The organism is Pseudomonas sp. SMV7, from assembly GCF_052041995.1.
GTDB lineage: Bacteria > Pseudomonadota > Gammaproteobacteria > Pseudomonadales > Pseudomonadaceae > Aquipseudomonas.
This window is the reverse complement of the sequence record NZ_JBKGGT010000004.1, coordinates 1-327634: the sequence shown is the minus strand read 5'-3', so window position 1 is coordinate 327634 and position 327634 is coordinate 1. Positions and strand designations below refer to the sequence as shown.

Sequence of the window (327634 nt, the reverse complement as noted above, 5' to 3'; positions counted from 1 at the left end):
GGGCGCCAAGAATGCCAAGGCAGTCGCCTCACGAACCCACAGCACTGCCCAGCCGTATTACCCTTCCCTCATTTCATCTGATTTGTAGCAAGATTTTTCATGAAATCCGCCCAGCACCCTTGAGCGAAGCAAAGTGGAAGTGAACAATGTTCTCTTTCGCATTCCCACCGAGACTGGCCATGAAAACCCGTTCCCGTCTGCTCGCCTGGTTGCCGGCTTTCCTGCTAGGCCCGGTGCTGGCGCTGTGCAGCACCCTGGCGCAGGCCGAAGCGCCCGCTGAAGCCGCCAAGGCCCTGCATTTGCTGGACTACATTGGTGCCGACTACCCGCCGACCGTGGCAAGCGGCAAGGTCATCGACGACGGCGAATACCGCGAACAGCAGGAATTCAGCACGGTGCTGGCCGACCTGGTCAAAGGCCTGCCTGCACACGCCGAGCAAGCGGCCCTGGAACAGGGCGTGCAGGCGCTGCGCCAAGCCATCGATCAACGCCAGGATGGTACAGCGGTAGCCAGGCAGGCCCGTCAGTTGGGCGCACGTCTGGCGGTGGCCTACGAGGTCAGCCAGGCCCCGGTGATTACCCCGGACCCAGCCCGTGGCGCGGCGCTGTACGCGCAAAATTGCTCGATCTGCCACGGTGACACTGGCGCTGGCGACGGCCCGGCTGGCGTGGGCCTGGAGCCGGCGCCCGCCAACCTGCGCGATGTCGCGCGCCTCGACCAGTTGAGCCTGTTCGACCTCTATAACACCCTGGCCCTGGGTATCGACGGCACCGAGATGCCATCGTTCGCCGACCAGCTGGATGATCGCCAGCGCTGGGACGTGGCCGCCTATATCGCCAGCTTCACCGCCAAGCCGGAAGCCGGCCAAGGCGACAAGACCTGGAACATTGCCGACCTGGCCCGCCAGACCCCGGCCGAAGTTGCCGCCAACGAAGGCAATGCCGCTGTCGAAGCGTTCCGCGCCCAGCGCGCGCAGCCACCCCAGGTCAAGCGAGGCCCGGCGCAATTGCTCGCGTACACCGCCAGTACCCTCGACAAGAGCCTGGCTGCCTACCGTGCAGGTGACCACGACCAGGCCTATGACCTGTCGGTGGCCGCCTACCTGGAAGGCTTCGAGCTGGTGGAAAGCTCACTGGACAACATCGATACCCAGGCGCGCAAGGACACCGAAAAATCCCTGATGGCCTACCGCCAGGCATTGCAGGACGGCTCGCCTGTCGCCCAGGCCGAACTACGCTTGGGCGAAGCCAAGGCCAAGCTCGAACAGGCGGCCAAGCTGCTGGGCAGCGATGGCTTGAGCTGGTCGTTGAGCTTCGTCTCCGGGTTGTTGATTTTGCTGCGCGAAGGCCTGGAGGCGATCCTGGTCCTGGCGGCGATCCTGGCCTTCCTGCGCAACACCGGCCAGCAGTCGGCGGTGCGCAGCGTCAACATGGGCTGGGGCCTGGCGCTGGTGGCCGGCTTCGCCACCTGGGCCTTGGCCGCCTATGTGATCGACGTCGGCGGCGCCCAGCGTGAGCTGCTGGAAGGCTGCACGGCGCTGTTCGCTGCGGTGATGGTGCTGTGGCTTGGCGTGTGGATGCACGATCGCCGCCACGCCGCCGCCTGGCAGGACTACATCAAGAGCAGCCTGGTCAGTGGCGGCGGGCGCTTCGGTTTTGCCGTGCTGGCTTTCTTCTCGGTGTACCGCGAACTGTTCGAAGTGATCCTGTTCTACGAGACCCTGTGGCTGCAGGCAGGCCCCGGCGGGCACCAGGCGGTGCTGGCGGGTGGCGCCACGGCGCTGGTGTTGCTGGTGGGCCTGGCCTGGGTGATCCTGCGGGGTTCGGCCAAGCTGCCGTTGTCGCTGTTCTTCAGCATCAACGCCGGGCTGCTGTGTGCCCTGTCGGTGGTATTTGCCGGGCATGGCGTGAAGGCGCTGCAGGAAGCCGGGGTGCTGGGTACCCGGCCAGTGGCGTTCTTCGAGTTCGATTGGCTGGGGATCCACGCCGATGCCTACTCGCTGTCGGCGCAGGCCGTGGCCTTGCTGGCCGTTGTGTTCCTGTACAGGCGCTCACGCCTGGCCGAAAAGCGCAGGGCGGTGGCTAACTGATTGGGGCCGCAGCGCGGCCCCGTGCAATCCTGGCTCAGGCCGGCTGTGGCGCCTTGAGGATGTTCTGCAACAGTTGCACACTTTCAACGGCGTCATGACCCAGGCTGGTCAGGTAGCCGCCATCAGGTTGATCGGTCAGCCCCTTTTCATACAGGCGTTGCGCAGCGGCAACCAGGGCAGGCGAGGCGTTCTTGTGAATCTTGATGCCTTCCTGGCTGCTGTCATGCTTGAACAGCGCGAGCACTTCCAGTTCGGCGATCAGATCGGGGGTGAAGGACATGGCGACTCCTGACTTCCAGACAAGGATGGCGGCACCGTTGACGGTGCCTGATCCTGGAGTGTAGACGGGTTATTCGTCGTCGCCTTGATCCATCTCAGGCGGCAACTCCGGCAGTGCCCGCAACGCGCTTTCATACCACTCGCTGTCGAACGCCCGGTCTTCCACCAGCATGTTGTCGATCTCGAAGGCCAGCACATGGGCCATCAGGTTGAGAATGTCTTCGCGCGCATAGCCGACCAGGGTCAGCTTGTTGAAGGTGGCCTTGGCCGCAGGCGGCTCGCCGCTTTCGATCTGGTTTTCGATGGCCTGGGTCAGCGTCGCCTCGGCGAAGGCTTCGTCGTCGTCATTGTCGATGTCGGTGGGCTCGCTCATGGCGGTACTCCTGTGATGGGAGGCACAGTGTGCCACGCCTGTGACGGCAATGCCCGGGCATTGACGGGGCGCATGACACTGGTCAAGGGGCTGGAGATCGGTCTATAAAAGCCAGGCCAACCCCTTACGGCCTGGAGGCTGTTACCTCATGCTCAAGCTTCATGGATTCGCGGTCAGCAACTACTACAACATGGTCAAGCTGGCCCTGCTGGAAAAAGGCCTGCCCTTCGAGGAGGTCACCTTCTATGGCGGCCAGGCGCCGCAGGCGCTGGAAGTGAGCCCACGGGGCAAGGTGCCGGTGTTGCAGACCGAACATGGCTTCCTCAGCGAAACCAATGTGATCCTCGACTATATCGAGCAGACCCAGGGCGGCAAGGCGCTGCTGCCGGCCGACCCGTTCGGGCAGGCCAAGGTGCGCGAGCTGCTCAAGGAAATCGAGCTGTACATCGAGCTGCCGGCGCGTACCTGCTACGCCGAATCGTTCTTTGGCATGTCGGTGGAGCCGCTGATCAAGGAAAGGGCGCGTGCCGACCTGCTGGCCGGGTTTGCCACGCTCAAGCGCAACGGCCGCTTTGCACCCTATGTGGCGGGCGAGCAACTGACGCTGGCAGACCTGATGTTCTGCTTCTCGGTGGACCTGGCCTGCGCGGTGGGCAAGAAAGTGCTGAACATCGACTTCCTGGAAGACTTCCCACATGCCAGGGCGTTGCTGCAGCTGATGGGCGACAACCCGCACATGGCGCGGATCGTGGCGGACAAGGAGGCGGCGATGCCGGCCTTCATGGAGATGATTCGCAGCGGCAAGCGCTAGAAGCCAGATGCTGCTTCACAGCCCATGGCAACACCAGGCCGCTCCTGCAGAGGGTACACGAACCCCTGCAGGAGCGGCCTGGTGTCGCAATGGGCCGCACAGCGGCCCCAAGTCCAGGCTTAACGCGAAGCCAGCAGCGCCTTGCCGCGAGCCACTGCCGCACGCACCTGCGCCGGTGCGGTGCCACCAATGTGGTTACGGGCGTTCACCGAGCCTTCCAGGGTCAGTACGGCAAACACGTCCTGCTCGATCTGGTCGCTGAACTGGCGCAGTTCGTCCAGGCTCATCTCGGCCAGGTCCTTGCCGGTGTCCACGCCATATTTCACTGCATGGCCAACGATCTCGTGGCAATCACGGAACGGCAGGCCACGGCGTACCAGGTAGTCGGCCAGGTCGGTGGCGGTGGAGAAACCGCGCAGGGCCGCTTCACGCATGATGGCGTGCTTGGGCTTGATCGCCGGGATCATGTCGGCAAAGGCACGCAGCGAGTCGCGCAGGGTGTCGGCGGCGTCGAACAGTGGCTCCTTGTCTTCCTGGTTGTCCTTGTTGTAGGCCAGCGGCTGGCCTTTCATCAGGGTCAGCAGGCCGGTCAGGGCGCCGAACACACGGCCGCTCTTGCCGCGTACCAGTTCCGGCACGTCGGGGTTCTTTTTCTGCGGCATGATCGAGCTGCCGGTGCAGAAGCGGTCCGGCAGGTCGATGAACTGGAATTGCGCACTGGTCCACAGCACCAGCTCTTCGGAGAAGCGCGACAGGTGCATCATCGCCACGCTGGCAGCTGCACAGAATTCGATGGCGAAGTCCCGGTCCGAGACGCCGTCCAGCGAGTTGCCGGCCACGGCTTCGAAGCCCAGCAGCTTGCAGGTCAGTTCACGGTCGATTGGGTAGGTGGTGCCAGCCAGCGCGGCGCTGCCCAGCGGCATGCGGTTGGCACGCTTGCGGCAGTCGACCAGGCGCTCGTAGTCGCGGCTGAGCATTTCGAACCAGGCCAGCAGGTGATGGCCGAAGGTTACCGGTTGTGCCGTCTGCAGGTGGGTGAACCCGGGCATGATGGTTTCGGCTTCACGCTCGGCCTGTTCCAGCAGACCCTTCTGCAGGCGGGTGATCTCGGCGAGGATCAGGTCGATCTCGTCACGCAGCCACAGGCGGATGTCGGTGGCCACCTGGTCGTTGCGGCTACGGCCGGTGTGCAGCTTCTTGCCGGTGATGCCGATGCGGTCGGTCAGGCGTGCCTCGATGTTCATGTGCACGTCTTCGAGGTCGACGCGCCAGTCGAAGGTGCCGGCTTCGATCTCACCCTGGATGGTCTTCAGGCCATCGATGATGGTGTCGCGCTCGGCATCGCTGAGCACGCCGACCTGCGCCAGCATGGTGGCATGGGCGATCGAACCCATGATGTCGTGGCGGTACAGGCGCTTGTCGAAATCGACCGAGGCGGTGAAACGGGCGACGAAGGCGTCGACGGGCTCACTGAAGCGGCCGCCCCAGGACTGATTGGTCTTGTCGGTGCTCATGGATTCACTCATTGCAGGCGTGAACGAAGGAAGTGGCGCGGATGATAGCAGGGTTGTGCCGGGCGCCGCAGGGCGCTGGTCGTGAGAAATGCCGGAAAACTGCGGACAACGATTTCATGGAATGAACGGCAGTGTTCCACGGACCGTCTACAGTTGGACAGAGGACTGGCAGTGAATCTGCCTGCCGAATGAATCTTTGGCCATCGCACCGGTCTAGAGCCTGACCGCAGTGTCGCTCGAACCACACCTGTCTACGCTATACCTGTGCGAGACTCATTCAGGAATCCAGCGCAATTATGAATGTCCTGATCGTTGATGACGAACCCCAAGGCCGTGAACGCCTCAGCCGGCTGCTCGGCGAACTGGAGGGATACACCGTGCTGGAGCCTAGCGCCACCAACGGCGAGGAGGCCCTGGCGCTGATCGACAGCCTCAAGCCCGACGTGGTCTTGCTGGACATCGGCATGCCAGGCCTGGACGGCCTGCAGGTCGCTGCTCGCTTGTGCGAACGCGAGGCGCCGCCGGCGGTGGTGTTTTGCACCGGGGACGATGAATACGGTGCCGAGGCATTCAAGGACAGCGCCCTCAGCCATGTGACCAAGCCTTTCCAGGCCCAGGCGCTGCGTGACGCCTTGCGCAAGGCCGAAAAACCCAATCGCGCCCAGTTGGCCGCGCTCACCCGGCCGGGCCATGAAGGTGGCGGGCCGCGCAGCCACATCAGTGCCCGCACCCGTAAAGGCATCGAGCTGATCCCGTTGCCCCAGGTGATCTATTTCATTGCCGACCACAAGTACGTGACGTTGCGCCATGAAGCTGGGGAAGTGCTGCTCGACGAGCCGCTCAAGGCCCTGGAGGACGAATTTGGTGAACGCTTCGTGCGTATCCACCGCAACGCGCTGGTCGCCCGCGAACGTATCGAACGCCTGCAGCGCACCCCGCTGGGGCATTTCCAGCTGTACCTGAAGGGCCTGGACGGCGATGCCCTGACCGTCAGCCGGCGCCATGTGGCCGGCGTGCGCAAGATGATGCAGACCCTCTGAATACCACACCCGCGTGGCCCTGGCCGCGCCCTTGTTCGCGGCTGCAGCCGCTACCACAGGTTCTGCATTGCCCTGTCGTGCGGCACTGTACCCTGTGGGGGCGGCATCAGCCGCGAACAGGCCCTGGACTGATCCACATCTGCTAGCGATAGCGGCGATGCTGTTATCATCGGCAGCATTTCTCTGGATCGGGGCGTTTCATGTCCACTCGCGAAATCCGCATCGCCACCCGTAAAAGTGCCTTGGCCCTGTGGCAGGCCGAATACGTCAAAGCCCGCCTCGAGCAGGCTCACCCCGGTCTGCTGGTGACCCTGGTGCCCATGGTCAGCCGCGGTGACAAGCTGCTCGATGCGCCGCTGGCGAAGATCGGCGGCAAGGGGCTGTTCGTCAAGGAACTGGAAACCGCCCTGCTGGACAACGAAGCCGACATCGCCGTGCATTCGATGAAGGACGTGCCCATGGACTTCCCCGAAGGCCTGGGCCTGTACTGCATCTGCGAACGCGAAGACCCGCGCGATGCCTTCGTCTCCAACCGCTTCGCCAGCCTCGAGGCACTGCCGGCCGGCAGCATCGTCGGCACTTCCAGCCTGCGCCGCCAGGCGCAGTTGCTGGCGCGCCGCCCCGACTTGCAGATCCGTTTCCTGCGCGGCAACGTCAACACCCGCCTGGCCAAGCTGGATGCCGGCGAGTACGACGCGATCATCCTCGCCGCTGCCGGCCTGATCCGCCTGGGCTTCGAAGACCGCATCACCTCCACCATCAGCGTCGAGGACAGCCTGCCGGCGGGGGGCCAGGGTGCAGTGGGCATCGAATGCCGCAGCGCCGACCACGAAATCCACGCGCTGCTGGCTCCGCTGCACCACCTTGACACTGCCGACCGGGTGGTGGCCGAACGCGCCCTGAACAAACGTCTCAATGGCGGCTGCCAGGTGCCGATCGCCTGCTATGCGGTGCTGGAAGGTGACCAGTTATGGCTGCGCGGCCTGGTCGGCCAGCCCAGCGGCGGCACCCTGCTGGTGGCTGAATCCCGCGCCCCCCGTGGCAGCGCCGAGACGCTGGGCGTGCAGGTCGCCGAAGACCTGCTGGGGCAGGGCGCCGAGGCCATCCTCAAGGAAGTCTACGGCGAGGCCGGCCACCCGTGAGCCCCTGGCGCCTGTTGCTGACCCGGCCAGCCGAGGATTGCGCAGCGCTGGCGCAAAGCCTGGCAGCGGCGGGGGTGGGCAGTAGCTGCCTGCCGTTGCTGGCGATCGAGCCCGTTGCTGTGGATAACCGGCAGCGCCAGGTGCTGGCGGGCCTGTCGGGCTTCCAGGCCATCATCGTGGTCAGCAAGCCGGCTGCCAGGCTGTTGCTCGAACAACTGGCCCAGGCCGGCCTGCAACCGCCTCGGCAAGGCTGGTTCAGCGTGGGCGAGGCCACCGCGGCGGTGCTGCAGGCGGCGGGCCTGGCAGTGAGTGTCCCGCCGAGTGGCGACGACAGTGAAGCCTTGCTGGCCCTGCCAGCCCTGCGCCAGGCGGTAGCCGTGCCGGCGCCGCGCATCTTGATCGTGCGTGGGGTTGGAGGTCGCGAACTGCTGGCAGAGCGTCTTGCAGAGCAAGGTGCTAGTGTCGATTATCTGGAACTGTATCGTCGTTGCCTGCCGGATTACCCGCCAGGCACCTTGATGCGCCGCATCGAAGCGGAACGCCTCAATGGCCTGGTGGTCAGCAGTGGGCAGGGTCTTGAACACTTGCAGCAGATGGCCGGTGCCGACTGGCCACGGCTGGCGCACCTGCCGCTGTTCGTGCCCAGCCCGCGGGTCGCCGAACAGGCCAGGGCCGCCGGGGCCCAACAGGTTGTGGATTGCCGTGGCGCCAGTGCCACGGCCTTGCTGGCAGCCGTGCAGCGCAGCGCTGCACCTGCCTCCTAAGGCGCTAAGCTGAACGCGGTGCGCCCCCATGCAAAGGATGGATACGTGAGCGAGACTGTCTTGTCCAAAAACGATCAGCCGTCGGCACAGGCGCCGGCGGAACCCGTCACTACCCCACCTGCCAAGCGCTCCGGCAGTGGTCTGGCAACGCTGGCCCTGCTGCTGGGGGCGGCCGGGGTCGCGGTAGGTGGCTGGGGTGTCTGGCAGGTGCGTCAACTGCAAGGCAGCGAATTCAACCAGGGCCAGCACATCGAGGCGCTGAACCAACGCGCCGAGGCCCTGCAGCAGCGCGAGCAGCAGATCAGCGCGCAGCTGGCCAGCCTGCCGGCTGCCAGCGAACTGGAAGACCGCCGCCGCCTGGTGGCGCAGTTGCAAGGCGACCAGCAACGCCTCAGCCAACGCCTGGAAACCGTGCTGGGTGAAAGCCGCAAGGAATGGCGCCTGGCCGAGGCCGAGCACTTGCTGCGCCTGGCCACCCTGCGCCTGTCGGCGCTGCAGGACATCACCAGCGCCAAGGCCCTGGTCGAAGGTGCCGACGAAATTCTGCGTGAACAGAGCGACCCGGGGGCTTTCGCCGCCCGCGAGCAGCTGGCGCGTAGCCTGGCCACGCTCAACAGTACGCAGCAACCGGACCGCACCGGGCTGTTCCTGAAGCTGGCTGCGCAGCGCGAACTGGTGCAGCAGCTCAGCGCCCAGTCGCCTGAGTTCGCCAGCAATGCCGATGCGCTTGGCGCATTGACCTCCGACGGTGACGGCGCCAGCCGCCTGTCGCAATGGTGGGCCGAGATCTCCAAGTACTTCCAGATCGACTTCAACGCCGATGACAACGTGCGCCCACTGTTGGCCGGCCAGCAGCTGAACCAGCTGCGTCTGGCCCTGAGCCTGACCATCGAGCAGGCGCAGTGGGCGGCGCTGAACGGCGAGGCCAAGGTCTACACCCAGGCCCTGGATGATGCCCGCAGCGTGCTGCTGGCCAACTTCAACGCCGACAACCCGCAAAGCAAGGCCATGCTCGACAGTCTCAACGCCCTGGCAGAGCAACCGGTCTCGGTGGTTACCCCCGACCTGAGCGCAAGCCTGGCTGCAGTGCAGGCCTATATCCAGCGCCGCCACCTGCCGGCCGAGCCTGAAGGGGGCAAGCCATGAAGCGTGTCTACCTGCTGGCCGTGCTGGCGATCGTGATCGCTGCTGCGCTGGGTATCGCAGTCGCCAAGCACAGCGGTTATGTGTTGATCTCGTATGGCAGTTTCCGCTACCAGTCCGGGCTGTGGGCAGCCCTGGCCGGCTTGCTGGCGGTGATCGTGCTGCTGTGGCTGTTGCGCTACCTGGTCGGCCTGGTGCTGACCTCCAGCGGTGTGGTCAACCCATGGTCGCGGCGCAACCGCAGCCGGCGCATCCGGCTGTCCATCGAACAGGGCCAGCTGGACCTTGCCGAGGGCCGCTGGGCCAGCGCCCAGCGCCATCTGCACCGTGCCGCCGAGGCCGAGCGCCAGCCGCTGCTGTTCTACCTCGGTGCGGCGCGCGCCGCCAACGAACAGGGTCGCAGCGAAGACAGCGACAACCTGCTGGAACGTGCCCTGGAACGCCAGCCGCAAGCGGAACTGGCCATTGCCCTGACCCATGCGCAGTTGCAGATGGACCGTGGCGAAAGCGATGGCGCCCTGGAAACCTTGCTGGCCATGCAGGAACGCCACCCGCACAACAACCAGGTGTTGCGCCTGCTGCAGCGTCTGTATCAAGAGCGCGGGGACTGGTCGGCCCTGATCCGCCTGCTGCCAGACCTGCGTAAGGGCAGGGTGTTGCCGGCCGCCGAGCTGACCGCCCTGGAGCAGCGCGCATGGGGGCAGAACCTGAGCCTGGCCTCGACCCGGGGCGAGGACGCACAAAGCGCACGTCAGGCCCTGGAGCGTGCCTGGCAGCAACTGACCGCGGCCCAGCGCCAGGAACCACAGCTGGTGCTGGCCTACGCCGAACAGTTGCGCCAGGTGGGTGCCCAGAGCGAAGCCGAGCAAGTGCTGCGCACCGCCCTCAAGCGTGAATACGAAAGCCACCTGGCTCGCCTGTATGGCCTTGTGCGCGGCGATGACCCGGCGCGCCAGCTGCAAACCGCCGAAGGCTGGCTCAAAGCCCACCCGCAGGACGCCAGCCTGCTGCTGACCCTGGGGCGCCTGAGCTTGCAGAACCGCTTGTGGGGCAAGGCGCGCGACTACCTGGAAAGCAGCCTGCGCATGGAGCGCAACCCGGAGGCCTGCGCCGAGCTGGCCCGGTTGCTGGCCAGCCTCGGTGAGACCGAGCGCAGCAACCAACTGTTCCAGGAGGGCCTCGGCCTGCTGGATGAACGTCTGCTGGCGTTGCCATTGCCAGAAGGCGTGCGCACCTGACCTACCCATGGCCCGCGCCAAGGTGCGGGCCATGGGGCCGGGTAACTTGTCCATTGACGCAGGTTGGATCTGCAGTCTCTATCTTCAGACGTTTCCTACCACCTTGCTGGAAATTTCCTTCGCGATTCAGCGAGTTGTCGTTGTTGTCGTGCCTTGAAACAAAGCGTGTCTTTCCTCTACCGTTTCAAGCCACTTCATCACCCCGGACCTTCAACGCCCATGCTGCCGGCCCGTTTGCGCACCTTTTTCCTACCCGCCTGCCTGGCCGCACTGGCGGTGCTGGTTGCGTCCTTTCAGCTGGAAAACGCCCCAGGGCTGGTGCCGTGTCCACTGTGTTTCAGCCAACGGCTGTTGCTTGGCCTGTACGCACTGTTGTGCCTCGCGGCCACTGTGCAGGCGCCGGGTTCGCGGGGCGTGCGCTGTTATGCGTGGGCGACGCTGGGCTGTTCGCTGGCCGGGGCGTTGCTGGCCGCGAGGCAAGTCTGGTTGCAGGGGGCGGACGGTGCCTTTGCGCTCTGTCCGGTGCCGATCGGGCGGGTATTCGAGCAATCCTGGAGCGAAGCGGCGCGGCAACTGTTACTCGGTGGCCCTGAATGCAACGCGCTGACCTGGAGTTTTCTCGACCTGACGCTGCCCGAGTGGAGCCTGTTGGCCTTCCTGCTGCTGGCGGTGCCGCCCGCGAGCTGCCTGCTGGCGTATCGTTTCCGCACCCTGGCTGTTAATTGACCTGGCGCAAGGCTTGGTCGGTAGTGCGACCAATGGCGGTGTAACAGGGTATTAAACGCTTGTATGAACTTTGTCTGCTGCGTACCTTGATGGGCAGCACGCGCGGGAATAATCTCGCAGCACGCATACCGAAAACACAACTGCTCGATGCCGTCCTGCTGATGTCACCTTTGTGCTGCACGGTCGTAGTGCGAGGTGCAGCGGCATCTACCCAGAAGGGAAGAGATCGCCATGCTCGATAGTTGTCAGAACGCTCAGGAACGCTGGGGTGGGGTTCACAAGCTGATCGACCGCTGGCTGGAGGAGCGCCAGGAACTGGTGCAGGCTTTCCGCGCCTTGCGCGATGTGAAGCCGACCTTTGCCGACAAGGAAAAAAACCGTGATTTCTGCGCGGTTCTGGTCGACTACGTTTCGGCGTGGCATTTCGAAGTCTGCGAGCAGCTGGTCAGCGAGGCCAAGGCTTTTGACGACGAGAAGGCGCTGAAACTGGCCGAAGAGATCAACCCGCGGATCAACGACATCACCCAGATCGCGCTGGCTTTCAATGACCACTGCGAAAAGGGTGAATGCAAGGACAGCGAACGCTTCGCCGAAAAGCTGACCAAGCTGGGAGCCCTGCTGCACGAGCGCTTCGAACTCGAAGACTGCCTGATCGAGGTGCTGCACAACGCGCACAAGGAAGAGGGCGCGGTGGAGGCCTGACGGCGGAGGTCAATCACCAACCGCCAGCAGTTCGATCTCGAACACCAGAGGGGTGTAGGGTGCGATCAGGTCACCCGCACCCTCGGCACCATAGGCCTGCGCCGACGGAATCACCAGGCGCCATTTGGCGCCGGCGCGCATCTGCGGCAGCGCCGCCTGCCATCCTTCGATCACCGAATCCAGGCTGAACCACTGGGGTGTCTGGTTCTGGTCGAATACCGAGCCATCGGGCAGCCTGCCCACATAACGCACCTGCACCTTGCCGCCGGCTTTGGGCTGCGCGCCCGTACCTGCCTGCAGCTCGCTGTAGAGCAGGCCGCCTGGTAGTTCGTGCACCCCATAACGACCGCGCTCGGTGGCCATGAAGCGTGTCTCGGCAGCCTGCTGCTTCTGCTCGGCGGCATCGCCTTCCTGCGCTTCATGCTGCTGCAGCACGGCCTGCATGCGTGCCTTGTCGAGCTTCAGCGGTTGCCCTTGGTAAGACGCACGCAGGCCTTCGACCAGTGCATCCAGTTGCAGGCCCGGCATCTCCTGGCGCAATCGCTCGCCCAGGCTGGCGCCAAGGCTGTAGGCCAGGTCGTGTTCGTCGCTGTTGGCCAGGGCGAGAGGGGCCAGCAGGCATAAACCTAAAACCAGATATCGAGGCATGATCAGTTCCTGCGCCAATGAGCGGGGAATTATGCCAGTGTTCAGTTTTGTATTGTGCGTGCTTGCAGGCCTTTGTCGAAGCGGCCTTGTGTCGCGATGGGCTGCTCCTGCAAAGGCACCGCGCAGTTCAGATAGTTGCCGAATATCTGCAATCATTTATTCAGCAACTACACTTGCTCGGAGCTGCAAGATAACAACTTTGCCCAGGCATGCAACGCGGCGTAAACAATACTGTCAACATGCCCTAGCGGCGGTAGCAGCAGAAGCATAGTATGAGCCGCAATCTCATCAGCCAGGAGGTAAACCATGTCGGCCAAGAAGAAGCCAGTAAGTACGCCGTTACACCTGCTCCAGCAACTTTCGGGCAGCCTGCTCGAACACTTGGAGGATGCCTGCTCGCAAGCGCTGGCTGATGCGGAGAAATTGCTGGCCAAGTTGGAAAAGCAGCGTGTCAAGGCTCAGGAAAAACTGCACGGCGGTCGCCAGAAACTGCAAGACGCGGCCAAGGCAGGTAAAGCCAAGGCACAGACCAAGGCGCATAAAGCCATTGGTGAACTTGAAGAACTGCTCGATTCGCTGAAGGAACGTCAAACCCAGACCCGTTCTTATATCCAGCAACTCAAACGCGATGCACAGGACAGCCTCAAGCTGGCTCAAGGTGTAGGCAAGGTTCGCGAAGCCGCAGCCAAGGCCCTCGACCAGCGCGCTGCTGCCAAGCCAGCGGCCAAGGCCACCGCAGCCAAGCCAGCAGCCAAGGCCACCGCAGCCAAGCCAGCAGCCAAGGCCACCGCAGCCAAGCCAGCAGCCAAAACTGCTGCTGCCAAACCAGCGGCCAAGCCAGCCGCCAAAACCACTGCCACGGCCAAACCGGCAGCCAAGCCAGCAGCCAAAACTGCTGCAGCCAAACCGGCAGCCAAGCCCGCCGCCAAAGCTGCTGCTGCGGCCAAACCGGCAGCCAAGCCCGCCGCCAAAGCCGCTGCTGCGGCCAAACCGGCAGCCAAGCCCGCCGCCAAAGCTGCTGCTGCGGCCAAACCGGCAGCCAAGCCCGCCGCCAAAGCCGCTGCTGCAGCCAAACCGGCAGCCAAGCCCGCCGCCAAAGCCGCTGCTGCGGCCAAACCGGCAGCCAAGCCCGCCGCCAAAGCCGCTGTTGCGGCCAAACCGGCAGCCAAGCCCGCCGCCAAAACCGCTGCTGCGGCCAAACCGGCAGCCAAGCCAGCGGCCAAGACCACCGCCGCTACCAAGCCAGCACCAGCCAGAGCCACCGCTACCAAGCCCGCCGCAAAACCCGCAGCTGCAAAAGCACCAGCCCGTACCGCGGCCAAGCCAGCAGCGGCCAAACCTGCCGCCAGCAAGCCAGCCGAAACCAAGCCGGCCACGCCTGCCGCCAGCAGCCCGGTCGGCGCGACCAACTCGGCCACTCCTGCCGCGTCGGTAGCACCTTCGGCACCCGCCAGTACCTCGGCTCAGGCGCCGTCTTCGGCATCCTGAAGCGCGGTCGCCGCGACGCGCAGCTGGTCCAGCGCGTCGTGGCGGCGGGCCAGGTCCGGTGCCAGCCGGGCCAGCCAGTCGTCCGCGGGCACATCGGCGTCCGCGGGCCACTGTCGTGCACACGCTTGCAAGCGTTCCAGCAAGGCCTTCTCGGCCTGCAGCTCCAGCTGCTTCACCTGATCCCGCAACGCCGCCAACTGCGCATCACCCTGCGCTGCAGCACGCCACTGTTGCCGCAGGTAGCGTAACGGCGCGACCACGTCGCGCTGCCAAGGCTCGGCAATCTCGCGCAGCCGCTGCGCGCGTTCGTCCAGCACCGCCACGCCATGCGCTTGCAGCCAGGCTGCGCAGAGCAACAGGCAGACATTGCCACCCTGCGCCTGCAAGGCGAGGCAGGCCGCTTCCACGCCGGGCCTGGCGTACAGCGCCAGGGCGTAATTCCACAGGTCGGTGTGCATGGTTCCACTCGCGCTATGGGCCGAGGAAGCTGGTAGACTCCGCGACCATCATGATCAGACTATCCAACCTCACTTTACAGCGTGGTCCGCAGCGCTTGCTAGAAGGCGCCGAGATGACCCTGCACGCCGGTCACAAGGCCGGCCTGATCGGCGCCAATGGCGCCGGAAAATCCAGCCTGTTCGCCTTGCTGCGCGGTGAGCTGTCGCCCGATGCCGGCGATTGCCAACTGCCCGGCGATTGGCGCATCGCCCACATGCGCCAGGAGGTCGACACGCTCGACCGCCTGGCTGTGGACTATGTGCTTGACGGTGATGCGCGCCTGCGCAAGGTGCAGGCCGAGCTGGCTGCGGCAGAGCAGGCCCACGATGGCACCGCCCTGGCACGCCTGCACAGTGAGCTGGAAAGCGCCGACGGCTATACCGCCGATGCACGTGCCCGCAAGTTGCTGGCCGGCCTGGGCTTCACCAACGAGCAGATGGACCGCCGCGTCGGCGACTTCTCCGGGGGCTGGCGGATGCGCCTGAACCTGGCCCAGGCACTGATGTGCCCGTCCGACCTGCTGTTGCTCGACGAGCCCACCAACCACCTCGACCTGGACGCGATCCTGTGGCTCGAGGACTGGCTCAAGGGCTACCCCGGCACGCTGTTGCTGATATCCCACGACCGTGACTTCCTCGATGCCGTGGTCGACCATGTGCTGCACGTCGAGCAGCGCAAGTTGAACCTGTACAAGGGCGGCTACACCGCCTTCGAGCGCACTCGTGCCGAGCGCCTGGCGCAGCAGCAACAGGCCTACGAGAAGCAACAGGCGCAGCGCGCGCACATGGAAAAGTACATCGCCCGCTTCAAGGCCCAGGCCACCAAGGCCCGCCAGGCCCAGAGCCGGATCAAGGCCCTGGAGCGCATGGAAGAGCTGTCGGCGGCGCACGTCGATTCGCCGTTCGACTTTGTGTTCCGCGAGTCGCAAAAGATTTCCAGCCCGCTGCTGAGCCTGTCCGAAGGCCGCCTGGGCTACGGTGACAAGGCCATTCTCGACAAGGTCAAGCTGCAGCTCACTCCAGGGGCACGCATTGGCCTGCTCGGCCCCAACGGTGCCGGCAAGTCGACCTTGATCAAGAACCTCGCAGGCGAGCTCGAGCCGCTGTCCGGCCGCCTGGTACGGGGCGAAAACCTTGCTGTAGGTTACTTCGCCCAGCATCAGCTGGACTCGCTGGACGACAAGGCCAGCCCGCTGCTGCACCTGCAGCGCATCGCCCCTGCCGAACGCGAACAGACCCTGCGCGATTTCCTTGGCGGTTTCGACTTCCATGGCGACCGTGTCGACGAGCCGGTGGTGAATTTCTCTGGTGGCGAAAAGGCCCGCCTGGCGCTGGCGCTGATCGCCTGGGAGCGGCCAAACCTGCTGCTGCTTGACGAACCGACCAACCACCTCGACTTGGAAATGCGCCTGGCGCTGACCATGGCCCTGCAGGAGTTCGCCGGTGCTGTGGTGGTGGTGTCCCACGACCGTCACCTGCTCAAGAGCACCACCGACGACTTCCTGCTGGTGGCCGACGGCAAGGTTGAAACCTTCGACGGCGACCTCGACGACTACAGCCGCTGGCTGGTCGAATTCCGCCAGCGCAGCGCGCCGGCCAGCAATGCCCCGGTCAACCCGGACAAGACCGACAAGAAAGCCCAGCGTCAGGCCGCCGCCGCACTGCGTCAGCAACTGGCCCCGCACAAGAAGGCCGCCGACAAGCTCGAGACCGAGCTCAACCAGGTGCACGCGCAACTGGCCGAGATCGAAACCGCGCTGGGTGATGGTGGCCTCTACGACGCCGCGCGCAAGGATGAGCTGCGCGACCTGCTGGCGCGCCAGACCAGGCTCAAGCAGCGCGAAGGCGAACTGGAAGAGGCCTGGATGGAAGCGCTGGAAACCCTTGAAAGCATGCAGGCCGAGCTCGAGGCACTGTCCTGATGGAAGAACTGCGTTCGCTGCTGCCAGGGCAATGGATGGACACCTTCTGGCTGGGCCTGCAGATTCTGTTGATCCTGGTGGCGGCGTTCGTCCTGCAACGCATCATTGCCCGCGGGCTGAGCCGCCTGGGCCAGCGTTATCCATTGCCGCCGGAGTTGCTGGTGCCGGTGCGCGGCGGCCTGCGCTGGCTGATCATGGGCAGCGCGCTGCTGTTCGTGCTGGAGCGGTTGGGCGTATCGGCGACCGTGCTGTGGACGGCATTGTCCGGCTTCGTCGCGGTGGCGGCGGTGGCCTTCTTCGCCATCTGGAGCGTACTGTCCAACCTGCTGTGCGCGGTGCTGATCTTCACGGTCGGGCCGTTTCGCATCGGCGACGTGGTCGAACTGGTCGACACCCTGGACAAACCGGGGGTAAAGGGCCGGGTTATTGCCATCAACCTGCTGTTCACCACCCTGCTGGAAATGCCCGAGGCGGGTGGGGCGCTGGTGCAGGTACCGAACAGCCAGTTTTTCCAGAAGTCGGTGCGGCGCTGGCGCGGGACTGAGGTGCAGTCGACGCCTCAAGGGACGTCGGCCGAGGCTGACTGAACCTGTACCGGCCGCTTTGCGGGTGAACCCGCGATGACGCCGGTACAGGCAAATCCTGCAAAATCTGCTGGTTATTTTTTCATCAACACCTTAGCTTAACGTTTTGCAACATATGTTCGAGCGAGGTGTGTGATGTCGATGGAAGTGTGGTTGGGCTTCTTTGCCGCCTGTTGGGTGATCAGCCTTTCACCCGGCGCCGGGGCAATTGCCTCGATGTCCAGCGGCCTGCAGTACGGTTTCTGGCGTGGTTACTGGAACGCCCTGGGCCTGCAGCTGGGCCTGATTGTGCAAATCGCCATCATTGCCGCCGGCGTCGGTGCCATCCTGGCCGCTTCGGCCACGGCCTTCCACATCATCAAATGGTTTGGGGTCGGCTACCTGGTGTACCTGGCCTACAAGCAATGGCGCGCCCTGCCGATGGACATGAGCGATGAGTCCGGCGTGCGCCCGATCGGCAAGCCACTGAGCCTGGTGTTCCGCGGTTTCCTGGTCAACGTCAGCAACCCCAAGGCGCTGGTGTTCATGCTGGCGGTGCTGCCACAGTTCATCAACCCGCATGCCCCGCTGCTGCCGCAGTATGTGGCAATCACTGTGACTATGGTCGCTGTCGACATGCTGGTAATGGCCGGCTACACCGGCCTGGCTGCGCGGGTGCTGCGTCTGCTGCGTACGCCCAGGCAGCAGAAGCGCCTGAACCGGACCTTTGCCGGGTTGTTCCTGGGTGCGGCAACCTTCCTGGCGACCCTGCGCCGCGCACCAGTCTGATCGAACCAGGGGGCTCCTGCAGGCGTTGAACGAGCCTTGCAGGAGCTGCCTTGCGTCGCGAAAGGGGCGCAACGCGCCCCCAGCTATTGCTGCTTGTCCACCAGCCCCTTGAGCAGATCCACCGGCAGCGGAAAGACGATGGTCGAGCTCTTGTCCCCGGCGATCGCCCCCAACGTCTGCATATAGCGCAACTGCATCGCGCCTGGCTCCTTGCTCAGCATCTGCGCCGCCTGCATCAGCTTCTCCGATGCCTGCAACTCGCCTTCTGCATGGATCACCTTGGCCCGCCGTTCGCGCTCGGCCTCGGCTTGACGGGCAATGGCGCGCACCATCGATTCGTTGAGGTCGACGTGCTTGATCTCGACGTTGGCCACCTTGATGCCCCAGGCGTCGGTCTGGGCGTCCAGCACCTGGCGGATGTCCGCGTTCAGCTGTTCACGTTCGGCCAGCAACTCGTCCAGTTCGTGCTTGCCCAGTACGGCGCGCAACGTGGTCTGGGCCAGCTGGCTGGTTGCCACGAGGAAATCCTCGACCTGGATGATCGCCTTCTGCGGGTCGAGCACGCGGAAGTAGACCACGGCGTTGACCTTGACCGAGACGTTGTCGCGGGTGATCACGTCCTGCGGCGGCACATCCAGCACCACCGTGCGCAGGTCGACCCGTACCATCTGCTGCACCACCGGAATCAACAGGATCAGCCCCGGCCCCTTCACCTGCCAGAAGCGGCCCAGCTGGAACACCACCGCGCGCTCGTATTCGCGCAGGATGCGGAACGCCGACAGCAACAGCATGAGCAGTACGACCAGTACCGCGCCGAAACCCAGTTGCATGAACATGGTCACTCTCCTTGCGCCGCAGGTGCGGCGGCGCTCACTTCCAGCATGACGCCTTGGCGGGCTGTCACCCGCACGCGCTGGCCTGGTTGCAATGGCGTTGCACATTGCACCTGCCATTGCTCGCCCTGGGCCAGGACGAAACCGCAGTGCGGGTTGCCGGCCGTTACCCCGGTGACCGTGGCCAGGCTGCCGACCAGGCCGGCATCGCCGCTGACCAGCGCTCGTCGACGGGCCTTGAGGGCCATGCCCATCACACCGCCGATCAGCAATGCCGAGAGCATTGCCAGGGTGCCGATCAAGGCTAATGGAATGCCGAAGCCGGGGGCGTCGGTGTCGATCAGGATCAGCGCGCCGACCACGAAAGCGACGATGCCGCCAAAGCCGACCACGCCGAAACTGGGCAGGAAGGCCTCGCCGACCATGAAGGCGAGGCCGAGCAATATCAGGGCCACGCCGGCGAAGCTCACCGGTAGCAGCTGCAGCGCATACAGCGCCAGCAGCAAGCAGATGCCGCCAACCACGCCACCGACTGTCGAGCCAGGGTTCATGAACTCGAACAGCAGGCCGTACACCCCGACCATGATCAAGATCAGCGCCACGCTCGGGTTGGTGATTACCGCCAGTACCTGTGTACGCCAGTCCGGCAAGTGCTCGACCAGGCTGGCGCCGGTGGTCTGCAGCTGACGCGACTGGCCCGCGACAGTGAGCGTTTGGCCATCGAGCTTGCGCAGCAGCCCGGGCAGGTCATCGGCCAGCTGGTCGATCACGTTCAGCCGCAAGGCCTCGCTGGCGGGCAGGCTTACCGCCTCGCGCACGGCTTTCTCCGCCCAGTCGGCATTGCGCCCGCGCAGCTGCGCCAGGCCACGTATGTAGGCCGCGGCATCATTGACCTGCTTGCGGGTGAGGGTTTCGTCAGCGCTGCCTTTGGCCTTGTCCGCTTTGGCAGCACCGGGCGGGCCACCGATCTGTACCGGTGTGGCGGCACCGAGGTTGGTCCCGGGTGCCATGGCTGCGATGTGGCTGGCGTAGAGAATATAAGTGCCGGCGCTGGCGGCGCGAGCCCCGCTTGGGGCCACGAAGGTGGCGACCGGTACCGGGCTGGCGAGAATCGCCTTGATCATCTGGCGCCTGGCGCTGTCCAGCCCACCCGGGGTATCCAGACGGATGACTACCAGTTGCGCGCCCTGCGCCTGGGCCTGGTCGAGGCTGCGCACCAGGTAGTCGGCGCTGGCCGGGCCGATGGCATCATCGATGCCCAGCACCCACACCGCGCCGGGCGCTGCCTGGCCGCCCGGCGCGATGCCAAGCAGCAACAGCAGCAACAGCCAGCGCCAGCAGCGGGCAATCACCTGTCGTCACCTCGAGTGTTCTATTGCACAAGTTTAGCCCTGCGGCTCGGTAGCCGACCTAGAATTGGACAGTGGGGGACGAAACCGGAGGTGCATCATGCGTATGGCAAAGACCCTGCAGGATCGCCTGAACAAGGCCAACTGCGACTACGACATCATTCCCCATCCCCATTCGGCCACCAGCCTGGAGTCGGCCCGCACGGCCGGGGTGCCCGCCGAGCGGGTCGCCAAGTCGGTGGTGCTCGATGACCGCCATGGCAACTACATCATGGCCGTGTTGCCGGCCAATCGGCACCTGGACATGACCAAGGTGCGCATGTCCGGGGCCTGGCAACTGACCCGCGAGAGCGGCCTGCCGAGCCTGTTCGGCGACTGCGAGCGCGGTGCCGTGCCGGCGCTTGGCGATGCCTACCAGATAAAGATGCTGCTTGATTCGAGTCTTACCCGCCAGGGCGATGTCTATCTGGAGGCGGGTGACCACGATCACCTGATCCACATGAGCATGGAGCAATATCTCAAGCTGGTGCCACGCGCCGAAGTGCGCGAGCTCAGCTGATGCTCTCAACCCATGCCGGGCCGGCATCGTCGACGACCGGCCCGGCGCCGAGGAGGAACCATGGACAAGCCGATTCATCCGTTGTCTGAGATTTTCAAACAGCTGGGGCTGTCTGACGACCCGGTCGACATCGACCGTTTCATCACCACCCATTCGCCGCTGGATGACGATGTAAAGCTGGTTGACGCCCCTTTCTGGAGCGACTCACAGCGTGCGTTCCTGAAAGAAAAGTACATCGCCGATGACGACTGGATCCCGATGATCGACCAGTTGAACGAGGCGCTGCACCCGCGCAAGAAATAAAGCGCCGAGTGGTGCCTGACGAGTGATTGGCCGTTGCTATGCTCAGGAAAACAACAAGGGGATAGCGCGATGAAAGATCCCTACGCACCAGGTTTCTGGTGCTCCGTGACGATCCTGGGCACCCTGACGGCCAGTTACTTCTATGGCATCAGGCAGACGCAACAGATGAACCAGGCTGTGCATTTCCTGTACGCCGCTGCTGCGGTTACCGTGGCGGTGGCCCTGGTGGCGCTGACCTGGATCGCCTGGCAGCAACTGCACCTGAACAAGCGCGAAGTGGTGCAGGGGCGAACGTTGCTGACCATCTGGAACACCAAAGTCGCACTGCGCCGCGTCGAAACGGTGTTCGATCGCTATTTCTGGGGCAGCTACTGGCATTCCGGGCGCACCTTCGAAGAAGTCATGGGCGAGCTGAAAGGCACACCGCTGGAGCAGAGCCTGGATGCGCTGAAAAACCAATGTCGGGTGCTGGACCGCGAAATTCATGACCACCACCACCACTGGCTGGCCAATGCCCGCGACCTGTCCAGCGTTGCCCAGGCGATGGCCCGTGAGCGCTACCAGCTGGACCTGGGCGAGCCCACCCACAGCGGCCATGGCAACACCGCCGTGCTCAACCGTGACCTGGAAGTGCTGGTGTACACCTGGTCGGCACGCCTGCGCAGCTTCGACCATCAACTGGACGAGCTGGAGCGTGCCTACCATTGAGGGCGTTTATTCGCCGCGGATGTACTGTTCCAGCTGCAGGATCAGGCGGGCCTGTTCGGCGATGGTTTCCTTGACCAGGTCACCGATCGACAGCAGGCCGAGCAGTTCGCCATTGCTGACCACCGGCAGGTGGCGCAGGTGGCGGTTGGTCATCAGGTTCATGCAGTACTCGAGGTTCTGCTTCGGCTCAACGGTGACCACCGGCGCGCTCATGATCTCGCGCACCGGCGTGGCAGCGGAAGAGCGGCCCTTGAGCACCAGTTTGCGCGCATAGTCCCGTTCACTGACGATACCCACCACCTGGTTGCCCTCGACCACGGGCAGCGCACCGACGTTTTTCTCCGCCAGCATTTTCAGGGCGTCGAGTACCGAGTCATCCGGGCCGATGGTGTAAACGGTCTGGTGCTGGGACTTGGTCTTGAGGATTTGTTCGACGGTCTTCATACGAGCCTCTGCGGGTGGAAAAGCCATGTCTCGGAGTAAATAAAGCATCCGGTACGGCGCTCTGCACGGCAATGCAGGAAACGGCATGGAGTCGATTGAAAAACGTCATGAGTGGTCGCCTGTGCTGGCCTCTTCGCGGGCACGCCCGCTCCCACTGGTATCGCACCGACTTCGATAGTTGCGCAATTCCTGTAGGAGCGGGCGTGCCCGCGAAGAGACCGGTACAGTCAATCAGAGCTTCGGCATCTGCCCGATCCGCGCCACCATCTCGCTCACCACCTGCAGGTCCAGCATGAACTGTTCCACGGTCTTGAACTCGTTGTCGTTGTGCCCGGTGTATTTCACATCCGGCATGGCCAGGCCGAACTGCACGCCGTTGGGCAGGTCGTGCACCGAGGTTGCCCCTGCCGAGGTACCGAACTCGTGCTTCATGCCCAGGTTCTCGGTGGCGACATCAAGCAGGGCCTTGACCCATTCGCCCTCGGGGTTGCGGTACATCGGCTCGTCCAGGCTGTAGTCGAAGGCCACCGAGGTGTGGCTTTGCCGGGTCCACTTGCCCAGTTTGTCGGCCAGTTCGTCCTTGATCGTGGCGATTGGCTTGCCTTTGGGGATGCGCAGGTTCACGGCCAGTTTCAGGCCTTTGTCATCAACCCCGACAAAGGTCAGCGATGCCGTCAGCGGGCCCATGAACGCGTCCTTGAAGGCCACGCCAAGCTTGTTGCCCAGGTAGTCCAGGCCCCAGTTGTCGGCGGCGTAGCGGGCGGCATCGGTGAAGTGGTTGTGCTTGATCGGCACCTGCGGACCGAGGCCATTGATGAAATCAAGCATGCGCGCCACCGGGTTCACCCCGGATTCCGGCTCGGAAGAGTGGGCGGAAACGCCGGTCACCGTCAGCAGCACGTTGTTGCCATCGGGCTTGGCATCGATGCTGAAATCGCCGCCATGCTGCTTCACGTACTTGGCGCCGGCCTGCTGCAGATGCTTGGCAAGCTGTGCCGGGTTTTCGGAGACCAGTGTCGCCACGGAGGTAGTCGGAATCTGGTTGGTGGCCAGGCCGCCGGTCAGGTTGACGATTTCCGCACCCTTGCCAGTGCCCGGGCGTTTGCTGAAGCTGGCCATGATCGTGCCGTAGCCTTTCTCGGCGATGACCACCGGGTAGCCGCCGTCGAGCGCCAGGTTGTAGTCCGGCGTGGGGTTGCGTTCGAAATAGTACGGGATGGCATCGCCGCTGGTTTCTTCGGTGGTATCGATCAGCAGCTTGAACTGCCGGGCCAGGGGCAGGTTCTCGTCCTTGGCCACTTTCAGTGCGTACATCGCCACGACAATGCCGTTCTTGTCGTCTTCGGTGCCGCGCCCATACATGCGGTCGCCAACCAAGGTCACCTTGAACGGGTCCAGGCGCGTGCCATCGGCCAGCTTCCAGTTTTCCGGGTTGACCGGCACCACGTCGGCGTGGGCGTGGATGCCGACCACTTCCTTGCCGCTGCCCAGGGAAATCTCGTACACCCGGTTGTCGATGTTGCGGAAGGCCAGGCCGAAGCGCTCGGCAAGGGCCTTGATCTTGTCGGCGATCTTGAGGAACTCGGGGTTCTCGTGCTGCGGCGTACCTTCGACATTGAAGGTCGGGATGGCCACCAGTTCACGCAGGGTTTCGCTGGCGGCCTTGCCGTACTTGATGCGGGTGTACAGGCCGAGCAGGCGGTTGATCTCGTTCTGTTGCTCGGCTGCCAGTGGCTTGCCAGCCAGGTAGGCATCGAGCGTTGCCTTGAGGTTGTCGGCCTTGGCCAGGTCGTTGCCCTTGAGCTTGCCGAGGAACTGCTTGAAGTCGCTTGGGTCGCTGCCGTCGAAGGCTTTGACGATGGCAGCGGACTGCTGCTGGGTAAGGTTGGCCTGGGCCGGGAGGGTGAAAAGACCGATGCTGGCCAGCAGCAGGGTGGTGGCGGTAAGTTTTTTCAGGTGCATGGTTGTGCGCATTCCTTCGCCAATCATTGTGTGGGTTACCCGTCGGGAACGGGAAGACGCCCACGCTAACACCAATGACCCTTGGCACGGGAGTGCCAGAAACGCGACATGTCGCACAAACGAAAAAGCCCCTGGCAGGTTGCCGGGTCCTGTTCAGTGCTTCTGTCCCGTTTCGAACAGGGTTTACACCACACCGCCCGGGGCGTAGGGCAGCGCGCGGGATTCGCGTGTACCCTGTGCCTGCGCTTTTTCAGAAGTGACCCTGTGAGAATGGAAGCAGACAATAATATCAAGTCCCACTACACCTACCAGGCCGTATACCGGTACCTGCTCGACTGGATCGAAGCCTCCCCGTCGGATGTTGAACAGCGCCTGCCGTCGTTGCGCCAGCTGGCCCAGCGCCTGAACGTGTCGGTGTCATCAACCAAGTACGCCTATTCGCTGCTCGAGGACGAGGGCCGGGTATACGCGAGGCCCAGGTACGGTTACTTCACCCGGGCCAGCAAGGCACCGCTGCACGGCGAATGTTCACCCAGCCTGCTCGACACGGTGTTCTCCAGCGCCCGCCAACCCGGCATGCAGGCCCTGAGCAGCGATGCACCGGCCATGCTTCTGTCGCTGGAAAAACCGCTGCTGATGATCGAGCGTGAACTGGCGCGCCAGTACCCACGCTCCCATGCGCCGCTGTACCAGCCGTTCGGCGAGCCGGAGCTGCGCGGTGTGCTGGCCGACCGCTACACGCGCTCGCCACAGCGCTACTGGCACGCCGAGCATGTGTTCATCGGCTCGGACCTGCGCAGCATCCTCGAACTGTCGCTGCGTGCCCTTAGCCTGGAAGGCCAGGTAGCGCTGGTCGAGTCGCCTTGTTCCTGGGCGGTGCTGCGCCAGTTGCTGGCCGCGCGCATGACCATCGTCGAGGTGCCTTTGCGCGCTGACGGCCGTTTCGACCTGGAGCAGTTCCGCCAGTTGCTGCATGCCAAGCCCGTGCGTCTGGCGGTGTTGTCCTCGGCCACCAACGTGCCCCAGGGCGGGCTGATGCCGGCCACGGACAAGCAGCAGATCTGTCGCTGGCTGGCCGAGCGGGATGTGTGGCTGTTCGAGAACGATGGCTATGGCGAGTTCTGCTTCGAGCCATCGCCGGCCCGCTATCGCGACTTCGCCGACCCCAACCGTTTGCTGGTGTTTTCCACCCTCGATAAGGTCATCGGTTCCGAGGCGCCCTATGGCTACCTGCTGTGCCGGCGCCATATCGAGCAGTTGCAGCAACTGTTTCTGGAGCGCGCCTTCCGCCTGTCGCCAATACGCCAGAAGGCCATCGCCAAGCTGTACGCCTCACGCCGTGTCGACCAGCACTTGCAGTTGCTGCGCGCCATGCTGCGCGAGCGCATGCAGCACATGCAGGGCCTGCTGGAGCTCCACGGCCAGGGATACCTGCGCTGGGGCGAGCCCCAAGGTGGGGCGAGCCTGTGGCTGGAAGCGACCCGGCCGGTAGAAATGCGCCGGGTCTTCCAGCGCCTGTTGAACCAGCGCATCGTCATCGCGCCCGGGGAAATCTTCAGTCAGCAAGGCCTGTGGCGTAGCCACCTGAGGCTGTGTTACACGCTGGACTGGAGCAAGGACATCCCCCAGGCGCTGCAGCGCCTGGTCAAGGCGATCCAGGACGAGGCTCAGACCCCATAGCAGTGGCCAAGCGTCGGGAAGGTGCCGTCACGCACCTCGTCGCCGAAGCGTGCGCAGGCCTCGCGAATCACCCCGGCAACATCGGCGTACTGCTTGACGAACCGTGGCACGTGCTCGCCCCCCAGGCCCAGCAGGTCCTCGGTGACCAGCACCTGGCCATCGCACGCCGGGGAAGCGCCGATACCGATGGTCGGCTTGTCGCTGGCCTCGGTGATGGCCCTGGCCACCGGCTCGGCGACGCCTTCGAGCAACAGGGCGAAAGCGCCGGCGTGCAGGTTGGCGCGGGCGTCGGCCAATAGTGCCGCGCCGCCTTCCGAGCTCAGGCCCTGGGCCTTGTAGCCGCCCATCACGTTGACGAACTGCGGCATCAGGCCAATGTGCGCCATCACCGGTACGCCGCGCTCAACCAGAAATGCCACGGTGCTGGCCAGCACCTGGTTGACTTCCAGTTTCACTGCGGCGCAGCCGGTGCGGGCCAGCACCTCGGCACAGTTGCGAAATGCCTGCTCAGGGCTTTCCTGGTAGCTGCCGAACGGCATGTCGGCGATCACGCAGGCCAGGCGCGTGCTGTCGACCACGGCGCGGGTATGGGCGATGGTCTCGTCCAGGCGCATGCCCAGGGTGGAACTGCGGCCGTAGCCGACCATCGCAGTGGAGTCACCGACCAGGATGAAGTCGACCAGAGGGTCGATTACCTGGGCAATCGCGCTGGAGTATGCCGTCAGTGAGACGATCTTCTGGCGACCCTTCATGGCCACCAGTTGCGGGACAGTCATGCGTCCGTTACGGATTTGCGTGCTCATCAGTGTCTCCTTAGTGGTGAAACGGCCCCGGTAGGTGGGGCTCCCGGTTACAGCCAGTCTTGCTCCCACGTCCGCCAGGCAAGTTGGTCCTGGCGGATGCGGTCAGGTTGCGGATGGACCATGAACACGGCCCCCGGCGAACTGTTGAGGTCGACGGTCGGCGCCAGGACGCGGCCGTCGCTGAAACGCCAGCGGGCGCTGTGGTACGAGGCCAGCTGGTCGAGGTGCGAGGTTACCCGGCCCAGGTCGAAGCGACCCTGGCCACGGGCGATCAGGTTGAGGGTGCAAGCCGCCTGCAACTGGCGATAACGCCGTGGGCGCTGCAGCAGGCGCGCAGGTGTCAGGCAGGCCTCGACGGTCAGGCTGACCTGGTCGGCGCCGGTGGCAGCCTGCAGGGCGGGCGGGTTGGCCAGGCCGGACAGGCGTGCGCCGGTTTCCAGCAGGCGTGGCCCGGCGGCGGTGAGGATGACCTCGGTGTGCGCCGGGCCCTCGGCGATGGCCAGGGCGTCGAGCACCCCCTCGACATAGTCGACCAAGGTCTCCAGGCACGGGTCGTCGGGAGCCAGCAGGTATTCGCTGTCGTAGATCTTGCGCCCATCCTCGCTCAGGGTCTTGGTGCAGCGCCAGGCATCGCTGAGCCAGTGCTGGCCATGGTGGCTGACGGTATTGATCACGTATTCGTCGCCTTCGAGGTACTCCTGCACCAAGACTTCATGGTTGTCGCGCATCATCAGGTTGGTGCCGCCGAGGATGGCATTGGCGGCATCGCGGACCTGGCTGGCGTCGCGGCAGATGAACACCTGGTCGGAGCCGGCGCTGTCCAGCGGCTTGACCACCACCGGCCGTGCGCCCTGGGCCTGGAACCAGGCGCAGGCCTGTTCGGCACTGCCGGTGCGCAACTGCGCTGCCACCGGCAAGCCGGTAGCGGCGACTTGCTCGGCCATCAGCGCCTTGTCGCGGCGCGCTACCGACAGCGCCGGGTCGTTGCCCGGCAGGCCAAGGGCGGCGGCCAGGCGGTCGGCCAGCTCAACGCCGAACTCGCTGCCAGTCAGCACGGCCTCGGGGTGCTGGGCCGCCAGTACCTGGCACAGCGGCTCGAAGCCGACCTCGTGCAGTTGGTAGTGCTGGGCGAACAGGGCCTGCGGGCAGCTGGCGGCGAAGGCCGCCGGCATGTCGCGTCGCGAGCTTACATGCAGCAGCGGGCGGTGCTCGGCCAGGGCGCGAGCGAGAAAGGCGCCGGTGGAGAAGGCGTCTACCAGCACCAGCGGGCGCTGGCCGGGTTCAATGCAAGGGTTGGTCATAACGGTTCACCATGTAGTGCAGCATCTGGAACAGTTGGTCAGCGCGCACGCCGTGATCGGCGTTGCCTGCCGCGTGGCTACGCGCCAGCGGCAGGCCGCCGAGGCTGGCCCAGCGCAGCGCCCCGTGGTCGTCGATCAAGGTGGTGGCGCGGCCGGGGTTGTCCGAATGCAGGCAGTAGGGGATATCCAGCAAGCCCCGGGCAAAGGCCTGCAGCAGCGCGGTGCCCAGGTCAGCGTGCAGCTCGAGCACGGCGTCGACCAGTTGCCGGGTTTCCATCAGGATCTCTTCGTAATAGCCCTGGCTGGCTGGGTCGAGCGCCGCCGGCGCCTGCGCCGCGCTGCTGCTGGCCATGTCCAGCGCCTGGAGGTTGTCGCGCACCGAGGGGATCTGCCGGGCCTCGGCCACGGTCTTGACGATCAGCCGTTCGCAACCGGTGGCCTGGGCCAGGCGGGCGCTGTCGACGATCAACCGGCGGGCGCCATGCTCGGTGCTGGGGAACACGCCCATGTAGGTGTACACCACCACGTGCCAGTGGATATCGCTCAGGTAGTGCGCCGCCAGCTCGCGCAAGGCGCGCAGTGCGCCCTGGTCCTGGGCCATGCTGGTGCCCTGGGCGTAGCTCAGCGACACGCTGCGGATGCCGTACTGGCGGAAGAACATGGCTTCGAGCAGGCCCACCGCAAGCAGCATCGAGGGTGGACATAACTGGCCCAGCAGGCAGCCGCCGAAGCTCTCGATGTGGCCATGTGCGGTGCCCTCGGCCAGCGCCCGGCAGCTTTGCCCCCAGGCATCCACCGCGTGCAGCAGCGGCAGGCGGCTGTACGGCATGCAGTAGGACACTGGGCCGCCTTCGGTGGCGTCCAGGCCGACTGCGGCCATGCGCTTGAAGATGTTCTGTGGCTGGGCCGTGCCATGGCGTACCTGGATCGGGAAGTCCGCGCCGTAGAGGCCGTCGAGCATGCCGCGCAGGGCTTCCAGCGGATGGCTGACGATAGGGAAGCCGTTGAGCGGGCTGCCGTCATTGAGGCAGCGCAGGGCGCTCTGGTAATCGCCGACACGGGTGTAACTGTCGAGAGTGATGGTACCCAGGGCGCCCGGTTGGCGAGCCACCGCCTCCAGGCCAGCACGCATGCTCGGGATGTCTGCGAAGCCCATGCGCGGTTGCACCACGAGCTGCCCGCGCTCGCGGGCACGTTCGATGAACCGCTGGAAGTGGCTGGTATCGGTGCTGGCCATGGTCAGCGTCCCGACACCAGCTCGACTACCTGTACGCCGGTGGCCGGGTCGTGGCGCACGATACGGCCCTTGTGTGGGTCGCCGGCGCGCACCCGGGCGATCAGCGAGGCATCACTGTCGAAGTCGATGGGCGCGTGCCGGTAAAGGCTGCGCAATGCTGCCAGCGGCAGGCCGCTGACCTCGCCGAGCCAGTGGCCGAGCACCTCGTCCTCGGCTTGGCCGCCGAGCAGCGCGTGCAGGTCTGGCAGGCGCCCGACCCGCTGCGGGTGACGCAGGCTCAGGTACAGCGCCAGGTCGCGGCCCTGGCTGACGAAGGGCGAGAACTGCATGCAGATCAGTTGCTCTTCGTCGAGGTCGAAGGCCGAGCGGGCGAAGCCGTCGGCCAGGGCGCGCCGGTTGGCCTTGCCGGCGGCGTCGGCGTAGGGCGCCAGGGCCAGCTCGATGAGGCGGTCTGGCATTTCTTTCTTGCGCATCAGCGCCTGGGCCAGCTCCAGGTATTCGGCCAGTCCTTCGTCATAGCTGCGCCCCTGCACCTGTTCGGCCTTGAGCCCGCGCAGGTGCGCCATCAGCATCGGGTTGGCGCAGTCCGACTCGGTGAAGCTGAACGCCAGCTCCTCGAAGCGGAAGCCGAGAAATTCGGTAATCAGCTCCCAGTGGTCGTCGACGCGGTAGCTCACCAGGTCGTAGATGCTGATGAACGCAGGCTCGCCGCTGGCGTTACCGGTGCTGACCCGACGTTCATCGAGGGCAGCGTCGAAGCCTTCGCCAAGCAGCTCGATGAAGTAGGCCTGGGCAATACCGTCCAGCGCCTGCAGCAGCCCGCGAAAGCCCTGGCGGCGGCAGTCCTCGACGTCCAGCCCCAGGCGTTCGGCCAGGCGCATGATCCAGGTGAAGTAGTGCTTCTGTTCCTTGCGCGAGTCGCCGGTGACCACTGCGTCGACGCCACCCTGCCACCAGGCGGCGCGGCCGAAGAAGTCGGCAACTGCAAGGTTGCAGCTGTTGCAGAAGGTCGGGCGGCCGTCGCCGGCGGTACGGTGGCCGTTCATCAGCACGTCGAAGCGGTTCATCGCCTTCACCTCGCTGGGGAAGGGCAGGTGACGTTCGAATGGGCGGATCTGCCGGTGGTCGACCACCAGCATCTCGACCCGCGGGTCGCCGTACAACGCCAGGGCGCGGTAGGCCCGGTCGATGTTGGCCATCACCGCATCGGCCACCCCGGCATGGCGCATGTTGGCTATGCGCAGGTGGAAGGTGCAGCCATGGCTGATGGCCAGGTGCAGTTGGGTCGCGCGCAACAGTGATACGGTGTAGGAGCTGTCCTTGCCGCCGCCGTAGGCGACCATCAGGCGGTAGTCGGCCAGGCCCGCCAGCCCGCCGGCGGCTTCAATCAGGCGTTCGCCGAACACGCGCACGGCGTGCTGGTCGTTGTCGCTCAGGTAAGGGGTGAGCCGGGCAAGCAGCACGGCGTCGTCGTGTTCGGTACGGGCGGCGTGTTTCATGCCGGTTGCGCCTCCAGGCGGTAGTGTTCAATGACGTGGCGGATGTCTCGCTCGATGCCAGCCTGGTCGCTGCCGGTGAAGATGAAACGCCCACCTTGCAATGCGTCATAGCCGCCGCCGGCCTCCAGCACCTCGCCGGGCTGGGGCAGCAGTTCGCGCCACAGCGAGGCGACCCGGGTGCGCTGCGACGGCGCCTCAAGCACCCTGCACGGCAGTTGCTGCGGCTTGGGGATGATCAGCCAACCGCCGCTGGGATCGCCGTCCTGGTCGGGCAGGGCGGCGGGCTCGCCGAGCAGGTTCTTCAGCCAGTGCTCGTAGAGGTTGACGCCGAATACCCGGTTGATCAGGTGCGGCACCTCGCTGCCGCCGACCCGCGCGCCCACCTCCAGAAACACCAGGCTGCCGTCTTCGCGCACGAACAGTTCCAGGTGGAAGGCGGTATCGCGCAGCCCCAGCGCCTGCAGGCACTGGCGGCTGAAGTCGGCGATGCGTGTACGCAACGGCGAGGCCTGCAGCAACACCGAGCCCAACGGCTGGCGCCGGGCGAAGTCAAGGCAACTATTGAGGTAGCGCGACACGGCCTGGAACGGCACCTGGCCGGTGCCGTCGGTGTAGCCGTCGACGTGGTACACCTGGCCCTCGACGAAAGCCTCCACTTCGTGGCGCGCCAGGTCGAGGCCGTCGAGGGCGGCCAGCAGCTGGCGCTCGTCGTCGACCCGCACCACGCCGATGCTGGCGGCGCCGTCCACCGGCTTGACGATCAGCGGGTAGCCGGTTTCCGCGGCGAAAGCCAGGGTGTGCGCCAGGCTCTGGCAGCGGGTGAAGGCTGGTACGGCCAGGCCATGCTCCTGCAGCACCTGTTTCATCCGCGCCTTGTCGCGGTAAACGGCCACTTCGTCCGGCCCATGGCCTGGGATGTTCAGCGCCTGGCGCACCTGGGCGGCGATCTCTAGGGTGAATTCGGACAAGGCAATCAGCAGGTCTACCGGACCGACCCGCTCACTCACCTCGGTCACCGCGGCCAGCAACTGCGAGTACTGGTTTACGTCCTCGACCTGCACCAGATGGGCGATCTGCTCGCGCGGCGCCAGTACGCCGAGCGCGCCGGGGCCGTCGACCACATAACTGATGCGGTGGGCCTGGTGGTCGAAGAAGGCTTCGTAGCGGGTCAGTTCGTTGTCCCAGCGCTGGCCATCGTGGAAGCGCGGCCAGCGGTTGACGATCACGATATGCATGGGTTCGTTCCTTGTTCGGGCAGCAGACGGGGCTCAGGTCCAGTGCGCCACGTCGCCGGTGCCGAGCACCAGCGAATAACGGGCCTGGGCCAGGCGTTCGAGGTGGTGCTGGAAGGCGTCGAGGGCGTCGGCCTCGGTGAACACCGCGTTGTATCCCGCGCCCAGCAGTTCTTCGCGCACCGCGCGGGTCTGTTCCTCGGAGGTGGTCAGCTTGCCGCCGATCACCACGTGCAGGTGCGGGTACTGCTGGCGCAGTGCGCGGATCAGTGCCAGGCCCTGGGAGTAACCGTGGCCGTTGACGCTGCTGATCACCAGCAGACGCGCGTGGCGGTGCTGCTCGACGGCGTCGAGCACGGCCTGCACCGGTGTGCAGCTGCCCAGGTTCTTTACCTCCAGGCCGCGTTCGCTCAGCCACATTTGCAAGTACACCAGGTTCCACATGTGCGAGTCGGATTCGACCGTGGCCAGCAGGCACAGGGGTTGGCTGTTCATCGGGATGCCTCCATGGCGGGGTTATCAGTACCTAGTGCGGCGTTCAGGCGCCGCGTGGTCAGGTGAAACAGCAGGGCGCCCGGCATGCATAGCAGCAGGCTCAGGGCGAGGATCAGGCCCTGAATGCCGTAGCGCTGGCCGATGCTGGCGCTGAGCAGGCCGCCCAGCGGGTAGGACGCAAGGTTGAGCAGGTAGAACGGGCCCATCACCTTGCCCAGGTGCTCGCGTGGGATCACCTTGATTCGCTGGGTACGGTTGAACACGTTGAACAGGGTGCAGCCAGCCATCGCCAGGACGAAGCTGGCACCGTAGGCGAGCACGCCGTTGGCCAGCCCCATGGCCAGGATCCCGCCGCACAGCACGGCGAAACCCAGCGCGCCCAGCTGGTGGATCGACAGCCGCTTCAGCAGCCATGGCACCAGCAGGAAGTTCAGCAGGCCCAGGGCGCCGGCGGCGCTGTTGATCAGGCCGAAGGCACCGTCGGCGGCCTGGAATACGCCGCTTACGACGAACGCATTGGCGCTGAGCACGCAGGCGAAGGCCAGGTTGATGCTGAAGTTCAGCAGCGCCAGGCTGACGATTGGCGGGTTGCCCAGCAGCAGCTGCCAGCCTTGGCGCAAGGCGCCTGGCACCGGTTGCCGGGCACTGTTGGCGTGGGTGTCGGGCAGGCCATGCCAGCACAGTGCTGCCAGCAGCAGTGCGGCGGCGGCCAGGCCTAATAGCGCCAGCTTGCCGCTGTACAGCACCAGCGTGGCGGCGCAGGCGGGGCCCAGCACCTGCGCCAGAAGCTCCATGTTCTGCACCAGCGACTGGGTGTGCGCCAGGCGCTCGGCCGGCGCCACCTGCGGCACGGTGCGCTCGACGGCCATGCGTACCGGCGCCATCAGCAGCGACAGCAGCACGCCGTTGGCCGCCAGTGCCCATACCGTCAGGGCCGGCGCCAGGCTGCAGCACAACACGGTCAGCGCCAGGCTGGCGGCGCGCAGCACGTTGGCCCACTGCAACAGGGTGCGCCCGCCAACACGGTCGGCCAGCACCCCGGCAAACGGGTAGGCGAGCAGCGCCGGCAGCCACTCCAGGGCGAACACCAGCCCCGAATAGCGCAGGCTACCGGTGGCCTGATAGACCATCAACGGCACGGCGAACAGCACCGTCTGTTCAGCCATCAGGCCCAGCAGCAGCCCAGCACCGAAGCGGCGCAGCGGCGCATGCTCAACCATGCTGGCGGTCCAGGTCGGCTTCCAGCTCGCGCAGGCGCGGCAGCACGTGCTGGCAGAAGCGGCGCATCTCGTCGCGGGTTGGCCAGCCGGAGAAGATGAACTCGCTCACCCCGACCTTCTTGTACTCCAGCAGGTAGGCGGCCACTTCCTCGTAGCTGCCCACCACGCACAGCGCCGGGCCGCCGCGGTAGGCCACGGCGCCCGACCAGAGCATCGGCGACAACCAGTCGTGGCGGGCGCCCTCGGCCAGACGGAACGAGGTTTTGACCGCCTCGGAGTCGCAGCGGGCGACAAACTGGCGTACCCATTCGCGGTGCTGCTGGTCGGGGTTTTCCATCATCGCCTCGACTTCGGCCAAGGCTTCTTCGCGGGTTTCCCGTGCCAGCACATGCATGCGTATGCCTACCGAGCGGCCGGCTGCGAGTACCTCGCGCGCGGCCTCGGCGATACCCTCGGGGGTGTCGCCGTAGCGCAGCCAGCAGTCACTGTGCGATACCGCCACCTGCTGGGCGATGCCCGAGGCGCCGCTCAGATACAGGCGTGGCCGCTCGTGGTCCTTGAACGGGAGGCCGAGCTGGGCCTTGTCCAACTGGTAGAAGTCGCCGTGGTGGCTGAGCGGGGTTTCCCCGGCCCAGAAGCGCCTGAGAATATCGATGAACTCGCAGGTGCGCGCGTAGCGGCCGTCGTGGGCAACGTAGTCACCGTAGTACGCCTGCTCGTCCGGCGAGATGCCGGCCACCAGGTTCAGCGCGATGCGCTTGTCGGACATCCACGACAGGGTGTTGACCACCTGGGTGAACAGGGTCGGGTGCAGCAGCCCGGGGCGGTAGGCGAGGATGAACTTTACGTTGCGGGTTTCGCGCACCAGCGCGCCGATCATCGGCAGCGGGTCGGGCATGTGGTAGCTGATGCCCATCAGCAGCGAGTCGATGCCCAGTTCGTCGGCTTCCTGGGCGAAATCGATGATACCGGCGAAGTCCAGGCGTCCGGTGTCGTACTTGTCGGTGGCTTTCTGCTGGCCGCTGTCGAGCGGCGAGCACCAGTGAATGCGCAAGGGGTTCATGCGGATATCTCCGGAAAGGGCCTGCCGTCAGGGCAGGCCGAGCGAGGGCGGTGGGCTCAGAACAGGAAGTCGCTACCGACGCTGCGGTCGAACAGGGCGACATCACGGATATGGCGCTTGCCGCAGATGAAGCGCAGCAGTCGTTCGATGCCCAGCCCGCCACCGGCGCTGGGGTGCAGCAGACCCTGGCGGGCGACTTCGAGGAAGTTGCCGAACGGGGTCAGGTCCATGTCCAGCTCGTTCATGCGATAGAGGATCTGGCCATGCTCGTACTCGCGTTCGGCGCCCGACAGGGCCTCGCCATAACCCTCGGGCCAGATCAGGTCATAGTTGTTGTAGTGGCCGCGCTGGCCAGGCGTCTCGCGGTCGTAGAACTCGCGGCGGTGGTTGGTGATGAAGAACGGCGTATGGGCCTTTTCCGACATCAGGCGCTCGAAGTCGTCGCCTAGTTCGGCCTGCAGTTCGTTGGTGCTGTACACCGGGAAGGCGGTTTCGTAGCGGGGTAGCTCACGGCCCAGCTGGGCCAGCTGCGCAGCGCAGTGCTCACGCACCTCGTCCAGGGTGTGCTTGACCATCTGCTCGATCAGCTGCATGGCTTGCTGCATGGTGCCGCCGCGGATCTCGAAGTCGAATTGGGAAAACTCCAGCAGGTGGCGCTGGGAGTCCTTGATCTCCGGTTTTTCCAGGCGGATGTTCGGCGCGACGATGAAGATGCGCTCGTGGCCGCGGGCAGTCAGGGCCAGCTGCTTGTGGAAGATCATGCTGGCGGTGAGTTTCAGGCGGCGCTGCTGGTACTGGATCTCGGCCGGGTACACCGCGTGGTTCAGTGGGTCGGTGATTGGCGACATCAGGATGGGCAACAGCTGGCGGAAGTCACGGTCGAGCAGGAATGTCTGCAAGGCGTGCAGCACACGGCCGCGGATAATGGCCACAGCTTCGACGTCTGGGTGGTCAAATGCGGCGATCTGGCGTTGAACATCTTCCATGATGGGGTCATCTTGTGAGTAAAGGTGGCCCGATTATTGGCTTTCGCGGTCAAAACTCAATGTACAGATTCAGGCGAAAAAGCAACCCAGACGCGCTTTTTGATTGTCCCGCCCGTCTGCCACGGTGACCATTCGCCCGACCGGTGCTGCCGGCGTCTCCGTTACCCGACTAAAGGACAGCCATGCCAATGACGGCCCACCCTCGACACGTTCCCACCCGCTTCGGCCGCGCCGATTACAAGACCTTGGGTCTTGCCGCGCTGGGCGGTGCGCTGGAAATCTACGACTTCATCATCTTCGTGTTCTTTGCGCTGATCCTCAGCGAGCTGTTTTTCCCGCCGCAGATGCCCGAATGGCTGCGCCTGCTGCAGAGCTTCGGCATTTTTGTCACCGGTTACCTGGCGCGACCGCTGGGGGGCATCCTGCTGGCGCACTTCGCCGACCGCCTGGGGCGCAAACGCGTGTTCAGCCTGAGCATCCTGATGATGGCATTGCCGTGCCTGGTGATCGGCCTGATGCCGACCTACGCGCAGATCGGATATTGGGCGCCATTGTTGTTGCTGGCCCTGCGCATCCTGCAGGGCGCCGCAGTGGGCGGGGAAGTGCCCAGCGCCTGGGCGTTCGTTGCCGAGCACGCGCCGGCCGGGCACCGCGGCTTCGCCCTGGGCATGCTGCAGGCCGGGCTGACCTTCGGCTACCTGCTGGGCGCGGTTACCGCGGCGGTGCTGGCGCGGGTCTACACCCCACAAGAGATGCTCGATCACGGCTGGCGGCTACCGTTCATTCTCGGCGGCGTGTTCGGCCTGGTCGGTGTCTGGTTGCGCCGCTGGCTCAGCGAAACGCCGGTGTTCATCGCCCTGCAGGCGCGCCGTGCAGCCGACCCGGAGGTGCCGCTGCGCACTGTGCTGCGCGAACACCGGGCAGCCATCGCCCCAGCGCTGCTGTTGACCTGCCTGCTGACCTCGGCGGTGGTGGTGCTGGTGGTGATTACCCCGACGGTGATGCAGAAGCGTTTCGGACTGCCGGCGGACCAGACCTTCGCCCTGAGCAGCGTGGGCATTGTCTTCCTGAATATCGGCTGCGTGCTCGCCGGGCGCATGGCCGACCGCCTCGGCCCCTGGCGCGCCTTGGCGATTCACAGCGCACTGCTGCCGGCCGGCGTGGCGGCGTTGTACGCCAGCCTGATTTTCGAACTGCCGCTGGTCGGCGCGGCCTACGCGCTGGCCGGCCTGTGCTGCGGCGTGGTCGGGGTGGTGCCGTCGCTCATGGTCGAACTGTTCCCGGCGGCGATTCGCGTGTCGGGAATTTCCGCCACCTACAACATCGCCTACGCCTTGTGGGCCAGCGTTACGCCGTTGTTGCTGATTGCCCTGATGCCCTGGAACCCGTGGGTGGCGGTGGGCTTCAGCGTGCTCATGGGTGCAGTGGGGTTGTGCTGCGTGCGCCTGTTCGGCCAGCGCGTGCCAGCCGCAGAAAATGCCGGTGTGCCGGCAGGTGTCAAATGAGCGGCGGGCCTTTACAGTGGCTGTCGGCGGGCGAACTGACGGCGCTTTATGCTCGCCGCGAGCTGTCCCCCCTGGAGTACCACCAGTATCTGATCGACCATGTGCAGCGCCGCGAGCCAGCCCTGAACGCGCTGTGCCAGTTCGCCCCTGAGCGGGTACTGGAGCAGGCCGCCGCGTCCACTCAACGTTGGGCCAAGAGTGCGCCGCTCGGGCCGCTGGATGGCGTGCCGGTGACCTTGAAGTCGCTGATCGCTACCCGTGGCCAGATGCTCGACCAGGGCTGCGCAGGCCTGGAGCCGCGCCTGGCTGTGGCCGACGCGCCACCGGCGGCACGCTTGCGCGAGGCGGGCGCGGTATTGCTGGGCAAGACCAGCGTGCCAGACTTCGGCATGTTGTCCTCGGGCTTGTCGAGCCTGCACGGTATCACCCGTAACCCGTGGAACACGGCGCTCAACCCCGGCGGTTCCAGCGCCGGGGCTGCGGCGGCTGCGGCGGCAGGCTACGGCCCGCTTCACGTAGGCACCGACATCGGTGGTTCGGTGCGCTTGCCGGCCGGTTGGTGCGCCCTGGTAGGCTTCAAACCGACCCTTGGGCGCATTCCTGTCGACCCGTACTACACCGGCCGCTGCGCCGGGCCGATGACCCGCACGGTGGACGACTGCGCGGCGATGATGGCGGTGCTGGCGCGTTCGGATGTACGCGACGCCACCAGCCTGCCGCCAGCCGAGCTCGACTGGGGCCTGGCCCCGGTGAGTGTGCGTGGATTGCGGGTGGGGCTGCTACTTGAGCCCGGTTGCGGTCTGCAGCCCGACGCGCAGACCTGCGCTGCGGTGCGCGCCGCCGCCGGGTTGTTCGAGGCGCAGGGTGCCAGGCTGGTGGAAGTGGCGCCCTTGATGGAGCGCCGCCTGCTTGACGGCCTCGACCGCTTCTGGCGTGCGCGCCAGTGGAGCGAACTCAGCCAGCTGGCGCCCGAGCGCCTGTCCCAGGTGCTACCGTACATCCGCCAGTGGGCCGAACCGGCCCGCCACATGACGGCGGTAGAAGCGGTGGAAGGCTTCAACCAGACCTTCGAGATGCGCCGGCGCGCCGCACGGTTGTTCGAGCAATGCGACCTGCTGCTGTCACCAACCAACCAGGTGCAGGCCTATCCCGCCGAACTGGCCTCGCCCGGCAACGACCCGCAACGGCCATTCGAACACATCGTGTTCACCGTGCCATGGAACATGGGCGAGCAACCGGCGCTGTCGATCAACTGCGGCTTCAGCGACCAAGGCATGCCCATCGGCTTGCAGATGGTCGCCCCGCGTTTTGCCGACACCTGGCTGCTGCGCCTGGCCAAGACCTTCGAGACCTGGCGCGGGCCGATCCGCCACTGGCCCGAGTGACTTCCACGCCGTGCCAGGCAGGCGCGGCCGCGACCTTTGTTCACGGACAGGAACACACTTGCACATGCAACGACGCACGCTTCTGTGCTGCGCCCTGATCACGCCCTGTGTGGCTGCGGGCCAGCCCGGCTTCATCGACGGCAGCCGCCTGGACCTCAACCTGCGGCACTACTATTCAAACCAGCACACCCAGGGCGACACCTACCTGGCGATCCGCAAGGACGGCCGCCTGACCCCCACGCGCGTGCGCGAGACCTGGGTGCAGGCGGCGATGCTCGACTATGCATCGGGCTACACCCAGGGCGTGCTCGGCATCGGTGTGGATGCCTCGTTGTACAGCGCGGTCAACCTGCAACGCGGCCATGGCCGGGTGGCCAATGGTGGCGACCGGGTATTGGTGGACAGCGATGGCGACGCTATTCCAACCTGGAGCCGCCTGGCCGTCGGTGCGCTGCGCCTGCGCCTGGCCGGCAGTACCTTGCGGGTCGGCCGGCAACGCCTGGACAACCCGATTTTGCGCTACAAGGACAACCGGGCGTTGCCGTCGAGCTTCCAGGGCGTGGCGTTGAGCGATCAGAGCATCGCTGGCCTGCAGTTGGATGCCGGGCGCTTCGACCGGGCGATCCCGCGCACCGGCACCGGCAGCGAACGGCTGACCAGCACCTTCGGTGACCGGGCGGTCAAGGCCGATTCGATCAGCTATGTGGGTGCCCGCTACAGCGGTGCGCTGTCCGCCAGTTTGTACGGCTCGCAGCTGGCAGATACCTGGCAGCAGCTGTACCTGGGGCTGGGTGGCACGCTGGGTGATCGGGCCGCGCTGGCTGTGCGCCCTGCCTTTCATTACTACCGCACCCGCGACAGCGGCCAGCAGCAACTGGGCTACATCGACAACCAGGCCTGGAGCCTGGCCACCACGCTGACGCACCAGGCCCACGGGCTGACGCTGGCATGGCAGCAGATCGAGGGCAACGAGTACTTCGACTATGTGTGGGAGTCGACCGGCAACTACATGGCCAACTCGCTGTATTCGGACTACAACGGCCCGAACGAACGCTCCTGGCAGTTGCGCTATGACTTCGACGCCAGCGCCTACGGCGTGCCGGGCCTGAGCCTGGGGGTGTGGCACGCCAAGGGCTGGGGCATCGATGGCAGTCACTACCAGGGCGATCGCAATGGCCGCCACGCCGGGTACAACGTGCGCGGCCTACGCGGTGCGCGGCATGAGGAGAACGGCCTGGTGCTCGGCTACGTGCTACAGGGCGGCCCCTGGCGCGACACCAACGTGCGCACCATCGTCTACAACCATCGCGCCCATGGCGGGCAAATCGATGGCAGTTACGACGAAGTGCGCTTGGTGGTCAACATGCCGTTGCGATTGTTCTGAAACGCCTTGATCCAGCATGGGTGGATGTCGCTCGCGAGCGTAGGTGCTCAGGCGTGGGCGTCGGCTTTGATTTCGAAGGTTTTGCGTAGGGCTGGATAGCCTTTACGGCGAATTGGATCAGGGCGGGTTTGTGTCAGAACCGCTAACCCTTCTGACACAAGTGAGGGAAGATGGCGCACTCGGCGGGATTCGAACCCACGACCCCTGCCTTCGGAGGGCAGTACTCTATCCAGCTGAGCTACGAGTGCAACGCGCACGCATGATACCTATCTGTGCCGATGGCGTCCATCGCCTTGATCTGTAGCTGTTTTTCCTTTCTTGAGCTGAAGGTGCCAAACAGGGCCGGCACAAGCCACAGCAAATCCGTCTAACCATATGCGATATCAGTATTTGCCTGTCGAGGCTTATACCCTCTAGGCTCTGGTCACAACTTGTTATAACAAGTCACTGACCAGCGAAGAGACCCATGGCCGAACTGCTTCCCCTGTCCCCGGTACCGCTCTATACCCAGCTAAAGGAACTGCTGCGCGAGCGCATCCTTGATGGCACCTATCCGTCGCACAGCCGCATGCCCTCCGAAAGCGAGCTGGGCAAGGCTTTCAATGTCAGCCGCATAACCGTGCGCCAGGCGCTCGGCGACCTGCAGAAAGAAGGGCTGATCTTCAAGATCCACGGTAAAGGTACCTTCGTCGCCAAGCCCAAGGCGTTCCAGAACGTCAGCACCCTGCAGGGCCTGGGCGAGTCATTGACGCAGATGGGTTACGAAGTGATCAACCGCCTGCGCAGCTTCCGTCATGTGCCCGCCAGTGCCCTGGTGGCGGCGCGCCTGCAGGTCGAGGAGGGCAGCCTGGTCACCGAGATCCACCGCGTGCGGCTGATCAACCGCGAGCCGGTGTCCCTGGAACTGACCTGGTTGCCCAAGGCCATTGGCGAAAAACTGGAAAAGGCCGACCTGGTCACCCGTGACATCTTCCTGCTGCTGGAAAACGACTGCGGCATCGCGCTCGGCCACGCCGACCTGGCGATCGATGCGGTGCTGGCCGACAGCGACCTGACCCAGGCGCTGGAGGTGGAAGAGGGTTCGCCAATCATGCGTATCGAGCGTCTGACCCACGCCGCCGATGGCACACCCCTGGACTTCGAACACCTGTATTACCGTGGCGATGCCTTCCAGTACCGCCTGCGTATCGACCGCCAGAAGGGGAGCAAGGCATGAGTATCCAGACCCAGGACTACGACATCATCATCATCGGCGGTGGCACTGCCGGGCCGATGGCGGCGATCAAGGCCAAGGAGCACGACAAGCACTTGCGCGTGCTGTTGCTGGACAAAGCCAACGTCAAGCGCAGCGGTGCCATCAGCATGGGTATGGATGGCCTGAACAACGCCATCATTCCCGGCCACGCCACTCCCGAGCAATACACCAAGGAAATCACCGTGGCCAATGACGGTATCGTCAACCAGGCCACGGTTCATGCCTACGCGACTCACAGTTTCCAGACCATCGAGCAGCTCGACCGCTGGGGCGTGAAGTTCGAGAAGGACGAAACCGGTGACTACGCGGTGAAGAAGGTTCACCACATGGGCGCCTACGTGCTGCCGATGCCCGAGGGGCACGATATCAAGAAGGTGCTGTACCGCCAGCTCAAGCGCGCCCGGGTGGAGATCAGCAACCGCATGGTCTGCACCCGTGTATTGCTCGATGGGGACGGGGCGGCGGCGGGTGTCCTCGGCTTCGACTGCCGTAGCGGCGAGTTCCGCGTGGTGCGGGCCAAGGCGGTGATTCTCGCCTGCGGCGCCGCCGGGCGCCTGGGGTTGCCGTCGTCCGGCTACCTGATGGGGACCTACGAGAACCCGACCAACGCGGGTGACGGTTACGCCATGGCCTACCATGCTGGCGCCGAGCTGGCCAACCTCGAGTGCTTCCAGATCAACCCGTTGATCAAGGACTACAACGGCCCGGCCTGTGCCTATGTCACCGGCCCGCTGGGGGGCTATACCGCCAACAGCAAGGGCGAGCGCTTCATCGAGTGCGATTACTGGAGCGGGCAGATGATGTGGGAGTTCCACCAGGAACTCGAAGGTGGCAATGGCCCGGTGTTCCTCAAGCTCGACCACCTGGCCGAGGAGACCATCCAGACCATCGAAGACATCCTGCACAGCAACGAGCGCCCCAGCCGTGGTCAGTTCCATGCCGGGCGTGGCACTGACTACCGCCAGCACATGGTCGAAATGCACATCTCCGAGATCGGTTTCTGTTCCGGGCATTCGGCGTCGGGGGTGTGGGTCAACGAAAAGGCCGAGACCAGCGTCAAGGGCCTGTATGCCGCCGGCGACATGGCCGCAGTGCCGCATAACTACATGCTCGGTGCTTTCACCTATGGCTGGTTTGCCGGGGTGAACGCCGCGCGATACGTGGCCGGTCGGCAGCTGGCCGAGGTCGATGCCGGGCAGGTCGAGCGCGAACGCGCGCGGGTGTTCGCCCCGCTGCAGCGTGAGCATGGTCTGCCGCCGGCGCAGGTGGAATACAAGCTGCGACGCATGGTTAACGATTACCTGCAGCCGCCGAAGGTGACCAGGAAAATGGAAATCGGCCTGGCGCGCTTTGCCGAGATCGAGCGCGACCTCGAGCAGATGAAAGCCAGCAACCCGCATGAGCTGATGCGCGCCATGGAAGTCACGGTAATCCGCGATTGTGCCGAGATGGCGGCGCGCGCTTCGTTGTTCCGCGAGGAAAGCCGCTGGGGCCTGTATCACCACCGGGTGGACTTCCCCGAACGCAACGATGCCGAGTGGTTCTGCCATTGCCACCTGAAAAAAGGCGAAAACGGTGAAATGACCAGTTTCAAGAAAGCAGTCGAGCCGTACCTGATCGCATTGGATGTCGAAGAGCAGACTGCCTATGACCGCTTGAGGGTCAGAACCGATGCCGCCTGAGCGACACCTTACCCTGCGGGAGCGGATTTATCGAGGCGTCGGCCCCGTCCCCACAGGTGAACCTGCAAGCCTCTAGATGAAAAGGTGCCCATGAAGGCCCCAAGGACCCCGTGAAATGGCCTACCAGCCCCAGGAAATCCTCTTTCGCAGCAGCGCCCCGGTGACCATCGACGAAGACAAATGCATCGCCGAAAAAGGCTGCACCGTCTGTGTCGAGGTCTGCCCCATGGACCTGCTGGCGATCAACCCGGCCACGCAAAAGGCTTACATGGCCTTCGACGAGTGCTGGTACTGCATGCCCTGCGAGAAAGACTGCCCCACTGGCGCGGTCAAGGTCGACATCCCGTACCTGTTGCGCTGATTCATTCCCGCCATCCGGCGAACCACCGGACGCGCCTCTTGTAATGCCCCCTCGTTTCCCACCACCCAAGCCCGGTGGCGGAGACGACTACACAACTCAAAACGATTCGAGGGGAAACACCATGCGCCTTGTAGCAACCGTGGCCGGCTTCGCGCTGGCGCTCGCCGGCCTGAATGCCAGCGCCGAAACCATCCGCATCGCCATCGGCACCCAGGACACCACCATCAACTGCGCTACCGGCGGCTTGCTGATTCGCGAACTGGGCCTGCTCGACAAATACTTGCCGCACGATGGCAAGTACAAGGACGCCCAGTACCAGATCGAATGGAAGAACTTCACCAGCGGTGCGCCGCTGACCAACGAGATGGTCGCCGGCAAGCTCGACTTCGGCGCCATGGCCGATTTCCCCGGCTCGTTCAACGGCGTCGCGCACCTGGATGCCGGCAAGCGCAGCCTGTTCATCAGCGTGCTCTCGGGCAGTGTGCAGGGCAGCGGCAACGGTATTGTCGTACCGGCAGCGTCGAAGGTGCAGTCGCTGGCTGAACTCAAGGGCAAGACCATCTCCGTGCCGTTCGCCTCCACCGCCCACGGTATGCTGCTGCGCGCCGTCGCGGCCCAGGGCTGGGACCCGCAGAAGGACGTGCGAATCATCGCCCAGGCGCCGGAGATCGCCGGTTCCGCCCTGCGCAGCAACCGCATCGAAGCCCACGCCGATTTCGTGCCGTTCGCCGAGCTGTTCCCCAACCGCGGCTTTGCCCGCAAGGTCTACGACGGTGCCCAGGCCAACGCGCCGACATTCCATGGCGCGCTGGTGGACGCCGACTATGCGAAGAAATACCCGGAAGTGGTTACCGCCTACCTGCGCGCCAGCTTGGAAGCCGACCGCCTGATCGCTGCAGAACCGGAAAAATACAGCGAACTGATCGAGAAGGTCACCGGCATCGAGGCCGAGGTCAATTACCTGTTCCACGGCCCGCTCGGTCTGCAGACCCGCGACCTGACCTGGAAGCCTGAATACCGCCAGGCGGTAACGACCTCCATCGACACGCTCAAGCTGCTGAAGAAGACTGACCGCGGCCTCGACACCGACCAGTTCATCGACGACCAGTACATCCGTGCGGCCTTCAAGCAGGCCGGCCTGGATTACGACGAGGCGCTGAAGCACTACGACCCGCTGCCGCTCAAGGCCAACGATGCGCTCACGGGCAAGCCGATCACCGACTTCAGCCGCCTGGCGCAGATCTGGGTGCGCGGTGAAGACAAGGTGCGCCACTATGCCTCGCCGGAAGCTGCCCTTGGCGCGCTGGCCCAGCTGGAACAGGAAGGCAAGGACATCCGCGCGATCTACGCCCAGGCTGCCGACAGCGGCATCAAGCTGCTGGCCAACCAGGCCTGGTTCGTGCGCAATGCCCACGGCGAGCTGGCCGCCTTCCTGCTCAGGGACCAGGCCGAACAGTACGCCAAGGCGCATGGTGGCGAAGCGCTGGACTTCGTCAGTGCCAACCAGAAGCTGGTCGCCCAGCGCTGACCGGGAGGCACCGAGATGACCCGCGACTACAAGCGCTGGCCCGTGCGCCTGGCTTCGCTGCTGGCCTGCCTGTTGTTCTGGCAGGTGGCCGCCAGCGTCAAGCTGGACCTCGGCCTGCTGACCTTCACCTACGTCCCCACGCCGCAAGCGGTGCTGGAGGTGGCCTGGCAGTTGCTGACCTCCAGCGCGCTGCTGGCGCACCTTGGCAGCAGCCTGTCGCGGGTGTTTGCCGGATATGCCGCTGCGGCATTGCTGGGGGTGGCCATCGGCCTGCTGATCGGCCGCTCGAAATGGGCCGAGGACACCTTGCTGCCGCCACTTGAAGTTCTGCGGCCGATACCGGCTGTGGCGTGGATCCCGCTGGCGATCCTGATGTTCCCGTCGTCGGAGCTGTCGATGGTGTTCATCACCTTCACCGGTGCGCTGTTCCCGATCCTGCTCAACACCGTGCATGGCGCGGAAGCCGTCGACCCACGCCTGGTGGCGTCGGCGCGCAGCCTGGGTGCCGGGCGCTGGGCGATCCTGCGCGAAGTGGTACTGCCTGGCGCGTTGCCGAGCATCGTCACGGGCCTTGCCATCGGCATGGGCACCTCGTGGTTCTGCCTGGTCACTGCCGAGATGATCGCCGGGCAGTTCGGCATCGGTTACTACACGTGGGAGTCGTACACCTTGCAGAACTACCCTGACATCATCGTCGGCATGCTGTTGATTGGCGTGCTGGGCATGGGCAGCAGCGCCCTGGTCAAGCGCCTGGGCGCACTGGCTACGCCCTGGTACCGCACACCGAGGGCCGCCTGATGAACCGTTACCAACAGGCGCCCGGGCGCATCGATGGGCATGGCCTGTCGATTCGACTGGGGCAGGGCCGTGAAGCCTTCGAGGCGGTGCAGCGCCTGGATTTTGCCGTGGAGCCAGGGGAGTTCGTCTGTATCCTCGGGCCGTCCGGCTGTGGCAAGTCGACCTTGCTCGGCGCCCTGGCCGGACACCTGGTGCCAAGCAGCGGCCAGCTGAACGTGGATGGCCAGGCGATCGCCGGGCCGTCGCCGCAGCGCGGCATGGTGTTCCAGCACCATACCTTGCTGCCCTGGCGCAGCGTGCTCGACAACGTCGGCTTCGGCCTGAAGATGCAAGGCCTGGACAAGACCGAGCGCCGCCAGCAGGCCCGCGAGATGCTGCAACTGGTGGGCCTGGCCGACTTCGCCGAGCGCTGGCCCAGCCAGTTGTCCGGCGGCATGCAGCAGCGTGCCGAGATCGCCCGGGTGCTGATCAACCGCCCGCGCCTGCTGCTGATGGACGAGCCTTTCGGTGCCCTGGATGCGCAAACCCGCTCGCGCATGCAGGAGCTGCTGCTGGATATCTGGGCGCGCATTCGCACCACCGTGGTGTTCGTCACCCACGATATCGACGAAGCCCTGTTCCTGGCCGACCGTATCCTGGTGATGAGCCCGCGCCCCGGTCGCTTCATCGAAGACCTGCGCCTGGACTTTGCCCGCCCACGGCGTGCCAGCCTGCTGACCAGCCCTGAATTCACCCACCTCAAACGCCATTGCCTGGCCTTGCTGCGCCATGAAGAAGGCCGCGAACTGCCGCGCCTGACGCCGCTTGGCCTGCCCGCCACCGACCATCCGCCGCTCAGGATCGCGCTATGACTGTACGAAGCACCGACAACCCCGACATTCTCGCTCTGCAGCCACGTCTCGAAGCCGACGACGCCGGCGTGCGGCGCATTGCCTTGATCGAACTGGCCGACCTGGAGGACCCCGAGGCCTTGCCGTGGCTCACCGATGCCTTGTTGGTCGATGGCGCTGACGACGTGCGCGCCGAGGCCGCGCGCCTGCTGGAAGCCTGGGAGGAGCCGGAAGTGGTCCAGGCTTTGTGCGCCGCGCTGGCGGATGGTGCCGAAGCCGTACGCCTGGCTGCCGCGCAGAGCCTCAGCGAGCTGAAGACCCCGGAAGCCGGCCTGTTGATTCTGCCGTGGACGACCCACGCCGATGGCTTTGTCCGCGCCAGTGCCTTGCGCGCCCTGCGTGAGTTGCGCCTGGACGACGCTGCCGGGCCTGCGCTGCGAGCGCTGGAGGACCAGGACGCGGCAGTGCGTCGCGAAGCCGTGGGTATTCTGGGCTGGCTCAAGCACACGCCAGCGCTGCCCGCCTTGGCGAAGCTGGCCGAGCATGAACCCGACACCGAGGTACGTCGCGCAGCGATTGGCGCCTTGGGGCTTGCGCGTGATCCTGCGGTGTTGCCGACGCTGGTTGGCGCCCTGCGCGATGCCGCCTGGCAAGTGCGTGAAGAAGCCGCGACGACGCTGGGCAAGGTGGGCCATGCCCAGGCGGGGCCGGCACTGGTGGCGGCGCTGGACGATAGCTTCTGGCAAGTACGCCTGCGCGCTGCCCGCGCGTTGGGCCGCTTGCGTCATGGCGAGGCGCTGGATGCCTTGGCCGACTTGCTCGGCCATGGCGTTGCCAACCTGCGCAAGGAAGCCGCGCTGGCGCTCGGTGAACTGGGGCAAGCCCGTGCCTTGCCAGCGTTGCAGGCGGCCGAAGCGGACAGCGATCCAGAAGTGCGCAAGGCCGTCCGCATCGCCTTGGCGCAGCTGCGCGGGGCGGCGTGATGAACAGCCCGAGTGCAATACGCAATCAACGCGAGGCAGGGCAACTGACCGTGCGCTGGCAGGATGGCGAGCAGGTCATCAGCCATGCGCGCTTGCGCGGTGCCTGCCCGTGCTCGCAATGCCGCGCCGCTCATTTGCGCGGTGCAATTGGCGTGGTGCAGGACGATGTACGGGTAGAGCACATCGAGCCGCAGGGGTACGGCGTGCAACTGTTGTTCAGCGATGGCCACCAACGGGGTATCTACCCCTGGGATTACTTGCGCGGGCTGGGGGTGGCATAGCTGCACCCCCTTGGCCATGTGGCTGCTGTATTACTCGATCAGGTTGTTATCGAATGCATGCAGTACCACGTCCGCAGTCGAGCGTTTTTCCGGCGTCGGAGCGGACCTAGAGGGCGATCAGTTCTGGCCGCAACCCTTCGACCCGGCGTGTTGGCGGCGGCAGGTAGCCGCCGTCGCCGGTGATCTGATGCAGGACCCTTTCGCGCAGCCCATGCAATGCTGCACCAGAGCGCAGGCGCGGGTGCGGCAGGTCGACTTCCACCACCGACTTGATGCGACCGGGGCGCGGCTCCAGCACCACGACCCGGTCGGCCAGGTAGGTGGCTTCTTCGGCATCGTGGGTCACCAGCAAGGTGGTGATGCCGGCGCGTTCGCGGATAGCCAGCAGTTCGTCCTGCAGCTGCTGGCGGGTCAGTGCATCGAGTGCGCCGAACGGCTCGTCGAGCAACAGGATGCGTGGGCTGGCCACCAGGCCACGGGCAATTGCCACGCGCTGGGCCATGCCGCCGGACAGCTGGTGCGGGTAGGCCGATTCGAAACCGACCAGGCCCACCAGTTGCACGAACTCGTGCACACGCCGGGCCCGCTCGCCCTGGGTCAGGTTTTCGTTGACCAGGCCCAGGCCGATGTTTTGCTCCACCGTCAGCCAAGGGAAAAGGCGATGCTCCTGAAACACGATGCCGCGCTCGCCGCCGATGCCGCTGACCGTCTGGCCATCGACGCGGATGCTGCCGCTGTAGTCGGTGTCCAGCCCGACCAGCAGGCGCAGCAGGGTCGACTTGCCGCAGCCTGATGCGCCGACGATGGCGATGAACTCGCCTTGGTTGATGGCCAGGTTGAAATTGCGGATGGCCTCGAACGGCTGGCCATCGACGCTGAAGGTTTTGCCGACGCCTTCGAAGCTGACCAGTGGTGGCGTGGTGTCGGCCTGGTTGGCCGCGTGCAGGTGTGATGCATTGAAGGCGTTCATGCGGTTCTCCAGCGCGTGGCGCGCGATTCGAGGCGTTGACCGAGGGTGCCAAGCAGGGCGCCGACCAGGCCGATCAGGACCATTGCGGCCATGACCTGGTCCATGCGGAACAGTTGCTGGGCGCCGATCATCAGGCTGGCGATGCCGCCGTCCGAGGGCATGAAGTACTCGGCGCCGATGGTGCCGAGCCAGGCATAGATCAGTGACAGGCGCAGGCCGGCAAAGATCGCCGGTGCGGCACCCGGCAGCACCAGCAGGCGCAGGCGTTGCCAAAGGTTCAGGCGCAGTGTGCGGGCCGCTTCGCCCAGTTGTGGTGACAGGCCGGCGATACCACGTTGGGTGGCGATCAGCAGCGGGAAGAATGCGGCCAGGCCGACGAATACGTTCTTGGCCCCTTCGCCCAGGCCGAACCAGGCGGTGAGCAAGGGTACCCAGGCGAACAGTGCCACCTGGCGCAGTGCCGAAAGGCTTGGCCCGAAAAGGCGTTCTGCGTGGTGCGACAACCCCAGCAACAGCCCGCCGAGCAAGCCGGCGCCGCCGCCCAGGAGCAGGCCGGTCAGGGTGCGCTGCAGGCTCAGCAGCATGGCTTCTGGCAGCGAACCATCGGCCAGGCCCTTGAACAGCGTGTGCAATACGTTCAGCGGGGAAGTGAGGATGTTCGGGTCAACCCAGCCGAAGCTGTTGCTGGCCTGCCACAGCGCCAGCAGTGCCGCCGGTAGCAGCAGGCTTTGCCAGCCCCGTGGAATGGGCCCACGCTGTTGTTCGCCGGTGGCAGGTTGCGGCCAGTACAGCAGGCGCTGTTCCAGGGTCGAGAAGCCACGTTCCAGCAGCGCGCCAACCAGGCCGATCACCAGGATGCACAGCAGCACCAGGTCGAGCATGAATAGCTGTCGGCCCCAGACCATCAGGTAACCGATGCCTTCGCTGGAGGCGAGCAACTCCACGGCCAGCAACGAGGTCCAGCCGGTTGCCAGGGCCAGGCGCGCGCCGGTGAGGAAGGCGGGCAGGGCGGCCGGCAGCAGCAGGCGCAGGAACAACAGGTGGCCTGGCAGGCGCAAGGTAGCGGCGGCTTCGCGCAGCTTGGGCTGGGCATCGCGCACGCCGACCAGGGTGTGCAGGGTCACCGGCACCACCACGGCCTTTACCAGCACCACCAGCTTGAGCAGCTCGCCGATACCGAAGAACAGCATGAACAGCGGGATCCAGGCCAGGGTGGGGATCTGCGCCAGGGCCACGAAGGTTGGCAGCACCAGGGTCTGCGCATGGCGTGAGGTGCCCAGCCAGGCGCCGAGCAGCAGGCCGCTGCTGATGCCCGCCAACAGCCCCCAGAACAGCCGCTGCAGGCTTATCCACAAGTGCCCCCAGAGTTCGCCGGAGCCAAACTCCAGCGCGCTCTGCCACACCAGCGAAGGTGCCGGCAGAATTTGTTCGCTCATCCAGTGCTGCCGGCTCGCCATCACCCACAGCAGCGCAAGCAACCCCGGCAGCAACCAGGGCAGAGCACGCTCCCCTGAGAGGATACGGTCCCTGCGGGAGCGGCCTTGCGCCGCGAATGGGTCGCGCAGCGGCCCTCCCCGATTTCTGCTCAGAACTCCATTCATTGGCCATCTCTCGAAGCATTCCAATGTTATTCACTTATGGAATTAAAAATTCTTACAAGTGACTTTCAAGAGATAAGAACATGCAAACCATGCATGAGGAACCCCATTGCCATTGCGTTTTTCTCATATTTTCCATGCGTTTTCCGCAAGCTGCCCCGCGCCCCGCATGGATCCTCACTTATGGCATTCAGTTACTTAAAAATGAAGTTTTGATCTTTGTAGGTTCTAACCAGACCTGCCTAGCTTCTGGCCGAAGCGCCGGCCATCGCCGGTGGCAGCCTGCCAAGGAGCCTTGCCATGAAAACCCCGTTACGCCACCTGGTCACCGCCCTTGGGCTGGCCTTCACCCTCGCCAGCCACGCGGCCGAGCCCGCCAAGCCCGAGAGCATTCGTATCGCCGTGCCCGACCTGAGCGCGGGTAGCAAGCCCAGCGCTGGCGGCGTGGTCGATGTGCTGCGTGACCAGCAGTTGCTGGAGAAGGAATTCGCCAAGGACGGCATCCGCATCGACTGGCACTTCTTCAAAGGGGCGGGCCCTGTGATCAACGAGGCCTTGGCCAACGGCCAGGCCGATTTCGCCTACCTGGGTGACCTGGCCGCGATCGTTGGCAAAGCGAATGGCCTGGACACCCACGTGCTCTCGGCTGGCGTGCGTGGCGTGAAGAGCTACCTGGGCGTGGTACCCGGTTCCGGCATCAAGACCCTGCACGACCTCAAGGGTAAACGCGTGGCGGTGTTCCGCGGCACCGCCAACCAGCTGTCGTTCGCCAGCGCCCTGGCCAGCCAGGGCCTGACCGAGCGCGACCTGAAAGTGATCAACCTGGACTTCAATGCTGCCAACGCGGCATTGGCCGCCAGGCAGGTCGACGCCACCTGGGGCCTTTCCAGCCTGCTGTCGTTACGGGAACGTGGGTTGGTCGAGCTGCCGATCAGCTCCCGGGACCTGCAAGGTGCCGGGAGTACCCAGGCGGTGCTGTTGGGCACGGGTGATTTCATCCGTAAATACCCGGAGCTGGTCCAGCGCCTGGTCAGCGCCCAGCAGCAGGCCAGCAACTGGCTGCGTGACGAGCACAACCGCGAGGCCTATGTCGACCTGGTGGCCGCCAATGGCAACTGGCCGCGCAGCATCCTGCGCGATGACCTTGCCCAGGAAGACCTCGCCCATTACTTCGACCCACGGCTGGACGCCGATTTCGTTGGCCAGTTGCAGCAAGGCGTCGACCTGGCCGCCAAGGAACGCCTGATCCGCCGCGGTTTCCAGGTGGCCGAGTGGATCGAGCCACGCTTTCTCGATGCTGCCCTGAACCAGCAGCAGGCCGCCCGCTGAATTCTCACCCCCGACCATGACTGCAAGGACCAAGACCATGAGCAACGCTGCACTGGCCACCGCGCCACAAACCCTTGAACTTGAGATCCACCCGGTTGCCGGCCGCATCGGTGCGGAAATCCGTGGCGTGCAATTGTCTGCCGACCTCGATGCCGCCACCGTTGATGCCATCCAGGCCGCCCTGGTGAAGCACAAGGTGATCTTCTTCCGCGGCCAGACCCAGCTGGATGACCAGAGCCAGGAAGCCTTTGCCAAGTTGCTTGGCGAGCCGGTTGCCCACCCCACCGTACCGGTGGTCGACGGTACCAGCTACCTGTTGCAGCTCGATGGCGCCGAAGGCCAGCGGGCCAATTCCTGGCACACCGACGTGACGTTCGTCGACGCCTACCCCAAGGCCTCGATCCTGCGCAGCGTGGTGGCGCCGGCCTCGGGCGGTGACACGGTGTGGGCCAACACCGCCGCTGCCTACCAGGAACTGCCGGAGCCGCTGCGCGAACTCGCCGACAAGTTGTGGGCGGTGCACAGCAACGAATACGACTATGCCACGGTGAAGCCCGACGTGGACCCGGCCAAGCTCGAGCGTTATCGCAAGGTGTTCACTTCTACCGTGTACGAGACCGAGCACCCGGTGGTGCGTGTGCACCCGATCAGTGGCGAGCGAGCGTTGCAGCTGGGGCATTTCGTCAAGCGCATCAAAGGTTATTCGCTGGCCGATTCGCAGCACCTGTTTGCGTTGCTGCAGGGGCATGTAACACGCCTGGAGAACACCGTACGCTGGCGCTGGCAGGCAGGGGACGTGGCGATCTGGGACAACCGGGCGACGCAGCACTATGCGGTGGATGACTACGGGACCCAGCCGAGGGTGGTGCGCCGGGTCACTCTCGCCGGCGAGGTGCCGGTGGGTGTCGATGGCCAATTGAGTCGGACTACGCGTAAAGGCTGATATTGCCGGGGCCGCTTTGCGGCCCTTTCGCGACGCAAGGCCGCTCCCACATTGAATCTGCGTACGCCGTACTTTCCGCGAAACCGGGCCAAGGCACCCGCCCTCTACATCTCGGTATCACAGGCAATCAACTGCCTGACCAACCCCTGCGCCAAGGGCGACAAGCCATAGCCCACGCGGCTCACCACGCCATAACGGGTATAGAACGCTTCTTCCTGCTCCGGCTTGAGGCCGGCCAGCTGCAACGCCACCAACCCTCCCTCACGCTGATACGGCCGCAGGTTGGCATTGCAGGCGATGCCGATGGTGTCCGAATGCAACACCACATTCAGCAGCGCATAACCATGCTCGCACTCCACCGACGGCAGGAAATCCTGTCGCCCGCTGAGGTCGCTGAGAATCTTGCGGATATTCGGCGGGCGGAAGGTGGTGGCCAGCGGGTAGTCGAACAGGTCCCGCGCCCGCACGCTATCGCGCTCGGTCAGCGGGTGCCCGGCGCGGCAGCAGAAATGCCAGCGCTGTGGCGTCAGCTTGTGGACCTGGTAGTCCGGGTCGGATTCGAACTGGCGGGTGTCGGCAACGAAGAACTCGATCTCCTCGGCTACCAGCTTGCGGTTGAGTGCCTGCCAGTTATCCACCTGGAAGCAGGTACGCGCCGCCGGGTACTCAGCGACGAAGCGCGCGACCGCGCGCGGCACCAGGCCACCGGCTGGCGCCGGGCCGGAACCGAAACGCACCACGCCAGTGGTGGCGCCGTTGAACTGGTGAATCTCGTTGACCAGGTTGTGCGCGCCGTGCACCAGTCGCCGTGAATGCTCCAGTACCAGCAGGCCCTGGCGGGTCGGTGCCAGTTCCTTGCTGGCCCGGTCGACCAGGCGGCAGCCGATGTTGTGTTCCAGGGTCTGGATACTTCGGCTGAACGCCGACTGCGAGAGGTTAACCGCAGCCGCCGCAGCGACGAAGCTGCGGTGCTCGACGAGGGCAATGTAGTGGCGCAACTGACGGAGATCGATATGCATTTTTTACATTGAAACTTTCGGTCGAATGCAATTGCTGACAAGGGTTAGCCCCCTTATAAAGGGTGTCACTTATTCCACAAAATATGAATTCAAAATATTTATATTTCTTAAAAGAATATAAGCCCGACTGACCGCGATTCGGTTCCGCCAACGGAAATGCTCGCCAGGGCCTCGCCTCAAGGAGCATTTGCATGTCCGGATTTTCCCGTTGGCCTGTGCGCGCGTCGCGTTTCACCTTGCAACCCCTGGCCGCCGGCGTGCTGCTGGCAGCGTCCAGCGGCAGCTTCGCCGCCGAGCCGGTCACTGCTACCCCAGCGCTAGAGCAGGAAGCCAAGCTCGGCACTGTCACGGTCAATGCTCGCCGTCGCGAAGAAACCGCGCAAAGCGTACCCGCGCCGATCAGTGTGCTTGACAGCGAAACCCTGGAAACCCAGCGCATCTACCGCGTGCAAGATCTGCAACAGCTGGTGCCAAGTACCAACGTCGCTTATGTGCATGCGCGCCAGTCGAGCATTTCGATTCGTGGCCTGGGTAACAACCCGGCCAGTGACGGCCTGGAGGGCAGCGTCGGCATCTACCTCGATAACGTCTACCTCGGCCGCCCGGGCATGGCCGTGTTCGACCTGCTCGATGTCGAGCAACTGGAGGTGCTGCGTGGCCCGCAAGGCACGCTGTTCGGCAAGAACACCACGGCCGGCGTGCTCAACATCACCACGCGCAAGCCGACCTTCCATCGCGAGGGCAGCATCCAGCAATCGATTGGCGAAGACGGCTACCTGCAGACCCAGGGCAGCTTCTCGGGGCCGATCAGCGAAACCCTGGCCGGGCGCATCAGCGCCTACCGGACCGAAGACGACGGCTACGTGAAGAACATCCATGATGGCGAAGACCTCAACGGCGGCAAGCGCCAGGGCTTTCGTACCCAGTTGCTGTTCCAGCCCAGCGACACCTTCAACCTGCGCTGGATCGGCGAGTACAACGAAGAGGACTCGGACAACGGCATCCTCAGCCTGTACAGCACCGGGCCGACCATCAATGGTGTCAACCGCTACGAAAGCCTGGCCGCGCAGGCGGGTGCGACACTGGTGTCGGGCAAGGATCGCAAGGTCAATTTCGACGCCGACCAGCAGGTAACGGTGTTCCAGGGCGGTACCTCGGTCGAGGCCAACTGGACCCTGCCCAACGACTTCACCCTGACCTCGATCACTGCCTACCGTTGGTGGGACTTTACGCCGCGCAACGACGACGGCCTCAATGTGCCGGTGTTCTACAGTGCCGGGGTGTCGGTGCGCGACAAGCAGTATTCCCAGGAAATTCGCCTGGCTTCGCCCACCGGCGGAGCCTTCGACTACGTACTGGGCGCCTACTACTTCAAGCAGGACCTGGACAACAAGTCCTTCACGTTTTACGGGCCGCAGGCGGATATCTGGAACATCACGCCGGCCGGGGCCCTGGCCAACGTCGACACCATCGGCAACGGCCATATCGATACCGACAGCTACGCCTTGTTTGCCCAAGGCACCTGGCACATCACCGAGCGCCTGGACTTCACCGCCGGCGTCCGCGGTACCTATGAAGAAAAGAGCGCCTGGGTAACCCGTGACGCACCGACCGGCGGTGCAGCCGTGACCGGTGCCGCCGCTGCCGCGCGCCAGGGCAGGGTCGGGGCCTATGACTCGGGCGACCTCAACCAGTACAGCTTCAGCCCCTCCGGCCTGCTTGGCCTGAGCTACCGCTTCAACGAACAATTGCTGGGCTACGCCACCCTGACCCATGGCGAGAAGTCCGGGGGCATCAACCTGACCGTTGGTGCTGCGCCACGGCTGGGCACCGATTCGCTGCTGGTTGGCACCGAGCGGGTCAACAACGCCGAAGTCGGCTTGAAAAGCACGCTGTTCGACGACCGCCTGCAACTCAATGCCAACCTGTTCTGGGCCGAAGTGCATGGCTACCAGGCCAACGTCTACGACCAGATCAACCGCGTGCAGTACCTGGCCAACGCCGGCAGCGTGCGCTCGCGTGGCCTGGAGTTCGAAGCCACGGCGTTGCCGATCCGTGGCCTCACGGTCAACTTCAACGGCTCGTGGAACGACGTGCGCTACACCGAGTATGAAGATGCGCCATGCCCACCCGAGGTCAGCCTGGCCAATGCCACCGCCACCTGCGACCTGTCAGGCCACCAGGTGGTGGGTGCCTCCAAGTACATCGCCAACCTCAACACCCAGTACAAGTGGCAGGCCACCGACCATGTCGAGCCTTACGTCACCGCCAGCTACGCCTTCCGCTCGAAGGCGGTTGGCACCATCGATGATTCCGATTTCGGCCAGATCCCCAGCTATGCACTGGTCAACCTGTCCGCCGGTGTGCGCCTGGACCAGGGCGATGGCGTGGTCGACCTGTCGCTGTGGGTAAAAAACGCCGGCGACAAGACCTACTTCACCAGCCTGTGGAACTCCGCCAACGGTGGCTACGCCGGCGTACTCGGCACCCCGCGCACGTTCGGCGCCACCGCCCGTTACGACTTCTGAGCACAAGGAGCTTTGCCATGAATGCCAAGACCGAAACCCCTGCATTGCCTGAAGGCGCCTGCCTGACTGCCAAGGTTCCCGAACCCGACGAAGCGCTGCTCGGCGACGTGGTGGTCAACCCGTACCGCCTGGCGCCGCTGACCGCGATCATCCGCGACGGCGGGCGTAGCCTGAGCGCCGCCCATGTGCGCGTGCTGGGGCGCGGTGAACGCGGTGTGGACATCGCCTACGAGGTATCCGACCGATCGTTGTGGACCTATGGCGGCATCCCGGTATTCGGCCTGTACCCGGATCACGTCAACCAGGTGGAAGTGACCTACAAGCTTGATGGTGAACGTATTCGCGAGCAGTACCAGATCTACGCCCCGGCGGTACGCTTGCCGGTGGTGGCGAAGCAGACCGCAGCATTGCCGGAAGTGCAGCCGATCAAGGTGGCGCCAGGGTTCGAAAAGCGCCTGTACCTGTTCAACCACCTGCTCGGTGATATCCCTGGTGGTCGCGCCTTCAAGTGGAATGCCTTGGGTGGCGCGGCGGAATGGGACCAGGTGGGCAACAACTGGATCGCCGACAGTAACGGTGACGTGCGCTGGTACCTGGACATCGAGCAGATCCACGACGCCAACCGCCGCGATGGCCTGGGCGGCACCATGGGCTTCCAGCAAACCCGCGACGGCAAGCTGATCTGGGGCCAGGGCCAGACCTATTCCAAGTACGACCTGCTTGGCCGGCGTATCTGGCAGCGCAGCCTGCCCGACAAGTTCGCCGACTTCTCGCACGAAATCCGCGAGACAGCCAACGGCACCTACCTGCTGCGGGTGGGCACCAGCGACTACCGCCGGCCTGACGGCAAGCGCGTGCGTTCGATCCGCGACCACATCATCGAAGTCAACGAGGCCGGTGATGTGCTGGACTTCTGGGACCTCAACCAGATCCTCGACCCGTACCGTGGCGACCTCCTGGAAACCCTGGGCAAGGCGGCGATCCAGTTGCCGCAAGGCGTGCAGAAGCAGGACGAGCGGCTGGCCAACGAACTGGCCGAAGGCGACTTGCCGTTTGGCGACACCCCGGGGGTCGGGACCGGACGTAACTGGGCGCATGTCAATGCCATCGACTACGACGCCGATGACGACAGCATCATCGTTTCAGCACGTCATCAGGGCGTGGTCAAGATTGGCCGCGACAAGCAGGTGAAGTGGATCCTCGCTTCGCCCCAGGGGTGGCCTGAGCGCCTGCGCGAGAAAGTACTTACCCCGGTCGCGGGCGAAGGCTTCGACTGGTCGTGGACCCAGCACACCGCCTGGCTGACCGGCAAAGGCACGCTGACAGTGTTCGACAATGGCTGGGGCCGGGACTTTGCGCCGACCCGGCTGACCGGCAACTACAGCCGGGCGGTGGAGTACCGCATCGACGAGGCCAAGGGCACCGTCGAGCAGGTATGGGAGTACGGCAAGGAGCGCGGTGACGAGTGGTACAGCCCGGTGACCTCGGTGGTGGCCTACCGGCCGGAGACCGACACCCAGTTCATCTATTCGGCATCGGTGAACTTCCTGACCCCGGAGAAACTGACCACCACCGTGCTCAACGAGGTGCGGCGCGGGACCCAGGAGGTGCTGGTGGAGCTGAAGGTGCACAGCCGGCAGCCGGGCAGCGTGGGTTACCGGGCCTTGGTGATCGACCTGGCCAAGGCGTTCTGATTCATCCCATTCGGGAGGGCCGTCGGTCCTCCCATCACAATTCCTTCAGCTCGTTCGTCTAACCTGTACTGGCCATTCGCGGGCACGCCCGCTCCCACAGGTACTGCACCGAATTCAAAACTGGTGGGGTACCTGTGGGAGCGGGCGTGCCCGCGAAGAGGCCGGCTGCCACAGCACAGAATCATGAAATTTCCGCCAGGCTGTTCAACCATTCGTTCTTTTTTTCGAACAGCCTATTGTCCAACACCCCAGCAGCCGCTTAGCATTCGTTTGAGATTTCAAACGCTCGATGCCTTGCCTTGGGCGCTTTTCAACAATCAACAATTCGGGAAGCCGACATGCAGCTCAAAGACGCTCAGTTGTTCCGCCAGCAAGCCTACATCAACGGTGAGTGGCTGGATGCGGACAACGGCCAGACCATCAAGGTGACCAACCCGGCCACCGGTGAAGTCATCGGTACCGTGCCGAAGATGGGCACTGCGGAAACCCGCCGCGCCATCGAAGCCGCCGACAAGGCACTGCCGGCCTGGCGTGCCCTGACCGCCAAAGAGCGCTCGGCCAAGCTGCGTCGCTGGTTCGAACTGATGATCGAGAACCAGGACGACCTGGCCCGCCTGATGACCACCGAACAAGGCAAGCCGCTGGCCGAAGCCAAGGGCGAAATCGCCTACGCTGCCTCGTTCATCGAGTGGTTCGCCGAAGAAGCCAAGCGCGTCTACGGCGACACCATCCCTGGCCACCAGCCAGACAAGCGCCTGATCGTCATCAAGCAGCCAATCGGTGTTACCGCGGCCATCACCCCGTGGAACTTCCCGGCCGCCATGATCACCCGTAAAGCCGGCCCGGCCCTGGCCGCTGGCTGCACCATGGTGCTCAAGCCGGCCTCGCAGACCCCGTACTCCGCCCTGGCCCTGGTCGAACTGGCCCACCGTGCCGGCATCCCGGCTGGCGTGCTGAGCGTGGTTACCGGCAGCGCCGGCGAAGTGGGTGGCGAGCTGACCAGCAACTCCCTGGTGCGCAAGCTGTCGTTCACCGGCTCGACCGAAATCGGTCGCCAGCTGATGGAAGAATGCGCCAAGGACATCAAGAAGGTCTCCCTGGAGCTGGGTGGCAACGCCCCGTTCATCGTGTTCGACGACGCCGACCTGGACAAGGCGGTCGAGGGCGCGATCATCTCCAAGTACCGCAACAACGGCCAGACCTGCGTTTGCGCCAACCGTATCTACGTGCAGGACGGCGTCTACGACGCGTTCGCCCAGAAGCTGGCCGCCGCTGTTGCCAAGCTGAAGATCGGTAACGGCCTGGAAGAAGGCACCACCACTGGCCCGCTGATCGACGGCAAGGCTGTGGCCAAGGTCCAGGAACACATCGAAGACGCCGTTGGCAAAGGCGCCAAGGTGCTGGCCGGTGGCAAGATCATCGAAGGCAACTTCTTCGAGCCGACCATCCTCGTCGACGTACCGAAGACCGCTGCCGTCGCCAAGGAAGAAACCTTCGGCCCGCTGGCGCCGCTGTTCCGCTTCAAGGACGAGGCTGAAGTCATCGCCATGTCCAACGACACCGAGTTCGGCCTGGCCTCGTACTTCTATGCGCGCGACATGAGCCGTGTGTTCCGTGTTGCCGAAGCGCTGGAATACGGCATGGTGGGTATCAACACCGGCCTGATCTCCAACGAAGTGGCACCGTTCGGTGGCATCAAGGCCTCCGGCCTGGGCCGCGAAGGTTCCAAGTACGGTATCGAGGACTACCTCGAAATCAAATACCTGTGCATCAGCATCTGATCGCACGGTAACGGTTTTACCTCTGCCAGCGGGGCGCGAGAGCGACGTCTCGCTGGCCTTTTTGACATCGCAGTACCTGGTGGCCCGGGCGTTCACGGCAGTCGATCAACGAATACTGTTCGCGAGCGCATCCAGCCACCCCCGAATAAAAGCGCCATTCAGAACGGCGCAATGAGGGCATTATGAGCAAGACCAACGAATCCTTGATGCAACGTCGTGTCGCCGCCGTCCCACGTGGCGTTGGCCAGATCCACCCGATCTTCGTCGATACCGCGAAGAACTCGACGGTGATCGACGTTGAAGGCCGCGAACTGATCGACTTCGCCGGCGGCATCGCAGTACTCAACACCGGCCACCTGCACCCAAAAGTGGTTGCAGCCGTGCAAGAGCAGCTGACCAAGGTCAGCCACACCTGCTTCCAGGTGCTGGCCTACGAACCTTACGTAGCGCTGTGCGAGAAGATCAACAAGCTGGTCCCGGGCAACTTCGACAAGAAGACCCTGCTGGTCACCACCGGCTCCGAAGCGGTGGAAAACGCCGTCAAGATCGCCCGTGCCGCTACCGGCCGCGCTGGCGTCATCGCCTTCACCGGCGGCTACCACGGCCGTACCATGATGACCCTCGGCCTGACCGGCAAGGTCGTGCCGTACTCTGCTGGCATGGGCCTGATGCCGGGCGGCATCTTCCGCGCCCTGTTCCCGAGCGAACTGCACGGTATCAGCGTTGACGACGCCATCGCTTCGGTCGAGCGTATCTTCAAGAACGACGCCGAGCCGCGCGACATCGCCGCGATCATCCTCGAGCCGGTACAGGGCGAAGGCGGCTTCCTGCCAGCGCCGAAAGAGCTGATGCAGCGCCTGCGCGCCCTGTGCGACCAGCACGGCATCCTGCTGATCGCCGACGAAGTACAGACCGGTGCTGGCCGTACTGGCACCTTCTTCGCCATGGAACAGATGGGCGTTGCGCCTGACCTGACCACCTTCGCCAAATCCATCGCTGGCGGCTTCCCGCTGGCCGGTGTGTGCGGCAAGGCCGAGTACATGGACGCCATCGCCCCGGGCGGCCTGGGCGGTACCTATGCCGGTTCGCCGATCGCTTGCGCTGCGGCCCTGGCCGTGATCGAAGTGTTCGAAGAAGAGAAACTGCTGGACCGCAGCAAGGCTGTCGGTGAGCGCCTGACCACTGGCCTGCGCGAAATCCAGAAGAAGTACCCGATCATCGGCGACGTACGTGGTCTGGGCTCGATGGTCGCTGTGGAAGTCTTCGAGAAAGGCACCCACACCCCGAACGCTGCCGCTGTTGGCCAGGTAGTGGCCAAGGCTCGCGAGAAGGGCCTGATCCTGCTGTCCTGCGGCACCTACGGCAACGTCCTGCGGATCCTGGTTCCGCTGACTGCCGAAGACGCGCTGCTGGACAAGGGCCTGGCGATCATCGAAGAGTGCTTCGCTGAAATCGCCTGATGTGACACGCTGCAGAAAAAACCCGCTTCGGCGGGTTTTTTTATGCCCGGAACATGCTCGGTGGCGCTATCGTTGTGGCAGGACTCGCTTGGCAAGCTGCAACGGACTGTATGTCAGGGATTTTCAGGAGTTTTGGCGATGAGCGCTGCGCACCCCTCCCCACCGAGTGTACTGATCGTCGAAGGTGACCCTTGGGTACGCGACATGCTCAGCGAAATGCTGCTCAGCGTGCGCTGCGATGCCCGCCTGCAGGTCTGCGCCGACGGCGAGCAGGCGCTGAGCGCGCTGTCGAGCAAGCCCGACCTGATCATCGCCGCGCGCGAACTGGCCGGTGTCGATGGCCTCGACCTGTTGCGCAAGGTCCGCGCCAAAGGCCCGGAGTTGCCGTTCATCCTGATGAGCAACCGCAGTGACAGCGCCAGCGTGCGCGAGGCACTGCCCCTGCATCCCACCGCCTACCTGAGCAAACCGTTGAATCTGGACAACCTGCGCAAGCGCCTGGAAGAGCTGCTGCTGGCGGTTGGCGAAGAGATCGCTTGCCCGGTGCCAGCGTTGCAGGCAGGTGCCAGCCTGCCGGCTTATCTCGAGCAGCGTCGTGCGAGTGCCGATGGCGGGCCGCTGATGGCTGATGTGCAGGCGGCGCTCAAGCGCGCCCTCAACCCCCAGGGCTTGAACCTGAAGGTGCTCGAAGAGCAAGTGCGTGACGACCCACAGATCACCGCTGTGCTGATCGCTGCAGCCAACAGCGCTGCGTTGCACCGGGAAGCACCGGTGCAGACCTTGCTGCAGGCGCTGAACAAACTTGGCAGCACCCAGAGCATGAACCTGATCCTGGGCATGACCCTGAAACGCAGCGCGCGTCTCAGTGACCCGCTGCTGGCGAAGCATGCGGCCCACTATTGGGGCCTTTCGCTGCACGCTGCCGAATATGGCCGCACCTTGGCGCGCCTGCTGGAACTGGACGAAGGGCGTTGCTACTGCGCAGGGTTGTTGCATTGCCTGGGTGACCTGGCAGTGCTGCGCTGTCTGCAGGAGTGGCGGCTGGCGGGTGGCGAGCTGGACGAGGGCCAGGTGCAGCGCTCGCTCGACGAGTTCGGTGCAGCGTTCGGCTCGGCGCTGCGCACGCGCTGGCGGTTGCCGTTGGCATTGCGCGAGCTGATTGCAGCGATCTACCAGTTGGGCGGCGGGGTGTATTCGCGGGAGATCCTGGCCATGAACCTGGCCGGGCAGTTGGCGCGGCTGCCGGCCGGGCTGGGGCTGGACAAGGTGGCCAGCAGCAAGACGGCGCGTTTGCTGAAGGTTGGCCTGCCGGAGCTGAGCCGGTTGCGCAAGGTGGAGAACCCGGAGGTGAAGCCGGAGGAAGAGCCGCCGGTGGCCGAGGCTGAGGTTTCCGGCTGAGGGTCAGGGGCCGCTTTGCCGCTCATCGCGACGCAAGGCCGCTCCTACACACCAGGTGCGGACACCTGTAGAAGCAGCCTTGTGTCGCGATCGGGCTGCGAAGCAGCCGCTCGGCTCAGCCACGCACGATCCGGTTCTTGCCCTGGCGCTTGGCCTGGTACATCGCCGCGTCGGCCCGCGCATACAGGCTGTCCAGCGCCACATCTTCATCGGTCAATGCAGTCACCCCCTGGCTTACCGTCACGCCGTAGGTGTGCTCGCCATGGCTGAAACTCAAACGCTGTATGTGCCGCTGCAAGCGTTCGGCAATCTGCTCGGCTACCAGCACGTTGCAACCAGGGAACACCGCGGCGAATTCCTCGCCACCAATGCGCCCGAACAGGTCGCCGCGGCGTAGCACGGCCTTGCCGCTGTCGGCGATGCGTTGCAGCACCTGGTCGCCTTCCTGGTGGCCGTAGCTGTCGTTGATGCGCTTGAAGTCGTCGATGTCCAGCAGCAGGAACGCCAGCGGCGTGCCTTCTTCGCGCGCGCTGTCGAAGGCTTGCTGCGCGCATTCGAAGAAATGCCGGCGGTTGCTGCTCTGGGTCAGCACGTCGGTAGTGGCCAACCGCTGCAGCTCGCCTTCGAGCTGCTTCTTTTCGGTGATGTCCTCGGCAATGCCGACGATGATCACCCGGTCGCCATCGCCTTGCTGGTTGATGTAGCACTTGTCACTCAGCCAGCGCACCTGGCCGTTGGCGTTCAGGATGCGGTACTCGCGGTCTTCTACCGAGCCCTTGACCAGCACCTGGGCCATGCTGCGCTCAGCGAATTCCAGGTCGTCGGGATAGATGCTGTCGCGCCACTCGTTGTAGTCGGCCAGTACCAGGCTGGCGGGGCGGCCGAAGATGCGCTCATAGGCGGGGCTGACGTACAGCACCTGACGGGTTTCCCAGTCGAAGGCCCACAGCACGGCATTGACGCTGTCGAGCAGCGCGCTGAACAACTGCTCGCGCTCGCTCAGGCGGGCAACTTCGCCCTGGGCATGAAGCAGCGCAAGCAAGGTCTGGGCGGCCTCGGGAGGTTGGGTGCCGGGCAGTGTCGTTGGAATGTTCTTGGCCATGTGCACGAAGCAGGTCTCGACGTGAAAGCGTGCGGCCAGCATCCGGCCCGCCACGCGGGGCGATGTGCCAGGTTCGAGTGGAAGCGACGGGGGGAAGTTCCGGGCGGCACGCCCTGCCAGGCGGGCGTGCCGATCAACGGTGGTCAGGCGCCGGTAGGGCGCAGCGAGTAGGTCTTGAGTTGCGCCGCGAAGTCGCGTAGGGCATGGATACCGCTGGTTTCGGCGTCGTGGACCCAGTCCTTCATGGCGGCCAGCATGTCGTGGCCGTTGGCGCTGGTGCGAGCCCAGATTTGCTGCAAAGCCAGGCGTTTTTCGTAGATGGTCTTCAGCGCCTGGCTGTGTGCGAGCATCGACTCGATGCGCACATGGTGGCGGTCCTGCAACAGGCTGGTCTCGCGCGACAGCAGGCGCTTGGCGCGGCGGAAATGGTGGCGCACCGAGGCATCGACGCGGGCCAGTTCCTGCTTGACCAGTGGGCCGATCACCAGCTTGCGGTACTGGGCCATGATCTGGAAGCGGTTGTTGAGGATGGCCATGGCCGTGTCCATGTCCAGGCTGGCCTTGCCCGCCACCCGGTGGGCGATGGGGGCCACGCGCTGCACCTTGGCCAGGCGCAGCAGGCAGAACAGGCGGATCCACGCCCAGCCCATGTCGAACTCCCAGCGCCTGACCGACAGCTTGGCCGAGTTGGGGTAGGTGTGGTGATTGTTGTGCAGCTCCTCGCCACCAATGACGATGCCCCATGGCACCAGGTTGGTGGCGGCATCGCGGCATTCGAAATTGCGGTAGCCAAGCGCATGGCCCAGGCCGTTGACCACCCCGGCGGCCCAGAACGGGATCCACATCATCTGAATCGCCCAGATGGTAATGCCGATGGTGCCGAACAGCAGCAGGTCGATCACCGCCATCAGCGCGATGCCGCCCAGCTTGTAGCGTGAGTAGAGGTTGCGCTCGATCCAGTCGTCCGGGCAGTTCTTGCCGTAGATGCGCAGGGTTTCCGGGTTGCGCGCCTCTTCCCGGTACAGCTCGGCGCCCTTGCGCAACACCGTGCCCAGGCCCTTGTACACCGGGCTGTGCGGGTCTTCGGGGGTTTCGCACTTGGCGTGGTGCTTGCGGTGCACGGCGGTCCATTCGCGGGTGTTCTGGGCCGTGGTCAGCCACAGCCAGAAACGGAAGAAGTGCTTGAGCACGCCGTTGAGCTCCAGGGCTCGGTGCGCGGAGTAGCGGTGCAGGTAGACCGTGACGCTGACGATGGTCACATGGGTCATCAACAAGGTGATGCCGACCAGTTGCCAGGCCGACAAGTCGAGCAGGCCGTTGTACCACATAGGTGCAGATACCCTCGGAATGCAGGGGGAAAAGGGGGATTATCCCTTGGTGGGGAAATAAAACCAGTCAACCGTTCAGATAGGAAGTCACGACATGTTTCAGCCTTTATAATGCCCCTTCCTTTCTGATGGGCTATCGCACCCGACATGTCTGTTTCCGTTCGCGACGCCTTGCGCATGGCTGCGCTGTATGTGGTGCTATCGGTCCTCTGGCTGACGCTGGCCGAGCTGGTGCTGCAGAGCATGACCGACAATCCCCTGGCACAAACCGTGGGGCGGCAGATCAACGTGGTGGTCTGGGTACTGTTCAGTGCCTTGCTGATTTATGTATCGCGGGTGCGCCTGCTCAATTTCATCGGCCGTGGCGCGCGTTTGCGTTACGAAGACCGCGAGCGGCTGCGCATGGCTGCCGCGGTGTTCGACAGCACCCTGGAAGGCGTGCTGGTGACTGACCGCCAGGGCCTGATCGTGCATGTCAACCGGGCCTTCATGCGTATTACCGGCTACCAGCAGGACGAGGTCATCGGCCAGCGCCCGAACAAGTTCAAGTCAGGCCGCCATGGCCTGGCGTTCTATCAGCAGATCTTCGCCACCCTGGCGGAGAAGGGCGAGTGGAGCGGCGAAATCTGGAACCGGCGCAAGAGCGGCGAAATTTACCCGCAATGGCAGACCATCTGCGCCATTCACGACGACGAAGGTGAACTCAGCCATTACGTGGCGGTGTTCAGCGACATCAGCGCGATCAAGCATTCGGAACAGGAGCTGGCCTACCTGGCCCACCACGACCCGCTGACCGGCCTGCCCAACCGCCTGCTGTTCACCGACCGGGTCGAGCAGGCCCTGACCGCAGCCCAGGCCAACAAGCGCGGCTGTGCCTTGCTGTTGCTGGACCTCGACCATTTCCAGAGCATCAACGACGGCCTTGGCCACACCATCGGCGACCAGTTGCTCAAGCTGGTCGGCGAGCGCCTCGGCGAGGTGGTGGGCAGCGGCGTGACCCTGGCGCGCCTGGGCGGCGACGAGTTCGGGGTGCTGGCCGAGAACTGCCAGCAAGTCGGCCAGGCCGGCAAGCTGGCACAGGGCATCATCGAGCGCATGCGCGAGCCGTTCCTGTTCGATGGTCATCGCCTGTTCATCAGCGTCAGCGCAGGCATCAGCCTGTTCCCCAGCGACGCCCTCAGTGCCGAGCAATTGCTGCGTAACGCCGACTCGGCCTTGTACAAGGCCAAGAGCAACGGGCGGGCCTGCTATGCCCTGTACACCGAAGAGCTGACCGCCCACGCCCAGCACCGGGTCGAAACCGCGGGTGAACTGCGCCGGGCGTTGGAGCAGGACGAGTTACGGGTGTTCTACCAGCCGGTACACGACCTGGCGAGCGGCCTTCAGGTCGGGGTCGAAGCACTGGTGCGCTGGCAGCACCCGCAGCGCGGCCTGGTGCCGCCGGGCGAGTTCATTCCGATTGCCGAGCGCACCGGGCTGATTGCCGAGATCGACGCCTGGGTGCTGCGCCAGGCATGCCGGCAGATGGTGCAATGGCAAGCTCAGGGGCGGCAGCTGGCGTTTGTGGCGGTGAACATTTCCAGCCGTCTGTTTGGCCAGCATGAGCTGTACCAGCAGGTGGCCGAAGTGCTGCACGAAACCGGCCTGGCTCCAGCCTTGCTGGAGCTGGAAGTGACCGAGAGCGCGGTGATGGAAGACCCGGAAGTGGCGCTGGAGCAATTGCATCGCCTGCGTGAGCTGGGCGTGACTTTGGCCATCGACGACTTCGGCACCGGGTATTCGTCATTACTGCGGCTGAAGCGCCTGCCGGTGCAGAAGCTGAAGATCGACCAGGGTTTCGTCGCCGGGCTGCCGCAGGACGAGGACGATATCGCGATCGTCCGGGTGATCATCGCCCTGGCCCGCAGCATGGGCATGCAGGTGCATGCCGAAGGCATCGAGCAGGCCGAGCAGGCCAGCTTCCTGCTGCAGGAGCTGTGTCAGCTGGGGCAGGGGTACTGGTTCGGGCGGCCGGTACCACCTGCGGATTTGCACTGGGGCTGAGGGCCTCTTCGCGGGCACGCCCGCTCCCACAGGGACTGCACAGGGCCTGAGAAATCTGGGGGCCTGTGGGAGCGGGCATGCCCGCGAAGAACTCAACGCTTGTTCAAGCCTTTCGCCAAGCGGTCGCCACCCAGCTGAATCAATGCCACCAGTGCCACCAGCATGGCAATCACGGTCAGCATGATCTGACTGTCGAAGCGCTGGTAACCATAGCGGTAGGCGATGTCCCCCAGGCCCCCGGCGCCAATCGCCCCGGCCATGGCCGAAGAGTTGATCAGCGTTACCAAGGTAATGGTGAACCCCCCCACGATCCGCGGCAGCGCCTCGGGCAACAGCACGTGCCAGACGATGTGCCAGCGCCGGCAACCCATCGCCTGCGCCGCCTCCACCAGGCCATGGTCGACCTCGCGCAGGCTGACCTCGGCAATCCGTGCGAAGAACGGCGTGGCGGCAATGGTCAGCGGTACCACTGCCGCCCACACGCCGTAGGTGGTGCCTACCACCAGGCGGGTGAAGGGGATCAGCGCGACCATCAGGATCAGGAACGGGATCGAGCGGAACAGGTTGACGAAAGCGCCCAGCACCCGGTTCAGTACCGGGGCCTGGAAGATCCCGCCCTTGTCACTGGTGACCAGCAATACCGCCATCGGCACCCCCACCAGCAGGGCGATCAGCGACGACACGCCGACCATCAGCAACGTATCGAGCAAGCCTTCGAGCAGGCGATCAAACCACATGGCCTAGTACCTCCACGTCCTCGGCCCAACGGCGGGCGCGTTCCAGCAATTGATGGGGCGCGTGCGGCGAGTGTTGCACCGACAGGATCAGCTGCCCCAAGGCATGCTCGCCAATGGTCTCCACGCCACCCTGCAGCAGGCGCACGCGGCCGCCCAGGTCATTGAACAAGGCCGACAGCTCTGGCTCGCCGAGCACGGTCAGCTTCAGCACCACGGCACTGTCAGGGCTCGCCGGGGTCGCCTGCAGGCTGGCCTGCAGCGCGGCGGGCAACCTGGCTTGCAAGGGCGCGAGCAGGGTCCGGGTGACCTCGTGGCGTGGTGCGCCGAATACCCGCCACACTTCGCCCTGCTCGACCACTTCACCGCGTTCGAGCACAACCACCCGATGGCAGATATCGCGGATCACCGCCATTTCGTGCGTGATCAGCACGATGGTCAGGCCCAGGCGCCGGTTGATGTCGCGCAGCAGCTCGAGGATCGACGTGGTGGTTTCCGGGTCCAGCGCCGAGGTGGCCTCGTCGCACAGCAGGATCTCGGGGTCATGCACCAGTGCCCGGGCAATGCCGACCCGCTGCTTCTGCCCGCCGGACAGCTGCGCCGGGTACACGTGGTGTTTTTCCTGCAGGCCGACCAGTTCCAGCAGTTCACGCACTTTGCGCTGGCGTTCGGCCTTGGCGACGCCGGCCACTTTCAGTGGCAGCTCAACGTTCTGCCACACGGTCTTGGCCGACATCAGGTTGAAATGCTGGAAGATCATGCCGATGCGCCGGCGCAGGGCTACCAGCTGGTCTTCGTGAAAGGCTGCGATGTCCACCTGGTCGATCAGCACCCGGCCCTGGCTGGGCTGCTCCAGGCGGTTGATGGTACGCAGCAGCGATGACTTGCCGGCGCCACTGCGGCCGATGATGCCGAAGATCTCGCCATGGCGGATGTTCAGGTCGATGCCTTGCAAGGCCGGTTGCGCCTGGCCCGGGTAGGTCTTGCCCAGGCCGATGAAGCGCACGTGGGCCTGGTTGACCTCCGGACGCAGGGCCTGCTCCCTGGCCGTCGCTGGCAGTGGTTGTGCGGTAGGCGCCCGGAGCGCGCTGGCCTGGCTCATGTCAGCCCTCCCAGCCGACCTGGTAGAGCTTGCCGTGGGCCTTGTCGAGGGCCGCGCGCACGGCTGGCGAATGCTGGTAGATGTCGACGAACCTGGCCAGGCGCGGGTCGTCCTTGCTTTGCGGGCGAATGACGAACTGGATGACGTATTCCTTGTTCTCCAGGCCGTCGAACAGCAGCGCCGAGCCAGCGTCGAAGCTGTTCGCCAGGCGGATGTAGGCCGGGTAGCCCTGCACCAGGTCGGCGTCGTCATAGGCACGTACCAGTTGTACCGCCTCGACCTGGAGGATCTTGAGCTTTTTCGGGTTGGCGACAATGTCGGCCTCGGTGGCCTTGTAGCCGACCCCTGGCTTGAGGCTGATCAAGCCAGCCTTGGCCAGCAGCTGCAGGCCACGGCCGCTGTTGATCGGGTCGTTGGCGATGGCCACGCTGGCGCCTTCGGGCAGGTCGGCGAAGCTTTTGTATTTTTTCGAATACAGGCCGACATTGTTGATGATGCCGGGGGCGTAGGGCACCAGGTTGAAACCTGCGGCCGCCTTGGCGTTCTCCAGGAACGGGATGTGCTGGAAGTAGTTCACGTCGATGTCGCCGCTATTGAGGCTGACATTCGGCGCGATCCAGTCGCTGAACTCGATCAGCTTCACTTCCAGGCCTTGCTTGTGTGCTTCTTCCACAGCCGCTTCCAGCGGGATGGCGAAGGCGGCGGTGGTACCGATCTTCAGCGGTTCGGCAGCCAGGGCGCTGGCGCTCAGGCCGAGGGTGAGGGCAACGGCCGCGACGGGCCGGAACAGTTTTTCAAGCATGGTGCAGGGCTCCAGTCGGGGTAGGGGCAGAGGCAAAGCGGTAAGCCGAGCCAGGGTGGTTGGCGGGCAGGTAGGGGTGGTCGGCCTGGAACAGCTTTTCGCGCAATGTGCCTTCGGCGTAGGCGGTCTTGTAGCGGCCACGCTGCTGCAGTTGCGGGACGACCAGCTCGATGAAGTCCTCGAAGCTTTCCGGGGTTACGGTGCGTGTCAGGTTGAAGCCGTCCAGGCCGGTTTCATCGATCCAGGCGATCAGTTGCTCGGCCACCTGCTCCGGCGCGCCGACCAGGGTCACGTAGCGGCCGCCCAGGGCGTGCTGCTGCAACAGGCGCCGCCGCGTCCAGGCATTGTCCTGCAACTGGCGCGTGGCGGACTGGATGGCGTTGCCCTGGCGGAAGGCGATCGGTTCGTCCAGCTCGAAGGCGGCAAAGTCGATACCGGTGGAGGCCGCGAAATGCGCGACCCCGGCCTCGGCACTGGCATGTTGCAGGTACTCGGCGTGCCTGGCCTGGGCCTGCTGCTCGGTGGCCGCGACAATCACCGTGATGCCCATGAACACCTTGACCGCCTGCGCGTCGCGCCCAGCGGCCTGAGCGGCGGCACGTACCTTGTCGACCTGGGCGCGGGTGGCGGCCTTGTCCTGACCACTGATGAACACGCATTCGGCATGGTTGCCGGCGAAGGCCAGGCCACGCGGTGAGCTGCCGGCCTGGAACAGCACCGGCGTGCGCTGCGGCGACGGTTCGCTCAGGTGGTAGCCCTCGACCTGGTAGAACTCACCTTGGTGGCGGACCTTGCGTACCCTGTCGGGCCGGGCGTAGACGCGCTGCTGGCGGTCGGCGACCACCGCGTCGTCGGCCCAGCTGCCTTCCAGCAGCTTGTACAGCACCTGCAGGTATTCGTCGGCCTGGTCGTAGCGGCGGTCATGTTCAGGTTGCTGCGCCAGGCCCATGGCCCGGGCGGCACTGTCGAGGTAGCCGGTAACGATGTTCCAGCCCACCCGGCCATTGCTCAGGTGGTCCAGGGTGGAAAGGCGCCGGGCGAACAGGTACGGCGCCTCGTAGGTAAGGTTGGCGGTAAGGCCGAAGCCCAGGTGGCGGGTGACGGCGGCCATGGCCGAGACCAGCAGCAGCGGGTCGTTGACCGGCAGCTGGATCGACTCCTTGAGGGTGACGTCCAGCGACTGGCCATAGATGTCGTAGGTGCCGACGATATCGGCAAGGAACAACCCGTCGAACAGGCCGCGTTCCAGCAGCCGCGCCAGGTTGGTCCAGTAGTCGAGGGTCTTGTACTGGGTCGAGGTATCCCGCGGGTGGGTCCACAGGCCGTGGTTTATGTGCCCGATGCAGTTCATGTTGAAGGCATTGAGCAGGATCTGCTTGGCCATCAGATGGTCCCCCGGCGTGGCGGGTTGGCATCGTTGAGGTAGTAATTGCCGATGGCGTGGTACTTCCAGCGCACCGGGTCATGCAGGGTGTGCACGCGGGCGTTGCGCCAGTGGCGATCGAGGTTGTGTTCGGCCAGGGTGGCCTGGCTGCCGCTCAGTTCGAACAGCGTCGTGCCGGCTGCCAGGGATATCTCGGTGCTGATGGCGCGGGCTTCGGCGACGGCGATGGACGCTGCGGCAACCTTGGCGGCGGTGCTGTCGTCGCGGGCGCGGTCCAGGTATTCGCCGGCACGCTCCAGCAGGGCTTCGGCGGCGTGCAGACGGATCGCCAGCTGGCCGAAGCTTTTCAGCGTCAACGGGTCATCGGTGGCCTTGTCCAGGCCGGAGTCGACCCACGGCCGGCTACGGCTGCGCACGAAGTGCAAGGCGTCTTCATAGGCGGCGCGGGCGATGCCGGTGTCGATCGCGGCATGCAGAATCTGCGCCAGCGGGCCGACCGGGGTGGGGCGCTCGAAGGCGCTCTGGAACGGCACCACGTCGGCGGCGCTGACATGGACGTTATCGAACACCACCGAGCCGCTGCCGGTGGTGCGCTGGCCGAAACCGCTCCAGTCGTCGATCACCTGCAGGCCCTGGCTGTCGGCCGGGACGAACGCCAGGTGCTGCACGCCGTGCTCGTCAACCACCGAGGTGGGAATGCGCTGGGCGTAGATGGCCCCGGTGGCGTAGAACTTGCGGCCATTGATGCGGAAACCGTCACCGTCACGGCTCAGGCGGGTGGTACGGTCGTTGGCAGTCCTGGTGCCCAGTTCGGCCAGGGCGTTGCCGAAGCGACGGCCAGCCAGTACTTCGCCAAACAGGCGCTGCTGCTGTTCGGGCGAGCCATTCACCCGCAGCACTTCCAAGGCGTAGAAGTGGTTCTGCGGGATCTGCCCGAGCGAGCCGTCGGCCTGGGCGATGCGGGCGATGACCTTGGCCAGGGTGACATTGGACACGCCGGCGCCGCCGAAGGCCTTGGGCACGCTGATCGCCCACAGGCCGGAGCGGGTGAACAGCTCCAGCTCGGCGTGCGGCAGGCGGCGTTCGCGGTCGCGCAGGGCGCTGTCGCGGCGCAGTTGCTGGGCGATGTCTTCGGCGACGGCCAGTGCTTGGGTGTCGTTGGTAATGATGGTTGTAGTCATGGTGTTCTCCGGGGGCCGCTGTGCGGCCCTTCGCGGGCTCGCCCGCTCCCACGGGTAAAGTGATACCCGTTCAGGCGGTGGGAATCCTGTGGGAGCGGGCGAGCCCGCGAAGGGCTGCGCAGCAGCCCCAAAGGCAGCAAGTCAGATCCAGGAATGCCGCGCAGGCAGCGTGCCGTTGAGGTGGTAAGCGCCCACCGCGTGGTACTTCCAGCGCACCGGGTCATGCAGGGTGTGCACCCGGGCGTTGCGCCAGTGGCGGTCGAGGTTGAATTCGGCAAGCGTGGCGCGGCTGCCGGCCAGCTCGAACAGCTTCTCGCTGGCCTGCAGGGCGATCTCGGTGGTCAGCACCTTGGCCTCGGCCACCGCGATCGAGGCCCGCGCCGCGCTTGCGGCGTCGATCGGCGCGGTGTTGACTTCGTCGAGGACCCGCGCAGCCTTGCGCAGCAACGCTTCGGCGGCGTGCAGTTCGAGCTTCAGGCGGCCGACGTCGGCAATCACATACGGATCGTCACTGGCGCGCTCGACGTTGGCATCGACCCATGGGCGCGACTTCTCGCGGACGAATGTGATCGCATCCTCGATCGCCGCTTCGGCAATACCGGCATCGATGGCCGCTTGAATCAGCTGCGAAGCTGCACCCTGGGTATTGGGGATGTCGCGCTGGCGCCAGTTGTCGATCACCAGCTCGGCCTCCACCGGCACCTGGTCGAGCAGCACGGTGCCGCTGGCGGTGGTGCGCTGGCCGAACCCGGACCAGTCATCGACGATGCGCAGCCCGGGGCTGCCACGGCGGACGAATGCCAGGCGCTGACGGCCTTCGTCGTCCAGTGCCTTGACCGCCACCCAATGGGCGAACAGCGCACCCGTGGAGTAGAACTTTTCACCGTTGATGCGATAGCCGTCGCCGGCCCGGGTAAGCCTGGCCTTGAGTGTGAGGGTATCTTTGGTGCCGCGCTCGGGCCCGGCATTGCCGATGCGCCAGCCGTCGAGCACGCTGCGGTAGATCGCCGCCTGCTGCGCTTCGGTACCGGTCAGGCGCAGCAGCTGCAGAATGCCGAACTGGTTCTGCGGGATCTGTCCCAGGGCCGGGTCGGCGGCGCTGATCAGGCGGAACACTTCGGCGATGGTCGCGAATGACACTTCGGGGCCGCCAAAGGCCTTGGGGACGCTGATGCTGCCCAGGCCGCTGCGGGTGAACAGCTCGATCTCGGCCCATGGCAGTTTGCGTTGCTGGTCGCGGCGGGCGGCCTGCTCGCGGGCGATCTCGGCCAGTTCGCGGGCCGCTTGCAAGGCTTCGGCATCGTTGCGCAGCACCTTGGCTGGCAGCAGCACCGGCGAGCTGTCGAGATCGCTGTGGAATCGGGTATTGGCTTGGCTGGACATCAGTGCCGCTCCTTGGCTGCACTCAATGCCCTGGCGTTGCGCACTGGGGTGATTGTGATCCTGACCATTCCTGACCTCACAAATTGGTTATGTCGCTGTAGCTGATCGCGACGGATGTGTGCTGGTCCGGTGGTCCGGTGGATATACCCTAATGCTTTATAAAAACTTTATGAACTAACTCTTTGGAATATGTATAGAAGGAGGGATTTGTTGCAGATGTGCCGGCCTCTGCGCGGGCGCGCCCGCCAAGAGGCCGGTACAGGCTTACTCGGAAGCCGCAGTCCCGAGGAACTTGCGCAGGAATTGCCGGGTACGTTCTTCCTTCGGCGCCGCGAACAGCGCCTTGGCCTCGCCCTGTTCAACGATCACGCCCTTGTCGAAGAAAATCACCCGGTTCGCCACGTCCCGGGCAAAACTCATCTCATGGGTGACGATGATCATGGTGCGTCGCTCCTCGGCCAGGCCGCGAATGGTCGCCAGCACTTCACCCACCAGCTCCGGGTCGAGCGCCGAGGTCGGTTCGTCGAACAGGATCACCTCCGGTTCCATGGCCAGGGCGCGGGCGATGGCCACCCGTTGCTGCTGGCCACCGGACAGGCGTCGCGGGTAGGCGTCTTCCTTGCCTGCCAGGCCGACCTTGGCCAACAGGCGCCGGCCCAGTTCGATGGCCTGCTCGCGAGGTGTCTTCTTGACGATCACCGGGCCTTCGATGACGTTTTCCAGGGCAGTGCGGTGCGGGAACAGGTTGAAGTTCTGGAACACGAACCCGGCCTGCTGGCGCAGGCGGCGGATCGCACCTTGCTGGCCACCCAGCGGGCGGTTGGCGTCGATGCTGATGTCGCCGATCTGGATCTGCCCGGCATCAGGGGTTTCCAGCAGGTTCAGGCAACGCAGGAAGGTAGTCTTGCCAGAGCCGCTAGGCCCGATGATCGCCACCACTTCGCCCGGCTGCACGGTCAGGTCGATACCGTTGAGCACGGTCTGGCCCTTGAACCGCTTGGTCAGGCCTTTGACTTCAATCATGCTCAATGCTCCTGGTCATGCTGGTTGACGCGTGCTTCCATGCGGTTCTGGAAGTGCGCGAGGATGCTGCACAGCACCCAGTAGATGACCGCGACCGCCACGTACATGGTGAATACTTCGAAGGTGCGTGCGGTAATCAGCTGGGCCTGACGGAACAGCTCGGGCACCTGGATGGTCGCTGCCAGGGCAGTGTCCTTGACCAGCGAGATGAAGCTGTTACCCAACGGTGGCAGGGCGGTGCGCAAGGCTTGCGGCAGGATGGCCCGGCGCATGGCCTGGACGCGGGTCATGCCGATGCTGGCGGCGGCTTCCCACTGGCCGCGGTCGATCGAGGAGATCGCTGCGCGCAGGATTTCACAGATGTAGGCCGCCATGTTCAGCGACAGACCGATCAGCGAGGCCGGGATCGGGTCCAGTTCGATGCCGATCTGCGGCATGCCGAAATAGATCACGAACAGCTGCACCAGTAGCGGTGTGCCGCGGAAGAACGACACATAGACCCTGGCCAGCCAGTTCAGCGGCAGGATCTTCGACAGCCGCATCAGCGCCAGGGCAAACCCCAGCAGCAGGCCGAAGAACATGCCGCCAACACTGAGCAGCACGGTATAGCCCGCGCCCTTCAGCAGGAAGGGCGCGGAATCGACAACGAGTTGCAGGCTTTCAGCGATCATTTGGTGACATCGGCACCGAAGTATTTCTCGGACAGCTTGGCCAGCGTGCCGTCAGCCTTGAGCTTGTCCAGTGCCTTGTTGATTGCGGCCAGCAGTTCCGGCTCGCCCTTGCGCAGGGCCACGCCGCTTTCCAGGCGCGAGAAGGCATCGCCGGCCAGCTGGGTGTCCTTGGCTTTCTGTGCATATTCCAGCGCAGCCAGGCGGTCGATCAGGATGGCATCGATACGGCCGTTGCGCAGGTCGGCGAACTTGCTCGGGTCGTCTTCATAGGTGCGCACATCGGCTTGCGGCACGTCCTGTTTCACCCACTGCTCGTAGTTGGTGCCCAGGCCCACGCCAACCTTCTTGCCAGCCAGGTCGGCGGCCTTGTGGATGTTCAGCTGCTCGGCCTTCTTCTTCAGGATCAGCGCCTGGATCCCGGAGATGGTGTAGGGCTCGGAGAAGTCGTACTTCTTCTTGCGCTCCTCGGAAATGGTCACCTGGTTGATCACCACGTCCAGGCGCTTGGACTCCAGGGCGGCGAGGATGCCGTCCCACTTGGTCGGCTGTACCTTGGCCTTGACCCCGAGTTCCTTGGCCAGCAGTTCGGACAGCTCGACTTCGAAGCCGGTCAGCTTGCCGTTCTCGTCCTGGAAGCTGAACGGTGGGTAGGTGCCTTCCAGACCGACGTTGATCACGCCTTTTTCCTGGATGGTCTTGAGCTGCTCACCGGCAAAGGCCTGGCTGAACAGGCCGGCACCCAGCAGGAGGGCCAGGCTGGCGTTGAGTAGCGGTTTGGCGAATTTCGACATGTGAAGCCCCGCGCTTGTTGTGAGTGATGGGTGGCGACTATAGGGTTGGCCGCTTAGGCCAGGAAATAATAAAAAATTATTTTGTTATTTCCTTTCTTGTTTTCGTCAGTCCGGGCTGCATTGAGGGTAGGTGAGTATCCGTCCCCCGTCATCGCTGCTTATGCCTGACTTAGTGCAGGATGGAATAAAGCGTTGTTTTTTCCAAGGGATGGTTTTGCCGTAGAGTGGATTGCATGTACGCAGGCCCGGCCCTTTCGCGGGTCAGCCGATAAAAATGAGTCTGGCCTACTCAGGCAGGAGAAAACCGTGAGCGAACAACCTTCATCCGGGCACTGGCAGTTGCAAAGCATCGTCGCCGGTCTGCGCGGCGCCCGTGAACAATGGCGCACGCGCAATGGCCGCAGCAGTGGCGAGCAAGGCGGGCGTGAGTTGCCTTCGCGCGAGGCGATGCGGCAGATTCTCGAACAACTGTGCGGCGCGCTGTTCCCCATGCGCCTTGGCCCTGTCGACCTGCGCGAAGAAAGTGAAGACTTCTACGTAGGCCATACCCTGGATGCCGCGCTGGCCGCCTTGCTGGCCCAGGCTCGCCTCGAGCTGCGCTACGCCGCACGGCAAAACAAGGCCGAGCTGGCCGGCGTCGACGCCCATGCGCTGCACCTGGTCCAGGGCTTTGCCGCGGCCCTGCCGGGCCTGCGCGTGCTGCTCGACACCGACGTGCTGGCCGCCTACCACGGCGACCCGGCGGCGCGCAGCGTCGACGAGGTGCTGCTGTGCTACCCCGGCATCCTGGCGATCATCCACCATCGCCTGGCGCACCACCTGTACCAGGCCGGCTTGCCACTGCTGGCGCGGATCAGCTCGGAACTGGCGCATTCGGCCACCGGCATCGACATTCACCCCGGGGCGCAGATCGGCCCGAGCTTCTTCATCGACCACGGTACGGGTGTGGTGATTGGCGAAACCGCGATCATCGGCGAGCGCGTGCGCATCTACCAGGCCGTGACCCTGGGGGCCAAGCGCTTCCCCAGCGACGAGTCGGGAACCCTGCACAAAGGCCTGCCGCGTCACCCGATCGTCGAAGACGATGTGGTCATCTATGCCGGTGCCACGGTCCTGGGGCGGATCACCATTGGCAAAGGTTCGACCATCGGCGGCAATGTGTGGCTGACCCGTAGCGTGCCGGCCGACAGCAACATTACCCAGGCCAACCTGCAGCTGGATTGCCAGGACAAGAATTGATCTAGCATCCCTTTAGCCTGTACTGGCCTCTTCGCGGGCTTGCCCGCTCCCACAGGGACCGCACAAATACTGAATCTTGTGCATTACCTGTGCCTCTTCGCGGGCTTGCCCGCTCTCACAGGGACCGCACAAATATTGAATCTTGTGCATTACCTGTGGGAGCGGGCAAGCCCGCGAAGAGGCCAGTACAGGAGGGCACCAATCAGCGCCCTGATTCGCATTGAAATCCGATCCATGTTTAACTTGAACGCTTGTTCAATGAAAACGCTGGTCCGCTGCCGGTGTTCAACAGGAGGATTCCTTTGCTGAACCCGTTCATTCCGAACCTTACGTCATTCGACGAGGTGCGCCGCCCATGAGTGCACCGATCCCTTCCCTTGCCAATGGCAAGATCCGCATGAACCCCCCGGTGTTCTATTTCGCGGCGAGTTTCATCCTGCTCTTCGGCCTGGTGGTCATTGCCAACCCGCGCAGTGCTGGCGACTGGTTGCTGGCGGCGCAGAACTGGGCGGCCAACACGGTCGGCTGGTACTACATGCTGGCGATGACGCTGTACCTGGTCTTCGTGGTGGTCACCGCCTTGTCTGGCTACGGCAAGATCAAGCTCGGTGCCGACCACGACGAGCCCGAGTTCAGCTACCTGTCGTGGGCCGGCATGCTGTTCGCCGCCGGTATCAGCATCACCTTGTTCTTCTTCTGCGTGTCCGAGCCGCTGACCCACATGCTGCAGCCGCCCCAGGGCGAGGCGGGCACGGCCGAGGCCGGGCGCCAGGCCATGCAGATCCTGTTCCTGCACTGGGGCCTGCATGGCTGGGGCGTGTTCGCCTTCGTCGGCATGGCCCTGGCCTATTTCGCTTACCGGCATAACCTGCCGCTGGCCTTGCGTTCGGCGCTGTACCCGCTGATCGGCAAGCGCATCAACGGGCCGATCGGTTACGCGGTGGACGGTTTCGGCATCATTGCCACGGTGTTCGGCCTGGGTGCCGACATGGGCTTTGGCGTGCTGCACCTGAATGCCGGCCTCGACTACCTGTTCGGCATCGACCACAGCCAGTGGGTGCAGGTGCTGTTGATTGTCCTGATGATGGGCGCGGCGGTCGCCGTCGCCGTTGCCGGGGTGGAGAAGGGCGTGCGGGTGATGAGCGACATCAACCTGTTCCTGGCCTGCGCGCTGTTGCTGTTCGTGCTGTTCGCCGGCCCTACCCAACACCTGTTCAATACGCTGATCCAGAACCTCGGCGATTATCTCGGGGCCTTGCCGCGCAAGAGCTTCGATGTGTATGCCTACGGCGAGAACAGCGGCTGGCTGGGCGGCTGGACAGTGTTCTACTGGGCCTGGTGGATTGCCTGGGCACCGTTCGTGGGGCTGTTCATCGCCCGTATCTCCCGCGGCCGTACCATTCGCGAATTCGTCTTCGGCGTGCTGCTGATTCCGCTGGGCTTCACCCTGGCGTGGATGTCGATCTTCGGCAACAGCGCCCTGGACCAGGTGATCAACCACGGCATGACCGCGCTGGGCCAGTCGGCACTGGATAACCCGGCGATGAGCCTGTACCTGCTGTTGGAAACCTACCCCTGGAGCAAGGCGGTGATCGCCGTGACGGTGTTCATCAGCTTCGTGTTCTTCGTCACCTCCGCCGACTCCGGCACCGTGGTGCTGTCGACCTTGTCGGCGACGGGGGGCGATGCCGACGAGGACGGGCCGAACTGGCTGCGTATCTTCTGGGGCGCAATGACAGCGCTGATCACCAGTGCACTGCTGTTTGCCGGCAGCATCGATTCGCTGAAGTCAGCGGTGGTGCTGACCTCGTTGCCGTTCTCGCTGATCTTGCTGTGCATGATGTGGGGGCTGCACAAGGCGTTCTACCTGGAGTCGCAACGGCAGATCGCGCAGATGCACTCGCTGGCCCCGTTCGCCCAGTCACGTCGTGGGCGCGGCGGCTGGCGTCAGCGCCTGAGCCAGGCGGTGCATTTCCCGTCGCGCGACGAGGTGTACCGCTTCATGGACGACGTGGTGCGCCCGGCAATCGCCGATGTGCGCGAAGTGTTCGAGCAGAAGGGCCTGGTGCTGATCACCCAGGACGACCCGAGCCATGACAACGTCAGCCTGAAGATTGGCCATGGCGAGGAGCAGCCGTTCATCTACCAGGTGCAGATGCGTGGCTACTTCACACCATCGTTCGCCCTCGGTGGGCTGGGCACGCAGGAGCTGAAGAACCGTCGTTACTACCGGGCGGAGGTGCACCTGAGCGAAGGCAGCCAGAACTATGACCTGGTGGGCTATAGCAGGGAGCAGATCATCAACGACATCCTCGACCAGTACGAACGGCACATGCAGTTCCTGCATCTGGTCCGATAGATCGCAGGGGCCGCTTTGCGGCTCATCGCGACACAAGGCCGCTGCTACGGGAAATCGCATTCCCCTGTAGCAGCGGCCTTGTGTCGCCAAAGGAGGCGGAAGGCCTCCCCAGGGCCCTGTCAGAAGGGCGTATCCCCGAGAATTGTCGCCCGATGCATCACCCGCCGGTTCGGCCGGTAGTCATCCACGGCAAAGTGCTGGGTCACCCGGTTGTCCCAGAACGCCACATCATTCTCCTGCCAGCGCCAGCGAATGCTGAACTCGGGCCGCGTGGCATGGGCGAACAGCAGCTTCAACAGCGCTTCGCTTTCCAGTTCGCTCAGCTCATTGATCCGCGTGGTGAACCCTTCATTGACGAACAATGCCTTGCGCCCGCTCACCGGATGCGTACGCACCACCGGGTGCGACAACGGCGGGTTGTTGCGCCGCGTGGCCTCCCAGCGCGCCAGGTCCTCTGGCGTGGTACCAAAGCGCTCCAGCGGGAACGACTTGGTGAAGTCATGGGTGGCGCTGAGCCCGTCGAGCAGCTCGCGCAAGGGCGCCGACAAGGCCTCGAAGGCCGCGATCCCGCTGGCCCACAGGGTATCGCCACCATAAGCCGGCAGCTGCTTGGCACTGAGTACTGCTCCCAGGGCCGGAGTCGGCAGGAAGGTTACATCGGTGTGCCACACGGCATTGTCGCGCACATCGGTGACCGCCGTGTCGAGGACCAGCACCTGCGGGGTTTCCGGCACATTGGGATAGATCGGGTGGATGTGCAGGTCGCCAAAGCGGGCAGCAAAGCGTGCCTGCTGCTGCGGGGTGATCGGTTGGTTGCGGAAGAACAGCACCTGATGCTGCAACAACGCCTGTTCGATGGCGTCACGCTGTTCGCTGCTGATGTCGCGGCTGAGGTCCACGCCGCTGATCTGGGCGCCGAGCGCCGGGCTGAGTGGGGTAATGGTCAGGCTCATGTCGGTCTCTTCAGTCAGGCGCCAGGCTGCTGGCGTGGTCAACAGGGTTCAGTGGCTTTGCCCGTGCCAAGGCACCAGCTTGCGTTGCAAGGCGCGCAAGCCCATTTCCAGGGCGAAGGCGATCAGGGCGATCAGCAGGATGCCCAGCACCACCACATCGGTTACCAGGAACTGCGCTGCCGACTGCACCATGAAGCCCAGGCCACTGGTGGCCGCGATCAGCTCGGCGGCCACCAGGGTCGACCAGCCGACTCCGAGGCCGATACGCAGGCCGGTGAGGATATCCGGCAAGGCGCTGGGGAGGATCACATGGCGGATCAGCTGGGCCCTGGTCGCCCCAAGCGACTGTGCCGCCCGCAGCTTGGCCGGGTCGACCGTGCGCACGCCGGTGGCTGTGGCGATGGCGATGGGGGCGAAGATCGCCAGGTAGATCAGCAGCACCTTCGACAGCTCGCCGATGCCGCACCAGATCACGATCAGTGGCAGGTAGGCCAGCGGCGGGATCGGCCGGTAGAACTCGATCAACGGGTCAAGGATGCCGCGCGCTACGCGGTTGTAGCCGATGGCGATACCCACTGGAATGGCCGTGAGGGTCGCCGCCAGCAGGGCCACGCCGATGCGCCCCAGGCTGGCACCCAGGTGCTGCCACAGGCTGGCATCCATGTAGCCCTGGGTCAGCAGGGTCCAGGCCTTGGCCAGGATGTCGGCGGGCGAGGGCAGGAACAGCGGCTCGATCCAGCCGGCTGCGGTCACCAGCCACCAGGCCAGCAGCAGGCTGGCAAGGGTCAGCGTGCTGATCCAGCGGGTGGCCAGGGGGCTGCGCAGCCTGGCGGCTGGCTGGGGTCGGGCGTTGCGTTTGCCGGTGACCGGCAGGTCCAGGCTGCTCATGCGCGCTCCTGCAGGCTTTGACGTTGCGAGAACACCCGCGCCAGCACATGCTCGCGGGTTTCGATGAAGGCCGGGTCGGACTTGATCGCCCGGGCCGGTTCGCCGGCGGCATGGCGCTGGCCGAAGTCCAGTTGCAGGCGTTCCACTACGCGACCTGGGTTGGGTGCCAGCAGCACCAGCTCGCTGGCCAGGAACACCGCTTCTTCGATGTCATGGGTAATCAGGAACACCGGCTTGGCCGTGCGTTGCCACACCTGCAGCAGCAACTCCTGCATCTGCTCGCGGGTAAAGGCATCGAGCGCGCCGAACGGCTCGTCCATCAGCAGTACCCGGGGGTCGGCTGCCAGCGCCCGGGCCAGGCCCACGCGCTGTTTCTGGCCGCCGGACAATTGCCAGATGCGCCGCTCGCCATAACCTTCGAGGTCGACCAGGGCCAGCATTTCGCGGGCCTTGGCTTCGCGCTCGGCGCGGGGCATGCCGGCCAGTTCCAGGCCGAAGGCGACGTTGGCCAGCACGTTCTGCCAGGGCAGCAGGGCATCATCCTGGAACACCACGCCGCGCTCGGCCCCGGGGCCCTGAACCGGTACGCCGTCCAGCGTGATGCGCCCGCCGCTGGGGGCGACGAAGCCGGCGATCAGGTTCAGCAGCGAGGTCTTGCCGCTGCCGGAAGGCCCCAGGGCCACCAGCAACTGGCGCGGCCCCAAGGTCAGGTTGATATCGGCCAGCACCGGGGTAGCGGCGCCGGGGTACTGTGCGCTGATGCGCTCCAGTTCGAGCAAGGCCATGGCAGGCTCCGGTCGGTTTCTACAGGCTTAGTTGGGCAGGTACTGGGCACTGACGTAAGGCGAATAGTCCGGCAGTACCGCGTCGACCTTGCCTTGCTGCTTGAGGAAGGTGGCCGTATCGGTCAGCGCCTGGGTGGTCGGAGTGCCCAGCGCACTGGCCTGGTCAGCCGCCAGCGGGTAGACGTTGCCCTGCAGCAGTACCGGGATATCGGTAGGCTTGGCGCCGGACAGCTTGGCCAGCTTGGCGACGTTGTCGGGGTTGGCGAGCCAGGCTTTGGGATCTTTGCGGTAGTCGGCGTAGGCGTCGAGGGTGACCTTGGCGAAGGCCTTGACCACGTCCGGGTGCTTGGCGGCAAAGTCCTTGCGCACGATCCAGGCGTCGAAGGTCGGCGCGCCTTTCTCGGCCAGCTCACCCGAGGTGATCAACACCTTGCCGTTTTCCTTGGCCACGCCCAGGGCTGGGTCCCATACATAGGTAGCGTCGATGTCACCACGCTTCCAGGCAGCGATGATCGCTGGCGGTGCGAGGTTGAGAATCTGCACTTTGGACGGGTCGATGTTCCAGCTTTTCAGGGCCGCCAGCAGGCTGTAGTGGCCGGTGGAGACGAACGGCACGGCGACCTTCTTGCCGACCAGGTCTTGCGGTGTGTTGATACCGTCGCGGGCGACCAGCGCTTCACCGGCGCCGATCTGCGTCGCGATCAGGAAGGTCTCGACCGGCAGCTTGCGGGTGGCAGCGGCGGCCAGCGGGCTGGAGCCCAGGTAGCCGATCTGTACATCGCCACTGGCCACGGCGGTGATCACGTCGGCGCCGTTGTCGAATTTGCGCCAGTCGATGCTGGCCTTGCTGGCTTTTTCATAATTGCCATCGACCTGCGCGACTTTGGCGGGGTCGACGGTGGTCTGGTAAGCCACCGTCAGGTCGGCGGCCTGGGCCAACCAGCTGGCGCTGGCGAGGGTCAGGGCGGCAAACAGACGCAGCGGAGCGTGCGGAATCATGGTGAACCTCTCGTCAGCCATATTGGTGTGTTGGATGGCGAGAAGGCTAAATGATCTAAGAATAGTAAAATAAATAACTTTTTTGCATTAGCTTAGGAGCCAATTGCTTGAATCGGCCGTCTGTCTTTCCGCAAGCGGCCTTGCGGTGTGATGAGCCGGCTGCTGCAGGGCGCGTTAGCAAGGTGGAACTCACGCAATGGCGAAATGCGAGAGGGCTGCTAGGCTTTTTCGTCCTGATAGAACGATCTGGAATTAGGTTATGAGCAAACGTTTGTAAATAACCAATGGTTATGATGGGGCCGCCCTTTACAACAAAATTCAGTAACAGTTCCTAACATATTCCAGAAAAATCTTACCAATTCATAAAACGGTCATTTTGGATTTATAGGATTGTCATTATCCTGTAGCGCAGGTGGCGTCTTAGACCAAAGTCGCGAAACGTTTAGAAACGATTGACTTAATGGTCACGCTTTGGGACTAAATCGCCAATCCACGGTGAGCGGGGCAGCAGATCCCGCCGCCAGAGATACACAAGAATTAGAACGTAGAGGAGCAAAATATGTACAAGTCCAGCCTGGCCCTGGCCGTGGCATTGGGGGTTCTCGCCCAACAAGCAGGCGCTGCCGGTTTCGTTGAAGACAGCAAACTGTCGCTCAGCTCGCGCACCATGTACTTCAACGATGACAACCGCGAAAGCGGCATCGACCAGAAGGAAAGCGGTCAGGGCTTCAAGCTTGACTACCTGTCTGGCTTCACCGAAGGCACCGTAGGCTTTGGTGTTGACGTACAAGCCCTGTGGGGCATTCACCTGGACGGTGGCCGTGGTAGCCGCCCAGATGCCAACAACACCTTCTTCCCAAGCGACTCGGATGGTTCGGCAGTCCACGACTGGGCACGCATTGGTGGTAACGCCAAGGCTCGCTTCTCCAAGACGGAAGTTCACTACGGTAGCGCCCTGGCGCCTAACCTGCCGATCCTGGTCTCCAACGATGGCCGTCTGCTGCCGCAAACCTTCGAGGGCGGCACCCTCCAGTCGAAGGAAATCGACAACCTGACCGTCAACGCAGGTCAGCTGACCCACGCGATGGGCCGTGCTTCGAGCAACCGGACCGGTCTTTCCGTTTCTGGCGCCTTCCGTGACAGCAACAAGTTCCAGTTCGCCGGTGGTGACTACAAGCTCACTCCTGACCTGACCCTGCAGTACTACTACTCGAACCTGGAAGACTTCTACAAGCAGCACTTCCTGGGTGCTACCCATGTCTTCAAGATTGCCGACAACCAGTCGTTCAAGACTGATCTGCGCTACTTCGATAGCAGCAGCGATGGCAAGAATGGTCAGACCGGTTACGCCTTCGACAACAACGGTGGCTTCGCAAAGAACGCCGGTGAAGTCGACAACAAGACCTGGAGCGCCATGTTCACCTACACCCTGGGTGGCCACGCGCTGATGCTCGGCCACCAGCAGGTGGGTGATGACGGTGGTTTCGTCTGGCTGAACCAAGGTAGCGTCCGCAAGGACGGCGCCACTTCTTCGCTGGAAGGCAACGGCGGCGCGAGCTTCTACCTGTTCACCGACAGCATGATCAACCAGTTCGCCCGCGCTGGCGAAAACACCACCTTCGGTCAGTACTCCTATGACTTCGCGGCGCTGGGTGTTCCAGGCCTCAAGGCTTCGGTGGCCTATCTGCGTGGTGACGACGTACGCAACAAGTCGGGTGATGGCAGCTATAACGAATGGGAACGTGACGCACGCGTCGACTACACCCTGCAGCAAGGCACCCTCAAAGGCTTGGGCTTCAGCCTGCGTCAGGGCGTTTACCGTGGTAGCGGCGAGAGCGCTGCGGACAAAGACCAGACCCGCTTCATCGTGAACTACACTTACAATTTCCTGTAAGCCGTAGCCAACAAAAAGCCTCGCCCAGTGCGAGGCTTTTTTGTGTCTGCTTGTTCATGTGAGTTTTAGTTATAAATAAATCATTATTTATTCTTTTTGTTTTTATTCGAGCGCAGGCACATTGAACCCACACGCTACAGAACCCAGCACAGGAGCCGCAGCCCATGAGCCTCAAACTCGGTGATATCGCCCCAGATTTCGAACAGGATTCCAGCGAAGGCAAGATCCGCTTCCACGAGTGGCTGGGCAATAGCTGGGGCGTGTTGTTCTCGCACCCGGCCGATTTCACCCCGGTGTGCACCACCGAGCTGGGCCTGACTGCCAAGCTCAAGGACGAATTCGCCAAGCGCGGGGTCAAGGCCATCGCCTTGTCGGTCGACCCGGTCGACTCGCACCAGCGCTGGATCGAGGACATCAACGAGACCCAGAACACCGTGGTCAATTTCCCGATCATCGCTGACGCCGACCGCAAGGTGTCCGATCTGTACGACCTGATCCATCCGAATGCCAGCGACACCCTGACCGTGCGCTCGCTGTTCGTTATCGACCCGAACAAGAAGGTGCGCCTGACCATCACCTACCCGGCCAGTACCGGGCGCAACTTCAACGAAATCCTGCGGGTGATCGACTCGCTGCAGCTGACCGACAACCACAAGGTGGCCACGCCAGGCAACTGGCAGGACGGTGACGACGTGGTGATCGTGCCTTCGCTGAAGGACGAAGAGGAGATCAGGCAGCGCTTCCCCAAAGGTTACCGTGCGGTCAAGCCGTACCTGCGCCTGACCCCGCAACCCAATCGCTGAAGAATTCCTCGTTGCATTGCTCTTAGCCATAGCAGGGATATTCGGGCCGTTTCGACGGCCCTTTTTTATGCCTGTGGGAATTGCATTGGCCTTTTCGTGGGCTGCCTGGATTGAAAAACAAAAAGGAATAAACAAATGAAAAAATATGATTTCTAGATATATGCCTGCGCTGGTAATGTCACTCCCAACCCAGACAAGGAAACGCTGCAATGTTGGTCGTCTCAATCGGTGGTAGCCCCAGTACCCGTTCACGCTCCGGCGTGCTGCTGGAGCGTTCGCGCCAGTGGCTGCAGGATCGTGGTGTCGAAGTGGTGACGTTCCAGGTACGCGACTTCCCCGCCGAAGACCTGCTGCACGCCCGTTTCGACAGCCCGCAGGTGCAGCATTTCCAGCAGTTGGTAGCCCAGGCTGATGGACTGATCGTTGCCACGCCGGTGTACAAGGCCTCTTTTGCCGGCGCCCTGAAAACCTTGCTTGACCTGCTGCCCGAACGGGCCCTGGCCCACAAGATCGTGTTGCCGATCGCCACTGGCGGCAGTATCGCCCACATGCTGGCGGTGGATTACGCACTGAAACCTGTGCTGTCGGCACTCAAGGCGCAGGAGACCCTGCAAGGGATCTTCGCCGACGACAGCCAGGTTGCCTACGCAGACGGCAGCAAACCCGCGCAGCTGGTACCGGCGCTGGAAGAACGCCTGCAGGATTCGCTGGAGACTTTCCACGTCGCCCTGGCCCGTCGGCCACGCCCCGTGGCCCCCGGTGTGCTGAAAGAACGCCTGATCAGCGCTCGCTGGAGCATCTGACCGGCCTTACATGCTTCACCACCTTACTCGCCCGACAACGAGGCAAGCAGGTGCAACCCGAACCCTATCGCACAGGAGAGCGCCATGCGCACAGTCTTCTTGCGTCGCGGTCTGGTCGCCCTGTTTGCGGCGGCTGTGTCCTTCGGCGCCATCACCCAAGCCCAGGCCGAGAGCCTGCGTATCGGTTATCAGAAATACGGCACCCTGGTGCTGCTCAAGGCCAAAGGCACGCTGGAGAAGCGCCTGGCCGAGCAGGGCGTGCAGGTGCAGTGGACCGAGTTCCCCGGCGGCCCGCAGCTGCTTGAAGGGCTGAACGTCGGCTCCATCGATTTCGGTGTCACTGGCGAAACACCGCCGGTGTTCGCCCAGGCTGCCGGCGCCGACCTGCTGTACGTCGCCTATGAGCCACCAGCGCCGCACAGCGAGGCGATCCTGGTGCCGAAGGGCTCGCCGGTGCAGTCGGTCAAGGACCTCAAGGGCAAGAAGGTCGCCCTCAATAAGGGCTCCAACGTGCACTACCTGCTGGTCCGCGCGCTGGAAGATGCCGGCCTCAAGTACAGCGACATCCAGCCCGTCTACCTGCCTCCGGCCGACGCCCGCGCCGCCTTCGAGCGCGGCAGCGTCGATGCCTGGGTGATCTGGGACCCCTACCAGGCGGCTGCCGAACAACAGCTGCAGGCGCGCACCCTGCGCGATGGTAAAGGGCTGGTCGACAACCACCAGTTCTACCTCGCTACCCGCAACTATGCGACCCAGCACCCGACGGTGATCAACACCCTGATCGACGAAGTTCGTGCGGTGGGCCAGTGGTCCCAGGCCAACCCGCAGCAGGTGACCGAGCAAGTCGCACCGCTGCTCGGCCTGCCCGCCGACATCACCCTGACCTCGGTCAAGCGCCAGGGTTACGGCGCCGCAGCGCTCACCCCGGAAGTGGTGGCTGCGCAACAGAAGATCGCCGACACGTTCCAGGCTCTGAAGCTGATTCCCAAGCCACTGAGCATCAAGGACGTGATCTGGACACCCCCGGCCAAGGTCGCCAGTGCACCTTGATTGACTTGCCGCGCCGGGGCCCTGCCCTGGCTGAGCCACCCTTGAGGAGACAACTCCAATGAGCCTGAACATTTTCTGGTTTTTGCCCACGCACGGTGATGGTAAGTACCTGGGCACCGCCGATGGCGCCCGCGCTGTCGACCACGGCTACCTGCAGCAGATCGCCCAAGCGGCCGACCGCCTCGGTTTCGGTGGCGTACTGATCCCTACCGGGCGTTCCTGCGAGGACTCCTGGCTGGTTGCCGCGTCGCTGATACCGGTGACCCAGCGCCTGAAATTCCTGGTCGCCCTGCGCCCCGGCATCATTTCGCCGACCGTGGCGGCACGCCAGGCGGCCACCCTCGACCGGCTGTCCAATGGCCGCGCACTGTTCAACCTGGTGACCGGCGGTGACCCGGACGAACTGGCCGGCGACGGCCTGCACCTGAACCACCAGGAACGCTATGAAGCGTCCGTGGAGTTCACCCGTATCTGGCGCAAAGTGCTGGAAGGCGAGGTGGTCGACTACGACGGCAAGCATATCCAGGTGAAGGGCGCCAAGCTGTTGTACCCGCCGATCCAGCAACCACGCCCGCCACTGTATTTCGGTGGCTCCTCCGAAGCCGCCCAAGACCTGGCTGCCGAGCAGGTAGAGCTGTACCTCACCTGGGGCGAGCCGCCCAGCGCGGTCGCGGAAAAAATCGCCCAGGTACGTGAGAAAGCCGCTGCCCAAGGCCGCGAAGTGCGCTTTGGCATCCGCCTGCACGTGATCGTGCGGGAAACCAACGAAGAAGCCTGGGCCGCCGCCGACAAGCTGATTTCGCACCTGGACGACGACACCATCGCCCGCGCCCAGGCCTCGCTGGCGCGCTTCGACTCGGTCGGCCAGCAGCGCATGGCAGCGCTGCACAACGGCAACCGCGACAAGCTGGAGGTCAGCCCCAACCTGTGGGCCGGTGTCGGCCTGGTGCGTGGCGGTGCCGGTACCGCGCTGGTGGGGGACGGCCCGACCGTTGCGGCGCGGGTCAAGGAATACGCCGCGCTGGGCATCGACACCTTCATCTTCTCCGGCTATCCGCACCTGGAAGAGTCGTACCGGGTGGCAGAGCTGCTGTTCCCGCACCTGGATGTGCAGCGTCCGGAGCAACCCAGGGCTGGCGGCTACGTGAGCCCGTTTGGCGAGATGGTGGCCAACGACATCCTGCCCAAGTCCGTTGCGCAAAGCTGAGGGCCTGGCCATGAGTCGTGCAACTTCCAATAGCCTTGGCCAGCGCCTGGCGCCGTGGGCGCTGCCGGTACTGCTGCTGGCCGCCTGGCAGCTGGCGGTCAGCGCCGGCTGGCTGTCGACCCGCATCCTGCCGGCGCCCAGCGCCGTGGTCAGCGCCGGCGTCGAGCTGGTGCGCAGTGGCGAGATCTGGTCGCACCTGGCCATCAGTGGCTGGCGTGCCGGGCTGGGCTTCGTCATCGGCGGCAGCATCGGCCTGGTACTGGGCTTCATCACCGGCTTGTCGAACTGGGGCGAACGCCTGCTCGACAGCTCGGTGCAGATGATCCGCAACGTGCCGCACCTGGCGTTGATTCCGCTGGTGATCCTGTGGTTCGGCATCGACGAGTCGGCGAAGGTTTTCCTGGTCGCGCTGGGCACGCTGTTTCCGATCTACCTGAACACCTACCACGGCATCCGCAACGTCGACCCGGCGTTGGTGGAGATGGCGCGCAGCTATGGCTTGTCCGGCTTCAGCCTGTTCCGCCAGGTGATCCTGCCGGGCGCCTTGCCGTCGATCCTGGTCGGCGTGCGTTTCGCTCTCGGCTTCATGTGGCTGACCCTGATCGTTGCCGAAACCATCTCGGCCAATGCCGGTATCGGTTACCTGGCGATGAACGCCCGCGAATTCCTGCAGACCGACGTGGTGGTCCTGGCCATCGTCCTGTACGCCGTGCTCGGCAAGCTTGCCGACCTCGCCGCGCGGGGCCTGGAGCGTGTGTGGTTGCGCTGGCACCCGGCCTATCAAGTGGCGAAGAAGGAGGGCGCATGACTGTGCTCAAGGAACAACCGCCACGCCTGTTGCGTGGCATCCCGCTGGCTTCCAGCGGGCTGCGCAAGACCTTCGGCCAGCGTGAAGTGCTCAAGGGCATCGAGCTGCATATCCCGGCTGGCCAGTTCGTCGCCATTGTCGGCCGCAGCGGTTGCGGCAAGAGCACCTTGCTGCGCTTGCTGGCCGGCCTCGACCAGCCCACGGCAGGGCAGCTGCTGGCTGGCGCCGCACCCCTGGAAGAGGCCCGCGAAGAGACCCGCCTGATGTTCCAGGACGCGCGCCTGTTGCCGTGGAAGAAGGTGATCGACAACGTCGGCCTGGGCCTGTCCGGCGATTGGCGCCCGCGGGCGCTGGAAGCCCTGGAAGCCGTTGGCCTGGCCGACCGCGCCAACGAATGGCCGGCAGCGCTCTCCGGTGGCCAGAAGCAACGCGTGGCCCTGGCCCGGGCGCTGATCCACCAGCCGCGCCTGCTGCTGCTGGACGAGCCGCTCGGCGCACTGGATGCACTGACCCGTATCGAGATGCAGCAATTGATCGAGCGCCTGTGGCGGCAGCACGGCTTCACCGTGCTGCTGGTCACCCACGACGTCAGCGAGGCGGTAGCTGTGGCTGACCGGGTGATCCTGATCGAGGACGGCGAGGTCGGGCTCGACCTCACTGTCGACCTGGCACGGCCCCGGGCGCGTGGTTCGCACCGCCTGGCCGCGCTGGAAAGCGAAGTGCTCAACCGTGTTCTGTCGGCCCCGGGCGCTGCGCCCGAGCCGGATCCTGTCGCCCCTTTGCCCACGCAATTGCGTTGGGCGCACTAATCCCCCGGAAGTCCCTAGAGAAGGAATGACATCATGACCATCAAAGCCATCAACGTTCGCAACCAGTTCAAAGGCACCGTGAAGGAGATCCTCGAAGGCCCGGTACTGTCGGAAATCGACGTGCAGACCGCCTCGGGTATCGTCACCTCGGTCATTACTACCCGCTCCGTGCGTGAGCTGGAGCTGCAGGTGGGCAGTGAAGTGATCGCCTTCGTGAAGTCGACCGAAGTGTCCATCGCCAAGCTGTGATGGGGTTCAGGGGGCTGCTTGGCAGCCCTGTCCCCTCTGACGGGCAGCTGTAGGAGCGGATTTATCCGCGAAGCAGGCGACGCGGTGGCTGGCACCGGCTGTGCCGGTGATCGCGGCTGAAGCCGCTCCTACCCGGCTTGCCGGCGATGAGGCGCTGAAGCTAACGCTTGGCCAGAAACGGCGGCAGGTACAACCCCAGATACGCCTCGCACACCCGCTTGCCTTCCTCGGCCATGCGCGGGGTAATCGCCTCATGCAGTTGCACCGACCGCGCATACACCCGGTCGCTCAGCTCCATGGCCATGGCGAACACATCGACATCCACCGGCATTAGCGGCAAGTGGAAGTGCTGGTCGAACAACTTGTGCATCAAGTCGCCCAGCTCCATGTCGTGCTGCCGATCGGCCTGCACCACTTCGCTCAACCCATGCTGAGCCAGAATCAGCTGCCGCGCTGCCGCATCCTCGTTGTAGATATCCAGCATGCGCTGTTCGATCAACCGTGACAGCTCATGCCAGGTGGTGAAGGCGTGGCTGTCGATCGGTGCGCTCAGGGCGTCGCGAAACGCCCGGTGCACGTCGGCGGTCAACGCTTCCAGCAGGGCCGGCACGCTGGAAAAAAAGTGATACACCGATGACGGTGGAATCTGGGCGCGCTCGGCCACGCAGTAGATCGACAGGGCTGCCACCCCTTGTTCGGCCAGCAGCTCGCGGGCAGCCGCCAGGATCGCCTCGATCCTGGCCTGGCTGCTGGCGCGCGGCTTGCGCGGGGTGGCTGTGCGGGTCATCAGTTGCTGATCGCCAGGATGCTGGCCTGGTAGGCGCCGACGAACAGGTCGAAATCGCCGACCTCTTGCTGCTCCAGGCGCGACTGCTCGGCCAGCGAGTCGCGGGCAAGGGTTTCGAAGGCCTGCTGGCGCTCGACCGGCAGCGGCTGCTCGCGGAAGGTCTCGGCGTGGATGCGGCTCTGGCGCAAGGCGAACTGGACGAAGCTTTCGTCGTGTTCGGTCATGCGCGCCAGCACTTGGGCCGATGGGGTCAGCGAGGCGTCGTCGACCTTCGCCTGCTGCGCATCCAGGGCCTTGGCGTGGTCGTCACCGCCATGTACCTGGTCGAGCAGGTCGGCCAACTGGCGGATGCGCCCGATCAGCTCGCTGGCCCAGTCCTTCAGTCCGATCGGCTGGCCATCGCGGTGCAGTTCCAAGCCAGGGCGACGACCTTCCTTGACTACGGTCAGGAAGTTGCTGGTGCACTGGCCGCATTCGCCGATATCCAGTTGCGGGCTGTCTTCCAGGGCGCAGAACAGCAGGAACGCATCGAGGAAGCGCGCCTCGGTCAGGTCGATGCCCACCGGCAGGAACGGGTTGATGTCCAGGCAGCGCACTTCCACATACTGCACGCCACGCGAGGTCAGGGCCTGGATTGGCCGTTCGCCGGTGTAGGTGACACGCTTGGGGCGGATGTTCGAGTAGTACTCGTTTTCAATCTGCAGGATGTTGGTGTTCAGCTGCACCCACTCGCCGTCCACGTGCGTGCCGATTTCAACGTAGGGCGGGTAGGGCGTGCCGACTGCCTTGCGCAGGCTGTCGGTGTAGCTGGCCAGGTTGTTGTAGCACGGTGTGAGGCCGGCCTGGGCGTTGCTCTGGTAGCCCAGGTCGCTCATGCGCAGGCTGGTGGCATAGGGCAGGTACAGGGTTTCGGCGTCGAGCTCTTCGAGCTGATGCGGGCGGCCTCGCAGAAAGCCTTTGTCCAGGGCTGGGGAGGCGCCGAACAGGTACATCAACAGCCAGCTGTAGCGGCGGAAATTACGGATCAGCGCGATATAGGCAGATGACTGGTAGTCGCGGTCGCTCTCGCTGCTGCCCTCGGCGCTGCGCAGCAGCGGCCACAGGGTCTCAGGCAGCGAGAAGTTGTAATGGATACCGGCGATGCACTGCATGGTGCGGCCGTAGCGCAGGGCCAGGCCCTTGCGGTAGACGTGCTTGAGCTTGCCGATGTTGGAGCTGCCGTACTCGGCGATCGGGATATCTTCCTCGGCCGGCAGCGTGCACGGCATCGATGGGCTCCACAGGTATTCTTCGCCCAGCTTGCTGTAGACGAAACGGTGGGTTTCCTCGAGGCTTTCGAGCACCTTGGCCGGGTCGGGCAGGGCCGGGGTGATGAACTCCAGCAGCGACTCGGAATAATCGGTGGTGATCTGCTCGTTGGTCAGCGCCGACCCCAGTGCTTGCGGATGCGGGGTCTGGGCCAGGCGACCTTCGGCGGTCACACGCAGGCATTCGCGCTCAATACCGTGCAGGCACTGCTTGAGCAGGGGGAGATTGGCGCCGAGCAGGCTCAGGCGGCGGTTGAGGAGTTCGCTCAAGATGTATTCCTTCACGCGTCAGTCGCCCCAATATGGGGGTAGAACAGACGGTCTACAAGGGTAGTGGGAAAAGGAACTGGCGTTGTCGCCTGGTTTATGCGCTTCCGGCATTGCGCAGCGCCGACCCCGGAGGCCGCTTCGCAGCCCCCGGCTGTTGCCGAAAATACCGCACATGGCGCTTGCTGAGCTAGAGAACCGCGAATGTTCCTTGCGCTTTCGCTACCCGTTTGTCGCCCTGGACTACGTCGGCGTCGACCACCAGGGTGCGCCGGCCGGCATGCAGTACGCGGGCGGTGCACAGTACTTCGCCGTCACTGACGGCGCGCATGTAGTTGATCTTGCACTCGATGGTCACGCTTTGCTGGTCAAAACCATGGCTGGCCGAGCAGGCCAGGCCCATGGCAATGTCCACCAGGCTGAAGATGGCCCCGCCGTGCAACTTCTGGCCCCGGTTGCGCAAGTGCGGCCCGACAGCCAGGGCGACCTCGGCAACACCTGTCTCCAGGTGTTGCAGGCGGCAGCCGAGTAACTGGCTGAAGGCGCTTTCGACGTATTCGCCGGGTATGTCCATCACTTCTTCTTCAACTGCTTGGCGTTGGCGAACAGTGCGGCCATGGCATTGTTGGCCGGGGCGGCCGTGGCAGTTTCACGCTGACGCGGCGCCTGCTGCTGGCGGTTGGCGCCCGCGCCACGGTTGCCGCCGCGGTTGCCTTCGACCTTTTCGCCCGGGGTGTCGCTCATGCGCATGGACAGGCCGACGCGCTTGCGCGGGATGTCCACTTCCATGACCTTGACCTTGACCACGTCGCCGGCCTTGACCGCCTCACGCGGGTCCTTGACGAACTTCTCCGACAGCGCCGAAATGTGTACCAGGCCGTCCTGGTGCACACCGATGTCGACGAAGGCGCCGAAGTTGGTGACGTTGGTCACCACGCCCTCGAGGATCATGCCCGGCTCCAGGTCCTTGAGGTCTTCGACGCCGTCCTGGAAGGTGGCGGTCTTGAATTCCGGACGCGGGTCACGGCCAGGCTTGTCCAGTTCCTGCAGGATGTCGGTGACGGTCGGCAGGCCGAAGGTTTCATCGGTGAACTGCTTCGGGTCCAGGCGCTTGAGGAAGCTGCTGTCACCGATCAGCGAACGGATGTCGCGGCCGGTGTCGGCGGCAATGCGCTGCACCAGCGGGTAGGCCTCGGGGTGCACTGCGGAGGCGTCCAGCGGGTTGTCACCGTTCATCACGCGAAGGAAGCCGGCGGCCTGTTCGAAGGTTTTTTCACCCAGGCGGCTGACTTTCTTCAGCGCCGCGCGGGTCGCGAACGGGCCATTGGCATCGCGGTGGGCGACGATGTTCTGTGCCAGGGTGGCGTTGAGGCCGGAAATACGGGTGAGCAGCGCCACCGAGGCGGTGTTGACGTCGACACCCACGGCGTTCACGCAGTCCTCGACCACGGCGTCCAGGCCACGTGCCAGCTTCACCTGGGACACATCGTGCTGGTACTGACCGACGCCGATGGATTTCGGGTCGATCTTCACCAGCTCGGCCAGCGGGTCCTGCAGGCGGCGGGCGATGGATACGGCGCCACGGATCGACACGTCCAGGTCCGGGAATTCGCGGGCGGCCAGTTCCGATGCGGAGTACACCGAAGCGCCGGCCTCGGAGACCATGACCTTGGTGATCTTCAACGCTGGGTACTTCTTGACCAGTTCGGCCACCAGCTTGTCGCTTTCGCGGCTGGCGGTGCCGTTGCCGATGGCGATCAGCTCCACCGAGTGCTTGGCGCACAGCGCGGCCATGATGGAAATGGTGCGGTCCCAGTCGTTCTTCGGCGCGTGCGGGTAGACCGTGGTGTGGTCCAGCAGCTTGCCGGTTGCATCGACCACGGCGATCTTGCAGCCGGTGCGCAGGCCCGGGTCGAAGCCCAGGGTCGCGCGCGGGCCGGCCGGGGCGGCCAGCAGCAGGTCGTGCAGGTTGTGGGCGAAGACATTGATCGCCTCGCCTTCAGCGTTGTCGCGCAGCTCGCCGAACAGGTCGGTTTCCAGATGGGTGTAGAGCTTGACCTTCCAGGTCCAGCGCACCACCTCGCCGAGCCACTTGTCGGCCGGGCGGTTGCGGTTCTCGATGCCGACATGGTCAGCGATCATCAGCTCGCAGGGGTGCAGGGTGCCGGGCAGTTCGTCGCCAACCTTGAGCGACGCGCTCAGCACGCCCTCGTTGCGCCCGCGGAAGATCGCCAGGGCACGGTGCGACGGCGCGTTGCGCAGCAGTTCATCGTGGGCGAAATAATCGCGGAACTTGGCGCCTTCCTCTTCCTTGCCCGGCACCACGCGGGCGCTGAGCACCGCTTCCTGCTTGAGGAAGCTGCGCAGCTTGTCGAGCAGGGCGGCGTCTTCGGCGAAGCGCTCCATGAGGATGTACTTGGCGCCTTCCAGCGCGGCCTTGACGTCGGCCACGCCTTTGTCGGCGTTGACGAAGCGTGCGGCTTCGCTTTCCGGTGCCAGGTCGGGGTTGTTGAACAGGCCATCGGCCAGCTCGCCGAGGCCGGCCTCCAGGGCGATCTGGCCCTTGGTGCGGCGCTTCTGCTTGTACGGCAGGTACAGGTCTTCGAGGCGGGTCTTGGTATCGGCCAGCTTGATCTCGCGGGCCAGCTCCGGGGTCAGCTTGCCCTGCTCCTCGATGCTGGCCAGGATGCTGGCGCGGCGCTCGTCGAGTTCGCGCAGGTAGCGCAGGCGCTCTTCCAGATGGCGCAGCTGGGTATCGTCCAGGCTACCGGTCACTTCCTTGCGGTAACGGGCGATGAAGGGCACGGTCGAGCCTTCGTCCAACAGGCCCACGGCCGCCTCGACCTGCTGGGGGCGTACGCCCAGTTCCTCGGCGATACGGCTGTTGATGCTGTCCATGTAAACCACCTGACATTATGAGTACGGGGGGGCGCCTGTGGGCCTTTCGCCCGGCGGCGCTGGATGAAAGCCGCGCATTATACCCATCGCAAACGCCTTGCGGTGATGGCGCCCGGCCAGCCGGAACTGGCGCCGGGGGAAAAATCTGCTAACAATGCTCACGCAACGTGCAGCAATGGCTACGCCATAATGCGCGGCGATACCAGAGGAGTAATTCATGACCGGCACGCCAAACACCGCTGAAGGTGAAAAGATTCTCATCGTCGATGACGACCCGGGGCTGAGCAGCCTGCTGGAACGTTTCTTCGCCAGCAAGGGCTACCGTGCCCGCGCGGTGCCCAATACCGAGCAGATGGACCGCCTGCTGCAGCGCGAGGTGTTCAACCTGGTGGTGCTCGACCTGATGCTGCCCGGTGAAGATGGCCTGTCGGCATGCAAGCGCCTGCGCCAGCAGAACAACCAGATCCCGATCATCATGCTTACCGCCAAGGGCGACGAGCTCAGCCGCATCAAGGGCCTGGAACTGGGCGCCGACGACTACCTCGGCAAGCCGTTCAACCCGGACGAACTGATGGCCCGGGTCAAGGCCGTGCTGCGCCGCCAGGCCCCGAGCGTGCCAGGGGCGCCGGGCAGTGAAGACGAGTCGGTCACCTTCGGCGACTATGAGCTGTCGCTGGCTACCCGCGAGCTCAAGCGTGGCGACGAGGTGCACATGCTGACCACCGGTGAGTTCGCCGTGCTCAAGGCGCTGGTCATGCACGCACGCGAGCCGCTGACCCGCGACAAGCTGATGAACCTGGCCCGTGGCCGTGAATGGGATGCGCTGGAGCGCTCCATCGACGTGCAGATTTCGCGCCTGCGCCGGATGATCGAGCCGGACCCGTCCAAGCCGCGTTATATCCAGACTGTCTGGGGCGTGGGCTACGTGTTCGTGCCGGACGGGAACGCCGGCAAATGATCCCTCGTCATTGATGAAGACACCGCTGTGGTTTCCGCAAAGCTTCTTCGCCCGCACGCTGTGGCTGGTGCTGATCGTCGTCCTGTTCTCCAAGGCGCTGACCCTGGTCTACCTGTTGATGAACGAGGACGTGCTGGTCGACCGTCAGTACAGCCACGGGGTCGCGCTGACCTTGCGAGCCTACTGGGCCGCCGACGAAGAAAACCGCGACAGGATCGCCGAAGCGGCAGGCCTTATCCGGGTTACCGGCTCGGGAGTGCCCGAAGGCGAACAGCACTGGCCCTACAGTGAGATCTATCAGCGGCAGATGCAGGCCGAGCTGGGCGATGACACCGAGGTACGCCTGCGTATTCACGCGCCACCGGCGTTGTGGGTCAACGCACCCAGCCTGGGCCCTGGTTGGCTGAAAGTGCCGCTGTACCCGCACCCGCTGCGGGGGCAGAAGATCTGGAACGTGCTGGGCTGGTTCCTGGCCATTGGCCTGCTGTCCACCGCCTCGGCGTGGATCTTCGTGCGCCAGTTGAACCAGCCGCTCAAGCGCCTGGTATTCGCCGCTCGCCTGCTCGGCCAGGGGCGCAGCGTGCGCCTGCCGATCAGCGATACGCCCAGCGAGATGACCGAGGTGTACAAGGCCTTCAACCAGATGGCCGAGGATGTCGAGCAGGCCGGGCGCGAGCGCGAGCTGATGCTTGCCGGAGTTTCCCACGACCTGCGCACACCGCTGACGCGCCTGCGCCTGTCGCTGTCATTGTTGAACAGCGACAGCGAGCTCAGTGATGACATGGTCCGTGACATCGAGGACATGGATGCGATCCTCGATCAGTTCCTGGCCTTCATTCGCGATGGCCGTGACGAACCGCTCGAAGAGGTCGACCTGGCCGACCTGGTGCGCGAGGTGGTGGCGCCTTACAACCAGCCGGAAGAACGTGTGCGCCTGTGCCTGGAGCCGATTCCGCCGTTCCCGCTGCGGCGGGTTTCGCTCAAGCGCATGCTGGGCAACCTGATCGGCAATGCCTTGCACCATGCCGGCAAGGGGGTTGAGGTGGCGGCCTATGTGTCGGGCGACGAGAGCGCGCCATACGTGGTGCTGAGCGTGCTGGACCGCGGCACCGGGATCGACGAGTCGGAGCTGGAAACCATCTTCAACCCGTTCATTCGCGGCGACCGGGCACGCGGCGGCAAGGGCACCGGGCTGGGGCTGGCGATCGTCAAGCGCATCGCGGCGCAGCATGGCGGCAATGTGGAGCTGCGCAACCGCTCCGGGGGCGGGATCGAGGCCCGGGTAAGGTTGCCATTGGGGCTGTTGCTGCCGCGTAATGCCGTGTGACTATCGGGGCTGCAGGGCAGCCCCAGCATCTCATCCCTTGCCCTTGGTCCGGGTCTGATTAGGCCCGCCATTCTTTTCCAGATGCTCGATGATCATCGCCGCCACGTTCTTGCCGGTGGTCACCTCGATGCCCTCCAGCCCCGGCGACGAGTTCACCTCCATCACCAGCGGCCCATGGTTGGAACGCAGGATATCCACACCTGCCACGCTCAAGCCCATCACCTTGGCCGCGCGAATGGCGGTCATGCGTTCTTCCGGGGTGATCTTGATCAGGCTGGCCACCCCGCCACGGTGCAGGTTGGAGCGGAACTCGCCGGGCTTGGCCTGGCGTTTCATCGAGGCGATGACCTTGTCGCCGACCACGAAGCAGCGGATGTCCGCACCGCCAGCCTCCTTGATGTATTCCTGCACCATGATGTTCTGCTTCAAGCCCATGAACGCCTCGATCACCGACTCGGCCGCCTTGGTGGTTTCGCACAGCACCACGCCGATACCCTGGGTACCTTCCAGCACCTTGATCACCAGCGGGGCACCGTTGACCATCTGGATCAGGTCGGGGATATCGTCCGGCGAGTGGGCGAAGCCGGTAATCGGCAGGCCGATGCCACGCCGCGACAGCAGCTGCAGTGAGCGCAGCTTGTCCCGCGAGCGGGCAATCGCCACCGACTCGTTGAGCGGATACACGCCCATCATCTCGAACTGGCGCAGCACTGCGCAGCCATAGAAGGTCACCGAGGCGCCGATGCGCGGGATCACTGCATCGAAACCTTCCAGCGGCTTGCCGCGATAGTGGATCTGCGGCTTGTGGCTGGCAATGTTCATGTAGGCCCGCAGGGTATCGATCACCACCATTTCGTGGCCCCGCTGGGTTCCGGCTTCGACCAGGCGGCGGGTGGAATACAGACGCGGATTGCGCGACAGCACAGCGATCTTCATGCAGCACCTGTGACAGGAGAAAGGGTGGCCGGGAAGGCCGGTTTGTCTTGTACGTATTTCAGCCCGGGGTTGACCACCAGCTGGCCGTGGATCAGCGCCTTGGAGCCCAGCAACAGGCGGTAGCGCATGTTCTTGCGGCAGGCCAGGGTGAACTCCACTTGCCACACACCATCACCCAGCGCCAGTGACGTGCGGATGACATAGCGGGTCTGGGCCTGGCCGTTGGAGCTCTTGATGGTCTTCATGGTCACCAGCGGCGCTTCGCAGCGGCGGTGGCGCAATTGCACCACCGAGCCCAGGTGTGCGGTGAAGCGCACCCAGGGTTGGCCGTCGCGCTCGAACGGTTCGATTTCGGTGGCATGCAGGCTGGAGGTGCTGGCACCGGTGTCGATCTTGGCGCGCAATCCGGCCACGCCAAGGTCGGGCAGGGCTACCCACTCGCGCAAGCCGATCACAGTCAGATGGTCAAATGTCTTCACGAAGCGCACCCTGCGGATGAGGTGGTGAACTGTAAGCACGGCGGGGATTTTTTGCATCCGCTCGTTACGGTAGTACAGTTCGATGAAATACAGCGTTCGAGGTAACGGGATGGCACAAAAAGCCGAAGACGACGACAAGGTCCGCCTGGACAAATGGCTGTGGGCGGCACGCTTCTACAAAACCCGCGCCCTGGCCAAGGCAGCGATCGAGAGCGGCAAGGTGCATTGCCGGGGCGAGCGCTGCAAACCGGGCAAGGAGCCGCGGGTTGGCGACGAGTTCGTGCTGCGCACCGGGTTCGACGAGCGCACGGTGGTGGTGAAGGCGCTGTCGGTGGTACGGCGTGGGGCGCCGGAGGCGCAGACCCTGTACGAGGAGACCGAAGAAAGTGTGCGTCGGCGTGAGCAGGCGGCGGAGATGCGCAAGGCAGGGGCCATGGGGGTGACGACCGACGGCCGACCGACCAAGAAGCAGCGGCGGCAGATTCACCAGTTGCATGGCAGTTTCGATTGAAAGGGGCCGCTTTGCGGCCCCAAGGGCTCTAGCGGATAATCGCCAGGCGCCCGACCAACGGTAGCTTGCCCGCGATCGAGAACAACGGCCCCGTCCAGCGCAGCAGCAATGCGCTGCCTTTGGCCGCCAGCGGTGTGTAGCAACTCCAGCCCAACGCCAGCAGCGCCATCAGCAGCCCGCCAATGTAGTCGTCCTGCCCCCAGTGGGCACCGGCTACCAGGCGCGGCAGCATGAACAGCAGCGCCAGCCCCCAGATCACCAGGTACTGCACCAGGCGCCGGCTGAACACGCTCATGAACAGCGCCCAGATCAACAGCACCGAGGCGTGGTCGCCGGGGAAACTGTTGCTGGAGCGGTCCTTCAGTTCCCAGGCCTTTTCCAGGTTCGGATAGTAATCGCTCAGGTGCACGACATTGTCGAATACCATCGAGGGGCTATCGTGTTGCCAGCCCATTGCGTTTACCCACTTGGAAAACAGCGCGCGAATCACCACTAAGAGGATCAGCGTGACCAGAAAGCCGAAAAAGGCCTGGCGAACCTGCGCTGCCTTGAATACCCAGTCGCCACGAATCAGCACTGCCAGCAGGATCAGGCCAACGACGATGTCGAACGGACGCAGGCTGCCGACCGTCCAGATGTAGCGCCAGGTGGCATTGTCGGCCAGCGGTGCATTCAGGCTGCGGAACAGCCATTCGTCGAAAGTCAGACACAGGATCTGGCCAACGGGCCATAACCAGAAACACAGTAGAACAATGGGAAGCAGCGTGCAGGCTGCCAATGGCCCGAACGACCACCTTGCTTGGAACAGTGGTGGATTGTCCATAAAATACCTCTATTGCAAACAGGAAGCTGAGCGCCTCTGCAGCGCTCTATAACGGGGTTCTCGCTTGCTTTTCGACAACCCTTGTAACCATTTTGTCATTATTTTTCAGATAGCCAAAACCTATGAGCGACTTGCCTGATACCGATTTCACCCAACGTTTCATCTTCGACGAGCGCGACGTGCGCGGCGAGTGGGTGTCTCTCGATGACAGCTACGCCGCGGTGCTGGCGCGTCATGAATACCCGCAGCCAGTGCAGGCTCTGCTCGGTGAGCTGATGGCCGCCACTGCCTTGTTGGTGGGGGCGCTGAAGTTCGATGGCCTGCTGGTTCTGCAGGCACGTTCGGTGGGGCCGATCCCGCTGCTGATGGTCGAGTGCTCCGGTGACCGCGATATCCGCGGCATGGCCCGCTACGAAGCGGACCAGATCCCGGCCGCTGCGACCCTGTCGCAGCTGATGCCTGACGGCCACCTGACCCTGACCATCGACCCGGTCAAGGGCCAGCGCTACCAAGGCACTGTCGAACTCGATGGCGCCAGCCTGTCGGAGTGCTTCACCAATTACTTCGTGCAGTCGCAACAGCTCAATACCCGTTTCTGGCTGCATGCCGAAGGCGGCAAGGCCCGTGGCCTGTTGCTGCAGCAACTGCCGCGCGATCGCCAGCCCGACGACGAAGAGCGCGAAGAAAGCTGGCAGCACGTGGTCGCCCTGGCCACGACGCTGAAGGCCGAGGAATGGGCGCTGGACAACGAAACCCTGCTGCACCGCCTGTACCACGAAGATGCCGTGCGCCTGTTCGACATCCAGCCGCTGCGCTTCAATTGCAGCTGCTCTCGTGAACGTTCCGGCAATGCGCTGGTCAGTCTGGGCGAGCAAGACGCCAAGGCGTTGGTGGAAGAGTGCGGCGGGCAGGTCGAGATCGATTGCCAGTTCTGCAACGAGCGCTATTTCTTCGACGCCAGTGACGTGGCGCAATTGTTTGCCGGTGGCGGTACGGACACGGCCTCAGAAACTCGTCACTGAAACGTTTAACTACAGGACAATCTCCTGTCGAATTGCGCAAAAGCGCAGTTCTGACAGGAGGGGCCTACTTTTTTTGGGCGTTTCTGGCATAATCCGGCCACTTTTTTCGCTGTAGTAGTTTTTTCGAGACAACTACAAAACGTTTGGAGCACTCGGCCTCGGGCCGGATGGGGTATCTCATGACGCAAGCCAACAACACCGTGTACACCGACCTGAGCGTCGATGAGCTGGTAAAAGAAGCGCTGCAACGCGGTGAAGGCGTACTAGCCGATACTGGCGCACTGGTCGTGGAGACTGGTCACCGTACTGGCCGTTCGCCGGCTGACCGTTTCATCGTCGAAGAACCTTCCACCCAGGACGCCATTGCCTGGGGCCCGATCAACCGCAAGTTCCCGGCCGACAAGTTCGATGCCCTGTGGGACCGCGTCGAGGCGTTCAACAACGCCCAGGATCACTTCGTTTCCTACGTACACGTAGGGGCGGCTGCCGAGCACTACCTGCCGGTGAAGATGACCACCCAGACTGCCTGGCAGAACCTGTTCGGTCGTTGCCTGTTCATCAACCCGGAGCAGTACAACCCGGCTGGCCGCGGCGAGTGGCAGATCCTCAACGTCGCCAACTTTGTCTGCGAGCCTGAGCGTGACGGTACCAACTCCGACGGTTGCGTGATCATCAACTTCGCCCAGAAGAAGGTGCTGATCGCTGGCATGCGCTACGCCGGCGAAATGAAGAAAGCCATGTTCTCGGTGCAGAACTTCCTGCTGCCGGCTGCCGACGTGCTGCCGATGCACTGCGCTGCCAACATCGGCGAAGCCGGCGACGTGACCCTGTTCTTCGGCCTGTCCGGCACCGGCAAGACCACCCTGTCGGCTGACGAAAGCCGTTACCTGATCGGTGACGACGAGCACGGCTGGGGCGAGGGCGTGGTGTTCAACATGGAAGGTGGTTGCTACGCCAAGTGCATCGACCTGTCCGAGAAGAACGAGCCGGTCATCTGGAAAGCCATCAAGCACGGTGCAGTGTTGGAAAACGTCGTGCTCGACGCCAACAAGCACGCCGACTACACCGACGTCAGCCTGACCCAGAACAGCCGTGCGGCCTACCCGCTGGAGCACGTTGCCAAGCGTTCCGAAGCGAACCTGGGTGGCGAACCGAACGCAGTCATCTTCCTGACCTGCGACCTGACCGGTGTTCTGCCGCCGGTGTCGATCCTGAACAACGAGCAGGCGGCCTACCACTTCCTGTCCGGCTACACCGCGCTGGTCGGCTCCACTGAAATGGGTTCGGGCGGCGGCATCAAGTCGACCTTCTCGACTTGCTTCGGTGCACCGTTCTTCCCGCGCCCGGCTGGCGAGTACGCTGAGCTGCTGATCAAGCGTATCAACGGCTTCAACTCCAAGGTCTACCTGGTCAATACCGGCTGGACCGGTGGTGGCTACGGTGTTGGCAAGCGCTTCAGCATCCCGACCACCCGTGCCGTGATCGCTGCGATCCAGAGCGGCGCGCTGGTCGGTGCCGAAACCGAGCACCTGGACATCATCAACCTGGACGTGCCGAAGGCTGTTCCGGGCGTTGAAACCGAACTGCTCAACCCGCGCACCAACTGGGCTGACAAGGCTGCCTACGACGAGGCTGCCAAGGGCCTGGCCAAGCTGTTCATCGAGAACTTCAAGAAGTTCGACGTATCCGACGCCATCAAGGCTGCTGGTCCGCAGCTGTAAGCTGCAGCCGGTTGCAACGAAACGCCGCCCCTCGGGGCGGCTTTTTTGTTACTCCCGGCTGGCAAACGCCTCTACAAAGGGTCAGCACCAGCAGCGGAAATCGGGTTTTTCTGTTTCACTGTCAGCATCCATCGCGAAGACAAGAGCCAGCCAGATGACCGAATCCCCCCAGCGCACTGCCTTCTCCCATTTCCACCCCATCCTCACCCGTCCTCAGGACAACGACGTCAACGGCCACATCGCCGGTGCCACCGTGCACGGCTTCTTCGAAACCGCAATCCAGGGGTTCCTCGTCGAACAGGCCGAACTGGACCTGCGCGCCGGCGAGCTGGCAGCCTTCGTGGTCAGTTCCGCAGCGGATTTCTATGCGTTGCCGGGCTTTCCGGATGTACTGGAAGTCGGGTTGGGAGTGGCGCGCCTGGCTGGCAGTACGGTGGAGTACCGCCTGGCGCTGTTCCGTCCGGGCGAGCCGGAGGCCTGTGCGGCAGGGACGGTGGTGCAGGTGTTCATCGAACGCGCCAGCGGCCGGCCTGTAACGCTGCCAGAGACGCTGCAGGTGATCCTGTCCGGCGTCATGCTCGAACTGCAGGCATGAAAAAGCCCCGCTGGCAGGGGCGGGGCTTTTGTTGCCGGGGCAGGGCCCCCAGGCATTAGTCGCGCCAGTGGCGCTTGTGCTTGCGGTGACCGTAGTGGTGGCCACGGTCCCAGTGACGGCGGTCGTCATCATAGCCACGACGGTAGCGGCGGCCATCGTGGTAATCATCTTCGTCGGCTTCCTTGCCCAGGTAGTTACCCAGTGCGCCACCGGCACCACCGCCGGCTGCTGCGCCAATGTAGCTACCGGTAGTGCCGCCTACCGAGCGACCGACCACGTTACCACCTGCCGCGCCCAGCGCGCCGCCGATTGCGGCCTCGCCACGCTGGCGTTTGTCGGCGCCCAGGGCGCCACCCGCTGCGCCGCCCAGACCCGCACCAATGGCGCCGCCTGTGCTACCGCCGATGGAGTTGCCCACGACAGAGCCCAGTACCCCACCCAATGCGCCGCCAATGCCGGCTTCGGTGGTGCCGCCTGCCATGGCAACGCCGCTGAGCAAGCTGAAAGACAACAACAATATCGAGGAGTACTTCTTCATCAAGAGAGCCTCATAGGGATGACGAGGCGAATTTGAGGCTAACAAGCCCGCCTTGCAATGGAAATCCGACGAGTAACACGAGTTGTACACAATTCTCTAAGTTGCTGTATTTACAGTGAAACTTTATCTATTTTTCGCTGTCTGAGACTTTTATGACGAAGCCCTGAACCGCACTGGAACAGGGCTTTTTTCATTTTTGGCGGTGGGGCTCCTGGCCTCTTTGCGGTTATAGCCGATCCCACACAAACACCACGTCTCAGGCTCTGTAATTTTCCCTGTAAGGGCTTCAGCCGTGATCCCCGGCACAGTCGGTGCCCAGCCATGGCGTCGCCTGTTTCGCGGATAAATCCGCTCCTGCACACACGGCTTGGACTTGACGCTGCACCTGTACAGGCGGTTTTGGCCGTGAACAGGCCGGCGCAGTTTAGACGATTCGCCCGTCGCCCTGCGCCCGCTCCAGCTTGATGGCAATGAACTTCGAGGTCGGGGTGTAGCTGCCATCACCAACGCTCTCCAGCGGCACCAGCGGGTTCACCTCTGGGTAATACGCCGCCGCCTGCCCGGCCGGGATGTCGAAGACCAGCAGGGTGAAGCCCCGCACCCGGCGCACATGTCCATCACCCCACAACGACACGATGTCGACCTTCTGCCCTGGCTGGAAGCCCAGGCGGAGGATATCGGCTTCGTTGGCGAACAACACTTCGCGCTGGCCGCGCACACCGCGGTAGCGGTCGTCCAGGCCGTAGATGGTGGTGTTGTACTGATCGTGCGAGCGCATCGATTGCAGGATCAGGTCGGGCAGTTGGCCACTGGCGCGTACACGCGCGTCGAGCAGGGTGTCGGGCAGCAGGTTGGCCTTGAAGTTGGCCCTGCGGGTACTGGTTTTCCACTCGCGGCTGGCGGCGCTGTTGCCCAGGTAGAAACCGCCCGGCTGGCGCAGGCGCTGGTTGAAACCGCTGAAGCCGGCAATGGTATCGCCAATCAGGTCGCGGATGCGGTCGTAATCGGCCACCAGCCAATGCCAGTCCACGGGGGTCTTGCCCAGGGTCGCGGCGGCGATGCCGGCGACAACCGCCGGCTCCGAGCGCATCTGCGGTGACAGCGGTTTCAGCTGGCCATTGGATGCGTGGACCATGCTGAACGAGTCCTCCACGGTCACCGCCTGTGGCCCATCGGCCTGCAGGTCGATGTCGGTCCGCCCCAGGCACGGCAGGATCAGCGCCTGCTTGCCATGCACCAGGTGGCTGCGGTTGAGCTTGGTGCTGATGTGCACGGTCAGTTCGCAGTTGCGCAGCGCCTGGGCAGTGCGTTCGGTGTCTGGCGTCGCCTGGGCGAAGTTGCCGCCCAGGCCGATGAATACCTTGGCCCTGCCGTCGAGCATGGCGTGGATCGCCTCGACGGTGTTGTGGCCATGGTGCCGTGGTACGGGGAAGCCAAAGCGCTTTTCCAGGGCATCGAGCAGCGCCGCTGGGGGGCGCTCGTTGATGCCCATGGTGCGGTCACCCTGCACGTTGCTATGGCCACGCACCGGGCACAGGCCCGCGCCTGGCACGCCGATATTGCCGCGCAACAGCTGCAGGTTGACGATTTCCTGAATGGTCGGCACCGAGTGGCGGTGCTGGGTAATGCCCATTGCCCAGCACATGATTACCCGTTTGCCACGGCAATACATGCGTGCAGCCAGTTCGATATCGGCCAGGGACAGGCCGGACTGCGCCTGGATGTGTGGCCACGGGGTAGCGTCCACCACCGCCAGGTAATCGTCGACACCCTGGCCATGCTCGGCGATGAAGGCGTGGTCGAACACTGCCGGTTCGCCCTTGGCCTGGGCTTCGCGCTCCCACTGCAGCATGAACTTGGCCATGCCGCGCAGCATCGCCATATCGCCGCCCAAGGCTGGGCGGAAGTACGCAGTGTTGGTCGGGCGGTCGCTGTTGGTCAGCATTTCCAGCGGGTGCTGGGGGTGCTGGAAGCGCTCCAGGCCACGTTCCTTGAGCGGGTTGACGCACACCACCTGGGCACCGCGCTTCACCGCGTCGCGCAGCGGGTCGAGCATGCGCGGGTGGTTGGTGCCCGGGTTCTGGCCCCAGACGAAGATCGCATCGGCGTGTTCGAAGTCGTCGAAGGTGACGGTGCCCTTGCCCACCCCGATGCTTTGCGCCAGGGCCACACCACTGGCTTCGTGGCACATGTTCGAACAGTCGGGGAAGTTGTTGGTGCCGTAGGCGCGCACGAACAGCTGGTACAGGTAGGCCGCTTCGTTGCTGGCGCGGCCCGAAGTGTAGAACTCGGCCTGGTCAGGGCTGGCCAGCTTGTTCAGTTCGCGCCCGATCATGGCGAAGGCGGCATCCCAGCTGATCGGCAGGTAGCGGTCACTGGGGGCGTCGTAGACCATCGGTTCGGTCAGGCGCCCCTGATATTCGAGCCAATAGTCGCTCTGGCCCAGCAGCGAAGTGACGCTGTAGCGGGCAAAGAAGGCTGCATCGACGCGGCGCTTGGTCGCTTCCCAGTTCACCGCCTTGGCGCCGTTCTCGCAGAACTTGACCATACCGCTTTCCGGCGAGTCGCCCCAGGCGCAGCCGGGGCAGTCGAAACCGCCGTTCTGGTTGGTCTTGAGCAGCGCGCGAATGTTCTTCAGCGCGTTGTCGCTGCCGACCCAGGCCTTGGCCACGCTGCGCAACGCACCCCAGCCACCGGCGGGGCCGTGGTAGGGCTTGTAGCGAGGAGGGGAGGCTGGGGCGTTTTCCGGGATGTGCTGGTACGAGGTCACGACTGTTACGACTCCGCCACGGGGCTGTAGACCCGCGGTGCGCTGTGCTTGGGCAGATGGATGAGGTTGAGGTTGTGCTTGCGTGCCCATTGCAGGGCAAGCCCGGTCGGCGCTGACAGGCTGACCAGCGTCTGGATACCGGCACGCAGCACCTTCTGGATCAGCTCGAGGCTGCAGCGGCTGGTGACGATGGCCAGGCCACCGTGACTGTCGATGCCCTGACGCAACAGGGCGCCAATCAGCTTGTCGAGGGCGTTGTGCCGGCCAATGTCTTCGCGGCCGAGCAGCAATTCGCCGTGGCGATCCATGAACAGCGCCGCATGTACCGCGCCGCAGTGCTGGCCAAGGGGCTGGAAGGCATCGATGCGTTCACGCAGCCCGGCCAGCCAGTGCGCGGGCGGCAAGGGGGCACCAGGCAGCTCGGCCAGCTCTGGCAATGCCTGCTCCAGCGCTTCGACGCCGCACAAGCCGCAACCACTGGTACCGGCCAGCTGGCGGCGCTGGTTTTTCAGGTTCCAGAACGCACGGCTGGAAATCTCCAGGTCGGCATACATCGCCGAGCCACTGCCGGAGAGCTTCAAGTCGTAGATTTCCGCAGTGCCTTCGACAATGCCGCTGCCAACACTGAAGCCGACCGCGAAGTCTTCCAGGTCGGTGGGGCTGACCAGCATCACCGCCTGGTTCAGGCCGTTGTAGGCGATGGCCAGGGCCACTTCTTCGGCCAGGGGGGTGCTGTCGCGTCTGGCGTCGTTGAGCTGGACGTAATCGTAGGTGTTGCTGGCTGCGGGCATGGACAAGGGCGAGGCCGCGCAGAGCGGAGGCTTGCTTTTCATCGGGGCGGGCTGTTCACCGGAGCTATCGGCAGCTTTCTGATAGCACAAGCCTAGGCGTGCGGGCCGGCGGCGTCTAATCGCTAGGGTCTATGCCTTGATAGAGCGCGTCGATGGGGTACGCAGGCATGGTCGGCGGAGTTTCGCCTAGACTTCACTGTCCAACGGTTTCACGTCAACAAGGAGAGTGTCATGAGTCTGTTCAGTTTCGTGAAAGAAGCAGGGGAAAAGTTGATCGATCTGCTGACCCCGGGGAATGCCAATGCCGAAGAACAGCTGAAGAAGCACGTGGAGAGTGTCGGCCTGGGTAACCCGAACATCAGTGCCACGGTCGAGGGCGACAAGATCATCCTCAAGGGCGAGGTAGCCAGCCAGGAGGAAAAGGAAAAGATCATCCTGGCGGCAGGCAACATCAGCGGTGTGGCCAGTGTGGAAGACCAGATCACCGTGACCGGGCCGGTGGCCCAGGCGGCGAAGTTCGTGACCGTGGAAAAGGGCGACACGCTGAGTGCGATTTCGAAGAAGGTGTACGGCGACCCCAACAAGTACCAGAAGATCTTCGAGGCCAACAAACCGATGCTCAAGCACCCGGACAAGATTTACCCGGGGCAGGTGCTGCGTATTCCTGACTGAGCTCTACAGCCGGTAGCGGCCTCTTCGCGGGCATACCTGCGAAGAGGCCCTCACAGGCCTGCCAGCAGCTCCCGGTAATCCTCGACTGCGGCAAACTCTTCGGTATCCCGTGGCCCCGCCTGGCTATCGGGCTGGCGTACCGCCAGCAGATGCCCCACGCCAAAGCGCCGCGCACTGCGCAGGATAGCCAGGGTGTCATCAATGAACAGGCTGCGTTCCGGCGCAAAGCCGATATCCGCCTGCAAGGCATCCCAGAACTGCGGGCTCTCCTTCGGGTAGCCATAATCATGCGAGCTGATCAGCCGCTCGAAATACGGCGCCAGCTCCACCCGCTCCAGCTTCAGCGACAGGGAATCCCGGTGCGCATTGGTGATCATCACCACGCGCTTGCCGGCCTGACGAATGGCCGCCAGGAACGTGTCGGCATCCGGGCGCAGGGCGATCAGGTCGGCGATTTCCCGTTTCAGCTCGCGAATCGGCAGGCGCAGTTCGCGGCTCCAGAAGTCCAGGCAATACCAGTTCAGCGTACCGGCGTTACGCTCGAACAGCGGCTGCAGTTCCATTTCCGCCATGGCTCGGCTCACCCCGTGCAGCTCGGCATAGCGCTGGGGCAGATGGTCCAGCCAGAAGCGGTTGTCGTAATGCAGGTCGAGCAGGGTGCCGTCCATGTCCAGCAGGACCGTATCGATGGCAGACCAGGGAAGAACAGGCATGGGAAATTCTCGTTCAGTCGGCAAGCCACGGTATAGTAACCCGTTCACGCCAAGGAGCCGCCCCATGCGCCAGAAACCCACTGTCCTCAGCCGCGAAATCGTCGCCAGCAGCCGCCTGTTTCGCGTCGAAGCCGTGCAATTGCGTTTCAGCAACGGCAACGAGCGCACCTACGAGCGCCTGGTGGGGCGCGGCAATGGCTACGGCGCGGTAATGATCGTGGCCATGCTCGACGCCGAGCACGCCGTGCTGGTGGAAGAATACTGTGGCGGCACCGATGAATATGAGCTGTCGTTGCCCAAGGGCCTGATCGAGCCGGGCGAGGACGTGCTGGCGGCCGCCGACCGGGAGCTCAAGGAAGAGGCCGGTTTCGGTGCGCGCCAACTGGAGCACCTGACCGAGCTGTCGCTGTCGCCCGGCTACATGAGCCAGAAGATCCAGGTGGTGCTGGCCAGCGACCTGTACGAGGAGCGCCTGGAGGGCGACGAGCCGGAGCCGATGCGGGTCGACAAGGTCAACCTGCGCGAGCTGTCGGCCTTGGCCATGCACCCGCAGTTCACCGAAGGCCGTGCCCTGGCAGCGCTGTACCTGGCCCGTGACCTGCTGATCCAGCGGGGGCTGCTGGAAGCATGAACGACCTGCAACTGATGCACGAAGTGGTCAAGCTGGCGCTGAAGGCCGGCGAGGCGATCCTGCCGTTCTGGCGTTCCGATGTGGCCGTGACCAGCAAGGCTGACGATTCGCCGGTGACCGCCGCCGACCTGGCGGCGCACCGGGTGCTCGCCGATGGCCTGCTGGCGCTGGCGCCGCAGATTCCGCTGCTGTCCGAAGAAGACTGCAATATCCCCTTGGCCGAGCGCCAGCGCTGGCAGCGCTGGTGGCTGGTCGACCCGCTGGATGGCACCAAGGAGTTCATTGCCGGTAGCGAGGAATTCACCGTCAACATTGCCCTGGTGGAAAACGGCGAGGTGGTGTTTGGTGTGGTCTCGATGCCAACCAACCGGCGCTGCTACTTCGGTGGCCGTGGGCTGGGCGCCTGGCGTGCGCAAGCCGGGGAAGCCGCTGAGCCAATCCAGGTACGCAATGCACCGCCGCTGGGGGAGCGCTTTACCGTGGTCGCCAGCCGTCGGCATTCCAGCCCCGAGCAGGAAGCGCTGTTGGCCGGGCTGGGCGCTGCGCTGGGTGAGCTGGAGCTGGCCAACATCGGCAGTTCATTGAAGTTCTGCCTGTTGGCGGAAGGTAGCGCCGATTGCTATCCGCGCCTGGCGCCGACTTCGCAGTGGGACACGGCGGCGGCCCAGGGGGTGGTGGAAGGCGCCGGGGGTGAGGTGATCGGGCTGGATGGCCTGCCGTTCCGCTACCCGCCACGGGAGTCGTTGCTCAACCCGCACTTCCTGGCGTTGCCGGCCAATGCGCACTGGCGGCAGGCTTTCCTGAGCCTGATCTGACCGCCGCACAAGGTCGCACCTGCAGGGTTTCAGCGGTGCAGGACGTACTGCCCGCTGAATCTTACCGCCGGCTCATCACAACCGGCGTTGCTCACCGTGGTCTCCAGCGTAAGCCGTGCCCGCCCGCGCCGCTGGTACAGCGTGACGAAGCGTTCCCAGGTTTTCTCGTCCGGTGCTGCGCAACGTGCCACGGCCGCCCCGGTAACCGGCAAGGGGTAACTGATCTGCCCTTCCTGGATGACGATGTGCCCGTCATCGATACCCAGCTCGCGCAGGCGCAGGTGCAGCCAGCCCCAGCCCACCAATACGGCCGCGCAGTACAGGCTGCCACCGAACATGGTGCTCTTGTGGTTGACGTTGGCCGCCAATGGCAATTGCAGGCGCAGGGTTCGCTGCTGCCAGTCGAGCACTTCCAGGCCCATTTCGCGGGTGAGCGGGATGTCGCCGTGCAGCACGGCCTGTAGGTACTGGCTATCGCTATTCATCAACGGTGGTCCTCGAGATCGTCATGCCCGCCGCTGCCACCGTCAAAGCTCAAGCCATGCTTGCGCAACTTGTCGTGCAGGGTCTTGCGGGGGATGCCCAGCGCTTCGGCCAGGCTGCGCATGGAGCTGTGTGGCTGGGCCAGTTCGGCGGCGATCAGCGAGCGCTCGAACTGCTCGACCTGCTCGCTGAGGTTGCCGCCCAGCATGGGCGCCGCGGGTTTCGCGGCAGGCGGTGCCTGGCCATCCAGGGCCAGTTCCAGGCCGAGGGCGAAACGTTCGGCGGCGTTCTGCAGTTCGCGCACATTACCCGGCCAGTCGTGGCGCAGCAGCATGGCGCGCTGGGCCGGCTGCAGGCTATGCGGGGGCAGGCCGTGGCGCTGGCTGGCGGCATCGGCGAAGTGCTGGAACAGTACCAGAATGTCATCGCCGCGTTCGCGCAGCGGGGGAATACGTAGCGGCGCCACGTTCAGGCGGTAATACAGGTCGGCGCGGAAGCGCCCTTGGTCCGCGGACTGGCGCAGGTCTTCCTTGGTCGCGGCGATGATGCGGATGTCCAGCGGGATCAGCTGGTTGCCACCCAGGCGTTCGACCACCCGTTCCTGCAGCAGGCGCAGCAGTTTCACCTGCACGTCCAGGCTCATGCTCTCGATCTCGTCGAGGAACAGCGTGCCGCCGTTGGCAAATTCGAACTTGCCGATACGGCGCTTCTGCGCACCGGTGAAGGCACCGGGCTCATGGCCGAACAGCTCGCTTTCGACCACCGACTCGGCCAGGGCGCCGGCATTGATCGCCACGAACGGGCCATCGCGGCGGCTGGACAGGTCGTGCAGGGCGCGAGCCACTACCTCCTTGCCCGCGCCGGTCTCGCCCAGGATCAGCACGTCGGCGCGGGTGCCAGCCAGGGCGCCGATCTGCTCGCGCAGGCGCTGCATGGCCGGGGACTGGCCCACCAGGCGGGTGGCCAGTTGCTGGCGGTCGCTCAGGGCCAGGCGCAGGCTGCGGTTGTCCAGCACCAGGCGGCGCAGGGCCAAGGCGCGGCGCACGCTGTCGAGCAGCGCGTCGCTGGCAAAGGGCTTTTCCAGGAAGTCGTAGGCACCGGCGCGCATCGCCTGCACCGCCAGCGGCACGTCGCCGTGGCCGGTGATCAGCAGCACCGGCAGTTCGTTGTCGCGGCCATGCAGCTGTTCCAGCAACTGCAAGCCATCGATACCGGGCATGCGGATGTCGCTGACCACCACCCCAGGCCAGTCGGCTTCGATGCGCTCGGCCAGGCCCTGGGCATCGGCCAGCGCGACCACCTTGAGCCCGGCCAGGTCCAGGGTCTGGCTCAGGGCCTGGCGCAGGTGCGGATCGTCGTCGACCAGGATGACCTGGGCTTGGCTGTCGATGAATGTCTCGGTGGTCATGCCGAGGGGTCCTCCGAATTGGGCAAGGTAGCGCCAGGCGCGGCCACACGCAGCTGCAAGGTCAGCAGTGCGCCCCCTTCCGGGTGGTTGGCCAGCAGCAGTTCACCGCCCAGGGTTCGCATCAGGCTTTCGCAGATGGCCAGGCCCAGGCCAAGGCCCTGGGTGCGGGTCTTGGTGGTGAAGAATGGCTCCTTGGCGTGCTCCAGGGCCTGGCGGCTGAAGCCGGGGCCGTTGTCGCGAATGTACAGGTAGACGCAGTCGTCGCGCTGTTCGGCACTTAGCCACAGGCGACGGGGGTTGGCCTTTTCGGTCAGGGCGTCGAGGGCATTGGCCAACAGGTTGCCGAGCACCTGGCGCAGTCGGGTCTCGCCGGCCTGTACCCACAAGGTGGCTTCCGGCAGGTCGCGAATCAGCTCCACGGCCATGGCGCGCCGACGCTTGGCCAGCAGCGCGAGGGCATCGTCCAGGGCCGGCTGCAGGGCCACGCTCTCCGGGGCGTGGCGGTCACGACGGGCGAAGGCGCGCAAGTGAGCGATGATCGAGGCCATGCGCCCGGTCAGCTCGCCGATCAGCTTGAGGTTGCCGCGGGCATCTTCGATGCGCTGGTGGTCGAGCAGGATCTCGGCGTTTTCCGCGTAGCTGCGGATGGCCGCCAGCGGCTGGTTGAGTTCGTGGCTGATGCTGGCCGACATGGTGCCGAGCACCGAGAGCTTGCCGGCCTGCACCAGTTCGTCCTGGGCGCGCACCGCCTCCTGCTGGGCGTTCTCGCGCTCCAGCACGGCACGCTTGAGGCGGGTGTTCAGGCCTTCAAGGTCGGCGGTGCGCTCGGCCACGCGTTTTTCCAGTTCCTGCCGGCCACGGGCCTCGAAGTCGATACGGTCGATGTAGTGGCGGCGCCGTTGCATCACCAGGCCGGCCAGCAGCACCAGCACCAGCAAGGTGCCGGCACCGATGGCCATCACCGTTTGCGCCGAGCGGTCGACCAGCATGCGCGGGGCAAGAATGCTCACCTGCCAGCCGGTTTCCTTGATCTCGCGGGTCTGGGTGATCCACGCATCCGGGTTGAGCACCAGCGGTTGCGGGGCCTGGGTCGGGTAGGGCTGGATGGCGATGATGGCCTGGCGCTCGGCCTCGCTCAGCGGGCGCGTGGCGCGGAAGCGCCAGTCCGGCCGTGAGGTGAGGATGACCACGCCGTTGTGGTCTGTCAGCAGCAGTTGCTCGGGGGTACGGCCCCACAGCGTTTCGGTGTGATCGAGGTCGACCTTGACCACCAGCACGCCAACGATCCGCTCACGGTCACGTACCGCGGCGGCGAAGAAGTAGCCGCGCTTGGCCGATGTGGTGCCCTGGCCGAAGAAGCGCCCCAGGCGGCCGGCCATGGCTTCATTGAAGTAGGGGCGGAAGGCGAAGTTGCGGCCGACGAAGCTGTCGCGTTTGTCCCAGTTGGAGGCGGCCAGGGTATTGCCGCTGACGTCCATCAGGTACATCACTTCGGCGCCGGTCTGCTCGACGATGCCTTTGAGCAGGCGGTTGGCGTTGGTCACCGCCTCCAGGCGCAACGGGTCGGCCAGCACGCTACGCAGCGCCGGCAGGTCGCCGAGGATCTGCGGCAAGGTTTCGTAGCGGTGCAGGGTTCCGAGCAGGTTGGCCACGTACAGGTCGAGGGTCTGACGGTTCTGCGAGGCCAGCTCTTGCTGGTAATAACGTTCGGCCAGGTGATGCAGTGGCCACAGTAGCGGGACCAGGCACAGGGCCAGCAGGGCCAGGCTGCGCCAGCGGGGACGGCGTGGGGGCGTGGGTTTTGCGATCATCACGTAAAGGCGCCAGAAAAGTCTGACGCAATTATGCGCTAGTTAAGGCAGCAGTTCCGCCTCTGCCCATGGCTGGCCGACCTTGTCCTTGTCGGAGAGTATTGGTGGCTGGGTCAACCGCCAGTCGATCGCCAGGTCTGGGTCATCCCAGCGGATGCAGCGCTCGGCGGCCGGGTTGTAGTAGTCGGTGGTCTTGTACAGGAACTCGGCGGCGTCGCTCATCACTGCGAAGCCATGGGCAAAGCCGGGTGGAATCCACAGTTGGCGATGGTTGTCGGCCGAGAGGTCCACCGCGACCCACTGGCCGAAGGTGGGCGAGCGCTTGCGCACATCCACGGCAACGTCACGGATTTCTCCCTGCACCACGCGCACCAGCTTGCCCTGGGTGTTTTCCACCTGGTAATGCAGGCCACGCAGCACGCCTTTGATGGAGCGCGAATGGTTGTCCTGGACGAACGCCGTGGTCACTCCGGCCAGCCGGGCGAACTCACGGGCATTGAATGCTTCGAAGAAGAAACCACGGCTGTCACCGAAAACCTTCGGCTCGATGATCAGCACTTCGGTGATGGCGGTCGGGATGATATTCATGTTGGATCGCTGGCCGGTTTGCCTACGTATTGACGCTAGCCGTTGTTGCCGGTTTTGTCCGCCCGGCGTGGCAAGGGTTCAGCAGGGGCGAGCTAGGGTAGATATCCGGTCCGTTCGGGCTGATGGCAGGTCGTCTGTCGATTGTTATCGGTTTAGCAGCGCTTCATGCCAATTGTTTTCGGATTGACGGGCTTCAAATGCCGATATATATCGGTTATAAATGCACAAACGCCCCAGCACAGTCCGGCTCAGGGCCCCCACAGAGGTCAACCATGAAAACCCTCAACTCCACCCCCCGTGCCGATGGTTTCCACATGCCCGCCGAGTGGGCCCCGCAAACCCAGGTGTGGATGGTCTGGCCCGAGCGCCCGGACAACTGGCGCCTGGGCGGCAAGCCGGCGCAGGCTGCCCATGTGACCCTGGCCAAGGCCATCGCCCGTTTCGAGCCGGTAACCGTCGCGGTTTCCGCTGGCCAGTACGAAAACGCCCGTCGCCAACTCGACCAGCCGAACATCCGTGTGGTCGAAATCAGCAACGATGACGCCTGGGTGCGCGACACCGGCCCGACCTTCGTCATCAACGACCAGGGCGAAGTGCGCGGGGTGGACTGGGGCTTCAATGCCTGGGGCGGCTTCGATGGCGGCCTGTATGCGCCGTGGAACCGCGACGAGGAACTGGCGGCCAAGGTGCTGGAAATGGAGCGCTGCCAGCGCTACCACACCGAAGGCTTCGTGCTCGAAGGCGGTTCGATCCATGTCGACGGTGAAGGCACCGTGATCACCACCGAGGAATGCCTGCTCAACCGCAACCGCAACCCGCACCTGAGCCGCGAGCAGATCGAAGCGGTACTGCGCGACCATCTGGCGGTGGATACCGTGGTCTGGCTGCCGGATGGCCTGTACAACGACGAGACTGATGGCCACGTCGACAACTTCTGCTGTTACGTGCGCCCGGGCGAAGTGTTACTGGCCTGGACCGATGATTCCAACGACCCCAACTACGCGCGCTGCCACGCGGCCCTGGAGGTGCTGAAGAACACCCGCGACGCCAAGGGCCGTGAGTTCATCGTGCACAAGATGCCGATCCCGGGCCCGCTGTTCGCCACCGCTGAAGAGTGCGCCGGTGTCGACCACGTGGCCGGCAGCCAGGAGCGTGACCCGTCGGTGCGCCTGGCCGGTTCGTACGTCAACTTCCTGATCGTCAACGGTGGCATCATTGCGCCAAGCTTCGACGACCCGGCGGATTCCGAGGCCAGGGCGATCCTGGAGAAGATTTTCCCCGACCATGAAGTGGTGATGATCCCCGGTCGTGAACTGTTGCTGGGGGGTGGCAATATCCACTGCCTGACCCAGCAGCAGCCGGCGCCGGTCAAGCGTTGACCGCACCGTGAAAGAAGAGGCCCGTCACCTGACGGGCCTTTTTTATTTCCAGGCGATGTCCGGTGGGCCGTGCTGGCATATGTTTTGTATTGATTTCAAAGGGATAGCCAGATCGGATAGCTCGGCCAGGCCGCGCGATCAGATCTGTAACAATACATAAGTAAATTTGCCGTCCACGGGCCAGGGAGTACGTGTAGAAATGAACGCAGCAAGTGAGTCGGCTTTGCGCCCATCGGCAGTGAATCACCAGTCGCTCAAGCTTGTGGCGAAGTGGTTGAAACACCATGGAAGCATCAGGGTCAGGACGACCGACCCACGACGTCTGCTTGCCGGACGATATCCCCAAGGGCTGATCAGCGAAGCAGAAATGCAGGCGCTGATGGCGGTGTGGCACTGATTGATTGAACCGGTGCTGGCCCTTCGCGGCTGAAGCCGTGAGGGGCCGGTACATTCGCCAGGTATCAGAAGCTGTAGCTGCCAGTCACCACCAGGCTGCGCGGGTCACCCACCTGGATCTGCGCCGCACTGGTTGCCGAGCTGTAGTAGGTCTTGTCGGCAATGTTGCTCAGCGCCGCTCGCACATCCCAGTCCTGCGCGCGGTACCCCGCCAATGCATCCCAACGGCCATAACCCGGTAATACCGTGGTGTTCTGGTTATCGGCATAACGCTCGCCCACCAGCGTCAGGCCAGTCTCGGCGTACCAGCCGAGTTGCGGCTTCCAGGTGATGAACAGGCTGCCATTGCGCTTGGCCACGTCATTGATGCGGTTGCCTTGCTGGCCGTTGTTGTCCTTGACGATGGTCGCATCCTGCAGACCGATGCCGCCGCGCACATACCAGTTGCCCATAATGTTACCGGTGGCGGTCAGCTCGATACCGCGCGAACGCTGCAGGCCGCTGAGCAGGATGTTTTCCGGTACCAGCGGATCGCGGGTACGGCGGTTGTACAACTCCAGCTCGTAAATGGCCAGCGTGGTGGTCAGGCGCTGGTCAAGCCAGTCGCTCTTCACGCCGATTTCTTTCTGCCGGGTTTCTTCTGGCTTGGTGTCGTTGGTGTTGCCCTTCGCCTGCGGGGTGATGCCGATCAGGCCGCCACCAACTGGCGAAAAGGTCTTGCTCCACGAGGCATAGAACGAATGGTCGCGCCACGGTGTGTAGACCACACCCAGGCGTGGGCTGGTGCTGTTGCTGTCCTGTGATTCGCGGCGTCCATCCTTGTCCGTGGTCTGCACTTCGAACTGGTCGAAGCGTACACCGGCAAGCACCTGCCACTGATCGTTCAGGCGGATCTGGTCCTGCAGGTAAAGGCCGCGGCTATCGACCACGGTGTGATTGTCACTCCATAGCGCCAGGTTGCCACCGAGCTGCTGGTCGGGCGCTTTATACAGCACGGGGTCACGCTTCTGGTTGCCGATCTCCAGGCCCAGCAACAGCTTGTGCTCCAGGCCCAGAGTGTCGAAATCACCTTCGGCCTCCAGGTTGTTGAACAGGTTGCGGGTGTTCAGGTCTTGCTGCCAGCGCTGGCGGGTCAGGGTGTCGGTGCTGGCGTTGTAGTGGGTGACGTAGGTGTTGTCGAACTCGCTGTCGAGCTTGAACAGGCCCAGGGTATGGCGCAATTGCCAGGTTTCGTTCAGCTGGTAGTTCAGGCGCGAGCGCAGCGACTGGGCGTGGTCGTCAATGTAGTCGCGCGGGTCGCCGTAGGTAGTGCTGCGGCTGACGTTGGCCGGGCGACCGTTGGCCCCGGGGATACCGCGGTCCGGGGTGCGGTTGTAGCGGCTGTATTCATACTGCACCAGCCAGTTCAGGTCAGGGTTGACCTGCCAACTGAGCGACGGTGCGAACAGTTGGCGGCTGCCGTGGACGCCGTCGCGGAAACTGTTGTTGTCCTGGTTGCCCATGTTCAGGCGCAGGCTCACGGTGTCGCTGGGGTCGGCACTGAGGTCGGCATACAGGCTGCGCAGGTCTTCGCTGCCGGCCTGTGCCTCGAGGGTCGAGCGGCGGCCGGGCTCCGGCGCCTTGCTGACCCGGTTGACGATACCGCCCTGGCTCCCACGGCCATACAGTACCGCCGCCGGCCCCTTGAGCACTTCGACACGCTCGATGTTATGCAGGTCGCGGATGTACTGGCTGTCGTCGCGAATGCCGTCCAGGTAGAAATCGTTGCTGGCCTCGAAGCCGCGAATACGCACGCTGTCGAAACGGGTATCCGCGCCACTGCTGACGTTCGGGATGCCTTCCAGCGCCTTGCCCAGCGTATTGCTGCCGTAATCCAGCACATTGGCAGTCTTCACCGTGTCGATAGCCTGCGGCACATAGCGCAGCGGCGTCGCGGTGCGGGTCGCCGTGCTTACCTCGCGGACCTGCGGGTTGTCCTTGTCGCGCTCGCTGTCGGCAGTAACCGAGAGTTCCGGCAGGGTGGTAGTGGCAGCGCTGGCCAGGCCGGCGCTGAACAGCAACGACAGGCCAAAGGGCAGGGGGGAGAGACGGCAGGGTACAAGCATGGGCACATCCGGATCGAGCAAGTGAAAAAGAAGTGCGGATGGTAATGCTTGCCATTTGCTATTGCATGGCTATTTGAAATGACTTGTTTCTACATGTGTGTCTGTTTGTAAAAATCCATCATATCGGGTTGCTCGCTGGCAGCAGCGTTTGCCCTGCCGCGCAGGAAATTATCCGTTCGGTCAGAAAGCCAATTCCGCCCAGGATAAATTGCCCGCTGATAGCGCAGCCCTTTATGGAAATGCACTGAAGTAGCCGCCGATTTTGGTTATATCAACCTTCATTTCACGATTTTTTGACATTTGTAAACGCGCACGGCTAGGATTCGGCCAACGCCTGCTGGCCACCCTCGTGGCCACGCAGCTGCCAGAGCCGCCGGGTGATAACCGGCAGGCCTTCCAGTCTGGATCCGCATAGCGTCGAACCTACGAAGGGGCGTTGGTTCCTGGCGTCATTTGCAGAGCGTTTTTGATTAGGAACAAGGAAAACAACATGTTGAAAACCAGGATCAGCCTGGTCGCCCTGGCGATGATCGCCGCGACCCAGGCACAGGCCAATGACCAGGCCGATAGCAAGGGCTTCATCGAGGACAGCCACGCCAACGTCCTGCTGCGCAACGCCTACATCAATCGTGACAAGAAGCACGGCACCGACGACCAGATCGAATGGGGCCAGGGCGTCATCGCCAACTTCTCCTCCGGCTTCACCCAGGGCACCGTCGGTGTCGGCGTCGACGCATTCGGCCTGTACGCCGTGCGTCTGGACGGCGGCAAGGGCCACAACGGTGGCGCTGGTGTCGACTTCTTCAAGCCTTCGGACTTCAAGGACGAGAACGGCAACGCCAACTCGCCGCACAACCTCGCCCGTGGTGGCGCTGCAGTGAAATTCCGCATCTCCAACACCGTGCTCAAGTACGGTGACCAGATGCCGGCACTGCCAGTGCTGCAGTACGACGACGCCCGCCTGCTGCCAGAAAGCTTCACCGGTACCCTGATCACCTCCAAGGAAATCCAGGGCCTGGAACTGAACGCCGGCCGCTTCACCCAGGAAGCGCGCAAGAGCGCCGAGCGCCGTGACGGTGGTGGCCTGAAGTCGATCAACGTGCTCGGTGGCAGCTACAAGTTCACCGACAACTTCACCGCTTCGCTGTACACCGCCGACAACGAAGACGTGATGAAGAAGCACTACCTGGGCCTGAACTACGTCTTCCCGATCGCCAGCGACCAGTCCCTGACCCTGGACTTCAACGGCTACAAGTCGGACATCGACAACAAGTTCGTCAAGAGCGCAGAGCTGAACGGCGACTCCAACACCATCTGGAGCCTGGCCGCCACCTACGCCTACGGTGCGCACTCGTTCACCATCGCCCACCAGCGCAGCACCGGCAGCACTGGCTACAACTACGGCTGGTACCAGAACGCCGGTGGCGTGGGTGACGGTGGTTCGACCATCTACCTGGCCAACTCGTACTGGTCCGACTTCAACGCCGAAGACGAGCGTTCCTGGCAGCTGGGCTACGGCCTGGACTTCGGTGCCTACGGCATTCCGGGCCTGACCTACAAGCTGGCCTACGTGGTGGGTGACAACATCAATACCCGCAACGTCGCCAACCCGCAGGGCTTCGGCGAAGGTAAAGAGCGCGAGATCTTCAACCAGATCCGTTACGTGGTGCAGGACGGCCCGGCCAAGGACCTGTCGATCAAGCTGCGTAGCTCGTTCGTGCGTACCAACAACGCCGTGCAGCAGAACGGTTACAACGACGACGGTAACGAAGTCCGCGTATTCGTCGAGTACCCGATCAGCATCTTCTGATCCTGATCTGATCGGACAAGGGGCTGCTTTGCAGCCCATCGCGACACAAGGCGGCGCTCACAGGTACCCGGCAGGCTTCAGGCCTTGTCAGGTACCTGTGGGGGCCGGCCCTTTCACCTGGGCCCTGCCTCTTGCTCCGGGTCGAGCGGCTTCTCCAGCCGGTCCTCGAAACTGTCCCAATCCTCGCCAAACAGTTCCGCCGGGTGCATGGTCCGGCTCGCGCCATTGCCACAGGCCAGCGCCTTCGCCGGGCAGTACAGGTCGCACCCCCAACAGATGCGTTCGGGGTGGCTGGGGTTTACAGGAAATTTCTTCGCCATGGTGTGCTTCCCTCTGGGGGTGCCTGCCCTGAGCGTACGTCTCATGCCTGGCCCAGGGTTGATCGAAATCAAGCATTGCTGCATCTACCCCGGGTGGTACCTCCTTCGAGGAATGGGCGTGGCGCTGTGTCAGGCCCAGGCTGCGCGCTGACATTCCGATGAGGGCGCCGTCATGGCTCACCTTGCACTCAGCGAGTTCCAGGCACTGCGCATCGCCGTGCTGACCATCAGTGACACCCGCACCCTGGCCACCGATGGCTCAGGGCAGACGTTGGTCGATGGCCTGCAGGAGGCTGGCCATGTCCTGCAGGACCGGGCCCTGGTGCCCGACGATATCTGGCAGATCCGCGCGCGGGTTTGCGCCTGGGTGGCCGACCCGATGGTGCAGGTGGTGCTGCTGACCGGTGGTACCGGTTTTACCCCGCGCGACAATACTCCCCAGGCCGTCGAGCCGTTGCTCGACAAGACCGTGGAAGGTTTCGGCGAACTGTTCCGGCAGATCTCGCTGGAAGAAATCGGTACCTCGACCCTGCAGTCCCGTGCCCTGGCCGGGCTGAGCAACGGCACACTGGTGTGTTGCCTGCCGGGCTCCCCGGGTGCCTGCCGCACAGGCTGGAACGAGATCCTGCGCAAGCAGCTCGACTGCCGTACCAAGCCGTGCAATTTCGTCCCGCACCTGAAGCTGCTGCCCGAACAACCCATGACCGCCTGCGGGAGCCGCTCATGAACGATTATATGTGTGGCCACGACAACCTGCGCCCGGTCGACCAGGCCATCGCCGAACTGCTGGAGCAGGCCCCACGGCCGCCGGCGGTGGAGCGCTTGGCGCTGGACATGGCGCTGGGCATGATCCTCGGCGACGATATTCGCGCCCCGCGCCCGGGCCCGGCCTGGGACAACAGCGCGATGGATGGCTACGCCCTGCGCGCTGCCGATCTGCCTGCCGAGGGCGGCCTGCTGCCACTGGCCGGGCGTATCGCTGCAGGTGATGCGGCGCTTGAAGCGCTGCCGGCGGGCCACGCGGTGCGTATTTTCACCGGCGCGCCGCTGCCCGCCGGCGCCGATAGCGTGGTCCCGCAAGAGCAGGCCAGGCTGATGGATGACGGCGTGTGGCTACCAGCCTGCTGGCCAGGTGACCACGTGCGCCGTTGCGGCGAAGAATTCCGTCAGGGGGCTTGCCTGCTCGAGGCCGGGCAACGGCTGCGTGCTGCCGAGCTGGGGCTGCTGGCCAGCCAGGGCATCGCCTCTGTCGCGGTGTACCGGCCATTGCGCGTGGGCTTGCTGAGCACCGGTGATGAACTGTGCGCACCAGGTGATGCGCTGCGCCCCGGGCAGATCTATGACGCCAACAGCCATAGCCTGGCGGCGGCATTGCGTGGCTGGCAGCTGGAGGTCGGCGACCTCGGGCGGCTGCCGGACGATGCGCGTGCCTGCCGCGAAGCGCTGGGCAAGGCCGCCACTGACTGGGACGTGATCATTACCTCTGGTGGCGTCTCGGTGGGCGAAGAAGACCACCTCAAGCATGCCGTACAGGCGCTGGGTGAGCTGCGCCTGTGGCGCTTGGCCATTCAGCCGGGCAAGCCGTTTGCCTTCGGCCGCATCGGCAACACCCCGTGGCTGGGCCTGCCGGGCAACCCGGTCGCCGCACTGCTGTGCCTGCAGGTGGTGGCCAGGCCGTTCCTGTTGCGGGCGCAGGGCCGCCGCGAGGTGCTGCCCCGCGCCATGCCGGTCATGGCCGGGTTCGATTGGCCCCGCTCCAGTCTGCGCCGCCAATACCTGCGCGCCTGGCTGACTTCGACACCGGCTGGTTTGCGCGTGATTCCGCATGCCTGGCAAGGCTCGGCAATGCTCAGCGGCATGTGCAGCGCCGAAGGCCTGGCGGTGATCGAGGCCCATCGCACGTTGCGCGTCGGCGAGACCGTCGACTTCATCAGTTTCGACACCCTGGCGGCCTGAGCCGCCCCGCTACGAGAGGGAGCATCATGCACCTGGTATGTCCGGCAGGCAGCCTGCCCGCCCTCAAGGCTGCCCTGCAGCAGGGGGCCGACGCGATCTACGTGGGTTTCCGCGATGACACCAACGCGCGCCACTTCACCGGCCTGAACCTGGATGAGCGGCAACTGGAAATTGGCCTGGCGCTGATCCGCGAGAAAGGCCGGCAACTCTACGTGGCCGTGAACACCTACGGCCAGGCCCAGGGCTGGTCACGCTGGCAGCGCGCCGTGGACCAGGCCGCAGACCTCGGCGTAGATGCGCTGATCGCCGCTGACCCGGGTGTGCTGGCCTACGCCAGCCGGCGTCATCCGGCGCTCAACCTGCACCTTTCGGTGCAGGGCTCTGCCACCAACCCTGCGGCACTGACGTTCTATCAGCAGCGCTACGGCATCCGCCGTGCCGTATTGCCCAGGGTGCTGTCGCTGGCCCAGGTGCGCCAGGTGGCGCAGCGCAGCGAGGTGCCACTGGAAGTGTTCGCCTTCGGCAGCCTGTGCATCATGGCTGAGGGGCGCTGTCATTTGTCTTCCTATGTCACCGGCGAGTCGCCGAACCTGTGCGGGGTGTGCTCGCCAGCCAAGGCGGTCCGCTGGAGCGAGGATGCCGAGGGGCTGAGTGCGCGCCTGGGTGGGGTATTGATCGACCGCTATGCGCCGCACGAGCCGGCCGGCTACCCGACCTTGTGCAAAGGCCGTTTCGTGGTGGAGGGCCAGCGCTTTCATGCGCTGGAAGAGCCTGCCAGCCTGAATACCCTCGAGCTGATTCCGCAACTGGTGCAACTGGGCATTGCGGCAGTCAAGATCGAAGGCCGGCAACGCAGCCCGGCCTATGTCGAGCAGGTGACCCGGGTGTGGCGAGAAGCGCTCGACGCCCATGCCCGTGACGGCGACGGCTTCACCCTGCAACCGCGTTGGCAGAAGGTGCTGGCCAACTTGTCCGAAGGCAGCCAGACCACGCTGGGTGCCTTTCATCGTGCCTGGCAGTGAGGTGCCTATGAAGCTGAGTCTTGGGCCGGTGCTCTTTTACTGGAGCCGGGCGAAACTGCTGGCGTTCTATGAAGCGATGGCCGGTCAGCCACTAGATGTGATCTACCTGGGCGAAACCGTGTGCGCCAAGCGCCGGGCGTTGTCGCTGGACGACTGGCTTGGCCTGGCCCGCGAGTTGCGCGCCGCCACTGGCGCCGAACTGGTGCTGTCGGGGCTGGCGCTGGTAGAGGCCGCCTCGGAGCTGTCGAGCCTCAAGCGCCTGTGCGAGAACGGCGAACTGCTGGTAGAAGCCAACGACATGGGCGCGGTGCAGATGCTGGCCGAGCGCCGTCTGCCGTTTGTCGCCGGGCCGGCGCTGAACCTGTACAACCCCTACGCCTTGCAGGAGTTGACGGCGTGCGGGCTGCAGCGTTGGGTGCCGCCAGTGGAGTGTGCCGGGCGGCTGCTGCGGGATTGCCTGCTGCAGCTCGACACCCTGGGTATCGCACGGCCCGAGGTGGAGCTGTTCGCCTATGGTCACCTGCCTTTGGCCTATTCCGCGCGTTGTTTTACCGCCCGCGCGCAGAACCGGCCGAAGGACGACTGCCAGTTGTGTTGCCAGGCGTACGCGGATGGCCTGCCTATGTCGAGCCAGGAAGGCGAGGCCCTGTTTGTGCTCAACGGCATCCAGACGATGTCGGGCGAGGCCTGCAACCTGCTGAGCGACTATGCCGGTATTGTCGACAGTGGCGTGGACATTCTGCGCCTGAGCCCTCGCAGCGAAGGTATGCAGGCGGTCATCGCCGCCTATGACGCCGTCCGTGACGGTGCTGCGCCGCCTATCGCGACCGCTGGCTGCAACGGCTACTGGCACGATCGGCCGGGCATGTTGCGAATAGGGGAGGTACTGGCATGACGCGGTGGCTGGAATATGGCGAGCCCTTGCTCAAGCTGGGGCGGCATGTGCCCTTCGGCTGCCAGCGGATGCTGATTGAGAAGCTGGCGGCACGGCTGTTCGCCGAACCGTTGGCGCAGGGCACGTTTGCGGTGTTGCGCGGGCATTGGCTGCGCCTGCAGGTCAGCGACCTGGGGCTGGCCTGGTGCATCACCTGCGACGGCAGGCGCCTGCGGGTTGCCGCGCGGCGGGATGTGGACGTGACCATTCGTGGCAACTGGCGCGAGTTTCTGCTGCTGGCCAGCCGGCAGGAAGACCCGGATACCCTGTTCTTCCGGCGGCGGCTGGTGATCGAGGGTGATACCGAGTTGGGGCTGGCGGTGAAGAACCTGCTGGATGCCCTGGACCCGGAACAGATGCCGCCGATGGTGTGGCGGGTGGTCACAGGCCTGGGCGAGGCCGCCAGCACACAAGGCCGCACAGGTACGGTGTGAGCTCGCAGTCGGCTAGCACCTGTGGGAGCGATGGCACCGGCTGCGCCGGTGTTCGCAGCTAAAGCCGCTCCCACAGGCACAGCGTCAGCCGGGCTTGCGCCGTCTACTGTGGGAGCGGGCAAGCCCGCGAAGCAGCGGCGCGGTGGATGGCAGCGGCTGCGCCGGTGTTCGCGGCTAAAGCCACTCCCACAGGCCACCAACGCACAGATTGCAGCGCCCGGGCTAGCGCAGGTTTTCCAGGGCCCAGACGGCGGCTTCGACGCGCGAGCGCAAACCAAGCTTGTGCAGCAGATTCTTCACATGCACCTTCACCGTCCCTTCGGTAATTCCCAGCTTGTTGCCGATCATCTTGTTGCTCAAGCCCCCGGCAATCATCTTCAGCACCTGCCGCTCACGGTCGGTCAGGTCAAGCGAGCTGGCGCCATGTGAGGCTCGCAATGCCTGGGCCAGCACAGTGGTCAGCGCCGGGCTGACCACCAGGCTGCCAGCCAGCAGGTCGCGTATGCGTTCGATCAGCAGCTCTGGCTCCATGTCCTTCAGCAGGTAGCCGTTTGCGCCGAAACGCATGGCATCGCGCACATCCTGCTCGGCATCCGATACCGTGAACAGCAGAATGCGCCCCGCATAGCCCTGTTCGCGCAGGCGCTTGAGCGCCTCCACACCGTTGAGCTCGGGCATGTTGTTGTCCAGCACCACCAGGTCCGGCTGCAGCCGTTGCACCAGCTCGCAGGCCTCGACACCATTGTTCGCTTCGCCGACCACCACCAGGTCGCTTTCCAGCTCGATCAGCTGGCGCAACGCACGGCGCATCATCGGATGGTCATCGGCCAGCAGCAGGGTATAGGGGGCAGCAACGTTCATGTCTGCGTCTCGGTTTCAGGTTGGCGCAGGAAGCCCGGGGCGAAACGCAGCCTTACCTGGGTACCTTGAGGGGCGCGGGGTGCCAGGCTGAGCTGGCCGCCCAGGCTGCGGGCGCGCTCCTGCATGATGTTCAGGCCGTGGTGCTGGCGGCCGTCGTAATCGGGCTGAAGCCCGATGCCGTCATCCTCCACCAGCAGTTCGATCAGCTCGCCATCCTGGCGCAGGTACACCCAGGCCTCGCTGGCCTTGGCGTGGCGGGCACAATTGGACAGCGCTTCACGGGCAATCTGCAGCACATGGATCTGCTCGTTGGCACCCAGAGTGAATGCCAGCGGTTGCTGTTGCAGGCGTACGCGGAGGTTGCCGCGTTCGGCAAACTCGTGGGCGGTGTCTTCCAGTGCCTGCTCCAGCCCGCCGTCCTGAATCTGCAGGCGGAAGGTGGTCAGCAGCTCACGCAGTTGCCGGTAGCCATTGTTCAGGCCGTTGCGCAATTCGTCACTGACCGCCAACAGGGTTTCGGTATTTTCACCACGGCGAATCAGGGTTTGCAGACGGCTGACCTGCAGCTTCATGTACGACAGCGCCTGGGCCAGCGAGTCATGCAGTTCGCGGGCGATGGTGTTGCGCTCGTCGAGCAGCAACAGGCGGTTTTCCCGTTCGCGCTGGCGCTCCAGCGACAAGCTGGTGCCGATCAGGTCAGCCAGCGCCTGTATTAGCTCACGCTCCCAGGCGTGCGCCGCGTGCCCATCGAGAAAATACGCGCGCAAGTCGCCAAGCAGTACACCTTGCGAGCTGACTGGCAGGCTGAAGCGGTTGGCCAGGAACTGGCGCTGGCAACCCTGGCAATCGCCAGGGGCGCAGACCTCGCGCGTGCCGTCGTCGCCATGCAGGGCGATCAGCTGCGCATGGCCGGCCGCGCTTTCGCCATGCAGGCACAAGGACAGGCGCAAACCCGGCAAGCGTTGCTGGAAGCTGGCGATCAGCTCATCAAGGTGCTCGGCGCTGGTGGGCTGGGTGGCGATGCTGCGGCTGGCGTGGCACAGCAGGTCGAGGGCGGCGTTGCTCTGCTCCAGCTCTTGGGTTTTTTCCGCCACGCGCGAGGCCAGGGTGCGGTGTGACTGCTCGATGGCATCGGCCATGGAATTGAAACTGTCGGCCATCTGCCCCAGCTCGTCGCTGGAGCGATGGCGAATGCGCGCGTCGAGCTTGCCGGCGCGAAAGCGCTCGGTGGCGCGCACCAGTTCCTGTAAGGGGGCGATCACGCCGCTGTTCAATTCATACAGGCCGATCAGCAGGATGACGACCGTGATCAACAGCGCGGCGCCCTGGATGTTCTGTTGCCAGCCCTGGCGCCGCTCGCTCTGCTTCTGCAGCTGCAGGACGAAATCTTCGAGGTGGCCGACGAAGCGCTCGGCCTGTTGCTGAAACAGCTGTTTGTCATTGGCCTGCAAGGCCGGCAGCAGCTGGGTTTGCCAGTGCCCGAGCACTTGCGCGAAGGCTTTGCCAACCGGGCTGTGGTCGCCCTCATCGAGCATGTGCGCCAGGGTCGGGCTCTGCAGGCGTTGCTGCATGTCATCGCGCAGTTGTTCGAGCACCGCCGGGGCGGCGTTGGCTTCCAGCTGCCAGTCCAGGCGGTAGGTGGCCATACGCAAGGAACCGGCGGTGTTCATGGCGGCGGCATCGTTCTCGCTCACCCGGGCGATCATCACGGCGCTGAATGTGCTGGCCAGGCTGAGGGCGGCCAACAGAACCACTGCCAGCCCGGCACGGGCGGGCAACGAGCTTTTCAGCCAGCTCAACATGGTGCTACCTCCAAAGAATGCCGGTGTGTTTATCCGTTGTCAGAGGCTTCCTACAACATCGCTTAACTTATTGATACAAAAGGATTAATAGGCGTTTAAAAACACTACCACTTTGGTGGTAGCCGCTTACATGGTAGGTCAGCCGACCGCCTATGCACCTTGATGCAGGTCAATCGCGGCCGGCCGCCGTGCTTCTAGCCTGCGCCTGAAATGTCGCCCTGGAGAGCGTTCAACATGCAACGCAACGTACAACAGGGGCTGGTGCTCGGGATGAGTACGACCGCTTTCACCATCTGCTTCATGGTATGGATGATGTTCGCGGTGCTGGGTGTGCCTATCAAGGATCTGCTCGACCTCAACGAAACCCAGTTCGGCCTGCTGGCCGCGACCCCGGTGCTCAGCGGTTCGCTGGTGCGCCTGCCGTTGGGCATGCTCGGCGACCGCTTTGGCGGGCGCATCGTGTTTTTCCTGCTGATGCTGGTGTGCGTGCTGCCGATCTACCTGATCGGCGATGCCCACGAATATTGGCAGTTCCTGGTGCTGGGCCTGTTCGTCGGCCTGGCCGGCGGCTCGTTCTCGGTGGGTATCGCCTACGTCGCCAAATGGTTCGACGCCTCCCGTCAGGGCCTTGCCATGGGTATCTTCGGCGCCGGCAACGCGGGCTCGGCGCTGACCAAGTTCCTGGCCCCGGCGATCATCGCCGCCAGTACCTGGCAGATGGTACCGAAAGCGTTTTCGGCGATCCTGTTCGTCACCGCCGTGATGTTCTGGTTCTTCACCTATGACGACAAGTCCCACCGGGTGGCCGCCAGCGTCTCGCTGCGCGAGCAGCTCGCCACGCTGAAAGACCGGCGAGTATGGCGTTACTGCCAGTATTACTCGATCGTCTTTGGCGGCTATGTAGCCCTGGCCCTGTGGATGACCCAGTACTACGTCGGCGAATATGGTTTCAGCCTGCAGAACGCTGCCTTGCTCGCCGCCTGCTTCTCGCTGCCGGGCGGGGTACTGCGCGCGGTTGGTGGCTGGATGTCCGACCGCTGGGGCGCGCAGAGCGTGACCTGGTGGGTGATGTGGGTGAGCTGGGTGTGCCTGTTCCTGCTCTCATACCCGCAAACCGACATCACCCTGCAAACCGTCAATGGCCCGCGCAGCTTTCACATCGGCCTCAACGTCTGGGTGTTCACTGCGCTGATGTTCGTCGTCGGCGTGGCCTGGGCGTTCGGCAAGGCCTCGGTATTCAAGTACATCTCCAACGAATTCCCCGATCGCATGGGCGCGGTGTCCGGCATCGTCGGCCTGGCCGGTGGCCTGGGTGGTTTCGTGCTGCCGATCCTGTTCGGCGCGCTGGTCGACCTGACCGGCGTGCGCAGTTCCAGCTTCATGCTCCTGTACGGCGTCGTCTGGGTCTCGCTGATCTGGATGTACCTCAGCGAGGTGCGCCAGACAGCGGTGCTGGGCGCCAAGCATTCCGATTCCTGAACCCTTGAGGAGACTGACCATGTCGGCATCCAACAACCCCGCCCTGGGCCGCCAGGCCCGCCCCGGGCCGGTGATCGAAGACTGGCGCCCGGAAGACCCGCAGTTCTGGAACGCGACCGGCAAGGCCATCGCCAACCGCAACCTGTGGATTTCCATCGCTGCGCTGTTCCTGGCGTTTGCCTTGTGGATGGTGTGGAGCACGGTGATCGTACGCATGAACGCCGCAGGCTTTGCCTTCAGCACCGACCAGCTGTTCTGGCTGGCGGCGCTGCCGGGCCTGTCAGGCGCCGCCCTGCGGGTGTTCTACTCGTTCATCGTGCCGATATTCGGCGGCCGTCGCTGGACTGCCCTGAGTACCGCCTCGTTGCTGATCCCGGCGCTGTGGATGGGCATGGCATTGCAAGACCCCGATACGCCCTACAGTGTGTTCGTGATCATTGCCCTGCTGTGCGGCTTTGGCGGTGGCAATTTCGCCTCGTCGATGTCCAACATCAGTTTCTTTTTCCCCAAGGCCCAGCAGGGCACGGCCCTCGGCCTGAATGCCGGCCTGGGCAACCTGGGTGTATCGGGCATGCAGTTCCTGGTACCGATGGTGATCGGTGTCGGCCTGTTCGGCGCCGCCGGTGGCGAGCCCCGTGAGCTGGCCGACGGCAGCGCGATGTGGCTGCAGAACGCCGGCCTTGTGTGGGTGCCACTGGTTGCCCTGGTCACCCTGGCGGCCTGGTTCGGCATGAACGACCTCAAGTCTGCCAGCGCTTCGTTCAGCGAGCAGGCGGTGATCTTCAAGCGCAAGCACAACTGGCTGATGTGCTGGCTGTACCTGGCCACGTTCGGCTCGTTCATCGGTTTTGCCGCCGCCTTCCCGCTGCTGACCAAGACCTCGTTCCCGCAGGTGAATGCGCTGCAGTTCGCCTTCCTCGGTCCGCTGGTCGGCGCCCTGGCGCGGCCGCTGGGTGGCTGGGTCTCGGACAAGCTCGGCGGGGCCCGGGTAACCCTGTGGAACTTCGTGCTGATGATCGCCGCGGTGTTCGGCGTCATCGCCTTCCTGCCACGGGCCGGCGAGGCCGGGCACTTCTTCGGCTTCCTCAGCATGTTCATGGTGCTGTTCATTACCACCGGCGTCGGCAACGGCTCCACCTTCCGCATGATCCCGGTGATCTTCCGCACCCTGCACGAACGCGCCAGCGCTAAGGCCCAGCCGGCCGAGTGCGAGCGGGCGCTGCGCGAGGCGGGCAAGGAGTCGGCCGCGGTGCTGGGCTTCAGCTCGGCCGTGGGCGCCTTCGGCGGTTTCTTCATCCCCAAGAGCTTCGGCAGCTCCATCGCCCTGACCGGTGGCCCGGAAGCAGCGCTGTATGCGTTCGTCGCGTACTACGTCAGTTGCATCCTGGTGACCTGGTGGTGGTACGCGCGCAAAGGCGCGCAGACGCCCTGCTGACCGGGCCCGACGACTTGATTACGAGCGCGGGCAGCCGCGCTCAGCCTGAGAGGAATTGAACATGAGTCACCTTCTCGACCAGTTGCGCTTCTTCAAGCGCAAACAAGGTGAGTTTGCCAACGGCCACGGTGAAACCCGCAAGGAATCCCGTGACTGGGAAAACGTCTACCGGTCGCGCTGGCAGTACGACAAGATCGTGCGCTCCACCCACGGGGTGAACTGCACCGGGTCGTGTTCCTGGAAAATCTACGTGAAGAACGGCCTGATCACCTGGGAAACCCAGCAGACCGACTACCCGCGTACGCGCAACGACCTGCCCAACCACGAACCACGCGGTTGCCCACGGGGCGCCAGTTACAGCTGGTACATCTACAGCGCCAACCGCCTGAAGTACCCCAAGGTGCGCAAGCCGCTGCTCAAGCTATGGCGTGAGGCCCGGCGTAGCCTGGCACCGGTCGAAGCCTGGGCCAGCATCGTCAACGACCCGGTCAAGGCCGAGGCGTACAAGAGCCAGCGTGGCATGGGTGGTTTCGTGCGTTCGAGCTGGGACGAGGTCAATGAGATCATCGCTGCCGCCAACGTGCACACCGTCAAGCAGCACGGCCCGGACCGCGTGGTGGGGTTCTCGCCGATCCCGGCCATGTCGATGGTCAGCTACGCCGCCGGTGCCCGCTACCTGTCGCTGATCGGCGGGGTGTGCCTTTCGTTCTACGACTGGTACTGCGACCTGCCGCCGGCCTCGCCACAAGTGTGGGGCGAACAGACCGACGTGCCGGAGTCGGCCGACTGGTACAACGCCAACTACATCATCGCCTGGGGTTCCAACGTCCCGCAAACCCGCACCCCTGATGCGCACTTCTTCACCGAAGTACGCTACAAGGGCACCAAGACCGTGGCCATCACTCCGGACTATGCCGAGGTGGCCAAGCTCACCGACCTGTGGCTGAACCCCAAGCAGGGCACCGACGCCGCCTTGGCCCAGGCCTTCGCCCACGTGATCTTCAAGGAGTTCCACCTCGACACGCCGAGCGCCTACTTCCGCGACTACGCCAAACAGTACACCGACCTGCCGATGCTGGTGCTGCTGGAGGAACGCGCCGATGGCTACAGCGCCGACCGCTTCCTGCGTGCCTCGGACCTGGCCGACAACCTTGGCCAGGCCAACAACCCCGAATGGAAAACCATCGCCGTCGACGACATCAGCGCTGGCCTGGTTTCGCCACAGGGCGCCATCGGCTACCGCTGGGGCGAAAAAGGCAAGTGGAACATCGAAGCACGCGAGGGTGGCGAAGGCCGCCCTACCGATTTGCGCCTGAGCCTGCTTGACGAGGGTGAAGCAGTGGAGGTGGCCTTCCCTTATTTTGGTGGCCAGTACCACGAGCACTTCACGGCCGCCCCTGGCGACGATATCCAGCTGCGCCGTGTGCCGGTACGCAGCCTGACCCTGGCCGACGGCCGTCAGGCCAAGGTGGCCACGGTATTCGACCTGATGGCCGCCAACCTCGCTATCGACCGTGGCCTGGGCGGCAATAATGTGGCCAGTGACTACGACGACGCCAGCGTGCCCGGCACCCCGGCCTGGCAGGAGCGGATCACCGGCGTCTCGCGCGAAAAGGCGATCCAGGTGGCCCGCGAATTCGCCGACAACGCCGACAAGACCCATGGCCGCAGCATGATCATCGTCGGCGCGGCGATGAACCACTGGTACCACATGGACATGAACTACCGTGGGCTGATCAACATGCTCATGCTCTGCGGTTGCGTCGGCCAGACCGGCGGTGGCTGGGCCCACTATGTCGGCCAGGAAAAACTGCGCCCGCAGTGCGGCTGGCTGCCGCTGGCCTTCGGCCTGGACTGGAGCCGCCCGCCACGGCAGATGAACGGCACCAGCTTCTTCTACAACCACAGCTCGCAGTGGCGCCACGAGAAGATGAGCATTCACGAAGTGCTCTCGCCGCTGGCAGACAAGGCACAGTTCCCCGAGCACATGCTCGACTACAACATCCGCGCCGAACGCGCCGGCTGGCTGCCCAGCGCGCCACAGCTCAACCGCAACCCGCTGCAGGTCACCCGTGACGCCGCCGCTGCGGGCATGCCGACCAAGGACTACGTGCTCAAGTCGCTGCAGGATGGCTCGCTGCGCTTTGCCTGCGAGCAGCCGGACAACCCGGCCAACTTCCCGCGCAACATGTTCATCTGGCGTTCCAACCTGCTGGGCAGTTCGGGCAAGGGCCACGAGTACATGCTCAAGTACCTGCTAGGCACGCGCAACGGCGTGATGAACGAAGACCTCGGCAAGCGCGGCGGCTTCAAGCCGAGCGAGGCCGAGTGGGTGGAAGAGGGCGCCATCGGCAAGCTCGACCTGGTCACCACCCTCGATTTCCGCATGTCGTCGACCTGCATGTATTCCGACATCGTCCTGCCGACCGCGACCTGGTACGAAAAGGACGACATGAACACCTCGGACATGCACCCGTTTATCCACCCGCTGTCGGCAGCCATCGACCCGGCCTGGGAAGCGCGTTCGGACTGGGAGATCTACAAGGGTATCGCCAAGGCCTTCTCGGCCATGAGCGAAGGCCAGTTGGGCGTGGAACAGGACCTGGTTACCGTACCGCTGCTGCACGACAGCCCTGGCGAGCTGGCCCAGCCGTTCGGCGGCAGCGACTGGAAAACCGCCGGCGTGGCCCCGGTACCAGGCCTGAACTGCCCGAACATGACCGTGGTCGAGCGTGATTACCCGGCCACCTACAAGAAGTTCACCTCGCTCGGCCCGCTGCTCGACAAACTGGGCAACGGCGGCAAGGGCATCAACTGGAACACCGATCACGAAGTGGAGTTCCTCGGCGAGCTGAACCACACCGTCCGCGACGAAGGCGTGAGCCAGGGCCGGCCGAAGATCGAATCGGCCATCGATGCAGCCGAGGTGATCCTCAGTCTGGCCCCGGAAACCAACGGCCACGTGGCGGTCAAGGCCTGGGCTGCGCTGTCCGAGTTCACCGGCCGCGACCACAGCCACCTGGCGACACCCAAGGAGCACGAGGCGATTCGCTTCCGCGATATCCAGGCGCAGCCGCGCAAGATCATCTCCAGCCCGACCTGGTCGGGCCTGGAAGACGAGCACGTGAGCTACAACGCCGGCTACACCAACGTCCACGAATACATCCCGTGGCGCACCATCACCGGCCGCCAGCAGTTCTATCAGGACCACCCGTGGATGCAGGCCTTCGGTGAACAGCTGCAGAGCTATCGCCCGCCGATCAACACCCGCACCGTGGATTACGTGAAGGGCAAGAAGCCCAATGGCAACCCCGAGATTGCCTTGAACTGGATTACCCCGCACCAGAAGTGGGGCATCCACAGCACCTACAGCGACAACCTGATCATGCTCACCCTGAGCCGTGGCGGGCCGATCGTGTGGATGTCCGAGGTCGACGCGAAAAAGGTCGGCATCGAGGACAACGACTGGATCGAGTGCTTCAACGCCAACGGTGCGCTCACCGCCCGCGCAGTGGTCAGCCAGCGGGTCAAGGAAGGCATGGTGATGATGTATCACGCTCAGGAGCGCATCGTGAATGTGCCCGGGGCCGAGAGCACCAAGACCCGTGGTGGCCACCACAACTCGGTGACCCGCGTGGTGCTCAAGCCCACCCACATGATCGGTGGCTACGCCCAGCAGGCCTATGGCTTCAACTACTACGGCACGGTCGGCTGCAACCGCGACGAATTCGTGGTGGTGCGCAAGATGAGCAAGGTCGACTGGCTGGATGACACCGATGTCGGCGGCCTGGGCGGCGATGCCCTGCCACAGCCACTGCCCAAGGATATTTGAGGAGATAGCCATGAAGATTCGTTCGCAAGTCGGCATGGTCCTGAACCTGGACAAGTGCATCGGCTGCCATACCTGCTCGATCACCTGCAAGAACGTCTGGACCAGCCGCGAAGGCATGGAATACGCCTGGTTCAACAACGTCGAGAGCAAGCCTGGCATCGGCTATCCCAAGGAATGGGAAAACCAGGACAAATGGAAAGGCGGCTGGGTACGCAACCGCGACGGCTCGATCAATCCACGCATCGGCGGCAAGTTCCGGGTGTTGGCGAACATCTTCGCCAACCCCGACCTGCCGGGCATCGACGACTACTACGAGCCGTTCGACTTCGACTACCAGCACCTGCACAGCGCACCGCAGGCCAAGCACCAACCGGTGGCGCGGCCACGTTCGCTGATCTCCGGGCAGCGCATGGAGAAGATCGAATGGGGCCCGAACTGGGAAGAAATCCTCGGTACCGAGTTTGCCAAGCGGCGCAAGGACAAGAACTTTGACCAGGTGCAGGCGGATATTTACGGTGAGTACGAAAACACCTTCATGATGTACCTGCCGCGCCTGTGCGAGCACTGCCTGAACCCGGCGTGCGCGGCCTCGTGCCCGAGCGGCGCGATCTACAAGCGCGAAGAGGACGGCATCGTCCTCATCGACCAGGAAAAGTGCCGCGGCTGGCGCATGTGCATCAGCGGCTGCCCGTACAAGAAGATCTACTTCAACTGGAAGAGCGGCAAGTCCGAGAAGTGCATCTTCTGCTACCCACGCATCGAAGCCGGCATGCCGACCGTGTGCTCGGAAACCTGCGTGGGCCGCATCCGCTACCTGGGTGTGCTGCTGTATGACGCCGACCGCATCCATGAAGTGGCCAGCACGCCGGGCGAACAGGACCTGTACCGCATGCAGTTGGAGATTTTCCTCGACCCCAACGACCCCAAGGTCATCGAGCAGGCATTGAAAGATGGCGTGCCGATGTCGGTGATCACGGCTGCGCAGCAATCGCCGGTATACAAGCTGGCGGTGGACTGGCAGCTGGCGTTGCCGCTGCATCCCGAATACCGCACCTTGCCGATGGTCTGGTACGTGCCGCCACTGTCGCCGATCCAGAACGCCGCCGCTGCCGGCAGCGTGAGCATGGACGGCGCGCTGCCGGACGTCGACAGCCTGCGCATTCCGCTGCGCTACCTGGCCAACCTGCTGACCGCCGGCGACGAAGAACCGGTGCGCCTGGCCCTCAAGCGCCTGCTGGCGATGCGCGCCTACAAGCGCGCCGAGCAAGTGGACGGCGTGCGTGACCTGCAAGTGCTGGAGTCGGTCGGCCTGACCCAGGCCCAGTGCGAAGACATGTACCGCTACCTGGCTATTGCCAACTACGAAGACCGCTACGTGGTGCCGTCGGCGCACCGCGAAGAGGTCATGAGCGACGCGTTCGCCGAACGCTCCGGCTGCGGCTTCAGCTTCGGCAGTGGTTGTGGCGGCAGTTCCGACAGCAACATGTTCGGGGCGAAGAAGGCCAACCGCCGTGATGTGCTCAAGACCGTTCAGCTGTGGGAGAAATGAGCATGCGCATTCTCAAGGTGATTGCCCTGCTGCTCGACTACCCCGACGAGGCGTTGATCCAGGGCTACCAAGAACTGGCAACGGCCATCGACGCCGCCCGCGAAATCAGCCCGGCGCAGCGTGCCGCGCTGCGCGGCCTGCTCGACGAACTGGCTGGCGACGACTTCATGGAGGTGCAGGCGCGCTATGACGGCTTGTTCGAGCGTGGCCGTGCCGTGTCGCTGTTGCTGTTCGAGCATGTGCATGGCGAGTCGCGCGATCGTGGCCAGGCCATGGTCGACCTGATGGCCCAATACGAAGAGGCCGGCTTCGCCATCGGTGTGCGCGAGCTGCCCGACTACATCCCGCTGTACCTGGAATACCTCTCCACCTGCGACGACCTCAGCGCCCGCGAGGGCCTGGCTGACGTGGCCCACCTGCTGGCGTTGCTGGCCGCACGCCTGGAGGAACGCGACAGCCGTTACGCCGCTTGCCTGCGTGCGTTGTTGCAGATTGCCGGGGTGAACCCGCAGGCGGTGATGGAAGCTGCCCGCGAGCGGGTGGTGGAAGAGCCGCGCGACGACTCGCTGGAGGCCATGGACAAGGTCTGGGAGGAGGAGGCCGTGGACTTCCTCAAGGCCGAGCAGCAAGAGCGTTGCCCGAGCCAGCCACGGGCGCCGGGCAAGGCGCGTGAAGAGGTGCCAGTGCCATTGCACTGGGTCGATTTCAAGCAAGGCGGGTCGGAGGCTCCGGCCCGGGAGGTAAACAATGCCTAACGTCAACCTGCTGGTGTTCGGGGTCTACCCGTATATTGCCCTTGCCGTCTGCCTGATCGGCAGCTGGGCGCGCTTCGACCTGTCACAGTACAGCTGGAAGGCCGGCTCCAGCCAGCTGTTCAGCCAGACCCCGGCCGACCAGCGCTACATGCGCGTGGCCAGCAACCTGTTCCACGTCGGCGTGCTGTTCATCCTCGCCGGCCACTTCGTTGGCCTGCTGACGCCAGAGGCGGTGTATCACCGCTTCATCAGCACGGCCGACAAGCAGCTGCTGGCAATGGTATCGGGCGGCGTCTTCGGCATCCTGTGCTTCTTCGGCCTGATCATGTTGCTACACCGCCGCGTGTTCAACCCACGGGTGCGGGCCAGTTCCAGCTTCTCCGACATCATGATCCTGATAGTGCTGCTGGCGCAGTTGTCGCTCGGGCTGATGACCATCGTCGCCTCCACCCAGCACCTGGATGGCTCGGTGATGGTGATGCTGGCCGACTGGGCGCAATACACCGTGACCCTACAGCCGCAGCTGGCCGCACAGGCGATCGCCCCAGTGGGCCTGGTGTACAAGCTGCATGTGGCACTGGGCCTGACCCTGTTCGTGCTGTTCCCGTTCACCCGCCTGGTGCACTTTGTCAGTGCCCCGGTGTGGTACCTGGGCCGGCGCTACCAGATCGTGCGGCAAAAAGGCTGAGGAGGGGATACAACCATGCAAGCTTCAGCATTGATTGCCAGCAGCGAACAACAGTGGCCGCGCATTACCGTCAACGGCGTGGCCATTGCCGGCGACGCCATTGCCCGGGAATTGCAGTATCACCCGGCGCAGGACCGCCAAGAAGCGATCTTCCTCGCCAGCCAGGCGCTGGTGGTGCGGGAGCTGCTGTTGCAGCGCATCGCCGAACTGGGCCTGGAGGCCGAGTGCACCGACGGCGAGAGCGAGGAAGAGGCGCTGACACGGCTGCTGATCGAGCGGGAGCTGCCGCTGCCGAGCGCCGACGAGGCGATCTGCCGGCACTACTTCGACAGCAACCGCGAACGCTATGCCAGCGCGCCGCTGCTGGCCGTACGGCACATCCTGCTGGCCTGCGCGCCGGAGGATGCCGAGGGGCGCAGCCAGGCCAGGGCGCAGGGGGCGGCACTGCTCGCCCAGCTGGGCGAGGATGGCTCGCGCTTTGCCGAACTGGCCCTGGCCCACTCCGGCTGCCCATCCAGGGAGCAGGGCGGCGCGCTGGGGCAGATCAGCCAGGGGCAGACCGTGCCGGAGTTCGAGCGGCAGTTGCTGCGCTTGCCATTGGGCTTGGCCAAGCAGCCGCTGGAAAGCCGTTATGGGGTGCACCTGGTGTGGGTCGACCAGCGCATCGAAGGGCGTGCGCTGCCATTCGAGGTAGTGCGCGAAGCGATTCGTGCCGAGCTGGACCAGCGGGTGTGGCAGGTGGCGGTGGGGCAGTACTTGGGGAGCCTGATTGGCCAGGCTGACATTCGTGGGATCTTGCTCGATGGGGCGGCTAGCCCGTTGGTTCAGTAACACCTTCAAGGGCATCTTCGCGGGCATGCCCGCTCCCACAGGCATCGCACAAGATTCAAAGCCAGTGCAGTACCTGTGGGAGCGGGCGTGCCCGCGAATGGGCCATAAGGAATACCCATATGATCACCCAACTGCTCGACGGCTGCGGCCGCAAGATCGACTACCTGCGGATCTCGGTCACCGACCGCTGCGACTTCCGCTGCATCTATTGCATGGCCGAAACCATGAAGTTCCTGCCCCGCCAGCAAGTGCTGACACTGGAGGAAATCGAGCGCACGGCCCGCCTGTTCGTCAGCCAGGGTGTGCGCAAGATCCGCCTTACCGGCGGGGAGCCGCTGGTGCGGCCCGGCATCGTCGGCCTGTGCCAGCGCATCGCCGCCATGCCTGGCCTGCGCGAGCTGGTCATGACTACCAATGGCTCGCAACTGCCCAAGCTTGCCCAGCCGCTGGCCGACGCCGGCGTGAAGCGCCTGAACATCAGCCTCGACACCCTCGACCCGCGGCGCTTTCGCAGCATCACTCGCAGCGGCGAGCTCGGCCGCGTGCTGCGCGGTATCGACGCCGCCTGCAAGGCGGGTTTCGCCGCCATCAAGCTCAACACCGTGGCCCTGCATGGTCGCAATTCCGACGAAGTGCCGGCCCTGGTCGATTTCGCTATCACCCATGGCCTGGACATCAGCTTCATTGAAGAAATGCCCCTGGGTGACGTCGGCCGCTCACGCCCGGAAAGCTACTGCTCCAGCGCCTGGGTACGGGAACGCATTGCCGAACGCCACACGCTGGTCGACAGCGCCGAGCAAAGCGGCGGCCCGGCCCGTTATGTGCGGGTCAGCGGCAACCCCGGTACCCGCATCGGCTTCATCTCACCCATCAGCCAGCACTTCTGCGACACCTGCAACCGCGTGCGCCTGACCGCCGAGGGGCGCCTGCTGCTGTGCCTGGGCCATGAACACTCGCTGGACCTGCGCGGCCTGCTGCGGCGCTACCCCGGTGACGATGCGCCAGTGCTTGAAGCCATCCACCAGGCGTTGCAACGCAAGCCTGCCCGGCACGTGTTCGACCATGACGATGTGCAAGTGCTGCGGTTCATGAATGTCAGCGGCGGCTGAAACACTTGATATAGGTCATCTTTAAATCAACAGCACAACATGTAGTGTTCTTGTTCTTTTTGATGACTAGATGTTGTGTTCTGGAGGTTGGATGAACAGCGAGCAAGGGGCGCCGCGCGGGCGGCGGTCGATCGACGTGGCGGGGGCCATGAACGAGTACCTGTCACGCCAGGACTGGCGCGTGCAGGCCAACGCCAACCAGGGCTACTCGCTGGGCGGCCTGGTGCTTAACGTAGCCGGCAAGGTCACCGCCAACTACTGGCTCGACGAAATCTACCGAAGCGAAATCGGCGAAGCGCACCGCGAAGGCGACCTGCACCTGCACGACCTCGACATGCTCGCCGGCTACTGCGCCGGCTGGTCGCTGCGCAGCCTGTTGCACGAAGGCTTCAACGGCGTGCCTGGGCGGGTCGAGGCCGGCCCGCCCAAACACCTGACCAGCGCCCTCGGGCAGATGGTCAACTTCCTCGGTACCCTGCAAAACGAATGGGCCGGCGCCCAGGCCTTCAGCTCGTTCGACACCTACCTTGCGCCCTTCGTGCGCAATGACCGGCTGGGTTATCCCCAGGTGCGTCAGGCGCTGCAGGAATTCATCTACAACCTCAACGTGCCCTCGCGCTGGGGCAGCCAGACGCCGTTTACCAACCTGACCTTCGACTGGGTCTGCCCCGCCGACTTGCGCGAGCAGATCCCGGTCATCGCCGGCGAGGAAATGCCCTTCGCCTACGGCGACCTGCAAGCCGAGATGGACCTGCTGAACCGCGCCTACATCGAAGTGATGATGGCCGGCGACGCCAGGGGCCGGGTGTTCACCTTCCCGATCCCGACCTACAACATTACCCACGACTTCCCCTGGGACAGCGACAACGCCCGGCGCCTGTTCGAATTGACCGCCCGCTACGGCCTGCCGTATTTCCAGAACTTCCTCAATTCCGACATGCAGCCCAACCAGGTGCGCTCCATGTGTTGTCGCCTGCAACTGGACGTGCGCGAGTTGCTCAAGCGCGGCAATGGCCTGTTCGGCTCAGCCGAGCAGACCGGCTCACTCGGAGTGGTAACGCTGAACTGTGCCCGTCTCGGCTACCTGTACCCAGGCGACTCAGCCGGCTTTTACGCCCGCCTGGACACCCTGCTGGAACTAGCGTTCGAAAGCCTGGAGCGCAAGCGCGAAGTGATCCAGCGCTACATGGACAACGGCCTGTTCCCCTACACCCGGCGCTACCTGGGTACCCTGCGCAACCACTTCTCCACCATCGGCGTGAACGGCCTTCACGAGATGCTGCGCAACTACACCGGCGACCGCGACGGCCTGCACACCGAGGCCGGCCGCGCCTTCGCCCTGGCCCTGCTCGACCACGTACGCGCCCGCCTGGTGGAGTTCCAGCAACGCAGCGGCCACCTCTACAACCTCGAAGCCACCCCCGCCGAAGGCACCACCTACCGCTTTGCCCGCGAAGACCGCAAACGCTTCCCGGGCATTCTCCAGGCGGGCACGCCCGAGGCGCCGTATTACACCAACTCCTCGCAGCTGCCGGTCGGCCTTACCGACGACCCGTTCGAAGCGCTGGAGCTGCAGGATGCCCTGCAATGCAAATACACCGGCGGCACGGTGCTGCACCTGTACATGGCCGAGCGCATCTCCTCTGCCCAGGCCTGCAAGCAACTGGTGCGCACCGCCCTCAGCCGCTTCCGGCTGCCCTACCTGACCGTGACACCCACTTTTTCGATCTGCCCGGTGCACGGTTACCTGGCGGGCGAACACGAGTTCTGCCCGCGTTGTGATGAAGCGCTGTTGAACGCTGAAAAGGAGCGAAAGCATGAATGCAAACCAGCCATTGCCTGAAGAAAAACGCCAGCGCTGCGAGGTGTGGACCCGCGTGATGGGTTACCACCGCCCCGTGGCCGCCTTCAACCCTGGCAAACAATCCGAACACCACGAACGCCAGCACTTCCGCGAGCAACGCTGACGCATCAAGCCTGACTGCTCCCACAGACCAGCTACATCCTCGAGTTCTATGCAATACCTGTGGGAGCCCGGCTTGCCGGCGATGAGGCCAGCCCAGGCAACCACGACTTCTCCTTACCCAGGAGCAACCATGCCAACCCCCAACCCCAACCCCAACCCCAACTGCCAGGCCAGCGCCCTGCGCATCGGCGGCCTGCAACCCCTGACCACCCTCGACTACCCCGACCACCTCGCCTGCGTGGTGTTCTGCCAAGGCTGCGCCTGGCAATGCCGCTACTGCCACAACCCCGAACTGATCCCCCGCACCCGCGACCCCGGCCTGCCCTGGCGCGATGTCCTCGACCTGCTCGACCGTCGCCAGGGCCTGCTGCAGGCCGTGGTTTTCAGCGGCGGCGAAGCCACCCTGCAACCCGCCCTGCCTGCTGCCATGCGCGCCGTGCGCGAACGCGGCTTGAAGGTAGGGCTGCACACCGCCGGCATTCGCCCAGGCTCGCTGAACCGGGTGTTGCCGTATTGCGACTGGGTGGGGATGGACGTGAAGGCCCTGGAAGAAGACTGCCAACTGATCACCGGCGTGCGCGGCAGCGGCCGGGCGAACTGGGCGAGCCTGGAATTGTTGCTGGCCAGTGGGGTGGACCATGAGTGCCGTACCACGGTGCATTGGGGGTTGCTCGATTGCCAGCAGGTACAGCGGTTGGGGGAGCGCTTGGCAGGGGCTGGGGTGCGCAGGTTCGTGGTGCAGCTCGCGCGGGCGGGGAGGATGCTGGATGCTGGGTTGGGCGAGCTGGGGAGGCCGGCTGAGGTGGAGGGGGTTTGGCGGTATTTGGGGCAGTTGTTCGAGGGGTTTGAGGTAAGGGAGGGGTGAAGAGGCTAATTCTTGTTCGGCTGTTGCCAGAACGAATCATCACGCCAGTCATCAGGAAATCCCATCGCGCGCAAATTGATCTCTGGAAAGTCCGCCAACAGTTCGTCTAGCCGGTTTTCCAGGTTGCTTCAGGGCTGACCTGGCGAACCAGTAGGCTGAGAATGCATAAGACAGTCGATGTTCTTACATGCTGCTCAGACCGCTGCAGATACTGGGGCCAAGAAATACTGGCTGTCTTGGGTCGCTCAGGACGGATGCCCAATTCAGGATTCCATAAGCGGTCGTGATGCGCACAGATGTTGCGGATGGTGGTCAGTGTATGTAGCCAGGATTGTAGCAACGGGCCTGGTAGCCCGAAGAGGCGGGCAATGGCCTTTCTGTCGGCATCCCGCCCCAACCCTTGAAACAGGTGCGAGAGATCGCCAAGGGTAAGCTCTTCCATGGCTGTCCAGGCTGGCATCAGGTCTGGCTGTAGTGGTCTACTAATCCCGAACACCTCTCTGTGGCGAGCATTCTCGCCTAAATGGGTGTCCGGGATGAGTTGACCACTACAATCCGACGGAACGCCAAAACGAAAAAACCCGCCAAAAGGCGGGTTTTTCGGGGGTTCCAGAGATTTTGAAAGCTTTCTATGGAACCTTGAATGGTGCCGGCACCAGGAATCGAACCCGGGACCTACTGATTACAAGTCAGTTGCTCTACCATCTGAGCTATACCGGCAGTGGGGCGTCATTATAACGATCGGTTGGCGCCTGTAAACCACTTCCTTGCGATTGTTCGCAAATGACCTAAGTTACCGGTCTGAAAGAAGAATTTTCCTACCAGCCGCGGTGGATGGTGGTGACGCTTGGCTCGGTTTTGCCCGGGTTGAAGAACAGCTTGTCGTTGTCGCAGCCACGCTTGCGGCACGGGCTTTCGGTGCGCAGGGGCAGGCCGTTGTCGCCGCCCAGCTGCATGCCGGGGTGGTTCCAGTCCAGGCTGTTGCGGGGTTGGGGCGGGGTGCTGCTGGCGCAGGCGGTCAGGGCCAGGGTGAGGCACAGCAGGGCGAGGGGCTTGGTCTGGGTCACGATGGTCGGGTCCGTTAGTCCATTGTCGGTTCTGGCGCAACGCCAGAAGGTCGCGGGGCTGGCGGGCAGCGCGCGACGTCACTTTTTAATGATTTGGGGGGCGGATGATACACCGTTACGGTGGTTCAGCATTAGCCTTGTGTGGCCTGGCAGGGCCTTATCGCGGGTGAACCCGCTCCTGCAGGTAGCGCGCCGCTGTGAAGATAGGGGTCAGACAATTCTGAACTTGGGGGCAAATGCTTCAAGGTTTGGGGGCTTCGGACCTATCCTACGCGCGCCGCTGAAGTATCGCTGTTGTCGGGGAAATGGCTCACGGATACCGTTTTCGGGTCGCTCTGGCGACCGGGTGTGAGAACCCGACTCGAATAAGCGCTACCCATTTATGGTGGCCGTACGCGGGCAGACTTCGGTCTGGCCGGGCTTCCTTATTCGACCGGTTTCTCACCCCGCGTACGGCTGCCACCCAAATCCGTGAGAAAGATTTATGGCAGTGTCTTCCCCGAGTAAGGATCTATGCCATGAAGAAAAATATCATCGAACCCATCACCACCGCCGGCGTGGAAACCTTCCTCGCAGCCGGTAACCCGTCCCTCAACCTGCTACGCGTCGAGCCCGGCGTCCCGGCCGATGCTGTCTACGAGCACGTCTCGATCCTGATGGGCTACATCAAGCACCTGGTGCGCGAGGGGGATATGGAGGATGACCATAAATTCCTGGGGGCGGCCGACTATTTGTGCGACATGGCCAAGGCGCTGATGAACGATATCGAGATTGCCAGGAACAAGGCGCACTGAATCCTGACGCGGACGGGTGTGTGTAGGAGCGGCCTTGTGTCGCGATGGGCTGCGAAGCAGCCCCCAGCACTCTCTGTAATTAGGCAAAAAGCGGGGCCGCTTTGCGGCCCATCGCGACACAAGGCCGCTCCCACAGGAATTGCATTGGCAGCTGTGGTCGACAACCACAACAAATGTTTATGCACAAGTGGCATTGACGCCTTGCGCGAAATGCATGCCGGATCAGTATTCCGCCGGTCTTTGCGCAAACGCCTGTTTTTACTGGGCTTGAAGTACTAGGCGGAATAAGCCAAACGCTTGAAATAGCGCTCGGATCCAACAGCTAATCAAAAGCTTGTGCACAGAGTTATCCACAGGTTGTACTGCGGCTAACGGTCGCGTTCCGCGAGGACCAGCAGGTTGCGCGGGGTTAGTGGGTAGTCGCAGAACAGGCCCAGCTGCACGTTATAGTCGTGTTCTTCCAGAAACAGGGCGCGATCCAGTACCAGCCACAGCTCCAGCGGCCGACGGAACAGGTTGCGCACGCGCTCCAGGTTACGGACCTCGGCCAGGCGTTGCCAGCCGGCTGCTTCCAAGGCCGCCCAGTCCGGGTTGCCAGTCAGTTGCAGTTGCTTGAGCGCGGCCAGGTCGCGGCAGTATTGCTCGAAGGGCTTTTCCAGCCAGGCCACAGGCAACGAAGGCGTCGGCAAGTATTCGGCGCTCTGGCGCTGCTGGCGTTGCAGCAGGTCGAAGCCCAGGCGCCGGGCCATCGAGGTGTCGCGCTGGCGCCGCACGCGGGCGCCGGCGGTGACGGTTTCGCTCAGCGGCAGGCCCAGGTCATCCAGCGACAGCTGCAGGCTGGACGCTTGCGCGGCTGTGGATAACGCCTGGTACTGCTGCGCCGCAATGCGGTTGTAGCAGCAAGGGGCTACGGCCAGTTGCCGGCAGCCTTGCTGGCTGGCCAGCTGCATCAGGCGTACATGCAAGTCGCCACAGGCGTGCAGGGCGACCACGGTTTTGTCGTCCACCAGGTGACGGGCGCTGTCGTCGGCCATCACATCCTGGTGCAGGTGCAGCGCTGGCAGGTGATGGTGCGCGCTCAGCGCCTGGCCGGCAGCGACCAGGTCGGCATCGTATTCCAGGCAGGTCAGCTGTTGGCCAGGTTGCAGCAGGCGGCGGCCGAGGTGGCCTTTGCCGGCGCACCAGTCCAGCCAGTGGCGGGGCTGCGCGCGGAAGCTCAGGTGGCTGGCGAAGGCTTCGATCTGCTGCCATTTGCGACCGGGGACGGCAACGTCGAGGCGGTGGGCGGCAGGGGGCAGTCCCGTGGCCGGGAGGTTGCCAAGGGTTGCGAGCTGTTGGGCTTGGCTGGCCAATTGCGGGAATGGGGCGGGCAAGGCCGAGGCGGTGCTTTCGCTTTCGGCGTCCGCCAGGGAGCATTGGCGCAGGTGGGCGGCAAGTTCTGGATGCGCGGTTTCCCACTCCAGTTGCAGGGTGGTGAAGGGGCGGGGTTTCCACAGCTGCTGGTGCTCGATCAGGAACTGGTCGAGGGCCTGGAAGCGGGTGCTTAGGTGGTGGCTGTGGAGGTGGCTGGGCATGGCAAGGATGTGTGGTGGTTTTGAGGGCCTCTTCGCGGGCACGCCCGCTCCCACAGGTATAGCGCCACATTCAAGGCTGGCGCTACACCTGTGGGAGCGGGCGTGCCCGCGAAGCAGTCAGTGAGGTATCAGCGGCCCTGGCAGGCATCCACACGCAGCCAGCGCTCCAGCAACTTGAAGCCCTGCACCAGCACGAACGAGATCAGCAGGTAGAACACCCCGGCGGCAAAGAAGATCTCTACCGGCAGGTAGGTGCGGGCAATGATGGTGCGGGCCATGCCGGTCAGTTCCAGCAGGGTCACGGTACTGGCCAGGGCGCTGGCCTTGAGCATCAGGATCACTTCGTTGCTGTACGCCGGCAGGCCGATGCGCGCGGCGCGCGGCAGCATGATGTAGAACAGCGTCTTGCCACGCGACATGCCCAGCGCCCGTGCCGCCTCGATCTCCCCCTTGGGGATCGACTGCAGCGCGCCGCGCAGGATCTCGGCAATATAGGCGGCGGTGTGCAGGGTCATGGTCAGCACCGTGCACCAGAACGGATCGCGCAGGTAAGGCCACAGCGAACTTGAACGCACCATGTCGAATTGCGCCAGGCCGTAGTAGACCAGGAACAGCTGCACCAGCAGCGGCGTACCGCGGAAGAAGAAGATGTAGCTGAACGGCACGGCGCGCACGTACCAGTGGCGCGAGGAGCGGGCGATGCCCAGCGGGATGGCCAGGATCAGCCCGGCCACCACGGCGATGGCGACCAGCTCCAGGGTCAGGGTGGCACCCTGGGCCAGGCGCGGCAGCCATTTGATGATCACTTCCCAATTCATTACACGGCCCTCGCAAAGCCGCGAGCGGCGCGTTTTTCCATGAAGTGCATGCCGGTCATGGCGATGATGGTCAGGCTCAGGTAGATGCAGGCCGCGACCATGTAGAAGGTGAACGGCTCCTTGGTCACGGTCACGCCGATTTGCGCGTGGCGCATGATTTCTTCCAGGCCGATCACCGACACCAGGGCGGTGTCCTTCATCAGGATCATGAACAGGTTGCCGAGGCCGGGCAGGGCGATACGCCACATCTGCGGCAGGATGATCCGCGACAGGATGCGGCCCTTGGACAGGCCCAACGCCAGGCCGGCTTCGCGGTGGCCCTTGGGGATCGCCAGGATGGCGCCACGGAACACTTCGGTGGCGTAGGCGCCGAAGCACAGGCCCAGGGCAATCACGCCCGCCGCGAAGGCGCTGAGTTCCAGGCCCGGCATGTTCAGGGCTTCACCGAGGGCATTCATCAAGCCGACGGTGCCGAAATAGATAAGCAGGACCCACAGCAGTTCGGGCACGCCGCGCACCAGGGTCGAATAGAAGCCGCCAAGCCATTGCAAAGGCTTGACCGAGGAAGTCTTGGCCAGGGCGCCGAGCAGGCCCAAAACCAGGCCCAGCAGCAAGGCGCAAAGCGCCAGTTTTACGGTCATCAGGGTGCCGGCCATCATGGCCGGACCGAATCCGTGCAGGTCGATATTCATGGGCAGGTCATTCTAGGGACTGGCGCGCCGCAAGGGCGCGCCAGTCTGGGCGGGTCATTCGATGCTGAACGGGAAGTACTTGTCGTTGATCTTCTTGTACGTACCGTCGGCCTTGATTTCTGCCAGGGCTTTGTTCAGGTCGTTGCGCAGCTTGTCGTCGCCCTTGCGCACGGCAATGCCGATCTTGTCGCTGTCCATCACCGGCTCGCCCTTGAACTCGAAGTTCGAGCCGTCCTTGCTCTTCAGCCACTCGTACTGCACGTACTTGTCGGCCAGGATGCCGTCGATGCGGCCGGAGACCAGGTCGAGGTAGGCGTTTTCCTGGGTGTCGTACAGCTTGATCTCTACGTCATCGCCGTAGTTGTCTTCCAGCCAGGTGCCGGCCAGGGTGGCGCGCTGGGTGCCGATCACCTTGCCCTTGAGCGAGGCCTTGTCGGTCTTGAAGTCGACGTTCTTCGGCGCGATGAACTGCAGCTTGTTGGAGTAGTACGGGTCGGTGAAGTCCACTGCCTGCTTGCGCTCGTCAGTGATCGACAGCGACGACACCAGGAAGTCGAACTTCTTGGCATTCAGCGCCGGGATGATGCCGTCCCAGTCCGAGGTGACGACCGAGCATTCGACTTTCATCTTGGCGCACAGGGCGTCGCCGATGTCCTTGTCGAAGCCGACCACGTTACCGCTGGCATCCTTGTTGTTGAACGGTGGGTAGGCGGCTTCGATACCCATGCGCAGTTTTTCTGCGGCCATGGCGTTGGCCGAGATCACCAGCGTGGCAGCAGCTGCCAGGAGAAACTTCTTGTAAGTGTGCATGTATTGCTCCGTTAACGGTGGCTGGACATGAATTGCTTGCAACGCGCCGAGGTCGGGTTCTCGAACACCTGCTGCGGCGATCCCTGCTCTTCGACCAGGCCCTGGTGCAGGAAGACGACTTCACTGGACACATGCCGGGCAAAGCTCATCTCGTGCGTGACCAGCAGCATGGTACGGCCTTCTTCGGCCAATGCGCGGATAACGTTTAGCACTTCCTGGACCATTTCCGGGTCGAGTGCCGAAGTTGGCTCGTCGAACAGGATGACCTTGGGCTTCATGGCCAGGGTACGGGCAATGGCGGCACGCTGTTGCTGGCCACCGGAAAGCTGGGCGGGGTAGCTGTGGCGCTTGTCGTAGATGCCGACCTTGTTCAGCAGCGCTTCGCCGGCTTCGATGGCCTCGGCCTTGCTCTGGCCAAGTACGCGGCGTGGCGCCTCGATGATGTTGTCGAGGATCGACATGTGCGGCCACAGGTTGAAGTTCTGGAAGACGAAGCCGATTTCGCTGCGCAGGCGGTTGATCTGGCGGTTGTCGGCGGCGACCAGGTCGCCGTTCTTGGCGGCCTTGAGCTTGAGCGCTTCACCGGCGACGAGGATTTCGCCCTGGTGCGGGTTCTCGAGCAGGTTGATGCAGCGCAGCAGGGTGGACTTGCCGGAGCCGGACGACCCCAGGATGGAGATCACGTCACCGTCGCGTGCGGTCAGCGAAATGCCCTTGAGAATTTCCTGCTCGCCGTAGCGTTTGTGCAGGTTGCGGATTTCCAGCGCGGGCGTGGCCTGAGCCATGTGCGTTCCTCATTGTGTTCGGGTGCGTTCCCAGCTGTTGGCGGCCTTCCTGGCGAGCGCCAAGCTAGCATAGCGGTATCGCGGCGGCCAACAGGGGCGCCAGGTGCTCGGGGCGCTGGTGGGGCAGTTTGTCGCATCGCTGCAGCGCAACGTCGCGCCGATGTCCGCGAAGGTCTCGCCCAGCACCAGAGCCTTGATGAAAAAAGGCGCGATGGTGCCAGCTTTGGCCGGCTCATGGAAGCGGTTTTAGACCATTCGCGAGTAGATCCGGGCTGACAAGGTAGCAGAGCCCATGAAAACGGGTTCACCGGCAAAGGCCTTTTACATGGGATAGGGTTGTACCCATGGGTTGCACTTTTGTGCGTTGCATCGGTGCAAAGGTGTTACCGAGGAGCACCTTTTGTGCGTTTGTAAGTGGGTATTTCAGTAATCCGAAGATTTGATGCCCTTTCGGTCAGCTCTTGGCCGAAAGCCCTCCGAACCGCGTCGTGAAAGGCCTGCCGGGCTTTCTGACGAACGCGTTCCGTATATGGCGCGCTTATTGCCAGCAGGAAACCGCCGATTGCAGCGACGCCCAGGTCAACCCTTGGCGCGCTTTGTAACCGCAGTCGGGTGGTCCACTCCTTACAAAGGTAGTTTTATGAGCGGTAACAATTCCAATGACCTCGCTCAGGGGCTCAAACAACGGCATGTGACCATGCTGTCCATCGCTGGCGTCATCGGTGCCGGCCTTTTCGTTGGCTCCGGCCACGCCATTGCTGCTGCCGGCCCTGCCGTGCTGCTGGCTTACGCTGCCGCCGGTACGCTGGTGGTACTGGTCATGCGCATGTTGGGCGAAATGGCGGTCGCCTCGCCTGACACCGGTTCGTTCTCTACTTATGCCGACCGCGCCATCGGGCGCTGGGCCGGTTTCACCATCGGCTGGCTGTACTGGTGGTTCTGGGTGCTGGTGATTCCGCTGGAAGCCAACGCCGCCGCAGCCATCCTGCATGCCTGGTTCCCTGCGGTCGACCTGTGGGCGTTCTCCCTGGTCATTACCTTGGCGCTGACCCTGACGAACCTGTGCAGCGTGAAGAACTACGGCGAGTTCGAGTTCTGGTTCGCCCTGCTCAAGGTCCTGGCAATCATCGGCTTCATCGCCGTGGGCTGTGCTGCCTTGTTCGGCTTCGTGCCGAGCAGCCAGGTCAGCGGTGCCAGCCACCTGTTCGACACCCAGGGCTTCATGCCCAACGGCCTGGGCGCGGTGCTGGCAGCCATGCTGACCACCATGTTCTCGTTCATGGGTACCGAAATCGTCACCATCGCCGCGGCCGAGTCGAAGGACCCGGGCAAGCAGATCAGCCGTGCCACCAACTCGGTGATCTGGCGTATCTGCCTGTTCTACCTGGTGTCGATCTTCCTGGTCGTGGCCTTGGTACCGTGGAACGACCCGGCGCTGGCCGAGACCGGTTCCTACCAGACCGTGCTGAGCCGCATCGGCGTGCCGAATGCCAAGCTGATCGTCGACATCGTCGTACTGATCGCGGTCACCAGCTGCCTGAACTCGGCGCTGTACACCTCCTCGCGCATGCTGTTCTCGCTGAGCAAGCGCGGTGACGCCCCGGCCATCGCCCAGCGCACCACCAAGTCGGCGACCCCGCACGTGGCGGTACTGCTGTCCACCGCAGCGGCGTTCCTCTGCGTGTTCGCCAACTTCGTGGCCCCGGCCCAGGTGTTCGAGTTCCTGCTGGCAAGCTCCGGTGCCATTGCCCTGCTGGTGTACCTGGTGATTGCCGTGTCGCAGCTGCGCATGCGTGCCCAGCGTGAGGCCCGTGGCGAGAAGATCACCTTCAAGATGTGGCTGTTCCCGGGCCTGACCTGGGCGACCATCGCCTTCATCATTGCCATCCTGGTGGTGATGGCGCTGCGTGAAGACCACCGTGCCGAAATCATCGCGACCGCGCTGCTGAGCATTGGCGTGGTGGCGGCTGGCTTGCTGGTGCACCGCAAGCGTGAAGCTGCCGGGCGGGTAGCGCTGGATAACTGATCCGCGCTAGCTGTAATGAAAAGGCCGCGTCCTGTGCAGGGCGCGGCCTTTTTTTGTTTTCTGTTCCGGCCCTTTCGCGGGCTTGCCCGCTCTCACATGGGGTGTTGCCTTCAGGCTGGCGGTGAACCTGTGGGGCCGGGCAAGCCCGCGAAGGGCTGGAACAGGCTACATGGCCCTGTCAGCCAAACTGCTTCTGCTGCTGTTGCTGCTTGGCAACCAGCTCCGAGGCTGCCACATAGGCTGCCTGGAATTCGTCGCTTTCCAGCCAGGCCATGGTGGCGTCTTCGTCTGCGCCGTCCAGCCATTTACGGTAGGCGTTGAACACCAACACGATGTAGTCGGTGGCGTGTTCTTCCTTGTGCCCCTTGAGCACCAGGCCCAGCAGTGGGTCTACCAGGAACACCGAGATCATCGGGACCAGGCCGCCCTCCTGGGCTTCCTTCATCTTCTTGAACAGCGCGTCGTAGCTGCCCGACTCCATGGCCTTGTTGTACACCTGCTCGACGCTGGCGCTGTCACCGGCGCTGGCCTTTACCGCCTGGCCACTGCGTACCATGCGGTTCTGCTTGGCCTTGCTGGCGGCGCGCTTGGCGCGTTTCTGTTGCTTGGTGGGGGTGGCCATGGGGAATCCTGGGGCTGCTTGAAGTTGCGCGTATTGAAGCGCAATTGCTTGAGAAACCCAAGCTGTACACCGTTACAACGCAGGCTGGCGGGTTGATATGGACACGTATCCAGATTATGTCCGCCGCCCGAGCTACCTAACCTCTCCCTCGCTGTCGCCCATGCTCGGGCGACAGTCGATCATCGCGCCAGATCGGCGTTCACAGGCAGCGCACAGTTGCGCTAAGGAGAGAGTCGTGAAGCATGGCTATCTTCTTACCCTGTATGGTTATGACGAGGAAGATGACCTTTACTATGCGACCGGGTTCGCCAAATGCAACCAACAGGCGCTCACAAAAGCTGACATCGTGGCAATTATCGAGGACAGCAAGAAGCACGGTGACCTTCAGTTGCACAGCGTCTCCTATCTGGGGCACATGACCGAGGACGCTTTCGAGCATCTTCGTTCCATGTCGGGCGAATAAGGGGGGCCCGCAGGCCGTGCTCGGCCTGCGGGGACTGTTGCTTCAGCCCGCTGGTTGTAATGTGTCGTCTTCTTCCAAGCCGCGCGCAGCCCGGCCTACCAGCAGGGGGTCGGGTGCATGCGCCACCTGAGGGTCCTTGCCCGGGTAATCCAGCGCATGCAGAAAGTGCCGAATACAGTTGATCCGCGCCCGCTTCTTGTCATCGGACTTGATCACCGTCCAAGGCGCGTCGGCGGTATCGGTATGGAAGAACATCGCCTCCTTGGCCGAGGTGTAGTCCTCCCACTTGTCCAGTGACTTGATGTCGATGGGTGACAGCTTCCAGTGCTTGAGCGGGTCGTCCCGGCGCGAAATGAAGCGGCGCAGCTGCTCTTCGCGGTTCACCGAGAACCAGTACTTGAACAGCAGGATGCCGCTGTTGCACAGCATGCGCTCCAGCTCCGGGGCCTGGCGCATGAATTCCAGATACTGCAGTGGTGTGCAGAAATCCATCACTTTCTCGACCCCGGCGCGGTTGTACCAGGAGCGGTCAAAGAACACCATTTCACCCGCGGTAGGCAGGTGCTGGATGTAGCGCTGGAAGTACCACTGGCCTTTTTCCTGCTCGGAAGGCTTCTCCAGGGCGACGATGCGCGCGCCCCGTGGGTTCAGGTGTTCCATGAAGCGCTTGATGGTACCGCCCTTGCCCGCCGCATCGCGTCCTTCGAACAGGATCACCACGCGCTGGCCGGTTTCCTTCACCCAGCTTTGCACCTTCAACAATTCGATCTGCAGCGCGTGCTTGGCCTTTTCATACTCCTGGCGGCGCAGCCGGGTGCGGTAGGGGTAGCTGGCAGGCAGACGGGCTGAAGTGCTGTCTTCATTGCTGCCTTTGGGCGCCGTGGCCACTTCCAGGGCTGCGGGTTGCTGGCTGACACGGGTGATACTTGGCTCCGGCTTGCGCTGGCGTGGGCGGCGGGTGCGGGCTGGGGCGGCAACGGGTTCGCTGGGGGCGGGGAGCAGGAGGGGGGATTCTTCGCTCATGGAGGTCCTTGCAAATCGATTCGAAAGTCCATCATCGATTATGAAGGTGGGCGAAAGTGGCGGTTTGATGCTGATCAATGCAGAAAATACAGACAACAAAAAACCCGCACTAGGCGGGTTTCTTGTTGTCGCTTCGGGTAACTTTGCAACCACCAGAAGCTGAAGGTGGTGCCCAGAGACGGAGTCGAACCGCCGACACGAGGATTTTCAATCCTCTGCTCTACCGACTGAGCTATCTGGGCGACGAGGTGAATTAAATAGACTTTCAGACCGCTCGTCAACGACTTTTTGAAAAAATTTTAAATTAATTCCGTCGCTTACGTTCCGTGGGGTCATTCCGAGGGTGGTACGTAGCCTTCCGCCTGGGCGTACTCTTCGCCGGCGAAAAACTTGTCCATCTCGCCCTGGAGGAATTTGCGGTCCTCGGCGTTCATCATGTTCAGGCGCTTTTCGTTGATCAGCATGGTCTGGTGTTTCTGCCAGTCGGCCCAGGCCTTCTGCGAGATGTGTTCGAAGATGTCCTGGCCCTTGGCGCCGGGGTAGGGCGGGCGCTCCAGGCCTGGCAGTTCTTCTTTGTACTTGCGGCACATCACGGTGCGGGTCATCGGGCGTCTCCTGCGATCAGTTCGTCGGCCGCGCGTTTGAGCAGTTTTTTCACCGGGGCGGCAAGGCCCAGGCGCGGCGGGGTGGCGAGGTTATACCAGAGCCAGTCGGCCTCGGCCACGTGCTGGCCGAGCGGGTCGACGCGCACCAGCCAGGGCTCGATCGCCAGCTGGAAGTGGCTGAAGGTATGGGTCAGGCCGTCCATGGCGCGGCTTTCGGCCAGGCTCAGGCCGTGCTGATAGGCCAGGTCGTCGAGCTGGGCGATGTCGTCCAGTTCCGGCAGGCTCCACAAGCCACCCCACAGCCCGCTGGACGGTCGGCGGTAAAGCAGGATGGCGCCTTCGCGGTTGGCCAGCAGCGGCATCAGCGTGCGCCGTTGAGGCAACGCCTTGCGCGGCTTGGGCTCCGGGTAGCGGGTTTCTTCGCCGTGCAGGTGCGCTTCGCAGCCGCGCTGCAGCGGGCAGATCAGGCAGCTGGGCTTGCTGCGGGTGCACAGCGTGGCGCCCATGTCCATCATCGCCTGGGTGTAGTGGTTGGCGCGCTGCTGCGGGGTAAAGCGCTCGGCCGTGGCCCACAGCTGGTTGGCCACCTTGGGCTCGCCAGGGTAGCCGGCCTGGGCCGTGTAGCGGGCCAGCACGCGTTTCACGTTGCCGTCGAGGATCGGTGCGCGGATACCCATGCTGATGCTGGCGATGGCGCCCGCAGTGGAGCGGCCGATGCCGGGCAGCTCGGTGAGCTGTTCGACACTGCGCGGGAATTCGCCACCATGCTGCTCGACCACGATCTTCGCGGCCTTCTGCAGGTTGCGCGCCCGGGTGTAGTAGCCCAGGCCGGTCCACAGGTGCAGCACCTCGTCCTCCGGTGCCTCGGCCAGGGCCTGCACGGTCGGCAGGGCCTGCATGAAGCGGTCGAAGTAATTCAGCACGGTGCTGACCTGGGTCTGCTGCAGCATGATTTCCGACACCCACACCCGGTACGGGGTGATGCCCTGCTGCCAGGGCAGGTCGTGCCGGCCGTGCTCGTCATACCAATCCAGCACAGCGCTGGAGAACTGCTCTGGGGTCATCGCTTGAACAGCCCCTTGAGCGCGTCTTTCAATTCCGGGCTCACTTTGTCTCCGAGTTTTTCATCGAGCTTTTCCTGCAGGCGGTTGCCGGCCAACTTGGCGGCGACCTTGCCCATGCCATCCTGGTCCAGGCGGCAGGCCTTGGCACCCAGCTCCAGCGGGCCACGGCAACGCAGCGGCACTTCCACGCCGACATAGCGTTCGTTGACCTGGCAGGCCGGGTCGGGCATGGCGCGCTGGTCGCCTTCGACAATCACGCCGACCTTGTAGTCCATGCCCAGCACGCGCAGGTCGAGGTCACCCTGGCCGTTGACGGTAAGGCCCGGGATGCGCGCCTTGAGGTCCGGGTTGCTGGCGACCCCGTTGCGTACCACCAGGCTGCCGCGCAGCTCCTGGAAGGGGGTGTCCTTGCCGCGAGGCTCGCCGCTCAGCGATTTGCGGTTGAGCGTGGCGATGGCCTGGCACAGTTGCTGTTCCAGGTTGGCATTGACCAGCACGCCGTCGTTGATGACGAAATTGGCGTTGCCGTTGAGCGTATCGACCAGGGCCTTCTGGCTGTTGCCGGTGGCGGTCAGGTCGCTGGTCAGGGTCAGCAGGCCTTTGACCGGCGGCTGCTGTTGCTTGCCCTCGGTCTTGATGAAGTGCTCCACCGGTACGCGCTGGATGTTGGTGTTCACGCCCAGTTGCGGCACGGCAGGGCGAACGTCGACGGTACCCTTGGCCTCGAACGTGCCGTTGTACAGGCCACCGCGCAGGGTTTGCAGGGTCAGCAGGCCGCCCTGGCCGATGGCCTTGAGCTGGGCGTCTTCGATCGGCAGTTTGTCCAGGGTCAGCGAGCCAAAGGCCAGGTCGGCCTGCAGGTCGAGGGCGCGCAGGCGGTCCACCGGCAGCAGCTTGTCGTCGCTCCAGGCCACCTGGGTCGGGGCGTTCGGCAACGGCGTGGTGCCGGCACCGGCAACCGCACTGGCTTCCTGCTGCTTGACCTCGGCCTGGCGCGCAGCAGTGGCGCCCTTGGCCTGTTCGCTCTTGGCCGGCAGGTAGCGGTCGGCGTCGAAGGTATCGCCTTTGAGCTGCAGGCGCAGCGCCTGCCTGGCGAAGTCTTCAATGGCCACGCGGCCAGCAAAGGTGCTGTCGTCCAGCTTCACGGCCAGGTCTTCCAGGGCCAGGCTGTTCGGCGTGCCTTGCAGGCGGGTGACCATTTCCAGCCTGGAGAAGGCTGCCGGGTCGTTGCTCGCCGGCAGTGGGCGGCCAATGCCGTCGAGGAACGTGCGCAGGTCGAACTGGGCGATAGACAGGCCGCCGCTCAGCTGGGGTGTCTTGTCCAGGTCGCGCAGGTTCAGCTCGCCCAGGGCACGCAGCTGGTTGGCCGAGACTTTCAGGCCGCTCCACGAAGCGACATTGGCACCCAGGTCGACCAGCAGTTGGCCCTGGGCGACGAAGGTCACGGTCTTGCCGCCGGTAGGCTCACCCGAGGTTTCGCCTGACAGGCGCATGTCTTCGAAGTTGTAGCGCTTGAGCTTGCGGTCGAAGCGCAGCTCGCCGGCCAGTTCGGTGCGGGCCTTGATGTTCGGCTGGCTGGCGCTGAGGAAGGCGCTGGCCTTGAGCGGAATGTTCGCGCCTTCGTGAACCGGCCCAGTGCTCAGCTGGATGCTCTCGGCGCTGTAGCTCTGCCCGGTCTTGGCATCGGTGTACTGCACGCGGGCGTTGTTCACGGTCAGGCTGTCGATGTCCAGCTTGACCGTGCGATCGTCGCTGGTAGCCGGTGCCGGTTGCTGTTCGGCGGGTGCCTGGGCTGGGGCATTGGCTTGTGCGCCGGCGTCCTGTGCGGGCAATGGTTTGCCAATGTCTTCCCAGTTGCCATGGCCCTGTTCGTCACGCGCCAGGGTCAGGTTCAGGCCCTCGACGCGTACGTCGCTCATCTGCACTTCGCGGCGCAGCAGCGGCAGTACACGCACCGACAAGCCCAGCATCTGCAGGTCGGCGAACGGCTCCTTGGGCTTGTTCAAGGTGGCGATGCTTGCTTCGTGCAACTCCAGGCCCAGCCACGGGAACAGGCTCCAGCCGATATCACCGTTGAGGGTGAGCTCGACGTGTGCCTTGTCGCGAGCCAGCTGGCGAATCTCGTCTTTGTAGTCGTTGGGATCGAAGAGGTGGGTCAGGGCGAAGCCCAGCGCCACGATGATCAGCAGCAACCCGAGAAGCCCCAGTCCCAGGATTTTGCCGAACGCTTTCATGGGCGAGTCCTTGTAGTCCGTTTGAAATTCAAGCGCCAGAGTATAGCGCCGCAGTGGTTGTCCCTGCGTATTCGTCAAGAGATACAGGGCATTTCCTACGTGTGAAGCACAGGATACGGCTTTCGACAGCCTGGGCGTCGTCAGTTCCGAAAGTGTGGCCGTCGCCAAGCATGACCGTTTCAGCCGAGCAAAAAATAGCAATATCAGATTGCCTTCACGCTACTTGATGCTGCTACCCTTGCGCCGCTTTGCCTGCACTCTCCCCATATAAGAAGGATCCGATCCCATGAGCAGTACCGTCGCGGCGGGGACCCTGGTCAGTGCGCCAGGCTTCCTGTCGAAGGAGCGCATTATCGCCCGCCCGGGCTTCAACCGTTGGCTGGTTCCGCCGGCCGCACTGGCCATTCACCTGTGCATCGGCATGGCCTATGGCTTTTCGGTGTTCTGGCTGCCTCTGTCGCAGGCCCTCGGCATCACCGCCCCGGTCGCCTGCGCAGCGGACATGGGCTTCATGGCCCGCCTGTTCAGCGCCGAATGCGACTGGCCGATCTCGATGCTGAGCTGGATCTACACCTTGTTCTTCGTCTTCCTCGGTTGCTCCGCTGCGGTGCTGGGCGGCTGGCTGGAACACGCCGGCCCGCGCAAGGCTGGCCTGGTCTCGGCGCTGTGCTGGTGTGGCGGCATGCTGATCTCGGCCGTGGGCGTGAAAACCCACCAGCTGTGGCTGATGTGGCTGGGCTCCGGTGTAATCGGCGGTATCGGCCTTGGGCTGGGTTACATTTCGCCGGTCTCGACCCTGATCAAGTGGTTCCCGGACAAACGCGGCATGGCCACCGGCATGGCGATCATGGGCTTTGGCGGCGGCGCCATGGTCGGTGCACCGCTGGCCACTGCGCTGATGGGGCACTTTGGCAATGCGCAAGAAGTGGGGGTGTGGCAGAGCTTCGTGGTCATGGCCGCGATCTACTTCGTGTTCATGACTGCCGGCGCCTTGGCGTATCGCGTGCCGCCGACCGGCTGGAAGCCCGAAGGCTTCACTGCCCCGCTGAAGAAAGCCGGTAACACCATGGTCACCGACCGCCATGTGCACGTCAGCGTGGCGTGGAAAACTCCACAATTTGCGTTGATCTGGCTGGTGCTGTGCCTGAACGTGTCGGCGGGTATCGGCATTCTCGGCATGGCCTCGCCGCTGCTGCAGGAAGTGTTCGCCGGCAAGCTGCTGGGCAACGGGCTGAGTTTCAGCGAGCTGGACAGCGCCCAGCTGGCGCAGATTGCCGCGATCGCCGCCGGCTTCACCGGCCTGCTGAGCCTGTTCAATATCGGTGGGCGGTTCTTCTGGGCTTCGTTCTCCGACTACATTGGCCGCAAGAACACCTACTTCGCCTTCTTCGCGCTCGGGGTTGGCCTGTACAGCCTGGTGCCGAACATGGGGCACCTGGGTAACGTGGCCCTGTTCGTGGCGGCGTTCTGCATCATCCTGTCGATGTACGGCGGTGGCTTCTCCACCGTACCGGCGTACCTGGCCGACCTGTTCGGCACGCAGATGGTCGGTGCCATTCACGGTCGCCTGCTGACTGCCTGGGCGGCGGCGGGCGTGCTGGGGCCGGTGCTGATCACCTACCTGCGCGAGTATCAACTGGCCGCCGGGGTGGAACGTGCCGCGGCTTACGACATGACGCTGTACATCCTGGCCGGCCTGCTGGTGCTGGGCTTTGTCTGCAACATGCTGGTGCGTCCGGTGGCCGACAAGTACTTCATGAGCGATGCCGAGCTGGCTGCCGAGCGGGCGCTGAGCCACGACAAGGGCGCCGATGCCGCGCAGTCGCTGGAGTGGAAGGCGGCACCGGGCAGCCTGCCGCTGGTGCTGCTGGCCTGGGCGGTGGTGGTTGTACCGCTGGCCTGGGGGGTGTGGATTACCCTGCAGAAGACGGCGGTACTGTTCCATTGATGGAAACATCCGGTACCCACGGGTGACCTGATACAGGAGCGGCCTTGCGTCGCGAGGGGCCGCTCCTGCAAACAGTCCCGCATTATTCGCTTGTATAGACCTGTAGCACTAATCAACCCTCGTCATTCCTCGCCATGCCATATGTCATCCGCGTTTCAAGCGGGCGCGTTCTGGGCCTATAATGAAACCCTTTTCGCCCAATGATTTTGCGGAGCTGGTGATGGTTGAACGTAAGGCGTCCGTCGAGCGCAACACCCTGGAAACCCAGGTCAAGTGCTCGATCAACCTCGATGGCAGTGGCAAGGCCCGGTTCGATATCGGTGTGCCTTTCCTTGAACACATGCTGGACCAGATCGCCCGCCACGGGCTGATCGATCTGGATATCGAGTGCAAGGGTGACCTGCATATCGACGATCACCATACCGTCGAGGACGTCGGTATCACCCTGGGCATGGCATTCGCCCAGGCCATCGGTGACAAGAAGGGCATCTTCCGCTACGGCCATGCCTACGTACCGCTGGACGAAGCGCTGTCGCGCGTGGTCATCGACTTTTCCGGTCGCCCCGGCCTGCAGATGCATGTGCCTTATACCCGGGCTAGCGTCGGTGGCTTCGATGTCGACCTGTTCCAGGAATTCTTCCAGGGCTTCGTCAACCACGCCCTGGTGACCCTGCACATCGACAACCTGCGTGGCCACAACACCCACCACCAGATCGAAACCGTGTTCAAGGCATTCGGCCGCGCCCTGCGCATGGCCATCACCCTCGACGAGCGCATGGCCGGGCAGATGCCTTCCACCAAAGGGTGCCTGTAAATGCAGACGGTAGCCGTAATCGACTATGGCATGGGCAACCTGCACTCGGTGGCCAAGGCGCTCGAGCATGTAGGTGCCGGCAAGGTACTGGTCACCAGCGACGCCGCCGTCATCCGTGAGGCCGACCGCGTGGTGTTCCCGGGGGTGGGCGCGATTCGCGACTGCATGGCTGAAATCCGCCGCCTGGGCTTCGACAGCCTGGCGCGCGAAGTCAGCCAGGACCGCCCGTTCCTGGGTATCTGCGTAGGCATGCAGGCACTGCTGGAGCACAGCGAAGAAAACGACGGTGTCGACTGCATCGGCCTGTTCCCCGGCCAGGTGCGCTTCTTCGGCAAGGACCTCAAGGAAGACGGCGAGCACCTGAAGGTGCCGCACATGGGCTGGAACGAAGTCGGCCAGACCAACCATCACCCGCTGTGGCATGACATTCCCGACCGTGCGCGCTTCTATTTCGTGCACAGCTACTACATCGATGCCGGCAAGCCGGCGCAGGTGGTCGGCCGCGGCCATTACGGCGTCGATTTCGCTGCGGCGCTGGCCGATGGCTCGCGTTTCGCCGTGCAGTTCCACCCGGAGAAGAGCCATACCCATGGCCTGCAGCTGCTGCAGAACTTCGTCGCCTGGGACGGGCGCTGGTAAATGAGCAGATCGAAGACCAAGGCCCCGGTCATCACCCTGGCCCCAGAGCAGGAGCGCGCCGCGCTCGACACGCTCAAGCGCTTCCTCGAAGACCGTTTCGAGTTGACGCTGGGTTCGTTCGAGGTGGCTGAGGTCCTCGATGTGTTCAGCAAGGAAATTGCACCCCATTACTACAACAGGGCGATTGCCGATGTTCAGCTGCACCTCAAGGAGCGGTTCGACAGCATCGAAAGCGATCTGTGGGCGCTCGAAAAGCCCTGAAACCCCAAGAACAGACAGGTTCCCAAGATGCTGATTATCCCCGCTATCGATCTGAAGGACGGCGCCTGCGTGCGCCTGCGCCAGGGCCGCATGGAAGACTCCACGGTATTCTCCGACGACCCGGTGAGCATGGCCGCCAAGTGGGTCGAGGGTGGCTGCCGCCGCCTGCACCTGGTCGACCTCAACGGCGCCTTCGAAGGCCAGCCGGTCAACGGTGAAGTGGTTACCGCCATTGCCAAGCGCTACCCGACCCTGCCGATCCAGATCGGCGGTGGCATCCGCTCGCTGGAAACCATCGAGCACTACGTCAAGGCGGGTGTCAGCTACGTGATCATCGGCACCAAGGCGGTCAAGCAGCCAGCGTTCGTTGCCGAAGCGTGCAAGGCCTTTCCGGGCAAGGTCATCGTCGGCCTGGACGCCAAGGACGGCTTCGTCGCCACCGACGGCTGGGCTGAAGTCAGCTCGGTGCAGGTCATCGACCTGGCCAAGCGTTTCGAGGCCGATGGCGTCTCGGCGATCGTCTACACCGACATCGCCAAGGACGGCATGATGCAGGGCTGCAACGTGCCCTTCACCAAGGCGCTGGCAGAAGCTACGTCGATCCCGGTGATCGCCTCGGGCGGCATCCACAACCTGGGCGACATCAAGGCCCTGCTGGACGCCAAGGCCCCGGGCATCATCGGTGCCATCACCGGCCGTGCCATCTACGAAGGCACCCTCGATGTTGCCGAGGCCCAGGCCTTCTGCGACAACTACCAAGGCTGAGGACTGAACCATGGCACTGGCCAAGCGCATCATCCCTTGCCTGGACGTGGATAACGGCCGGGTGGTCAAGGGCGTCAAGTTCGAGAACATCCGTGATGCCGGCGACCCGGTGGAAATCGCCCGTCGCTACGACGAGCAAGGTGCCGACGAAATCACCTTCCTCGACATCACCGCCAGCGTCGATGGTCGCGACACCACCCTGCATACCGTCGAACGCATGGCCAGCCAGGTGTTCATCCCGCTGACCGTGGGCGGTGGCGTGCGCACCGTGCAGGACATCCGGAACCTGCTCAATGCCGGTGCCGACAAGGTCTCGATCAATACCGCCGCGGTGTTCAACCCGGAGTTCGTCGGCGAGGCGGCAGACCGTTTCGGTTCGCAGTGCATCGTCGTGGCCATCGATGCCAAGAAAGTATCCGCGCCGGGTGAAGCACCGCGTTGGGAAATCTTCACCCACGGTGGGCGCAAGCCGACCGGGCTGGATGCCGTCGAGTGGGCGAAGAAGATGGAAGGCCTGGGGGCCGGCGAGATCCTGCTGACCAGCATGGACCAGGACGGCATGAAGAGCGGTTTCGACCTGGGCGTCACCCGCGCGATCAGCGATGCGCTGGGTATTCCAGTCATTGCGTCGGGGGGCGTGGGTAACCTGCAGCACCTGGCTGATGGCATTCTCGAAGGGCATGCCAGTGCAGTGCTGGCGGCCAGCATCTTCCACTTCGGTGAGTACACGGTGCCCGAAGCCAAGGCCTACATGGCTTCGCGCGGCATCGTGGTGCGCTGAAACAGTGATTGGGGCTGCTTTGCAGCCCATCGCGGCTGAAGCCGCTCCTACAGGGACCGCGCAAGCCTGGAAATTTGCGCGGCCCCTGTAGGAGCGGCTTCAGCCGCGATGGGCCGCAAGGCGGCCCCAATTGCATCACCCGTGGTTCTTGCCGAGCAAGGCGTGGTAAAGCTCGGTATCCCCAAGAATCCCAACCACCTTGTCGTTGTCCTGCAACACCAGCTTGTTGCCGGTCTGATAACGAATCTGTAGCGCCTCGCGCATTCCGATATCAGCATTGACCAACGTTGGGCGGCGGCCCAGCAGCTCCACATCCTGCCCAGGTGCCCAGTTCTGCAGGTCGAGCCCGTTCTGCCCTTGGCGTGCGCGCTTGATCGAGCCACCTTCGCCAAGGTCGAGCCACGAGTCGATGCCGGGATCGATGCACACCGAACCATTCACCCGCTTGCACTGGTCCAGGCTGCGCATCAGGCTGCGACCGCACAAGACGTTCAGCGGGTTGGTATGGGCGACGAAGGTGCGCACATATTCGTCGGCCGGGTTCAGCACGATCTCTTCCGGCTTGCTGTACTGGATGATCCGCCCGTCCTTCATGATCGCGATGCGGCTGCCCAGCTTCAGCGCCTCGTCCAGGTCGTGGCTGACGAACACGATGGTCTTGCTCAGCTTCGCCTGCAGGCCCAGCAACTCATCTTGCAGGCCCTGGCGAATCAGCGGGTCGAGTGCCGAGAACGGTTCGTCCATCAGCAGGATGTCGGCATCCATCGCCAGCGCCCGGGCCAGGCCCACGCGCTGCTGCATGCCGCCAGACAGTTCGTCCGGCTTCTTGTTGCGCCACTGGGTCAGGCCCACCAGCTCGAGCTTCTCGTCAACCAGCTTGCGCCGTTCCTTCTCAGGCCGGCCCTGCATTTCCAGGCCAAAGCTGATGTTCTCGCGCACTGTCAGCCAGGGCATCAGGGCAAACTTCTGGAACACCATGGCAATGCGCTTGGTGCGCATCATCTTCAGTTCGGCGGGGGTGCAGTGGGCAATGTCGATGTGCTTGCCTTCGTGCTCGACGAACAATTTGCCACGGCTGACAGTGTTGAGGCCGTTGATACAGCGCAGCAGGCTCGACTTGCCAGAGCCGGACAAGCCCATCAGGACGCAGATCTCGCCCTTCTGGATATCCAGGTTGGCCTTCTCGACACCCACCACCAGGCCGGTTTCCTTGAGGATCTGCTCGCGGGTCTTGCCTTGGTCGAGCAGCGCCAGCGCCTCGCGCGGCTTGCTGGAGAAGATGACGTCGACGTCTTCGAATCGAATGATACTCATGCTTCACCCCTTGCCGGCAGATCCGGTTGCTTGCAGATACGGTCGAGCATGATCGCCAGCAGCACGATCGCCAGGCCCGCTTCGAAGCCCAGGGAGATATCAGCGGTGTTCAGTGCGTTGACCACAGGTTTGCCCAGGCCGTCAGCGCCGACCAGGGCGGCAATCACCACCATCGACAGCGACAGCATGATGCACTGGGTTACGCCGGCGGCGATGCTCGGCATCGCGTGCGGCAGTTCGATACGGGTGAGCAGCTGGCGGCGCGAGCAGCCAAACGCCTTGCCGGCGTCCATCAGCTCCTGCGGTACGTCACAGATGCCCAGGTAGGTCAGGCGGATCGGCGCGGCGATGGCAAACACCACGGTCGAGATCAGCCCGGGCACCACACCCAGACCGAACAGGGTCAGGGTAGGGATCAGGTAGACGAAGGTGGGGACCGTCTGCATCAGGTCGAGTACCGGGCGCATGGCGGTGTAGAACATTGGCTTGTGTGCGGCGACGATGCCCAGCGGCACGCCGATGGCCACGCACACCACCGTGGCGAAGGTGACCTGCGCCAGGGTTTCCATGGTTTCCTGCCAGTAGCCCAGGTTGAGGATCAGCAGGAACGACAGGGCAACGAATGCGGTCAGCGCCCACTTGCGCTGGATCAGGTGCGCCAGGGCGGCGAACAGGGCAATCAGGACGAACGGGTTGAACCAGGTCAGGGCACTGGTGACGCCATGGATCATGAATTCCAGGCCTTGGGCGATGGCGTCGAAGTAATTCGCGCCGTTCTGGGTCAGCCACTCGACGAACGACGCGATGTACTGTCCCAGGGGTATTTTCTGATCGATAAGCATGATAGCGAGCTTCCACCTGCATAGATTGAACTCAACCCGGGGCAGACACGATCCGGCCCCGGGGTAGCGCTATTGCATATTTCGTTATTGCGTCAGCTTGGCCTTGGCTGCCTCGAGGCCTGGTTTGCCGTCCACGGTAGTCACACCGGCCAGCCAGGCATCCAGCTTGGCTGGGTTTTCCTTGAGCCACTTCCTGGCAGCCGCGTCGGGTTTCATCTTGTCGTCCAGGACATAGCCCATCATGGTGCTTTCATCCTTGAGCTCGAACGACAGGTTCTTCAACAGCTGGCCAACGTTGCTGCATTCCTGCACGTAGCCCTTGCGGGTGTTGGTCAATACGGTCGCCTTGCCGAACTCGGGGCCGAAGTAGTCGTCCCCGCCGGTCAGGTACTGCATCTTGAAACGGGTGTTCATCGGGTGCGGTTCCCAGCCGAGGAACACGATGGCTTCGCCGCGCTTCTGCGCACGGTCGACCTGCGACAGCATGCCGGCCTCGCTGGACTGCACGATCTTGAAACCGGCGTCTTTCAGGCCGAAGGCGTTCTTGTCGATCATGCTCTGGATGGTGCGGTTGCCATCGTTGCCCGGCTCGATGCCGTAGATCTTGCTGTCCAGTTCCTTCTTGAACTTGGGAATGTCGCTGAAATCCTTCAGGCCCTTGTCATACAGCGCCTGGGGCACTGCCAGGGTGTACTTGGCGTTCTCCAGGTTGGCGCGCACGGTTTCTACGCTGCCGGCGTCGCGATACTGCTTGATGTCGTTCTCCATGGTCGGCATCCAGTTGCCGAGAAACACATCCAGGTCCTTGCCGGTGGCCAGCGACTTGTAGGTCACCGGTACCGAGATCATGGTGGTGTGGGTCTTGTAACCCAGTGCTTCGAGCACAACGCTGGTGGTGGCGGTGGTGACCGTGATGTCGGTCCAGCCGACATCCGAGAACCTGACCGTCTGACATTGCTCGGGCTCGGCGGCATGGGCCAGCACGGGCGCTGTCAGCATCGCAACCAGCAACAGCGAGAGTGAACCTTTCATGGATGGACTCCTGTGGATTTTGTCTTCGGGTTCGCGTGGGTCGCCGGGCATTCTGGGTGTCCGGTCGACAAGGCCTGCAGAGGGCAGGATGCGTGGCCGTGCTTTACGAGTCGCTTTCGATAATCCTCCAGCGCCGGGCAATCGCCTACTGGTGGAGTCGTAACCAGTACGGAACGGGTCGTATCCAGTACAGGCGATGTCGCTTATGGATTTTTCCACCCCCTCGGCCGCATCTTTACGTCACCAGGCCGCCGTAAAACGGCGTGGCGAGGGCCGGAATCGTGCGGCGCTGCTGGACAAAATTACGTCGGTTGCAGACGGCGAGGGCTACGGCAAAAGCCCGATGATGCGTGCATTCAAGGCGGCCCGCTGCTTCAGCCTAGCAGCTGTCCCGCCCTGCGCATGGCGCGCAGAGACAAGCCCAGCAAGAGGTGATTCGACAATGGCCATCAGCGTGTTCGACCTGTTCAAGATCGGTGTCGGGCCTTCCAGCTCCCACACCGTCGGCCCCATGCGTGCCGGTGCCCTGTTCGTTCAGGGCCTGCGCGAACGCGGCGAGCTGGAGCGTGTGAAGCGGATCGAAGTGCGCCTGTATGGCTCGCTGTCAGCCACCGGCATCGGTCACGGCACCGACAACGCCACCATCATGGGCCTGATGGGCGAATGGCCTGACGCCATTGACCCGACCCAGATCGTGCCGCGTATCGCCGACCTGCGGGAAACCGACACGCTGCTGCTGGATAACCGCCTGCCCATCGAGTTCGTCTGGGCCCGCGACATGCGGCTGCTGGACGAGAACCTGCCGTATCATCCCAACGCCATGACCCTGATTGCCGAAGGCGAACAGGGCGAACTGCACCGCGACACCTACTACTCGGTGGGTGGCGGCTTCGTGGTCGATGCCGCCCAGGCCGCCAGCGGCGTGCTGGATGCCGACCAGACCGAGCTGCCGTACGACTTCGGCAGCGCCGCCGAACTGCTGCGCCTGTGCAAGCAAAACGACCTCAGCGTGTCGCAATTGATGATGGCCAACGAGAAGGTCTGGCGCAGCGAGGAAGAGATCCGCGCTGGCCTGCACAAGCTGTGGGAGGCCATGCAGGAATGTGTCAACAATGGCCTGAAGTACGAAGGCACGCTGCCTGGCGGCCTTAATGTGCGCCGTCGCGCTGCCAAGCTGCACCGCAGCCTGCAGGAAATCGGCAAGCCCAACGTGATCGGCTCGACCATGAGCGCCATGGAATGGGTCAACCTGTTCGCCCTGGCGGTCAATGAAGAGAACGCTGCCGGCGGGCGCATGGTCACTGCGCCAACCAATGGCGCTGCCGGCATCATTCCGGCGGTACTGCATTACTACATGCGCTTCAGCGATGCGGTGAACGAGTCCAGTGTGGTCGACTTCTTCCTCGCCGCTGCGGCAGTGGGCATCCTGTGCAAGAAGAACGCGTCGATTTCCGGTGCCGAGGTTGGCTGCCAGGGTGAAGTCGGTTCGGCCTGTGCCATGGCCGCCGCCGGTTTGGCCGAAGTACTGGGGGCAACCCCGGCGCAGGTGGAGAACGCCGCTGAAATCGCCCTGGAACACAACCTCGGCCTGACCTGCGACCCGGTTGGCGGGTTGGTCCAGGTGCCGTGCATCGAGCGCAACGCCATTGCTGCGGTAAAAGCCATCAACGCGGTGCAGATGGCCTTGCGTGGTGACGGCGAGCACTTCATTTCCCTCGACCAGGTGATCCGCACCATGCGTGACACCGGCGCCGACATGCACGACAAATATAAAGAGACCTCGCGCGGTGGCCTGGCGGTCAGCGCCATTGAATGCTGAGTCGTTGACCCTCTCAAGGGCCTCATCGCGGATGAATCCGGCTCCTACAAGGCATGCATGACCCTGTAGGAGCGGATTCATCCGCGATCGAGGCCCTTGAACGTTTCAAGTGCGCCGCGCCCTGTTTCAGTGCGCGGCCTGAGCTGACCAATCGTCGGCTGTCGCTATCAGCACGGGCATTGTCGGTGACACTCATGAGTGTCGTTTCTGGGCAACCTGCACGCCGCGTGTCACCAAATTGCTCAGTTGCTGCATGCAAGGCGCTAGGACGGTGCTTTGCGAACACCAGTCAAAGCGATCGAAGTACCTGATTTGCCGGATGAAGGCGTCGTTTTCAGGTTTTTTTGGATGGCCGTTCAATTTCAGGCACGGCCTTTGCGTTGAGATTGGAAACAAGCCCCTGCACATGACCCGGGGGCCATAACAAGAAAATCAGTGCTCGCCTGAGGCACACACCCTGCATTTGTGTGAGGAGAAATCGCGATGACGTCGTACACCTCCGGGAACCCAACCCAGAACCGCACAGCCCCTCAGTCCATCGGGTTTCTCCTTCTGGACAATTTCACCCTGATTTCCCTGGCATCGGCCGTGGAGCCGCTGCGCATGGCCAACCAGCTGTCCGGTCGCGAGCTGTACCGCTGGCACACCCTGACCGTCGATGGCGGCCAGGTGTGGGCCAGCGACGGCCTGCAGATCACCCCGGACGCGGCCATGCACAGCGCCCCACCGATGGACACCGTCATCGTCTGCGGCGGCGTCGGCATCCAGCGCACCGTTACCCGTGAGCATGTCACCTGGCTGCAGGCCCAGGCCCGCCAGTCGCGCCGCCTGGGTGCGGTGTGCACCGGCAGCTGGGCGCTGGCCTGCGCCGGCCTGCTCGACGGTTTCGATTGCAGCGTGCACTGGGAATGCCTGGCGGCGATGCAGGAGGCCTACCCACGGGTGAACATGAGTACCCGCCTGTTCACCCTGGACCGTAACCGCTTCACCAGCTCCGGCGGCACCGCGCCGCTGGACATGATGCTGCACCTGATCAGCCGCGACCATGGCCGCGAGCTGTCGGCGGCGATCTCGGAGATGTTCGTCTACGAGCGTATTCGCAACGAGCAGGACCACCAGCGCGTGCCGCTCAAGCACATGCTCGGCACCAACCAGCCGAAGCTGCAGGAGATCGTCGCGTTGATGGAGGCCAACCTCGAAGAGCCGATCGACCTGGACGAACTGGCGGTGTACGTGTCGGTATCGCGCCGCCAGCTCGAGCGGCTGTTCCAGAAGTACCTGCACTGTTCGCCGTCGCGCTACTACCTGAAGCTGCGCCTGATCCGCGCCCGGCAGTTGCTGAAGCAGACGCCGATGTCGATCATCGAAGTGGCCTCGGTATGCGGCTTCGTGTCGACCCCGCACTTCTCCAAGTGCTACCGCGAGTATTTCGGTATTCCGCCACGTGACGAGCGTGTGGGTTCCAATACCGCGCAGCAGGTCGCCATGATGCCGATCCCGCAGGCCATGACCCTGTCGCCGCACAGCGGGCCGATGGCTGCCCTGAGCCAGGCGCGCAACGAGTCGACCTTTGCCAGTGTAAGGCTCTGAAACGGCACCAGCCTCTTCGCGGGTAAACCCGCTCCCACAGGTACTGCACCGGGTTCAAAAGCGGTGCAGTACCTGTGGGAGCGGGTTTACCCGCGAAGGGGCCGGTGTAGGAATACCCAGTCAGGCGCGTTTGTTGAACTGCGCCAACGCTGGCAACAGCTGCTTGTCGATGGCCTGGCGCACCGCCGGCAGGATCGTCGCGCTACCGGTATACATCTGCTCCACCATGCCCTTCAGCGCCCGCGCATTGGGCTCGGTCAGCCCGCGCACCACTGCCTCGCAGGCCTGCTCGGCGCTGGCGCCGGCCGGAATGTCGAACCCGCGCGCGCGCAGGTGGCCTGCCAGGTCGTCCTGGTCAATCAAATCCGCATGCATCATGGCTGTTGTCCCTTTTATCGCTAAGAGAGTGCTGCTGTGATTTACGACCGATTCTGTGACGCTGGCGACATACCCGCAACCACAGAATGGCGGCATGGCTGCTTTGGCTAAGAACAGGTCGTTTCCGGCTAAATCGAACGGCCGGGAACTGCGCAAACTCAAGCCATCTACCGCAACGGAGGGTTTGGTCACCCTCGTTCGTGCAACGTGGATGCTGCTCGCTCTTGGCCCCGGTTGCTCACGGCTTCCCGGGGCTATTTTTTTGCCTGAAGACATGACCTGTGGCAGCGGGCGTGCCCGCGAATGCGGCGGTCAACCCAGCATCGCATTCGCGGGCATGCCCGCTGCCACAGGTCATAGGTTGCTGCTCAGTTTGGCGTAGGCAGGGCTATCACTCGGCCGAGGAACACAGCCGGGGGCACATCCTGCTGCTCAGCCACCAACCCCTGCAGCAACCCGACACTGTGCTCACTGAACGGCGCCGACTTCGGCCCGGCCAGGTCCACATGCAGCAGCATCTGCTCGCTGGCCGCCAGCACCTCGTCGAACCCCGCCCGATGCAGGCTGTGGTAGACGTGCAAGCGCTTGCGGTCGAAGCCGATGATCTGGCTCTGCACCCATACCTCGCAGCCCAGCTTCACTTCGTGCAGGTAGTTGATGTGCGCTTCCAGGGTGAACAGCGAATTGCCGCTTTGCCCCCGGCTGTCGGCATCCAGGCCGATGCGCTCCATCAGCGCATCGGTGGCATAGCTGAAGATCAGCAGGTAGAAGGCATCGCGCAGATGCCCGTTGTAGTCGACCCAGTCCGCCTGGACCGGGGTGCGGTAGGTGATCAGTGCGGGCATTACAGGCTCCTCAATCGCCGAAGGCCATGCCGTGCTTGGCCTTGCTGGTTTTCACGGCGTCCAGCACGGCCAGCAGGGTGTCATCACGATAGCGCTCCAGCGCGGCGATGCTACGTTCGCCCAGCTGTTGCGAGGTGCCTTCGACCACGTCGTCGATCAGCTTGTCGGTCAGCTCCGGTGCTGGCAGGTAGGTCCATGGCAGCTTCAGCGCCGGGCCGAACTGAGCCATGAAGTGGCGCATGCCAGCGTCGCCACCGGCCAAGGTGTAGGTGAGGAACGTGCCCATGAACGACCAGCGCAGGCCGGCGCCGAAGCGGATTGCATCGTCGATCTCGCCCGTGCTGGCCACGCCGTCGTTGACCAGGTGCAGGGCTTCGCGCCACAGCGCTTCAAGCAGGCGGTCGGCGATGAAGCCGGGGACTTCCTTGCGCACATGCAGCGGGCGCATGCCCAGCGCGGTATAGATGACCTTGGCCGCTTCGATGGCCTCCGGCGCAGTGCGTTTGCCGCCGACGATCTCTACCAGTGGCAGCAGATACACCGGGTTGAAAGGGTGGCCGACCACGCAGCGCTCGGGGTGGGTGGCCGACTCGTAGAACTCGCTGGGCAACAGGCCCGAGGTGCTGCTGCCGATAATGGCGTCGGGTTTGGCCGCGGCGCTGATTTTCGCGTGCAGGTCGAGCTTCAGGTCCAGCCGCTCCGGCGCGCTTTCCTGGATGAAGTCGGCATCACGCACGCATTCCTCGATGGTGGCGACGAACTTCAGCCGGTCCGGGGAAGCACCCGGCGCCAGGCCTTGCTTCTGCAGGGCCGGCCAGGCATTGGCAACACGCTTGCGCAGCGCCTGTTCGGCGCCGGGTGCCGGGTCCCAGGCGACCACGTCGAGGCCGTGGGCCAAGGCGCGGGCGACCCAGCCGCTGCCGATCACGCCGCTACCCAGGGCAGCGAAGGTGTTGATCTGGGTGATGAAGGTCATGGTGTTCTCCTGAATGGCTCAGCGGCGTTTGAGGTTCATCTTTTCCCGGCCTTCGGCTGGGGTAAGCACACGGGCACCAAGGCGCGAAATGATTTCTACCGCGCGCTCGACCAATTGGCCGTTGCTGGCCAGCACGCCGCGGTCCAGGTACAGGTTGTCTTCCAGGCCCACGCGCACGTTGCCACCCAGCAGCACCGCCTGGGCGGCCATCGGCATCTGCATGCGGCCGATGCCGAAGCCGGCCCAGGTGACATTGGCCGGCAGGTTGTCGACCATCGCCTTCATGGTGGTGGTATCGGCCGGCGCGCCCCACGGGATACCCAGGCACAGCTGGAACAGCGGGTCATCGAGCAGGCCTTCCTTGATCATCTGCTTGGCGAACCACAGGTGGCCGGTGTCGAAGATTTCCAGCTCGGCCTTGACCCCCAGTTCGGTGATGCGCCGGGCGCCGGCACGCAGTTGCGCCGGGGTGGAAACGTAGATCGAGTTGCCGTCACCGAAGTTGAGCGTGCCGCAGTCCAGGGTGCAGATCTCCGGCAGCAGCGCTTCGACGTGTGCCAGGCGTTCCAGCGGGCCGATCAGGTCGGTGCCGGGGCCGAACTCCAGTGGCGTTTCGCCCGGGCCGATTTCCAGGTCGCCGCCCATGCCGGCGGTGAGGTTGACGATGATGTCCACATCGGCTTCGCGGATGCGTTCCATGACTTCGCGGTACAGCGCCACGTCGCGGCTGAAGCGGCCGGTCTGCGGGTCGCGGACGTGGCAGTGGACCACGGTGGCGCCGGCTTTGGCGGCTTCCACGGCGGCTTCGGCGATCTGCTTGGGGGTGACCGGGACCAGGTGGCTTTTCGAGGCGGTGTCGCCGGCGCCGGTGAGGGCGCAGGTGATGATGACGTCGTGGTTCATGGTGGGTTCCTTGTGATAGCTGTGTTGGGCTTTTCGCGGGCGCGCCCGCTCCCACAGGGTTTACGTGACCCTGAGTGTGTCGCTGTACCTGTGGGAGCGGGCATGCCCGCGAAGAGGCCGGATCAGTTGGCGGTGAGCTTGAGGTTGTCCGCCGCCGGCTTGCCATCGAAGGTGGTCACCCCGTCAAGCCAGCGGGCCTTGTCCTGGGGATGGTCCTTGAGCCATTGGCGGGCCGATTCCAGCGGGTCCTTGTGGTCGAGCAGCGGCTGCATCATGCGGCTCTCGTCTTCGGCGCTGAAGTTGAGGTTGGCCAACAGGCGGTGGGCGTTGGGGCAACGTTCGGCATAGTCCGGCGCGGTCACTGTCCAGACCGTCGCGCGGCCTTCGTCAGGCCCCAGGGCGTCCTGGCTGTCGCCGAGATAGACCATGTCGATGTTCACGTTCATCGGGTGTGGCGCCCAGCCGAAGAACACCACGGCCTCATTGCGCCGAACTGCGCGGTCGACGGCGGCGAGCATGCCGGCCTCGCTGGACTCGACCAGCTGGAACTTGCCCAGGCCGAACTGGTTCTTGGCGATCATCGCCTTGATCTGGGTGTTGGCGCCCGAGCCTGGCTCGATGCCGTAGATTTTCCCGCCCAGCTCCTTTTCGAACTTGTGGATATCGGCGAAAGTCTTCAGGCCCTTGTCGGCCAGGTACTTGGGTACCGCCAGGGTGGCGCGGGCATCTTCCAGGCTGGGCTTGTCGAGTACCTTGACCTGTTTGGCGTCGAGGAACGGGGTGATGGTCTGGGTCATGATCGGGTTCCAGTACCCGAGGAACATGTCCAGGCGCTTGTCACGGATGCCGGCGAAGATGATCTGTTGCGACGCACTGGTCTGCTTGGTCTGGTAGCCCAGGCCGTCGAGCAGCACCTGGGCCATGGCGCTGGTGGCGATGACGTCGGTCCAGTTGACCACGCCCAGGCGGACGTTCTTGCAGGCCGCGGGTTCGGCGGCATAAAGCGGGGAAGCGACGATAGTGCTCAGGGCTACGGACAACAGGCTGCGGCGGATCAAGCGTTGCATGGTGGCTCTCCATCGGCAGGGCGTTTTTTATAGGGGCCGGCCTCTCTGGGCCGTGTGAACACGCTACGCTGCTGCCAGGGTGGAAAATCGCACCCTGGCGACCAACAATTGCACGGAGGCGACCACCTTTGCCGTGGAGCATGCAATGCCGCAAATCATCCATTTCCTGCTGTTACCCGGTTTCTCGGCGATTGGCTTCATCAGCGCCCTGGAGCCATTGCGGGTGGCGAACCGTTTCAAAGGCCCATCGTACAGCTGGCAGGTGCTGAGCCTGGATGGCGGCGCAGTACAGGCCAGCAACGGCATGTCGGTGAATGCCGACGCAGCGCTGGCGACGGCTGAACCGGGTGGCGTCCTGCTGATCGTCGCCGGCTTCGATCCCCTGGCCTGCTACGGGCCGGCCTTGCAACACGCGCTGCGCCGGCTCGACCGCGACGGGGTGATTCTGGGCGGCATCGACACCGGTGCGGTGGTGCTGGCCGAGGCCGGCCTGCTGGATGGCCACCGCGCCACCGTGCATTGGGAGGCGCTCGAAGCGTTCAAGGAGAACTACCCGAACCTGCAGGCGACCCAGGAGCTGTTCGAGATCGACCGGCGGCGCATCACCTGCGCCGGCGGTACCGCCTCGATCGACCTGATGCTCGACCTGATTGCACAGGCCCACGGCAGCGAACTGGCGGTGCAGGTCTCGGAGCAGTTCGTGCTCGGGCGTATCCGCCAGCGCCAGGACCACCAGCGCATGCAGATCGCCAGCCGCTACGGCATCAGCAACAAGAAGCTGGTGAAGGTGATTGGCGAAATGGAGCGCAACACCGAGCAGCCGCTCAATACCCAGGTGCTGGCCGATGCGGTGCAGGTGACCCGGCGGCAGCTGGAGCGCCTGTTTCGCCTGCACCTGGACGACACGCCCAGCGGCTTCTACCTGCGCCTGCGGCTGGACAAGGCTCGGCAACTTTTACGCCAGACCGACATGAGTGTGCTGGAGGTCGGGGTGGCGTGCGGGTTCGAATCGGCTTCGTACTTTACCCGCTGCTATCGGGCGCGCTATCAGCGCTGCCCGCGCGAGGACCGCCTGGCCCGAGCGGTTTGATTTGCGCCTGTACCGGCCTCTTCGCGGGCACGCCCGCTCCCACAGGAACCCCGCCGCCCGTGAGCGTTGCGCAGTACCTGTGGGAGCGGGCGTGCCCGCGAAGAGGCCGGTACAGGCTTACTGCTGGCCGATGGACTGCAGGTACTCCGAACGGTCATCACTGCGCTGCGCCACGCAGGTATCCCAGGCCGCCTGGAATGCCTTGCTGCCGGGCTTCTCGGCAAAGGTCTCGACCTTGCAGTCGGCATCACGCAGCTGCGTCCACAGCTTTTCGGCAGCGTCCATGCGCGTGACCAGTGCGCTCGCCTGGTCGCCTTCGTCGGCATACTGGTCACGGATGCGCTGGATCAGGTCGTCATAGGCCGCTTTCAGCTCGCGTTCGGCAGTCTGCTTGTTGAATGCCGCGCAAGCGTAGGTCTGCTGGTCGGTCTCGACGTTGTCGCACGGGGTGCTTTCTTCCTCGCCGGCCTGGGCGCCCGACACGACAGCCAGCAGTACCAGCCATGCCATTGATTTCATCCGTATTCTCCTCAACAGGCTGACGAATCGCAGGGATTCTCGCTCAGACGACGGCGCCGCGGTAGCTACCTGAACAAATGTTCATAAAACCCTGGAAAACGTCGTTATCGAGACTGTCTCTCATCCCCGAACGGCGTCGTCAAGGCGCTGGAACAGGCGCGTTGTCGCGCATTGACGCTTTCGGCAAACCCCCTGTCGTTTTTGCATCGGGGCGCCGTTGGGCACAGGCATATGCTGGCCCCAAAGCGCCGGCACAAGGTTTGGCGCCAACCTATTCAATAAAAGGGGACAGCCTGATGAGCCCAGCCGAACTTCACGCCGACAGCATCGTCATCGACGGCCTGATCATTGCCAAATGGAACCGCGAGCTGTTCGAAGACATGCGCAAGGGCGGGCTGACTGCGGCCAACTGCACGGTTTCGGTCTGGGAAGGCTTCAAGGCAACCGTCGACAACATCGCCGCCAGCCAGAAGCTGATCCGCGAAAACAGCGACCTGGTCATGCCGGTGCGCACCACCGCCGACATCCGCAAGGCCAAGGAACTGGGCAAGACCGGCATCCTCTTCGGCTTCCAGAACGCCCACGCGTTCGAAGACCAGATCGCCTACGTCGACGTGTTCAAGCAACTCGGCGTGGGCATCGTGCAAATGTGCTACAACACCCAGAACCTGGTGGGCACCGGTTGCTACGAGCGTGACGGCGGCCTGTCGGGCTTCGGTCGCGAGATCGTCGCGGAGATGAACCGCGTCGGCATCATGTGCGACCTGTCCCACGTCGGCTCCAAGACTTCCGAAGAAGTCATCCTCGAATCGAAAAAGCCGGTGTGCTACTCGCACTGCCTGCCGTCGGGCCTGAAAGAACACCCGCGCAACAAGTCCGATGCAGAGCTGAAGTTCATCGCCGACCACGGCGGTTTCGTAGGCGTGACCATGTTCGCGCCGTTCCTGGCCAAGGGCATCGACTCGACCATCGACGACTATGCCGAAGCCATCGAATACACCATGAACATCGTCGGTGAAGACGCCATCGGTATCGGTACCGACTTCACCCAGGGCCATGGCCAGGACTTCTTCGAGTACCTGACCCACGACAAGGGCTATGCCCGTCGCCTGACCAACTTCGGCAAGATCATCAACCCGCTGGGTATCCGTACCGTGGGCGAATTCCCCAACCTCACCGAAACCTTGCTCAAGCGCGGCCACTCCGAGCGCGTGGTGCGCAAGATCATGGGCGAGAACTGGGTCAACGTCCTCAAGGACGTGTGGGGCGAATAAGCCGCTCTCCAAGCCTGTAAGCCCCTGCCAGCAACGCCGGGGCATCCCAAACAAAATTTTTATGGAGTTGAGTTTCCATGGCCAAGATCGCCCCGCAATTGCCAATCGAAGTCGACAGCGAGACCGGTGTCTGGACCAGCGACGCCCTGCCGATGCTGTATGTGCCGCGCCATTTCTTCGTCAACAACCACATGGGTATCGAAGAAGTCCTCGGTGCCGACAAGTACGCCGAGATCCTCTACAAGGCCGGCTACAAGTCCGCCTGGCACTGGTGTGAAAAAGAAGCCGAATGCCATGGCCTGGAAGGCGTAGCGGTGTTCGAGCACTACATGAAGCGCCTGAGCCAGCGCGGCTGGGGCCTGTTCGAGATCCAGGACATCGACCTGGACAAGGGTACCTGCAGCGTCAAGCTCAAGCACTCGGCATTCGTGTACGTCTATGGCAAGTGCGGCCGCAAGGTCGACTACATGTTCACCGGCTGGTTCGCCGGCGCCATGGACCAGATTCTCGCTGCCCGCGGCAGCTCGATCCGCACCGTGGCCGAACAGGTCTACGGCGGTTCGGAAGAAGGCCACGAAGATGGCCTGTTCGTCGTCAAGCCGTTGTAAGCCGGAGATAGCGTCATGGCATTCGAAGCAATGTTCCAGCCGATCCAGATCGGCAAACTGACCATCCGCAACCGCGTGCTCAGCACCGCACACGCGGAGGTCTACGCCACTGACGGCGGCATGACGACCGACCGCTATGTGAAGTACTACGAAGAAAAGGCCAAGGGCGGTATCGGCCTGGCGATCTGCGGCGGCTCGTCCGTCGTCGCCATCGACAGCCCGCAGGAATGGTGGTCGTCGGTCAACCTGTCGACCGACCGCATCATCCCGCACTTCCAGAACCTGGCCGACGCCATGCACAAGCATGGCGCCAAGATCATGATCCAGATTACCCACATGGGCCGTCGCTCGCGCTGGGACGGCTTCAACTGGCCGACCCTGATGTCGCCATCGGGTATCCGTGAACCCGTGCACCGCGCCACCTGCAAGACCATCGAGGTGGAAGAGATCTGGCGCGTGATCGGCAACTACGCGCAAGCGGCACGTCGCGCCAAGGAAGGTGGCCTGGACGGTGTCGAGCTGTCGGCCGTGCACCAGCACATGATCGACCAGTTCTGGAGCCCGCGGGTCAACAAGCGTACCGACGAATGGGGCGGTACTTTCGAAGGCCGCATGAAGTTCGGCCTGGAAGTGCTCAAGGCCGTTCGCGCCGAGGTCGGTGACGACTTCTGCGTGGGCATGCGCATTTGCGGTGACGAGTTCCATCCGGACGGCCTCAGCCATGAGGACATGAAGCAGATCGCCGCGTACTACGACGCCACCGGCATGATCGACTTCATCGGCGTGGTCGGCTCGGGTTGCGACACCCACAACACCCTGGCCAACGTCATCCCCAACATGAGCTACCCGCCGGAGCCGTTCCTGCACCTGGCGGCGGGCATCAAGGAAGTGGTCAAGGTCCCGGTACTGCACGCGCAGAACATCAAGGACCCGAACCAGGCCACGCGTATCCTCGAAGGCGGCTACGTGGACATGGTCGGCATGACCCGTGCACACATCGCCGACCCGCACCTGATCGCCAAGATCAAGATGGGCCAGATCGACCAGATCAAGCAGTGCGTCGGTGCCAACTACTGCATCGACCGCCAGTACCAGGGCCTGGACGTGCTGTGCATCCAGAACGCCGCGACTTCCCGTGAATACATGGGCGTGCCGCACATCATCGAGAAGACCACCGGCGCCAAGCGCAAGGTCGTCGTGGTGGGCGCCGGCCCGGCCGGCATGGAAGCGGCCCGCGTGGCTGCCGAACGTGGCCACGACGTGACCCTGTTCGAGAAGAAGGAGCAGATCGGCGGGCAGATCACCATCGCCGCCAAGGCGCCGCAGCGTGACCAGATCGCCGGTATCACCCGCTGGTACCAGCTGGAGCTGGCGCGCCTGAAGGTCGACCTGCGCCTGGGTACCGCGGCCGACGTGGCAACCATCCAGGACCTGCGCCCGGACATCATCGTGCTGGCCGTGGGCGGGCATTCGTTCCTCGAGCAGAACGAGCACTGGGGCGCCGCCGAAGGGCTGGTGGTCAGCAGCTGGGACGTGCTCGACGGCAAGGTTGCCCCGGGCAAGAACGTGCTGGTGTACGACACCATCTGCGAATTCACCGGTATGTCGGTGGCCGACTTCATCGCCGACAAGGGCAGCCAGGTGGAAATCGTCACCGACGACATCAAGCCGGGCGTGGCCATGGGCGGTACCAGCTTCCCGACCTACTACCGCAGCATCTACCCGAAAGAAGTGATCATGACCGGCGACATGATGCTGGAAAAGGTCTACCGCGAGGGCGACAAACTGGTGGCGGTGCTGGAGAACGAATACACCGGCGCCAAGGAAGAGCGCGTGGTCGACCAGGTGGTGGTGGAGAACGGCGTGCGTCCTGACGAGCAGCTGTACTACGCGCTGAAGGAAGGTTCGCGCAACAAGGGCCAGATCGACGTGGAGGCGCTGTTCGCCATCAAGCCACAGCCGATCCTCAGCCAGCCGGGCGAAGGCTACCTGCTGTACCGCATCGGCGACTGCGTGGCCCAGCGCAACGTGCATGCGGCGATCTACGACGCCTTGCGCCTGTGCAAGGATTTCTGATCGCACTGTCGGCACACATTGGCCCCTGTGGGAGCGGGCGTGCCCGCGAAAGCGTCAGCATGAACAACAGAGTTGTCTGATCTGACGCATTCGCGGGCATGCCCGCTCCCACAGGGCCGGTGCAGGATTCCAGGGGCCTGAACCCCTTGCAACCGCTGTTGTGGGAGCCTCCCATGTTGAACACCCTTCTACCCATCCTGCTGTTCGCTGCCCTTGGCCTGGCAGTGCTCGGCGCCCTGCGCCGGGTGCGCATGTGGCGGCGCGGCCGGCCATCCAAGGTCAACCTGATCGGCGGCCTGCTGGCCATGCCGCGCCGTTACCTGGTGGACCTGCACCACGTGGTCGAGCGCGACAAGTACATGTCCAAGACCCACGTGGCCACCGCAGGCGGCTTCGTGCTGTCGGCCGCGCTGGCAATCCTGGTGCATGGCTTCGGCCTGCAGAGCAAGATCCTCGGCTACGCGTTGCTGGTGGCCACGGTGATCATGTTCAGCGGCGCCATTTTCGTCTTCAAACGCCGACTCAACCCGCCATCCCGGCTGTCCAAGGGGCCGTGGATGCGCCTGCCGAAGAGCCTGCTGGCGTTCGCCGCGAGCTTCTTCATCGCCACCCTGCCGGTCGCCGGCATCCTGCCTGCCAATACCGGCGGCTGGGTGATGGTCGCGATTCTCGGCCTGGGCGTGCTGTGGGGCGTGTCCGAGCTGTTCTTCGGCATGACCTGGGGCGGGCCGATGAAACACGCCTTCGCCGGTGCCCTGCACCTGGCCTGGCACCGCCGTGCCGAGCGCTTCGGCGGCGGCCGCTCCACCGGCCTCAAGCCACTGGACCTGGAAGACCCGAACGCACCGCTGGGCGTGGAAAAACCCGTGGACTTCACCTGGAACCAGCTGCTGGGCTTCGATGCCTGCGTGCAGTGCGGCAAATGTGAAGCCATGTGCCCGGCGTTTGCCGCCGGCCAGCCACTGAACCCGAAAAAACTCATCCAGGACATGGTCATCGGCCTGGCCGGTGGTACCGACGCCCAGTTCGCCGGCAGCCCATACCCTGGCAAGCCGATCGGCGAGCATGGCGGCCACCCGCACCAGCCGATCGTCAATGGCCTGGTCGACGCCGAAACGCTGTGGTCGTGCACCACCTGCCGTGCCTGTGTCGAGGAATGCCCGATGATGATCGAGCACGTCGACGCCATTGTCGACATGCGCCGCCACCTCACCCTGGAAAAGGGCGCCACGCCGAACAAGGGCGCCGAGGTGCTGGACAACCTGATCGCCACCGACAACCCGGGCGGTTTCGCCCCCGGTGGGCGGATGAACTGGGCCGCCGACCTTAACCTGCAACTGCTGTCGGAGGTGAAAACCACCGAGGTGCTGTTCTGGGTCGGCGATGGTGCCTTCGACATGCGCAACCAGCGGACCCTGCGTTCGTTCGTCAAGGTGCTCAAGGCCTCCGGCGTGGACTTTGCCGTGCTCGGCCTGGAGGAGCGCGACAGCGGCGACGTGGCGCGCCGCCTGGGCGACGAAGCGACCTTCCAGCAACTGGCCAAGCGCAATATCCAGACCCTGGCCAAGTACCAGTTCCAGCGCATCGTCACCTGTGACCCACACAGCTTCCATGTGCTGAAGAACGAGTACGGCGCCCTGGGCGGTGAGTACCAGGTGCAGCACCACAGCACCTACATCGCCGAACTGATCGCGGCCGGCAAGCTCAACCTTGGCCAGCACAAAGGTGGCAGTGTCACCTACCACGACCCGTGCTACCTGGGCCGCTACAACGGCGAGTACGAAGCCCCGCGGGCAGTGCTCAAGGCGTTGGGCATCGAGGTGCGCGAAATGGAACGCTCCGGCTTCCGCTCGCGCTGCTGTGGCGGTGGCGGCGGTGCGCCGATCACCGACATCCCCGGCAAGCAGCGGATCCCCGACATGCGCATGGACGATATCCGCCAGACCGAGGCCGAGCTGGTGGCCGTGGGTTGCCCACAGTGCACCGCGATGCTTGAAGGCGTGGTCGAACCGCGCCCACAGATCAAGGACCTGGCCGAGCTGGTCGCCGACGTGCTGATCGAAGAGGACGCGCCCGCTGCCGCCAAGACGCAAACGGCCAAACGTGAACCTGCGGAGGTGCACTGATGAGCGACATTATCCGCCGCGACCCGCGCGCCGAGTGGATCGCCCGTAACCGTCTGCACCCGCTGCATGCAGCGATGCAGACCCAGCAAACCCGCTGGATGGGGCCGAACGGCCTGATCCGCAAGAACCCTCACGCGATTGCCGCAGGCTTCATCGGCCCGGCCGGCCTCAAGCGTATCGACCGCAGCGGCGCCCAGCAGGGCACCGGTGTGGGCGGGCGGCGCACGGCGGCGGCCGAGGTCAAGCTGCCGTTGCACCAGGTGGCGGCGCCGGCGTTCTACATTGCCGTGGTGCCGGACATGGTCGGTGGCCGCCTGAGCAGCCACGACCGCGACCTGCTCGGCCTGGCCCACAGCCTGGCCGGCAGCGACGGCGCAGTACTGGCGGTGGTGTTTGGCGAGCACAAGGAAAGCAACTTTTCCACAGCCGGCGTCGACCGCCTGCTGGTCATCGAGGGCGAGGCCTTCGAAGGTTATGCACCGGAACAACTGGTACAGGGCCTGCGCGCTGTGGATAACCAGTTCGCCCCGCGCCACTGGCTGCTGCCCGACAGCCGCACCGGTGGCGGCGAACTCGGCCGACGCCTGGGCGCGGCGCTGGGCGAGCGCCCGGCGACGCGGGTATGGCAGGTCAAGGACGGCCAGTGCATTGGCCGTGCCGGTGCCGGCCAGCAGGACCTGCAACGCGCCGTGCCACGCCTGATCCTGGCGGCGGCCGAATGCGCCGAGCCGGTCAGCGAAAGCCGCCACGAAGCGCTGCCGGTAGAGTTGTCCACAAGTGTGCCGCGCAGCCTGTCGCGGATCGAAGACCTCGGCTCGGTGGCCGTCGACCCGGCCACCATTGCCATGGCCGAGGCCGAGTTCATCGTCTCCGGTGGCAACGGGGTCAAGGACTGGGACCTGTACCACCAGGCTACCGCAGCGCTGGGCGCCACCGAAGGCGCCTCGCGGGTGGCGGTGGACGACGGCTTCATGCCGCGCAACCGCCAGGTGGGCGCGACCGGTACCTGGGTTACCGCACGGGTCTATGTGGCTGTGGGTATCTCGGGGGCGATCCAGCACCTGCAGGGCATCGGCGCCTGCGACAAGGTGGTGGCGATCAACATGGACCCCGGCTGCGACATGATCAAACGGGCCGACCTGTCGGTGATTGGCGACAGCTCGGCAATTCTCAAGGCGCTGATCGAGGCTGTGGATAACTACCGCAGCGGCGGCCAGCGCGACGCGGCATAAGGGCACGAGCATGAGTACCAAAGTGATCAGCCTGGTTTCCATCGGTGCCCACCCCAGCTCTGGCCGTGCGCGCCGCGCCGAGCAGGATGCCCGCGCGGTGGAACTGGGCTTGCAGCTGGCTGGGGATAACTTGCAGGTGGTGCACGCCGGCAACCCACACGAAGAAGCGCTGCGCGCCTACCTGGGCATGGGCCTGGACCACCTGGATGTGCTGGAGCAGCCGGCCGGTGCCGATGTGCTGGGCGTGCTGGGCGACTACCTGCGTGACGCCGGGGCGCAGCTGGTGCTGACCGGCAGCCAGGCAGAGACCGGCGAAGGGTCGGGCATGCTGCCGTTCCTGCTGGCGGAAAAACTCGGCTGGCCGTTGATCGTGGGCCTGGCCGAAGTGGAATCGATCGACAACGGCACCGCCCAGGTATTGCAGGCCCTGCCACGTGGCCAGCGGCGCCGGCTGAAGGTGCGCCTGCCGCTGCTGGCGACTGTGGATAACGCCGCGCCAAAGCCGCGCCAGAGTGCCTTCGGGCCGGCGCGCCGTGGTGTCCTGGCGGCCCGCAACGTGGCCATCGTCGAAGACTCGCTGCTGGCCGAGGCCGAGCTGCAGCCAGCCCGTCCGCGGCCCAAGCGGCTGAAGGTGATCAAGGCCAAGAGCGGCGCCGACCGCATGAAGGCGGCAACCGCCAAGGCCAGTGGTGGCGGTGGCAAGGTGTTGAAAGACGTTACTCCGCAGGAAGGCGCCGAAGCCATCCTCAAGCTGCTGGTGGAAGAAGGCGTGCTGCGCTAGAGCCTCCCGCCGTCCCGTGTAAGAGCGGCCTTGTGTCGCGATGGGCTGCGCAGCGGCCCCCAGATCCTGAGCCAGGCCCAGGATTCGGGGGCTGCTGCGCAGCCCATTGCGACACAAGGCCGCTCCTGCATTCAGGACCAGGCCTCGGCCACGCACTTGCCCACCAAATCTGTTCGCCAACATGTGGATAAAGTGTTGGCGCATGGCCCCAGGCCTCGTATCACGCGGCCTCCATAGGTTTGATCAAAAAACAGTCAGCCTCTGTCAGGGCGCTTGCTTGCCTGGCACATCAGCATCTACCTGTTTTTGCCCACAATCGCTGTGAGCCCCTCTGTGGATAATATGTTCGGTATCGGCTGCGAGCCGCGTATTCAGGGGCGTTGACAGATTTGTTCAAAAAATGATCAAACCTTACTTTCCATCCTTCCGGACTTGATAATCAGGGCCTTGCAGCGCTTATCCACAGTTCCGTTGCGAATGCCGTGCGTGGTTGCCCACAAACTCTGTTGGTGGCTCTGTGGATAAGGTGTACGAACACCGCTGCATCCGAATGTGCATGCGGGGTTGAGCGAGTTGGTCAAATACTGATCAGCCATTCGCTGTGGCGGGTGCTACGAGGGAGGGGGGTGAAACGCGTTTTCAGGTGCGGAAGGGGAGATAGGAACAACCCCGCCACCAAACTTCGTTCAGTGGCGGGGGGTGGGCTTACTGTGCCTGCACTTCCTTCAGGTAAGGTGCCGGCTCAGCCCCCAGGTTGTTCAGCAACCGCTGGCTGTACCAGTCGATGAAGTTGACCACGCCGAACTCGTAGGTCTTCGAGTAAGGGCCCGGCTGGTAGGCGGTGGAGTTGATCCCGCGCTGGTTCTCTTCGGCCAGGCGACGGTCCTGGTCGTTGGTGGCGTCCCACACCTTGCGCATGCGCTCCGGGTCGTAATCGACACCTTCCACGGCATCCTTGTGCACCAGCCACTTGGTGGTGACCATGGTTTCCTGGGCGCTGATCGGCCACACGGTGAACACGATCATGTGGTCGCCCATGCAGTGGTTCCACGAGTGCGGCAGGTGCAGGATGCGCATCGAGCCCAGGTCCGGGTTCTTGATGCGGCCCATCAGCTTCTGGCAGGCCTGCTTGCCGTCCATGGTCATCGACACGGTGCCCTTGAGCAGCGGCATGCGCACGATGCGGTTACGCAGGCCGTGGCTCTTGTGCAGGTACGGGATCTTCTCGGCTTCCCAGGCGGCGGCCGAGGCAGCCACGTGGTCCTTGAATTCCTGGCTGGCGCGCGGGTCGTTGGTGTCGTCCCATTCCAGCAGGGTTTGCAGCAATTCCGGGTGCGAACCGTTGCAGTGGTAGCACTCGCGGTTGTTTTCCAGCACCAGCTTCCAGTTGGCCTTTTCCATCAAGGTGGTTTGCACCGCCACCTTGGTGTTCTCCATGTCGTACGGTTCCATGTAGTGGTCCAGGGTGGCCAGGAACTCGTCGATGGCAGGCGGGTTTTCCGCCAGGCTGATGAAGATGTAGCCACCGGCGACTTTCACGTTCACCGGCTTCAGGCCGTACTGGTTCATGTCGAAGTCGGCGCCCATTTCGGTGCCGGCGAACAGCAGGCGGCCGTCCAGCTCGTAGGTCCACTGGTGGTACGGGCAGACCAGCTTGGCCACCTTGCCCTTGTCGCTGACGCACAGGCGCGAGCCGCGGTGACGGCAGACGTTGTGGAAGGCATGCACCTTGCCTTCGGCACCACGCACCACGATGATCGGGTTCTTGCCGATCTGCAGGGTGATGTAGTTGCCCTTGGCCGGGATCTCGCAAGTCATGCCGGCGATCAGCCACTCCTTGTGGAAGATCTCCTGCATGTCGATCTGGAACAGACGCTCGTCGTTGTAGAACGGCTGCGGCAGCGAGAAGGTGCGCTCGCGGGTCTGCAGCATTTCGGCGGTTGCCTTGCGTGCAGGTTCCAGTGGATCGCCCAGGCTCAGGGTTGCGGTGACGTCCATCGTGTATTCCTCGGGGCCGAGTGCGGCCGGCAAAAGGTGGCTAATCGTTGTTGTGGTGCCGCAAGGCTGCTTATCAAGAAACAGCGGTTGTTTTGCCGTGGAGTGTGCGTCCGAAGACGCCATCAACCGTATCCATGGGCGACATGGCCGAATTGAATTACGACTCCGCAGCCCTTGTGGTGCGCGGCTGGTCGCGATAAGCACGCCGATGTCGCTGGCAGGAATGTACGTCGTCTTCGGCTTGCGCATTATCCAAGCCATAAAAGGCCAATAGTCGGCTGCTGGAGATGAACATGTCCGATACCTTCCTCAATCCGGTCACCACCCAGACCTGGGCCAACGGCCGCCACATCGTGCGCTGCGTCAAGGTCATCCAGGAGACCTGGGACGTGCGCACCTTCTGCTTCATGGCCGACCAGCCGATCATGTTCTTCTTCAAGCCTGGGCAGTTCGTCACCCTGGAGCTGGAGATCGAAGGCAAGCCGGTGATGCGCTCCTACACCATTTCCAGCTCGCCTTCGGTGCCCTACAGCTTCTCGATCACGGTCAAGCGCGTGCCCGGCGGCCTGGTGTCCAACTTCCTTCACGACACCATGCACGAAGGCGCCGAACTGCCGGTGCACGGCCCGGTGGGGCTGTTCAACGCCATCGATTTCCCGGCGCAGAAGGTGCTGTACCTTTCCGGTGGCGTGGGCATTACCCCGGTGATGTCGATGGCCCGCTGGTTCTACGACACCAACGGCAATGTCGACATGGTGTTCGTGCACAGCGCCCGTTCGCCGAAGGACATCATCTACCATCGCGAGCTGGAGCAGATGGCTTCGCGCATTCCCAACTTCAGCCTGCACATCATTTGCGAAAAGCATGGCCTGGGCGAGCCGTGGGCGGGTTACCGCGGCTACCTGAACCAGCGCCTGATGGAGCTGATTGCACCGGACTACATGGAGCGCGTGGTGTTCTGCTGTGGCCCGACGCCGTACATGAGTGCGGTCAAGCGCATGCTCGAAGCGGTGGGCTTCGACATGAAGAACTACCACGAGGAGTCGTTCGGCGCCACGCCGCCGGAAGCCAAGGCTGACGCGGTCGAGCATGCCGAACAGGCTGCCGATGCGCCGGAGCTGGACGCCGCCGACCTCAACCTGGTGGAGTTCATCGGCAGCGAGAAGAGTATCCGCATCGCCCCGGGCGAGACCGTGCATGCAGCGGCGGCCAAGGTTGGCCTGATGATCCCGAAAGCCTGTGGCATGGGTATCTGCGGCACCTGCAAGGTGCTCAAGCTGGGCGGTGAAGTAGAGATGGAGCACAACGGCGGCATTACCGAAGAGGACGAAGCCGAGGGCTACATTCTGTCCTGCTGCAGTGTGCCGAAAGGGGACGTTCGGATCGATTACTGATCCGCGAATGCAAGGGGCCGCAAAGCGGCCCCAGCTTTTTCAGGTGCGGAACCGTGCTACCAGGCCATTGAGGTCCACCGCCAGCCGCGACAGCTCGGCACTCGCCGCACTGGTCTGATGCGCCCCGGTGGCACTCTGCACCGACAGGTCGTTGATGTTCACCAGGTTGCGGTCCACTTCCCGCGCCACCTGCGCCTGCTCTTCCGCAGCGCTGGCAATCACCAGGTTGCGTTCGTTGATCTGCGCCACTGCGCCGGCAATGGTATCCAGCGCCAGGCCCGCGCCACGAGCGATATTCAGGGTCGATTCGGCGCGTTCGGTGCTGGTGCGCATCGACTCCACGGCCTCTTCCGTTCCGCCCTGAATGCTGCCGATCATCCGCTCGATCTCGCTGGTCGACTGCTGGGTACGGTGGGCCAGCGCCCGCACTTCATCAGCAACCACGGCAAAACCACGGCCTGCTTCGCCGGCACGTGCCGCCTCGATCGCCGCGTTGAGTGCCAACAGGTTGGTCTGGTCTGCCAGGCCACGGATCACGTCGAGCACCTTGCCGATATCACGCGACTGTTCGGCCAGGTGGGTGATCAGCTTGGCGGTGGCTTGTACGTCGCCGCTCATGCGCTCGATGGCACCCACGGTTTCCATGACCAGGTCGCGGCCATCGCCAGCCGAACGGCTGGCTTCGCTGGAGGCTTCCGAGGTGCTGACGGCATTGCGCGCCACTTCCTCCACGGCGCTGGTCATCTCGGTCACCGCGGTGGCGGCCTGTTCGATTTCGTTGTTCTGTTGCTGCAGGCCACGGGCGCTTTCGTCGGTGACGGCGTTCAGCTCCTCGGCAGCCGAGGCCAGCTGGGTCGCGGAGCCGGCAATCAGCTGCAAGGTATCGCGCAGCTTGTCCTGCATGCGGGCCATGGCGCGCAGCAGGCGGGCAGCTTCATCGGTACCCTCGGCATGGATGACGTGGGTCAGGTCGCCGTCGGCGATCTGTTCGGCGCATCTGAGCGCCTCGTCGATCGGCTTGGTGATGCTGCGGGTCAACAGCATGGCGCAGGCAAACGTCAGCACGGTGGCGGCGACCAGCAGGCCGATCACCAGCGAGAAAGCCGCGTCGTACTGGCTGGCGGCTTTCGCGTTGGTGTCACGGGTCTGCTCGGTATTGATGCGCACCAGGGTCTCCATGATCTTGTTGATCTGTTCGGAGGTGGCGATCACGTCACGGTTGATAACCTCCCTCAGCTCATCGAGGCTGCCGGCCTGGCTCAGGCTGCGCATGCGTGCCTCCAGCTGGCGGTACTGGTTGAGCGACTGGACATACTGATCGTATGCCGCCTGCTCATCGGCGGCCGTGATCAGCGGCAGGTACGCCTGGCGTGCGCGGTCGATCTCCTGGTTGCGCTGGTCCATCAGCTTGAGGATGTCCTGTTGGCCTTGCGGTTCGCGGTTCACCAGCAGGCGGTAGGCGAGGCTGCGCATACGCAGGTTCAGGGCGTTGAGCTCATCCAGGGTCTTGATGGCGGGTACGCTGACCTGTTCGATGGCCAGGCCGGCCTGGCGGATGTTGCCCATCTGCATCAGGGAGAAAATACCGAGGCCGAGCATCAGCAGGCCGATAAGCGCAAAGCCCAGCAGTGCGCGTGGGGCAATATTGATGTTGCGTAGTGACATGGAGGGCAGATCCAGGGAAGTGAAGGAGAGGCACCCAGTGCGACAGAATGTGTCTCTTTGAGTATCGGTCGTGACCGGTCAGTCTTGAGTGCGCCCCGGCAAAATTCCGAGCTGGCCCGGGCGTTCCTGACCGGCGGTTGACCCAGGCCGGAACAAGGGGCGGGTTACCCTGTCAATCTGCGGGTTCGACACGTTGTAAATCCGATATTTAATGGCGACGAGCGGCACTTTTCTTTATCGTGTGCGCCCCTCGCAACAACCTGAGATAGACCCATGCTGGAATCTTCCCTGAATCAAATCGAGCAACTGGTCAACGACCTGCTGCAGAAGAACGCCCAACTCACCGAGCAGAACGCCGCCCTCGGCCAGGAACTGGCCCAGGCCAAGGAAGAGAACGAGACCCTGCAACTGTCGCTGATGGAGCAGGAAGAGAAGAACGGCAGCACCGCCGCACGCCTGCAAGCCCTGGTCGAGCGCGCCCACGCCGGCGTCGTCGGCGCATGACGCTACGTGCCCAGCCGATCAATGTCGTGTCGATCCTCGGCAACGACTATTCGATCAAGGCGCCTGAAGGCCAGGAAGCGACCTTGGCCCAGGCCGTGCAGATGCTCAATACCGCCCTGGCCCAGACCAAGCGCCAATACCCGACCTTGATCGGCGACAAGCTGCTGGTGCTGGCTGCGTTGAACCTGTGTTCGCGACAGATCGAACTGCAGGAAGAGCACCGCAAGACGCTGGACCGTACCCAGGCGCAGATCGACGCCACAGTGGACGCCATCGTCCGGAGCATTGCCGAACAATGACGGCCTGAGGCCGAGAATATTGTGGGGCGGGCGTGTCGTACCGCCGCGAACACCGACGCAGCCGATACCCGGCACCGCGTTGAAGGGTGCGCAGGCATGCCCGTCGCCACAGTAAGGGTGCTGTTGTTGCAGATCACTGGATTAACTGGATACTCAAGTGTATACACTTCCCGCAAAACAATAATTATGCGGGGAGCAGGGGCATGCGTATCTGGCGTAGAAGCATCCAGTGGCAGTTGATCATCAGCATGGGCGCCGCCCTGCTGGCGAGCATTCTGGTCGTTGTCATCATTTTCACCGTGGCGCTCAACCGCCTCACCGAACGCTACCTGGTCGACACCGCTTTGCCGGCCAGCATCGAAGCCATCCGCAACGATATCGAGCGCATGCTCGGCCAGCCGCTGGTAGCGGCAGCGGACATCGCCGGCAACACGCTGCTGCGCGACTGGCTCGCCGCAGGCGAAAACCCCGCGCAGGTGCCGCAGTTCATCGAGTACCTCACTGCTGCCAAACAGCGCAACCAGGCGTTCACCACCCTGTTCGTGTCCACCGAGACCGGCCACTACTACAACGAGAATGGCCTGGACCGCACGCTCAGCCGCAGCAACCCGAAGGACAAGTGGTTCTACGGCTACATCGACAGCGGCGCCGAACGGTTCATCAACATCGACATCGATGGCGCCACCGGCGAGCTGGCGCTGTTCATCGACTACCGTGTGGAGAAACAGGGCCAGCTGGTCGGTGTGGCCGGCATGGGCCTGCGCATGACCGAGCTGTCGAAGCTGATTCACGACTTCAGTTTTGGCAAAAGCGGCAAGGTGTTTCTGGTGCGCAACGATGGCCTGATCCAGGTGCACCCGGACAATGCCTTCAGCGGCAAGCGCCAATTGGCCGAGCAGCTCGGTGCGGACGCCGCCAGGGCCGTGATGAGCGGGGCGCAGGCCCTGCGCAGCAGCCGCTTCAGCCGTGACGGCGAACGCTACCTGGCGCTCGGCCTGCCGTTGCGCGAGCTGAACTGGACCTTGGTCGCCGAGGTGCCGGAGCAGGAGATCTACGCGCAAATGCGGCAGGCGGTGTGGCTGACCAGCCTGATCGGTGGTGGCGTGGCGCTGCTGTCACTGCTGCTGGTGGTGCTGTTGGCGCGCGGCCTGGTACGGCCGATCCGTCGCGTCACTGCCGCGTTGTTGCAGATTGGCAGTGGTGCGGGTGATCTCAGTCAGCGTCTGGACGATACACGCCAGGACGAACTGGGTGACCTGGCCCGCGGATTCAACCGTTTCCTCGACAGCCAGCGCCGGCTGATCGGTGAAGTGCTGCAGACTTCCGAACGCCTGCACCGGGCGGTTGAACAAGTGACCCTGGTGGTGGACAACACGGCCGAACGTTCCGGGCGCCAGCAGGAAATGACCGAAATGGTTGCCACGGCCGTGCACGAGATGGGCCTGACCGTGCAGGACATCGCCCGCAATGCCGGCGATGCGGCCCAGGCCTCGCAGGCGGCGCGTGACGAAGCCGTGCAAGCGCGCGAAGTGGTACGGCGCTCGGTCCAGGGTATCGAGGGCATGTCGGGTGATATCGGCAAGGCGGCCGAGGCGGTGGGCCAGTTGGCCGGTGAAGTTGCTTCGATCGATGAAGTACTCGCGGTGATCCGCAGCATTTCCGAGCAGACCAACCTGCTGGCGCTGAATGCTGCCATCGAGGCCGCCCGGGCGGGGGACATGGGGCGCGGGTTCGCCGTGGTGGCCGATGAAGTGCGCACCCTGGCGCGGCGCACGCAGCTGTCCACTGACGAGGTGCAGCAGATGATCCAGCGCCTGAAGCAGGGCGCGGGCGTGGCGGTGAGTTCGATGCAGGCGGGGCAGCAGGCCACCGGTAGCGGTGTCGAGTCGAGCCAGCGCACCGGCGCATCATTGGGAGCCATTACCGAGCGGGTCGAGCATATCAGCGACATGAACCATCAGGTTGCGACGGCGACCGAAGAGCAATCGGCGGTGACCGAGGAAATCAACCGCACGGTGCAAGGGATCTCAGACCTGGCGCGGGAGACGGCGGCGGAGGTGCAGGGCTGTCGCGAGGAGTGCCGGGCATTGCGTGGGCTGGCCGATGACCTGGCGCGGCAGATGGGCGGGTTCAGGCTCTAGATCGGCGTTTGCCTCTTCGCGGGCTTGCCCGCTCCCACAGGTTCATCGCGCGATCCCTGTGGCAGCGGGCGTGCCCGCGAATACGGCCTGTCAGGCGGTGATGATGCTACGGATATCCGCCGCCAGTTCACGCACCCGTTCCTCTTCGGTATCCCAAGAGCACATGAAGCGCGCCCCGCCGCTGCCGATGAAGGTATAGAACCGCCAGCCCTTGGCCCGCAGCGCTTCGATCGCAGGCTCCGGCATCTGCAGGAACACCCCGTTGGCTTCCACCGGGAACATCAGTTCCACCCCCGGCAGGCCGCTGACCAGTGAAGCCAGCAATTGCGCGCAGCGGTTGGCATGTGCGCCGTGACGCAACCAGGCGCCGTCTTCCAGCAGGCCCACCCATGGCGCCGACAGGAAGCGCATCTTCGACGCCAGTTGCCCGGCCTGCTTGCAGCGGTAATCGAAGTCCTCGGCCAGCTGGCGGTTGAAGAACAGGATCGCTTCACCCACCGCCATGCCGTTCTTGGTACCGCCAAAGCACAGCACATCGATGCCGGCCTTCCAGGTCAGCTCGGCCGGGCTGCAGCCCAGGAACGAGCAGGCGTTGGAAAAGCGCGCGCCGTCCATGTGCAGGTTCAGGCCCAGCTCCTTGCAGGTGGCACTGATCGCCCGCAGCTCGTCGGGACGGTACACCGTGCCCACCTCGGTGGCCTGGGTAATGGTCACCACGCGTGGCTTGGGGTAGTGGATGTCCTGCCGCTTCAAGGCCACGTCACGGATCGATTGCGGGGTCAGCTTGCCGTGGACGCTGGCTGCGGTCAGCAGCTTGGAGCCGTTGGAGAAGAATTCCGGCGCGCCGCATTCGTCGGTCTCGACGTGGGCGGTCTCGGAGCAGATGACGCTGTGGTAGCTCTGGCACAGCGAGGCCAGGGCCAGGGAGTTGGCGGCGGTGCCGTTGAAGGCGAAAAACACCTCGCAGTCGGTTTCGAACAGGTTGCGGAAGTATTCGGCGGCGCGCTCGGTCCACTGATCGTCGCCGTAGGCGCGGTCGTGACCGTGGTTGGCCTTTTCCATCGCCGCCCAGGCTTCGGGGCAGATACCGGAATAATTGTCGCTGGCGAATTGTTGGCTCTTATCTGTCATGACACTGTCCTGTGAACGACGCAGAACAGCACTCTAAACCATCGATTCGGCGGTTGCCTATACAAGCTGTGCATGGGCTGCTGCTGTGTTGCCTGTGCCGGCCTCTTCGCGGGCACGCCCGCTCCCACAAGGACCGCGCAGGCCAGGAACCATGGGCCTGTGCAGATCCCTGTGGGAGGGGGCGTGCCCGCGAAGAAGCCAGCACCGCAACGAATGTCGTAAACGCGCCATTGCAAGGCGTGCGCAGGCATCTGACCCGCCCCGGCCAGTCATAACATCGCCACAAAGGGCCACAGTGCCCCACGACAAAAAATGATCGCCGCCGGGAGATACACGATGTTCAGCAAGCAAGACCAGATCCAGGGTTACGATGATGCACTTCTGGCGGCGATGAATGCCGAAGAACAGCGCCAGGAAGACCACATCGAGCTGATCGCCTCGGAGAATTACACCTCCAAGCGCGTGATGCAGGCCCAAGGCAGCGGCCTGACCAACAAGTACGCCGAAGGCTACCCGGGCAAGCGCTACTACGGTGGCTGCGAGCACGTGGACAAGGTCGAGGCCCTGGCCATCGAGCGCGCCAAGCAGCTGTTCGGTGCCGACTATGCCAACGTCCAGCCGCACTCCGGCTCGTCGGCCAACGGCGCGGTCTACCTGGCCCTGCTGCAGCCCGGTGACACCATTCTCGGCATGAGCCTGGCCCACGGTGGCCACCTGACCCACGGCGCCAAGGTGTCGTCTTCGGGCAAGCTGTATAACGCCGTGCAGTACGGCATCGACACCAACACCGGCCTGATCGACTACGACGAAGTCGAGCGCCTGGCGGTCGAGCACAAGCCGAAAATGATCGTTGCCGGCTTCTCGGCCTACTCCAAGACCCTCGACTTCCCGCGCTTCCGCGCCATTGCCGACAAGGTCGGGGCGCTGCTGTTCGTCGACATGGCCCACGTCGCCGGCCTGGTTGCCGCCGGCCTGTACCCGAACCCGATCCCGTTCGCCGACGTGGTGACCACCACCACCCACAAGACCCTGCGCGGGCCACGTGGCGGCCTGATCCTGGCCAAGGCCAACGAAGAGATCGAGAAGAAGCTCAACGCCGCAGTATTCCCCGGCGCCCAGGGTGGCCCGCTGATGCACGTGATCGCCGCCAAGGCGGTGTGCTTCAAGGAAGCGCTGGAGCCTGAGTTCAAGGCCTACCAGAAACAGGTGATCGAAAACGCCCAGGCCATGGCCCAGGTGTTCATCGACCGTGGCTACGACGTGGTCTCCGGTGGTACCGACAACCACCTGTTCCTGGTCAGCCTGATTCGCCAGGGCCTCACCGGCAAAGACGCCGACGCCGCCCTGGGCCGTGCGCACATCACCGTCAACAAGAATGCCGTGCCGAACGACCCGCAGTCGCCGTTCGTCACCTCGGGCCTGCGTATCGGCACCCCGGCCGTCACCACCCGCGGCTTCAAGGTCGCGCAATGTGTGGCCCTGGCCGGCTGGATCTGCGACATCCTCGACAACCTCGGTGACGCAGACGTCGAAGCCGATGTGGCGAAGAACGTCGCGGCGCTGTGCGCAGATTTCCCTGTTTACCGCTGAGTGGAGCCACACACCATGCAACGTTACTCGGGCTTCGGCCTTTTCAAGCACTCCCTCAGCCACCACGAGAACTGGCAGCGCATGTGGCGCACGCCAACGCCTAAAAAGGTCTACGACGTGGTTATCGTCGGCGGTGGCGGCCATGGCCTGGCCACGGCCTACTACCTGGCCAAGGAGCACGGCATCACCAACGTCGCGGTGATCGAGAAGGGCTACCTGGGCGGCGGCAACACCGCCCGTAACACCACCATCGTGCGTTCCAACTACCTGTGGGACGAGTCGGCGCACCTGTACGAGCACGCCATGAAGCTGTGGGAGGGCCTGTCCCAGGACCTCAACTACAACGTGATGTTCTCCCAGCGCGGCGTCTACAACCTGTGCCACACCCTGCAGGACATGCGTGACTCCGAGCGCCGCGTCTCCGCCAACCGCCTGAATGGCGTGGACGGCGAGCTGCTGAATACTGCCCAGGTCGCGGCCGAGATCCCGTACCTGGACTGCTCGAAGAACACCCGCTACCCGATTCTTGGCGCCACCGTACAGCGCCGTGGCGGCGTGGCCCGTCACGACGCCGTGGCCTGGGGCTTCGCCCGTGCTGCCGACGCCCTGGGCGTGGACCTGATCCAGCAGACCGAAGTGACCGGTTTCCGCAAGGAAAACGGCGCGGTCATCGGTGTGGAAACCAACAAGGGCTTCATCGGCGCCAAGCGTGTTGGCGTGGTCACCGCCGGTAACTCCGGGCACATGGCCAGGCTCGCCGGCTTCCGCCTGCCGCTGGAGTCGCACCCGCTGCAGGCGCTGGTATCCGAGCCGATCAAGCCGATCATCGACAGCGTGATCATGTCCAACGCCGTGCACGGCTACATCAGCCAGTCGGACAAGGGCGACCTGGTGATCGGTGCCGGCATCGACGGCTGGGTCGGCTACGGCCAGCGCGGTTCGTACCCGGTGATCGAGCACACCCTGCAAGCCATCGTCGAAATGTTCCCCAACCTCTCGCGCGTTCGCATGAACCGCCAGTGGGGCGGCATCGTCGATACCTCGCCGGACGCCTGCCCGATCATCACCAAGACCCCGGTCAAGAACCTGTTCTTCAACTGCGGTTGGGGTACCGGTGGCTTCAAGGCGACCCCGGGTTCGGGCAACGTCTTCGCCGCAAGCCTGGCCAAGGGCGAAATGCACCCACTGGCCGCGCCATTCTCCATGGACCGCTTCTACAGCGGCGCACTGATCGACGAACACGGCGCTGCCGCCGTCGCCCACTAACCGGAGACACCGTCATGTTGCATATTTTCTGTCCCCACTGCGGCGAGCTGCGCTCCGAAGAAGAGTTCCACGCCTCTGGCCAGGCGCACATCGCCCGCCCGCTGGACCCCAACGCCTGCTCCGACGAGGAGTGGGGTACCTACATGTTCTACCGTGACAACCCGCGCGGTATTCACCACGAACTGTGGGACCACGTTGCCGGCTGCCGCCAGTACTTCAACGTCACCCGCGACACCGTGACCTACGAAATTCTGGAAACCTACAAGATTGGCGAGAAGCCGCAAGTGACCGCCAACGGCAAGCACAGCAGCGCACCGTCGACCGTCAAAGGCCAAGGGGAAAAAGTATGAGCCAGACCTATCGCCTCGCCAGCGGCGGCCGTATCGACCGCAGCAAGGTCCTTAACTTCAGCTTCAACGGCAAGACCTACCAGGGCTATGCCGGCGACACCCTGGCCGCCGCGTTGCTGGCCAACGGCGTCGACATCGTTGGCCGCAGCTTCAAGTACTCGCGCCCGCGCGGCATCATCGCTGCCGGTACCGAAGAGCCGAACGCCATCCTGCAGATCGGCTCCAGCGAAGCCACCCAGATCCCTAACGTGCGTGCCACCCAACAGGCCCTGTACGCTGGCCTGGTCGCCACCAGCACCAATGGCTGGCCGAACGTCAACAACGACGTCATGGGCATCCTCGGCAAGGTCGGCGGCAGCATGATGCCGCCGGGCTTCTACTACAAAACCTTCATGTACCCGAAATCGTTCTGGATGACTTACGAGAAGTACATCCGCAAAGCCGCCGGCCTTGGCCGCGCGCCGCTGCAGAACGACCCGGACAGCTACGACTACATGAACCAGCACTGCGACGTGCTGATCGTCGGCGCCGGCCCTGCTGGCCTGGCCGCGGCCCTGGCCGCTGCGCGCAGCGGTGCCCGGGTGATCCTGGCTGACGAGCAGGAAGAGTTCGGCGGCAGCCTGCTCGACACCCGCGAGACCCTCGACGGCAAGCCTGCCACCGACTGGGTCAACGCCGTGGTCAAGGAGCTGGAAAGCCTGCCGGAAGTGACCCTGCTGCCACGTGCCACGGTCAACGGCTACCACGACCATAACTTCCTGACCATCCACGAGCGCCTCACCGACCACCTCGGCGACCGTGCCCCGATCGGCCAGGTGCGCCAGCGCGTGCACCGCGTCCGCGCCAAGCGCGTGGTACTGGCCACCGGCGCCCACGAACGCCCGCTGGTGTACGGCAACAACGACGTGCCGGGCAACATGCTGGCCGGTGCCGTATCCACCTACGTGCGCCGTTACGGTGTGGCCCCGGGCCGCAAGCTGGTGCTGTCGACCAACAACGACCACGCCTACCGCGCCGCGCTGGACTGGCACGATGCCGGGCTGCAGGTGGTCGCCATCGCCGACGCTCGGCACAACCCGCGTGGTTCGCTGGTTGAAGAAGCACGTGCCAAGGGCATCCGCATTCTCACCTCCAGCGCCGTGATCGAGGCCAAGGGCAGCAAGCATGTCACCGGCGCCCGCGTGGCCGCCATCGATGTACAGGCACACAAGGTCACCAGCCCTGGCGAAACCCTGGACTGCGACCTGATCGCCACCTCCGGCGGTTACAGCCCGGTCGTGCACCTGGCTTCGCACCTGGGTGGCCGTCCGATCTGGCGCGAAGATATCCTCGGCTTCGTCCCGGGCGATGCGCCGCAGAAGCGTGAATGTGTCGGCGGTATCAATGGCGTATACCCCCTGGGCGACGCGATTGCCGATGGTTTCGAAGGCGGCGTGCGCGCAGCCACCGAAGCCGGCTTCAAGGCCACTGTCGGCAGCCTGCCGAAAACCGTGGCGCGCAAGGAAGAGGCCACCGTGGCACTGTTCCAGGTGCCGCACGACAAGGGCACTGCCCGTGCGCCCAAGCAGTTCGTCGACCAGCAGAACGACGTTACCGCGGCCGCCATCGAACTGGCCACCCGCGAAGGCTTCGAGTCGGTCGAACACGTCAAGCGCTACACCGCGCTGGGCTTCGGTACCGACCAAGGCAAGTTGGGCAACATCAACGGCCTGGCCATCGCCGCCCGTTCGATGGGTATCACCATCCCGGAAATGGGCACCACCATGTTCCGTCCCAACTACACGCCGGTAACTTTCGGCGCGGTAGCAGGCCGGCACTGTGGCCACCTGTTCGAGCCCGTGCGCTTCACTGCCCTGCACGCCTGGCACGTGAAGAACGGCGCCGAGTTCGAAGATGTCGGCCAGTGGAAGCGCCCTTGGTACTTCCCGAAGGCCGGTGAAGACATCCATGCCGCGGTTGCCCGTGAATGCAAGGCCGTGCGCGACAGCGTGGGCCTGCTGGACGCCTCGACCCTGGGCAAGATCGACATCCAGGGCCCGGATGCGCGTGAGTTCCTCAACCGCATCTACACCAACGCCTGGACCAAGCTCGACGTGGGCAAGGCCCGTTACGGCCTGATGTGCAAGGAAGACGGCATGGTCTTCGACGACGGCGTGACCGCCTGCGTCGGCGACAACCACTTCATCATGACCACCACCACCGGCGGCGCTGCGCGCGTGCTGCAGTGGATGGAGCTGTACCACCAGACCGAATGGCCGGAGCTGAAGGTGTACTTCACCTCGGTCACCGACCACTGGGCCACCATGACCTTGTCCGGCCCCAACAGCCGCAAGCTGCTGAGCGAGCTGACCGACATCGACATGGACAAGGAAGCCTTCCCGTTCATGACCTGGAAGGAAGGCAACGTCGGCGGCGTGCCAGCCCGGGTGTTCCGTATCTCGTTCACCGGTGAGCTGTCGTACGAAGTCAACGTGCAAGCCAACTACGCCATGGGCGTGCTGGAGCAGATCATCGAGGCGGGCAAGAAGTACAACCTGACCCCGTATGGCACCGAGACCATGCACGTGCTGCGTGCCGAGAAGGGCTTCATCATCGTCGGCCAGGACACCGACGGCTCGATGACCCCGGATGACCTGAACATGAGCTGGTGCGTAGGCCGCAACAAGCCGTACTCGTGGATCGGCCTGCGTGGCATGAACCGCGAAGACTGCGTGCGCGAGAACCGCAAGCAGCTGGTGGGCCTGAAGCCGGTCGACCCGACCAAGTGGCTGCCGGAAGGTGCCCAGCTGGTCTTCGATCCGAAGCAGCCGATCCCGATGGACATGGTCGGCCACGTCACCTCCAGCTATGCAGCCAACTCCCTGGGCTATTCGTTTGCCATGGGTGTGGTCAAGGGCGGCCTCAAGCGCATGGGCGAGCGCGTGTACTCGCCGCAGGCGGATGGCAGCGTGATCGAGGCAGAGATCGTGTCTTCGGTGTTCTTCGATCCGAAGGGTGAGCGGCAGAACGTCTAAGGCCCCGGTACCAGCTGGTGCCCAGTTTGGAATGAGGTCTCTGTGGGAGCGGGCGTGCCCGCGAAGAGGGCGGTGAATCCACCATCGCATTCGCGGGCATGCCCGCTCCCACAGGGTAACCGTCTCCCGCAGGCATCGTGGTCGAATCCAGAATTCAAGGCAGGTAAGAAATGAGCGCTATCAACGTCTTCCAGCAAAACCCCGGCGCCGAGGCCAAGGCCCAGTCGCCACTGCACCACGCCGACCTGGCCAGCCTGGTTGGCAAAGGCCGCAAGAACGCAGGCGTGACCCTGCGTGAACGCAAGTTCCTCGGCCACCTGACCCTTCGTGGCGATGGCCATGACCCAGAGTTCGCCGCCGGCGTGCACAAGGCCCTGGGCCTGGAGCTGCCCGTGGCCCTGACCGTGGTCGCCAACAACGAAATGTCGCTGCAATGGATGGGCCCGGACGAGTGGTTGCTGATCGTCCCGGGCGGCCAGGAGTATGCCGTCGAGCAAAAGCTGCGCGCAGCCCTCGAAGGCCAGCACATCCAGGTGGTCAACGTCAGCGGTGGGCAGAGCCTGCTGGAACTGCGCGGCCCGAACGTGCGCGAAGTGCTGATGAAATCCACCAGCTATGATGTTCACCCGAACAACTTCCCGGTGGGCAAGGCCGTCGGTACCGTGTTCGCCAAGTCGCAACTGGTGATCCGCCGCACCGCCGAAGACACCTGGGAACTGGTGATTCGCCGCAGCTTCGCCGACTACTGGTGGCTGTGGCTGCAGGACGCTTCGGCCGAGTACGGCCTGAGCATCGAAGCTTAAGGAGAGCGAACATGAGTCGGGCACCGGATACCTGGATTCTCACCGCCGACTGCCCGAGCATGCTCGGTACCGTCGACGTGGTGACGCGTTACCTCTTCGAGCAGCGCTGCTACGTGACGGAGCACCACTCCTTCGATGACCGGCTGTCGGGGCGTTTCTTCATTCGCGTGGAGTTCCGCCAGCCGGACGATTTCGACGAGGCAGGCTTCCGTGCCGGCCTCGCCGAGCGCAGTGACGCCTTCGGCATGGCCTTCGAGCTGACCGCACCCAACCACCGCCCCAAGGTGGTGATCATGGTGTCCAAGGCCGACCACTGCCTCAATGACCTGCTGTATCGCCAGCGCATCGGCCAGCTGGCCATGGATGTGGTCGCGGTGGTGTCCAACCATCCTGACCTCGAACCTTTGGCGCACTGGCACAAGATCCCTTACTACCACTTCGCCCTTGACCCCAAGGACAAGCCGGCGCAAGAGCGCAAGGTGATCCAGGTGATCGAGGAAACTGGCGCCGAGCTGGTGGTGCTTGCCCGCTACATGCAGGTGCTGTCGCCGGAGCTGTGCCGGCGCCTGGATGGTTGGGCGATCAACATTCACCACTCGTTGCTGCCAGGGTTCAAGGGCGCCAAGCCCTATCACCAGGCGTACAACAAGGGTGTGAAAATGGTTGGCGCCACGGCGCACTACATCAACAACGACCTGGACGAAGGGCCGATCATCGCCCAGGGCGTGGAGGTGGTGGACCACAGCCATTACCCGGAAGACCTGATTGCCAAGGGGCGTGACATCGAGTGCCTGACCTTGGCGCGGGCTGTCGGTTATCACATCGAGCGGCGAGTGTTCCTCAACGCCAACCGGACGGTCGTTCTCTAACAACCTGCACCGGCCATTCGCGGGCAAGCCCGCTCCCACAGGTTATATGCGGCCTTCACAGCTGGCATTCTTCCTGTGGGAGCGGGCTTGCCCGCGAATGGACCAACACAATTTCCCCTGCCGTTAAATGGCATCTCCCTGTCGCTTCCAGTCAGTGCAAGTCGCCCTATCAGGCCCACAATTCCCTGCATTCCAGAAACACATGCCGCCCACGGATGGCGGCGCGTTCAACCACCGCTGCATAAATACAAATCAAGCGAGGTAAGAGCATGTCTGGCAATCGTGGAGTGGTATATCTCGGCGCCGGCAAGGTCGAGGTGCAGAAGATCGACTACCCGAAAATGCAGGACCCACGCGGCAACAAGATCGAGCACGGCGTGATCCTGAAGGTGGTCTCCACCAACATCTGCGGCTCCGACCAGCACATGGTCCGCGGTCGCACCACTGCCCAGGTCGGCCTGGTCCTGGGCCACGAAATCACCGGTGAAATCGTCGAGATGGGGCGTGATGTCGAACGCCTGAAAATCGGTGACCTGGTGTCGGTACCGTTCAACGTTGCCTGCGGCCGCTGCCGCTCCTGCAAGGAAATGCACACCGGGGTCTGCCTCACCGTCAACCCGGCCCGCGCCGGTGGTGCCTACGGCTACGTCGACATGGGCGACTGGACCGGTGGCCAGGCCGAATACGTGCTGGTGCCGTATGCCGACTTCAACCTGCTGAAACTGCCGGATCGCGACAAGGCCATGGAGAAGATCCGTGACCTGACCTGCCTGTCCGACATCCTGCCGACCGGCTACCACGGCGCTGTCACCGCTGGCGTAGGCCCGGGCAGCACCGTGTATGTCGCCGGTGCCGGCCCGGTCGGTCTGGCTGCCGCCGCCTCGGCGCGCCTGCTCGGCGCGGCCTGCGTCATCGTCGGCGACCTCAACCCGGCGCGCCTGGCCCACGCCAAGTCGCAGGGCTTCGAAGTGGTCGACCTGTCCAAGGACACCCCACTGCACGAGCAGATCGTCGACATTCTCGGCGAGCCGGAAGTGGACTGCGCTGTCGATGCCGTTGGCTTCGAGGCGCGTGGTCACGGCCACGAGGGTGCCAAGCATGAAGCGCCGGCTACCGTGCTGAACTCGCTGATGCAGGTGACCCGTGTTGCCGGCAATATCGGTATCCCCGGCCTGTACGTGACCGAAGACCCGGGTGCGGTGGATGCCGCTGCCAAGATCGGCGCGCTGAGCATTCGCTTCGGCCTGGGCTGGGCGAAATCGCACAGCTTCCACACCGGCCAGACCCCGACCATGAAGTACAACCGCCAGCTGATGCAGGCGATCATGTGGGACCGTATCAACATCGCCGAAGTGGTAGGCGTGCAGGTCATCAACCTCGACCAGGCGCCAGAAGGTTATGGCGAGTTCGATGCCGGCGTACCGAAGAAATTCGTGATCGACCCGCACAAGATGTGGGGCGCAGCTTAACCTGCTGGAGCAACGCCCCCGCCCGGGGGCGTTGTGCTTCGAGTCAGCCCAAGCGGGCCGATCACCGGCCTGGAACAAACTTGTCTGGCTTCAGTCCAATGCCTCGTTTCCAGGCCATCCCGGCCGCCGAGGTCCCTCCCGATGAAAGCATTCACGCTGGCTACCCTGATGACCCTGGCCGCAAGCCCGGTGTTCGCCTACAACCTCAGCGATGCGGCCAATGCCGTGACCGCCATGCAGCAACAGGGCCAGCAAGGCCAGGTGCAGGCACCGGCGGCGCAGGCCAACCTGCTCAACATCCTGGGCAGCCAGCTGAACATCACCCCGGAACAGGCGGTGGGTGGCGCAGGGGCCATGCTGGGGCTGGCGCGCAACAACCTCAGCAGCGACGACTACGGCCAGCTGACCAAGGCCGTGCCTGGCCTCGACCTGCTGTCGGGCGCCAATCTCCTGGGTGGGCTGAGTGGCTTGGGGCAATTGCTGGGCAATGACAAGGATAGCCAGTCTGCCTTGGACAAGGCGCTGGGCAACGATGTGCAGAACCGCACCGACCTGGACGCTGCATTCAAGGCGTTGGGCATGGATACAGGCATGATCGGCCAGTTCGCCCCGCTGCTGCTCCAGTACCTTGGACAACAGGGTATTGCCGGGTCGTTGTTGCAGAACCTGGGGAGTTTGTGGGCCACCCCGGCGCCGTTGACTCGGCCTTCGGTCTGATGATGCCGTAGTATCCGGTGACAGGGCCGTTACAGGTCAGACCATTTCGGCCCGAAGCTGCTCGATCCGCTGGTCCTTCTCTATCCATAACCGGTTCACCCAGGCCTGCACGGTCTGGCGGAATTCAGCATCGTTCTCGTAGTCGCCAGCCCACAGCGCCGGGTCCAGTTCACGCACGCGAATGTCGATGATCACCCGGCTGATGCTGCCATTGAGCAAATCCCAGAACCCTGGCGCCGGGTTGCCGGGGTAGACAATGGTCACGTCCAGCAACGCATCCAGCTGCTCGCCCAAGGCCGCCAACACGAAGGCCACGCCGCCGGCCTTGGGCTTGAGCAGGTGGCGATACGGCGACTGCTGCTCCAGGCGCTTGGCCTCGCTAAAGCGGGTACCTTCGAGGTAGTTGACCACGGTCACCGGTTGGCGCTTGAACAGCTCGCAGGCCGCCTTGGTGATTTCCAGGTCCTTGCCCTTGAGCTCCGGGTGCTTTGCCAGAAACGCCTTGCTGTAGCGCTTCATGAACGGATAGTCCAGGCCCCACCAGGCCAGGCCCAGCAGCGGCACCCAGATCAGTTCCTTCTTGAGGAAGAACTTGAAGAACGGTGTGCGGCGGTTGAGGCTTTCGATCAGCGCCGGGATGTCGACCCAGGTCTGATGGTTGCTGACGGCCAGGTAGGAGGTGTCCCTGCGCAGGTTCTCGACACCGCGAATGTCCCACTGCGTTGGAATGCAGAGGGCAAAAATGGCCTTGTCGATCTCTGACCAGGTTTCCGCCACCCACATCACCGCCCAAGAGGCATAGTCACGGCCACGGCCGGGCAGCACCAGTTTGAGCAGGGCGAACACCAGCAGCGGGCCGATCAGCACCAAGGTGTTGAGCAGCAGCAGGGTGGTGGTGAGGATGCCGGTCAGCAGGCGACGCATATCGAGACTCTTGTTGTGGGATAAAAACGGTTGGCAATGATAAGCAGGGCGGTGGCCTACGCCAAATTTCCAGTGCCCGACGGCTGAGACAAATGTTTCACATTATGTTGGTTAGGCTTGTGACAGCGAACCTATCCTGCCAGTGCAGTCTAAGCACTGACACTTCTCAAGGAAGCCTGCCCGTGAAATATCTGTTTGCCATGTGGTCGCTGTTGGCCCTGCCGGTGATGGCCGCCGAGCCTACCCTCTATGGTCGTTACGAGAATATTGCCCTGCCCGAGCTGGGCGAAACCCTGAAAGCCAAGATGGACACCGGTGCCTTCACCGCGTCGCTGTCGGCCAAGGACATCGAACTGTTCACCCGCGATGGCGACGAGTGGGTACGTTTCCGCCTGGCGACCAAGGACTCGGACGGCAAGGTGTACGAGCACAAGGTCTCGCGCATCAGCAAGATCAAGGGGCGTGCTGACGAGGAGGACGAAGGCGATGGGCCGGAAATCTCCAAGCGCCCGGTGGTGGACCTGGAGCTGTGCCTGGGTGACGTGAAGCGTACCGTGGAGGTGAACCTGGTAGACCGCAGCAGCTTCAATTATCCGCTGCTGGTGGGCTCCAAGGCGCTGCGCGAATTCAAGGCGGCGGTGAACCCGGCGAAGAAGTTCACCGCTGGCAAACCGGACTGCTGAGCCGGAGGTTGACGTGGCCTTTGCAGGGGCGGCCTTGTGTGGCGACAGGGCCGCCCCTGCAAGACGGGTCAGGCAACAGGTGCAGTAGCGACCATCGATGGCCGCTTGGCCACTTCGGCATACCACGCAGCCAGGCCAGGCTGGCGTTCGCGCCAGCCGAACTCGGGTTGACGCAGATCCAGGTACCCCAGCGCACAAGCCACGCCGATCGCCGCCAGATCGAAGCCGCTGGCCAATTCGGCCAGGTGCTCTTGCTCAAGGTTGGCCAGGCTGCGGCGAATCTTCTCGCCCTGTGCCTGCAGCCAACCATCCCAGCGCTTCTCTTCAGGCCGCAGGAAGCTCTCATAGCGGCTCGACACCGCCGCATCCATGATCGCATCCGCCTGCGAAGCCAGTGTCATGCGCCGCCAGCGTGCCGAACCCTCGCGTGGCAGCAGCGGCAGGCCGACATGCTGCAAGTCGAGGTATTCACAGATCACCCGGCTGTCGTGCAGCACGGTGCCGTCTTCCAGGCGCAAGGCCGGGATCTTGCCAATCGGGTTGTCCTGGTTCAGCTGGGGGTCGCCACTTACCGGGCTGATGTTCACCGACTGCAACTTGACCCGCTGCAGCTGGCCGGTCTCGTGCAACACCACCATGACCTTGCGCACGAACGGCGACAGCGGTGCGTGGAACAGCGTCATCGTGCTCACGCTCAGTTACCCTGCAGGCTGGGTGGCAGGCAGACGCCGGTACCGCCGATACCGCAGTAGCCGTCCGGGTTCTTGGCCAGGTACTGCTGGTGGTAGGCCTCGGCGAAGTAGACGGTCGGCGCCTGGGCGATCTCGGTGGTGATTTCGCCAAAACCGGCTTTGCTCAGCTCGGCCTGGTAGGCGTCGCGGCTGGCCTGGGCCTGTTCCAGCTGTTCCGGGCTGGTGCAGTAGATGGCCGAGCGGTACTGGGTGCCGATGTCGTTGCCCTGGCGCATGCCCTGGGTCGGGTTGTGCAGCTCCCAGAACATCGCCAACAGCTCGCGGTAGCTGACCTTGTCCTTGTCGAACACCACCAGCACCACTTCGGTGTGGCCGGTCAGGCCCGAGCAGACTTCTTCGTAGGTGGGGTTCGGGGTGAAGCCGCCGGCGTAGCCGACCACGGTGCTGACCACACCTTCACGCTGCCAGAAGCGGCGTTCGGCGCCCCAGAAGCAACCCAGGCCGAAGATGGCGAAGTCGACGTTCTGGAAGAACGGGCCGAGCAGCGGCGTGTCTTTGAACACGTAGTGGAACTCGGGCAGGCTCATTGGCGTTTCGCGGCCAGGCAGGGCCTGTTCCGCAGTAGGCATGACGTTTTTGTTCACCAGGATTTCCGAACGCAGGACCATGGCCGTTCCTCTGTATGTCTGTTGAATGGGTGTTGGGGCCTTCGCGGGCATGCCCGCTCCCACAGGATCACCACAGGGTCTGAATGTTGTGGGGGACCTGTGGGAGCGGGCGTGCCCGCGAAAGGGCCCGAATGGTTTCTATAGTGCCCGAGGTTTACGCCGCTGTCAGGCCAGCGGACCACGCGGATAACGCTTCAGCCGTTCGGCCAGCTCGCGCCCCGGGATCGGCCGGTCGAACAGGTAGCCCTGGCCGACGTCGCAGCGGTGGCGGCGCAGGAACGCCAGTTGCTCTGGTGTCTCGATGCCCTCGGCCACCACCTTCAGCTTGAGGTTGTGCGCCATGGCCACCACCGCCGAGGTGATCTCCATGTCGTCCTGGTTGTCCGGAATCTCGTTGATGAAGCTGCGGTCGATCTTGAGGATGTCGATCGGAAACTTCTTCAGGTAGCTCAGCGACGAATAACCAGTACCGAAATCGTCCATGGCCAGGGTCAGGCCCAGGGCCTTCAGCTCGTCCAGCTGGCGGTGAGTGTCTTCGCTGGCCTCCAGCAGCAGGCCTTCGGTCAGTTCCAGCTCCAGCAGGTGCGGGGGCAGGGCTTCTTCCTTGAGGATGCTACTGATCGACGCCACCAGGTCGGGGTCGGAGAACTGCTTGGGCGACAGGTTGATGGCCACATGCAGGTTGCCCATGCCGGCTTCGCGCAGCTGCTGGCTCATGCGGCACGACTGGCGCACTACCCATTTGCCGATGGGGATGATCAGGCCGGTCTCTTCCGCCACGCTGATGAACTGGTCCGGGCGGATCATGCCGCGTTCGGGGTGGTTCCAGCGCAGCAGCGCTTCCAGCCCCAGCAGGCGACCACTGCGCAGGCACAGTTTGGGCTGGTAGAACACCTCCAGCTCGTTCTGGGTCAGGGCGCGGCGCAGGTTGTTCTCGACGAACAGCTTGTAGCTGGCTTCGGCATTCAGCACCTCGGTAAACACCTGTACCTGGTGCTTGCCGTTGGCCTTGGCCTTGTGCAGGGCCAGGCCGGCGTTCTTCATCAGGCTGGCAGGGTCGGTACCATGCAGTGGCGCGTAGGCCAGGCCCACCGATGCGGTGACGTTGATCAGCTGGTTATCGACGAACATCGGTTTGTCGAGGGTCCGCAGCAATTGCATGGCAACGCCCTGGCCTTCTTCGAGACGGGTGTCGTCGAGCAGCACGGCGAACTCGTTACTGGCGAAGCGCGCCAGGATGCCGCCGGTATGCAGGCTGTTGCGCAGGCGCCGGGCCAGGCTGATCAACAGCTTGTCGCCGGTCTGGTGGCCCAGGCTGTCGTTGATGCGCTTGAAGTTGTCGATGTCCACCAGCAGCAGGCACATGGCGTTCTCGCCGTCACGGGCGAAGCACTCGTCCAGGCTGCGGATGAACGCCGGGCGGTTGCCGAGGTTGGTCAGGTTGTCGGTGTAGGCCAGGCGCTCGATGCGTTGCTGGGCCAGCTTGGTCTGGGTGACGTCTTCGTAGATGCCGATGTAGTGGGTCAGCTCACGGTTGTCGCCATACACCTTGGAGATCGACAACTGGCCCCAGTAGGGCTCCAGGTTCTTGCGCCGGCTTTTGAACTCGCCTTGCCAGCTGTTGCCCATGGCCAGGCTCGAGGGTGAGTCGAACAGCAATTCGCTCAAATTTTCCAAGGCCGGTAGCTCACCCAGGTGGCGGCCCTGGACTTCCTCGGTGCTGTACTGGGTGATGGCGGTGAAACTTGGGTTGACGTACTCCACCACGCCGTCGCGGTTGACCAGCAGGAAGGCGCTGGCGCTCTGCTCCACGGCGCGCTGGAACAGGTGCAGGGCGCTGGCCGCGGTGCGCCGGTTGTGGTTGGTGATGACCTGGGCGAACTGGTCGGCCAGCTCGCCGGCAAAGGCAATTTCGTCCGACTGCCAGGCCCGCGTCTGGCCGGTCTGCTCCAGGCACAGCACGCCTACAACCTGGCCATCGACGCGGATACTGGCATCGAGCATGGCCTTGTTCGCCGTGAACAGGCTTTGCGCCAGCGCGCGGGTGCGCGGGTCGTGGCCGGCATTGTGGGCATCGATGGCGCGGCTGGCATGCAGCGCGTCAAGGTAGTCGGGGAAGCGGCTGGCATCGATGGCTTCGGGCTGGCGATGCGCTTGCACATCGCGGTACCAGGCAGTGATCGGCTCCAGTTGCTGGCCGTCCAGGTGCCAGATACTGGCGCAGTCGACCTTGTAGATTTCACAGGCGCTGCGGGTGATCAGCTGGGCAGCCTCCAGCAGTGAATTTCCGCCGCTGTAGCGCTGGCGGGCCAGGCGCAGGATCAGGTCCTGCTGGCCGCGTACCCGCTCCAGGTGCTCGAGTTGTTCCTGCTGTGCGCGCTGGTTCAGTTGCAGGGCCAGCTGCAGGCGATTGTTGCGCGATTCCAGGTCACTGGCCCCGGCCTCGCCGGTCTCTTCGGCGTGGTCATCGAGCACGCTGAGGTAGCCACGCACCAGCTGACGGTTGTGCTGCTTGTAGGTTTCCCCCACCTCGAGCAGGCGTAGCGATGCTGTCGGCGTGTGCAAGGTGTAGCGCACACGGTAGTAGCCACGCTGGGCCAGTTGCAGCTGGATCTCGTCGTGCAGCCGGTAGCGGGCTTCCGGCTCCATCAGGCTGGCGTAGGGAGCATCGACCAGGGCGCACAGGTCGCTGGCGTGCAAGCCGAACTGGCGTTCGCAGGCCGGGTCCAGGTAGAGCATGGCCCAGGTGGCTTCGTTGAGCCTTTCGAAACGCAGCATGCCGAGCCGCGAGGGCACGGGTAACTGCGTGACGACCTCGGCCGCCACACGGCTGGCGGCATCGGGTTGGCTTTTCATCGAAGACTCGCTTGAAGAGGGGACGCGGCCTATGGGCAGCGGCAGATCTGGCAAGGTTGCATCATGTCCAGGGGGCTGGCAAGCCGCCATATGTGATGCTGTGTACGGGTTATCGGCTTGTGGGCTGGAATCTGTAGTTCGCCGTGTTTATTCGGCGGACAAAAAAAGCCCCGCCAATCGACGGGGTTGAGGTACGAGCGTGGCAGCTCGAAAAGGGTACTGCCCCTCGTCGCGAGGGGCAGTGTGCAGCGTTACAGCAGCATGGTGCGGATATCGCCCAGCACGTCGCCCAGGCGCTTGGTGAAGCGCGCGGCGGCAGCGCCGTTGATCACACGGTGATCGTAGGACAGCGACAGCGGCAGCATCAGCTTCGGCTGGAAGGCCTTGCCGTCCCAGACCGGCTGCATGGTCGCCTTGGAGACGCCCAGGATAGCCACTTCCGGCGCGTTGACGATCGGCGTGAAGCCGGTGCCGCCAATGTGGCCGAGGCTGGAGATGGTGAAGCAGGCGCCTTGCATCTCGTCGGCCGACAGCTTCTTGGTGCGGGCCTTTTCAGCCAGCGCAGCGGCTTCGGCAGCCAGTTGCAGCAGGCTCTTCTGGTCGACGTTCTTGATCACCGGGACCAGCAGGCCGTCCGGGGTGTCCACGGCGAAGCCGATGTGCACGTACTTCTTGCGGATGATGGCCTTGCCGCTTGGCGCCAGCGAGCTGTTGAAGTCCGGCAGTTCCTTGAGCAGGAAGGCGCAGGCCTTGAGCAGCAATGGCAGCACGGTCAGTTTCACGCCAGCCTTTTCAGCCACGGCCTTCTGCGCCACGCGGAAGGCTTCCAGCTCGGTGATGTCGGCGGCGTCGAACTGGGTGACGTGCGGCACGTTCAGCCAGCTGCGGTGCAGGTTGGCGGCACCGACCTGCATCAGGCGGGTCAGGGCCACTTCTTCCACTTCACCGAACTTGCTGAAGTCCACGGCCGGGATCGGCGGGATGCCGGCACCACCGGTTGCGCCGGCTGCCGGGGCTTCCTTGGCCTTCTGCATCATCGCCTTGACGTAGACCTGCACGTCTTCCTTCAGGATGCGGCCGTGCGGACCGGTGGCCGCAACGGCACCCAGGTCGACACCGAATTCACGGGCCAGCTGGCGGACTGCCGGGCCGGCGTGAACCTTGGCGTTGCTGCCGGCAGCCGGTGCGGTGGCAACCGGTGCAGGGGCAGCAGCAGGGGCTGCTGCGGCAGCCGCAGGTGCGGCAGCCGGAGCCGCCTCAGCCTTGGCCGGGGCAGCAGCGGCAGGGGCCGGGGCGGCAGCCGGGGCAGCGCCGGCGACTTCCAGCTTGAGGATCAGGTCACCGGTGCCGACTTCGTCGTCCAGCTTGGCGATCACTTCCTTCACCACGCCAGCGGCGGGCGAAGGGATTTCCATGGAGGCCTTGTCGGACTCCAGGGTGATCAGCGACTGGTCGGCTTCGACGGTGTCACCGGCCTTGACCAGCACTTCGATGATCTTGGCCTTGCCCGACGAACCGATGTCCGGCACGTGGATGTCCTGCACGCTGGCGGCAGCCGGGGCTGCGGCCGGAGCAGGAGCCGGGGCGGCTTCAGCGGCCGGAGCCGGTGCAGCAGCCTGCGCCGGAGCGGCGGCAGGTGCCTCGGGGGCCGCAGCAGCGGCACCCTCGGCTTCCAGAACCAGCAGCTCGTCGCCTTCTTTCAGGCGGTCGCCCAGCTTGACCTTCAGTTCCTTGATGACGCCGGCTTTCGGCGCCGGGATTTCCATGGAGGCCTTGTCGGACTCCAGGGTCAGCAGGCTCTGGTCAGCCTCGATACGGTCACCGACCTTGACGAACAGCTCGATGATTTCACCTTCACCGCTGCCGATGTCAGGTACGCGAATGAGTTCGCTCACTTAAAAATACTCCTCAGCAGTCCAGTGGGTTGCGCTTGTCCGGGTCGATGCCGAACTTGACGATGGCGTCAGCCACAACCTTGGGTTCGATCTCGCCACGGTCAGCCAGGGCTTCCAGCGCGGCCAGCACCACGAAGTGGCGGTCGACTTCGAAGAAGTGACGCAGCTTCTTGCGGCTGTCGCTGCGACCGTAACCGTCGGTACCCAGGACCTTGAACTCTTTGCTCGGCACCCACTGGCGAATCTGCTCGGCGAACAGCTTCATGTAGTCGGTAGAGGCGATGACCGGGCCCTTGCGGCCGCTCAGGCACTGCTCGACGTAGGTCTGCTGTGGCTTCTGGCCAGGCTTCAGGCGGTTGGCGCGTTCCACTGCCAGGCCGTCGCGACGCAGTTCGTTGAAGCTGGTCACGCTCCACACGTCGGCACCGATGTTGAACTCGTCACGCAGGATCTTCGCCGCTTCGCGAACTTCGCGCAGGATGGTGCCGGAGCCCATCAGCTGTACGTGGTGCGCGGCTTCGCGGGTGTCTTCCTCGAGCAGGTACATGCCCTTGATGATGCCTTCCTCGACACCGGCCGGCATGGCTGGCTGCTGGTAGGACTCGTTCATCACGGTGATGTAGTAGAAGATGTCCTGTTGCTCTTCGGTCATCTTCTTCATGCCGTCCTGGATGATCACCGCCAGCTCGTAGCCGTAGGTCGGATCGTAGGTGCGGCAGTTCGGGATGGTGCCCGCCATCATGTGGCTGTGACCGTCTTCGTGCTGCAGGCCTTCACCGTTGAGGGTGGTGCGGCCGGCAGTACCGCCGATCAGGAAGCCACGGGTACGGCTGTCGCCAGCGGCCCAGGCCAGGTCGCCAATGCGCTGGAAGCCGAACATCGAGTAGAAGATGTAGAACGGCAGCATCGGCTGGTTGTGGCAGCTGTACGAGGTACCGGCAGCGATGAACGACGACATGGCGCCGGCTTCGTTGATGCCTTCCTCGAGGATCTGGCCCTTCTTGTCTTCGCGGTAGAACATCACCTGGTCTTTATCGACCGGCTCGTAGAGCTGGCCGACCGACGAGTAGATGCCCAGCTGGCGGAACATGCCTTCCATACCGAAGGTACGGGCTTCGTCCGGGATGATCGGGACGATGCGCTGGCCGATTTCCTTGTCCTTGACCAGCTGCGCCAGAATACGCACGAAGGCCATGGTGGTGGAGATTTCGCGGTCGCCCGAGCCGTCCAGGATCGCTTTCAGCGTTTCCAGTGGCGGGGTCGGCACGCTGAAGCTCTTGGCGCGGCGCTGTGGCACGAAACCACCCAGGGCGGCACGGCGCTCGGCCAGGTACTTGGCTTCGGCAGAACCTTCTTCCGGCTTGAAGAACGGCAGGTTCTCCAGGTCGGCATCCTTGACCGGGATGTCGAAGCGGTCACGGAAGTGGCGCAGGCTGTCGACGTCGACCTTCTTGGTGTTGTGCGCGGTGTTCTTGGCTTCGCCGGCACCGGTACCGTAACCCTTGATGGTCTTGGCCAGGATGACGGTAGGCTGGTCCTTGTGGTTGACCGCCTGGTGGTACGCCGCGTAGACCTTGTACGGGTCGTGGCCGCCACGGTTGAGCTTCCAGATCTCGTCGTCGGACAGGTCTTCGACCATGGCCTTGAGCTCTGGGGTGTTGAAGAAGTGCTCACGGACGTACGCACCGTCCTTGGCCTTGTAGTTCTGGTACTCGCCGTCGATGACTTCGTCCATGCGGCGCTGCAGGGCACCGTTGGTGTCCTTGGCGAACAGTGGGTCCCAGAAGCGGCCCCAGACGACCTTGTTGACGTTCCAGCCACCGCCACGGAACACGCCTTCGAGTTCCTGGATGATCTTGCCGTTGCCGCGAACCGGGCCGTCGAGGCGCTGCAGGTTGCAGTTGATGACGAAGATCAGGTTGTCCAGCTTCTCGCGGCCGGCCAGGGCGATCGCGCCCAGGGATTCCGGCTCGTCGCACTCGCCGTCGCCCATGAAGCACCAGACCTTCTGCTTGCCGGCCGGGATGAAGCCGCGCGCTTCCAGGTACTTCATGAAACGTGCCTGGTAGATGGCCTGGATCGGACCCAGACCCATCGATACGGTCGGGAACTGCCAGAAGTCAGGCATCAGCCAGGGGTGCGGGTACGAAGACAGGCCGTTGCCGTCCACTTCCTGACGGAAGTTGTTCATCTGCTCTTCGCTGATGCGGCCTTCCATGAAGGCGCGGGCGTAGACGCCTGGCGAAGCGTGGCCCTGGAAGAAGATCAGGTCGCCGCCGTGTTCTTCGGTCGGGGCCTGGAAGAAGTAGTTGAAGCCGATGTCGTACAGGGTGGCGCTGGAGGCGAAGCTGGAGATGTGTCCGCCCAGGTCCGAGTCTTTCAGGTTGGTACGCATGACCATGGCCAGGGCGTTCCAACGCACCATCGAGCGAATGCGGCGTTCCATGAACAGGTCGCCAGGCATGCGTGCTTCGTGGGTGACAGGGATGGTGTTGCGGTATGGCGTGGTGATCGCGTATGGCAGCTGGGAACCACTACGGGTGGCCAGCTCGCCCATACGGGTCATCAGGTAATGAGCGCGGTCTTCGCCTTCTTTGTCGAGGACCGACTCCAGGGCATCCAGCCATTCCTGGGTTTCGATTGGATCGAGGTCTTGCATGGCTTGCTCCAGGGCGGAAAGGCAACCAGAATCGATTGCCTGAGTTTGCGACTGGCCTTATGGGCAGACGTCGTGAATTCTTGGATTACCGGGGTGTCCTCCGGCGCCGTGTAGTTTTACTACATTTGCTTTCGCATTTCATGCTTTTACACGACAGGGGTAGTAGTAAAACTACATCTATGCGACGTTTCGTCGCATGCTGGCTTGTGAGGAAAAACGTTCATGTTGGTTGGCATTGTGTCGCGAACGGGTAATTCTTGATGGTTGTTGCCAATTTTAAGGCTGTTTCAGCTATTTCCAACTTTTGTACGACAGTCCAACCGTGGTCCGGTTTCCCCTTGGCCGCTTTTTCCCCTCTATTTCACGCCGATCAAGGATAGACCATGCGCCTGCCTTTGCCGTCCGATCTGCCCGCCACCCTGCAACCGCTGGTCGCTCGCAACCAGCAATTCCTTCGCGATGCCGTGGCCTACCACCCGGAACTCGACTTGCAGGCCTGGAGCCCGCTGCACTGGCAACAGTTCGACCAGGTAGCCGCAGCCAGCGACTTCGTGCTGGGCCTGGCCCGGCGCGAGCCGGCCATGGTGTTCGGCCTGCTGGCCAGTGGCGAGCTGGACCGGCCGTACGCCATGGGCGAACTGCGTGGGCACATCGCCGCAGCCGCCCAGGCGGCGCAGAGCGAGGACGAGCTGGCGCGCAACCTGCGTCGCGAGCGCAACCGCCAGCAGTTGCGCATCATCTGGCGCGACATCACCCGCCAGGCGGCGCTGGGTGAAACCTGCCGCGACCTGTCCGACCTGGCCGATGCCGCCATCGATGAGGCCTACCAATGGCTGTACCCGCGTCATTGCCAGCAGTTCGGCACACCGATCGGCAACCGCAGCGGCCAACCGCAGCAGATGGTGGTGCTGGGCATGGGCAAGCTGGGTGCGGTCGAGCTGAACCTGTCGTCGGACATCGACCTGATCTTCGCCTTCCCCGAAGGCGGCGAAACCGAAGGGGTGAAACGCTCGCTGGATAACCAGGAGTTCTTCACCCGCCTGGGCCAGCGCCTGATCAAGGCCCTGGACCCGGTCACCGTGGACGGCTTCGTGTTCCGCGTCGACATGCGCCTGCGCCCGTACGGCTCGGCCGGCGCACTGGTGCTCAGCTTCAATGCGCTGGAGCAGTATTACCAGGACCAGGGCCGCGACTGGGAACGCTACGCGATGATCAAGGCGCGGGTGGTGGCGGGTGACCAGGCCGCCGGCGCGCAGTTGCAGGAGATGCTGCGGCCTTTCGTGTATCGCCGCTACCTGGACTTTTCCGCGATCGAAGCGCTGCGCACCATGAAGCAGCTGATCCAGCAGGAAGTGCGGCGCAAGGGCATGGCCGACAACATCAAGCTGGGCGCCGGTGGCATACGCGAGGTGGAGTTCATCGCCCAGGCGTTCCAGCTGATCCACGGTGGCCGCGATCTCAGCCTGCAGCAACGGCCATTGCTGAAAGTGCTGGCCACCCTCGAAGGCCAGGGCTACTTGCCACCGGCGGTGGTCACCGAGCTGCGCGAGGGCTATGAGTTCCTGCGTTATACCGAGCATGCCATCCAGGCCATCGCCGACCGCCAGACGCAGATGCTGCCGGACAGCGAGCTTGACCAGGCACGGGTAGCCTACATGCTCGGTTTTGCCGACTGGCAGAGCTTCCAGGACCAGTTGGTGTACTGGCGCGGCCGTATCGACTGGCACTTCCGCCAGGTGATTGCCGACCCGGATGACGAAGACGGCGAAGGCGAACTGGTGGTAGGCGGTGAGTGGTCGCCGCTATGGGAGCAGGCGCAGGATGAAGAGGCTGCGGGCCGCCAATTGGAAGAGGCCGGTTTCAAGCAGCCCGCCGACGCCCTGCGGCGCCTGGCTGCGCTGCGCTCGAGCCCGCAACTGCGTTCGATGCAGCGCCTTGGCCGTGAGCGCCTGGATGCCTTTATTCCCCGGTTGCTGGCCCAGACGGTCGAACATGCCGACCCCGACCTGGTGCTGGAGCGCGTGCTGCCACTGGTTGAAGCCGTGGCGCGGCGTTCTGCCTACCTGGTGCTGCTGACCGAAAACCCTGGCGCCCTGGGCCGCCTGTTGACCCTCTGCGCCGCCAGCCCGTGGATCGCCGAGCAGATTGCCCGTTACCCACTGCTGCTCGACGAGCTGCTCAACGAAGGCCGCCTGTACAGCCCGCCGCTGGCGCCGGAACTTGCCAGCGAGCTGCGCGAGCGCCTGACGCGTATCCCCGAGGACGACCTGGAGCAGCAAATGGAGGCGCTGCGCCATTTCAAGCTGGCCCACAGCCTGCGCGTTGCCGCCTCGGAAATCAGCGGCAACCTGCCATTGATGAAAGTCAGCGACTACCTGACCTGGCTGGCCGAAGCCATCCTCGACCAGGTGCTGGCCCTGGCCTGGCGCCAGACCGTGGCCCGCCATGGCCAGCCCAGGCGCAGCGACGGCAGCTTGTGCGACCCGGGTTTCATCATCATTGGCTACGGCAAGGTCGGTGGCCTGGAACTCGGCCATGGCTCGGACCTGGACCTGGTGTTCATCCACGACGGCGACCCGCAGGCGGAAACCGACGGCGCCAAGCCGATCGATGGGGCGCAGTTCTTCACCCGCCTGGGCCAGCGCATCATTCACCTGCTGGCCACCCAGACCAACTCCGGCCAGCTGTATGACGTCGACATGCGCCTGCGCCCGTCCGGGGCCGCCGGGCTGCTGGTCAGCTCACTGGGCGCGTTCGAGCGCTATCAGCAGAACGAAGCCTGGACCTGGGAGCACCAGGCCCTGGTGCGGGCCCGTGTGCTGGTGGGCTGCAAGCAGGTGGGCGCAGCGTTCGAAGGCGTGCGCGCCAAGGTGCTGGGCCAGCCGCGCGACCTGCAGAAACTGCGCAGCGAAGTGAGCGAAATGCGCGCCAAGATGCGCGACAACCTGGGTACCAAGGCCACTGCTGCCGGCACCGCGGCCAATGCGTTCGAGCCTGGTGTGCCGTTCGATATCAAGCAGGATGCCGGCGGTATCGTCGATATCGAATTTATGGTGCAATACGCCGCCTTGGCCTGGTCGCATGACCATCCGGCCTTGCTTCGATGGACCGATAACATCCGCATTCTGGAAGAGCTGGAGCAGGCAGGTTTGATGCCGGCCAGTGACGCGGTGCTGTTGCGTGAAGTGTACAAGGCGTTCCGCTCTGCCTCGCACCGCCAGGCCCTGCAGAAGCAGGCCGGGGTGATCGACGCCGCGCAGTTTGCCGATGAACGCCGCGAAGTGCGGCGGATCTGGGGTGAGTTGGGCCTGACTTGATAGCGAGTTGGCTTCATTCGCGGGCATGCCCGCTCCCACAGGGAAAGCGCAGGGCCGGATGGCGGTGCAATACCTGTGGGAGCGGGCGTGCCCGCGAATGGGCCATGTGAGTGGTACACTGTCCGCCACATAGCCTGAATATAAAGAGGGGAGGCCAGGCTGTACTGCAGCCTGTCGCCTCCCCGAGTGTTTCTGGACCAAGCATGAGAATACTGATCATTGGCCCCAGCTGGGTCGGCGACATGGTGATGGCGCAGACCCTGTTCCAGTGCCTGAAACAGCAGCACCCCGACTGCGTGATCGATGTGCTCGCCCCCGAGTGGAGCCGGCCGATCCTCGAACGCATGCCCGAGGTCCGTCAGGCCCTGAGCTTCCCGCTCGGCCACGGTGCACTGGAACTGGCGACGCGGCGACGCATCGGCAAGTCGCTGGCCGGCCAGTATGACCAGGCCATCCTGCTGCCCAACTCGTTGAAATCGGCGCTGGTGCCGTTCTTTGCCGGTATCCCGAAACGCACCGGCTGGCGCGGCGAAATGCGCTTCGGCCTGCTGAACGACGTACGCAAGCTGGACAAGGCCCGCTACCCGCTGATGATCGAGCGCTTCATGGCCCTGGCCTACGCGCCTGGCGCCGAGTTGCCGCAGCCGTATCCGCGCCCCAGCCTGCAGATCGAAGCGCAGAGCCGCGACGCCGCCCTGGCCAAGTTCGGCCTGGAGCTGGACCGCCCGGTGCTGGCGCTGTGCCCCGGTGCCGAGTTCGGCGAGGCCAAGCGCTGGCCGGTCGAGCACTATGCCAGCGTGGCCGATGCAATGATTCGCCAAGGCTGGCAGGTATGGCTGTTCGGCTCGAAGAACGATCACCCGGTCGGTGAGCAGATCCGCGACCGGCTGATCCCGGGCCTGCGTGAAGAGTCGTCCAACCTGGCTGGGGCAACTTCGCTGGCCGAGGCCATCGACCTGATGTCCTGCGCCGACGCCGTGGTGTCCAACGACTCTGGCCTGATGCATGTGGCCGCAGCGCTGAACCGCCCGCTGGTGGCAGTGTACGGCTCGACATCGCCGGGCTTCACCCCGCCACTGGCCGAACACGTGGAGGTGGTGCGCACCGGTATCGAGTGCAGCCCGTGCTTCGACCGTACCTGCCGCTTCGGCCATTACAACTGCCTGCGCCTGCTGGAGCCGGGCAACGTCATCAGCGCCCTGCACCGCCTGAGCGGGCCGGAGCTGATCGATACCGTGGCCGAGGTCGACTAAGTGCGGGTACTGATCATCAAGACCTCGTCGCTGGGTGATGTGATCCACACCCTGCCGGCGCTTACCGATGCCGCCCACGCCATTCCCGGTATCCGCTTCGACTGGGTGGTGGAAGAAGGCTTCGCCGAAATTCCCAGCTGGCACCCGGCAGTCGACAAGGTCATCCCGGTGGCCATCCGTCGCTGGCGCAAGAACCTGTGGCAGACCCTCAAGAGTGGCGAGTGGAAAGCGTTCAAGCAACGCATGCGCGAGCGCCAGTACGACTTGGTGATCGACGCCCAGGGCCTGGTCAAGTCGGCCTGGCTGACCCGCTACGTGAAAGCGCCGGTGGCTGGCCTGGACCGTTACTCGGCCCGCGAAGGCTGGGCCAGCCGCTTCTATGATCGACGCCTGTCGGTTGCTGTCGGCCAGCATGCGGTGGAACGGCTACGCCAGCTGTTCGCCATGGCTCTGGCCTACGACCTGCCGGAAGGCATCGGCAACTACGGCCTTGACCTTGACCGCCTGCAGCTGCCGCCCGCCGCCCCGTACGTGGTGTTCCTGCATGGCACCACCTGGGCGACCAAGCACTGGCCCGAAGCCTACTGGCGCGAACTGGCCGAGCGCATGGGCCGGCGCAAGCTGGAAGTGCGCCTGCCGTGGGGCAACCCGGCCGAGAAGGCGCGGGCCGAGCGCATCGCCCAGGGCTTGAACAATTGCCAGGTGCTCCCCAAATTGAACCTGGCCGGTGTTGCCCGCGTACTGGCGGCGGCCAAGGCCTGCGTGGCCGTCGATACCGGCCTGGGCCACCTGGCGGCGGCCCTCGATGTACCCACCATTTCGCTGTTCGGCCCCACCAACCCGGGGCTGACCGGCGCCTACGGACGGACCCAGATTCACCAGGCCAGTGACTGGCCATGCGCTCCCTGCCTGCAGAAGAAGTGCACCTACAAACCGAGCGCCGACGACCTGCGCCGGTACGATCTGAAACGCGAGTGGCCGCTGTGCTTCACTCGCCTGAATCCCGAGCATGTGGCGAGCCGCTTGAGCGCGCTGCTGCTGGCTGAGGATGTCCGTTGATGCAACTGGCTTTCGTGCTGTACAAATATTTCCCCTTCGGCGGGCTGCAGCGCGATTTCATGCGCATTGCCCTGGAGTGCCAGAAGCGGGGCCACCAGATCCGTGTGTACACGCTGATCTGGGAGGGTGACATTCCGCCGGGCTTCGAAGTGCTGGTGGCGCCGGTGAAGGCGATCTTCAACCACCGCCGCAACGAGAAGCTCAGCGCCTGGATGGCTGCCGACTTGGCCAAGCGCCCGGTCGACCGCCTGATCGGCTTCAACAAGATGCCGGGGCTGGACGTGTACTACGCCGCCGACGGCTGCTTCGAGGACAAGGCGCAGACCCTGCGTGGCGGCCTGTACCGCCGCTGGGGCCGTTACCGGCACTTTGCCGAGTACGAACGTGCGGTGTTCGCCAAGGACGCGCATACCGAAGTGCTGATGATTTCCGAAGTGCAGCAGCCGCTGTTCATCAAGCACTACGGCACCCCGGTAGAGCGCTTCCACCTGCTGCCGCCAGGCATTTCCCAAGACCGCCGCGCGCCGGCCAACGCTGCCGAGATCCGCGCCGAATTCCGCAAGGAGTTCGACCTGGGCGATGACGACCTGTTGCTGGTGCAGATCGGCTCCGGCTTCAAGACCAAGGGTGTCGACCGCAGCCTCAAGGCCCTGGCCGCACTGCCATCGGCCCTGCGCAAGCGGACCAGGCTGATGGTGATCGGCCAGGACGACCCCAAGGTGTTCCAGCTGCAAAGCGCCACCCTGGGCCTGGGCGAGCAGGTGCAGTTCCTCAAGGGCCGCAGCGACATTCCACGCTTCCTGCTGGGCGCCGACCTGCTGATCCACCCGGCGTACAACGAGAACACCGGCACGGTGCTGCTCGAAGCGCTGGTGGCCGGCCTACCGGTGCTGGTGTCCAAGGTGTGTGGCTATGCCCACTACATTGCCGAGGCAGACTGTGGCCTGGTGCTGGACGAGCCGTTCGAGCAAGAGCAGCTCAATACCTGCCTGCAGCGCATGCTCGAAGACCAGCAGGCGCGCGCCAGCTGGTCGCGCAACGGCCTGGCGTTTGCAGATACCGCCGATCTGTACAGCATGCCGCAGCACGCCGCCGATGTGATCCTGGGGCAGGAGACCGCATGAAGCTGATACTGGCCGAACCATTCAAGCGCCTGTGGGCCGGGCGGGATGCCTTCGATGCCGTGGAGGCGCTGCAAGGCGAGGTCTACCGCGAGCTGGAAGGGCGCCGTACTCTGCGCACCGAGGTCGCCGGGGAGGGGTTCTTCGTCAAGATTCACCGCGGCATCGGCTGGGGCGAGATCTTCAAGAACCTGTTTACTGCCAAGCTGCCGGTGCTCGGTGCTGGCCAGGAATGGCAGGCCATCCAGCGCTTGCACGAGGTTGGCGTGCCGACCATGACGGCAGTTGCCTATGGCGAACGTGGTAGCAACCCGGCTGCGCAACATTCGTTCATCATCACTGAAGAACTGGCGCCGACCATCAGCCTGGAGGACTTCAGCATCGACTGGGTCCGGCAACCACCCGAGCCACGCCTGAAACGCGCACTCATCGCCGAGGTGGCCAGGATGACCGGCGGCATGCACCGCGCCGGGGTCAACCACCGCGACTGCTACATCTGCCACTTCCTGCTGCATACCGACCGCCCGGTGACGGCGGATGACTTCAAATTGTCGGTTATCGACCTGCACCGCGCGCAGACCCGGGCGAAAATCAGCCGCCGCTGGCGCGACAAGGACCTGGCCGCGCTGTACTTCTCGGCGCTGGACATCGGCCTCACCCAGCGCGACAAGCTGCGCTTCCTGCGTGGGTACTTCCAACGCCCGCTGCGGCAGGTCCTTAAGGACGAGGCCGCATTGCTCGCCTGGCTGGAGCGCAAGGCGCAGAAACTCTACGACCGCAAGCAACGCTATGGGGATGCACTCTGATGTCGGGTTGGACACTGGCGCCGGGCTATGAACACCTGGCGGCGGACTTCGGCAGCCTCGAGGCGGTATTCGCCCTGCAAGGCGAACGCCTGACCCGCGACCCGCTCAGCGAAGTGGTGCGCATCACGCGAGACGGGGTCAACTACTACGTCAAGCGCTACACCGGGGCCGGCAAGCACATGCGCCGCTACCTGGGCCGACCGCGGATCAAGGCGGAATGGCAGAACCTGAAGCAGTTCGCCAAGTGGGGCATCCCTACTGCTGAAGTGGTGGCCTGGGGCCTGGAGCGCAAGGGCCTGGCATTCGCGCGGGGGGCGATGATTACCCGTGAACTGCCACGTACCGAAGACCTGTCGGCGCTGGCCGAGCGCAACGATGCGCGGCTGGCCGACCGCGCCTGGGTCGGGCATGTCAGCCGCCAGCTGGCGCGGCATACCCGGGTCATGCACAAGCACCACTTCGCCCATAACGACCTGAAATGGCGCAACCTGCTGGTCGATGACCAGGGCACGCTATTCTTCATCGACTGCCCCACCGGCGACTTCTGGCGCGGCTTCATGTGGCGGCACCGGATGATCAAGGACCTGGCGTGCCTGGACAAAGTGGCCAAGTACCACCTGTCGGCGACCCAACGCCTGCGCTTCTACCTGCAATACCGTGGCCGCGACCGGCTGAATGTGCGCGACAAGAAGCGCATTCGCCAGGTGGTGGGCTTTTTCGAGGGAAGGGAATGACCGATTACCTGGCCAGCGCGGATCACGCGCTGCTCAAACGCCACGGCCTGGACGACTTCGAGGCATTGTGGGCGCTACAACTGGATGCCGTGGATGAGCCGAACACCGGTCGTGGCGGCTGGAGCAGCGTGTTTCGCCTGGAACTCGAAGGCAAGGGTTATTACCTCAAGCGCCAGTGCGACTACCTGACCCGGACCTTGCACCGGCCATTCGGCGAGCCAACCTTCGCCCGTGAATTCCGCAATATCAGCCGCTACCAGAAGCTGCACATTCCTGCCCTGCAGGCGGTGTTCTATGGCGAGCGCAAGCAAGGCGGCCAGCACCGGGCGATCCTGATGACGCGCGCCCTGGACGAATGGGCCGACCTCGACAGCCTGCTGGCGCGCTGGGCACAACTGGGCGATGCCGAACGCAATGGTATCCTGCAGGCCTGCGGCCAGCTGGCGCGCACCCTGCACAGCGCCGGGCAGGTGCATGGCTGCTTCTACCCCAAGCACATCTTCCTGCGCCAGCGCCGCGATGGCTGGGACGCGCAACTGATCGACCTGGAAAAGACCCGCCCCCTGCTGTTCGGCATGCGTGACCGCCTCAAGGACCTGGAGCCACTGTTGCGCCGCGCCCAGGCCTGGAGCGAGGGCGAGGTACGTAACCTCCTGGCCACCTACCTGGCGCAGCCAGCCGATGGCTCGCTGGTCGATACCTGGCTGCAACGCCTGACGCAACGCCGTCGTGAAAAAGAGGCCCGCTGATGCGTTTGTCCGAATTGAAAGAAGCCGGGCGCAACCCGTCGCTGCCCCTGAGCATTACCCTGGCCGACGCTGCCGGCAGCGCTGACTTGCAACTGCTCAGCCTGTTGCGCGTGCTGCCGGGCCAGCGCTATGTGGGCGCCGGGGTATGGCGCGGTACTCCGGTGCTTGCCAAGCTGCTGGTCGGTGGCAACGCCGCCCGGCACTTCCAGCGCGAACTACAGGGCGTGAAGCTGCTCGCCGAGCAGGGCCTGACCACGCCGAAGCTGCTCGCCGATGGCCTCAAGGAAGGCGAGGGCGGCTGGTTGCTGTTCGAGTTTCTCGACGGTGCCGAGAGCCTGGCCGATGCCTGGGCGGCAGTGCAAGACTTGCCGGTGCTGGCCGACGAGCAGCACCTGGTGCTGGGCGAGGCGCTCACCGCGGTGGCACACATGCATGCCCAGGGCCTGTGGCAGGAGGACCTGCACCTGGACAACCTGTTGCGCCACGGCGGCAAGCTGTACCTGATCGACGGCGCCGGTATCAAGGCCGAAACGCCCGGCCAGCAGTTGTCGCGCCCGCGTGTGCTGGAAAACCTCGGGGTCTTCTTCGCCCAGTTGCCCAAGCGCCTGGAACCGTTCATCGAAGAGCTGCTGGTGCATTACCTGCTGGCCAATGCCGAGCACGCGTTGCCGCTCGAGGCGCTGCAGAAGCAAGTGGACAAGGTGCGCAGCTGGCGGCAGAAGGACTACCTGGAAAAGGCCGGTCGCGAATGCAGCCTGTTCAGCGTGCAGCGCAGCCTGTCAGGCCTGCGCGCGATCCGGCGTGATGAGGTCGAGGCCATGCTGCCGGTGCTGGAGCAAGCTGACCAGTTGATCGACCAGGGCCACCTGTACAAGACCGGCGGTGCCGCCAGCGTGGCACGCATCGAGGTGAAGGGGCGCCAGCTGGTGCTCAAGCGCTACAACATCAAGAACACTGCGCACTGGTTCAAGCGCTTCTGGCGCCCCAGCCGGGCCTGGCATTCGTGGATCGAAGGGCACCGCCTGGCGTTCCTCGACATCGCCACGCCGCGCCCATTGGCGGTGCTGGAGCAGCGCGTGCTTGGCCTGCGCAGCCGCGCCTACCTGGTCACCGAGTACATCGATGGCCCGGATCTGGCAGCGTGTTTTGCGCCGTACGTGGAAAACGGCGATGCGCCTGAGGAACAGGTCGACGCCCTGGTCCAGGTCATGCAGCAGCTGATACGAGAACGTATCAGCCATGGCGACTTCAAGGGCCACAACCTGTTCTGGCACAACGGCCGCTGGTCGCTGATCGACCTCGACGCCATGTGCCAGCACGCTACTCAGCTGAGTTTTGCCCCAGCCTACGCCCGTGACCGGGCGCGGCTGTTGCGTAACTGGCCGAGCGGCAGTGCCTTGCATCAGCGTCTGGACCGGCTGCTGCCCAAGCTCGCCGAGTAATCCTGTGGTAAAGCCAGCCAGTCGCTGCCACGGCCGGTCTGGCGCACCCGGATGCGCCACTCTCCATCCTGATGACGCAGCACCGCCCAGGCAGGTACTGCGCCTGACAAGGTATCGGGAAGAATCAGGTGATAATGCCCGGCCAGCAGATGGCGCCGCACCGGCAGCTGCTGGTTGTACAGTTGCAGGTAGTAGGTGCCGTTGTCGCTGAACAGGTTGTTGTCTGTGTCAACAGCAGTGCCTTGCAGCACTGTTTTCAGGCGGCACTGCTCGAGCAGTTGCGTGATGTCCGGTAACCCGTCGTGCCAAAGCACCGGTGAGTCAATGACCCAGTCGCCATTCTGGTTACGCCTGATCGGCAGCTTCAGGTAGGCGTAAGGCTGGTCGGGGTCGGTGGCTCGCCAGCGTGTGCCATCAAAACTGACATTGAAGTAACGGCCCAGGTTATCCCGTACGAAGTATTGGCTCAGCCCCGGGGAGGCCGACGGTTGTTCATAGACGGCCTCGCCGTGCGCCGAATCGATCCGGTAGCGCAGCCGCGCAGCGACGGGCGCCGTTTGGTAATGACCTGGCAGCGGCACCGGTGGGGGTTTGGGCAGCCCTCGCAAGGCGCGGCGCATCAGGCTGGAACCCGCCATTTCGTTCAGCCCGGCGGTGGCATGGCCAAGGGCGGCCACGGCATGATGCAAGGCGTTTCTCTGGTCGTCCTGCTCCAGTGCTTCGAAGCCGTCCCATATGGAGATCGCCATACGGCCGAATGCCAAGCTGTTCAACGCCCGTTGCGGCAATACGAACGTGACTATATCCAGCACCAGCCTGACCACGTTGACCGAGAATTCGCCCAGCAGTTCTTCATTGCTGCGGGTGACGTAATCGGTGTTGGCCATCAGGCTGTTCACCTCTGCGCGGTAGAGCGCCTGATACAGGTTGCCGCTGATGGGCTGGCGAGCAATCAATGCGCCCAGCCGCCCTTTCTGCAGTCGTTCCTTGAGTTTTTTCCCGCTGGCCTGTGGCAGACGCTGAACCAGGTAGTCTTGCAGCGCCGGGTCACTGCGTATGGCCCGGATCAGCGCTTTGGTATTGCTGTATTCACGCCAGTAGCGCCGGTCCGGCACGTCGGGGCAGTAAACGACGATGCGCTTCGAGTTCTCTGGAGAAACCAGCAGCAGTACACCCATCAATGTGTCGCCCTGCACCAGCAGTTGTTGGGCTATCACCTGCTGTTCATTGAAATGCGGGCGAACGGAGCTGTCGGGGGCACTGATGACCGTGCTGGCCCAACCGTAGCCCTGCTCGTAGGTGTCGGCCAGGAAATGGCCGACATAGTGTGCTTTCACTGCTTCGGCATTCATCCGTGCCCGGGTGATCTGCGCATGTGCTGCCTGGCGCCATCGCCCTTCGGGTGAGTCAAGCAGCTGGGTGCGCAGATAAGCCTGGTAGCCACTGCCGGCGTTCAGGCGCCGCACGATCTGTTTGACCCGTAGCGGTGTCAGCGCCGGCAGTGGTTCGCCATGCAGGTAGACGTGTGCGGTCAGCCAGTAGTCCACATCGAACCAGGCGATGTTCAGCAACGCCAGCTGGTCGAGCCGATAGGTGTGCTTGACCAGCTCGATGGTGTCGCCTGCCTGCCGCCGGCTGGCCACCGGGATGTAGCCTGTCGTGCTTCCCAGCGGCAGCGGGTTGACGATCGGCCCGACCTGTCGGGCCAGGGTGACACTGATGGTGATATCACGCGGGTCGCAGTCCAAGCCCGGTTCGCGTTGCAGGTATTCGCGCAGGCGCAGGTTTACCCAGCTCAGCAGGGAATGCTGATGGCTGAATTGTTCCAAGGTCAGGATGCCGGGAGCGCTGGCTGCTTCGATGGCCACGATCAGTTCCTGCAGGGTCTGCATGATGTGGGCGATGCCCTGCTGCGAAGTGGTACGTAACCAGCTGGGTAGATGCTTCTCGAGCAGCAGGCCGTAGCGGTTGGCCAGCTGGCCGCGGCTACCGACGGAGCGACGTATGTCGAGCGCCGCGCTCAAGGCCAGGTCCAGTTGCTCGATATCGCGTTGTTTGCCGAGCTTCCAGGCCTGTTGCCAGCTGTAGCTCAGCTGCCTGGCCTGGGCCTCGCGCAGGGTTACGGCCAGGTAGTCGGCCAGGTCTTCCGTATACCAGTCATAGCGCAGGCGCTGTGAACGGCGGGCTCTTTGCTGGTTGTCGGGTTCAACCATCAATTTCAGCAAGTGATCGCTCTGCTGTGGGTCCTCCAGGCGTTCGCACACTTCCGTATGCAGGTCGGCCAGGTTGTCGAAGGCTTCGATGCCGTGTGCCGCACTGCACAGCAATACCCGACCAACCGACTCATGGTGATCGAGCATGCGCCCCTCGGCCCCGTGTTCAGTCAGCACCAGGAAACCCGGCACATGGCTGCGCCAGTTGGGCGCCGTGCTGTCGAGCAGCAACCGATAGGCCTGGGGACGTGCAGTGCCAGGCAAGTGCCGACGTTGCCAGGGCCGCGGCAGTTGCAGGTAGGTCCTGAGTATCTGTGCATGCGCCGCTGACAGAGTCTGGTCGGTGGTGCGCAGGCGGATCTCCGCCTCCAGGTGGTCGCGGTACAACACGGCAAGGCGTACGGTACGGCTCAGGCCTTTGCTGTCCTGCTCCAGCCAGTAGGCTGCCAGGCGGGCATGCAACGTCTGACGAATGGTTTTGCAAAAGCTGTCGATATGCCCGTTGAAATCAAGGGGCTGGCTAAGTGCCGGGTAGTCGGCATGCCTGATCGAACTGCCTGCAGGCAGGCGAAAGGTACCGCCGTCGAACAGATGAAAACCCACTAGTCGCAACAGAGGCTGGGCTCCGAAGTGCAGCGTGCGGGCATTGATGGAAAGGCCTGGGAACAGGCCGGCTAGCGTCAGGTCCAGGCTGTGCTCGACCCCCGGGATGGGAGGGAGCAGTGCATCCAGCTGGTTATCCACGGTCTGGAATTGGGGGGGTATCGTCATGGGCCGTCTCCTGTAGCGGGGCGGACCATGCTGCGCCAAGGCGCCAGGGCAGCTGTGTTAGCCCGCTATCTCAGCGGCGCCACAAGCCCCGTAGCGAGAACCACACGGGCAGGCCCAGGCCTAGCCAGGAAAGCCCATCCCACCAGCGGTCACCGAGCAAGGCCGCGAACAGCCCCAGTGCGGCCAGCGCGGCGATCAGCGCAGGCCAGGCGAAGATACGCGCGGTGGCTTGTGACCTGTGGCTCATGCACCTGCCTCCCTGGCTTTGCGTTGTTTGCCCCACCACAGGTACAGCCCGCTGCACAGCACAACGATGGTCAGTACATCGAGCACTGCCCAGAGGACCTGCATCGGCCTGCCGCCGTAATCACCGAAATGCAGCGGTTGCGACAGGCCCATGGCGTCCATGTACCAGGGGCGGTCGCCAACTGCAGTCAGCTCAAGGGTGCGCGCATCGATCAGTACCGGGGTGAACAGGTGCGAACTGAGGTGCGTGGCACCGTTCATGAACACGGCATAGTGATGTTCGCTGGAGAAGCGCGTACCTGGGAACGCGATGAAGTCCGCTCGCATGCCAGGCGCCGCCTGCGCGGCGATTTCCAGCAGGCGCGAGGCCGGGGCGCGCTCGCTGAGCGCGGGTGCGTCGTGGTACGGCGCGACCATGGCGGCCAGGCTGTCGTTGCGCCAGGCGGCGATGACCAGGTCGGACAGGGCGCTGATTACCCCGGTCACCCCGACCGTCAAGGCCCAGGCGAGGGTGACCACGCCGATCAGGTTGTGCAGGTCGAGCCAGCGCAGGCGCCGCGACTTGTCGTGGCGGACTGTGGCGAACGCCAGGCGGCGCATGAACGGCGCATACAGCACGGTGCCGGAAACGATCGCGACGACGAACAGCAAGCCCATGAACGCCAGCAACAGTTTGCCCGGCAGCCCCGCGAACATGTCCACATGCAGGCGCAGCATGAGCATCATGAAGCCGCCATTGGCCGCCGGCATGGCTACTGCTTCGCCAGTGCGAGCATCGAGCATGAAGGTGTGCGAAGCGTTAGGTTCGGTACCGGCAGTGGCGGCGGTGATGGCGACCACGCCGTTGGGCTCGTCTTCGTCGTAGCCGAAATACTGCACGACCTCGCCGGGGCGGTGCTGCTCGGCCTTGACCACCAGCTGTTGCAGGTCGAGGTGCGGGGTGTCGGTTGGCAGCTCGCGCAGCTTCGGCGCGTCGCCGAGCAGCTGTTCGAGCTCGTGGTGAAAGATCAGCGGCAGGCCGGTCAGCGCCAGCAACAGCAGAAACAGGGTGCAGACCAGGCTGCTCCAGGTGTGGATCGTGGACCAGCGGCGGATGGTTGGGCTTTTCATCACGGTACCGATATCTGCCGAATGGGACCTGGGGCTGCGTAACAGCCCCGGCTCACTCAGAACTTGTAGGTGGCACTGGCCACGACGCTACGTTCGTCGCCGTAGTAGCAGTAGTAGGCGTCACAGGTCGACAGGTAGTCCTTGTTCAGCAGGTTGGTCGCGTTGAGCGCCACCGACGCGCCCTCGAGGCTGCTGTCCAGGCGCCCCAGGTCGTAATGCACCGCTGCATCGAACACCGTGTAGGCGTTGGCCTTGCCCAGGTAGGTATTGGCCTGGTCGCCATAGGTATTGCCGGTATAGCGCGCACCCAGGCCAATGCCGAAGCCGTCGAGCACCCCCGCATGCCAGGTGTAGTCGCCCCACACCGACGCCTGCTGGTTGGGCATCAGTTGCAGGCGGTTACCTTTGAAATCGCCGTCCTGCACTTCCGACTTGGCCAGGGTGTAGGTGGCAATCAGCTTGAGGTTTTCGCTCACGTCGGAAACCGCTTCAAGTTCCAGGCCACGCACTTTCACCTCGCCGGTCTGGCTGGTGATGGTCACGCCACCGACGGTATCGGTGACCGAGACGTTTTTCTGGGTCAGGTCGTACACGGCTGCCGACAGCAGGGTGTTGGAGCCCGGGGGCTGGTATTTCACGCCCAGTTCCCACTGCTTGCCTTCGGTGGGTTTGAACGAGTCGGTTGCCGACGCACTGGCATTGCTGGACGGCTGGAACGACTCGGCGTACGACAGGTAGGGCACGAAGCCCGAGTCGAACACGTAGCTGATGGCGGCGTTGCCGCTGAACTTCTTGTCGCGCTGGGTATTGGTGGCATCACCCTGGTTGAGGAATCGGGTGCCGGTATGCACCCAGTCCTCGCGCCCACCCAGGGTCAGGCGCCAGTTGCCGAGGGCCATCTGGTCCTGCACATACACGCCGGTCTGGCGGGTTTTCTGGTTGTAGTCGTAGAACGCGGTGGAGCGGTCCGGACGGGTGATCGGCAGCCCGTAGACCGGGTTGTTGACGTTGCTGTCCGGCACGAAGCCGAATATCGACAGGTAGTTGGTGTTGATGCGCTGGTGGTCCAGACCGAGCAGCAAGGTGTGGCTGATGTCCCCGGTGGCAAAGTCGGCCTGGAAGTTGTTGTCCACCGCGAACTGGCTGATGTCTTCGTCGGTGTTGGTGGACATGCGGCTGACCGTGCCGTCGTCCTTCACCGGCGGATTGTCCTTGTTGTAGCTGCCGGGCGTGATGGTCTGGAAGGCCAGATCCGACTTGGTATAGCGCAGGTTCTGACGGAACTGCCACACGTCGTTGATGCGGTGCTCGAAGGCGTAGCCCAGCGCGTAGTAGGTGCGGTCGTAGAATTCGTAATCAGGGTCACCGAGGTTCTTGTGGTGGGAGATCTTGCCGAACGGCATGTCGATCTTGGTGCCCTGGATCGGCCGGAACTGGCTGGTGGCACCGGTATCGTCGCGGGTGAACTGGGTGAGGAAGGTCAGCGAGGTGTCTTCGTCGATATTCCAGGTCAGGCTCGGGGCGATGTTGTAGCGCTTGTCGTCGATATGGTCGATCTGCGTGCCACCGTCGCGAATGACCCCGCTGACGCCATACAGAAAGCGGCCTTCGTCATCGACCTTGCCGGTGCTGGCGAAGTTGATCTGGCGATGGTTGTCGCTGCCGTATTGCAGCTCGATTTCATGCGCGCTTTGCGCTTGCGGGCGGCGGCTGACCATGTCCAGCAGGCCACCGGGCGGGGTCTGGCCATAGATCGATGAAGCCGGCCCGCGCAGCAGGGCAAGGCGGTCGAGGTTCCAGGTTTCGGCTTTGGGGTTGGCGTATACGCCACGTGGCAGCGGCAGGCCATCGAGAAACTGGGTCGGCTCGAAGCCCCGCACGCGCATCCAGTCATAGCGTGTGTCACTGCCGAAGCTGGCCGACACGATACCCGGCATGTAGCGCACGGCATCGTCGAGGCTGTGTACGCCGCGGTCTTTCATTTGCTCGCGGGTGGCGACGGAGACCGAACGCGGCAACTCGACCAGTGCGGTGTCGGTCTTGGTGCCGGCGGCGCTGCGTTTGGCCACGTAGCCTTCGACCGGGCCCCACGCGCTTTCGCTGATGCTGGCCGCTTCCACGGTGGTTGCCGGCAGCGCCAGGGTACCTTCCGGGACTGGCACCAGGCTGTAGCTGCCAATACTGCTCTGTTGCAGCTGCAGCCCGGTGCCGCGCAGGGCGGCCTGCAGCGCGCCCAGGCCGTCGTACTGGCCGCTTACCGGGGCCGAGCGGCGGCCGCTGACCAGAGCCGGGTCGATGGCCAGGGCAATGCCGGCCTGGCTGGCGATCTGGTTGAGGGTGGCGGCCAGCGGGGCGCTGGGCAGGTCGTAGGCGCGCGCGGCGGATGGCTCGGCGGCGTACAGGACAGGGCTGGCCAATGGCGCGGCTACCGCGATGGCCAGGGCGATCAGGCTGGGGCGCAGGATACGTTCAACAGCACGGGACATGCAGCGGCTCCTCGACGGGTAAGTGCTTACTGCTTCCTTGCCGAGCGAGATTGGAAAAGTGACAGGGCGAATCTGAAAAATATCGAGAATTATTTTGAATTGGCAGGCGTCAATCCGCTTCTACACGGGCCGCCCGCCTATCTGGGCTTGACGGTCACCCACCACTGGCTATGCCGCTCGATCTTCACCGGCAATACTGGCAGCAACGACGCCAGGGCCAGGTCGGTGTCGGTCAGCGGGAAGCTGCCAGTCACCCGCAGGTCGGCGACCTTGTCATCCACACCGAGATAACCGCTGCGGTACTGGCCCAGTGCCGCCAGCAGGTCAGCCAGGCGCACGTTGTCCACCACCAGCATGCCGCGGGTCCAGGCGTCGGCACCGGCGGCTACCGCGCCGACCCGGCCAAGGCCGTTGGCGTTCATCAGCACTTGCTGGCCTTCGTGCAGCACCTGTTCATCAGCGCTATTCAGCGGCAGGGCAGCGACCGAGGCTTGCAACACTTCCAGGCGCGTACCCTTGGCTTCACGGCGCACCAGGAAGCGCGTGCCCAATGGACGCAGGCGCCCATCGTCGGTACTGACCAGCAATGGGCGCGGGTCCTGATGGCCGGTCTGAACCGAGATTTCGCCCTGGTGCAGGACGATGCTCCGTTGTTCGCCGGCGTAGTCGATATCCACGGCGGTATGGCTGTTCAGGCTCAGCAAGGTGCCGTCTTCCAGGCGCAGGGTACGCAGCTCGCCGGTGGCGGTGCGCTGGTCGGCCAGCCAGTAACTCGGCGCGAGCGACGGTGCGCCGACCCAGGCCAGCAGCGAGCCGAGCAGGAACATGCCGGCCAGCCCACTGCCAACCTTGCCGATACGCCGGCGCAGGCCGACCCGCGACTGCACCAGGGCCTGGCGTGCCGGGCCGGCTGCCGCGCCGACGCGCTGGTCCATCGCGCCCAGTTGGTGCCAGGCGCGGGCGTGCTCCTCGCTGGCAGCATGCCAGCGCATGAATTCGCTGCGCTCATCGGGCGTGCCGCTGCCACCGTCGAGGCTGAGTTTCCAGGCAATCGCGGCTTCCAGCACGCGGGATGAAACCGGGACATTGCTCACTTTGGCTCCCCGTACAGGGCCGTGTAGCACTGGCGCAGGCCCTGGGCGATGTACTGGCGCACCCGCGACACCGAAACGCCCAGGCGCTCGGCAATTTCGGCATGGCCCATGCCGTCCAGACGGTTGTACAGGAACGCCGCGCGAGCCTTGCTCGACAGCTTGCCCAGCAGGCGGTCGATGGCCTTGAGGTCTTCGAGGACCAGGTGTTGCACTTCCGGCGAAGGTTGCTCGGCTTCCGGCAGCAGGGCCAGCTCGGCCAGGTAGGCCTGTTCCAGCGCGGCGCGGCGGAAGTGGTCGAACAACAGGCCCTTGGCCACGGCAGCGAGGAATGCCCGGGGTTCGCGGGGGGGGTCCAGTTGCGCGCGGCCGAGCAGGCGCACAAAGGTGTCCTGGCTGAGGTCTTCGGCACGTTGGCGGCAGGCCATGCTGCGTTGCAGCCAGGCAAGCAGCCAGCTGCGATGGTCGCGGTACAGCGCACCGACCAGATCGGCATGTGGACTCTGTGCAGAAGACAAGCAGCGTCCCCCCGGAACGTATGCATTAACTAACGATAATTATTCGCGATTGTTGCAGAGGCGGGGGGCAGGGCGCAATGGGCGCTTATCGGATGGCCATCATGGAACGGCCCGAGCTGCAAAAGCGATTACAGGCCGTGACTCTGGACCTTGCGCCGCCGCCACCCGCGCAGCCGCTGCTCCAGTTGCAATGGGCTGTCCAGCTGCTGGCGCCGGGCCTGGCTGAACAGGATCAGCGCCAACTCGGCGGTCACCAGGGCGTCGGCACTGGCATGGTGGCGTTCTTCCACTTGCAGGCCGAACCGCGCCACCCAGTCATCGAGACCGGCCTCGCGCAGTACCGTGTCGGGGTTGAGCATCGGTGCCAGTTCGGCGATGTCGAGGAACGGCGACAGCAGGCGATAGCCCAGGCTTTCCTTCAACGCGCGGGCCAGCATGCGCTGGTCGAAGGGGGCATGGAACGCCAGCACCGGGCTGTTACCGATGAAGTCGAGCAAATCGAGCAAGGCTTCGGCCGGGTCGCAACCGGCAGCCAGGGCACTCGGGCCCAGGCCGTGGATCAGCACGCTGGCGTTGGTCTTCTGCGTTGGCCGGTGCAGGGTGCGTTCGAACTGCTGGGCAAAGTCGATGGCGCCGTCTTCGATGGCCACGGCGCCGATCGACAGCACCTGGTCACGGTTGAGGTTCAGGCCGCTGGTCTCCAGGTCCAGCACTACCCAACGCTGTTCGCGCAGGGTGCACACCCCCAGGGGGGCGGGCTTGGCCAGCCGGGCCAGGCGCTGGCGCGTGGCAACGTCCAGTTCGGGCGCGCTGGGGCGCAACCAGGTGAACAGGCTCATAACTGGTACCGCAGGGCGAGGCTGCTTTGCAGGCGCTGAGCCTGGCGCAGGGATTCACGCAGGATGCGCCGGTCAAGATGGTTGAGGCTGTCCGGATCGAGCCGGTTGGAGTAGGGCAGGTTGTCGCGCGTCTGGCGCTGGTGCTGCTGCATGCGGGTTTGCTGAATGAAGTGGTAGGCCTCCTCGTACGCCGCGCCGTCCTGTGCCTCGATGATGCCCTTGGCCACCAACTGACGCAGGCGTTCCAGGGTATTGCAGGCGCCGATGCCATTGGCCAGGGCCAGCAACCGGGCGCCATCGACGAAGGGCGTCAGGCCCTGGACCTTGAGGTCGAGGGTGGCTGCCTTGTCGTTGCCCTGGCGGGTCAGCACGAACTCACGCAGGCGGCCAACCGGCGGGCGCTGGCGCAAGGCGTTGTCAGCCAGCAAGCGCTGGAACAGGCGGTTGTCGGCCACTTGTTCGAGCAAGCCCTGGCGCAATTGCTCGCAACCCTGGTCATCGCCCCACACCACACGCAGGTCGAAGTAGATGCTCGAGCCCAGCAGGTTTTCCGGGCTGGCTTCACGGACAAAGCCGGCAAAGCGCCGCGCCCATTCGCTGCGCGACAGGCACAACTCCGGGTTGCCGGCCATGACGTTGCCCTTGCACAAGGTAAAGCCGCATTGGGCCAGGCATTGATTGATGTATTGCGCCAGCGGCAGCAGGCGGGTGCGGATGGCGTTGGCTTCGGCGCTGTCGGTTGCCTCGAAGAGGATGCCGTTGTCCTGGTCGGTGTGCAGGGTTTGCTCGCGGCGTCCTTCACTGCCAAAGCACAGCCAGCTGAACGGCACGCCGGGGTCGCCGCGCTCGGCCAGTGCCAGCTCGATCACCCGGCACACGGTGTGGTCGTTGAGCAGGGTGATGATCTGGGTGATCTGCGTGGATGACGCGCCATGCGCCAGCATGCGCTCGACCAGCTGGCTGATTTCGCCGCGCAGCGAGACCAGCGTCTCCAGCCGGGGGGCATGGCGGATGGTACGCGCCAGGTGCACCAGGTCGACCCGTTGCAGGGAGAACAGGTCGCGCTCTGAAACCACCCCGCACAGGCGGCGGTTTTCCACCAGGCATACGTGGGCAATGTGTCGCTCGGTCATGGCCATGGCCGCGTCGAAGGCGCTGGCCTGGGGGCTGAGGTAGAACGGTCGGGCAGTCATGTGTCGCTCGATCGGCGCGCCCAGCTCGGCATCGGCTGCGGCCACCACCTGGCGCAGGTCGCGCAGGGTGAAGATCCCGGTGGGGTAGCGCTGTGTATCGACCACCACGATGCTGCCTACCTGCTGCTCGTGCATCAGCCGCACGGCATCGCGTAGCGGGGTGTCAGCGCTGCACACCACCGGGTGGCGCATGGCCAGTTCACCCAGGGGGGTATTGAGTGAATACTGGGTGCCGAGGGTTTCCACGGCGCGCTGGCGCACCTGCTGGTTCACCTGGTCGAGCAGGCTGCTGACCCCGCGCAGGGCAAAATCGCGGAACACCTCGGACATCGAGAATACGCGGATGAACGCTGCCTTGTTCAACTGCAGGCAGAAGGTGTCTTCACCGGCCAGGTGCTCGGTACGGGTCGCCCGCTCGCCGAGCAGGGCAGCCAGCGGGAAGCATTCGCCGCTGGTGATCTCGAACGTGGTCTCGACACCAGGTTTGACCAGGTGCTGGCGCTCGCCGACCACGCGGCCCTGCTTGACGATGTAGAAGTGTTCCACCGGCCCGTCGGCAGGTTTGACAATGCTCTCGCCGCAGGCATAGAAGCGCAGCTGGCACTGCTCGACCAGATAGGCCAGGTGGCTGTGTTCCATCTGGTTGAACGGCGGAAAGCGCTGCAGGAACTGCAGGGTACCCTGGATATTCTGCAGCACTGCTGTCCTGCCCGCCTGGCTGTAGGCGTCCTTTTTGCTCATGAAACTGACCGTATCGCTATGCCGATCTATATATATCTATATATAGGTGCCGACCATGTTGTTCTCTGCCTCCATGGTCGGCTTGCGGCGGGGTGGTGCCCATTGGACGTAAGTCTATGAGCGGCCCGTCAAAGACCCGACGAAAGGCGGGACGGGTTACGCAAGTTCTGTGGTCCTAATGCTGAAGCGGAGTTTTTTTGACGAGATGACCATGCCTGAGCCCCACGACATCCTGAGCGACGCCGAACGCGAGGCGTTGGCCCTGGCCAATGCGCCGGCGGCCGCCAAGCCACTGGTGCTGGTGGTGGATGACAACGCGGCCAACCGCGATGCGCTGATCTATTACCTGAAAAGCCGGGGTATCGACTGCGTGGGGGCGGATGGCGCCGAGGAAGCCAGGCTGTATCTGCATTACCAACCGCGCATAGGCCTGATGATCACCGATTTACGCATGCAACCCGAGGATGGCCTGGAACTGATCCGGCAGATTCGCGAGTCGGAGCGGGCAGCGTTGTCGATCATCGTGGTGTCCGGCGACACCGATGTCGAAGAGGCGGTGGACGTGATGCACCTGGGGGTGGTGGATTTCCTGTTGAAGCCGGTGGACCTGGAGAGGCTGCTGGAGCTGGTGAGGAAAGAGTTGCAGATCCGCTGAAGCAGTTTGGGGCCGCAAAGCGGCCCCGTGTACAGATGCTGCTTACAACCCGTTACGCGCCTTGAACTCGCGGCGACGACGGTGCAGTACCGGCTCGGTGTAACCGTTTGGCTGCTTGCCACCTTCCAGCACCAGTTCCACAGCTGCCTGGAATGCGATGTTGTCGTCGAAGTTCGGCGCCATCGGCCGGTACAAGGCGTCGCCTGCGTTCTGCTGGTCGACCACTACGGCCATGCGCTTGAGGCTCTCGACCACCTGCTCCTGGCTGACCACGCCGTGACGCAGCCAGTTGGCCAGCAGCTGGGCCGAAATGCGCAGGGTGGCGCGGTCTTCCATCAGGCCGACGTTGTTGATGTCCGGCACCTTCGAGCAACCCACGCCCTGGTCGATCCAGCGCACCACGTAGCCGAGGATGCCCTGGGCATTGTTGTCCAGCTCGTTGCGGATCTCTTCGGCCGACCAGTTGGTGTCGGCCGCCAGCGGGATGGTCAGGATATCGTCCACCGATGCCGGGGTACGCGAGGCCAGTTCACGCTGGCGCGCCTGCACGTCAACCTTGTGGTAATGCAGGGCATGCAAGGTGGCGGCGGTTGGCGATGGCACCCAGGCGGTGTTGGCACCGGCCAGCGGGTGGGCGATCTTCTGCTCGAGCATGGCCGCCATCAGGTCCGGCATGGCCCACATGCCTTTGCCGATCTGGGCCCGGCCTTGCAGGCCGGTGGCCAGGCCAACGTCGACGTTGTTGTTCTCGTAGGCGCCGATCCACTTCTCGTTCTTCATGGCACCCTTGCGCACCACGGCGCCGGCTTCCATCGAGGTGTGGATCTCGTCGCCAGTGCGGTCGAGGAAGCCGGTGTTGATGAACACCACGCGCTCGGCGGCCGCCTTGATGCAGGCCTTGAGGTTGACCGTGGTGCGGCGCTCCTCGTCCATGATGCCGACCTTGACGGTGTTGCGCTTCATGCCCAGCAGGTCTTCGACGCGGCTGAAGATCTCGGCGGCGAAGGCAACTTCTTCCGGCCCGTGCATCTTCGGCTTGACGATGTACACGCTGCCGGTGCGGGTGTTCTTGCGGCTGGTGTTGCCGTTGAGGTTGTGCAGGGCGATCAGGTTGGTGAACAGGCCGTCCTGGATGCCTTCGGGGATTTCGTTGCCCTGGGCGTCGAGGATCGCCGGGTTGGTCATCAGGTGGCCGACGTTGCGCACGAACAGCAGCGAACGGCCGTGCAGGGTCACGCTGCCGCCGTTGGGCGCGGCGTACTCGCGGTCCGGATTCATGGTGCGGGTGAAGGTCTTGCCAGCCTTGCTGACGTTTTCCGCCAGGTCGCCTTTCATCAGGCCCAGCCAGTTGCGGTAGACCACCACCTTGTCGTCGGCATCGACCGCGGCGACCGAGTCTTCGCAGTCCATGATGGTGGTGAGTGCCGATTCCATCAGGATGTCCTTCACGCCGGCGGCGTCGGTGCTACCGACCGGGGTGCTGGCATCGATCTGGATCTCGAAGTGCAGGCCGTTGTGCTTGAGCAGCACGGCTGTCGGCGCGCCGGCATCGCCGTGGAAGCCGATCAGCTGGGCGTCGTCACGCAGGCCGCTGTTGCTGCCGCCCTTGAGGGCAACGACCAGCTTGCCGCCTTCGATGCGGTAGCCGGTGGAATCGACATGCGAGCCGGCTGCCAGTGGTGCGGCTTCATCGAGGAACGCGCGGGCAAAGGCGATGACCTTGTCACCGCGTACCTTGTTGTAGCCCTGGCCTTTCTCGGCACCGCCTTCATCGCTGATGGCATCGGTGCCGTACAGCGCGTCATACAGCGAGCCCCAGCGGGCATTGGCAGCGTTCAGGGCGAAGCGGGCGTTCATTACCGGTACGACCAGCTGCGGGCCGGCCATGTGGGCAATTTCTTCGTCCACGTTCTGCGTGGTGGCCTGGAAATCGTCAGCTTGTGGCAGCAGGTAGCCGATTTCCTGGAGGAATGCTTTGTAGGCTGCGGCGTCGTGGGCCTGGCCTTTGCGTGCCTGGTGCCAGGCGTCGATCTTGGCTTGCAGCTCGTCGCGCTTGGCGAGCAGGGCTTTGTTCTTTGGAGCGAGGTCATTGATGATCTTTTCTGCACCGGCCCAGAACTGCTCGGCGACGATGCCGGTCCCGGGGATGGCTTCGTTGTTCACGAAGTCGTGCAGGACCTTGGCGACCTGAAGGCCACCGACTTGAACGTATCCAGTCATTGCTTGCCTCACTCTGCTCAGCTATTTCGCTCTTCTGTATTAAGCCTGTAGCGCTTCTCTAAACACGGCACCAGTGCATGCACCCGGGGAAGCCCGAGCGCGGCTGGGTGCGGCCTGCCAGACCGGCTGGCAGACAGTGTGCGTATTTTCACAGGCGCCTTGGCAGACATCCAAACGACGTTTTGTAGTCCGCGCCACGGGATACTACATGAAGCAGTAGGCGGGGCAAAATCAGACTAAAAGCGCCGTTATGCGACCCGTTGGTCGCGTATGGTCACGCTGGGAGTGGGTATGTTCGCAAAAAACAGGTGGATTGTTCCAGATAAATCTTGAAACAGTACACGATTCGTTATGCAAATTGCCCTGCGGCAGGTTGACGCGCCTTGCCTATACTGAGTCGATCGCCTGATTTCCCGCCGCCCGGCGCGGTCCGACACGAGGAACGGCTTGTGGATCATCTTGTACTGACTGTGATTGCTCCGGACAAGGCCGGCCAGGTCGAGCGTATTGCCCAGTGCATTGCCGACCACAGTGGCAACTGGCTGGAAAGCCGCATGTCGCGCATGGCCGGGCAGTTTGCCGGCATCCTGCGGGTGGCGGTGCCAGCAGAAAACTACGACGAGCTGGTGAAGTCGCTGCAAGCGCTGGGGCAATACGATATTCGCGTGCTCATCGCCGAGAGTGGCATCGAGCCGTCATGCACCTGGAAACCGATTGCCATGGAACTGGTGGGCAATGACCGCCCGGGCATCGTCCGCGATATCACCCGCCTGCTGGCGGACCAGGGGGTGAACCTGGAGCGCTTCACCACCGAGGTGCGGCCGGCGCCGATGAGCAGTGAGCCCTTGTTTCATGCCGATGCGCTGCTGGCGCTGCCGTTGACCTTGTCGCTGGATGACCTGCAACAGAAGCTGGAGAGCCTGGCGGACGACTTGATGGTGGAGTTGAAGTTGCGGCCGGAAGAATGATCGGGTTATCCCGATTTCGCGGGGACGGCCCTGTGGATAAGCTGGGGGCGCACCTCGCCAGCCCAGGAACGGCAAGCCTTCCCGATGTTTGAGCAAAAAACGTACAGAAATCAGCCGCTTGTGCACAAAGCACGGGGACGAGGGTGTGGATAACCTTTGGAGATGTCGCTGCAGGCCCCGAACCGCGAGGCCTGCAGGATAATGGTCATTTTTTGTTCAGCTACGCTTGCGCAAACTCAACCACGCATCGACGCTATACACCGCCAGCCCCGCCCAGATGAACATGAATGCCACCAGTGTGCTCGACGACAGATGCTCGTCGAACAGCAGCACCGCCTGCAGCAGCACCAGGGTCGGCGCCAGGTACTGCAGGAAGCCCAGCGTGGTATACGGCAGGTGCCGCGCGGCAGCGTTGAAGCACACCAGCGGTATCAGCGTTACCGGCCCTGCGGCCATCAGCCACAAGGCTTCGCTGCTGGTGTAGAACGCGCTCTGCGCACTCATTGCCGCCGGGTGCAGCAGCAACCAGCCAAGGGCCAGGGGTACCAGCATCCAGGTTTCCACCACCAGGCCGGGCAGCGCCGCTACCGGTGCCTGTTTGCGGATCAACCCGTAAAAGCCGAAGCTCAATGCCAGCGCCAGCGACACCCATGGCAGGCTGCCCACCTGCCATACCTGCTGGGCCACGCCTACGGCAGCCATGGCCACGGCCAGCCATTGCAGGCGGCGCAGGCGTTCGCCAAGAATCAGCATGCCCAGCAGCACATTGACCAGCGGGTTGATGTAGTAACCCAGGCTGGCCTCGAGCATGCGGCCATTGTTTACCGACCATACATAGGTCAGCCAGTTGCCGGCAATCAGCGCCCCACTGAGGGCGAGGATGCCCAGCCGGCGCGGGTTGTCGCGCAGTTCGCGCCACCAGCCAGGGTGTTTCCACACCAGTAGCAGAAGCGAGCCGAACAGCGCCGACCACAGCACCCGGTGAACGATGATTTCCACCGCCGGGACGCTCTGGATCGCCTTGAAGTACAGGGGAAACAGCCCCCAGATGATGTAGGCACTCAGGCCCAGTAGGTACCCGCGTCGCGGGTTTGCGGCGTGCATGCAGAATCCTTGCTTGGTAGCTAAATGAAGCGACGCCTATTGTAGACAGAGGCGGGCGTGCTTCTAGAACAATTTCAATGCCGGTTCATCCAGCGCCGCCAGCTGTTCGCGCAATGCCAGGATCTGGTCGCCCCAGTAGCGTGGCTGGCCGAACCAGGGGAAGCTGGGCGGGAAGGCCGGGTCGTCCCAGCGCCGCGCCAGCCAGGCGCTGTAGTGCAACTGGCGCAGGGCACGTAGTGCTTCGATCAGGGCCAGTTCGCGCGGGTCGAAGTCGTGGAACTCGTTGTAGCCATCGACCAGTTCGGCCAGTTGCCCCAGGCGCTCTTCACGGCTGCCGGCCAGCATCATCCACAGGTCTTGCACGGCCGGGCCCATGCGGCAGTCGTCAAGGTCGACCACGTGGTACACCTCGTCGCGATGCATCAGGTTGCCGGGGTGCAGGTCGCCGTGCAGGCGGATAAGGCCGTGCGGCGTACGGGCATAGATGTCTTCCACACGCTTGAGCAGGTCGCGGGCCACCGACTCGAAGGCTGGCAGCAGGTCACGGGGCACAAAACCACCTGCCAGCAAGGTATTCAGCGAGGCGTGGCCGAAGTTTTCCACGGCCAGCGCTTCGCGGTGCTCGAACGGTTTGCTGGCGCCTACGGCATGCAGGCGGCCCAGCAACTGGCCAAGGCGGTAGAGCTGATCGAGATTGCCCGGCTCCGGGGCGTGGCCGCCACGGCGGGGGAACAGGGCGAAGCGGAAACCCTGGTGTTCGAACAAGGTGCGGCCCTCGTGCTGCATCGGGGCAACCACCGGGACCTCGCAGTCGGCCAGCTCAGCGGTGAAGCTGTGCTCTTCAAGGATGGCCGCATCGCTCCAGCGGCCTGGGCGGTAGAACTTGGCCACCAGCGGCTGCGCCCCTTCGATACCTACCTGGTAGACGCGGTTCTCGTAGCTGTTCAGCGCCAGCACCCGGGCATCGCTGAGAAAGCCCAGGCTCTCCACGGCGTCGAGGACCAGGTCGGGGGTGAGGGTGTCGAAGGGGTGGGACATGAGAGCTCCGGGGATAAGCGGCACAAGGCCCATGGTACCGCGTTATCCCTGTGCCGGCCTCTTCGCGGGCGCGCCCGCGAACCGCGCGACAAGCAGCCGGCCTACGCGGGAACCCCGATCAACACATAAGACGGATGAAACAGCACCCGTACCGTACTGCCATTCGCCACCCGGTGCTCAGCCAGCCAGGCCGCTTCGGCAAACGCACACAGCGTCTGCCCGTTGCCCAGCGCCAGCCGCACCTCGCTCGGCCCATCAGCCTCCGCCAGCACATCCTCCACCGTCGCCTCCAGGCAGTTGTTACCCGTTTCGGCCTCTTCCCCTGCCGCCAGCAACCGCACCCACCCGGCCTTGAGCAGTGCCACCACCATGGTCCCCAAGGTCAGTTCCAGCCGCGCAGTGCTGTCACGGGTGATCAGCGCCTCGATCTCCAGCCCGCCGCCCAGCGCCAGGCTGACGCGATCATGCCGCCCCTCCCGGCGCAGGCCACTGACCTGGCCCTGCAGCTGGTTACGCGCACTGGTGCGCAGCATCAGGCGACCGAGCAGGTCGAGGTCACTGGATTGCTCGGCCGCTTCGAGCATTTGCGCCTGCAAGGCCTGCAGACGCTGATATAGGCGCAGCACGCGTTCGCCCTCCGGCGACAACCGTGCACCACCGCCGCCTCGCCCGCCGGCGCTACGTTCGACCAGTGGTTGGCTGGCGAGGTTGTTGAGCTCATCGATGGCGTCCCAGGCGGCCTTGTAACTGATGCCCGCAGCCTTGGCGGCGCGGGTGATCGAACCCTGTTCGGCAACGTGCTGCAGCAGCGCAATACGCTGGGGGCGGCGGGCGATGTGCTGGGTAAGGAGGGTCGGCAGGGGCATGGTATCCAATCGTCATGAGGCTCAGGTGGATAGTGTGTAGGACTGGCCTTGTGTCGCGAAAGGGGGCGCGAGGCGGCCCCGGGGTTTCTGTCCGTGGCAAATAGCGTTGGGTCATGCATACCCCGGTTTGGGCGTGCGTGCCAGGCAATAGACATCCACGCGCCGCGCACCGGCGTTGCGGAGCACCTGGGCGATGGTGTGCGCGGTTGCGCCCGTGGTCAGCACGTCATCGACAATGGCGACATGCTGGCCCGTCAACTCACCCGTGAAGGCAAACGCCTGACGCAAATTGCGCCGCCTTGCCCTGGCATCCAGCTGCTGCTGCGCGGGTGTTTCGCGTGTGCGCGTCAGCAACCGTTCGTCGCAACGTAGCCCGAGCTGCGCCGACAACCAGCGCGCCAACATTCCAGCCTGGTTGAACCCACGCTCGCGCTGTCGACGCCTGGCCAGGGGCACCGGCAACAGCAGGTCGGGCCGTCCCACCCCCTCGGCGAAGCGATGTAGCAATCCATGGCCCAGCAATTCAGCCATCAGGCGTCCCAGCGGCCACTGGCGCTTGTGCTTGAAGCGGCTGATCAGCGTGTCTACCGGAAAGCCGAAGTGCCACAGCGCCACCACCTGCTCGAAAGCCGGCGCGCGGCGGCTGCATTGTGCGCAGGTCAGGCCGGACATCGGCATGGGCAACGCGCAGCGCAGGCATTGCTCATCCAGCCAGGGCAGGGCCTGTTCGCAGGCAACGCACAACGGGTAGGGCTGCCCGGCACGCTCGTCGCAAAGCAAGCACATCTGATTAATAATTGAGCACTTGTAAACCAGCCTTTTCCAGTGTGGTTGACAGTTCATAGGCCTTCCATGACTATGCGAGCTATCCGTGATGCGCTGGCGGGCTTTCCTGTCCCGGCGCCAGCTACAGCCTAAACAAGGAAACACCGATGAGCGCCAGCACAACTGCAACAACACGTCACGACTGGTCCCTGGCCGAGGTCAAGGCGCTGTTCCAGCAACCGTTCAATGACTTGCTGTTCCAGGCACAGACCGTGCACCGCGCGCACTTCGACCCGAACCGCGTGCAGGTTTCGACCTTGCTGTCGATCAAGACCGGCGCCTGCCCGGAAGATTGCAAATATTGTCCGCAGTCCGGCCACTACAACACCGGGCTGGAAAAACAGAAGCTGATGGAAGTGCAGAAGGTGCTGGAAGAAGCCGCACGCGCCAAGGCCATCGGCTCCACCCGCTTCTGCATGGGCGCGGCCTGGAAACACCCATCGGCCAAGGACATGCCCTACGTGCTGGAAATGGTCAAAGGCGTGAAGGCGATGGGCCTGGAAACCTGCATGACCCTCGGCAAGCTCGACCAGGAGCAGACCAAGGCCCTGGCCCAGGCCGGCCTGGACTACTACAACCATAACCTCGATACCTCGCCGGAGTTCTACGGCAGCATCATTACCACCCGCACCTACAGCGAGCGCCTGCAGACCCTGGCCTACGTACGTGATGCCGGGATGAAGATCTGTTCCGGCGGCATCCTCGGCATGGGCGAGTCGCTGGACGACCGCGCCGGCCTGCTGATCCAGCTGGCCAACCTGCCCGAGCACCCGGAGTCGGTACCGATCAACATGCTGGTCAAGGTCGCCGGCACGCCGCTGGCCGAGGAAGAGGACGTCGACCCGTTCGACTTCATCCGCATGCTGGCCGTGGCGCGTATCCTCATGCCCAAGTCGCACGTGCGCCTGTCCGCCGGCCGTGAGCAGATGAACGAACAAATGCAGGCCCTGGCCTTCATGGCAGGCGCCAACTCGATCTTCTACGGTGAAAAACTGCTGACCACCGCCAACCCGCAGGCCGACAAGGACATGCAACTGTTCGCCCGCCTGGGCATCCAGCCCGAAGCCCGTGAGGAACATGCCGACGAAGTGCACCAGGCAGCCATCGAGCAGGCGCTGGTCGAGCAGCGCAGCAGCGAGATGTTCTACAACGCCGCGTCGGCTTGAGATGGCCTTCGACCTGGCCGCGCGCCTGGCCGAACGGCGCGCCGCAGACCTGTATCGGCAGCGGCCACTGCTGCAGAGCCCGCAGGGGCCGGAAGTGGTGGTCGACGGCCAGCCCTTGCTGGCCTTTTGCAGCAACGATTACCTGGGCCTCGCCAATCACCCGGAAGTGGTTGCCGCCTGGCAGGCCGGCGCCGAGCGCTGGGGTGTCGGAGGGGGCGCCGCGCACCTGGTGATCGGCCACAGTACCCCGCACCATCAGCTGGAAGAGGCCTTGGCCGAGCTCACCGGGCGCCCGCGTGCGCTGCTGTTCTCGACCGGCTACATGGCCAACCTGGGCGCCATCACCGCGCTGGTGGGGCAGGGTGACACGGTGCTGCAGGACCGTTTGAACCACGCTTCGCTGCTCGATGGCGGGCTGCTCAGCGGGGCCCGTTTCAACCGTTACCTGCACAACGACGCGGCCAGCCTGGCCAGCCGCCTGGACAAGGCGGTCGGCAATACCCTGGTGGTGACGGACGGCGTGTTCAGCATGGATGGCGACTTGGCTGACCTGCCGGCACTGGCCGCTGTCGCCAAGGCGCGCGGTGCCTGGCTGATGGTCGACGATGCCCATGGCCTGGGCACCCTTGGCAGCCATGGCGGCGGTATCGTCGAGCACTTCGGCCTGGGTGTGGATGAGGTCCCGGTACTGATCGGCACGCTGGGCAAGGCGTGCGGTACTGCCGGTGCCTTTGTCGCTGGCAGCGAAGAATTGATCGAGGCGCTGGTGCAGTTTGCCCGCCCCTACATCTACACCACCAGCCAGCCACCGGCGCTGGCCTGCGCCACGCTGAAAAGCCTGGAACTGCTGCGCCGCGAAGCCTGGCGTCGCGAGTACCTGGCGGCGCGGATTCGCCAGTTCCGCGAAGGCGCACGGCAGATCGGGCTGCAGTTGATGGACAGCCCGACGCCGATTCAGCCGATCGTCATCGGCGACAGCGCGCAAGCCCTGCGCCTGTCGCGCATGCTGCGCGAGCGCGGCCTGCTGGTGACGGCCATCCGCCCACCCACCGTACCGGCGGGCAGTGCGCGCCTGCGGGTGACCTTGAGCGCCGCCCACAGTGAGGCGCAGGTGCAGCTATTGTTGAATGCATTGGCCGAGTGTTATCCACAGTTGGAGAACGCCGATGCGTAATCGCCTTGTTCTATTGCCCGGCTGGGGCCTGGGCACTGCCTCCTTGGAGCCGCTGGCTGCCAGCCTGCGTGGCCAGGACGCGCGCCTGCAGGTAGAGCTGATGCCCTTGCCGGAACTGCCACACAGCGATGTCCAGGCCTGGATCGAGCACCTCGATCGCAAGCTGCCGAACGATGTCTGGCTGGGCGGCTGGTCGTTCGGCGGGATGCTGGCCAGCGCCCTGGCGCACAAGCGTGGCGACCACTGCTGTGGCCTGCTGACCCTGGCCAGCAACCCCAGTTTCGTGGTGCGCCCGGGCTGGCCCCACGGCATGGCCGAAGATACCTTCGGCACCTTCCTCGACGGCTGCCGTAGCCATACCCAGGTCACCCTCAAGCGCTTCCGTACGCTATGCAGCGACGGTGCCCAGCAACCCCGCACCCTGCTGCGCCAGCTGGGTATCGGCGTGCCGGACACCGACCCGTTGTACCTGGCCACCGGCCTGGAAGTACTGGCCAAGCTGGATACCCGCGAAGCCCTGCAGGCCTACGCCGGCCCGCAGCTGCACCTGTTCGCCGGCAGCGATGCACTGGTGCCGGCGGAAGCGGCAAAAGCCCTGAGCGAGCTGTTGCCCGATGTGGAAGTGGGCCTGGTCGAAGACAGTTCCCACGCGTTCCTGCTGGAGTACCCGCAGGAACTGGCGGCGGGCATCAAGAGTTTCCTGCATGAGAGTGGCGATGACTGACCTTTCCCGTCCGACCCTGCCTGGCGCACTGCCCGACAAGCGCCAGGTGGCGGCCTCGTTCTCCCGCGCTGCGGCCAGCTATGACAGTGTGGCGGCCCTGCAGCGTGCCGTGGGCCTGAACCTGCTGGCGCATTTGCCGGAAGGCTTGCAGCCGTCGCGCTGGCTGGACCTGGGCAGCGGCACCGGCTACTTCAGCCGGGCCCTGGCCGGGCGTTTCGCCGCGGCCAGCGGCGTGGCGGTGGATATCGCCGAAGGCATGCTGCGCCATGCGCGCAACGAGCAAGGTGGGGCGCACTATCACGTCGCAGGCGATGCCGAGCGTTTGCCGTTGCGTGATGCCAGCGTCGACCTGGTGTTTTCCAGCCTGGCGGTGCAGTGGTGCGACCAGTTCGCCAGCGTGCTGGCAGAGGCGCAACGGGTGCTGCGCCCGGGTGGCGTGATGGCGTTCAGCAGCCTGTGCGTGGGCACCCTGGCTGAACTGCGCGCCAGCTGGCAGGCGGTGGATGGCCTGGTGCATGTGAACCGCTTCCGCCGTTTCGAAGACTACCAGCGCCTGTGTGCGGCCAGCGGCTTCGAGCAGCTTGAGCTGCAGCGTTGCCCGCATGTGCTGCACTACCCGGATGTGCGCAGCCTGACCCACGAACTGAAGGCGCTGGGTGCACACAACCTCAACCCAGGCCGGCCTTCCGGCCTGACCGGGCGGGCTCGCATGCAGGGCTTGCTGCAAGCCTACGAGGCGTTTCGCCAGGCCGAAGGGCTGCCAGCCACGTATCAAGTGGTCTATGGTGTGTTGCGCAAGCCACAGGCGTAAGGGGGGCGAGATGAGCCAGGCCTATTTCATTGCCGGTACCGATACCGACGTTGGCAAGACCACCATCGCTGCCGGGCTGTTGCATGCGGCGCGCTTGCAGGGCCTGAGCACATTGGGGGCCAAACCGGTGGCTTCGGGTTGCACGATGACCGCGAAAGGGCTGCGCAACAGCGATGCCCAGGCATTGATCGACGAGAGTTCGATCAAGCTGCCCTACGAGCAGGTCAACCCGTTTGCCTTCGAACCGGCTATCGCACCCCATGTGGCGGCGCGTGAAGCGGGGGTGACCCTGGCGGTATCCGAGCTGCTCGCGGCGATGCGCAGTGTGCTGCAACAGAATGCCGATTTCACCCTGATCGAAGGGGCTGGCGGCTGGCGCGTGCCGTTGTCGGGGCAGGCCAACCTGTCCGACCTGGCCATTGCCCTCAAGCTGCCGGTAATCCTGGTGGTGGGGGTGCGGCTGGGGTGTATCAGCCATGCCTTGCTCAGCGCCGAGGCGATTGCCCGCGACGGGCTGCAGCTGGCGGGGTGGGTGGCGAACATCATCGAACCCCGTACCTCGCGCCTGGAAGAGAACCTGGCCAGCCTGGCCGAACGGTTGCCGGCGCCTTGCCTGGGGCGGGTGCCCAAGCTCAAGCAGGCCAGTGCCGACATGGTGGCTGAGCATTTGCAGCTGGATCTGCTGGATTAGCCGCAGCAGGAATACCCAGGGGCTATCAAGTGGCACCGGGCCATTAGGGATTTAAACGGGCCTTTTCGCGCCCGGCCTGCTTTAATTGGGCCTGTTCGTTATCCAGGGTCAATGGAGTCCTGACATGGAAATCACCGGTAGCTCCGCCTATTACGCGGGCCTGAGCGCAATCCAGACCGGCCAGAACCGCGTCGATCAGGCCGCCAGCCAGATCGCCAATACCACCGCCGAACGTACTGCCACCAGCCAGTCCAGCGACTTTCAGGCCGAGCGCCTGCGCGCGGTCGACCGCAGCCAGCAGATGGACCTGGCCACCAGCACGGTGCAGATGGCCATGGGCAAACATGAGGTCGAGCTTGGCGTGAAACTCGCCAAGGCATCCGACGAAATGCTTGGCCGGTTCATCGATACCTACGCCTGACCGCCGGTATCCACCTCCGTATCCACACCTGCGCCCCTGTGGGAGCGGGTTCACTCGCGAATGTGTCCGCCCGGACAGCTGTTTTCCAGCCCGGCTTTTTTCGCAGGTAAACCCGCGCCAGCCGCAGTCGTGCCATGTGTTGGCGTATTTGCCGTTTTTCGTGGCGTAAATGGCACCATAGTCCATTCTTGACATCCGGCGGAGCTAAACGTAAGTTTCAAACAACTGTTTGATCGATGCCGCACGGCGCGCGTCACCCCACAGAACTCACCTAGAGGTTCATCGCAATGCCTGACTACAAAGCCCCCTTGCGTGATATCCGCTTCGTTCGCGACGAACTGCTCGGCTATGAGGCGCATTATCAGAGCCTGCCGGGTTGCCAGGACGCCACGCCCGACATGGTCGACGCGATCCTTGAAGAAGGCGCGAAGTTCTGCGAGCAGGTGCTGTCGCCGCTGAACCGTGTGGGTGACCAGGAAGGCTGTACCTGGAGCGAAGCGGGCGTGAAAACCCCGACTGGCTTCAAAGAGGCCTACCAGCAGTTCGTCGAAGGCGGCTGGCCGAGCCTGGCGCATGATGTCGAGCACGGCGGCCAGGGCCTGCCGGAGTCGCTGGGCCTGGCCCTGAGCGAAATGGTCGGCGGGGCGAACTGGTCGTGGGGCATGTACCCTGGCCTGTCCCACGGCGCGATGAACACCATTTCCGCGCACGGCACCCCTGAGCAGCAGCACACCTACCTGACCAAGCTGGTATCCGGCGAGTGGACCGGCACCATGTGCCTGACCGAGCCGCACTGCGGTACCGACCTGGGCATGCTGCGCACCAAGGCCGAGCCCCAGGCCGACGGCAGCTACAAGGTGTCGGGAACCAAGATCTTCATTTCCGCCGGTGAGCACGACATGGCCGACAACATCGTCCATATCGTCCTGGCCCGCCTGCCGGACGCACCGGCCGGCACCAAGGGCATCTCGCTGTTCATCGTGCCGAAGTTCCTGCCCAACGCCGAAGGTGGCGTGGGCGAGCGCAACGGCGTCAGCTGCGGCTCGATCGAACACAAGATGGGCATCCACGGCAACGCTACCTGCGTGATGAACTTCGACGGCGCCACCGGCTTCCTGATCGGCCCGGCCAACAAAGGCCTGAACTGCATGTTCACCTTCATGAACACCGCCCGGCTGGGGACCGCGCTGCAAGGCCTGGCTCACGCCGAGGTGGCCTTCCAGGGTGGCCTGAAGTACGCCCGCGAGCGTCTGCAGATGCGTTCGCTAACTGGCCCGAAAGCGCCGGACAAGGCAGCTGACCCGATCATCGTCCACCCTGACGTGCGTCGCATGCTGCTGACCATGAAGGCCTTCGCCGAAGGCAACCGGGCAATGGTGTACTTCACCGCCAAGCAAGTGGACATCGTCAAGTACAGCCAGGATGAAGAAGAGCGCAAGAAGGCCGACGCCCTGCTGGCCTTCCTGACCCCGATCGCCAAGGCATTCATGACTGAAGTCGGCTTCGAGGCGGCCAACCATGGCGTGCAGATCTACGGTGGCCACGGCTTCATCGCCGAGTGGGGCATGGAGCAGAACGTGCGCGACAGCCGTATTTCCATGCTGTACGAAGGCACCACCGGTATCCAGGCCCTCGACCTGCTCGGCCGCAAGGTACTGATGACCCAGGGCGAAGCGCTGAAGGGCTTCACCAAGATCGTGCACAAGTTCTGCCAGGCGCAGGAAGGCAACGCTGCGGTGAAGGAGTTCGTCGAACCGCTGGCGGCGCTGAACAAGGAATGGGGCGAACTGACCATGAAAGTGGGCATGGCCGCCATGAAGGACCGTGAAGAGGTGGGCGCGGCCTCGGTCGACTACCTGATGTATTCCGGTTATGCCTGCCTGGCCTACTTCTGGGCCGACATCGCTCGCCTGGCCGCCGAGAAGCTGGCTGCCGGCACCAGCGAAGAGGCGTTCTACACTGCCAAGCTGCAGACCGCGCGCTTCTACTTCCAGCGTATCCTGCCGCGTACCCGCACCCATGTGGCGGCGATGCTGTCCGGTGCCGACAACCTGATGGCGATGGACGAAGAAAGCTTCGGCCTGTCCTACTGATTCACCGGTTGTAACCGAAACCCGCCTGCCCTCACCGGCAGGCGGGTTTTTTTGTTTCAGGCCCGGCGCGGTGCCTTTGCCGGAACGCTGCCTGATTTGAAATTCAACTGTTCATGTGCACTGCCGATGAAGTATGGGCACAATGCCACCATTGATCTGCCGGGTTGGAGATTACCCTTGCTTCGTCTTAACGCTGTTCGCGCGAGCCACTTCCTGCCTTCGCTGATCCTGTTGCTGGCAGGCCTCGCCGCGGCTTACGTGAGAGACCTCAGTGTCTTTTTCACATCGTTGTTCAATGTCCTGCCCACCTTGGTCCTGCTGCTGGGCGGTGCCTACTGCGCGGTGTACCGCCGCCAGCGCGAGCTGTTCCTGATGCTCACGGTGTATATCGCCTACTTCCTGCTCGACACCCAGACCGACTTCTACCGTGACCATGGCCGCGTGCGCGAAGATGCTGCGGTAATCTTCCATTTGGTGTGCCTGCTGTTGCCTACCCTGTTCGGGCTGTACGGTGCCTGGCAGGAGCGCACCCACCTGCTGCAGGACCTGGTTGCCCGTGGCGCCGTGCTGTTCGCCGTGGGCAGCGTGGCGGTGGCCCTCGAACAGAGCTACCCCGAAGCGCTGCTGACCTGGCTGGCGGAAATTCGCTGGCCGTCATTGCATGGCCAGTGGATGAGCCTGATCCAGATGGTCTACCCGTTGTTCCTCGGCGTGTTCATCCTGCTGGTGGTGCAATACCTGCGCGCCCCGCGGCCGCTGCACGCCGCGTTGATCTCGGGCCTGCTGGGGATTTTCTGGATGTTGCCGCAAACGTTCATCCTGCCGTTCACCCTCAACATCATGTGCAGCCAGGTAATGCTGATGATCGCGGCGTCGGTGGCTCATGAGGCCTACCAGATGGCCTTCCGCGACGAGCTGACCGGCTTGCCGGGGCGCCGCGCGCTGAACGAGCGCATGCAGCGCCTGGGGCGCAACTACGTGATTGCGATGACCGACGTGGACCACTTCAAGAAGTTCAACGATACCCACGGCCACGACGTGGGCGACCAGGTGCTGCGCCTGGTCGCCAGCCGCCTGTCCAAGGTGACCGGCGGTGGCCGGGCCTACCGTTATGGCGGCGAGGAATTCGCCCTGGTATTCGCTGGCAAGACAGCCGAAGAATGCGTGCCACACGTGGAAGCCGTGCGTGAAGTGATCGCCAATTACGTGATGCACCTGCGCGACCAGCATAACCGCCCGCAGGACGACAGCGCCGGGCGCCAGCGACGTGCGGGCAGCGCGGGCGGGACGGTGTCGGTCACCATCAGCATCGGCGTGGCCGAGCGCCAGGCCGATCATCGCAACCCCGAGGCAGTACTGAAATCCGCCGACCAGGCGCTGTACAACGCGAAGAGTGCAGGGCGCAATTGTGTCATGGTGCACGGGCAGCAATCGCAGCGTGGCGCAGTGCGCATGGCGTGACCGAAACTGACTATACGGTCTAGTGATGACCCTATGTCTCGTAAAAGTTGTTCGGTTACACTGCTCGTTACCCAGTGTCGCGGTTCCCCGAGACCGCCCCGACCCGACTAGCGAGAGGTTGTCATGGCTGATTATAAAGCGCCCTTGCGCGACATGCGCTTCGTACTGAATGAAGTCTTCAACGTGGCCGAGCAGTGGGCGCAATTGCCCGGGTTGGCCGAGGTTGTCGATGCCGACACAGCCATGGCGGTGCTGGAAGAGGCCGGCAAGGTCACTGCCAGGTCTATCGCGCCGCTCAGCCGGGCCGCCGATGAAGAGGGCTGCCACTGGGACCAGGGTGCCGTACGCACCCCGGTCGGTTTCATCGAGGCCTACAACACCTACGCCGAAGGCGGCTGGGTGGGCGTGGGCGGCGACCCACTGTTCGGCGGCATGGGCATGCCCAAGGCCATTTCGGCGCAGGTCGAGGAAATGGTCAACGCCTCCAGCCTGGCGTTCGGCCTCTATCCGATGCTGACCGCCGGTGCCTGCCTGTCGATCAATGCCCACGCCAGTGAGGCACTGAAGGAAAAGTACCTGCCGAACATGTACGCCGGTGTGTGGGCAGGCTCCATGTGCCTGACCGAGCCGCACGCCGGTACCGACCTGGGCATCATCCGCACCAAGGCCGAGCCCCAGGCCGACGGCAGCTACAAGGTCAGCGGCACCAAGATCTTCATCACCGGTGGCGAGCACGACCTGACCGAGAACATCATCCACCTGGTGCTGGCCAAGCTGCCGGATGCACCGGCAGGGCCGAAAGGCATTTCGCTGTTCCTGGTGCCGAAGTTCCTGGTCAATGAAGACGGCAGCCTCGGCGCGCGCAACTCGGCCACCTGTGGCTCGATCGAACACAAGATGGGTATCCAGGCCTCGGCCACCTGCGTGATGAACTTCGACGAAGCCGTTGGCTATATCGTCGGCGAGCCGAACAAGGGCCTGGCGGCGATGTTCACCATGATGAACTACGAGCGCCTGGGCGTGGGTATCCAGGGCCTGGCCTCGGCCGAACGCTCCTACCAGAACGCCGTGGAATACGCCCGCGATCGCCTGCAGAGCCGCGCCCCGACCGGGCCGCAAGCCAAGGACAAGGCCGCCGACCCGATCATCGTCCACCCCGATGTGCGCCGCATGTTGCTGACCATGAAGGCACTGATCGAGGGTGGCCGAGCCTTCTCCACCTATGTGGCCATGCAGCTGGACAGTGCCAAGTACAGCGAGGACGCCGGCGTGCGCAAGCGCAGCGAGGAGCTGGTGGCATTGCTGACCCCCGTAGCCAAGGCCTTCCTCACCGACCTTGGCCTGGAGTGCGCGGTGCATGGCCAGCAGGTGTTCGGCGGGCATGGCTACATTCGCGAGTGGGGGCAGGAGCAGTTGGTGCGCGATGTGCGTATCACACAGATCTACGAAGGCACCAATGGCATCCAGGCCCTGGACCTGATGGGGCGCAAGGTGGTGGCCAGTGGTGGGGCGTACTACCGCCTGTTCTCCGACGAGATTCGCCAGTTCATTGCCAGTGCAGGTAGCCAGCTGGAGGCATTTGCCAAGCCGCTGGCAGCCAGCCTCGACCAGCTCGACGGGCTGACCGAATGGGTGCTGGAACAGGCCAAGGGTAACCCGAATGAAATCGGCGCGGCTTCGGTCGAGTACTTGCACGCCTTTGGCTACGTGGCCTACGCCTACATGTGGGCGTTGATGGCGCGGGCGGCGCAGGCCGGTGACGGGGATCAGGCGTTCTACGCCGGTAAGCTGGGTACGGCGCGGTTCTACTTTGCGCGGTTGTTGCCACGGGTGGATTCGCTGGTGGCTGCGGTGAAGGCGGGCAGTGAATCGCTGTACCTGCTGGATGCCGAGCAGTTCTAACAGGTTTTGGGGCCGCATGGCGGCCCCGTTTCCCGGGCCATAGGCGAACAAAGCTGCCCGTGTAAGCTTTTTCCTACATGACGTGGTGACTTTTCACCACTGTTATCACATTGGATCCACGGTTAATCTTTCCCACATGGACGTTGCGCAGGAAGCGCAAAGTACAGATCAAGGAAGACAACGAAGGACCACCTGCCAGGATGGCGGGGCGATACGGATGTCACAGGGAAACAGTCTGGAAAACCCCGCTTAGGCGGGGTTTTCTTTGTGCGCGCGTTTTTCAGGCGAGCACATCCAGTGGCGATGCCCCCGACAGGCGGGCATCTGTCTCCTCCTCCAGCAGCGTGCGCAGCAGCTCCACAGAGGCCTGCTGGCGCTGGGCATCGCGAAATACCAAGCCAACCTTGAGCGGCACGCGCGGCTCGCTCAACGGCTTCCACAGCAGCGCCTGGTCTTCCTCGGCAGCCTCCTTGGCCCGGCCAGGCAGGATGGTCGCCAGCGCGGTGTGGGCGAGGCTGTCGAGTATCCCTGCCATGTTGTTCATCTCGGCCTGCACCTGCGGCCGACGCCCCAGGCTGGCCAGCTGCGCCTGCCAGATCTGGCGGATCTGGAATTCCTCACCCAGCATCAGCATGGGCAGCTCGGCGGCCTGGCGAATGGATACCTTCTTGAAGTCCTTCAGCGGGTGCGTCGCGGGGATGACCAACTGCAGCTCATCTTCGTACAACAACAGGCCATGCAGCCCCGGCTGGCGTGGCGGCAGGTAACTGATGCCGATGTCCAGGCTGCCGTTGAGCAGGCGCCGCTCGATTTCCAGCCCCGACAATTCGTAGATCTGCACCACAAGGTGCGGCTGTGCCCTGCGCAGGCGTTCGAGCAGTTGCGGCACCAGGCTGGGGCGCACGGTCTGCAGCACGCCGATGGCCAGGGTACGCAGCGACTGGCCCTTGAAGTTGCGCATGGCCTCGTGGGCGCGTTGCAGGCCGTCGAGCAGCGGCAGGGCGTGGTTGTACAGGGTATGCGCAGCCAGGGTCGGCAGCAGGCGCTTGTTGCTGCGCTCGAACAGGCTCAGGTCGAGGCTGTGCTCCAGCTGGCGGATCTGTTGGGAAAGCGCCGGTTGGGACAGCGACAGGCGTTCGGCGGCGCGGCCCACATGGCCCTCTTCATACACCGCGACGAAATAACGCAGTTGACGAAAATCCATAAGTGATACTTATCGAAAATGCTGGAAAAACGAAATGGTCGAAACCCCCTGCGAGGCCTAGTCTATCGCTGTATTCCAAAGGGTTACAGCGATGAATGGTTCGATTGTTACCCTGGATGAAAAACACTTTTGATAGGCAAGGCAAAATATCGAGTGACGGCATCCAGACCGCACCGACAACGCCTTCCGCTGTGACTGGTTGGAGCCCTGATGAACCTGTTCAAGCTGCGCCGCCCGGCCCTCGCCACCGTCGCCGAGCCCAAGCGTGCGCCGGTGATCGTGCCGCAAGCGTCGCAGCTGTCGCATGAGCGACTGATGCCTGGCAGCGAACGTGCAGCGCAGGTATTCGTACGTGGCCAGGGTTCCTGGCTGTGGGACAACGAAGGGCATGCCTACCTGGACTTCACCCAAGGTGGCGCGGTCAACAGCCTGGGGCACAGCCCCAGCGTGCTGGTCAAGGCACTGGGCAACCAGGCCCAGGCGCTGATCAACCCGGGGGCAGGGTTCCACAGCCGTGGCCTGCTCGAATTGGCCGACCGCCTGTGCCAGAGCACCGGCAGCGACCAGGCCTACCTGCTCAACAGCGGCGCCGAAGCGTGCGAGGGCGCGATCAAGCTGGCGCGCAAGTGGGGCCAGCTGCACCGCAACGGCGCCTATCACATCATCACCGCCAGCCAGGCCTGCCATGGCCGTAGCCTGGGTGCGCTGTCGGCATCCGACCCACTGCCGTGCAATCGTTGCGAGCCCGGCCTGCCTGGCTTCAGCAAAGTGCCGTTCAATGACCTGGCGGCGCTGCACGCTGAGGTGGACTCACGCACCGTGGCGATCATGCTCGAGCCGATCCAGGGCGAGGCGGGTGTCATCCCGGCGACCCAGGAGTACCTCAAGGGGGTAGAAACCCTCTGCCGCGAACTGGGCATCTTGTTGATCCTCGATGAAGTGCAGACCGGTATCGGCCGCTGTGGTGCGCTGCTGGCCGAAGAAACCTATGGCGTGCGCGCCGATATCGTCACGTTGGGCAAAGGCCTGGGCGGCGGCGTGCCACTGGCGGCATTGCTGGCCCGGGGCACGGCGTGCTGCGCCGAACCAGGCGAACTGCAAGGCAGCCACCACGGCAACGCGCTGATGTGTGCTGCGGGCCTGGCGGTGCTGGACGCTGTACTCGAGCCTGGCCTGCTTGCCCAGGTGCGGGACAACGGGCGCCACCTGCGAGAAGGCCTGAGCCGCCTGGCCGGGCGTTACGGCCAGGGCGAAGTGCGTGGGCAGGGCCTGCTATGGGCGCTGCAACTGAAGGAAAACCTGGCCCGCGAGCTGGTGGCCGCCGCCCTGCATGAAGGCCTGCTGCTGAATGCCCCGCAGGCGGATGTGCTGCGCTTTTCGCCGGCCCTGACCGTGAGCAAGGGCAACATCGACGAAATGCTGCTGCGCCTGGCCCGCGCCTTTGCCCGCCTGCACACCCGCCAGCAAGCCCGCCGGGAAATGCCGGCATAGCGTACTGGCGAAACCGAGAATTCTACGAACCGTCTGGCGTTCCTGCGCATCGCCCCTGGCCTGTTTCATTCGGCCCGGGGCGTTTTTTTTGCGGGTGGAACCTCTGCGGCGGGTGGCTAGTCTGTGAGGTAACCCCTACAGGAGAGACTCACATGGACTTCATACGCATCATCATCGCCATTATCCTGCCGCCGCTGGGTGTGTTCCTGCAGGTGGGGTTCGGCGGGGCGTTCTGGCTGAATATTCTGCTGACCTTGCTGGGGTACATTCCGGGGATCGTGCACGCGGTGTACATCATCGCCAAGCGCTGAGCCCTTTTGGGGCCGCAAGGCGGCCCCAGGATCTCAGCCCCTCAACACCCGGCAATAGAACTTCCATTCTTCTTCCAGCGCGTGCGCCAGGTTCTCGGCCTTGCGGAACCCGTGCCGTTCGCCTGCATAGAAGTGCCCTTCGGCATCGATCCCGCTAGCCTGCAACGCTGCCAGCATCGAGCGCGTCTGCTCCGGCACCACCACCGCATCCAGTTCGCCCTGGAAGAAAATCACCGGCACCTTGATCTGCCCGGCATGCAGCAGCGGCGTACGCTGGCGATAACGCTCGGCGTCCTGCAGCGGGTCACCGATCAACCAGTCCAGGTAGTCACCCTCGAACTTGTGCGTGGCCCGGCCCAGCGCCAGCGGGTCGCTGACCCCGTACAGGCTTGCGCCGGCGCGGAACACGTCATGAAACGCCAGGGCACACAAAGTGGTATAGCCGCCGGCGCTACCGCCACGGATGAACGCCTTGTTGCGGTCGACCAGGCCACGGTCGGCGAGGTATTCGACTGCCGCACAGGCATCGGCCACGTCGCTTTCCCCCCAGCGCAGGTGCAAGGCCTGGCGGTAGTCCCGACCGTAGCCGGTGCTGCCCCGGTAATTGAGGTCGGCTACGGCGAAGCCGCGTTGGGTCCAGTACTGTACGCGCGGGTCGAGCACCGGATAACAGGCCGAGGTCGGGCCGCCATGGATGAACACCACCAGCGGTGTGGCCCCTTGTGAGCGGGCTGCCGGGTAGAAGAAACCGTGCGCCTGATGGCCGTCACTGCCATAGTGGATCGGCTGCGGCAGGCTGATCTGCGTGGCCGAAAGCACTTCGGCGCCACCGGCCAGTACGCTGACCTGGTGGTTGCTGCGGCTGATGCTGATGACTGCCGGCGGGCTGATCGGCGATGCGGCGATGGCGTACAGGTGCTCGTCATCCATGGCCAGGCTGCGAAAGCGCGTATAGGCACTGGCGAATCGCTCCAGGCCATTGGCGCTGCGTAGCCCCAGCTGCCCGAAGCCGTCTTCGAACCAGCTGGCCAGGTAGTTTTGCGGGCCCAGCGCCAACCAGGTGCTCGCACCTAGTTGCCAGGGTGCGGCGGCATGGTCTGCCGGCTCGGCAGGCAGCGCCTGCCAATCACCATCAACCTCGCCCCAGGGTTGCCAGAAGCCGTTACGGTCGGACAGGCAGTAAAGCCTGCCTTGTGCATCGAAGCGTGGCTGCTGCAGCGACTCATCGGCACCGGCCACGGACTGCGCGGGCCCCCATTGGCCGCTGTCATCACGCCTGCAACACATCAGCCGGGTGACCGTCCAGGGCTGTGCCGGGCGGTCCCACTCGATCCATGCCAGGCGCTGGCCATCGGCACTCACGGTAGGCGAGGCGTAGAAGTCGGCGCCTTCGGCCAGCACTTGCCGGCTGCGCTCAGCCAGTGCCACCAGCCGATGTTCGACCCGTTCGCCATGCTGCTCCTCGACCGCCAGCACCAGGCCAGCGTGCCACTGCAGGTCGCCGTAGCGGCAGTTGGCGCGGTCGGTCAGGGCGCGTGGTGGCGTTGCTGCCAGGCCCTGGGTATACACGTGCTGGTCCTTCTCGTTGACGAACAGCACGCCGTCGCCACCCAGGCAGAAGCTGCCGCCGCCATATTCATAGACGCGGCTGCGCACACTGAAACCATCGGGGGTCAGGCAGCGGGCCTGCTGGTGTTGCCATTGCCAGATGCGGCATGCGCCGTCGGCGGGGCGGAACTCGTTCCAGAACAGCCCGGCAGCGCTGACCTTGAGTTCGGCGAAGTCGGTGCCGGCGGCGACTGCCTGCGCCGCGCTGAATTCAGCCGCGGGCGATGACACGGGAGTTTCGCTCATTGCGGAAGGTCATCTGTTCGATGGCGAGCTGGGCGCTTTCCGCCTCCTCGCGGGCCTTGAGGATGATGCCATGGTCGGCCGACTTGGCGCACACCGGGTCGGCGTTGCTGGCATCGCCGGTAAGCATGAAGGCTTGGCAGCGGCAGCCGCCGAAGTCCTTTTCCTTTTCGTCGCAGGAACGGCACGGTTCGGGCATCCACTCATAGCCACGGAAGCGGTTGAAGCCGAACGAGTCGTACCAGATGTGCCGCAGGTCATGCTCGCGCACGTTGGGGAACTGCACCGGCAATTGGCGCGCGCCGTGGCACGGCAGCGCGGTGCCGTCCGGGGTGATGGTAAGGAACAGGCTGCCCCAGCCGTTCATGCACGCCTTGGGTCGTTCTTCGTAGTAGTCCGGGGTGACGAAGATCAGCTTGCACGGGTTGCCTTCGGCCTTGAGCTTGTCGCGGTATTCGTTGGTGATGCGTTCGGCCCGTTCGAGTTGCGCACGGGTCGGCAGCAGGCCCAGGCGGTTGAGGTGGGCCCAGCCGTAGAACTGGCAAGTGGCAAGCTCGACGAAGTCCGCTTCCAGGGCGATGCACAGCTCGATGATGCGGTCGATCCTGTCGATGTTGTGCCGGTGGGTGACGAAGTTGAGCACCATCGGGTAGCCGTGGGCTTTCACCGCGCGGGCCATTTGCAGTTTTTGCGCAAAGGCCTTCTTCGAACCGGCCAACAGGTTGTTCACCTGTTCGTCGCTGGCCTGGAAGCTGATCTGGATATGGTCCAGGCCAGCCTTCTTGAAGTCGGCGATGCGCGCCTCGGTCAAGCCAATGCCGGAGGTGATCAGGTTGGTGTAGTAGCCCAGTCGGCGCGCCTCGCCGATCAGTTCGGCGAGGTCCTGGCGCACCAGCGGCTCGCCGCCGGAAAAGCCGATTTGCGCGGCGCCCATTTCCCGCGCTTCGGCCATTACCTTGAACCACTGCGCGGTGCTCAGCTCCTGGCCCTGGGCGGCGAAGTCCAGCGGGTTGGAGCAGTACGGGCACTGCAGCGGGCAGCGGTAGGTCAGCTCGGCCAGCAGCCACAGCGGCAGGCCGACTGCAGGCGTGGGCGGTAATTCAGGCGAGGACGATCCAGTGTTCGGCACGGGCCACCTCCATGAACTGCTCGATGTCGTCGGCTACTTGCGGGACACCGGGGAACTGTTGTTCGAGTTGGGCGATGATCGCAGCCACGTCGCGTTGGCCGTCGATCAGCCCGCCGATCAGGGCCGCGCTGTCGTTGAGCTTGATCATGCCCTCGGGGTATAGCAGCACATGGCCCTTTTGCGCCGGTTCGTACTGGAAGCGGTAGCCGGGGCGCCAGTTCGGCACTTGATTACGGTCGAAACTCATAGGGTGATCCCTTTGTGCCACACCCGTTCCTGGGTGACGGAGTGATAGGGCGGGCGGTTCAGCTCGTAGGCCATGCTCATGGCGTCGAGCATGCTCCAGAGGATATCCAGCTTGAACTGCAGGATCTCCAGCATACGCTCCTGGCCTGCGCGGGTGGTGTAGTGCTGCAGGGTAATCGCCAAGCCGTGCTCCACGTCACGCCGGGCCTGGCCCAGGCGGGTGCGGAAGTATTCATAGCCGGCCGGGTCGATCCAGGGGTAGTGCTGCGGCCAGCTGTCCAGGCGCGACTGGTGGATTTGCGGGGCGAACAGTTCGGTCAGCGAGCTGCTGGCGGCTTCCTGCCAGCTGGCCCGCCGGGCAAAGTTGACGTAGGCGTCCACGGCAAAACGTACGCCGGGCAGCACCAGCTCCTGCGAGCGCAGTTGGTCCGGGTCCAGGCCCACGGCCTGGCCCAGGCGCAGCCAGGCTTCGATACCGCCGTCTTCGCCGGGGGCACCATCATGGTCGAGCAGGCGCTGGATCCATTCGCGGCGTACTTCGCGGTCCGGGCAGTTGGCCAGGATCGCCGCGTCCTTCATCGGGATGTTGACCTGATAGTAGAAGCGGTTGGCCACCCAGCCCTGGATCTGCTCGCGGGTGGCGCGGCCCTGGTACATCGCCACGTGGTACGGGTGATGGATATGGTAATAGGCGCCCTTGGCGCGCAGGGCCTGCTCGAATTCGGCAGGGGACATCGGCAGTGCGTCGCTCATTCGGCTGGCTCCTGTATAGCTGAGTCTCGGCTCACCTCGCCCCCTGTGGGAGCGGGCATGCCCGCGAACACCGGCGAAGCCGGTGCCATACACCGTGTCGGATTTTTCGCGGGCATGCCCGCTCCCACAGGGTTTGTGTCACCTCAAGGGCTGTGCTTACAACTCGATACTCATGCCGTCGAAGGCCACTTCCACGCCTCGGCGCAGCACTTCGGCGCGCTCGGGCGAGTCTTCGTCGAGAATCGGGTTGGTGTTGTTGATGTGGATAAGCACCTTGCGCTGGCGCGGGAAGCCCTCAAGCACCTCCAGCATGCCGCCAGGGCCGTTCTGCGCCAGGTGGCCCATTTCACGCCCGGTACGGGTGCCCACGCCACGGCGTTGCATCTCGTCATCTTCCCACAGGGTGCCGTCGACCAGCAGGCAGTCGGCGCCGTCCATCAGCTTCAGCAACTGGTCGTCCACCTGGCCCAGGCCCGGGGCATAGAACAGCTTGCCGCCGGTGCGGGTGTCCTCGACCAGCAAGCCAAGGTTGTCGCCCGGGTGCGGGTCGAAGCGGTGCGGCGAATACGGCGGCGCAGCGCTGCGCAGGGGAAACGGGGTGAAGCGCAGGTTGGGGCAGGCGTCGATCACGAAGCTGCCTTGCAGTTCGATGCGATTCCATTGCAGGCCGCCGTTCCAGTGGCTGAGCATGTTGAACAGCGGAAAACCGGTGGTCAGGTCCTGGTGGACCATGTCGGTGCACCATACCTGGTGTGGGCAGCCTTCGCGCAGGCTGAGCAGGCCGGTGGTGTGGTCGATCTGGCTGTCCAGCAGCACGATGGCATTGATGCCGGTATCGCGCAGGGCACGGGCCGGCTGCATCGGCGTAAAGGCCTGGAGCTGGGCGCGGATATCGGGCGAGGCATTGCACAGCACCCAGTGCACGCCGTCGTCCGACAGGGCGATCGACGACTGGGTGCGCGCCGTGGCCCGCAAGGTGCCGTCACGGTAGCCCTTGCAGTTGGTGCAGTTGCAGTTCCACTGAGGGAACCCGCCACCGGCGGCGGAACCGAGAACCTGGATATACATGGCCACTCTCTATGCAGAAAACCGTAGCGAATAAACGAAAACGCCCCGGCAGGCCGAGGCGTTGAACCGTAAGCCAGGCTTAGCGGTTGGCGAAGTACATGGTGACTTCGAAGCCGATGCGAAGATCAGTGTAAGCAGGTTTGGTCCACATGGAATTACTCCTTCCGGATGAGGGTTGGGTTTGTCAGCTAATACTAGGGTACCGCCATGAGCTGGAGGTTCCCTTGAATCGGGATTGCGCTATCTTACAAGAAATAGGTGTACCGAAAGGTTAATTATTAAGAAAAGTGCCCTTGCAGTTTGCGTAATAATCACGCGGTTGCGGTCAGCCAGGCACCTTCTGGTGCGGCGGCGTTGGCCAGGCACAGCCACCGGCTGTCGCTGTCCAGCAGGTAGCCCAGCAGGTGCTCAAGGTCCGCCTGTTGCGTGCCCAGAATCGCCCCGCGCAGTGTATCCAGCCCCCCAGCTTGCGTGGCCAGGTATGTCTGCCATGCCCATTCGGCAACTTCCTCGTTGGCCATCGCGGGTTCCGCGAATTGCCCGGCCAGTGCCTGACGAGCGGCAGGGTCGAATGCAACGCCCTGGCGGAGCAAGGTGAGCAGGTGGTCCAGTATCTGCGCCTGGCTGGTGTGCGGCGACTGCACGCCGAACAGCAGGCCGCCGAGCCCTTCGACCTGACGAAAGGCACTGAATACCGCATAGCCGAGTTGCAGTTCTACCCGCAGCCGTTGATAGACCGGCCCTTGCAGCAATTGGGCGAGCAGGCGGCCAGCGGCTTCCAACGCCGGCGGCAATGGGCAGAACAGCAGCAGGGCGTGTTCACTGCCAGGAACGTCGACCTGCTGCCAGCGGTGGCTGGCCCAGGCCGGCAGCGGGCCAGGCGCCGAGGCTTGGCCAGGGCAATGTTGCATCGCCGCTGCCAAGGCATTCACGGCGCTATCGTCGAAGCCAACCGCCAGGCCGTGCCAGCGTGCGTTCTGCCAGAGGCTGTCGAGCTGAGGCCGCGCCAGCGTGCCGGGTAGAACAGGCGCAGGCAAGGCGCCCAGCACGCAATTCGGCAGTTGCTTGAGCAAGGCCCTGATCGGTATCAGCGGCGGAGGCGGGGTCGAAGGGGCGAGCCAGCTATCGTCCGCTGGCTCTACCAGCAGCACCAAAGCCTGTTCCAGGGTCCGCAGCACCGCAGCCGGCAGCCCGGCGCAGCGCAATTGCCAATACTCGCCAGCGGCGCTCAACTGCAACTGTACCGACGCCCGCGCGCAGCGCTCCTGCAGCGGCTGCAAGGCGCGTTCGAGCACCGCGTACAGCGGCTGGCGCGAGGGATCCGGCACCTGCCAGCGCAGGTACAGCGTCGCGTACTGACGGGCGGCCGGCAGCTGGTCGCTGATCTTCAGGGCTGCTGGCAATGGTTGCGGCCTGGCAGCAGGCAGGTCGGCCACCAGCAAGGGCTCTGCAGCGGGCAAATGCCAATGCCCATGTACGCAGCTCGGCAGGCCCGCCAGCAGGGTACGGAAGGCCTGCAGGGTTGTTGTATCCAGGCCGCTGAATGGCAGGCCGGCACTGTCCCGGCGGGCCAGCTCAAGCGCGCTGGCGCTGCGTTCGCGGCTTTGCTGCAACAAGGCGAACTCGGCGTTCAATTGCTCGGCTTCGGCCTGGCGGAGGAAGCCGAACCATCCTTGCAGCAGGGCATCCACCTCTTCCCGGCACGCGTCCTCGGTAAGCTGCAGGTCGATATGCCACAACAATTGCCCGGCGTATGCATACAACGCCTCGGCCTTGAAACCTTGCAGCCAGCCGTGTTGGCGAAGCGCAGCCAGCCAGGTGCCCGGGCGGCTGTCGCCAAGGCAACTGATCAGCAGCTCCAGGGCTTGCTCGGCACCCGCCGGCAGGTGCGTGTGGCTGAATACGCGCGGCAGGGTCGGCGTGGCCAGCGGCGGTGGCAGGGCCTGGGGTACCCGTTCAGCCGTTGTAAACTGCGCGGCATGCTGCCGGCCGAGCTTTTCCAGTTCGTCCAGCGGCTGTGGGCCGCACAGGCTCAAGGTAATCTGGCCGCCCTGGTAGAAGCGCTGATGGAAGCCCTGCAACGCCTGCTGGAAGGCCGGGTCGTGCACGGCCAGGGTGTACCGGTTGCCGGCATGGAAAGCGCTCAGTGGATGGCCCGGCGCTGCGGCCTGCAGCAAGGCGAACTGCTGCTGGGCCTGCGGGTTGCGCGACCAGGCAATGAACTCGGCGTGGATCACTTCACGCTCGCGGCGTTGGTGCTCGATGCCCAGGTCCGGTTCGGCGAGCATCTGGCACAAGCGCTCGAGCCCGCCCGCCAGGGCCGTGGGCGGCACCTCGAAGAAAAAGTCGGTGGTGCGTTCCCGGGTGCTGGCATTGACCTGGCCGCCCAGCGCCTGCACGTAGCGCATCAGGCCGTCTGCAAGCGGGAAGCGTGGGGTGCCGAGGAAGAACAGGTGTTCCAGAAAGTGCGCAAGGCCGGGCCATCTGCCCGGCGCATCGTGACTGCCTGCGTGCACCCGCAGGGCAGCGGCCGAACGCTTCAGGCGCGGGGCGTGGCGCAGGCTCAGCTGCAGGCCGCTGGCAAGGGTCAGGTGGCGGATGGCGTCAGGCATGGGGGCTCCGTTTACTGCATGCCATGCTAACCCATTTGTTGGCAGGCTCGGCCTGTTCGCGGGGTTACCCGTGAAAAGGCCATCAGCCTTTGCGCAGATGCAGCTCCTGGCGCAGATCGGTCAGGTAGGGAAATGCCGCCCGTCCCTGTACCACCCGCTCGTGCTCGAGTTCGGCCAGCAACTGGCACTCGTCATGCCCGGCCATCGCCAGCAGGCTGCCATCGGGGCCGATGATGCTGCTCTGCCCGCAATACTGGATCTCGCCTTCCGCACCGCAGTAATTGGCATACACCAGGTAGCACTGGTTCTCCTGTGCCCGTGCCCGCACGGTCACCTGGCAGACAAAGTCGTACGGCGTCATGTTCGCCGTCGGCACCAGGATCAGCTCGGCGCCGTCCAGCGCCAGGCGGCGGGCATTTTCCGGGAACTCGATGTCGTAGCAGATCAGCAGGCCGACCTTCCAGCCATCCAGCTCGACCACGGGGAAGTGGTCCGGGCCTGCGCTGAACATCGAGCGGTCCAGTTCACCGAACAGGTGGGTCTTGCGGTAGTTGCCCAGGCTGCGCCCCTGGGCATCGATCAACTGCACGCTGTTGTAGATCGCGCCATCATCGCCGCGCTCCGGGTAGCCATAGACGATGGCGATGCGGTGCGCCTGGGCGATCTCCACCACCTCCAGGGCTGCCGGGCCATCGTCGGCCTCGGCCAGGCGTTCGACCTGGGCCAGGCCGATGTTGTAGCCGGTCAGGAACATTTCCGGGCACACCAGCAACCGCGCGCCGCGTTCGGCCGCCAGTTGCGCCTGGTGGCGCAAGCGTTGCAGGTTGCCGGGCACGTCCAGTGGCTTGGGCGCGCCCTGGAACAGAGCGATGCGCATGCTGCCTCCTTGTCTCAGTCCGCCAGGGCGATCGGGCCGATTTCGTTGAACACGTCGCCTGGGCCAGGGTTTTCCGGGTGGGTGCGACCACCAAAGTGGTTCATGATACCCCACACCGCATTCAGCGAGGTCTGCACAGCGCCTTCGACCCAGGCAGGGGTCCAGGACACGTCGTCACCGGCGATGAAGATGCCACGCTGCTCGGCAGGCATGTCTTGCTGCATGAAGTGCGCGTACATGCGCTGGTTGTAGCGGTAGTGGCCGGGCAGCGCACCCTTGAAGGCGCCGAGGAAGTACGGGTCGGCTTCCCAGGAAACGGTGATCGGGTCGCCGATGATGTGCCCGGCGATGTCGGTCTTCGGGTAGATCTTCTTCAGCGCGTCCAGGGCCAGCTGCACGCGTTTTTCCACCGGGTGCGGCAACATCTTCAGGGCGTCGCTCATCCAGGCATAGGACAGGCAGATCACTCCCGGCTTGTCGTCGCCGTTGTCGAACAGGTAGGTACCGCGAGTGAGACGATCGGTGAGGGTCATGCTCATCAGGTCGCGGCCGGTTTCCGGGTCCTTGTCCTTCCAGAATGGCCGGTCGACCATGACGAAAGTCTTCGACGACTGCATGTAGCGGGTGCGGTCCAGGGCCATCCACATCTTTTGCGAGAACAGCGATTCCTCGCAGTCGATCTGGGTGGTCAGCAGCCAGGTCTGGCAGGTGGCGAGCACGGCGCTGTAATGCCGCGTGTCGCCCCAGTTGTCGGTGACCGCCAGGCGGCCATCGGCAGCGCGAGCGATGCGCTTGACCCCGGTACGCGGCGCGCCGCCATGCAGCGAACTCAGGCTGGTGCCCTCGGGCCAGTGCACGCAACGTTCCGGCACATGGCGCCAGATGCCTTGCGGCACCTGCTCGACGCCGCCGACCACCAGGTGCTGGTGGTCGTCGCAATTGGTCATCACCACGCGGAAGATTTCCAGCATCGAGTTGGGGAAGTCCGAGTCCCAGCCACCGGTGCCGAAGCCAACCTGGCCGAACACTTCGCGGTGCTGGAAGCTCAGCTTGGCGAACGAGCGCGAGGTGGCCACGAAGTCGTAGAAGGTGCGGTCGTCCCACAGCGGTACCAGCTTGTTCCACAGTTCTTTCAAGCGTGGTACGTCACGGTCACGGATGGCCTGTTGGATGTCGGCGAACTGGGCACCGCTTTCCAGCGCGTCGGCCCAGGCGTCGGCCACCTCCTGGAACAGCTTGGGCAGGTCGCCAGGTTTTTCGGCGTAGTAGGTCTGGCCTTCCAGGTCGATCACGGTGCTGCCCGAGGCCGGCGTCAGCGGGTTGGGGAAGGGCTTGGTTTCCAGGCCCAGCTTGTCCACATAGTGGTAGAAGGCGGTGGACGATACCGGGAAGCGCATGCCACCCAGTTCGGCGATGACCCCGTCGGTACCGTTGAAGGCTTGCGAGCGCAGCCGGCCACCCAGTTTGGAGGCCTCGTACACCACCGGTTTGAGGCCCAGTTTCATCAGCTCGTAGGCCGCCACCAGCCCGGCGATACCGGCGCCCACGATGGCCACCTCCTCACCGTGGCGCTCGGCCGGGATGCTGCCCAGGCCTGCGGGGTGTTCCAGCCAGTCGTCGAAGGCGAAGGGGAAGTCCGGGCCGAAAATGGTGATGGGCTTTTTGCCGTCGGCGGGGTGGCGGTTTTTCTTGTTCATGGAAGTGACCTTGCCAGAGGGGCTGCGCCGGGAGCGGAGCCTGAGTATAGGAGATGCCTGGGGCCATTTTAGGGAGTGGGTTGTTCGTTATTAAGGTGCATTGTGTTGTCCAAATGTCACTTGCATCGTCTATATGACGAAAAAATGATCATTTAAGACGAATCAGATGAAAGCTTACCGAAGGCAGACAACTTTCCCTGTGGGCTTTGAATCGGGGGTGATCAGCCATTTCCTACACCCGAGCCGTGCGTTAAAGAATTACCCTACGCCCGCTATAGCCTCGGTCTGGCTGCGTGGGAAACGCCTCATCGTTAACTTCAATGGATTGCCCTTGTTCGGGCGATCGGGTGTGAGAACCCATTCTCCAACTTCGCACCAAGGCTTGTGTCATGGCAGCTGTGCGCGGGCAGGCTTCGGCCTGGCCGGATTTCCAAGTTGGCCGGTTTCTCACCCCGTGCATGGCTGCCGCCCAGTCCCGTGAGAAGGAGTTGGTCGGCAGTTTCCTAAAGGCTCAATTTGGAAATTGCATCATGAAGAGTTCTGATTCCGGTCAACCCGAAAAACTCAGACCCACCGCCGAGAAATCCTTCTGCAACTGTGAGTCCAGCCACCCATCGCTGTTCGCCATCCGCCCTGGCATCGACGCCGCAGATGCCTTGGTTCACGCTTGCCTTCTGGCCCGTGGCCTCAACCAGATCGCCAGCGACTACGCCCAGCACCATGCCCCCGAGCGCAGCCGTACCATGGTCTGGTCGATGCAGCATTGCGCCGAAAGCCTCTCGGCGATCCTGGAGGGCCTGCTCGACGGCCAGGAAGCCTGACCGCCAGCTGGCTCAGAGCGGCTGCCCGCGGTCCACCTTGCTGCTGAGGATGATCGACGTAGTGGTCTTCTCCACCCCGTCGAGACTGCCGATCTGGTCGAGCAACTGGTCCAGCTGTTCGGGCGAGTCGGTACGCAACCAGGCCACATAGTCGAACTCGCCGCTTACCGCACACAGCTGCTGCACCTGCCCCATGGCACTCAGGCGCCGCACCACCTCCTTGCCCGAGCGCGGCTGCACCTTGATCCCCACGTACGCCTGCAGCCCGCCGCCCAACACCCGCTGGCCCAGGCGCACACCATAGCCGGAGATGACCTTGTTCTTCTCCAGCCGCTCCAGGCGCGAGTTGACGGTGGTGCGGGCGATACCCAGCTGGCGGGCGAGGGTGGCGACGCTTTCACGGGCGTTGATCTGCAGCAAGGCGATCAGCTGGCGATCGATTTCATCCAGCGTGATGGAGCGGGAATCCGACATGGCAAGTCTCTACGGTTGGCCTGCTAGCCTAGCCAGCCCTTGGCGATGAGGGCAAGGGCAGTCGCAGTGGCTTGTATTGGCAAGGTACTGTGCAGGCAGCAGGTGAGGCGTCGGGAGATGTGTGAGTCAAGTGTTGGGGGTTTGGCCATCCGCACTTGCAGAAACCGAAGCGACGGCGCCCTTGAGGAACGTCAGCAGACCAGGATGGAGCCAGGTGCCGATGTGCAACTCTGGCTCCGACTCCTCGGCCCGTCGCATCGCCTGGAGGGCAGCGTCGTCCAGCGCGAGCTTGCGGCGCATGTCCAGCCAGGACCTGGCGATAGCCTGCACCTCGGCGTTCGTGGTCGGACAACGAGCCTTGCGCAGGGCTTCCAACCTATCCAGCAGGCGCGGCCACTCGCGCATGACGTCGATGTAGGTGCGGCGTAGATGTTTATAGGCGTTGGCAGCCAGGTGCTTGCGATAAACCAGCAGGCGGTGCTCACAGAACGCACTGAGGATGTACTCTGCAAGTTGTGGAGTAAAACCTGTATTCGCCAGATCGGCGCTTTGCGAAGTCAGCAGATTATCTACGCGCACGAACATTCCGGCATTGGACCGCGTGTCTTTTTCCAACAGCGCCATCCAGTCGCGTGCTGCATGGCGAGCAACCGATGCGCGTGGTGACACGCCCTTTGCAAGCAAAGCGCGAAGGCCATCAACCCGCCCCTGCCAAGCAGCCGCGAATTTTCCGTTGCTTCCCAGCAAAGGCAAGCTGAGATCGTCCTCGGTGAGGTGTTGGCGGTAGCACGCCAGGGCTTCCAGCGTGCTCAGGCAAGCCGCCTCAGACGGTTCCTCTTCAAGTATTGCGCGCTGGAGACGTTCCAGGCTGGCGCGAAGCTTCTGCTGACGTGCTATTTCCGCATCGACACGGGCCAACTGCGCAGCGAGAACCGCTGGAGTTGAAAGCACGCCTCCATCAAGGGTGTGGCGAATTTCATCCAGAGGAATGCCCAGCGCGCGAAGCGCCAGGATCTTGCCCAGCCTTTGGATGTCTGCCGCGCCATAAAGTCGATAGCCGGCGTCAGAACGAACGGACGGTTTAAGCAGCCCAAGGCTGTCATAGTGGTGCAGGGTGCGTACCGAAAGCCCCGACCGCCTGGCAAGTTCGCCGACTTTAAGCCGCACAGCAATGTCTCCTCCTATACCCGGTGGCGAATGTAGGTTAACCGACGGTGGCCCTGTACAGGCGCAAACCGCCATCCAATGTCTGCAGGCCGTCTCGCCGACGCATGAAGTAGCGAGCGTTGATGGCTTCAGCGTCCAGGCATTCCACCTCGCAGAACCCACTGCCAAGGAGCGTCGCCTTCAGTTCGGCGGGGTCAAACGCGCTTAGCCAAGGTTCGCCTGCGGCTGCGAATGAGCGTGCAGCCATATCGTCCATCAATTGCTCGACCGGTGACAGCAAGCCGCGCGTGACGCGCGCATCGAACACAATCTCGCTCTGGGGCGGATAAAGGGCAACCTGGCGGACCATTGCCAAAGCGACGGAGGTTTCCAGGTAGGGAAGTACGCCCAGGCAGCTGAAAAAGGTCGGGCGTTCCGGGTCGATTCCATGTTTATCGAACACTGCTGGCAAAGAAACTTCGGCAAGGTCTGCGGTAACGAAGGCGACGTTGGAAGGGATCGCGACACCGCTCTCCTGCAAACGCTCCAGTTTCCATTGTTGGATCTCTGCCTGATCCAGCTCAACGCATCTGACGCTGTCGGGAAGGCGAAGGGACAGCGTGTCCAGGCCGGCTCCGAGGATCACGACCTGGCGCAGCCCAGCGCTTATGGCAAGGGCCACTCGGTCTTCCACCAGCTTGCTGCGTGCGATCACTGCCGCGCGCAGCGTACGGAGCATTGGCGCATTGTAGGCATAAGGGTCGACGACCGTTTGCCGTGCCAGGCTGCTGCCCAGTACATCGAACGCGTGCCTGTCCTGCAATAGCGTAGGTTCATCGAGAAGTTGGTGGGCCGCACGCGCAAGGGCCATGGTAAGCGCTGAGCGGCGGCGGGGAATACCCTCGAGAAGGGGTTGCTGTTTCATATTACCGTTACATCCCATCACGTCTGGTTGACCATACGCATGGTCAAGCCTCCCGTAGCGTGAGGGTCAAGTCTGCTTCCGCGTTCTTTTGGCGCGGGGGGGGCCACTGTTCTACGGCCTGATGAAGCAGTGCGGCAGTGGAGTGCGGTTCAACTGCTCAGCGTGTTATTTGATAGCGTGTGCTGCGCCCGCCACCAGGCAGTCGTTCGATACAGCCCTTTTCCAGCAAGTCGCTCAGGTGACGGGTCGCGGTGGCTTTGGACACCTTGGCCACCGCTTGGTACTGAGCGGCGCTGATGCCCTCTTCAAAGCCACGTTCGCCACCGTCCAGCAGGCGATTGAGCACCTTGATCTGCTCTACCGACAACGCCTGGCTGCGATGCGTCTGCCAGAAGCGTGCCTTGGCCAGCACGCGGTCAATACGAGCAAGCGCCTGTTCCAGGCTTTTGAGCAACGTCGCGAGGAACCATTGCAGCCAGGCGGTGATGTCCAGGGAGCCTTTCTGGCTGGCCTCGAGGATGCGGTAGTAACCGGTGCGGTCATCGAGGATGCTTGCGGACATGGCGTAAAAGCGGATGGCCTGCTGCTCGCCCTGGGCCAATGCCAGGTCGGTGATTGCGCGCGTGAGGCGACCGTTGCCGTCATCGAAAGGGTGCAGGGTAACGAACCAGAAATGAGCGATGCCGGCGCGTACAAAGGGGTCGAGGCTGGTCTCAGTGCGGCTGCGCTCGAACCAGGCCAGGAATTCCGCCAGTTGCACCTCCAGCCCTGCGCGAGGAGGGGCTTCGAAATGTACGGTAGGGCGGTCGATCCGGCCTGATACGACCTGCATCGGCTCATCGCCACGCAGTGCGCCGATGTGTAACGGTCGAGCCAGCAGTTGCTCATCGCTGAGGAATAACCAACGGTGCCAGGTGAACAGTCGCTGTTCGTCCAGCGGTTGCTGGTGGACACGGGTGGCGTCGAGCAGGAGTTCCGCCAGGCCCTCGGAGCGGGAGGTGGTGCGGCCTTCCTCGTTCAGCCCCAAGCGCCGTGCCAGTGATGAGCGTACCGAACCGACATTCAGCTGCTCACCCTCGATGGCTGAAGAGGTGATGATGTTCTGCAGCATCGCATCCAGGCTGCTCTGCACTTCGGTGTCTTCCCCCACCGCGCCGAGCATGCCCAACAGACGTCCCTGGGCCTGACCGCAAGCGCGCAGCAGCGGTGCGAGCGCTTCGGCTTGCCAGCTGAAGTGTGGCCAATCAGGCTGCTGCCAGATCCAGAGCGGGTCGTTCATAAGATTCGATGAGCCGATTAACGAGCCTATTCGGCTCACATGATGAGCCGATAATGCCGGCTATTCGGCTCACTGTCTATTTTCTGAGCAGGTTGTTTGGTTATGGCGTGTGTGGACAACGTCTAAGTCACCTTGCGTTTTTGCAGGGGCCAGAAACGCGAAAGCCGCGCAATGCGCGGCTTGTAAGCTGGTGGGCCCACACGGACTCGAACCGTGGACCAAAGGATTATGAGTCCTCTGCTCTAACCGACTGAGCTATAGGCCCTCAGTGAGTGGCCGGATTATAACGAGGGTTTCGCACCTGTGCCATCTGAAAGATCCGATAGTGCTATGCGAAGGAAACCGGCCGCAAACTCCTCGGGTGGCAGTGGCAGGCTGACGATGTAACCCTGGATCTGCTCGCACCCTTCAGCCGCCAGAAAACGCTGCTGGGCCTGGTTTTCCACGCCTTCGGCAATGATGGTCAGCTGCATGCTGCGGCCCAGGGCGATGATCGCGCGGGCGATGGCGGCGTCGTGTGGGTCGTCGGGCAGGCCGCGGATGAACGACTTGTCGATCTTCAGGATGTCCAGCGGCAGGCGCTTGAGGTAGCTCAGCGAGGAGTACCCGGTGCCGAAGTCGTCAATGGCCAGTTGCACGCCCAGTTTCTTCAACTGGTACAGCACGGCCAGGGCTTCTTCTGCCTGGCTCATGATGAAGTTCTCGGTGATTTCCAGCTGCAGGTCGCCGGCCCTCAACTGGTAGTGCTTGAGCAGCTGTTCGATACGCCGGGCCAGGTGCGGGTGGCGCAGTTGCGCGCCGGCCAGGTTGATCGACAGCGGGCCGAAAGGCTCGTAGTGCTGCTTCCAGGCCTGCATCTGCCTGCAGGCCTGCTCCAGCACCCAGTCGCCAAGCTGGAGAATGGTGCCGTTCTCTTCCGCCAGGTGGATGAAGTGCTCCGGCGGTACCTCACCGAAGGTCGGGTGGCTCCAGCGGATCAGCGCTTCGGCACCCACCAGGTTTTGGGTCTTGAGGCTGAGCTTTGGCTGGAAGCACAGGCTCATTTCGTTGCGTTCGATGGCGCGGCGCAGCTCATGCTCCAGGGCGATGCGTTCGCTGGCCTGGGCGGTAAGGTCGACGGTATAGGCTTCGACGCGGTTGCGGCCCTTGGCCTTGGAGCGGTACATGGCCGCGTCGGCGTTGCGGATCAGGGTGGAAACGTCGGTGCCGTCCTGTGGATAAAGGCTGATGCCGATGCTGGCACTGGTGAAGAATTCGTGCTCGCCGGCCTGGAACGGTGCGTTGAAGCAGGCCAGCAGCTTGTTGGCGATGGTGCTGGCGTCGCTGGGTTTGTGCAGGCCGGGCAGCAGGATGATGAATTCGTCACCGCCCAGGCGGGCCACGGTGTCGACGTCGCGTACCTGCTCCTTCAGGCGTTGGGCGATGCCCTTGAGCAGCAGGTCGCCGACCGGATGGCCAAGGCTGTCATTGATGTGCTTGAAGCGATCAAGGTCGAGGAACAGCACCGCGCCCTGGCGGTTGGATTGCTGTTCACTGGTGAGCACGGCCTGCAGGCGGCTCTCGAACAGGGCACGGTTTGGCAGGCCGGTGAGCGGGTCGTGGTGGGCCTGGTAGTCCAGCTTGGCCTGGGCGTGCTTGAGGCTGGAGATGTCGGCGAACACGGCGACGAAGTGGGTGATCTCGCGCTCGCTGTTGCGCACGGCGCTGATGGTCAGCCAGCCAGGGTACAGTTCGCCATTCTTGCGTTTGTTGTAGATCTCGCCTTGCCAGTGGCCTTCGGCGGTCAGCTGGTGCCACATGGCGGCATAGAAGGCGCTGTCGTGCTGGCCGGAGGCGAGCAGGCGCGGGGTCTGGCCGAGCGCTTCGATCTCGCTGTAGCCGGTAATTTCGCTGAAGGCGCGGTTGACGGCACTGATGCGCTGGTCGATGTCGGTGATCAGCACGCCTTCGGCAGTGTTCTCGAACACGGTGGCGGCCAGCTGCAGTTTTTCCTGCATCAAGTGGCGCTCGGTAATGTCGCGGGCGATGGTCAGCATGCAGTCGACGCCGGCAATCGGCAGGGGCCGCGCGGACAGTTCACAAAGGCGGATCTGCCCGTCGCTACGGCGAAGGTGGCAGGTGAAGTCGCGCACGAAGCCGTCGCGGTTGAGCTGGTCGACCAGGCGCTTGCGTTCGTTGAGGTCTACCCAGATGCCCAGGTCCAGCGAGGTCTGGTCGAGGGTCGGGTGAAGGTCGTAACCGGTCAGGCGGCAGAAGCCCTCGTTCACTTCAAGCAGCAGGCCGTCGGCCTGACGCGACAGCAACAGGCCGTCGGGGGAGGCATGGAAGGCCTTGGCGAATTTTTCCTCCGAGGTTTGCAGCTGCTCCTGGGTTTCCTTGAGCTGGCTGATGTCGCGTACCGCAACCACCAGCGCCGGGGTACCGTCGAGCTCGAAGGTTTCGGCCGAGGTCAGGCCAGTGAACAGTTGGCCGTTGCTGCGCCGGAAACTCATCTCCAGGTTGCGGATGCCACCCTGGTGCAAGCGTTCGAGCAGGCGCGGGCCGCTGCCTTCGATGCCCCACAGGTTCAGGTCGGTGGCGGTGCGGCCGATCACCTGGTCGGGGGTGAGGCCGATCTGCTCTTCGAAGGCTTCGTTCACCTCCAGCAGGCAGCCGTCGCTGCGGCGGGCAATCAGCAATATGTCGGGGCACTGCTGGAACACCGAGGCGAACTTCTGTTCCGACAGGCGCAGGGCATTCTCGGTGCGCTTGGTTTCGCTGATGTCGATCATCAGCCCGCGCATCACCGGCTTGTGGCCATGCTCGATCATGCTGACGATGTTGCGCACCCACAGCGGCTGGCCATCGGCCCGGATCACCCGGTAGTCCAGGCTGTGGTCACGTCCCGCCGCCGTTTCGCTGTCGCAATAGGCCTGGGCCCACAGGGCGTCATCCGGGTGCAGGATACTGCGCCAGAAACCGGGCTTTAACCAGTCGCTCAGCGGGTAGCCCAGCAGGTTTTCGGCATGAGGTGACACGTAGCTGTAGACGAAGTCGTTGGCGTCGGCCTCCCAGGCTATCGCGGAGAGGCCCTCGACCAGGCTGCGGTAGCGATACTCGCTGCTGCGCAGCTCCTGTTCGAGGGCGATGCGCCGGGAAATCTCCGAGCTGAGGCGGCGATTGATGCGAATGACCACTGCCAGGACCGCCATCAATATCAGTACCGCTGGCAGGCCATACACCACCAGGTCGGACCAGAACATCCGTTGGTCGACCACATTGCCCACCCAGCGTTGCTGGATCTGGTTGACCTCGCCGCTGCTCATGTCGGCCATCACCTTGTCCAGAATGCCAACCAGTACCTTCTTGTCGCTTGGGACGGCCATGGCCAACTGGTAGCGGTAAGGCGTCTCGCCACTGACATAGAGGCCGTCCAGCTTGAGCTGGCGCAGGCTCCAGATACTCGACGCGAGGTCACCGACCACGGCGTCCACCTCATCGGTGGCCAGGGCCTGCAGCGTGGAGCTGACATTGGGCAGGGCCACCAGGTTGAGGTCTGGGTGATGCGTGCGCAGCAATTCGTGAGGGGCGTAGTTTTCCACCACGGCCACCTTCAGGCCGTACAGTTCGTCGAGGTTGCGCGGCTGTGCTCCACCCTTATGGGCGAGGATGACGATGGGGAAGTCGAGGTACGGGCGGGTGAAGGCCAGGTAGGCCTGGCGCTCGGGGGTGGACATGATGCCGGGCAGCAGGTCGATGCGGTTTTCCCGCGCCAGCGCCAGTACTTCGGTCCAACTGTGGGGTTCGACCGGTTTGAGCGCCACCTCCAGGCGTTGCTGGATGGTGGCGATGTAATCGGCGGCCAATCCCTGGTAGCGGCCCTCCTGGTCGCGAAACTCGAACGGTGGCCAAGAGGCGTCTACACCCAGGCTCAGCTGCGGGTGGGCAGCCAGCCAGGCTTTTTCCTCGTCTGTCAGGGTCAGGGCGCCGGCCGTTGTGTTCCACAAAACCAGGAACATCAACAGGATGGCCGGCAACAGGGACATAGCGGCCTCGCATTCAGGGGGACTGAATCGAGTGTAGACGGGCATTGCTGCCGGTGTGGGGTGGAAGGTGGAGTCTTTCGTGGAGGCCTGCACGATCCATGCGGGCGCTTCCGGAAGCGGAAAGAAAAACCCCGGCCTGGGCCGGGGTTTGTCATCACTCGTCGAGGAAGGAGCGCAGGTGCTCGCTGCGAGTGGGGTGGCGCAGTTTGCGCAACGCCTTCGCTTCGATCTGACGGATCCGCTCACGGGTCACGTCGAACTGCTTGCCCACCTCTTCAAGGGTGTGGTCGGTGTTCATGTCGATACCGAAGCGCATGCGCAGCACCTTGGCTTCACGCGCGGTGAGGCCCGAGAGCACGTCGCGGGTGGCTTCCTTGAGGCTTTCGACCGTGGCCACGTCGATCGGGGACTGCATGGTCGAGTCCTCGATGAAGTCGCCCAGGTGCGAATCTTCGTCGTCACCGATCGGGGTTTCCATGGAGATCGGCTCTTTGGCGATCTTCAATACCTTGCGGATCTTGTCCTCAGGCATTTCCATGCGCTCGCCAAGCTCTTCCGGGGTCGGTTCGCGCCCCATTTCCTGCAGCATCTGGCGGGAAATACGGTTGAGCTTGTTGATCGTCTCGATCATGTGCACCGGAATACGGATGGTGCGTGCCTGGTCGGCGATCGAACGGGTAATCGCCTGACGGATCCACCAGGTGGCATAGGTCGAGAACTTGTAGCCGCGACGGTATTCGAACTTGTCCACCGCTTTCATCAAGCCGATGTTGCCTTCCTGGATCAGGTCGAGGAACTGCAGGCCACGGTTGGTGTACTTCTTGGCGATGGAGATCACCAGACGCAGGTTCGCCTCGACCATTTCTTTCTTGGCGCGGCGGGCCTTGGCTTCACCGATCGACATGCGACGGTTGATTTCCTTGATCTCGGCAACGGTCAGGCCGCTTTCGTTCTCAAGGTCGATCAGCTTCTGCTGGCAAGCGACGATGGCTGCGTCCTTCTCACCCAGGGCGGCAGCCCACTTGGTGTTGCGCTTGGCCAGGTCACCGCTCCAGGTCTGGTCGGTTTCGTTACCGGGGAACATACGCAGGAAGTCGGCGCGCGGCATGCGCGCATCACGTACGCACAGCTGCATGATGGCGCGTTCTTGCTGGCGCAGGCGGTTCAGGGCGTCACGCACACGCTCTACCAGTACCTCGAACTGCTTGGGTACCAGCTTGATCGGCATGAACAGGTCGGCCAGGGCCTGCAGGGCCTCGATGCTTTCCTTGTGCGCGCGGCCGTTTTTCTTCAGGACCTTGTTGGTGGCCTGCAGCTGGTCGGCGACGGCACCGAAACGCTGGCGGGCAACTTCCGGGTCCGGGCCGCTCTCGGCCTCTTCCTCGTCGTCACCGCTTTCGGATTCTTCCTCGTCGTCGTCGGACTCTTCCTTCGCAGCCGCGGCCTTGGCGCCCGGGATCGGCACTTCTTCGGTCGGTGCGGCAATGTTGTCGTCAGGGTCGATATAACCGCTGAGCACGTCGGACAGGCGACCGCCTTCGCTGGTAACGCGATCATATTCACCGAGAATGTAGTCGACAGTGCCCGGGAAGTGGGCGATGGCGCCCATGACTTCGCGGATGCCTTCCTCGATACGCTTGGCGATTTCGATCTCGCCTTCGCGGGTCAGCAGCTCGACGGTACCCATTTCGCGCATGTACATGCGCACCGGGTCGGTCGTGCGGCCGATATCGGTTTCAACTGCCGCCAACGCAGCAGCGGCTTCTTCGGCCGCAGCTTCGTCGGTGTCGGCTTCCGCCAACAGAAGGGCATCCGCATCCGGAGCACTCTCGAATACGTTGATCCCCATGTCGTTGATCATGCGGATGATGTCTTCCACCTGTTCCGGATCTGAAATATCCTCAGGCAGGTGGTCGTTGACCTCCGCGTAAGTCAGGTAGCCCTGCTCACGGCCGCGGGTGATCAACTCTTTGATACGAGACTGCTGTTGCGCTTTTCCGGACATAACACCCTATCCACTGAAGGTCTTGGCGGGCAAAAAACAAGCCGAGGATTATACCCGAGCATGGGCCTCACGCGCCAGATGAGGTCGGCGTTTGTGCGGGAACATTCCGGCTCAGCAGGGCGAGGAGCTGGGATTTTTCCTCGCTGGTCAATTCGCTTTGACGTGATTTCCTGAGCAGTTGTTCCAGGCTGCGCTCGCGTTGGCGGGCGGACAAGCTAGTTATAGTGTCGAAAAACTGTTGTTCAAGGTTGTCGGCCACGATCAGCCATTCCTTTTCCGCCAGCGCCCGTAGCAGACGGCCCTGTTCGGTGCCGTGCCAACGTGCGATCAACTGCATTGAGCTTAGCCCAGGATTTTTCTGCGCGGCTTCGATCAGGGCCACCAGCAGCTGGCTGTACAGGTGTTCTTCGTCGGCGAAGTGGCTGGCGTCTTCCACCTTGCCGGCCAGCAACGGATGGTGCAGCAGGGTACGCAGGGCAGCCAGGGTCGGTGGTTCGACCGGGGCCGGCACGCGCGGTGGTGCTTCGTCACGTTGTTGCCAGGGTTTGCCGCCCTTGCGGTTCTTGTCCCAGGGCTTGTCGCTCCATGGCTTCTTGCCGCTGCCCTTGTTCGGTTTCCATGCCTGCTCCTGATGGGCAGCGGCGTAGTCGTGCTGCGGCATGTCGCCGTAGTCGGGGGTGTAGCTGGCCATGGCATCGTAATCGTAGCCAGGGTCATAGTCCGGCACGTTGCCGGGGGCCGGGGCGTGTTGCGCCAGTTGCTCGACCTGCTGTGGGTCGAGGCCGGTGATTTCGCGCAGGCGGTTGCGCATCAGCTGGCGCAGGTTGGCGCCGGGGATCTTTTCGATCAGCGGTGCTGCCAGGGTCGCCATGTGCGCCTTGCCTTCCAGCGAGCGCGGGTCGGCTTCGACGCCCAGTTGCTCGAAGAAGTAGTCGGCCAGCGGCTGGGCGTGCTGGTTGATGCGGGCCATGAAGGCATCGGTGCCTTCGGCGCGCACCAGGCTGTCCGGGTCCTCGCCTTCGGGCAGGAACAGGAAGCGCGCACGGCGGCCATCCTGCAGGTTCGGCAGGGTCGACTCCAGTGCACGCCAGGCGGCCTTGCGCCCGGCCTGGTCGCCGTCGAAGCAGAACAGCACGCTGGGCACCACGCGGAACAGGCGCTTGAGGTGCTCTTCGCTGGTGGCGGTGCCGAGGGTGGCCACGGCATTGCGCAGGCCCTGCTGGGCCAGGGCGATGACGTCCATGTAGCCCTCGACGACGATGATTTCGTCGAGGTTGCGGTTGTGCTTGCGTGCCTCGTACAGGCCGTACAGTTCCTGGCCCTTGTGGAACACCGGGGTTTCCGGGGAGTTCAGGTACTTCGGCTTGTCGTCGCCGAGCACCCGGCCACCGAAGGCGATGATGCGCCCGCGGCTGTCACGGATCGGGAACATCACCCGGTCGCGGAAGCGGTCGTAGCGCTTGCCGGTTTCGGCGTTCTCGATCAGCAGGCCGGCGTCGATCATCACCTTCTGCTGCAGGCTATCGGCACCCAGGTGCTTGAGCAGGTTGTCCCAGCCTGGCGGGGCGAAGCCCAGGCCGAAATCGCGGGCGATTTCCCCGGACAGGCCACGGCCCTTGAGGTAGTCCACCGCCGCCTTGCGCGTCGGGTGGCTGCGCAGGGCCTGGCGGTAGAACTCCGAGGCCGCGTCCAGCAACGGGTACAGCGGCGAATCGGTGGGCTGGCGTGGTTTGTGGTCGCGGCGGCCTTGCTCGCGAGGTACTTCCATGCCGGCGGCGCGGGCCAGCTCCTCGACTGCCTGGGGAAAGTCCAGGTTGTCGTGGTCCATGACGAAGCCCAGGGCGTTGCCACCGGCACCACAGCCGAAGCAGTAATAGAACTGCTTGTCGGGGCTGACCGTGAAGGAAGGGGTCTTTTCCTTGTGGAACGGGCAGCAGGCAGAGTAGTTCTTGCCGGTCTTTTTCAGCTGGACGCGCGAACTCACCACATCGACGATGTCGAGGCGGTTGATCAGGTCGTCAATGAAACTCTGGGGAATCAGCCCGGCCATGGCAGTCTCGTCATCTGGCAACTGGCAAGTCTAATCGCTCACGCGCCGAATGGGGCGGGTGCCGCTTGGAGAAGTACGAGGGAAAATGTGCTCGTCGCCAGCCCCGTAGGGCCCGTCAGTCGGACGTGCACGTCTGGTCATACAACAAGGAGGACCAGCTCTGACGTTTCAGGCAGGTTGCCCATGTGCAGTTCGCAAGAAGCTTGTGCTGGGCCTTGAGCTAGCTGCTCAAGTGTGAAGCGACCACTGCCATCGCCCGGCGGTTAGCCGGGCAGGGCAGAAGCTTTGCGTAGAACGCCTGTATTAGTACAGACGAACGGCGCGGCGCTGTTCGCGCTGAACTTTCTTGGCGTGACGCTTAACAGCAGCAGCTGCTTTGCGCTTACGCTCGGCGGTCGGCTTCTCGTAAAACTCGCGGCTACGAACTTCAGCCAGTACACCGGCTTTTTCGCAGGAGCGCTTGAAACGACGCAGAGCTACGTCGAAGGGTTCGTTCTCTTTAACTTTGACGGCTGGCATCCAGGGCTACCTTAATTCATTACCGGGGTAGACGTGCTCCTGGCAAAACAAAGGTGTGCTGGAGAACGTCGGTTTTCAAGGGTTGCGGATGTTAACCCTTAGCAAGCCGGAATGCAAAGCCTCTGATCGAAAACCGCTGGTCGGCATCCGACACGGGGACTATCATGCGCGGCTTCGAATTCAGCCCCCACAAGGGACGAACCCATGCTAGTACTGGGATTGGAAACATCCTGCGACGAAACTGGCGTCGCATTATATGACAGCGAGCGCGGTTTGTTGGCCGACGCCCTGTTCAGCCAGATCGACCTGCACCGCGTGTTCGGCGGGGTGGTACCCGAGCTTGCCTCGCGTGACCACGTCAAGCGCATGTTGCCGCTCATCCGCCAGGTGCTGGACGAGGCCGGCTGCGTCGCCACCGAGATCGACGCCATTGCCTACACCGCCGGCCCCGGCCTGGTCGGTGCCCTGCTGGTGGGCGCATCCTGTGCCCAGGCGCTGGCCTTTGCCTGGGACATCCCGGCGATTGGCGTGCACCACATGGAAGGCCATCTGCTGGCGCCCATGCTGGAGCAGAATCCGCCTGAGTTTCCGTTCGTCGCCTTGTTGGTCTCGGGCGGCCACACCCAGCTGGTGCGCGTCGATGGCATCGGCCACTACGAGCTGTTGGGCGAGAGCCTGGACGACGCCGCTGGCGAAGCGTTCGACAAGACCGCCAAGCTGATCGGCCTGAACTACCCCGGTGGCCCGGAAATCGCGCGCCTGGCCGAGCGCGGTGTGCCGGGGCGCTTCGTGTTCCCGCGGCCGATGACCGACCGCCCGGGCCTGGAATTCAGCTTCAGCGGCCTGAAGACCTTCGCCCTGAACACCTGGCAGCAGTGCCGCGATGCTGGTGACGACAACGAACAAACCCGTTGCGACCTGTCCCTGGCATTCCAGCAGGCGGTGGTGGAGACTCTGACCATCAAGTGCAAGCGGGCGCTGAAGCAGACCGGCCTCAAGCGCCTGGTCATCGCCGGTGGCGTCAGCGCCAACAAGGCCTTGCGCGCGTCCCTCGAAGACATGCTCGCCAGCATCAAGGGCAACGTGTACTACGCGCGCCCGCAGTTCTGTACCGATAACGGCGCAATGATCGCCTACGCTGGCTGCCAGCGGTTGTTGGCCGGGCAGCAGCAGGACCTGGCCATCAGTGTGCAGGCACGCTGGCCGATGGAGCAGTTGCCGCCGGTCTGATGGCTAGAAATGCCGCTCGCGCCCGGCGAACAGGTCGCGCAGGTTGTTGCGGTGGCGCCATACGATCATCAGCGTGAGCACGCTGATCGGCAGCAGCGCCTCGGGCTCGCGCCAGGCCAGCAAGGGCAAGGTCAGCGGCGTGGCGATCAGCGCGGCCAGCGAGCTGGTGCGGGTAAGGTAGAAGGTCAGCAGCCAGGCGCCGATGGCCAGTAGCGCGGCCGGGAAGTACAGGGCCATGAGCATGCCGGCGGCGGTCGCCACGCCCTTGCCGCCGCGGAAGCGGAAGTACAGCGGGAACAGGTGGCCCAGCACCGCGCACACGCCAACCCAGGCCTGCGCCTGCAGGTCCAGCCCGGCAAGGCGGGCGAGCAATACCGGCGACAGGCCCTTGCACAGGTCGCCAAGCAGGGTCAGGATCGCCAGTTTGCGGCCTGCCAGGCGTAGCATGTTGGTCGCGCCGGCGTTGCCTGAACCGCTGGAACGCGGGTCCGGGCTGCCCGCAAGGCGGCTGAGTACAATGGCGAAGGACAGCGAGCCGAGCAGGTAGGCGAGCAGCGCCAGTAACCAAAACATGCTAACTATTCCGGGCGAGGACGCCCTGATTCTAACGGCGCCAGTCGCCCTTGTCGTGCTGTGGAGAGAAGTGCTTGGACAGAGTGTTCATCGAAGGCCTGGAAGTCGATACCGTCATCGGTGCCTATGACTGGGAGCGGGATATTCGCCAGTGCTTGCGCCTGGACCTGAGCTTTGCCTGGGACAACCGCCCGGCTGCTGCTGGTGACGACCTGAGCCTGGCGCTGGATTACGCCAGTGTGTCGGCGCGTATCCAGGCGTTTGCCGAACAGGCCCGCTTCGAGCTGGTGGAAACCTTTGCCGAGCGCCTGGTGGCAACGTTGATGGACGAGTTCCATATCCCGTGGGTGCGGTTGAAGCTGACCAAGCCGGGGGCGGTGCCGGCGGCCCGAGGTGGTGTTGGCGTGGAGATCGAGCGCGGATGTCTCTGAGCACGGTTTACCTGGGCCTTGGCAGCAATATCGACCGCGAGGCGCACTTGTGCGCCGGGCTCGATGCGTTGGCCGGCATCCTCACCGGCATGCGCTGTTCGCCGGCATTCGAAAGCCAGGCGGTAGGTATCAAGAGCGGGCCGTTCATCAACTTCGTGGTAACCGGGCAGACGGCATTGCCGTTGATCGAACTGGACCGCCGGTTGAAATTCATCGAGGCTGACAACGGCCGCTATGCGCCGGACCGCAAGGGGCTGCCGCTGGATATCGATGTGCTGATGTATGACGATTTGCTCGGCACCTTCGACGGGCTGGTGCTGCCCCGTGCCGAGATCCTGAAGAACGCCTTCGTGCTCTGGCCGCTGGCGCTGCTGGCGCCCGACCTGGTGCATCCGGGGGTGGGCAAGCGCATGGCGCAGTTGTGGCAGGAAGCGCGGATTGACCAGGTACTGGCACCTGTTGCCTTCGAGTGGCGTGGGTTGCAGCTGACGCCGGCTTGAGCCTGTACCGGCCCTTTCGCGGGCGCGCCCGCTCCCACAGGTAAAGCACTGTTCTGTGGGAGCGGGCGTGCCCGCGATGAGGCCGGTGAGATCAACCGAGCTGGTAAGTCTCAAGCGCTTTCAGCCGCTCACCTTTGATTGCTTCGCCCAATGCCTGGCCAGTAAACCCAGTCTGCACCAGCGGCTTCACATCCACCGCCCGCGCTGCCGCTGCCGCCCCTCGCAGGTAATCGGCCTGTGGATAATCTGCCTTGCCCTCGCCCAGTGCGATCATCTGGCAAGCAATCAGGAAGTCCTCGAACCGCTGCGGCCGCCGGTACACATCGAACTTCTGTAACAGCTCCAGCAACGCCGTCGCTGGCAACGCCAGCGCCTGGTTGCCTTGCGCCAGGCACTCCCCGGTCAGCAACGCCAGCTCCTGGCATTCCCGCGGCGCCTTGAAGCGCTGGTTGACTGCTTTGATCGAAGCGGGAGCCAGCCCGTGCAGCAGGCAGGCCCAGCGTACGTGCAGGGCCTGCTCATGCAGCGCAGCCTGCTCCAGCGCAAGCATTGCCTGGGTATGCTCTCCCAGCTCGGGCAGCAGCTCCGCCAGGGCGCCACAGGCCTGCAGGACCTGGAAGAACACCTGCGGCTGTGCTTCCATCAGCGCCCGCTCGATTTCCTTCCAGCTGCGTTCGGCCGTCAGCGCCTGCAGCTCGCCGGAAACACTGATCTGGCGCATCAGCTCCAAGGTTTCCTCGGCCACCCGGAAACCCAGCGGTGCATAACGCGCAGCGAAGCGCGCAACCCGCAACACACGCAAGGGATCTTCGGCAAATGCCGGGGAAACGTGGCGTAACAGGCGCTGATCGAGATCGCTCTTGCCGTGGTAGGGGTCATACAGAACGCCTGCTTCGTCCTCGGCCATTGCATTGATGGTCAGGTCGCGGCGAATCAGGTCTTCTTCCAGCGTCACGTCGGGGCTGGCATGGAAGGTGAAACCACCGTAGCCACGTCCACTCTTGCGCTCGGTGCGTGCAAGGGCGTATTCCTCGCCGGTTTTCGGGTGCAGGAATACCGGGAAGTCAGCCCCGACCGGGCGGTAGCCCTTGGCGTGCATTTCCTCGGCCGTGGCGCCGACCACCAGCCAGTCGATATCGCTGACCGGGCGGCCGAGCAAGCGGTCGCGCACGGCGCCGCCGACTTTGTAGATGTGCATGTGCAGCTCTCCATAACTGCCGACAGGATAACCCGTCGGCAGCCATGGCGTAGCATCAGAGGTGGTGGATGACAGCCAGGTCCATGCGCCCGTAGTCGGCGTTTTCGCCGTGCTCGCCACGCGGTGGCATGTGGTGGGTCTTCATCACCTGGTCGCCCTGCACGGTCTCCAGGTGGATATCGAAGCCCCACAGGCGGTGCAGGTGCTTGAGCACTTCATCGGTGGAATCGCCCAGCGGTTTACGGTTGTGTTGCTGATGGCGCAGGGTCAGCGAGCGGTCGCCGCGGCGATCGACGCTCCAGATCTGCACGTTCGGTTCGCGGTTGCCCAGGTTGTACTGCGCTGCCAGTTGCTCGCGAATGGTCCGGTAGCCGGCCTCGTCATGGATGGCCGGCACCAGCAGGTCGTCGCGCTGGTCATCATCGAGGATGCTGAACAGCTTGAGGTCACGCATCACCTTGGGCGACAGGTATTGCAGGATGAAGCTCTCGTCCTTGAAGCTGCTCATGGCGAACTTGATGGTAGAAAGCCAGTCACTGCCGGCAATGTCGGGGAACCAGCGGCGATCTTCCTCGGTCGGGTTTTCGCACATGCGGCGGATGTCGGTGTACATCGCAAAACCCAGCGCGTAGGGGTTGATGCCGTTGTAGTACGGGCTGTCGAAGCCTGGCTGGAACACCACACTGGTGTGCGACTGCAGGAACTCCATCATGAAGCCTTCGGTAATCAGCCCCTCGTCGTACAGGTCGTTCATCAGGGTGTAGTGCCAGAAAGTCGCCCAGCCTTCGTTCATCACCTGGGTCTGGCGCTGCGGGTAGAAGTACTGGGCAATCTTGCGCACGATGCGCACCACTTCACGTTGCCACGGCTCCAGCAGCGGGGCGTTCTTCTCGATGAAATACAGGATGTTCTCCTGCGGTTCGGCGGGGAAGCGCGCATCATCGCGTTCGTTGCCCTTGTCTGCGCTCTTCGGGATGGTTCGCCACAGGTCGTTGATCTGCCGTTGCAGGTGCTCCTCGCGTTCCTTCTGCCGGCGCCGTTCCTCTTCGGCGGAAATCGGGTAAGGTCGCTTGTAGCGATCGACGCCGTAGTTCATCAGCGCATGGCAGGAGTCGATCAGGTCCTCCACGGCATCGATGCCGTGGCGTTCCTCGCACTGGGCGATGTACTGCTTGGCGAACACCAGGTAGTCGATGATCGAGCTGGCGTCGGTCCAGGTGCGGAACAGGTAGTTGCCCTTGAAGAAGCTGTTATGGCCGTAGCAGGCATGGGCGATCACCAGTGCCTGCATGCACATGGTGTTTTCTTCCATCAGGTAGGCGATGCATGGGTCGGAGTTGATGACGATTTCGTAGGCCAGGCCCATCTGGCCACGGCTATAGGACTTTTCCGTGCTGAGGAACTGTTTGCCATAGGACCAATGGTGGTAGCCCAGCGGCATGCCGACCGAGGCGTAGGCATCCATCATCTGCTCGGCGGTAATCACCTCGATCTGGTTGGGGTAGGTGTCCAGGGCGTAACGCTCGGCCAGGCGGCTGATTTCCCGGTCGTAGGTCTGGATCAGTTCGAACGTCCACTCGGACCCGGTGGAGATGGGTTGGCGTCTCTGTGCTCTGGCGGTCATGTGGCTAACCTGCGCTGGAAGAGTTCACGGAAGACCGGGTAGATATCGCCGGCCGATACCAACTGCTGCTGGGCGAACGTGTCGGGGAAGGCTTCGCCGATGCGCTCGTATTCGTACCACAGCGCCTGATGCTCACGTGGGGTGATCTCGACGTAAGTGTAGTACTGCACATGCGGCATGATCTGCTTGGACAGGATATCGCGGCAGATCGGCGAGTCGTCGTTCCAGTTGTCGCCGTCCGAGGCCTGGGCGGCGTAGATGTTCCAGTCACTGGCCGGGTAGCGCTCGGCCATGATCTCTTGCATCAGCTTGAGCGCGCTGGAAACGATGGTGCCGCCGGTTTCCCGGGAGTAGAAGAACTCTTCCTCGTCGACTTCACGGGCGCTGGTGTGGTGGCGGATGAACACCACTTCGATGCGGTCGTAATTACGCTTGAGGAACAGATACAGCAGGATGAAGAAGCGTTTGGCGATGTCCTTGGTGGCCTGGGTCATCGAACCGGACACGTCCATCAGGCAGAACATCACCGCCTTGGAGCTGGGGTTGGGCTGCTTGACCAGCAGGTTGTACTTGAGGTCGAAGGTGTCGAGGAAGGGCAGGCGGTTGATGCGGGCCTTCAGGCGTTCGATTTCCTGTTCGACTTCCTGGATATCAGTGAAATTATCCGGCTCCTCGATCTTCAGCCGGGCAAGTTCCTTCTGCGCCTCGCGCAGCAGGGCACGGCTGCTGCCGGTCAGGGCGATGCGCCGGGCATGCGCCGAGCGCAGGGTGCGCACGATGTTGATGCGCGACGGGTTGCCTTCGTTGGCGATACCGGCGCGTACGGTCTTGAAGGTGTCGGCACCGGTCAGGTGGCGTTTGACCAGGTTGGGCAGTTCGAGGTCCTCGAACATGAATTCGAGGAACTCTTCCTGGGTGATCTGGAAGACGAAGTCGTCCATGCCCTCGCCGGAGTTGCCGGCCTTGCCACGGCCGCTACCACCCCCGCCACCTTGTGGCCTGGGGATGTGTTCGCCAGCGGTGAACTCCTTGTTGCCCGGATGCACGATGGTCTGCTTGCCGCCGCGACCATGGTGCAGCACCGGTTCGTCGATGTCGCGCCCCGGAATGCTGATCTGCTCGCCATGTTCCATGTCCATGATGGAACGGCGGCTCACCGCCTCTTCGACGGCTTTCTTGATGTGTTCGCGGTACCGCCGCAGAAAGCGCTGGCGGTTGACCGTGCTCTTGTTCTTGCCGTTCAGGCGTCGGTCGATAACGTAGCTCATGGTCCCTCCGGTAGCTGGAGCAGCTGCAAGCCACAAGCTTCAGGCTGCAGGAAAGAGCAGCCACCGCTGCTGCAGGCTGCAGCGCCGGGCTTGCGCTCGGCGCCGTGCAGCCTGGAGCTTGCGGCTTGTAGCTTGCCGCTTTATTGCGATTTCCTGACCCGCAGGTACCATTCCGACAGCAGGCGAACCTGTTTGTCGGTGTAGCCACGCTCCACCATGCGCGTGACGAAGTCGTTGTGTTTCTGTTGGTCCTCCTTGCTGGCCTTGGCGTTGAAACTGATGACCGGCAGCAGGTCCTCGGTGTTGGAGAACATTTTCTTCTCGATCACCACGCGCAGCTTTTCGTAGCTCAGCCAGCTCGGGTTCTTGCCGTTGTTGTTGGCCCGCGCACGCAGCACGAAGTTGACAATCTCGTTGCGGAAATCTTTCGGGTTGCTGATGCCGGCCGGCTTCTCGATCTTCTCCAGTTCTTCGTTGAGGGCGATACGGTTGAGAATTTCGCCGGTTTCCGGGTCGCGGTATTCCTGGTCCTGGATCCAGAAGTCGGCGTACAGCACGTAGCGGTCGAAGATGTTCTGCCCGTACTCGCTGTAGGACTCCAGGTAGGCGGTCTGGATTTCCTTGCCGATGAACTCGATGTAGCGCGGTGCCAGGTACTCCTTGAGGTAGCGCAGGTAGCGCTCGCGCACTTCGGCAGGGAACTGTTCCTGCTCGATCTGCTGTTCCAGCACGTACAGCAGGTGTACCGGGTTGGCAGCCACTTCATGCGGGTCGAAGTTGAACACCTTGGACAGGATCTTGAACGCGAAGCGGGTCGACAGGCCGTTCATGCCCTCGTCGACGCCGGCGGCATCGCGGTACTCCTGGATCGACTTGGCCTTTGGATCGGTGTCCTTGAGGTTTTCCCCGTCGTACACCCGCATTTTCGAGTAGATGTTTGAGTTTTCCGGCTCTTTCAGGCGCGAAAGCACAGTGAACTGGGCCAACATTTTCAGCGTGTCCGGGGCGCAGTGGGCCTTGGCCAGCGAACTGTTGACCAGCAGCTTGTCGTAGATCTTGATTTCGTCGCTGACGCGCAGGCAGTACGGCACCTTGACGATGTAGATCCGGTCGATGAACGCCTCGTTGTTCTTGTTGTTACGGAAGGTGTGCCATTCCGATTCGTTGGAGTGGGCCAGGAGAATCCCGGAGTAGGGGATGGCACCGAGGCCTTCGGTACTGTTGTAGTTGCCTTCCTGGGTGGCGGTGAGCAACGGGTGCAAGACCTTGATCGGGGCCTTGAACATCTCGACGAATTCCATCAGGCCCTGGTTGGCCCGGCACAGCGCGCCCGAATAGCTGTAGGCGTCGGCGTCGTTCTGCGGGAATTCCTCGAGCTTGCGGATATCCACCTTACCGACCAGGGCCGAGATGTCCTGGTTGTTCTCGTCACCCGGTTCAGTCTTGGCGATGGCGACCTGGTTGAGGATCGACGGGTACAGCTTCACCACCTTGAACTTGCTGATGTCGCCGCCGAACTCCTGCAGGCGCTTGGTGGCCCAGGGCGACATGATGGTATTCAGGTAGCGCCGCGGGATGCCGAATTCCTCCTCGAGGATCGCCCCGTCTTCGCTGGCATTGAACAGGCCCAATGGCGACTCGAACACCGGCGAGCCCTTGATGGCATAGAACGGAACCTTTTCCATCAACTGCTTGAGTTTTTCCGCCAGCGACGATTTACCGCCGCCCACCGGGCCCAGCAGGTAGAGGATCTGCTTCTTCTCTTCCAGGCCTTGGGCGGCGTGGCGGAAGTACGACACGATCTGGTCGATGCACTCTTCCATGCCATGGAAGTCGGCAAACGCCGGATAGCGGCGGATGACCTTGTTGGAGAAGATACGCGACAGCCTGGAGTTGGTAGAGGTGTCGATCAGCTCTGGCTCACCGATGGCCAGCAACAGGCGTTCGGCCGCCGATGCGTAGGCACTGCGATCCTCTTTGCACAGCTCGAGGTACTCCTGCAGCGTTAATTCTTCCTGGCGCGTTGACTCGAAACGTTGTTGGAAGTGGCTAAAAATACTCATGACGTCACCTCGCTCGATACGTTGAGACGACGCCGGATCAGTCAGCTGATGCTGGCACGCAACCGGGGTTGCCGATTGCTGTATACCCCCCAAACACCCTGTAACGCTACCGATGACCCGCACGCCGGTGTACCGGCTCTCCCCTTTTTCTGGATGGCCTGCGCTTAAGAATAGTTGGTTATCCGCAAGGTCAAGGGCGAGGTACGGAGAAGTTGTGGCCGACCGTTCGTCAGATAAGCCGCAAGCCCACGCTGTGCGCGGGCTGCAGTGTAGATGAAAAAATTATTCGGCAGCGCCCTGGGCGGTCTCGGCCGGGTAGGTGGCGCGCCACAGTTCGAAGCCGCCGTCGACGCTGTAGACATCGGAGAACCCTTGGTTGACCAGGTAGGCCGCGGCGCTCTGGCTGGAATTGCCGTGGTAGCACACCACCAGGGTCGGGGCATCGAGGTCGGCGTTGCGAATGAACTCGGCGACCGACTGGTTATCCAGATGCTTGGCACCGGTAATGTGGCCGGCGGCGAAAGCCTGGGGGTCGCGAATATCGACGACGACCGCACCTTCTTTCTTGCGAAGCTCCAAGGCCTGCTCGGGAGGGATGCGCTTGAATTCGCTCATGGGTACTACTTCCTTCAGGTGGGGTCGTTGAGTGTAGTGGGTTGTGCCGGTTGGCGCAGGGTGCCGCCGTCGCCGCAGTCACAGCGGTGGTATTCGCCGCTGTCGACGTTGTACAGGGTCATGGCGCCACCCCATACGCAGCCAGTATCCAGGGCAATGATGCCAGGTTCGTCAACCTGGCCCAGCAAGGCCGCCCAGTGGCCGAAGATGATCTTCACGTGGCGTGAGCGGCGCTCCTTGTGGGCGAACCAGGGCTTGTAGCCTTTGGGGGCGGTGTCCAGGCCTTCCTTGCTCTTGAGGTCGAGTTTGCCCTCGGCAGTGCAGAAGCGCATGCGCGTGAGGTAGTTGGTGATGACCCGCAGGCGTTCGACGCCGCAGAGGTTCTTGCTCCACTTGTTCGGCTCGTTGCCGTACATGCCGTCCAGGTACTGCTTCAGGCGGCTGTCGTCGCGCAGCACCTCTTCGACTTCACCGGCCAGGGCCAGGGCCTTGCCCAAGGTCCACTGCGGTGGAATGCCGGCGTGCACCAGGGCAATGCCCCGCGGCTCGTCGTAGTGCAGCAGTTTTTGCTGGCGCAGCCAGTCGAACAACTGGTCGGCGTCCGGCGCTTCGATGATCTCGCGCAGGGTGTCGCTCTTCTTCAGGCGTTCGACGTTATGCCATACGGCCAGCAGGTGCAGGTCATGGTTACCCAGCACGCACACCAGCGACTGGCGGATCGAATACAAGAAGCGCAGGGTTTCCAGCGACTCGGGGCCGCGGTTGACCAGGTCGCCGACCAGCCACAGGCGGTCGACGGCGGGGTTGAAGCTGACGCGTTCGAGCAGGCACTTGAGTGGCTGCAGGCAGCCCTGCAGATCTCCGACAGCGTAGGTAGCCATCAGTGCAACGCCCCGGGCACCGCCAGGCGGAAGGGGGCGATCGGCGCATCGAAACGTTTGCCGTCTTCGGCGAACATCTGATAGCTGCCCTGCATGGTGCCCACGCGGGTGCTGATCACGGCACCGCTGCTGTAGGTGTGGCTCTGGCCAGGGTCGATGTTGGGCTGTTGGCCGACCACGCCGGCGCCGCGCACTTCTTCGACTTCGCCGTCACCGTTGGTGATCAGCCAGTGGCGCGACAGCAGCTTGGCCTTGAGCGAGCCGTTGTTCTGCACGGTGATGGTGTAGGCGAAAGCGAAACGACCGTTTTCAGGTTCGGATTGTTCTTTGAGGTAGCGGGTCACGACGCTGACGTCGATCTGATAGCGGGGGTCGGACATGCAAGGGCCTTGGGAGAACTGACGCAATAATGCAGTCTAGGCCATTGAGCGGGGGGAGGGCCAGCGGTGTGGCGGCTTGGAAATAGCTATGGTCGGTACCGGCCTCTTCGCGGGCGTGCCCGCGAAAAGGCTGATCCAGGCGGAGTCAGGCTTGCTGGTCGGCCAGCTGGTCAGCCAGGCGCACGAAGGCCGCCAGGTCCAGCTGTTCAGGGCGCAGGCTGCCGTCCACGCCCGCTGCCTCGATGGCCGCGCTGTCGAGCAGGCCCTTCATGGTGTTGCGCAGGGTCTTGCGGCGCTGGTTGAACGCCTCGCGTACCACGCGTTCCAGCAGTTGCGCATCCTTGGCGGGGTGCGGCAACACTTCGTGCGGCACCAGGCGGACGATCGCCGAGTCCACTTTCGGCGGCGGATTGAAGGCGCCCGGGCCGACGTTGAACAGGTGTTCGACGCGGCAGTGGTACTGCACCATGATCGACAACCGCCCCCAGTCACCACCGCCTGGGCCTGCGGCCATACGCTCGACCACTTCCTTCTGCAACATGAAATGCATGTCGCGGATCAGCCCGGCGTGGCTGAGCAGGTGGAAGATCAGCGGGGTGGAGATGTTGTAGGGCAGGTTGCCCACTACCTTGAGGCTGCGCGGTGGTACACCCAGCTGGTTGAAATCGAACTTCAGCGCGTCGCCCTGGTGCAGGCGGAAGTTGCTGCGGTCAGCGAACTTGTGCTGCAGGATCGGCACCAGGTCCTTGTCCAGCTCCACTACGTCCAGCTGTGCGCCGCTGCCCAGCAGGCCTTCGGTCAGGGCGCCCTGGCCCGGGCCGATTTCCAGCAGGTGTTCACCGGCCTTGGCGTTGATGGCGCGCAGGATGCGGTCGATGATGCCGGCGTCGTGCAGGAAGTTCTGGCCGAAGCGCTTGCGCGCCCGGTGTTGGTATTGCTCGTTCATGGTCGGTTCTCGGCCATCTGGTAGGCGGTGTCCAGCGCGACGCGCAGGCTGCCGGTGTCGACCTTGCCGCTGCCGGCAAGGTCCAGGGCGGTGCCGTGGTCAACCGACGTGCGGATGATCGGCAGGCCCAGGGTGACGTTCACGGCTGCGCCAAAACCTTTGTACTTGAGTACGGGCAGGCCCTGGTCGTGGTACATCGCCAGCACCGCGTCGCAGTGCTCCAGATACTTGGGGGTAAACAGGGTATCGGCCGGCAGCGGCCCGCGCAGGTCCATGCCCTCGGTGCGCAGGCGGGCCAGGGTCGGCTCGATGATGTCGATTTCCTCGCGGCCCAGGTGGCCACCTTCACCCGCGTGCGGGTTGAGGCCGCATACCAGGATGCGCGGGTTGGCAATGCCGAACTTGTCACGCATGTCTGCATGCAGGATGCGGGTCACGCGTTCGACGCGCTCGGCAGTGATGGCGGCGGCAATGTCACGCAGCGGCAGGTGGGTGGTCACCAGGGCCACGCGCAGGCCGTGGGTGGCCAGCATCATCACCACCTGTGCGGTATGGGTCAGTTCGGCGAGGAATTCGGTATGCCCGGAAAAGGCGATGCCGCTTTCGTTGATGACGCCCTTGTGCACCGGGGCAGTGATCATCCCGGCGAAGTGCCCGTCCAGGCAGCCTTGCCCGGCGCGGGTCAGGGTTTGCAGCACGAACGCGGCGTTGGCCTTGTCCAGCTGGCCTGGCACTACCGGGGCCGCCAGGGGCGTGTCCCAGACGTACAGGCTGCCCGCCGGTGCCGGCTGCTCGGGCCATTGGCCCGGCGCTACCGGCAACAGGTCGACAGCCAGCCCCAACTGCGTGGCCCGCTCGGCGAGCAGGTCACGGCTGGTGATGGCGATCAGGGGGTGCGGCTGGGCGTCTGCGGCGAGCAGCAGGCACAGGTCGGGGCCTATGCCGGCTGGTTCGCCGGGGGTGACGGCGAAGCGCAGGGGCTTCACTGGGCGGCCTGGTCAGCGCCAGGCAGCTTGATTTCAACGTAGGCTTCGTCGCGAATCTGGCGCAGCCAGGTTTGCAGCTCTTCGTCGTACTTGCGGTTACGCAGTACGCTCAGGGCCTGCTGTTCGCGAGCCTGCTCGGTGCTGTCGGTGGCGCGGCGGCCCAGCACTTCCAGGACATGCCAGCCGTACTGGGTCTTGAACGGACGGGTGACTTCGCCTTGGGTGGCGTTGGCCATCTGCTCGCGGAACTCCGGTACCAGGCTGTTCGGGTCTACCCAGTTGAGGTCGCCGCCGTTGAGCGCCGAGCCTGGGTCTTCCGAGAAGCTCTTCGCCAGCTCGCCGAAGTCTTCGCCGTTCTTGATGCGTTCGTACAGGCGCTCGGCCAGTTGCTCGGTGGCCGCCTCGCTGCGGATTTCGCTCGGCTTGATCAGGATATGGCGCACGTGCACTTCGTCACGCAGCACGTTCTCGCTGCCGCCGCGCTTCTCCTCGAGCTTGAGGATGATAAAGCCGTTGGGAATACGGATCGGCTGGGTGATTTCGCCAACCGGCATGCTGCTGAGCATCTTGGCGAAGTCCGGTGGCAGCTGGCCGGCTTTGCGCCAGCCCATCTCGCCGCCTTCCAGGGCGTTTTCGCTGGCCGAGTTGGCAATCGCCATCTGGCCGAAGTCGGCGCCCTGACGCAGTTGCTGGTACAGGTCGCCGACCTTGCGCGCAGCCTTCTGGATGTCATCCGAGCTGGCCGCTTCCGGGGTCGGGATGAGGATGTTGGCCAGGCGGTACTCTTCCGACATCTGCATCTTGCCGAGGTCGGAGTTGAGGTAGTTCTTCACCTCCTGCTCGGACACCTGGATGCGCTCGGCCACGCGGCGCTGGCGCACGCGGCTGATGATCATCTCGCGCTTGACCTGCTCGCGGGCGTCGTCGAACGACAGGCCGTCACGGGCCAGGGCCGCGCGGAACTGGTCCAGCGACATGCCATTGCGCTGGGCAATGGTGCCGATGGCCTGGTTCAGCTCTTCGTCGGTGATGCGGATGCCGGAGCGTTCGCCGATCTGCAGCTGCAGGTTCTCGACGATCAGGCGCTCCAGCACCTGCTGCTCCAGGGCACCCGTCGGCGGCACGCCGCCGCCACGTTTGGCGATGGTCTGCTGCACTTCGTGGATGCGCTGGTCCAGCTGGCTCTGCATGACCACGTCGTTGTCGACGATGGCCACTACGCGATCAAGAGGTTGCACCGCGGCATGCACCGCGCCACTCAGCAATGCAACGCCCAGCAACGCTGGGCGCAGTCGATCAATAAGCTTGGTCTTCACGTTCACGGTAACCTTGAATGCCTTGGTCGAGGAAAGACTCGACCTTGTTGCCGACTACACCACCGAGACCCTTCAGGACGATCTGAAGGAAGATGCCATGGTCGCCTTTTTCGTTCGTCGGAAGCGCCTGGCTGAAGTCGTCGTAGTCCATCCAGTAACGGTTGATCAGACGCAGCTTCCAGCAGCAGTTGTCGTATTCGAAACCGCCCATGGCTTCCAGGGTGCGGTTGCGGTTGTAGTCATGCTGCCAGCGCGCGATGACGCTCCACTGTGGAACGATCGGCCAGATGACCGAGAAGTCATGCTGCTGGATCTTGTAGTAGTCCTTGATGTAGTTCGGGCTACCCGGTACGCCGTAGTCGCCACCGCCCACTTTCCAGGTACCGGTCGCGGAGTCGTAGGAGATGGTGTCGTTACGGTAGCGATAACCGAGGTTGACCACCTTGTTCGGGTTGTCTTCAGGCTGGTAGTGGAACATCGCGCTGCCCGAACGGGTGCTGCGGCTGTCCGGGTCCCAGTTGAAGTCCGAATTGAAGCGCCAGTCGCGGTTGAAGAAGTAGTTGTACATCAGGGCGTACGGCGACACGTCGGACTGGGCATCGTCCCGGGTGCGGTAGTCGATGCCCGGCAGCTGAACCTTGCGGTCCTTGAAGTAGTACGCCTGGCCGATGCTGAAGTTCTGGCGTTCGAAGCCATTGTCCTCGATCCAGCGGGTGGTCACGCCCAGCGACAGCTTGTTCTCGTCACCGATGCGGTCGGTGCCGCTGAAGCGGTTGTCACGGAACAGCGAGTCGTAGCTGAACAGGGTTTCACCCGAGTCGAACAGCGGGATGTCCTTCTGGTCCTCATACGGGACGTAGAGATAGAACATGCGCGGTTCGAGGGTCTGCTTGTAGTTGGTGCCGAACAGCGACGTCTTGCGGTCGAAGTAGAGCCCGCTGTCCACGCTGAAGATCGGGATATCGCGGTTCAACGAACTGTTGTAGCTGCCGTACGCCGGGTTGGCCGACTGCGCGATGGCCTGGGCCTTGCCCTGGCTGTCCAGATCCAGGTCGTAATGGGTGTACGCATATTTCAGCTTGGGGGTCAGGAAGCCGTAGCTGGCTTCCATCGGCAGGCTGATCGACGGTGCCACATTGAAGCGGTTGCCGTTGGCACGGGCGATACCGCTGACGTTCTGGTCCAGGCGACGGCCTGCTGCACCGGCGGAGAAGTCCGGGTTGCCGTCCTTGTCGAATACGAAGTCGTCTTTCAGGTCACGATCGAAGCGGACTGCCTCGGTTTCGTAGGCGATGTTGAGCCCACCTGGTTCGTACGGCAGCTTACCGTTGAAGGTGATCTGCGGCAGGCGATCATACGGGGTGATCCTCGAGATGGTGGCCATCTCGTAGGCATGCACGTTCAACCGCGCGGTGTAGCTGTCACCCCGGTAGGTCAACGCGCCCTGCTGGTTCAGCAAGTCCTGGGACTCAACACCAATCTGGTCGGTTTCCAGGTCCTGGAAGTAGAACGGGTCGCTGATGTCGGTGTAGTCCACCTCGGTCATCAGGCGCTCGTTCAAGCCCCCCTTGTGCTGCCAGTTGGTCATCCAGCGCTGTTCTTTGTAGTCAGTCTGGTCTTTGCGGTCGTCGTTCTTGTCGTTGAGGTACGCGCCACCGAACTGGCCTTCGCTGGAAGGCGTCAGGTAGCGGAACTCGCCTTCCATCAGCAGGCCGCGCTTGGTCATGTAGCGCGGGTACAACGTGGCGTCGTAGTTCGGCGCCAGGTTGAAGTAGTACGGCGTGACCAGCATGAAGCCGGTGTCGCTGGTGCTGCTGAACGATGGCGGCAGGAAGCCGGACTGGCGACGGTCGTCGATCGGGAAGTAGATGTACGGTGTGTAGAACACCGGGAAATCCTTGACCCGCAGCGTAACGTTGGTCGCGGTGCCGAAACCGGTGGCCGGGTTCAGGGTGATGTTGTTGCCCTTCAGCTGCCAGGCGTTGCTGCCCGGCTCGCAGGTGGTGTAGGTACCATCCTTGAGGCGGATGATGGCGTTTTCGCCACGCTTGGCGTACAGGGCGCTGCCGCGGATGTGCGACTTGTGCATCACGTATTCGGCGTTGTCGACCTGGGCTTCGCCGGTGTCGAGCTGGATCTGCGCCTGGTCACCGACTACCAGCGAACCGTTGTCACGGATCTTGACGTTGCCCTTGAGCTCGCCACGGTTTTCGGTCTGGTAAAGGTTGGCCTCGTCCGCCTCGGCCTGCATGCTGCCCTGGCGCATGACCACGTCACCGGCGAGGGTAGCGATCTGCTGCTCCTGCTGGTACTTGGACACCTTGGCGTTGATGTAGGTCGGCGACTCGTCCTTCGGCGTGGTATCGGCCATGCCCGGGCGGGTTGGCTCGATGTACGCGCCACCACAGTACGGGCCGGTTTCGGCCAGCTGCGCGGCAGTGAGCTTTTCTCGCGGTACCCAGTCCAGGTGGCTGTAGTCTTCGCTGCGCGACTTCAGGGCACGGCCCTTGGCTTCGGTGACCAGCATCGGCCGGTCCGCCGTTTCGCCTTCGCTCGCGGCTTCGGTGCCGGTGCTGACGGCAGCACCCTCATGCACCGGGCGCGGCGGCAGGTTGTTGACTGGGGTCTTGGGCTTGCAGTCCCAACCACCGGAGGCGGACACTTGGCAGTCGAACTGTTCGGCTGCCACCACGTAAGACGTGGCCAGAGGTTGCAGGGCCAGCAGACCGCCGGTTACCAGCAACGGAAACTTTCTACGAAACGCGGGGGATTTCAATGCCATCTTATTAGTCCGGGCTTCCTGCGTGCCATCTGCCCGCGTGTGGGGCCGCACGCCTCTCGATGGTCTGAAAAAGATGCTGGATAATAAAGCATGACCCGCTTGACGGCTAGGGCCGTCGGAGACCCTTGTAATGCCTGAACACGATGTACGCCTGCAACAACTGACGGTCTGGCTCGATGAGCAGCTCAAAGATCTTTTCCGCAAAAACGCCTGGGGCGAAGTGCCCGCCGGCAGCCTGACCGCGGCCAGCAGCGACGCCAGCTTCCGGCGTTACTTCCGCTGGCAGGGCGCCGGGCACAGCTTCGTGATCATGGATGCGCCACCACCACAGGAGAATTGCCGACCGTTCGTCGCCATTGACCACCTGCTGGCCAGCGCCGACGTGCATGTGCCGCTGATCCATGCCCAGGACCTCGAGCGCGGCTTCCTGCTGCTGGGCGACCTGGGCCGCCAGACCTACCTCGACATCATCAATGCCGACAACGCCGACAGCCTGTTCAGCGATGCCATCGACGCCCTGCTGGCCTTCCAGCGCCTGCCGCTGGACGCGCCGCTGCCCAGCTATGACGACGCCTTGTTGCGCCGCGAAGTCGAGCTGTTCCCCGAGTGGTACGTGGGCCGTGAGCTTGGCCTGGCCTTCAGCGATGCCCAGAAAGCCGCCTGGCAGCGGGTCAGCCAGCTGCTGATCGACAGCGCCCTGGCCCAGCCCAAGGTGCTGGTGCACCGCGACTACATGCCGCGCAACCTGATGCAGAGCACCCCCAACCCCGGTGTGCTGGACTTCCAGGACGCGGTCTATGGCCCGGTCACCTATGACATCACCTGCCTGTTCAAGGACGCCTTCATCAGCTGGCCTCAGGCGCGGGTCGAGGGCTGGTTGCGTGATTACTGGCAGAAGGCGCGGGCTGCTGGTATCCCGGTGCAGTCTGACTTCGAGGCATTCCAGCGCGCCAGCGATCTGATGGGCGTGCAGCGCCACCTGAAGGTGATCGGCATCTTCGCCCGTATCTGTCACCGCGATGGCAAACCTCGCTACCTGGGCGACGTGCCGCGTTTCTTCGCCTATATAGAAGAAGTGATCGGTCGTCGGCCCGAATTGGCGGAGCTGGGCGAACTGATTGCCGAGTTGCAGGCCGGAGCGCGTGCATGAAGGCAATGATCCTGGCAGCGGGCAAAGGCGAGCGCATGCGGCCGTTGACCCTGCATACGCCCAAACCGTTAGTCCCGGTCGCGGGCCAGCCGCTGATCGAGTATCACTTGCGCGCCCTGGCCGCGGCGGGCATCAGCGAGGTGGTGATCAACCACGCCTGGCTTGGTCAGCAGATCGAAGACCACCTGGGTGATGGCAGCCGTTTCGGCCTGAGCGTCCGCTATTCGCCGGAAGGCGAGCCGCTGGAAACCGGCGGTGGCATCTTCAAGGCCTTGCCATTGCTGGGGGATGCGCCGTTCCTGCTGGTCAACGGCGATGTCTGGACCGACTATGACTTCACCCGTTTGCAGGCGCCCTTGCAAGGCCTGGCGCACCTGGTACTGGTTGATAACCCGGGCCACCACGGGCGTGGTGACTTCCGCCTGGTCGGTGGACAGGTGGTCGATGGCGATGATGCGCCTGGCACGCTCACCTTCAGCGGTCTCTCGGTGCTGCACCCGGCGCTGTTCGAGGGCTGCCAGCCTGGTGCCTTCAAGCTGGCGCCGCTGCTGCGTCAGGCCATGGCGGCGGGGCAGGTCAGTGGCGAACACTACCGCGGGCACTGGGTGGATGTCGGTACCCTCGAACGCCTGGCCGAGGCCGAGCGCCTGATCGGCGAGCGCGCCTGACATGTGGTGGCCAAGCACGGTGATTGGCGCCGGTGCCGGCTTCGCCGTCGCCAGTATTCCCGGCGCTCTGCTCGGCGCCTTGCTCGGGCAGTTCATCGACCGTCGCCTGCGTTTGCAGGGCTGGGACGACCTGCGCGAACGCCTGGGCGGGCGCCCGGCCTTGCCGGACGATGAATTGCTGTTCGTGATGCTCGGTCGTCTGGCCAAGTGCGATGGCCGGGTGGCCGAGCAGCATATCCAGCAGGCGCGTCAGGAAATGGTGCGCCTGGACCTGGCCGAAGAGGCGCGGTTGCGCGCGATTGCCGCATTCAACCGCGGCAAGGCCGGCAAGGACCGGCTGAGCGGGCATCTGCGGCGCATCCGCCAGCAGCCACATGCGGCGGAAGGCACCCTGCGCGCCTGTTGGCGCATGGTCTGGGCCGACGGCAAGATGGGTAACAAGGAACGCGAACTGCTGCTGGACTGGGGGCAGAAACTGGGCCTGAGCCGACGCCAGGTTCAGGCCATGTCGCTGGAGTACGAGCCGCGCAGGGCAGCCGGTGCGCGCGAGGCGCCCATGACCTATGCGGCTGCGCTGCGGCTGTTGGCGGTCGAGGCGGATACCGACGGCGACAAGGTCAAGCAGGCCTATCGTCGGCTGGTCAGCCGTCACCACCCAGACAAGCTGGCGGGCACGGGGGCGAGCGAGGCACAACTGCGTGAAGCGACCGAGCGCACCCGCGAGTTGCACCAGGCCTATGCCTTGATCCGCAAGCGGCGCGGCCTGTAAAGGCCCGAGTGGTACTTGTAGGAGCGGCTTCAGCCGCGATCACCGGCACAGCCGGTGCCATACACCGCGTTGGCTGCATCGCGGATAAATCCGCTCCTACAGGCTCATCCACCCCCGTACCCGGCGGAACAGCTGCTCCTGTTCAGCCGCCTTGTTCCCGGGCATGGCAATCAGCGACAACTGCCGGTACTGGCTGTCCTTCTGCCGCTTGCTGGCCTGCAGGCGCTGCGCGGCGGCGCTGCGGTCACCGCTACGGGTGGCGTAGTAGATGTCGGCAGTCGGCACCCTCAAGGTCGGTACCAGGCTTTCCAGGTCATGTTCCACTCGCGCCGGTGTCTGCGCGGCCACCATCACCAGCTTCTGCACCTGCGGCGGCTGCGTTTCGCTCAGGTAGCGGGCCGCCCAATACGCGCCGCTGCCGTGGCCGATCAACACGATGCTGCGGGCGTTGTGCTGCTGGGCGAAGGCCACCGCGGCGTCCAGCCGCGCAAAAATGCGCGCGGCATCGGCCGGGTCGGTTTGCTCGCTGGCCTGTTCGGCATCGGTGCTTTCTGCCGTGTCGGCATCAGCCGCGGTGGCCTGGGCGACGTTGGCGTTGGCATCGGCCGGCAGGTCCTTGGCCGGGGCGCTTTCGCCCTGTTCTGGCGCCGGCTTGGCAGCGGGCTTGGCTTCGACCCGCGCCTGTGGGCTGTCGGCGAGCAGGTCGGGCAGGCTGATGCTCAGGCTGTGCCAGCCTACATCGGGGAACTTCTGCCGCAGCGGGCCAACCGCGTTTGGCCAATCGGCCGTTTCGCCAGCCCCCGGCACGATGATCACGGCCCCTTGCGGGTCGCTGTCGTTGGCCGGTTTCCACAGTGCCAGGAAGCTTTCGGCACCGCCTTGCAGCGTCTGTTGCTCGGCCTTGGGCACCAGCCGTTCGAGCGCCTGGGCGTCCTCCTGGCTACGCTCCAGCAACGGCGGGCGTGGTGCTGGGGCGGCCGGGGCTTCGCTGGCAGCAGGCGGTTGTTCGGCCTCGGCGGCCAGGGCGCCGAGTGGAAGGAACGAGGCCAGGCAGCACATTGCCAGCGTCGTGCGATAAAGTGTGGACATGAATCAACCCAAGACCAGAATGATACCGGCAGCCTAATAGTATTTGCCCGTGACGGCCATGCCGCATGGCCGCCTTTGCCAAGACGAGCGTGTAGATGAAGCGAGTGCGTCGCCTGTTGGTTATCGGCTGTTTATGGCTGCCCTTGATGGCGTTGGCCCAACCCGAGGCGCAGCCCTCGATAGTGCTGGAACCTGCGCAACAGCAATGGCTGGACACCCATCGCAGCCTGCGCGTCGGCCTGGTGCTGCAGACGCCTTACGCCCAGTTCGACCGGCGCCTGCAGCAGCTGTACGGGGCCAATGTGGAGTTGGTCAGCAGCCTGGCACAGGCGCTGCGCCTGGACCTGACCTGGCGCAATTTCGCTGACCAGGCCAGCCTCGAACATGCCCTGCAGGCGGGTGAGATCGACTTTGCCCCGGGCCTGACCCAGACCCCCGCCAGCCTGCGCATATGGTTGTTCAGCGACCCCTACATGCGCGTGCCGCAACTGGTGGTCGGGCCTCGCACCGGGGCCATGGCCGTGGAGCTGGAAAAACTCGAAGCCGAGCAACGTGTGGCGGTACGCATGCCCAGCCAGCTGGCGGACTACCTGCGCGCCAACTACAACAACCTCAACCTGCAAGGGGTGCCCAACGAGCGCGAAGCGTTGCAGTTGGTGGTGGGCGGCCAGGCCAGTTTCGCGGTGCTGGATGAAGCCCAGCTCAGCCGGCTTTCCCGGGAAAGCGAGTTCGGTGAACTGGCGGTGGTGGGTGACATCGGCTTGCCGCAGCTGCTACGCATCGGTTCGCGGCGCGACTGGCCGCTGCTGGCTGATGTGCTTGAGCGTGGCCTGCAGGCGCTGCCAGCCAAGGAGCTGGAGCAGCTGCACCAGCGTTGGCTGCAACCGAAGTACCCGCGCCTGAGCGAGTCGACCGGTTTCTGGCAGAACCTGGCCTTGTTGTCCGGCATGTTGCTGCTGTGCGCGCTGGCGACCCTGGTGTGGCAGCGCCGACAGCAGCGCCAGCTGGAGCGCAGCCTGCTAGCCACGCGCGAGAACCTGGCAGAGCGGCAGGTGCGCGAGGAAGCACTGCGCCTGAGCCAGTTCGCCATCGACCAGAGCACGGTGGGCATTCTCTGGGTCAACTGGGACAGCCATGTACGCTATGCCAACCACGCCGCCGAACGCATGCTGGGCTACGGCGGAGGCGAGCTGCTGGAGCGGCCGTTGAGCACCTTCGAACCCAACCTGACCATGGACCGCTGGCTGGAGCTATGGAAGGGCGCGCGCACCGGGGAAGGCGGAGTCGGCCAGTTCGAGACGCAATGCCGGCGGGCCGACCAAAGCTTGCTGCCGGTGGAGCTGTCGCTGAGTTTCCTGCGCTTTCGTGATTCCGAGTACCTGGTGGTCTACCTCGCCGATGTCACCGAACGCCACCGCGCCCTGGCGGCCCTGCGTGAAAGCGAGGCGCGGCTCAAGGGTATTGCCGGCAACGTACCGGGGCTGGTGTTCCGCCTGGAGCGCGACCCGGCCGAGGGCGACCTCGAGTTCCCCTATATCAGCGAGGGCAGCGAGGCACTGGTGGGCTATGCACCCAGCGAGATCCAGCACCCGCAGATGGGCTTGCGCAACCTGGTGCACCCCGACGACCGTGCCGATTACCACCGGGTACAGGACCTGGCCCTGGCCAGCGACAAGGACTGGTCCTGGCAGGGGCGTATTCTCACCCGCCAGGGTGAACAGCGCTGGGCCGACATCAAGGCCAGTACCCGGCGCCTGGTCGATGGCCGGGTGGTGTGGGACGGGGTGGTATGGGACATCACCCAGGGCAAGCGGGCCGAGTTGGCGTTGGCCAGGTCTCAGGAGCAACTGCGTGAGTTGTCGGCCCATCTGGAGAGCGTGCGCGAGGAGGAAAAGGCCCGCATCGCCCGTGAGGTACACGATGAGCTGGGGCAGATGCTGACCGTGCTCAAGCTGGAAGTGTCGATGTGCGAGCTGGCCTTTGCCGAACTGGACCCGGGCCTCAACGAGCGCCTGGACAGCATGAAGCGCCTGATCGCCCAGCTGTTCCAGCTGGTGCGCGACGTGGCCACCGCCTTGCGCCCGCCGATCCTCGACGCCGGCATCGCCTCGGCCATCGAGTGGCAGGCGCGGCGCTTCGAGGCGCGCACGCAGATCCCCTGCCTGGTACAAGTACCGGATAATCTGCCAGCATTGAGCGATGCCAAGGCCACCGGGCTGTTTCGTATCCTGCAGGAGGCGCTGACCAATGTGATGCGGCATGCCCAGGCACACAGCGTGGAGATCGAACTGGTGCATGAGCACGGGCAATTGCGCATGACCGTCAGCGATGATGGGCAAGGCTTTTGCCGCGACCAGCCCCGGCCGGCGTCGTTCGGCCTGGTGGGCGTGCGTGAGCGGGTGCTGATGCTGGGTGGCAACATGGCACTGGACAGTGAACCGGGCGAAGGCACCAGCCTGAGCGTGGCCATTCCGTTGGAGTAGGAGAGCGATCGTGATTCGAGTGCTGGTGGCCGAAGACCACACCATTGTCCGCGAAGGCATCAAGCAGTTGATTGGCCTGGCCAAGGACATGCAGGTGGCGGGGGAGGCAGCTAACGGCGAGCAACTGCTGGAAACCCTGCGCCATACGCCGTGCGAAGTCGTATTGCTGGATATCTCGATGCCTGGCGTGAATGGCCTGGAGGCGATCCCGCGGATCCGGGCATTGCATGACGCGCCGGCGATCCTGATGTTGTCGATGCACGATGAGGCGCAGATGGCGGCGCGGGCACTGAAGGCCGGGGCGGCGGGTTACGCCACCAAGGACAGCGACCCGGCGCTGCTGCTGACCGCCATTCGCCGGGTTGCTGCTGGGGGGCGCTATATCGACCCGGCGCTGGCCGACCGCATGGTATTCGAAGTGGGCCTGACCGAGTCACGGCCGTTGCACACGCTATTGTCGGAGCGCGAGTTTTCGGTTTTCGAGCGCCTGGCCCAGGGTGCCAACGTCAACGACATCGCCCAGCAGCTGGCGCTGTCGAGCAAGACCATCAGCACGCACAAGGCGCGCTTGATGCAGAAGCTGAAGGTGAACTCGCTGGCTGAGTTGGTGAAGTACGCCATGGAGCACAAGCTGGTCTGATTGCGACATGCCTGTTCTCGGAACTTGCCGAGGTCCCTGTGGGAGCGGGCGTGCCCGCGAAAGGGCCTGACCTGCGGATCTCTATGGCTGAACCTGCCCTGTCGCGGGCCTGCCCGCTCCCACAGGTTTGGCGGGTGGCTCGGATGAGCATTCCAAACCCGCCATCCTTGTAGGGAAATCCCTACAACAAATCTTCCATCCGGATGATGGCATTCTCTCAGCACCCCCGATTTCCGCGCGCCTGCGCCTTCTCTACTCTTCTGCCTACGCAGTCATCCAACAAGAAGGTGCAGGCATGAGCGAGGCGAAGTCGAACGCTGCAACCAGCGAAACGCTGGTCAGCTTCCGTGGTGTGCAGAAGAGCTACGACGGCGAGTCGCTGATCGTCAAGGACCTCAACCTGGATATCCGCAAGGGCGAATTCCTCACCCTGCTCGGCCCGTCCGGCTCGGGCAAGACCACCAGCCTGATGATGCTGGCCGGCTTCGAAACTCCCACCGCCGGTGAAATCCAGCTGGCTGGGCGTTCGATCAACAACGTGCCGCCGCACAAGCGCGACATCGGCATGGTGTTCCAGAACTACGCGCTGTTCCCGCACATGACCGTGGCCGAGAACCTGGCGTTCCCGCTGACCGTGCGCAACCTGAGCAAGACCGACATCAGCGAGCGGGTCAAGCGCGTGCTGAACATGGTCCAGCTCGATGCCTTCGCCAAGCGCTACCCCGGCCAGCTGTCCGGCGGCCAGCAGCAGCGTGTGGCCCTGGCCCGTGCCCTAGTGTTCGAGCCACAGCTGGTGCTGATGGACGAACCGCTGGGTGCGCTCGACAAACAGCTGCGTGAGCACATGCAGATGGAGATCAAGCACATCCACCAGCGCCTGGGCGTAACCGTGGTGTACGTGACCCACGACCAGGGCGAAGCGCTGACCATGTCTGACCGCGTGGCAGTGTTCCACCAGGGCGAGATCCAGCAGATCGCCGACCCGCGCACCTTGTACGAAGAGCCCTGCAACACCTTCGTCGCCAACTTCATCGGCGAGAACAACCGTATCAATGGCACCTTGCTGGCCAGCGATGGCAAACGCTGCCAGGTGCAGCTGGCGCGTGGCGAACGGGTCGAGGCGCTGGCAGTGAATGTCGGCCAGGCCGGCGAGCCGGTGACCCTGTCGATCCGCCCGGAGCGTGTGCGCCTGAATGGCCACAGCGAGCGCTGCGTGAACCGCTTCTCTGGGCGGGTGGCCGAATTCATCTACCTGGGCGACCACGTACGGGTGCGCCTGGAAGTTTGTGGCAAGGGCGACTTCTTCGTGAAGCAGCCCATTGCCGAGCTCGACCCGGCCCTGGCCGTGGGCGATGTAGTACCGCTGGGCTGGGAGGTGGAGCACGCCCGCGCGCTCGATCCGATTGCCGAAGCCCATTGATGGATTGCTTCACCAACCCTGTACTGTGGAGAGAATAATAATGCGCAAGCAGTTGAAACTGACCGCCCTGGCCCTGGGGCTGTTCGCCGCTGGCCAGGCCATGGCCGCAGACCTGACCGTGGTGTCGTTCGGTGGTGCCAACAAGGCGGCCCAGGTCAAGGCGTTCTACGAACCGTGGGAAAAGGCCGGCAAGGGCAAGATCGTCGCTGGCGAATACAACGGCGAGATGGCCAAGGTCAAAGCCATGGTCGACACCAAGAGTGTGTCGTGGAACCTGGTGGAAGTGGAATCGCCAGAGCTGGCCCGCGGCTGTGATGAGGGCATGTTCGAAGAACTCGACCCAGCCCTGTTCGGCAACGAAGCCGACTACGTACCAGGTGCCATCCAGCCCTGTGGCGTGGGCTTCTTCGTGTGGTCGACCGTGCTGGCCTACAACGCCGACAAGCTGAAGACCGCACCCACCAGCTGGGCGGACTTCTGGGACACCAAGAAATTCCCCGGCAAGCGCGGCCTGCGCAAGGGCGCCAAGTACACCCTGGAATTCGCCCTGATGGCCGATGGTGTCGCGCCGAAGGACGTCTACCAGGTGCTGGGCACCAAAGAGGGCGTGGACCGCGCGTTCAAGAAGCTCGACGAACTCAAGCCAAGCATCCAGTGGTGGGAAGCCGGCGCCCAGCCGCCGCAGTACCTGGCATCCGGTGACGTGGTCATGAGCTCGGCCTACAACGGTCGCATCGCCGCAGTGCAGAAAGAGAGCAACCTCAAGGTGGTGTGGAACGGCGGCATCTACGACTTCGACGCCTGGGCCATCCCGAAAGGCGCCAAGGATGCCGACGAGGCGAAGAAATTCATCGCCTTCAGCGTGCAGCCGGAGCAGCAGAAGACCTACTCCGAGAACATCGCCTATGGCCCGGCCAACTCGAAAGCCGTGAGCCTGTTGTCGGACGACGTGAAGAAGGACATGCCGACCACGCCTGAGAACATTGCCAACCAGGTGCAGATCGACGTGGCCTTCTGGGCCGACAACAGCGAGCAACTGGAGCAACGCTTCAACGCCTGGGCGGCGAAGAAGTAACAGCCCGGTGTGTGGGGCCGCATGGCGGCCCCTATTTCAGCCTGTATTGCGGAGTTCGCCATGGCCATTGCAGTGCCCCTCAACGAAGGCGCAGGTCCAAGTCTCAAGCAGCGCCTCAAGCACGCCGAGCGGGTCAACCGCTGGAAGGCGCAGGCGTTGATCGCGCCGCTGGCGCTGTTTCTCCTGCTGGTGTTCCTGGTGCCGATCGCGGCACTGCTGTACAAGAGCGTCGGCAACCCGGAAGTGGTTGGCGGCCTGCCGCGTACGGTGGATGTCATCACCCAGTGGGACGGCAAGAGCCTGCCGGGCGAGGACGTGTACAAGGCGCTGAGCCAGGACCTGGCCGAATCGCGCAAGAACCAGACCCTGGGCGACCTGTCCAAGCGCCTGAACATGGAGCTGGCCGGCTACCGCAGCCTGTTGGCCAAGACCGCGCGGGCGCTGCCATTCAGGAGCGAACCCGCTTCCTATAAAGATGCCTTGCAGGCGCTCGACGAGCGTTGGGGTGACCCGGCCTACTGGCAGGCGATCCGCCGCAACACCAGCACGGTGACCTCATTCTACCTGCTGGCTTCGCTCGACCATCGAATCGACGACCTTGGCGAGCTGGCCAAGGCTACCCCTGACCAGGCTATCTACCTGGACATCTTCGCCCGCACCCTGTGGATGGGTGTGGTGATTACTGCGATCTGCCTGGTGCTGGCCTACCCGTTGGCCTACCTGCTGGCCAACCTGCCGACCCGGCAGAGCAACCTGCTGATGATCCTCGTGCTGCTGCCGTTCTGGACCTCGATCCTGGTGCGGGTGGCCGCGTGGATCGTGCTGCTGCAGTCAGGCGGCCTGATCAACAGCGCGCTGATGGCCATGGGCATCATCGACCAGCCGCTGGAACTGGTGTTCAACCGTACCGGCGTGTACATCTCGATGGTGCACATCCTGTTGCCGTTCATGATTCTGCCGCTGTACAGCGTGATGAAGGGCATTTCGCCCAGCTACATGCGCGCGGCGATCTCGCTGGGCTGCCACCCGTTCGCCAGCTTCTGGCGGGTGTACTTCCCGCAGACCTACGCCGGTGTTGGCGCGGGTTGCCTGCTGGTGTTCATTCTGGCCATCGGCTACTACATCACCCCGGCGTTGCTGGGCAGCCCGAATGACCAGATGGTCAGCTACTTCGTCGCCTTCTACACCAACACCAGCATCAACTGGGGCATGGCTACCGCGCTGGGTGGGCTGTTGCTGCTGGCGACCGTGCTGTTGTACCTGATCTATAGCTGGCTGGTCGGCGCCAGCCGCCTGCGCCTGAGCTGAGGAGCCTTGTCATGCTGAGCCCTTACATGTCGCCCGTGGAGCGGGTGTGGTTCTACAGCCTGCGTATTCTTTGCGGCCTGGTCCTGCTGTTCCTCATCCTGCCGGTGCTGGTGATCGTGCCGCTGTCGTTCAACAGTGGCAGCTTCCTGGTGTACCCGTTGCAGGGCTTCTCGCTGCACTGGTACCAGGACTTCTTCGGTTCGGCCGAATGGATGCGCGCCTTGAAGAACAGCATCATCGTCGCCCCGGCGGCCACGGTGCTGGCCATGGTGTTCGGTACCCTGGCGGCGATCGGCCTGACCCGTGGCGATTTCCCGGGCAAGTCGCTGGTCATGGCGCTGGTAATTTCGCCGATGGTGGTGCCGGTGGTGATCATCGGTGTGGCCAGCTACCTGTTCTTCGCCCCGCTTGGCATGGGCAACAGCTTCACTTCGCTGATCCTAGTGCATGCGGTGCTGGGTGTGCCGTTCGTCATCATTACCGTGTCGGCGACCTTGCAGGGCTTCAATTACAACCTGGTGCGCGCGGCGGCCAGCCTCGGTGCCTCGCCGCTGCTGACCTTCCGCCGGGTCACCCTGCCGCTGATCGCGCCGGGGGTCATTTCCGGGGCATTGTTCGCCTTTGCCACGTCGTTCGACGAGGTGGTGGTGACGCTGTTCCTCGCCGGCCCGGAACAGGCGACCCTGCCACGGCAGATGTTCAGCGGCATCCGCGAGAACCTGAGCCCGACCATTGCTGCCGCGGCGACCTTGCTGATTGCCTTCTCGGTAGTGTTGCTGCTGACCCTGGAGTGGTTGCGTGGGCGTAGCGAGAAGCTGAGGACCCAGCAACCGGCCTGATTGTCAGTTGTCTGAACTGGCCTCTTCGCGGGCACGCCCGCTCCCACAGAATTACCACTGCCCTCGGGCCTTGTGGGGTACCTGTGGGAGCGGGCGTGCCCGCGAAGAGGCCAATTCAGGTTGAAACAGCTGGTCGAAACCCGTTGATGCCAATCAGCCCTCATCCGCTTGCCTGGGTTACAATGCGTGCCACCGTGATTCTGCCAACAGGTGCGCCATGCAGCCCTACGCTATTGCCCCCTCCATTCTTTCCGCCGATTTCGCCCGCCTGGGCGAGGACGTCGACAAGGTATTGGCGGCGGGTGCCGACATCGTCCACTTCGATGTCATGGACAACCACTACGTCCCCAACCTGACCATTGGTCCGATGGTCTGCAGCGCCCTGCGCAAGTATGGCGTTACCGCCCCGATCGACGTGCACCTGATGGTCAGCCCGGTCGACCGCATCATCGGCGACTTCATCGAAGCCGGCGCCACCTACATTACCTTCCACCCGGAAGCCACGCAGCACATCGACCGCTCCCTGCAACTGATCAAGGACGGCGGCTGCAAGGCTGGCCTGGTGTTCAACCCGGCCACCAGCCTGGACGCCCTGAAGTACGTGATGGACAAGGTCGACATGGTGCTGCTGATGAGCGTCAACCCGGGCTTTGGCGGGCAGAAGTTCATCCCCGGTACCCTCGACAAGCTGCGCGAGGCGCGTGCGCTGATCGATGCCAGTGGCCGTGATATCCGCCTGGAGATCGACGGTGGCGTCAACGTCAACAACATCCGCGAGATCGCTGCTGCTGGCGCCGACACTTTCGTGGCCGGTTCGGCGATCTTCAACGCCCCGGACTACCAGGAAGTCATCGCCAGGATGCGCGCCGAACTGGCCCAGGCGCGTCCATGAGCGGCTTCGAGCAGCTGTTCCCGGGGACGCTGCCCAGGCTGGTGATGTTCGATCTGGACGGTACCCTGATCGATTCCGTGCCAGACCTGGCCGCCGCCGTGGACCGCATGCTGCTCGAACTGGGGCGCCCGCCTGCCGGCCTTGAGGCGGTGCGTCACTGGGTCGGCAACGGCGCCCAGGTATTGGTGCGCCGGGCGCTGGCGGGGGGCATCGACCACGCCGGCGTGGACGACGCGCTGGCCGAGCAGGCGCTGGCGCTGTTCATGGACGCCTACGCCGAAAGCCACGAGCTGACCGTGGTCTACCCCGGCGTGCAGGACACCCTGCGCTGGTTGCACAAGCAGGGCGTGGAGATGGCGCTGATCACCAACAAGCCGGAGCGCTTCGTCGGCCCGCTGCTGGACCAGATGAAGATCGGCAAATACTTCCGCTGGATCATCGGCGGCGACACCCTGCCACAGAAGAAGCCGGACCCGGCGGCGCTGCTGTTCGTCATGCAGATGGCCGGTGTCACCCCGCAGCAGTCGCTGTTCGTTGGCGATTCGCGCAGTGACGTGCTGGCAGCCAAGGCGGCTGGTGTGCAGTGCGTGGGCCTGAGCTATGGCTATAACCACGGCCGGCCGATCCACGACGAATCTCCCAGCCTGGTGATCGACGACCTGCGCGCGTTGCTGCCCGGTTGCGCAGACCCGGCCACTGGGATAACTTTGGCGGACCTTCAAGCCTCACAAGACAGAGAGTCCACCGTGGCGGTTACTGGCAAGTTCTGGATGAAAGTCATCAAGGCCCTCGCCCGTTGGCGTTGGCGCGCCTGACTTCTGCCTGCCGGCGCGTGCCGGCCCGTCCGTTTGCCTGACCCATTGCTGCTTGCCACGAGGCTACCCATGACCCGCGAAGAATTCCTGCGCCTGGCCGCTGCCGGCTATAACCGCATTCCCCTGGCCTGCGAAACCCTGGCCGACTTCGACACCCCGCTGTCGATCTACCTGAAACTGGCCGACCAGCCGAACTCGTACCTGCTCGAATCGGTGCAGGGCGGCGAGAAGTGGGGCCGTTACTCGATGATCGGCCTGCCGTCGCGCACGGTGCTGCGTGTCCATGGCTACCACGTCAGCATCCTGCAAGACGGCGTGGAGGTGGAAAGCCACGACGTTGAAGACCCGCTGGCCTTCGTCGAAACCTTCAAGGACCGTTACCAGGTTGCCGACATTCCCGGCCTGCCGCGTTTCAACGGCGGCCTGGTCGGCTACTTCGGCTATGACTGTGTGCGCTACGTGGAAAAACGCCTGGGAGCCAGCCCGAACCCGGACCCGCTGGGCGTGCCGGATATCCTCTTGATGGTGTCGGATGCGGTGGTGGTGTTCGACAACCTGGCGGGCAAGATGCACGCCATCGTGCTGGTCGACCCGGCTGAAGAGCAGGCATTCGAACACGGCCAGGCACGTCTGCAAGGGCTGCTGGAAACCCTGCGCCAGCCGATCACGCCGCGCCGTGGCCTGGACCTGAGCGGCCCGCAGGCCGCCGAGCCGGCTTTCCGTTCCAGCTATACCCGCGAGGACTATGAAAACGCCGTTGGCCGTATCAAGGAATACATCCTGGCCGGCGACTGCATGCAGGTGGTGCCGTCGCAGCGCATGTCGATCGACTTCAAGGCCGCGCCCATCGACCTCTATCGCGCGCTGCGCTGCTTCAACCCGACGCCGTACATGTACTTCTTCAGCTTTGGCGACTTCCACGTGGTCGGCAGTTCGCCTGAAGTGCTGGTGCGCGTCGAGGACAACCTGGTCACCGTCCGGCCGATTGCCGGTACCCGCCCGCGTGGTGCGACCGAAGAGGCCGACCGGGCGCTGGAAGACGATCTGCTGTCGGATGACAAGGAGATCGCCGAGCATTTGATGCTGATCGACCTGGGCCGCAACGATGTCGGCCGTGTGTCTTCCACGGGTAGCGTGCGTCTGACCGAGAAGATGGTGATCGAGCGCTATTCGAACGTGATGCACATCGTGTCCAACGTCACGGGCCAGCTGCGTGAAGGGCTGACGGCGATGGACGCACTGCGGGCGATCCTGCCGGCCGGTACGCTTTCCGGGGCGCCGAAGATTCGCGCGATGGAAATCATCGACGAACTTGAGCCAGTCAAGCGTGGGGTCTACGGTGGGGCGGTCGGTTACTTTGCCTGGAATGGCAACATGGACACCGCGATTGCCATCCGTACCGCGGTGATCAAGGACGGCGAGCTGCATGTACAGGCCGGCGGCGGCATCGTTGCCGACTCGGTACCGGCGCTGGAGTGGGAAGAAACCATCAACAAGCGCCGGGCGATGTTCCGTGCGGTGGCGCTGGCTGAGCAGACTTCGGCCAAATAAATGTTGATCGGGGCTGCTTTGCAGCCCTTCGCGGGCATGCCCGCTCCCACAGGGTGATCACATGCTGCAAGGCCTGTGCAGTACCTGTGGGAGCGGGCGAGCCCGCGAAGGGCCGCAAAGCGGCCCCATCAATTCAAAAGTCCACGCTGACGCCCAAACTCACTCCCTGCTGCGTCAGCTCATCACTCTTGCGCCAGTTGTAGTTCCCACGCAGGTTCACCCCCGCCACCACCTCATGGCTCACCCCAAGGCTGGCCCGGGTCAGGTCGCTGTGTGGCGTATACCCGGTCAGGGTGAAGTCATTCGCTGGCAGGCTGGTCAGGTGCAGGGTCACATCCTGCTGGTCATCCTCGAATTCATGCTCCTGCGCCACCTCGGCGAACAGCCGAGTGCCTGGCAAAACCTGCACACTGCCCAGCAAGCCCACGCCCAGCCGGCGTGACGTGCGCTCCTGATCATCGAAGCCCAGCGCCGTCGAGCGCCCGCTCTTCTCGTCATAGCCATCGACTTTCACCCGCGCATAGTCAGCGCTGATGAACGGCGCCAACTGCCAAGTGCTGCTCTCGGCTGCCAGGTTATAGCCGAGCCGTGCCGACATCGCCCAGGCTTCGCCATCGGTGTCACCCTTTTCGCTGCGGTCGTTCACGCCAAGGGCGAAGGTGCGTTTCAGGTCGCGGTAGTCCAGGTGCCCGGCGGTCAATGCCGCATCAGCCCACCAGCGGTCCTGGCGGTATTGGGCAAAGGCGCTGGCCAGGTAACTGTCGAGTTTGTAGTCCGAGTCCTGTTCACCGGCTTCCAGCTTCTGCCGATACACGCCGCCGGCCAGGCCCAGGCGCCAGGCGTCATTCAGCCGATAGCTGCCGCCCAGGGTGAGGTTGTAACCGCGGCCATCACCACTGGCCGCGCTGTGCTGACCATCGAAGTCCAGGTCCTGGGCGCCGGTGGAGACGAACGCCTGCCACTGACCAGCCGCCTGCCAGGGGGTCTGCCACTGGTTGCGCAGTTCGTCCTGGTGAGCGCGCAGGCTGGCATGGGCCATTTCCGGTAACAGGGTCAGCTCCCAGGGGGCGGCGAGGATCGAATAGGCGTAGTCGGCAATCAGTTGCTGGCCGGCGATGGTCGGGTGCACCGAGTCGTTGAACAGCAGCTTGGTCGGGTCTGGCGTGCTGCCATTGATGCCATACACCGGGTTCTCCACGCAGCCTTCGCCGCTGTAGCAGGTACCGACCAGGTTCTGGCCACTGGCCAGGCCATACTGGCTGGGGTCGGCCAACGCTTCGCCCAACAGCACGGGAATGTTGAGCGGAATGATCTCGGCATCGATCTGCCCCAGCTGACCAAGCAGTGACTGGTTGAAGGCGCCGGACAGCAATGACAGCGGGTTTTGTTGTGGCGTACCGCTGAAGTTCGGGGTCTGGCCGAGGTCGGGCAGCAGCCAGACCATGATGTAGCGGGCACCGCCTTGCTGCAGGGCCTGGGCGCTGGCGGCCAGACGGGCGCCAGCGGCCATCGCGTCGGCAGGGCTGTTGATCAACCCTTGAAGGAAATCATTGCCGCCACCGTTCAGGTAGTACAGCGCGTTGGGGTCGGCGCGCAGGCCGTTGGCCAGGTAGCCCGGTCTGTCACGCAGGACCAGTCCGGCACCGGGGCGCCCTGGGGGAATGACGGTCTCGGAGGTGGTGGTGATGGAATCCAGGATCTGCTGGGTGGTGTAGCCGCCTACTGCCCAGTTGTTGCCGTCAGGCAGCCCGAGGGCCGGGTTGAACGGGGAAGTGGAGGGGCCAAGCTCTGCTGGACCGACGCCCAGTCGACTACCCAGGATCATCGGTGACACCGGCGCATAATTGCCGTTGGCATCGCGGTTGGTAAAACGTATGCCGCCGAACTGCCCGGCGTCGCTCAGGCTGTCGCCAAACACGATCATGGACGAGTAGGGCAAGGGTGCAGCGAACGCCTGGCTGCAAGCCAATGCCAGTGAGGCGACGGTAAAACGTACGAACGGAGCTTTTCGCATCAGAGAACATCCTTTTCTTTGTTTTTATCAGGACAACCCGCTCGACCTTAGCAAATCGCAGGGCATCCCTCCCAAGTCCATTCGTTTCCCCGTGTTTACGGGCATATTGCGCCCGTCGTCCCGGTAGGCTACTGTGCCGTGACGTATGAGCGAGACCTAACCTGTGTTGATCGTCAGCAAACTCTTGATGCGCGTAATCAAGGCCCACGCCCGTTGGCGTTGGCGCGCCTGACTTTATCCCCTGCCGGCCCGTCCGGCCCGCCCCCGTTTGCCTTCCTGTCTACCGCCCCTTGTGGCAAAGCCGTGCCTGTGGCTGGCGCAGGAAGGTTCGAATTCTGAAGTCAGTAGATTCAAGAGGTTTAACCCGATGTTACTGATGATCGACAATTACGACTCATTCACTTACAACGTCGTTCAATACCTTGGCGAGCTGGGTGCCGAGGTCAAGGTCATTCGCAACGACGAGATGACCATCGCCCAGATCGAAGCCCTGAACCCCGAGCGCATCGTCGTCTCCCCAGGGCCCTGCACGCCGAGCGAGGCGGGCGTGTCGATCGAGGCCATCCTGCACTTTGCCGGCAAGTTGCCGATCCTCGGCGTGTGCCTGGGCCACCAGTCGATCGGCCAGGCCTTTGGCGGTGACGTGGTGCGTGCCCGCCAGGTGATGCATGGCAAGACCAGCCCGGTCCACCACCGTGACCTTGGCGTGTTCGCCGGCCTCAACAACCCGCTGACCGTGACCCGCTATCATTCCCTGGTGGTCAAGCGCGAAACCCTGCCCGAGTGCCTGGAAGTGACGGCCTGGACCGCCCATGCCGATGGTTCGGTCGACGAAATCATGGGCCTGCGCCACAAGACCTTGAATATCGAAGGGGTGCAGTTCCACCCTGAATCGATCCTTACCGAACAGGGCCACGAGCTGTTCGCCAACTTCCTCAAGCAGACCGGCGGCCGCCGCTAAGGATCGACCATGGATATCAAGAGCGCGTTGAGCCGTATCGTCGGCCACCTGGACCTTTCCACCGAAGAAATGCGCGACGTCATGCGCCAGATCATGACCGGCCAGTGCAGCGAAGCGCAGATCGGTGCCTTCCTGATGGGCATGCGCATGAAAAGCGAAAGCATCGACGAAATCGTCGGTGCGGTGTCGGTGATGCGTGAGCTGGCCGACAAGGTCGAGCTGCAAAGCCTCGATGGCGTGGTCGATATCGTCGGCACCGGCGGCGATGGCGCCAACATCTTCAACGTCTCCACCGCCTCGTCGTTCGTTCTGGCGGCGGCGGGTTGCACCGTGGCCAAGCATGGCAACCGCGCGGTTTCGGGCAAGAGCGGCAGTGCCGACCTGCTGGAAGCGGCGGGCATCTATCTGAACCTCACGCCCACCCAGGTAGCCCGCTGCATCGACAGCCTGGGCATCGGCTTCATGTTTGCACAAAGCCATCACAGTGCCATGAAGCATGCTGCCGGCCCGCGCCGTGACCTGGGGTTGCGTACCCTGTTCAACATGCTCGGCCCGCTTACGAATCCGGCCGGAGTGAAGCATCAGGTGGTTGGGGTGTTCACCCAGGCCCTGTGCCGCCCGTTGGCCGAGGTGCTGCAGCGTCTGGGCAGCAAGCACGTGCTGGTGGTGCACTCGAAGGATGGCCTGGATGAGTTCAGCCTGGCTGCGCCGACCTTCGTCGCCGAACTGAAAAACGGCGAGATCACTGAATATTGGGTCGAGCCGGAAGACCTCGGCATGAAGAGCCAAAGCCTGCACGGCCTGGCGGTGGAGAACCCGCAGGCGTCGCTGGAGCTGATCCGCGACGCCCTGGGGCGGCGCAAGACCGAGAACGGCCAGAAGGCCGCCGAAATGATCGTGCTCAATGCCGGCGCAGCGCTGTATGCCGCTGACCATGCCATGAGCCTGAAGGACGGTGTGGCGCTGGCCCATGACGTACTGCACACCGGGCTGGCCTGGGAGAAGCTGCAGGAACTGGGTGCCTTTACTGCAGTATTCAAGGTGGAGAACGAAGCATGAGTGTGCCGACGGTGCTGGAAAGGATCATTGCCCGCAAGTTCCAGGAAGTGGCCGAGCGCAGTGCGCGCGTCAGCCTCGCTGAACTGGAAACCCTGGCCAAGGTTGCCGATGCCCCGCGTGGCTTTGCCAAGGCGTTGATCGAGCAGGCCGGGCGCAAGCAGCCGGCAGTTATTGCCGAAATCAAGAAGGCCTCGCCGAGCAAGGGGGTGATCCGCGAGCATTTCGTGCCGGCGGAAATTGCCGTGAGCTACGAGAAAGGCGGGGCGACCTGCCTGTCGGTGCTGACCGATGTGGATTATTTCCTGGGTGCCGATGCCTATTTGCAGCAGGCCCGCGCGGCTGTTTCGCTGCCGGTGATCCGCAAGGACTTCATGGTCGACCCGTACCAGATCGTCGAAGCCCGCGCCTTGGGCGCAGACTGTGTGCTGCTGATCGTGGCTGCGCTGGATGACGTGAAGATGGCCGAGCTGGCGGCCACGGCCAAGGATGTCGGCCTTGACGTGCTGGTGGAAGTGCACGACGGCGACGAGCTGGAGCGCGCCCTGAAAACCCTCGATACGCCGCTGGTGGGGGTGAACAACCGCAACCTGCACACCTTCGAGGTCAGCCTGGAAGCCACCCTTGACCTGCTGCCACGTATCCCGCGTGATCGCCTGGTGGTTACCGAAAGCGGCATCCTGAACCGGGCCGATGTGGAACTGATGGAAATCAACGAGGTTTATTCGTTCCTGGTGGGTGAGGCATTCATGCGTGCCGAGCAGCCTGGGCTGGAATTGCAGCGGTTGTTCTTCCCGGAACTGGTGAAGAAGACTGTTCAGCAACTGGACTGACCAAACAAAGCCGGCCTTTTGCGCCGGCTTTTTTGTATGCCTGACCTGGCGCTTTCGCGGGTTCACCGGGGAAGAGCCCGTAGACATCGATATCGAAGGTGGATCAATGACCGATCAACCCCTGGCCCTGACCGTCGAACAAGGCCTGCACGCCGAACAGGAATTGCTGGCCGCCGTGTGCCGCGGCGAACGCGACAGTGGCGTACTGTTCTGGCGACCCATCGACTACGCCCTGGTCATGCCGCGGCGCATGAGCCGCCTGGACAATTTCGAGGCCGCCTGTGCGGAGCTGGCCATTGCCGGCTGGCCGGTGCTGCTGCGCGAGACCGGTGGCGAGCCCGTGCCGCAGTCGCATGCGACGGTGAACGTTGCACTGGTTTACGTTGCTCCACGCAGCGAAGGTGACCATGGCCGTATCGAAAACGCCTACGAACGCCTGTGCCTGCCGCTGTGCGAGGTGCTGCGCGAGTGGGGCGGGGTAGCATCGGTAGGCGAGATCGACGGGGCGTTCTGCGATGGCCGCTACAACGTCAACCTCAACGGCCGCAAACTGGTGGGCACGGCACAACGCTGGCGTCAGGGCCTGGGTGGCAAGCGCCCAGTGGTGCTGGTGCATGGTGCACTGCTGCTGGACAACGAGCGCGAATCGATGGTGGCAGCGGTCAACCGCTTCAATGAATGTTGCGAACTGGACCAGCGCTGCCGTGCCGACGCACACATCGCCTTGCATGAAGTCGTGCCCGAGGCACCCTGGTTCGAACGCCTGTCGCAGGCCTACGCCAAGGTGCTGGCGGAACTGCCCAGCGACTAGCGGGTACCGTAGACCACCATGGTCTTGCCTTTGACCTGCACCAGGCTGCGCTCCTCGAGGTCCTTGAGGACGCGGCCGACCATTTCCCGGGAGCAACCGACGATACGCCCGATCTCCTGACGGGTGATCTTGATCTGCATGCCGTCGGGGTGGGTCATGGCGTCAGGTTGCTTGCACAGGTCCAGCAGGCAACGTGCAACCCGCCCGGTCACGTCGAAAAACGCCAGGTCGCCTACCTTGCGCGTGGTGTTGCGTAGGCGTTGGGCCATCTGGCTGCCCAGCGCGTAGAGAATTTCCGGGTCCTGGCGCGCCAGTTCGCGAAACTTCTCGTAACTGATTTCGGCCACTTCGCATTCGGTTTTCGCACGCACCCAGGCACTGCGGTGTTGCTCGCTGCCAGCAGGCTCGAACAGACCCAGTTCGCCAAAGAAATCGCCACTGTTCAGGTAGGCGATGATCATTTCATGGCCTTCGTCGTCCTCGATGAGGATGGTGACCGAGCCTTTGATGATGAATGACAGCGTCTCGGCCCGGTCGCCGGCGCAAATGATATTGCTTTTGGCGGGGTAGCGGCGGCGCTGGCAGTGCACAAGCAGCCTGTCGATGTTCTTTATCTTGGCGGGTAAGGCAGAAGCAACCATCACGAAATCCTGTTCGATGCGACGCATTGGCTTTTTGAAAGGGGTGGTTGGCGCGAAGCGCCAGTCATTTGGCGCCAGCTTATCAGACACCACAGAATGTTTCGGTATTAAACCGACGGGACTCGTACTTTTCCCACGGCCATACAAGGTCTAAGCTGACACCCTTTTCCAAAAGTCAGGAGTCCGGGTAGATGAAGGCACGTATCCAGTGGGCCGGTGAGGCAATGTTCCTCGGCGAATCGGGGAGCGGCCACGTCGTCGTGATGGACGGCCCACCCGAGGCCGGCGGCCGTAACCTGGGTGTGCGGCCGATGGAAATGCTGTTGCTGGGCCTGGGTGGCTGCAGCAGCTTCGACGTGGTCAGCATTCTGAAGAAGTCGCGGCAGGCGGTGGAAAGCTGCGAGGCATTCCTCGAGGCCGAGCGTGCAGGCGAAGACCCGAAGGTGTTCACCAGGATTCATATGAACTTCGTGGTGAAAGGGCGCGGGCTGAAAGAGGCGCAGGTCAAGCGTGCGGTGGAGCTTTCGGCAGAAAAATACTGCTCGGCTTCGATCATGCTGGAGCGTGCCGGGGTGGAGATCAGCCACGGCTATGAAATTGTAGAGCTGGGTTAAGGCCAGGGTTCTGGGGCTGCTGCGCAGCAGCCCCACGTTATCACCTGCGCAGTGCAGGCAATGCCGCCCGTACTCGATCAGGCAGCCAGCCCCGCATCACCTGGCTCAATCGCTCCCGCCGTTTCTGATAAGCCAGGCCCAGCCCTATGACCGCGAGCCCGATCAAGGTCACCACCAGCGGGAACAGCAGCGACTCGGAAAACACCTCATACGACAGGTAGCCCAGGTAGGCCGCCACCCCCAGCGCGCCGAAGACCATGAACACCGGCCGGCGCAGCAGTACTGCCATGCCCATGAGCGCAACGTTGACCAGGCAGTACATGGCCTTGCCCAGCTCGCTGCCGCTGTCCGTCAGCGTCAGCCCGCCCCAGAAAGCCGCCAGCCCGGCGAGATAACCCCAGTGCGCGTAGTCTTCGCGGGTGCGGCCGTCGACCACGATGAATACCGCCAGCATACCCAGCCCGAACCATAGCGACACCTCGCGGCGTTGCTCCCAGCTGAAGGGCGAGCCGAACAACCATTCGCTCAGGTCCATCGACATGAACCACAAGGCCACGGCTACCGGCATGATGATGAACGGGTAGGGGACCAGCCTCAGCATCAGCAGCCCGGCGAGTACCGTGGCCGCTTCCATTGCCAGCCAGCCGCCCTGCACATAGGTGTAGTACTGGTGATAGTTGGCCTGCACATCGTCCAGTGGCCACCAGCCGGCCAGCCGTTCGACGGCGAACACCGCCAGCGGCACGATGCTGACCGCGACTGCTGCCAGCACCCCGGCCGCGACGGGCTGGGCGCGATGTTGCAGGTTAACGGCGAACAGCGTGAGCAGCAGGATGTAAAGGCTGGCAATGGCCAGCAGTGCCCAGTCGCCAATACTCATCCAGGCTTCGGTGAGCAGCCAGCCCATGGCCGCCATGATCAGCAGGGCGCCGAAATAGAATGCGACATGGGCCAGCTGGAAGCTGCCGCGGGGTGCCGGTTGCTGGCGCAGGAAGGCCGCAAGGGCCTGGTCCTGGCCTGGCTGGAGAATGCCGGCGTGCACGGCGCGCGCCAGGTCCTTGGCGTCGAAACGGTCCGTCATGGTGAGGCCTTCAGATACGGTAGGTACTCTTGGTCATGACCTTGGCCAGCAGGCTCATGCCAAGGCGGACCGGAGCGGGGAAGCGATAACCACCGGCTGCCAGGGCGGAGTCGGCGTGCTGTTCCTCATCGATGCGCATCTGTTCGAGAATGGCCCGGGATTTTTCGTCCTCCTGCGGGATCTGCTCCAGATGTTCGTCGAGGTGCTTGCACACCTGGTGCTCGGTGGCAGCGACGAAGCCCAGGCTGACCTTGTCGCTGACCAGCCCGGCGAGGGCGCCGATGCCGAACGACATACCGTAGAACAACGGGTTGAGCACGCTGGGGTGGCTGTTCAGCTGGCGGATACGCTGTTCACACCAGGCCAGGTGGTCCACTTCTTCCTCGGCGGCATGCTCCATGGCCTTGCGCACTTCAGGCAGCTTGGCGGTCAGGGCCTGGCCCTGGTACAGCGCCTGGGCACAGACTTCACCGGTGTGGTTGATACGCATCAGCCCGGCCACGTGGCGGGCCTGCTGCTCATCCAGGTCGACCTCTGGCTGGATGATGGCCGGCGAGGGACGAGCGGGTTGGCCGCTGAAGGGCAGCAAGGTGCGCATGGCGGTATCGGCCTGCAGCAACAAGCGGTCGAGCGGCGAGTAGTGACGTTCGGTAGCCATCGGGCACCTCCGCAAGAATGTGCCCGACAGTTTACCGCAATAGTGGCAGGGTGGCTTGCCGTGGATCAGCCCGGTGGCCAGTGCATCTGGCGCTGGCCAAGCACGTGCATGTGGATGTGGTAAACGGTCTGGCCGCCTTGCTCGTTGCAATTCATGACTACGCGGAAGCCGTCCTCGCAGCCAAGTTCCCTGGCCAGGCGCTGGGCGGTGAACAGGATGTGGCCCGCCAGGCCCTTGTCTTCTTCGGTCAGGTCATTGAGGGTGCGGATATGCTTTTTCGGGATGACCAGAAAATGCACGGGCGCCTGGGGGGCGATATCGTGGAACGCCAGGACCTGGTCGTCCTCGTAGATGATCTTCGCCGGGATTTCCCGGTTGATGATCTTGATGAATAAATCGTCCACAGCACTTGCTCCATGGTGAGGGTCGGGCCGAGTGTACTCAGCCAGGCGCCGCTCGCCCAGTGGCTATTCCATGCCGAGCGGGCAGTAGCGGCGGTGGATGAAGCCGGCCAGCTTGCGCACTAGCCAGCGGGGCAGCAGGCGTGGGGCGAAAGCCAGCCAGCGGTTGCGCCGGCCGGGCATGATCACTGCGCGGTTCTTGTCCAGTGCGCGCACGGTGTACAGCGCCACCTCCTCCGCGCTGAGGCAGCGCGGCTTGCCATCGAGCCGCGGTATACGCCGACGCGAGGAGCGCACCGGGCCGGGGCACAGCACCGAGACCTTGATGCCGGTGCGCTTGAGTTCTTCGCGCAGGGCCAGCGAGAAGCTCAATACATAGGCCTTGCTGGCGGCATAGGCGGCCATCCACGGGCCCGGCGCCACGCCGGCCAGGCCTGCAACGTTGAGGATCTGACCGCCGCCCTGCACCGCCATCAGGTTGCCGATGGCGTGGCATAGCCGGCTCAGGGCCAGCACGTTGACTTCCAGCAGGTCCTGCTCGTCGGCCCACTCATGAGCCAGGAACGGGCCGTAGGTGCGCAGGCCGGCACAGTTGACCAGCAGGTCGATACGCCGCTCGCCCTCTTCCAGTTCCAGCACGAAGCCCGACAGGCGCAGTGGCTGGCTGAGGTCGCAAGCGCGGAACAGCACTTCCACGCCAAAGCGCTGGGTCAGCTCGATGGCTACCGGCTCCAGCGTCTCCCGCTGGCGTGCCACCAGGATCAGGTTGCGCCCGCGCCGCGCCAGCGCTTCCGCCAGGGCCAGGCCCAGGCCGCTGGAAGCACCAGTGATCATGGCGTAACGGGTCATGCAAGGCTCCTGGGGGCTGAAGGGGGCGCCTAGTGTACAGCTTGGCCGGGCCAGGTGTTGCCTTTTGCTACGAGGCGCGATGCCCCAGGGCCTGGCAGCGCTGCAGGGCATCCCGGTACTCGTTGTAGAGCCGTTCGATCAGCACACCGGCACCCGGCAGGTCATCGATACCGCCGACACCCTGGCCCGCCGACCACACGGTCTTCCAGGCCTTGGCTTCGTCGTCTATCGGCTTGAGCTTGCCTTGCTCGTGGCCACCCTTGAGCGCGTCCATGTCGTAGCCCGCCTGCTCCAGGCTCGGGCGCAGGAAGCTGGCGGGGACACCGGATACCGCCGGGGTATGAATGATATCGGCAGCATGGGCGCCCAGCAGCATCTGCTTGTAGGCACTCTCAGCCTGGCTTTCGCTTGTAGCGATGAAGCGGGTGCCCATGTACGCCAGGTCGGCACCCAGCACCTGTGCCGCCAGAAGTTCGTGGCCATGGTTGAGGCAACCGGCCAGCAGCAAGGTCTTGTCGAAGAACTGGCGAATCTCCGCGAGCAGGGCGAACGGGTTCAAGGTGCCGGCATGGCCGCCTGCGCCTGCCGCCACGGCGATCAGGCCATCGACACCGGCCGCGGCAGCCTTTTCGGCGTGGCGGCGGGTGGTGACATCGTGGAATACCAGGCCGCCGTAACCGTGCACGGCATCGACCACTTCCTTCACCGCGCCGAGGCTGGTGATGACGATCGGCACACGGTGTTCCACACACAAGGCCAGGTCAGCCTGCAGGCGCGGGTTGCTCGGGTGGACGATCAGGTTGACGGCATAGGGTGCTGGCGCCGGCAACTGCGCCAGACCGGCCTCGATTTCCTCCAGCCAGGCCTTGAAACCGGCGCTGTCGCGCTGGTTCAGGGCGGGGAAGCTGCCGACGATGCCGCTGGCGCAGCACGCCAGCACCAGCCTGGGGTTGGAGATCAGGAACATCGGGGCGGCAACCACAGGCAAGCGCAGGCGTTGTTCGAGCGAGGCGGGTAACGACATGGCGAGGCTCCTTGAACGTGTGGCGATGTCAGAACGGCTTGACCACCACCAGAATCACGATGCCCAGCAGGAACAGCACGGGCACTTCGTTGAACCAGCGATAGTAGACGTGACTGTGGGTGTTGCTGCCGCTGGCGAAGCGTTTGCGCTGGGCGCCGCACATGTGATGGTAGACGGTCAGCAGGATGACCAGGGTCAGCTTGGCATGCAGCCAGCCCTGGCTGAGCCAGCCCGGGGTGAGGTAGAGCATCCACGCGCCGAACACGTAGGTGGCGATCATCGCCGGGTTCATGATGCCGCGGAACAGCTTGCGTTCCATGGTCACGAAGCGTTCCTGGCTGATGCTGTCCTGGCTCTGGGCATGGTAGACGAACAGCCGCGGCAGGTAGAACAGGCCGGCGAACCAGCACACCACGCTGACGATGTGCAGCGCTTTGATCCATAGGTAAAGCATGAGGGAGTTCCTTCAGGTATTCACGGTCGTCAGATAGTAGTGGTCAAGCGCCCGAAGGGTCATCCGAAGAGTTGTTACAGGCGCCTTGCACCCCTATCATCGTGCGCTTTCCAGACGGCTCGTTGATAAGGGGCAAGCGTTATGATCAAGGTCGGTATCGTCGGCGGCACGGGTTACACCGGCGTCGAACTGTTGCGTCTGCTGGCACAGCATCCACAGGCCGAAGTGGCGGTCATCACGTCGCGCTCCGAGGCGGGCGTGGCGGTGGCGGACATGTACCCGAACCTGCGCGGCCACTACGACGGGCTGGCGTTCAGCGTGCCGGACAGCAAGACCCTGGCGGCCTGTGACGTGGTGTTCTTCGCCACGCCACACGGCGTTGCCCATGCCCTGGCCGGCGAACTGCTGGCGGCGGGGACCAAGGTGATCGACCTGTCGGCCGATTTCCGGTTGCAGGACGCCGCCGAGTGGGGCAAGTGGTACGGCCAGCCGCACGGCGCACCGGAGCTGCTCAAGGACGCGGTGTACGGCCTGCCTGAAGTCAACCGTGAGAAGATCCGCCAGGCGCGCCTGATCGCCGTGCCGGGTTGCTACCCGACTGCCACCCAGCTGGGCTTCCTTCCGCTGCTGGAAGCAGGCCTGGCCGACCCGTCGCGCCTGATCGCCGACTGCAAGTCCGGGGTCAGCGGTGCTGGCCGTGGTGCGGCGGTGGGCTCGCTGTTCTGCGAAGCCGGCGAGAGCATGAAGGCCTATGCGGTCAAGGGCCATCGCCACCTGCCGGAAATCAGCCAGGGCTTGCGCCTGGCTGCTGGCAAAGACATCGGCTTGACCTTCGTCCCGCACCTGACCCCGATGATCCGTGGCATCCACGCCACCCTGTACGCAACTGTGGCCGACACTTCGGTCGACCTGCAGGCGCTGTTCGAGAAGCGCTATGCCGACGAGCCGTTCGTCGACGTGATGCCGGCTGGCAGCCACCCGGAAACCCGCAGCGTGCGCGGTGCCAACGTCTGCCGCATTGCCGTTCATCGCCCCCAGGGCGGCGACCTGGTGGTGGTGCTTTCGGTCATCGACAACCTGGTCAAGGGCGCATCCGGCCAGGCGGTGCAGAACCTCAACATCCTGTTCGGCCTGGACGAGCGCATGGGCCTGTCCCACGCTGGCCTGCTGCCGTAAGCCATCATCGTTGGGAAAGGCCCGCGTCGTGCGGGCCTTTTTGTTTGTCGCGACTAAAGCCGCACAATTCTTGACCGATTTTCTCGGGAAAGCGGATAATGCGCGTCATCGAGTTTTATGGCGGCTACTGCGCCGGGAGAATCAACATGAGCGTCGAAACCTTCACCCCTACGGCTTTGGAATTCACCCACGGTGCTGCGCAGAAGGTGAAGAACCTGGTTTCCGAGGAAGGCAACGATCGTCTGAAGCTGCGTGTGTTCGTCACCGGTGGCGGTTGCTCCGGCTTCCAGTATGGCTTCACCTTCGATGAAGACGTGGCCGAGGATGACACCATCGTCGAGCGCGAAGGGGTTTCCTTGGTGGTCGACCCGATGAGCTTCCAGTACCTGGCCGGCGCCGAGGTGGATTACCAGGAAGGCCTGGAAGGCTCGCGCTTCGTGATCAAGAACCCTAATGCTGCAACTACTTGCGGCTGCGGCTCGTCATTCTCGATCTAAAGCCTGGCCAAACGAAAACGCCGCGCAATTGCGCGGCGTTTTGCTTTCTGCTGAATGCTCAGGCTGGGTAGATTGCGCCCAATACCCGTAGACCTTTGGCTGCTGTCACGCTAGGGCGGTTGGCGGCGATACCTTCCAGGCAACAATGGGCCAGCCAGGCGAATGCCATGGCTTCGACCCAGTCCGGGTCAACACCGTGGGTGCCGGTGCTGGCGACCCGGGCGGCTGGTAGCAGCTGGCCAAGCCGTGCCATCAGGGCGCCGTTGCGCGCGCCGCCGCCGCACACCAACAGCGCTTCGGTGCCTTGTTGGGCACTGCTCAGCGAGTCGATGATGCTGCGTGCGGTCAGCTCCAGCAGTGTTGCCTGCACATCTTCGTCGCGGTAGGCGGGCAGCCGGGCAAGGTGACCGTCCAGCCAGGCCAGGTTGAACACCTCGCGACCTGTGCTCTTCGGGCCGCTGCCAGCGAAGAACGGGTCAGCCAGCAGTGTGGCGAGCAAGTCGGCCTGTACCGCACCCGAAGCCGCCCAGGCACCATCCGCATCATAGGCCTGGCCGCGCTTGCGCTCGATCCAGGCGTCCAGCAGCACGTTACCCGGGCCGCAGTCGAAGCCACGGACCGGCTCATCCTGCTCGATCAGGCTCAGGTTGCTGAAGCCGCCCACGTTGAGAATGGCAAGGCGCTGGCCGAGATGGCCGAACAGGGTTTCATGGAAGGCCGGGACCAGCGGTGCGCCTTGACCGCCGGCTGCCACATCGCGGCGGCGGAAGTCAGCGACCACACTGATGCCGGTAAGCTCGGCGAGCAGCGCCGGGTTGCCGATTTGCACGGTAAAACCGCGTGCGGGCTCGTGGCGGATGGTCTGGCCATGGCTGCCGATGGCGCGGATGGCACCAGCCGGCAGCCCCTGGCTGACCAGCAACTGGCGGATGCCTTCGCTGGCAAGCGTGGCCCAGCGGTTTTCCGCCAGCGCGGCGCGCGCGATCTCGTCAGGGCCGCTGCTGCAAAGGGCAAGCAGTTCCTGGCGCAGGTCGCCGGGCATGGGCAGGTAGTGGGTGGCGAGCAGCTCAGGCTGCTCGCCTTGTGCGATCAGGGCAATGTCCAGTCCATCGAGGCTGGTGCCGGACATCACCCCCAGGTAGAGCGCCATGGCTTAGCGCTTGTTCGCCGCGAGCAGGGTGGCCTTTTCCTGGTCCATGCGGGCAATCAGGGGCTGGCTCTGCTGCAGGAAGCGCTGGCGTTCGTTGCGGGCGATCGGGTCGGCCATTGGCACTTTCTGGCTCAACGGGTCGACGTGCACACCGTTGACCTGGAACTCGTAGTGCAGGTGCGGGCCGGTGGACAGGCCGGTGGTGCCGATGTAGCCGATGATCTGGCCTTGCTTGACCATGCCGCCGGTCTTGATGCCCTTGGCGAAGCCCTGCATGTGGCCATACAGCGTCTTGTAGCGGTTGCCGTGCTGGATGATCACGGTGTTGCCGTAACCGCCACGGCGTCCCGCCAGTTCGATACGGCCGTCACCGGCCGCCTTGATCGGGGTGCCGCGTGGGGCGGCGTAGTCAACGCCCTTGTGTGCGCGGATCTTGTTCAGGATCGGGTGCTTGCGGCCTGCGGAGAAGCGCGAGCTGATGCGGGCGAAGTCCACCGGGGTGCGGATGAACGCCTTGCGCAGGCTGTTGCCGTCGGCGGTGTAGTAGCTGGTGTTGCCCTGCTTGTTGGTGTAACGCACGGCGGTGTAGGTCTTGCCACGGTTGGTGAACCGTGCGGAGAGGATGTTACCGGTGCCGACGACCTTGCCGTCCATCACCTTCTGCTCGTAGACCACGTCGAATTCATCGCCCGGGCGAATGTCCTGGGCGAAATCGATGTCGTAACCCAGCACGCGGGCCATGTCCATGGTCATGCTGTGGGACAGGCCGGCGCGCTGCGCCGAGGCCGACAGGGAGCTTTTGATCACGCCATGGGCATAGGCGGTACGCACGACCGGCTTGCTGATTTCGCGGTTGAAGGTGTAGCCCTTGTCGGTCTTGGTCAGGCGGATGGTTTCGAGGTTGCTGACCTTGCTGTGCAGGCTGGCCAGCTGGCCGTCCTTGTCGAGTTCGAACTGCAGCACCTGGCCATGCTTGAGCTGGCTGAACTGCTTGGCCTGCTTGTTGCTGGCCAGCAGGTCATGCACCGCATTGGTCGGCAGGCCCACTTTGGCGAACAGGGTGGAGAGCGTGTCGCCGCGGGCCACAGTGACTTCGCGGTGGCCGGGCTCCTTGGCGGTTTCGGCGACCGGTTCTGCGGCAGCGGCGTCTTCCTGCTTGGCGTTCTGGGTGTCGGGGGCGGCGTCCTCTATCTGGGCGAATGGCGAGCCTTGCTCACCTTCTGCCTGTACCAGGGGCGCAGCGCGGGATTCGTCCTTCAACTGCTCGGCAGGGCTTTCCAGTTCGAGGTTGAGGGTGGTTTTCTTGGCTTCCACTTCGCTGGAGGGAAATACCAGCAGGGCCAGGCTGAGCAGGGCGGCAATGCCGCTGGCGGCCAACAGATGGCTTTTCGGATAAAGCGGGGGCGCTTTAGGCGGTTCGTTGGTCATGGGCACGGTGACTTTGAAAAAGGTGAAATGGAAAAGATGAATGACATGATGAAGATGAAATAACTGTATAAAATATAACCAAAACCATTTTCACGCAAGGGCGCGTAGACGCCGCAAGCCTGTGCCCGGGTCACATTCCTTTGCGAAACTTGTAATTGACGGCCGATCTTGTATGGTTGGCTCCCCCTGAATCTGAGCCTTGCGGGTTTGTCTATGAAGTCGGTTGAAGAGCAGCTGGCGCTTATCAAGCGCGGTGCGGAAGAAGTACTGGTCGAGTCGGAACTGGTGGAGAAGCTCAAGCGCGGCCAGCCTCTGCGCATCAAGGCCGGCTTCGACCCGACCGCGCCAGACCTGCACCTTGGGCACACGGTGCTGATCAACAAGCTGCGTCAGTTCCAGGACCTGGGGCACCAGGTCATCTTCCTGATCGGTGACTTCACCGGCATGATCGGCGACCCGAGCGGCAAAAGTGCCACGCGTCCGCCGCTGACACGCGAGCAGGTGCTGGAAAACGCCGAGACCTATAAACAGCAGGTGTTCAAGATCCTCGATCCGGCCAAGACCGAGGTCGCGTTCAACTCCACCTGGATGGACAAGCTGACCCCGGCTGACTTCATTCGCCTGGCTTCGCAGTACACCGTGGCGCGCATGCTTGAGCGTGATGACTTCGACAAGCGCTACACCACCAACCAGCCGATCGCCATCCATGAGTTCCTGTACCCGCTGGTGCAAGGCTATGACTCGGTGGCGCTGAAGGCCGATGTCGAGCTGGGTGGCACCGACCAGAAGTTCAACCTGCTGATGGGGCGCGAGCTGCAGCGTGCCTATGGCCAGGAAGCGCAGAACATCGTGACCATGCCGCTGCTCGAAGGGCTCGACGGCGTCAAGAAGATGTCCAAGTCGCTGGGTAACTATGTCGGTATCCAGGAAGCGCCGGGCGTGATGTACAGCAAGCTGGTGTCGATCCCGGATACCTTGATGTGGCGCTACTTCGAGCTGCTGAGCTTCCGCTCGATGGAAGAGATCGAGCAGTTCCGTGCGGACGTCGCCAAAGGCGCCAACCCGCGTGACATCAAGATCAAGCTGGCGGAAGAGATCGTGGCGCGCTTCCATGGCGAGGAGGCTGCGGCCAATGCGCACCGTGCAGCAGGTAACCGCATGAAGGATGGTGAGTTGCCGGAAGACCTGCCGGAGGTTGAAGTGACTGCGGCGGAAGACCTGCCGATCGCTGCCGTGCTGAATCGCGCTGGCCTGGTGAAGAACTCGGCGCAGGCTCGTGATCTGCTCAGTGGCGGCGCGGTAAAGGTTGATGGCGCCGTGGTCGAACGTGATTTCATGTTTGCCCTGGGGGCGACCCACGTTTGCCAAGCGGGCAAGAAGTCGTTTGCGCGGGTTACCCTCAAGGCGGAGTGATAGCTGATAGGTGTAGCTATATAGAAGCGGGGAGGCCGTCAGGCCTCCCCGCTTTGTTTTCC

Annotated in this window: 286 protein-coding genes, 4 tRNA genes and 5 pseudogenes; 151 read left to right on the top strand and 144 right to left on the bottom strand. The window is 64.0% G+C overall.

Annotated elements, in window-relative coordinates:
* The first annotated feature begins 146 nt into the window (after nt 1-146).
* Nucleotides 147-2090: an FTR1 family protein gene (locus ACLEJP_RS07775; RefSeq protein ID WP_440805286.1), complete on the top strand. Its 1944-nt coding sequence runs from the start codon at nt 147-149 to the stop codon at nt 2088-2090.
* Nucleotides 2091-2124: 34 nt separating this feature from the next.
* On the opposite strand, the gene ACLEJP_RS07770 is transcribed toward ACLEJP_RS07775, so the two are convergent.
* Together ACLEJP_RS07770 and ACLEJP_RS07765 are read right to left on the bottom strand one after the other, a co-directional pair.
* Nucleotides 2125-2370 (bottom strand): TIGR02647 family protein, encoded by a 246-nt coding sequence (locus tag ACLEJP_RS07770; RefSeq protein ID WP_289131597.1) that lies wholly within the window; start codon nt 2368-2370, stop codon nt 2125-2127.
* Between the two features lie 69 nt (nt 2371-2439).
* On the bottom strand, nt 2440-2742 hold the full coding sequence (locus ACLEJP_RS07765; RefSeq protein WP_186687761.1) for a hypothetical protein: 303 nt from the start codon (nt 2740-2742) through the stop codon (nt 2440-2442).
* A 148-nt stretch (nt 2743-2890) separates the two neighbouring features.
* Between ACLEJP_RS07765 and ACLEJP_RS07760 the strand changes: the two genes are divergently transcribed.
* Nucleotides 2891-3553 (top strand): glutathione S-transferase, encoded by a 663-nt coding sequence (locus ACLEJP_RS07760; protein ID WP_440805283.1) that lies wholly within the window; start codon nt 2891-2893, stop codon nt 3551-3553.
* A gap of 119 nt (nt 3554-3672) precedes the next feature.
* Here ACLEJP_RS07760 and argH read toward each other — a convergent pair whose 3' ends face one another.
* Nucleotides 3673-5067, bottom strand: coding sequence for an argininosuccinate lyase (gene argH / locus ACLEJP_RS07755; RefSeq protein ID WP_440805280.1), 1395 nt, complete (start codon nt 5065-5067; stop codon nt 3673-3675).
* A 296-nt stretch (nt 5068-5363) separates the two neighbouring features.
* Here argH and ACLEJP_RS07750 point away from each other — a divergent pair, with 296 nt between their 5' ends.
* The 7 genes from ACLEJP_RS07750 to rsd all read left to right on the top strand — a co-directional run bounded on the left by ACLEJP_RS07750 (nt 5364) and on the right by rsd (nt 11822).
* Nucleotides 5364-6107: a LytR/AlgR family response regulator transcription factor gene (locus ACLEJP_RS07750; protein ID WP_289131599.1), complete on the top strand. Its 744-nt coding sequence runs from the start codon at nt 5364-5366 to the stop codon at nt 6105-6107.
* Nucleotides 6108-6307: 200 nt separating this feature from the next.
* Nucleotides 6308-7249 carry a hydroxymethylbilane synthase gene (gene hemC / locus ACLEJP_RS07745; RefSeq protein ID WP_440805276.1) on the top strand — a complete coding sequence of 314 codons (942 nt, stop codon included), beginning with the start codon at nt 6308-6310 and terminating at the stop codon, nt 7247-7249.
* The gene (locus ACLEJP_RS07740; protein WP_440805273.1) at nt 7246-8013 is read left to right on the top strand and encodes a uroporphyrinogen-III synthase; all 768 of its coding nucleotides are present in this window, start codon (nt 7246-7248) and stop codon (nt 8011-8013) included. Before hemC ends, ACLEJP_RS07740 begins: the two co-directional genes overlap by 4 nt.
* A gap of 45 nt (nt 8014-8058) precedes the next feature.
* A complete protein-coding gene (locus tag ACLEJP_RS07735; protein WP_440805270.1) occupies nt 8059-9159 on the top strand; it encodes a uroporphyrinogen-III C-methyltransferase in 1101 nt (366 codons plus the stop codon).
* Nucleotides 9156-10394, top strand: coding sequence for a heme biosynthesis protein HemY (locus ACLEJP_RS07730; RefSeq protein ID WP_440805267.1), 1239 nt, complete (start codon nt 9156-9158; stop codon nt 10392-10394). The genes ACLEJP_RS07735 and ACLEJP_RS07730 overlap by 4 nt, the downstream gene beginning before the upstream one ends.
* Before the next feature lie 219 nt (nt 10395-10613).
* Complete coding sequence (locus tag ACLEJP_RS07725; protein WP_440805265.1) at nt 10614-11120, top strand: disulfide bond formation protein B; 507 nt, start codon at nt 10614-10616, stop codon at nt 11118-11120.
* 231 nt (nt 11121-11351) lie between these two features.
* Complete coding sequence (gene rsd, locus ACLEJP_RS07720; RefSeq protein ID WP_225779956.1) at nt 11352-11822, top strand: sigma D regulator; 471 nt, start codon at nt 11352-11354, stop codon at nt 11820-11822.
* 9 nt (nt 11823-11831) lie between these two features.
* Here rsd and ACLEJP_RS07715 read toward each other — a convergent pair whose 3' ends face one another.
* Nucleotides 11832-12470, bottom strand: a complete 639-nt coding sequence (locus ACLEJP_RS07715) for an FKBP-type peptidyl-prolyl cis-trans isomerase (RefSeq protein WP_440805262.1) — start codon at nt 12468-12470, stop codon at nt 11832-11834.
* 306 nt (nt 12471-12776) lie between these two features.
* On the opposite strand from ACLEJP_RS07715, the gene ACLEJP_RS07710 reads away from it, so the two are divergent.
* Nucleotides 12777-13958: an AlgP family protein gene (locus ACLEJP_RS07710; RefSeq protein ID WP_440805259.1), complete on the top strand. Its 1182-nt coding sequence runs from the start codon at nt 12777-12779 to the stop codon at nt 13956-13958.
* Here ACLEJP_RS07710 and ACLEJP_RS07705 read toward each other — a convergent pair.
* Complete coding sequence (locus tag ACLEJP_RS07705) at nt 13934-14416, bottom strand: TIGR02444 family protein (RefSeq protein WP_440805256.1); 483 nt, start codon at nt 14414-14416, stop codon at nt 13934-13936. The genes ACLEJP_RS07710 and ACLEJP_RS07705 overlap by 25 nt on opposite strands.
* A gap of 50 nt (nt 14417-14466) precedes the next feature.
* Between ACLEJP_RS07705 and ACLEJP_RS07700 the strand changes: the two genes are divergently transcribed.
* The 3 genes from ACLEJP_RS07700 to ACLEJP_RS07690 all read left to right on the top strand — a co-directional run bounded on the left by ACLEJP_RS07700 (nt 14467) and on the right by ACLEJP_RS07690 (nt 17729).
* Nucleotides 14467-16377, top strand: coding sequence for an ATP-binding cassette domain-containing protein (locus ACLEJP_RS07700; RefSeq protein ID WP_440805253.1), 1911 nt, complete (start codon nt 14467-14469; stop codon nt 16375-16377).
* A complete protein-coding gene (locus ACLEJP_RS07695) occupies nt 16377-16964 on the top strand; it encodes a mechanosensitive ion channel family protein (RefSeq protein ID WP_225779961.1) in 588 nt (195 codons plus the stop codon). The genes ACLEJP_RS07700 and ACLEJP_RS07695 overlap by 1 nt, the downstream gene beginning before the upstream one ends.
* A gap of 132 nt (nt 16965-17096) precedes the next feature.
* Nucleotides 17097-17729 carry a LysE family transporter gene (locus tag ACLEJP_RS07690; protein ID WP_289131610.1) on the top strand — a complete coding sequence of 211 codons (633 nt, stop codon included), beginning with the start codon at nt 17097-17099 and terminating at the stop codon, nt 17727-17729.
* An 83-nt stretch (nt 17730-17812) separates the two neighbouring features.
* Here ACLEJP_RS07690 and ACLEJP_RS07685 read toward each other — a convergent pair whose 3' ends face one another.
* Nucleotides 17813-18565, bottom strand: a complete 753-nt coding sequence (locus ACLEJP_RS07685) for a slipin family protein (protein WP_289131611.1) — start codon at nt 18563-18565, stop codon at nt 17813-17815.
* Between the two features lie 2 nt (nt 18566-18567).
* Nucleotides 18568-19914 (bottom strand): NfeD family protein, encoded by a 1347-nt coding sequence (locus tag ACLEJP_RS07680; RefSeq protein WP_440805248.1) that lies wholly within the window; start codon nt 19912-19914, stop codon nt 18568-18570.
* 97 nt (nt 19915-20011) lie between these two features.
* On the opposite strand from ACLEJP_RS07680, the gene ACLEJP_RS07675 reads away from it, so the two are divergent.
* From ACLEJP_RS07675 to ACLEJP_RS07665, 3 genes are all read left to right on the top strand, one after another.
* Nucleotides 20012-20470 (top strand): aminoacyl-tRNA deacylase, encoded by a 459-nt coding sequence (locus tag ACLEJP_RS07675; protein ID WP_289131613.1) that lies wholly within the window; start codon nt 20012-20014, stop codon nt 20468-20470.
* A 60-nt stretch (nt 20471-20530) separates the two neighbouring features.
* Nucleotides 20531-20773 carry a DUF2789 domain-containing protein gene (locus ACLEJP_RS07670; protein ID WP_289131614.1) on the top strand — a complete coding sequence of 81 codons (243 nt, stop codon included), beginning with the start codon at nt 20531-20533 and terminating at the stop codon, nt 20771-20773.
* 69 nt (nt 20774-20842) lie between these two features.
* Nucleotides 20843-21481, top strand: a complete 639-nt coding sequence (locus ACLEJP_RS07665; protein WP_225779967.1) for an NADH:ubiquinone oxidoreductase subunit N — start codon at nt 20843-20845, stop codon at nt 21479-21481.
* Nucleotides 21482-21487: 6 nt separating this feature from the next.
* On the opposite strand, the gene ACLEJP_RS07660 is transcribed toward ACLEJP_RS07665, so the two are convergent.
* The gene (locus ACLEJP_RS07660; protein ID WP_225779968.1) at nt 21488-21925 is read right to left on the bottom strand and encodes a CBS domain-containing protein; all 438 of its coding nucleotides are present in this window, start codon (nt 21923-21925) and stop codon (nt 21488-21490) included.
* A gap of 231 nt (nt 21926-22156) precedes the next feature.
* On the bottom strand, nt 22157-23887 hold the full coding sequence (locus ACLEJP_RS07655) for a dipeptidase (protein ID WP_440805243.1): 1731 nt from the start codon (nt 23885-23887) through the stop codon (nt 22157-22159).
* A gap of 270 nt (nt 23888-24157) precedes the next feature.
* Here ACLEJP_RS07655 and ACLEJP_RS07650 point away from each other — a divergent pair, with 270 nt between their 5' ends.
* Entirely contained in the window at nt 24158-25567 is a 1410-nt protein-coding gene (locus ACLEJP_RS07650) for a PLP-dependent aminotransferase family protein (RefSeq protein ID WP_440805241.1), read from the top strand.
* Here the strand turns inward: ACLEJP_RS07650 and panB are convergent.
* The 9 genes from panB to ACLEJP_RS07605 are packed head-to-tail and all read right to left on the bottom strand — an operon-like array spanning nt 25555 to nt 35403.
* Nucleotides 25555-26370, bottom strand: a complete 816-nt coding sequence (gene panB, locus ACLEJP_RS07645) for a 3-methyl-2-oxobutanoate hydroxymethyltransferase (protein ID WP_440805239.1) — start codon at nt 26368-26370, stop codon at nt 25555-25557. The genes ACLEJP_RS07650 and panB overlap by 13 nt on opposite strands.
* 47 nt (nt 26371-26417) lie before the next feature.
* Nucleotides 26418-27671: an ATP-grasp domain-containing protein gene (locus ACLEJP_RS07640; RefSeq protein ID WP_440805238.1), complete on the bottom strand. Its 1254-nt coding sequence runs from the start codon at nt 27669-27671 to the stop codon at nt 26418-26420.
* Nucleotides 27652-28908, bottom strand: a complete 1257-nt coding sequence (locus ACLEJP_RS07635; protein WP_440805235.1) for a methylaspartate mutase — start codon at nt 28906-28908, stop codon at nt 27652-27654. Before ACLEJP_RS07635 ends, ACLEJP_RS07640 begins: the two co-directional genes overlap by 20 nt.
* A gap of 2 nt (nt 28909-28910) precedes the next feature.
* Nucleotides 28911-30407 (bottom strand): hypothetical protein, encoded by a 1497-nt coding sequence (locus ACLEJP_RS07630; protein ID WP_440805234.1) that lies wholly within the window; start codon nt 30405-30407, stop codon nt 28911-28913.
* Nucleotides 30404-31642: an ATP-grasp domain-containing protein gene (locus ACLEJP_RS07625; protein ID WP_440805231.1), complete on the bottom strand. Its 1239-nt coding sequence runs from the start codon at nt 31640-31642 to the stop codon at nt 30404-30406. The genes ACLEJP_RS07630 and ACLEJP_RS07625 overlap by 4 nt, the downstream gene beginning before the upstream one ends.
* Before the next feature lie 33 nt (nt 31643-31675).
* Nucleotides 31676-32134 (bottom strand): cobalamin B12-binding domain-containing protein, encoded by a 459-nt coding sequence (locus ACLEJP_RS07620; RefSeq protein ID WP_170027767.1) that lies wholly within the window; start codon nt 32132-32134, stop codon nt 31676-31678.
* Nucleotides 32131-33354, bottom strand: a complete 1224-nt coding sequence (locus tag ACLEJP_RS07615; RefSeq protein WP_440805228.1) for an MFS transporter — start codon at nt 33352-33354, stop codon at nt 32131-32133. The genes ACLEJP_RS07620 and ACLEJP_RS07615 overlap by 4 nt, the downstream gene beginning before the upstream one ends.
* Nucleotides 33347-34417, bottom strand: coding sequence for an LLM class flavin-dependent oxidoreductase (locus ACLEJP_RS07610; protein ID WP_186687713.1), 1071 nt, complete (start codon nt 34415-34417; stop codon nt 33347-33349). Before ACLEJP_RS07610 ends, ACLEJP_RS07615 begins: the two co-directional genes overlap by 8 nt.
* A 56-nt stretch (nt 34418-34473) precedes the next feature.
* A complete protein-coding gene (locus tag ACLEJP_RS07605) occupies nt 34474-35403 on the bottom strand; it encodes an asparagine synthetase A (protein ID WP_440805227.1) in 930 nt (309 codons plus the stop codon).
* A gap of 188 nt (nt 35404-35591) precedes the next feature.
* Between ACLEJP_RS07605 and ACLEJP_RS07600 the strand changes: the two genes are divergently transcribed.
* The 3 genes from ACLEJP_RS07600 (at nt 35592) to ACLEJP_RS07590 (ending at nt 39677) form a co-directional block, all read left to right on the top strand.
* Complete coding sequence (locus ACLEJP_RS07600) at nt 35592-36908, top strand: MFS transporter (protein WP_440805225.1); 1317 nt, start codon at nt 35592-35594, stop codon at nt 36906-36908.
* Nucleotides 36905-38293 (top strand): amidase, encoded by a 1389-nt coding sequence (locus ACLEJP_RS07595; RefSeq protein ID WP_440805222.1) that lies wholly within the window; start codon nt 36905-36907, stop codon nt 38291-38293. Before ACLEJP_RS07600 ends, ACLEJP_RS07595 begins: the two co-directional genes overlap by 4 nt.
* Before the next feature lie 64 nt (nt 38294-38357).
* Nucleotides 38358-39677: an OprD family outer membrane porin gene (locus tag ACLEJP_RS07590; RefSeq protein WP_440805220.1), complete on the top strand. Its 1320-nt coding sequence runs from the start codon at nt 38358-38360 to the stop codon at nt 39675-39677.
* Between the two features lie 171 nt (nt 39678-39848).
* Here ACLEJP_RS07590 and ACLEJP_RS07585 read toward each other — a convergent pair.
* A tRNA-Arg gene (locus ACLEJP_RS07585) sits at nt 39849-39925 on the bottom strand.
* Nucleotides 39926-40143: 218 nt separating this feature from the next.
* Here ACLEJP_RS07585 and ACLEJP_RS07580 point away from each other — a divergent pair.
* The 8 genes from ACLEJP_RS07580 to ACLEJP_RS07545 all read left to right on the top strand — a co-directional run bounded on the left by ACLEJP_RS07580 (nt 40144) and on the right by ACLEJP_RS07545 (nt 47395).
* Complete coding sequence (locus ACLEJP_RS07580) at nt 40144-40893, top strand: GntR family transcriptional regulator (protein ID WP_289131618.1); 750 nt, start codon at nt 40144-40146, stop codon at nt 40891-40893.
* A complete protein-coding gene (locus ACLEJP_RS07575; protein ID WP_440805217.1) occupies nt 40890-42614 on the top strand; it encodes a fumarate reductase/succinate dehydrogenase flavoprotein subunit in 1725 nt (574 codons plus the stop codon). Before ACLEJP_RS07580 ends, ACLEJP_RS07575 begins: the two co-directional genes overlap by 4 nt.
* Before the next feature lie 115 nt (nt 42615-42729).
* Nucleotides 42730-42975, top strand: coding sequence for a 4Fe-4S dicluster domain-containing protein (locus ACLEJP_RS07570; protein ID WP_054887076.1), 246 nt, complete (start codon nt 42730-42732; stop codon nt 42973-42975).
* Between the two features lie 121 nt (nt 42976-43096).
* Nucleotides 43097-44503, top strand: coding sequence for an ABC transporter substrate-binding protein (locus tag ACLEJP_RS07565; protein ID WP_440805215.1), 1407 nt, complete (start codon nt 43097-43099; stop codon nt 44501-44503).
* Between the two features lie 15 nt (nt 44504-44518).
* A complete protein-coding gene (locus tag ACLEJP_RS07560; protein ID WP_440805213.1) occupies nt 44519-45301 on the top strand; it encodes an ABC transporter permease in 783 nt (260 codons plus the stop codon).
* Nucleotides 45301-46152: an ABC transporter ATP-binding protein gene (locus ACLEJP_RS07555; protein WP_440805211.1), complete on the top strand. Its 852-nt coding sequence runs from the start codon at nt 45301-45303 to the stop codon at nt 46150-46152. Before ACLEJP_RS07560 ends, ACLEJP_RS07555 begins: the two co-directional genes overlap by 1 nt.
* Nucleotides 46149-47114 carry a HEAT repeat domain-containing protein gene (locus ACLEJP_RS07550; protein ID WP_440805210.1) on the top strand — a complete coding sequence of 322 codons (966 nt, stop codon included), beginning with the start codon at nt 46149-46151 and terminating at the stop codon, nt 47112-47114. Before ACLEJP_RS07555 ends, ACLEJP_RS07550 begins: the two co-directional genes overlap by 4 nt.
* Entirely contained in the window at nt 47114-47395 is a 282-nt protein-coding gene (locus tag ACLEJP_RS07545) for a DUF971 domain-containing protein (RefSeq protein ID WP_440805209.1), read from the top strand. Before ACLEJP_RS07550 ends, ACLEJP_RS07545 begins: the two co-directional genes overlap by 1 nt.
* Nucleotides 47396-47501: 106 nt before the next feature.
* Here the strand turns inward: ACLEJP_RS07545 and ACLEJP_RS07540 are convergent, their stop codons facing one another.
* Together ACLEJP_RS07540 and ACLEJP_RS07535 are read right to left on the bottom strand one after the other, a co-directional pair.
* A complete protein-coding gene (locus tag ACLEJP_RS07540; protein ID WP_440805208.1) occupies nt 47502-48365 on the bottom strand; it encodes an ABC transporter ATP-binding protein in 864 nt (287 codons plus the stop codon).
* Complete coding sequence (locus tag ACLEJP_RS07535) at nt 48362-49966, bottom strand: ABC transporter permease (protein ID WP_440805206.1); 1605 nt, start codon at nt 49964-49966, stop codon at nt 48362-48364. The genes ACLEJP_RS07540 and ACLEJP_RS07535 overlap by 4 nt, the downstream gene beginning before the upstream one ends.
* 297 nt (nt 49967-50263) lie before the next feature.
* On the opposite strand from ACLEJP_RS07535, the gene ACLEJP_RS07530 reads away from it, so the two are divergent.
* Both ACLEJP_RS07530 and ACLEJP_RS07525 read left to right on the top strand, forming a co-directional pair.
* The gene (locus ACLEJP_RS07530) at nt 50264-51292 is read left to right on the top strand and encodes an ABC transporter substrate-binding protein (protein WP_440805205.1); all 1029 of its coding nucleotides are present in this window, start codon (nt 50264-50266) and stop codon (nt 51290-51292) included.
* A gap of 37 nt (nt 51293-51329) precedes the next feature.
* On the top strand, nt 51330-52235 hold the full coding sequence (locus tag ACLEJP_RS07525) for a TauD/TfdA dioxygenase family protein (protein WP_440805203.1): 906 nt from the start codon (nt 51330-51332) through the stop codon (nt 52233-52235).
* A gap of 104 nt (nt 52236-52339) precedes the next feature.
* Here the strand turns inward: ACLEJP_RS07525 and ACLEJP_RS07520 are convergent, their stop codons facing one another.
* Entirely contained in the window at nt 52340-53254 is a 915-nt protein-coding gene (locus ACLEJP_RS07520) for a LysR family transcriptional regulator (protein ID WP_440805201.1), read from the bottom strand.
* Between the two features lie 191 nt (nt 53255-53445).
* Between ACLEJP_RS07520 and ACLEJP_RS07515 the strand changes: the two genes are divergently transcribed.
* The 5 genes from ACLEJP_RS07515 (at nt 53446) to ACLEJP_RS07495 (ending at nt 62115) form a co-directional block, all read left to right on the top strand.
* Nucleotides 53446-55782, top strand: a complete 2337-nt coding sequence (locus ACLEJP_RS07515; RefSeq protein WP_440805200.1) for a TonB-dependent receptor — start codon at nt 53446-53448, stop codon at nt 55780-55782.
* Between the two features lie 17 nt (nt 55783-55799).
* Nucleotides 55800-57476, top strand: coding sequence for an aryl-sulfate sulfotransferase (locus ACLEJP_RS07510; RefSeq protein WP_440805199.1), 1677 nt, complete (start codon nt 55800-55802; stop codon nt 57474-57476).
* 338 nt (nt 57477-57814) lie between these two features.
* Nucleotides 57815-59257, top strand: coding sequence for an NADP-dependent succinate-semialdehyde dehydrogenase (gabD, locus tag ACLEJP_RS07505; RefSeq protein WP_170027787.1), 1443 nt, complete (start codon nt 57815-57817; stop codon nt 59255-59257).
* A gap of 182 nt (nt 59258-59439) precedes the next feature.
* A complete protein-coding gene (gene gabT, locus ACLEJP_RS07500) occupies nt 59440-60717 on the top strand; it encodes a 4-aminobutyrate--2-oxoglutarate transaminase (protein WP_225779984.1) in 1278 nt (425 codons plus the stop codon).
* A 138-nt stretch (nt 60718-60855) separates the two neighbouring features.
* Nucleotides 60856-62115 carry an HDOD domain-containing protein gene (locus tag ACLEJP_RS07495; RefSeq protein WP_440805197.1) on the top strand — a complete coding sequence of 420 codons (1260 nt, stop codon included), beginning with the start codon at nt 60856-60858 and terminating at the stop codon, nt 62113-62115.
* Between the two features lie 115 nt (nt 62116-62230).
* On the opposite strand, the gene ACLEJP_RS07490 is transcribed toward ACLEJP_RS07495, so the two are convergent.
* Nucleotides 62231-63259, bottom strand: a complete 1029-nt coding sequence (locus ACLEJP_RS07490; protein ID WP_440805195.1) for a GGDEF domain-containing protein — start codon at nt 63257-63259, stop codon at nt 62231-62233.
* Nucleotides 63260-63360: 101 nt separating this feature from the next.
* On the bottom strand, nt 63361-64545 hold the full coding sequence (desA, locus tag ACLEJP_RS07485; protein ID WP_440805194.1) for a delta-9 fatty acid desaturase DesA: 1185 nt from the start codon (nt 64543-64545) through the stop codon (nt 63361-63363).
* A 147-nt stretch (nt 64546-64692) separates the two neighbouring features.
* Between desA and dibA the strand changes: the two genes are divergently transcribed.
* A complete protein-coding gene (gene dibA, locus ACLEJP_RS07480) occupies nt 64693-66588 on the top strand; it encodes a phosphodiesterase DibA (RefSeq protein WP_440805192.1) in 1896 nt (631 codons plus the stop codon).
* A 92-nt stretch (nt 66589-66680) separates the two neighbouring features.
* Here dibA and ACLEJP_RS07475 read toward each other — a convergent pair whose 3' ends face one another.
* From ACLEJP_RS07475 to tcyJ, 9 genes are all read right to left on the bottom strand, one after another.
* Nucleotides 66681-67325, bottom strand: a complete 645-nt coding sequence (locus ACLEJP_RS07475; RefSeq protein WP_440805190.1) for a methionine ABC transporter permease — start codon at nt 67323-67325, stop codon at nt 66681-66683.
* On the bottom strand, nt 67315-68424 hold the full coding sequence (locus ACLEJP_RS07470; RefSeq protein ID WP_440805189.1) for a methionine ABC transporter ATP-binding protein: 1110 nt from the start codon (nt 68422-68424) through the stop codon (nt 67315-67317). Before ACLEJP_RS07470 ends, ACLEJP_RS07475 begins: the two co-directional genes overlap by 11 nt.
* A gap of 1 nt (nt 68425) precedes the next feature.
* The gene (locus ACLEJP_RS07465; protein WP_289131639.1) at nt 68426-69226 is read right to left on the bottom strand and encodes a MetQ/NlpA family ABC transporter substrate-binding protein; all 801 of its coding nucleotides are present in this window, start codon (nt 69224-69226) and stop codon (nt 68426-68428) included.
* The gene (locus ACLEJP_RS07460; RefSeq protein ID WP_440805187.1) at nt 69219-70610 is read right to left on the bottom strand and encodes an LLM class flavin-dependent oxidoreductase; all 1392 of its coding nucleotides are present in this window, start codon (nt 70608-70610) and stop codon (nt 69219-69221) included. Before ACLEJP_RS07460 ends, ACLEJP_RS07465 begins: the two co-directional genes overlap by 8 nt.
* A complete protein-coding gene (locus tag ACLEJP_RS07455; RefSeq protein ID WP_440805185.1) occupies nt 70610-71791 on the bottom strand; it encodes an SfnB family sulfur acquisition oxidoreductase in 1182 nt (393 codons plus the stop codon). The genes ACLEJP_RS07460 and ACLEJP_RS07455 overlap by 1 nt, the downstream gene beginning before the upstream one ends.
* A 141-nt stretch (nt 71792-71932) precedes the next feature.
* Nucleotides 71933-73174 carry an SfnB family sulfur acquisition oxidoreductase gene (locus ACLEJP_RS07450; RefSeq protein ID WP_440805183.1) on the bottom strand — a complete coding sequence of 414 codons (1242 nt, stop codon included), beginning with the start codon at nt 73172-73174 and terminating at the stop codon, nt 71933-71935.
* Between the two features lie 264 nt (nt 73175-73438).
* Nucleotides 73439-74197: an L-cystine ABC transporter ATP-binding protein TcyN gene (tcyN, locus tag ACLEJP_RS07445; protein WP_225779995.1), complete on the bottom strand. Its 759-nt coding sequence runs from the start codon at nt 74195-74197 to the stop codon at nt 73439-73441.
* A gap of 2 nt (nt 74198-74199) precedes the next feature.
* Nucleotides 74200-74868, bottom strand: coding sequence for a cystine ABC transporter permease (gene tcyL / locus ACLEJP_RS07440; RefSeq protein WP_025337317.1), 669 nt, complete (start codon nt 74866-74868; stop codon nt 74200-74202).
* Complete coding sequence (gene tcyJ, locus ACLEJP_RS07435) at nt 74865-75659, bottom strand: cystine ABC transporter substrate-binding protein (RefSeq protein WP_296235332.1); 795 nt, start codon at nt 75657-75659, stop codon at nt 74865-74867. The genes tcyL and tcyJ overlap by 4 nt, the downstream gene beginning before the upstream one ends.
* 306 nt (nt 75660-75965) lie before the next feature.
* On the opposite strand from tcyJ, the gene epsC reads away from it, so the two are divergent.
* On the top strand, nt 75966-76898 hold the full coding sequence (gene epsC / locus ACLEJP_RS07430; protein WP_440805180.1) for a serine O-acetyltransferase EpsC: 933 nt from the start codon (nt 75966-75968) through the stop codon (nt 76896-76898).
* A 397-nt stretch (nt 76899-77295) separates the two neighbouring features.
* Nucleotides 77296-79257, top strand: a complete 1962-nt coding sequence (gene betT, locus ACLEJP_RS07425) for a choline transporter BetT (protein ID WP_440805293.1) — start codon at nt 77296-77298, stop codon at nt 79255-79257.
* 119 nt (nt 79258-79376) lie between these two features.
* On the opposite strand, the gene tauD is transcribed toward betT, so the two are convergent.
* The 4 genes from tauD to tauA are packed head-to-tail and all read right to left on the bottom strand — an operon-like array spanning nt 79377 to nt 82882.
* Nucleotides 79377-80210: a taurine dioxygenase gene (tauD, locus tag ACLEJP_RS07420; protein WP_440805178.1), complete on the bottom strand. Its 834-nt coding sequence runs from the start codon at nt 80208-80210 to the stop codon at nt 79377-79379.
* Between the two features lie 48 nt (nt 80211-80258).
* Nucleotides 80259-81098 (bottom strand): taurine ABC transporter permease TauC, encoded by an 840-nt coding sequence (tauC, locus tag ACLEJP_RS07415; RefSeq protein ID WP_225779999.1) that lies wholly within the window; start codon nt 81096-81098, stop codon nt 80259-80261.
* A complete protein-coding gene (gene tauB / locus ACLEJP_RS07410) occupies nt 81095-81883 on the bottom strand; it encodes a taurine ABC transporter ATP-binding subunit (protein WP_440805177.1) in 789 nt (262 codons plus the stop codon). Before tauB ends, tauC begins: the two co-directional genes overlap by 4 nt.
* Before the next feature lie 27 nt (nt 81884-81910).
* The gene (gene tauA, locus ACLEJP_RS07405) at nt 81911-82882 is read right to left on the bottom strand and encodes a taurine ABC transporter substrate-binding protein (RefSeq protein WP_440805175.1); all 972 of its coding nucleotides are present in this window, start codon (nt 82880-82882) and stop codon (nt 81911-81913) included.
* A gap of 559 nt (nt 82883-83441) precedes the next feature.
* On the opposite strand from tauA, the gene ACLEJP_RS07400 reads away from it, so the two are divergent.
* From ACLEJP_RS07400 to ACLEJP_RS07365, 8 genes and pseudogenes are all read left to right on the top strand, one after another.
* Complete coding sequence (locus tag ACLEJP_RS07400; RefSeq protein ID WP_440805172.1) at nt 83442-84776, top strand: OprD family porin; 1335 nt, start codon at nt 83442-83444, stop codon at nt 84774-84776.
* A 164-nt stretch (nt 84777-84940) separates the two neighbouring features.
* The gene (locus tag ACLEJP_RS07395) at nt 84941-85579 is read left to right on the top strand and encodes a peroxiredoxin (protein ID WP_440805170.1); all 639 of its coding nucleotides are present in this window, start codon (nt 84941-84943) and stop codon (nt 85577-85579) included.
* Nucleotides 85580-85788: 209 nt separating this feature from the next.
* Complete coding sequence (gene ssuE, locus ACLEJP_RS07390) at nt 85789-86382, top strand: NADPH-dependent FMN reductase (protein ID WP_225780004.1); 594 nt, start codon at nt 85789-85791, stop codon at nt 86380-86382.
* Between the two features lie 84 nt (nt 86383-86466).
* Nucleotides 86467-87432, top strand: coding sequence for a sulfonate ABC transporter substrate-binding protein (locus tag ACLEJP_RS07385; protein ID WP_440805169.1), 966 nt, complete (start codon nt 86467-86469; stop codon nt 87430-87432).
* A 58-nt stretch (nt 87433-87490) separates the two neighbouring features.
* The gene (gene ssuD / locus ACLEJP_RS07380) at nt 87491-88639 is read left to right on the top strand and encodes an FMNH2-dependent alkanesulfonate monooxygenase (protein ID WP_289131653.1); all 1149 of its coding nucleotides are present in this window, start codon (nt 87491-87493) and stop codon (nt 88637-88639) included.
* Between the two features lie 10 nt (nt 88640-88649).
* Nucleotides 88650-89447 carry an aliphatic sulfonate ABC transporter permease SsuC gene (gene ssuC, locus ACLEJP_RS07375; RefSeq protein WP_225780007.1) on the top strand — a complete coding sequence of 266 codons (798 nt, stop codon included), beginning with the start codon at nt 88650-88652 and terminating at the stop codon, nt 89445-89447.
* Nucleotides 89419-90256: pseudogene (gene ssuB / locus ACLEJP_RS07370) on the top strand (aliphatic sulfonates ABC transporter ATP-binding protein). The gene ssuC and the pseudogene ssuB overlap by 29 nt, the downstream one beginning before the upstream one ends.
* A 33-nt stretch (nt 90257-90289) precedes the next feature.
* Nucleotides 90290-90505, top strand: coding sequence for a TOBE domain-containing protein (locus ACLEJP_RS07365; RefSeq protein WP_003255829.1), 216 nt, complete (start codon nt 90290-90292; stop codon nt 90503-90505).
* A gap of 160 nt (nt 90506-90665) precedes the next feature.
* Here ACLEJP_RS07365 and ACLEJP_RS07360 read toward each other — a convergent pair whose 3' ends face one another.
* From ACLEJP_RS07360 to ACLEJP_RS07345, 4 genes are all read right to left on the bottom strand, one after another.
* Nucleotides 90666-91292, bottom strand: a complete 627-nt coding sequence (locus ACLEJP_RS07360; RefSeq protein ID WP_440805166.1) for a TetR/AcrR family transcriptional regulator — start codon at nt 91290-91292, stop codon at nt 90666-90668.
* Nucleotides 91292-92869, bottom strand: coding sequence for a glutamate--cysteine ligase (gene gshA / locus ACLEJP_RS07355; protein ID WP_440805164.1), 1578 nt, complete (start codon nt 92867-92869; stop codon nt 91292-91294). Before gshA ends, ACLEJP_RS07360 begins: the two co-directional genes overlap by 1 nt.
* 187 nt (nt 92870-93056) lie before the next feature.
* On the bottom strand, nt 93057-93440 hold the full coding sequence (locus ACLEJP_RS07350; protein ID WP_440805162.1) for a PaaI family thioesterase: 384 nt from the start codon (nt 93438-93440) through the stop codon (nt 93057-93059).
* On the bottom strand, nt 93440-95764 hold the full coding sequence (locus ACLEJP_RS07345; RefSeq protein WP_440805160.1) for a Tex family protein: 2325 nt from the start codon (nt 95762-95764) through the stop codon (nt 93440-93442). The genes ACLEJP_RS07350 and ACLEJP_RS07345 overlap by 1 nt, the downstream gene beginning before the upstream one ends.
* Nucleotides 95765-95981: 217 nt before the next feature.
* Here ACLEJP_RS07345 and ompR point away from each other — a divergent pair, with 217 nt between their 5' ends.
* Together ompR and ACLEJP_RS07335 are read left to right on the top strand one after the other, a co-directional pair.
* Nucleotides 95982-96722, top strand: coding sequence for an osmolarity response regulator transcription factor OmpR (ompR, locus tag ACLEJP_RS07340; protein WP_170027818.1), 741 nt, complete (start codon nt 95982-95984; stop codon nt 96720-96722).
* 13 nt (nt 96723-96735) lie between these two features.
* On the top strand, nt 96736-98049 hold the full coding sequence (locus ACLEJP_RS07335; RefSeq protein WP_225780015.1) for an ATP-binding protein: 1314 nt from the start codon (nt 96736-96738) through the stop codon (nt 98047-98049).
* A gap of 30 nt (nt 98050-98079) precedes the next feature.
* On the opposite strand, the gene rimK is transcribed toward ACLEJP_RS07335, so the two are convergent.
* Nucleotides 98080-98985: a 30S ribosomal protein S6--L-glutamate ligase gene (gene rimK / locus ACLEJP_RS07330; protein ID WP_013970455.1), complete on the bottom strand. Its 906-nt coding sequence runs from the start codon at nt 98983-98985 to the stop codon at nt 98080-98082.
* A complete protein-coding gene (gene rimB / locus ACLEJP_RS07325; protein WP_440805157.1) occupies nt 98982-99464 on the bottom strand; it encodes a retropepsin-like aspartic endopeptidase RimB in 483 nt (160 codons plus the stop codon). The genes rimK and rimB overlap by 4 nt, the downstream gene beginning before the upstream one ends.
* Before the next feature lie 109 nt (nt 99465-99573).
* Between rimB and ACLEJP_RS07320 the strand changes: the two genes are divergently transcribed.
* On the top strand, nt 99574-99975 hold the full coding sequence (locus ACLEJP_RS07320) for an RNA-binding S4 domain-containing protein (protein WP_016714465.1): 402 nt from the start codon (nt 99574-99576) through the stop codon (nt 99973-99975).
* 28 nt (nt 99976-100003) lie between these two features.
* Here the strand turns inward: ACLEJP_RS07320 and ACLEJP_RS07315 are convergent, their stop codons facing one another.
* Nucleotides 100004-100798 (bottom strand): phosphatase PAP2 family protein, encoded by a 795-nt coding sequence (locus tag ACLEJP_RS07315; RefSeq protein WP_440805155.1) that lies wholly within the window; start codon nt 100796-100798, stop codon nt 100004-100006.
* A gap of 122 nt (nt 100799-100920) precedes the next feature.
* On the opposite strand from ACLEJP_RS07315, the gene hslO reads away from it, so the two are divergent.
* The 3 genes from hslO (at nt 100921) to ACLEJP_RS07300 (ending at nt 104136) form a co-directional block, all read left to right on the top strand.
* Nucleotides 100921-101820, top strand: a complete 900-nt coding sequence (gene hslO / locus ACLEJP_RS07310; RefSeq protein ID WP_440805154.1) for an Hsp33 family molecular chaperone HslO — start codon at nt 100921-100923, stop codon at nt 101818-101820.
* Between the two features lie 179 nt (nt 101821-101999).
* Nucleotides 102000-103541 carry a phosphoenolpyruvate carboxykinase gene (locus tag ACLEJP_RS07305; protein ID WP_170027823.1) on the top strand — a complete coding sequence of 514 codons (1542 nt, stop codon included), beginning with the start codon at nt 102000-102002 and terminating at the stop codon, nt 103539-103541.
* 154 nt (nt 103542-103695) lie between these two features.
* Nucleotides 103696-104136 (top strand): acyl-CoA thioesterase, encoded by a 441-nt coding sequence (locus tag ACLEJP_RS07300; RefSeq protein WP_440805152.1) that lies wholly within the window; start codon nt 103696-103698, stop codon nt 104134-104136.
* A gap of 55 nt (nt 104137-104191) precedes the next feature.
* Here ACLEJP_RS07300 and ACLEJP_RS07295 read toward each other — a convergent pair whose 3' ends face one another.
* From ACLEJP_RS07295 to fdhD, 3 genes are all read right to left on the bottom strand, one after another.
* Entirely contained in the window at nt 104192-104674 is a 483-nt protein-coding gene (locus tag ACLEJP_RS07295) for a glycine zipper domain-containing protein (protein WP_225780021.1), read from the bottom strand.
* Between the two features lie 424 nt (nt 104675-105098).
* Nucleotides 105099-107444, bottom strand: a complete 2346-nt coding sequence (locus tag ACLEJP_RS07290) for an FdhF/YdeP family oxidoreductase (protein WP_440805150.1) — start codon at nt 107442-107444, stop codon at nt 105099-105101.
* A 5-nt stretch (nt 107445-107449) separates the two neighbouring features.
* Nucleotides 107450-108277 (bottom strand): formate dehydrogenase accessory sulfurtransferase FdhD, encoded by an 828-nt coding sequence (gene fdhD, locus ACLEJP_RS07285; RefSeq protein WP_225780023.1) that lies wholly within the window; start codon nt 108275-108277, stop codon nt 107450-107452.
* A 189-nt stretch (nt 108278-108466) separates the two neighbouring features.
* Here fdhD and lysM point away from each other — a divergent pair, with 189 nt between their 5' ends.
* Nucleotides 108467-108907 carry a peptidoglycan-binding protein LysM gene (gene lysM / locus ACLEJP_RS07280; RefSeq protein WP_440805149.1) on the top strand — a complete coding sequence of 147 codons (441 nt, stop codon included), beginning with the start codon at nt 108467-108469 and terminating at the stop codon, nt 108905-108907.
* A 50-nt stretch (nt 108908-108957) separates the two neighbouring features.
* Here the strand turns inward: lysM and yrfG are convergent, their stop codons facing one another.
* On the bottom strand, nt 108958-109620 hold the full coding sequence (yrfG, locus tag ACLEJP_RS07275; protein ID WP_170027829.1) for a GMP/IMP nucleotidase: 663 nt from the start codon (nt 109618-109620) through the stop codon (nt 108958-108960).
* A 64-nt stretch (nt 109621-109684) separates the two neighbouring features.
* On the opposite strand from yrfG, the gene nudE reads away from it, so the two are divergent.
* A complete protein-coding gene (nudE, locus tag ACLEJP_RS07270) occupies nt 109685-110251 on the top strand; it encodes an ADP compounds hydrolase NudE (RefSeq protein ID WP_015268611.1) in 567 nt (188 codons plus the stop codon).
* Nucleotides 110248-111066: a 3'(2'),5'-bisphosphate nucleotidase CysQ gene (gene cysQ / locus ACLEJP_RS07265; RefSeq protein ID WP_440805147.1), complete on the top strand. Its 819-nt coding sequence runs from the start codon at nt 110248-110250 to the stop codon at nt 111064-111066. The genes nudE and cysQ overlap by 4 nt, the downstream gene beginning before the upstream one ends.
* Before the next feature lie 29 nt (nt 111067-111095).
* On the opposite strand, the gene ACLEJP_RS07260 is transcribed toward cysQ, so the two are convergent.
* From ACLEJP_RS07260 to rfbC, 4 genes are read right to left on the bottom strand one after another with little or no spacing between them, the layout of a single operon-like run.
* The gene (locus ACLEJP_RS07260) at nt 111096-111551 is read right to left on the bottom strand and encodes a thioesterase domain-containing protein (protein WP_440805146.1); all 456 of its coding nucleotides are present in this window, start codon (nt 111549-111551) and stop codon (nt 111096-111098) included.
* Complete coding sequence (locus ACLEJP_RS07255) at nt 111551-112957, bottom strand: sigma-54-dependent transcriptional regulator (RefSeq protein WP_440805144.1); 1407 nt, start codon at nt 112955-112957, stop codon at nt 111551-111553. The genes ACLEJP_RS07260 and ACLEJP_RS07255 overlap by 1 nt, the downstream gene beginning before the upstream one ends.
* Nucleotides 112954-114768 (bottom strand): sensor histidine kinase, encoded by a 1815-nt coding sequence (locus tag ACLEJP_RS07250; protein WP_440805143.1) that lies wholly within the window; start codon nt 114766-114768, stop codon nt 112954-112956. The genes ACLEJP_RS07255 and ACLEJP_RS07250 overlap by 4 nt, the downstream gene beginning before the upstream one ends.
* Before the next feature lie 42 nt (nt 114769-114810).
* Nucleotides 114811-115356: a dTDP-4-dehydrorhamnose 3,5-epimerase gene (gene rfbC / locus ACLEJP_RS07245; protein WP_440805142.1), complete on the bottom strand. Its 546-nt coding sequence runs from the start codon at nt 115354-115356 to the stop codon at nt 114811-114813.
* Between the two features lie 272 nt (nt 115357-115628).
* On the opposite strand from rfbC, the gene aguA reads away from it, so the two are divergent.
* Both aguA and ACLEJP_RS07235 read left to right on the top strand, forming a co-directional pair.
* Entirely contained in the window at nt 115629-116735 is a 1107-nt protein-coding gene (aguA, locus tag ACLEJP_RS07240) for an agmatine deiminase (RefSeq protein WP_440805141.1), read from the top strand.
* A gap of 199 nt (nt 116736-116934) precedes the next feature.
* Nucleotides 116935-117132, top strand: coding sequence for a hypothetical protein (locus tag ACLEJP_RS07235; protein WP_085625975.1), 198 nt, complete (start codon nt 116935-116937; stop codon nt 117130-117132).
* A gap of 64 nt (nt 117133-117196) precedes the next feature.
* Here the strand turns inward: ACLEJP_RS07235 and ACLEJP_RS07230 are convergent, their stop codons facing one another.
* Complete coding sequence (locus ACLEJP_RS07230) at nt 117197-119236, bottom strand: TonB-dependent receptor (protein WP_440805139.1); 2040 nt, start codon at nt 119234-119236, stop codon at nt 117197-117199.
* Between the two features lie 490 nt (nt 119237-119726).
* Here ACLEJP_RS07230 and ACLEJP_RS07225 point away from each other — a divergent pair, with 490 nt between their 5' ends.
* On the top strand, nt 119727-121046 hold the full coding sequence (locus ACLEJP_RS07225) for an OprD family porin (protein WP_085625974.1): 1320 nt from the start codon (nt 119727-119729) through the stop codon (nt 121044-121046).
* 113 nt (nt 121047-121159) lie between these two features.
* Here ACLEJP_RS07225 and ACLEJP_RS07220 read toward each other — a convergent pair whose 3' ends face one another.
* A complete protein-coding gene (locus ACLEJP_RS07220) occupies nt 121160-121366 on the bottom strand; it encodes a DUF3079 domain-containing protein (RefSeq protein ID WP_440805137.1) in 207 nt (68 codons plus the stop codon).
* A gap of 172 nt (nt 121367-121538) precedes the next feature.
* Between ACLEJP_RS07220 and moaB the strand changes: the two genes are divergently transcribed.
* Genes moaB through ubiT form a run of 5 tightly spaced genes read left to right on the top strand, consistent with a single transcriptional unit; the run spans nt 121539 to nt 125712 of the window.
* Nucleotides 121539-122093 (top strand): molybdenum cofactor biosynthesis protein B, encoded by a 555-nt coding sequence (gene moaB / locus ACLEJP_RS07215; RefSeq protein WP_440805136.1) that lies wholly within the window; start codon nt 121539-121541, stop codon nt 122091-122093.
* Entirely contained in the window at nt 122090-123322 is a 1233-nt protein-coding gene (locus ACLEJP_RS07210) for a molybdopterin molybdotransferase MoeA (protein WP_440805134.1), read from the top strand. The genes moaB and ACLEJP_RS07210 overlap by 4 nt, the downstream gene beginning before the upstream one ends.
* Nucleotides 123323-123348: 26 nt before the next feature.
* A complete protein-coding gene (gene ubiU / locus ACLEJP_RS07205) occupies nt 123349-124344 on the top strand; it encodes a ubiquinone anaerobic biosynthesis protein UbiU (RefSeq protein WP_440805133.1) in 996 nt (331 codons plus the stop codon).
* A 7-nt stretch (nt 124345-124351) separates the two neighbouring features.
* Entirely contained in the window at nt 124352-125239 is an 888-nt protein-coding gene (locus ACLEJP_RS07200) for a U32 family peptidase (RefSeq protein ID WP_440805131.1), read from the top strand.
* A complete protein-coding gene (gene ubiT / locus ACLEJP_RS07195) occupies nt 125236-125712 on the top strand; it encodes a ubiquinone anaerobic biosynthesis accessory factor UbiT (protein WP_440805129.1) in 477 nt (158 codons plus the stop codon). Before ACLEJP_RS07200 ends, ubiT begins: the two co-directional genes overlap by 4 nt.
* A gap of 222 nt (nt 125713-125934) precedes the next feature.
* On the opposite strand, the gene narL is transcribed toward ubiT, so the two are convergent.
* Both narL and ACLEJP_RS07185 read right to left on the bottom strand, forming a co-directional pair.
* Nucleotides 125935-126573, bottom strand: coding sequence for a two-component system response regulator NarL (gene narL / locus ACLEJP_RS07190; RefSeq protein WP_440805128.1), 639 nt, complete (start codon nt 126571-126573; stop codon nt 125935-125937).
* Nucleotides 126570-128375: a HAMP domain-containing protein gene (locus tag ACLEJP_RS07185; protein ID WP_440805126.1), complete on the bottom strand. Its 1806-nt coding sequence runs from the start codon at nt 128373-128375 to the stop codon at nt 126570-126572. Before ACLEJP_RS07185 ends, narL begins: the two co-directional genes overlap by 4 nt.
* Nucleotides 128376-128609: 234 nt before the next feature.
* On the opposite strand from ACLEJP_RS07185, the gene ACLEJP_RS07180 reads away from it, so the two are divergent.
* The 11 genes and pseudogenes from ACLEJP_RS07180 to ACLEJP_RS07130 all read left to right on the top strand — a co-directional run bounded on the left by ACLEJP_RS07180 (nt 128610) and on the right by ACLEJP_RS07130 (nt 142884).
* Entirely contained in the window at nt 128610-129854 is a 1245-nt protein-coding gene (locus tag ACLEJP_RS07180; protein WP_440805125.1) for an MFS transporter, read from the top strand.
* Nucleotides 129855-129873: 19 nt separating this feature from the next.
* Nucleotides 129874-131289: a NarK family nitrate/nitrite MFS transporter gene (locus ACLEJP_RS07175; protein WP_440805123.1), complete on the top strand. Its 1416-nt coding sequence runs from the start codon at nt 129874-129876 to the stop codon at nt 131287-131289.
* A gap of 61 nt (nt 131290-131350) precedes the next feature.
* On the top strand, nt 131351-135121 hold the full coding sequence (locus ACLEJP_RS07170) for a nitrate reductase subunit alpha (RefSeq protein WP_440805121.1): 3771 nt from the start codon (nt 131351-131353) through the stop codon (nt 135119-135121).
* 10 nt (nt 135122-135131) lie between these two features.
* Entirely contained in the window at nt 135132-136670 is a 1539-nt protein-coding gene (gene narH, locus ACLEJP_RS07165) for a nitrate reductase subunit beta (RefSeq protein ID WP_440805120.1), read from the top strand.
* A gap of 2 nt (nt 136671-136672) precedes the next feature.
* Nucleotides 136673-137425, top strand: a complete 753-nt coding sequence (narJ, locus tag ACLEJP_RS07160; RefSeq protein ID WP_440805118.1) for a nitrate reductase molybdenum cofactor assembly chaperone — start codon at nt 136673-136675, stop codon at nt 137423-137425.
* Nucleotides 137418-138113, top strand: a complete 696-nt coding sequence (gene narI / locus ACLEJP_RS07155) for a respiratory nitrate reductase subunit gamma (protein ID WP_440805117.1) — start codon at nt 137418-137420, stop codon at nt 138111-138113. The genes narJ and narI overlap by 8 nt, the downstream gene beginning before the upstream one ends.
* Before the next feature lie 15 nt (nt 138114-138128).
* Complete coding sequence (locus ACLEJP_RS07150) at nt 138129-138944, top strand: peptidylprolyl isomerase (protein ID WP_440805116.1); 816 nt, start codon at nt 138129-138131, stop codon at nt 138942-138944.
* A gap of 122 nt (nt 138945-139066) precedes the next feature.
* Nucleotides 139067-140053 (top strand): GTP 3',8-cyclase MoaA, encoded by a 987-nt coding sequence (moaA, locus tag ACLEJP_RS07145; protein WP_440805291.1) that lies wholly within the window; start codon nt 139067-139069, stop codon nt 140051-140053.
* A 130-nt stretch (nt 140054-140183) separates the two neighbouring features.
* Nucleotides 140184-141896: pseudogene (locus ACLEJP_RS07140) on the top strand (ribonucleoside triphosphate reductase); the annotation flags it as partial.
* Nucleotides 141871-142020, top strand: coding sequence for an anaerobic ribonucleoside-triphosphate reductase (gene nrdD / locus ACLEJP_RS07135; RefSeq protein ID WP_440805115.1), 150 nt, complete (start codon nt 141871-141873; stop codon nt 142018-142020). The pseudogene ACLEJP_RS07140 and the gene nrdD, both read left to right, overlap by 26 nt.
* A gap of 129 nt (nt 142021-142149) precedes the next feature.
* The gene (locus tag ACLEJP_RS07130; protein ID WP_440805114.1) at nt 142150-142884 is read left to right on the top strand and encodes an anaerobic ribonucleoside-triphosphate reductase activating protein; all 735 of its coding nucleotides are present in this window, start codon (nt 142150-142152) and stop codon (nt 142882-142884) included.
* Between the two features lie 106 nt (nt 142885-142990).
* Here ACLEJP_RS07130 and ACLEJP_RS07125 read toward each other — a convergent pair whose 3' ends face one another.
* The 3 genes from ACLEJP_RS07125 to ACLEJP_RS07115 form a co-directional block, all read right to left on the bottom strand.
* Nucleotides 142991-143326, bottom strand: a complete 336-nt coding sequence (locus ACLEJP_RS07125; protein WP_440805112.1) for an Abi family protein — start codon at nt 143324-143326, stop codon at nt 142991-142993.
* 202 nt (nt 143327-143528) lie between these two features.
* A tRNA-Thr gene (locus ACLEJP_RS07120) sits at nt 143529-143604 on the bottom strand.
* A gap of 98 nt (nt 143605-143702) precedes the next feature.
* Nucleotides 143703-143951: a hypothetical protein gene (locus ACLEJP_RS07115; protein ID WP_440805111.1), complete on the bottom strand. Its 249-nt coding sequence runs from the start codon at nt 143949-143951 to the stop codon at nt 143703-143705.
* Between the two features lie 518 nt (nt 143952-144469).
* On the opposite strand from ACLEJP_RS07115, the gene ACLEJP_RS07110 reads away from it, so the two are divergent.
* The gene (locus ACLEJP_RS07110) at nt 144470-144745 is read left to right on the top strand and encodes a DUF3077 domain-containing protein (RefSeq protein WP_440805109.1); all 276 of its coding nucleotides are present in this window, start codon (nt 144470-144472) and stop codon (nt 144743-144745) included.
* Nucleotides 144746-145113: 368 nt separating this feature from the next.
* On the opposite strand, the gene ACLEJP_RS07105 is transcribed toward ACLEJP_RS07110, so the two are convergent.
* From ACLEJP_RS07105 to ACLEJP_RS07085, 5 genes are all read right to left on the bottom strand, one after another.
* On the bottom strand, nt 145114-146319 hold the full coding sequence (locus ACLEJP_RS07105; protein WP_440805107.1) for a methyltransferase: 1206 nt from the start codon (nt 146317-146319) through the stop codon (nt 145114-145116).
* 128 nt (nt 146320-146447) lie between these two features.
* Entirely contained in the window at nt 146448-147137 is a 690-nt protein-coding gene (locus ACLEJP_RS07100) for an ABC transporter permease (RefSeq protein WP_440805105.1), read from the bottom strand.
* Complete coding sequence (locus ACLEJP_RS07095; protein WP_170027846.1) at nt 147137-147829, bottom strand: ABC transporter permease; 693 nt, start codon at nt 147827-147829, stop codon at nt 147137-147139. Before ACLEJP_RS07095 ends, ACLEJP_RS07100 begins: the two co-directional genes overlap by 1 nt.
* 54 nt (nt 147830-147883) lie before the next feature.
* On the bottom strand, nt 147884-148639 hold the full coding sequence (locus ACLEJP_RS07090) for an ABC transporter substrate-binding protein (RefSeq protein ID WP_440805104.1): 756 nt from the start codon (nt 148637-148639) through the stop codon (nt 147884-147886).
* An 11-nt stretch (nt 148640-148650) separates the two neighbouring features.
* Entirely contained in the window at nt 148651-149424 is a 774-nt protein-coding gene (locus tag ACLEJP_RS07085; RefSeq protein WP_225780039.1) for an ABC transporter ATP-binding protein, read from the bottom strand.
* 640 nt (nt 149425-150064) lie between these two features.
* Between ACLEJP_RS07085 and gabP the strand changes: the two genes are divergently transcribed.
* Nucleotides 150065-151450, top strand: coding sequence for a GABA permease (gene gabP / locus ACLEJP_RS07080; RefSeq protein ID WP_013970487.1), 1386 nt, complete (start codon nt 150065-150067; stop codon nt 151448-151450).
* Between the two features lie 178 nt (nt 151451-151628).
* On the opposite strand, the gene ACLEJP_RS07075 is transcribed toward gabP, so the two are convergent.
* Complete coding sequence (locus ACLEJP_RS07075; RefSeq protein ID WP_440805102.1) at nt 151629-152072, bottom strand: hypothetical protein; 444 nt, start codon at nt 152070-152072, stop codon at nt 151629-151631.
* 235 nt (nt 152073-152307) lie between these two features.
* Here ACLEJP_RS07075 and ACLEJP_RS07070 point away from each other — a divergent pair, with 235 nt between their 5' ends.
* The gene (locus ACLEJP_RS07070; RefSeq protein ID WP_440805101.1) at nt 152308-152535 is read left to right on the top strand and encodes a hypothetical protein; all 228 of its coding nucleotides are present in this window, start codon (nt 152308-152310) and stop codon (nt 152533-152535) included.
* 42 nt (nt 152536-152577) lie between these two features.
* On the opposite strand, the gene ppk2 is transcribed toward ACLEJP_RS07070, so the two are convergent.
* From ppk2 to ACLEJP_RS07045, 5 genes are all read right to left on the bottom strand, one after another.
* Nucleotides 152578-153558: a polyphosphate kinase 2 gene (ppk2, locus tag ACLEJP_RS07065; protein ID WP_440805099.1), complete on the bottom strand. Its 981-nt coding sequence runs from the start codon at nt 153556-153558 to the stop codon at nt 152578-152580.
* A gap of 166 nt (nt 153559-153724) precedes the next feature.
* Nucleotides 153725-153800 (bottom strand) — tRNA-Phe (locus tag ACLEJP_RS07060).
* Between the two features lie 90 nt (nt 153801-153890).
* Entirely contained in the window at nt 153891-154163 is a 273-nt protein-coding gene (locus ACLEJP_RS07055) for an oxidative damage protection protein (RefSeq protein WP_003257478.1), read from the bottom strand.
* Nucleotides 154160-155227, bottom strand: coding sequence for an A/G-specific adenine glycosylase (gene mutY, locus ACLEJP_RS07050; RefSeq protein ID WP_440805098.1), 1068 nt, complete (start codon nt 155225-155227; stop codon nt 154160-154162). The genes ACLEJP_RS07055 and mutY overlap by 4 nt, the downstream gene beginning before the upstream one ends.
* The gene (locus ACLEJP_RS07045; RefSeq protein ID WP_440805097.1) at nt 155224-157461 is read right to left on the bottom strand and encodes an AsmA family protein; all 2238 of its coding nucleotides are present in this window, start codon (nt 157459-157461) and stop codon (nt 155224-155226) included. The genes mutY and ACLEJP_RS07045 overlap by 4 nt, the downstream gene beginning before the upstream one ends.
* Before the next feature lie 286 nt (nt 157462-157747).
* Here ACLEJP_RS07045 and ACLEJP_RS07040 point away from each other — a divergent pair, with 286 nt between their 5' ends.
* From ACLEJP_RS07040 to hisF, 6 genes are all read left to right on the top strand, one after another.
* Nucleotides 157748-159409: an OFA family MFS transporter gene (locus ACLEJP_RS07040; RefSeq protein WP_440805095.1), complete on the top strand. Its 1662-nt coding sequence runs from the start codon at nt 157748-157750 to the stop codon at nt 159407-159409.
* Between the two features lie 220 nt (nt 159410-159629).
* Entirely contained in the window at nt 159630-160223 is a 594-nt protein-coding gene (gene hisB / locus ACLEJP_RS07035; protein ID WP_028635305.1) for an imidazoleglycerol-phosphate dehydratase HisB, read from the top strand.
* The gene (gene hisH / locus ACLEJP_RS07030) at nt 160224-160862 is read left to right on the top strand and encodes an imidazole glycerol phosphate synthase subunit HisH (RefSeq protein WP_440805094.1); all 639 of its coding nucleotides are present in this window, start codon (nt 160224-160226) and stop codon (nt 160860-160862) included.
* Nucleotides 160863-161123: a DUF2164 domain-containing protein gene (locus tag ACLEJP_RS07025; RefSeq protein ID WP_186674953.1), complete on the top strand. Its 261-nt coding sequence runs from the start codon at nt 160863-160865 to the stop codon at nt 161121-161123. It begins immediately after the preceding gene.
* Between the two features lie 27 nt (nt 161124-161150).
* Entirely contained in the window at nt 161151-161888 is a 738-nt protein-coding gene (gene hisA / locus ACLEJP_RS07020) for a 1-(5-phosphoribosyl)-5-[(5-phosphoribosylamino)methylideneamino]imidazole-4-carboxamide isomerase (protein ID WP_054912521.1), read from the top strand.
* A 10-nt stretch (nt 161889-161898) separates the two neighbouring features.
* A complete protein-coding gene (gene hisF / locus ACLEJP_RS07015) occupies nt 161899-162669 on the top strand; it encodes an imidazole glycerol phosphate synthase subunit HisF (protein ID WP_170027856.1) in 771 nt (256 codons plus the stop codon).
* Nucleotides 162670-162804: 135 nt separating this feature from the next.
* On the opposite strand, the gene choV is transcribed toward hisF, so the two are convergent.
* The 3 genes from choV to ACLEJP_RS07000 all read right to left on the bottom strand — a co-directional run bounded on the left by choV (nt 162805) and on the right by ACLEJP_RS07000 (nt 165857).
* Entirely contained in the window at nt 162805-163983 is a 1179-nt protein-coding gene (gene choV, locus ACLEJP_RS07010; RefSeq protein ID WP_186687549.1) for a choline ABC transporter ATP-binding protein, read from the bottom strand.
* On the bottom strand, nt 163980-164828 hold the full coding sequence (gene choW / locus ACLEJP_RS07005; RefSeq protein WP_225780782.1) for a choline ABC transporter permease subunit: 849 nt from the start codon (nt 164826-164828) through the stop codon (nt 163980-163982). The genes choV and choW overlap by 4 nt, the downstream gene beginning before the upstream one ends.
* Nucleotides 164829-164909: 81 nt before the next feature.
* Nucleotides 164910-165857 carry a choline ABC transporter substrate-binding protein gene (locus ACLEJP_RS07000; protein WP_440805092.1) on the bottom strand — a complete coding sequence of 316 codons (948 nt, stop codon included), beginning with the start codon at nt 165855-165857 and terminating at the stop codon, nt 164910-164912.
* A 442-nt stretch (nt 165858-166299) separates the two neighbouring features.
* On the opposite strand from ACLEJP_RS07000, the gene ACLEJP_RS06995 reads away from it, so the two are divergent.
* The gene (locus tag ACLEJP_RS06995) at nt 166300-167676 is read left to right on the top strand and encodes an L-serine ammonia-lyase (RefSeq protein WP_440805090.1); all 1377 of its coding nucleotides are present in this window, start codon (nt 166300-166302) and stop codon (nt 167674-167676) included.
* A 483-nt stretch (nt 167677-168159) separates the two neighbouring features.
* Nucleotides 168160-169266, top strand: a complete 1107-nt coding sequence (locus ACLEJP_RS06990; RefSeq protein ID WP_186674957.1) for a GlxA family transcriptional regulator — start codon at nt 168160-168162, stop codon at nt 169264-169266.
* 120 nt (nt 169267-169386) lie between these two features.
* Here the strand turns inward: ACLEJP_RS06990 and ACLEJP_RS06985 are convergent, their stop codons facing one another.
* The 5 genes from ACLEJP_RS06985 to choX all read right to left on the bottom strand — a co-directional run bounded on the left by ACLEJP_RS06985 (nt 169387) and on the right by choX (nt 173435).
* The gene (locus ACLEJP_RS06985; RefSeq protein ID WP_003255717.1) at nt 169387-169644 is read right to left on the bottom strand and encodes a hypothetical protein; all 258 of its coding nucleotides are present in this window, start codon (nt 169642-169644) and stop codon (nt 169387-169389) included.
* 368 nt (nt 169645-170012) lie between these two features.
* Nucleotides 170013-170489, bottom strand: a complete 477-nt coding sequence (locus ACLEJP_RS06980; RefSeq protein WP_440805089.1) for a thioesterase family protein — start codon at nt 170487-170489, stop codon at nt 170013-170015.
* 10 nt (nt 170490-170499) lie between these two features.
* Entirely contained in the window at nt 170500-171465 is a 966-nt protein-coding gene (locus ACLEJP_RS06975; protein WP_440805088.1) for an L-carnitine dehydrogenase, read from the bottom strand.
* Nucleotides 171466-171483: 18 nt separating this feature from the next.
* On the bottom strand, nt 171484-172368 hold the full coding sequence (locus tag ACLEJP_RS06970) for a 3-keto-5-aminohexanoate cleavage protein (protein WP_170027863.1): 885 nt from the start codon (nt 172366-172368) through the stop codon (nt 171484-171486).
* A 122-nt stretch (nt 172369-172490) separates the two neighbouring features.
* Nucleotides 172491-173435: a choline ABC transporter substrate-binding protein gene (gene choX, locus ACLEJP_RS06965; RefSeq protein ID WP_440805087.1), complete on the bottom strand. Its 945-nt coding sequence runs from the start codon at nt 173433-173435 to the stop codon at nt 172491-172493.
* Nucleotides 173436-173580: 145 nt separating this feature from the next.
* Here choX and ACLEJP_RS06960 point away from each other — a divergent pair, with 145 nt between their 5' ends.
* Nucleotides 173581-174525, top strand: coding sequence for a GlxA family transcriptional regulator (locus tag ACLEJP_RS06960; RefSeq protein WP_440805085.1), 945 nt, complete (start codon nt 173581-173583; stop codon nt 174523-174525).
* Between the two features lie 117 nt (nt 174526-174642).
* Here the strand turns inward: ACLEJP_RS06960 and ACLEJP_RS06955 are convergent, their stop codons facing one another.
* A complete protein-coding gene (locus ACLEJP_RS06955) occupies nt 174643-175044 on the bottom strand; it encodes a lysozyme inhibitor LprI family protein (RefSeq protein ID WP_225780053.1) in 402 nt (133 codons plus the stop codon).
* A 296-nt stretch (nt 175045-175340) separates the two neighbouring features.
* On the opposite strand from ACLEJP_RS06955, the gene ACLEJP_RS06950 reads away from it, so the two are divergent.
* From ACLEJP_RS06950 to etfB, 6 genes are all read left to right on the top strand, one after another.
* The gene (locus ACLEJP_RS06950) at nt 175341-176318 is read left to right on the top strand and encodes a dipeptidase (RefSeq protein ID WP_186712608.1); all 978 of its coding nucleotides are present in this window, start codon (nt 175341-175343) and stop codon (nt 176316-176318) included.
* A 77-nt stretch (nt 176319-176395) separates the two neighbouring features.
* Nucleotides 176396-176926 carry a DUF5943 domain-containing protein gene (locus ACLEJP_RS06945; protein ID WP_046614486.1) on the top strand — a complete coding sequence of 177 codons (531 nt, stop codon included), beginning with the start codon at nt 176396-176398 and terminating at the stop codon, nt 176924-176926.
* Between the two features lie 15 nt (nt 176927-176941).
* A complete protein-coding gene (gene dgcA / locus ACLEJP_RS06940; RefSeq protein WP_225780054.1) occupies nt 176942-179002 on the top strand; it encodes a dimethylglycine demethylation protein DgcA in 2061 nt (686 codons plus the stop codon).
* A gap of 173 nt (nt 179003-179175) precedes the next feature.
* Nucleotides 179176-181128 (top strand): dimethylglycine demethylation protein DgcB, encoded by a 1953-nt coding sequence (dgcB, locus tag ACLEJP_RS06935; protein ID WP_440805083.1) that lies wholly within the window; start codon nt 179176-179178, stop codon nt 181126-181128.
* The gene (etfA, locus tag ACLEJP_RS06930) at nt 181128-182360 is read left to right on the top strand and encodes an electron transfer flavoprotein subunit alpha (RefSeq protein WP_440805081.1); all 1233 of its coding nucleotides are present in this window, start codon (nt 181128-181130) and stop codon (nt 182358-182360) included. The genes dgcB and etfA overlap by 1 nt, the downstream gene beginning before the upstream one ends.
* A gap of 10 nt (nt 182361-182370) precedes the next feature.
* Complete coding sequence (etfB, locus tag ACLEJP_RS06925; protein WP_289131700.1) at nt 182371-183141, top strand: electron transfer flavoprotein subunit beta; 771 nt, start codon at nt 182371-182373, stop codon at nt 183139-183141.
* Nucleotides 183142-183846: 705 nt separating this feature from the next.
* On the opposite strand, the gene gbcA is transcribed toward etfB, so the two are convergent.
* Complete coding sequence (gene gbcA, locus ACLEJP_RS06920; protein WP_170027871.1) at nt 183847-185139, bottom strand: glycine-betaine demethylase subunit GbcA; 1293 nt, start codon at nt 185137-185139, stop codon at nt 183847-183849.
* Between the two features lie 293 nt (nt 185140-185432).
* Between gbcA and gbcB the strand changes: the two genes are divergently transcribed.
* Nucleotides 185433-186533, top strand: coding sequence for a glycine-betaine demethylase subunit GbcB (gene gbcB, locus ACLEJP_RS06915; protein ID WP_440805078.1), 1101 nt, complete (start codon nt 185433-185435; stop codon nt 186531-186533).
* Between the two features lie 39 nt (nt 186534-186572).
* Here the strand turns inward: gbcB and ACLEJP_RS06910 are convergent.
* Nucleotides 186573-187688, bottom strand: a pseudogene (locus ACLEJP_RS06910) (methyl-accepting chemotaxis protein); the annotation flags it as partial.
* 15 nt (nt 187689-187703) lie between these two features.
* Nucleotides 187704-188132, bottom strand: a pseudogene (locus ACLEJP_RS06905) (MCP four helix bundle domain-containing protein); the annotation flags it as partial.
* Between the two features lie 339 nt (nt 188133-188471).
* Between ACLEJP_RS06905 and ACLEJP_RS06900 the strand changes: the two are divergent.
* The 4 genes and pseudogenes from ACLEJP_RS06900 (at nt 188472) to ACLEJP_RS06885 (ending at nt 191142) form a co-directional block, all read left to right on the top strand.
* Nucleotides 188472-188702: a hypothetical protein gene (locus ACLEJP_RS06900; RefSeq protein ID WP_440805077.1), complete on the top strand. Its 231-nt coding sequence runs from the start codon at nt 188472-188474 to the stop codon at nt 188700-188702.
* The gene (locus tag ACLEJP_RS06895; RefSeq protein ID WP_440805076.1) at nt 188699-189001 is read left to right on the top strand and encodes a cell division protein ZapA; all 303 of its coding nucleotides are present in this window, start codon (nt 188699-188701) and stop codon (nt 188999-189001) included. The genes ACLEJP_RS06900 and ACLEJP_RS06895 overlap by 4 nt, the downstream gene beginning before the upstream one ends.
* 203 nt (nt 189002-189204) lie before the next feature.
* Nucleotides 189205-190278, top strand: a pseudogene (locus ACLEJP_RS06890) (HAMP domain-containing protein); the annotation flags it as partial.
* A gap of 126 nt (nt 190279-190404) precedes the next feature.
* Entirely contained in the window at nt 190405-191142 is a 738-nt protein-coding gene (locus ACLEJP_RS06885; protein WP_440805289.1) for a methyl-accepting chemotaxis protein, read from the top strand.
* Nucleotides 191143-191232: 90 nt separating this feature from the next.
* Here ACLEJP_RS06885 and ACLEJP_RS06880 read toward each other — a convergent pair whose 3' ends face one another.
* Entirely contained in the window at nt 191233-192273 is a 1041-nt protein-coding gene (locus ACLEJP_RS06880; protein WP_440805074.1) for a threonine aldolase family protein, read from the bottom strand.
* A gap of 336 nt (nt 192274-192609) precedes the next feature.
* Between ACLEJP_RS06880 and ACLEJP_RS06875 the strand changes: the two genes are divergently transcribed.
* The 8 genes from ACLEJP_RS06875 (at nt 192610) to ACLEJP_RS06840 (ending at nt 202351) form a co-directional block, all read left to right on the top strand.
* A complete protein-coding gene (locus ACLEJP_RS06875) occupies nt 192610-193863 on the top strand; it encodes a serine hydroxymethyltransferase (RefSeq protein WP_186674972.1) in 1254 nt (417 codons plus the stop codon).
* Between the two features lie 15 nt (nt 193864-193878).
* Complete coding sequence (locus ACLEJP_RS06870; RefSeq protein ID WP_225780064.1) at nt 193879-195129, top strand: sarcosine oxidase subunit beta family protein; 1251 nt, start codon at nt 193879-193881, stop codon at nt 195127-195129.
* A 14-nt stretch (nt 195130-195143) separates the two neighbouring features.
* Nucleotides 195144-195479, top strand: a complete 336-nt coding sequence (locus ACLEJP_RS06865; protein WP_186674973.1) for a sarcosine oxidase subunit delta — start codon at nt 195144-195146, stop codon at nt 195477-195479.
* Entirely contained in the window at nt 195476-198493 is a 3018-nt protein-coding gene (locus tag ACLEJP_RS06860; protein WP_440805072.1) for a sarcosine oxidase subunit alpha, read from the top strand. Before ACLEJP_RS06865 ends, ACLEJP_RS06860 begins: the two co-directional genes overlap by 4 nt.
* Before the next feature lie 170 nt (nt 198494-198663).
* Nucleotides 198664-199296 (top strand): sarcosine oxidase subunit gamma, encoded by a 633-nt coding sequence (locus ACLEJP_RS06855; RefSeq protein WP_225780066.1) that lies wholly within the window; start codon nt 198664-198666, stop codon nt 199294-199296.
* Between the two features lie 11 nt (nt 199297-199307).
* The gene (gene purU / locus ACLEJP_RS06850) at nt 199308-200165 is read left to right on the top strand and encodes a formyltetrahydrofolate deformylase (protein WP_198757337.1); all 858 of its coding nucleotides are present in this window, start codon (nt 199308-199310) and stop codon (nt 200163-200165) included.
* Between the two features lie 269 nt (nt 200166-200434).
* Nucleotides 200435-201634 carry a formaldehyde dehydrogenase, glutathione-independent gene (gene fdhA, locus ACLEJP_RS06845; protein WP_051095434.1) on the top strand — a complete coding sequence of 400 codons (1200 nt, stop codon included), beginning with the start codon at nt 200435-200437 and terminating at the stop codon, nt 201632-201634.
* Nucleotides 201635-201775: 141 nt separating this feature from the next.
* Complete coding sequence (locus ACLEJP_RS06840; protein ID WP_440805070.1) at nt 201776-202351, top strand: DUF2780 domain-containing protein; 576 nt, start codon at nt 201776-201778, stop codon at nt 202349-202351.
* 36 nt (nt 202352-202387) lie between these two features.
* On the opposite strand, the gene ACLEJP_RS06835 is transcribed toward ACLEJP_RS06840, so the two are convergent.
* On the bottom strand, nt 202388-203275 hold the full coding sequence (locus ACLEJP_RS06835; protein WP_440805068.1) for an acyltransferase: 888 nt from the start codon (nt 203273-203275) through the stop codon (nt 202388-202390).
* Nucleotides 203276-203457: 182 nt separating this feature from the next.
* On the opposite strand from ACLEJP_RS06835, the gene rloA2 reads away from it, so the two are divergent.
* Nucleotides 203458-203958, top strand: a complete 501-nt coding sequence (gene rloA2 / locus ACLEJP_RS06830) for a retropepsin-like aspartic peptidase RloA2 (protein WP_440805067.1) — start codon at nt 203458-203460, stop codon at nt 203956-203958.
* 68 nt (nt 203959-204026) lie between these two features.
* Here the strand turns inward: rloA2 and ACLEJP_RS06825 are convergent, their stop codons facing one another.
* From ACLEJP_RS06825 to aceE, 5 genes are all read right to left on the bottom strand, one after another.
* Nucleotides 204027-204650, bottom strand: a complete 624-nt coding sequence (locus ACLEJP_RS06825) for a glutathione S-transferase (protein ID WP_440805065.1) — start codon at nt 204648-204650, stop codon at nt 204027-204029.
* Between the two features lie 2 nt (nt 204651-204652).
* Nucleotides 204653-205318: a peptide-methionine (S)-S-oxide reductase MsrA gene (msrA, locus tag ACLEJP_RS06820; RefSeq protein ID WP_289131714.1), complete on the bottom strand. Its 666-nt coding sequence runs from the start codon at nt 205316-205318 to the stop codon at nt 204653-204655.
* A gap of 165 nt (nt 205319-205483) precedes the next feature.
* Nucleotides 205484-208174: a putative bifunctional diguanylate cyclase/phosphodiesterase gene (locus ACLEJP_RS06815; protein WP_440805064.1), complete on the bottom strand. Its 2691-nt coding sequence runs from the start codon at nt 208172-208174 to the stop codon at nt 205484-205486.
* A 251-nt stretch (nt 208175-208425) separates the two neighbouring features.
* A complete protein-coding gene (gene aceF, locus ACLEJP_RS06810) occupies nt 208426-210069 on the bottom strand; it encodes a dihydrolipoyllysine-residue acetyltransferase (RefSeq protein ID WP_440805063.1) in 1644 nt (547 codons plus the stop codon).
* 13 nt (nt 210070-210082) lie between these two features.
* The gene (gene aceE / locus ACLEJP_RS06805) at nt 210083-212728 is read right to left on the bottom strand and encodes a pyruvate dehydrogenase (acetyl-transferring), homodimeric type (RefSeq protein ID WP_170027891.1); all 2646 of its coding nucleotides are present in this window, start codon (nt 212726-212728) and stop codon (nt 210083-210085) included.
* A gap of 383 nt (nt 212729-213111) precedes the next feature.
* Here aceE and glnE point away from each other — a divergent pair, with 383 nt between their 5' ends.
* The 8 genes from glnE (at nt 213112) to ACLEJP_RS06765 (ending at nt 223209) form a co-directional block, all read left to right on the top strand.
* Nucleotides 213112-216045 carry a bifunctional [glutamate--ammonia ligase]-adenylyl-L-tyrosine phosphorylase/[glutamate--ammonia-ligase] adenylyltransferase gene (gene glnE / locus ACLEJP_RS06800; protein ID WP_440805060.1) on the top strand — a complete coding sequence of 978 codons (2934 nt, stop codon included), beginning with the start codon at nt 213112-213114 and terminating at the stop codon, nt 216043-216045.
* A 203-nt stretch (nt 216046-216248) separates the two neighbouring features.
* Nucleotides 216249-217298 (top strand): lipopolysaccharide heptosyltransferase II, encoded by a 1050-nt coding sequence (gene waaF / locus ACLEJP_RS06795; protein ID WP_440805059.1) that lies wholly within the window; start codon nt 216249-216251, stop codon nt 217296-217298.
* Nucleotides 217299-218357, top strand: a complete 1059-nt coding sequence (gene waaC, locus ACLEJP_RS06790) for a lipopolysaccharide heptosyltransferase I (RefSeq protein ID WP_440805058.1) — start codon at nt 217299-217301, stop codon at nt 218355-218357.
* On the top strand, nt 218357-219481 hold the full coding sequence (locus ACLEJP_RS06785) for a glycosyltransferase family 4 protein (RefSeq protein ID WP_440805057.1): 1125 nt from the start codon (nt 218357-218359) through the stop codon (nt 219479-219481). Before waaC ends, ACLEJP_RS06785 begins: the two co-directional genes overlap by 1 nt.
* Nucleotides 219478-220284, top strand: coding sequence for a lipopolysaccharide core heptose(I) kinase RfaP (gene rfaP, locus ACLEJP_RS06780; protein ID WP_440805055.1), 807 nt, complete (start codon nt 219478-219480; stop codon nt 220282-220284). Before ACLEJP_RS06785 ends, rfaP begins: the two co-directional genes overlap by 4 nt.
* Nucleotides 220284-221018 carry a lipopolysaccharide kinase InaA family protein gene (locus tag ACLEJP_RS06775; protein WP_440805054.1) on the top strand — a complete coding sequence of 245 codons (735 nt, stop codon included), beginning with the start codon at nt 220284-220286 and terminating at the stop codon, nt 221016-221018. The genes rfaP and ACLEJP_RS06775 overlap by 1 nt, the downstream gene beginning before the upstream one ends.
* The gene (locus tag ACLEJP_RS06770) at nt 221015-221767 is read left to right on the top strand and encodes a lipopolysaccharide kinase InaA family protein (RefSeq protein ID WP_440805053.1); all 753 of its coding nucleotides are present in this window, start codon (nt 221015-221017) and stop codon (nt 221765-221767) included. The genes ACLEJP_RS06775 and ACLEJP_RS06770 overlap by 4 nt, the downstream gene beginning before the upstream one ends.
* Complete coding sequence (locus ACLEJP_RS06765; RefSeq protein ID WP_440805051.1) at nt 221767-223209, top strand: lipopolysaccharide kinase InaA family protein; 1443 nt, start codon at nt 221767-221769, stop codon at nt 223207-223209. The genes ACLEJP_RS06770 and ACLEJP_RS06765 overlap by 1 nt, the downstream gene beginning before the upstream one ends.
* Here the strand turns inward: ACLEJP_RS06765 and ACLEJP_RS06760 are convergent.
* The 8 genes from ACLEJP_RS06760 to ACLEJP_RS06725 all read right to left on the bottom strand — a co-directional run bounded on the left by ACLEJP_RS06760 (nt 223170) and on the right by ACLEJP_RS06725 (nt 234417).
* On the bottom strand, nt 223170-226193 hold the full coding sequence (locus ACLEJP_RS06760; protein WP_440805050.1) for a dermonecrotic toxin domain-containing protein: 3024 nt from the start codon (nt 226191-226193) through the stop codon (nt 223170-223172). The genes ACLEJP_RS06765 and ACLEJP_RS06760 overlap by 40 nt on opposite strands.
* A 70-nt stretch (nt 226194-226263) precedes the next feature.
* A complete protein-coding gene (locus ACLEJP_RS06755) occupies nt 226264-226440 on the bottom strand; it encodes a hypothetical protein (RefSeq protein WP_440805049.1) in 177 nt (58 codons plus the stop codon).
* Nucleotides 226437-227549, bottom strand: coding sequence for a PepSY-associated TM helix domain-containing protein (locus ACLEJP_RS06750; RefSeq protein WP_440805048.1), 1113 nt, complete (start codon nt 227547-227549; stop codon nt 226437-226439). The genes ACLEJP_RS06755 and ACLEJP_RS06750 overlap by 4 nt, the downstream gene beginning before the upstream one ends.
* A 56-nt stretch (nt 227550-227605) precedes the next feature.
* The gene (locus ACLEJP_RS06745) at nt 227606-230035 is read right to left on the bottom strand and encodes a TonB-dependent siderophore receptor (RefSeq protein WP_440805047.1); all 2430 of its coding nucleotides are present in this window, start codon (nt 230033-230035) and stop codon (nt 227606-227608) included.
* A gap of 137 nt (nt 230036-230172) precedes the next feature.
* The gene (locus tag ACLEJP_RS06740; RefSeq protein ID WP_440805046.1) at nt 230173-231129 is read right to left on the bottom strand and encodes a FecR domain-containing protein; all 957 of its coding nucleotides are present in this window, start codon (nt 231127-231129) and stop codon (nt 230173-230175) included.
* Nucleotides 231126-231644: an RNA polymerase sigma factor gene (locus ACLEJP_RS06735; RefSeq protein WP_440805044.1), complete on the bottom strand. Its 519-nt coding sequence runs from the start codon at nt 231642-231644 to the stop codon at nt 231126-231128. Before ACLEJP_RS06735 ends, ACLEJP_RS06740 begins: the two co-directional genes overlap by 4 nt.
* A 128-nt stretch (nt 231645-231772) precedes the next feature.
* Complete coding sequence (locus tag ACLEJP_RS06730; RefSeq protein WP_440805042.1) at nt 231773-232483, bottom strand: 3'-5' exonuclease; 711 nt, start codon at nt 232481-232483, stop codon at nt 231773-231775.
* Nucleotides 232480-234417 carry a DUF294 nucleotidyltransferase-like domain-containing protein gene (locus tag ACLEJP_RS06725; RefSeq protein ID WP_440805040.1) on the bottom strand — a complete coding sequence of 646 codons (1938 nt, stop codon included), beginning with the start codon at nt 234415-234417 and terminating at the stop codon, nt 232480-232482. Before ACLEJP_RS06725 ends, ACLEJP_RS06730 begins: the two co-directional genes overlap by 4 nt.
* A 178-nt stretch (nt 234418-234595) precedes the next feature.
* Between ACLEJP_RS06725 and ACLEJP_RS06720 the strand changes: the two genes are divergently transcribed.
* Nucleotides 234596-235072 (top strand): response regulator, encoded by a 477-nt coding sequence (locus ACLEJP_RS06720; RefSeq protein ID WP_289131733.1) that lies wholly within the window; start codon nt 234596-234598, stop codon nt 235070-235072.
* A gap of 42 nt (nt 235073-235114) precedes the next feature.
* Here the strand turns inward: ACLEJP_RS06720 and ACLEJP_RS06715 are convergent, their stop codons facing one another.
* The gene (locus ACLEJP_RS06715) at nt 235115-237292 is read right to left on the bottom strand and encodes a malate synthase G (RefSeq protein ID WP_440805037.1); all 2178 of its coding nucleotides are present in this window, start codon (nt 237290-237292) and stop codon (nt 235115-235117) included.
* Nucleotides 237293-237741: 449 nt separating this feature from the next.
* Here ACLEJP_RS06715 and ACLEJP_RS06710 point away from each other — a divergent pair, with 449 nt between their 5' ends.
* The gene (locus tag ACLEJP_RS06710) at nt 237742-238260 is read left to right on the top strand and encodes a glycine cleavage system protein R (protein WP_440805036.1); all 519 of its coding nucleotides are present in this window, start codon (nt 237742-237744) and stop codon (nt 238258-238260) included.
* 216 nt (nt 238261-238476) lie between these two features.
* On the opposite strand, the gene rarD is transcribed toward ACLEJP_RS06710, so the two are convergent.
* The 4 genes from rarD to ACLEJP_RS06690 form a co-directional block, all read right to left on the bottom strand.
* A complete protein-coding gene (rarD, locus tag ACLEJP_RS06705; protein ID WP_440805034.1) occupies nt 238477-239364 on the bottom strand; it encodes an EamA family transporter RarD in 888 nt (295 codons plus the stop codon).
* A gap of 63 nt (nt 239365-239427) precedes the next feature.
* On the bottom strand, nt 239428-240402 hold the full coding sequence (locus tag ACLEJP_RS06700; RefSeq protein WP_440805032.1) for a serine/threonine protein kinase: 975 nt from the start codon (nt 240400-240402) through the stop codon (nt 239428-239430).
* A gap of 101 nt (nt 240403-240503) precedes the next feature.
* Nucleotides 240504-241268: a TOBE domain-containing protein gene (locus ACLEJP_RS06695; protein ID WP_440805030.1), complete on the bottom strand. Its 765-nt coding sequence runs from the start codon at nt 241266-241268 to the stop codon at nt 240504-240506.
* Nucleotides 241269-241379: 111 nt separating this feature from the next.
* Nucleotides 241380-242111, bottom strand: coding sequence for a ComF family protein (locus ACLEJP_RS06690; RefSeq protein WP_440805029.1), 732 nt, complete (start codon nt 242109-242111; stop codon nt 241380-241382).
* An 89-nt stretch (nt 242112-242200) separates the two neighbouring features.
* Here ACLEJP_RS06690 and bioB point away from each other — a divergent pair, with 89 nt between their 5' ends.
* The 9 genes from bioB (at nt 242201) to ACLEJP_RS06645 (ending at nt 252536) form a co-directional block, all read left to right on the top strand.
* Nucleotides 242201-243259 carry a biotin synthase BioB gene (bioB, locus tag ACLEJP_RS06685; protein WP_170027915.1) on the top strand — a complete coding sequence of 353 codons (1059 nt, stop codon included), beginning with the start codon at nt 242201-242203 and terminating at the stop codon, nt 243257-243259.
* Nucleotide 243260: 1 nt separating this feature from the next.
* Entirely contained in the window at nt 243261-244433 is a 1173-nt protein-coding gene (bioF, locus tag ACLEJP_RS06680) for an 8-amino-7-oxononanoate synthase (RefSeq protein ID WP_440805027.1), read from the top strand.
* A complete protein-coding gene (locus ACLEJP_RS06675; protein WP_440805025.1) occupies nt 244426-245157 on the top strand; it encodes an alpha/beta fold hydrolase in 732 nt (243 codons plus the stop codon). Before bioF ends, ACLEJP_RS06675 begins: the two co-directional genes overlap by 8 nt.
* Nucleotides 245150-245968 (top strand): malonyl-ACP O-methyltransferase BioC, encoded by an 819-nt coding sequence (bioC, locus tag ACLEJP_RS06670; protein WP_289131742.1) that lies wholly within the window; start codon nt 245150-245152, stop codon nt 245966-245968. The genes ACLEJP_RS06675 and bioC overlap by 8 nt, the downstream gene beginning before the upstream one ends.
* A 10-nt stretch (nt 245969-245978) precedes the next feature.
* Complete coding sequence (gene bioD, locus ACLEJP_RS06665) at nt 245979-246659, top strand: dethiobiotin synthase (protein ID WP_440805024.1); 681 nt, start codon at nt 245979-245981, stop codon at nt 246657-246659.
* Nucleotides 246660-246783: 124 nt separating this feature from the next.
* On the top strand, nt 246784-247080 hold the full coding sequence (locus ACLEJP_RS06660; protein WP_225780100.1) for a pyrroloquinoline quinone biosynthesis protein PqqE: 297 nt from the start codon (nt 246784-246786) through the stop codon (nt 247078-247080).
* Between the two features lie 287 nt (nt 247081-247367).
* Complete coding sequence (locus tag ACLEJP_RS06655; RefSeq protein ID WP_225780101.1) at nt 247368-249173, top strand: phenylacyl-CoA dehydrogenase; 1806 nt, start codon at nt 247368-247370, stop codon at nt 249171-249173.
* A 177-nt stretch (nt 249174-249350) separates the two neighbouring features.
* On the top strand, nt 249351-250634 hold the full coding sequence (locus ACLEJP_RS06650; RefSeq protein ID WP_225780102.1) for a GGDEF domain-containing protein: 1284 nt from the start codon (nt 249351-249353) through the stop codon (nt 250632-250634).
* Between the two features lie 123 nt (nt 250635-250757).
* A complete protein-coding gene (locus tag ACLEJP_RS06645; RefSeq protein ID WP_440805022.1) occupies nt 250758-252536 on the top strand; it encodes an acyl-CoA dehydrogenase C-terminal domain-containing protein in 1779 nt (592 codons plus the stop codon).
* A gap of 280 nt (nt 252537-252816) precedes the next feature.
* On the opposite strand, the gene ACLEJP_RS06640 is transcribed toward ACLEJP_RS06645, so the two are convergent.
* The gene (locus tag ACLEJP_RS06640; RefSeq protein ID WP_440805021.1) at nt 252817-253740 is read right to left on the bottom strand and encodes a LysR family transcriptional regulator; all 924 of its coding nucleotides are present in this window, start codon (nt 253738-253740) and stop codon (nt 252817-252819) included.
* A gap of 210 nt (nt 253741-253950) precedes the next feature.
* On the opposite strand from ACLEJP_RS06640, the gene ACLEJP_RS06635 reads away from it, so the two are divergent.
* Together ACLEJP_RS06635 and ACLEJP_RS06630 are read left to right on the top strand one after the other, a co-directional pair.
* Nucleotides 253951-255231: an aspartate aminotransferase family protein gene (locus tag ACLEJP_RS06635; protein WP_440805019.1), complete on the top strand. Its 1281-nt coding sequence runs from the start codon at nt 253951-253953 to the stop codon at nt 255229-255231.
* A gap of 152 nt (nt 255232-255383) precedes the next feature.
* Nucleotides 255384-255542 carry a YqaE/Pmp3 family membrane protein gene (locus ACLEJP_RS06630; RefSeq protein WP_009681539.1) on the top strand — a complete coding sequence of 53 codons (159 nt, stop codon included), beginning with the start codon at nt 255384-255386 and terminating at the stop codon, nt 255540-255542.
* 33 nt (nt 255543-255575) lie between these two features.
* On the opposite strand, the gene ACLEJP_RS06625 is transcribed toward ACLEJP_RS06630, so the two are convergent.
* The 9 genes from ACLEJP_RS06625 to ACLEJP_RS06585 form a co-directional block, all read right to left on the bottom strand.
* Nucleotides 255576-257396 carry an alpha/beta hydrolase family protein gene (locus ACLEJP_RS06625; protein ID WP_440805017.1) on the bottom strand — a complete coding sequence of 607 codons (1821 nt, stop codon included), beginning with the start codon at nt 257394-257396 and terminating at the stop codon, nt 255576-255578.
* A complete protein-coding gene (pqqE, locus tag ACLEJP_RS06620; protein ID WP_440805016.1) occupies nt 257362-258522 on the bottom strand; it encodes a pyrroloquinoline quinone biosynthesis protein PqqE in 1161 nt (386 codons plus the stop codon). The genes ACLEJP_RS06625 and pqqE overlap by 35 nt, the downstream gene beginning before the upstream one ends.
* Nucleotides 258494-258769: a pyrroloquinoline quinone biosynthesis peptide chaperone PqqD gene (gene pqqD / locus ACLEJP_RS06615; RefSeq protein WP_440805015.1), complete on the bottom strand. Its 276-nt coding sequence runs from the start codon at nt 258767-258769 to the stop codon at nt 258494-258496. Before pqqD ends, pqqE begins: the two co-directional genes overlap by 29 nt.
* Nucleotides 258766-259521, bottom strand: a complete 756-nt coding sequence (gene pqqC / locus ACLEJP_RS06610; protein ID WP_003255592.1) for a pyrroloquinoline-quinone synthase PqqC — start codon at nt 259519-259521, stop codon at nt 258766-258768. The genes pqqD and pqqC overlap by 4 nt, the downstream gene beginning before the upstream one ends.
* A gap of 156 nt (nt 259522-259677) precedes the next feature.
* Nucleotides 259678-260589 carry a pyrroloquinoline quinone biosynthesis protein PqqB gene (pqqB, locus tag ACLEJP_RS06605; protein ID WP_440805014.1) on the bottom strand — a complete coding sequence of 304 codons (912 nt, stop codon included), beginning with the start codon at nt 260587-260589 and terminating at the stop codon, nt 259678-259680.
* Between the two features lie 79 nt (nt 260590-260668).
* Nucleotides 260669-260740 (bottom strand): pyrroloquinoline quinone precursor peptide PqqA, encoded by a 72-nt coding sequence (gene pqqA / locus ACLEJP_RS06600; protein WP_003243383.1) that lies wholly within the window; start codon nt 260738-260740, stop codon nt 260669-260671.
* Between the two features lie 160 nt (nt 260741-260900).
* On the bottom strand, nt 260901-263201 hold the full coding sequence (pqqF, locus tag ACLEJP_RS06595; protein WP_440805012.1) for a pyrroloquinoline quinone biosynthesis protein PqqF: 2301 nt from the start codon (nt 263199-263201) through the stop codon (nt 260901-260903).
* A gap of 82 nt (nt 263202-263283) precedes the next feature.
* Nucleotides 263284-264078 carry a carbon-nitrogen hydrolase family protein gene (locus ACLEJP_RS06590; protein ID WP_440805010.1) on the bottom strand — a complete coding sequence of 265 codons (795 nt, stop codon included), beginning with the start codon at nt 264076-264078 and terminating at the stop codon, nt 263284-263286.
* Nucleotides 264079-264092: 14 nt separating this feature from the next.
* Nucleotides 264093-265775 carry a flavin monoamine oxidase family protein gene (locus tag ACLEJP_RS06585; RefSeq protein ID WP_289131759.1) on the bottom strand — a complete coding sequence of 561 codons (1683 nt, stop codon included), beginning with the start codon at nt 265773-265775 and terminating at the stop codon, nt 264093-264095.
* 530 nt (nt 265776-266305) lie between these two features.
* Between ACLEJP_RS06585 and ACLEJP_RS06580 the strand changes: the two genes are divergently transcribed.
* On the top strand, nt 266306-266596 hold the full coding sequence (locus ACLEJP_RS06580) for a hypothetical protein (protein WP_440805008.1): 291 nt from the start codon (nt 266306-266308) through the stop codon (nt 266594-266596).
* Nucleotides 266597-266608: 12 nt separating this feature from the next.
* On the opposite strand, the gene ACLEJP_RS06575 is transcribed toward ACLEJP_RS06580, so the two are convergent.
* The 9 genes from ACLEJP_RS06575 to rpsU all read right to left on the bottom strand — a co-directional run bounded on the left by ACLEJP_RS06575 (nt 266609) and on the right by rpsU (nt 279019).
* Nucleotides 266609-267070 (bottom strand): Lrp/AsnC family transcriptional regulator, encoded by a 462-nt coding sequence (locus ACLEJP_RS06575; protein ID WP_289131763.1) that lies wholly within the window; start codon nt 267068-267070, stop codon nt 266609-266611.
* Nucleotides 267071-267196: 126 nt separating this feature from the next.
* A complete protein-coding gene (locus ACLEJP_RS06570; protein WP_440805007.1) occupies nt 267197-268237 on the bottom strand; it encodes a MerR family transcriptional regulator in 1041 nt (346 codons plus the stop codon).
* 37 nt (nt 268238-268274) lie between these two features.
* A complete protein-coding gene (locus tag ACLEJP_RS06565; RefSeq protein ID WP_440805006.1) occupies nt 268275-269141 on the bottom strand; it encodes a class I SAM-dependent methyltransferase in 867 nt (288 codons plus the stop codon).
* 157 nt (nt 269142-269298) lie between these two features.
* The gene (locus ACLEJP_RS06560; RefSeq protein WP_440805005.1) at nt 269299-270420 is read right to left on the bottom strand and encodes a Fic family protein; all 1122 of its coding nucleotides are present in this window, start codon (nt 270418-270420) and stop codon (nt 269299-269301) included.
* A gap of 188 nt (nt 270421-270608) precedes the next feature.
* Nucleotides 270609-270685: transfer RNA gene (locus tag ACLEJP_RS06555), tRNA-Ile, on the bottom strand.
* 16 nt (nt 270686-270701) lie between these two features.
* Nucleotides 270702-274445, bottom strand: a complete 3744-nt coding sequence (locus ACLEJP_RS06550) for an EAL domain-containing protein (RefSeq protein ID WP_440805003.1) — start codon at nt 274443-274445, stop codon at nt 270702-270704.
* 154 nt (nt 274446-274599) lie between these two features.
* A complete protein-coding gene (rpoD, locus tag ACLEJP_RS06545; RefSeq protein WP_440805001.1) occupies nt 274600-276450 on the bottom strand; it encodes an RNA polymerase sigma factor RpoD in 1851 nt (616 codons plus the stop codon).
* A gap of 67 nt (nt 276451-276517) precedes the next feature.
* Nucleotides 276518-278500, bottom strand: coding sequence for a DNA primase (gene dnaG / locus ACLEJP_RS06540; protein WP_225780126.1), 1983 nt, complete (start codon nt 278498-278500; stop codon nt 276518-276520).
* A 303-nt stretch (nt 278501-278803) separates the two neighbouring features.
* Nucleotides 278804-279019: a 30S ribosomal protein S21 gene (gene rpsU, locus ACLEJP_RS06535; protein WP_003255575.1), complete on the bottom strand. Its 216-nt coding sequence runs from the start codon at nt 279017-279019 to the stop codon at nt 278804-278806.
* A 204-nt stretch (nt 279020-279223) separates the two neighbouring features.
* Between rpsU and tsaD the strand changes: the two genes are divergently transcribed.
* Entirely contained in the window at nt 279224-280249 is a 1026-nt protein-coding gene (gene tsaD, locus ACLEJP_RS06530; protein ID WP_289131776.1) for a tRNA (adenosine(37)-N6)-threonylcarbamoyltransferase complex transferase subunit TsaD, read from the top strand.
* Between the two features lie 3 nt (nt 280250-280252).
* On the opposite strand, the gene plsY is transcribed toward tsaD, so the two are convergent.
* Nucleotides 280253-280822, bottom strand: a complete 570-nt coding sequence (gene plsY / locus ACLEJP_RS06525) for a glycerol-3-phosphate 1-O-acyltransferase PlsY (RefSeq protein ID WP_440804999.1) — start codon at nt 280820-280822, stop codon at nt 280253-280255.
* Between the two features lie 74 nt (nt 280823-280896).
* Here plsY and folB point away from each other — a divergent pair, with 74 nt between their 5' ends.
* Together folB and folK are read left to right on the top strand one after the other, a co-directional pair.
* Nucleotides 280897-281253, top strand: coding sequence for a dihydroneopterin aldolase (gene folB, locus ACLEJP_RS06520; protein WP_003255570.1), 357 nt, complete (start codon nt 280897-280899; stop codon nt 281251-281253).
* Nucleotides 281244-281753 (top strand): 2-amino-4-hydroxy-6-hydroxymethyldihydropteridine diphosphokinase, encoded by a 510-nt coding sequence (gene folK / locus ACLEJP_RS06515; protein ID WP_406820700.1) that lies wholly within the window; start codon nt 281244-281246, stop codon nt 281751-281753. The genes folB and folK overlap by 10 nt, the downstream gene beginning before the upstream one ends.
* Before the next feature lie 91 nt (nt 281754-281844).
* On the opposite strand, the gene ACLEJP_RS06510 is transcribed toward folK, so the two are convergent.
* The 11 genes from ACLEJP_RS06510 to ACLEJP_RS06460 all read right to left on the bottom strand — a co-directional run bounded on the left by ACLEJP_RS06510 (nt 281845) and on the right by ACLEJP_RS06460 (nt 295812).
* Nucleotides 281845-282951, bottom strand: coding sequence for a multifunctional CCA addition/repair protein (locus ACLEJP_RS06510; RefSeq protein WP_440804998.1), 1107 nt, complete (start codon nt 282949-282951; stop codon nt 281845-281847).
* Nucleotides 282952-283006: 55 nt separating this feature from the next.
* The gene (locus tag ACLEJP_RS06505) at nt 283007-284575 is read right to left on the bottom strand and encodes a SpoVR family protein (RefSeq protein ID WP_225780131.1); all 1569 of its coding nucleotides are present in this window, start codon (nt 284573-284575) and stop codon (nt 283007-283009) included.
* Nucleotides 284572-285843, bottom strand: coding sequence for a YeaH/YhbH family protein (locus tag ACLEJP_RS06500; RefSeq protein WP_225780132.1), 1272 nt, complete (start codon nt 285841-285843; stop codon nt 284572-284574). The genes ACLEJP_RS06505 and ACLEJP_RS06500 overlap by 4 nt, the downstream gene beginning before the upstream one ends.
* Before the next feature lie 140 nt (nt 285844-285983).
* A complete protein-coding gene (locus ACLEJP_RS06495) occupies nt 285984-287906 on the bottom strand; it encodes a PrkA family serine protein kinase (RefSeq protein ID WP_225780133.1) in 1923 nt (640 codons plus the stop codon).
* A 282-nt stretch (nt 287907-288188) separates the two neighbouring features.
* Nucleotides 288189-288521: a thiosulfate sulfurtransferase GlpE gene (gene glpE / locus ACLEJP_RS06490; RefSeq protein ID WP_289131787.1), complete on the bottom strand. Its 333-nt coding sequence runs from the start codon at nt 288519-288521 to the stop codon at nt 288189-288191.
* Between the two features lie 14 nt (nt 288522-288535).
* Nucleotides 288536-289402 (bottom strand): symmetrical bis(5'-nucleosyl)-tetraphosphatase, encoded by an 867-nt coding sequence (locus ACLEJP_RS06485; protein WP_440804996.1) that lies wholly within the window; start codon nt 289400-289402, stop codon nt 288536-288538.
* On the bottom strand, nt 289402-289782 hold the full coding sequence (apaG, locus tag ACLEJP_RS06480) for a Co2+/Mg2+ efflux protein ApaG (protein WP_440804994.1): 381 nt from the start codon (nt 289780-289782) through the stop codon (nt 289402-289404). Before apaG ends, ACLEJP_RS06485 begins: the two co-directional genes overlap by 1 nt.
* Nucleotides 289783-289927: 145 nt before the next feature.
* A complete protein-coding gene (rsmA, locus tag ACLEJP_RS06475) occupies nt 289928-290728 on the bottom strand; it encodes a 16S rRNA (adenine(1518)-N(6)/adenine(1519)-N(6))-dimethyltransferase RsmA (protein WP_440804993.1) in 801 nt (266 codons plus the stop codon).
* Complete coding sequence (pdxA, locus tag ACLEJP_RS06470; protein ID WP_440804992.1) at nt 290725-291714, bottom strand: 4-hydroxythreonine-4-phosphate dehydrogenase PdxA; 990 nt, start codon at nt 291712-291714, stop codon at nt 290725-290727. Before pdxA ends, rsmA begins: the two co-directional genes overlap by 4 nt.
* Nucleotides 291711-293030, bottom strand: a complete 1320-nt coding sequence (surA, locus tag ACLEJP_RS06465) for a peptidylprolyl isomerase SurA (protein WP_289131790.1) — start codon at nt 293028-293030, stop codon at nt 291711-291713. The genes pdxA and surA overlap by 4 nt, the downstream gene beginning before the upstream one ends.
* Nucleotides 293011-295812, bottom strand: a complete 2802-nt coding sequence (locus ACLEJP_RS06460) for an LPS-assembly protein LptD (protein WP_440804991.1) — start codon at nt 295810-295812, stop codon at nt 293011-293013. Before ACLEJP_RS06460 ends, surA begins: the two co-directional genes overlap by 20 nt.
* 130 nt (nt 295813-295942) lie before the next feature.
* On the opposite strand from ACLEJP_RS06460, the gene ACLEJP_RS06455 reads away from it, so the two are divergent.
* The 3 genes from ACLEJP_RS06455 to ACLEJP_RS06445 are packed head-to-tail and all read left to right on the top strand — an operon-like array spanning nt 295943 to nt 298399.
* On the top strand, nt 295943-296962 hold the full coding sequence (locus ACLEJP_RS06455; protein ID WP_440804990.1) for an aminoglycoside phosphotransferase family protein: 1020 nt from the start codon (nt 295943-295945) through the stop codon (nt 296960-296962).
* Nucleotides 296959-297630 carry an N-acetylmuramate alpha-1-phosphate uridylyltransferase MurU gene (murU, locus tag ACLEJP_RS06450; protein WP_440804989.1) on the top strand — a complete coding sequence of 224 codons (672 nt, stop codon included), beginning with the start codon at nt 296959-296961 and terminating at the stop codon, nt 297628-297630. Before ACLEJP_RS06455 ends, murU begins: the two co-directional genes overlap by 4 nt.
* A gap of 1 nt (nt 297631) precedes the next feature.
* Entirely contained in the window at nt 297632-298399 is a 768-nt protein-coding gene (locus ACLEJP_RS06445; RefSeq protein WP_225780143.1) for a TerB family tellurite resistance protein, read from the top strand.
* Nucleotides 298400-298495: 96 nt separating this feature from the next.
* Here the strand turns inward: ACLEJP_RS06445 and ACLEJP_RS06440 are convergent, their stop codons facing one another.
* On the bottom strand, nt 298496-299488 hold the full coding sequence (locus ACLEJP_RS06440; protein ID WP_440804988.1) for an alpha/beta hydrolase family protein: 993 nt from the start codon (nt 299486-299488) through the stop codon (nt 298496-298498).
* 95 nt (nt 299489-299583) lie between these two features.
* Here ACLEJP_RS06440 and ACLEJP_RS06435 point away from each other — a divergent pair, with 95 nt between their 5' ends.
* The 9 genes from ACLEJP_RS06435 to trpE all read left to right on the top strand — a co-directional run bounded on the left by ACLEJP_RS06435 (nt 299584) and on the right by trpE (nt 310511).
* Nucleotides 299584-301971, top strand: a complete 2388-nt coding sequence (locus ACLEJP_RS06435; RefSeq protein WP_440804987.1) for a PAS domain-containing sensor histidine kinase — start codon at nt 299584-299586, stop codon at nt 301969-301971.
* 7 nt (nt 301972-301978) lie between these two features.
* Nucleotides 301979-302611: a response regulator gene (locus ACLEJP_RS06430; RefSeq protein ID WP_170034010.1), complete on the top strand. Its 633-nt coding sequence runs from the start codon at nt 301979-301981 to the stop codon at nt 302609-302611.
* Between the two features lie 295 nt (nt 302612-302906).
* Nucleotides 302907-304031, top strand: a complete 1125-nt coding sequence (locus tag ACLEJP_RS06425; protein ID WP_170027961.1) for an ABC transporter ATP-binding protein — start codon at nt 302907-302909, stop codon at nt 304029-304031.
* 40 nt (nt 304032-304071) lie between these two features.
* Nucleotides 304072-305106, top strand: coding sequence for an ABC transporter substrate-binding protein (locus ACLEJP_RS06420; protein ID WP_440804985.1), 1035 nt, complete (start codon nt 304072-304074; stop codon nt 305104-305106).
* Nucleotides 305107-305166: 60 nt separating this feature from the next.
* Nucleotides 305167-306414 carry an ABC transporter permease gene (locus ACLEJP_RS06415; RefSeq protein ID WP_440804983.1) on the top strand — a complete coding sequence of 416 codons (1248 nt, stop codon included), beginning with the start codon at nt 305167-305169 and terminating at the stop codon, nt 306412-306414.
* Between the two features lie 11 nt (nt 306415-306425).
* A complete protein-coding gene (locus tag ACLEJP_RS06410; protein ID WP_440804982.1) occupies nt 306426-307253 on the top strand; it encodes an ABC transporter permease in 828 nt (275 codons plus the stop codon).
* Between the two features lie 217 nt (nt 307254-307470).
* Nucleotides 307471-308145: a ribulose-phosphate 3-epimerase gene (gene rpe, locus ACLEJP_RS06405; protein ID WP_440804980.1), complete on the top strand. Its 675-nt coding sequence runs from the start codon at nt 307471-307473 to the stop codon at nt 308143-308145.
* Nucleotides 308142-308960 (top strand): phosphoglycolate phosphatase, encoded by an 819-nt coding sequence (locus tag ACLEJP_RS06400; protein ID WP_440804979.1) that lies wholly within the window; start codon nt 308142-308144, stop codon nt 308958-308960. Before rpe ends, ACLEJP_RS06400 begins: the two co-directional genes overlap by 4 nt.
* Before the next feature lie 69 nt (nt 308961-309029).
* Nucleotides 309030-310511, top strand: coding sequence for an anthranilate synthase component I (gene trpE, locus ACLEJP_RS06395; RefSeq protein WP_440804977.1), 1482 nt, complete (start codon nt 309030-309032; stop codon nt 310509-310511).
* Between the two features lie 133 nt (nt 310512-310644).
* On the opposite strand, the gene estP is transcribed toward trpE, so the two are convergent.
* Nucleotides 310645-312525 (bottom strand): esterase EstP, encoded by a 1881-nt coding sequence (estP, locus tag ACLEJP_RS06390; protein ID WP_440804976.1) that lies wholly within the window; start codon nt 312523-312525, stop codon nt 310645-310647.
* A gap of 367 nt (nt 312526-312892) precedes the next feature.
* Between estP and ACLEJP_RS06385 the strand changes: the two genes are divergently transcribed.
* From ACLEJP_RS06385 to ACLEJP_RS06370, 4 genes are all read left to right on the top strand, one after another.
* Nucleotides 312893-313486 carry an aminodeoxychorismate/anthranilate synthase component II gene (locus tag ACLEJP_RS06385; RefSeq protein ID WP_003259809.1) on the top strand — a complete coding sequence of 198 codons (594 nt, stop codon included), beginning with the start codon at nt 312893-312895 and terminating at the stop codon, nt 313484-313486.
* A 9-nt stretch (nt 313487-313495) separates the two neighbouring features.
* On the top strand, nt 313496-314545 hold the full coding sequence (gene trpD, locus ACLEJP_RS06380; protein WP_440804975.1) for an anthranilate phosphoribosyltransferase: 1050 nt from the start codon (nt 313496-313498) through the stop codon (nt 314543-314545).
* Complete coding sequence (gene trpC / locus ACLEJP_RS06375; protein WP_440804973.1) at nt 314542-315375, top strand: indole-3-glycerol phosphate synthase TrpC; 834 nt, start codon at nt 314542-314544, stop codon at nt 315373-315375. Before trpD ends, trpC begins: the two co-directional genes overlap by 4 nt.
* A 106-nt stretch (nt 315376-315481) precedes the next feature.
* Nucleotides 315482-316186, top strand: coding sequence for a lipoate--protein ligase family protein (locus ACLEJP_RS06370; RefSeq protein ID WP_440804972.1), 705 nt, complete (start codon nt 315482-315484; stop codon nt 316184-316186).
* Here the strand turns inward: ACLEJP_RS06370 and crp are convergent.
* Entirely contained in the window at nt 316183-316827 is a 645-nt protein-coding gene (crp, locus tag ACLEJP_RS06365) for a cAMP-activated global transcriptional regulator CRP (protein ID WP_296234609.1), read from the bottom strand. The genes ACLEJP_RS06370 and crp overlap by 4 nt on opposite strands.
* 191 nt (nt 316828-317018) lie before the next feature.
* Between crp and ACLEJP_RS06360 the strand changes: the two genes are divergently transcribed.
* Nucleotides 317019-317441 (top strand): OsmC family protein, encoded by a 423-nt coding sequence (locus ACLEJP_RS06360; protein ID WP_225780154.1) that lies wholly within the window; start codon nt 317019-317021, stop codon nt 317439-317441.
* A 40-nt stretch (nt 317442-317481) separates the two neighbouring features.
* Here the strand turns inward: ACLEJP_RS06360 and ACLEJP_RS06355 are convergent, their stop codons facing one another.
* The 6 genes from ACLEJP_RS06355 to hemJ form a co-directional block, all read right to left on the bottom strand.
* Nucleotides 317482-318522 (bottom strand): DUF2157 domain-containing protein, encoded by a 1041-nt coding sequence (locus tag ACLEJP_RS06355; protein WP_440804970.1) that lies wholly within the window; start codon nt 318520-318522, stop codon nt 317482-317484.
* A gap of 10 nt (nt 318523-318532) precedes the next feature.
* Nucleotides 318533-319180: a 2-polyprenyl-3-methyl-6-methoxy-1,4-benzoquinone monooxygenase gene (gene coq7 / locus ACLEJP_RS06350; RefSeq protein ID WP_440804968.1), complete on the bottom strand. Its 648-nt coding sequence runs from the start codon at nt 319178-319180 to the stop codon at nt 318533-318535.
* Nucleotides 319181-319245: 65 nt separating this feature from the next.
* A complete protein-coding gene (locus ACLEJP_RS06345; protein WP_225780157.1) occupies nt 319246-319584 on the bottom strand; it encodes a histidine triad nucleotide-binding protein in 339 nt (112 codons plus the stop codon).
* A gap of 63 nt (nt 319585-319647) precedes the next feature.
* Nucleotides 319648-320430: an SDR family NAD(P)-dependent oxidoreductase gene (locus ACLEJP_RS06340; protein ID WP_440804966.1), complete on the bottom strand. Its 783-nt coding sequence runs from the start codon at nt 320428-320430 to the stop codon at nt 319648-319650.
* Nucleotides 320431-320497: 67 nt separating this feature from the next.
* Nucleotides 320498-321454, bottom strand: a complete 957-nt coding sequence (locus tag ACLEJP_RS06335) for an NAD(P)H-dependent flavin oxidoreductase (RefSeq protein WP_440804965.1) — start codon at nt 321452-321454, stop codon at nt 320498-320500.
* A 28-nt stretch (nt 321455-321482) separates the two neighbouring features.
* On the bottom strand, nt 321483-321908 hold the full coding sequence (hemJ, locus tag ACLEJP_RS06330; RefSeq protein ID WP_440804964.1) for a protoporphyrinogen oxidase HemJ: 426 nt from the start codon (nt 321906-321908) through the stop codon (nt 321483-321485).
* 141 nt (nt 321909-322049) lie between these two features.
* Between hemJ and argC the strand changes: the two genes are divergently transcribed.
* Together argC and erpA are read left to right on the top strand one after the other, a co-directional pair.
* Nucleotides 322050-323084, top strand: coding sequence for an N-acetyl-gamma-glutamyl-phosphate reductase (gene argC / locus ACLEJP_RS06325; protein WP_025337480.1), 1035 nt, complete (start codon nt 322050-322052; stop codon nt 323082-323084).
* A gap of 146 nt (nt 323085-323230) precedes the next feature.
* Complete coding sequence (gene erpA, locus ACLEJP_RS06320) at nt 323231-323581, top strand: iron-sulfur cluster insertion protein ErpA (RefSeq protein WP_015268740.1); 351 nt, start codon at nt 323231-323233, stop codon at nt 323579-323581.
* A gap of 58 nt (nt 323582-323639) precedes the next feature.
* Here the strand turns inward: erpA and ACLEJP_RS06315 are convergent, their stop codons facing one another.
* Together ACLEJP_RS06315 and ACLEJP_RS06310 are read right to left on the bottom strand one after the other, a co-directional pair.
* Nucleotides 323640-324731, bottom strand: coding sequence for an anhydro-N-acetylmuramic acid kinase (locus tag ACLEJP_RS06315; RefSeq protein ID WP_440804963.1), 1092 nt, complete (start codon nt 324729-324731; stop codon nt 323640-323642).
* Between the two features lie 3 nt (nt 324732-324734).
* Complete coding sequence (locus ACLEJP_RS06310) at nt 324735-326159, bottom strand: peptidoglycan DD-metalloendopeptidase family protein (protein ID WP_440804962.1); 1425 nt, start codon at nt 326157-326159, stop codon at nt 324735-324737.
* Nucleotides 326160-326372: 213 nt separating this feature from the next.
* On the opposite strand from ACLEJP_RS06310, the gene tyrS reads away from it, so the two are divergent.
* The gene (gene tyrS / locus ACLEJP_RS06305; protein ID WP_440804961.1) at nt 326373-327572 is read left to right on the top strand and encodes a tyrosine--tRNA ligase; all 1200 of its coding nucleotides are present in this window, start codon (nt 326373-326375) and stop codon (nt 327570-327572) included.
* Nucleotides 327573-327634 lie beyond the last annotated feature (62 nt).

What these genes read in the sequence shown, in the direction of transcription:
- ACLEJP_RS07025 (WP_186674953.1), top strand. Translation starts at nt 160,863, where the DNA reads ATGAGCAGATCGAAGACCAAGGCCCCGGTCATCACCCTGGCCCCAGAG.
- argH (WP_440805280.1), bottom strand. Translation starts at nt 5,067, where the DNA reads ATGAGCACCGACAAGACCAATCAGTCCTGGGGCGGCCGCTTCAGTGAG.
- ACLEJP_RS07665 (WP_225779967.1), top strand. Translation starts at nt 20,843, where the DNA reads ATGAAAGATCCCTACGCACCAGGTTTCTGGTGCTCCGTGACGATCCTG.
- ACLEJP_RS07045 (WP_440805097.1), bottom strand. Translation starts at nt 157,461, where the DNA reads ATGAAAGCGTTCGGCAAAATCCTGGGACTGGGGCTTCTCGGGTTGCTG.
- ACLEJP_RS07670 (WP_289131614.1), top strand. Translation starts at nt 20,531, where the DNA reads ATGGACAAGCCGATTCATCCGTTGTCTGAGATTTTCAAACAGCTGGGG.
- cysQ (WP_440805147.1), top strand. Translation starts at nt 110,248, where the DNA reads ATGAACGACCTGCAACTGATGCACGAAGTGGTCAAGCTGGCGCTGAAG.
- ACLEJP_RS07460 (WP_440805187.1), bottom strand. Translation starts at nt 70,610, where the DNA reads ATGGCCAAGCAGATCCTGCTCAATGCCTTCAACATGAACTGCATCGGG.
- ACLEJP_RS07335 (WP_225780015.1), top strand. Translation starts at nt 96,736, where the DNA reads ATGAAGACACCGCTGTGGTTTCCGCAAAGCTTCTTCGCCCGCACGCTG.
- ssuE (WP_225780004.1), top strand. Translation starts at nt 85,789, where the DNA reads ATGTTGGTCGTCTCAATCGGTGGTAGCCCCAGTACCCGTTCACGCTCC.
- ACLEJP_RS07315 (WP_440805155.1), bottom strand. Translation starts at nt 100,798, where the DNA reads ATGGACAATCCACCACTGTTCCAAGCAAGGTGGTCGTTCGGGCCATTG.
- ACLEJP_RS06505 (WP_225780131.1), bottom strand. Translation starts at nt 284,575, where the DNA reads ATGACCGCCAGAGCACAGAGACGCCAACCCATCTCCACCGGGTCCGAG.
- fdhA (WP_051095434.1), top strand. Translation starts at nt 200,435, where the DNA reads ATGTCTGGCAATCGTGGAGTGGTATATCTCGGCGCCGGCAAGGTCGAG.
- hslO (WP_440805154.1), top strand. Translation starts at nt 100,921, where the DNA reads ATGAGCGACTTGCCTGATACCGATTTCACCCAACGTTTCATCTTCGAC.
- pqqC (WP_003255592.1), bottom strand. Translation starts at nt 259,521, where the DNA reads ATGAGCGACGCACTGCCGATGTCCCCTGCCGAATTCGAGCAGGCCCTG.
- rfaP (WP_440805055.1), top strand. Translation starts at nt 219,478, where the DNA reads ATGAAGCTGATACTGGCCGAACCATTCAAGCGCCTGTGGGCCGGGCGG.
- ACLEJP_RS07620 (WP_170027767.1), bottom strand. Translation starts at nt 32,134, where the DNA reads ATGAACAGCCAACCCCTGTGCCTGCTGGCCACGGTCGAATCCGACTCG.
- ACLEJP_RS06420 (WP_440804985.1), top strand. Translation starts at nt 304,072, where the DNA reads ATGCGCAAGCAGTTGAAACTGACCGCCCTGGCCCTGGGGCTGTTCGCC.
- ACLEJP_RS06765 (WP_440805051.1), top strand. Translation starts at nt 221,767, where the DNA reads ATGCGTTTGTCCGAATTGAAAGAAGCCGGGCGCAACCCGTCGCTGCCC.
- ACLEJP_RS06745 (WP_440805047.1), bottom strand. Translation starts at nt 230,035, where the DNA reads ATGTCCCGTGCTGTTGAACGTATCCTGCGCCCCAGCCTGATCGCCCTG.
- gabP (WP_013970487.1), top strand. Translation starts at nt 150,065, where the DNA reads ATGAGCGGTAACAATTCCAATGACCTCGCTCAGGGGCTCAAACAACGG.
- ACLEJP_RS06985 (WP_003255717.1), bottom strand. Translation starts at nt 169,644, where the DNA reads ATGATGCATGCGGATTTGATTGACCAGGACGACCTGGCAGGCCACCTG.
- tauD (WP_440805178.1), bottom strand. Translation starts at nt 80,210, where the DNA reads ATGAGCCTGACCATTACCCCACTCAGCCCGGCGCTCGGCGCCCAGATC.
- yrfG (WP_170027829.1), bottom strand. Translation starts at nt 109,620, where the DNA reads ATGCCTGTTCTTCCCTGGTCTGCCATCGATACGGTCCTGCTGGACATG.
- ACLEJP_RS07655 (WP_440805243.1), bottom strand. Translation starts at nt 23,887, where the DNA reads ATGCACCTGAAAAAACTTACCGCCACCACCCTGCTGCTGGCCAGCATC.
- ACLEJP_RS06750 (WP_440805048.1), bottom strand. Translation starts at nt 227,549, where the DNA reads ATGAAAAGCCCAACCATCCGCCGCTGGTCCACGATCCACACCTGGAGC.
- ACLEJP_RS07295 (WP_225780021.1), bottom strand. Translation starts at nt 104,674, where the DNA reads ATGAAGAAGTACTCCTCGATATTGTTGTTGTCTTTCAGCTTGCTCAGC.
- ACLEJP_RS06585 (WP_289131759.1), bottom strand. Translation starts at nt 265,775, where the DNA reads ATGAACAAGAAAAACCGCCACCCCGCCGACGGCAAAAAGCCCATCACC.
- ACLEJP_RS06625 (WP_440805017.1), bottom strand. Translation starts at nt 257,396, where the DNA reads ATGAGCGAAACTCCCGTGTCATCGCCCGCGGCTGAATTCAGCGCGGCG.
- ACLEJP_RS07700 (WP_440805253.1), top strand. Translation starts at nt 14,467, where the DNA reads ATGATCAGACTATCCAACCTCACTTTACAGCGTGGTCCGCAGCGCTTG.
- ACLEJP_RS07705 (WP_440805256.1), bottom strand. Translation starts at nt 14,416, where the DNA reads ATGCACACCGACCTGTGGAATTACGCCCTGGCGCTGTACGCCAGGCCC.
- nudE (WP_015268611.1), top strand. Translation starts at nt 109,685, where the DNA reads ATGCGCCAGAAACCCACTGTCCTCAGCCGCGAAATCGTCGCCAGCAGC.
- hisH (WP_440805094.1), top strand. Translation starts at nt 160,224, where the DNA reads ATGCAGACGGTAGCCGTAATCGACTATGGCATGGGCAACCTGCACTCG.
- ACLEJP_RS07365 (WP_003255829.1), top strand. Translation starts at nt 90,290, where the DNA reads ATGACCATCAAAGCCATCAACGTTCGCAACCAGTTCAAAGGCACCGTG.
- ACLEJP_RS07260 (WP_440805146.1), bottom strand. Translation starts at nt 111,551, where the DNA reads ATGAATAGCGATAGCCAGTACCTACAGGCCGTGCTGCACGGCGACATC.
- argC (WP_025337480.1), top strand. Translation starts at nt 322,050, where the DNA reads ATGATCAAGGTCGGTATCGTCGGCGGCACGGGTTACACCGGCGTCGAA.
- coq7 (WP_440804968.1), bottom strand. Translation starts at nt 319,180, where the DNA reads ATGGCTACCGAACGTCACTACTCGCCGCTCGACCGCTTGTTGCTGCAG.
- bioB (WP_170027915.1), top strand. Translation starts at nt 242,201, where the DNA reads ATGAGCGCCAGCACAACTGCAACAACACGTCACGACTGGTCCCTGGCC.
- ACLEJP_RS06370 (WP_440804972.1), top strand. Translation starts at nt 315,482, where the DNA reads ATGACCGATCAACCCCTGGCCCTGACCGTCGAACAAGGCCTGCACGCC.
- ACLEJP_RS06730 (WP_440805042.1), bottom strand. Translation starts at nt 232,483, where the DNA reads ATGAGCCTGTTCACCTGGTTGCGCCCCAGCGCGCCCGAACTGGACGTT.
- nrdD (WP_440805115.1), top strand. Translation starts at nt 141,871, where the DNA reads ATGAATGCAAACCAGCCATTGCCTGAAGAAAAACGCCAGCGCTGCGAG.
- ACLEJP_RS06635 (WP_440805019.1), top strand. Translation starts at nt 253,951, where the DNA reads ATGAACCTGTTCAAGCTGCGCCGCCCGGCCCTCGCCACCGTCGCCGAG.
- msrA (WP_289131714.1), bottom strand. Translation starts at nt 205,318, where the DNA reads ATGGTCCTGCGTTCGGAAATCCTGGTGAACAAAAACGTCATGCCTACT.
- tyrS (WP_440804961.1), top strand. Translation starts at nt 326,373, where the DNA reads ATGAAGTCGGTTGAAGAGCAGCTGGCGCTTATCAAGCGCGGTGCGGAA.
- ACLEJP_RS06840 (WP_440805070.1), top strand. Translation starts at nt 201,776, where the DNA reads ATGAAAGCATTCACGCTGGCTACCCTGATGACCCTGGCCGCAAGCCCG.
- ACLEJP_RS06970 (WP_170027863.1), bottom strand. Translation starts at nt 172,368, where the DNA reads ATGAACCACGACGTCATCATCACCTGCGCCCTCACCGGCGCCGGCGAC.
- erpA (WP_015268740.1), top strand. Translation starts at nt 323,231, where the DNA reads ATGAGCGTCGAAACCTTCACCCCTACGGCTTTGGAATTCACCCACGGT.
- ACLEJP_RS06860 (WP_440805072.1), top strand. Translation starts at nt 195,476, where the DNA reads ATGAGCCAGACCTATCGCCTCGCCAGCGGCGGCCGTATCGACCGCAGC.
- ACLEJP_RS07750 (WP_289131599.1), top strand. Translation starts at nt 5,364, where the DNA reads ATGAATGTCCTGATCGTTGATGACGAACCCCAAGGCCGTGAACGCCTC.
- ACLEJP_RS06695 (WP_440805030.1), bottom strand. Translation starts at nt 241,268, where the DNA reads ATGCCCCTGCCGACCCTCCTTACCCAGCACATCGCCCGCCGCCCCCAG.
- desA (WP_440805194.1), bottom strand. Translation starts at nt 64,545, where the DNA reads ATGTGGTACAACGGCCTGCTCGACTTGTCGGCCTGGCAACTGGTCGGC.
- apaG (WP_440804994.1), bottom strand. Translation starts at nt 289,782, where the DNA reads ATGTCCGACCCCCGCTATCAGATCGACGTCAGCGTCGTGACCCGCTAC.
- ACLEJP_RS06885 (WP_440805289.1), top strand. Translation starts at nt 190,405, where the DNA reads ATGACCGAAATGGTTGCCACGGCCGTGCACGAGATGGGCCTGACCGTG.
- ACLEJP_RS07230 (WP_440805139.1), bottom strand. Translation starts at nt 119,236, where the DNA reads ATGCTTGTACCCTGCCGTCTCTCCCCCCTGCCCTTTGGCCTGTCGTTG.
- ACLEJP_RS06675 (WP_440805025.1), top strand. Translation starts at nt 244,426, where the DNA reads ATGCGTAATCGCCTTGTTCTATTGCCCGGCTGGGGCCTGGGCACTGCC.
- rimK (WP_013970455.1), bottom strand. Translation starts at nt 98,985, where the DNA reads ATGAAGATCGCTGTGCTGTCGCGCAATCCGCGTCTGTATTCCACCCGC.
- etfB (WP_289131700.1), top strand. Translation starts at nt 182,371, where the DNA reads ATGAGTACCAAAGTGATCAGCCTGGTTTCCATCGGTGCCCACCCCAGC.
- ACLEJP_RS06640 (WP_440805021.1), bottom strand. Translation starts at nt 253,740, where the DNA reads ATGGATTTTCGTCAACTGCGTTATTTCGTCGCGGTGTATGAAGAGGGC.
- ACLEJP_RS07730 (WP_440805267.1), top strand. Translation starts at nt 9,156, where the DNA reads ATGAAGCGTGTCTACCTGCTGGCCGTGCTGGCGATCGTGATCGCTGCT.
- ACLEJP_RS07545 (WP_440805209.1), top strand. Translation starts at nt 47,114, where the DNA reads ATGAACAGCCCGAGTGCAATACGCAATCAACGCGAGGCAGGGCAACTG.
- ACLEJP_RS06720 (WP_289131733.1), top strand. Translation starts at nt 234,596, where the DNA reads ATGCTGAAGCGGAGTTTTTTTGACGAGATGACCATGCCTGAGCCCCAC.
- ACLEJP_RS07650 (WP_440805241.1), top strand. Translation starts at nt 24,158, where the DNA reads ATGGAAGCAGACAATAATATCAAGTCCCACTACACCTACCAGGCCGTA.
- ACLEJP_RS06700 (WP_440805032.1), bottom strand. Translation starts at nt 240,402, where the DNA reads ATGTCCCACCCCTTCGACACCCTCACCCCCGACCTGGTCCTCGACGCC.
- ACLEJP_RS07580 (WP_289131618.1), top strand. Translation starts at nt 40,144, where the DNA reads ATGGCCGAACTGCTTCCCCTGTCCCCGGTACCGCTCTATACCCAGCTA.
- ubiU (WP_440805133.1), top strand. Translation starts at nt 123,349, where the DNA reads ATGCACCTGGTATGTCCGGCAGGCAGCCTGCCCGCCCTCAAGGCTGCC.
- ACLEJP_RS06755 (WP_440805049.1), bottom strand. Translation starts at nt 226,440, where the DNA reads ATGAGCCACAGGTCACAAGCCACCGCGCGTATCTTCGCCTGGCCTGCG.
- plsY (WP_440804999.1), bottom strand. Translation starts at nt 280,822, where the DNA reads ATGTTTTGGTTACTGGCGCTGCTCGCCTACCTGCTCGGCTCGCTGTCC.
- betT (WP_440805293.1), top strand. Translation starts at nt 77,296, where the DNA reads ATGAACCCCCCGGTGTTCTATTTCGCGGCGAGTTTCATCCTGCTCTTC.
- mutY (WP_440805098.1), bottom strand. Translation starts at nt 155,227, where the DNA reads ATGACCCCAGAGCAGTTCTCCAGCGCTGTGCTGGATTGGTATGACGAG.
- hisF (WP_170027856.1), top strand. Translation starts at nt 161,899, where the DNA reads ATGGCACTGGCCAAGCGCATCATCCCTTGCCTGGACGTGGATAACGGC.
- ACLEJP_RS06400 (WP_440804979.1), top strand. Translation starts at nt 308,142, where the DNA reads ATGAGCGGCTTCGAGCAGCTGTTCCCGGGGACGCTGCCCAGGCTGGTG.
- ACLEJP_RS07345 (WP_440805160.1), bottom strand. Translation starts at nt 95,764, where the DNA reads ATGGACAGCATCAACAGCCGTATCGCCGAGGAACTGGGCGTACGCCCC.
- ACLEJP_RS06835 (WP_440805068.1), bottom strand. Translation starts at nt 203,275, where the DNA reads ATGCGTCGCCTGCTGACCGGCATCCTCACCACCACCCTGCTGCTGCTC.
- gbcA (WP_170027871.1), bottom strand. Translation starts at nt 185,139, where the DNA reads ATGGACGTCACCGCAACCCTGAGCCTGGGCGATCCACTGGAACCTGCA.
- ompR (WP_170027818.1), top strand. Translation starts at nt 95,982, where the DNA reads ATGACCGGCACGCCAAACACCGCTGAAGGTGAAAAGATTCTCATCGTC.
- ACLEJP_RS06955 (WP_225780053.1), bottom strand. Translation starts at nt 175,044, where the DNA reads ATGAAATCAATGGCATGGCTGGTACTGCTGGCTGTCGTGTCGGGCGCC.
- ACLEJP_RS07625 (WP_440805231.1), bottom strand. Translation starts at nt 31,642, where the DNA reads ATGCATATCGTGATCGTCAACCGCTGGCCGCGCTTCCACGATGGCCAG.
- rfbC (WP_440805142.1), bottom strand. Translation starts at nt 115,356, where the DNA reads ATGAATATCATCCCGACCGCCATCACCGAAGTGCTGATCATCGAGCCG.
- dgcB (WP_440805083.1), top strand. Translation starts at nt 179,176, where the DNA reads ATGTTGAACACCCTTCTACCCATCCTGCTGTTCGCTGCCCTTGGCCTG.
- ACLEJP_RS07675 (WP_289131613.1), top strand. Translation starts at nt 20,012, where the DNA reads ATGCGTATGGCAAAGACCCTGCAGGATCGCCTGAACAAGGCCAACTGC.
- ACLEJP_RS06445 (WP_225780143.1), top strand. Translation starts at nt 297,632, where the DNA reads ATGTGGTGGCCAAGCACGGTGATTGGCGCCGGTGCCGGCTTCGCCGTC.
- ACLEJP_RS06775 (WP_440805054.1), top strand. Translation starts at nt 220,284, where the DNA reads ATGTCGGGTTGGACACTGGCGCCGGGCTATGAACACCTGGCGGCGGAC.
- ACLEJP_RS06630 (WP_009681539.1), top strand. Translation starts at nt 255,384, where the DNA reads ATGGACTTCATACGCATCATCATCGCCATTATCCTGCCGCCGCTGGGT.
- ACLEJP_RS06565 (WP_440805006.1), bottom strand. Translation starts at nt 269,141, where the DNA reads ATGAAACAGCAACCCCTTCTCGAGGGTATTCCCCGCCGCCGCTCAGCG.
- ACLEJP_RS07595 (WP_440805222.1), top strand. Translation starts at nt 36,905, where the DNA reads ATGAGCGGCGGGCCTTTACAGTGGCTGTCGGCGGGCGAACTGACGGCG.
- lysM (WP_440805149.1), top strand. Translation starts at nt 108,467, where the DNA reads ATGAGTCTGTTCAGTTTCGTGAAAGAAGCAGGGGAAAAGTTGATCGAT.
- ACLEJP_RS07455 (WP_440805185.1), bottom strand. Translation starts at nt 71,791, where the DNA reads ATGACTACAACCATCATTACCAACGACACCCAAGCACTGGCCGTCGCC.
- ACLEJP_RS07305 (WP_170027823.1), top strand. Translation starts at nt 102,000, where the DNA reads ATGACGCAAGCCAACAACACCGTGTACACCGACCTGAGCGTCGATGAG.
- ACLEJP_RS07180 (WP_440805125.1), top strand. Translation starts at nt 128,610, where the DNA reads ATGCAACGCAACGTACAACAGGGGCTGGTGCTCGGGATGAGTACGACC.
- ACLEJP_RS06785 (WP_440805057.1), top strand. Translation starts at nt 218,357, where the DNA reads ATGCAACTGGCTTTCGTGCTGTACAAATATTTCCCCTTCGGCGGGCTG.
- ACLEJP_RS07630 (WP_440805234.1), bottom strand. Translation starts at nt 30,407, where the DNA reads ATGAAACACGCCGCCCGTACCGAACACGACGACGCCGTGCTGCTTGCC.
- ACLEJP_RS06980 (WP_440805089.1), bottom strand. Translation starts at nt 170,489, where the DNA reads ATGCCCGCACTGATCACCTACCGCACCCCGGTCCAGGCGGACTGGGTC.
- ACLEJP_RS06995 (WP_440805090.1), top strand. Translation starts at nt 166,300, where the DNA reads ATGGCCATCAGCGTGTTCGACCTGTTCAAGATCGGTGTCGGGCCTTCC.
- ACLEJP_RS06895 (WP_440805076.1), top strand. Translation starts at nt 188,699, where the DNA reads ATGACGCTACGTGCCCAGCCGATCAATGTCGTGTCGATCCTCGGCAAC.
- choV (WP_186687549.1), bottom strand. Translation starts at nt 163,983, where the DNA reads ATGAGTATCATTCGATTCGAAGACGTCGACGTCATCTTCTCCAGCAAG.
- ACLEJP_RS06690 (WP_440805029.1), bottom strand. Translation starts at nt 242,111, where the DNA reads ATGAACTGTCAACCACACTGGAAAAGGCTGGTTTACAAGTGCTCAATT.
- ACLEJP_RS07185 (WP_440805126.1), bottom strand. Translation starts at nt 128,375, where the DNA reads ATGTTGAGCTGGCTGAAAAGCTCGTTGCCCGCCCGTGCCGGGCTGGCA.
- ACLEJP_RS07495 (WP_440805197.1), top strand. Translation starts at nt 60,856, where the DNA reads ATGAGCGCTGCGCACCCCTCCCCACCGAGTGTACTGATCGTCGAAGGT.
- ACLEJP_RS06715 (WP_440805037.1), bottom strand. Translation starts at nt 237,292, where the DNA reads ATGACTGGATACGTTCAAGTCGGTGGCCTTCAGGTCGCCAAGGTCCTG.
- ACLEJP_RS07685 (WP_289131611.1), bottom strand. Translation starts at nt 18,565, where the DNA reads ATGTTCATGCAACTGGGTTTCGGCGCGGTACTGGTCGTACTGCTCATG.
- narJ (WP_440805118.1), top strand. Translation starts at nt 136,673, where the DNA reads ATGCGCATTCTCAAGGTGATTGCCCTGCTGCTCGACTACCCCGACGAG.
- ACLEJP_RS06725 (WP_440805040.1), bottom strand. Translation starts at nt 234,417, where the DNA reads ATGAGCAAAAAGGACGCCTACAGCCAGGCGGGCAGGACAGCAGTGCTG.
- ACLEJP_RS06945 (WP_046614486.1), top strand. Translation starts at nt 176,396, where the DNA reads ATGGCCAAGATCGCCCCGCAATTGCCAATCGAAGTCGACAGCGAGACC.
- ppk2 (WP_440805099.1), bottom strand. Translation starts at nt 153,558, where the DNA reads ATGAGCGAAGAATCCCCCCTCCTGCTCCCCGCCCCCAGCGAACCCGTT.
- folK (WP_406820700.1), top strand. Translation starts at nt 281,244, where the DNA reads ATGTCTCTGAGCACGGTTTACCTGGGCCTTGGCAGCAATATCGACCGC.
- ACLEJP_RS06590 (WP_440805010.1), bottom strand. Translation starts at nt 264,078, where the DNA reads ATGCGCATCGCTCTGTTCCAGGGCGCGCCCAAGCCACTGGACGTGCCC.
- ACLEJP_RS07400 (WP_440805172.1), top strand. Translation starts at nt 83,442, where the DNA reads ATGTACAAGTCCAGCCTGGCCCTGGCCGTGGCATTGGGGGTTCTCGCC.
- ACLEJP_RS06560 (WP_440805005.1), bottom strand. Translation starts at nt 270,420, where the DNA reads ATGAACGACCCGCTCTGGATCTGGCAGCAGCCTGATTGGCCACACTTC.
- choX (WP_440805087.1), bottom strand. Translation starts at nt 173,435, where the DNA reads ATGCAACGCTTGATCCGCCGCAGCCTGTTGTCCGTAGCCCTGAGCACT.
- ACLEJP_RS07300 (WP_440805152.1), top strand. Translation starts at nt 103,696, where the DNA reads ATGACCGAATCCCCCCAGCGCACTGCCTTCTCCCATTTCCACCCCATC.
- ACLEJP_RS07525 (WP_440805203.1), top strand. Translation starts at nt 51,330, where the DNA reads ATGAGCAACGCTGCACTGGCCACCGCGCCACAAACCCTTGAACTTGAG.
- ACLEJP_RS07530 (WP_440805205.1), top strand. Translation starts at nt 50,264, where the DNA reads ATGAAAACCCCGTTACGCCACCTGGTCACCGCCCTTGGGCTGGCCTTC.
- ACLEJP_RS07770 (WP_289131597.1), bottom strand. Translation starts at nt 2,370, where the DNA reads ATGTCCTTCACCCCCGATCTGATCGCCGAACTGGAAGTGCTCGCGCTG.
- ACLEJP_RS07605 (WP_440805227.1), bottom strand. Translation starts at nt 35,403, where the DNA reads ATGGAAGATGTTCAACGCCAGATCGCCGCATTTGACCACCCAGACGTC.
- ACLEJP_RS07220 (WP_440805137.1), bottom strand. Translation starts at nt 121,366, where the DNA reads ATGGCGAAGAAATTTCCTGTAAACCCCAGCCACCCCGAACGCATCTGT.
- trpD (WP_440804975.1), top strand. Translation starts at nt 313,496, where the DNA reads ATGGATATCAAGAGCGCGTTGAGCCGTATCGTCGGCCACCTGGACCTT.
- ACLEJP_RS06645 (WP_440805022.1), top strand. Translation starts at nt 250,758, where the DNA reads ATGGCTGATTATAAAGCGCCCTTGCGCGACATGCGCTTCGTACTGAAT.
- rpe (WP_440804980.1), top strand. Translation starts at nt 307,471, where the DNA reads ATGCAGCCCTACGCTATTGCCCCCTCCATTCTTTCCGCCGATTTCGCC.
- hemJ (WP_440804964.1), bottom strand. Translation starts at nt 321,908, where the DNA reads ATGCTTTACCTATGGATCAAAGCGCTGCACATCGTCAGCGTGGTGTGC.
- ACLEJP_RS07615 (WP_440805228.1), bottom strand. Translation starts at nt 33,354, where the DNA reads ATGGTTGAGCATGCGCCGCTGCGCCGCTTCGGTGCTGGGCTGCTGCTG.
- ACLEJP_RS07475 (WP_440805190.1), bottom strand. Translation starts at nt 67,325, where the DNA reads ATGTGGTTTGATCGCCTGCTCGAAGGCTTGCTCGATACGTTGCTGATG.
- ACLEJP_RS07000 (WP_440805092.1), bottom strand. Translation starts at nt 165,857, where the DNA reads ATGAAAGGTTCACTCTCGCTGTTGCTGGTTGCGATGCTGACAGCGCCC.
- tauA (WP_440805175.1), bottom strand. Translation starts at nt 82,882, where the DNA reads ATGATTCCGCACGCTCCGCTGCGTCTGTTTGCCGCCCTGACCCTCGCC.
- ACLEJP_RS07515 (WP_440805200.1), top strand. Translation starts at nt 53,446, where the DNA reads ATGTCCGGATTTTCCCGTTGGCCTGTGCGCGCGTCGCGTTTCACCTTG.
- ubiT (WP_440805129.1), top strand. Translation starts at nt 125,236, where the DNA reads ATGACGCGGTGGCTGGAATATGGCGAGCCCTTGCTCAAGCTGGGGCGG.
- panB (WP_440805239.1), bottom strand. Translation starts at nt 26,370, where the DNA reads ATGAGCACGCAAATCCGTAACGGACGCATGACTGTCCCGCAACTGGTG.
- bioC (WP_289131742.1), top strand. Translation starts at nt 245,150, where the DNA reads ATGACTGACCTTTCCCGTCCGACCCTGCCTGGCGCACTGCCCGACAAG.
- ACLEJP_RS06550 (WP_440805003.1), bottom strand. Translation starts at nt 274,445, where the DNA reads ATGTCCCTGTTGCCGGCCATCCTGTTGATGTTCCTGGTTTTGTGGAAC.
- ssuD (WP_289131653.1), top strand. Translation starts at nt 87,491, where the DNA reads ATGAGCCTGAACATTTTCTGGTTTTTGCCCACGCACGGTGATGGTAAG.
- ACLEJP_RS06340 (WP_440804966.1), bottom strand. Translation starts at nt 320,430, where the DNA reads ATGACCCGTTACGCCATGATCACTGGTGCTTCCAGCGGCCTGGGCCTG.
- ACLEJP_RS06500 (WP_225780132.1), bottom strand. Translation starts at nt 285,843, where the DNA reads ATGAGCTACGTTATCGACCGACGCCTGAACGGCAAGAACAAGAGCACG.
- ACLEJP_RS07560 (WP_440805213.1), top strand. Translation starts at nt 44,519, where the DNA reads ATGACCCGCGACTACAAGCGCTGGCCCGTGCGCCTGGCTTCGCTGCTG.
- ACLEJP_RS06385 (WP_003259809.1), top strand. Translation starts at nt 312,893, where the DNA reads ATGTTACTGATGATCGACAATTACGACTCATTCACTTACAACGTCGTT.
- tsaD (WP_289131776.1), top strand. Translation starts at nt 279,224, where the DNA reads ATGCTAGTACTGGGATTGGAAACATCCTGCGACGAAACTGGCGTCGCA.
- ACLEJP_RS06855 (WP_225780066.1), top strand. Translation starts at nt 198,664, where the DNA reads ATGAGCGCTATCAACGTCTTCCAGCAAAACCCCGGCGCCGAGGCCAAG.
- ACLEJP_RS07320 (WP_016714465.1), top strand. Translation starts at nt 99,574, where the DNA reads ATGGCACAAAAAGCCGAAGACGACGACAAGGTCCGCCTGGACAAATGG.
- ACLEJP_RS07660 (WP_225779968.1), bottom strand. Translation starts at nt 21,925, where the DNA reads ATGAAGACCGTCGAACAAATCCTCAAGACCAAGTCCCAGCACCAGACC.
- ACLEJP_RS07350 (WP_440805162.1), bottom strand. Translation starts at nt 93,440, where the DNA reads ATGGACATACCCGGCGAATACGTCGAAAGCGCCTTCAGCCAGTTACTC.
- ACLEJP_RS07465 (WP_289131639.1), bottom strand. Translation starts at nt 69,226, where the DNA reads ATGCTTGAAAAACTGTTCCGGCCCGTCGCGGCCGTTGCCCTCACCCTC.
- ACLEJP_RS06310 (WP_440804962.1), bottom strand. Translation starts at nt 326,159, where the DNA reads ATGACCAACGAACCGCCTAAAGCGCCCCCGCTTTATCCGAAAAGCCAT.
- ACLEJP_RS07695 (WP_225779961.1), top strand. Translation starts at nt 16,377, where the DNA reads ATGGAAGAACTGCGTTCGCTGCTGCCAGGGCAATGGATGGACACCTTC.
- ACLEJP_RS07235 (WP_085625975.1), top strand. Translation starts at nt 116,935, where the DNA reads ATGAACGCAGCAAGTGAGTCGGCTTTGCGCCCATCGGCAGTGAATCAC.
- ACLEJP_RS06410 (WP_440804982.1), top strand. Translation starts at nt 306,426, where the DNA reads ATGCTGAGCCCTTACATGTCGCCCGTGGAGCGGGTGTGGTTCTACAGC.
- ACLEJP_RS07490 (WP_440805195.1), bottom strand. Translation starts at nt 63,259, where the DNA reads ATGCTGGCCGCACGCTTTCACGTCGAGACCTGCTTCGTGCACATGGCC.
- ACLEJP_RS06815 (WP_440805064.1), bottom strand. Translation starts at nt 208,174, where the DNA reads ATGAAAAGCCAACCCGATGCCGCCAGCCGTGTGGCGGCCGAGGTCGTC.
- hisB (WP_028635305.1), top strand. Translation starts at nt 159,630, where the DNA reads ATGGTTGAACGTAAGGCGTCCGTCGAGCGCAACACCCTGGAAACCCAG.
- trpE (WP_440804977.1), top strand. Translation starts at nt 309,030, where the DNA reads ATGACCCGCGAAGAATTCCTGCGCCTGGCCGCTGCCGGCTATAACCGC.
- murU (WP_440804989.1), top strand. Translation starts at nt 296,959, where the DNA reads ATGAAGGCAATGATCCTGGCAGCGGGCAAAGGCGAGCGCATGCGGCCG.
- narL (WP_440805128.1), bottom strand. Translation starts at nt 126,573, where the DNA reads ATGAACGTTGCTGCCCCCTATACCCTGCTGCTGGCCGATGACCATCCG.
- ACLEJP_RS06315 (WP_440804963.1), bottom strand. Translation starts at nt 324,731, where the DNA reads ATGGCGCTCTACCTGGGGGTGATGTCCGGCACCAGCCTCGATGGACTG.
- ACLEJP_RS07765 (WP_186687761.1), bottom strand. Translation starts at nt 2,742, where the DNA reads ATGAGCGAGCCCACCGACATCGACAATGACGACGACGAAGCCTTCGCC.
- ACLEJP_RS07175 (WP_440805123.1), top strand. Translation starts at nt 129,874, where the DNA reads ATGTCGGCATCCAACAACCCCGCCCTGGGCCGCCAGGCCCGCCCCGGG.
- ssuC (WP_225780007.1), top strand. Translation starts at nt 88,650, where the DNA reads ATGAGTCGTGCAACTTCCAATAGCCTTGGCCAGCGCCTGGCGCCGTGG.
- tcyL (WP_025337317.1), bottom strand. Translation starts at nt 74,868, where the DNA reads ATGATCGCTGAAAGCCTGCAACTCGTTGTCGATTCCGCGCCCTTCCTG.
- ACLEJP_RS06870 (WP_225780064.1), top strand. Translation starts at nt 193,879, where the DNA reads ATGCAACGTTACTCGGGCTTCGGCCTTTTCAAGCACTCCCTCAGCCAC.
- ACLEJP_RS07570 (WP_054887076.1), top strand. Translation starts at nt 42,730, where the DNA reads ATGGCCTACCAGCCCCAGGAAATCCTCTTTCGCAGCAGCGCCCCGGTG.
- ACLEJP_RS07610 (WP_186687713.1), bottom strand. Translation starts at nt 34,417, where the DNA reads ATGAACCCCTTGCGCATTCACTGGTGCTCGCCGCTCGACAGCGGCCAG.
- ACLEJP_RS06960 (WP_440805085.1), top strand. Translation starts at nt 173,581, where the DNA reads ATGCCGCAAATCATCCATTTCCTGCTGTTACCCGGTTTCTCGGCGATT.
- ACLEJP_RS06865 (WP_186674973.1), top strand. Translation starts at nt 195,144, where the DNA reads ATGTTGCATATTTTCTGTCCCCACTGCGGCGAGCTGCGCTCCGAAGAA.
- dibA (WP_440805192.1), top strand. Translation starts at nt 64,693, where the DNA reads ATGTCTGTTTCCGTTCGCGACGCCTTGCGCATGGCTGCGCTGTATGTG.
- ACLEJP_RS07510 (WP_440805199.1), top strand. Translation starts at nt 55,800, where the DNA reads ATGAATGCCAAGACCGAAACCCCTGCATTGCCTGAAGGCGCCTGCCTG.
- ACLEJP_RS06760 (WP_440805050.1), bottom strand. Translation starts at nt 226,193, where the DNA reads ATGACGATACCCCCCCAATTCCAGACCGTGGATAACCAGCTGGATGCA.
- rpoD (WP_440805001.1), bottom strand. Translation starts at nt 276,450, where the DNA reads ATGTCCGGAAAAGCGCAACAGCAGTCTCGTATCAAAGAGTTGATCACC.
- ACLEJP_RS06425 (WP_170027961.1), top strand. Translation starts at nt 302,907, where the DNA reads ATGAGCGAGGCGAAGTCGAACGCTGCAACCAGCGAAACGCTGGTCAGC.
- purU (WP_198757337.1), top strand. Translation starts at nt 199,308, where the DNA reads ATGAGTCGGGCACCGGATACCTGGATTCTCACCGCCGACTGCCCGAGC.
- ACLEJP_RS07170 (WP_440805121.1), top strand. Translation starts at nt 131,351, where the DNA reads ATGAGTCACCTTCTCGACCAGTTGCGCTTCTTCAAGCGCAAACAAGGT.
- ACLEJP_RS07575 (WP_440805217.1), top strand. Translation starts at nt 40,890, where the DNA reads ATGAGTATCCAGACCCAGGACTACGACATCATCATCATCGGCGGTGGC.
- ACLEJP_RS06975 (WP_440805088.1), bottom strand. Translation starts at nt 171,465, where the DNA reads ATGACCTTCATCACCCAGATCAACACCTTCGCTGCCCTGGGTAGCGGC.
- ACLEJP_RS07555 (WP_440805211.1), top strand. Translation starts at nt 45,301, where the DNA reads ATGAACCGTTACCAACAGGCGCCCGGGCGCATCGATGGGCATGGCCTG.
- ACLEJP_RS07125 (WP_440805112.1), bottom strand. Translation starts at nt 143,326, where the DNA reads ATGGAAGAGCTTACCCTTGGCGATCTCTCGCACCTGTTTCAAGGGTTG.
- ACLEJP_RS06435 (WP_440804987.1), top strand. Translation starts at nt 299,584, where the DNA reads ATGAAGCGAGTGCGTCGCCTGTTGGTTATCGGCTGTTTATGGCTGCCC.
- gbcB (WP_440805078.1), top strand. Translation starts at nt 185,433, where the DNA reads ATGTCCGATACCTTCCTCAATCCGGTCACCACCCAGACCTGGGCCAAC.
- trpC (WP_440804973.1), top strand. Translation starts at nt 314,542, where the DNA reads ATGAGTGTGCCGACGGTGCTGGAAAGGATCATTGCCCGCAAGTTCCAG.
- ACLEJP_RS07600 (WP_440805225.1), top strand. Translation starts at nt 35,592, where the DNA reads ATGACGGCCCACCCTCGACACGTTCCCACCCGCTTCGGCCGCGCCGAT.
- rarD (WP_440805034.1), bottom strand. Translation starts at nt 239,364, where the DNA reads ATGCACGCCGCAAACCCGCGACGCGGGTACCTACTGGGCCTGAGTGCC.
- ACLEJP_RS06900 (WP_440805077.1), top strand. Translation starts at nt 188,472, where the DNA reads ATGCTGGAATCTTCCCTGAATCAAATCGAGCAACTGGTCAACGACCTG.
- narI (WP_440805117.1), top strand. Translation starts at nt 137,418, where the DNA reads ATGCCTAACGTCAACCTGCTGGTGTTCGGGGTCTACCCGTATATTGCC.
- aguA (WP_440805141.1), top strand. Translation starts at nt 115,629, where the DNA reads ATGAAAACCCTCAACTCCACCCCCCGTGCCGATGGTTTCCACATGCCC.
- ACLEJP_RS07535 (WP_440805206.1), bottom strand. Translation starts at nt 49,966, where the DNA reads ATGAATGGAGTTCTGAGCAGAAATCGGGGAGGGCCGCTGCGCGACCCA.
- ACLEJP_RS07690 (WP_289131610.1), top strand. Translation starts at nt 17,097, where the DNA reads ATGTCGATGGAAGTGTGGTTGGGCTTCTTTGCCGCCTGTTGGGTGATC.
- ACLEJP_RS06880 (WP_440805074.1), bottom strand. Translation starts at nt 192,273, where the DNA reads ATGACAGATAAGAGCCAACAATTCGCCAGCGACAATTATTCCGGTATC.
- crp (WP_296234609.1), bottom strand. Translation starts at nt 316,827, where the DNA reads ATGGTTGCTTCTGCCTTACCCGCCAAGATAAAGAACATCGACAGGCTG.
- ACLEJP_RS07210 (WP_440805134.1), top strand. Translation starts at nt 122,090, where the DNA reads ATGAACGATTATATGTGTGGCCACGACAACCTGCGCCCGGTCGACCAG.
- ACLEJP_RS06485 (WP_440804996.1), bottom strand. Translation starts at nt 289,402, where the DNA reads ATGGCTACCTACGCTGTCGGAGATCTGCAGGGCTGCCTGCAGCCACTC.
- ACLEJP_RS07550 (WP_440805210.1), top strand. Translation starts at nt 46,149, where the DNA reads ATGACTGTACGAAGCACCGACAACCCCGACATTCTCGCTCTGCAGCCA.
- ACLEJP_RS06770 (WP_440805053.1), top strand. Translation starts at nt 221,015, where the DNA reads ATGACCGATTACCTGGCCAGCGCGGATCACGCGCTGCTCAAACGCCAC.
- pqqF (WP_440805012.1), bottom strand. Translation starts at nt 263,201, where the DNA reads ATGCCTGACGCCATCCGCCACCTGACCCTTGCCAGCGGCCTGCAGCTG.
- ACLEJP_RS06495 (WP_225780133.1), bottom strand. Translation starts at nt 287,906, where the DNA reads ATGAGTATTTTTAGCCACTTCCAACAACGTTTCGAGTCAACGCGCCAG.
- ACLEJP_RS06460 (WP_440804991.1), bottom strand. Translation starts at nt 295,812, where the DNA reads ATGGCATTGAAATCCCCCGCGTTTCGTAGAAAGTTTCCGTTGCTGGTA.
- glpE (WP_289131787.1), bottom strand. Translation starts at nt 288,521, where the DNA reads ATGAGCGAATTCAAGCGCATCCCTCCCGAGCAGGCCTTGGAGCTTCGC.
- ACLEJP_RS07090 (WP_440805104.1), bottom strand. Translation starts at nt 148,639, where the DNA reads ATGCACACTTACAAGAAGTTTCTCCTGGCAGCTGCTGCCACGCTGGTG.
- rsd (WP_225779956.1), top strand. Translation starts at nt 11,352, where the DNA reads ATGCTCGATAGTTGTCAGAACGCTCAGGAACGCTGGGGTGGGGTTCAC.
- ACLEJP_RS07255 (WP_440805144.1), bottom strand. Translation starts at nt 112,957, where the DNA reads ATGACCACCGAGACATTCATCGACAGCCAAGCCCAGGTCATCCTGGTC.
- ACLEJP_RS06580 (WP_440805008.1), top strand. Translation starts at nt 266,306, where the DNA reads ATGAAGAGTTCTGATTCCGGTCAACCCGAAAAACTCAGACCCACCGCC.
- bioD (WP_440805024.1), top strand. Translation starts at nt 245,979, where the DNA reads ATGAGCCAGGCCTATTTCATTGCCGGTACCGATACCGACGTTGGCAAG.
- ACLEJP_RS07225 (WP_085625974.1), top strand. Translation starts at nt 119,727, where the DNA reads ATGTTGAAAACCAGGATCAGCCTGGTCGCCCTGGCGATGATCGCCGCG.
- tcyN (WP_225779995.1), bottom strand. Translation starts at nt 74,197, where the DNA reads ATGATTGAAGTCAAAGGCCTGACCAAGCGGTTCAAGGGCCAGACCGTG.
- ACLEJP_RS06655 (WP_225780101.1), top strand. Translation starts at nt 247,368, where the DNA reads ATGCCTGACTACAAAGCCCCCTTGCGTGATATCCGCTTCGTTCGCGAC.
- ACLEJP_RS07640 (WP_440805238.1), bottom strand. Translation starts at nt 27,671, where the DNA reads ATGACCAACCCTTGCATTGAACCCGGCCAGCGCCCGCTGGTGCTGGTA.
- ACLEJP_RS07095 (WP_170027846.1), bottom strand. Translation starts at nt 147,829, where the DNA reads ATGAATATCGACCTGCACGGATTCGGTCCGGCCATGATGGCCGGCACC.
- ACLEJP_RS07395 (WP_440805170.1), top strand. Translation starts at nt 84,941, where the DNA reads ATGAGCCTCAAACTCGGTGATATCGCCCCAGATTTCGAACAGGATTCC.
- ACLEJP_RS07055 (WP_003257478.1), bottom strand. Translation starts at nt 154,163, where the DNA reads ATGACCCGCACCGTGATGTGCCGCAAGTACAAAGAAGAACTGCCAGGC.
- tauC (WP_225779999.1), bottom strand. Translation starts at nt 81,098, where the DNA reads ATGAGCAGCCTGGACCTGCCGGTCACCGGCAAACGCAACGCCCGACCC.
- ACLEJP_RS07360 (WP_440805166.1), bottom strand. Translation starts at nt 91,292, where the DNA reads ATGACCCGCACAGCCACCCCGCGCAAGCCGCGCGCCAGCAGCCAGGCC.
- ACLEJP_RS06440 (WP_440804988.1), bottom strand. Translation starts at nt 299,488, where the DNA reads ATGTCCACACTTTATCGCACGACGCTGGCAATGTGCTGCCTGGCCTCG.
- ACLEJP_RS07565 (WP_440805215.1), top strand. Translation starts at nt 43,097, where the DNA reads ATGCGCCTTGTAGCAACCGTGGCCGGCTTCGCGCTGGCGCTCGCCGGC.
- ACLEJP_RS07450 (WP_440805183.1), bottom strand. Translation starts at nt 73,174, where the DNA reads ATGTCCAGCCAAGCCAATACCCGATTCCACAGCGATCTCGACAGCTCG.
- ACLEJP_RS06950 (WP_186712608.1), top strand. Translation starts at nt 175,341, where the DNA reads ATGAGCCCAGCCGAACTTCACGCCGACAGCATCGTCATCGACGGCCTG.
- waaF (WP_440805059.1), top strand. Translation starts at nt 216,249, where the DNA reads ATGAGAATACTGATCATTGGCCCCAGCTGGGTCGGCGACATGGTGATG.
- ACLEJP_RS07540 (WP_440805208.1), bottom strand. Translation starts at nt 48,365, where the DNA reads ATGAACGCCTTCAATGCATCACACCTGCACGCGGCCAACCAGGCCGAC.
- ACLEJP_RS06510 (WP_440804998.1), bottom strand. Translation starts at nt 282,951, where the DNA reads ATGCACATCTACAAAGTCGGCGGCGCCGTGCGCGACCGCTTGCTCGGC.
- gabD (WP_170027787.1), top strand. Translation starts at nt 57,815, where the DNA reads ATGCAGCTCAAAGACGCTCAGTTGTTCCGCCAGCAAGCCTACATCAAC.
- ACLEJP_RS07150 (WP_440805116.1), top strand. Translation starts at nt 138,129, where the DNA reads ATGCAAGCTTCAGCATTGATTGCCAGCAGCGAACAACAGTGGCCGCGC.
- ACLEJP_RS07085 (WP_225780039.1), bottom strand. Translation starts at nt 149,424, where the DNA reads ATGGCTCAGGCCACGCCCGCGCTGGAAATCCGCAACCTGCACAAACGC.
- glnE (WP_440805060.1), top strand. Translation starts at nt 213,112, where the DNA reads ATGCGCCTGCCTTTGCCGTCCGATCTGCCCGCCACCCTGCAACCGCTG.
- ACLEJP_RS07520 (WP_440805201.1), bottom strand. Translation starts at nt 53,254, where the DNA reads ATGCATATCGATCTCCGTCAGTTGCGCCACTACATTGCCCTCGTCGAG.
- rpsU (WP_003255575.1), bottom strand. Translation starts at nt 279,019, where the DNA reads ATGCCAGCCGTCAAAGTTAAAGAGAACGAACCCTTCGACGTAGCTCTG.
- ACLEJP_RS07385 (WP_440805169.1), top strand. Translation starts at nt 86,467, where the DNA reads ATGCGCACAGTCTTCTTGCGTCGCGGTCTGGTCGCCCTGTTTGCGGCG.
- hemC (WP_440805276.1), top strand. Translation starts at nt 6,308, where the DNA reads ATGTCCACTCGCGAAATCCGCATCGCCACCCGTAAAAGTGCCTTGGCC.
- estP (WP_440804976.1), bottom strand. Translation starts at nt 312,525, where the DNA reads ATGCGAAAAGCTCCGTTCGTACGTTTTACCGTCGCCTCACTGGCATTG.
- ACLEJP_RS06355 (WP_440804970.1), bottom strand. Translation starts at nt 318,522, where the DNA reads ATGACGGACCGTTTCGACGCCAAGGACCTGGCGCGCGCCGTGCACGCC.
- ACLEJP_RS07075 (WP_440805102.1), bottom strand. Translation starts at nt 152,072, where the DNA reads ATGGCCACCCCCACCAAGCAACAGAAACGCGCCAAGCGCGCCGCCAGC.
- dnaG (WP_225780126.1), bottom strand. Translation starts at nt 278,500, where the DNA reads ATGGCCGGGCTGATTCCCCAGAGTTTCATTGACGACCTGATCAACCGC.
- hisA (WP_054912521.1), top strand. Translation starts at nt 161,151, where the DNA reads ATGCTGATTATCCCCGCTATCGATCTGAAGGACGGCGCCTGCGTGCGC.
- ACLEJP_RS07040 (WP_440805095.1), top strand. Translation starts at nt 157,748, where the DNA reads ATGAGCAGTACCGTCGCGGCGGGGACCCTGGTCAGTGCGCCAGGCTTC.
- bioF (WP_440805027.1), top strand. Translation starts at nt 243,261, where the DNA reads ATGGCCTTCGACCTGGCCGCGCGCCTGGCCGAACGGCGCGCCGCAGAC.
- ACLEJP_RS07635 (WP_440805235.1), bottom strand. Translation starts at nt 28,908, where the DNA reads ATGGCCAGCACCGATACCAGCCACTTCCAGCGGTTCATCGAACGTGCC.
- ACLEJP_RS07710 (WP_440805259.1), top strand. Translation starts at nt 12,777, where the DNA reads ATGTCGGCCAAGAAGAAGCCAGTAAGTACGCCGTTACACCTGCTCCAG.
- ACLEJP_RS07725 (WP_440805265.1), top strand. Translation starts at nt 10,614, where the DNA reads ATGCTGCCGGCCCGTTTGCGCACCTTTTTCCTACCCGCCTGCCTGGCC.
- ACLEJP_RS07590 (WP_440805220.1), top strand. Translation starts at nt 38,358, where the DNA reads ATGCAACGACGCACGCTTCTGTGCTGCGCCCTGATCACGCCCTGTGTG.
- fdhD (WP_225780023.1), bottom strand. Translation starts at nt 108,277, where the DNA reads ATGAAAAGCAAGCCTCCGCTCTGCGCGGCCTCGCCCTTGTCCATGCCC.
- ACLEJP_RS06875 (WP_186674972.1), top strand. Translation starts at nt 192,610, where the DNA reads ATGTTCAGCAAGCAAGACCAGATCCAGGGTTACGATGATGCACTTCTG.
- tcyJ (WP_296235332.1), bottom strand. Translation starts at nt 75,659, where the DNA reads ATGTCGAAATTCGCCAAACCGCTACTCAACGCCAGCCTGGCCCTCCTG.
- ACLEJP_RS06455 (WP_440804990.1), top strand. Translation starts at nt 295,943, where the DNA reads ATGCCTGAACACGATGTACGCCTGCAACAACTGACGGTCTGGCTCGAT.
- moaB (WP_440805136.1), top strand. Translation starts at nt 121,539, where the DNA reads ATGGCTCACCTTGCACTCAGCGAGTTCCAGGCACTGCGCATCGCCGTG.
- ACLEJP_RS07100 (WP_440805105.1), bottom strand. Translation starts at nt 147,137, where the DNA reads ATGAATTGGGAAGTGATCATCAAATGGCTGCCGCGCCTGGCCCAGGGT.
- ACLEJP_RS07775 (WP_440805286.1), top strand. Translation starts at nt 147, where the DNA reads ATGTTCTCTTTCGCATTCCCACCGAGACTGGCCATGAAAACCCGTTCC.
- ACLEJP_RS06360 (WP_225780154.1), top strand. Translation starts at nt 317,019, where the DNA reads ATGAAGGCACGTATCCAGTGGGCCGGTGAGGCAATGTTCCTCGGCGAA.
- ACLEJP_RS06660 (WP_225780100.1), top strand. Translation starts at nt 246,784, where the DNA reads ATGGAAATCACCGGTAGCTCCGCCTATTACGCGGGCCTGAGCGCAATC.
- ACLEJP_RS07200 (WP_440805131.1), top strand. Translation starts at nt 124,352, where the DNA reads ATGAAGCTGAGTCTTGGGCCGGTGCTCTTTTACTGGAGCCGGGCGAAA.
- ACLEJP_RS07470 (WP_440805189.1), bottom strand. Translation starts at nt 68,424, where the DNA reads ATGAGCCAGGCCAGCGCGCTCCGGGCGCCTACCGCACAACCACTGCCA.
- tauB (WP_440805177.1), bottom strand. Translation starts at nt 81,883, where the DNA reads ATGGCCTTGCTCGAACTGGAGCGCATCAGCGCACAGTACCCCGGCGCC.
- ACLEJP_RS07715 (WP_440805262.1), bottom strand. Translation starts at nt 12,470, where the DNA reads ATGCCTCGATATCTGGTTTTAGGTTTATGCCTGCTGGCCCCTCTCGCC.
- ACLEJP_RS06575 (WP_289131763.1), bottom strand. Translation starts at nt 267,070, where the DNA reads ATGTCGGATTCCCGCTCCATCACGCTGGATGAAATCGATCGCCAGCTG.
- dgcA (WP_225780054.1), top strand. Translation starts at nt 176,942, where the DNA reads ATGGCATTCGAAGCAATGTTCCAGCCGATCCAGATCGGCAAACTGACC.
- aceE (WP_170027891.1), bottom strand. Translation starts at nt 212,728, where the DNA reads ATGCAAGACCTCGATCCAATCGAAACCCAGGAATGGCTGGATGCCCTG.
- ACLEJP_RS06990 (WP_186674957.1), top strand. Translation starts at nt 168,160, where the DNA reads ATGACGTCGTACACCTCCGGGAACCCAACCCAGAACCGCACAGCCCCT.
- ACLEJP_RS06335 (WP_440804965.1), bottom strand. Translation starts at nt 321,454, where the DNA reads ATGTCGTTACCCGCCTCGCTCGAACAACGCCTGCGCTTGCCTGTGGTT.
- gabT (WP_225779984.1), top strand. Translation starts at nt 59,440, where the DNA reads ATGAGCAAGACCAACGAATCCTTGATGCAACGTCGTGTCGCCGCCGTC.
- narH (WP_440805120.1), top strand. Translation starts at nt 135,132, where the DNA reads ATGAAGATTCGTTCGCAAGTCGGCATGGTCCTGAACCTGGACAAGTGC.
- pqqB (WP_440805014.1), bottom strand. Translation starts at nt 260,589, where the DNA reads ATGTATATCCAGGTTCTCGGTTCCGCCGCCGGTGGCGGGTTCCCTCAG.
- ACLEJP_RS06415 (WP_440804983.1), top strand. Translation starts at nt 305,167, where the DNA reads ATGGCCATTGCAGTGCCCCTCAACGAAGGCGCAGGTCCAAGTCTCAAG.
- ACLEJP_RS07130 (WP_440805114.1), top strand. Translation starts at nt 142,150, where the DNA reads ATGCCAACCCCCAACCCCAACCCCAACCCCAACTGCCAGGCCAGCGCC.
- pqqD (WP_440805015.1), bottom strand. Translation starts at nt 258,769, where the DNA reads ATGAGTTTCGACCGTAATCAAGTGCCGAACTGGCGCCCCGGCTACCGC.
- ACLEJP_RS07250 (WP_440805143.1), bottom strand. Translation starts at nt 114,768, where the DNA reads ATGATCGCAAAACCCACGCCCCCACGCCGTCCCCGCTGGCGCAGCCTG.
- ACLEJP_RS07105 (WP_440805107.1), bottom strand. Translation starts at nt 146,319, where the DNA reads ATGCCCAGCCACCTCCACAGCCACCACCTAAGCACCCGCTTCCAGGCC.
- ACLEJP_RS07760 (WP_440805283.1), top strand. Translation starts at nt 2,891, where the DNA reads ATGCTCAAGCTTCATGGATTCGCGGTCAGCAACTACTACAACATGGTC.
- rsmA (WP_440804993.1), bottom strand. Translation starts at nt 290,728, where the DNA reads ATGAACGAGCAATACCAACACCGGGCGCGCAAGCGCTTCGGCCAGAAC.
- etfA (WP_440805081.1), top strand. Translation starts at nt 181,128, where the DNA reads ATGAGCGACATTATCCGCCGCGACCCGCGCGCCGAGTGGATCGCCCGT.
- ACLEJP_RS07110 (WP_440805109.1), top strand. Translation starts at nt 144,470, where the DNA reads ATGAAGAAAAATATCATCGAACCCATCACCACCGCCGGCGTGGAAACC.